Source organism: Promicromonospora sp. NFX87 (genome assembly GCF_048564965.1).
Classification (GTDB): domain Bacteria; phylum Actinomycetota; class Actinomycetes; order Actinomycetales; family Cellulomonadaceae; genus Promicromonospora.
Genome location: NZ_CP183413.1, coordinates 4999340 through 5454766, shown reverse-complemented (window position 1 = coordinate 5454766; position 455427 = coordinate 4999340). Strand labels below are relative to the sequence as shown.

At 71.6% G+C, this 455427-nt stretch carries 400 protein-coding genes, 2 tRNA genes, 2 pseudogenes and 1 riboswitch (2 of these 405 only partly in view); of the genes and pseudogenes, 229 read left to right on the top strand and 175 right to left on the bottom strand.

Annotated features, from left to right (window positions below; all coding sequences use genetic code 11):
• The 24 genes from rpsC to rplQ all read left to right on the top strand — a co-directional run.
• Positions 1 to 667, top strand: partial view of a 30S ribosomal protein S3 gene (gene rpsC / locus ACNYC2_RS24480; RefSeq protein WP_116673592.1) — the 3' portion only. Its footprint begins 188 nt before the window's first position; only the last 667 of its 855 coding nucleotides appear in the window; the start codon falls outside the window, past its left edge; the stop codon is at positions 665 to 667.
• Between the two features lie 2 nt (positions 668 to 669).
• Complete coding sequence (gene rplP, locus ACNYC2_RS24475; protein WP_108492297.1) at positions 670 to 1086, top strand: 50S ribosomal protein L16; 417 nt, start codon at positions 670 to 672, stop codon at positions 1084 to 1086.
• 1 nt (position 1087) lies between these two features.
• A complete protein-coding gene (rpmC, locus tag ACNYC2_RS24470) occupies positions 1088 to 1327 on the top strand; it encodes a 50S ribosomal protein L29 (protein WP_116673593.1) in 240 nt (79 codons plus the stop codon).
• Positions 1328 to 1331: 4 nt separating this feature from the next.
• Complete coding sequence (gene rpsQ, locus ACNYC2_RS24465; protein WP_419704262.1) at positions 1332 to 1619, top strand: 30S ribosomal protein S17; 288 nt, start codon at positions 1332 to 1334, stop codon at positions 1617 to 1619.
• A gap of 137 nt (positions 1620 to 1756) precedes the next feature.
• Positions 1757 to 2125 (top strand): 50S ribosomal protein L14, encoded by a 369-nt coding sequence (rplN, locus tag ACNYC2_RS24460; protein ID WP_020016123.1) that lies wholly within the window; start codon positions 1757 to 1759, stop codon positions 2123 to 2125.
• A gap of 2 nt (positions 2126 to 2127) precedes the next feature.
• Positions 2128 to 2469 (top strand): 50S ribosomal protein L24, encoded by a 342-nt coding sequence (gene rplX, locus ACNYC2_RS24455; protein WP_116673595.1) that lies wholly within the window; start codon positions 2128 to 2130, stop codon positions 2467 to 2469.
• Entirely contained in the window at positions 2469 to 3041 is a 573-nt protein-coding gene (gene rplE, locus ACNYC2_RS24450; protein ID WP_377135520.1) for a 50S ribosomal protein L5, read from the top strand. The genes rplX and rplE overlap by 1 nt, the downstream gene beginning before the upstream one ends.
• Position 3042: 1 nt before the next feature.
• Complete coding sequence (locus ACNYC2_RS24445; protein ID WP_021480434.1) at positions 3043 to 3228, top strand: type Z 30S ribosomal protein S14; 186 nt, start codon at positions 3043 to 3045, stop codon at positions 3226 to 3228.
• A gap of 73 nt (positions 3229 to 3301) precedes the next feature.
• A complete protein-coding gene (gene rpsH / locus ACNYC2_RS24440; protein ID WP_357443703.1) occupies positions 3302 to 3700 on the top strand; it encodes a 30S ribosomal protein S8 in 399 nt (132 codons plus the stop codon).
• Positions 3701 to 3721: 21 nt separating this feature from the next.
• Positions 3722 to 4258, top strand: a complete 537-nt coding sequence (gene rplF, locus ACNYC2_RS24435) for a 50S ribosomal protein L6 (protein ID WP_357510392.1) — start codon at positions 3722 to 3724, stop codon at positions 4256 to 4258.
• Positions 4259 to 4260: 2 nt separating this feature from the next.
• A complete protein-coding gene (gene rplR / locus ACNYC2_RS24430; protein WP_274993158.1) occupies positions 4261 to 4632 on the top strand; it encodes a 50S ribosomal protein L18 in 372 nt (123 codons plus the stop codon).
• Positions 4633 to 4663: 31 nt separating this feature from the next.
• Positions 4664 to 5317, top strand: a complete 654-nt coding sequence (gene rpsE / locus ACNYC2_RS24425) for a 30S ribosomal protein S5 (RefSeq protein WP_116673600.1) — start codon at positions 4664 to 4666, stop codon at positions 5315 to 5317.
• The gene (gene rpmD / locus ACNYC2_RS24420; protein ID WP_020016131.1) at positions 5317 to 5499 is read left to right on the top strand and encodes a 50S ribosomal protein L30; all 183 of its coding nucleotides are present in this window, start codon (positions 5317 to 5319) and stop codon (positions 5497 to 5499) included. Before rpsE ends, rpmD begins: the two co-directional genes overlap by 1 nt.
• A 2-nt stretch (positions 5500 to 5501) precedes the next feature.
• Complete coding sequence (rplO, locus tag ACNYC2_RS24415; protein WP_116677494.1) at positions 5502 to 5954, top strand: 50S ribosomal protein L15; 453 nt, start codon at positions 5502 to 5504, stop codon at positions 5952 to 5954.
• Between the two features lie 213 nt (positions 5955 to 6167).
• Positions 6168 to 7463: a preprotein translocase subunit SecY gene (gene secY / locus ACNYC2_RS24410; protein ID WP_419704261.1), complete on the top strand. Its 1296-nt coding sequence runs from the start codon at positions 6168 to 6170 to the stop codon at positions 7461 to 7463.
• Positions 7464 to 7543: 80 nt separating this feature from the next.
• Positions 7544 to 8101, top strand: coding sequence for an adenylate kinase (locus ACNYC2_RS24405; RefSeq protein WP_419707895.1), 558 nt, complete (start codon positions 7544 to 7546; stop codon positions 8099 to 8101).
• 3 nt (positions 8102 to 8104) lie between these two features.
• Complete coding sequence (gene map / locus ACNYC2_RS24400) at positions 8105 to 8992, top strand: type I methionyl aminopeptidase (protein ID WP_419704260.1); 888 nt, start codon at positions 8105 to 8107, stop codon at positions 8990 to 8992.
• A 144-nt stretch (positions 8993 to 9136) separates the two neighbouring features.
• Positions 9137 to 9523, top strand: a complete 387-nt coding sequence (locus ACNYC2_RS24395; protein WP_419704259.1) for a hypothetical protein — start codon at positions 9137 to 9139, stop codon at positions 9521 to 9523.
• A gap of 294 nt (positions 9524 to 9817) precedes the next feature.
• Complete coding sequence (gene infA, locus ACNYC2_RS24390; RefSeq protein WP_116673604.1) at positions 9818 to 10039, top strand: translation initiation factor IF-1; 222 nt, start codon at positions 9818 to 9820, stop codon at positions 10037 to 10039.
• A 125-nt stretch (positions 10040 to 10164) separates the two neighbouring features.
• Entirely contained in the window at positions 10165 to 10278 is a 114-nt protein-coding gene (gene rpmJ / locus ACNYC2_RS24385) for a 50S ribosomal protein L36 (RefSeq protein WP_003956441.1), read from the top strand.
• A gap of 185 nt (positions 10279 to 10463) precedes the next feature.
• Positions 10464 to 10838 (top strand): 30S ribosomal protein S13, encoded by a 375-nt coding sequence (gene rpsM / locus ACNYC2_RS24380; protein WP_253869160.1) that lies wholly within the window; start codon positions 10464 to 10466, stop codon positions 10836 to 10838.
• Positions 10839 to 10913: 75 nt separating this feature from the next.
• Complete coding sequence (gene rpsK, locus ACNYC2_RS24375) at positions 10914 to 11318, top strand: 30S ribosomal protein S11 (RefSeq protein ID WP_116673606.1); 405 nt, start codon at positions 10914 to 10916, stop codon at positions 11316 to 11318.
• Positions 11319 to 11502: 184 nt separating this feature from the next.
• A complete protein-coding gene (locus ACNYC2_RS24370) occupies positions 11503 to 12519 on the top strand; it encodes a DNA-directed RNA polymerase subunit alpha (RefSeq protein WP_116673607.1) in 1017 nt (338 codons plus the stop codon).
• Positions 12520 to 12574: 55 nt separating this feature from the next.
• Positions 12575 to 13162 (top strand): 50S ribosomal protein L17, encoded by a 588-nt coding sequence (gene rplQ, locus ACNYC2_RS24365; RefSeq protein WP_419704258.1) that lies wholly within the window; start codon positions 12575 to 12577, stop codon positions 13160 to 13162.
• 81 nt (positions 13163 to 13243) lie between these two features.
• On the opposite strand, the gene ACNYC2_RS24360 is transcribed toward rplQ, so the two are convergent.
• Positions 13244 to 14005, bottom strand: coding sequence for an ROK family protein (locus ACNYC2_RS24360; protein ID WP_357443685.1), 762 nt, complete (start codon positions 14003 to 14005; stop codon positions 13244 to 13246).
• 39 nt (positions 14006 to 14044) lie between these two features.
• On the opposite strand from ACNYC2_RS24360, the gene truA reads away from it, so the two are divergent.
• Entirely contained in the window at positions 14045 to 14962 is a 918-nt protein-coding gene (truA, locus tag ACNYC2_RS24355) for a tRNA pseudouridine(38-40) synthase TruA (RefSeq protein WP_419704257.1), read from the top strand.
• A gap of 69 nt (positions 14963 to 15031) precedes the next feature.
• Here truA and ACNYC2_RS24350 read toward each other — a convergent pair whose 3' ends face one another.
• Positions 15032 to 15457, bottom strand: a complete 426-nt coding sequence (locus ACNYC2_RS24350) for a DUF5709 domain-containing protein (RefSeq protein WP_419704256.1) — start codon at positions 15455 to 15457, stop codon at positions 15032 to 15034.
• Between the two features lie 281 nt (positions 15458 to 15738).
• On the opposite strand from ACNYC2_RS24350, the gene rplM reads away from it, so the two are divergent.
• The 4 genes from rplM (at position 15739) to ACNYC2_RS24330 (ending at position 19089) form a co-directional block, all read left to right on the top strand.
• Positions 15739 to 16188, top strand: a complete 450-nt coding sequence (gene rplM / locus ACNYC2_RS24345) for a 50S ribosomal protein L13 (protein WP_116673612.1) — start codon at positions 15739 to 15741, stop codon at positions 16186 to 16188.
• Between the two features lie 43 nt (positions 16189 to 16231).
• Positions 16232 to 16717 (top strand): 30S ribosomal protein S9, encoded by a 486-nt coding sequence (rpsI, locus tag ACNYC2_RS24340; RefSeq protein WP_419704255.1) that lies wholly within the window; start codon positions 16232 to 16234, stop codon positions 16715 to 16717.
• A gap of 125 nt (positions 16718 to 16842) precedes the next feature.
• On the top strand, positions 16843 to 18207 hold the full coding sequence (gene glmM / locus ACNYC2_RS24335) for a phosphoglucosamine mutase (RefSeq protein WP_419704254.1): 1365 nt from the start codon (positions 16843 to 16845) through the stop codon (positions 18205 to 18207).
• A 192-nt stretch (positions 18208 to 18399) separates the two neighbouring features.
• Complete coding sequence (locus tag ACNYC2_RS24330; protein WP_419704253.1) at positions 18400 to 19089, top strand: DedA family protein; 690 nt, start codon at positions 18400 to 18402, stop codon at positions 19087 to 19089.
• A 4-nt stretch (positions 19090 to 19093) separates the two neighbouring features.
• On the opposite strand, the gene coaA is transcribed toward ACNYC2_RS24330, so the two are convergent.
• Positions 19094 to 20089: a type I pantothenate kinase gene (coaA, locus tag ACNYC2_RS24325; protein WP_419704252.1), complete on the bottom strand. Its 996-nt coding sequence runs from the start codon at positions 20087 to 20089 to the stop codon at positions 19094 to 19096.
• Positions 20090 to 20210: 121 nt separating this feature from the next.
• On the opposite strand from coaA, the gene glmS reads away from it, so the two are divergent.
• The 4 genes from glmS (at position 20211) to ACNYC2_RS24305 (ending at position 23994) form a co-directional block, all read left to right on the top strand.
• Entirely contained in the window at positions 20211 to 22112 is a 1902-nt protein-coding gene (gene glmS / locus ACNYC2_RS24320) for a glutamine--fructose-6-phosphate transaminase (isomerizing) (protein ID WP_419704251.1), read from the top strand.
• A 19-nt stretch (positions 22113 to 22131) separates the two neighbouring features.
• Positions 22132 to 22488, top strand: coding sequence for a pyrophosphatase (locus tag ACNYC2_RS24315; RefSeq protein WP_419704250.1), 357 nt, complete (start codon positions 22132 to 22134; stop codon positions 22486 to 22488).
• Between the two features lie 25 nt (positions 22489 to 22513).
• Positions 22514 to 23341, top strand: coding sequence for an alpha/beta fold hydrolase (locus ACNYC2_RS24310; RefSeq protein ID WP_419704249.1), 828 nt, complete (start codon positions 22514 to 22516; stop codon positions 23339 to 23341).
• A 302-nt stretch (positions 23342 to 23643) separates the two neighbouring features.
• Positions 23644 to 23994 (top strand): holo-ACP synthase, encoded by a 351-nt coding sequence (locus ACNYC2_RS24305; RefSeq protein ID WP_116673618.1) that lies wholly within the window; start codon positions 23644 to 23646, stop codon positions 23992 to 23994.
• Between the two features lie 18 nt (positions 23995 to 24012).
• Here ACNYC2_RS24305 and ACNYC2_RS24300 read toward each other — a convergent pair whose 3' ends face one another.
• On the bottom strand, positions 24013 to 25062 hold the full coding sequence (locus ACNYC2_RS24300; protein WP_419704248.1) for an LLM class F420-dependent oxidoreductase: 1050 nt from the start codon (positions 25060 to 25062) through the stop codon (positions 24013 to 24015).
• Positions 25063 to 25160: 98 nt separating this feature from the next.
• On the opposite strand from ACNYC2_RS24300, the gene ACNYC2_RS24295 reads away from it, so the two are divergent.
• From ACNYC2_RS24295 to ACNYC2_RS24275, 5 genes are all read left to right on the top strand, one after another.
• Entirely contained in the window at positions 25161 to 26909 is a 1749-nt protein-coding gene (locus ACNYC2_RS24295; RefSeq protein ID WP_419704247.1) for a bifunctional ADP-dependent NAD(P)H-hydrate dehydratase/NAD(P)H-hydrate epimerase, read from the top strand.
• Between the two features lie 34 nt (positions 26910 to 26943).
• Entirely contained in the window at positions 26944 to 27408 is a 465-nt protein-coding gene (locus ACNYC2_RS24290; protein WP_419704246.1) for a hemerythrin domain-containing protein, read from the top strand.
• Positions 27409 to 27761: 353 nt separating this feature from the next.
• Complete coding sequence (locus ACNYC2_RS24285) at positions 27762 to 30023, top strand: helix-turn-helix transcriptional regulator (protein WP_419704245.1); 2262 nt, start codon at positions 27762 to 27764, stop codon at positions 30021 to 30023.
• A gap of 408 nt (positions 30024 to 30431) precedes the next feature.
• Positions 30432 to 33077 (top strand): choice-of-anchor G family protein, encoded by a 2646-nt coding sequence (locus ACNYC2_RS24280; RefSeq protein ID WP_419704244.1) that lies wholly within the window; start codon positions 30432 to 30434, stop codon positions 33075 to 33077.
• A gap of 134 nt (positions 33078 to 33211) precedes the next feature.
• The gene (locus ACNYC2_RS24275) at positions 33212 to 34588 is read left to right on the top strand and encodes a copper amine oxidase (protein ID WP_419704243.1); all 1377 of its coding nucleotides are present in this window, start codon (positions 33212 to 33214) and stop codon (positions 34586 to 34588) included.
• A gap of 26 nt (positions 34589 to 34614) precedes the next feature.
• On the opposite strand, the gene ACNYC2_RS24270 is transcribed toward ACNYC2_RS24275, so the two are convergent.
• A complete protein-coding gene (locus ACNYC2_RS24270; RefSeq protein WP_419704242.1) occupies positions 34615 to 35376 on the bottom strand; it encodes a class I SAM-dependent methyltransferase in 762 nt (253 codons plus the stop codon).
• Positions 35377 to 35501: 125 nt separating this feature from the next.
• Between ACNYC2_RS24270 and ACNYC2_RS24265 the strand changes: the two genes are divergently transcribed.
• From ACNYC2_RS24265 to ACNYC2_RS24255, 3 genes are read left to right on the top strand one after another with little or no spacing between them, the layout of a single operon-like run.
• The gene (locus ACNYC2_RS24265) at positions 35502 to 36617 is read left to right on the top strand and encodes a hypothetical protein (protein ID WP_419704241.1); all 1116 of its coding nucleotides are present in this window, start codon (positions 35502 to 35504) and stop codon (positions 36615 to 36617) included.
• Positions 36618 to 36667: 50 nt separating this feature from the next.
• Complete coding sequence (locus tag ACNYC2_RS24260) at positions 36668 to 38005, top strand: sensor histidine kinase (RefSeq protein ID WP_419704240.1); 1338 nt, start codon at positions 36668 to 36670, stop codon at positions 38003 to 38005.
• On the top strand, positions 37998 to 38639 hold the full coding sequence (locus ACNYC2_RS24255; RefSeq protein WP_419704239.1) for a response regulator: 642 nt from the start codon (positions 37998 to 38000) through the stop codon (positions 38637 to 38639). The genes ACNYC2_RS24260 and ACNYC2_RS24255 overlap by 8 nt, the downstream gene beginning before the upstream one ends.
• Before the next feature lie 32 nt (positions 38640 to 38671).
• Here ACNYC2_RS24255 and ACNYC2_RS24250 read toward each other — a convergent pair whose 3' ends face one another.
• On the bottom strand, positions 38672 to 39145 hold the full coding sequence (locus tag ACNYC2_RS24250) for an N-acetyltransferase family protein (RefSeq protein ID WP_419704238.1): 474 nt from the start codon (positions 39143 to 39145) through the stop codon (positions 38672 to 38674).
• A gap of 106 nt (positions 39146 to 39251) precedes the next feature.
• On the opposite strand from ACNYC2_RS24250, the gene ACNYC2_RS24245 reads away from it, so the two are divergent.
• The gene (locus ACNYC2_RS24245; RefSeq protein WP_419704237.1) at positions 39252 to 39587 is read left to right on the top strand and encodes a hypothetical protein; all 336 of its coding nucleotides are present in this window, start codon (positions 39252 to 39254) and stop codon (positions 39585 to 39587) included.
• Positions 39588 to 39626: 39 nt separating this feature from the next.
• Here the strand turns inward: ACNYC2_RS24245 and ACNYC2_RS24240 are convergent, their stop codons facing one another.
• Together ACNYC2_RS24240 and ACNYC2_RS24235 are read right to left on the bottom strand one after the other, a co-directional pair.
• Complete coding sequence (locus tag ACNYC2_RS24240) at positions 39627 to 40109, bottom strand: glutathione peroxidase (RefSeq protein ID WP_419704236.1); 483 nt, start codon at positions 40107 to 40109, stop codon at positions 39627 to 39629.
• A gap of 39 nt (positions 40110 to 40148) precedes the next feature.
• Positions 40149 to 41477, bottom strand: a complete 1329-nt coding sequence (locus ACNYC2_RS24235; protein ID WP_419704235.1) for a dicarboxylate/amino acid:cation symporter — start codon at positions 41475 to 41477, stop codon at positions 40149 to 40151.
• 170 nt (positions 41478 to 41647) lie between these two features.
• Here ACNYC2_RS24235 and ACNYC2_RS24230 point away from each other — a divergent pair, with 170 nt between their 5' ends.
• From ACNYC2_RS24230 to ACNYC2_RS24205, 6 genes are all read left to right on the top strand, one after another.
• Positions 41648 to 42676, top strand: coding sequence for a pseudouridine synthase (locus ACNYC2_RS24230; RefSeq protein WP_419704234.1), 1029 nt, complete (start codon positions 41648 to 41650; stop codon positions 42674 to 42676).
• A gap of 52 nt (positions 42677 to 42728) precedes the next feature.
• Positions 42729 to 43964, top strand: a complete 1236-nt coding sequence (alr, locus tag ACNYC2_RS24225; protein ID WP_419704233.1) for an alanine racemase — start codon at positions 42729 to 42731, stop codon at positions 43962 to 43964.
• Positions 43961 to 44536 carry a tRNA (adenosine(37)-N6)-threonylcarbamoyltransferase complex ATPase subunit type 1 TsaE gene (gene tsaE / locus ACNYC2_RS24220; protein WP_419704232.1) on the top strand — a complete coding sequence of 192 codons (576 nt, stop codon included), beginning with the start codon at positions 43961 to 43963 and terminating at the stop codon, positions 44534 to 44536. Before alr ends, tsaE begins: the two co-directional genes overlap by 4 nt.
• Positions 44537 to 44562: 26 nt before the next feature.
• Positions 44563 to 45348 carry a tRNA (adenosine(37)-N6)-threonylcarbamoyltransferase complex dimerization subunit type 1 TsaB gene (gene tsaB, locus ACNYC2_RS24215; RefSeq protein ID WP_419704231.1) on the top strand — a complete coding sequence of 262 codons (786 nt, stop codon included), beginning with the start codon at positions 44563 to 44565 and terminating at the stop codon, positions 45346 to 45348.
• Entirely contained in the window at positions 45345 to 45884 is a 540-nt protein-coding gene (rimI, locus tag ACNYC2_RS24210; protein ID WP_419704230.1) for a ribosomal protein S18-alanine N-acetyltransferase, read from the top strand. The genes tsaB and rimI overlap by 4 nt, the downstream gene beginning before the upstream one ends.
• 115 nt (positions 45885 to 45999) lie before the next feature.
• Complete coding sequence (locus ACNYC2_RS24205; RefSeq protein ID WP_419704229.1) at positions 46000 to 46881, top strand: sulfurtransferase; 882 nt, start codon at positions 46000 to 46002, stop codon at positions 46879 to 46881.
• 29 nt (positions 46882 to 46910) lie between these two features.
• On the opposite strand, the gene ACNYC2_RS24200 is transcribed toward ACNYC2_RS24205, so the two are convergent.
• On the bottom strand, positions 46911 to 47633 hold the full coding sequence (locus ACNYC2_RS24200; protein ID WP_419704228.1) for a hypothetical protein: 723 nt from the start codon (positions 47631 to 47633) through the stop codon (positions 46911 to 46913).
• Positions 47634 to 47667: 34 nt separating this feature from the next.
• The gene (gene tsaD, locus ACNYC2_RS24195; RefSeq protein WP_419704227.1) at positions 47668 to 48711 is read right to left on the bottom strand and encodes a tRNA (adenosine(37)-N6)-threonylcarbamoyltransferase complex transferase subunit TsaD; all 1044 of its coding nucleotides are present in this window, start codon (positions 48709 to 48711) and stop codon (positions 47668 to 47670) included.
• Positions 48712 to 48822: 111 nt separating this feature from the next.
• Here tsaD and ACNYC2_RS24190 point away from each other — a divergent pair, with 111 nt between their 5' ends.
• Positions 48823 to 49437 (top strand): malonic semialdehyde reductase, encoded by a 615-nt coding sequence (locus ACNYC2_RS24190; protein WP_419704226.1) that lies wholly within the window; start codon positions 48823 to 48825, stop codon positions 49435 to 49437.
• 90 nt (positions 49438 to 49527) lie between these two features.
• Here ACNYC2_RS24190 and ACNYC2_RS24185 read toward each other — a convergent pair whose 3' ends face one another.
• Together ACNYC2_RS24185 and ACNYC2_RS24180 are read right to left on the bottom strand one after the other, a co-directional pair.
• Positions 49528 to 50694, bottom strand: a complete 1167-nt coding sequence (locus ACNYC2_RS24185) for a glutamate--cysteine ligase (protein ID WP_419704225.1) — start codon at positions 50692 to 50694, stop codon at positions 49528 to 49530.
• Positions 50691 to 51959, bottom strand: a complete 1269-nt coding sequence (locus ACNYC2_RS24180; RefSeq protein WP_419704224.1) for a THUMP-like domain-containing protein — start codon at positions 51957 to 51959, stop codon at positions 50691 to 50693. Before ACNYC2_RS24180 ends, ACNYC2_RS24185 begins: the two co-directional genes overlap by 4 nt.
• A 334-nt stretch (positions 51960 to 52293) precedes the next feature.
• Here ACNYC2_RS24180 and groES point away from each other — a divergent pair, with 334 nt between their 5' ends.
• Positions 52294 to 52590 (top strand): co-chaperone GroES, encoded by a 297-nt coding sequence (gene groES / locus ACNYC2_RS24175; protein ID WP_116673642.1) that lies wholly within the window; start codon positions 52294 to 52296, stop codon positions 52588 to 52590.
• 124 nt (positions 52591 to 52714) lie between these two features.
• Here groES and ACNYC2_RS24170 read toward each other — a convergent pair whose 3' ends face one another.
• Positions 52715 to 53002, bottom strand: a complete 288-nt coding sequence (locus ACNYC2_RS24170) for a WhiB family transcriptional regulator (RefSeq protein ID WP_116673643.1) — start codon at positions 53000 to 53002, stop codon at positions 52715 to 52717.
• A 190-nt stretch (positions 53003 to 53192) separates the two neighbouring features.
• On the opposite strand from ACNYC2_RS24170, the gene ACNYC2_RS24165 reads away from it, so the two are divergent.
• Both ACNYC2_RS24165 and guaB read left to right on the top strand, forming a co-directional pair.
• Complete coding sequence (locus ACNYC2_RS24165) at positions 53193 to 54398, top strand: MerR family transcriptional regulator (RefSeq protein WP_419704223.1); 1206 nt, start codon at positions 53193 to 53195, stop codon at positions 54396 to 54398.
• Positions 54399 to 54465: 67 nt separating this feature from the next.
• Complete coding sequence (gene guaB / locus ACNYC2_RS24160) at positions 54466 to 55980, top strand: IMP dehydrogenase (protein ID WP_419704222.1); 1515 nt, start codon at positions 54466 to 54468, stop codon at positions 55978 to 55980.
• 98 nt (positions 55981 to 56078) lie between these two features.
• Here guaB and ACNYC2_RS24155 read toward each other — a convergent pair whose 3' ends face one another.
• Complete coding sequence (locus tag ACNYC2_RS24155; protein WP_419704221.1) at positions 56079 to 57692, bottom strand: FAD-dependent oxidoreductase; 1614 nt, start codon at positions 57690 to 57692, stop codon at positions 56079 to 56081.
• Between the two features lie 349 nt (positions 57693 to 58041).
• Between ACNYC2_RS24155 and ACNYC2_RS24150 the strand changes: the two genes are divergently transcribed.
• Complete coding sequence (locus ACNYC2_RS24150; protein WP_419704220.1) at positions 58042 to 58680, top strand: Rid family hydrolase; 639 nt, start codon at positions 58042 to 58044, stop codon at positions 58678 to 58680.
• 53 nt (positions 58681 to 58733) lie between these two features.
• On the opposite strand, the gene ACNYC2_RS24145 is transcribed toward ACNYC2_RS24150, so the two are convergent.
• Positions 58734 to 59456, bottom strand: coding sequence for an exonuclease domain-containing protein (locus tag ACNYC2_RS24145; protein WP_419707894.1), 723 nt, complete (start codon positions 59454 to 59456; stop codon positions 58734 to 58736).
• A gap of 185 nt (positions 59457 to 59641) precedes the next feature.
• On the opposite strand from ACNYC2_RS24145, the gene ACNYC2_RS24140 reads away from it, so the two are divergent.
• From ACNYC2_RS24140 to ACNYC2_RS24125, 4 genes are all read left to right on the top strand, one after another.
• Complete coding sequence (locus ACNYC2_RS24140) at positions 59642 to 60766, top strand: GuaB3 family IMP dehydrogenase-related protein (protein WP_116673649.1); 1125 nt, start codon at positions 59642 to 59644, stop codon at positions 60764 to 60766.
• 2 nt (positions 60767 to 60768) lie between these two features.
• On the top strand, positions 60769 to 61242 hold the full coding sequence (locus ACNYC2_RS24135; RefSeq protein WP_419707893.1) for a GNAT family acetyltransferase: 474 nt from the start codon (positions 60769 to 60771) through the stop codon (positions 61240 to 61242).
• A 105-nt stretch (positions 61243 to 61347) separates the two neighbouring features.
• A complete protein-coding gene (locus ACNYC2_RS24130) occupies positions 61348 to 62982 on the top strand; it encodes a succinic semialdehyde dehydrogenase (protein ID WP_419704219.1) in 1635 nt (544 codons plus the stop codon).
• Positions 62983 to 63020: 38 nt separating this feature from the next.
• Positions 63021 to 63503, top strand: coding sequence for a hotdog fold domain-containing protein (locus tag ACNYC2_RS24125; protein ID WP_357507141.1), 483 nt, complete (start codon positions 63021 to 63023; stop codon positions 63501 to 63503).
• Positions 63504 to 63586: 83 nt separating this feature from the next.
• On the opposite strand, the gene ACNYC2_RS24120 is transcribed toward ACNYC2_RS24125, so the two are convergent.
• The 6 genes from ACNYC2_RS24120 to ACNYC2_RS24095 all read right to left on the bottom strand — a co-directional run bounded on the left by ACNYC2_RS24120 (position 63587) and on the right by ACNYC2_RS24095 (position 74803).
• Positions 63587 to 64210, bottom strand: a complete 624-nt coding sequence (locus tag ACNYC2_RS24120) for a SanA/YdcF family protein (RefSeq protein WP_419704218.1) — start codon at positions 64208 to 64210, stop codon at positions 63587 to 63589.
• Between the two features lie 106 nt (positions 64211 to 64316).
• Positions 64317 to 65228, bottom strand: coding sequence for a DUF4031 domain-containing protein (locus ACNYC2_RS24115; RefSeq protein WP_419704217.1), 912 nt, complete (start codon positions 65226 to 65228; stop codon positions 64317 to 64319).
• 105 nt (positions 65229 to 65333) lie between these two features.
• On the bottom strand, positions 65334 to 68618 hold the full coding sequence (locus ACNYC2_RS24110) for an Ig-like domain-containing protein (protein ID WP_419704216.1): 3285 nt from the start codon (positions 68616 to 68618) through the stop codon (positions 65334 to 65336).
• Between the two features lie 198 nt (positions 68619 to 68816).
• Positions 68817 to 70136 (bottom strand): acetate/propionate family kinase, encoded by a 1320-nt coding sequence (locus tag ACNYC2_RS24105; RefSeq protein WP_419704215.1) that lies wholly within the window; start codon positions 70134 to 70136, stop codon positions 68817 to 68819.
• Positions 70133 to 72247: a phosphate acetyltransferase gene (gene pta / locus ACNYC2_RS24100; protein ID WP_419704214.1), complete on the bottom strand. Its 2115-nt coding sequence runs from the start codon at positions 72245 to 72247 to the stop codon at positions 70133 to 70135. The genes ACNYC2_RS24105 and pta overlap by 4 nt, the downstream gene beginning before the upstream one ends.
• A gap of 66 nt (positions 72248 to 72313) precedes the next feature.
• Positions 72314 to 74803 (bottom strand): phosphoketolase, encoded by a 2490-nt coding sequence (locus ACNYC2_RS24095; RefSeq protein ID WP_419704213.1) that lies wholly within the window; start codon positions 74801 to 74803, stop codon positions 72314 to 72316.
• 184 nt (positions 74804 to 74987) lie between these two features.
• Here ACNYC2_RS24095 and ACNYC2_RS24090 point away from each other — a divergent pair, with 184 nt between their 5' ends.
• Positions 74988 to 75890, top strand: coding sequence for an SURF1 family protein (locus tag ACNYC2_RS24090; protein WP_419704212.1), 903 nt, complete (start codon positions 74988 to 74990; stop codon positions 75888 to 75890).
• A 12-nt stretch (positions 75891 to 75902) separates the two neighbouring features.
• Here the strand turns inward: ACNYC2_RS24090 and ACNYC2_RS24085 are convergent, their stop codons facing one another.
• Positions 75903 to 77072 (bottom strand): MalY/PatB family protein, encoded by a 1170-nt coding sequence (locus ACNYC2_RS24085; RefSeq protein ID WP_419704211.1) that lies wholly within the window; start codon positions 77070 to 77072, stop codon positions 75903 to 75905.
• 97 nt (positions 77073 to 77169) lie between these two features.
• Here ACNYC2_RS24085 and ACNYC2_RS24080 point away from each other — a divergent pair, with 97 nt between their 5' ends.
• Positions 77170 to 77991, top strand: a complete 822-nt coding sequence (locus ACNYC2_RS24080; RefSeq protein WP_419704210.1) for a hypothetical protein — start codon at positions 77170 to 77172, stop codon at positions 77989 to 77991.
• On the opposite strand, the gene ACNYC2_RS24075 is transcribed toward ACNYC2_RS24080, so the two are convergent.
• Complete coding sequence (locus tag ACNYC2_RS24075) at positions 77979 to 78392, bottom strand: DUF3817 domain-containing protein (protein ID WP_419704209.1); 414 nt, start codon at positions 78390 to 78392, stop codon at positions 77979 to 77981. The two genes, ACNYC2_RS24080 and ACNYC2_RS24075, sit on opposite strands and share 13 nt — an antisense overlap.
• Before the next feature lie 67 nt (positions 78393 to 78459).
• Here ACNYC2_RS24075 and ACNYC2_RS24070 point away from each other — a divergent pair, with 67 nt between their 5' ends.
• Both ACNYC2_RS24070 and ACNYC2_RS24065 read left to right on the top strand, forming a co-directional pair.
• Positions 78460 to 80301 carry an ABC transporter ATP-binding protein gene (locus tag ACNYC2_RS24070; protein WP_419704208.1) on the top strand — a complete coding sequence of 614 codons (1842 nt, stop codon included), beginning with the start codon at positions 78460 to 78462 and terminating at the stop codon, positions 80299 to 80301.
• Positions 80298 to 82043, top strand: coding sequence for an ABC transporter ATP-binding protein (locus tag ACNYC2_RS24065; RefSeq protein ID WP_419704207.1), 1746 nt, complete (start codon positions 80298 to 80300; stop codon positions 82041 to 82043). Before ACNYC2_RS24070 ends, ACNYC2_RS24065 begins: the two co-directional genes overlap by 4 nt.
• 108 nt (positions 82044 to 82151) lie before the next feature.
• On the opposite strand, the gene ACNYC2_RS24060 is transcribed toward ACNYC2_RS24065, so the two are convergent.
• A complete protein-coding gene (locus ACNYC2_RS24060; RefSeq protein WP_419704206.1) occupies positions 82152 to 82931 on the bottom strand; it encodes an IclR family transcriptional regulator in 780 nt (259 codons plus the stop codon).
• Positions 82932 to 83000: 69 nt separating this feature from the next.
• Here ACNYC2_RS24060 and ACNYC2_RS24055 point away from each other — a divergent pair, with 69 nt between their 5' ends.
• The 4 genes from ACNYC2_RS24055 to guaA all read left to right on the top strand — a co-directional run bounded on the left by ACNYC2_RS24055 (position 83001) and on the right by guaA (position 87597).
• The gene (locus ACNYC2_RS24055; RefSeq protein ID WP_419704205.1) at positions 83001 to 84038 is read left to right on the top strand and encodes a 2-dehydro-3-deoxygalactonokinase; all 1038 of its coding nucleotides are present in this window, start codon (positions 83001 to 83003) and stop codon (positions 84036 to 84038) included.
• Positions 84035 to 84649 carry a 2-dehydro-3-deoxy-6-phosphogalactonate aldolase gene (locus tag ACNYC2_RS24050; RefSeq protein WP_419704204.1) on the top strand — a complete coding sequence of 205 codons (615 nt, stop codon included), beginning with the start codon at positions 84035 to 84037 and terminating at the stop codon, positions 84647 to 84649. The genes ACNYC2_RS24055 and ACNYC2_RS24050 overlap by 4 nt, the downstream gene beginning before the upstream one ends.
• Before the next feature lie 104 nt (positions 84650 to 84753).
• Complete coding sequence (gene dgoD / locus ACNYC2_RS24045; protein ID WP_419704203.1) at positions 84754 to 85902, top strand: galactonate dehydratase; 1149 nt, start codon at positions 84754 to 84756, stop codon at positions 85900 to 85902.
• A gap of 84 nt (positions 85903 to 85986) precedes the next feature.
• Entirely contained in the window at positions 85987 to 87597 is a 1611-nt protein-coding gene (guaA, locus tag ACNYC2_RS24040; protein WP_419704202.1) for a glutamine-hydrolyzing GMP synthase, read from the top strand.
• Positions 87598 to 87668: 71 nt separating this feature from the next.
• On the opposite strand, the gene ACNYC2_RS24035 is transcribed toward guaA, so the two are convergent.
• The 5 genes from ACNYC2_RS24035 to ACNYC2_RS24015 form a co-directional block, all read right to left on the bottom strand.
• Positions 87669 to 88226, bottom strand: a complete 558-nt coding sequence (locus ACNYC2_RS24035; RefSeq protein WP_419704201.1) for a hypothetical protein — start codon at positions 88224 to 88226, stop codon at positions 87669 to 87671.
• Positions 88227 to 88352: 126 nt separating this feature from the next.
• Entirely contained in the window at positions 88353 to 88976 is a 624-nt protein-coding gene (locus ACNYC2_RS24030) for a prepilin peptidase (protein WP_419704200.1), read from the bottom strand.
• Positions 88977 to 89105: 129 nt separating this feature from the next.
• Positions 89106 to 90290: a glycosyltransferase family 4 protein gene (locus ACNYC2_RS24025; protein WP_419704199.1), complete on the bottom strand. Its 1185-nt coding sequence runs from the start codon at positions 90288 to 90290 to the stop codon at positions 89106 to 89108.
• Positions 90291 to 90405: 115 nt separating this feature from the next.
• Positions 90406 to 91035: a hypothetical protein gene (locus ACNYC2_RS24020; protein WP_419704198.1), complete on the bottom strand. Its 630-nt coding sequence runs from the start codon at positions 91033 to 91035 to the stop codon at positions 90406 to 90408.
• An 11-nt stretch (positions 91036 to 91046) separates the two neighbouring features.
• Positions 91047 to 92630, bottom strand: coding sequence for a PspC domain-containing protein (locus ACNYC2_RS24015; protein WP_419704197.1), 1584 nt, complete (start codon positions 92628 to 92630; stop codon positions 91047 to 91049).
• Between the two features lie 135 nt (positions 92631 to 92765).
• Between ACNYC2_RS24015 and ACNYC2_RS24010 the strand changes: the two genes are divergently transcribed.
• The 3 genes from ACNYC2_RS24010 (at position 92766) to ACNYC2_RS24000 (ending at position 95948) form a co-directional block, all read left to right on the top strand.
• Positions 92766 to 94175: a PspC domain-containing protein gene (locus ACNYC2_RS24010; protein ID WP_419704196.1), complete on the top strand. Its 1410-nt coding sequence runs from the start codon at positions 92766 to 92768 to the stop codon at positions 94173 to 94175.
• Positions 94172 to 94867 carry a response regulator transcription factor gene (locus ACNYC2_RS24005; RefSeq protein WP_357443862.1) on the top strand — a complete coding sequence of 232 codons (696 nt, stop codon included), beginning with the start codon at positions 94172 to 94174 and terminating at the stop codon, positions 94865 to 94867. Before ACNYC2_RS24010 ends, ACNYC2_RS24005 begins: the two co-directional genes overlap by 4 nt.
• 262 nt (positions 94868 to 95129) lie before the next feature.
• On the top strand, positions 95130 to 95948 hold the full coding sequence (locus ACNYC2_RS24000; protein WP_419704195.1) for a hypothetical protein: 819 nt from the start codon (positions 95130 to 95132) through the stop codon (positions 95946 to 95948).
• Positions 95949 to 96047: 99 nt separating this feature from the next.
• On the opposite strand, the gene ACNYC2_RS23995 is transcribed toward ACNYC2_RS24000, so the two are convergent.
• From ACNYC2_RS23995 to ACNYC2_RS23980, 4 genes and pseudogenes are all read right to left on the bottom strand, one after another.
• Complete coding sequence (locus ACNYC2_RS23995; RefSeq protein ID WP_419704194.1) at positions 96048 to 98855, bottom strand: immune inhibitor A domain-containing protein; 2808 nt, start codon at positions 98853 to 98855, stop codon at positions 96048 to 96050.
• Between the two features lie 244 nt (positions 98856 to 99099).
• Positions 99100 to 100486: pseudogene (cobA, locus tag ACNYC2_RS23990) on the bottom strand (uroporphyrinogen-III C-methyltransferase).
• Positions 100479 to 101339, bottom strand: coding sequence for a phosphoadenylyl-sulfate reductase (locus tag ACNYC2_RS23985; RefSeq protein WP_377135352.1), 861 nt, complete (start codon positions 101337 to 101339; stop codon positions 100479 to 100481). Before ACNYC2_RS23985 ends, cobA begins: the two are co-directional and overlap by 8 nt.
• Entirely contained in the window at positions 101336 to 103051 is a 1716-nt protein-coding gene (locus ACNYC2_RS23980; protein ID WP_419704193.1) for a nitrite/sulfite reductase, read from the bottom strand. Before ACNYC2_RS23980 ends, ACNYC2_RS23985 begins: the two co-directional genes overlap by 4 nt.
• Before the next feature lie 666 nt (positions 103052 to 103717).
• On the opposite strand from ACNYC2_RS23980, the gene ACNYC2_RS23975 reads away from it, so the two are divergent.
• Both ACNYC2_RS23975 and ACNYC2_RS23970 read left to right on the top strand, forming a co-directional pair.
• Complete coding sequence (locus ACNYC2_RS23975; protein ID WP_419704192.1) at positions 103718 to 104143, top strand: Imm32 family immunity protein; 426 nt, start codon at positions 103718 to 103720, stop codon at positions 104141 to 104143.
• Positions 104144 to 104349: 206 nt separating this feature from the next.
• Positions 104350 to 104703: a hypothetical protein gene (locus tag ACNYC2_RS23970; RefSeq protein WP_357507200.1), complete on the top strand. Its 354-nt coding sequence runs from the start codon at positions 104350 to 104352 to the stop codon at positions 104701 to 104703.
• Between the two features lie 11 nt (positions 104704 to 104714).
• Here the strand turns inward: ACNYC2_RS23970 and ACNYC2_RS23965 are convergent, their stop codons facing one another.
• Complete coding sequence (locus ACNYC2_RS23965) at positions 104715 to 105566, bottom strand: arylamine N-acetyltransferase family protein (protein ID WP_419704191.1); 852 nt, start codon at positions 105564 to 105566, stop codon at positions 104715 to 104717.
• A gap of 92 nt (positions 105567 to 105658) precedes the next feature.
• Between ACNYC2_RS23965 and ACNYC2_RS23960 the strand changes: the two genes are divergently transcribed.
• Complete coding sequence (locus tag ACNYC2_RS23960; RefSeq protein WP_419704190.1) at positions 105659 to 106141, top strand: DUF456 domain-containing protein; 483 nt, start codon at positions 105659 to 105661, stop codon at positions 106139 to 106141.
• Between the two features lie 102 nt (positions 106142 to 106243).
• On the opposite strand, the gene ACNYC2_RS23955 is transcribed toward ACNYC2_RS23960, so the two are convergent.
• Positions 106244 to 106798 carry a PaaI family thioesterase gene (locus tag ACNYC2_RS23955; RefSeq protein ID WP_419704189.1) on the bottom strand — a complete coding sequence of 185 codons (555 nt, stop codon included), beginning with the start codon at positions 106796 to 106798 and terminating at the stop codon, positions 106244 to 106246.
• Between the two features lie 24 nt (positions 106799 to 106822).
• Between ACNYC2_RS23955 and ACNYC2_RS23950 the strand changes: the two genes are divergently transcribed.
• The gene (locus ACNYC2_RS23950; RefSeq protein ID WP_419704188.1) at positions 106823 to 108868 is read left to right on the top strand and encodes a S9 family peptidase; all 2046 of its coding nucleotides are present in this window, start codon (positions 106823 to 106825) and stop codon (positions 108866 to 108868) included.
• A gap of 13 nt (positions 108869 to 108881) precedes the next feature.
• A complete protein-coding gene (locus ACNYC2_RS23945) occupies positions 108882 to 109355 on the top strand; it encodes a GNAT family N-acetyltransferase (RefSeq protein WP_419704187.1) in 474 nt (157 codons plus the stop codon).
• 44 nt (positions 109356 to 109399) lie between these two features.
• On the opposite strand, the gene ACNYC2_RS23940 is transcribed toward ACNYC2_RS23945, so the two are convergent.
• The gene (locus ACNYC2_RS23940) at positions 109400 to 110974 is read right to left on the bottom strand and encodes a sugar transferase (RefSeq protein WP_419704186.1); all 1575 of its coding nucleotides are present in this window, start codon (positions 110972 to 110974) and stop codon (positions 109400 to 109402) included.
• Positions 110975 to 111286: 312 nt separating this feature from the next.
• Between ACNYC2_RS23940 and ACNYC2_RS23935 the strand changes: the two genes are divergently transcribed.
• The 4 genes from ACNYC2_RS23935 (at position 111287) to ACNYC2_RS23920 (ending at position 115350) form a co-directional block, all read left to right on the top strand.
• A complete protein-coding gene (locus ACNYC2_RS23935; RefSeq protein WP_419704185.1) occupies positions 111287 to 112471 on the top strand; it encodes a glycosyltransferase family 4 protein in 1185 nt (394 codons plus the stop codon).
• Between the two features lie 62 nt (positions 112472 to 112533).
• The gene (locus tag ACNYC2_RS23930) at positions 112534 to 113754 is read left to right on the top strand and encodes a DUF1972 domain-containing protein (RefSeq protein ID WP_419704184.1); all 1221 of its coding nucleotides are present in this window, start codon (positions 112534 to 112536) and stop codon (positions 113752 to 113754) included.
• Positions 113747 to 114478, top strand: coding sequence for a CDP-alcohol phosphatidyltransferase family protein (locus ACNYC2_RS23925; protein WP_419704183.1), 732 nt, complete (start codon positions 113747 to 113749; stop codon positions 114476 to 114478). Before ACNYC2_RS23930 ends, ACNYC2_RS23925 begins: the two co-directional genes overlap by 8 nt.
• Complete coding sequence (locus tag ACNYC2_RS23920) at positions 114475 to 115350, top strand: glycosyltransferase (RefSeq protein ID WP_419704182.1); 876 nt, start codon at positions 114475 to 114477, stop codon at positions 115348 to 115350. The genes ACNYC2_RS23925 and ACNYC2_RS23920 overlap by 4 nt, the downstream gene beginning before the upstream one ends.
• 6 nt (positions 115351 to 115356) lie before the next feature.
• On the opposite strand, the gene ACNYC2_RS23915 is transcribed toward ACNYC2_RS23920, so the two are convergent.
• From ACNYC2_RS23915 to ACNYC2_RS23900, 4 genes are read right to left on the bottom strand one after another with little or no spacing between them, the layout of a single operon-like run.
• Entirely contained in the window at positions 115357 to 116376 is a 1020-nt protein-coding gene (locus ACNYC2_RS23915) for a glycosyltransferase family 4 protein (RefSeq protein WP_419704181.1), read from the bottom strand.
• 50 nt (positions 116377 to 116426) lie between these two features.
• Positions 116427 to 117737, bottom strand: a complete 1311-nt coding sequence (locus ACNYC2_RS23910) for a lipopolysaccharide biosynthesis protein (RefSeq protein ID WP_419704180.1) — start codon at positions 117735 to 117737, stop codon at positions 116427 to 116429.
• Complete coding sequence (locus ACNYC2_RS23905) at positions 117734 to 118774, bottom strand: glycosyltransferase (protein ID WP_419704179.1); 1041 nt, start codon at positions 118772 to 118774, stop codon at positions 117734 to 117736. Before ACNYC2_RS23905 ends, ACNYC2_RS23910 begins: the two co-directional genes overlap by 4 nt.
• Positions 118771 to 120018, bottom strand: a complete 1248-nt coding sequence (locus tag ACNYC2_RS23900; RefSeq protein WP_419704178.1) for a glycosyltransferase family 4 protein — start codon at positions 120016 to 120018, stop codon at positions 118771 to 118773. The genes ACNYC2_RS23905 and ACNYC2_RS23900 overlap by 4 nt, the downstream gene beginning before the upstream one ends.
• Before the next feature lie 106 nt (positions 120019 to 120124).
• On the opposite strand from ACNYC2_RS23900, the gene ACNYC2_RS23895 reads away from it, so the two are divergent.
• The 5 genes from ACNYC2_RS23895 (at position 120125) to ACNYC2_RS23875 (ending at position 127515) form a co-directional block, all read left to right on the top strand.
• Entirely contained in the window at positions 120125 to 121060 is a 936-nt protein-coding gene (locus tag ACNYC2_RS23895) for a glycosyltransferase family 2 protein (protein ID WP_419704177.1), read from the top strand.
• Between the two features lie 54 nt (positions 121061 to 121114).
• Entirely contained in the window at positions 121115 to 121795 is a 681-nt protein-coding gene (locus ACNYC2_RS23890; RefSeq protein ID WP_419704176.1) for a hypothetical protein, read from the top strand.
• A gap of 148 nt (positions 121796 to 121943) precedes the next feature.
• Positions 121944 to 125237 carry a LamG-like jellyroll fold domain-containing protein gene (locus tag ACNYC2_RS23885; RefSeq protein ID WP_419704175.1) on the top strand — a complete coding sequence of 1098 codons (3294 nt, stop codon included), beginning with the start codon at positions 121944 to 121946 and terminating at the stop codon, positions 125235 to 125237.
• Between the two features lie 107 nt (positions 125238 to 125344).
• Complete coding sequence (locus tag ACNYC2_RS23880; protein ID WP_419704174.1) at positions 125345 to 126490, top strand: hypothetical protein; 1146 nt, start codon at positions 125345 to 125347, stop codon at positions 126488 to 126490.
• Entirely contained in the window at positions 126487 to 127515 is a 1029-nt protein-coding gene (locus ACNYC2_RS23875; protein WP_419704173.1) for an acyltransferase family protein, read from the top strand. The genes ACNYC2_RS23880 and ACNYC2_RS23875 overlap by 4 nt, the downstream gene beginning before the upstream one ends.
• Positions 127516 to 127545: 30 nt before the next feature.
• Here the strand turns inward: ACNYC2_RS23875 and ACNYC2_RS23870 are convergent, their stop codons facing one another.
• The gene (locus ACNYC2_RS23870; protein ID WP_419704172.1) at positions 127546 to 128205 is read right to left on the bottom strand and encodes a TetR/AcrR family transcriptional regulator; all 660 of its coding nucleotides are present in this window, start codon (positions 128203 to 128205) and stop codon (positions 127546 to 127548) included.
• A 72-nt stretch (positions 128206 to 128277) separates the two neighbouring features.
• Here ACNYC2_RS23870 and ACNYC2_RS23865 point away from each other — a divergent pair, with 72 nt between their 5' ends.
• Entirely contained in the window at positions 128278 to 128664 is a 387-nt protein-coding gene (locus tag ACNYC2_RS23865) for a DUF1761 domain-containing protein (protein WP_419704171.1), read from the top strand.
• A 25-nt stretch (positions 128665 to 128689) separates the two neighbouring features.
• A complete protein-coding gene (locus ACNYC2_RS23860) occupies positions 128690 to 128995 on the top strand; it encodes a DUF1905 domain-containing protein (protein WP_419704170.1) in 306 nt (101 codons plus the stop codon).
• Between the two features lie 47 nt (positions 128996 to 129042).
• Here ACNYC2_RS23860 and ACNYC2_RS23855 read toward each other — a convergent pair whose 3' ends face one another.
• Together ACNYC2_RS23855 and ACNYC2_RS23850 are read right to left on the bottom strand one after the other, a co-directional pair.
• Positions 129043 to 129417, bottom strand: a complete 375-nt coding sequence (locus tag ACNYC2_RS23855) for a hypothetical protein (protein ID WP_419704169.1) — start codon at positions 129415 to 129417, stop codon at positions 129043 to 129045.
• Between the two features lie 107 nt (positions 129418 to 129524).
• Positions 129525 to 129890 carry a winged helix-turn-helix transcriptional regulator gene (locus ACNYC2_RS23850; RefSeq protein ID WP_419704168.1) on the bottom strand — a complete coding sequence of 122 codons (366 nt, stop codon included), beginning with the start codon at positions 129888 to 129890 and terminating at the stop codon, positions 129525 to 129527.
• A gap of 92 nt (positions 129891 to 129982) precedes the next feature.
• On the opposite strand from ACNYC2_RS23850, the gene ACNYC2_RS23845 reads away from it, so the two are divergent.
• Positions 129983 to 130384, top strand: a complete 402-nt coding sequence (locus ACNYC2_RS23845) for a nuclear transport factor 2 family protein (protein WP_419704167.1) — start codon at positions 129983 to 129985, stop codon at positions 130382 to 130384.
• Positions 130385 to 130397: 13 nt separating this feature from the next.
• Here the strand turns inward: ACNYC2_RS23845 and ACNYC2_RS23840 are convergent, their stop codons facing one another.
• The 4 genes from ACNYC2_RS23840 to ACNYC2_RS23825 all read right to left on the bottom strand — a co-directional run bounded on the left by ACNYC2_RS23840 (position 130398) and on the right by ACNYC2_RS23825 (position 134583).
• A complete protein-coding gene (locus ACNYC2_RS23840; protein ID WP_419704166.1) occupies positions 130398 to 131045 on the bottom strand; it encodes a LysE family translocator in 648 nt (215 codons plus the stop codon).
• 21 nt (positions 131046 to 131066) lie between these two features.
• Positions 131067 to 132209, bottom strand: coding sequence for a glycosyltransferase family 4 protein (locus ACNYC2_RS23835; protein ID WP_419704165.1), 1143 nt, complete (start codon positions 132207 to 132209; stop codon positions 131067 to 131069).
• Positions 132193 to 133875: a polysaccharide biosynthesis tyrosine autokinase gene (locus tag ACNYC2_RS23830; RefSeq protein WP_419704164.1), complete on the bottom strand. Its 1683-nt coding sequence runs from the start codon at positions 133873 to 133875 to the stop codon at positions 132193 to 132195. The genes ACNYC2_RS23835 and ACNYC2_RS23830 overlap by 17 nt, the downstream gene beginning before the upstream one ends.
• Before the next feature lie 66 nt (positions 133876 to 133941).
• Positions 133942 to 134583 (bottom strand): low molecular weight phosphatase family protein, encoded by a 642-nt coding sequence (locus ACNYC2_RS23825; RefSeq protein WP_419704163.1) that lies wholly within the window; start codon positions 134581 to 134583, stop codon positions 133942 to 133944.
• 210 nt (positions 134584 to 134793) lie between these two features.
• Here ACNYC2_RS23825 and ACNYC2_RS23820 point away from each other — a divergent pair, with 210 nt between their 5' ends.
• The 3 genes from ACNYC2_RS23820 (at position 134794) to ACNYC2_RS23810 (ending at position 138864) form a co-directional block, all read left to right on the top strand.
• Entirely contained in the window at positions 134794 to 135243 is a 450-nt protein-coding gene (locus ACNYC2_RS23820) for an adenylyltransferase/cytidyltransferase family protein (RefSeq protein ID WP_419704162.1), read from the top strand.
• A gap of 39 nt (positions 135244 to 135282) precedes the next feature.
• Entirely contained in the window at positions 135283 to 136074 is a 792-nt protein-coding gene (locus tag ACNYC2_RS23815) for a class I SAM-dependent methyltransferase (RefSeq protein WP_419704161.1), read from the top strand.
• Positions 136075 to 136140: 66 nt separating this feature from the next.
• Entirely contained in the window at positions 136141 to 138864 is a 2724-nt protein-coding gene (locus tag ACNYC2_RS23810) for a UvrD-helicase domain-containing protein (RefSeq protein WP_419704160.1), read from the top strand.
• 51 nt (positions 138865 to 138915) lie between these two features.
• Here the strand turns inward: ACNYC2_RS23810 and ACNYC2_RS23805 are convergent, their stop codons facing one another.
• Positions 138916 to 139806 carry an NmrA/HSCARG family protein gene (locus tag ACNYC2_RS23805; RefSeq protein ID WP_419704159.1) on the bottom strand — a complete coding sequence of 297 codons (891 nt, stop codon included), beginning with the start codon at positions 139804 to 139806 and terminating at the stop codon, positions 138916 to 138918.
• Between the two features lie 87 nt (positions 139807 to 139893).
• On the opposite strand from ACNYC2_RS23805, the gene ACNYC2_RS23800 reads away from it, so the two are divergent.
• Both ACNYC2_RS23800 and ACNYC2_RS23795 read left to right on the top strand, forming a co-directional pair.
• On the top strand, positions 139894 to 140433 hold the full coding sequence (locus tag ACNYC2_RS23800; protein WP_419704158.1) for a TetR/AcrR family transcriptional regulator: 540 nt from the start codon (positions 139894 to 139896) through the stop codon (positions 140431 to 140433).
• Positions 140434 to 140523: 90 nt separating this feature from the next.
• A complete protein-coding gene (locus tag ACNYC2_RS23795) occupies positions 140524 to 141864 on the top strand; it encodes a hypothetical protein (protein ID WP_419704157.1) in 1341 nt (446 codons plus the stop codon).
• On the opposite strand, the gene ACNYC2_RS23790 is transcribed toward ACNYC2_RS23795, so the two are convergent.
• The 6 genes from ACNYC2_RS23790 to ACNYC2_RS23765 all read right to left on the bottom strand — a co-directional run bounded on the left by ACNYC2_RS23790 (position 141806) and on the right by ACNYC2_RS23765 (position 148760).
• Positions 141806 to 142531, bottom strand: a complete 726-nt coding sequence (locus ACNYC2_RS23790; protein WP_419704156.1) for a hypothetical protein — start codon at positions 142529 to 142531, stop codon at positions 141806 to 141808. The two genes, ACNYC2_RS23795 and ACNYC2_RS23790, sit on opposite strands and share 59 nt — an antisense overlap.
• Positions 142528 to 143148 carry a hypothetical protein gene (locus ACNYC2_RS23785; RefSeq protein WP_419704155.1) on the bottom strand — a complete coding sequence of 207 codons (621 nt, stop codon included), beginning with the start codon at positions 143146 to 143148 and terminating at the stop codon, positions 142528 to 142530. Before ACNYC2_RS23785 ends, ACNYC2_RS23790 begins: the two co-directional genes overlap by 4 nt.
• Complete coding sequence (locus ACNYC2_RS23780) at positions 143145 to 143915, bottom strand: hypothetical protein (RefSeq protein WP_419704154.1); 771 nt, start codon at positions 143913 to 143915, stop codon at positions 143145 to 143147. The genes ACNYC2_RS23785 and ACNYC2_RS23780 overlap by 4 nt, the downstream gene beginning before the upstream one ends.
• Positions 143916 to 144106: 191 nt before the next feature.
• Positions 144107 to 147841: a S8 family peptidase gene (locus ACNYC2_RS23775; RefSeq protein WP_419704153.1), complete on the bottom strand. Its 3735-nt coding sequence runs from the start codon at positions 147839 to 147841 to the stop codon at positions 144107 to 144109.
• 167 nt (positions 147842 to 148008) lie between these two features.
• Entirely contained in the window at positions 148009 to 148551 is a 543-nt protein-coding gene (locus tag ACNYC2_RS23770; protein WP_419704152.1) for a Clp protease N-terminal domain-containing protein, read from the bottom strand.
• Complete coding sequence (locus ACNYC2_RS23765) at positions 148551 to 148760, bottom strand: helix-turn-helix domain-containing protein (protein WP_377223943.1); 210 nt, start codon at positions 148758 to 148760, stop codon at positions 148551 to 148553. Before ACNYC2_RS23765 ends, ACNYC2_RS23770 begins: the two co-directional genes overlap by 1 nt.
• Before the next feature lie 130 nt (positions 148761 to 148890).
• Here ACNYC2_RS23765 and ACNYC2_RS23760 point away from each other — a divergent pair, with 130 nt between their 5' ends.
• The 6 genes from ACNYC2_RS23760 (at position 148891) to ACNYC2_RS23735 (ending at position 156468) form a co-directional block, all read left to right on the top strand.
• Positions 148891 to 149964, top strand: coding sequence for an alpha/beta hydrolase family esterase (locus ACNYC2_RS23760; protein WP_419704151.1), 1074 nt, complete (start codon positions 148891 to 148893; stop codon positions 149962 to 149964).
• Between the two features lie 200 nt (positions 149965 to 150164).
• A complete protein-coding gene (gene sucC / locus ACNYC2_RS23755) occupies positions 150165 to 151337 on the top strand; it encodes an ADP-forming succinate--CoA ligase subunit beta (RefSeq protein ID WP_419704150.1) in 1173 nt (390 codons plus the stop codon).
• A 39-nt stretch (positions 151338 to 151376) separates the two neighbouring features.
• On the top strand, positions 151377 to 152273 hold the full coding sequence (gene sucD, locus ACNYC2_RS23750) for a succinate--CoA ligase subunit alpha (RefSeq protein ID WP_419704149.1): 897 nt from the start codon (positions 151377 to 151379) through the stop codon (positions 152271 to 152273).
• A 252-nt stretch (positions 152274 to 152525) separates the two neighbouring features.
• A complete protein-coding gene (locus ACNYC2_RS23745) occupies positions 152526 to 154139 on the top strand; it encodes a DUF6350 family protein (protein ID WP_419704148.1) in 1614 nt (537 codons plus the stop codon).
• 57 nt (positions 154140 to 154196) lie between these two features.
• Positions 154197 to 154841, top strand: a complete 645-nt coding sequence (purN, locus tag ACNYC2_RS23740; RefSeq protein WP_419704147.1) for a phosphoribosylglycinamide formyltransferase — start codon at positions 154197 to 154199, stop codon at positions 154839 to 154841.
• Positions 154842 to 155166: 325 nt separating this feature from the next.
• Positions 155167 to 156468, top strand: a complete 1302-nt coding sequence (locus ACNYC2_RS23735) for an MFS transporter (RefSeq protein WP_419704146.1) — start codon at positions 155167 to 155169, stop codon at positions 156466 to 156468.
• Positions 156469 to 156472: 4 nt separating this feature from the next.
• Here the strand turns inward: ACNYC2_RS23735 and ACNYC2_RS23730 are convergent, their stop codons facing one another.
• Positions 156473 to 157510, bottom strand: coding sequence for an SDR family NAD(P)-dependent oxidoreductase (locus ACNYC2_RS23730; protein WP_419704145.1), 1038 nt, complete (start codon positions 157508 to 157510; stop codon positions 156473 to 156475).
• A 60-nt stretch (positions 157511 to 157570) separates the two neighbouring features.
• On the opposite strand from ACNYC2_RS23730, the gene ACNYC2_RS23725 reads away from it, so the two are divergent.
• Positions 157571 to 158182, top strand: coding sequence for a TetR family transcriptional regulator (locus ACNYC2_RS23725; protein ID WP_419704144.1), 612 nt, complete (start codon positions 157571 to 157573; stop codon positions 158180 to 158182).
• Positions 158183 to 158185: 3 nt separating this feature from the next.
• Here ACNYC2_RS23725 and ACNYC2_RS23720 read toward each other — a convergent pair whose 3' ends face one another.
• A complete protein-coding gene (locus tag ACNYC2_RS23720; protein ID WP_419704143.1) occupies positions 158186 to 159121 on the bottom strand; it encodes an AraC family transcriptional regulator in 936 nt (311 codons plus the stop codon).
• 81 nt (positions 159122 to 159202) lie between these two features.
• Here ACNYC2_RS23720 and ACNYC2_RS23715 point away from each other — a divergent pair, with 81 nt between their 5' ends.
• Complete coding sequence (locus tag ACNYC2_RS23715) at positions 159203 to 159628, top strand: pyridoxamine 5'-phosphate oxidase family protein (protein ID WP_419704142.1); 426 nt, start codon at positions 159203 to 159205, stop codon at positions 159626 to 159628.
• Positions 159629 to 159761: 133 nt separating this feature from the next.
• Positions 159762 to 161417 carry a bifunctional phosphoribosylaminoimidazolecarboxamide formyltransferase/IMP cyclohydrolase gene (purH, locus tag ACNYC2_RS23710; RefSeq protein ID WP_419704141.1) on the top strand — a complete coding sequence of 552 codons (1656 nt, stop codon included), beginning with the start codon at positions 159762 to 159764 and terminating at the stop codon, positions 161415 to 161417.
• Between the two features lie 117 nt (positions 161418 to 161534).
• Here the strand turns inward: purH and ACNYC2_RS23705 are convergent, their stop codons facing one another.
• Complete coding sequence (locus ACNYC2_RS23705; protein WP_419704140.1) at positions 161535 to 162929, bottom strand: NAD(P)/FAD-dependent oxidoreductase; 1395 nt, start codon at positions 162927 to 162929, stop codon at positions 161535 to 161537.
• A 110-nt stretch (positions 162930 to 163039) separates the two neighbouring features.
• Here ACNYC2_RS23705 and ACNYC2_RS23700 point away from each other — a divergent pair, with 110 nt between their 5' ends.
• Positions 163040 to 163489, top strand: coding sequence for a DUF3017 domain-containing protein (locus tag ACNYC2_RS23700; protein WP_419704139.1), 450 nt, complete (start codon positions 163040 to 163042; stop codon positions 163487 to 163489).
• 54 nt (positions 163490 to 163543) lie between these two features.
• Here ACNYC2_RS23700 and ACNYC2_RS23695 read toward each other — a convergent pair whose 3' ends face one another.
• Positions 163544 to 164734 carry a septum formation family protein gene (locus ACNYC2_RS23695; RefSeq protein ID WP_419704138.1) on the bottom strand — a complete coding sequence of 397 codons (1191 nt, stop codon included), beginning with the start codon at positions 164732 to 164734 and terminating at the stop codon, positions 163544 to 163546.
• Positions 164735 to 164878: 144 nt separating this feature from the next.
• Positions 164879 to 165826: an MIP/aquaporin family protein gene (locus tag ACNYC2_RS23690; protein ID WP_419704137.1), complete on the bottom strand. Its 948-nt coding sequence runs from the start codon at positions 165824 to 165826 to the stop codon at positions 164879 to 164881.
• Positions 165827 to 166072: 246 nt separating this feature from the next.
• Here ACNYC2_RS23690 and ACNYC2_RS23685 point away from each other — a divergent pair, with 246 nt between their 5' ends.
• The 3 genes from ACNYC2_RS23685 (at position 166073) to ACNYC2_RS23675 (ending at position 173283) form a co-directional block, all read left to right on the top strand.
• Complete coding sequence (locus tag ACNYC2_RS23685; protein WP_419704136.1) at positions 166073 to 167062, top strand: malate dehydrogenase; 990 nt, start codon at positions 166073 to 166075, stop codon at positions 167060 to 167062.
• A 185-nt stretch (positions 167063 to 167247) separates the two neighbouring features.
• Entirely contained in the window at positions 167248 to 169458 is a 2211-nt protein-coding gene (locus ACNYC2_RS23680) for an NADP-dependent isocitrate dehydrogenase (protein ID WP_419704135.1), read from the top strand.
• Between the two features lie 189 nt (positions 169459 to 169647).
• On the top strand, positions 169648 to 173283 hold the full coding sequence (locus ACNYC2_RS23675; protein ID WP_419704134.1) for an ATP-binding cassette domain-containing protein: 3636 nt from the start codon (positions 169648 to 169650) through the stop codon (positions 173281 to 173283).
• Between the two features lie 73 nt (positions 173284 to 173356).
• Here the strand turns inward: ACNYC2_RS23675 and ACNYC2_RS23670 are convergent, their stop codons facing one another.
• Positions 173357 to 174928 (bottom strand): glycosyltransferase family 39 protein, encoded by a 1572-nt coding sequence (locus ACNYC2_RS23670; protein WP_419704133.1) that lies wholly within the window; start codon positions 174926 to 174928, stop codon positions 173357 to 173359.
• Positions 174929 to 175004: 76 nt separating this feature from the next.
• A complete protein-coding gene (locus tag ACNYC2_RS23665) occupies positions 175005 to 176480 on the bottom strand; it encodes an MFS transporter (protein ID WP_419704132.1) in 1476 nt (491 codons plus the stop codon).
• A 54-nt stretch (positions 176481 to 176534) separates the two neighbouring features.
• On the opposite strand from ACNYC2_RS23665, the gene ACNYC2_RS23660 reads away from it, so the two are divergent.
• The 5 genes from ACNYC2_RS23660 to ACNYC2_RS23640 all read left to right on the top strand — a co-directional run bounded on the left by ACNYC2_RS23660 (position 176535) and on the right by ACNYC2_RS23640 (position 185849).
• On the top strand, positions 176535 to 176981 hold the full coding sequence (locus ACNYC2_RS23660; protein ID WP_419704131.1) for an N-acetyltransferase family protein: 447 nt from the start codon (positions 176535 to 176537) through the stop codon (positions 176979 to 176981).
• A 113-nt stretch (positions 176982 to 177094) separates the two neighbouring features.
• Entirely contained in the window at positions 177095 to 182563 is a 5469-nt protein-coding gene (gene pulA / locus ACNYC2_RS23655; RefSeq protein WP_419704130.1) for a pullulanase-type alpha-1,6-glucosidase, read from the top strand.
• Between the two features lie 173 nt (positions 182564 to 182736).
• Positions 182737 to 184086, top strand: coding sequence for an extracellular solute-binding protein (locus ACNYC2_RS23650; protein ID WP_419704129.1), 1350 nt, complete (start codon positions 182737 to 182739; stop codon positions 184084 to 184086).
• A gap of 3 nt (positions 184087 to 184089) precedes the next feature.
• Positions 184090 to 184965 (top strand): carbohydrate ABC transporter permease, encoded by an 876-nt coding sequence (locus ACNYC2_RS23645; RefSeq protein ID WP_419704128.1) that lies wholly within the window; start codon positions 184090 to 184092, stop codon positions 184963 to 184965.
• Complete coding sequence (locus tag ACNYC2_RS23640; protein ID WP_357507334.1) at positions 184965 to 185849, top strand: carbohydrate ABC transporter permease; 885 nt, start codon at positions 184965 to 184967, stop codon at positions 185847 to 185849. Before ACNYC2_RS23645 ends, ACNYC2_RS23640 begins: the two co-directional genes overlap by 1 nt.
• 122 nt (positions 185850 to 185971) lie before the next feature.
• Here ACNYC2_RS23640 and purU read toward each other — a convergent pair whose 3' ends face one another.
• Together purU and ACNYC2_RS23630 are read right to left on the bottom strand one after the other, a co-directional pair.
• Positions 185972 to 186832, bottom strand: coding sequence for a formyltetrahydrofolate deformylase (gene purU / locus ACNYC2_RS23635; RefSeq protein WP_357507342.1), 861 nt, complete (start codon positions 186830 to 186832; stop codon positions 185972 to 185974).
• Positions 186833 to 186841: 9 nt separating this feature from the next.
• Complete coding sequence (locus ACNYC2_RS23630) at positions 186842 to 187477, bottom strand: GNAT family N-acetyltransferase (protein WP_419704127.1); 636 nt, start codon at positions 187475 to 187477, stop codon at positions 186842 to 186844.
• 84 nt (positions 187478 to 187561) lie between these two features.
• On the opposite strand from ACNYC2_RS23630, the gene ACNYC2_RS23625 reads away from it, so the two are divergent.
• Positions 187562 to 188071 (top strand): GNAT family N-acetyltransferase, encoded by a 510-nt coding sequence (locus tag ACNYC2_RS23625; protein WP_357507346.1) that lies wholly within the window; start codon positions 187562 to 187564, stop codon positions 188069 to 188071.
• Positions 188072 to 188073: 2 nt separating this feature from the next.
• Here the strand turns inward: ACNYC2_RS23625 and ACNYC2_RS23620 are convergent, their stop codons facing one another.
• The 3 genes from ACNYC2_RS23620 to ACNYC2_RS23610 all read right to left on the bottom strand — a co-directional run bounded on the left by ACNYC2_RS23620 (position 188074) and on the right by ACNYC2_RS23610 (position 190885).
• Positions 188074 to 188466 (bottom strand): PPOX class F420-dependent oxidoreductase, encoded by a 393-nt coding sequence (locus tag ACNYC2_RS23620; RefSeq protein ID WP_419704126.1) that lies wholly within the window; start codon positions 188464 to 188466, stop codon positions 188074 to 188076.
• Positions 188467 to 188504: 38 nt separating this feature from the next.
• On the bottom strand, positions 188505 to 190001 hold the full coding sequence (locus ACNYC2_RS23615; RefSeq protein WP_419704125.1) for an NAD(P)/FAD-dependent oxidoreductase: 1497 nt from the start codon (positions 189999 to 190001) through the stop codon (positions 188505 to 188507).
• 68 nt (positions 190002 to 190069) lie between these two features.
• Positions 190070 to 190885, bottom strand: a complete 816-nt coding sequence (locus ACNYC2_RS23610; RefSeq protein ID WP_419704124.1) for a hypothetical protein — start codon at positions 190883 to 190885, stop codon at positions 190070 to 190072.
• A 144-nt stretch (positions 190886 to 191029) separates the two neighbouring features.
• A riboswitch (ZMP/ZTP riboswitch) is annotated at positions 191030 to 191116 on the top strand.
• A 95-nt stretch (positions 191117 to 191211) separates the two neighbouring features.
• Here ACNYC2_RS23610 and glyA point away from each other — a divergent pair.
• The 3 genes from glyA to ACNYC2_RS23595 all read left to right on the top strand — a co-directional run bounded on the left by glyA (position 191212) and on the right by ACNYC2_RS23595 (position 194118).
• Positions 191212 to 192492: a serine hydroxymethyltransferase gene (gene glyA, locus ACNYC2_RS23605; protein ID WP_419704123.1), complete on the top strand. Its 1281-nt coding sequence runs from the start codon at positions 191212 to 191214 to the stop codon at positions 192490 to 192492.
• 81 nt (positions 192493 to 192573) lie between these two features.
• Positions 192574 to 193458, top strand: a complete 885-nt coding sequence (locus tag ACNYC2_RS23600; RefSeq protein WP_419704122.1) for a bifunctional methylenetetrahydrofolate dehydrogenase/methenyltetrahydrofolate cyclohydrolase — start codon at positions 192574 to 192576, stop codon at positions 193456 to 193458.
• Between the two features lie 177 nt (positions 193459 to 193635).
• Positions 193636 to 194118 (top strand): VOC family protein, encoded by a 483-nt coding sequence (locus ACNYC2_RS23595; RefSeq protein ID WP_419704121.1) that lies wholly within the window; start codon positions 193636 to 193638, stop codon positions 194116 to 194118.
• A gap of 5 nt (positions 194119 to 194123) precedes the next feature.
• On the opposite strand, the gene ACNYC2_RS23590 is transcribed toward ACNYC2_RS23595, so the two are convergent.
• Positions 194124 to 194780 carry a trimeric intracellular cation channel family protein gene (locus tag ACNYC2_RS23590; RefSeq protein ID WP_419704120.1) on the bottom strand — a complete coding sequence of 219 codons (657 nt, stop codon included), beginning with the start codon at positions 194778 to 194780 and terminating at the stop codon, positions 194124 to 194126.
• Positions 194781 to 194870: 90 nt separating this feature from the next.
• A complete protein-coding gene (locus tag ACNYC2_RS23585) occupies positions 194871 to 195599 on the bottom strand; it encodes an alpha/beta fold hydrolase (RefSeq protein ID WP_419704119.1) in 729 nt (242 codons plus the stop codon).
• A 180-nt stretch (positions 195600 to 195779) separates the two neighbouring features.
• Here ACNYC2_RS23585 and ACNYC2_RS23580 point away from each other — a divergent pair, with 180 nt between their 5' ends.
• Together ACNYC2_RS23580 and ACNYC2_RS23575 are read left to right on the top strand one after the other, a co-directional pair.
• Entirely contained in the window at positions 195780 to 196604 is an 825-nt protein-coding gene (locus ACNYC2_RS23580) for an exodeoxyribonuclease III (RefSeq protein WP_419704118.1), read from the top strand.
• Positions 196605 to 196738: 134 nt separating this feature from the next.
• Positions 196739 to 197002, top strand: a complete 264-nt coding sequence (locus tag ACNYC2_RS23575; protein ID WP_419704117.1) for a GlsB/YeaQ/YmgE family stress response membrane protein — start codon at positions 196739 to 196741, stop codon at positions 197000 to 197002.
• Between the two features lie 96 nt (positions 197003 to 197098).
• Here the strand turns inward: ACNYC2_RS23575 and ACNYC2_RS23570 are convergent, their stop codons facing one another.
• The 6 genes from ACNYC2_RS23570 to ACNYC2_RS23545 all read right to left on the bottom strand — a co-directional run bounded on the left by ACNYC2_RS23570 (position 197099) and on the right by ACNYC2_RS23545 (position 205637).
• Positions 197099 to 198280 (bottom strand): ABC transporter permease, encoded by a 1182-nt coding sequence (locus ACNYC2_RS23570; RefSeq protein ID WP_419704116.1) that lies wholly within the window; start codon positions 198278 to 198280, stop codon positions 197099 to 197101.
• The gene (locus ACNYC2_RS23565) at positions 198277 to 199092 is read right to left on the bottom strand and encodes an ABC transporter ATP-binding protein (protein WP_419704115.1); all 816 of its coding nucleotides are present in this window, start codon (positions 199090 to 199092) and stop codon (positions 198277 to 198279) included. Before ACNYC2_RS23565 ends, ACNYC2_RS23570 begins: the two co-directional genes overlap by 4 nt.
• On the bottom strand, positions 199089 to 200171 hold the full coding sequence (locus ACNYC2_RS23560) for a secretion protein HlyD (protein ID WP_419704114.1): 1083 nt from the start codon (positions 200169 to 200171) through the stop codon (positions 199089 to 199091). The genes ACNYC2_RS23565 and ACNYC2_RS23560 overlap by 4 nt, the downstream gene beginning before the upstream one ends.
• Positions 200172 to 200343: 172 nt before the next feature.
• Positions 200344 to 201573 (bottom strand): galactokinase, encoded by a 1230-nt coding sequence (gene galK / locus ACNYC2_RS23555; protein ID WP_419704113.1) that lies wholly within the window; start codon positions 201571 to 201573, stop codon positions 200344 to 200346.
• Positions 201574 to 201594: 21 nt separating this feature from the next.
• Complete coding sequence (locus tag ACNYC2_RS23550) at positions 201595 to 203673, bottom strand: beta-galactosidase (RefSeq protein ID WP_419704112.1); 2079 nt, start codon at positions 203671 to 203673, stop codon at positions 201595 to 201597.
• Between the two features lie 35 nt (positions 203674 to 203708).
• A complete protein-coding gene (locus ACNYC2_RS23545) occupies positions 203709 to 205637 on the bottom strand; it encodes a glycosyl hydrolase 53 family protein (protein ID WP_419704111.1) in 1929 nt (642 codons plus the stop codon).
• 661 nt (positions 205638 to 206298) lie between these two features.
• On the opposite strand from ACNYC2_RS23545, the gene ACNYC2_RS23540 reads away from it, so the two are divergent.
• The 4 genes from ACNYC2_RS23540 (at position 206299) to ACNYC2_RS23525 (ending at position 211210) form a co-directional block, all read left to right on the top strand.
• Entirely contained in the window at positions 206299 to 207288 is a 990-nt protein-coding gene (locus tag ACNYC2_RS23540; RefSeq protein WP_419704110.1) for an NAD-dependent epimerase/dehydratase family protein, read from the top strand.
• A 714-nt stretch (positions 207289 to 208002) separates the two neighbouring features.
• Positions 208003 to 209598 (top strand): TROVE domain-containing protein, encoded by a 1596-nt coding sequence (locus ACNYC2_RS23535; protein WP_419704109.1) that lies wholly within the window; start codon positions 208003 to 208005, stop codon positions 209596 to 209598.
• A 129-nt stretch (positions 209599 to 209727) separates the two neighbouring features.
• Complete coding sequence (locus ACNYC2_RS23530) at positions 209728 to 209988, top strand: transcriptional regulator (RefSeq protein WP_419704108.1); 261 nt, start codon at positions 209728 to 209730, stop codon at positions 209986 to 209988.
• Positions 209936 to 211210, top strand: a complete 1275-nt coding sequence (locus ACNYC2_RS23525; protein WP_419704107.1) for a type II toxin-antitoxin system HipA family toxin — start codon at positions 209936 to 209938, stop codon at positions 211208 to 211210. Before ACNYC2_RS23530 ends, ACNYC2_RS23525 begins: the two co-directional genes overlap by 53 nt.
• A 24-nt stretch (positions 211211 to 211234) precedes the next feature.
• On the opposite strand, the gene ACNYC2_RS23520 is transcribed toward ACNYC2_RS23525, so the two are convergent.
• The 5 genes from ACNYC2_RS23520 to ACNYC2_RS23500 form a co-directional block, all read right to left on the bottom strand.
• On the bottom strand, positions 211235 to 212842 hold the full coding sequence (locus ACNYC2_RS23520; protein WP_419704106.1) for a GMC family oxidoreductase: 1608 nt from the start codon (positions 212840 to 212842) through the stop codon (positions 211235 to 211237).
• The gene (locus tag ACNYC2_RS23515) at positions 212835 to 214319 is read right to left on the bottom strand and encodes an aldehyde dehydrogenase family protein (RefSeq protein ID WP_419704105.1); all 1485 of its coding nucleotides are present in this window, start codon (positions 214317 to 214319) and stop codon (positions 212835 to 212837) included. The genes ACNYC2_RS23520 and ACNYC2_RS23515 overlap by 8 nt, the downstream gene beginning before the upstream one ends.
• 47 nt (positions 214320 to 214366) lie before the next feature.
• Positions 214367 to 216478: a choline BCCT transporter BetT gene (gene betT / locus ACNYC2_RS23510; RefSeq protein WP_419704104.1), complete on the bottom strand. Its 2112-nt coding sequence runs from the start codon at positions 216476 to 216478 to the stop codon at positions 214367 to 214369.
• Positions 216479 to 216586: 108 nt separating this feature from the next.
• On the bottom strand, positions 216587 to 216895 hold the full coding sequence (locus tag ACNYC2_RS23505; protein WP_419704103.1) for a hypothetical protein: 309 nt from the start codon (positions 216893 to 216895) through the stop codon (positions 216587 to 216589).
• Between the two features lie 84 nt (positions 216896 to 216979).
• Positions 216980 to 218149, bottom strand: a complete 1170-nt coding sequence (locus ACNYC2_RS23500) for an Mrp/NBP35 family ATP-binding protein (protein WP_419704102.1) — start codon at positions 218147 to 218149, stop codon at positions 216980 to 216982.
• 117 nt (positions 218150 to 218266) lie between these two features.
• Here ACNYC2_RS23500 and ACNYC2_RS23495 point away from each other — a divergent pair, with 117 nt between their 5' ends.
• Positions 218267 to 220246 carry a hypothetical protein gene (locus ACNYC2_RS23495; RefSeq protein ID WP_419704101.1) on the top strand — a complete coding sequence of 660 codons (1980 nt, stop codon included), beginning with the start codon at positions 218267 to 218269 and terminating at the stop codon, positions 220244 to 220246.
• Here ACNYC2_RS23495 and ACNYC2_RS23490 read toward each other — a convergent pair whose 3' ends face one another.
• Genes ACNYC2_RS23490 through ACNYC2_RS23480 form a run of 3 tightly spaced genes read right to left on the bottom strand, consistent with a single transcriptional unit; the run spans position 220247 to position 223520 of the window.
• Positions 220247 to 221452, bottom strand: a complete 1206-nt coding sequence (locus ACNYC2_RS23490; protein WP_419704100.1) for a Dyp-type peroxidase — start codon at positions 221450 to 221452, stop codon at positions 220247 to 220249.
• Entirely contained in the window at positions 221449 to 222207 is a 759-nt protein-coding gene (locus ACNYC2_RS23485) for a hypothetical protein (protein ID WP_419704099.1), read from the bottom strand. Before ACNYC2_RS23485 ends, ACNYC2_RS23490 begins: the two co-directional genes overlap by 4 nt.
• Positions 222204 to 223520: a right-handed parallel beta-helix repeat-containing protein gene (locus ACNYC2_RS23480; RefSeq protein ID WP_419704098.1), complete on the bottom strand. Its 1317-nt coding sequence runs from the start codon at positions 223518 to 223520 to the stop codon at positions 222204 to 222206. Before ACNYC2_RS23480 ends, ACNYC2_RS23485 begins: the two co-directional genes overlap by 4 nt.
• Before the next feature lie 298 nt (positions 223521 to 223818).
• Here ACNYC2_RS23480 and ACNYC2_RS23475 point away from each other — a divergent pair, with 298 nt between their 5' ends.
• Complete coding sequence (locus ACNYC2_RS23475) at positions 223819 to 228564, top strand: SdrD B-like domain-containing protein (RefSeq protein ID WP_419704097.1); 4746 nt, start codon at positions 223819 to 223821, stop codon at positions 228562 to 228564.
• A 32-nt stretch (positions 228565 to 228596) separates the two neighbouring features.
• Here the strand turns inward: ACNYC2_RS23475 and ACNYC2_RS23470 are convergent, their stop codons facing one another.
• Positions 228597 to 229094: a DUF1003 domain-containing protein gene (locus ACNYC2_RS23470; RefSeq protein WP_419704096.1), complete on the bottom strand. Its 498-nt coding sequence runs from the start codon at positions 229092 to 229094 to the stop codon at positions 228597 to 228599.
• Positions 229087 to 230436 (bottom strand): magnesium transporter MgtE N-terminal domain-containing protein, encoded by a 1350-nt coding sequence (locus ACNYC2_RS23465; protein ID WP_419704095.1) that lies wholly within the window; start codon positions 230434 to 230436, stop codon positions 229087 to 229089. Before ACNYC2_RS23465 ends, ACNYC2_RS23470 begins: the two co-directional genes overlap by 8 nt.
• Positions 230437 to 230509: 73 nt before the next feature.
• Between ACNYC2_RS23465 and ACNYC2_RS23460 the strand changes: the two genes are divergently transcribed.
• Positions 230510 to 231478 (top strand): general stress protein, encoded by a 969-nt coding sequence (locus ACNYC2_RS23460; RefSeq protein WP_419704094.1) that lies wholly within the window; start codon positions 230510 to 230512, stop codon positions 231476 to 231478.
• A 175-nt stretch (positions 231479 to 231653) separates the two neighbouring features.
• Here the strand turns inward: ACNYC2_RS23460 and ACNYC2_RS23455 are convergent, their stop codons facing one another.
• The 3 genes from ACNYC2_RS23455 to ACNYC2_RS23445 all read right to left on the bottom strand — a co-directional run bounded on the left by ACNYC2_RS23455 (position 231654) and on the right by ACNYC2_RS23445 (position 235630).
• Positions 231654 to 232616 carry a hypothetical protein gene (locus tag ACNYC2_RS23455; protein WP_419704093.1) on the bottom strand — a complete coding sequence of 321 codons (963 nt, stop codon included), beginning with the start codon at positions 232614 to 232616 and terminating at the stop codon, positions 231654 to 231656.
• Between the two features lie 626 nt (positions 232617 to 233242).
• On the bottom strand, positions 233243 to 234778 hold the full coding sequence (locus ACNYC2_RS23450; protein WP_419704092.1) for an aminopeptidase P family protein: 1536 nt from the start codon (positions 234776 to 234778) through the stop codon (positions 233243 to 233245).
• A 12-nt stretch (positions 234779 to 234790) separates the two neighbouring features.
• Positions 234791 to 235630: an alpha/beta fold hydrolase gene (locus ACNYC2_RS23445; protein ID WP_419704091.1), complete on the bottom strand. Its 840-nt coding sequence runs from the start codon at positions 235628 to 235630 to the stop codon at positions 234791 to 234793.
• 173 nt (positions 235631 to 235803) lie between these two features.
• Here ACNYC2_RS23445 and ACNYC2_RS23440 point away from each other — a divergent pair, with 173 nt between their 5' ends.
• Together ACNYC2_RS23440 and ACNYC2_RS23435 are read left to right on the top strand one after the other, a co-directional pair.
• Positions 235804 to 236652, top strand: a complete 849-nt coding sequence (locus ACNYC2_RS23440) for a PHP domain-containing protein (protein WP_419704090.1) — start codon at positions 235804 to 235806, stop codon at positions 236650 to 236652.
• Entirely contained in the window at positions 236649 to 237284 is a 636-nt protein-coding gene (locus ACNYC2_RS23435) for a MarC family protein (protein WP_377139046.1), read from the top strand. Before ACNYC2_RS23440 ends, ACNYC2_RS23435 begins: the two co-directional genes overlap by 4 nt.
• A 4-nt stretch (positions 237285 to 237288) precedes the next feature.
• On the opposite strand, the gene ACNYC2_RS23430 is transcribed toward ACNYC2_RS23435, so the two are convergent.
• From ACNYC2_RS23430 to ACNYC2_RS23420, 3 genes are all read right to left on the bottom strand, one after another.
• Positions 237289 to 237585 (bottom strand): DUF1905 domain-containing protein, encoded by a 297-nt coding sequence (locus ACNYC2_RS23430; protein WP_419704089.1) that lies wholly within the window; start codon positions 237583 to 237585, stop codon positions 237289 to 237291.
• Positions 237586 to 237687: 102 nt separating this feature from the next.
• Positions 237688 to 239397, bottom strand: coding sequence for a DEAD/DEAH box helicase (locus ACNYC2_RS23425; RefSeq protein WP_419704088.1), 1710 nt, complete (start codon positions 239395 to 239397; stop codon positions 237688 to 237690).
• A 311-nt stretch (positions 239398 to 239708) separates the two neighbouring features.
• Positions 239709 to 239930 (bottom strand): DUF3107 domain-containing protein, encoded by a 222-nt coding sequence (locus ACNYC2_RS23420; RefSeq protein WP_419704087.1) that lies wholly within the window; start codon positions 239928 to 239930, stop codon positions 239709 to 239711.
• Between the two features lie 212 nt (positions 239931 to 240142).
• On the opposite strand from ACNYC2_RS23420, the gene ACNYC2_RS23415 reads away from it, so the two are divergent.
• The 3 genes from ACNYC2_RS23415 (at position 240143) to ACNYC2_RS23405 (ending at position 248095) form a co-directional block, all read left to right on the top strand.
• Positions 240143 to 241270, top strand: a complete 1128-nt coding sequence (locus ACNYC2_RS23415) for a DUF3152 domain-containing protein (protein WP_419704086.1) — start codon at positions 240143 to 240145, stop codon at positions 241268 to 241270.
• Positions 241271 to 241358: 88 nt separating this feature from the next.
• Complete coding sequence (locus tag ACNYC2_RS23410; RefSeq protein ID WP_419704085.1) at positions 241359 to 244655, top strand: ATP-dependent helicase; 3297 nt, start codon at positions 241359 to 241361, stop codon at positions 244653 to 244655.
• The gene (locus ACNYC2_RS23405; protein ID WP_419704084.1) at positions 244652 to 248095 is read left to right on the top strand and encodes a UvrD-helicase domain-containing protein; all 3444 of its coding nucleotides are present in this window, start codon (positions 244652 to 244654) and stop codon (positions 248093 to 248095) included. The genes ACNYC2_RS23410 and ACNYC2_RS23405 overlap by 4 nt, the downstream gene beginning before the upstream one ends.
• A gap of 16 nt (positions 248096 to 248111) precedes the next feature.
• On the opposite strand, the gene ACNYC2_RS23400 is transcribed toward ACNYC2_RS23405, so the two are convergent.
• The 3 genes from ACNYC2_RS23400 to ACNYC2_RS23390 form a co-directional block, all read right to left on the bottom strand.
• Positions 248112 to 249032, bottom strand: coding sequence for a phosphotransferase (locus ACNYC2_RS23400; protein ID WP_377139029.1), 921 nt, complete (start codon positions 249030 to 249032; stop codon positions 248112 to 248114).
• A 98-nt stretch (positions 249033 to 249130) separates the two neighbouring features.
• Positions 249131 to 250072 (bottom strand): HAAS signaling domain-containing protein, encoded by a 942-nt coding sequence (locus ACNYC2_RS23395; protein WP_419704083.1) that lies wholly within the window; start codon positions 250070 to 250072, stop codon positions 249131 to 249133.
• Positions 250069 to 250401 carry a PadR family transcriptional regulator gene (locus tag ACNYC2_RS23390; protein ID WP_419704082.1) on the bottom strand — a complete coding sequence of 111 codons (333 nt, stop codon included), beginning with the start codon at positions 250399 to 250401 and terminating at the stop codon, positions 250069 to 250071. Before ACNYC2_RS23390 ends, ACNYC2_RS23395 begins: the two co-directional genes overlap by 4 nt.
• 160 nt (positions 250402 to 250561) lie before the next feature.
• Between ACNYC2_RS23390 and nudC the strand changes: the two genes are divergently transcribed.
• On the top strand, positions 250562 to 251485 hold the full coding sequence (gene nudC, locus ACNYC2_RS23385; RefSeq protein WP_419704081.1) for an NAD(+) diphosphatase: 924 nt from the start codon (positions 250562 to 250564) through the stop codon (positions 251483 to 251485).
• Between the two features lie 7 nt (positions 251486 to 251492).
• On the opposite strand, the gene ACNYC2_RS23380 is transcribed toward nudC, so the two are convergent.
• A complete protein-coding gene (locus ACNYC2_RS23380; RefSeq protein WP_419704080.1) occupies positions 251493 to 251774 on the bottom strand; it encodes a mycoredoxin in 282 nt (93 codons plus the stop codon).
• 88 nt (positions 251775 to 251862) lie between these two features.
• Between ACNYC2_RS23380 and ACNYC2_RS23375 the strand changes: the two genes are divergently transcribed.
• Positions 251863 to 253878, top strand: a complete 2016-nt coding sequence (locus ACNYC2_RS23375; RefSeq protein WP_419704079.1) for an ATP-dependent helicase — start codon at positions 251863 to 251865, stop codon at positions 253876 to 253878.
• 570 nt (positions 253879 to 254448) lie between these two features.
• The gene (locus ACNYC2_RS23370; RefSeq protein WP_116673785.1) at positions 254449 to 254814 is read left to right on the top strand and encodes a WhiB family transcriptional regulator; all 366 of its coding nucleotides are present in this window, start codon (positions 254449 to 254451) and stop codon (positions 254812 to 254814) included.
• Positions 254815 to 254916: 102 nt separating this feature from the next.
• Here the strand turns inward: ACNYC2_RS23370 and ACNYC2_RS23365 are convergent, their stop codons facing one another.
• Positions 254917 to 255972: a ThiF family adenylyltransferase gene (locus ACNYC2_RS23365; protein WP_419704078.1), complete on the bottom strand. Its 1056-nt coding sequence runs from the start codon at positions 255970 to 255972 to the stop codon at positions 254917 to 254919.
• 152 nt (positions 255973 to 256124) lie between these two features.
• Here ACNYC2_RS23365 and ACNYC2_RS23360 point away from each other — a divergent pair, with 152 nt between their 5' ends.
• Positions 256125 to 257513 (top strand): zinc-dependent metalloprotease, encoded by a 1389-nt coding sequence (locus ACNYC2_RS23360; RefSeq protein ID WP_419704077.1) that lies wholly within the window; start codon positions 256125 to 256127, stop codon positions 257511 to 257513.
• A 65-nt stretch (positions 257514 to 257578) separates the two neighbouring features.
• On the opposite strand, the gene ACNYC2_RS23355 is transcribed toward ACNYC2_RS23360, so the two are convergent.
• Entirely contained in the window at positions 257579 to 258121 is a 543-nt protein-coding gene (locus tag ACNYC2_RS23355) for a M48 family metallopeptidase (RefSeq protein WP_419704076.1), read from the bottom strand.
• 196 nt (positions 258122 to 258317) lie between these two features.
• Between ACNYC2_RS23355 and ACNYC2_RS23350 the strand changes: the two genes are divergently transcribed.
• Together ACNYC2_RS23350 and ACNYC2_RS23345 are read left to right on the top strand one after the other, a co-directional pair.
• Positions 258318 to 259418 carry a PDZ domain-containing protein gene (locus ACNYC2_RS23350; protein WP_419707892.1) on the top strand — a complete coding sequence of 367 codons (1101 nt, stop codon included), beginning with the start codon at positions 258318 to 258320 and terminating at the stop codon, positions 259416 to 259418.
• 134 nt (positions 259419 to 259552) lie between these two features.
• Positions 259553 to 262573: a UPF0182 family protein gene (locus ACNYC2_RS23345; protein WP_419704075.1), complete on the top strand. Its 3021-nt coding sequence runs from the start codon at positions 259553 to 259555 to the stop codon at positions 262571 to 262573.
• Positions 262574 to 262643: 70 nt separating this feature from the next.
• Here ACNYC2_RS23345 and ACNYC2_RS23340 read toward each other — a convergent pair whose 3' ends face one another.
• Complete coding sequence (locus ACNYC2_RS23340) at positions 262644 to 263459, bottom strand: nicotianamine synthase family protein (protein ID WP_419704074.1); 816 nt, start codon at positions 263457 to 263459, stop codon at positions 262644 to 262646.
• A gap of 111 nt (positions 263460 to 263570) precedes the next feature.
• On the opposite strand from ACNYC2_RS23340, the gene ACNYC2_RS23335 reads away from it, so the two are divergent.
• Positions 263571 to 263644 (top strand) — tRNA-Met (locus tag ACNYC2_RS23335).
• Positions 263645 to 263793: 149 nt separating this feature from the next.
• Here the strand turns inward: ACNYC2_RS23335 and ACNYC2_RS23330 are convergent.
• Positions 263794 to 264867, bottom strand: a complete 1074-nt coding sequence (locus ACNYC2_RS23330; protein ID WP_419704073.1) for a LacI family DNA-binding transcriptional regulator — start codon at positions 264865 to 264867, stop codon at positions 263794 to 263796.
• 184 nt (positions 264868 to 265051) lie between these two features.
• Here ACNYC2_RS23330 and ACNYC2_RS23325 point away from each other — a divergent pair, with 184 nt between their 5' ends.
• The 3 genes from ACNYC2_RS23325 to ACNYC2_RS23315 are packed head-to-tail and all read left to right on the top strand — an operon-like array spanning position 265052 to position 268230.
• Positions 265052 to 266428 (top strand): ABC transporter substrate-binding protein, encoded by a 1377-nt coding sequence (locus tag ACNYC2_RS23325; RefSeq protein ID WP_419704072.1) that lies wholly within the window; start codon positions 265052 to 265054, stop codon positions 266426 to 266428.
• A 9-nt stretch (positions 266429 to 266437) separates the two neighbouring features.
• Entirely contained in the window at positions 266438 to 267409 is a 972-nt protein-coding gene (locus ACNYC2_RS23320) for a carbohydrate ABC transporter permease (protein WP_419704071.1), read from the top strand.
• On the top strand, positions 267406 to 268230 hold the full coding sequence (locus tag ACNYC2_RS23315; protein WP_419704070.1) for a carbohydrate ABC transporter permease: 825 nt from the start codon (positions 267406 to 267408) through the stop codon (positions 268228 to 268230). The genes ACNYC2_RS23320 and ACNYC2_RS23315 overlap by 4 nt, the downstream gene beginning before the upstream one ends.
• Positions 268231 to 268290: 60 nt before the next feature.
• Here the strand turns inward: ACNYC2_RS23315 and ACNYC2_RS23310 are convergent, their stop codons facing one another.
• Together ACNYC2_RS23310 and ACNYC2_RS23305 are read right to left on the bottom strand one after the other, a co-directional pair.
• On the bottom strand, positions 268291 to 269658 hold the full coding sequence (locus ACNYC2_RS23310; protein ID WP_419704069.1) for a hypothetical protein: 1368 nt from the start codon (positions 269656 to 269658) through the stop codon (positions 268291 to 268293).
• Between the two features lie 258 nt (positions 269659 to 269916).
• The gene (locus ACNYC2_RS23305) at positions 269917 to 271512 is read right to left on the bottom strand and encodes a peptidase inhibitor family I36 protein (RefSeq protein ID WP_419704068.1); all 1596 of its coding nucleotides are present in this window, start codon (positions 271510 to 271512) and stop codon (positions 269917 to 269919) included.
• A gap of 309 nt (positions 271513 to 271821) precedes the next feature.
• Here ACNYC2_RS23305 and ACNYC2_RS23300 point away from each other — a divergent pair, with 309 nt between their 5' ends.
• Positions 271822 to 272670, top strand: coding sequence for a phosphatidylinositol-specific phospholipase C/glycerophosphodiester phosphodiesterase family protein (locus ACNYC2_RS23300; protein WP_419704067.1), 849 nt, complete (start codon positions 271822 to 271824; stop codon positions 272668 to 272670).
• A gap of 70 nt (positions 272671 to 272740) precedes the next feature.
• Here the strand turns inward: ACNYC2_RS23300 and ACNYC2_RS23295 are convergent, their stop codons facing one another.
• Genes ACNYC2_RS23295 through ACNYC2_RS23285 form a run of 3 tightly spaced genes read right to left on the bottom strand, consistent with a single transcriptional unit; the run spans position 272741 to position 274364 of the window.
• Positions 272741 to 273013 carry a DUF6510 family protein gene (locus ACNYC2_RS23295; protein ID WP_419704066.1) on the bottom strand — a complete coding sequence of 91 codons (273 nt, stop codon included), beginning with the start codon at positions 273011 to 273013 and terminating at the stop codon, positions 272741 to 272743.
• Complete coding sequence (locus ACNYC2_RS23290; RefSeq protein ID WP_419704065.1) at positions 273013 to 273774, bottom strand: FAD-binding oxidoreductase; 762 nt, start codon at positions 273772 to 273774, stop codon at positions 273013 to 273015. Before ACNYC2_RS23290 ends, ACNYC2_RS23295 begins: the two co-directional genes overlap by 1 nt.
• Positions 273771 to 274364 (bottom strand): molybdopterin-dependent oxidoreductase, encoded by a 594-nt coding sequence (locus ACNYC2_RS23285; RefSeq protein ID WP_419704064.1) that lies wholly within the window; start codon positions 274362 to 274364, stop codon positions 273771 to 273773. Before ACNYC2_RS23285 ends, ACNYC2_RS23290 begins: the two co-directional genes overlap by 4 nt.
• A gap of 177 nt (positions 274365 to 274541) precedes the next feature.
• Between ACNYC2_RS23285 and sigJ the strand changes: the two genes are divergently transcribed.
• The 3 genes from sigJ (at position 274542) to ACNYC2_RS23270 (ending at position 278507) form a co-directional block, all read left to right on the top strand.
• Positions 274542 to 275495 (top strand): RNA polymerase sigma factor SigJ, encoded by a 954-nt coding sequence (sigJ, locus tag ACNYC2_RS23280; RefSeq protein ID WP_419704063.1) that lies wholly within the window; start codon positions 274542 to 274544, stop codon positions 275493 to 275495.
• A gap of 99 nt (positions 275496 to 275594) precedes the next feature.
• Positions 275595 to 276809 carry an NAD(P)/FAD-dependent oxidoreductase gene (locus tag ACNYC2_RS23275; protein WP_419704062.1) on the top strand — a complete coding sequence of 405 codons (1215 nt, stop codon included), beginning with the start codon at positions 275595 to 275597 and terminating at the stop codon, positions 276807 to 276809.
• A gap of 9 nt (positions 276810 to 276818) precedes the next feature.
• Complete coding sequence (locus ACNYC2_RS23270; protein ID WP_419704061.1) at positions 276819 to 278507, top strand: FAD-dependent oxidoreductase; 1689 nt, start codon at positions 276819 to 276821, stop codon at positions 278505 to 278507.
• Between the two features lie 68 nt (positions 278508 to 278575).
• Here the strand turns inward: ACNYC2_RS23270 and ACNYC2_RS23265 are convergent, their stop codons facing one another.
• Positions 278576 to 279046 (bottom strand): MarR family winged helix-turn-helix transcriptional regulator, encoded by a 471-nt coding sequence (locus ACNYC2_RS23265; protein WP_419704060.1) that lies wholly within the window; start codon positions 279044 to 279046, stop codon positions 278576 to 278578.
• A 97-nt stretch (positions 279047 to 279143) separates the two neighbouring features.
• On the opposite strand from ACNYC2_RS23265, the gene ACNYC2_RS23260 reads away from it, so the two are divergent.
• The 7 genes from ACNYC2_RS23260 to ACNYC2_RS23230 all read left to right on the top strand — a co-directional run bounded on the left by ACNYC2_RS23260 (position 279144) and on the right by ACNYC2_RS23230 (position 289090).
• Positions 279144 to 280949 (top strand): flavin-containing monooxygenase, encoded by a 1806-nt coding sequence (locus ACNYC2_RS23260; RefSeq protein WP_419704059.1) that lies wholly within the window; start codon positions 279144 to 279146, stop codon positions 280947 to 280949.
• Positions 280946 to 281992, top strand: a complete 1047-nt coding sequence (locus ACNYC2_RS23255; protein WP_419704058.1) for an SMP-30/gluconolactonase/LRE family protein — start codon at positions 280946 to 280948, stop codon at positions 281990 to 281992. The genes ACNYC2_RS23260 and ACNYC2_RS23255 overlap by 4 nt, the downstream gene beginning before the upstream one ends.
• A 251-nt stretch (positions 281993 to 282243) precedes the next feature.
• Positions 282244 to 284304: an MSCRAMM family protein gene (locus ACNYC2_RS23250; RefSeq protein WP_419704057.1), complete on the top strand. Its 2061-nt coding sequence runs from the start codon at positions 282244 to 282246 to the stop codon at positions 284302 to 284304.
• Positions 284305 to 284354: 50 nt separating this feature from the next.
• The gene (locus tag ACNYC2_RS23245; RefSeq protein ID WP_419704056.1) at positions 284355 to 285257 is read left to right on the top strand and encodes an amidohydrolase family protein; all 903 of its coding nucleotides are present in this window, start codon (positions 284355 to 284357) and stop codon (positions 285255 to 285257) included.
• Positions 285254 to 286117 carry a fumarylacetoacetate hydrolase family protein gene (locus tag ACNYC2_RS23240; protein WP_419704055.1) on the top strand — a complete coding sequence of 288 codons (864 nt, stop codon included), beginning with the start codon at positions 285254 to 285256 and terminating at the stop codon, positions 286115 to 286117. Before ACNYC2_RS23245 ends, ACNYC2_RS23240 begins: the two co-directional genes overlap by 4 nt.
• A gap of 116 nt (positions 286118 to 286233) precedes the next feature.
• Positions 286234 to 286746, top strand: a complete 513-nt coding sequence (locus ACNYC2_RS23235; RefSeq protein ID WP_419704054.1) for a hypothetical protein — start codon at positions 286234 to 286236, stop codon at positions 286744 to 286746.
• A 163-nt stretch (positions 286747 to 286909) separates the two neighbouring features.
• Positions 286910 to 289090, top strand: coding sequence for an RICIN domain-containing protein (locus ACNYC2_RS23230; protein ID WP_419704053.1), 2181 nt, complete (start codon positions 286910 to 286912; stop codon positions 289088 to 289090).
• A 109-nt stretch (positions 289091 to 289199) separates the two neighbouring features.
• On the opposite strand, the gene ACNYC2_RS23225 is transcribed toward ACNYC2_RS23230, so the two are convergent.
• Positions 289200 to 290375: an NAD(P)/FAD-dependent oxidoreductase gene (locus tag ACNYC2_RS23225; RefSeq protein WP_419704052.1), complete on the bottom strand. Its 1176-nt coding sequence runs from the start codon at positions 290373 to 290375 to the stop codon at positions 289200 to 289202.
• A gap of 105 nt (positions 290376 to 290480) precedes the next feature.
• Here ACNYC2_RS23225 and ACNYC2_RS23220 point away from each other — a divergent pair, with 105 nt between their 5' ends.
• Positions 290481 to 291131 (top strand): hypothetical protein, encoded by a 651-nt coding sequence (locus ACNYC2_RS23220; protein WP_419704051.1) that lies wholly within the window; start codon positions 290481 to 290483, stop codon positions 291129 to 291131.
• Positions 291132 to 291165: 34 nt separating this feature from the next.
• Here the strand turns inward: ACNYC2_RS23220 and ACNYC2_RS23215 are convergent, their stop codons facing one another.
• A complete protein-coding gene (locus ACNYC2_RS23215) occupies positions 291166 to 291861 on the bottom strand; it encodes an SDR family NAD(P)-dependent oxidoreductase (RefSeq protein WP_419704050.1) in 696 nt (231 codons plus the stop codon).
• Positions 291862 to 292000: 139 nt separating this feature from the next.
• On the opposite strand from ACNYC2_RS23215, the gene ACNYC2_RS23210 reads away from it, so the two are divergent.
• Entirely contained in the window at positions 292001 to 292870 is an 870-nt protein-coding gene (locus ACNYC2_RS23210) for a helix-turn-helix transcriptional regulator (protein WP_419704049.1), read from the top strand.
• On the opposite strand, the gene ACNYC2_RS23205 is transcribed toward ACNYC2_RS23210, so the two are convergent.
• Positions 292842 to 293594 carry an SDR family oxidoreductase gene (locus ACNYC2_RS23205; protein WP_419704048.1) on the bottom strand — a complete coding sequence of 251 codons (753 nt, stop codon included), beginning with the start codon at positions 293592 to 293594 and terminating at the stop codon, positions 292842 to 292844. The two genes, ACNYC2_RS23210 and ACNYC2_RS23205, sit on opposite strands and share 29 nt — an antisense overlap.
• Positions 293595 to 293694: 100 nt before the next feature.
• On the opposite strand from ACNYC2_RS23205, the gene ACNYC2_RS23200 reads away from it, so the two are divergent.
• The 3 genes from ACNYC2_RS23200 (at position 293695) to nhaA (ACNYC2_RS23190) (ending at position 297049) form a co-directional block, all read left to right on the top strand.
• Positions 293695 to 294522 (top strand): helix-turn-helix transcriptional regulator, encoded by an 828-nt coding sequence (locus tag ACNYC2_RS23200; protein WP_419704047.1) that lies wholly within the window; start codon positions 293695 to 293697, stop codon positions 294520 to 294522.
• Positions 294523 to 294753: 231 nt separating this feature from the next.
• Positions 294754 to 295581, top strand: coding sequence for a hypothetical protein (locus tag ACNYC2_RS23195; protein WP_419704046.1), 828 nt, complete (start codon positions 294754 to 294756; stop codon positions 295579 to 295581).
• 142 nt (positions 295582 to 295723) lie between these two features.
• Entirely contained in the window at positions 295724 to 297049 is a 1326-nt protein-coding gene (gene nhaA, locus ACNYC2_RS23190) for a Na+/H+ antiporter NhaA (protein ID WP_419704045.1), read from the top strand.
• A 203-nt stretch (positions 297050 to 297252) separates the two neighbouring features.
• Here nhaA (ACNYC2_RS23190) and ACNYC2_RS23185 read toward each other — a convergent pair whose 3' ends face one another.
• Positions 297253 to 299292 carry a BTAD domain-containing putative transcriptional regulator gene (locus ACNYC2_RS23185; protein WP_419704044.1) on the bottom strand — a complete coding sequence of 680 codons (2040 nt, stop codon included), beginning with the start codon at positions 299290 to 299292 and terminating at the stop codon, positions 297253 to 297255.
• A 44-nt stretch (positions 299293 to 299336) separates the two neighbouring features.
• Between ACNYC2_RS23185 and ACNYC2_RS23180 the strand changes: the two genes are divergently transcribed.
• Positions 299337 to 300212 (top strand): alpha/beta fold hydrolase, encoded by an 876-nt coding sequence (locus tag ACNYC2_RS23180; protein WP_419704043.1) that lies wholly within the window; start codon positions 299337 to 299339, stop codon positions 300210 to 300212.
• Positions 300213 to 300224: 12 nt separating this feature from the next.
• Here ACNYC2_RS23180 and ACNYC2_RS23175 read toward each other — a convergent pair whose 3' ends face one another.
• Positions 300225 to 300821 (bottom strand): DsbA family protein, encoded by a 597-nt coding sequence (locus ACNYC2_RS23175; RefSeq protein WP_419704042.1) that lies wholly within the window; start codon positions 300819 to 300821, stop codon positions 300225 to 300227.
• Positions 300822 to 300825: 4 nt separating this feature from the next.
• Positions 300826 to 301392 (bottom strand): TetR/AcrR family transcriptional regulator, encoded by a 567-nt coding sequence (locus ACNYC2_RS23170; RefSeq protein ID WP_419704041.1) that lies wholly within the window; start codon positions 301390 to 301392, stop codon positions 300826 to 300828.
• A gap of 137 nt (positions 301393 to 301529) precedes the next feature.
• On the opposite strand from ACNYC2_RS23170, the gene ACNYC2_RS23165 reads away from it, so the two are divergent.
• The gene (locus ACNYC2_RS23165; protein WP_419704040.1) at positions 301530 to 302372 is read left to right on the top strand and encodes an alpha/beta fold hydrolase; all 843 of its coding nucleotides are present in this window, start codon (positions 301530 to 301532) and stop codon (positions 302370 to 302372) included.
• Between the two features lie 125 nt (positions 302373 to 302497).
• On the opposite strand, the gene ACNYC2_RS23160 is transcribed toward ACNYC2_RS23165, so the two are convergent.
• On the bottom strand, positions 302498 to 302899 hold the full coding sequence (locus tag ACNYC2_RS23160) for a winged helix-turn-helix transcriptional regulator (RefSeq protein WP_419704039.1): 402 nt from the start codon (positions 302897 to 302899) through the stop codon (positions 302498 to 302500).
• Positions 302900 to 303022: 123 nt separating this feature from the next.
• On the opposite strand from ACNYC2_RS23160, the gene ACNYC2_RS23155 reads away from it, so the two are divergent.
• From ACNYC2_RS23155 to ACNYC2_RS23145, 3 genes are all read left to right on the top strand, one after another.
• Positions 303023 to 303865: an NAD(P)H-binding protein gene (locus tag ACNYC2_RS23155; protein WP_419704038.1), complete on the top strand. Its 843-nt coding sequence runs from the start codon at positions 303023 to 303025 to the stop codon at positions 303863 to 303865.
• Positions 303866 to 303996: 131 nt separating this feature from the next.
• A complete protein-coding gene (locus tag ACNYC2_RS23150) occupies positions 303997 to 304560 on the top strand; it encodes a cysteine hydrolase family protein (protein WP_419704037.1) in 564 nt (187 codons plus the stop codon).
• Entirely contained in the window at positions 304557 to 305549 is a 993-nt protein-coding gene (locus ACNYC2_RS23145) for a GlxA family transcriptional regulator (RefSeq protein ID WP_419704036.1), read from the top strand. Before ACNYC2_RS23150 ends, ACNYC2_RS23145 begins: the two co-directional genes overlap by 4 nt.
• Positions 305550 to 305622: 73 nt before the next feature.
• Here the strand turns inward: ACNYC2_RS23145 and ACNYC2_RS23140 are convergent, their stop codons facing one another.
• Entirely contained in the window at positions 305623 to 306423 is an 801-nt protein-coding gene (locus ACNYC2_RS23140) for an SDR family NAD(P)-dependent oxidoreductase (protein WP_419704035.1), read from the bottom strand.
• Positions 306424 to 306510: 87 nt separating this feature from the next.
• Between ACNYC2_RS23140 and ACNYC2_RS23135 the strand changes: the two genes are divergently transcribed.
• Positions 306511 to 307362, top strand: a complete 852-nt coding sequence (locus tag ACNYC2_RS23135) for a helix-turn-helix transcriptional regulator (protein WP_419704034.1) — start codon at positions 306511 to 306513, stop codon at positions 307360 to 307362.
• Positions 307363 to 307389: 27 nt separating this feature from the next.
• On the opposite strand, the gene ACNYC2_RS23130 is transcribed toward ACNYC2_RS23135, so the two are convergent.
• The 3 genes from ACNYC2_RS23130 to ACNYC2_RS23120 form a co-directional block, all read right to left on the bottom strand.
• The gene (locus ACNYC2_RS23130; protein WP_419704033.1) at positions 307390 to 307776 is read right to left on the bottom strand and encodes a DUF1304 domain-containing protein; all 387 of its coding nucleotides are present in this window, start codon (positions 307774 to 307776) and stop codon (positions 307390 to 307392) included.
• Positions 307777 to 307843: 67 nt separating this feature from the next.
• Positions 307844 to 308206, bottom strand: coding sequence for an ArsR/SmtB family transcription factor (locus ACNYC2_RS23125; RefSeq protein ID WP_419704032.1), 363 nt, complete (start codon positions 308204 to 308206; stop codon positions 307844 to 307846).
• Positions 308207 to 308211: 5 nt separating this feature from the next.
• Positions 308212 to 308655, bottom strand: a complete 444-nt coding sequence (locus ACNYC2_RS23120) for an SRPBCC domain-containing protein (protein WP_419704031.1) — start codon at positions 308653 to 308655, stop codon at positions 308212 to 308214.
• Between the two features lie 108 nt (positions 308656 to 308763).
• Here ACNYC2_RS23120 and ACNYC2_RS23115 point away from each other — a divergent pair, with 108 nt between their 5' ends.
• Positions 308764 to 309924, top strand: a complete 1161-nt coding sequence (locus ACNYC2_RS23115) for an MFS transporter (RefSeq protein ID WP_419704030.1) — start codon at positions 308764 to 308766, stop codon at positions 309922 to 309924.
• Between the two features lie 40 nt (positions 309925 to 309964).
• Positions 309965 to 310831, top strand: a complete 867-nt coding sequence (locus ACNYC2_RS23110) for a helix-turn-helix domain-containing protein (RefSeq protein WP_419704029.1) — start codon at positions 309965 to 309967, stop codon at positions 310829 to 310831.
• On the opposite strand, the gene ACNYC2_RS23105 is transcribed toward ACNYC2_RS23110, so the two are convergent.
• Positions 310730 to 311917, bottom strand: a complete 1188-nt coding sequence (locus ACNYC2_RS23105) for an MFS transporter (RefSeq protein ID WP_419704028.1) — start codon at positions 311915 to 311917, stop codon at positions 310730 to 310732. The two genes, ACNYC2_RS23110 and ACNYC2_RS23105, sit on opposite strands and share 102 nt — an antisense overlap.
• Positions 311918 to 312074: 157 nt before the next feature.
• Between ACNYC2_RS23105 and ACNYC2_RS23100 the strand changes: the two genes are divergently transcribed.
• The gene (locus tag ACNYC2_RS23100; RefSeq protein WP_419704027.1) at positions 312075 to 312971 is read left to right on the top strand and encodes a helix-turn-helix domain-containing protein; all 897 of its coding nucleotides are present in this window, start codon (positions 312075 to 312077) and stop codon (positions 312969 to 312971) included.
• On the opposite strand, the gene ACNYC2_RS23095 is transcribed toward ACNYC2_RS23100, so the two are convergent.
• From ACNYC2_RS23095 to ACNYC2_RS23085, 3 genes are all read right to left on the bottom strand, one after another.
• Positions 312870 to 314072 (bottom strand): MFS transporter, encoded by a 1203-nt coding sequence (locus ACNYC2_RS23095; protein ID WP_419704026.1) that lies wholly within the window; start codon positions 314070 to 314072, stop codon positions 312870 to 312872. The genes ACNYC2_RS23100 and ACNYC2_RS23095 overlap by 102 nt on opposite strands.
• 87 nt (positions 314073 to 314159) lie before the next feature.
• A complete protein-coding gene (locus ACNYC2_RS23090) occupies positions 314160 to 314801 on the bottom strand; it encodes a DedA family protein (protein ID WP_419704025.1) in 642 nt (213 codons plus the stop codon).
• 75 nt (positions 314802 to 314876) lie between these two features.
• Positions 314877 to 315314, bottom strand: a complete 438-nt coding sequence (locus ACNYC2_RS23085; RefSeq protein WP_377138778.1) for an Lrp/AsnC family transcriptional regulator — start codon at positions 315312 to 315314, stop codon at positions 314877 to 314879.
• A 102-nt stretch (positions 315315 to 315416) separates the two neighbouring features.
• On the opposite strand from ACNYC2_RS23085, the gene ddaH reads away from it, so the two are divergent.
• Both ddaH and ACNYC2_RS23075 read left to right on the top strand, forming a co-directional pair.
• Positions 315417 to 316349 (top strand): dimethylargininase, encoded by a 933-nt coding sequence (gene ddaH, locus ACNYC2_RS23080; protein WP_419704024.1) that lies wholly within the window; start codon positions 315417 to 315419, stop codon positions 316347 to 316349.
• Complete coding sequence (locus ACNYC2_RS23075) at positions 316346 to 317374, top strand: ornithine cyclodeaminase (protein ID WP_419704023.1); 1029 nt, start codon at positions 316346 to 316348, stop codon at positions 317372 to 317374. The genes ddaH and ACNYC2_RS23075 overlap by 4 nt, the downstream gene beginning before the upstream one ends.
• Before the next feature lie 74 nt (positions 317375 to 317448).
• On the opposite strand, the gene ACNYC2_RS23070 is transcribed toward ACNYC2_RS23075, so the two are convergent.
• The gene (locus ACNYC2_RS23070) at positions 317449 to 318999 is read right to left on the bottom strand and encodes a M81 family metallopeptidase (RefSeq protein WP_419704022.1); all 1551 of its coding nucleotides are present in this window, start codon (positions 318997 to 318999) and stop codon (positions 317449 to 317451) included.
• The gene (locus tag ACNYC2_RS23065) at positions 318996 to 320180 is read right to left on the bottom strand and encodes an ROK family protein (RefSeq protein ID WP_419704021.1); all 1185 of its coding nucleotides are present in this window, start codon (positions 320178 to 320180) and stop codon (positions 318996 to 318998) included. The genes ACNYC2_RS23070 and ACNYC2_RS23065 overlap by 4 nt, the downstream gene beginning before the upstream one ends.
• A 273-nt stretch (positions 320181 to 320453) precedes the next feature.
• Between ACNYC2_RS23065 and ACNYC2_RS23060 the strand changes: the two genes are divergently transcribed.
• From ACNYC2_RS23060 to ACNYC2_RS23040, 5 genes are read left to right on the top strand one after another with little or no spacing between them, the layout of a single operon-like run.
• The gene (locus tag ACNYC2_RS23060) at positions 320454 to 322271 is read left to right on the top strand and encodes a peptide ABC transporter substrate-binding protein (protein WP_419704020.1); all 1818 of its coding nucleotides are present in this window, start codon (positions 320454 to 320456) and stop codon (positions 322269 to 322271) included.
• 1 nt (position 322272) lies between these two features.
• The gene (locus ACNYC2_RS23055) at positions 322273 to 323310 is read left to right on the top strand and encodes an ABC transporter permease (RefSeq protein WP_419704019.1); all 1038 of its coding nucleotides are present in this window, start codon (positions 322273 to 322275) and stop codon (positions 323308 to 323310) included.
• A complete protein-coding gene (locus tag ACNYC2_RS23050; RefSeq protein ID WP_419704018.1) occupies positions 323307 to 324143 on the top strand; it encodes an ABC transporter permease in 837 nt (278 codons plus the stop codon). The genes ACNYC2_RS23055 and ACNYC2_RS23050 overlap by 4 nt, the downstream gene beginning before the upstream one ends.
• On the top strand, positions 324140 to 325954 hold the full coding sequence (locus ACNYC2_RS23045; protein ID WP_419704017.1) for a dipeptide ABC transporter ATP-binding protein: 1815 nt from the start codon (positions 324140 to 324142) through the stop codon (positions 325952 to 325954). The genes ACNYC2_RS23050 and ACNYC2_RS23045 overlap by 4 nt, the downstream gene beginning before the upstream one ends.
• A complete protein-coding gene (locus ACNYC2_RS23040) occupies positions 325951 to 326850 on the top strand; it encodes an ROK family protein (RefSeq protein ID WP_419704016.1) in 900 nt (299 codons plus the stop codon). The genes ACNYC2_RS23045 and ACNYC2_RS23040 overlap by 4 nt, the downstream gene beginning before the upstream one ends.
• A 128-nt stretch (positions 326851 to 326978) precedes the next feature.
• Here ACNYC2_RS23040 and ACNYC2_RS23035 read toward each other — a convergent pair whose 3' ends face one another.
• Positions 326979 to 328262 carry a family 16 glycosylhydrolase gene (locus tag ACNYC2_RS23035; protein WP_419704015.1) on the bottom strand — a complete coding sequence of 428 codons (1284 nt, stop codon included), beginning with the start codon at positions 328260 to 328262 and terminating at the stop codon, positions 326979 to 326981.
• 283 nt (positions 328263 to 328545) lie between these two features.
• On the bottom strand, positions 328546 to 328965 hold the full coding sequence (locus ACNYC2_RS23030; protein WP_419704014.1) for an Hsp20/alpha crystallin family protein: 420 nt from the start codon (positions 328963 to 328965) through the stop codon (positions 328546 to 328548).
• A 246-nt stretch (positions 328966 to 329211) separates the two neighbouring features.
• Between ACNYC2_RS23030 and ACNYC2_RS23025 the strand changes: the two genes are divergently transcribed.
• The 3 genes from ACNYC2_RS23025 to ACNYC2_RS23015 all read left to right on the top strand — a co-directional run bounded on the left by ACNYC2_RS23025 (position 329212) and on the right by ACNYC2_RS23015 (position 333273).
• Positions 329212 to 331581 carry a xyloglucanase gene (locus tag ACNYC2_RS23025; RefSeq protein ID WP_419704013.1) on the top strand — a complete coding sequence of 790 codons (2370 nt, stop codon included), beginning with the start codon at positions 329212 to 329214 and terminating at the stop codon, positions 331579 to 331581.
• A gap of 340 nt (positions 331582 to 331921) precedes the next feature.
• Positions 331922 to 332452 carry a SigE family RNA polymerase sigma factor gene (locus tag ACNYC2_RS23020; protein ID WP_419704012.1) on the top strand — a complete coding sequence of 177 codons (531 nt, stop codon included), beginning with the start codon at positions 331922 to 331924 and terminating at the stop codon, positions 332450 to 332452.
• On the top strand, positions 332449 to 333273 hold the full coding sequence (locus tag ACNYC2_RS23015) for a hypothetical protein (protein ID WP_419704011.1): 825 nt from the start codon (positions 332449 to 332451) through the stop codon (positions 333271 to 333273). The genes ACNYC2_RS23020 and ACNYC2_RS23015 overlap by 4 nt, the downstream gene beginning before the upstream one ends.
• Before the next feature lie 90 nt (positions 333274 to 333363).
• Here ACNYC2_RS23015 and ACNYC2_RS23010 read toward each other — a convergent pair whose 3' ends face one another.
• A complete protein-coding gene (locus tag ACNYC2_RS23010; RefSeq protein ID WP_419704010.1) occupies positions 333364 to 334365 on the bottom strand; it encodes a S66 family peptidase in 1002 nt (333 codons plus the stop codon).
• 71 nt (positions 334366 to 334436) lie between these two features.
• On the opposite strand from ACNYC2_RS23010, the gene ACNYC2_RS23005 reads away from it, so the two are divergent.
• Entirely contained in the window at positions 334437 to 334781 is a 345-nt protein-coding gene (locus tag ACNYC2_RS23005) for a VOC family protein (RefSeq protein ID WP_419704009.1), read from the top strand.
• 69 nt (positions 334782 to 334850) lie between these two features.
• Here ACNYC2_RS23005 and ACNYC2_RS23000 read toward each other — a convergent pair whose 3' ends face one another.
• The 3 genes from ACNYC2_RS23000 to ACNYC2_RS22990 are packed head-to-tail and all read right to left on the bottom strand — an operon-like array spanning position 334851 to position 339043.
• On the bottom strand, positions 334851 to 336146 hold the full coding sequence (locus tag ACNYC2_RS23000; protein ID WP_419704008.1) for an XdhC family protein: 1296 nt from the start codon (positions 336144 to 336146) through the stop codon (positions 334851 to 334853).
• A 40-nt stretch (positions 336147 to 336186) separates the two neighbouring features.
• Positions 336187 to 336672 (bottom strand): (2Fe-2S)-binding protein, encoded by a 486-nt coding sequence (locus tag ACNYC2_RS22995; protein WP_419704007.1) that lies wholly within the window; start codon positions 336670 to 336672, stop codon positions 336187 to 336189.
• Positions 336673 to 336712: 40 nt separating this feature from the next.
• The gene (locus ACNYC2_RS22990) at positions 336713 to 339043 is read right to left on the bottom strand and encodes a molybdopterin cofactor-binding domain-containing protein (RefSeq protein WP_419704006.1); all 2331 of its coding nucleotides are present in this window, start codon (positions 339041 to 339043) and stop codon (positions 336713 to 336715) included.
• A 143-nt stretch (positions 339044 to 339186) separates the two neighbouring features.
• Between ACNYC2_RS22990 and ACNYC2_RS22985 the strand changes: the two genes are divergently transcribed.
• The gene (locus ACNYC2_RS22985) at positions 339187 to 339678 is read left to right on the top strand and encodes a dsRBD fold-containing protein (RefSeq protein WP_419704005.1); all 492 of its coding nucleotides are present in this window, start codon (positions 339187 to 339189) and stop codon (positions 339676 to 339678) included.
• A 22-nt stretch (positions 339679 to 339700) separates the two neighbouring features.
• On the opposite strand, the gene ACNYC2_RS22980 is transcribed toward ACNYC2_RS22985, so the two are convergent.
• The gene (locus tag ACNYC2_RS22980; protein WP_419704004.1) at positions 339701 to 340339 is read right to left on the bottom strand and encodes a hypothetical protein; all 639 of its coding nucleotides are present in this window, start codon (positions 340337 to 340339) and stop codon (positions 339701 to 339703) included.
• Between the two features lie 81 nt (positions 340340 to 340420).
• Between ACNYC2_RS22980 and glp the strand changes: the two genes are divergently transcribed.
• Together glp and ACNYC2_RS22970 are read left to right on the top strand one after the other, a co-directional pair.
• Entirely contained in the window at positions 340421 to 341674 is a 1254-nt protein-coding gene (gene glp / locus ACNYC2_RS22975) for a gephyrin-like molybdotransferase Glp (protein ID WP_419704003.1), read from the top strand.
• Positions 341675 to 341741: 67 nt separating this feature from the next.
• The gene (locus ACNYC2_RS22970) at positions 341742 to 342161 is read left to right on the top strand and encodes a molybdenum cofactor biosynthesis protein MoaE (protein WP_419704002.1); all 420 of its coding nucleotides are present in this window, start codon (positions 341742 to 341744) and stop codon (positions 342159 to 342161) included.
• Here the strand turns inward: ACNYC2_RS22970 and ACNYC2_RS22965 are convergent.
• Positions 342127 to 343458: a glycosyltransferase family 4 protein gene (locus ACNYC2_RS22965; protein ID WP_419704001.1), complete on the bottom strand. Its 1332-nt coding sequence runs from the start codon at positions 343456 to 343458 to the stop codon at positions 342127 to 342129. The genes ACNYC2_RS22970 and ACNYC2_RS22965 overlap by 35 nt on opposite strands.
• Positions 343459 to 343746: 288 nt before the next feature.
• The gene (locus ACNYC2_RS22960; RefSeq protein ID WP_419704000.1) at positions 343747 to 344901 is read right to left on the bottom strand and encodes a GTP 3',8-cyclase MoaA; all 1155 of its coding nucleotides are present in this window, start codon (positions 344899 to 344901) and stop codon (positions 343747 to 343749) included.
• Positions 344902 to 344958: 57 nt separating this feature from the next.
• Between ACNYC2_RS22960 and ACNYC2_RS22955 the strand changes: the two genes are divergently transcribed.
• The gene (locus tag ACNYC2_RS22955; protein ID WP_419703999.1) at positions 344959 to 345867 is read left to right on the top strand and encodes a ketopantoate reductase family protein; all 909 of its coding nucleotides are present in this window, start codon (positions 344959 to 344961) and stop codon (positions 345865 to 345867) included.
• A gap of 97 nt (positions 345868 to 345964) precedes the next feature.
• On the opposite strand, the gene ACNYC2_RS22950 is transcribed toward ACNYC2_RS22955, so the two are convergent.
• Entirely contained in the window at positions 345965 to 348616 is a 2652-nt protein-coding gene (locus ACNYC2_RS22950) for a hypothetical protein (RefSeq protein WP_419703998.1), read from the bottom strand.
• A gap of 248 nt (positions 348617 to 348864) precedes the next feature.
• Here ACNYC2_RS22950 and ACNYC2_RS22945 point away from each other — a divergent pair, with 248 nt between their 5' ends.
• The 5 genes from ACNYC2_RS22945 (at position 348865) to ACNYC2_RS22925 (ending at position 355224) form a co-directional block, all read left to right on the top strand.
• Complete coding sequence (locus ACNYC2_RS22945) at positions 348865 to 349902, top strand: LacI family DNA-binding transcriptional regulator (protein WP_419703997.1); 1038 nt, start codon at positions 348865 to 348867, stop codon at positions 349900 to 349902.
• Between the two features lie 86 nt (positions 349903 to 349988).
• On the top strand, positions 349989 to 352106 hold the full coding sequence (locus ACNYC2_RS22940; RefSeq protein WP_419703996.1) for a glycoside hydrolase family 36 protein: 2118 nt from the start codon (positions 349989 to 349991) through the stop codon (positions 352104 to 352106).
• 70 nt (positions 352107 to 352176) lie between these two features.
• Positions 352177 to 353511 carry an ABC transporter substrate-binding protein gene (locus tag ACNYC2_RS22935; RefSeq protein ID WP_419703995.1) on the top strand — a complete coding sequence of 445 codons (1335 nt, stop codon included), beginning with the start codon at positions 352177 to 352179 and terminating at the stop codon, positions 353509 to 353511.
• Positions 353512 to 353515: 4 nt separating this feature from the next.
• Positions 353516 to 354397, top strand: a complete 882-nt coding sequence (locus tag ACNYC2_RS22930; RefSeq protein WP_419703994.1) for a carbohydrate ABC transporter permease — start codon at positions 353516 to 353518, stop codon at positions 354395 to 354397.
• Positions 354394 to 355224, top strand: a complete 831-nt coding sequence (locus ACNYC2_RS22925; RefSeq protein WP_419703993.1) for a carbohydrate ABC transporter permease — start codon at positions 354394 to 354396, stop codon at positions 355222 to 355224. The genes ACNYC2_RS22930 and ACNYC2_RS22925 overlap by 4 nt, the downstream gene beginning before the upstream one ends.
• A gap of 6 nt (positions 355225 to 355230) precedes the next feature.
• On the opposite strand, the gene ACNYC2_RS22920 is transcribed toward ACNYC2_RS22925, so the two are convergent.
• A complete protein-coding gene (locus tag ACNYC2_RS22920) occupies positions 355231 to 355614 on the bottom strand; it encodes a universal stress protein (RefSeq protein ID WP_419703992.1) in 384 nt (127 codons plus the stop codon).
• A gap of 217 nt (positions 355615 to 355831) precedes the next feature.
• On the opposite strand from ACNYC2_RS22920, the gene ACNYC2_RS22915 reads away from it, so the two are divergent.
• From ACNYC2_RS22915 to ACNYC2_RS22870, 10 genes are all read left to right on the top strand, one after another.
• On the top strand, positions 355832 to 356953 hold the full coding sequence (locus ACNYC2_RS22915) for an SPFH domain-containing protein (protein WP_419703991.1): 1122 nt from the start codon (positions 355832 to 355834) through the stop codon (positions 356951 to 356953).
• A 2-nt stretch (positions 356954 to 356955) separates the two neighbouring features.
• On the top strand, positions 356956 to 358149 hold the full coding sequence (locus ACNYC2_RS22910) for a hypothetical protein (RefSeq protein WP_419703990.1): 1194 nt from the start codon (positions 356956 to 356958) through the stop codon (positions 358147 to 358149).
• Between the two features lie 80 nt (positions 358150 to 358229).
• Positions 358230 to 358673, top strand: a complete 444-nt coding sequence (locus tag ACNYC2_RS22905; RefSeq protein ID WP_419703989.1) for a zf-TFIIB domain-containing protein — start codon at positions 358230 to 358232, stop codon at positions 358671 to 358673.
• 176 nt (positions 358674 to 358849) lie between these two features.
• The gene (locus ACNYC2_RS22900; RefSeq protein WP_419703988.1) at positions 358850 to 359692 is read left to right on the top strand and encodes a TIGR03620 family F420-dependent LLM class oxidoreductase; all 843 of its coding nucleotides are present in this window, start codon (positions 358850 to 358852) and stop codon (positions 359690 to 359692) included.
• Between the two features lie 355 nt (positions 359693 to 360047).
• A complete protein-coding gene (locus ACNYC2_RS22895) occupies positions 360048 to 360140 on the top strand; it encodes a potassium-transporting ATPase subunit F (protein ID WP_419703987.1) in 93 nt (30 codons plus the stop codon).
• A 7-nt stretch (positions 360141 to 360147) separates the two neighbouring features.
• Positions 360148 to 361815 (top strand): potassium-transporting ATPase subunit KdpA, encoded by a 1668-nt coding sequence (gene kdpA, locus ACNYC2_RS22890; RefSeq protein ID WP_419703986.1) that lies wholly within the window; start codon positions 360148 to 360150, stop codon positions 361813 to 361815.
• Positions 361812 to 364085 (top strand): potassium-transporting ATPase subunit KdpB, encoded by a 2274-nt coding sequence (kdpB, locus tag ACNYC2_RS22885; protein WP_419703985.1) that lies wholly within the window; start codon positions 361812 to 361814, stop codon positions 364083 to 364085. Before kdpA ends, kdpB begins: the two co-directional genes overlap by 4 nt.
• A gap of 34 nt (positions 364086 to 364119) precedes the next feature.
• Positions 364120 to 364746, top strand: coding sequence for a K(+)-transporting ATPase subunit C (kdpC, locus tag ACNYC2_RS22880; protein WP_419703984.1), 627 nt, complete (start codon positions 364120 to 364122; stop codon positions 364744 to 364746).
• 4 nt (positions 364747 to 364750) lie between these two features.
• Positions 364751 to 367333 (top strand): DUF4118 domain-containing protein, encoded by a 2583-nt coding sequence (locus ACNYC2_RS22875; protein WP_419703983.1) that lies wholly within the window; start codon positions 364751 to 364753, stop codon positions 367331 to 367333.
• On the top strand, positions 367330 to 368034 hold the full coding sequence (locus ACNYC2_RS22870; RefSeq protein ID WP_419703982.1) for a response regulator: 705 nt from the start codon (positions 367330 to 367332) through the stop codon (positions 368032 to 368034). Before ACNYC2_RS22875 ends, ACNYC2_RS22870 begins: the two co-directional genes overlap by 4 nt.
• Before the next feature lie 234 nt (positions 368035 to 368268).
• Here the strand turns inward: ACNYC2_RS22870 and ACNYC2_RS22865 are convergent, their stop codons facing one another.
• The gene (locus ACNYC2_RS22865; protein ID WP_419703981.1) at positions 368269 to 368700 is read right to left on the bottom strand and encodes a MarR family winged helix-turn-helix transcriptional regulator; all 432 of its coding nucleotides are present in this window, start codon (positions 368698 to 368700) and stop codon (positions 368269 to 368271) included.
• A gap of 51 nt (positions 368701 to 368751) precedes the next feature.
• Between ACNYC2_RS22865 and ACNYC2_RS22860 the strand changes: the two genes are divergently transcribed.
• Positions 368752 to 369336, top strand: coding sequence for a TIGR03086 family metal-binding protein (locus ACNYC2_RS22860; protein ID WP_419703980.1), 585 nt, complete (start codon positions 368752 to 368754; stop codon positions 369334 to 369336).
• Here ACNYC2_RS22860 and ACNYC2_RS22855 read toward each other — a convergent pair.
• Entirely contained in the window at positions 369333 to 370331 is a 999-nt protein-coding gene (locus tag ACNYC2_RS22855; protein WP_419703979.1) for a DMT family transporter, read from the bottom strand. The two genes, ACNYC2_RS22860 and ACNYC2_RS22855, sit on opposite strands and share 4 nt — an antisense overlap.
• A 68-nt stretch (positions 370332 to 370399) precedes the next feature.
• On the opposite strand from ACNYC2_RS22855, the gene ACNYC2_RS22850 reads away from it, so the two are divergent.
• Positions 370400 to 371821, top strand: a complete 1422-nt coding sequence (locus tag ACNYC2_RS22850) for a PLP-dependent aminotransferase family protein (protein WP_419703978.1) — start codon at positions 370400 to 370402, stop codon at positions 371819 to 371821.
• Between the two features lie 186 nt (positions 371822 to 372007).
• Here the strand turns inward: ACNYC2_RS22850 and ACNYC2_RS22845 are convergent, their stop codons facing one another.
• Together ACNYC2_RS22845 and ACNYC2_RS22840 are read right to left on the bottom strand one after the other, a co-directional pair.
• On the bottom strand, positions 372008 to 372589 hold the full coding sequence (locus ACNYC2_RS22845; RefSeq protein WP_419703977.1) for a hypothetical protein: 582 nt from the start codon (positions 372587 to 372589) through the stop codon (positions 372008 to 372010).
• 299 nt (positions 372590 to 372888) lie between these two features.
• Positions 372889 to 373395: a methyltransferase gene (locus tag ACNYC2_RS22840; protein ID WP_419703976.1), complete on the bottom strand. Its 507-nt coding sequence runs from the start codon at positions 373393 to 373395 to the stop codon at positions 372889 to 372891.
• A gap of 56 nt (positions 373396 to 373451) precedes the next feature.
• On the opposite strand from ACNYC2_RS22840, the gene ACNYC2_RS22835 reads away from it, so the two are divergent.
• On the top strand, positions 373452 to 374411 hold the full coding sequence (locus tag ACNYC2_RS22835; RefSeq protein ID WP_419703975.1) for a hypothetical protein: 960 nt from the start codon (positions 373452 to 373454) through the stop codon (positions 374409 to 374411).
• Between the two features lie 15 nt (positions 374412 to 374426).
• Here ACNYC2_RS22835 and ACNYC2_RS22830 read toward each other — a convergent pair whose 3' ends face one another.
• Positions 374427 to 374876, bottom strand: coding sequence for a SufE family protein (locus tag ACNYC2_RS22830; RefSeq protein WP_419703974.1), 450 nt, complete (start codon positions 374874 to 374876; stop codon positions 374427 to 374429).
• 65 nt (positions 374877 to 374941) lie between these two features.
• Here ACNYC2_RS22830 and ACNYC2_RS22825 point away from each other — a divergent pair, with 65 nt between their 5' ends.
• Complete coding sequence (locus ACNYC2_RS22825) at positions 374942 to 375241, top strand: DUF3175 domain-containing protein (protein ID WP_419703973.1); 300 nt, start codon at positions 374942 to 374944, stop codon at positions 375239 to 375241.
• Between the two features lie 74 nt (positions 375242 to 375315).
• On the opposite strand, the gene ACNYC2_RS22820 is transcribed toward ACNYC2_RS22825, so the two are convergent.
• Positions 375316 to 376209, bottom strand: a complete 894-nt coding sequence (locus tag ACNYC2_RS22820) for a sulfurtransferase (RefSeq protein ID WP_419703972.1) — start codon at positions 376207 to 376209, stop codon at positions 375316 to 375318.
• A 69-nt stretch (positions 376210 to 376278) separates the two neighbouring features.
• Entirely contained in the window at positions 376279 to 377523 is a 1245-nt protein-coding gene (locus ACNYC2_RS22815) for a transcriptional regulator (protein WP_419703971.1), read from the bottom strand.
• A gap of 268 nt (positions 377524 to 377791) precedes the next feature.
• Between ACNYC2_RS22815 and ACNYC2_RS22810 the strand changes: the two genes are divergently transcribed.
• Positions 377792 to 378430 carry a hypothetical protein gene (locus ACNYC2_RS22810; RefSeq protein ID WP_419703970.1) on the top strand — a complete coding sequence of 213 codons (639 nt, stop codon included), beginning with the start codon at positions 377792 to 377794 and terminating at the stop codon, positions 378428 to 378430.
• A gap of 178 nt (positions 378431 to 378608) precedes the next feature.
• Here the strand turns inward: ACNYC2_RS22810 and ACNYC2_RS22805 are convergent, their stop codons facing one another.
• Positions 378609 to 380252 (bottom strand): vWA domain-containing protein, encoded by a 1644-nt coding sequence (locus ACNYC2_RS22805; protein WP_419703969.1) that lies wholly within the window; start codon positions 380250 to 380252, stop codon positions 378609 to 378611.
• Positions 380253 to 380465: 213 nt separating this feature from the next.
• Between ACNYC2_RS22805 and ACNYC2_RS22800 the strand changes: the two genes are divergently transcribed.
• Both ACNYC2_RS22800 and ACNYC2_RS22795 read left to right on the top strand, forming a co-directional pair.
• Positions 380466 to 381989, top strand: coding sequence for an aldehyde dehydrogenase family protein (locus ACNYC2_RS22800; protein WP_419703968.1), 1524 nt, complete (start codon positions 380466 to 380468; stop codon positions 381987 to 381989).
• An 81-nt stretch (positions 381990 to 382070) separates the two neighbouring features.
• A complete protein-coding gene (locus ACNYC2_RS22795) occupies positions 382071 to 382484 on the top strand; it encodes a DUF779 domain-containing protein (RefSeq protein ID WP_419703967.1) in 414 nt (137 codons plus the stop codon).
• A 21-nt stretch (positions 382485 to 382505) separates the two neighbouring features.
• Here the strand turns inward: ACNYC2_RS22795 and ACNYC2_RS22790 are convergent, their stop codons facing one another.
• On the bottom strand, positions 382506 to 382919 hold the full coding sequence (locus ACNYC2_RS22790) for a hypothetical protein (protein WP_419703966.1): 414 nt from the start codon (positions 382917 to 382919) through the stop codon (positions 382506 to 382508).
• 127 nt (positions 382920 to 383046) lie between these two features.
• On the opposite strand from ACNYC2_RS22790, the gene ACNYC2_RS22785 reads away from it, so the two are divergent.
• The 3 genes from ACNYC2_RS22785 (at position 383047) to ACNYC2_RS22775 (ending at position 385441) form a co-directional block, all read left to right on the top strand.
• Positions 383047 to 383832: a MerR family transcriptional regulator gene (locus ACNYC2_RS22785; protein WP_419703965.1), complete on the top strand. Its 786-nt coding sequence runs from the start codon at positions 383047 to 383049 to the stop codon at positions 383830 to 383832.
• Between the two features lie 95 nt (positions 383833 to 383927).
• The gene (locus ACNYC2_RS22780) at positions 383928 to 384812 is read left to right on the top strand and encodes a PfkB family carbohydrate kinase (RefSeq protein WP_419703964.1); all 885 of its coding nucleotides are present in this window, start codon (positions 383928 to 383930) and stop codon (positions 384810 to 384812) included.
• A complete protein-coding gene (locus ACNYC2_RS22775; RefSeq protein ID WP_419703963.1) occupies positions 384803 to 385441 on the top strand; it encodes a nucleoside/nucleotide kinase family protein in 639 nt (212 codons plus the stop codon). Before ACNYC2_RS22780 ends, ACNYC2_RS22775 begins: the two co-directional genes overlap by 10 nt.
• A gap of 15 nt (positions 385442 to 385456) precedes the next feature.
• Here the strand turns inward: ACNYC2_RS22775 and ACNYC2_RS22770 are convergent, their stop codons facing one another.
• The gene (locus ACNYC2_RS22770) at positions 385457 to 386188 is read right to left on the bottom strand and encodes an Rv3235 family protein (RefSeq protein ID WP_419703962.1); all 732 of its coding nucleotides are present in this window, start codon (positions 386186 to 386188) and stop codon (positions 385457 to 385459) included.
• 89 nt (positions 386189 to 386277) lie between these two features.
• On the bottom strand, positions 386278 to 387066 hold the full coding sequence (locus ACNYC2_RS22765) for a hypothetical protein (RefSeq protein ID WP_419703961.1): 789 nt from the start codon (positions 387064 to 387066) through the stop codon (positions 386278 to 386280).
• A gap of 153 nt (positions 387067 to 387219) precedes the next feature.
• On the opposite strand from ACNYC2_RS22765, the gene ACNYC2_RS22760 reads away from it, so the two are divergent.
• A complete protein-coding gene (locus tag ACNYC2_RS22760) occupies positions 387220 to 387774 on the top strand; it encodes a hypothetical protein (RefSeq protein ID WP_419703960.1) in 555 nt (184 codons plus the stop codon).
• Positions 387775 to 387883: 109 nt separating this feature from the next.
• On the opposite strand, the gene ACNYC2_RS22755 is transcribed toward ACNYC2_RS22760, so the two are convergent.
• Positions 387884 to 388102: a helix-turn-helix transcriptional regulator gene (locus ACNYC2_RS22755; RefSeq protein WP_116673897.1), complete on the bottom strand. Its 219-nt coding sequence runs from the start codon at positions 388100 to 388102 to the stop codon at positions 387884 to 387886.
• 207 nt (positions 388103 to 388309) lie between these two features.
• Here ACNYC2_RS22755 and ACNYC2_RS22750 point away from each other — a divergent pair, with 207 nt between their 5' ends.
• From ACNYC2_RS22750 to hisN, 3 genes are all read left to right on the top strand, one after another.
• A complete protein-coding gene (locus ACNYC2_RS22750) occupies positions 388310 to 388990 on the top strand; it encodes a hypothetical protein (protein WP_419703959.1) in 681 nt (226 codons plus the stop codon).
• On the top strand, positions 388987 to 390270 hold the full coding sequence (locus tag ACNYC2_RS22745; protein ID WP_419703958.1) for an AAA family ATPase: 1284 nt from the start codon (positions 388987 to 388989) through the stop codon (positions 390268 to 390270). Before ACNYC2_RS22750 ends, ACNYC2_RS22745 begins: the two co-directional genes overlap by 4 nt.
• A 109-nt stretch (positions 390271 to 390379) precedes the next feature.
• Positions 390380 to 391165, top strand: coding sequence for a histidinol-phosphatase (hisN, locus tag ACNYC2_RS22740; RefSeq protein ID WP_419707891.1), 786 nt, complete (start codon positions 390380 to 390382; stop codon positions 391163 to 391165).
• 49 nt (positions 391166 to 391214) lie between these two features.
• On the opposite strand, the gene ACNYC2_RS22735 is transcribed toward hisN, so the two are convergent.
• Positions 391215 to 391772, bottom strand: a complete 558-nt coding sequence (locus ACNYC2_RS22735) for a DUF6912 family protein (RefSeq protein WP_419703957.1) — start codon at positions 391770 to 391772, stop codon at positions 391215 to 391217.
• A 149-nt stretch (positions 391773 to 391921) separates the two neighbouring features.
• On the opposite strand from ACNYC2_RS22735, the pseudogene ACNYC2_RS22730 reads away from it, so the two are divergent.
• A pseudogene (locus ACNYC2_RS22730) lies at positions 391922 to 392221 on the top strand (DUF6928 family protein); the annotation flags it as partial.
• Here the strand turns inward: ACNYC2_RS22730 and ACNYC2_RS22725 are convergent.
• Entirely contained in the window at positions 392163 to 392747 is a 585-nt protein-coding gene (locus ACNYC2_RS22725; RefSeq protein WP_419703956.1) for a DUF6912 family protein, read from the bottom strand. The pseudogene ACNYC2_RS22730 and the gene ACNYC2_RS22725 sit on opposite strands and share 59 nt — an antisense overlap.
• Before the next feature lie 149 nt (positions 392748 to 392896).
• Here ACNYC2_RS22725 and ACNYC2_RS22720 point away from each other — a divergent pair, with 149 nt between their 5' ends.
• On the top strand, positions 392897 to 393532 hold the full coding sequence (locus tag ACNYC2_RS22720; RefSeq protein ID WP_419703955.1) for a DUF6928 family protein: 636 nt from the start codon (positions 392897 to 392899) through the stop codon (positions 393530 to 393532).
• A 77-nt stretch (positions 393533 to 393609) separates the two neighbouring features.
• Complete coding sequence (locus tag ACNYC2_RS22715) at positions 393610 to 394038, top strand: VOC family protein (protein ID WP_419703954.1); 429 nt, start codon at positions 393610 to 393612, stop codon at positions 394036 to 394038.
• A gap of 3 nt (positions 394039 to 394041) precedes the next feature.
• On the opposite strand, the gene ACNYC2_RS22710 is transcribed toward ACNYC2_RS22715, so the two are convergent.
• The 4 genes from ACNYC2_RS22710 to ACNYC2_RS22695 are packed head-to-tail and all read right to left on the bottom strand — an operon-like array spanning position 394042 to position 397591.
• On the bottom strand, positions 394042 to 394563 hold the full coding sequence (locus ACNYC2_RS22710) for an endonuclease V (RefSeq protein ID WP_419703953.1): 522 nt from the start codon (positions 394561 to 394563) through the stop codon (positions 394042 to 394044).
• 2 nt (positions 394564 to 394565) lie between these two features.
• On the bottom strand, positions 394566 to 395696 hold the full coding sequence (locus tag ACNYC2_RS22705; protein ID WP_419703952.1) for a ribosome small subunit-dependent GTPase A: 1131 nt from the start codon (positions 395694 to 395696) through the stop codon (positions 394566 to 394568).
• A gap of 42 nt (positions 395697 to 395738) precedes the next feature.
• Complete coding sequence (aroA, locus tag ACNYC2_RS22700; protein ID WP_419703951.1) at positions 395739 to 397064, bottom strand: 3-phosphoshikimate 1-carboxyvinyltransferase; 1326 nt, start codon at positions 397062 to 397064, stop codon at positions 395739 to 395741.
• 53 nt (positions 397065 to 397117) lie between these two features.
• The gene (locus tag ACNYC2_RS22695; RefSeq protein WP_419703950.1) at positions 397118 to 397591 is read right to left on the bottom strand and encodes a DoxX family membrane protein; all 474 of its coding nucleotides are present in this window, start codon (positions 397589 to 397591) and stop codon (positions 397118 to 397120) included.
• 393 nt (positions 397592 to 397984) lie between these two features.
• On the opposite strand from ACNYC2_RS22695, the gene ACNYC2_RS22690 reads away from it, so the two are divergent.
• Complete coding sequence (locus tag ACNYC2_RS22690; protein ID WP_419707890.1) at positions 397985 to 398791, top strand: sigma-70 family RNA polymerase sigma factor; 807 nt, start codon at positions 397985 to 397987, stop codon at positions 398789 to 398791.
• Positions 398788 to 399063 carry a mycothiol system anti-sigma-R factor gene (gene rsrA / locus ACNYC2_RS22685; RefSeq protein ID WP_419703949.1) on the top strand — a complete coding sequence of 92 codons (276 nt, stop codon included), beginning with the start codon at positions 398788 to 398790 and terminating at the stop codon, positions 399061 to 399063. Before ACNYC2_RS22690 ends, rsrA begins: the two co-directional genes overlap by 4 nt.
• A gap of 119 nt (positions 399064 to 399182) precedes the next feature.
• On the opposite strand, the gene ACNYC2_RS22680 is transcribed toward rsrA, so the two are convergent.
• Positions 399183 to 399257: a 50S ribosomal protein bL37 gene (locus ACNYC2_RS22680; RefSeq protein ID WP_156968370.1), complete on the bottom strand. Its 75-nt coding sequence runs from the start codon at positions 399255 to 399257 to the stop codon at positions 399183 to 399185.
• A 177-nt stretch (positions 399258 to 399434) separates the two neighbouring features.
• On the opposite strand from ACNYC2_RS22680, the gene ACNYC2_RS22675 reads away from it, so the two are divergent.
• Genes ACNYC2_RS22675 through ACNYC2_RS22665 form a run of 3 tightly spaced genes read left to right on the top strand, consistent with a single transcriptional unit; the run spans position 399435 to position 401844 of the window.
• Positions 399435 to 400298 carry a DUF4097 family beta strand repeat-containing protein gene (locus tag ACNYC2_RS22675; RefSeq protein ID WP_419703948.1) on the top strand — a complete coding sequence of 288 codons (864 nt, stop codon included), beginning with the start codon at positions 399435 to 399437 and terminating at the stop codon, positions 400296 to 400298.
• Entirely contained in the window at positions 400298 to 400999 is a 702-nt protein-coding gene (locus tag ACNYC2_RS22670) for a PadR family transcriptional regulator (RefSeq protein WP_419703947.1), read from the top strand. Before ACNYC2_RS22675 ends, ACNYC2_RS22670 begins: the two co-directional genes overlap by 1 nt.
• 47 nt (positions 401000 to 401046) lie before the next feature.
• Entirely contained in the window at positions 401047 to 401844 is a 798-nt protein-coding gene (locus ACNYC2_RS22665) for a hypothetical protein (protein ID WP_419703946.1), read from the top strand.
• Between the two features lie 142 nt (positions 401845 to 401986).
• Here ACNYC2_RS22665 and ACNYC2_RS22660 read toward each other — a convergent pair whose 3' ends face one another.
• Positions 401987 to 402580 carry a GDSL-type esterase/lipase family protein gene (locus ACNYC2_RS22660; RefSeq protein ID WP_116677529.1) on the bottom strand — a complete coding sequence of 198 codons (594 nt, stop codon included), beginning with the start codon at positions 402578 to 402580 and terminating at the stop codon, positions 401987 to 401989.
• 206 nt (positions 402581 to 402786) lie between these two features.
• A complete protein-coding gene (locus ACNYC2_RS22655; protein WP_419703945.1) occupies positions 402787 to 403731 on the bottom strand; it encodes an aldose 1-epimerase family protein in 945 nt (314 codons plus the stop codon).
• 155 nt (positions 403732 to 403886) lie between these two features.
• Between ACNYC2_RS22655 and ACNYC2_RS22650 the strand changes: the two genes are divergently transcribed.
• Positions 403887 to 404882, top strand: a complete 996-nt coding sequence (locus tag ACNYC2_RS22650) for an aldo/keto reductase (protein ID WP_419703944.1) — start codon at positions 403887 to 403889, stop codon at positions 404880 to 404882.
• Between the two features lie 91 nt (positions 404883 to 404973).
• Here the strand turns inward: ACNYC2_RS22650 and ACNYC2_RS22645 are convergent, their stop codons facing one another.
• From ACNYC2_RS22645 to ACNYC2_RS22630, 4 genes are all read right to left on the bottom strand, one after another.
• A complete protein-coding gene (locus ACNYC2_RS22645; RefSeq protein WP_419703943.1) occupies positions 404974 to 405675 on the bottom strand; it encodes a VOC family protein in 702 nt (233 codons plus the stop codon).
• An 87-nt stretch (positions 405676 to 405762) separates the two neighbouring features.
• A complete protein-coding gene (locus ACNYC2_RS22640; RefSeq protein ID WP_419703942.1) occupies positions 405763 to 409554 on the bottom strand; it encodes a multifunctional oxoglutarate decarboxylase/oxoglutarate dehydrogenase thiamine pyrophosphate-binding subunit/dihydrolipoyllysine-residue succinyltransferase subunit in 3792 nt (1263 codons plus the stop codon).
• Positions 409555 to 409957: 403 nt separating this feature from the next.
• The gene (locus ACNYC2_RS22635) at positions 409958 to 411112 is read right to left on the bottom strand and encodes a sensor histidine kinase (protein WP_419703941.1); all 1155 of its coding nucleotides are present in this window, start codon (positions 411110 to 411112) and stop codon (positions 409958 to 409960) included.
• A 17-nt stretch (positions 411113 to 411129) separates the two neighbouring features.
• Positions 411130 to 411912, bottom strand: a complete 783-nt coding sequence (locus ACNYC2_RS22630) for a response regulator transcription factor (protein ID WP_357454299.1) — start codon at positions 411910 to 411912, stop codon at positions 411130 to 411132.
• Between the two features lie 193 nt (positions 411913 to 412105).
• Between ACNYC2_RS22630 and ACNYC2_RS22625 the strand changes: the two genes are divergently transcribed.
• The 3 genes from ACNYC2_RS22625 to ACNYC2_RS22615 all read left to right on the top strand — a co-directional run bounded on the left by ACNYC2_RS22625 (position 412106) and on the right by ACNYC2_RS22615 (position 415821).
• Complete coding sequence (locus ACNYC2_RS22625; protein WP_419703940.1) at positions 412106 to 413602, top strand: hemolysin family protein; 1497 nt, start codon at positions 412106 to 412108, stop codon at positions 413600 to 413602.
• Entirely contained in the window at positions 413599 to 414645 is a 1047-nt protein-coding gene (locus ACNYC2_RS22620; protein WP_419703939.1) for a hemolysin family protein, read from the top strand. The genes ACNYC2_RS22625 and ACNYC2_RS22620 overlap by 4 nt, the downstream gene beginning before the upstream one ends.
• A 243-nt stretch (positions 414646 to 414888) precedes the next feature.
• On the top strand, positions 414889 to 415821 hold the full coding sequence (locus tag ACNYC2_RS22615; protein ID WP_419703938.1) for a M15 family metallopeptidase: 933 nt from the start codon (positions 414889 to 414891) through the stop codon (positions 415819 to 415821).
• Between the two features lie 6 nt (positions 415822 to 415827).
• On the opposite strand, the gene ACNYC2_RS22610 is transcribed toward ACNYC2_RS22615, so the two are convergent.
• From ACNYC2_RS22610 to ACNYC2_RS22600, 3 genes are all read right to left on the bottom strand, one after another.
• Positions 415828 to 416493 carry a CYTH domain-containing protein gene (locus ACNYC2_RS22610; protein ID WP_419703937.1) on the bottom strand — a complete coding sequence of 222 codons (666 nt, stop codon included), beginning with the start codon at positions 416491 to 416493 and terminating at the stop codon, positions 415828 to 415830.
• Between the two features lie 93 nt (positions 416494 to 416586).
• On the bottom strand, positions 416587 to 417162 hold the full coding sequence (locus tag ACNYC2_RS22605; RefSeq protein ID WP_419703936.1) for an STM3941 family protein: 576 nt from the start codon (positions 417160 to 417162) through the stop codon (positions 416587 to 416589).
• Positions 417163 to 417238: 76 nt separating this feature from the next.
• A complete protein-coding gene (locus ACNYC2_RS22600; RefSeq protein WP_419703935.1) occupies positions 417239 to 418072 on the bottom strand; it encodes a TSUP family transporter in 834 nt (277 codons plus the stop codon).
• A gap of 125 nt (positions 418073 to 418197) precedes the next feature.
• Here ACNYC2_RS22600 and ACNYC2_RS22595 point away from each other — a divergent pair, with 125 nt between their 5' ends.
• On the top strand, positions 418198 to 418815 hold the full coding sequence (locus ACNYC2_RS22595) for a TetR/AcrR family transcriptional regulator (RefSeq protein ID WP_419703934.1): 618 nt from the start codon (positions 418198 to 418200) through the stop codon (positions 418813 to 418815).
• Between the two features lie 21 nt (positions 418816 to 418836).
• Here the strand turns inward: ACNYC2_RS22595 and ACNYC2_RS22590 are convergent, their stop codons facing one another.
• Positions 418837 to 419115, bottom strand: coding sequence for a hypothetical protein (locus ACNYC2_RS22590; RefSeq protein WP_419703933.1), 279 nt, complete (start codon positions 419113 to 419115; stop codon positions 418837 to 418839).
• Positions 419116 to 421479: 2364 nt separating this feature from the next.
• Here ACNYC2_RS22590 and ACNYC2_RS22585 point away from each other — a divergent pair.
• Positions 421480 to 421770 (top strand): tyrosine-type recombinase/integrase, encoded by a 291-nt coding sequence (locus ACNYC2_RS22585; protein ID WP_419707889.1) that lies wholly within the window; start codon positions 421480 to 421482, stop codon positions 421768 to 421770.
• 102 nt (positions 421771 to 421872) lie between these two features.
• Here ACNYC2_RS22585 and ACNYC2_RS22580 read toward each other — a convergent pair.
• Positions 421873 to 421945: transfer RNA gene (locus tag ACNYC2_RS22580), tRNA-Arg, on the bottom strand.
• Between the two features lie 166 nt (positions 421946 to 422111).
• On the opposite strand from ACNYC2_RS22580, the gene argS reads away from it, so the two are divergent.
• On the top strand, positions 422112 to 423773 hold the full coding sequence (gene argS / locus ACNYC2_RS22575; protein WP_419703932.1) for an arginine--tRNA ligase: 1662 nt from the start codon (positions 422112 to 422114) through the stop codon (positions 423771 to 423773).
• Positions 423773 to 425161, top strand: a complete 1389-nt coding sequence (gene lysA / locus ACNYC2_RS22570) for a diaminopimelate decarboxylase (protein WP_419703931.1) — start codon at positions 423773 to 423775, stop codon at positions 425159 to 425161. The genes argS and lysA overlap by 1 nt, the downstream gene beginning before the upstream one ends.
• Before the next feature lie 55 nt (positions 425162 to 425216).
• Here lysA and ACNYC2_RS22565 read toward each other — a convergent pair whose 3' ends face one another.
• The 9 genes from ACNYC2_RS22565 to aceA form a co-directional block, all read right to left on the bottom strand.
• Positions 425217 to 425990 (bottom strand): hypothetical protein, encoded by a 774-nt coding sequence (locus ACNYC2_RS22565; protein ID WP_419703930.1) that lies wholly within the window; start codon positions 425988 to 425990, stop codon positions 425217 to 425219.
• A gap of 144 nt (positions 425991 to 426134) precedes the next feature.
• Positions 426135 to 428840: a S8 family serine peptidase gene (locus ACNYC2_RS22560; RefSeq protein ID WP_419703929.1), complete on the bottom strand. Its 2706-nt coding sequence runs from the start codon at positions 428838 to 428840 to the stop codon at positions 426135 to 426137.
• A 315-nt stretch (positions 428841 to 429155) separates the two neighbouring features.
• On the bottom strand, positions 429156 to 432020 hold the full coding sequence (locus ACNYC2_RS22555) for a DEAD/DEAH box helicase (protein WP_419707888.1): 2865 nt from the start codon (positions 432018 to 432020) through the stop codon (positions 429156 to 429158).
• Positions 432021 to 432214: 194 nt separating this feature from the next.
• On the bottom strand, positions 432215 to 433699 hold the full coding sequence (locus ACNYC2_RS22550) for an EH signature domain-containing protein (RefSeq protein ID WP_419703928.1): 1485 nt from the start codon (positions 433697 to 433699) through the stop codon (positions 432215 to 432217).
• Position 433700: 1 nt separating this feature from the next.
• Complete coding sequence (locus ACNYC2_RS22545) at positions 433701 to 434516, bottom strand: OmpA/MotB family protein (protein ID WP_419703927.1); 816 nt, start codon at positions 434514 to 434516, stop codon at positions 433701 to 433703.
• On the bottom strand, positions 434485 to 436140 hold the full coding sequence (gene zorA / locus ACNYC2_RS22540) for an anti-phage ZorAB system protein ZorA (protein ID WP_419703926.1): 1656 nt from the start codon (positions 436138 to 436140) through the stop codon (positions 434485 to 434487). Before zorA ends, ACNYC2_RS22545 begins: the two co-directional genes overlap by 32 nt.
• 1090 nt (positions 436141 to 437230) lie before the next feature.
• The gene (locus ACNYC2_RS22535) at positions 437231 to 438895 is read right to left on the bottom strand and encodes a PHP domain-containing protein (protein ID WP_419703925.1); all 1665 of its coding nucleotides are present in this window, start codon (positions 438893 to 438895) and stop codon (positions 437231 to 437233) included.
• A 213-nt stretch (positions 438896 to 439108) separates the two neighbouring features.
• Complete coding sequence (gene aceB / locus ACNYC2_RS22530; RefSeq protein ID WP_419703924.1) at positions 439109 to 440989, bottom strand: malate synthase A; 1881 nt, start codon at positions 440987 to 440989, stop codon at positions 439109 to 439111.
• On the bottom strand, positions 440989 to 442338 hold the full coding sequence (gene aceA, locus ACNYC2_RS22525; protein WP_419703923.1) for an isocitrate lyase: 1350 nt from the start codon (positions 442336 to 442338) through the stop codon (positions 440989 to 440991). Before aceA ends, aceB begins: the two co-directional genes overlap by 1 nt.
• Positions 442339 to 442616: 278 nt before the next feature.
• On the opposite strand from aceA, the gene ACNYC2_RS22520 reads away from it, so the two are divergent.
• Positions 442617 to 444095 (top strand): helix-turn-helix domain-containing protein, encoded by a 1479-nt coding sequence (locus ACNYC2_RS22520; RefSeq protein ID WP_419703922.1) that lies wholly within the window; start codon positions 442617 to 442619, stop codon positions 444093 to 444095.
• Positions 444096 to 444137: 42 nt separating this feature from the next.
• Here ACNYC2_RS22520 and ACNYC2_RS22515 read toward each other — a convergent pair whose 3' ends face one another.
• A complete protein-coding gene (locus tag ACNYC2_RS22515) occupies positions 444138 to 445055 on the bottom strand; it encodes a LysR family transcriptional regulator (protein WP_419703921.1) in 918 nt (305 codons plus the stop codon).
• A 163-nt stretch (positions 445056 to 445218) separates the two neighbouring features.
• Between ACNYC2_RS22515 and ACNYC2_RS22510 the strand changes: the two genes are divergently transcribed.
• From ACNYC2_RS22510 to ACNYC2_RS22490, 5 genes are all read left to right on the top strand, one after another.
• Positions 445219 to 446583 (top strand): MFS transporter, encoded by a 1365-nt coding sequence (locus ACNYC2_RS22510; protein WP_419703920.1) that lies wholly within the window; start codon positions 445219 to 445221, stop codon positions 446581 to 446583.
• An 11-nt stretch (positions 446584 to 446594) separates the two neighbouring features.
• Complete coding sequence (locus ACNYC2_RS22505) at positions 446595 to 447344, top strand: 3-hydroxybutyrate dehydrogenase (RefSeq protein WP_419707887.1); 750 nt, start codon at positions 446595 to 446597, stop codon at positions 447342 to 447344.
• 61 nt (positions 447345 to 447405) lie between these two features.
• Positions 447406 to 448206 (top strand): CoA transferase subunit A, encoded by an 801-nt coding sequence (locus tag ACNYC2_RS22500; protein ID WP_419703919.1) that lies wholly within the window; start codon positions 447406 to 447408, stop codon positions 448204 to 448206.
• 105 nt (positions 448207 to 448311) lie between these two features.
• Positions 448312 to 448962 (top strand): CoA transferase subunit B, encoded by a 651-nt coding sequence (locus ACNYC2_RS22495; RefSeq protein ID WP_357505597.1) that lies wholly within the window; start codon positions 448312 to 448314, stop codon positions 448960 to 448962.
• A gap of 162 nt (positions 448963 to 449124) precedes the next feature.
• On the top strand, positions 449125 to 450297 hold the full coding sequence (locus tag ACNYC2_RS22490) for an acetyl-CoA C-acyltransferase (RefSeq protein ID WP_419707886.1): 1173 nt from the start codon (positions 449125 to 449127) through the stop codon (positions 450295 to 450297).
• A gap of 136 nt (positions 450298 to 450433) precedes the next feature.
• Here the strand turns inward: ACNYC2_RS22490 and nhaA (ACNYC2_RS22485) are convergent, their stop codons facing one another.
• Together nhaA (ACNYC2_RS22485) and ACNYC2_RS22480 are read right to left on the bottom strand one after the other, a co-directional pair.
• The gene (gene nhaA, locus ACNYC2_RS22485) at positions 450434 to 451726 is read right to left on the bottom strand and encodes a Na+/H+ antiporter NhaA (RefSeq protein WP_419703918.1); all 1293 of its coding nucleotides are present in this window, start codon (positions 451724 to 451726) and stop codon (positions 450434 to 450436) included.
• 92 nt (positions 451727 to 451818) lie between these two features.
• Positions 451819 to 452382 (bottom strand): DUF1697 domain-containing protein, encoded by a 564-nt coding sequence (locus ACNYC2_RS22480; RefSeq protein ID WP_419703917.1) that lies wholly within the window; start codon positions 452380 to 452382, stop codon positions 451819 to 451821.
• A gap of 504 nt (positions 452383 to 452886) precedes the next feature.
• Here ACNYC2_RS22480 and ACNYC2_RS22475 point away from each other — a divergent pair.
• Together ACNYC2_RS22475 and ACNYC2_RS22470 are read left to right on the top strand one after the other, a co-directional pair.
• Positions 452887 to 454146, top strand: coding sequence for a PhoH family protein (locus tag ACNYC2_RS22475; RefSeq protein ID WP_419707885.1), 1260 nt, complete (start codon positions 452887 to 452889; stop codon positions 454144 to 454146).
• A 272-nt stretch (positions 454147 to 454418) separates the two neighbouring features.
• Positions 454419 to 455186, top strand: coding sequence for a GOLPH3/VPS74 family protein (locus tag ACNYC2_RS22470; RefSeq protein ID WP_419703916.1), 768 nt, complete (start codon positions 454419 to 454421; stop codon positions 455184 to 455186).
• A 97-nt stretch (positions 455187 to 455283) separates the two neighbouring features.
• On the opposite strand, the gene ACNYC2_RS22465 is transcribed toward ACNYC2_RS22470, so the two are convergent.
• Positions 455284 to 455427: the 3' end of a class II fumarate hydratase gene (locus ACNYC2_RS22465; RefSeq protein ID WP_419703915.1), read on the bottom strand. 1281 nt of this gene lie beyond the right edge of the window; the window shows 144 of its 1425 coding nt (coding positions 1282–1425); its start codon lies off the right edge, out of view — the gene reads right to left on this strand; its stop codon occupies positions 455284 to 455286.

Genomic DNA, 455427 nt, shown 5'->3' with positions numbered 1-455427 from the left:
CACCCGCGACCGTGTCCGCGTGGACATCCACACGGCACGTCCGGGCATCGTGATCGGTCGCCGAGGTGCTGAGGCCGACCGCATCCGCGGTGAGCTCGAGAAGCTCACGGGCAAGCAGGTTCAGCTCAACATCCTCGAGGTCAAGAACGCGGAGATCGACGCGCAGCTCGTTGCTCAGGGCATTGCCGAGCAGCTCGCCAGCCGTGTCTCCTTCCGTCGTGCGATGCGCAAGGGCATGCAGTCCGCCCAGCGTGCCGGCGCGAAGGGTATCCGCGTGCAGGTCGCCGGCCGTCTCGGCGGCGCCGAGATGAGCCGTTCGGAGTTCTACCGCGAGGGCCGCGTGCCCCTGCACACCCTCCGGGCGTACATCGACTACGGCTTCTACGAGGCCCGCACCACCTTCGGCCGTATCGGCGTCAAGGTGTGGATCTACAAGGGCGAGGTCACCGAGAAGGAGTTCGCCGCTCAGCAGGCCACTGCCGCACCCCGCGCGGGTCGCGGTCGTGGTGACCGTCCTGAGCGTGGCGAGCGCGGTGGCGAGCGCGGTGGCGACCGTCGCGGTGGTGGCGGACGTCGTAACGAGCGTCCGGCCGAGCGCAGCACTGAGGCAGCCCCCGCGGCTGAGGCAGCTGCTGCTCCGGCCGCTGAGACCGGAACGGAGGCCTGACCATGCTGATCCCGCGCAGGGTCAAGCACCGCAAGCAGCACCACCCGTCGCGCTCCGGTGCGGCAAAGGGTGGCACCCAGATCGCGTTCGGCGACTTCGGCATCCAGGCTCTGGAGCCGGCGTACGTCACCAACCGCCAGATCGAGGCGGCGCGTATCGCAATGACTCGCCACATCAAGCGTGGCGGAAAGGTGTGGATCAACATCTACCCGGACCGTCCGCTGACGAAGAAGCCTGCCGAGACCCGCATGGGTTCCGGTAAGGGTTCTCCGGAGTGGTGGGTCGCCAACGTCAAGCCCGGCCGGATCCTTTTCGAGCTGGCCGGTGTTGACGAGTCCCTTGCACGTGAGGCCATGCGCCGCGCGATGCACAAGCTCCCGATGAAGTGCCGTTTCGTGGTGCGCGAGGGTGGTGTCTGATATGGCTATCGGTACGCAGGGGCTTGCCCCCATCGATCTGGATGGCATGGACGACGAGACCCTCGTCGCCAAGCTGAAGGAAGCCAAGGAGGAGCTTTTCAACCTCCGCTTCCAGTCGGCGACCGGCCAGCTCGAGAGCCACGGTCGTCTCAAGGCCGTCCGTCGCGACATCGCCCGGATCTACACGATCCTGCGTGAGCGCGAGCTCGGCATCCGTACGGCTCCGAGCGTGAGTGAGTGAGGCAATGAGCGAGAAGACGACGCCTGAGGCCCCCGTGGCCCAGCGCCCGACGCGTAAGGTGCGCCGCGGCTACGTGGTCAGCGACAAGATGGACAAGACCATCGTGATCGAGGTCGAGGACCGGGTCAAGCACCCCCTCTACGCCAAGGTCATCCGTCGCACGACCAAGGTCAAGGCACACGACGAGCAGAACAGCGCCGGCATCGGCGACCTGGTCGTCATCATGGAGACCCGCCCGCTGTCCGCTACCAAGCGGTTCCGCCTGGTGGAGATCCTCGAGAAGGCCAAGTAAGGACTTCTACATCGGCAGGGGCGGTGCGTGACACACGTACGCGTGCCGTCCCGGCCTAGCACAGCAACTATCCGTTCGACCAGGCTCGCCGGAACCAGTCCGCGCGAGAACCAGTTCGACGACAGGAGTTCATTCAAATGATCCAGCAGGAGTCGCGACTTCGGGTCGCCGACAACACGGGTGCCAAGGAGATTCTCTGCATCCGCGTTCTCGGTGGTTCGGGCCGTCGCTACGCCGGAATCGGCGACACCATCGTCGCCACCGTCAAGGACGCGATCCCGGGCGGCAACGTGAAGAAGGGCGACGTCATCAAGGCTGTCGTCGTCCGGACCGCCAAGGAGCGCCGTCGTCCGGACGGTTCCTACATCAAGTTCGACGAGAACGCCGCCGTCATCCTCAAGAACGACGGCGAGCCTCGTGGAACCCGCATCTTCGGCCCGGTGGGCCGCGAGCTGCGTGACAAGCGGTTCATGAAGATCATCTCGCTGGCTCCGGAGGTGCTCTGACCATGGCGAAGATCAAGAAGGGCGACCAGGTCATCGTGATCTCGGGTCGTGACAAGGGCAAGACCGGCCGGGTGCTCGAGGTCCTCAAGGACTCCGACCGCCTCGTGGTCGAGGGTGTTCAGCGCGTCACGAAGCACACCAAGGTGGGTCAGTCGCAGCGCGGCGCCCGCACCGGTGGCATCGAGACGGTCGAGGCGCCGATCCACGTGAGCAACGTGATGATCGTCGACCCGGAGACCAAGAAGGGCACCCGCGTCGGGTACCGCGAGGAGCAGGTGGAGCGCGACGGTCGTACCAAGACCGTCCGGATCCGCGTTGCGAAGCGCTCCGGGAAGGACATCTGATGACCGAGACGACCATCGAGGCCCCGGCCCAGCCGCGCCTCAAGCAGAAGTACCGCGAGGAGATCCTCCCGGCGCTGATCGAGGAGTTCGGCCACACGAACCTGCACCAGGCCGGCGGTCTCACGAAGATCGTCGTGAACATGGGTGTGGGCGACGCGGCCAAGGACTCGAAGCTCATCGAGGGCGCTATCCGCGACCTCTCGGCGATCACCGGTCAGAAGCCGCAGGTCACCAAGGCTCGTAAGTCCATCGCACAGTTCAAGCTGCGCGAGGGCATGCCGATCGGTGCGCACGTGACGCTTCGCGGTGACCGCATGTGGGAGTTCCTGGACCGCCTGCTGGCGACCGCCCTGCCGCGTATCCGCGACTTCCGTGGTCTGTCGCCCAAGCAGTTCGACGGGCACGGCAACTACACCTTCGGTCTCACGGAGCAGTCGATGTTCCACGAGATCGACCAGGACAAGATCGACCGGGTCCGCGGTATGGACATCACGGTCGTGACGACGGCGACGACCGACGACGAGGGCCGCTCTCTGCTGCGCCGTCTCGGCTTCCCCTTCAAGGAGAACTGACATGGCGAAGAAGGCCCTGATCAACAAGGCGGCCGCCAAGCCGAAGTTCGCGGTTCGCGCCTACACCCGGTGCCAGAAGTGCGGTCGCCCGCACTCCGTTTACCGCAAGTTCGGCCTGTGCCGCATCTGCGTCCGGGAGATGGCCCACCGTGGCGAGCTTCCGGGCGTCACCAAGAGCAGCTGGTAACACAACTACGCCGTAGGTCTGTCCGGCCCCTCGAGGCCGTTCGGATACCCCGGCGAGGAAGGGCAAGAGCCCGATGACTATGACCGACCCGATCGCAGACATGCTGACCCGTCTGCGTAACGCGAACTCGGCGCACCACGACACGGTTTCCATGCCGTCGTCGAAGCTGAAGACGCACATTGCTGAGATCCTGCAGGCCGAGGGCTACATCGTCGGCTGGAACGTGGAGGACGCCCAGGTGGGCAAGACCCTCACGCTCGAGCTGAAGTACGGCCAGAACCGGGAGCGCGCCCTGGCGGGCGTGCGCCGCATCTCGAAGCCCGGTCTGCGTGTCTACCGCAAGTCCACCGATCTGCCCAAGGTGCTCGGCGGCCTGGGCGTGGCGATTCTGTCCACGTCCTCCGGCCTCCTCACCGACCGTCAGGCACAGGCCAAGGGCGTCGGCGGCGAAGTCCTCGCCTACGTCTGGTAATCCGGAAAGGAGAAAACGCCAATGTCTCGAATCGGCAAGCTTCCCGTTCCGGTCCCAGCCGGCGTGGACATCACTGTCAGCGGCGCGCTCGTGACCGTGAAGGGCCCCAAGGGTTCTCTCGAGCACAACGTGCCCGCACCCATCAATGTCGCTCAGGAGGACGCCCAGCTCGTGGTGTCGCGTCCTGACGACGAGCGGAACTCCCGTGCGCTGCACGGCCTGACCCGCACCCTGATCGCCAACATGATCACCGGTGTGACGCAGGGCTACGAGAAGAAGCTCGAGATCGTCGGTACTGGTTACCGCGTCGTGGCGAAGGGCTCGAGCCTGGAGTTCGCGCTCGGCTTCAGCCACCCTGTTGTCATCGAACCGCCCGCAGGCGTCACGTTCGCAGTCGAGAGCCCCACCAAGTTCTCGGTCTCCGGCATCGACAAGCAGCAGGTCGGCGAGGTCGCAGCGAACATTCGCAAGATCCGCAAGCCCGAGCCCTACAAGGGCAAGGGCGTGCGGTACGCCGGCGAGAACGTCCGCCGCAAGGTCGGAAAGGCTGGTAAGTGACGATGGCTATCAAGATCCTGGGCAAGGGCAAGTCCGTCGCTCGTCAGCGTCGCCACCTTCGCCTGCGCAAGAAGATCGCTGGCACCGCCGTTCGTCCGCGTCTCGTCGTCACCCGTTCCTCGCGCCACATGGTGGCGCAGGTCGTGGACGACAGCGTGGGCAAGACCGTCGCGTCTGCGTCGACCCTCGAGGCCGACCTGCGTGCGTTCGACGGCGACAAGACGGCCAAGGCCCGCAAGATCGGCGAGCTCGTCGCCGAGCGTGCCAAGGCTGTCGGCGTCGACACCGTCGTGTTCGACCGCGGCGGCAACAAGTACCACGGTCGCGTCGCTGCAGTGGCTGACGGCGCCCGCGAGGGCGGTCTGGCCCTGTGATGACCAACGCACGGAAGAAGAGGACTCTCTGATGGCTGCAGGGCAGCGCAGCGGCGCCCCCCAGGGTGCCGCCACCGAGAACAAGGACCGTAACGACCGCCGTGGTGGCGGCCGTGGCGGCGACCGTCGTGGGGCGCGCGAGGAAAAGAGCGCCTTCATCGAGAAGGTCGTCTCCATCAACCGCGTCTCCAAGGTCGTCAAGGGTGGCCGCCGCTTCAGCTTCACCGCGCTCGTCGTGGTGGGCGACGGTGACGGCACCGTAGGCGTCGGCTACGGCAAGGCCAAGGAGGTGCCCGCGGCGATCGCCAAGGGTGTCGAGGAGGCGAAGAAGAACTTCTTCCGCGTCCCTCGCATCCAGGGCACCATCCCTCACCCCATCCAGGGTGAGAAGGCCGCCGGTGTCGTGTTCCTGCGTCCGGCGTCCCCGGGTACCGGTGTTATCGCCGGTGGTCCGGTGCGCGCCGTGCTGGAGTGCGCCGGCATCCACGACGTGCTGAGCAAGTCGCTCGGTTCGTCGAACGCGATCAACATCGTGCACGCCACGGTCGCGGCCCTGAAGGGCCTCGAGGAGCCGGCTGCTGTTGCCGCTCGTCGTGGCCTCCCGCTCGAGGACGTGGCCCCGGCCGCGCTCCTGCGTGCGCAGGCCGCCGGTCGTGCCGAGTCGACTGCAAAGGCGGGTGCGTGATGGCTCGACTCAAGGTGACTCAGACCAAGTCCGCCATCGGCGGCAAGCAGAACCAGCGTGACACGCTGCGAACCCTCGGCCTCAAGCGGATCGGCGACACCGCCGTGAAGGAGGACCGTGCGGAGATTCGTGGCATGGTCAAGACGGTGGCGCACCTCGTCGCCGTCGAGGAGGTCGAGTGATCATGGCGGAGAACAAGCCGCTGAAGATGCATCACCTCCGTCCGGCCCCCGGCGCCAAGACCGCGAAGACCCGTGTGGGTCGCGGTGAAGGCTCGAAGGGTAAGACGGCAGGTCGCGGTACCAAGGGTACGAAGGCTCGTTACCAGGTCCCCGCAGGCTTCGAGGGTGGGCAGGTGCCTCTGCACATGCGCCTCCCGAAGCTGCGTGGGTTCAAGAACCCGTTCCGGGTGGAGTTCCAGGTCGTGAACCTGGACAAGCTCTCCACGCTGTTCCCCGATGGTGGCTCCGTCACCGTCGAGGACCTCGTCGCCAAGGGGGCGGTCCGCAAGGGTCAGCCCGTGAAGGTGCTCGGCAACGGTGAGATCACCGTCAAGCTCGAGATCGCGGTCGACCGCGTCTCGGCAACCGCCAAGGAGAAGATCCTGGCGGCCGGCGGTACGGTCTCGGAGGCCTGATACAGCTACAGGGCCGGCGGCGCATGATGCGCGGCCGGCCCTGTGTGCTCTCTTGATAATTTCCCGGGGCTCTTGTGGTCCGAAAGACCCCGTGAGCAACGTAGAATCCGACACGGTCTGGCTGCACCGTTGTGGTCTGGCCCACGTTCGACACATCTCGCCGGCGTTGCGCCGGCGACACTAGATCCCGCAACGGCGGGCCAGGAGGATAGGGTGCTCAGCGCTTTCGGCCGGGCTTTCCGGACGCCAGACCTGCGGCGCAAGCTGCTGTTCACGATCGCGATCATGGCGATCTTCCGGCTCGGGTCGTTCATACCGACTCCCGGCGTGGACTACGCGAACGTGCAGCAATGCATCGGTGAGCAAGGGGACAACACCCTGCTCGGCCTGATCAACGTTTTCAGCGGTGGCGCTCTGCTGCAGCTGTCGATCTTCGCCCTCGGGATCATGCCGTACATCACGGCTAGCATCATCGTGCAGCTGCTTCGCGTGGTGATCCCACGCTTCGAGGCGCTGCAGAAGGAGGGCCAGTCGGGTCAGACCAAGCTGACCCAGTACACGCGCTACCTCACCATCGGTCTCGCGATCCTGCAGTCGACCACCGTCATCACGACGGCGCGTCAGGGCCTGCTCTTCCAGGGCTGCGCAGTTCCCGTTATCCCCGATGACAGTGTTCTGACCTCCATCTTCATGGTCATCACCATGACCGCCGGTACGGGCCTCGTCATGTGGCTCGGCGAGCTGATCACCGAGCGCGGCGTCGGCAACGGCATGTCGCTCCTGATCTTCACGTCGATCGCCGCGAGCTTCCCGACGTCGCTCTGGTCGATCGCCGGTGGCGCCAACGGTGTCGTGAACTTCATCGTCATGATCCTCGTGATCATCCTGGTCATCGGCCTCGTGGTGTTCGTCGAGCAGTCGCAGCGCCGCATCCCGGTGCAGTACGCGAAGCGCATGGTGGGCCGCCGCATGTACGGCGGCACCAGCACCTACATCCCGATCAAGATCAACATGGCCGGTGTGATCCCGGTGATCTTCGCGGCGTCGATCCTGGCCATCCCGGGCCTTCTGGCCCAGTTCGGCGACCAGCAGGCCGAGTGGGTCATCTGGATCTCGAACAACCTGGTCCAGCAGTCGTCGCCGCTGTACATCGCGATCTACACGCTGATGATCATCTTCTTCTGCTTCTTCTACACCTCGATCACGTTCAACCCGGACGAGGTCGCGGACAACATGAAGAAGTACGGCGGCTTCATCCCCGGCATCCGGGCCGGCCGCCCCACGGCGGAGTACCTGGACTTCGTGATCACCAGGATCACCTCCGCCGGTTCCGTGTACCTCGCGCTGGTTGCGCTGATCCCGACGCTGGTGCTCGTCTTCCTGGGCGTCAGCACGGCCCTGCCCTTCGGCGGTGCCTCGATCCTCATCGTGGTCGGTGTCGGGCTGGATACGGTCAAGCAGATCGATTCACAGCTGCAGCAGCGCCATTACGAAGGATTTCTCCGTTGAGCCAGACCCCCTCCACCGCCTCTCGTCGCGAGCTCCACGCTCGTCCGGACAAGGAGGGCCAGGTCACGCGCCTGGTCATCATGGGCCCGCAGGGCGTCGGCAAGGGCACGCAGGCCGCCCGCCTCGCCGAGGTGTTCGGGATCGTCGCCATCTCCACCGGCGACATCTTCCGGGCCAACATCAAGGGCAACACGGAGCTCGGCACCACGGCCAAGGAGTACATCGACAAGGGTGAGCTCGTCCCGGACGAGATCACCAACGCGATGGTCCGCGACCGCCTCGGCGACGAGGACGTCAAGGGCGGGTTCCTGCTGGACGGGTACCCGCGCAACGCGGCCCAGGTCGCCGAGCTGGACACCACGCTCGCGGGCTTCGGTTGGGAGCTCGACGGCGTGATCGAGCTGACGGCGGACCGGGACGTCCTGATGGAGCGTCTCACCAAGCGCGCCGAGGACGAGGGCCGTGAGGACGACACCCCTGAGGGGATCGCCCGCCGGCTCGACATCTACAGCACGGAGACGGCTCCCCTCACCGCCGCGTACGCGGAGCGGGGGCTGCTCGCCAAGGTGGACGGCGTCGGTGAGATCACCGAGGTCACCGACCGCATCGTCGCCGCCCTCGCGGCCCAGCTGGGCTGAGGCGTGGTCTTCGGGCGGGACCGCGTCGAGTACAAGACACCGGACCAGGTACGCCTCATGCGGCGTGCCGGTCTGGTGGTCGCGGACACTCTTGCCGCGGTCCGGTCCGCGGCCCGGCCCGGCGTCACCACCGCTGACCTCGACGCCGTGGCCGCCAAGGCCATCGACGACGCCGGTGCGGCGCCGTCGTTCCTGGGCTACCACGGGTTCACCGGAGTCATCTGCACGTCGGTCAACGACGAGGTCATCCACGGCATCCCGGGCAGCCGGGTGCTGGCAGCGGGTGACCTCGTCTCGATCGACTGCGGCGCGATAGTCGAGGGCTGGCACGGTGACTCGGCGCTCTCGTTCGTCCTGGGCCCCGACGGGGCACTCGACCACACGCTGCCCGACGACGACCTGGTCGCCGCGGGCGCTGACCTCGCCGACGTCGCGCTCGTCCGGACCACGGAGACCGCCATGTGGGCGGGCATCGCCACGCTGGCGTCCGCGAAGCGCCTGAACGCGGTGGGCGCGGCGGTGGAGACCGCCGTCGAGATGGCCGGCGAGTTCAACGGCATCGACTACGGCATCGTCGAGGACTACGTCGGGCACGGCATCGGCAGCGCCATGCACCAGCCGCCGGACGTGCACAACTACAAGACGGCCGGTTCCGGTCCTCGGCTGCGGTCGGGCATGTGCCTGGCGATCGAGCCGATGATCACGCGCGGCGAGTCCGAGACCCGGGTGCTCGAGGACGACTGGACGGTGGTCACCGTCGACGGCTCCCGTGCGGCGCACTGGGAGCACTCCACCGCGATCATGGAGGACGGCATCATCGTCCTCACGGCGGTCGACGGGGGAGCGGAGCGCCTCGGCGTCTTCGGCGTGCAGCCGGTCTCGCTCGACTGAGCCGGAGGTGCAGCGCAGGGTGCGGGCCGAGGAACGAGGCACGCGCCCGAAGCGGAACCGCAGGCTCGGTCGATGGCTGCAGAGCCTGAGCGACTTTCACCCGGGGCCTATTTAAGTCGGAGTCAGTTGGCTACGATCTGGCTTGTGACCGACGAAGCGCACACTCCGCCCCGTAGCACCGGCGCTCCTGGGCCTGGCGCGCGGACACGGGTCCTCCCGGCTGCACGTCGTGGCCTCGAACGGTTCGGGCGCTGGCTCGCCACCTGGGGCCGCCGGCTCGCGCCGAGCCCGTTCCTCTGGGTGGGCGTGGTTCTCGGGTTCGGCACCTCGCTGCTCGTGTGGGAGTTGGTCCTGCTGCTCGGCGTGGTGGTGTGGCTGCTCGGCGTGTGGTTCTGGCGGGCGCGGGCCAGTCACGTGCTGGTCGCGCTCGGCCTGGGCATGGTGCTCGGGTGGCTCCCCATGCTGTTCTTCTTCGTCACCAGCCTTCCGCACACGATGATCGGCCTGCCGGGCGTCGAGTACGACCTCTGAGGGGCTCGTCGTGGCGAGGCTCACGGCCGGGAGCGGCTGTCGCCGTCGTCCTGCGCTTTGAATGCTTTCCGAAGTGACGTAGGCTGGACCGCTGGGTGTAGTCCGTTCAACGCCTCCAGTTCTTGAAAGGGTGCCGAGGCGCCTGCCGGTCCCCGCGCGAGCGGGGCGCAGGCCGAGGCACACGAGGTTGGCGGTACACGGACACACACGACATCCACACCCGACTGTCGGCTCCGCAGGGCTCCTGCGGTGCCGTGGGCGTGGAAGCAGTCACGACGAGAGTTAGCGGAGGATATGGCAAAGAAGGACGGTGTCATCGAGATCGAGGGCAGTGTGATCGAGGCTCTGCCGAACGCGATGTTCCGCGTCGAGCTGTCGAACGGTCACAGGGTTCTCGCGCACATCTCGGGCAAGATGCGACAGCACTACATCCGGATCCTCCCCGAGGACCGCGTGGTGGTGGAGCTCAGCCCGTACGACCTGTCCCGCGGCCGGATCGTCTACCGCTACAAGTAGTCAGTCCCCGATCCGGGGCTATGTCACTCGCGGCCTGGCCAGAGGTGACGTCGCCGCACGATCGACCACCCACGACACTGCTGCGTGCGCTCCGAGAGACCGGGCGCCGTGGTGGAGGAAAAACCATGAAGGTCAAGCCGAGCGTCAAGAAGATCTGCGACAAGTGCAAGGTGATTCGCCGGCACGGTCGCGTCATGGTGATCTGCGACAACCTGCGCCACAAGCAGCGCCAGGGCTGATCACGTCCCGGGCATCCGCCCGGGGTCCGGTGGCTGAGGCCACCACCAGCGCACCACCTCGAACCTCACCCAGCGGGCAACCGCGCAGGTGAGGGGAACCCTCGGCCCGGAGGCCGGGGCTCGCGTGAATCGCGGGATGGCGGTGCGGCAGACCTCCGATGAGCAGTACAGGAGCCGGAAGGCACATGGCACGTCTTATCGGCGTCGACCTCCCCCGCGACAAGCGGCTTGAGGTTGCGCTCACTTACATCTTCGGTGTGGGTCGTACCCGCGCGAAGGAGACCCTGGCCGCCACGGGCATCAGCCCGGACGTCCGCGTCAAGGACCTCGGCGACGCCGAGCTCGTTGCGCTCCGCGACCACCTCGAGGGCAACTTCAAGCTCGAGGGTGACCTCCGCCGTGAGGTCGCGGCCGACATCCGCCGCAAGGTCGAGATCGGTACCTACCAGGGCATCCGCCACCGTCGCGGGCTGCCGGTGCGTGGTCAGCGCACAAAGACCAACGCGCGTACCCGCAAGGGTCCCAAGCGCACCGTCGCGGGCAAGAAGAAGGCCCGCTGATAGCAGTCCGTGGAGCGGTCGGCTCATCGAGCTGAGACCGCCCCGGTCCGATCAGACCAGGAGATTCAAAAACACATGCCTCCCAAGACTCGCGCCGCAGCCGGCCGCAAGCCGCGCCGCAAGGACAAGAAGAACGTCCCGCTCGGCCAGGCGCACATCAAGTCCACGTTCAACAACACGATCATCTCGATCACGGACCCCTCGGGTGCTGTGATCGCATGGGCGTCCGCCGGCCACGTCGGCTTCAAGGGCTCCCGTAAGTCGACCCCGTACGCCGCGCAGATGGCAGCCGAGTCGGCCGCTCGTCGTGCGCAGGAGCACGGCGTCAAGAAGGTCGACGTCTTCGTCAAGGGCCCGGGTTCCGGTCGCGAGACCGCGATCCGCTCGCTCCAGGCGACCGGCCTCGAGGTCGGCTCGATCCAGGACGTGACGCCCCAGGCTCACAACGGCTGCCGCCCCCCGAAGCGTCGCCGCGTCTGATGTTTGTTGCGCCAGGTTGTGCCTCCGGCCCTGGGGCCGGAGGCACAACCTGATCGCGACATCGGCTCACCGTCAGCGGTGAGCACCATTGCCTGGTCGAGACGGACAGAGTTCTCACCAGGCCGCGAGAGATCGCAGCCGTGATGCGTCATATAGCGGACGCACACTCGAAAGGACACCCACAGTGCTTATCGCACAGCGCCCCACGCTGACCGAAGAGGTCATCTCGGAGAGCCGTTCCCGCTTCTCCATCGAGCCGCTCGAGCCTGGCTTCGGCTACACGCTCGGCAACTCGATGCGTCGCACCCTGCTGTCGTCCATCCCGGGCGCGGCCGTCACGTCCATCCGTATCGACGGTGTGCTGCACGAGTTCAGCACCGTGTCGGGCGTGAAGGAAGACGTCACCGAGATCATCCTCAACATCAAGAACCTCGTCGTCTCCTCGGAGAACGACGAGCCCGTCGTGATGTACCTGCGCAAGCAGGGCGCCGGCGTCGTGACCGCTGCGGACATCGTTCCGCCGGCGGGGGTCGAGGTCCACAACCCCGACCTGCACATCGCCACCCTCAACGACAAGGGCAAGCTCGAGATCGAGCTGACCGTCGAGCGGGGCCGTGGGTACGTGTCCGCCGCGCAGAACAAGCAGTTCGACGCGGAGATCGGGCGCATCCCGGTCGACTCGATCTACTCGCCGGTCCTCAAGGTCACGTACAAGGTCGAGGCCACCCGAGTCGAGCAGCGCACCGACTTCGACAAGCTCATTGTCGACGTCGAGACGAAGCAGGCAATCACGCCTCGCGACGCGCTCGCCTCGGCTGGCAAGACCCTGGTCGAGCTGTTCGGCCTGGCACGTGAGCTGAACGTCGAGGCCGAGGGCATCGAGATCGGGCCGTCGCCCACGGACACCGCGCTTGCCGCGGACCTGGCGCTGCCGATCGAGGAGCTCAACCTCACCATCCGTTCGTACAACTGCCTCAAGCGCGAGGGCATCCACCAGGTGGGCGAGCTTGTTGCCCGCAGCGAGGCGGACCTGCTCGACATCCGCAACTTCGGTGCGAAGTCGATCACCGAGGTCAAGGAGAAGCTGGCCGAGCTCGGCCTCAGCCTCAAGGACTCGCCGCTGGACTTCGATCCGGCCGGCGCTTCGTACTTCGAGGGTAGCGACTCCGCGGCCTACAGCGGCGACGAGCAGTCGTACTGACGTCCCACGTCCGGCCTAGGCCGGACGTGCGGAACCACTTCCAAGGAGACAAGTAATGCCTACCCCTACCAAGGGCGCGCGGCTCGGCGGTAGCCCGGCTCACGAGCGTCTGATTCTCGCGAACCTGTCCACCTCCCTCTTCGAGCACGGCCGCATCACGACCACGGAGACCAAGGCCAAGCGCCTGCGTCCCCTGGCCGAGCGTCTGATCACGTTCGCGAAGAAGGGCGACCTGTCCGCCCGTCGCCGCGTGCTCACCGTCGTGCGTGACAAGGGCGTGGTGCACACGCTCTTCACCGAGATCGCCCCGGCCATGGCCGAGCGCAACGGTGGCTACACGCGCATCACCAAGATCGGCACCCGCAAGGGTGACAACGCGCCCATGGCGGTCATCGAGCTCGTCACCGAGCCCGTGAGCCCCAAGCAGGCAGTCGTCAAGGAGGCCACCAAGGCCACCGAGAAGGCCGCTGACGTGACCGAGGCCCCGGCCGAGGACGCGGTCGTCGAGGACGCTCCGGTGGAGGACGCCCCGGTCGAGGACGTCGTCACCGACGCCCCCGCCGAGGACGCCGCTGCCGAGGCCCCCAAGAAGAAGAAGGCGGCTCCCAAGAAGAAGGCCGCCGAGGAGACGAAGGAGGCCTGAGCCTCTTTCTTCCCTGCACGACGCCGGGCCGCACCTTCCGTACGGAGGGTGCGGCCCGGCGTCGTCGTGCGTAGCAGTGCGTCACTGAGCAGGCAGCAGGTCCCAGGCACGCGCGCCGCCCACCAGCGCGGCGGAGTTCGGGACGATGACGACGTCGTCGCCGAGCCGGGCGAGCGCCGACGGCGTGATGCGCCGCGCGTTGCCACCCCCGAGGTAGAGCCGGTCCCAGTGGAAGACGGGTCGCAGCCCGTCGACGACCGTGACCACGCGTCGGGACCACAGGCCGTCGCCCAGCCGACGTCGTTCGGGCTCGCCGATGTACTGGTCGTACGTCAGGCTGCGGCGCACCGGGGCGTGCGACCACTCCAGGTGCGGCGCGATCCGGCCGCCGTGGAACATCGCGGTGCCGAGGCCGGTGCCGAGCGTGATGACCAGCTCGAGGCCCGACGCCGCGACGACTCCCGCGCCGTGCACCTCGGCGTCGTTCAGGACCAGCGCGGGCAGGTTCAGCCGGCTGGCGACGGCCGCGCGCATGTCGAAGCTGTGCCATGCGTCGAGCAGGGCCGGATCCACGCGCGAACGCGGCCCCGACCGGGTGATGTAGTGCGGCGTGTGCACGACGACGCCGCTCCGGATCATGCCGGGCATGCCGACCGTGACCCGTCCGGCCGCCGGGAGGTCGGTGGCGATCTTCGCGATCGTGTCCACGAGGAGCTCGGGCGGCAGCGGGTAGGGCGTCGGTACGCGGACGGGCGCCGCGTGAGCGGTGCCCGACGAGTCGAGGACCGCTGCCTTGATCCCGCCTCCACCGCAGTCGACCGCCAGCGTGAGGATGTCTGCCATGACGTCACTGTACGAACTCTGACGCGGGGATCGGGGAAGATGGCTGGCGTGAACGAGTTCATCAGGGTCCGGCTCGACCTCGCCTACGACGGCACCGACTTCGCCGGCTGGGCGCGCCAGCCCGGTCTGCGCACCGTGGAGGGTGCCCTCGAGGACGGGCTCGCGCGGCTCCTGCGCAGCGAGCAGAACGGCAGCTCGACGCCGCGCTTCACGGTCGCCGGGCGGACCGACTCGGGCGTTCACGCGCGGGGTCAGGTGGCGCACTTCGACATCGAGGCGGGTGCCTGGGCCAGGCTCCCGGGCCGTTCTGCGGGTTCCGGCCGCAGCCCGGAGGAGGCGCTGGTGGCCCGGCTGGCCAGCGTGCTGCCCACCGACGTCGTCGTCCGCGGCGCCAGGCAGGCGGCGCCCGGGTTCGATGCGCGCTTCTCCGCCCTGCGGCGGCGCTACACGTACCGGATCGCCGACGCGCCGGAGCTCCGGGACCCGCTGCGCCGCAGGCACGTCCTGTGGTCCCGCAAACCGCTCGACGCCGCCGCGATGGACGATGCCGTACGCCCGCTCGTCGGGGTGCGGGACTTCGCCTCGTACTGCAAGCCCCGCCCGGGCGCGACGACCATCCGGGAGCTGCAGCACATCGCCTGGGAGCGGCCGGCCGACGGGCCGGACGCGGGCCTCGTGGTCGGGCACGTCGTCGCGGACGCGTTCTGCCACAACATGGTGCGGGCCCTCGTCGGGGCGTCGATGGGGGTGGGGGAGGGGCGCCGCCCCGTGAGCTGGCCCGCGGAGCTCCTGGCGAGCCGCCGCCGGGACGCGGGCGTCTTCGTCGTGCCCCCGGAGGGTCTGTGCCTCGAGGAGATCACGTTCCCGCCGGACGAGGAGCTCGCCGCCCGCGCGGACGCCGTCCGCGCGAAGCGGATGGACGAGGACGTCTGGGACGAGACCCCGGCCGCGAAGTAGAGCGCCTGTCCGAGTCTCCCTGAGGTCACCAGGGAGACTCGGACAGGCGCTCTACTTCGCGGCCGGGGGTTAGGGCTCCTCGACCCAGTGGATCGCGGCCTCCTCGGCGCTGGCGCCGGCGCCGTCAATGCCCGCGTCGGTGCCGTACAGGTCGTTCTGGCGGCTGCCGTCCTCGGCCGCGTAGCTGCCGGGGTCCGCGTCGGGGTCGGACACGAGCCGTCCCGCGCGCGACGTGTCGGCGCGGTCCAGCGGGTCCTCCTGCCAGACGTCCGGCTCTTCCTCGCTGAGGCGCTGGTCCATCGGCTCGCGGTTCCGCTCCTCCCACGAGGTCTCGCCCCAGTGGTTGCTCCGCGGGCGCTCGGGCGGGGAGTAGCCCTCGTCGAGGTTGTCCTTGGTGCCCCGGCTGTAGAGGGTGTCCTCCGCCGGTAGCTGGTCGGTGTCGCCCTCGGCGATCCCGTCCGGTCCTGGCATGGTGGCTGGGGTTTCCTCGGTCATGTACCTACCGTGGCACCAGTTCCGCGCAGACGCCACAGGCAGACGTGTCGAACCTCATGCCGTTCGCGACACATCGGTGCCCGCTTCGCTTTGACCCCTGGGGAAGCAGCCAGGTACTCTAATGAGTCGTTGTGCTTTGTCACGACGTCCTGCGTAAGCACCGAGCCCACTCGAGTGCCGACGAACGGCCCGGACGTCACTCTGACCCCCGCGCACAACGACCTGACTCTTCGGGCGCTGCTTCTCGCCCGACGACACCGAAAACGAAAAGGTTACGAACCGTGCGTACGTACACCCCCAAGCCCGGCGACGTCCAGCGCGACTGGCACGTCATCGACGCGACCGACGTCGTCCTGGGCCGCCTGGCAAGCCAGGTCGCCATTCTGCTGCGCGGGAAGCACAAGCCGACTTTCGCTCCGCACGTCGACGGTGGTGACTTCGTCATCATCATCAACGCGGACAAGGTCGCGCTGAGCGGCAACAAGCGCGAGACCAAGCTGGCCTACCGCCACTCGGGTTACCCGGGCGGCCTCACTGCCACCCCGTACGGCGAGTTCCTGGACACCAAGCCGGAGCGCGCCGTCGAGAAGGCCGTGCGCGGCATGATCCCCAAGACCTCGCTCGGTCGGACGCAGATGACCCACCTGAAGGTCTACGCCGGCTCTGAGCACCCGCACACGGCGCAGCAGGCCAAGCCGTTCGAGATCACCCAGGTTTCGCAGCAGGCTTGAGCCGCTGCCGGATCGCAACGCTGAAGGACGCGAGGACACCACAGTGGCCGAGACCACCGTCGACATCGAGCAGGACGCCGAGACGCCCAGCTCTTACACCACCGAGACGACTGCGCCCGCAACGCGCGGCTCGTCCATCACCGCCCCGGCTCAGGCCCTCGGGCGCCGTAAGGAGGCCGTGGCGCGCGTGCGCCTCGTCCCCGGCACCGGCACCTGGAAGGTCAACGGTCGCACCCTCGAGGAGTACTTCCCGAACAAGGTGCACCAGCAGCTGGTGAACTCCCCGCTGCAGCTGGTCGAGGTCGAGGGCCGGTTCGACGTCATCGCCCGTATCACGGGTGGCGGCACGTCGGGCCAGGCCGGCGCTCTGCGCCTGGGCATCGCCCGTGCGCTGAACGAGATCGACCGCGACGCCAACCGCGCCGAGCTGAAGAAGGCCGGCTTCCTCCGCCGCGACGACCGTACGGTCGAGCGCAAGAAGGCCGGTCTCAAGAAGGCCCGCAAGGCTCCGCAGTACAGCAAGCGCTGACCCCAGCGCGTGGCTGGATGGCCCCGCCGAACAGTGTCGACACTGTTCAGCGGGGCCATCTGCATTTGCCGGCAGGTGCCGGTGGCCCGCTACGGTGGGATTCGAACGATCTGAGGAGAACCGGCATGGGCAGGCTGTTCGGCACCGACGGAGTTCGGGGCCTCGCCAACAAGGACATCACCGCGGAGCTGGCGCTGGAGCTGGGCGCCGCCGCGGCACGGGTGCTGACCGCGCAGGGTGAGCTGCTGGGGCCGCGTCCGCGCGCGGTCGTCGGGCGCGACACGCGTGCGTCCGGCGAGTTCCTCGCGGGCGCCGTCGCAGCGGGTCTGGCGTCCGCCGGCGTCGACGTGGTGATGCTCAACGTGCTGCCCACGCCCGCGCTGGCGTACCTCGTGACGGAGCTGGAGGCCGACCTCGGCGTCATGGTCTCCGCCTCGCACAACCCGATGCCGGACAACGGCATCAAGTTCTTCGCCCGCGGCGGGCTCAAGCTCGACGACGCCGTCGAGGACGCCATCCAGGCCACCCTCGGCGACGACTGGGAGCGGCCGACGGGCGCCGGCGTCGGACGCATCCGTACCGACGGCCAGGCCGCCGCCGAGCGCTACGTGCGGCACCTGACCGACAGCGTCGGCACCACCCCGGACCACCGGCCGCTCGAGGGCCTGCGGATCGCGCTCGACTGCGCCAACGGTGCCGCGAGCGAGGTGGGCCCGGAGGCGCTGCGCGCCGCGGGCGCCGACGTCGTCGTGATGAACGCGAGCCCGGACGGCCGCAACATCAACGAGAAGTGCGGCTCCACGCACCCCGAGCAGCTGCAGGCCGTCGTCGTGGCGTCGGAGGCGGACTTCGGTGTCGCGTTCGACGGCGACGCCGACCGCTGCCTCGCCGTCGACCACACCGGCGCCATCGTGGACGGCGACCAGATCCTCGGGATCCTCGCCACCGCGCTCAAGGAGGAGGGCCGCCTGCCGGGCGACACCCTCGTCGTGACGGTGATGAGCAACCTCGGCCTGCTCCTGGCGATGCGGGAGCGCGGCATCACGACCGTGCAGACCGCGGTCGGCGACCGGTACGTGCTGGAGGAGATGCGCGCCAACGGCTTCAGCCTGGGCGGGGAGCAGTCCGGCCACATCATCCTGGCGGACCACGCCACGACCGGCGACGGCGTCCTCGCGGCGCTGCACCTCGCGGCGCGGGTCAAGGCATCGGGCAAGCGACTGGGTGATCTCGCGGGTGAGATCGAGCGCCTGCCGCAGACCCTCGTCAACGTGCGCGGTGTGGACAAGTCCCGCGCGGGTACCGACGAGGGCGTCCAGGCGGCCGTGCTGGACGCGACGACGCGGCTGGGGGACACCGGGCGGGTGCTGCTGCGCCAGTCCGGCACGGAGCCGCTGGTGCGCGTGATGGTCGAGGCCCCGGCGCAGGACGAGGCGGACAAGGTCGCGGACGACCTGGCCGCCGTCGTGCGGGAGCGGCTCGCGCTGTAGGGGTAGGCGGGGACCGGCGTGAACACCCCGTGAATCCTTGGGAAGCGGGGTTCTCCCAGGGGCACCCCTGATGCTTTTCAGGGGCGCCCCTTGCGTAGGCTGGCATCAGGCACTAAGAAGTGCTCTCCCCGCCCCCGGGGCGCCGCCCTCAGCCGTTCGCAGGGCAGCTCCCGACGAGACTCTCGAGGTCCCGTGCTCGATCTCATCTCCACCGTCCTGAGCGCCACCGAGGCGTGGATCCTCGCGATGGCCGCCTCGCCGTGGATCTACCCGGCGATGTTCGCCTTCGCGACCATCGACGGGTTCTTCCCGCCGCTGCCCAGCGAGTCCGTGGTCATCACCCTCGCGGTCTCCGCGCACACCACGGGCACGCCCTGGATGTGGCTCGTGCTGATCGCGGCGGCGGCAGGGGCGTGGGTGGGCGACCAGATCGCGTACCAGATCGGGAAGATGATCGGCACCGACCGCGTGCCGTTCCTGCGCAACCGGCGTGGGCGCAAGGCGGTCGCCTGGGCCGAGCGTGCGCTGTCCCGGCGCGGCGCCTCGTTCATCCTGGCGGCGCGGTACATCCCGATCGGCCGCGTGGCCGTGAACATGACGGCGGGCGCCGTCGGCTATCCGCGGCGCCGGTTCATGGTGATCGCAGCTATCGCCGCGGTCATGTGGGCGCTCTACTCGGCGGGGATCGGCCTGGTCGCCGCCCAGTGGTTCGGCCACAACCCGCTGCTGGCCATCGGCATCGGCGTGGTCCTGGGCGTCGCGATGGGCTTCGTCGTGGACGTCATCGTGGGCTGGTTCTCCCACCGGCACCTCGACCCCGAGAAGACGGCGGACCCGGCGGACAGCTCGGCGGCCGCCGAGGAGCACGCCGACGTCCGCTGACGGGCTAGAGCTTGCGGAGGCGGACCCGCTGCACCGCGTGGTCCGACCCCTTGGTCAGCACCAGCGTCGCGCGGCCCCTGGTCGGGATGATGTTCCGTTCGAGGTTGGGCGCGTTGATGGACTCCCAGATCTTCAGCGCTCGCGCGGTCGCCTCCTCGTCGGAGAGCGAGGCGTACCGCCGGAAGTAGGAGTCCGGTTTGGTGAACGCGGTCCTGCGCAGCTCGAGGAACCGGTCCACGTACCACTGCCGGATGTTCCGGGTGCGGGCGTCCACGTAGATCGAGAAGTCGAAGAAGTCGCTCACGGCCACGGTCGACTCGTCGACCGTGGACGGCCGGGCCGGCTGCAGCACGTTGAGGCCCTCGACGACGAGGACGTCCGGCTTGCGGACCACCATCTCCTGGTCGGGCACGATGTCGTAGATGACGTGCGAGTACACGGGCGCCCGGACCTCGGCCTGCCCCGCCTTGATGCGGGACAGGAACCGGATCAGGGCGCGCCGGTCGTACGACTCGGGGAAGCCCTTGCGCTCCATCAGGCCGCGCCGTTCGAGCTCCGCGTTCGGGTAGAGGAATCCGTCGGTCGTGATGAGTTCGACGCGTGGCGTCTCGGGCCAGCGGGCGAGCATCTCGCGCAGGACGCGCGCCGTCGTCGACTTGCCGACGGCGACGGAGCCGGCCACGCCGATGACGTACGGCGTGCGGGGCGGATCCTCGTGCAGGAAGGTGGACGTCGCGTCGTGCAGACCGGCGGTGGCCTGCACGTACAGGTTGAGCAGGCGCGACAGGGGGCGGTAGATCGCGTCGACCTCGGCAAGGTCGATCGGGTCACCGAGACCGCGCAGGCGCTCGACGTCCTCGTCGGTCAGCGGCAGCGGAGTGGACGCCGACAGGCGGCTCCACGCCGCACGGTCGAGATCCACATAGGGCGAGGACGGGGCGAGGGCCAGCAGGTGCTCGCTGAGGTCCGTCGTCGGAAACTGGGAAACCACCTGCAGCATTGTGCCCCAACCGGGCGCGGGAATCTCCACCGGCCGCTGCGCGGCCCCGTGCGGTGCCTGTGGTGCACGCCTGTGAGCCCGGTCATGGGGGCAGGCCCGGACGCTCGCTAGACTCGCCCGCATGTGTGGGATTGTGGGTTACACGGGAACTGCTCCGACTATCGCGGACGGCAACGCGTCAGGTGCCGCCGCGCCGTCGGGCATGCCCCTCGAGGTGGTGGTCGAAGGACTCCGCCGGCTCGAGTACCGCGGGTACGACTCGGCAGGCGTCGCGCTCGTCGCGCCGGGGCTGGACAGCGTCGCCTGGGCCAAGAAGTCGGGCAAGCTCGCCAACCTGATCGAGGCACTCGAGCAGAACCCCCTGCCCGCCGCCACCGCGGCGATCGGCCACACCCGCTGGGCCACGCACGGCGGCCCCACCGACGCGAACGCCCACCCGCACCTGGCCGACGGCGACCGGCTCGCCGTGATCCACAACGGCATCGTCGAGAACTTCGCCCAGCTCAAGGCGGAGCTGCTGGCCGACGGCGTGACGTTCCGCTCGGAGACCGACACCGAGGTCGCCGCTCACCTGCTGGCCAAGGCATACCGCGAGACCCGCAACCTGACGGAGGCCATGACGGTCGTCGCAGGGCGCCTGCACGGCACGTTCACGCTGCTCGCCGTGCACGCCGACGCACCCGAGACGGTGGTTGGCGCGCGGCACGACTCCCCGCTCGTGGTCGGGCTCGGCGAGGGGGAGAACTTCCTCGGTTCCGACGTCGCGGCGTTCATCGCGCACACCAAGGAGGCCCTCGAGCTGGGCCAGGACCAGGTCGTGACCATCACGCCGACGTCGGTGGTCGTCACCGACTTCGACGGCAAGCCCGCCGACGCCAAGCGCTTCACGGTCGACTGGGACGCTGCCGCCGCCGAGAAGGGCGGCTTCGACTCCTTCATGGACAAGGAGATCCACGACCAGCCGCAGGCCGTCGCCGACACGCTGCTCGGCCGCACGGACGCCTCCGGCGCGCTGGTGCTGGACGACCTGCGCATCGACGAGTCGGTGCTGCGCGCGGTGAACAAGATCATCGTCGTCGCCTGCGGCACGGCCGCCTACTCAGGGCACGTGGCCAAGTACGCGATCGAGCACTGGTGCCGCATCCCCGTCGAGGTCGAGCTGGCGCACGAGTTCCGCTACCGCGACCCGATCGTCGACGAGCGCACGCTCGTCGTGGCCGTGACGCAGTCCGGCGAGACCATGGACACCCTGATGGCCGTGCGGCACGCACGCGAGCAGGGCGCCAAGGTGATCTCCATCGTCAACACCCACGGCTCGACGATCCCGCGCGAGTCCGACGCCGTGCTGTACACGCACGCCGGCCCCGAGATCGCCGTCGCCTCCACCAAGGCGTTCCTCGCGCAGATCACCGCCGCCTACGTGCTGGGCCTGTACCTGGCGCAGCTGCGCGGCAACAAGTTCCCCGACGAGATCGCGACCCTCCTCGACGAGCTGCGCGACATGCCGCGCAAGATCCAGACGGTCATCGAGCGCGGCGAGTACGTCCGCGCGACCGCCCGGTCCATGGAGAAGTCCGACAAGGTCCTGTTCCTGGGGCGGCACGTCGGGTTCCCGGTGGCCCTGGAGGGTGCGCTCAAGCTCAAGGAGCTCGCGTACATCCACGCGGAGGGCTTCGCGGCGGGCGAGCTCAAGCACGGGCCGATCGCGCTGATCGACGAGGGCCAGCCGGTCTTCGTCGTCGTGCCGTCGCCGCGCGGGCGCGACTCCCTGCACTCCAAGGTCGTCTCCAACATCCAGGAGATCCGGGCGCGCGGCGCGCGCACCCTCGTGATCGCGGAGGACGGCGACGACGCGGTGCGTCCGTACGCCGACGAGATCTTCTGGATCCCGCAGGCGCCCACGCTGCTCCAGCCGCTGCTGGCCGTCGTGCCGCTGCAGATCTTCGCGATGGCGCTGGCCACCGCCAAGGGCCTCGACGTGGACCAGCCGCGCAACCTCGCCAAGTCCGTCACCGTGGAGTAGCTGTGGCACGCTCGGCGGCGTGGAACTCAAGAAGCTCTCCGACGACGTCGAGATCATCAGCCGCGTCTACGCGCGGGTGCACGGGATCGAGCGCACCGACGACTGGCTGGTGCTGAAGCTCCACGAGGAGGTCGGCGAGCTCACGCAGGCGTTCCTCAACCTGTCCGGTCGCTCGCGCGACCGCGGCCTGTCCGACGACGAGACGCGGGACGCGTTCCGCGGTGAGGTCGCGGACGCGCTGGCGCAGCTGCTGCTCGTGGCCCGGCGGTTCGACGTCGACCTGACCGAGGAGCTGGAACGCAAGTGGTTCCGCTGGCGGCACCTCATCGAGCCGGAGGACACCGAGGGCATCCGGGATGTCGGTGACGCCGTCTAACCTCGGGCTGACGAGAGGGGCGTGCATGGCGTACGTGGAGGTCGACGGGGTCCGGGTGCACTACGTGGAGCACGGACAGGCAGGGCCGGGGGTGGCCACCGTGGTGCTGGTCCACGGGTTCCCGGTGGACCAGCGGATCATGGTCGGCGCGTTCGAGCCGGTCTTCGCGGACCGGCCGGGCTGGCGCCGCGTCTATGTCGACCTGCCGGGCATGGGCGGGACGGCGGCGCCGGACGTCGCGAGCACCGACGACGTCTTCCGGATCCTGCGGGGCGCCGTCCGGGCGCTCGTGCCCGAGGGCCCGTATGCCGTCGTGGGGCAGTCGTACGGCGGGTACCTGGCGCGAGGGCTCACTGCCGCCGACGCCGGACGAGTGGCCGGCCTGGCCGTCGTGGTGACCGTCGTCGAACCCCGCCACGAGCTGCGCGAGCTCCCGCAGCGGCAGGTGCTGGTCCAGGACCCGGCGCTCGTGGAGCGGGTCGGGCCGGAGGCGCTCGCCGCGGAGGAGGTCCTCGTGGTCCAGACCGAGGAGACCTGGGCGCGGTCCCGGCAGGAGGTGGATCCCGGCCTGGCGGCGGCCGACCCGGAGGTGGTCGCACGGGTCGAGGCGCACTACGCGGGGAGCTTCCCGGTCGAGCCGGTCCCGTTCGACAAGCCGGCGCTCGTCCTCGTCGGGCGGCAGGACTCGGTCACCGGCTATCGCGACGCGTGGGAGCTGGTCGAGCACTACCCCCGGGCGTCCTTCGCCGTGCTGGACCGCGCGGGGCACTCGCTGCACCTGGAGCAGCGTGGCCTGTTCGAGTCACTCGTCGGCGAGTGGCTGGACCGCGTCGAGGAGGCGGGAGCGGCGTGAGCGCCGCCGGATGCGGCCGCGGGGTCAGCTCGACACGGCGACGTACACGAGCAACGTGAGGATGGCGGCGATCATCACGCCGAAGACCAGGACCATGACCTTGGGGAAGGGCAGCTTGTCGTCGTCCGCGGGCATGGCGACCTCCTGAACATGAAAGATGGCGCGCCGCGGGCACGACGCGGGCGCAACCTTTACCGTTACGTTACTGTGACATGGTGCCCCAAGTCGGGCATCCTGCGCAAGGCCGCGGTTGTGGGACGCGACGGGGCCTGCGGCCATCGGCAGCCGCCTAGGCTGAGCCAATGATCATCGGGACGGGCATCGACGTGGTCGACGTGGCCCGGTTCATGGAGACCCTCGACCGGACGCCCCGGCTGCGCGAGAAGCTGTTCACCGAGGTCGAGCGCGAGCTGCCGCCGGCGTCCCTGGCCGCCCGGTTCGCCGCGAAGGAGGCCATCGCGAAGTCGCTCGGTGCTCCGGGGAACCTCCGCTGGCACGACGTCACGGTGCACCGCACGGTGGGGGGCCCGCCCCGGATCGACGCGAGCGGCACCGTCGCCGCCCGCGCCGCCGAGCTCGGCGTGCGCACCTGGCACATCACGATCTCGCACGACGCGGGCATCGCGTCGGCCATGGTGATCGCGGAAGGCTGACCACCTCGGCGGAGCGGGTTACTGGAGCTCGGGGATGACCTGCTTCTCGAAGAGCTCCAGGCCCGCCTGGTCGTAGGCGGCCTCCTGGAAGTACGTGATCGCGTACTCCAGGCCGCGCGAACGCATGTCCTGCAGCCGCTCGACGATCTGCTCGGGCGTCCCGACCAGGAGCCCCGTGCGCCAGGTGTTGATCTCCTGGTCGGCCTTCTCGGGGACCCACTTGCGCAGGTGCGCCTCGATCCAGCCCAGCCGCTCGGCGACCTCGGCGTCGTTCTCGCCGATCACCACGTTGTAGTTCGCCGACCGGGTGATCTCACCGAAGTCCCGTCCCAGCTCCTTGCAGTGCTCTTCCAGGACGCGCGACTTGTGGTCGAACGTCTCCGGCGCACCGGCGAAGTTCGTGTACTGGGCGTGCTGCGCGGCGATGCGCAGCGTCTTCTTCTCGCCGCCGCCCGCGATCCACAGCGGGATCGACGGCACCTCGGCGCCGCCGTCACCCACCGGGAGCTGCTGCAGGGGCTGCGGGTAGCAGAGCGCGCCGTCGACCTGGTACTGCTTGCCCTCGAACGTGCCGGAGGAGCCCGTGCGCCACATGTTCGCCATGATCTGCACGCCCTCGTCGAGCGCGCGCAGGCGCTCGCCGGCGGACGGGAAGCCGTAGCCGTAGGCGCGCCACTCGTGCTCGTACCAGCCGGCACCGATGCCCATCTCGACGCGGCCGCCGGAGACCGTGTCGACGGTCGAGGCGACCTTGGCCAGGTAGGCCGGGTTGCGGTACGCCATGCACGTGCACATCTGGCCCAGCCGGATGCGCTGTGTCGCCGCGGCGAACGCCGCCATGAGGGTCCAGGCCTCGTGGGTGGCCTCCGTGGTGACCGCCGGGACGGTGTGGAAGTGGTCGTAGACCCACGCCGACTCCCAGGCGAACTCGCCGCCCGGGACGGCCTCGCCAGCCGCCTGGTTCTCCGCGCGGTGCACGAGGGAAAGCATGGAAGCCCACTGGTCGGCAGGCGGGATGTCGACCAGGTCGAGGCGCCAGCCCTGCGGGATGAAGAGTCCGAATCGCATGGTCCGACCTTATGCCGAGAGGGTTGCGGAGGGGAGGGGCCGTCCATTTCGCCCACAATCTGTCCCTCGGACGGCGGCGGAAGCGGCACTATAGGACCGTGAAAGACGCGTGGAGTTCCGACGAGGTACGAAAGGCCGAAGAGCCACTGATCGCCGCCGGCGAGCCGCTCATGGCCAGGGCGGCGTACGCGCTGGCCCAGGCGGTGCTCCGCGAGGTCGCGGAGTCGCTTGACGGTCGCGCCCCTGGTCATCGGCTCGTCCGTCCGGGCACCGTCCGCCTGCGCGGCAGCCTCGGCTCCGACGGACTCCCAGGCACCGCCCGCATCCGCCCCGGCCGTGCGACCGGCCCCAGGGTCGACGTACGCGGCGCCGGCGCTCTGCTGCTCGTCGGACCGGGTAACAACGGCGGAGACGCCCTGTTCGCGGGCGCGCACCTTGCGCGGCGCGGCATGGCGGTCACCGCCGTGCTCGCGTCGGCGCGCGCCCACGAGGACGGCCTCGCGGCGTTCCGGGCAGCGGGCGGAAAGGTGCTGACGCTCGCCGAGGTCCGGGTCCCGGCCGTGGTCCAGGCCGCACTCGCCTCCGACGTCCTGCTGGACGGCCTGGTCGGTGTCGGCGCACGCGGCGCACTGCGGCCCCCGGCCGGCGGTCTCGTCCGGACGCTCGCGGAGGCCCGCGAGAAGGCGGGGAAGCGCTGGCCGCTCACGATCGCCGTCGACATCCCGAGCGGCATAGGCGTGGACGACGGCGCGGTACCCGGCCCCGTCCTGCGCGCCGACCGCACGGTGACGTTCGGCGCGCTCAAGCCCGGCCTGCTCCTGCCGCCCGCTGCCCACCTCGCGGGCGACGTCGAGCTGGTCGACGTCGGCTTCCCCACTGTCGCGGGTGCCCAAGGCTGGTCGGGCACCGTGTGGGGCGTGGCGACGGGCAGGCACGCGATGAGCGGGGCGGACCCGGCGTCGGGCCGGGTGCGGCGGATGGAGCCGGCCGACGTCGCAGAGCTGTGGCCCGTCCCCAGCCCGCACGACCACAAGTACACGAGGGGCGTGGTCGGCGTGATCGCCGGGACGAGCACGTACCCGGGCGCGGCGGTCCTCGCGACGTCGGGTGCCGTGCTGGCCGGTCCCGGCATGGTGCGCTACCTGGGGCCCGAGGCGACCGGCGCGCGCGTCCTGCTCGCCCGCCCCGAGGTGGTCGTGGCGGGCGGCCGGGTCCAGGCATGGGTCCTCGGACCAGGCGTCCCCGCGCTCGGCCCCGAGGACGGGCCGGACGACGACGGCCAGGCCCGCCGGATCTTCGGGGCGCTCGCCGCGGTGACCGGTGTGCTCTCCGAGGACGTGACCGGCGGCAGGATGCCTGCCGTCATCGACGCGGGTGCGCTCACGATGCTGGAGCACCGGCTCCCGGCCTGGGCGGTCCTGACCCCGCACGCCGGTGAGCTGGCGGAGCTGCTGCAGGGCCTGGGGCACGACGTCGACCGCGCGGCGGTCGAGGCGCAGCCGCTGCACTGGGTGCGTACCGCGCACCAGGCCACGGGCGCGACCGTGCTGCTCAAGGGCGCGATCACCGTCGTGGCGGGCCCGGGCGACGTGTACGCCCAGGCCGACGCGCCGGCCTGGACCGGCACGGCCGGGGCCGGTGACGTGCTCGCGGGGATCCTCGGGACGCTGCTCGCCGGCCGCTCCGCCGACGTCGTGGAGGACGAGACCCTCGCGGCCCGCCTCGCCGCCGCCGCCGTGCTCGTGCACGGCCGGGCCGCGGCGCGGGCGTCCGCCGGTGGTCCCGTGACGGCGCTGGAGATCGCCCACGCGGTGCCCGCCGTCGTCGCCGAGCTGCTGCGCGCCTGAGACCGGGTGCGCGCCCCGGGCTAGGGTTGGGGCGATGAGCCAACGTGTCGTCGCCTGGGGCCAGGAGCTTCGTGAGGTCCACCGGCGGTTGCGGGATGCACTCGCGGTGGCGAGGTCCGCGGTCGAGGACGGCGCGGAGGGGCCGGCTGCGGCAAAGGAGCTGCAGCTCTACTGCGTGGGCTTCTGCGCGGCACTGACCGGTCACCACCGCAGCGAGGACGCGACGCTGTTCGACGTGGTGCTGGCGGCCCGTCCCGAGCTGGCGCCCGTCGTGGCCGACCTGAAGCGGGACCACTCGATGCTCGACCACCTCCTGGGCGAGCTGGAGCGCGCCGCCCTGTCGGGTGGCGCGCAGGACGAGCTGCTGCGGCACCTCGACGGCATCGAGGCCGTCATGGAGACGCACTTCCGGTACGAGGAGAAGAAGCTGGTCGACGTGCTCGACGGCACGGTGCGGTCCGAAGCGGGCAGACAAGAAATGCTCGGCCCCCTGGCCTGATGCCCCCACCCCCGGAATGAGACATTCCGCGCGGATTGCGGGTGCGAAGTTTCCCCCACCTGTCCGAGATCCGCCAGTAGAACCGTAATATCCCGTACCACACGCTCATCCTGCACGATTCATCTCCTGTCATAGACTCCTGAGGCGCTACTGATAGACATTCATGTAAGTGGCGAATTGGGGTGTGCGTGCCATCAAGTAACGGGCCTTCCGTGGCAGTGCCTTCGGCAGTGCCGAGGGTATGGACCAACCAGGCAGGCAGCAGGGGGAGGGACCTCGTGGTCCACGGGCGTGATCGAGAGCTGCGGGTCATCGGGCATTTCGCAACCGACCTGGACCCGACGGTCCTCGTCGTGCGCGGACTGAGCGGGATCGGCAAGACCTCGACGGTGCTCCACGCGCTGAAGCAGGTCGGCGCGGGATCGTCAGCGGTCCGCGTGGTCCGGCCGTGCTCGTCCCGGCCGTCGGCGCACGACCTGGACAACAGCCGGCGGGTCGACCTGTCAGCCTGGTCCGTGCCGGACGATCCGGAGGTCGGCCCGGGCTTCGACGCGGCAGGGTTCCTGCGCGCGGTCTCGGTCTGGGCGGGCGACGGCGGCTCCGGGCCGCGCGTCCTCTTCGTCGACGACGTCGGGGTGCTGACCGCCGAGCGCGCGCGCTGGCTCCAGCACCTGGCGGACGAGGCGTACGGACAGGACTGGCGGGTGATCGCCGCGGTGCGGAGCATCGCGGTCGAGGCGCTCTCCGACGACGTCGAGGTGCTCGAGCTCGGCCCGCTCGACCGGATGTCCCTGCGCCGTGCGCTCGCGACGGAGATGAGCGCCCCGGTGGCGGCCGACGTCGTCGAGCACCTGCGCTGGTGGAGCGCCGGGAACCCGCGCCTCGCCCTCGAGCTCGCGGGTTCGCTGAGCGCCGCGGAGCTGCGCGGGGACGTCTCCTGGGCCGGACCCGAGACGGTCGGTTCGGCGGCCCGGCGCGCCTACCGCGCGATGCTTGCCGGGCTCGACCCGGCGACCATGACCGCGCTCGCGACCACACCCCTCGGCGGCGCCCTGGCGGCGCGTCGGGACGGCCGCTCGAGCGTGCGGCACCCGCTGCTCGCCCTGCTGTGCAAGGAGGTGCGGGGCGCCGACGGCCAGGTGGACGGCCGGGACGCCCTGACGCCGGATCGCGACGTCACCGACGCCGGCGCGCTGCTGAGGATCCTCGACGGGCTGCACCTCGAGGAGCTGCCCGCGCGCGCCTGGGCGGCCGTGGCGGCCGCGCCCGACCCACGCCTGGCCGCGCGCGCCGTCGGGGTGTCGCTCATGACCGGTCGCGCTTGGCGTGACCACGTGGCCGGCTCACTGGTGCCGGACGGGGTGGGCGCGGAATGGACCGACCACCTGTGGTGGCGCGACCTGACGGGCGTCGGCGCGGAGGCCCGCGCCGCGGGCGCGCGCGTCGCCGAGGCGCTGCTGTGCCTCGAGGACACGGGCGACCTGCCGGACCCCGGCGCGCTGCGGGCGGACCTGCGGCTGATCGGGCCGACGCCCGGCCAGGACTGGGTGGGTGTCGACATCCAGGTGCGCGCCCTCCTGACGCTGGGGGACGTGGTCGGCGCACGCGGTCTCCTCGCCGACCACTCCGGCGCGACGCCGGACCGGGCGGTGGCGGAGATCGTCGCGCGCGACCTCGCGGCGGCCCGGGTGGCCGCGTTCGACGGGCGCGCGGTCGACGTCCGCACGCATCTCGCGCACGCCACCGAGCTGCGCCCGTCAGTCGACGCGTGGCTGCCGGCCCGGGGCATGCGTGCCTCGGCGGACGCCGTCGTCGACGGGACCGTCCCTGGCAGCACCATGCCTGCGCAGGCGGGCAGCTGGTCGGCGCGGGTGCTCGGCGAGTACGCCGCAGACCTGGGCGCCGCCCACCTCGTCGTCGGACAGGCGGAAGGCGCGGTCGCGCTGCTGACCATCGCGCTCGAGCACTGCGCCTGGCCCTACCGGGGACGCGTGCAGGTCCGGTGCGATCTCGTGGAGTCCGTGATGGCCTCCACGCCGCCCGGCCGGGTGGGGCCGCGAGCCCAGCGGCTGCTCGACCCGCCGGTGGCACCCGAGGAACGGTCGACGCCCGACGTCGCCGCCGCGTACGCGAGGCTCGACGCGCTGCTGGCCGACGACGGTGTGCCGTCGGTGGCGTTCGAGACCGCGCTGCACGCTCCGTCCGCCCCCATGTCGCCGTGGCAGCGGGTCCGCATGCTCGTCGCGTACGGCCGGTACGCGGTGACGCGTGGCGGTCGCGCCACCGGCAACGCGATGCTCGACGAGGCCAGGACGCTCGTGCGGCTGGCCGGGATGGCCGGCTGGCTGCGGGGTATCGACGTGTTCCTCGCGGAGGCCGACGCGAGCGGTGGTGCCGGCCCCGAGTGGGAGGTGCTCGGCACGCACGAGCGGGAGATGGTCAAGCTGGCGGTGCACGGTGCGACGAACTCGCAGATCGCCCAGGCGACCTTCGTGTCCGAGCGGACAGTGGTGAACCGGCTGCGCCGGGCCTACGCCACGCTCGGCATCCGGGACCGCAGGGACCTGGTGCGGCTCGCCGAGACCCGTCCGCCCGCTTGGCTTGCCGGTGGCTGACACCCGACCTTAACGCAAGGTTTTCACCTGCTGTTGGTAGGGCTTTTCACCCGGCATTCCGGACGTTCTTCACTTCTTTCCGCGGACGTGCATGGGGATGCCTTTATCGCTCCTCTTATCGATTCGAGCGCACGGCGAATTGCGTTGAGTTGCGTCAGCGCACGATTGCCGCTCCGCCTGGCAGGTCCCTGGGAATCACTGTTCTCTAAAGCCCGGGCACCGGTGTGTCATACGCCTCGCCCCAGCCGATTCCGGACGTGATCACGTACCGATCCGGACGCTTTCACTTGAAGCGTGTATATGGAGGAGTGAGTTCTCTTGAACCGAACGCAAGTACCGTCAGGCCGACGTCGGAAGGGCGGCGCCCCGTGGCGCCGGACCCTGGCGACGGCCGCGGCAACCGCAGTCGTGGTTACGGCCACCGGACTGCCTGCGGTCGCAGTGAACAACTACCCGGACGAGCCGTCCGAGGCCGCTGCGAGCGTCCTCGACTCGACGCTCTTCCAGGAGGCGCTGCTGGCAGCCGCTTACTCGCAGGCCGGCTCGGAGTCGAACCCCGGGCCGAACGAGGGCAACCTCAACGTCGAGCTGCTCGGCTCCGAGCTCATCAAGCTCAATGACATCGAGGTTCGCCTCGACGAGATCCTCGACTACGGTCAGGCTGGCGCGCTCGCCAGCAAGAGCGAGGCGTCGTCCCCAGTCGACGCGTACGCGGTCTCGGGCCTGCTCGGCGCGGACGGTGGCGTCCACCTCGACGGCCAGACCGAGGACTTCGGCAAGGCGTCCGTGGACGTCCTGTCCGTCGCACGCCTGCTGGGCATCGACGGCCTCACCGACAAGATCGTCGACCAGCTCCTCCTGGAGACCGGTGCTGCCGCGGCCGAGGTCAAGGCCGAGGACGGCGTCATCCTGGACCAGGACGGCGTGGGTGGCCTCGGCCAGTACCGCGTTGCCGACCTGGACCTGTTCCTGCACTCCCCGGTCATCGAGGACGCTGCCGCGTCGATCTACGACCTCGGCGGCACCATCGACACGACCGTCGAGGACCTCGTCAACGAGAACCTGGACGACAGCGCCCTGACCGGCCTGTTCGACGCGGTCCCGGGTGTTCCGACGCCCTCGATCACCGTCGACAGCAACATGCAGGAGAACCTGTTCGAGTCCGTCGTGGCCGAGCCGATCACCTCCGCGAACCAGCTCATCACGATCGACCTGTCGACCGGTCAGCTGGAGATCCACCTCGACAAGCTGGTCGACAGCCCCGAGGGTAACGAGGAAGGCCTCAACGGCCTGCCCCCGAACACCGAGCTCATCGACGACACGACCTACCCGCTCATCGCGGAGACCGTGCACGAGCTGATGCAGGAAGTCACCCGCATCCTCATCGGTGCGATCGAGGACTCGCTGAACTCGGTCACGATCAACATCGCCTTCTACGAGGAGGGCGCCCTCGGCACCCTCGACGTCTCGTGGTCGCTGCCCCTGGTGGACGCCGTGAACGGCGACTTCCCCGAGGCCGTCGACAACAGCACGGGCACCATGGCGCCGGTCGCCACGGTCCTGGTCAACACCATCAACACGGTCGGCCCGGCGCTCGCGCCGATCCTGGCCCCGGTGTACGACCTGCTGATCAGCGACGAGGGTGACAACATCTTCGAGCTGCTCATCAACGACATCAAGACGGACTCGATCACGAAGCCGATCCGCGAGCTGCTCTCGCCGGTCTTCGACGTCCTGTCCCAGGTCCTCTCGATCACGATCAACCGTCAGGTGACCGAGACCGGTGGCACGGTGTCCCCGACCGCCACGGCGGACGAGGTCGTCACCTCGCTCGACCTGAACGCGCTGAGCATCGCGCTGCTGCCGGGGGAGAACGAGCTCGCTCGGATCAACCTGGGCAACGCCGCAGTGCGCATCACGCCCGACGACGGCGGACCTGGCGACATCGACCCGTCGCTGTCGGTCGACCCCGCCACCGTGGCGCCCGGCCAGTCCACGATCACGACCGGTGAGGGCTACACGCCCGACTCGACCGCGACCGTTCAGCTGACCGACCCCGAGGGCAACCCCGTGGGCGACGCCATCCCGGTCGACACCGACTCGGACGGTTCGTTCACCGTCGCGGTTCCGGTTCCGGCTGACGCCGAGCTCGGCGTCTACCCGGTCGTGGGTACGGACGACACCACCGGTGAGGCCGCTGAGGCCCCGCTGGCAGTGGTCGCCGGCTCGGACATCTGCGCCATGGACCCGACGCTGACCGTCGAGCCGGGTGCTGTCTACCCGGGCGACACCGTCTCGGTCGTCGGCCAGGGCTTCCCGGCGGGCGTTCCGGTCGCCGTGCAGCTGCGCGACGCCGAGGGCAACCCGGTGGGCGACGCGGTCATGGTCACCCCGGACGAGGCCTGCGGCTTCATCACGGACCTGACCGTTCCTGAGGACGCAGAGCCCGGCGACCACGTCGTCGAGGCCGTTCCTGAGGACGGCAGCGAGGGTGCCGAGGCGCCGCTCGAGATCCTGGAGCCGGGCACGAACCCCCCGGGTGAGTGCACGAACCCGACCATCGTTGCCGACCCGGCAGTGGTCGAGGCCGGCGACGAGGTCATGGTCACCGGTTCGGGCTTCCCGGCCGGCTCCACGGTCGTCGTCCAGCTGAAGGACACGCAGGGCAACGACATCGGTGACCCCGTCACCGTGACCGTCGGCGACGACTGCGGCTTCGAGACCCCGATCACGGTTCCCGAGGGGACCCCGCCGGGCGTCATCATCGTCGACGCTCAGCCGGAGGACGGCGGCGAGGGCGCGCAGACGCCGATCACCGTCGTGGCCAGCAACAGCGGCTCCGGCAACGGTGACGGCAACGGTGACGGTTCGGGTGCGGGCGCCGGTAACGGCGACGGCGGCCTGGCCAACACCGGTGCGAACGTCGCCGCTCTGATCGCCGCCATGGTGCTGCTGCTCGGCGCCGGTGCGGTCATGATCAAGCGTCGCCGCGAGATCAGCCAGGCCTTCGCCACGGCGATGGGTCGGATGTCGGGCGACAAGCCTGCCGTCTGATGAGCTGAGTCTCTGACGCAGCAGTGAGTGTCTGACGCAGTAAGACCGGCCCGGTGCGACGTCGTCGCACCGGGCCGGTCCCGTTTCCGAACGGCCCGCAGACGGGCCGTGTGCCCGAGATCCAAGGAGGAGTCGTGTCCGAGCTGTCGCCGAGACGAGGGATGATTCCGGCGGTCGTCGCAGCGGCGGCCATCGTCGCACTCGTCGTGGCCGCGATCCTGGTCGTGGAGCACGCGCTACCTGCCGCGCCTGCCCCGCTGACAGACGAGAAGACGGTGTCGAGCGGTGTGGACCTGAGGTGCCCGGAGAACGAGCCGATCACGCAGGAGCTGCTCAGCCGTTCGACGTGGACCATGTGCTGGCGGGTGGACCCCAGCCGCGGGCTGGTGCTCGAGGACGTCCACTTCGTACCGGCGGACCACAAGCCGGTGCAGGTGCTGGCCGAGCTGTCCATCGGGCAGCTCGAGGTGCCGTACGACACCGGCCTGCGCAATACCGAGGACATCACCACGCAGGGCTTCGGCGGTCCCCAGATGATGACGCTCACCGAGACCGAGTGCCTGGGCGAGCGTCTCGAGACGTATCTGCCGAAGGTCGGCGACGGTTCGCTGGGCGGGGGCGGCGGGAAGCGTCCGGTGCTCTGCCAGGAAGTGGTCGACGGCGGCATCGCCTACCGCAGCGGCGAGGGCGCCGGGGCCGAGGCCGAGGCCGAGGTCGCACGGCGCACCGAGCTGCGGCTCGCGACCGTCTCGAAGGTCGGCTGGTACGAGTACGTCAGCCAGTACACGTTCGGCAGCGACGGGACCATCCGGTCCGACCTGGGCGCCACGGGCGACCTGTCGCCGGAGGACTACGGCGACGACCCGGCCCACGGCTGGCCGGTCGGCCCCGGAGACACCGACTACGCCACCAGCCACTCGCACAACGCGGTGTGGCGGGTGCACTGGGCGCTGGGCGGCCAGGGCGGGCAGGCGGTCGAGCAGTACGACGCCGCGCCGACCGGCGAGCAGGGGCCGCGGGCACCGCTCGTCGCCGGCAAGCTCACCAGGATCACGCACGAGGGCACCGCGGAGGCGGCGGACCGGCGCTGGTGGCGCGTCGTGAACCCCGACGTGCTCAACGAGGACGGGCACGAGATCTCGTACCAGGTGGACCTCGGCGCCACGACGCCGTTCGAGCTGACCCAGGACCACCATCACGACGACGCCGACGACGCCGGGTACGCGATCGCGTTCACCGAGGCCGACGACTGCCAGCTGTTCGCCACGGCGAACAAGGAGGGCACGTGCGGATCGGGTGTGCTCGACTTCGCGCAGGACCAGGCGGAGCTGTCCGACGTCGTCACGTGGGTCGCCGTCGGCTTCCACCACGTCGCGCGCGACGAGGACCAGAGCCCGATGGAGATGCACTGGCAGGGCTTCACCCTGACGCCGCGCGACCTGACGGCCCAGCGCGTCGACCCGCCGTCGGCCCGCCAGGACGTGAACGGGAAGCCCGCCGAGCTGCACTGACGCAGCCGCCCCGGAGGCCCGCGCCGCTACGGCTTCCGCGCCTCCACGAGCGTGCGCCGGCTGTGGCAGACGAACGAGCCGTGCTCCGCGATGTGCTCCCGCAGCGCGCCCAGCCGGTCACGGTACTTCTCGACAGTGAAGTCGGGCACCGTCCACAGGACCTTGCGCAGGAAGTGCACCACCGCCGCCAGGTCGAAGAACTCGACCCGGGTGAGCGCGTCCTGGAGCCGCACCATGTCGAGCCCCGCTGTGCCCACCCGCGCGCGCACGTCGTCCAGGTACTCGGCGTCCCGGTTCTCCTGGGGACCCATCAGGAACTCGTACAGGGCCCGGTTGGAGCCCGCTCCGACCTCCTGGACCAGGACCGTGCCGCCCGGCGCCAGCACGCGAGCGGCCTCCGCGTAGGGGAACGAGACCGGATGGCGGCCCGTGACGAGGCCGAACGCGGAGTCGTCGAAGGGGAGCGGCGCCGCCGGGTCCTCGACCAGGGTCACGACACCGTCGAACGGTTCGAGCGCGGCCGAGGCGAGCGCGTGGTTGGGCGCCCAGCCCTCGGTGGCCCGCACGGTGCCGGGCACGCGTTCCGCGCGCCCCAGCGCCTCCGCGAACACCTCGCCGCCGCCGGTGTCCACGTCGAGCGCCGAGTCGACCCGGCCCAGCCGCTCGCCGCACAGCCGCACGTAGCCCCAGCCGGGTCGCTCCTCGGTGGCCCGCCCCGCGAACCAGGAGAAGTCCCAGCCGTCGGTCGGTACGGCCAGCCCTTCGGCGATCTCCTCGTCGAACGTCATACCGGCGAACGTATCCCCGCGAATCCCCCGGCCACCAGCCGATATCCCCCGGTCGGGGGAGGGGGAGGGCGCCTGGCGGACGGGAGTGTGAAGGCATACCGCACGACCGACCGGAAGGAACCGTCATGGAACGCCTGCCCCGCGCCACGCTCATCGGCGCCACCATCGCGAGCGGCGCCATAGCGCTGCTCGGCCTGGCCTGGATGCTCGGACTAGTGCCGAACGTCTACGCAGACCCCGCTACCGCGCTCCTGGCCGGCCTCGCCGGACAGGAAGCCGCGACCACCCTCCACGTCGTCACGGCGCTGGCCGGCGTCGCCGGCGGTATCGCGGCGCTCGCCGGTGTCCTGGGCGTGCGGGGCCGGGTCTGGGCAGCGGCGCTGCAACTCGTCGTGTTCGGCGTGGTGCTGCAGGGCAGCGGCCCGCTGTCCACGATGGGCTACTTCGTCGCGATGGCGATGCCGCTGGCCGTCGTGGTCCTGCTCGTCCAGGTGGTGCGCCGGTACCGGGTCGCCCGCTGGACGGTCGGCGTACCCGGCCTGGCCCTGCTCGTCGTCGGCGGGTTCCTGGCGCGGGACGCCCTCGCCGGGGTAGTGCGCATGCTCGGTGCAGGCCTGTACGAGAACCGCGCAGGCCTCCTGCTCTCCCTGCTGGTGCTCGCCGCCGGGACCCTGTGGGCCGCAGTTGGGGCGCAGGCCCTGGCGGGCACGCGGGTCATGGAGCGGGCCACGGACTGGGTGGTGCGGCACCGCAGGGCCATCACGATCGTCGCCGCCACCGGACCGCTCCCGTACGCCCTGGTGCGGCTCACCTGGCTCACCCCGTGGCCGCAGCTCGGGTTCGACCTGGACCTGTCCACGCGGATCTGGGGGCTGACGCTGTCCAGCGGCGCCTGGCTCGGCGTCTTCCTCACGCTCGGCCTGATCCGCCCCTGGGGCGAGGTGTTCCCCCGCTGGATGCCAGGCCTCGCAGGCCGTCGTGTACCGATCGCCGCGGCCGCGGTGCCCGGCGGGCTGATCGCGGTGACCCTTGTCTTCTCCGCGATCCCGATGCTCGTGATGTTCGGCGGGCGGACCCTCGTCGAGGGCATCGTGGGCGCCATCACGTTCCCCTGCTGGTACTGGGGTCCGGCCCTGGCGCTCGCCGTCTGGGGCTACGTGGCCCACCGGACCCGGTCCGAGCGGGGCATCGCGGCGCCCTACGCCGGGAGGCCGGCCCGGGAGCAGCTGCCCGCCGTCTGACGCGGCAGGTTGCCTGGCGGGTGGACCCGAGGACCGGAGAGGATGACGGCATGCAGGCGACGAGGCGGCAGCTCACAGGGGATCGGGCTCGGTACGTCGCCCGGTATCTCGCACGGCGGTTCGCCTGGCAGATGCTGGGCGGGGCGATCGGGCTGGCCCTCGTGCTGCTCGTCTACAGCCTGCTGAACATCGTCGCCGGCGGGCTGCCCGCCTGGGTGGTGGCGGTCGCGACGGTCGCGGCCGCCATCGGGCTCGGGCTGGTGCCCGGCGCACGGGAGCTGGAGGTCACCGCGGCCCGCGCGCTGCTCGACGTGGACGACGAGCTGGTGGTCCCCGCCCGGCCCCGCCCCGCGCACCGGCTCCGGACGGCGGCCTGGGTCGCGGGGCACCTCGCCTCCGGCCTGCTGGTGGCGGCCGGCCTGTTCGCGGGCGTCCCGATGGCGGTACTGATCGGCGCGGAGGCCGTCGCGGGGGAGGCGTTGGCCTCGGGGGACTCGTTCTACACCGGGCTGCCGCTGCCGACCGGACCGGTATCCCTCACGCTGCGGCTGTTGGCGTGCGCCGCCTTGGCGCTGCTGGCCCTGATCGCCACCTGGCCGCTGGGTGCCGCCGCCGCGGCGCTCGCCGGCCGGGTGCTCGGGCCCACGCCGCACGACCGCATGGAGACGGCGCTCGCCAGGGCCCGCCGGGAGGCGGAGCACACCCGCCTGGCGCGCGAGCTGCACGACGGGATAGGCCATGCCCTGACCGTCGTCAGCGTCCAGGCGGCGGCCGGACGCCGGGTCGTCGCGGTCAACCCGGACGCGGCGGCCGAGGCCCTGGCCGCCATCGAGGACACCGCACGGTCGGCGCTCGCCGAGCTCGACCAGCTGCTGGCAGTCCTCCGCGACGACGCCGACGACCCTCGGGGCCCTCGCGAAGTACCGCAGCGAAGCGAGGACACTTCGTGGGGTGAGGAGGCACCGGTCGCCCTCGCACCCGCCCTGGACGACGTCGTGTCGGCGCACCGCCGCGCGGGGCTCGACCTGAGCGCTCGGCTCGACCTGCCGGCCGGGCTGCCCGCCCTCCTCGGCCGGTCCGTGCAGCGCATCGTCACGGAGGCGCTCACCAACGCCCACCGGCACGGCGCTCCCGGCCCCGTGCTGCTGACCGTGGGGCACGGCGGCGACGAGGTGCGGATCGAGGTGGTGAACCCGGTCCGGCCCGGTTCGCGTCCCGGCAGACGCTCCTCCGGAGGGCGCGGCCTGTCGGGCATCCGGGAACGCGTCGCCCTGTTCGGCGGCACCGTCCACGCCGGGCCGGACGGCGACCGGTGGGTCTTTCGTGCGACGCTGCCCTGCGCACCCCGGGCAGCCGGCGGGGCCGACCGGAAGGATCCAGATGCCTGACACCCAGGTCCGGGTGCTCGTCGCCGACGACGAACCGCTCGTCCGCAGCGGCCTGCGCCTCATCCTCGACGCCGAGCCCGACATCGAGGTCGTCGGGGAGGCCGGCGACGGCGCTCAGGCGGTCGAGCTGGCGCGCGCCCTGCGGCCCGACGTCGTCTGCATGGACGTGCGAATGCCGGGCGTGGACGGGCTGCGCGCGACGGAGCTCGTGCTGCGGCTGCCGGAGCCGCCCCGCGTGCTCGTGGTGACGACGTTCGAGCACGACGGCTACGTGCTCGACGCGCTGACGGTGGGCGCGTCCGGGTTCCTGCTCAAGCGGGCAGGCGCCGACGAGATGGTGCAGGCGGTCCGGACCGTCGCCGTCGGGCAGAGCCTGCTGTATCCACAGGCGCTCCGTGACCTGATCCGTACGCGTCCGCGGGCGACGGCCGGTGCGCCGGTGCTGACGCCGCGCGAGCGGGAGGTGCTGGGGCTGGTCGCGCAGGGCATGACGAACGCGGAGATCGCTGCCGCGCTGGTGGTCGGGGTCGAGACGGTGCGCACGCACGTGGCGTCGGTCCTCGCGAAGCTGCGGGCCCGGGACCGGACGCAGGCTGTGGTGCTCGGGTACCGGGCGGGGCTCGTCGACCTGTAGCCGTTCCTGAGGCCGTGCAGCCGGTCCGGGCGTCAGTCCCGGCGGAGGGCCATCTCCACCTGGTCCGGGAACGGCGCGTAGTCGGACGCCAGGGTGCGTCCCGTGCGGCGCCAGCCGAGGTGCTCGTAGAAGCCGATGGCCTGGTCGTTGTCGGCGAGGCACCACAGGCGCGGGTCGCGCATCTCGGCGACCGCCGCGTCCATCGCAGCGCGCGCGAGGCCGGCGCCCCAGCGGGACGGGTGCACCGCCAGGTGCCGCAGCAGCCGCTCGTCGTGGGCGACGAAGCAGGCCAGCCGGGAGCCGTCGGCGTCGTCGTCCAGGACGAGCACGCGCACGCCGGGCTCGGTGAGCGCGGACTCCCACTTGGCCAGGACCTCGTCGGCGGGGAAGGGGTACATGCCCGGCGGGAAGATATGGCCGAGCGCCGCGATCCCGGCGGCGCGCTCGACATCGAGGAGCGCCTGCGCGTCCTCGGGCGTGGCCTGCCGGAATCGGGTCGGTTCCATGCTTACCAGCGTAGGCCCCGCCCGCGGCGCGGGCACCACTGTCGAGATTTGCGGAGGGCCGCGATCGACCGGGCGAAATTGGTCTGCAACATTTCCCGGAAGTGCTGTGACCTCCGCGTGGTTCGAGCGTCAAGGCTGCATGACAGATACAGCATTCAGTGCAGTGATGTCCCGTCTGACGGCGCTCGACACGCTCTCGCTACGAGTGAGTCAGGACTGGCTCGCGTTCGGCCTTGATCGGGTGGACGTGCTGGTCATCGACATTCTGACGGTCAGCGAGCTCACGGCCTTGTCGCTGGTGAGCAAGCACAGGCTGATCGCGGAGGAGACCGATCCCGGAAGGGAGCTCGGCCTGACGAGGGTGTGGACCGGCTGGCTCGGCGACGCCTCGGACGTGGTGCCGGTAGCCATGCGGCTCACGCTCGCCCCCAGTGAGGGCTGAGGAGAAGGAGGCCGCCGCCTCGGGGCGGCCTCCTGAGCCTCAGCGCGGCAGGTGTGCCTCGATCTCGCCGACGATCGCCGGGTCGTCCGGCAGCGTCTTCGGTGAGTAGCGGCGCACGTCACCGCCGGGCAGGACCAGGAACTTCTCGAAGTTCCACCGGATCTTGCCCGAGTGTCCCTCGGCGTCCTCCGCCTTCTTGAGCTCGACGTAGAGCGGGTGCGCGTTCCGGCCGTTCAGCCTGATCTTGTCGAGCACCGGGAACGTGACGCCGTACGTCATGGAGCAGAACTCGGCGATCTTCTCGTTCGAGCTCAGCTCCTGCAGGAACTGGTTGCTGGGGAAGCCCAGCACCGTGAACCCCCGGTCCTGGTACTTCTTCTGCAGCTCCTCCAGGGTCGCGTACTGCGGCGCCAGACCGCACCGCGAGGCCACGTTCACCACGAGCACCACGTCGTCCTTGTGCTCGGCCAGCGAGATCTCGGTGCCGTCCATCGTGTGGAAGGGGATGTCGTAGAGGTCCATTCCCGCATCGTCCATCTTTGTTGCACTCACTGCAAGGTTTCAGGCGGGCTGGTTGACCGGAGCGGCTGTGTCGTTCGACTCATCAGCGTTCGGCTCGGCCTCGTTCGGCTCGGCCTCGTCGACAGAGGCGTCGCTCTCCGCGACCGTCTTCCGCTCGTCGTAGACGTCGCGGTCGATCTCGCCGGAGGCGTTCGCGACGAGCATCGCGACGAGCGTGTCGCCGTTGACGTTGAGGAACGTCCGGAAGATGCCCGTGAACCAGTCCACCGCGATGAGCAGCCCCACTGCCTCGAACGGGAGGCCGAGCGACGTCGCGAGGAACATCGCGACCACCGGGAAGCCGCCCGGGACCGTGATGGTGCCCATGTTGAGGAGCACGGCGAGTGCCATGCCGAGGACCAGCTGTCCCGGCGACAGGGTGACGTCGCCCGCCTGGGCGAGGAACATCACGACGATCATGTAGTTGAGGACGGCTCCGTAGGAACCCATGGTCAGGCCCACCGACAGGGTGAAGCTCGCGACGCGCTTGCTGATGCCGACCTTCTCGACGGCGTTGCGCAGCACCGTCGGGTAGGTGACCGCCGAGCTCGTCGTCGTGACCGCTATCGCCGTCTGCTCCGCGAGCTTGCGCGGCAGGCGCCACGGGCTCAGCCGCGTGCGCAGCGTGACGACGGTGACGAACAGGACCAGGAGGATGACCACGCCGAGCAGCGTCGTGCCGAGGTAGCTCAGTGCGGTCGTCACGACGGCGAACCCGACGTCTCCCGCGAGCGCCGCGAGGAGGCAGAACACGCCGACGGGCGCGATGTACATGACGAACCGGATCATCGTGAGGACGATCTGCTGGAGCTGGTCGAAGAACCCGAGCACGAGCCGGTTGCCGGTCCTGGCGATGTACGCGTTGAGCGCGGCGCCGAACAGCAGCGAGAAGATGATGATCGGCACCATGGTCGCCGTCGACATGGCCTCGAAGATGTTCGTCGACACGAAGCCGAGGACGGTGTCCTGCCAGCTCGTCGGCTCGGGCGGGGTGAGTGCGGGGTCGAGCTCGCCGTCGAACACCATCCCGGCTCCGGGGCGCAGGAGGCTGCTCAGGCCCCAGGCGAGCAGTGCGGCGACGACGGAGAAGGAGATCATCCAGCCGAAGGTCCGGGCGGCGAGCCCGCCGGCGCCCTTGCCGCTCATGGATCCCGTCGCGACGATCACCGAGGCCATCACGAGCGGCACTATCGACATCTGGATGAGCCGGATGAAGAGGTCACCGACGAACTTCAGGTTGCTCGCCCAGTCGCCGACGAGGAGCCCGAAGGCGATTCCGGCGACGGCGGCGATGCCGATCTGCAGGGCAGGGTTCTTCAGGGCCTTCACGGTTCCTCCGGTGTCATGTGCCGCACGACCGCGCGGCTCTGCTGCGAAACTAGGCGGGCGCCGTTAGGCCGGTGAGGACTGCGCGTTGCATTCCTGTTTCAACTTCGACGGGTTCTGGCACAAATGTTTCGGGATGATGACCGCAGGTCGTGCGGGGTTAGGTTGACGGCGTGAGCCACCCGCCCTCGGGCACCGGACGCCGGTCCGGACCCACCAAGCACCGCCCGCCGCTGCCGGTGCGGGACGGGCTCAACCCGACCCGGATAGTGCTGCCGCACGACCCGGAGGTGGTCGCGCGGTTCCCGTTCGCGCTCGACTACCTCCTGGACCGGTTCCCCGACGACGAGGTGCGCCTGCGCGAGAAGCTGGGCCTGGGCGAGATCGTCACCGGAGGCGGGGAGCCGCTCACCCCGGCGACCCCGTACGAGCCGCGCGGCTTTCTCTACCTGTACCGCGACCCGCCCGCGCACGAGGACAAGATCCCCTTCGAGCCGGAGGTGCTGCACCGCGACGAGAACCTGCTCGTCGTCGACAAGCCGCACTTCCTCGCGACGATGCCGCGCGGGCGGTGGATACGGGAGACCGCCCTGGTCCGGCTCCGCGTCGCCCTGGACCTGCCGGAGCTCTCGCCGGCCCACCGGCTCGACCGCGGCACCGCGGGCGTGCTGGTCTTCACGGTGCGGCCCGAGGTGCGCGGCGCGTACCAGGAGGCGTTCGCGCGCCGCGAGGTGCGCAAGGTCTACGAGGCGGTGGCACCGCTCACGCCGTCGGACGGCGCTCCGCCCGACGCCGCCCTGGTCGCCCGGGGCGAGCCCGTCACGCTGCGTAGCCGCGTGGTGAAGCGACGCGGCGTCACCAGGGCCGAGGAGGTGCCCGGCGTGCCGAACACCGAGTCCCTGATCACCCTCTCGGACGCCGACGAGACCCGTGGCCTGGGCTTGTACCGCCTGGAACCGCACACCGGCAAGACCCACCAGCTCAGGCTGCACATGGCCTCGCTCGGGCTGCCGATCCTGCACGACCCGTTCTGGCCCGAGCTCCGGGACTCCGAACCCGACGACTTCGACCGGCCGCTGCAGCTCCTGTCCCGGTCGCTCGAGCTCACCGACCCGCTGTCCGGGCGGCTCCGCCGCTTCGAGTCGCGGCGCACGCTCAGCGAGACCCCCCGGACCTGTCAGACGCTCAGGTCACCCGAGTGACCTGAGCGTCTGACACGTCCGGGGGTGTCTGACAGGTGCAAGAATCTTCTGGATGAGCACCGGCCCCGACCACCCCGCCCGCGCCGTCGTCGATCTGGACGCGATCCGCGACAACGTGCGCGCCCTGCGCGCGACCGCCTCGACCGCCCAGGTCATGGCGGTCGTCAAGGCGGACGCGTACGGGCACGGCCTCGCGCCGGCGGCCCGGGCGGCGCTCGCCGGCGGCGCCACCTGGCTCGGCGCGGCACACGCCGCGGAGGCTCTCGCGGTCCGGGCCGTCGTCGGACCCGAGGCCCGGATCCTCATCTGGCTCTACGCACCCGGCGCCCCGTTCACCGACCTGATCAGGAACGACGTCGACATCGCCGTCGCCGCCGCCTGGGCGCTGGACGAGGTGGCCGACGGCGCCCGCGCCGCGGGCCGGACCGCCCGCGTGCACCTCAAGGTCGACACCGGGCTGGGCCGCAACGGGATCATGCCCGAGGACCTGCCGGCAGTGCTCGACCGCGCTGCGGCGCTGCAGGCCGAGGGGTCGCTCGCGATCGTCGGGATCATGTCGCACTTCGCGCTCGCGGACGAGCCCGACCACCCGTCGGTGAAGATGCAGACCCACGCCTTCGAGGACGCGACCAGGGCCGCCGAGGCGGCCGGGATGCCCATCGAGGTGCGGCACATCGCCAACTCCGCGGCGACCCTCACGAACCCGTCCGCCCACTACGACCTGGTGCGCGCGGGGATCGCCGTCTACGGGCTGTCGCCCGTGCCGCACCTCGGCGCGCCCGGCGACTACGGCCTGCGCCCGGCGATGACGCTCGAGGCGCGGCTCGCCACGGTCAAGCGCGTACCGGCGGGCCACGGCGTCTCGTACGGCCACTTCTACACCACCACGCAGGACACGGTTCTCGGCGTCGTCCCGCTCGGGTACGGCGACGGGATCCCCCGGCACGCCTCGGGCGGCTCGCTCGGCCCCGGCGGCCCGGTCCTCGTGGGCGGCGGCGTCGACGACGTCGCGGCACCCGACACCGGGCTCGGCACCGCCCGCGTGCTGCGGATCGCCGGCCGGGTGTGCATGGACCAGGTGCTCCTCGACCTCGGCCCCTACGCACCCGAACAGGCAGGAGACGTGGTCACCCTGTTCGGGGCGTCGGACGGGCTCGCCCGCGCCGGCGCGCCGAACGCGGAGGACTGGGCGCAGGCAGCAGGCACCATCAGCTACGAGATCGTCACGCGCCTCGGGGCGCGTGTGCCCCGCGTGTACGCGGGTACCGCAGGAAGGGAGACCGCGTGAGCGGGGCAACAGGAGGACAGAGCGACATCACGACGTCGGAGGCGGTGACGCTGGAGCTGCCCGACGCCGACTCGACACGGGCACTGGGCGCGGCCCTCGCCAGGCAGCTCCGCGCAGGGGACCTGGTGATCCTCACGGGCGACCTCGGCGCCGGAAAGACCACCCTCACCCAGGGGATCGGCGCCACCCTGCACGTACGCGGCCAGGTCGCCTCGCCCACGTTCATCGTGGCGCGCGAGCACCCGGCGCTGCCGCGGGAGGACGGGACGCGCGGCCCCGGCCTGGTGCACGTCGACGCCTACCGGCTCGGCGGGCTGAGCGAGCTCGACGCGCTCGACCTCGACTCGTCCCTCGGGGACTCCGTGACGGTCGTGGAGTGGGGGCGCGGCCTGGCCGAGGCGCTCGCGGACGACCGGCTGGAGATCGACCTGGAACGCCCACGCGGTGCCGCGCCGTCGTTCGACCCCGGCGTGACCACGGAGGAGGACCCGGAGGCGGGGACGCGGAAGGTGACGATCCGCGCCGTCGGGCAGCGCTGGGCCGGCGTGGACCTAGCCGCCCTGCTGAGCTGACCCGGCCGGGTCGGTACCCTGGTCATGTGGCCGTTCTTGCTCTCGATACCTCAGCAGCCGTCGCCGTCTCCCTCGTCTCCGATGACGGCACGCGCCTCGCGTCCCGGACCTCGGACGAGCGGCGGCGGCACGCCGAGTCGCTCGCACCCCTGATCGAGGAGGTCCTCGCCGAGGCGGGGATCGAGCCCAGCGGTCTGACCGCCGTCGTCGCAGGTACGGGGCCCGCCCCCTTCACCGGACTGCGGGTCGGGCTGGTCACCGCGCGCACGCTCGCGCTGACCATCGGCGTCCCCGTGCTCGGCGTGCCCAGCCTCGACGCACTGGCCGTGCAGGCCGTCAGCGACCTCGGGCTGCGCCCGGGCACGGAGATCCTCGCGACCTCCGACGCGCGCCGCAAGGAGGTCTACTGGGCCCGCTACCGCGTGATCTCGCACGAGGGTCCGCACGGCGTCCCGGTGGTGGAGTGCCTGGCCGGGCCGGACGTCGACCGGGCGGGGTTCGTCGCGCAGGCGCAGCTCGCCGCACCCGACTCCGCGGACGGGCAGCTGCCCGTCGTGGTCGGCGAGGGAGCGATGCTCTACCCCGAGTTCCTGCCCGTGGCCGACGACGCCCCGCTCGTCCCCGACGCGACCGTCCTGGCCCGGCTGGCGCTCGTGCGCCGCGCGGCGGGCGAGGAGCAGCCGTCCGAGCCCCTGTACCTCCGGCGTCCGGACGTGCACGAGCCGGCGCGGGTCTCGACGGGCTCGACCACCGGAGTGGGCTCGACCACCGGTTCCGGCTCGACCAGCGGTCCGGCCGGGGGCGCCGCGTGATCACCGAGGTGCGGCTGCGGCCGCTGCGCAACGCCGACTTCGACCGGGTCCTGGAGCTCGAACGCCAGCTCTTCGGCCGGGGTGCCTGGACCTACGGGATGCTCGCCGACGAGCTCGCCGGCCTCGGCCGCTGGTACATCGTGGCGGAGCCGGAGCGGCGCGACCGGGCGGGGGACCAGCCCGTCGTCGGCTACGCGGGCCTGTGGTTCGACGGCGACGTCACGCAGGTCATGACCATCGGCGTCGACCCGGTCGTGCAGCGGCACGGGGTCGGCCGGCAGCTGCTGACCGCGCTGATCGAGCGCTCCCGCAAGGTCAAGGCCGAGGCGGTGCTGCTGGAGGTGCGGGTCGACAACGCGCCGGCCATCGAGATGTACCGGGACTTCGGGTTCGAGATCCTCGGCGTGCGCAAGCGCTACTACCAGCCGGAGGACGTGGACGCCTACACGATGCGCCTGGACCTGGCGGCCCCCGCGGACGACACGGCGGACGCCCCGGTGGACGCACCCGTGGACGCCCCGGGCGACGCTGCCTGAGGCTGCCGGAACTTCCTGCTCGAACCCGCTCGACGTACTGATCCGAAGTCGGAGACAGTACGTTCAACAACGCCGTCGATCTGGGTTGATGGCCGACGACGAGGAGTATCACCGCATGAGGGAACGAGTTCTGGTCGACGCCGCGAGCCTGGCCGCGGACCTGCGGATCGGCGGGGGAACCGACCCGGTGGAGGGCAGTCCTGTGGTGCTCGACGTCCGGTGGGCGCTCGGGATGACCGACGGTCACGACCAGTACCGCGCCGGCCACATCCCGGGCGCGGTCTACGTGGACCTGGAGACGGAGCTCGCCGCGCCCGCGTCGTCCGCCGCCGGGCGGCACCCGCTGCCGTCGGCCTCGGCGTTCCAGCAGGCCGCGCGCGGCTGGGGTGTCTCGGGGGACTCGCGCGTCGTCGTCTACGACTCCGTCGGCGGCACGTCCGCGGCCCGCGCCTGGTGGCTGCTGCGCTACTTCGGCGTAGCCGGCGTGCGCATCCTGGACGGCGGGCTCGCCGCCTGGAACGCCGCGGGGTTCGCCCTCGAACCGGGCGAGGTGACGGCCGAGCCGGGCGACGTCGTCGCGCGTCCGGGCGGGATGCCCGTGCTGGACGCGGACGAGGCAGCCGCGCTGGCCGACGGCGAGGGCGTGCTCCTGGACGCACGTGCCGCCGAGCGCTACCGCGGCGAGGTGGAGCCCGTGGACCCGCAGGCGGGGCACATTCCCGGCGCGGCCAGCGCACCGACCACCGAGAACCTGCGTGCGGACGGGCGTTTCCTGTCGACGGCGGAGCTGAAGCGGCGGTTCGGGGACCTGGGGGTCTCGACCGGCTCGACGACCGGCTCCACGAACGGCGGGGTCGGCGTCTACTGCGGCTCCGGCGTCACGGCGTCGCACCAGGTGGCCGCGCTCGCTGTCGCCGGTGTGGACGCCGCGCTGTACCCGGGCTCCTGGTCGCAGTGGTCGAACGACCCGGCGCGGGAGGTCGCGACCGGCGCCTAGCCGGCCGGCCAGGTCTCAGGCCTCACGCCTCACGACGCCGTGCGCTCCTCGCTGAGCACCGTGATCTTCTGCCACACCTTCCGCGACATGCCCATGGTCAGCGTCTCGATGGTCGACACGGTGTTCAGCACTATGTCGTCCTGCGACTCCTCGGCGCACAGCGCAGCGGCCTTGCTCACCATGGACAGGAGCTCGGTGCAGTACTCCAGGTAGTACTCGATCTGCTCGGACGTGAGGCCGACGTCGGCGCCGTCGGTCCCGCCCGCGAAGGCGTCCCGGAGGCTCTCCGGCTCCTTGGTGAGCTGGTGCATGTCGACGATGTGCGCCAGGGAACGCAGCCGGTGCAGCTTGGCCAGCAGGTCGGCCCGCTGGACGCGCTCCGGGAACGAGTACAGCAGCACGACGGCGATGGCGACGAACACTATGTCGTTCACCGCGCTCTCGATGAGCGGGAGCCAGTCGAGGCCGTTGTCCGGGGCGTCGGTGAACGCGGCCTCGACCGCGAAGCCGAAGGCCACCACCGCGACGAGCACCACGATGCCGATGACCGTGTGCGACGCGGTGCGGACGAGCCTGCTGCGTCGGCGGGACCCCGCGGAGGTGTCGGCCACCTGCTCGGTCAGGGAGACGAGCTCCTGCGCGACGCGATGAATACCCCGGTCGGGGAACCGTGCGCCGATGCGGTCGCGCAGGCGGCGCGCCGTCTCGATGACGGGGACGGGTTCGAGCTTCTCCAGGGTTCTCGCGGTCACGGGAGGCAGCGTAGAGCCAGGGCAGGCCTCGCGGTCAGACGGTGATGGTGGTGAGCGGCATCGACGAGTCCACGGGGATGTCCAGGCTGCTCGGGGCGACCCCTGCCGCCACAACGGCGGAGCCGAGCGCCGCGATCATCGCGCCGTTGTCGGTGCAGTAGCGGATCGGCGGGATGCGCAGGTCGATCCCGGCCTCGGCGCAGCGCTTGGCCGCCATCTCGCGCAGCTGGCTGTTGGCCGAGAACCCGCCGCCGATCACCAGCGTGTCGACGTCGTGCCTGTGGCAGGCGGCGATCGTCTTGGCGGTGAGGACGTCGGCGACCGCCTCGGCGAACGACGCCGCGACGTCGTGCACCGGGATGGGCTGACCGGCGTCGGTGCGGGCCTCCACCCAGCGGGCGACCGCCGTCTTGAGTCCGGAGAACGAGAAGTCGTAGGCGTGCTTGGCCTGGTCCTTCGCGGCGGTGAGGCCGCGGGGGAAGCGGATCGCGGCGGGGTCGCCCTCGCGCGCGAGCCGGTCGATGTGCGGTCCGCCGGGGTAGGGCAGGCCCAGCAGCCGGCCGACCTTGTCGAAGGCCTCGCCCGCCGCGTCGTCCAGGGTGGAGCCGAGCTCCGTGACGTCGGTGGCGATGTCGTTCACCATGAGCAGCGAGCTGTGGCCGCCGCTCACCACGAGCGCCATCGCGCGTTCCGGCAGCGGTCCGTCGACGAGCTGGTCCACGCACGCGTGCCCGATGACGTGGTTCACGCCGTAGAGCGGCTTGTTGAGCCCGATCGCGAGGGCCTTCGCGGCGGACGCCCCGATGGTGAGCGGCCCCACGAGCCCGGGGCCCGCGGTCACGGCGATCGCGTCGACCTCGGACAGGTCGACGTCTGCCTCGCCGATCGCCCGCTGGATGGTGGGGATCATCGCCTCGAGGTGGGCGCGGCTGGCGACCTCGGGGATGATGCCGCCGTAGCGGGCGTGCTCCTCCATCGAGCTGGCGACGGCGTCGACCAGCAGCTCGTTGCCGCGGACCAGGGCGACACCGGTCTCGTCGCAGGAGGTCTCGATGCCGAGCACCAGGGGTTCTGCCATGGGGTCCAGCCTAATTGGTCGCGGTCGCACAGTGGTGTGCTGCCCGGTCGTGTGTCCCGCCTCATAGTTGAATTCGGAACTATCGCCGGGGGCAACCTTGTTGGCACCGGCATGACCGAGACTCTTGAGGCTTCGAGCCTCGCTATCGACGACGCGACCGCCGACCGACTGTTCCGCACGGCGCGCACCGTGACGACCTTCGCCGAGTCCGAGGTGACCGACGAGCAGCTCGCCGCCGTGTACGACCTCATCAAGTGGGGTCCGACGATGATGAACACGAGCCCGCTGCGCGTGCTCGTCGTCCGCACGCCGGAGGCCCGGCAGCGCCTCGTCGCCAACGCCCCCGAGGGCAACCAGGAGCGCATCGCGAAGGCGCCGGTCACCCTCGTCCTCGCGTCCGACCCCGACTTCCACGAGCGCCTCGACGTGCTGGTCCCGCACATCCCGGGCGCGCGCGAGATGTTCGCGGGCGACGCCGAGGCGCGCGCCGAGGCGGCACGCACGAGCGCTCTGCTCCAGGCCGGGTACCTCGTCGTCGGCCTGCGGGCTGCCGGCCTGGCCGCCGGCCCGATGCACGGGAACTACGACGGGATCGACGCCGAGTTCTTCGCCGAGAGCGGCTGGAAGAGCTTCCTCGTCGTCAACGTCAGCTCGGCCGACGGCGCCGACACGACCCGCCCCCGCGCCCCCCGCCTGAACTACGACGAGGTCTCCCAGATCGTCTGACACCAGTTCGCCGAAGTAGAGCGCCTGTCCGGCCCGAGCCCCGTCTCACGGGGTTGAGCCGGACAGGCGCTCTACTTCGGCGAACCGGTGTCAGAGCGGGTGGCCCGCTCGCATCTCGTCCACCATCGAGCGCACGACCGGCACCAGGTCGCCGCCGTGCGCCGCGGCCACCGCCTGCTGCCGCTGGTACGACGCTCCAGCGCGGACGATGTCCCGCACCCCCGCCAGCTCCGCCGTGCAGCCGAGCCGGTGTGCGACAGGCTCCAGCTCGACCAGCAGCTTGCCGATCGCGTCGACTATCGGGCCCTGGTTGCCGTCGGCGTCGAGGATCACCGTGGCGCCCAGGCCGTAGCGGGCCGAGCGGAACTTGTTCTCCTGCACGTACCACGGCGGCAGCACGGGCAGGGTCCTGCCCTGGTCGAGCTGGGTGGACAGGTGCTCCACCAGGCAGTGCACCAGCGCCGCGAGCGTGAGGGCCTCCGAGAGGTTGGTCGGTCCGTCGCAGACCCGCACCTCGAGCGTGCCGAACGTCGAGGGCCGCACGTCCCAGTGGACCTCGTTGAACGCCTCGACCGCGCCGACGTGCAGCATGTCGCCCGCGTACGCCTCCAGCTCCTGCCAGGTCTCGAAGGGGACCGGCAGTCCTGAGCTGGGGATCTGCTGGAACAGCAGCGACCTGTTGGACGCGTAACCGGTGTGCTGGCCGGCCCAGTAGGGCGACCCGGCAGAGAGTGCCTGCAGGTGCGGGAAGTAGGTGAGCATCGCGCGCATCAGCGGCAGCGCCTTGTCCCGGTGCTCGATCCCGACGTGGACGTGCAGCCCCCAGATGATCAGCTGCGCGCCCCAGACCCCGGTGCGCTCCATGATGCGGGTGTAGCGCTCCTTCTCGCCGACCTGCTGGTCCGCGGCGCGCGCGAACGGGTGCGTCCCGCCGCCCATGAGGTCGAGGCCGAGCGGGTCGGTCACCGTCCGCACCCGGTCGAGGAGCCGGTCGAGGTCCGATCCGGCGTCCGCGACGGTATGGCAGACGCCGGTCACCAGCTCGATGGTGTTCTTCATGAACTCGCCGGCCACGTGCGGGGCGTAGCTCACCGAGCCGTCGGGTGGTTCGACGGCGGTGCGTGCGAGAGCCGCGAGAACCTCCGGTCCCGACTGCGAGAGGTCGGCCGTGTCGGACCGGATCAGCCCGATCTCCCATTCGAGGCCAACGGTGGAGCGGGGGGACTCGCCGAATCCGAGCCGGGCCGGCGAGCTCATACGGGTCCCAGTGGTTCGACGAGGAGCACCTGTTGGTTGCCTGCCACGCGTGTGAGCACGATCGTCGCCTCCTCGGTCCCGGTGAGCACGAGCTGCTTGCGAAGTTGTTCAGGTACCACCGCGGTGCCGCGCTTCTTGATAGTGATGCGCCCGACGTTGCGGTCACGCAGGTACGCCTTGAGCCGCTTCAGTCCGAACGGCATGGTGTCGAGCACCCGGTAGCCGGTGGCTATCGGCGCCGGCGCCCCTACCGAGTCGGTGGGCCGGGTCGACGGCAGCTCCGCGGGGCTGTCCGTGGTGACGTACGCGATGGTCGGGTCGACGAGGCGTCCGCCCAGCTCAGCGGCCGCCTGGCCGACAAGACCCGCGCGGATGACCGCCCCGTCGGGCTCGTACAGGTACTGTCCGACGCCGCCGACGTCGGGCACGACGTCGGCGCCGCGGACCGTGCGGCTCAGCGTGTGCTCCTTGCCGTCGTCGTCGGTGAACGTGCGCAGCACGAGCGCCGACCGTCCGGGGCCGTCGAGGGCGAGCGGTCCGAACCAGAGGCCGGCCTCGACCACGTCGCCGTTGACGGAGACCCACTGGGTCTCGGCGTCGTCGGGCAGGCCGTCGTGCGGGATGCCCGGACCCACCTTGATGCCCACGGCGGGCACCGTCTCGCGCAGCGCCCAGACGGCGTCGAGCGGGGGCTCGTACGCCCGCGGGTCGAAGACTCGCCTGCTCCGTGCGCCCGAGCCGCCGCTCACCCGGCGGGCGGGGTCGGCGTAGACGCCCTCGATGCCCTCGGCACGCAGGTCGATCCCGAGCCCGTCGGCATGCCGCACGTCTGCCTCGGGGAAGTGGCGCAGGTTCCACTGCGCGATCGCGGCGGTGCACTCGTCCAGATCGGTGGCGACCACCCGCAGGCCCGTCCCCGCGAAGGCGAGCGAGTCGGCGCCGATGCCGCAGGTGAGGTCGGCGATGGCGGAGATGCCCGCGTCGAGGTACCGCCGGGCGTGCAGCGCGGCGACGAGGAGCCGTGTCGCCTGCTCCAGGCCGTCCGGGGTGAAGAGCATCCCGTCGGCGAAGTCACCGAACTTGGCCCGGGCCCGCGTGCGGAGCCTGGACTGGGTGACCAGCGCGGCCGCGAGGTCCGGCGCGACGCCCCTGTCCCGCAGGGCGGTCACGGTCTTCATCGCCTGTCGCTCGTCGTAGGGCGGGAGGGCGCCCAGCAAGGCCCAGCCGTCGGGGCTGAGCAGTTTGCTCAGAATCGCCGCATCCATGGGAAGATCTTTCCACGTTTGTCCTGGTCGTGACGAGCGGCGCGACGGAACCTTTTCGCGGAGATGGCGAGATTCCGGTGTGGCGGCGGCGCGTCGGTCCCGCAGAGTGTGAGCCACTCCACCCGATTGGCACTCGCCTTGACCGAGTGCTAGCGCCGACCTAGATTTGGGGTTGTTCACCACTGCGGGAACCCGGATGACGGGCCCGCGGGGGAGAACCCAGACGTTCGTGCCCGCCGGCACCCGCGACGACGGCGGACGGTCGAACGTTCGAGCCACTTACGCCCATCACGCAGCTGATCTCTCGATCCGCTCACGAAAGAGGAGGTCCGACGTGTCGGTCCCCATCAAGCCGCTCGAGGACCGGATCGTCGTCAAGGCTCTCGAAGCCGAGACCACGACCGCTTCCGGCCTGGTCATCCCGGACACCGCCAAGGAGAAGCCCCAGGAGGGCGAGGTCCTGGCCGTTGGCCAGGGCCGCATCGACGACAACGGCAACCGTGTGCCGCTGGACGTCGCCGTCGGTGACAAGGTGATCTACTCCAAGTACGGCGGCACCGAGGTCAAGTACGCGGGTGAGGAGTACCTGGTGCTCTCCGCTCGCGACATCCTCGCCGTGGTCGTGAGCTGACTCCAGCTCACCCCAGGTAGACGACGAGGGCCCCGCACCGAGAGGTGCGGGGCCCTTGCCATGCCTGGATCAGGCGGAAAACTCGATCAGGCTCTCGATATGGGCGGATCAGGCGATGCCTGAATCAAGCAGAGACGGACTTGCCGGCGAGGATTGCCGAGCGCTCGTCCTCGCTGAGCCCACCCCACACGCCGTACGGCTCGCGCACGCGGAGCGACTGCTCGCGGCACTGCATCATCACGGGGCAGGAGCGGCAGATCGCCTTGGCGGCCTCGGCGCGTCTGCGGCGTGTCGACCCACGCTCGCCCTCGGGGTGGAAGAACAGGGTGTCGTCCGCGTCACGGCACGCTCCCGTGTACTGCCATTCCCACAGTTCCATTACCGGACCGGGAAGCCTCGAGATCTCCGTCATGCCGAACAACCTACAAGTTGTGCAGAAGTTGTTCAAGGGGCAATTTTTGGACGGGCGACTCGAATCGGGTCACGGCAAGCGCGCCAGGGCTGACCGGTTTTGCGGCGATCTAGACCGGATTCCACCGAGATCGGCGGCACGCCGGGTTTCGCAGTGGCGCGGAGAGGTCCAGGTCGGCAGAATCGAGTCCATGACATCTTCGCGGCCTGCCGAGAGCTCGGGCGGGTCACGTGCATCCAGCCCCGGACTGGCCGTCGCCGCAGTGGCCAGACGTCTCGGGGTGGCGCCAGCCACCCTCCGTACGTGGGACCGCCGGTACGGGCTCGGCCCCTCGGGCCGGACCGCTGGGTCGCACCGCCGCTACACCCCGGACGACGTCGCCCGCCTGCTGGTGATGCGCCGTCTGACGCTCGAGGGCGTCGCGCCGGTGGATGCCGCGCGGGCCGCTGTCGAGGCAGGGGACGCGGAGCTCGAGGTCGCCACCCGGTCGGCGCCCGCGCTGCCCGCCGTGCAGGTGGAGGGCGACCTCGACGACGCCGAGCCGGAGGAGTTCGCCGAGACGTTCGTCGGAACCCTCCGGGCGCCCGAGCCCGGTGAGGAGGAGCCGACCCCGCCGCCGAGCGGCGAGCCGAAGGAAGAACCGCGCGGCAGGGCACGCCTGCGGGCGCTCCCCGGTGGTGCCACGGGCGGGGACGCCCCCGCCGCGGCAGGACCGCGGTCGGCCTCGTCCCCGGCGCCGACGTCGGGCCGGGTCTCCGCCCTGGTCGATGCCGCTCTCGCCTACAGCAGGACCGCCTGCGACAACCTGCTCGTGCTGGGCCCCGACGGGGACCCGGCGACGTGGTGGACCGAGCTGGTCGAGCCGGCGTGGCTGCGCCTGTCCGAGCGCACGGTCCTCGCCGGTCCCGGCGAGATGCCCGAGGTGGTGCTCGCGACCGCCGCGCTCCGGGCACTGCGCCACTACACCGAGGAGTTCGAGCGGGCGATGGTCGAGGCGGGCGGTCCGCCGGCCAACCACCCGAGCCGCATGCGCAAGATCGTGCTCGTGTTCGCAGCGCCGGACGAGGTGGTGCCGCTGTCAGCGCACGCGCTCGCCGCGGCGCTGGCCGCGCAGGGCTCGATGGCGCGGATCGTCACGGGCCCCGCGAGCACGCACCGTTCGGTCGAGCTGGTGACGATGGTCCGGCCGACGGCGGTCGTCCTGGCCACGACCCAGAACAAGCCCGACCTCGACGTCGTGCACGCGGTGAACGAGAGCCATCCGGACCTGCCGATCTTCGTGGGCCTGCGGGCCGACGCCGCGGCGACCGACCTGCCGTTCGGTCCGACGGTGCAGCGTGTGCGCTCGTTCACCGGCCTGCTGCACGAGGTGCTGGCGGTCATCAAGGCGAGGTGACGCACGCCTCGGGCCGGTACCACTGCCCGACCAGGATCCGTGGCCGCACCGGCCGTAGACTTGCTCCATGACGGACCAGACCTCGCCGGCCGACCCGTTCGGGTTCCTCGGGCTCACCTATGACGACGTCCTGCTGCTGCCGGGTTACTCCGACCTGGCGCCGTCGGACATCGACACGACGTCTCGCCTGACGCGCGAGATCTCGCTCAAGATTCCGCTGCTGTCCGCGGCGATGGACACGGTCACCGAGTCGGCGATGGCCATCGCCATGGCTCGCCAGGGTGGCCTCGGTGTCCTGCACCGCAACCTCTCGATCGAGGACCAGGCCCAGCAGGTCGACCTCGTGAAGCGGACACAGACGGGCATCATCACGAACCCCGTCACGATCGGGCCGGACGCCACGCTCGAGGAGCTCGACACCCTCGCGGGCCAGTTCCGGATCTCGGGTTTCCCCGTCGTCGACGCCGACAACAAGCTGATCGGCATGGTCACCAACCGCGACCTGCGCTTCACGCCCGTCGCCGAGTGGGCCACGACCAAGGTCGACGAGGTGATGACGCCGCAGCCGCTGATCACCGGCCCCGCCGGTATCTCGCGTGACGACGCCACGCTGCTGCTGCGCAAGCACAAGCTGGAGCGGCTCCCGCTGATCGACCCCGACGGCCGCATCACCGGCCTCATCACCGTCAAGGACTTCGTGAAGTCCGAGCAGTTCCCCCACTCGTCCAAGGACGGCCAGGGCCGCCTCATGGTGGGCGCGGCGATCGGCTACTTCGGCGACGCGTGGCAGCGTGCGACCGCGCTCATCGAGGCAGGCGTCGACGTGCTCGTCGCGGACACCGCGCACGGCAACGTCCGCATGCTGATCGACATGGTCAAGCGCCTCAAGACCGACCCCGCCACCAGGGACGTCCAGGTGATCGGCGGCAACGTCGCCACCCGCCAGGGCGCCCAGGCGTTCGTCGACGCCGGGGCCGACGCCGTGAAGGTCGGCGTCGGACCGGGCTCGATCTGCACCACCCGCGTCGTGACCGGCGTGGGCGTACCGCAGATCACCGCCGTCTACGAGGCGTCGCTGGCCTGCAAGCCGGCGGGCGTGCCGGTCATCGCCGACGGCGGTCTCAAGCACTCCGGCGAGATCGGCAAGGCCCTCGTGGCCGGCGCCGACACCGTGATGCTGGGCTCGCTGTTCGCGGGCTGCGAGGAGACGCCGGGTGACCTGGTGCTCGTCAACGGCAAGCAGTTCAAGACGTACCGCGGCATGGGCTCGATGGGCGCCATGTCCTCGCGGGGCAAGAAGTCGTACTCGAAGGACCGGTACTTCCAGGCCGAGGTCACGAGCGACGACAAGATCGTGCCCGAGGGCATCGAGGGTCAGGTCGCCTACAAGGGTCCGCTGTCCACCGTGGCCCACCAGCTCATCGGCGGTCTGCACCAGACGATGTTCTACACCGGCTCGCGCACCGTCCCGGAGCTGCAGGCCGAGGGCAGGTTCATCCGCATCACGTCGGCGTCGCTCAAGGAGAGCCACCCGCACGACGTGCAGATGACGGTGGAGTCCCCCAACTACAGCGGCTTCTGACCCACCCCAGTTCCGCGAAGTAGAGCGCCTGTCCGAGTTTCCCGGGTTTTCGCCAGGGGGGCCCGGACAGGCGCTCTACTTCGCGGAGCTCGGCTGCGTCAGGTCGACATGACGCGTTCGTGCAGGGTCTGGACCGCGTAGCGCGCCGACCAGAAGGCGCCGTGCTGCCACGCGGAGATCTCCGACATCCAGTCGCCCGCGAAGTACACGTTGCCCGCCCCCTGCTGCAGCAGCTTGAAGCCGGCGGACGTGGTGTTCGGGAAGGCCCAGGCGCCCTCGATGTGGGGGACCTTGTGCCAGGCGATGGAGAACGAGCTGTCCAGCTCGGTGCGGTACTTCTCCCCGTGGATCTTCACGCCCTGCTCGACGGCGCGCAGCTCTCGCTGCCGCGGCGCCATGTCGGCGTACGCGCGGGCGTTGGCGCCCGTGTTGTAGTAGCCGACGATCAGCCCCTTCCGCTCGCCGTACCCGTAGGACGGGTACCACAGGTGCGCGAGGTCCATGTCGGTCTCGGTGATCCCGCCGAAGATCCGGTGGTCGTCCTCCCAGAACCGCGACCGGTACTGCAGGCCGATCTTGCCGGCCGGAGAGCCCACGGCGAACTCGCCGAGCGCCGCGTCGACCTCCGGTCCCCAGTTGGTGTCCCACCGCCGCATGATGCCGGCGGGCGCCGCGACGACCGCGAAGTCCGCCTCGATCTGCCGGTCCCTGCCGTTGCCCGGTTTGTAGGTGACCCTGACTCCGCGGCTGGTGTTCTCCACACCTGTCACGGGTGAGCTGAAGTGGACGTTCTGCGTGCCGATGGCCCGCACCAGGTACTGGTAGGTCGTGTCCATGCCGCCCTTCGGCTGGAACATGAGCATCGACTGCTCCCAGTTGATCTCGAACGGGAAGTACTGGCCCACCTTGGAGGCCAGCACCTCGGAGACCGTGCCGGGTCCGGGCAGCGGCGTGCCGTGCTCGTTCCACGCCGACGGATAGGTCTCGAAGCCGCGGTTGCTCCCACCGGCATAGGTGCCGTCGGGCCCGAGCGAGCCCCAGCTGCGCAGGAAGGAGCGCAGGTTCTCCTTGTCCTCCTCCGTCAGCTTCTGGTCCAGGGCACCCTGGTCGGTGGCGTGGTGCAGCAGCTCCGAGGTGTAGCCGAAGACGTCCGCCTTCGCGGTGCGGTAGCGGACCGGGTTGCCCGGCGTCGCACCCGACCTCTCGTTGTACAGGTAGGCGTCCGCGTTCGCGTTCGTGAAGACCTCGTACGGCACCCCGAGCTCGCGGATGTAGTCCATGGTGACCATCCACTGGGCGATGCGCGCTGCGCCGGCGTTCATGTAGATGCCGTCGGAGAATCTCGCGGTCTGCCGGACGCCGTCGAGGTCGGTCTCGGAGTCCCCGCCGCGGATCGTGAGGGTTCGCCCGCCGGGCCGGTGGCGGGCCTCGAGCACGGTCACCCGGTAGCCGGCCTTCTGCAGTTCGTAGGCGGTCGCGAGGCCTGCGGGGCCCGCTCCGACGACTACCACCTTCTTCGCGGAGCGGCCGGTCAGCGAGAAGTCGCTGCCTCGCGGGGGGACCCACGCCTCTGCCCTCGGCTGGGCGGCTGCAGTGGGGGCCAGGCCCATCGCGCCCATGGTCGCGAACATGACACCGGCGCTGGAGCCCGCGCCGACCGCCTGGAGGAAGTTGCGGCGGGATACGCCAGAGGTGCTCTTCTCAATGACCACTGTGCCTACCTCTCGTTCGAAAGGTCTGACGGCCGCGGGATCCCGGTCTGGAGTCCGGACGCCGCCGTCAGCACCGCTTCGGACGTTATGGAGAGCACGTCACATTGACGGGTCTGCACCGTTTCTATGCAATTGCCCGCAGTAACCATGTTGTTTCGGTACTTACGAATAATCCAGCGTTTTCCCAGGAGAGCTCGAGCATCGAGCGTGCGGCCGTTCCAGAGGCGACCCGCGACGTTCATCCCGCGGAAATGCCCCGTCGCTAGCGTCACGCGGCACCCGGTGTCGACCGCCGGGCCACCGCACCTGGGCTCCGTCAGGCGCCCGGCCGGCCAGCTGGAGGAGCACCATGAAGAACCGCACGAAGCTCATCGCCGCCGTCGTCGTCACCGCCGCCGTAGCGGTCCCCAGCACGGCGTTCGCAGCCGGGCACGTCTTCCGGCCGGACCCCTACCGCGCCCATTCCTTCGTCACCGGCGACACCCCGCTCATCGCCGACGGCGTGGCGATCGGCAAGAACGTCTCCTGGTACAAGTCGTCGGGCCTCGGCCCGGCGGCGAGCAACACCGCGCCGGGCGCGTCCGCCGAGGAGCGTTACATCCCGACCGACGTCTTCCCGGGTGCCGAGCTGCCCGACGGCGTGACCCTCACGGAGGCCCAGGGCATCAACGCACTCACCCGCATCGGCACGAACCTGGAGCGCGCCGGCCTGTCCTACGACGACGTCGTCTCCATGCGCGTCTTCCTGCAGAACCCCGAGGGCGAGGAGGAGATGGACTTCGCCGGGTGGAACCGGGCCTACCGGCAGTTCTTCGCGAACACCAACCTGGCCACGGGCGAGGTGCTCGACGTGCAGCTCGGGTCGGCGACCACCGAACCGATGGTCGTCAACAGGGCTCGCCCGTCGCGCTTCGCCCTGGAGGTGGAGAACCTCCCGGTGGACGGGTGGCTCGTCGAGGTCGAGGTCGACGCCGTGTACTCCCGCTGAGCCGGGCCACGCCCCGGGACGCCCGGGGCGTGGCCGCTAGGCCGGTTGCCGGGTCAGAAGCCGGCCGAGTACTGCACGGGCCAGACGCCGGACGCGCCCGGGCCGACGAGGCCCTGCTCGCGGCGCCACTCGTTGAAGCTCACCGCCCACTGGCGGTGCGCGCCGATCTGCTGCTGATGCAGGTCGGTCAGGGGCATGCGCTCCAGCTGCGGGAACCGGCGGGCCAGCGCCTCCAGGACGTCGAGCGTGGCGAGCACGTCCACCTCGGCGGTGTGCAGGTCGCCGTCAGAGGTGATGCCGTACCACTGCGTCAGGTCCCCGAGGCGGCGTTTGCCCGGGCGGTACCGGTCCAGCCAGCGGTCGATGACGAGCGGGTCGATCACCGGCTCCACGGGACGGCCCAGCCGCTGGGGGAGGGTCTTGAGTCCGTGCCGCAGCAGCTCCGAGTCGAGCAGCGAGAGGTCGAAGGCCGCGTTGTAGGCGACCACGGGCACGCCGTCGGCGAGGTGGGTGGCGAGCTCTGCTGCTATCTCCTCCAGCGCCTCCCTCGGCTGGACGCCGTAGGTCCGGGCGTGCTCGGTGGAGATGCCGTGGATCGCCGCGGCCTCCTCGGGGATCTCCACGCCCGGATCCATCAGCCAGGTGCGGACCTCGGTGCCCACACCGGGCGAGCGCAGCACGAGAGCTGCCGTGACGATCCGGTCGCCTGCGACGTCGACCCCTGTGGTCTCCGTGTCGAAGCCCAGCAGCGGCCTCTTGATCCAGCTCTCGTTCATGGTGTCCTCCCTGCTCGTCCGGGGTTTCCGGGCCGTGTCTTCCAGCTCTGCCCGGTCGTCCGGTGCGTCCATGGAGAACCTTGCCACCGGTCACTGACACTCTGGTCCGGCACTGTGGCTCGCCCCACGGCCGCACATCACCGGAACCTGCGCGCCGCGTCCGGTGCGATGGGTAGGCTTGGCGGGTGAGCAACGAGATCGAGATCGGACGCGGCAAGCGTGGGCGGCGCGCCTATTCCTTCGACGACATCGCGGTGGTGCCTTCCCGGCGCACCAGGGACCCGAAGGACGTCTCGGTCGGCTGGCAGATCGACGCCTACCACTTCGACCTCCCGATCGTCGCGGCCCCGATGGACTCCGTGATGAGCCCGAGCAGCGCCGTCGCACTGGGCCGGTTCGGTGGCCTCGGCGTCCTCGACCTCGAGGGTCTGTGGACGCGTTACGAGTCGCCCGAGCCGCTGCTCGCCGAGATCGCGGCGCTGCCCGGTGACGAGGCGACGCGGCGCATGCAGGCGATCTACTCCGAGCCGATCAAGCCGGAGCTCATCACGCAGCGCCTCAAGGAGATCCGGGCGGCCGGCGTGACGGTGGCTGGTGCGCTCACCCCGCAGCGCACGCAGGAGTTCTACAAGACGGTGGTCGACGCGGGCGTCGACCTGTTCATCATCCGCGGGACCACGGTCTCGGCGGAGCACGTCTCCGGCAACGCCGAGCCGCTCAACCTCAAGCGGTTCATCTACGAGCTGGACGTGCCGGTCGTCGTCGGCGGGGCCTCCACCTACACCGCGGCGCTGCACCTCATGCGGACCGGTGCGGCGGGCGTGCTCGTCGGGTTCGGCGGCGGCGCCGCGCACACCACGCGCGTCAGCCTCGGCATCCACGCGCCCATGGCCACCTCGGTGGCAGACGTCGCCGCGGCGCGTCGCGACTACCTGGACGAGTCCGGCGGCCGGTACGTGCACGTCATCGCCGACGGCGGGGTGGGTCACTCCGGCGACGTCGTCAAGGCCGTGGCCTGCGGTGCGGACGCCGTCATGCTCGGTGCCGCGCTCGCGCGTGCTGCGGAGGCGCCGGGCCAGGGCTTCCACTGGGGCCCCGAGGCGCACCACCCGCAGCTCCCGCGCGGCGAGCGGGTCGAGGTCGGCTCGGTCGGCACGCTCGAGGAGATCCTCTTCGGGCCGGGCAAGCAGGCCGACGGCACCCTGAACCTCGTCGGTGCGCTCCGCCGCGCCATGGCCACGACCGGTTACTCCGACCTGAAGGAGTTCCAGCGGGTCGAGGTCGTCGTGTCGCCGTACCAGCCGCGGTGAGCATGCGTCCCGACGGCGAGCCGCTCGCGCCCGTCCTCGCCGCGGCACCGGCTGCCGACGGCGAGTTCGTCGAGATCACCGACGCCGACGTCGAGCAGGTGGTCGAGCTGTGGAAGACGTGCGGTCTGACCCGGCCGTGGAACGACCCGTACGTCGACATCGCCGACGCTCGCGCGAGCGGCGGTTCGACGGTCCTGGTCGCGCGGGCCGACGGCAGGGTGGCCGCAACGGCGATGGCCGGCCACGACGGGCACCGTGGCTGGCTCTACTACGTGGCGGTCGCGCCGGAGCTGCGGGGCACGGGCCTGGGCCGGGCGGCAGTCGTCGCCGCCGAGGCGTGGCTGGTCGCGCACGGGGCACGCAAGATCCAGCTCATGGTGCGGACCACCAACACGGACGTGCTCGATTTCTACGGTCGGATGGGCTACACCGACCAGGAATGCACTGTTCTGGGGCGCTGGGTCGAGTCCGACTGAGAGTGCGTCGTGCGAGGTGAACGCGCTATGACGACCCTGCTGTGAAAGTCAGTTTCACACACCCATCAATACATGGTGCAGGGTTTTGTGCGTAGGGTGGGCGCCATGATCGACGACGCAGCAGCCGACGCAGCGGCTAGTGGTGCGGTCGGCGGTGTGCTCGACCCAGAGCACCCGCAGGGGACTTTTGTCCTCGAGCCAGGGGTCATGGCCCCGCTCGTGGCTCGGATCGCAACTTCCGAGGGATCGGGTACGCACCGGTCCATGTGCCCTTTCACGGGCGCTCCGCTCGTGACGTTCCCGGTCTCCTCCGCCGAGGACGTCGCCGCGTGCGTCGTCCGGGCGCGCGTGGCGCAGCGAAGTTGGGCCCGCATGTCGGTGCGCGACCGGGCCGGCGTCCTCCAGCGGCTCGGCCGGATCGTCCTGGAGCGGCAGTCCGAGGCGCTCGACCTGATCCAGCTCGAGACCGGCAAGTCGCGTCGCGCCGCCTTCGAGGAGATCGCGGACATCGCGCAGGTCGCCAGGCACTACGCCGTCCGTGGCGCGCGCTACCTCGCGTCCCGCAGGGTCGCCGGCATGGTTCCGGTGCTCGTCGGCGCGCAGGTGCACCGCAGGCCCGTCGGTGTCGTCGGTGCGATCTCGCCGTGGAACTACCCGCTGGTGCTCGCTCTCTCGGAGGCGCTCCCCGCGCTCCTGGCCGGCAACGCCGTGGTGCTCAAGCCGGACCCGCAGACCACGCTGACAGCGCTGTGGGCCGCGGAGGCCCTGGACGACGCGGGCCTGCCCGCGGGGCTCTTCCAGGTCGTCGCCGGCGGCCCCGAGGTGGGCCAGGCGCTGATCGAGAACGTGGACCACATAGCCTTCACCGGCTCCACCGCCACCGGCCGCAAGGTCGCCGCGCGAGCGGGCGAGCGCCTCATCGGCGCCACGCTCGAGCTGGGCGGCAAGAACGCGCTCTACGTGACGGACGACGTCGACGTCGACGCGGCCGTCCCGGGCATCGTGCGGGCCTGTTTCTCGAACTCCGGCCAGCTGTGCGTGTCCATCGAGCGCCTGGTGGTCCACACCGCCGTCGCGGAGGAGTTCGTCGCGAAGTTCGTGCGGGCCGTGCGGAACCTGCGGCTCAGCCCGGCGCTCGACTACTCGGCAGAGGTCGGGTCGCTCACGTCCGCCGCACAGCTCGACAAGGTGACGGCGCACGTCGACGACGCGCTCGCACGGGGCGCCCGGGTGCTCGCGGGCGGCGTGCACCGCGCCGACGTCGGCCCGTACTTCTACGCCCCGACGGTGCTCGACGACGTGCCGGCGCAGGCAGTGGTCGCCCGTGAGGAGACCTTCGGGCCGGTCGTGACCATCTCGCGCGTCGACTGCGACGAGGAAGCCATCGCCGTCATGAACGACACCGAGTACGGGCTGCACTCCGCGATCTGGTCCCGGGACGTCGGCCGGGCACGCCGCGTCGCCGCACGGGTCGAGGCGGGATCGGTGGCGATCAACGACGGGTACACGATGACCTGGGGCTCGGTGTCCGCGCCGCTCGGCGGCTGGAAGGCCTCCGGCCTGGGCGCCAGGCACGGGGCGGCGTCGATCGACGGCCTCACGCGGCAGCAGACCGTCGTGACCTCGCGGGGCGCCCGGTTCGGAGCCACTCTCGACAACTTGTACGGCCTGGGCGGCGACACACCCAGCCGGGTGCTGACCACTGCCCTGGACGTGATGCGCAGGCTGCGCATGCCGTGAGGTGAACGGTCGTCACCGCGCCCGGTACGCTCGCGCGCATGACGACGCAGCTCCATGCCTTCTGGAAGTCCGCCAACGCACTGCCGGTCATCGGTGGGCTGTTCGGCAAGCGGATCTTCTCCCTGGTCTACTCCTTCAAGGCGCCGTACTTCGGCAGCTTCGCCCCGCGGGTGGTCGACATGCGGCCGAACTACGGCGAGGTGGTGGTGCCCAACCGGTGGCGTAACCGCAACCACATCGGCACGGTGCACGCCATCGCGGTCTGCAACGGGCTCGAGATGGCGATGGGCTCGCTCGCCGAGGCCACGGTGCCCGACGACAAGCGCTGGCTGCCGAAGGGCATGGAGGTGTCCTACCTCGCGAAGTCGACGGGCGACGTCAGGTGCGTGGCCGAGACCGAGCAGGCGCACTGGGACGGCGACGACAGGGACCTGCCGGTGCGCGTCCGGGGCGTCCTCGCCGACGGGACCGTGGTGGTCGAGGGCACCATCCACCTCTGGGTCACGCCGAAGAAGAAGTGACCGGTCAGACGCTCCGCGACGTGTCAGACCTACAGGTCACCCGAGTGACCTGAGCGTCTGACACATCGGTGGGGTCTGACAGGTCAGCGGGGCCGACGGCGGGCCAGGGAGCGGACCGCCGCCTTCCAGCTCGCGGGCAGCTCCCGCACGTGCCACCAGGCCCACTGCACCGGCCGGACGCTCTCGGCGCTCACGCCCATCCCGACGGCGTCCAGCCCCGCCTCTACACAGGAGTAGAGGGTGCGGCGCAGGTGATAGTCCTGGGTGACGACGACGGCGGTGCGCACGCCGAACAGGTCGTGGGCGCGCCTGCATGTGGCGGTGGTGTTGAAACCCTCGCGGTCCAGCACTATCGCGTCGTCGGGGACGCCGAGGTCGTTGTCCAGGAGCCAGGCGCGCATCGAGCCGGGCTCGTCGTACCGGGTGCCGTCGGCGTTGTCGTGCGCGTCGCCGCTCAGGATCACCGTGGGCGCGATGCCCGCACGGTAGAGCTCGGCCCCGCCCTCGATGCGACGACGCAGGTAGGTCGACGGCGTCCCGTCGGCGCGGAGCCCGGCGCCGAGCACGATGACGGCGTCCGTCTTCTCGATCTCGCCCGGGTCGTGCCGCACGCGGACGTGCCCGGTGCCCTGCACGACGGCGACGGGAACGGTGAAAGCAACGGCAAGCACACCCGCGACGATGGCGGCGGCCTTGAGGGGAGTCACGCGGAGAACGCTACTGCGTCCAGGCAGGGGCGTGGTCGGCAGCTCGTCACAAGGTCGGCAGCTCGGACTGCCGACCACCTGACGCTCTGCCGACCACGCGCGCCCTTCACGCTGCCAGGGCCGTCAGCTCGTCGCGGAGGTTCGCCTCCGCCGCGGCCTGCCAGCGGGCGACGCCGGGGGCGGTGCGGAACAGCGGACCGCCGTCGAGGAGTGTGCGGAGCACCTGCGACCGGCCTGCGCGGAACAGCGTGTCGGGCACCTCGCAGTACTCCGCGCGGACCTGGTGCGTGTACCGCGCGTAGCCGGCGGGGGAGGCGCCGAGCACCGCGAGGTCGGCGTCGCTGACCAGGCCGCCGCCGACGTCGTCCGGCGCGGGATCGTGGTCCGCCGTGACCATGACCAGGCGTGCGATCTCGTCAACGTCCTCGGCAGTGACCCCTGACCCGGCGAGCGGGCCGAGCAGCTCGGCGACGAGCGCTGCCGACCGCTCCTCGTCCTGCTGCGCGACGCCGTCGTGCACCGCGTCGTGGAACCACAGGGCCAGACGGGCGCGCCAGAGGGCACGCTCGGAGAGCCCGCTGTCGGGGGCGATCGAGTCGAGCGCGTCCAGGGCCGTCGCCAGGTGCAGCGTCGAGTGGTAGACGCGGTGCGGCTCGCGCCAGCGGTCCACCAGGTCCTCGCCGGCCTGGTACGCGAGGCCCGGGTCGGCCCACAGGTCGGCCCAGCGGATCAGGAGCGCCGCCCGCTTGGCGCGGTTTCGTTCGGCGCCTGAGACCCGCAGACCGGAGGACGCCAGCCGCCGGGCGAGGTCGCCGCCCTCGACGGGCACCGCGCCGGCGGCGACGAGTGCGTCGTACCGCGAGGCGGGGACGTCGTAGTGGTCCAGGTCGAACGCGCGGTCCGGCACACCGGCCGCACGGGCGAAGAGGCGGAGCTCCTGCAGCGACCCGTCCGAGACCAGGTGGGAGAACAGAGTCCCGTGCGCGGGCCAGGCGGGTGGGTCGATGAAGACGGTCACGGGGCGAGCCTACGCGCGGTCCGGTGGGCGATCAGACAGGCCTGCGGCCCTGGCTCGACGTACCAGGTACGTCGAGTCAGGGCCGCAGGACTCGCACCGGTCAGGTCACGACCCGGCGACCTGCCACGGTCCGAACCGGTCCCCGGGCTCCTGGTTGCGGGTCCACCACTTCGCCCGGTACTGCTCGCCGTCGTGCACCACGACGTCGCCCCGCACGAAGATCCGCGACGGCGTCCACACGGCTGTGCCGTCCCCGGCCCGGAGGGTCTCCTGCCACGGTCCGTACGCCGCACCACTCGGCTCCTGCTTGGTGGTCCAGGCGGCCCGGTAGTACGCCCCGTCGTGGAAGACCTCGTCACCCGAGCGATACCGCACCGACGACTCCCAGAGCGGTGCGGCCTCGCCCGGGACCTTCGCCATGACCTCGATCTCGCTGACGATCATGTGCACGTTCTCCTGGGCGGTCATGACCACCCGGACGGCGTCCGCGCGCACGTCCGCGGGGAGGTCGACGACCGGCGCGGCGCCGTCGGACGTCACCGGGACCGGGTCTCCCACGGCTTGCCACACGCCGTCGACCTGGGCCTCGAGCGCCACCGTGCGCGCCCAGCTCAGGTGGCCGCCGTCGCGGAAGAAGCGGGTGACGACGCGCGTCACGTCGCGCTCCGTCGGCAGCGTGACGGTCAGCGTGTCCTGCGCGTTCTTGGTGCCGGAACGCCAGTTGGACCAGCCCTTGTCGTCCAGGTCGCCGTTGATGACGTTCTCGGCCGGGTAGCCGGGCTCGGTGTAGGTGGCCGACGCCGTGGTGCCCTCCGTGAGGGCCACGTTCGCCTCGCCGGGCTCCGCTACCAGTACCCGGACGGTCGCGGGCAGGGTGTTCGAGTCGCCGGCGTCGGCGGTGCCCTGCAGCTCGACGGCGCCGCGCTCGTCGAACGCGCCGTCGGGCGCCTCCTCCCACGTGACCGGGCGCTCCACGGACGCGCCGCCAGCGGCGATCGCGGTGACCGTCGCGGGCAGCTCGGCGGAACCACCGATGTAGGCGGCGCCCTGGGCGGGCAGGGTCCGCTCCAGGATGTCGACGACGACCGTCGCGGTCGCCTCGACGGTGCCGCCTGCCGGGATGGCCACGGCGCCGGTGACCTCGACGATCCCGGCCTGCGCCCACGTCTCGTCGCCGGGCAGGTCCCAGGTCACGGGCAGTGCGCCGCGCGCCCCGTCCGGGTAGATCGGGGTGACGGTCTCCGGCAGCTCCGGCGTCGTCCCCGGGCGGGTGAACGCGTCGACCGGCGTGGTGCCCAGCACCGTCTCGTCGACTATCGCCCAGCGCTGGTTGGCGTTGGAGTTGGCGAGGTAGGTGCCGACGGGAGATCCGTCCGCCCGTGCCTCGCCGCCCACCTCGAGCACCGTGCGCGCAACCACGTTGACCAGGGTGTACGTGCCGTCCCCGGTGGTGGAGAGCACCCAGCGTGCGGTGTCCGGGGTGTCGGCAGGGTCGGCGGGGGAGTCGACGAGCACCGCGGAACCGTCCGCGGTGACCGCGAGCTGCTCGCCGGTTCCGACGTTGGTCACCGCGTACCGCGTGCGGTGGGTCCCGGAACCCTCGGGAGCGCCCAGGTCGGTGAGCGTCCACAGCTGCCCGGCTGCTGCCGGGTCGTCGGTGGAGATCTGCACGCCGCCGTCGCCGTCGGGTGCCAGCGACAGGTCGGACTGCACGCCGTCGATCCGGTACACGTGGCCGTCCTGTGCCAGCGGGGCGTCGTCCGCGACGCCGGAGACGCCGTCGACCAGGAACGTCGTGACGGACTCCGCGGGCACGGTGAGCGTCGCGGCGGCGTCCTGCACGGCCACCGGCGTGCCCTCGACGAGGTAACCGTCGACGCTGGTCACGACGGGTGTGACGGTCGCGTCGGAGGCGACGTTCCCGAAGCCGGAGAGGTCGAGCGTGACGTCGCGGTCCGCGGTGGTGTCGTTGACGTGCACGACGGTCGCTGCGTCGCCCGAGGCGGACACGGCGGCGGTGCTGTCGGTGTCGTCGACGCCGATCAGGCGGTCACCGGGCGTGATGTAGTGCGTGAAGTTCTGGGTGACCCAGTACTTGGTGTTCGTGTAGATGGGGCACGTCTCCAGCGTGTCCTCAGCGGTGCAGGAGAACGGGATCTGGATCTCGCCCCAGTTGCCGCCCTCGGGGCTCTCGCCGCCGGGCGCCATGTTGTCGTAGTCCTCGACGGGCTGCCAGAACACCCACGCGGACGGCTCGAGCTCGCGCAGGTCGTCCATGATCTGGTGCGCGCTGCCCAGGCCGGACTCCATCGACTCGAAGTTCTGCCCCGTGGTGGACCAGGAGCCACCGACCTCGCTCATCCACAGGGGCTTGTCCTCGCCCTTGGCGATGTCACGCACGGTGGTGCGCTGCCCGGTGCCGTACGTGTGCACGTTCAGCTGGGATACCTGGTCGCGCACCGCGTCGGGGTACGCGTTCCAGTTGGTCGCGAACTTACCCGGGTTCGTCTCGTCCATCGCGGAGATCCGGGCTTCCGTCGTCGAGCCGCCGATGGCGTCGGCGAGCACCGGGATCACCTGCTGCTGCAGCTCGGGCCCCATGTGGGCGCCCTCCTGGCGGCCGCCCGTCGGGTTGCCGTCGGCGCCGAGCTTGGTGCCCCAGTAGTTCGTGTTCGGCTCGTTGAACGCGTCGATGGTGTCGACGTCGATCCCGTGCGCGTCCTCGAGGCGTTCGGTCGCGCCGACGACGTAGGCGGCGAACTCCTCGATGCTCTCGGGCTTGAGCTGGTCCTGGTTCGCGTCGAAACCGCCGGAGACGTAGCCGCTGACCGTCTGGAACCACGGCGGGGAGTTGCTGAACGTCTCCCAGTGCGTGATGTCGTCCTTGATGCGGTCCACCCACCAGCGCTGCGTGGCGTCGGCGTCCGGGTTCCAGTGGTCCGGGTTCGCCGGGTCCCACCAGTCGACGTCCTCGCGGGTGGTGCCCTCGGGCGCCTTCCACCAGCCCTCGACGTCGGCGCCGGCGCGCAGGTAGTCCGGGACGTCGGGGGCGTTGCCGCCGCCGATGTTGTACCGGGCGATGTTCAGGTTCATGCCGTCCTCGCCGAACAGCATGTCGGCGAGCTCGTTCCGGATCTCGTCCGGGTAGCCGCCCGTGGCGTTGGCGAACCAGACGAGGCTGGTGCCCCAGCCCTCGAAGGGCTCTCCCGCGTACGACGGGTCGGGGCGCACCGTCACCCCCGCTGCGCTCGCGGCCGCGGCGGTGGCGCTCTGGGGTTCGTCGGGCTGGGCGTTCGCCGTCGCCGGGGCCAGCCCCGCCGCCAGCAGCGCGCTCGCCGTCAGGACGGCGCCTGCGCGCCGTCGTCCTGTGTTCCTTCTGATCGAGCTCATCGTTGAGCCCTCCTCTCGCGTCAATGCGACGATTCGGGACCTGCCGGGTGAATGTTCACGTGAACATCTGCTCGCGAGCGAACCGATGTTGACGTCATCATGGATGTGGTGATCCTCCTCGGCGAGGCCGCGGACGTCAAGCCTCCGGCCCTTCGGATACCTACGACCCGGAGGCGCCGCACTGCGGTTGGTGCGCTGTCAGTCCTCGACCAGAGCCATCGTCTGGCGTGCGATCGCCAGCTCCTCGTTGGTCGGGACGACCATGACGAGGGGGGTCTCGACAGGCTCGACCAGCGAGTGCGGCTCGGCCGGTGAGCCAGGCTCGGCGGGCTTCCGGACCGAGATCACGCGCGCCTCGTCCGACCGGGTCTCGTTGGCCGCCGGGTCGACGGTCAGGCCCAGGAACTTCAGCCCGCGCACCACTCCGGAACGGATGCGGTGGTCGTTCTCGCCGACGCCGGCGGTGAACGTCAGCACGTCGATACCGCCCAGCACCGCCGCGTACGCGCCCACGTACTTGCGCAGCCGGTGCAGGTAGACGTCGAGCGCGAGACGCGCGTCCTGGTCACCGCTCGCGACGAGCTTCTGCAGCTCGCGCATGTCGCCCACCCCGGACATGCCCAGCAGGCCCGAACGCTTGTTGAGCAGGGTGTCCACCTCGTCGCCGGACATCCCGCCGCGCACCAGGTGGAAGATGATGCCCGCGTCCAGGTCGCCGGAGCGGGTACCCATGACGAGGCCTTCGAGCGGCGTCAGGCCCATCGAGGTGTCGACCGGCGCGCCACCCAGCACCGCCGACGCCGACGCGCCGTTGCCGAGGTGCAGCACCACCTGGCGCAGCGTCTCGGGGCCGCGTCCTTCGGCCGCCAGCTTGGCGAGGACCGCCGGATGCTCGGCGACCGCCGACGACACGAACTGGTGCGACGTCCCGTGGAACCCGTAGCGGCGCACGCCGTGGTCAGCGGCGACCTTGCGGTCCAGCGCGTAGGTCGAGGCGGCCTTGGGGAGCGTCGTGAAGAACGCCGTGTCGAACACGGCGACGTGCGGCACGTGCAGCAGCTCGCGCGCCACCTCGATGCCCGTGACGTTGGCCGGGTTGTGCAACGGTGCCAGCGGGATGAGATCGCGTACCCCGGCGACGACGTCGTCGTCGATCAGGGTGGGGGCGCTGAACACCTCGCCGCCGTGCACCACCCGGTGCCCGACGGCGGCGATGCCCGCCTCCGCGAGGGACGGACCCACCTCGTCGAACAGGCCCATGACGATCCGGAGCGCCTCGCCGTGGTCCGGTACCGGCAGGTCGCGCACGACCTGCTCGCCCTTTGCCTCGTGCTTGACCTTCCCGGTGGCCTCGCCGATGCGCTCGACGATGCCTCCGGCGAGAGCGTCGCCCGACGCGGGGTCGACCAGCTGGTACTTCAGCGAGGAGGAGCCGGAGTTGAGGACGAGGACGGTGCGTGTCTCGGGGTCCCCGGCCGATCGGGAGCGCAGCGAGTGATCGGTTGGGGTGAGGGTCATGCGGACTCCTTGGTCTGGGCCTGGATCGCCGTGATCGCCACCGTGTTCACGATGTCCTGGACGAGCGCGCCGCGGGACAGGTCGTTCACCGGCTTGTTCAGGCCCTGCAGCACCGGGCCGACGGCGACAGCGCCCGCCGACCGCTGCACCGCCTTGTAGGTGTTGTTGCCGGTGTTCAGGTCGGGGAAGACGAACACGGTGGCGCGTCCGGCGACGTCGGACCCGGGCAGCTTGGACGCGGCGACCGAGGCGTCCACCGCGGCGTCGTACTGGATGGGGCCCTCCACGTCGAGCTCCATGTCGGCCTGGGTGATGCGCTCCCGGACGAGCTCGGTGGCGGTGCGCACCTTGTCGACGTCGGCGCCCGTGCCGGACGTGCCGGTGGAGTAGGAGAGCATCGCGATGCGCGGTTCGACGCCGAACTGCCGGGCGGTGGCCGCCGAGGAGATGGCGATGTCGGCGAGCTCGGCCGACGTCGGATCGGGGATGACGGCGCAGTCGCCGTACACGAGCACCCGGTCCTCGAGACACATGAGGAAGACCGAGGACACCGACGACGTGCCGGGCTTCGTCTTGATGATCTCGAACGACGGCCGGATGGTGTGCGCGGTCGAGTGCGCGGCGCCCGAGACCATCCCGTCGGCGAGGCCGAGGTGGACCATCATCGTGCCGAAGTAGGAGACGTCCGTGACGATCTCCCGCGCGCGCTCGACCGTCATGCCCTTGTGGGCGCGCAGCCGGGTGTACTCCGCGGCGAACTTCTCCACGTGCTCCGGGTCGTGCGGCGACAGCACGCGAGCGGCCTCGATGTCGAGGCCCAGCTCGGCAGCACGGGCGCGGACCGACTCGTCGGAGCCCAGGATCGTGAGGTCAGCGATGTGGCGGGCCAGCACCGTCGAAGCGGCACGCAGGATCCGGTCGTCGCTGCCCTCGGGCAGCACGATGTGCCGGCGGTCGGCGCGTGCCCGCTCGATGAGCTGGTACTCGAACATGAGCGGCGTGACGACCTCCGGCCGCGGCAGGTCGAGGCGGGCGGCCAGCGCGGCGGAGTCGACGTTGCGCTCGAACAGCGCCCGGGCCGTCTCGACCTTGCGCACCGAACCCTTGTCCACGCGGCCGCGGGTCGTGGCCGCGGCGCGGGCCGTGCGGTAGGTGCCGAGCTCCGTGGTGATGATCGGCAGCTTGGGCCGCATCGCCTCCAGCAGCTCGGCCGGACGGCCCTGCGGGTAGAACCCGCCGTTGAGGATGATCCCGGCCAGCGACGGGAACGACGGCGTCATGTGCGTGGCCAGCAGCCCGATCAGGAGGTCGATCCGGTCGCCCGGGGTGATGACCACCGCGCCGTCGGTCAGCCGTTCGAGCAGGTGCTCGAAGCTCATGGCGCCGACCTGCAGCTCGAGCGCCTCGCGGCCCAGCAGCTCGGGATCACCCAGGACGAGCGTGCCGTCCACCGCCTCCAGGAGCTGGCCGACGGTCGGGGCCTGCAGGAACGGCTCCTCGGGGATCGTCCAGACGGGCAGGTCGGGCTGCGCCTCGGCCAGCAGCGTCCGCACGTCCAGGGCGCTGTGGGTGTCCGCGCGGTTGACGACCAGCCCGATCGCCTGCGCGTGGTGTGCCGCCAGCTCAGCGAGACTCACGTCGGCCAGGGCACGGATGCCGTCGGGGGTGCGCTCGCGGCCCGAGACCACGAGCAGCACCGGGGCGCCGAGGTTCGCCGCGATCCGCGCGTTGAACGAGAGCTCGGTGGGGCCCGCGACGTCGGTGTAGTCGGTACCGAGCACCACGACCGAGTCGCAGCGCCCGGCCAGGTCGTGGAACCGGGACACGATGCGGCTCAGCGCGGCCTCGGGGTCGGCGTGCAGGTCCGCGTAGGTCACGCCGACGGCGTCGTCGTAGGCGATGTCGACGCCGTCGTGCTCCAGGAGGAGCTCGAGGACGTGATCGCGTTTGCCGCTCGTGTCCTCGGCCTCGCTCGCCCGCGAGACCGGCCGGAAGACCCCCACCCGCTGGCCCTTGCGGACCAGCAGGTCGAGGACGCCCAGCGCGACCGTCGACTTTCCGCTCTCGCCCTCCGGGCTCGCGATGACGATGCTGCGGGTTGCGCCGGTCACATGTGGCTCCGTGTTCGCTCTGTTCGGTCTCGCGTGGCGCCGGATCTCGCATGGCGAGATCTGCTGCTACTCGTTGTCTCCACCGGTGCCGAGCGTAGCGTCAACCTGGCCGCCGTCGGCCAGGTCCTGGGCGTCCGGCCAGACCCAGTCGCGCACCTCGGGGATGTCGTCGCCGTGCTCGCGGGTCCAGGCACGCGCACGAAGCCGCGCGTCCTGCATGCGCTGACGCAGCCCGGCCTGGGCGCTACCGAGCGAGGGAACCCGGTCGATGACATCGATCACAAGGTGGTACCGGTCCAGGTCGTTGAGCATGACCATGTCGAACGGCGTCGTCGTGGTGCCCTCCTCCTTGTACCCCCGCACGTGGATATTCGGGTGGCCCGCACGCCGGTAGGTCAGGCGGTGGATGAGCCACGGGTACCCGTGGTAGGCGAAGATGATCGGCCGGTCGTTGGTGAACAGGCCGTCGAACTCGGAGTCCTTCAGACCGTGCGGGTGCTCGGACGCGTCTTGCAACCGCATCAGATCCACCACGTTGATCACGCGGACCTTCAGCTCGGGCAGCTCGCGGCGCAGGATGTCCGCCGCGGCCAGGACCTCCATGGTCGGCACGTCGCCCGCGCAGCCCAGGACGACGTCGGGCTTCTCACCAGCCTTCTCCGTGCCGGCCCACTCCCAGATACCGAGGCCGCGCGTGCAGTGCTCGATCGCGGACTCCATGTCGAGGAAGTTCGGCGCCGGCTGCTTGCCCGCGACCACGACGTTGACGTACTGGCGGCTGCGTAGGCAGTGGTCGTACGTGCTGAGCAGGGTGTTGGCGTCCGGCGGGAGGTAGACCCGCACGATCTCGGCCTTCTTGTTCACGACGTGGTCGATGAACCCGGGGTCCTGGTGGCTGAACCCGTTGTGGTCCTGCCGCCACACATGACTGGACAGCAGGTAGTTCAACGATGCGATCGGTCGCCGCCACGGGATGTCGTTGGTGACCTTGAGCCACTTCGCGTGCTGGTTGAACATCGAGTCGATGATGTGGATGAACGCCTCATAGCTGGTCAGCAGCCCGTGCCGGCCCGTCAGGAGGTAGCCCTCCAGCCAGCCCTGGACCTGGTGCTCGCTCAGCATCTCCATGACCCGGCCCGCGCGGGCCATGTGGTCGTCCACCTCCGGGCCGATGTACTCGGCGTTCCACTGCTTGTCGGTCGTGTCGTACACGGCCTGCAGCCGGTTGGACGCGACCTCGTCCGGCCCGAAGATGCGGAAGTTGTGCGGGTTGAGCCGGATCACGTCGGTGAGCCACTCACCCAGCACCCGCGGCGCCTCCGACGACGACCCGCCGGGCACCGGCACGTCGACGGCGTACTTGCGGAAGTCCGGCAGGCGCAGGTCCTTGAGCAGCAGCCCGCCGTTCGCGTGCGGGGTCGCGCTCATCCGCAGCTCGCCCTCCGGGGCCAGGGCGGCGATCTCGGGCAGCACGCGGCCGTCGTCGTCGAACAGCTCCTCCGGACGGTAGGACCTCAGCCATTGCTCGAGCACGCGCAGGTGCTCGTCGGTGTCCCGGGCGTTCGCGAGCGGCACCTGGTGCGCACGCCACGAACCCGTCGTCTTCTTGCCGTCGATCTCCGCCGGGCCGCTCCACCCCTTCGGCGTGCGGAACACGATCATCGGCCACGCGGGACGGCTCAGGTCACCGCCGGCGGCACGGGCCTTGATCCCGGCGATCTCGTCCAGCACCTCGTCCAACAGCGCGGCGAACCGCGCGTGGAACTCGGCGGGCGACTCCTGCGAACCGTCCTCCACCGTGAAGAAGTACGGCCTGTGCCCGTACCCCACCATCAAGTCGCGCAGCTCGTCCTGCGGGATCCGTGCCAGGACGGTCGGGTTGGCGATCTTGTACCCGTTGAGGTGCAGGATCGGCAGCACGACACCGTCCTGGCCCGGGTTGACGAACTTGTTCGAGTGCCACGAGGTGGCCAGCGGGCCGGTCTCCGCCTCGCCGTCCCCCACCACGGCGGCGACCAGCAGGTCGGGGTTGTCGAACGCGGCGCCGTAGGCGTGGCTGAGCGCGTAGCCCAGCTCACCGCCCTCATGGATCGAACCCGGTGTCTCCGGTGCGACGTGGCTCGGGATCCCGCCCGGGAACGAGAACTGGCGAAACAGGCGCTTGACGCCCTCCGTGTCCTGCGTGATGTCGCTGTAGACCTCGGAGTAGGTTCCGTCCAGGTACGCGGAGGCGACCAGGCCCGGCCCGCCGTGGCCCGGTCCGGTCACGTACACGGTCTGCTGCTGCCGTTCCTTGATCGCCCGGTTCAGGTGCGCGTACAGAAAGTTCAGGCCCGGTGTCGTGCCCCAGTGGCCCAGCAGGCGCGGCTTGACGTGGTCCCGGGTCAGCGGCTCACGCAGGAGCGGGTTGTCGAGCAGGTAGATCTGCCCGACCGAGAGAAAGTTCGCCGCCCGCCACCACGCATCGAGGCGCTCCAGCTCGGCGGGCTCCAGCTCGGCGACGCCGGTGGCGCGCCATCCGGTGGCGGTGGAGTCGGGGGCTGCTGTCGTGGTCATCGCTCACACTCCTACGGGAACTACGTGCGGGATCTGTACCGGGTTGTCTGCTCAATCATTCGAACGCAGAACTGCTCGGCACGCGATAGGACCGCCCGGACCCCCGTGTGTGAGATGTGAGACGTCGGGCTCACAGGGGCGACCTGTGCTTCTGACACCTCGGTGGGCGGCTACCGTTGACGTCATGCCTGTCAGTGCCTCCAGCACACCCACGCAGACGGCGTCCGACGCCGATGCGCACCCCGAGCGCCGCACCTTCCTCCAGGTCGCTCGGCAGCCCCGCATGATCGGCCTGCTGCTGGTGTTCGTGCTGGCGGCGCTCGTGTGCGGCAGGCTCGGCGCATGGCAGCTGGACCGCGCGTACGAGCGTGCGGAGCTGGCCGCCCAGCAGGCGGCCGCGGAGGCCGTGGCCGCCGGGCCGTCGTGGCTGGGTGACGTGCTGACGCCGCAGGAGAGCTTTCCCGGCGAGCTCGTGGGACGCGAGGTCCGGGTGGCCGGTGAGTTCGAGGACTCCGGCACCCTGCTCGTCCCCGGCCGCGTCCTGGAGGGGCACACCGGTTACCTCGTGCTGACCCCTTTCCGGGTGACCGACGACGGGACAGGCGGCGCCTCCTGGGCCGATCTCTCGGGTGCGCCGGTGCTCGCAGTGGTCCAGGGCTGGGTGGCAGCGCCCGCCGACGCAGAGGCGCTGACCCTGCCCGAGGGCGAGGTCACGCTGACCGGCTGGCTCCAGGTGGGCGAGTCGACGTCGGGCAGTGCCGCCGTGGTGGACGGGCAGACCGAGCAGATCGCCCTCAGCGCGCTCGTCAACGAGTGGGGCGGGCCGATCTACACGGGCTACCTCGTCGCGAACGCGGGCCCGGGCTCACCCGAGAGCGGGGGAGTCGCGGCCCTGCCGAGACCCACCATCGACGGCGGGTCGGGCGCCAACCTGCAGAACGTGTTCTACGCGCTCCAGTGGTGGGTGTTCGGCGGGTTCGCCGTGCTCCTGTGGATCCGCCTGGTGCGGGACGAGATGGCCGGCGGACGCCGGGGCGGCGAGCCCACCGACGCCGACACGGGGATCGCGGGACTGCCGTCCGCGTGACCCGAACGCTGGTCAGCGGTCCAGGCTCTCCAGCATCTGACCGACCGCCTGCTCCAGGATCGGGCGTGGCATCGCCGCGTTCAGCCGCACGAAACCCCGTCCGGCACCGCCGCACTCACTTCCGTCGACCAGGACGACGCCCGCCCGCTCGCGGAAATGGGCGGCCGCGCTCCCGGGCCCGCCCGGGAGCTCCAGCCCCCGGCAGTCCAGCCAGGTCAGGTAGGTCCCCTCGGGCGCGCGGTAGCCGATCCCGGTCCCGTCGAGCAGCTCACCCAGCCGCGTGACGTTGCCGTGCAGGTAGGCGACGAGGCCGTCCAGCCAGTCCCGGCCCTCGGTGTAGGCGACCCGGTTGGCCAGCATGCCCGGCGTCGACGCACTCTCCTCGATGCGTTCGGCGCCTGCCTCGTTCCAGAGCTTCACGTCGGTGTCGTTGGACAGGACGACCTGCGCGCACTTGAGGCCTGGCAGGTTCCAGGCCTTCGAGGCCGAGGTCGCGGTGAGGGTGTGGCCCGCCGTCGTCTCGTTCAGGGAGGCGTACGGGACGTGCCTGCGGCCCGGGTGGACCAGCGGGGCGTGGATCTCGTCGGAGAAGACGCGCCCGCCGTGGCGGTCGACGACCTCGGCGACGGCCAGCATCTCGTCGGGTTCGAGGACCCGGCCGACCGGGTTGTGCGGGTTGCACAGCACCAGCAGGTGACCGCCCGCCCGGAACGCGTCGTCGAGCGCGTCCAGGTCGTACGTGTACCGGCCGTCGGCGTCGCGCAGCATCGGCACCTGGATGAGCTCGCGGCCCAGCTCGCCCGGCAGGGTCTGGAACGGCATGTACGAGGGGGAGGGCACGATGACCGGCGAACCGGGGCGCGAGAAGTGCATGATGGTGTGCACCAGCGCGGTCAGCACGTCGGACACCGGGCGCACCCGTGCCGGGTCCACGGTCCAGGCGTACCGGTCCGCGGCGAACGCCGCGTACGCCTCGGCAGTCCCCGTCACCAGGTGCGGCGGGAGGTAGCCGAACATGCTGCGGTCCACGGCGTCGTGGAGCGCGGCGGCGATCGGGGGCGCGACCGGGAAGTCCATCTCTGCGACCCAGGCCCCGATCTTGTCGGGGAAGGCCGTCCACTTGAGGCTGCCGTTGGCGCGTAGACGGTCGGCGGTGAGGGCGTCGAAGTCGTAGGCGTTCACCTTCGCATTGAACCAGGTGCTCCGCGCTCGCCGTCCGGGTGCCCAGGGATGCGCGAGGATGGCTACCTGCGGCAGGCGCCGAGGCTGGAGGACGACGATGACTGACACCGGATCGCGGACCGGACCCTGGACCGGGTCCGCCTGGCTGGAGCACACGGTGCTCGCCGCCGTGCCGCTCGCCCGGGAGGTCGCGGGGAGCGAGGTGCGGGCCGGGCTGGACGCCGGCCTCGACGCCGACCTGATGACCGACGGGTTCGTGATGGAGCTGGTCTCGGCGGCGCTCGTGGCGCGGGTGCAGGCCGGTGACCTGGCGGCTCGCGAGGCGATGGTCGCGCTGGGCGCGCTGCTGGAGGCCGGGCCGCCGGTCGTCGGCGAGGACATCGTCAGCGCCTATCTGATCCACGTCCCGTCGCCCGGTCAGCCAGGCGGGGAGATCGCCGACGGGCTGGGCCCGCGGGTGCGGGCCGCGCTCGACCAGGACCGCGACCACCGGAACGAGCCGGCGGTCGCCGCGTTCCTCGACCGGCTGCTCCAGGCGGTGCCCGCGCTCCGGCCGCTGGCCGATGCCGAGCGCTACGGCTACCACGACGAGGTGCTGGCGCACCCGTTCCTCGGCGACGTCGCCGAGCGGGCGGTCTCGCTGCTCACCGGCGGGGCGTCCCTCGAGATCGACGACGACTGGACCGACGAGGAGCGGGCCGAGGCGCTCCGGCTGTTCACGTCCGCGGCTGCGGATCCCGTGGCGGAGGTGCGGGCGGTGCTCGACTTCTTCGAGGCCGAGCTCGGGTCCGCCCCCGAGGTCGACGACCTCGTCGCCACGGCGTTCGTCGAGATGCTGCCGGACGATGACGAGCCGGGCGCCGAGATCCTCGAGCTGATCGGACCCCGTCTGCGCGCCGAGCTGCGTCAGACCAGGTAGCGCTTCTCCAGCGCGACGAGCTTCGCCTCGGCCTCGGTGTGGATCTTCTTCTCGAGCACGAACGACATCACCGGGACGACGCCGGCGATCACCATCGTGACCAGGCGGCCGAAGCCCCAGCGCATCTTCGACCAGAGGTCCGCGACGGTGACCAGGTACACGACGTAGATCCAGCCGTGCGCGAACGGCACCCAGGCGATGAAGGGCATGACGCCCTCGACGTCGGTCAGCGCACCCAGGCCGTACTTGATGCCCAGCTCGACGCAGAGGATCAGCAGCATGACACCGGTGACGAGCGCCATGAAGCGGTAGCGGGCCATGGCGCTGCGGGCCTTGCGGATCGCGACGGCCGCGGCCTCGGCGGAGATGTCGGGTGTGGTCTGAGGGGTACTCACAACCATCGAGGATATGCCTCTTCCGGGGGTGCTCCCTGCCGTCGGCTCTGCCGTGTGGATAAAGCGTGGATCAATGTCAGTGGTCCTCCGTACGGTGTTGGTCGTGCGCTCCCTCCCCTTTGCCGATCCCGGCACCCCGCCGCTGCGCGGACCGATCACCCTGCTCCTGTGGCTTGCCCGGAAGCAGGTCCGGGTGCTGCTCGTCGCGATGCTGTTCGGCGTCGTGGGCTTCACCTGCAGCGCCTTCCAGCCGTTCTTCCTGGGGCGGATCATCGACAGCGCCTCCGTGTCGGGTCTCGACCGGACCACGTGGAGCTGGGCCGTTCTGATGCTCGGCGTCGGCCTGGTGTGGATCGCGGCCAACGCGATCGGGCACCGGTGGGACATCGCGGCGTGGATGCAGGCGGCGTTCCGCACGTCCCAGCTGGTGACGCGCACCGTGTCGCGGTCCGGGCACAACATCACCAAGGAGCTGCCCACCGGTGAGGTGGTGTCGTCGGTAGCCAACGACACGATGCGCATCGGTGAGATCTTCGGCATCGCCGCGCAGACGATCGGCAGCATCGCCACCTACGGCATCGTCGTGGTGCTGATGCTCAACCAGTCGCTCACGCTGGGTCTCGTCATCGCGCTCGGGCTACCCGTGGTCGCCGCCATCCTCGCCCTGCTGGTCAAGCCGCTGCAGAAGCGGCAGAAGGAGCAGCGCGACGCACAGGGCCGGCTCACCACGCTCGGTGCCGACACCGTCTCCGGCCTGCGGGTCCTGCGCGGCATCGGCGGTGAGAAGGTCTTCACGGGCCGGTACCGGGCGCAGTCGCAGAAGGTGCGCCAGACCGGTGTCGACGTCGCGGGCACCCAGTCGGTGCTCGACGCCCTGCAGATCCTGCTGCCGGGGCTCTTCATCGCGCTCGTCGTGTACCTCGGCGCCGTCGAGGCCATCGCGGGGCGGATCACCACGGGTCAGCTCGTCGCGTTCTACGGGTACGCGTCTTTCCTGTCGTGGCCCGTCCACCTGCTCGTGCAGTCGGTGAACGTGGTGACCAAGGCGCACGTCGCGGCGGGCAAGGTGATCAAGGTGCTGCAGGTCGTCCCGGCCACCGGTGCGGACGTCTCGACCGCGGAGATGCCGCCGGCCGGCGTCCCGCTGGTCGACGAGACGTCCGGCGTCACCCTCCGGCCCGGTCGGGTGGTCGCGCTGGTGAGCGCGGACCCCGACGAGTCGGCGGACGTGGCGATCCGGATGGGGCGGTTCGACGACGAGGGCGAGGCGGGCACCCCGGTCACGCTCGGCGGCGTCCGGCTGGCCGAGCTCGACAAGGACGAGCTGCGGGAACGCGTGGTCGTCGCGGACGCGACGCCGTCGCTGTTCTCGGGCAGGCTCGCGGGCGAGCTCGACGTGCGGGACTCGGCGACCGCCGAGGCCCTGCTGCGCGCCATGTACATCGCCGACGCGCACGACGTGCTGGACTCGCTGCCAGACGGTATCGAGGGCGAGATCCCGGAGAAGGGGCGCTCGCTGTCCGGCGGTCAGCGGCAGCGGGTCGCGCTGGCCCGGGCGCTCCTCACCGATCCCGAGATCCTGGTGCTGATCGAGCCGACGTCGGCGGTCGACGCCCATACCGAGGCGCGCATCGCGCAGCGGCTCACCGACTGGCGTCGTGGCAGGACCACCCTGATCGTCACGGCGAGCCCCCTGGTGCTCGACCACGTGGACGACGTGATCTTCCTGGAGGGCGGGAGCGTCGTCACGCACGGGACGCACCGCGAGCTGCTGGATCTGCCCACCGGTGCGGAGGGTGGGCGTGAGGCGGCCCGCTACCGCCGGGTCGTGGGCCGGTCGCTGGACGACGACCTCGACCTGGAGCTCGACGAGCTGCTGGACACCGCCAACGCACAGGAAGGAGGCACGGCATGAGCACCGGAAAGATCCTGCCGATCGCGGACGCCGCAGAGACCTGGCGGTACACCCGCGGGCTGCTCGCGCGGCACCGGGCGCCCCTGGTCGTCATCACCGTGGCGAACACGGTGGCCGCCGTCGCCGGTCTGGTCGGCCCGTTGATGCTGGGCAAGCTCATCGACGCGGTCACCGGCGGGACCACCGTCGAGGTGGCGCGCAACCTGGTGCTCGTCGCGGCCGCCGCCGTGGTGCTGCAGGCGCTGATCACCCGGTTCGCGCAGCGGCGCGCCATGGTGTTCGGCGAGACGGTCTTCGCCGACATGCGCGAGGAGTTCGTCGAGACCGTCACCGCACTGCCGCTGTCCACCGTCGAGACCGCCGGTACCGGCGACCTCATCGCCCGCACGACGCGCGACGTCGGCCGGATCCAGAACGCCGTGCGCTTCGGCGTGCCGCGCCTGGTGATCGCCGTGGTCACGCTCGTGCTGACGGTGGTGATGAGCATGGTCGTGTCGCCGCTGGTGGCGCTGGGTATGTTCGTGGGCGTCCCGGTGCTCGTCACGGTGGCGCGCTGGTACCTCAAGCGGGCGACGCCTGCCTACCAGCGGGAGTCCGCCGCGTACGCGCAGCTCGACGGAACGGTCACCGAGTCGGTGGAGGGCGCGCGCACGATCGACGCGCTCCGGATCGGCCGCCGGCGGACCACACGTGGCGACGAGGACCTGCACGAGGCCTTCGAGGCGGAGCTCGGCACCCTCAACCTGCGGACCGTGCTGTTCCCGGGTGTGGACTTCGCGTTCATGCTCGCGCCCATCACGGTGCTCGTCTGGGGTAGCTTCCTGGCGTCCCAGGGCACGGTGACCATCGGCATGGTCGCCACGATCGTCATGTACGCCTACCAGCTGCAGGGGCCGATCTGGGAGCTCATCTTCTGGCTCGACGAGATCCAGGTGGCCGCGACCTCCCTGTCGCGGATCATCGGCGTCCGCCTGGTGCCGGCCGACCGTACGGCGGGCGACGCGGTACCGGCCGACGAGGAAGTGCGCGGCGTCGACGTCCGCTATGCCTACCGGGCGGGCACCGACGTGCTGCACGGCATCGACCTCGACCTGCGGGTGGGGGAGCGGCTGGCGATCGTCGGTCCCTCGGGCTCGGGCAAGTCGACCCTCGGCCGGATGCTGGCCGGCATCCACCCGCCCACCGGCGGCACGGTGAAGGTCGGTGGCGTCCCGCTCGTGGACCTGCCTCTGGAAGACCTGCGCAAGCACGTGGCGCTCGTGACCCAGGAGCACCACGTGTTCGTGGGGTCACTGGCGGAGAACCTGCGGCTCGCGAAGATCGACGCCGGCGACGACGAGCTGATGGACGCGCTGCGGGCGGTCGACGCGCACGGCTGGGTCGAGTCGCTCGACGACGGTCTCGCGACGGAGGTCGGCTCGGGCGGGTACAAGCTCACCCCGGCCCAGGCGCAGCAGATCGCGCTCGCCCGGCTCGTGCTGCTCGACCCGCACACGCTGGTGCTCGACGAGGCGACGTCGCTGCTGGACCCCCGCGCGGCCCGGCACCTCGAGCGCTCGCTCAACGCGGTGCTCGACGGGCGCACGGTCGTGGCCATCGCGCACCGCCTCCACACCGCGCACGACGCGGACCGGGTGGCAGTGCTCGACGGCGGCCGCATCACCGAGATCGGCCCGCACGACGAGCTGGTCGCCGCGGGCGGCGAGTACGCGAAGCTCTGGCACAGCTGGCAGCACGAGTAGCCCTCGGCCGCTGGTCTCCCCGCGGCTGGTCCCGGGCGGCGCCTACCCAGGGATCGGGCCCGAACTCACGCGAGTTCTGGGCCAGATCCCTGGGTGGGCGCGGGAGTCCTAGCTCAGCCGCCAGCCCAGGCCCGCCGAGATCCGGGCGGCGGCGTCGTGCACGACGGGCGCGAGCGTCTCGAGGCGTTCCGGCGGCATGTACGGCCGGGTGGCCGTGACGCTGATGGCCGCGACGATCGAGCCCGACGTGTCCCGGACCGGCGCCGCGACGCAGAGGATGCCGGGTTCGTTCTCCTCCAGGTCGAACGCCACCCCGCGGCCGGCCGATGCATGCATGACCTGCACGAACGCGTCGACCGTCAGGACATCCTGTGCGAGCCCCTGCCCTGCGGTGACCGGCCGCTCCGCGAGGAACCGGTCGCTCCAGCGCTCCGGGCTGTCGAGGAGCAGCGCCTTGCCGATGCCGGTCCGGGTCAACGGCATGCGGTGCCCGATCTGCGAGCGCATGACGGCCCCGCGGGTGCCCGGGATCTTGTCCAGGTAGAGCACCTGTCCCCGGTCCTCGATCGCGAGGTGGACGGTGTCGTGGACCCGCTCGGCCAGCGTGCGCAGCACGGGCGCCGCGATGGCGGTCACCGGGTTCTCCTGCAGCGCCTGGTAGCCGAGCTCGATCAGAGCGGGGCCGAGCGCGTACGCGCCGTCGTCGAGCTGCCGGAGGTAGCCCGTGGCGAGGAGCAGCTGCAGCAGGCGATGCGTGGTGCTGCGGCCGACTCCGGTCTCCTCCGCGATCTCGCGCAGCCGGGATCTGCCGCGGGCTACCGCGTCGACGACGGCGATGCCGCGGGCGAGCGTCTGGGTGCCCGGGGGAGCGTCGGATGGGCCGGTCACCCGGCCACCGTATCCCGATAATAGGGACGTGGTTCGCATAGTCGGGACGTTGCTCCTACCGTCCGGAACATGGCTGACGACGGACCGAGGCGCGACGCCGCGCTGGTCGCACTCGACTGGGGGACCACCACGTTCCGCGCCTGGCTCCTGGACGGCACGGGCTCGGTGCTCGACAGCGTCCGGACTGCCGACGGCGCACTTACCGTCTCCGGGCGATCCGACTCGGCACGGGTGCGGGCCCTCGCGTTCGAGGAGACGTTCCGGCGGCTGTGCCGGTCCTGGCTCGACGAGCACCCCGGGGTGCCCGTGCTGTGCGCGGGGATGGCGGGGTCCAACCACGGCTGGGCCGACGCCGGCTATCTCGACGTCCCGGCGGATCTCGGCGAGCTGGCCGAGCACCTGACGGTGGTGCCCGCCGGGGAGTCGGTGGTCCACCTGGTCCCCGGCCTGCGGGTCGACCGTCCCGACCCGGACGTGCTGCGGGGCGAGGAGGTACAGCTCGTCGGAGCGCTGTCCGAGGTCCCGGAGGGCCCGGCGACGGTGGTCCTTCCCGGCACGCACTCCAAGTGGGTGCGTCTCGACGGCACCCGTGTCACGGGCTTCACCACCGCCATGACCGGCGAGCTCTACGGCCTGCTGATGCGGGACAGCATCCTCGCGCGGCTCGCGACGGGAGAACCGGGCACCGCGGTCACCGAGGCGTTCACCCGCGGGCTCGACGCCGAGGACGCCCGCGGTGAGGAGCGGGGTCTGGCCGCCCTGCTCTTCACGGCGCGGCCGCTCGCCCTCGCAGGCCGGCTCGACCCCTCTGAGATCGCCGACTACGTCTCGGGCCTGCTGGTCGGCTCCGAGGTGCGGCACATGCTGCGCGGCACCCCGGCCGGCGTCGTCGCGCTTTGTGGGCCACCGGCGACCGAGCACCGCTACCGCTTCGCGCTGGAGCGGGGCGGGGCCTCCGTCCGCACCGTCGGGGAGGACGCCGCGGCCCGCGGGCTGTGGGGCGTCGCGCTCTCCGCCGGCCTTGTCGTACGCCCGCCGGCGACGTCGTCGGCCACTCCGGCGAGCACCTCACCAGGCAACCCGACGAGGAAGGACCAGCCCGTATGACCTCCCGCTCCACAGGCCTCGTGGCCATCCTGCGCGGGGTGACGCCCGGCGAGGCGGTCGCCGTGGCGGAGGCGATCTTCGCCGCGGGGTTCGACGCCGTCGAGGTGCCGTGCAACTCCCCGGACCCGCTCGAGTCGATCCGCCGGATCCGGGCGGCAGGCCCGGCGGAGCGCCGGGTCGGTGCCGGCACGGTGCTCACCCCGGACGACGTCCGCCGCGCCGCCGACGCCGGTGCCTCCCTCATCGTCTCGCCGAACACCCGGCCCGACGTCGTCGCCGAGACCGTCCGGCTCGGCCTCGACAGCTACCCCGGGGCGGCGACTCCTACCGAGGCGTTCGTCGCGCTCGATGCCGGGGCGCGCGCCGTCAAGCTCTTCCCCAGCTCGGCGGTCGGCATCGACGGCATGCGCGCATGGGCGAGCGTCCTGCCGGCGGGCACCGCCCTCGTGCCCGTCGGCGGCGTCGACGCCGGGAACCTCAGCAGCTGGGCGCGCGCGGGTGCGGCCGGCGCGGGCATCGGCACGTCCCTCTACCGCCCGGGCGATCCGCCGGACGTGGTCGGCACCCGGGCCGCCGAGCTGGTCCGGATCTGGTCCGCCGCCACCGCCTAGCCGCGGCACAGCCACGCGGCACACCCCCACGCAGCACAGTCCCGCGGCACGAGCCCGCCGCACGACCGACGACACAAGCCACAGAAGAAGCTGAGAGGCCTGCCGTGAAGATCACGTCGATGACGACCTATGCCGTCCCGCCCCGCTGGCTCTTCCTCAAGATCGAGACCGACGAAGGCATAGTCGGCTGGGGCGAGCCGGTGCTGGAGGGCCGCGCCGCGAGCGTCGCGGCCGCCGTCGAGGAGCTGTCCGACTACCTGATCGGCCAGGACCCCCGGCGGATCGAGGAGCACTGGACGGTCCTGTACCGCTCGGGGTTCTACCGGGGCGGCGGCATCCACATGAGTGCGCTCGCCGGTATCGACCAGGCGCTCTGGGACATCAAGGGCAAGGCGCTCGGCGTCCCGGTGCACGACCTGCTCGGCGGCCGGCTCCGTGACCGCATCAAGGTCTACTCCTGGATCGGCGGCGACCGCCCCGCCGAGACGGCGGCCCAGGCCAAGGCCGCGGTCGAGCGCGGGTTCTCGGCGATCAAGATGAACGGCCCGGAGGAGCTGCAGTACCTCGACTCGCGCGACAAGGTGGAGAAGGTCGTCGCCAACGTCGCGGCGGTGCGGGAGGCGGTCGGCCCGGACATCGGCATCGGCGTCGACTTCCACGGACGGGTGCACCGCCCCATGGCCCGCGTCCTGCTCGATGCGCTGGCGCCGTACCACCTGATGTTCGTCGAGGAGCCGGTGCTGACGGAGCACGTGGACGGGATCGCCGACGTGCTGCGCAACTCGGCCACGCCGATCGCGCTCGGCGAGCGGCTGTACTCCCGGTGGGACTTCAAGGACGTCATCACGTCGGGCGTCGTCGACATCATCCAGCCGGACCTCTCGCACGCCGGCGGCATCACCGAGGTCCGCAAGATCGCGGCCATGGCCGAGGCCTACGACATCGCCGTCGCCCCGCACTGCCCGCTCGGCCCGATCGCGCTCGCGGCCTGCCTTCAGCTCGACGCCGTCGCCTACAACGCGGTGATCCAGGAGCAGAGCCTCGGCATCCACTACAACACCTCGAACGACCTGCTGGACTATCTGGTCGACCCGTCAGTCTTCGCCTACGAGGCAGGCTCCGTGGCGATCCCGCAGGGCCCGGGCCTCGGGATCGAGGTGGACGAGGACTACGTGCGGGAGCGCGCGGTGGAGGGTCACCGCTGGCGCAACCCTGTCTGGCGGCACGCCGACGGCTCGTTCGCGGAGTGGTGACGCGCTACCGGGCCGACGACGAGGTGCGGGACGTAACACAGGTGCGAGACGCCGAGCCGCCGCCCGGCACTTAGACTTGTGCTCGTGACGTCACCCGCCACCGCTACCTCCGGTCAGCCAGAGAATCAGCCCCAGACCCCCCGCCCGGTCATCGTCGTCGACTTCGGCGCGCAGTACGCCCAGCTGATCGCGCGCCGGGTGCGCGAGGCGAAGGTGTACTCGGAGATCGTGCCCCACACGTTCACGGTCGAGCAGATGCTCGCCAAGGACCCGGCGGCCATCATCCTGTCCGGCGGTCCGTCCTCCGTGTACGCGGCGGGCGCCCCGTTCGTCGATCCCAAGCTGTTCGAGGCCGGCGTGCCGGTCATGGGCATCTGCTACGGCTTCCAGGCCATGGCGCAGGCGCTCGGCGGCGAGGTCGCCCAGACCGGCCTGAGCGAGTTCGGCGGCACCGAGGTCGAGGTGTGCTCCTCCGGCGTGCTGCTCGCCGGCACCCCCGAGCACCAGACGGCGTGGATGAGCCACGGCGACGCCGTGCACAAGGCCCCCGTCGGGTTCGAGGTGCTCGCGACGTCGGTCGGCGCTCCCGTCGCCGCGTTCGAGGACACCCGCCGCCGCCTCTACGGCGTGCAGTGGCACCCCGAGGTGAAGCACTCCGCGCACGGCCAGACCGTGCTCGAGCACTTCCTCTACGAGGGCGCAGGGCTCAAGCCCGACTGGACCCCCGGCAACGTCATCGCCGACCAGGTCGCCGCCATCAAGGCGCAGATCGGCACCTCCCGCGTCATCTGCGCGCTGTCCGGCGGCGTCGACTCCGCCGTCGCCGCCGCGCTCGTGCAGCGGGCCGTCGGGGACCAGCTCACCTGCGTGCACGTGGACCACGGCCTCATGCGTGCCGGCGAGGTCGAGCAGATCGAGAACGACTTCGTCGCCTCGACCGGCGTCCGCCTCATCGTCCGCGACGAGAAGGAGCGCTTCCTGACGGCGCTCGCGGGCGTCAGCGACCCGGAGACCAAGCGCAAGATCATCGGCCGCGAGTTCATCCGCGTCTTCGAGGACGCGCAGCGGGACATCGTCGCCGAGGCCGGCGAGCACGGCGAGGACGTGAAGTTCCTGGTGCAGGGCACCCTGTACCCGGACGTCGTGGAGTCGGGCGGCGGCGAGGGCGCCGCCAACATCAAGAGCCACCACAACGTGGGCGGCCTGCCCGACGACCTGGACTTCGACCTCGTCGAGCCGCTGCGCACCCTGTTCAAGGACGAGGTCCGTGCGGTGGGCCGCGAGCTCGGCGTGCCCGAGGAGATCGTCTCGCGCCAGCCGTTCCCGGGTCCGGGGCTGGGTATCCGGATCGTCGGCGAGATCACGGCCGAGCGCCTGGAGATCCTGCGCCGTGCGGACGCCATCGCCCGCGAGGAGCTGACGAAGGCCGGCCTGGACAACGAGATCTGGCAGTGCCCGGTCGTGCTGCTCGCCGACGTCCGCTCGGTGGGCGTCCAGGGCGACGGCCGCACCTACGGCCACCCGATCGTGCTGCGCCCGGTCTCGTCCGAGGACGCGATGACGGCGGACTGGACCCGCCTGCCGTACGACGTGCTGTCGACCATCTCGACGCGCATCACCAACGAGGTGCGTGAGGTCAACCGCGTGGTGCTCGACGTGACGAGCAAGCCGCCGGGCACCATCGAGTGGGAGTGACCTCCTGCGGCCCCGTCCCGGTTCCGGGGCGGGGCCGCAGTCATGTTCCTGCTTGAGTGATCGGCTGAGGGTCAGGAGATGGCGAACGAGTTCGCGCGGTCGTTGAAGCTGCCGAGGTTGTCGTCCCGGTCGATGAACCCGGTGGCGGCGCCGCTCTTGTTGTTGCCGTCGAAGAACTTGACGTCGCAGCTGTTGTACGTCTTCACGGAGGTGACGGCGTTCGCGAACTCGAAGAGGTTCGCGCCGCCCTCGTTGTCACCGGTGCTGCTGCTGCAGCCCACGGAGTAGGCAGGATTGAAGACGACGATGCGCCACCCGCCGAACCCGGCGTGCTGGAACAGCTCGGCGACCACGAGCCCCTCTCCAGGCGAATCGTTCGTGCACCCGAAGGTCCCGTCACGGACTGCGCAGTAGTACGTCGCGGTCACGCTGGCGGGCGTTGCCGCCAGGTCGTCGATCGTCACGGGGGCGCTCGAGGCGACCTCTTCGACCTGCACGTCCCCGGGGCTGTGTTCCACCGCCGTCCGTGCCATCGCGGGGGCCGCGGCGCCGAGCGCCAGCAACAGCAACGCCCCGGAGGCCGTGAGCCGGGTCCGGAGCGCGGGGGTAACGCGTGCGTCCTTCGTCATGAGTACTCCTCATGTCTGCCGGCGACGTTGTTGTTGCCGGTCTCCAATGACGAGGATTTTTCACCCCTGCTGATACATGGAAAGAGTTTTCGCCGGGTGGGCGACCCGAGGGGACGGGCGGCCGGGTCAGCCGCCGAGCCGCGCCCAGGTCAGCCCGATCATGGCTCCGACCAGCATGTACGGGCCGAACGCGATACCGGTCTTCCAGCCCGCACGCCGCCCGAGGAGCAGGACTATCGCGACCACACCGGCCAGGAGGTGCGCGGCGAAGACGCCGACCAGGAGCGTGGTCCACGAGTGCCACGTGAGGACCGCACCGAGGCTCAGGGCGAGCTTGACGTCGCCGTACCCGATGCCCCCGCGCGGCGCGACGAGGTAGAGCACCTGGTAGACGGCGAAGAACGCCAGGCCGCCCAGCGCCGCCCGCCCGAGCGAGCCCCAGTCGCCGGTGCCGAGCGCGGCGAGGGCGAGCAGCGCCGCCGTCGCCCAGGTCAGGGGGAAGACCAGCGCGTTCGGCAGCCGGTGGGTGTGCGCGTCGATGACGCCGAGGGCCGCACCGACGACGGCGAGCACGAGGTACGCCGGCGTGAGCCAGCCCGGGCCGCTCGCCCAGAGAGCCCAGGCCACTGCCGGCACGGCGACCACCACGATGGCCCACGGGTACGGCGTCACCTCCGCCCGAGCCCGCTGGTACAGCCGGACGGCGAAGGGCGCGGCAGGGCTCGTCGCGGCAGGTTCGGTGGGGCTCACCCGGGGAGGCTATCGGGCGCCAGAAGGGGCCGCACCAGAGCGGAGCGATGAGCCGAACGTGGGAGTGGTAGCCGCATGGGCCTGCATGAAGCGACCAGCCCTACGTTCGCCGAGATGGCGCGACCAGGCCTACGGTCGGCGGCTCGGAAGGGCCAGGGCCGCGGCCTCCTTGTAGGCCTCTTCCGTCGCGCCCAGCACCTCCGGCCAGGCCACCCCTGAGGGCGGGGTCGCCGCCCGTTTCAGCAGCCCGTCGAGCAGGTCTGGTTCGGTCGCGAGCCGGACGAGCGCGGCGGTGAGCGCGGCGTCGTCGGGCACGACGAGGCCCGTGGCGCCGTCGACCACCCGCTCGGCCACGCCGGAACCCGCGCGGGTGACCACCGTCAGGCCCGCGGCCTGGGCCTCGAGCGCGGCGAGGCCGAACGCCTCGGCGACGGCGGGCGCGGCGAAGACGTCGGCCCGCGCGTAGAGCCGCTTGAGCTCGGTGCCGGTGAGCCGCCCGGGCAGGGAGACGACGTCGCGCAGCCCGCGCTCCGCGACGAACCGCCGCGCCGCAGCACGTTCGGGGCCGTCGCCGGCGAGGGTCACGAACAGTGCGCCCTCCGGGAGCCGGGACGCGGCGTCGGCAACGGCGGTGAGCAGCGGAAGTATCCGCTTGCGCGGCGCGAACCGCGCCGCGGACACCACGTGCATCGCCGAGCCCTCGGGCCGGGCGGCGCGTTCCGTGCGCGGCACCCGCCAGGCGTCCAGATCGAGGCCGTTGGGCAGGATCGCGACGTCGACTCCAGCACCGGCGCCGGCACCCGGGCCCACGAGCCGCCGCAGCGGCTCCGCCGTCAGCTCGCTCACCGCCGACCAGCGCACGGGCAGACGCGACCAGCGGACCACGGCGTCGGCCGCGGCGAACAGGCGCCGGGCCGCGCCCCACACACTGTGCACGGTCAGCACGGCGGGCAGCCCCAGCCGGGTCACGGGTCGCAGCGCGGCCTGCGCGGTCGGGGCGAGCACGCCCATGTGCAGGTGCACGACGTCGGGCCGCTCGCCCCGCGCGATCGCCGCCCGGAGGCGGGCGGTCACGTGGGCCGTGGACCGCGGGTGGATGGGCCAGCCGCCCGGGACGCGGGCGGCGATGCGGTGCACGGTGACGCCGTCCTGGACGGTGGTGCTCACCCCGTGCGCGCCCGGGGTCGCGGGGGTGGTGGTGATGACCTCCACCTCGTGACCGGCCGCCGCCTGCTGGCCGGCGAGGCGGCTCACCTGGGCCTCGATCCCGCCGAGCAGCGGCAGGTAGGTGTCCGACACGTGAGTGATACGCACGCTGGTCATCCTCGCACCGAGGGCCCCGTGAGGTCTGGCGAAGTAGAGCGCCTGTCCGGGTATCCCTGTCGCCAGGGACTCGGACAGGCGCTCTACTTCGCCAGGTCTCAGGAGGTCAGCGTCGGCGGATGCTCGAGATCACCGATCCAACTACGAGGATCACGCCCGCCGCGCCGAGCAGCAGGATGAGGGCGACGCCCACGTCGAACATCACGCCCGCGGACACCGCGAGGATGCCGAGGCCGACGGCGATCACTATCAGCCCCCACACCGCCGTCCCGACACGTGGTCCGCGCTTCGTGGTGGCCTGGGTCGGCCGCGCCTGGGCGGCCCGCCCCTGGTGAACCGGCTGTGCCTGTGTCGGCTGCGCCGGGGCGGACGCCGGAGCGGTCGGACCGGGCGTGGCCGGCGCCTCGGGCGCCGGGTCACGCAGCGCGGCGAGCGGGTCGGAGTCGTCGCGCGCCGGGGCGTCCTGGATGACGGTGGCGGCCGCTTCCTGCTCCTGTACCCGTGCCGCGGCGACGCCGTAGGCGGGGTGCACCTCGCCCTCGGGCGCGGGGCCCTCCGGCAGCCGCTGGGTGGCCTGGGCGATCTCCTGCGTCGGCGGGGTCTCCGCCGCGGGCAGCACCTCGGTGGTGCCCGGGTCCTGCGGGTTCTTGTTGTCCATGGTTTCGCTCGTGTCCTGGCCCTCGGGCCGGCTCGGGTTCTTGCTCGGGTTCTCGTGGTCGCTCGTGTGCTCGGTCATGGTGCGCTCCCTCACTTGATCTCGCTCACGATGACTTCGCCGGCACCGGCCTCGATGTCGAGGGTCAGCACCGCGCCGTCCTCTCCCACCTCGTCGCTGGCGAAGTAGGTGTCCGATCCGACGCCGCTCGCGGCCCGGTCGTGCTCGTCCACGTTCCACTGGACGTGCCCGGCGGCGACGTAGGCGTTCGCCTCGACCGCCACGTCCTCGGGCACCAGCACGGTGGTCTGCCCCGCGCCCAGCTGGATCGGCACGACCACCGGGTCGCCCGTCTCGACCTTCGACAGGTCGAGCTCGCTCAGGTCGATGGTGGGCTCACCCCACTGGACGTAGAAGCCGTTCTCCGCCTCCCGCACGGTCTGCACCATGACGGTGCCCTCCGTGATGGTGGCCGCGTCCGGGTTGTTGGGGCCCGATACGTAGCCCTCGATCTCGCGGCTGCTCGACATGGCGTCGTCCACCCAGCGCGGCCCCACGGCATCGGCGACCGCCACGTAGGCGACGCCGAACAGCATGGCGACGATCGCGAAGAACCCCAGCACACCGCTGGTGCGGCCGCGCATGGCCGAGACGAGGATCGCGATGCCGAGCGTCACGGTCCCGAGGCCCAGCCAGACGGAGCCGAGCTCGCCGATGCCGTCGGGCAGGCCGGAGACGTCCATCCGCTGGAGGCCCAGGAGCAGGGCGCCGCCCAGCAGGATCACGCCCATCGTGACCCCGACGGTGGTGCCGCCCGGGCCGCGGTGCACGCGGGGCGCAGGCGGCGTGTAGGCGGGCTGCGGCGGGACCGTCTGGGTCGGGTTCGACCGGTACGGCGCCTGCGTCTGGCGGTAGGGCGCGGGGCTGGCACCGGTCGCGTAGACCAGGCCGTCGGGCCGGCGGTACTCGACCGGCGGCGCGGGCGTGAAGTGGGCGGATGCGCCGGGGTCAGCGGCAGGCGTGCCCGGGGTGGGCACACCGGGAGCCCCCGCGACGGCGCCCGTCCGGCGGACGGCGTTGTTGTCGCGGCGCCGCTGCACGCCCTGCACGATCAGGTAGAACACCACACCCAGGACGGCCAGCCAGAAGAAGAAGGCGAGCCACTCCCAGCCGCTGTCGTCCCACCAGCCGGCCGGTCCGCCCCAGGCGAAGCCCGTGAGGAACACGGCCACCGACCCGAGCATCGCCACGTCGAAGTTGCCGCGCGTCGCCTCCTGCAGGTGGATGCGGCCGTCGCGTTCGGGCAGCAGTGCCCAGCCGATGCCGTACAGGATGAGGCCGAGCCCGCCGAGGAAGAAGCTCACGACCAGGATGCCGCGGACCAGCAGCGGGTCCCAGCCGATGCGCTCGGCGACGCCGCCCGCGACACCACCGACCCAGCGCTGCTCGGAGCGCGGGAAGAGGCCGCGGCGGATGGATGCGAAGAAGCCGGACTCCGGGTAGGGCTTCTGCCCGGGTGCGACAGGTGCAGGATCGACCGTCGGGTCGGTCGCTGGATCGACTGCTGGCTTGAAGGCCGGGCCGGCGTGCTCGGCGTCCGGGCCGACCGGCCTGGCGTCGGCCGAACCGCCCGGCTCGTTCGTGGCGCCCTCTGGACGCGTCTCGTCGGTGCTCATGCCTCAATGCTGCGCGCCCGCCGCCCCGTGCGGCATCGGGACCTGCCCTGAACCAACCCTGGTTACCCCCGCGCAGGACCCTGAGATCCAGGCTCAGGCGTGTTCAGGGGAGTCCGGACATGTGACGATCGGGGTGTGAACCAGAGACTCACCCTCCGCCGGCCCAGCACCGCGGGCCCGGGATACAGCGGCCGCTGGGTGGCCGGCGTCGCCGCAGGCCTGGCGGCGCACATGGGCGTACCCGTGTGGCTGGTCCGGCTCGGGTTCCTGATCCTCGTCTGGTTCGCCGGGGCCGGAGTGGTGGCCTACGTCTTCTGGTGGGTCACCGTCCCCGCAGGCGTCCCGGCGGTGGCCGCCGACACCGTGCCCACCGAACGCCGTCGGCTCGCGCCGCGGCTGACCACTGATGCGAACGCCGACGCCGGTGCCGCCGACCGTGCGGCGTCCCTCGTCGAGCGCGTGCGCCTCTCCGGCCCGGTGTCGAGGCTCGCGGTCCGCGACATCTGGATCGGCGTCGTCCTGCTGTCCAGCGCCGCGCTCCTGATCGCGCTCCGCGCCGACTGGGACCCGGTCGCATCGTGGGTGCTGCCCGCGCTCATCGGGCTCGGCGGCGTCGCCCTGGCCTGGAGCCAGGTCGACGTGACGGAACGGGACCGCTGGGTAGGTGGCTCGGGCAGGGGCCTCCGGTCGCGGACGGCGCTGCTGCGGCTCGCGGGCGGCGTCGTGCTGACCATGCTCGGCGTCCTCATGCTGGTGGGGCAGGACACCCCGGTGAGCGTGCTGATGCAGGTCGCCATCGCGTCGGTGGCCATGGTCGCCGGTATCGCGCTCGTGTCGCTGCCCTGGTGGTTCCGGCTCGTGCGCCAGCTCGGCGACGAGCGCGCCGCCCACGCCCGGGAGGCCGAGCGCGCCGACATCGCCGCCCACCTGCACGACTCGGTGCTGCAGACCCTGGCCCTGATCCGCGCGCAGGCCGCGGACCCGGAGGCTGTGTCCCGCATGGCCCGCGCCCAGGAGCGCGAGCTGCGCGGCTGGCTCTACGACGACCGGCAGGAACCCGGTACGTCGGTGGCCGCCGAGCTGAAGGAGCTGGTCGCCGAGATCGAGGACGCCGTGGCGCCGCTCACCGTGGAGACCGTTGTGGTGGGCGACTGCCCGCCCACCGAGTGCACCTCGGCGCTGCTGCAGGCGGCGCGCGAGGCGTTGCTCAACGCCTTCAAGCACGGCTCGCCGCCCGTGTCCGTATACCTTGAGGTCACTGACGCCGTGGCGGAGGTGTTCGTCCGCGACCGGGGTGACGGCTTCGACCTCGACGAGATCGCGCAGGACCGGTTCGGCGTCCGGGAGTCGATCCTCGGCAGGGTCCGCCGTCGTGGTGGCACCGCCGAGGTGGTCAGCCGGCCCGGCTGGGGTACCGAGGTGCGGCTGCGGATGCCGCTCGAGAAGCCCGCGAACGGCGACAAGAAGAACGAGAAGAACGGCAGGGCGCGGGCCACGACGGCCCCCAGCGCTGCGCCCACCACTGCGGAAGGTGCGACGAGATGACAACCCAGGCGACGGCGTCGGGCGGCGGGCTGGTGCCGCTCCCGGTGCCCGTGGTGCTCGTGGACGACCACCACCTGTTCCGCACGGGCGTGCGCGCCTCGCTGGACGACCGGGTGACCGTGGTGGGCGAGGCGTTCGACGTCGACTCCGCGGTGGCCAAGGTGCACGAGCACCGGCCGCCCGTCGTCCTGCTCGACGTGCACCTCCCCGGCGGCAACGGCGGCGGCGGTGCCGAGGTGGTGCAGCGCTGCACCGACCTGCTGGCGGAGGGCGTGCGGTTCCTCGCGCTGTCCGTCTCGGACGCGGCCGAGGACGTCGTCTCCGTCATCCGCGCCGGCGCCCGTGGCTACGTCACGAAGAACATCGCGCCGTCGGAGCTGTCGTCGGCGGTGGTGCAGGTGGCAGGCGGGGACGCCGTCTTCTCGCCGCGGCTGGCCGGCTTCGTGCTGGACGCGTTCGGCGCGTCCGCGAACGACATCGCCGTCGCCGACGACGAGCTCGACCGGCTCTCGAAGCGCGAGCAGGAGGTCATGCGCCTCATCGCCCGCGGCTACTCCTACCGGGAGGTCGCGAGCGAGCTGTTCATCTCGATCAAGACGGTGGAGACCCACGTCAGCGCGGTCCTCCGCAAGCTCCAGCTCTCCTCGAGGTACGAGCTGACCCGCTGGGCAGTGGCCCGCCGCCTCCTCTGACCCCTCGTTGAGTGCTGGGTATCTGCCCTCTCGACGGCTTCGGGAGGGCAAATACCCAGCACCCAACGGGGCGGATCTTCCTGTGAAATCCTGAGGGGATGAAGATGGGCGGAACGCGATCTAGCTGCTAGTTCGCGTTGGTACGCTGCTGTGCCCCAGCGGGGGAGCGTTTGTCGGAGGGGGCTTCGGCGGGGTGGTTTGCTGCTCGTGCCGAGCTGATGATGGCTGACCCGACCGATTCGAGACGAAGAAACCAACCTCCATGCGGACCAGTCGACTAGTCAGCCTCATGATCGCGCTGGTCGCCGCCATCATCTGGGTGGTGAGCACCTATGCGAACGCATCGAACTCCTGGGACCCCCTGAACTTCGTCCTCCGGATCGCGGCGGGCGCCGTGACGATCGCCGCCGCGGCCGAGTGGCTGGTGCTGAGCGTCCGCGAGAGCCGGCGGGAGAGGTTCCGCGACGGCCGGACGACGGGCGTCCACGCTGGCGGTTCGCGGAAGAGGGCGCGACGCGGCGCGCAAGCGGAACCAGGCCCGGAGCCGGAGATCCAGGATCCCGAACCCGCGCGGCCCGACCCGGAGCCGGTGGCGCAGAGCCCCGAATCCATGCTGCCCGGTCCGGAGCTGGTGGTGCAGAGTCCCGAGCCGGTGGTGCCGCACCCCGAGCCGGTGGTGCCGAGCCCCGCGGCAGCGGTGCGGCGCAGCGCCGGCTCCGGAACGGTAGTCGACAAGCTCCTGTCGGTGTTCGGCCGCCGCCGCTCGCCGGCCCAGGACCTGGCTGCCGTCGCGGCCGGCGGGGCCGTGCTGGTCGTCGCGTACCTGATGGAGCGCAAGGTCCGGCGGGTAGTGGTGCGGGTCGGGCTCGACGCGGCGTCGGTCGCGTCCCTGGAGTCGGTGCTGGGTGGGGCGCCGCACCGGGTGTTCGGGACGCAGAAGCCCTCCCGAGGGCTGTTCGAGCGATCGGCCTACACACAGCTCGAGGGCGCCTCACGGTCCGGGGCCTGGAGCATCGCCGTCCCGACGGCCGACGTCGACCTGCTCCGGTACGTCCTCGCGCGAGCGGACGAGGTGCGCTGAGGCGGGACCACCTGGCTGGTGGCCCCGCCCTTGCGTGTGACTACTGGTGTTGCGACTACCGCCGTGCGGACAGCGATGCTGCCCGCACGGCGGTGAGGATCACGACCCCGACGAGAGGGGCGGCGTGATCTGGATCAGGGCCGCGGTGTTGCCCTTGAACGCCTTCTTGAGGTGGATCACGGTGCCGTAGCCGACGCCGTCGTCCTCCGGGTTGCCGGTGCCCGTGATGGCGCCGATGCCGAAGTCCTCCCCGAACAGCTCCGGCAGGAGCTGCCCGCGCTCGTCGACCATCCGCACCGAGTAGGGCGCGTTACCGACGGACGGCACGACCGTCGACGCGTCGTTGTCCCGGTAGTACAGGCTGCCGTTGTCGTTCAGCTCGAGCCCCGGGTACCAGCCGGCGTCGTCCCTGAACGTGCGTACCGGCGCCTGTGCCCCGAAGTCGGTGCAGAACTCCACAGTGGTGTCCGTACCCGTGATGCACTCGGTGAACGGGTACGTCGGCTTGAGACCGAACGCCACGTTCGACGACTGCGCGCGGGACGGGACGTTCTTCAGCACCGACGTGTCCGGCGTGGCCGAGTCGTCGCGGCGCAGCGGGTCGAAGTGGCTGTCCACCAGCAGCAGACCGCCCTTCGGCCCGGTGCTCGGGAGCGCCGACAGGTTGCTCAGCACCAGGTTGGCGCTGCCGTACGTGGTGTCCCGGTACCAGACGAGCATGCCGGGCGCGTTGTACGCGACCTTCTCGACCTTCCACGCGTCGCTCTGCGGCGCGGCGTAGGTGGAGTCGTACCCGTACTTCAGGCCCTTGTCGAAGCCGTCCAGGTTCCGCCACTCGACCAGGTAGTACTGCGCCTGGACCGACGAGCCGGAGGTGGTGTGCCAGCCGGCGCCGGTGGTGTCGACGAACGTCTCCACCTCGGCGGTCCAGCCCGGGTCCGTCGTCTCGACGTCGTCGCTCCACACGACCGTGTCACCGCTCGTGAGCTCGAAGTCGTCGGAGAACCAGCCGCGCTCCTGGAAGGCGGCGTCCGTGGCGTAGCGGAGCCGGACGTCCACGGTGGTCCCGGCGAACGCGGACAGGTCCACGTTGAGGTGGCCCCAGCCCTCGGTGGTGCCGGTCAGGCCGTACTTCTTGTCGCCGAAGTCGGCCATGCGGCCGTTCGGGTCCGCGTAGCCGTCCGGTGTGGTGATCTCGTTGCCGTCGTCGTCGAGGACCTTCTGCTCCGCCCAGGTGGCGCCGCCGTCGGTCGAGACCTCGACGAAGCCGTAGTCCCAGTCCGCCTCGATGACGTAGTCGGCCCAGAAGGAGAACGTGGCGTCGGCCGGGACCTCGACGCTGCGCGACAGCCGCACGTCGGCCCAGTCCTGGTCGGCACCGGAGTACCACATGCTCTCGCCGCTGTGCGGCGTGCCGAGCGTGATCTCCTTGTCCGGCAGGTTGACCTTGACGCCGTCCGCGGTGCCCTTCAGCGGGCGGGACGCCTGGCCCACCTTGACGCTGGTCCGGTCGTCACCAGGGTTCACCTCGACCGGGTCCACCCAGCCGAGCACCCACTTGTCCCAGATGCCCATGTGCGTGGGCATCGACTGGAAGATGGGGCCAGAGTGCGAGCCGGAGCTCATCAGGTCCCAGAAGTCGACGTCGGAGTCGCCGCCGCTGCCCGTGTCGTACAGGTCGGGCAGGCCCAGGTCGTGGCCGTACTCGTGCGCGAACACGCCGACGCCGGAGTCCTCCGGCTGGACGATGTAGTTGGAGAGCTTCAGGTCGGTGCCCGGGATGTCGGCGCCGCCGGCGACGGCCGAGGAGTGGGCCCAGAGGGCGTAGGTGCCCTGTGCGCCACCGCCGCCCGACTTGTCCTCACCCGCGTGGACGAGCACCACGTGGTCGATGACGCCGTCCGGCTCGAGGACGTTGCCGTCGTCGTCGCGGTCGCCCTGGTCCTCGATGTCGTAGTCCGCCCACGGGAAGTCGGGCTGCAGCTCGGCGAGCGCCGCGACGGCGTCGATGGGCAGCTGGCCTGCGCCGAGCGGGTTGTCGGGGTGGCCGTTCATGGACTGGTAGGCGCCGGCCTCCCACTCACCCTCGTCGTTCAGGAAGCAGCGCTGTGCGCCGTAGTAGCCCTCGGAGTGCGGCACCTTGACCCACGGGGTGGCCTCGCCCGAGACGGTGTAGGCGTTCCGCGACATCTCCTCGTACATGTTCTTCATGGTGTAGCCGGAGATGTCGATGCCCCGCTTGCCGTCCGGCCCCGTGAGGTCGGGGCGGACCCGCTTGGTGATGCCCTTGTCGCTGAAGAGCATCTTGTTGAAGTGGTCGGACGAGAAGTCCTTGACCCACATCGAGTTGTTGTCCGGCTGCGATGCCTTGGCCGGGTTCGGGATGTTGTTGTGCAGGGGGCCGTTCTGGACGTTGCCCGGCATGCACTCCGAGGAGCCCCAGTAGGTGGGCACCATCTCGTCGGTGAAGTCGTCGTTCGCGTTCTCGTCGAACTCGACCAGGATCGTCAGGAGCTTGGCCTCCTGCGTCTGCGGCGCACGCTTGTAGCGCGACTGCTTGATCTCCTTGGGGCTCGAACCCGTGACGACCGCCTGGTTCTCGAGCTCGGCCAGCTTCCGCGCCGCCGCCGGGTTGCCGGCGGCGAACTTCTTGTCGATCTCGTCCGAGGCTGCCTGGACGGAGGCGTCGACGGCGACGCCGGTCTCGCCCTCGGCCTTGTGGAGGACGGTGCGGCCGCCGGGCGTGATCTCGACGTCGTCGTCGATCTCGGGCTGTGCCGCGACGTCCGCGTAGTTGATGTAGTGCTCTGAGCTCTGGATGGCCGGTGCGCTGCTGCCGGGGGCCGACGCGGTCGCCGCTCCTCCGGTCGCGGCGAGCCCGGCGACGGCCAGCGCGATGGCGGGCATCGCGGCTACCGTGCACCGCAGCGCACGTCGTGTCCTTGTTCTCATACGTTCTCCCAGATCAGGCCGTCGGCATTGGTCGTGTGACGGCAGGGCAGAAGGCCGCCGAGTATGGCGGCGACTGCATGCCTACCGGAACTTGACCTACGGCGAAAAGGGAGTTGGGGGATCTTCACCCGGGGAGAGATCCGTTGAGTGCTGGGTATCTGCGGGGTTGATGGCCTTCGCGCCCGCAGATACCCAGCACTCAACGAGCTTGTTGCGCCCAGGCGGGCGAGAGGCGGACCACCGCGCCCACCACGATCACGGCAGGCGGTCGGACGCCGACGGCGGCGGCCCGCTCGGCGATGTCCGCCAGCGTGCCGACCGTGACGCGCTGCCGCGGCCCGAAGCCGTCCTCGACGAGGGCGACCGGGGTGTCCGCGGGGCGGTCGGCGGTCACCAGGGCGTCCGCGGTCTCGGCCAGGCGGGTGACGCCCATGAGCAGCACGAGCGTGTGATCGGGACCGCCGGGCACGTCGGCTGCGCCGTCGTGCCCGGTCAGGACGCTGAAGCCGCGCGCGACACCGCGGTGCGTGACCGGGATGCCTGCCGCCGCGGGGACGGAGACGGCGCTGGTCACGCCAGGCACCACCTCGACCTCGACGCCCGCCGCGTGGCACGCGGCGAGCTCCTCGCCGCCACGGCCGAACACGTACGGGTCGCCGCCCTTGAGGCGTACGACGTCGCGCCCCGCCAGGGCGTGCTGGACCAGCAGCGCGTTGATCTCGTGCTGCGGCACCGGGTGGTTGCCGCTGGTCTTGCCCACGTCGATGACCTCGACGTCGGGCGAGAGCTCGTGCAGCAGAGCGCGCGGGCCGAGCCGGTCGACGACCACGACGTCGGCCTGCGCCAGGACGGTGCGCCCGCGCGCGGTGATGAGCCCGGTGTCGCCGGGCCCGCCGCCGACGAGCCAGACCCGGCCATTGACCCGCGAAGTAGAGCGTGCGTCCGACACACCCTCTACTTCGCCAGCACTGGTCGCCGAAGTAGAGGGTGTGTCGGACGCACGCTCTACTTCGCGGGGCCGGTCCCGGTCCCGGGGGGCGGCGGCGGCGGAGGGGGAGGGTGCCCGACTGGAGCGCCGCCGCGACCGCGTCCCGGATCGCCGTGGCGCGTCGCGGGTCGCGGCCGGCGGTCACCGAGACGGTCACCTCGGCGTCGTCGGTCAGGGCCGTACGGGCGACAGCGGGAACCCAGGCGCTGCCCACCGAGGCGTCGCCCGCGGTGACGCAGAAGACCCGGGCGCGCTCGGCGTCGTCGGACACCTGCTGGTCCACCGCGGGGGAGCCCGTCGCCGTGTGCACGAGCCATGCCTCGTCGAGGTCGCCCGCCCGGTAGGCACGGGGAACCAGGTCGACCGCGCCGGGCGCCGAGACCCGGGCCAGCACCGACAGCTCCTCGCAGACGTCGGGCGCGATGACGCGCACGCGCGCGCCCGCCTCGACGAGCGCACGGGCGCGGCGCGCGGCGACCGGCCCGCCGCCGACCACCACGACGAGCCGCCCGGCGACCTTCAGCCCCAGCGGGTAGATCTCGTGCGCCACCCCTCCATCGTGCGCCCCGGCGGTGGGCAACGGCGCGGCGTCAGACATGGAGACCGCACTCGTCCTTGTCGAGCCCGGCCCACCGGCCGGAGCGCGCGTCCTCGCCCGGCAGCGGCCGAGCGGTGCACGGCTCGCAGCCGACCGACGGGTAGCCGTCGAAGAGCAGCGGGTTGATCACGAGGCCGTGGCGGTTGGCGTACTCGGAGACCTGCTCCTCGGTCCAGGCGGCGATCGGGTTGATCTTGACGACGCCGTTGCGCTCGTCCCAGGACACGAGCTGGGCGTTGGCGCGTGCGGCGGTCTCCTCGCGGCGCACACCGGTGGCCCAGGCCTCGTAGTTCTCCAGGGCCTTCTTCATCGGGGCGACCTTGCGCATGGCGCAGCAGGCCTCGGGGTCGCGGTCGTGCAGCTTGGGACCGTACCGGTCGTCCTGCTCGGCGACGGTCAGCTCGGGCCGCACGTCGACGACGTTCACGTCCAGCTCGATCTCGACGGCGCCCCGCGTGCCCAGCGTCTCGGCGAAGTGGTAGCCCGTGTCGCCGAACAGCACGTCCACGAACGGGAACTGCTCGGCCACGAGGTGCGATAGCACGGTGTCCTGCATCGAGGAGGCCACCGCCATGTATGGCCCGAACTCACGCACCGCCCACGCGATGACCGCCTGCGCGTCCGCCTCCGGGCTCTCGGAGGAGGCGTTGAGCTGCGCCTGTCCGCGCTCCACCACGGCGCGCAGCTCCTCGGGGGTCCGACGGCGGCGCTTGGCCCGCGCGGCCGGCCGCATCGCCCGGATGCTCTCGCGGGCGGCGGCCCGGGCGCGTACCCGTGCGAGGCGCGGGTTCACCCCCGAACCCGGCCCGGAGAGCGAGAGAGAGGAAATCGGTGCTGCTTCTGTCGTTGTCATCGAAGAGCCTCCTCGTCGGCGCGGTGTGCCCACTCTGCGAACGTCTCTTCACCGTCGTGGTCGGCGTCGTACCTGCGCACGACCCGCTCCACGTAGTCGCCGATCCCGTCGGCGGTCACCTTGAGCCCGCGCACGGTGCGCCCGAGCCCGGCGTCGTCCCGGTCGAGCGACGTCAGGCCGCCACCCAGGTGGACCTGGAAGCCGGGGACCTGGTTGCCGTCGTCGTCCAGCACGAGCTGGCCCTTGAGGCCGATGTCGGCGGTCTGGATGCGCGCGCAGGAGTTGGGGCAGCCGTTGACGTGCAGGCTCAGCGGCTTGAGGTTCTTCAGGTCCCCGAGCCGCTCCTCGAGCTGCGTGATCGCCTGGGCCGACGTCGCCTTGGTCTCGACGATCGCGAGCTTGCAGTACTCGATGCCGGTGCAGGCGATCGTGTTCCGGCGGAAGTTGCTCGGCCGGGCCTGCAGCCCGAGCTCGGCGAGGCCGGCGACGAGAGGCTCCACCTCGTCCTTGGCGACGTCGAGCACCAGCAGCTTCTGCTGCGGCGTCAGGCGGACCCTGCTGCTGCCGTGCGCCTCGGCGAGGTCGGCGAGCTGCGCGAGGATCTCGCCCGAGACACGGCCCACCGTGGGTGCGGCGCCGATGTAGAAGCGGCCGTCGTGCTGCTCGTGGATGCCGATGTGGTCACCGCGCTCGTCCAGCCCGAGCGACGCGGGCGACGGCGGCTCGATGCTGTCGCGCAGCTTGTAGCCCAGGTACTCGTCCTCCAGGACCTGGCGGAACTTCTCCACGCCCCAGTCGGCGAGCAGGAACTTGAGGCGGGCCTTGTTGCGCAGCCGACGGTAGCCGTAGTCGCGGAAGATGCGGACGACGCCGTGCCAGACCTCGGGGGCCTCCTCGGGGGAGACGAAGGCGTTCAGGCGCTCCGCGAGACGCGGCGCCGTCGACAGCGCGCCGCCCACCCACACGTCGTAGCCGATGCCCAGCTCCGGGTGGTCGACGGCGACGAACGAGATGTCGTTGATCTGGTGCACGACGTCGAGGCTCGGGTGGCCGGTGATCGCCGACTTGAACTTGCGCGGCAGGTTCGCCAGCGCGGGGTCCCCGATGAAGCGCTCCTGGATTTCCTCGATCACCGGCGTGGGGTCGATCAGCTCGTCCTTGGCCACACCCGCGACCGGGCTGCCGAGGATCACGCGCGGGACGTCGCCGCAGGCCTCCGTCGTGCTCAGCCCCACGGCCTCCAGGCGGCGCCAGATCTCCGGCATCGCCTCGACCTCTATCCAGTGCAGCTGGAGGTTCTGGCGGTCGGTGATGTCGGCGGAGCCGCGGCCGAAGTCGGTGCTGATGCCCGCGATGACGCGCAGCTGCTCGGTGGTGAGCGCCCCGCCGTCGATCCGGACGCGGAGCATGAAGTACTTGTCCTCGAGCTCGTGCGGCTCGAGCGTCGCGGTCTTGCCGCCGTCGATCCCGGGCTTGCGCTGCGTGTACAGGCCCCACCAGCGGAACCGGCCGTGCAGGTCGTCGCCGGGGATGGAGTCGAAGCCCTCCTTGGCGTAGATCCGCTCGATGCGGTCACGGACCTCCAGCGGGTCGGACTCCGCCTTGAACTCCTCGTTGTGGTTCAGGGGAGCTGTGCCGTCGATCTTCCACTGGCCGTTCGGACGAGCGGGGCGCTTGGTCGTTCGGGGCTGGGCGGGGGCCGTGTTGACCATGTAGTGGGGTCCTGTTCGTGCGGTGCGCGCGGGCATGGAAGCGATGGCTGGGGGAGTTGTGCGCGTCGTACGGGCACAGGCGGCCGATTCCCGGGCGTGACCAGGGACTCAGTGCTGCGGGCCGGCGGCGCGCGCTGACCTTGCAGGGGCGAGGGGCGCGTCAGAGCTGACAGCTGCGACAGCAGTCGCAGGCACAGGTCGGCATGGCACACATGGGCATCTCGTGACGGGTTGTCACGAGGAAGATGCGCGCTGCCTTGGTCATGGCGATGACGTTAACCGCCGCTGGTAAAGGGCGGAAGGGGTCGTCCACATAGTGGATGTCTATTGGGTGCATCGATGTTGCCTATGTATTTCCCTACTAAATCGGTAGGGAATGGGCGACGGGGTGTGGCTGTCCAGGTCGCGCGTGCCGAGGTCGGCAGGTTGCCCCCGCAGTGCTCCTTGAGGTCGGCAGTTGGCATCGAGATCGGCACAGGCCTGTGCCGATCTCGATGCCAACTGCCGACCTCAGAAGGGGGACGCGTTCAGGTGGCCGGACGGGCTGGGCTTGTACGTTGTGGCTGACTTGTCGAAAGCGGAGGGCCGATGTTTCACCTGAAAGCGTTGCAGGAGTGGTGCGCCGCGATGGCGGACGGCGATTGAGAGCATGAGTTCGGAATCGGCATGGACACCACTGGAGGAGGCTCGGTGTTGAAAGCGTTGCACAGCGATTCGACCAGGGAATTGGAGCTGTCCGGAACTCGCTCCGAACTGCTGGCCTTGGGGCGGAAGTTGCGCAGCGGCAGGGGAGAAATCCTCCTGGCCAAGGTCCCGAATCCGTTCCCGTACACCAGATCGTTGTCACGGATCGAATTTCAGCAAGCGAGCGGGAAGATCAGGGTGTCCTCTTCCGGAGATGGCGAAACCCTGGAGGTTACGGGCAGGCTGGAGTCCTTTTCTCTCCTTGCCGAGAACATTGAAGGGTTCGCATCGGAGGCGGATCAGGGCGACCACCTTCATGTGGACTACTTTCCAGAACATGACTACCTGGCCGAGGGGTCGGGCTCGCTGGTTGTCGCCATCGACAGCTATGCGATCCAGACGTCCTGAAGCGGCTGGATCCAACTGATCGTCAGGTGAAGGAGTGACGGCAACGTCAGCGACGGTTGTTGCAGGTGGGTCGCGCACGCTGGCTTCTCGCTCGGGAGACCAAGTACCGCTGACGGTCCTTTCTTCGTCGGCGTGGCTCTTGTCACGTCGCCGCAGACGCTCGATTTGCGTACCCCACGGACCCCGCCGCCGATAGGCTGGCGGCCATGGAGTTCCTCTATAACGTCTTCGTGTTTCTGCACTTCGCGAGCTGGGCCCTCGTCTTCGGCGGCTCGATCGCCTCGATGCGCACCAAGGCCCTCTACAAGGGTGTCTCGCACGGTGCCATGGGAGCCGTCGTCGCGGGCGTCATCATGGTCGGCATCGCCGAGATGGGCGGCCTCTGGGACGACGGCGGTCCGTCGATGGCGAAGATCGGCGTCAAGCTGGTCATCGCGCTCGCCGTCGCCGTGCTGGCCGTCATCGCCGTCCGCAAGGGTGAGGACGTCTCGAAGGGCCTCAAGGGCGCGGTGCTGGGCCTGACCCTGGTGAACATCCTGGTCGCGGTCTTCTGGAACTGACCGGCTGACCTCTAGCCGGCCGCCCTGGTCGCCAGCCACTCCCGGTGGGCGGCCAGGCTGCGGTCGAACAGGCCGCGCAGGGCATCGTCGTCGATGCCCCGCAGCGCGATGCCCAGTGTCCGGAGCCCGTCGCGCCAGTCGTCGTACGCCGTGAGCTCGACCCGCTCGGTGCGTGATCCGGTGCGCGTGAAGAGGCAGCCGCGCAGCGTCTCCGCGGCGTCGGGCAGACGCCGTTGCACGACGAGCTTGCGCGTGTACGCGCCGTCCGCCGGGTCGGTGAGGCGGCGGTGCGCCGAATTCTCGCGTTCGGGCGTCAGCTCCTCGTCGAAGAGGTCCACGGCGCCGAAGCTGCCCTGGGTGTCGTGGTGGAACGTCCAGCCGCCGTCGCGCAGCTCGAGCCGGTAGGTGAACGGGCCCTGCCGGTACTCGCCCGCGACCAGCGGCAGGGGGTCGTGGAGGCCGTCGCCGCAGCCCACGTCGGGCCACCAGAGGCCGCCGGGGTTGTCGTCGGTGGGGAGCCCCTGGACGGACAGCGCCAGGTGTCCGACGTGCACGTCACGGCGCTCGGCGTCGTCGTCCCAGTTGTGGCCCCACGCGGGCACGACGTCGTAGCCGAGCTCCCGGAGCACCAGGGTCAGGATGCCGTTGTGGTGGAAGCAGTAGCCGGCGTTGCCGCCCGCGGCCACCCGGGCCAGGGTCGCCGCCGCGTCGACCGCCGGCGGGCTGCCGAGCATGGTGTGCAGGTTCTCGTACGGGAGCCGCTCGGCGTGGCGCCGGTGGATCTCGAACAGGGTCCCGACGGTTGCCGGAGGCCGCTCGTCGAGGCCCAGCCGGGCCAGGTATCCAGCCACGTCACGCGTCATGATGAGCAGGGTAGACGGGCGCCGCGCGACCCGGCTCGGTCGTCCGGCCGGATTTGGCCGAGCCGACGTCGCGTGACCGCTAGTGTTCGGGCGTGGAGATCTGGGGAGAAGTACTCGTCGGCGTCGCAATCTTCGCCGGACTCATCGGCATAGTCGTCCAGGTGCTGCCTGGCGCCGTGCTCGTGCTGGGCGGCATCCTCGTGTGGGCGATCATGACGGGCGGCACAGAGGCCTGGGTGGTCTTCGGCGTCGCGGCCGCCGCCATCGCCATCGCCGAGGTGCTCCAGTGGATCCTCGCCGGCAAGCACATGCGCAAGGCCGAGGTACCCGTGCTGACCCTTGCCGTGGGTGGCATCGCGGGCATCATCGGGTTCTTCGTGATTCCCGTGATCGGCCTGTTCCTGTTCTTCGTCGGCGCGATCTTCCTGCTGGAGTGGGCGCGCCGCAAGGACGTGCGGGCAGCCTGGGGCGCCACCAAGGCCGCCCTCCAGGCGACGCTGATCACCATCGGCGTGCAGCTCGCGGGCTCGCTGATCGCGGCGGGCGCCTGGGTGATCGGCCTGATCAACACGTGATGGTCGCGCCGTAGCCGTCCTGGTGCGGCTACCCAGCGATTCGGCCCGAACATCGCACGATCTCGGGCCGAATCGCTGGGTACGCGGCCGCCTGGCCGCGCGTCAGGGGTGCGCCGGCGGGAGGTCGAAGACCAGCAGCGTGCTCGACGCCGTCGCCACCACCGCGCCGGTCGCGTCCCGGACGACGCCCTCGGTGAAGCCGACGCGCGAACCCGCCTTGACCACCGTGCCCTCAGCGGTGAGCGGGCCGCTGTTGCCGCGCACGGCCTTGACGTAGTTGACCTTGATCTCGACCGACGTGTAGCCCTTGCCCTGGGGCAGCACCGACTGCATGGCGCAGCCGCACACGGTGTCCAGGAGCGTGCAGAGGACGCCGCCGTGGATGGTGCCGATCGGGTTGAAGCCGGACTCGTCGGGCGCGCACGTGAACGTGACCCGCCCCTCCTCCACGACGTCGATGTCGAGGCCGAAGTGCGCTGCGATCGGCGGCGGCGGGATGACGCCCTCGCGCATCCGGGTCAGGAACTCGACCCCCGACATCAGCGGCGCCTGGGCGGCGATCTGCATCGGGTCGAACCAGGTCAGCTCGCGGGTACGCGGCTCGCCCCAGGCCTCGTGAGCGCTCGCGGGGGCGTCGGTCTGCTGTGTTTCGGACATGTCGGTAAGGGTAATGTCCGGCTCATGCAGGCCACTGACCTTCCGCTGATCCGTACCGTCTCCCGGCCCGACGTCCACCCGGACGGCACCTGGGCAGTCGTGTCGGTGACCCGCCCCGATCTCGACGCCGACGCCACCGTGGGGCAGCTCTGGCGGGTGCCGCTGGGGTCGGCGGGCGGGGTCTCGACAGGCTCGACCAGCGGTGGAGGCTCGACCAGCGATGACGAGTCCCGGCGCCTCACCCGCGGCTTCCGGGACACCGCCCCGCGCATCTCGCCCGACGGCGCCCTGATCGCCTTCCTGCGCGCCCAGCCGCAGTCGGCGCCGCAGCTCTGGGTGCTGCCGACCGGCGGCGGCGAGGCCGTGCAGGTCACGGACCGCAAGCTGGGCGTCACCGACTTCCGCTGGTCGCCGGACGGTAGGCGCATCGCCTTCCTGAGCCGTGAGCCCCAGCCGGGCCGGTACGGCTCCGTCGAGGGCATCGCGCCGGGTGCCGAGCCGCCGCGCCGCATCACCGAGTGGAGCTGGAACCGCAACGGCCTCGGCTATCACCGGGACCGCCCGCAGCACGCGTTCCTGGTCGACGTGCCCGACGTCGCCGCCGAGCCCGTCGTGCAGCCGGTCCCGACCGCGGAGGGCGAGCCCGAACCGCGGCCCACGGTGCCGGAACCGCGGCGGCTGACCACCGACGACGTCGACCACAGCGGTATCGCCTTCACCCCGGACGGCGGCTCGATCGGCGTCATCGCCGAACGCGAGCAGGGTGCGGGGCAGGTACCGCACGGGACCGTGCGGGTGCTGCCGCTCGCCGGGCCGGCCGGGGGCGGGTCAGAGGTCGACCTGGGCACGCTCGGTCCCTGGGCGATCGCGTTCGGTCATGGCGGCGAGCTATACGTGATGGCGCAGGACCGTGGTCCCGAGGGCAAGGACTTCGTCGCGCGGAACGCCGCGCTGTACGTGCTGTCCGCCTGGGCCGACGCCGCGCCGCGCCGGCTCACCGACCCGGAGACCCAGGAGGTCGGCGGCGAGCCCCTGCCGCTGCCCGACGGCGGCGTGCTGCTCGCCCTCGCGAGCCGCGGCACGCAGCAGGTCGTCCGCGTCTCCGACGAGGGGGTCACAACCCAGCTGACCAGCGGCGATGTGGTCGTCTCGGAGTTCGACGCCGCGGGCGGCACCCTCGCCGTCTCGTACTCGGACCCCGGCACCTACGGCGAGGTCGGCGTGGTGGAGCTGGCGGACGCCGAGGGCGGCGCGCCCCGGCGTCGGACCGACTTCTCCGCGCCGCTGCGCGCGACCGGTATCGCGACCCCGAAGGAGCTGACCGTCACCGGGCGCGACGGCTACCCGGTGCACGGCTGGATCGCCGTTCCCGAGGGCACCGGCCGGTTCCCCACCCTGCTGATGATCCACGGCGGCCCCTATGCCTCCTACGGCGTGGGCCTGTTCGACGAGGTGCAGGTGCTGGTCGACGCCGGTTATGCCGTTGTGTACTGCAACCCGCGCGGCTCGGCGGGCTACGGGCAGGCCCACGGCCGGGCGATCCGCCAGGCGATGGGCACCGTCGACCTGCACGACGTGCTGGACTTCCTGGACGGCGCGGCGGCGGCGGACGGGCGGCTCGACGGGTCGCGCGTCGGTGTGCTCGGCGGTTCGTACGGCGGGTACCTCACGGCGTGGACCATCGCCCACGACCACCGGTTCGCCGCCGCGATAGTGGAGCGCGGGTTCCTCGATCCCGAGGTGTTCTTCGGGACCAGCGACATCGGCTCGTTCTTCGGCACGGAGTACGTGGGCGAGACCCCTGAGCAGATCGCCGCGCAGTCGCCCCAGGCGGTCGCCGGGCAGGTGCGTACGCCCACGCTCGTCATGCACTCCGAGCTCGACCTGCGCTGCCCGCTGTCCCAGGCGGAGCGCTACTACTCGACGCTCAAGCTGCACGGCGTCGAGACCGAGCTGGTGGTCTTCCCCGGCGAGAACCACGAGCTGTCCCGCTCCGGTCGCCCGCGGCACCGGCAGCAGCGCTTCGAGATCATCCTGGACTGGTGGAAGCGGCACCTGCCCGCGAGATGAGAGCATCGACCCCGTGCAGATCATCACCGCCCCCCTTGACCAGCTCGACGTGACCATCGCCTACGGGGTCTGGAAGCTGCGCCAGGACGTGTTCGTCGTCGAGCAGGACTGCCCGTACGAGGACCTGGACGGGCGCGACCTCGAGCCCACCACGGTGCACGTGGTGGGCCTCGGGGAGGCAGCGCCCGACTCGGTGTCCGACGGCGGGACCCGCGTGCTCGGCACCGCGCGCGTGCTCGACGACGGCGACGTCTGGCGCATCGGCCGCGTCGCCCTGGTCAAGGGCGCGCGGGGCAAGGGGCTGTCCGACGAGCTGATGCGCGCGGCGCTGCGGTACGTCGACGCCGCCGCCGACACCCGCGACGTCGTGCTGGACGCGCAGTCCCCGCTGACCCGCTGGTACGGCAAGCACGGGTTCGAGCAGGACGGCGCGGAGTTCCTGGAGGACGGCATCCCGCACACCCCGATGCGCCTGACCCGGGCCTGACCAGGGTCTGACCCAGGTCTGACGCCCGCGACCGGGGCGGAGGGTCAGTAGGCGCCTCGGGCCGAGACCACCGCGCGGGCCGTCTGCGCCAGGATCAGCAGGTCCAGGAACGGCGTCCAGTTCTCGGCGTAGTAGACGTCGAGCCGGACCGACTCCTCCCAGGACAGGTCCGAACGCCCGGTGACCTGCCACAGGCCGGTCATGCCGGGCTTGACGAGCAGCCGGCGCTTCATCCGCTCCTCGTAGGCCGCGACCTCGTGGGGCAGCGGCGGGCGCGGCCCGACGAGGCTCATGTGCCCGCGGAGCACGTTGAAGAGCTGCGGCAGCTCGTCGAGCGAGTAGCGGCGCAGGAACCGCCCGACGCGCGTGACGCGGGGGTCGGAGCGCATCTTGAACAGCGGGCCGTCGGCCTCGTTGACGGCGGACAGCGCGACGACGTCCCGGTCCGCGCCCACGTACATGGTGCGGAACTTGACCATCGGGAAGAGGCGCCCGCCGCGGCCCACGCGGTGCGAGAGGTAGAACACCGGACCGCGGCTGGTGAGGGCCACGGCCAGCGCGATGCCCAGCAGGATCGGCGAGACCAGGAGCGTCAGCACCGCGGTCAGGCCCCAGTCCATGACCTGCTTCACGGAGAACTTGGGCCCCTCGAAGCGGGGCGTGTCCACGTGCAGCAGCGACATGCCCGGGGCGGGCGAGACCGTGATGCGGGGGACGGCGACGTCGGCCAGCTCGGCGGTGAGCATCAGGTCGACGCCGTACCGCTCGAGCTCCCAGCCCAGCCGCCGCACGACGTCGGCGGTGATCTCGTGCGAGCTGCACACGGCGACCGCGCCCGCGCCCATCTCGTGCGCCGTCAGCCCGACGTCGTTGAGGTCGCCGAGCACCGGGACGCCGCTCAGGCGCTCGCCCGGCTGGGCGCCGGTCGTCAGGCAGACGCCGGCCACGACGAACTCCTGCTCGGGGGCGCCGTTGAGCAGCCGGATCAGGCGCGTCGCCTGCTCGCGGTCGCCGATCGCCAGGAGGATGGTCAGGCCGCCGTCACCGCGGCGGCGCTGCCGCAGCAGGTGCTGCCGCCAGAGGTAGCGCGACGCGACGAGGCCGACCATGCCGAGCGGGAAGGCGACCAGCAGGAGGGTGCGGGCCTCGGAGTAGGCGGTGACCCACGCGATCAGGACGATCAGGCTGAACGACTTCCAGGTGGCGTCGAGGACGCGCTGGTACTCGGACATACCCCGGCCGAAGAAGCGCACGTCGTAGGCGCGGTTCGTGGCGAGCGCGGCGAGCCACGCGGTGGCGAGCAGCAGGCCGACGGCCGCGTGCAGCGGACCGATGGCGGACCACTGCGAGGTACCGCTGAGCGCGAGCTGCACGCCGTAGGCGGTGAGCAGGGTGACGCCGACCACCACGGCATCCGTGAGCCGGAGCCGCGCCTGGTAGCCGGCCTGCCAGCCGGTCCGCGCGCGCGGTAGCGCGGCGGCCCGGAGCTGCCGGACGCGCGCACCCTCGGACTGCGCACCGGCCGGTACGCCGCGGGTCGTCTGGTCGGGGCTCGTGGCGGGGTCGGACGGTACGGGAAAGAGCAGTGGCGGCTCGCCGTCAATCGAGTGTGCGGTCACTCCCGATCCCTTCGGTTCCTGCTGGCGCGGCTGGCGTCCGGACACGTGCGGTCGCGGCGTCAAGGACGTCGTGGGGTGATTTGTGGTAGCCCGACGGTCGCTGTGCGCGCTCCGTGGCTGTGAACAAGTTACGGCGAAAGGGCGGACATCGCGGCGTGAACCGATAGAAGTCACCCGGTAGTTCTCAAATTTCACCTCTCGGGCGGGCGATTCCAGGAGAACCAGCAACATTTCGCCCATCCTGTTTCCCGGTCCAGAGTTCACCCGGTCCGGGATCTCCTGTTTGGTGTCCGGCTGGCACAGTTGGCGATCATGACGACGGTTCTTCTCGCGCACGCCTCCGTGGAGCTCTACGGCTCCGACCTCCAGCTGGTCGAGACCGCGGCCGGATGTGTCGACGCCGGAGCGGACGTCGTCGTCGTGCTGCCCGGTGATGGACCGCTGGCCGAGCGGATGCGCGACGTCGGCGCGCGGGTGGAGACGCTCGACGTGCCGGTGCTCCGCAAGGCGCACCTGACGCCGCGGGGCATCGTCGCCCTGGGGGTCGCCACGCTGCGGGCCCTCGGCCCGATGACGCGGCTGATCCGCCAGGTGCGGCCGGACACCGTCCTCGTCAACACGCTGACCATTCCCGCGTGGCTGGTCGCCGCCCGGCTCGCCGGGGTGGCACCCGTGTGCCACGTGCACGAGGCGGAGGCCGACGCGCGGTGGGTCGTCCGGGTGGGGCTCGCGGCTCCGCTCCTGCTCGCGCGTGCCGTAGTCGTGAACTCGGCCGCGGCGTGCGACGTGGTCGTGTCGGCGGTCCCGGCGCTGAGGCGGCGCACGCGGGTGGTCTACAACGGCGTGCCGGGGCCGCCGGAGGCGCCCGTGTCGGACGGCGGTGCAGGCGGCGGTGCGGACGGCGGCGGCGGTACGGCCCCGGGGTCTGCGCACGTGGTGCTGGTCGGCCGCCTGTCGCCGCGCAAGGGGTCCGACCTGGCGCTCGAGGCGGTGGCGCTCCTGCGGGGCACAGGCCGCGACGTGCGGCTGACGCTGTGCGGCTCGGTGTTCACGGGCTACGAGTGGTTCGAGGACCAGCTCCGGGTCCGGGCCGCCGCGGACGACCTGGCCGGCGCCGTCGACCTCGTCGGGTACGCGGACCCGTGGGAGTGGTTCGCCCGGGGCGACGTCGTCGTCGTGCCGTCGCGGGTGGAGCCGTTCGGGAACGTGGCGGTCCAGGCCATGCTCGCCGGCCGGCCCGTCGTGGCGAGCCGCACGCAGGGGCTCGCTGAGATCGTCAAGGACGGGGAGACCGGCCTGCTCGTGCGGCCCGACGACCCGGTGGCCCTCGCCGACGCGATCGCCGAGCTGCTCGACGACCCGGCGCGCGCGTCCGCGCTGGCGGAAGCCGGCCGGACGGACGCCGCCGAGCGGTTCGGCGCGCAGCGGTACCGGGCGCAGATGGGGCGCCTGCTGGTTGTCCGACGTGCTGTAGTCCGGATGTCGCCGGAGGGGTGAAATGCCATGTTCACCCACTCTTCGGGGTGTTCCAGGCAACTAACGCGACCTACGCTCCCGGCATGCCTCCCAAACCCCTGCACGTCGCGATGGTCGGCACCCGTGGTGTCCCGGCCCGTTATGGAGGCTTCGAGACCGCCGTCGAGGAGATCGGGTCCCGCCTCGCCGCGCGCGGGCACCGGGTCCGGATCTACTGCCGTCGCGGCCCCGAGACGGAGGGCGACGCCGGCCCGGCCCCCACGGAGTACCTCGGCATGGAGCTCGTCACGCTGCCCGCGGCACGCCGGCGCTCCCTGGAGACGCTGAGCCACACCGCGCTCTCGGTCGCGCACCTGGCGCGGCACCGCACCGACGTGGCGTTCGTGTTCAACGCGGCCAACGCGCCGCTGCTGCCCGTGCTGCGCGCGGCCCGCATCCCGGTCGCGACGCACGTCGACGGGCTGGAGTGGCGGCGCGCCAAGTGGGGCCCCACCGGGCAGCGCTACTACCGTGCGGCCGAGACGGCGGCCGTGCGGCTCTCGGACGCCCTGATCGCCGACGCGCAGGGCATCGCCGACTACTACCGCGACGAGTACGGCGCGGACAGCCGCCTCATCACGTACGGCGCGCCCGACCTCACCGAGGTGGGCCACGATCGCCTCGCCGAGCTCGGCCTGACCCCGAACGGCTACCACCTCGTGGTCGCGCGGTTCGAGCCGGAGAACCACGTCGACGTCATCGTCGAGGGGTACGTCGCGGGCGACGCCGTCCGGCCGCTCGTCGTCGTCGGCTCCGCGCCGTACTCGCACGGGTACACCCGGCGGATCTCCGACCTCGCCGCGAGCGACCCGCGCGTGCGCCTGCTGGGCGGCGTGTGGGACCAGGACCTGCTCGACCAGCTCTACGCCGGAGCCCTCACCTACCTGCACGGACACTCGGTCGGCGGGACCAACCCGTCGCTGCTCCGCGCGATCGGGGGCGGTACGGCGACCGCCGCGTACGACGTCGGCTTCAACCACGACGTGCTCGGGGACGCCGGACGGTACTTCCGCACGCCCGCCGACGTCGCCGCGCGGCTCGCCGAGGCCGAGGACGACGTCGCGGGGTGCGCGGACCGGGGCAAGGCCCTCGCCGAGCGCGCGACGGCCTACGACTGGGACCTCGTCGCCGACGGCTACGAGCAGCTCGCCCACGACCTCGCCGCCCGGCGGACGCCCGGGCCGAAGCGCCTCGCACGACGTCGGAACGCCCCGGAGTGGGCATGGTCGGGAACGATGGCGGGAACGGTGGCATCCGATGACTGAGACTCTCCGTGAGCCGTACAGCGCTGTCCTGGCCCGGCTCGGTGGCGCGCAGAAGGGCGCCGCACGCGGCGCGCCCGCCTACTCCCGGTTCGTGAACCGCCGCATCGGCAGGTACCTCGCCGCTGCCGCGTACAAGCTCGGCCTGACCCCGAACGCGGTCACCGGCGTCAGCGCGCTCTTCACGTTCAGCGGCATCGCGCTGCTCGTCGCGCTGCCGCCGTCGTGGGGCCAGGGCGCCGCGATCGCCCTGCTGCTCGTCCTCGGCTACGCCTGGGACTCCGCCGACGGCCAGGTCGCACGCCTCACCGGCCTCGGCAGCCCCGCGGGCGAGTGGCTCGACCATGTGGTCGACGCGATCAAGGTGGTGACCCTCCCGCTGGCGCTCGCGGTGGGTCTCGTGGTGCACGACGTCGTCGACCTCGTCTGGCTGGTCGTCCCGCTCGTCTCGGTGGTCGTCAGCAGCGTCCTGTTCTTCGCGATGATCCTCACGGACCAGCTCCGCCGGGCGCACGGCGTGCAGTCGGTGGCGCCCACCGAGGGCCGCTTCCCCTGGCTCCGGTCCGTCCTGGTGCTGCCGACCGACTACGGCGTGCTGTGCTGGACGTTCCTGCTGCTCGGCGCGCCGCACGTGTTCCTGTGGGTCTACGCGGCGATCACCGCCTGCACCGCGGCGTTCCTGGTGCTCGCGCTGGTCAAGTGGTTCCGCGAGGTGCGCGCGCTGTGAGCGGGCTCGACGACGTCGCGCTGGTCGTCGTCAGCTACGGATCCTCGGGCCTGCTCGCGGCGAACCTGCCGCGCACGGTCGGCGACAGCGGCGTGCGGGTGGTCGTCGTGGACAGCTTCAGCGGTGCGGGGGAGCGGGCCGCCGTGACGCGCCTCGCCGCCGAGCGGGGCTGGGAGCTCCTGACGCCGGCGACGAACGTCGGGTTCGGCGGCGGCTCGAACCTCGGGGCGGCGCACGCGCTCGCGGCCGGCGCGCAGGTGGTGGTGCTGCTCAACCCCGACGCGTGGACGGACCCGGCGGGCCTGTCGGCCGTCGCCACGGCGGTGCGGTCGCACGACCGGGCGCTCGTCGCGCCCCGGATCCACCGGCCCGACGGCGAGGTCTACTCGCGCGGCCTCACCTACCTGCACCGCGCGGACGGCACCATGAGCGGCCGCTCCACCGCGCCCGACGACGTGCCGTGGCTCAGCGGCGCCTGCCTGGCCGTCGGGGCGGAGCTCTGGCGGGAGCTCGGCGGGTTCGACGAGGACTACTTCCTGTACTGGGAGGACGTCGACCTGTCGTGGCGGGCCGTGGCGCTCGGAGCCCGGCTCGAGGTGGTCGACGACGCCCACGTGGTGCACGACGAGGGCGGGACCCAGGAGTCCCGGGGCCGGGCCAAGAGCGAGACGTACTACCGGTACGACATCCGGAACCGGATGCTGTTCGCGGCCAAGAACCTCGGCCCGGCCGACGTCCGCCGGTGGCGGCGGACGCTGCCCCGCGCCGCCCGCGCGGTGGCGCTGCGCGGCGGGCGGCGGCAGTTCGTCGAGGGCGTCGCACCGTGGCGCGGGGTGACGCGGGGCGTGCTCGACGCGTTGAGCGTCCGCTGACCCCGGTCAGCCGAGCGCGATGGCGCGCAGCGCGTCGCACATGACGGTCGTCGAGTGCTTGGCGACCACGTGCGCGCGTGCGGCCAGGCCCATGCCTGCGGCGCGGTCCTGGTCCTCGAGCAGCCCGAGCACTGCCGCTGCCATCGCCTCCGGGTACTCCGGAGGCACCAGCTCGCCGGTCTCGCCCGGCAGCACGTAGTCCTCCATCCCCGGGGTGGTGCAGGTGACGACGGGCCGGGCGCACGCGCCCGCCTCCAGCGCCACGGTCATGCCCGACACGTGCGAGTTGGGGCGCGTCGCGATGGCGACGACGGAGGCGCGCGCGAACAGCCGCCGCACCTCGTGGTGCGGGATGAACTCGTGCCGCTCGACGCCCGAGGGCACCGGCAGCGTGCTCTTGGAGCCGACGACGACCCGGACGTCGGGCCGGGCCCGCAGCACGAGCTCCAGCGCCGCGTACAGCGTCTCGGGGTCCCGGTCGCGGTCGCCGCCGATGCTCGCGATCAGCGGTTGCTCCGGATAGGCCGACGGCGCGTAGAACTCCGTGTCCACCCCGAACGGCAGGTGATGGACGGGTGGGTGGCCGTTGCCCAGCCAGGACTCCACCTGCTCGACCTGCGGGCGGGCGAGGGTCCAGAGCGCGTCCATGCTGCGCAGGGCGGTGCGCGCGGCGCGTATCGCGGGCGTGGCAGCGCCCGCCGCGACGACGTCGGTCGCCCAGATGACGCCGCAGGCGTGGCGGCGGGCCCGGACCTGGGAGCGCATGGCGACCGCCAGCGACTCCTCCCACGCGATCGCGACGTCCAGCCTCGGGTCGCCGAACGCCGGCAGGACCAGCCCGCGGGCGTAGGCCTGGGTGGCGACGCGCGATGCGGGCCGGACCTCGCGGTCCGTCAGCGTGAGGCCCGGTGCCGCGAGCTCGTCGAGGCCGTACGGCCAGCGGCTGGGCACGGGGCTGTCGGCGTGGCGCTCGGCCCAGCGGGCCACGCCCCGCCCCTCGGGGAAGACGACTCCGACGTCGACCATGGGTTCAGCTCCTCGTATCCGTCGGGATCATGCCTGCCACGCGCACCGGGTCACGCCTGCCGCGCCATGGACCGGCGCACCCACAGCGCGTTGGGGACCACCTGGCACACCAGCACGGACACCGACGTCGCCCACACGGGGCCGGCCGCGCCCAGGTGCGGGATCGCCCACCAGCTCAGGGCGAGGTTCAGGGGGATCATCAGCACGATCGGGAGCACCTGCGCCCGCAGGCCGGGGCCGTCGGTCATGTACATGCCCACGGGGTACTTGGCCGCCTGCAGCACCGTGAACACGACGAACGCGGCGACGATCGACAGGGTGAGGCCGAACTCGCCGCCGGTCACGAGCGGGACCACCACCGGCAGCAGGCCGGCGAGGACCAGCGCCAGCACGATGCCCGCCACGACGAACACCCCGGTGGCCCGGAAGGGCGAGGCCTTGACCGACTGGCTCCGGGCCCGCGCGAAGTGGGGCCACAGCGCGACGCCGGCCGTCGCCACCGCCGCGAGCACCACCCCGAAGAGCTGGGACGCGAGGTTGTACCGCGCGAGGTCCAGGGGCGTGCCCTGGTGGCTCAGCAGGATCCGGCCGGTCTGCATGGCGATCGGCAGCGAGATCATCTGCACGAGCATGGGCCACGCGGTGTCGAACACGGGGACCCCGGGGACGGTCCGGAGCCGTGGCACGTCCCGGAACGCGGCACCGACCTGGGGCCGGACCAGGCGGGACGCGGCGATCAGCAGCACCACCGCCACGACGGCCGCCGCGGCGTAGGAGGCGACGGCGAGGAAGGTGCCCGAACCGTTCCCGGTCAGCAGGACCAGGAGCACGCCCGCCATGACCAGCGGCGCGGTGAGCCCGGTGAGCGCGATCTGCAGGGCGTTGCGGCCCAGCCCCACCAGGATCCGCGCGCCGACGCCGAGCGGCAGCGCCAGGCCGAGGACCACGACGCACAGCGTCGCGGTGGCCGCGCCGCCGTCGAGCAGCCCGGGGCCGAGCAGCAGCGGCCACCAGCCGAGCAGCCCGAGCAGCGCGCCGACGGTGGCGATCACGAGGCCCGAGCAGAGCATCACCCGGAAGGCGCTGGTCAGCGTCCTGCGCACGACGAGGTCGGTATCGACCCGGTCCGTCGACGCCATGGCGTTCACCACCACGGCGGCCACGCCCAGGTCCGCGAACGGGATCAGGGCGGGCAGGGACGTCAGGAGCCCGTACTGGGCGTACTGGGCGACGCCGAACTGCTCGATGATCAGGCGCGCGGTCACCATCCCGAGCAGCCCGGAGAGGCCGGTCACGACCACCTGGACGACCGCGCTGTTGCCGACGGAGCGCCAGGGCGCGCCCACCCGGGCCGTGCTCACGAGGACGCCCTGGAGCGGGGCGCGGCAGACCGCTCGCGGGACCCCGCACGGGACAGCGCCAGCCGGTAGATCGCCAGGTGCGCCTGACCGGCGTCGTCCCACTCGCGCGCGCTCAGGTCCGGGGACGCGGCGCGGGGCTCCCGGGCCGCCGCGAGGGCGGCCTCGACGGCCTCGCCCGTCAGGTCCCCGGTGAAGGTGTGGATCCAGCCCGGCCCGACCTCGGCGGCCAGGTCGGCGTTGACCGGCGTGTCCGGGACGAGGACCGGCCGGTCGAGCGAGAGCGCGGCCAGGACCGTCCCGGAGTTGTGCATGAACCGGTAGGGCAGCACGACGAGCTCGGCGGAGGTCACCGCCGCGACGAGCTCGTCGTCCGACAGGTAGTCGAAGCGCAGGCTGACCCGCGGGTCGTCGTAGGCCAGGGCGGAGACGGTGGCCACGAGCTCCGGGGACGACGCGGCGCCCGCGACGTCGAGCGTCAGCGACTCGTCCGCGACGGAGCGGAACGCCTCGACCAGCCCCTCGACCCCTTTGTACCGCCGGACGAGCCCGACGTACTGGAGCCGGCCGGGCACCATCGACGAGCGCGGGCCGGTGTACCAGTCGCGGTAGTGCCCGTGCGGGATGGTGGTGCTGGGCCCGGGGCACTCGGTGCGGTCGTTCAGCACTACGCGGTGCGTCGTGAGCCGGTCGAACCAGCGCAGCAGGAGCCGCTGGGCGCCGCCGGCGTCCGCCGGCAGCTCGACGTTGTGCACGGTGCGGACCACCGGCGTGCGGGCGATCGTGAGCCTCGCGAGGAGCAGGGCGGCGAGCACCCAGCGCACGAGGCGGCCCGTGAACCGCCGTCCGCCGAGCCCGAGGATCGTCTCCGGCCAGTGCAGGTGCACCACGGAGTACCGCCCGAGCAGGGCCGCCCGCGCGGAGAACGTCACGACCTCCACGCCCGGCGTCCGGCGCAGGGCCCCCGTGAGCATCGTGATGTACGGGTTGGTGGTGGGCCGCGGCTCGCCGTGCGAGGTCAGGACGCGGACGGCGCTCACGCGGCGCTCCCGGTGGGCGCGCCGGTGTCGACCACGGCCGTGTCGATGGCCGTCCGGTAGAGGCGCGTGACGACGTCCGGGAGCCGGGAGACGGACCACCGGCCGGACGGCGCGCCCGGGGCGGTGGCGGCCTCGGCGAGCCGGGCCGCCAGGTGCCCGACCACGTCGCCGTTGAGATCGGCGGGCCGGGCGTTCGAGTCGGCCAGGAGCGGCACGCCGCCGAGCGGCAGGCACACCACGGGCCGCCCGAGGGCGCTCGCCTCGGCCGCGACCCAGCCGGCCTGGTCGTGCATCGACGGGAACAGCATCGCGTCGCACCCGGCGATCGCGTCGAGGACCTCTGCCCTCGGCCGGTGCCCGTGGAAGACGACGCGGTCGGTCACACCCCGCCGTCCCGCGAGCCGGTCGAGCGCCGGGCGCTCGTACCCCGTGCCGTAGACGTGCAGCTCCCAGCCGGGAGTGCGCGCGAGCGTCTCGATCGCGAGCCGCCCGCCCTTCCAGGCCAGCAGCCGGCCGATGAACACCGCGCGCCGGACGTGCGGAGCGGACCCGCTCTCCGGCCCGGGCGGTACCGGCCGGGCGGGCCGGGCGCGCTCCGGCAGGTCGTCGTCGAGCGCGGCGTTCGGCTCCACGACCACGTTCCGTGCCCGCCGGAACCGGCGCGCGACGGTCTCGTTCTGCGCGACGACGACGGCCGCGCGCCGGGCGGTGGCATCGCCCCACACGGCCCGCAGCGGCGCGGTGAGCACGCCGCGGAGCAGCTCCGTGACCGTTCCACGCAGCCCGAGCCAGCGCACCAGGCGCAGGGGGATGACGCTCGCGCCGCCGACCGGACCCCAGACGACGGGCAGGTCCCGGACCCGCGCCAGGCCGCAGGGCAGCCAGTCGTTCGCGAACGTCACGTGGTGGCCGACGTCGAACGGCGTGGCCCGGTGCAGCTCGGCGGCACGCCGGGCCAGCGCGCGCTGCCAGAGCGCGTAGTACCAGTACACGTCGCTGCCGCGGCGCTTGCGGGCGAGCACCCGTTCGGACAGGTCGAGGTACTCGACGGTCAGGTGCTGAGCGAGCTCCGGCTCGCGCTCGAGCTCTGCCGTGATCGCCGGGGCGAACCGGTGCCGGGTGATCACGTGCACCTGGTGGGACGTCGCCGCCGCCCGGGCGAACGCCCAGCCCGCTGCGGCTTCCGGCTCGTCACCGGGCCCACACGCATAGGCGCTCATCAGGACGCGCGGGTGAACCTGCACGAGTCTCGGCTCTCCAGAGGATCAAGGGGGCGGGCCACGCTACGGTAACTGCCGGATCAGCCGTCGTGGTGCCTGGGAAGGGGTGATTGTGGTGGGTGAAGTTCGGATGGAACGGTTGGTTGTCGCCGTGCTCACCTACCGGCGCCCGGAGCGGATCGCGGCACTCGTCCCCCTGCTCGTGGATCAGGCCGGTGACCTGACGCGCCGGGCCGAAGGCGTCGAGGCGAGCGTGCTGGTGGTCGACAACGACCCGGCCGGAGCCGGCGCGGCAGCGGTGGCCGGGCTCGGCGCGGACGCCGTCGTCGAACCCGAGCCGGGGATCTCCGCCGCCCGGAACCGGGCGCTGCGCGCGGCGGACGACCACGACCTCCTCGTGTTCGTGGACGACGACGAGGTGCCGCACGCCGGCTGGCTGCACGCCCTCCACACGACCTACCGCGAGACCGGCGCGGCCGCCGTCGCGGGGGCCGTGGTGTCCCGGTACGCGGCCGAGCCCGAACCGTGGGTCGTCGCCGGCGGCTTCTACGACCGCGCCCACCGCGGCGGGCTCCGCACCGGTGACCAGGTCGGGAGCGCCGCGACGAACAACCTCCTGCTCGACCTGCGGGTGGTCCGGCGGGCGGGTCTGGCGTTCGATCCCGCCCTGGGGCTCTCGGGCGGCGAGGACACGCTCTTCACGAGCGCGCTGACGGCGGCGGGCGGGCGCATCGTCTGGTGCGCCGAGGCCGTCGTGTCCGACGTCGTGCCCACCGACCGGCTCACCCGCCCCTACCTCCTGGCGCGCACCGCGGGGCTCGCGAACGCGTCGGCGCGCGTGGCGCTCATGGTCGCGCCCGGCCGCGGACGGCGGGCCGTGCTGCGGGCGCGCACCCTCGCGGCGGGGCTGGCCCGGGGGGCCCTCGGAGCGCTGCAGGTCGCCCGCGGGGCTGCGCAGAGTGACATCGCACAGGACGCGCGGGGCCGGCGGTCGCTCGCGAGGTCCCGGGGCGAGCTGCTCGCGGTGTTCGGCAGGGTGCTCCTGCCGTACGCCAGGCAGGGGTGAACTCCGCCGGATCACCGGCTTTGCGGCCCTCCACGCGGCTACGCTCGAAAGATCATGTCTGCCACCTCCCTCATCACCCGACGCCGGCTCCTGCTCGGCGTGATCGTGCTCGTCCTGGCCGTCGCGGCCGTCGTGGCGGTGGTCGCGCTGCGGTCCGACGCCGACCCGACGGCCGGTAACACTCCCTCCGCGAGCCCGACGGCGTCGTCGGGCACGGACGCCGGGAGCGATCCCGAGGCGAGCGAGCCCGGAGCCGGCGACGGCGAGCAGCCCGGCGACGAGCCGTCCGACGGCGACCCGGCCGACGCCGAGCCCGGCGGCGCGGCGGACCCGGCTGCCCGCGAGACGCTCGACCCGGCTCCGTTCGGCGCCGAGGTGACGCCCCAGCGGGGCGTCACCGTTGTGGTGCCGAAGGTCGAGGAGGTGACCGGGGAGTCGAACGTCCCCGGCGAGGTGGGCGGCCCGGCGCTCCGGTTCACGGTCGACGTCACGAACGGCACGGGCAAGACGCTCGACCTGCGGACCGTCGTGGTGAACGCCTACTACGGCCCCGACCGCACCCCGGCGTCGCCCCTGCTCAAGCCGGGCGGCAAGGCTTTCGGGTCGGAGGTCGGCGACGGCGACACCGCCCGCGGGGTGTTCGTCTTCAACGTCCCGGCCGAGTTCCAGGACGAGGTCGAGCTCGAGTTCGATCCGCGCATCGACGCGCCGATCGCGATCTTCACGGGCGCCTGAGGCACCCGAGATCACCCGCGATTCACCCCGATTTGACCGCGCCGACTGGCGTGTCCGCAATTAGCGTGATGAGCAGTCAGTTCTACAGGTCCCATATCGTCCGGCGGCTCAGCGATCCGGCGGGTCCTTGTCTCCCAGTGAGGTAGTCGTGTCCCATCGAACTCTGTCCCGCCGGCGGGCGTCCGCCGTTCTCGCGAGCGTCACGCTCGTGGTCGCATCCTTCGTGGCCGCGCCGACGGCATCGGCCATCAAGCAGGCCCCCGCGGCCGCCGCAGTAGCAGCAGAGGTCGCCGATGACCCTGCCACCGTGTCCGCGGACGCCCTGCCGACCGTCCAGGTCGACGGGATCGTGTGGAAGCAGGTCATCGTCGGGAACACGGTGTACGTGGGCGGCGAGTTCCAGAACGCCCGTCCGGCCGGGGCGGCTCCCGGTACGAACCTGGTGCCCCGCACGAACCTGCTGGCCTACAACCTGACGACCGGCGTGCTGATCTCGTCGTTCAACCACACGCTGAACGGCAACGTCACCGACCTGGCGGCGTCGCCGGACGGGACGCGGCTCTACGCGGTGGGCGGGTTCACGACGGTCGACGGCGTCGCCCGCAACCGCATCGCGGCGTTCAACCTGCCGACCGGCAGCCTGAACACGTCGTTCGCGCCCACCCCGAACGGCAACACGAAGGCCGTCGCGGCCACCAACACCACCGTCTACTTCGGCGGGTGGTTCGGCGGCGTCAACGGCGCCACGCGCTACCGCGTGGCGGCCGCGAACGCCTCGAACGGCGCTCTGGTCCCCGGTTTCGTGCCGGTCGTCGACGACCGGCAGGTGCAGTCCATCGTCGTGTCGCCGGACGAGCAGTCCGTGGCGATCTCGGGGACGTTCACCTCGGTCAACTCCGACACGCAGAACGGCTACGGCATCGCGTGGCTCGACGCCGCGACGGGCGCCACGCGCGACCTCCCGATCAACCACACCGAGATCCGCAACGCCGGGGACAACTCCAGCATCCTGCGCCTGGCGACCGACGGCGAGGCCTGGTACGGCGTCGGCTGGCACTACGGCAGGGGTGGCACGACCGAGGGCACCTTCAAGGCGAGCTGGACCGACGGCACGCTGATCTGGCTCGAGGACTGCCACGGCGACACGTACGACGTCGCGCCGGTGGGCAACGTCGTCTACACCGCCAGCCACAAGCACTACTGCGGCAACAGCGGCGGGTTCCCGCAGACGAACCCGTGGAACTTCTACCACTCGACCGCCTGGATCAACGAGGTGCGCGGCACCAACACCGCGGACATCTGGGGATACCCCGACCACCCGGGCACGCCGCGCCCGGAGCTCCTGACCTGGCACCCCCTGACCGACGTCGGGACGTACTCCGGTAAGGAGCAGGCCGTCTGGACGGTCTCCGGCAACGCGGACTACGTGCTGTACGGCGGCGAGTTCCCGAAGGTGAACGGCGTCGGGCAGCAGGGGATCGTCCGGTACGCCAAGCGTTCCAGTGCCCCGAACAACGTGGGCCCGGTCGACTCCGGCGCGACGATCAACCCGACGGTGGCCTCCGTCTCGGGCGGTGCCGTCCGCATCAACCTGACCACCACGTGGGACCGCGACGACGAGGCCCTCACGTACCGGATCTACCGCGACACGGAGGCGAACGCGCCCGTCTTCGAGGAGACGATCGCCACCAAGTTCTGGCTGCCGCAGAAGCGGACCGCGCGGGACACCGGCCTCGCGGCGGGCTCCGAGCACAGCTACCGCCTGACGGTCACCGACCCGTCGGGCAACGTGAAGCGGTCGGACTGGGTGCCCGTCACCGTGTCGAGCACTCCGTCCAGCGACTACGCGGACACCGTGATCCAGGACGGCGCCGCGAACTACTGGCGCCTCGGCGAGCCCCTGGGCGCGACCCCCACCTACGACTGGGCGGGCGGGGCGGACCTGACCGTGCCGTCGGCCGTCCGGCTCGGTACCGCCGGCGCCATCACCGGTGACCCGAACACCGCCGCGACGTTCCAGAACTCCTCGTCGAGCAGGCTCGTCGCCGGCAGCGCCAACATCGCCCCCGCGTCGAACACGTTCACGGTCGAGGCCTGGATCAAGGGCACCGGCACGGGCCGGATCGTCGGCTACGGCAACAGCAACAGCGCGACGGGCACCTCCAGCTCCACCGACCGGCTCTTCTACGTCGACGCCGGCGGCCGCCTCTCGTTCGGTGTGAACAGCGGCAGCAGGCTCACGCTCCGGTCCCCGGGCCGGGTCGACAACGGCGCCTGGCACCACGTGGTCGGCACGCTCGGCTCGAACGGCATGCAGCTCTTCGTCGACGGCGTCCGCGTCGCCAACCGGGCCGACATCACCAGCGGCCAGGCCTACAACGGCTACTGGCGGATCGGGGCCGACACCCTCAGCGGCTGGCCCAACCGTTCCCTCCTGGGCGGCGACCGGTACACCGGTGCGATCGACGACGTCGCGGTCTACCCGACCGTGCTGTCCGCCGCTGCCGTGCAGGACCACTACACGGTCGCGGTGAGCGGCGGGCGGCCGAACCGGCTGCCGGTCGCGGACGCCGTGGCGAGCATCCACGGCTTCGAGCTCGAGGTCGACGGCCGGGGATCGTCCGACCCCGACGGTCCGCTCGCGTCCTACGCCTGGAACTTCGGTGACGGCGAGACGGGCACCGGTGCGCAGGCCACGCACACCTACGCCGCCCCCGGCACGTACACCGTGACCCTCACGGTGACCGACGCCGACGGTGCGACCGATGAGGACACCGTCCAGGTCGAGGCGACGGCGCCCGCCGAGTTCGCCGTCGACGACTTCGCGCGGTCCGTGACCGGCGCCTGGGGCGAGGCCCCGATCGGCGGTCCATGGACCATCTCCGGCACGGCGTCGAGCTTCTCGGTCGCCGGTGGCGAGGGCCTCATGGCCCTCCCCACGGCCGGGAGCAACCGGAAGGCACAGCTGCAGGGCGTGTCGGTCGGGGACGTGGAGATCAAGAGCGCACTCAGCCTGGACGAGATCTCCGACGGCGGTGGCACGTTCGTCTCCCTGACCGGACGCACCGGCGGGTTCAGCAGCGAGTACCGGGCCAAGGTCTGGGTCAAGTCGACCGGAGCGGTCCAGCTCCAGCTCGTCTCCCTGCAGTCCTCGGAGACGACGCTGGCCGCCGCGAACATCACCGGCCTGACGGCCGCGGCCGGTGAGAGGCTCTCCGTCCGCATGCAGGTCACGGGCTCGGAGCCGACCACCATCCGGGCGAAGGTGTGGAAGGCGGGAACCACCGAGCCGGCAGCCTGGCAGCTCACGGCGACCAACTCGATACCCGAGCTGCAGGACGCCGGTGGCGTCGGCTACGCGGTGAGCAACGCGGGCAGCGTTACGACCGGCGCGAACACCGTCCGGCTCGACGACCTGTGGGCTGGACCGCCCGCGCCGTGACCTCGAGCCCCGTCGAGACGACCCTGGCCCTTCCGTCCCCTCCGGGGCGGGAGGGCTGGGGCGTTGCTACGACGTGGTTGGCGTTGCTCTGCCTCGTTCTCACGGGGATGCGTCTCGACCTGTCCTTCGGTCTCACCGCGGGACTCGCGCTCACCGTGGTGCTCCTGCCGCTGTGGGTGCCGTGGGTGCGCAGCTCCCGGTGGATCATCTGGATGGTCGTCCTCGGGGTGGCCTCGGCGGCCGGGAGCGTCTGGCTCACGGTCTGGCACAGCGACACGCGGGGGGTTTCCACCGTCGGGCTCCTGGAGTCCGTGTTCGGCGTGCTGGGGCTGGTCTGCGGCATCGTCTGTGTCCTGTGGGCGCGCAGCCGCACCTCGATCGGGGTGGTGGGAGCCGTGTTCGGCATCGGGCTGCTGCTCGGGATCAACCCCGCCGGCGGCACGTTCGCCGAGAACCCCTGGCGCTTCGGTTTCTCGCTGCCGGTCACCGTCATCCTCCTGGCAGTCGTGACGCGGTGGCGCAAGCGGTGGCTCGACGTCATCGCCGTGCTCGCGCTCGCGGGTGTCTCCGCGCTCAACGGCGGACGCTCGACGAGCGCGATCCTGCTGCTGGTCGCGCTGCTCGTCGTGTGGCAGTCGTGGGGCAGGCCCGCGTCGTCCAAGCTCGCGGCGGTCCGGACCCTGATCCTGTTCGGGATGCTCGCGTTCGGGACGTACCTCTCGGTCCAGGCCGCGATCCTGGAGGGCGCGCTCGGCGAGAGCGCGCAGCTCCGTACCGAGCTGCAGCTCTCGACGTCGGGCACCCTGATCACCGGCGGAAGACCGGAGATCGGTGCCACCCTGGCACTGATGGCCGAGTCGCCGGCCGGGTTCGGCGGCGGGGCCGTCCCGTCCATGACCGACGTCCTGGTGGCCAAGTCCGGCATGGCCGCCATCGGGTACGACCCGAACAACGGCTACGTCGAGAACTACATGTTCGGCAGCGGGTTCGAGGTGCACTCGGTGATCGGCGACCTGTGGGCCTGGTGCGGCATCCCCGGACTCGCCCTGGCCGGCGTGCTGCTGGTCTTCCTCGTGACGCGCACGGCGGTGCTCACCACCGGACGAGCGGCGTCCGCGCTGCTCCTCTTCCTCGGGGTCAAGTCGATCTGGAACCTGCTGTTCGCCCCGCTCGAGAGCGCGCTGACCGTGCTGGTCCTCGCCGTGGCGCTGATGGCGCCCCTGGCCCTCCAGAAGCGGCGGACGGACGAATGACCGGCGCTCCCGGCCGTGAGGTCTGGATCGACGCCGGCCGGGGGATCGCGGTGCTCCTGGTCGTGCTGTACCACGCGGCGCGCTGGTTCGAGGTAGCCGGGTGGGAGCAGCTCAACGACTACGTGTCCTCCGTGCGCATGCCGTTCTTCTTCGTGATCTCGGGCATGCTCGCCTACCGCATCGGTGTGGTCGCCCCGGTCGGGACGACGTGGCGGGCGCTGTGGGAGCGCCGGCTGAGCCTCTACCTGTGGGTCTTCGTGATCTGGGAGTGCATCGGCACCGCGTGCTACCTGATCGGGTTCGCCCTGCGCGGGACCCCGCTCGGGTTCGGCCCGATGCTGCGTGACCTGCTCCTGTCGCCGGTCCGCCCGCAGTTCGAGCTGTGGTTCATCTGGGCGCTGGCGATCTTCTGCGTCGCCGCGCGGCTCCTGCGGTCGCTCGACTGGCGCTGGCACCTGCTCGCCGCCGCCGTCCCGTCGGTCATCGCGCTGACCGACGGCTTCGACCTCGGCAACGTCGGCTGGAACGGCGCGCTCAAGTACTACGTGTTCTTCGTCTGCGGCATGCACCTGCGCGGGCTGCTGCTCGCGTTCGCCCGGACGTCCTGGCCGGTGCGGACCGGTCTGCTGGCCGGCTGGGTGGTGCTGGCCGCCGTCGTGGAGACGACGGGGCTCCGGTCCGTCGTCGGGGTCTACTTCGCCCTGTGCGTCGTCGGGATCCTCGCCGGCGTCGCGCTGGGGACCTTCCTCGCCCGCAGCGCCGCCCTGGTCCGGATCGGGGCCGCGACGCTGCCGGTCTACCTCGGCCACACGCCCGTGATCATCCTGGGCTCGTCCCTGGTCTTCGCCCTGACCGGATCGACGGTCCTGCCGGACGTCGTCGGCCTTCTCGTGGTGCCGGTCGCCGCGGCGGTCGCGATCGCGCTCTCGCGGCTCCTGCACAGGTGGGCCGACTCCGGCCCGCTGCGTTACCTCTACGTCGCCCCGGCGTGGCTCCGTCGGGATCAGCGCGTCCCGCGGCGCTGATCGTGCCCGGTACGGCGGACGTCGCCGGCCTCACGCGGTGCCGTCGCGCGCCCCGTACCGGTCCAGGAACGTGGTGACGGCCTCCTGGGCGACGGCCTCCAGCTCCGCGGGGCTGTAGCGCGCGGCGCCCGCCGTGAGGGTCAGCCGGTTCAGGGGCGCGGCGAGGGTGAGCCAGGTGAGCTGCTCGGCGGCGACGGCCGGGTCGTCGATGCGGAGCAGGCCGCGCGCGCCCAGGTGCCGCAGGGCATCGGCGAGGAGCCCCTGGTTGTGGTCCCAGCTCCGCCGCACGTAGTCGGCGGCCACCTCCGGGAACCGTTCGGCCTCGGCGGCGATCAGCGTCCGCATCTGGAGCACCGGCGGGCTCAGGACACCGGCGTGCAGGATCCGGGAGAGCTCCAGCAGGCCCTGCCGGACGTCGTCCGCCGCCATCAGGTCCTGGAGGTGCGGCCGCATCGCGTCACGACCGCGGTCCACCCAGTCCCGGACGACCGCGCCGAACAGAGTCTCCTTGGACGGGTACTGCCGGTAGAGCGTCTGCTTCGAGACCCGTGCTCCCGCGGCCACGGCGTCCATCGTCGCGCCGGCGTACTGGTGCGTGAGGAAGACGTCGCGCGCGATGGCGAGCAGGTCGGTGCCCTGGCTGCCGCCCGGCCTGCCACGGCGCCGGGCGGGGGAGGCTGAGGTGGTCACGTCGAAAATAGTACTGGACGGTACTCACTGCGTCGGGCTACAGTACTGGGCAGTACTAAAAGGAGGATCGTCATGATCGTTTGGGGTATCGCAGTCGCCGCCGTCGCGGCGTTCGTCCTCAGTTCCGTCTACTACGTCGTCACCACACCGCTCGAGCAGCGGGCGCTCGGTGACCGAGCGCTCGACCGTGGCCGCCCGGCTCCGTGGAAGGTGGTGACCGAGCTCGTGCGTACCGCCGTGGTCGGGGCGGGGTTCGCCTGGGTCGCGGTGCAGGGCGACCTGCTGGCGCTGCCGTCGTCGCTGCTGCTGGCGCTCGTGCTGTGGGTGGCGTTCCCGGTCGTGCTGCTCACCGGCTCGGTCATCTGGGAACGCGTGCCGTGGCAGACCGCCGCCATCCACTCAGGAGACTGGCTGCTCAAGCTCTTGCTCGTGGCGCTCGCCATCGGGCTCATCCACTGAACCGCTGATCCGAAGGAGTCCGACCATGTCCGGAGCCACCGGCGACCCCACCAGCGCAGGCCCGCTCGACCGCACCTTCACCGCGGTGCTGCTCCAGAGCGAGGCCAAGGGCGGCTGGACCTATCTCAAGCTCGACGGCTCCGCCGAGTACTTCGGCACGCGTGGCCTGGTCAAGGTCACCGGCACCGTCGACGGCGTCCCGTTCATCAGCTCCTTCATGGCGCTCGGCGACGGCACGCACAAGCTCCCGGTCGCCGCCGACCTACGGCGCAAGATCAGCAAGCAGGCCGGCGACACCGTCACCGTCCACCTGCTGAGCCGCCTGAACTGATGACCGGCTGGGCTGACGCCGGCTGGGCTGACGCCGGGTAGTGACCGTCAGAGGGTGCCGAGCACGGAGGCCCGCGCGGCGTCGCGCTCGGCACTCGTGATCTTGCCCGCTGCGTGCAGCTGCTCGATCTCCGCCAGCCGGCCCTCGAGCGTCTGCGCGGGGCGCGCCGCGGGCTGAACGCCGGATCGCTGTGCCGCGGAGCCGCGTACGGCGTCGGCCACGATCTCCGCTTCCGTGGCCAGGGGGCTGATGCCCTTGCTCCGCAGGCGCCTGGCGTTGACGACGGCAAGCACGATGATCAGGACGACGATCCCGACGAAGATGATCGGGACGATGACGAACACGGCGCCGAAGGCGGACATGAACGGGTCCCCGTCGAGGAAGGGCTCGATGCCGGCACCCTGCACGTCGATCCGGACCATGACGACCTCCGAGAGCTGGGCGCCATGCCGGCACCGACTGGCCGGACACTAACATCTGGGCGGCTTCAGGGCTGGTAATCAGAAGATGCCTGGCGCCGCGGCGCTCGTTACGCCCGGTCGTAGCGGTCGCGCGCGACCAGCACCTCCGCGGTGTGCGCCTCGGCCCACTGCCCGAGCGCGCTCAGCGGCCCCTGCAGCGTGCGCCCCAGCTCGGTCAGCTCGTACTCCACCCGGGGCGGGACCTCCGCGAACGCGTGCCGGCTGACCAGCCCGTCGCGTTCGAGCTCACGCAGCGTCTCGGTGAGGACCTTTCCGCTGATGCCCTCGACCGCGCTCTTGAGGTCCCCGAAGCGGGCCGGGCCCCGGCTCAGCACGATCACGATCATCGCCGTCCACTTGTTGGCGATCCGGGCCAGCGACGTGCGGGACGGGCACGTCACGGTGAGGACGTTCCAGTCAGGTTCGTATGACATGGGTCACAGTGCTCCGATGGTTACGTTGAGGTGACCGGTTTCGAATAGTGACTATAGGCGGGAAGCAGGAACGACACACAAGGGAGCATCTGATGACCGAGTCCAGCACCGCCGTGATCGCCCAGCAGTACTACGAGGCCATGTCCGTCGGCGACATCGCGACAGGGACCGCGCTCTTCGGCGCCGACATCGTCTGGCACCAGCCGGGCCGCAACCGCTTCTCCGGTGCGCACGCCGGCGGGCCGGCCGTGGGCGCGCTGCTCGGCGGGATGGGGGCCGCGTCCGAGGGGACCTTCGAGCTGCGGTTCACCGGCGAGCCGATGGTCAACGGCGCACTGGCCGCGATCCCGGTCCACTTCTCCGGCAAGCGCGCGGACGTGGCGATGTCGATGTCGGGCGTCGACGTGCTCCGTGTCGAGGGCGACAAGATCGTGGAGATGTGGCTGTTCTCGGCCGACCAGGATGCCGAGGACGCCTTCTGGGGCAAGGCCTGAGCGCCGAGCCGCTCTAGGCCCTGACGACCGTACCCTCGAGCGCGAGGCCGGTGCCGAGGCCGACCATGGCGACGCCGCCGGTGACGCTCAGGTGGTCGAGGCGCTTCGGGTTGCGGGAGAACCACGTGCGGGCCTGGCTCGCGACCAGGGCGAGGATCGAGTCCTGGCAGAGCGCCAGGATGCCGAACAGCAGCCCGAGGAACAGTAGCTGCGGGGTCGCCGGAGCGGCGTCGTTCATGAACTGCGGGAGGAACGCCGCGAAGAAGACGATGGTCTTCGGGTTCGTCGCGCCGACGACGAACCCGGCCCAGACCGCACGCCACGGACTCGCCGCACGGGTCTTGTCGGGCGCGGCCAGGGAGAGGCGGGCGTCGGCCCGGTGGCGGATCGCCTGGATGCCCAGGTAGATCACGTAGCCGGCGCCCACCAGCTTGAGCACCGTGTAGGCGGCGGCGGACGCCTCGACCAGCGCACCCAGCCCGACCGCCACGAACGCGACCTGGACCAGCAGGCCCAGCGCGTTGCCGGTCACCGACAGGAGCGCGTCCCGGCGGCCGACCGTCAGGGCGCGGCCGATCGCGAAGAGGACGCTGGGTCCCGGCAGCGCGATGAAGACTACGGACGCCGCGAGGAAGGCGAGCAGCTGGGCGGTGGTCGGCATGGGGTCAGCGTAGCGAGGAGATCACCGGCGGTCGCCGGATTTGTCGGCCGAACCGGCGGCGATGACCTCGCGCGCGAACATCCACGAGTCCGCCTCCAGCCGGGAGTCCTGACGCGGCAGGGAGGCGCACACCGCGCGTGCGTCGAGCGGCCTCGCAGCGGCCTCGGTGATCACCGACGCGAGCAGCTCGCCCACCGAGGCCGCGGGGATGACGCCGTGCCCGTTGCGCCGGAGCCAGTCCGCGATCCCGGTCTCGTCCGTGGTCACCACCGTGCAGCCGTGCGCGAGCCCCTCGACGATCGGCAGGCCCACCTGCTCGCGCCACGCGACCTGGCGGCGGGAGGGCAGCACCACAACGGAGGCTCTCCGCAGCTCCGCGTGCACGACGTCGCGCGGCGGGTCGGCGATGACGCGTACCCGGCTGTCCGCCCGCGCGGCCGCGTAGGCGTCGTCGAGCAGCGCGCCGCGTCCCACGACGGTGAGGACGGCGCCCGGCGAGCGGTGCCGCACCGTCGCCCAGGCGGCCAGCACCGAGTCGAACCCCTTGCGGGCCGAGAGGTCGCCCAGGAACAGCACGCGGCCCGGCGTCTTGCCGCCGTCGAGCAGGCAGTCGCAGACGGCGGGCAGCGCCTCGATGGTGGTCCAGCGCAGGCTGCGGCGGCCCGCGATGCCGAAGACGGTGCCGTAGAGCTGGCGTGCGGTCTCCGTGCCGAACACGACCCGGTCGAGCCGCAGCCAGATCCAGCGCGCGAGGACCAGGTCCAGCCGCCTGCCCAGGCGCGGCCACCAGGCCGTGGGCCTCGGGAGGGTGCGCGGGTCGATGTTGCCGATCGCGTAGGCGACGATCCGGGTGCGGCGTCGTCGGACGAGGTCGCTCAGGAGCAGCGCGGCGAGGACGGCGGCGGACCGGCGCACGCAGTCGATGGCCGCCGGCTCGTTGATCTCGACGATCTCGTACCCGTTCCGGGCGACGAGCCACGCGGAGCGGAGGTCGCCGGCCTGCTGCGGGCGGACCTCCGCCACCAGGTCCTCGTCGAAGTCGTAACGGCTCTCCTGGTAGAGGATGTCCGCCGGGCTGAGCGCGAGTGCGCGCTCGAGGTGGGCCGTGCGAAGAGTCTTGTAGACGCGCACGTCGCGCGTCCTGCCGTCACCCGGCTCGCTCATCGGCCGTCCCGAGATCGGCGACGACAGGGGGGATCGGCCGCGGCGAGGGCCCAGGGGTCAGCCGCGCGCCGGGGCCGGGGATGCCGCCCGGCCCGTGGATGGTGTCGATCCCGGGTATGCCCTCGGAACCCGGGACGACGCCGCCACGCGGGACGCTGCTCGGGCCGGTGGTGCTGCCCAGGACCGGGGCGATGCCGGGGCCGGGGATGCCGCTCGGCACCTTGCCGGCTCCGGGCACCGCGCTGATCGTGCCGGTGATCGGCGGCAGGTCGAGCGTGTCGTGGTGCCGCTGGCCCGGCAGGAACCGCAGCTTCCGGCGCCGGTTGGTGCTGTAGCCGTAGTAGGAACCGCCAGGGCCCGACCGGGGTGCGAACGCCAGGATGAAGCCGAGCACCCGCGCCTCGACCCCGGCGAGCGACCGCATCGCCTGGGTGAGCTGCTGGCGGCGCACGCGGCGGGCCCCGACGACCACGACCACGCCGTCGGCCATGGTGGACAGGACCGCGGCGTCGGAGACGGGGAGCAGCGGCGGCGCGTCGATGATGACGACGTCGTAGGCCGCGCGGGCCGCGGCGATCAGGTCCCGCGTGGCGTCCGAGGCGATGAGCTGGTGCGGGTTCGGCGGGATGGGGCCGAGGGGGAGGACGTCGAGCGGGCCGGGGCCGTACCGCTGGACCAGGTCGGTCATGGCGGACCGTCCGACCAGGGCGGTGGTGAGCCCCGCGGCGTCCTCCAGGCCGAGCACGGTGGCGATGGACGGGCGTCGCATGTCGCTGTCGATCAGCAGGACGCGGCTGCCGCTCTCGGCGAAGGTCGAGGCGAGGTTGATCGCCGTCGTCGACTTTCCCTCGCCGGGCACGCTCGAGGTCACCACGAGGACCCGGGCGGGCGTGGTCGCGTCGACGAAGGACAGGTTCGTCTGGACGCGGCGGTAGGCCTCCGCCCGGGTGCTCAGCGGCTCGTGCGTGGCCGGGACGCGGGCGGCCTTGCGCTTGACCAGGGGGATCGAGCCGAGCAGCGCGGTGCCCTCCGACACGACCTCCAGGTCCTGCGAGGACCTGATCCGCGTGTCCACGACGGCCCAGAGCAGGACCAGCGCGACGCTGATCGCGAGGCCACCCGCGCCACCGGCGGCCACCAGGAGGCGGGTCCGGGGCGCCGACGGGTACCGCGGGACCTCCGCCGACGAGACCGTGGTCACCGCGATGGCCTGCTCGCCCGTCGGCGTGGCCGGCGACAGGTCGACGACGGTCAGCGAGAGCTGCTTGGCGACGGAGTTGGCGATCACCGCGGCGCGTTCGGGGTCGCCGTCGTCGACCTTGATCTCGATGATCGAGGTGTTCAGCGGCGAGTCGGCGGAGACGGCGCCGGCGAGGTCACGGCCGGTGACGTCCGGGCCGAGGTCCTCCGCGACGGGGTCGAGCACCACCGGCATGTCGGTCAGCGCGGCGTACGACTCGATCAGGTTCTTCACGTACGTGGAGCCCTGCAGCAGGTCGCTGGTCGACTCACCGGTGTTCAGGGACACGTAGACCTTGGCCGTCGCGGTGTAGGACGGCGGTGTGGACCAGGCATAGCCGAACGCGCCGAGTGCCCCGACGAGCGCCGTGCAGACGATCACCGCCCAGCGTCGTCGCAGCACGTTCGCGTATTCGGCGAGTTCCACGTCCTGCCTCCTGTCTGTGTTGTACGGCCTGTCGTCCGGTGGTCTGGTGCTGGTCGTCAGCTCGGCTCAGAGCCTGCCGAGGTGCGACGAGTGCCGCGGCTGGGTGAGCGGCTGGGGACCGGAGCGCGGGGTGGGCGCGCTCAGGAGCCAGGGCTGCCGGCCGGTGCCGAGCACGCCGCACACCGTGTCGGTCGCCGACCAGATCCGCTCGAACACGCGCCGGAAGGCCTTGTCGCCACGGCCGTAGGGGTCCTCGATGTCGAGCGTGCGGTTCCACGCCGAGTGGTTCAGGCGCTCCAGGCTCACGAGCTCGGGCACCCGGGCCCACCGGGTCGCGTCGTCGGTGGCGGAGCGCGGGCCCGGCGACGTGCTCAGCACGTGCGCCAGCTCCAGCAGGGTGAACGTCCGCCGGACGGCCTCCGGGACGGCCCGCACCACCGCGGAGCGCTGGGCGCGCGTCATCGTGACGATGACGGTGGCGGTGCGGATCATCTCGGGGGTGAGCTGGCGTGCGGTGAACTGGCCGCTGTCGAGCCCGCGCGACTGCAGCAGGCTCGCCATGTGGGGTTCGATGGGTTCGTCGGCGCGCGCCCGGATGCCCGCGCTGCTGACCTGGACGGTGCCGTCGGTACGGGCTGTGAGCAGGCGTGCCAGAACGGGGGAGCGACAGATGTTCCCCGTGCACACCGTAAGGATTGTCGTAGCCATGTAGTGCCCAGCATGCCGTGGCCCTTTGTCCGGTAGTAGCCGAACCACGTACTTTCACCCGAAGGTCACCCGTTCAGGGTGCCGCGACCGACTCGCTCGCGTGCGATCGGTGTGGGTCTGTGCGCATACGTGGGGGTGAACTGCACGTTCACCCGCTCAGATGTCCGTGTTGGGCAGCGTTGGAAACACAGCCCTTCTAGCCTCTCAGGCATGACTGTGGTCGGTTATGCGCCTGGCGCCTGGGACCTGTTCCACGTAGGCCACCTGAACGTGCTGCGGCACGCGAAAGGTCGCTGCGACTATCTTGTGGCAGGCGTCGTCGACGACGACATGCTGGAGCTCGCCAAGGGGCGCCGCCCCGTCGTGCCGGTCATCGAGCGCGCGGAGATCGTGCGCCACATCGCGTTCGTCGACGAGGTGTTCATCGAGACCCAGCCCGACAAGATCGAGACATGGCGCCGCCGCCCGTTCGACGTGTTCTTCAAGGGCGACGACTGGAAGGGCACCGAGAAGGGGCTCGAGCTGGAGCGCCGGTTCGCCGACGTCGGCGTGGAGGTCATGTACTTCCCGTACACGGTGCACACCTCGAGCACCGCGCTGCGGCGCACGCTGGACGTGCTGAACGGGCACCGGGACCACGCCAGGCAGGGCCGGAAATAAGCGTGTGCGGGCGCCGCCGTCGGGCGTAGCGTCGCCGTCGTGAGCGAGACGGCGCGCGACGACACGACCATCGACGACCCGAGCGACGGCCTGTTCCCCGAGAGCGTGGCCGCCGGGTACGACGGCCCGGGGGGCGCGAACGCCCCCGAGGCGACAGACCCGGTCGTCGACGTGCTGGCAGACCTGGCCGACGGCGGCCCCGTGCTGGAGCTCGCGATAGGGACCGGCCGGATCGCCGTGCCGCTGGCCGCGCGCGGCGTCCCGGTGAGCGGCATCGAGCTCAGCAAGGCCATGGCCGCCCGCATCGGCGGCAAGCCGGGCGGCGAGGGCATCGACGTCACGATCGGCGACATGACCTCTACCCTGTCCGACGGCGCCGTGGCACCCGGCGAGTTCTCGCTGGTCTACCTGGTCTTCAACACGATCGACAACGTCACCACCCAGGACGGGCAGGTGGACGTCTTCCGCAACGCGGCGGCGCACCTGCGGCCCGGCGGGCTGTTCCTCGTCGAGGTTCTCGTCCCGGGCCTGCGGCGGATGCCGCCCGGCCAGGACGCCGTGCCGTTCGCCGTCGCGCCCGACGACGGGGGCGGGTACGTCGGCTTCGACCGGTACGACGTCGCGACGCAGCTCTACACGTCGAACCACGTGACGGTGACCCCGGACGGCGGCCGGTTCCACGTGGTCCCCTTCCGGTACGCGTGGCCCGCCGAGATGGACCTCATGGCCCGCATCGCGGGCATGCGGCTCAAGCACCGGTGGGCGGGCTGGGACCGGGCCCCGTTCGAGCACGAGAGCACCAAGCAGGTCTCGGTCTGGGAGAAGGTCTGACGGCGTGACAGCTCGTATCCGTGCCACCGTCGGCAGTGTCGGTGAGCCCGCCTAGGCTTAGGGGCGATGACTTCCCTCTTCGACAGCCTCTCCCTGCCCGGCCTCGACCCCGCGTCGCCAGGCACCATGTCGCGCCTGCCGAGCACGGCGCCGCAGTGGGACGACGACGGTGCGGGCGCCGGCGACCCGGGCGAGGCCGCGCTCCCCAGCGAGCCGGACTGGCTGGCGGGCCTGCCGCACGAGTCCGAGGCGCCGCGCGCCGGGGGCGCTTACTCCCACCTCGACCCGGAGGCGTTGCTGGACGGGCTCAACCCGCAGCAGCGGGCCGCCGTCGTGCACGAGGGCGGGCAGCTCCTCATCGTCGCGGGCGCGGGCTCGGGCAAGACGCGCGTGCTGACGCACCGCATCGCCTACCTGCTGGCCACCGGCAGGGCGCGGGCGGGCGAGGTCCTCGCGATCACGTTCACGAACAAGGCGGCGGCCGAGATGCGGGAGCGCGTCGCGGGCCTGGTCGGCCCGGCCGCGAACCGCATGTGGGTGTCCACGTTCCACTCGGCCTGCGTGCGGATCCTGCGCCGCGAGGCGACGACGCTGGGCCTGCGGTCGAGCTTCAGCATCTACGACGCCGCCGACAGCCAGCGCCTCATCACGCTGGTGACGCGCGAGCTCAACCTCGACCCCAAGAAGTACCCGGCGCGCGGCCTGTCGAACAAGATCAGCGACCTGAAGAACGAGCTGATCGACCCGGAGACCTACGCCCGGCAGACCGGGGCGAACGCCACCGAGGAGGCGCTCGCGGCCGCGGCGGCGGCAGAGGCAGGCGCCATCCGCCGGCCGTGGGGCGGCCAGTCGGCCGAGGAGCGCAACACGACGGCGCCCAAGTTCGACCAGGTGCTGGCCGACGTCTACACGCGCTACCAGGCGCGCCTGGCGCAGGCGAACGCGCTGGACTTCGACGACATCATCATGACCACGGTGAACCTGCTCCAGGCGTTCCCGAACGTCGCGGAGCACTACCGCCGCCGGTTCCGGCACGTCATGGTCGACGAGTACCAGGACACGAACCACGCGCAGTACACGCTGGTCCGCGAGCTGGCGGGGGTGGGCGCGGAGGTCGACGGGGGACTGGATCCCGCCGAGCTCACCGTCGTGGGCGACTCCGACCAGTCGATCTACGCGTTCCGCGGCGCCACGATCCGCAACATCCTGGAGTTCGAGAAGGACTACCCGGCCGCGACCACCATCCTGCTGGAGCAGAACTACCGCTCCACGCAGAACATCCTGAGCGCGGCCAACGCGGTGATCTCCCGCAATGCCGGCCGCACGCCCAAGCGCCTGTGGACGGACTCGGGTGCCGGGGCCAAGATCGTGGGCTACGTGGCCGACGACGAGCACCAGGAGGCGCGGTTCGTCGCCGACGAGATCGACAAGCTGGGCGACAGCGAGGGTGTGCGGCCGGGCGACGTCGCGATCTTCTACCGCACCAACGCGCAGTCCCGCGCGCTCGAGGAGGTGCTGGTCCGGGTCGGCCTGCCGTACAAGGTGGTCGGCGGCACGCGGTTCTACGAGCGCCGCGAGGTCAAGGACGCCGTCGCCTATCTGCGCGCACTGGCCAACGAGGACGACGACGTGAACCTGCGCCGCATCCTCAACGTGCCCAAGCGCGGGCTCGGCGACCGCGCGGAGTCGCTGGTCGCGTCGTTCGCCGACCGGGAGCGCAGCTCGTTCGGTGCCGCCCTGGAGCGCGCCGACGAGATCCCCGGCATGACCAACCGGTCCCTCAAGCCGCTGCTCGTCTTCCGCGACATGATGCGGGAGCTGCGCGCGCTGGTGGACCAGGGCGCCCCGCCGGCGGAGGTCCTTGGTGCGGTGCTCGACCGCACCGGCTACCTCGCGGAGCTGCGCGCGAGCGAGGACCCGCAGGACGAGGGTCGCGTGGAGAACCTGGCGGAGCTGCACGCCGTGGCCGTCGACTTCGGGGAGACCGATCCCGAGGGCTCGCTGGCCGACTTCCTGGAGCGGGTCTCGCTGGTCGCCGACAGCGATCAGATCCCCGACGAGGACGTGGCGGACGGCGCCGCGGAGGAGGCACCGAAGAAGGACCAGGGCGTCATCACCCTCATGACCCTGCACACGGCCAAGGGCCTGGAGTTCCCCGTCGTGTTCCTCACGGGCATGGAGGACGGCACCTTCCCGCACATGCGCTCGCTGCACGACGACTCGGAGCTCGCGGAGGAGCGCCGGCTCGCCTACGTGGGCATCACCCGGGCGCGCGAGCGGCTGTACATCACGCGGTCCTCGGTGCGGGCGGCGTTCGGCATGGCCAACGAGTTCCCGGAGAGCCGGTTCCTGCAGGAGATCCCCGAGGAGCTGTGGGACTGGCGGCGCCGGGAGTCGTCCACCGCCGCGATCCGCAACGGACGAGGCGGCTGGAGCGGCGGGTACGGCTCGGGCGGCTACGGCTCGGGCGGGCGCGGCGCGGGTACGGGTTCGACGTGGTCCGCCGGCCGGTCCGGGACCTCGCGCACCGGCGCGCCGGCGGCGTCGTCGGGCGGCGGGCAGAGCAAGCCGTTCGCCCCGGAGAAGAAGGCGGGCGCGAAGGGCGGGTTCGGCGGGATCAACGTCCAGAAGGACATCCCGAGCCTGGAGATCGGCGACCGCGTCACGCACGACTCGTACGGGCTCGGCACGGTGGTGGACGTCGAGGCGAACGCGGTGGTCAAGATCGACTTCGGGAGCAACGGGACCAAGCGCATCGCGCTGAAGTACACGGCGGTCACCAAGCTCTGACGGTGCGCGCCCCGTCAGAGCCGGCTCGGACGTGTCCCTCCGGCGGTGGCGTCAGGCCAGGGTGCGCCGCGCCCAGGTGCGGAAGTCCGTGGTGGGCAGTCCGAGGGCCCGGACGTCCTCGGGCCGGGCGGGCGTCCCGTTCGCGTTGATCCGCTCGACGCCGTTGACCATGGCGGGCAGCATGCCGCGCTCGACGGCTTCCAGCGGGCTGAGCACCGGTGCGCTGATCGTGCGTCCGGTGACCTCGCTGAGGATCGAGGCGGTCTCGGTCATCGTCAGCATCTCGCCGGCGAGCTCGACATCCATGCCGTCGAGCCTGCCGGGCTCCGTGAATGCGATCGCCGCGGCCTCCCCGATGTCGTCGACGGCGATCCAGGGGATCCGGGTGTCCGCCGCGAACCCGGTGATGATCGTGCCGCTGGACCAGTCGCCGAACAGGTAGGACCAGCTGGTCAGGTTCTCCATGAACGTCGCAGGCTTGAGCACGGTCCAGCGCTCGAAGCCGCCGGTCCGTACCGCCTCGTCGATCGCGGCCTTGCTCTCCCAGTAGTGCTGGTCCCAGCGCCCCTCGGCCCAGCCGGGCTGGGTGCGGTGGAACTCGCCGGCGCCGGAGACGCTGCTGTGCACGACCTGGGCGACCCCCGCCTTGCGAGCGGCCTCGACGACGTTGCGGCCCCGGACCACCTCGGCATCGCCCGTGAGGTCGGTGACGTCGGGGTACGGGATCGAGAACACGCCGTCCGCCCCTTCAGCCGCGGCGAACAGCGACGCGGCGTCGTCCAGGTCACCGATCACCAGCTCGGCTCCCCGTTCCTCCAGGGCCTGCGCCTTGTCGGAGCGCGTGTCGCGGACCAGGGCGCGGACCGCGACCCCACGGTCGAGCAGGGCCCGGGCAGTGGCCCCGCCCTGGTTGCCCGTCGCTCCGATGACCAGAACCGTCATGCTGCCTCCTGAGTTAAGTGGGGTGGTACCCCGTTTGCTGGCTCGGCTAACATATGGGGGACCACCCCACTTTGGCAACGGCGGATCATGAGAGCTGACGCACGACGCAACTACTCCCGGATCGTGAGCGCGGCCTCCGCGGCGATCGCGCGCGACGGCGCCGACGCGTCGCTCGAGGCGATCGCGCGCTCGGCGGGCGTCGGCTCGGCCACGCTGCACCGGCACTTCCCGTCGCGCTGGTCGCTGCTGGAGGCGGTCTTCCGGGACCGCATCGAGGGCCTGTGCGCCCGCGCCGAGGAGCTGCGGGCCGCGCCGGACGCCCTCGAGGCGCTGAACACCTGGCTCCGGGAGGTGGCCGTCTACTCGACGACGACCCGCGGCCTGGCGGCGTCGATCCTGAACGCACCGGCGGAGGAGAGCGACTCCTGCGGCACGACACTGATCACGGCGGGTGACCCGCTGCGCCGTCGGGCGGTCGACGAGGGCTCCGTGCGCCCGGACGTCGCGATGGCGGACCTGATGACCCTCGTCAACGCGATCTCGCTCGCGGCGCAGGAGGCCGGCGCGGCCGAGGCGGAACGGCTGGTCACGCTGGCCCTGGAGGGTGTCCGGCCGCGAGGCGGGTGACGTTCCGGCGCGGTTGCCGGGCTCCACCTCCGTGCGACGATCGCGGGCCGCTTGGCGCATACGTCCTGCTTTAAGACACTATGTGTCGCCATGAGGATCCTGGTCTCCGCCGGCCGACTGTTCGTCGCACACTGGCCCGCGCTGCTGACGCTCGGCCTGCTCGGCGTCGCCGTGCGGAACGGCGCCATGTGGGGCGCCGTCGAGCTGAGCCAGTGGAACTCGTTCGTGGCGCAGCTGCTGCTGATCGTGAGCCCGATCGGCTACCTGATGCCGGTCGTCGGGATGCTGTGGGTCTGCCGGCAGTCCCTGCCGCACCTGAGCCTGGAGCGGGGACCGTACCGGGACGAGAACGGTCAGATCCCCGGCATGCTCTCCGGTACGGCTCGCGCCCCGATGATGCCGTCCGAGGGGCGCGAGCGGCGCCTGATCGACGTCGCCCTGTCCGTGCTGGTGCCGTTCCTCGTGATCTACGAGGTAGAGGGCCTGATGGACGCCGACCGGGACCGGTTCGTCAACGAGGCGGCCGCGGACGAGGCGTTCAACGACCTGTTCTCCGCGCAGGGTGTCGACTTCGTCTCCCGGCTCGGCCTCTGGAACGGCTGGACGCTCGTCGCCATCGTGGCCGGCGCGTTCGTGCTGCGCTGGCTGCTCGGCCGGCTGGAGGGCAGGTTCCAGTTCCTCGGCATCGCCGTGCTCGGTGGCTGCCTCGAGGTCTACTGGACCAGCCAGGTCGCGGGGCAGATGGAGCGCATCGAGCTGAGTCTGTGGGACGAGGCGACGAACCTGCAGCTCGTGGCGGCTGCCGTCGGGACCGTCGGCGTCGCGCAGGAGGCCGTGGGAGAGACGGGCAACACCGCCGCCACGTTCGTGACCGACGGGATCGTGACGGTCTTCGAGTCGCTCGACATCGTCCTCGTCGCGCCGCTGGCGTGGCTCGCCCTCGGCGCCGTCGTCCTCGGGCACAAGCTCATGGAGCCGCCGTCCACCGAGCACCGCTGGCTCGACCGCATGACCTGGCTGCCGGGCGGGCTGCGCTCGCTCCTGGAGTCGCTCACGGAGGACCTGCGCGCCCGCTTCTCCGCCCTGTGGAACGGTCTGAAGCTGATCGTGCACGGCGGCCTCGGCCCGATGCTCGTCTTCTGCCTGGGCTACCTCGTCATCATGCGGGTGCCGCAGGCCGCCGGGTGGCTCGTGCGTGCCGTGACCGGTCCCGTCGAGACCAACACGTGGCTCGCCTTCAGTCCCATGGAGTCAGCCGCCGGGCTCGCGCTGGCGCTGGCGCTCGCCGCGGCCCTGATCGCCGCCACCGTCGGGGTCCTGGTCGAGCGTGGCATGGTGGTCCGAGAAGACGGCGGCGCCGATTCCGGCCTGGCTACGGCAGCTCGAACGTCACGTACTCGGGACCCCCGAATCCCAGCCGCACCTGCGTGATCTCCGCGCCGGGATCGGCCAGCACGAACGACGTGACCTCCCACTCCGGCTGCTCGCTGACGAAGCCCTCCGCCTCCGGCGTCGAGCAGCGGTTGGAGCTGCCCAGCACATCAGTGGTCGAGTCCCCGTACCGCGTCCCGTCCTCCGCCACGAGGGTGATCTGACACAGCGAGAGGTCGGTCCGGAGCTCGGCCGCGAACTGCACCCGCACCTCGTACGCGACGGAGCCCTCGGGGATCGGCACCGGATCGCCGTAGCTGGGCGCGGGCAGCTCGGTGACCTGCTCGACGCTCGTCACCGTCGCATCGATCTCCCGGAGCACCGTGGTCTGCGCCCGCTCCGGCACGTCGAGCCCGAAGGCGTCGTAGTACTCGCCCGCCAGGTGCGCGGGCTCGCCCAGGGCCACCCGGTCCACCTCGAGGTGCAGGCCCACCGGCCACCAGAACGACCACACCCGGAACGACGATGCCCCCGCGGCCACCACGATCGCTATCGGCAGCAGCACCAGCCAGACGGCGTTGCGCCGCCCCCAGCTCCTGCGCGGGCGCGGCGCCCGGGCGTTCGGCGGGATCATGCCGGGCAGCATGCCGGGGGGCAGGCTCGGTGCCGCGCCCGGGGGTGTCCCCTGACCAGGGCCCGGCGACGCCGGGGTCACCAGAGTTGTCATCCCTCGCTACCTCCTGCGCTCGCCGGGGCGTAACCCGGCGCCTCGGGCGATACGGTCTCTTCCGCCTCCCACAGCGTGTCGGCCTCGCTCGGTGTGATGCCGAGGTCGATGACGGCGACGGCGTCGCGTCGCTGGCCCGCGTGGTCCTCGCTCTGGCCGCCCCGGGCGAGCCGGACCGTCGCCCCCGCCAGCGCGTCGCGCGGCACGTCGAAGCAGTACGTGGTGCGCCAGGCATAGCCTGGCTGCGCGCTGGCCGACGTGGAGCACCCGGCCAGGTTGGTCGGCCAGAACCGGCGACCCTGCTGGTCGGTGACCTCGGCACCGCCGAAGCTCGTCTGGCCCTGCACGGCGCGCCAGGTCGCGTCGACCACGACGAAGGTCCCGCCCGCGGCTGCGGTCTCGGAGAGTCCCGTCAGGGTGTCGGCGACCCGCACCTCGGTGACCGTGAGCTTGGCGTACGTGAGGTCGAGCGTCTCGCCGACCTCTCCCTCGACGACGAAGGGCGCCTCCACGCCCGCGTCCTGCGGCAGGTAGGTCACGAGCGCGCAGCCCGCCGTCACCGCGCCGACGACGAGCGCGGTGCCCTTCCAGGTGATCCGGCGCCGCCCGTGCCTCACTGCGCACCCTCCTCGGCGTCGGGTGCCGGCTTCGCCGGCTGGACCGGGATCTGCCCCGCGAAGGCGACCTCGTCCAGAGGAAGCCAGTACTCGTTGTCCAGGCTCCCCGCGCTCTCCTCGATCCACTCGAGCTCCATGATCCGGAGCGGGATCTCGTCGCCGGAGAACGTGCCGCTCTGTTCCCAGATCAGCGCGACCCGATAGGTCAGGCCGGGGTTGAGGATGCTGATGCTGGTGCCGTCCTCGATGTTGACGACGGACGCGGAGGGTAGCTCGGCCTCGTCGGGGGACGGGCTCGCTGAGGGGTCGGCGCCGTCCGGTGCGTCCCCGGTCCCGGGAGCGGCCTCGCTGCCCGCGCCGGGCTCCCCGAGTGGCGCAGCAGGAATGATGCCGACGTTCTGCGGGGCCGGGATCGCCTCGCCGATCTGGCTGCTGTACTCGGGCACCTCGCCGGTGTTGGTGACGTCCGCGACGACCGCGAGCATCTGGTTGCCCGGCTCCGGCACGAGGTAGCCGAGCTCGTCCGCCGTGGCGGCCTTCTCGATGGTCACCTCGAACGGACCGACCTCGACCGGCGTACCCACGGTGAGCGGTTCGGCCTGGGCCTCGACCTTGTTCCACGCCCCGAACGGGGAGATGCCGACGAGCGCGGCGACCGCACCGGCCACGACGCGCTGCGTCGTCGACATGTCGTCGGCGACGGTCGAGACCACACGCCGGGCGAGCCGGAACGCGATGTCGGGACCGGCATTACGGGCATGCTTCATGGCGCACGATCGTAGCGGTGCATTACAGACCATCCGGGCGAAAGTCCACGGCGGTGAGTTGGGAGGAACGGCCGCGTCCACTCCGCGAAGTAGAGCGCTTGTCCGGGTCTCCCTGGTGACACCAGGGAGACCCGGACAAGCGCTCTACTTCGCGGAGTGGACGCGGGGCCTCACCCCCGTGCGGGGTGGTGTCAGCGCACGCCGAACGCCCGCGTCAGCGTCTGCGACACGCTGTTCCCGTCGCTGTCCTCGACAACCGTCCGCAGGCTGACGAACTCAGCGTTCCTCGGCGCCGCCAGTCCGGCCGACCAGGAGCCGCGGTCCCGCGTGAGGTCGAGCCGGCGCCAGGTGGCACCGTCGTCGTACGACACCTCGACCGTGGGCCGGCCCACGCGGGCCTCGATCCCCGGCAGGTGCGACGGGGTCACCGTCAGCCGGGCGTTGCGGGAGGCGCGGCCCGCCGTGTCGGTGTCCACGTCGTAGTCGAGCTGCACCAGCGGCAGGGGCTCGACGGCGTCGGGCCCGCTGGCCGCGGACGTGAAGTCCCACTCGGTGTGCGTGTGCGTCGAGTACGGTCCCGCCCAGTCCGCGCGGTCGTTGTCGACGACCACCCGGTACGGCAGCCGCTCGGCGGGCAGGCCGCCGTCGACCGGCAGGAACTCGGCGTTGCCCCACAGGAGCTCGGTGTCGCCCTGGTAGAGCGTCGCCCGGTTGCGGACCTCGAAGTTCCCGCCGCCGGTCGTGCCCACGTGCCCGCTCCCGGAGTCGCCCCAGCCCGGCACCGGGACGTACATCTGGTCCAGGTAGCGGATCGGCTGGGACCCCAGCGGACCCATGCGCGGCCGCAGGATCGGCCCGAACCACGTCACGTCGCTGGCCGTACGAGCCCCGTACCGCAGCACCTCGATGGACGACTGCCCCATCTCGCCCGAGATGTGCGCGCTCTGCGTCCACGGGACGCCGGCGGTCACCCAGTCGGTCCGCTCACCCTGCGCGGGCGCCGCGAGCTGGTTGCCCGCCGTCCACCCGTGCCAGACGTCGAACCGTGTCTCCATGGCGGGACCCTGCCGGTAGTTGCGGAACGACGTGTCCACCCGGGCGAGGTCGCGTTTCGTCGAGGTCCACGTGGGCCGGGCCGGGACGGCGCCCGTCCAGTGGTGCACGACGTCGTACACGTACTCGGTCGTCGGGTGCGACGCGACAGTGACCTCGGGTCGGCGGCGGTCCAGCGACCGGAGCAGCTCGGCTCCCTGGCCGGACGTGAGCGTGGCGACCGTGAGCGGGGCCGGCTCGCCGGGGACCCACGGGGACTCGTCCCACGGCGCCAGCCGCCCGACGCCGTCGTGCACCACGAGCAGGAGGCGCGCACCGGCGTCGGCGGCGGCCTGTGCCAGCGCCGCGATCTCGTCGGTGTCGGCGGCGTGCACGACGACTGCCGTGCCCTTCAGGTGCTGGCCCGAGCCCGGCCGCGCCAGGTCGGACGGGCCCTCGGCCCGCACCACCCGCAGGGTGCGGGTGCCGGCCGGCAGCGGCGTGGCACCACGCTTGACCCGCAGGTCGCCGATCCCGTCGCGGCCCTCCACGATCGTCAGGGCCGGCTGGTCCAGGCGGAACTGCGCCCCGAACTCGAACAGGCCGTCGGTGACCTTCTTCCCGGTGGGCAGCGCCCACAGGCTGTCGTGCTCACCCGCCGGGAGCATGGAGCTCGCCGTGTACCCGCCGTTCGGGAACTGCCGGATCACGTCGAGGCGCATCGCCCCCGGGTCGGTGTCCTGCGGCACCTCGGCCCGCACCTGGACCGCCTTGCGGGCGTCGAGCACGACCGCACGGTCCTGGCTCAGGTCCACGTCCACGAAGCTCAGGAGCGCGGTGCCGAGCGAGCCCGGCCCGTTCGCGCCCTCGACGTCGACCGACAGCCAGCCGCTGTAGCTGTCCACGGGCAGCCGCAGCACGGCCTTGCCGTTCTCGTCGAGGTCCGCCCCGGCGAAGATGGCGTCCGACGTGACGAGCAGCTTGCCGGTCGCCGGGCGACCGTCGTCGTCCTTCACGGTGACGGTCAGCTCCTGGCGCTGCCCCTCCCGGGTCGCGCCCGTCAGGGTCCGGGCCCGCACCGTCCCGGCGTCGTCCGTCGCGACGACCGTGGCACTGAGCTCCTGGTCCGCGGGCAGCAGCGACAGGTCGGCAGTGAGCGTCACCGACGCGGTGCCGTGCGCGGGCACCGTGACCGAGCCCGACGACAGTGCGAGGAAGCCCGCCGGGACCGCGCCGTCGACCGCGAGGCGCAGGTCGACCGGCGCGTCACCCAGGTTCGTGTACGTGACGGGCTTCGACAGCTCGTCCGGGCCGGACCCGAACGTGTGGAAGCCGAACCCGGCGCTCGCGGTGCCGAAGACCTCCGCGGCCACGGCCGCCGGCGCGTCGACCCGGCCGCTGCCGGCCTCGAAGGCCGTGTAGGCGGGCGTGGGCGCGGCCGTGCTGACGATCGCCTCCTTGATCTGCTGCGCCGTCCAGTCGGGGTGCGCCGCCGCGACGAGCACCGCGGTGCCCGCGACGTGCGGGGTCGCCATCGAGGTGCCGCTCATGGTCGTGTACATGCCGGAGCCGCGCACGAGCTGCGAGCGGGCCGCGAGGACGTCGACGCCGGGGGCGGTGACCTCGGGCTTGAGCCCGCCGTCGAGCGCAGGGCCCGTGCTGGAGAACTCGGCGAGCGTGTCGGTCGCGTCGACGGCACCCACGGTCAGGGCCGAGTCGGCGAGGGCTGGGGTGCTGATGGTCCGCGGGCCGCCGTTGCCCGCTGCGGTCACGAACAGCGCTCCGGTCTCGGCGGTGAGCTCGTCGAGGGCCTGCGCCATCGGGTCGTCCGCCCCGGCGGGCTCGCCGCCGAGGCTCATGCTGACCACCCGGGCGTCCTGGTCGCGGGCGGCCCACTCCATGCCGGCGATGATCCAGGACTCCAGGCCCTGGCCGTTGCTGTCCAGCACCTTGCCGACGTGCAGCCGGGCGCCGGGGGCGACACCCCGCTCGAGCCCGTCGGATGCCGCGCCGGTACCCGCGATGGTCGAGGCGACGTGCGTGCCGTGCCCGATGTAGTCCTCGACGTAGTCCTCGGTGGGTACGAACGAGGCCGACGCCGCGACCTGGTCGGCCAGGTCCGGGTGCGTGGGATCGATGCCCGTGTCGAGCACGGCGACGTCCACGCCGGCGCCGGTGTTGCCGTCGGCCCACACGTCGGGCGCGCCGATCTGGGCGGTCGACTCGGCGAGGTCGGCGGTGACCGGGCCGTCGAGCCAGACCTTCTCGATGCCGCCGGCGAACACGGGCGCGTCGCCGCGGCGGGCGCTGCCGGAGCCCGCGGCGTCGGTCAGGGCGGTCCAGAACGTGGCTGCATCGGAGCGGTCCTGCTCGACGGCGGCGCCGTCCACGCTCGGCAGCGCGCGGACGACGTCGGACCCGTCGAGCGGCGTGGTGCCGCGCGACCGGGCCGCGGCGTCCGTGTAGCGGACGATCAGCGGCAGCGTGTCCGCGCTCGCGTCGTCGTAGCCGTTCGCGAGGAGCTGCGTGACGTTGAACAGCCGGTCGTCGAGGGTGCCCGCGGTGACGTAGGGGAGCACGGCGTCCGGGTAGACGTACGTGCTGCCCGCGCGCTCGGTGCGGTGGTAGGTCGACGTCGCGCCGCCGGGGCCCTCAACGTCGGTGACGGTGGTGCCGTCCGCCGCCGTCGTGACGGTGACCGTGTCGCCGGTGATCAGGGTGACGCTGCGCGATCCCGGCGCCGACGACGGGAGCGCTGCGGGGGAGTCGCCCGGCGGGACGGGGCTGCCGGGGCCTGCCGGAGCCGCGGCGGACGTCGACGCTGCTCCGACCGCCAGAGCCGCTGCGACGCCGACGGCGACCAGCCCTCTGGCATGGGTGAGGAAGGTGGACACAGAAGTCCCTTTCGAGAGGTGTTGCTCCTTTCCTACCTATCGGAAACCGTGCACTGGGTTTCGCTCGTATAACGGCGACACCGTTTCGTGGCCGACTCCGGTCAGGTGGCACCGTTCGGCCAATTTCCTGCCGTCGCCCCACCCGTCGCGGCGGACGACGACGGGCGTCACGCCGCCTCGTTCCCACCCTCCGCGAGGTGACGGACCCGCTCGACGTCCGCGCCGGCGTCGGACAGGATGCTCCGGGCCGGCGACTCCGCACGCGTCAGGCCGAGCAGGAGGTGCCCGCCGTGGATCTCCTTGGAGCCCAGGCGGATCGCCTCGCGGAGCGCGAGCTCCAGCGACTTCTTCGCGTCAGCGGTGAACGGGATGTGCTTGCGGCGTCCGCGCAGGATGCGGCCGGCGCGGGTCAGCGCGCCCTCACCGAAGGTCTCCTCGGTGCGCCGCGTGACCTCGTCGAGGTCGATGCCGACGGCGGCCAGCGCGGCCGGGTCGAGGGCGTCGCCCGCCTCGATGTTCGTGCGGGCGCGTGCGACGAGCTCCGCCACGTCGGTACCGCCGCCGGCCAGAGCGGTGCGGGCGGGTCCGTCGCACTCGGCGAGGGCGACGAGCAGGTGGCGGCTGTCGATCTGGTCGCTGTGCGCGGCACGGGCGACCAGCTGGGCGTCGACGACGGCGGAGCGGGCGTCCTTCGTGAACCTCTCGAACATCAGATCCTCCTGTTGTGCTTCTTGTGGACTGCCTGGCGGGAGACGCCCAGCGCACCGGCGATGTCCTGCCACGACCAGCCGAGCCGCCGCGCGCGCTCCACCTGGAGCGCCTCGAGACGGTCGGCCAGCTCGCGCAGGGCCCGTACGGCGCGCAGTCCTTCTGCGGGGTCGTCCCCGGCGGCGGACGCGACGAGTGCTTGCTGGCTCATGTGTCAACTATGGTTGACAAGCCTCCCGGGTGTCAACCCAGGTTGACGATCTGCCGGGTAGCCTCGACGCGCCGGTGCCAGGGGGCGTCGGGCGTCCGCCCGCCGGGCGCACCACGACAAGGGAGTCGTCATGCACAGCACTCGCATCCTGAGCCGGGGGATCGCCGCGCTCACCGCGTTCGGCGCGGTCGTGGCAGGTCCGGCCTACGCGGCGATGACCAGCGGCGCCGACCAGGTCGCAGGCTCCGGGACCACCAGCACGTCCACGGCCGACGGCGCCGAGGCCGGGCGACCCGGGGACTGCGCGGTGCCGGCGGGCACGAGCCAGGTCGACGTCGAGCTGGACGGCGTCGCCTATCCCGTCCGGGTGCACGTTCCCGACGCCGGTCCCGGAGCCGGCCCCGACACCGACCACAGCACCGGCGCCCCGCCGCTGGTGCTCAACCTGCACCCCAGCAACGGCAACGCGGAGTCGATCTCCGCGTACAACGACCTCGACCTGACCGCCGACGCGGAAGGGTTCGTCACCGTGGCGCCCAACGGCGCCATCCCGGTCGCCGACCCGAATCCCGACCAGGTCTGGTTCTGGAACGTGCCCGGCGTGCCGACGACGGCCGGCGCGTACCCGCCGCCCGGCACGCGCGACGACGTCGAGTTCCTCACCGCCGTGATCGACGAGCTGGTGGACCTCGGCTGCGCCGACCCGCGCCGGGTCTACGCGACGGGGCACTCCGGCGGCGCCCGGATGGCGTCGGCGTACGCGTGCGCCCGCCCGGACAAGGTCGCGGCCATCGCGCCGGTCGCGGGACTGCGCGCGGGCCGGCCCTCGCCCGACGACCCGGCCGCCGTCGAGCTCCAGTCGTGCGCACCCGCGCGCAGCGTGCCGGTCATCACCTTCCACGGCGACGCGGACACCGTTAACCCCTACCAGGGCAACGGCGACAAGCGCTGGGGATACACGACCCAGCTCGCCGTGCAGTCGTGGGCGCGGATGAACGGTTGCACCACCGGACCGAGCGTCGAACCGGTCACGGAGCACGTCGTCAGGGAGACGTACACCACATGCCGCGGGCGGGCCGACGTCGTGTTCTACAAGGTCGCCGGCGGCACGCACAGCTGGCCCGGCGGCAACGACAGCAGCGCCACACAGGAAGTGTCTGCAACCGAGCTCATCTGGGAGTTCTTCACCCACTACCGCAGGTGAGCGGACCGCGCTCGTCGCCCGTGCCGCCGAGCCGCGACACCACCTCCTGCCGGGCCCGGAATAACGCCGCTTCGTTCGGAAGCACGGGCGATCCAGGGCTACGCTGTACCGGGATGTCTTGACGTCGAGACATCGCTTCAGCCGGGCTCCGGGCGACAACGACGTCCGAGGGCCGCATCCCGATGGAAGGACGCAGCAGGGTGGACCTGTTCGAATACCAGGCGCGCGACATCTTCGAGAAGCACGGCGTGCCCGTGCTTGGTGGGGTTGTCGCGACGACCCCCGAAGAGGCTCGCGAAGGCGCCGAGAAGCTGGGCGGCGGAACTGTCGTCGTGAAGGCCCAGGTCAAGACCGGTGGTCGTGGCAAGGCGGGCGGCGTCAAGCTGGCCCACTCGCCCGAAGAGACCGCCGAGAAGGCCGGCGAGATCCTCGGCATGGACATCAAGGGTCACACCGTGCACCGCGTGATGGTGGCGCAGGGCGCCAAGATCGCCGAGGAGTTCTACTTCTCCGTGCTCCTGGACCGGTCGAACCGCAACTACCTCGCCATGTGCTCCGTCGAGGGCGGTATGGAGATCGAGCAGCTGGCCGTCGAGCGCCCTGAGGCGCTGGCCCGCATCGCCGTCGACCCGGCCGTCGGCATCGACGAGGCCAAGGCCGCCGAGATCGTGGACGCCGCCGGCTTTGCCGACGACATCAAGGGCAAGGTCGCCGAGGTCATCCGCGGTCTCTGGACCGTGTTCAAGGCCGAGGACGCCACGCTGGTCGAGGTGAACCCCCTGGTCAAGACCGAGGACGGCGAGATCGTCGCCCTCGACGGCAAGGTCACGCTCGACGAGAACGCCGGCTTCCGCCACGCGGACCACGCGGAGCTCGAGGACTCGGCCGCTGCCGACCCGCTCGAGGCGAAGGCCAAGGAGAACGACCTCAACTACGTCAAGCTCGACGGCGAGGTCGGCATCATCGGCAACGGCGCCGGCCTGGTCATGTCGACCCTGGACGTCGTCGCGTACGCCGGTGAGAAGCACGGCGGCGTGAAGCCCGCCAACTTCCTCGACATCGGCGGCGGCGCGAACGCCAAGGTCATGGCGAACGGTCTCGACGTCATCCTCGGCGACGAGCAGGTCAAGGCAGTGTTCGTGAACGTCTTCGGCGGCATCACCGCCTGCGACGAGGTGGCGAACGGGATCGTCGGCGCGCTCGACCTGCTGGGCGACGCCGCGACCAAGCCGCTGGTCGTCCGCCTCGACGGCAACAACGTCGAGCTGGGCCGTCAGATCCTCGCCGAGCGGAACCACCCGCTCGTCACCCTCGCCGACACCATGGACGGCGGCGCCGACCTCGCCGCGGCCAAGGCCGCGGCCGCCGCCTGATCGCCCGCTGAAGACTTCGAAAGCAGAGATTAGAAGACAATGTCGATCTACCTGAACAAGGACTCGAAGATCATCGTCCAGGGCATCACGGGCGGCATGGGTGCCAAGCACACCGCCCTGATGCTGGACTCCGGCGCGCAGATCGTCGGCGGCGTGAACGCCCGCAAGGCCGGCACCACGGTGCAGCACAAGGACGCCTCGGGCGCGGACGTCACCCTGCCGGTGTTCGGCACCGTCAAGGAGGCCATGGCCGAGACCGGCGCGGACGTCTCCGTCGTCTTCGTGCCGCCGGCCTTCACCAAGGACGCGGCCGTCGAGGCCATCGACGCGGGCATCGGCCTGCTCGTGGTCATCACCGAGGGCGTGCCCGTGCAGGACACCGCCGAGGTGTGGGCCTACCTGCAGGGCAAGGAGACCCGGATGATCGGGCCGAACTGCCCCGGCATCATCACGCCCGGCGAGTCGCTGGCCGGCATCACGCCGCACACCATCACGGGCAAGGGCCCGATCGGTCTCGTGTCGAAGTCGGGCACGCTGACCTACCAGATGATGTACGAGCTGAAGGACCTCGGCTTCTCGACCGCCATCGGCATCGGCGGCGACCCGATCGTCGGCACCACGCACATCGACGCGCTCGAGGCCTTCGAGAACGACCCGGAGACCAAGGCGATCGTGATGATCGGCGAGATCGGCGGCGACGCCGAGGAGCGTGCCGCCGAGTACATCAAGGCGCACGTCACCAAGCCGGTCGTCGGTTACGTCGCGGGCTTCACCGCCCCCGAGGGCAAGACGATGGGCCACGCAGGCGCGATCGTGTCCGGCTCGGCCGGTACCGCCGCGGCGAAGAAGGAGGCCCTCGAGGCCGTCGGCGTCAAGGTCGGCAAGACGCCCACCGAGACCGCCGACCTCATGCGCGAGGTCCTGCAGTCCCTCTGACCCCTCGGGGTAGCTGTTGATCGAGCGGCACTTCGGTGGTCGAGCTTGTCGAGGCCCAGGTCTCGACAAGCTCGACCACCGAAGTGCCGCTCGACCAACGATGGGCTCGATGGGTTAACGGGCAAAGCGGGCGCTTCTACACCAGAACCGCTCGTAAACTCCATGCTTCGCGGTGATTTTTCCCGAGATTCACCCGGGCCACGCCGAGCCGCGTCCGCCGTGTGACAGCCCTGCCCGGGTGAAGATTGAGCGGTGAGCGCACCACCCCGCCCCAGCTCGGCAACCCGCACCCCCGGTGCCCGGACGAGCCGACCGGCCAGCAGGCCGACCGCCCGCCGCAGCCGGCTGGTCGAGGAGCCGACCCCCGCGGAGCACGAACCGCCGACGGTCTCCCACATCGTCGCCGGTGTCCTCGCGGCCGGTCAGGCGCTCGTGCTGTCGCTCGCCGTGGTGGTCCTTCCCGCGGTCGTCGCCTACCTCGTCGGCACCGCCGCGATGTCCCCGGCCCCCGGTACCCCCGGCGACGGCGCGGAGGTGCGCTCGGCCGTCGACGTCGCGATGGGCATCTGGCTGCTGGGCCACGGCGTCCCGCTCACCGCCGACGCCGTCACCGTCTCCCTCGCGCCGCTCGGCATCGCGGGCCTTGCGCTGTTCGCGACCTACGTCTCGGCCAAGCGTTTCGCGACGACCTCGGTGGCCGCGTGGGCCGCCGGTACCGTCACCTACGCCCTCTGCACGACGGCGGTGGCCGCCGTCGCAGGGAGCGCACCCGGCTGGACGCTCGCGACGGCGCCCCTGGCCGGCCTGTTCATGGGCGGGCTCGGCATGGCGCTCGGCATCCTTGCGCGCCCGGACGCCCCGGCAGCCACCGAGCTCGGTGAGCGGGTGGAGGTTCTGGCCCGCCGGGCCACCGGTGTCGACCTCGTGCCCGCGACGCTGCGGCTCGGCCTGCGGGGCGGAACGCTGGCCGTCGCGCTGCTGCTCGGCGGTGGGGCGCTCCTGGTGGCGGCGTGGGCACTGGCCGGGCGCGCCACGTCGTCGGACATCATCACCGCCCTCGAACCCGGCTGGACCGGCGGGATCGTGTTCGCCGTCGCGCAGCTGGCCCTGCTGCCCAACCTGGTGCTGTGGGCGATCGCCTGGCTCGCGGGGCCGGGTTTCGCGATCGGCGAGGGGACGAGCTTCACGCCGTTCGGCACGATCTCCGGACCGCTGCCCGCCATCCCGCTCCTCGGCGCGCTGCCGGGGGAGGACTGGGCCAACCCGATCACCGCCTGGGCTCCCGTGCTCGTGGTCGCGTGCGGGGTGGCGGCGGGTCTGTTCGTGTGGCGCCGGCTGGAGCCGTCGCTGGTTCGCTGGTCCGACGTCGGCTGGGTGCTCGGCGGGATCGTCCTCACCCCGGCCGTCGTCATGCTCCTCGGGCAGTGGATGGCGGCGGGTGCCGGTGGACCGGGCCGGCTGGCCGACGTCGGTGCGAACCCCCTGGTGACCGCCGGCCTGGTGGCCGCGGAGGTCGGCGGGGGAGCGGCCGCGGTGCTGCTCGGCGCCAAGCTGGACGCCGTCGGCCTGCCCGCGCGCCTGCGGGACCGGGTCGAGGAGGCAGGGAGGGGTCCCGAGAGCTCCGTCGCCGATCTGCTGCACGACGAAGGATCAGGCGCCGACGCCGTCGTCGTCGCCGAACGGTCCGACGGGCCTGAGCCCGGCGACTCCGATGGCGCCGGGCCCGACGGGTCCGGGGAGCCAGGCAGGTCCGTCGAGTCCGACACCGCTGGCGACTCCGACAGCCCCGACGGGCCCGGGTTTCCTGACCGGGCCGGGTGGCCCGACAGGCCCGTCGCAGGGGCGGGCGACACCGAGCCCGCGTGACCCGGCGGCGTCGGCTGACGGCGCCGTCCGCGGTCCGGTCCACGTAGGCTGGGTCTCGTGCAGACGCCCTCCGGTCACCCCGTCGAGTCCACGTCGTCCCAGCGGGTCGTCGTGCTGGTCTCCGGGTTCGGCTCCAACCTCGCCGCCCTGCTCGCCGCTCACGGGGAGGCGTCGTACGGCGCCCGCGTGGTCGGCGTCGTCACCGACAACCCCGCCGCCGGCGCCCTCGGCCTCGCGCACGAGGCGGGGGTCGCCTCGGTAGTCGTCTCGACGAAGGACTTCGAGGACCGCGCCGCGTGGAACGTGGGCGTCGCGGAGGCTGTCGCGGTCTTCCAGCCGGACCTCGTGGTGCTCGCCGGCTTCATGCGGATCCTGGCGCCGACGTTCGTGCGGCGGTTCGAGGGCCGGATCATCAACACGCACCCCGCCCTGCTGCCCTCTTTCCCGGGCGCCCACGGCGTGCGCGACGCGCTCGCCCACGGCGTGAAGATCACCGGCTGCACGGTCCACGTCGTCGACGACGGCGTGGACACCGGCCCGATCATCGCCCAGGCCGCCGTGCCCGTCCAGGAGCACGACGACGAGCCGGCCCTGACCGAACGGATCAAGGTCGCCGAGCGGGCGCTGCTCGTCGAGACCGTGGGCCGCATCGCCCGAGAGGGCCTGTACGTCGCAGGTCGGAAGGCCTCGATCGGCCGCTGAGCCCGGTCTCGACCCGCCCGGTCTCGACCCGCCCGCTCTCGACCCGCCCGGTCGAGCAGGCCCGACGCGTAGTGGACCTTGGCGGCGGGTGCCAGGTCTGCTGGATTTCGTTCATCTCAGCTACGCTTAGTTCGCCCTGGCTGAATAGTTCAGCAGGGCCCGCATCCTCGGGGCTGAACTGAACGCAGTACGGCCCAGCCGGCACCCGCGAGATGGGTATGCGTTACCCCGTCGGCTCCGACACCGCCTGAGGCCCGGCAGGTGGGACTAGCCGAAGTGCGGACATTTCACCCGCTCGACACACCCGACCACTACGTTGTGCGGCGTGATCGCAGAGACTCGGACCGCCGGGACCGAACCCGCGCAAGAGGTTCCGCTCCGGCGTAACCGCGCCTACCTGCTCCTGACCACCGGGCGGTTCGCACAGGCGATCGGGGCGGGCATCGGCACGTTCGCGGTGCCGCTGCTGGCGTTCGAGCTCACCGGCTCGGTGGCGCAGGCGGGCCTGATCAGCGGGATCGGCCAGGTCGGCGCGCTGGTGGCGACCCTGCCGGCGGGCGTCGTCGCGGACCGGGTGGACCGCCGTCGGCTGCTGGTGCTCGCAGCCACCACGGGAACTGCCCTCTGGACGACGGCGCTGGTGGCCGGCCTCGCCGGCGCGCTGAGCGGCTGGCACCTGGCGGCGGTGCTGTTCGGCTCCTCGATGGTGAGCGCGTTCGTGAACCCCGCGTCGGGGGGCGCGCTGCGCGCCGTCGTGCCGCCCGCCCAGATGGCCAACGCCATGGCCGTGAACCAGGGGCGGATGGCGGCGGTCGGGCTGTTCGCGGGGCCGATCGGGGGACTGCTCTACGGCATGGCCCACGTGCTGCCGTTCGTGGCCTCCGTCGTCGGGCACGCGATCGAGGCGGTAGCGGTCTCGCTCGTGCGCGAGCCGCTCAACCGCGAGCGGACCGAGCTGAGCCATCCGCTGGCCGACCTGCGCGAAGGGCTGCGCTTCGTGGGTGCCGTGCCGCTCTTCCGTGCCGTGCTGGTCCTGATCACCCTGCTGAACCTGACGGCGATCGCGCTGGTCGTGGTCGTCAACCTGGAGCTCGTCCGGACCGGCACCGACCCCCGGCTCATCGGGCTGGTGGACGCGTGCGCGGGGATCAGCATGCTGGCGGGAGCCGTCGTTGCCGGACCGATCGTGCAGCGCACCAGGGTCGGCCGGTTCGGGCTCCTGACCATCGGCCTGCTCGTCGTCGCGCTGGCCGTCATGGCGCTCGTGCCGACGTACTGGGTCTTCGTCTCGATGCTGGCGTTCGGGGTGTTCCTCTACCCGGCGCTCAACGCGGGCTTCACGGGGTACCTCACGGTGATCGTGCCGGACCGGATGATGGGCCGCGCCACGTCCCTGCTCGGGCTGACCGGCCTGATCGCGGCGCCTGCCGCACCCGTCCTGGGCAGCGCGCTGCTGGCGGGCCTCGGCATCGGCGCCGGCCTGTGGGTGATGGTGGGGACGATGGCGTGCGTGCTCCTGGCGCTCGGCTGCACGCGGCCGCTCATGCGGATCGGCAGGCCGGACACCTGGGCGGCCGACGCGCTGGAGTGGCCGACGCCGCATCCGTCGTCGGCCACCCGGTCCTAGGGCGTCAGACGGCGGACCAGCCGCCGTCCGAGGCGATGATCGCGCCGTTGAGGTTCACCGAGTCCTTCGACAGGAGGAAGGTGATGGAGGCGGCGAGCTCCTCGGCCATGGCCAGGCTCGGGATGTTGCCCTGGTAGGGCCGCAGGACCGGCGCGCCGAACTCGGCCGCGCCGGGCACGTGGATGCCCGTGGCGACGCCGCCGGGCGCCACCGCGTTGGTGCGGATACCACTCTTCGCGTACATCACGGCGGACGACTTGGTCAGGCCGACCACCGCGTGCTTGGAGGCGGTGTAGGCGACGCCGGCGGACGAGCCGCGCAGCCCGGCCTCGGAGGCGACGTTGACGATGCGGCCCTCCTTCGCCGCCAGCATGCCCGGCACGACGGCGCGGGTCAGCCGCATGGTGCCCTCCAGGTTCACGCGCAGCACGCGCTCCCACAGGTCGTCGCTGACCTCGTGGACCGCGGACATGTCGTCCATGATCCCGGCGACGTTGGCCAGCGCGTCGACGCGGTCGCCCGCGGCGAGCGCTATCCGCTCGACGTCGCCCTGGTCGGAGATGTCGCCGGCGACGGGGATGACCTCCGCCCCTGCGGGAAGGTCGGTCAGCGTGGCCGCGAGCTCGTCGAGCTTCTCCTTGGAGATGTCGGCGGCGACGACCCGGCCGCCCTCGCGTGCCACGCGGGTGGCGACGGCCCGGCCGATGCCGGACGCCGCGCCCGTCACGATCACCGTCTGGCCGGCGAAGCGGCCGGGGGTGAGCTGCTCGACCCAGCCTGCCGGCTGCTCGCTGGTGGTGTCCGCGTCCGCCTGGGCGGCCTCGTCGGGTGCCGCCTCCCGGTAGGCCCCGACCAGGGCGTCGAGCGCCTCGGCGGGGAACTTGCCGCCGGACATGGCGACGAGCTGCCCCAGCGGCAGGCCGCGGGCGGGGGCCAGCGAGTCCGGCGTCGCGCCGCCCTGCGCGAGGAAGCCGGCGAGGATCTGGCCACCGACCGGGTGGTCGAGCCATTCGCCGACGGTGGAGTGAACGGTCAGTGCCATGGTGCGCTCCTGGGACGTGAACGATACCGGACAGTGTTGTCCGGTATCTAGGATAGCGCCATGACCGGTGTACTTCGTGACCCTCGGCGCGGCGATCTCCCGCACGCACCCGCGCGCCGCGGGGGAGTGCCCAACCTGGGGCCGCGCGCCGCGGCGGGTAACCGCGCCGCACTGCTGGCGGCGGCTCGTGAGGTCTTCGGGTCCGCCGGGACCGGCGCGCCGCTGAGCGCGGTCGCCAAGCGCGCGGGCGTCGGGCAGGGCAGCCTCTACCGGCACTTCCCCGAGCGGATCGACCTCGTGGTCGCCGTCTTCGAGGAGCAGGTCGCCGCCGTGGAGGAGCTCGCGGCGACCCCCGGCGTCGGGCTGCCCGAGCTGCTCGGGCTGGTCACGCGGCATGCCGTCGAGTCGGTCGGGTTCGTGGACCTGGTCCGGTCGGGCGTGCCCGACGGGCGGTTGGCCGGCCTGGGTGACCGGGTCGCCGTCGCGCTCGGGACCCGGCTCGAGGACGCGACGGCTGCCGGTGACGTGCCGCCCGGGACGACGTCGGACGACCTGTTGCTCGCCGTCTCGATGGTGGCCGGCGGGCTGTCCGGGGTCGGTGCGGCCGACCGGGTCCCCAGGGCGGCGCGCGCCTGGGAGCTGCTGGGGTTCGAGGTGCGGATCCCGGCGTGAGCGCTACGCGCTCCGGGCCGGCGCGCCGGTGCGTCGGAACTCGCTCGGGCTGACGCCGCGGACCCGCTTGAACGCGACGCTGAAGGCGAACGGGTCCGAGTAGCCGACGGCCCGGGCGACCTCCGCGACGGTCGCGCTCTCGCGTTCGGTCAGCAGGTCGGCGGCGAGCGTCATCCGCCAGCCGGTGAGGTAGGTCAGCGGCGGTTCACCGACCAGGTCGGCGAACCGCTTGGCCAGGGTGGACCGGGACACCGCCGTCCGGGCGGCCAGCGTGGCGACCGACCAGGGCGCCGCCGGCTCGGCGTGCAGGAGGCGCAGGGCGTCACCGACCACCGGGTCCCGCTGGGCGGCGTACCAGGCCGGGGGCTCGCCGCCGGGCCGGTCGAAGTAGTCGCGCACCGCGCAGACCAGCAGCCAGTCCAGGAGCCGGTCCAGGACCACCTGCTGCCCCGGGGTGTCGGCGGCGACCTCGGCGGCCAGGTGGTCCAGCACGGCGTCGCTCCCGCCGCCCGCCCCGACGCGCAGCACCACGGGCAGCGCGTCCAGCAGCCGCCGGCTGATCTCGCCGCGTTCCGGATAGGCGCCGACGACGAGCGTCGTCGCGCCCTCTCCGCAGTCGCTCCAGCCGCGCCGGTGCCTGGTCCCGCCCAGCTCGGGCACCGCGCAGTGCTCGCCGCACGCGACCGGTTCGGCGGTCGTGCCGACCTCGTCGACGAACAGGAACGGCGCGGGGCCGCGCACGACCGCCGTCTCGCCGGCGCGCAGCTGTACCGGTGGCTGGCCCTCGGTGACGATCCAGCCCGCTCCGCTGATGACCGCGCACAGCGTCAGCGGCGCCCCGTCGACGAAGTCCAGCGCCCAGGGCGGTGACAGGGTCGAGCTGCCGAACAGCGAGCCCTGGGCGCGCATCCCGCGGAAGAGGTCCCCGAACGAGTCCATCTCCTGAGGCTAGACGATCACAAAGGTAATCCGGCTCATCGCCCATGGATTCGTCCGACTCGGCCGCGTTGAATCGCTGGCATGACCAACAGCACGAACCTGACCGCCGAGGACCTCGAGTTCCTCGCCCGCCCCCTGCACGGGTTCCTGTCCGTCGCCGGCGGGACGCAGCCGCCCCAGCCCCGCCCCGTGTGGTTCGAGGCCACCCCGGAGGGCACCGTCCAGTTCTTCACGGAGCCGGGCTCCCTGAAGCTGCGCCGCCTGGCCCGCGACCCGCGCGCCTCGCTGGTCGTCGCCGCACCCGTCGGCGAACGCGAGCGCTGGATCTCCGTCGCAGGCCGCACCACCGTGGAGACCGAAGGGGCGCACGACCTGAGCTCCCGCCTCGCCGCCCGCTACTGGGACCTCACCGACCCGACCCGGGCCGCCGACCTCGCCGGGATCCTCGCGACCGAGCAGCTCCGCGTCGTCATCCACCCGGAGACCGTCCACCGCTACGTGTACTGACGCCGGGCTACACTTCTGGTGGCCGTGACTGGCGAGGGTGGGTCACCACCGGGGAGCGGCCGAGCGACCCGTGATGCGCGCCGCCCGCCTGGGTGCCAGGGTTTTCCGCGAAGCTACTCCGAGGAGAACCGCCATGTCCGGCGCCCCGTCCACTGATTCCAACGACCAGCAGGTCGTCCAGCTCACCGACGACTCGCAGCGCCCCGTCCGGCGCGCCCTGCTGAGCGTCTACGACAAGACCGGGCTGATCGAGCTCGCCACCGCCCTGCACGACGCAGGGGTCGAGCTGGTCTCCACCGGCTCCACCGCGTCGCGGATCGCCGACGCCGGGATCCCCGTCACCCCCGTCGAGCAGCTCACCGGGTTCCCCGAGTGCCTCGAGGGCCGGGTCAAGACCCTGCACCCCCGCGTGCACGCCGGCATCCTCGCCGACACCCGCAAGCAGGACCATCTCGACCAGCTCGTCGAGCTCGAGATCGCGCCGTTCGAGCTGGTCGTCGTGAACCTCTACCCGTTCGCGGCCACCGTCGCGTCGGGCGCCGGGCCGGACGCCGTCGTCGAGCAGATCGACATCGGCGGGCCGTCCATGGTGCGCGCCGCGGCGAAGAACCACCCGTCCGTCGCCGTCGTCGTGGACCCGGACGCCTACTCCACCGTGGTCGACGCCGTGCAGGCCGGCGGCTTCACGTACGCGCAGCGCAAGGCGCTCGCGGCGGCGGCCTTCGTGCACACCGCCACGTACGACGTCGCGGTGGCGTCCTGGATGGGCTCCGTGCTCTCGCCCACCGACGCGGTGGACGGCGCCGAGGGTCCGGTGTCCACAGGCTTCCCGGCCTGGGCCGGCGGCACCTGGGAGCGCGCGGACGTGCTCCGCTACGGCGAGAACCCGCACCAGCGGGCGGCCCTCTACACGCGCGGCGACGGGGTCAAGGGCCTGGCCCAGGCCGAGCAGCTGCACGGCAAGGCCATGAGCTACAACAACTACGTCGACGCCGACGCCGCGTGGCGGGCCGCCTGGGACCACGAGGGCCCGGCGGTGGCGATCATCAAGCACGCCAACCCGTGCGGCATCGCCGTCGGCGCCGACATCGCGGAGGCGCACGCGCGCGCCCACGCGACCGACCCGGTCAGCGCGTTCGGCGGCGTGATCGCGGCCAACGGCGTGATCACGGCGGCCGCGGCCGCGCAGATCGCCCCGGTGTTCACCGAGGTCGTCGTGGCGACCGGCTTCGAGCAGGAGGCGCTGGAGATCCTCCAGGCCAAGAAGAACATCCGCCTGCTGGTCGTCCCGGAGGCGCCGTCGGGCGCCGTCGAGACCCGGCCGATCTCCGGCGGGCTGCTCATGCAGGCGACCGACCGGTTCCAGGCTCCTGGGGACGACCCGGAGGAGTGGACCCTGGCGACCGGTGAGGCCGCGTCGCCCGAGGTCCTCGCCGACCTCGCCTTCGCCTGGAAGGCCGTGCGGGCCGCCAAGTCGAACGCGATCCTCCTGGCGAAGGACGGCGCGGCGGTCGGTATCGGCATGGGCCAGGTGAACCGCGTGGACTCGTGCCGGCTCTCGGTCGAGCGCGCGAACACCCTGGCCGACGGCGCCGAGCGCGCCCGGGGCGCCGTCGCGGCGTCCGACGCGTTCTTCCCGTTCGCGGACGGCCTCCAGGTGCTGCTCGACGCCGGGGTGACCGCCGTCGTCCAGCCGGGCGGCTCGATCCGCGACGAGGAGGTCATCAAGGCGGCAGAGGCGGCCGGCGTGACGATGTACCTCACGGGCACCCGCCACTTCGCCCACTGACCCACCCGGCTTCGCCGAAGTAGAGCGCCTGTCCGGACAGGTGCTCTACTTCGCGGTCGCTCGGCGCGCGAGGTAGAGCGGGCGTCCGGACGGGCGCTCTACTTCGGCGAAGCCGCGTTAGACGACTGCGTCCTTCAGTTTTGTCGCCGGGGTCAGGGCACGGTCCAGGTCGAGCTCCAGCGGGACGCCGCGGTTCATCAGCTTGCGGACCTGGCCTACCTCGCGCGGGGAGTCGACGAGGAGCACGGCCCGGACGGTCGCCACCCGGTGGCCGTCCGAGGTCTGGCGGGGGTGGCGGTCCAGCGCGTTCTCCAGGTAGAGCGCGGCCCAGCCGCCCGACGCCGCGGGGTCGCCCCGCAGCACCACCTCGTCGAACGGGGACGGCGCGCCGAACAGGGCCAGGTCGTGCCCCAGCTGCTGCGAGAAGACGTACGGCGCGTGCGCCGGGATCGGCGCGAGCCCGAGCCGCGCACGCACCCGCTCCGGCTCGGCGGCGCGCTCGTCGAGGCCGAGCAGGGCCCGGACCGTGACGTCGGGGTCGTGCAGGGCCGCCGACCAGTGCCCACCGGGGACCGGCCCGAACACCGGGTGCTCCCGCGTGGCGATGTCGCCCACCGCCCAGACCCGGCGCAGCGCGTCGAGGTGCAGCCCGCCCGCCGGGTCGGTGGGGGAGCGCAGCCCCATGAACCGGCCCGCGCGGTTGACTCGCAGCCCGCCGTTCGACTCGCGCGGCAGGGAGCCGGCGAGCCAGCCCGACGCAGGCCGCGCACCGACCGCCGCCAGCACCAGGTCCGCCTCGAGCACGCGGCCGTCGGCCAGCGTCACGCGCGCGCCGTCCTGCGTGCCCTCGTGCGACCCGGCCAGCACCTGGTCGACGGCGACACCCGTGACCAGGGTGACCCCGGCGGCGTCGTACCAGGGGGCGACCAGGCCGCCCACCCGCCGGCCGAGCTGCCGCTCCAGCGGTACCGGACCCGCCTCCACCACGGTGACGCGGGCGCCGGCGCCCGCGGCGACACCCGCGACCTCCGCCCCGATCCAGCCGGCACCCACCACGACGAGCCGCATCCCCGGCTGGAGAGCCGCGCGCAGCCGCTCGGCGTCCGCGGCGGTGTGCAGGGTGACGGTGGCGTCCCAGCCCGCCGGCCGGACGGGCTCGCTGCCGAGGGCGAGCACGACGACGTCGGCCGTCACGTCGTCGCCCGACGCCGTCCGCACCACCACGCGCTCCCGGTCCACCGCGAGCCGCACCGCCGGATCGGCGAGCCGGAGGTCGTCGGTGAGGGCGTCCAGGTCGATGCCGAGGTCGTCGGCGAGCCAGACCGGCTCCGTGCGCTTGAGCAGCTCCTTGGACAGCGGCGGCCGGTCGTAGGGCGGCAGGCCCTCCGCGCCGAGCAGCGTCACGTGACCCTCGAAACCGTGCTTCCGCAACGCCGCGGCGGTTTGCGCACCGGCCAGTCCCGCACCCACGATGACGACGCTGCTGGGGACCTGTGCTGGAGGCGTGGGCATAGACCTCACGGTAGCCGGGAGGGCCGCCAACCTGGGAACGGACAGGTATTCAGGTTGCAAGCAGGTCACGGCTCTGCAGAATCGCGACGTTTCGGTTGTAGTCTCGTGCCGTGGATCTCAGTGAGACGCGGACTGCCTCCGGCGCACCGGGTGGCGCTACGGCGCTCCTCGAGCCGGTGACCGCCGGAACGGCTACGCTCGAACGAACCGGAGAGGCACGTCTGACGACTGCCACCACGACGACCAGCCAGGAGCTCGACCGCAGTGAGCCCTCCAGCGGCGAGGCACCTGACATGACGTCACCCGAGCCCCAGCGCAGCAATCTCGCGATCTGGCTCGTGCTGCTCGGTGTCGCCCTCTCGGTGATCCTCGGCATGACCGCCGGGGCACGCGTCGGGGCGATCGGCATCGGTGTGGTCCTCGTGGTCTGCGCGATCTTCCGCGCGGTGCTCGACAGCCCGGTCGGGCTCGTCATCCGCACGCGGACCGTCGACATCGTGCTGTACGGCGCGACGGCGGTGCTGATCGGCATCCTCGCCGTGGCGACGCCCAGCATCTGACGCCGTTCCGCCGGCCAGCCGCCCCGCCGGGCGGCTGGTGCCGCCCGGCGCGCGTCAGCGAGCCGCGCCCTTGAGGGAGCCCGTCACCGGCTCCTCGGACTCGACGACGCACAGGATGCGCCGGTCGCCCTCGGCCCAGCTCTCCTCCGACGGCGCGATCGGCCAGTACAGCAGCTCCGACCTGGCCCACCGCATGCCGACGAACTTCGTGAACTCCGGGTAGCAGTACGCGTCCGCGGCGTCCCAGAGCGCCTGCTGCGTCGGCGCGGTGCCGTTCCGCGCGAGGCTGTCGGGCGCGGTCGTCTCGGCGTAGATCTCGCCGCCGTGCGCGGTGCTGCAGGGCACCACCGGGATCCGGTAGATCGTCGTCTGGCCCGACGTCGCCGACGTGTCGAAGCAGTCGCCCACCGCGAGGTCGGGGATCTCCGCCCCGGCCGTGGCGGTCTCGTCCAGCTCCGGGTCCGGCTCACCGGCGGGATCCGTCTGGTCGTCCGCCTCGGGCGTCTCGCCGAGGTCGTCCGCCGGGACGTCCGCGTACGGGTCCGTGGCCGACGAGTCGGGGCCGTAGGGGTCGGCGGTCGCGTACGGGTCGTCGCTCGGGCCGGGGGACGACGTCGGCGCGGCGAGCTCTTCGCCGTCGTCGGGCAGAGTGATGCCGAGCGGGCCGGCCAGGGCCGGCGGGACGAACGACCGGACCGCCGAGACGAACCCCGCCGGGAGCGACGACGCGTAGGTGGGGGCGGCCACTACGCCGACCGCCAGCCCCACGATGCCGAGCACACCCAGCGTGACGGCGCCCAGGGCGAAGTCGAGCGTGCGGACGGAGGACTTCTCCGCGCGGCGGACGTTTCCCGTGCCGTTGGCCTCGGCGGTCCGCATGGAGAGCACGAGCGCCGGGATCGCCAGCGGCCAGAAGAGCAGGAACGCGGCCACCACCCAGCCGACCCGGGTGGGGAAGGGGCCGGTGGGGCGCTGGTCCGGGTCGTCATCGTCGGCGTCGTTGGTGTCGTCGTTGACGTCGTCGCCGGGAGAGCTTGCCGGCTCGGTGTCGGGCGAGTCGGGCGAGGCTTCAGCGTCGTCCGCAGCGTCCGCAGCGTCGTTCGTGACGTCGCCTGCCGGGCCGTCCGCTGCGTCGTCCGCCGCGCTGTCCGCCGGGTCGTCCGCTGCGTCGTCCGCCGGGTCGGCCGTCTCGGGTTCCGTAGCCGGCTCCGGCTCGTCGCCGGGGGTCTGCTTCTTGTCGGCCATGATCCGGGATCGTAGCGCCGGGGAGCGCCGACCCGGCAAACGGCTGCCGATCGACGCACGGTCTGCACAGTGCCCGCACGACGGCGGGGCCGCACCTCCCGTACGGAAGGTGCGGCCCCGGCGTCGTGCAGGTGCTGCGGTGGATCAGGCCTTGTCGTCGGCCTTCTTCGCGGGCTCGGGCGTGGCCGCCTCGGCCTCGGCCTCCGCCTTGGCGGGGGTCTCCACGGCGACGATCTCCGTCTCCTCGACCACTACGACGTCGTCGTCATCGAGATCGTCGTCCTCGTCGAGGTCCAGCTCGTCCGTCTCCTCGGCCTCGTTCGAGCCGAACGCCCGGTAGAAGAGGGCGGCCAGGGCGGCGCCGACGAGCGGGGCGACCCAGAACAGCCAGAGCTGGCCCCACTCGCCCGCGAAGATCGCGGCGGCGGTCGAGCGAGCAGGGTTCATGCCGGTGTTGGTGACGAACCACGAGACCAGGGTCAGCGCGGCGATGGCGCTACCCACGGCGACGGGCGCGTAGCCGAACTTGCTGCGCGGGTCGTTGGCGCCCAGGTACACGCCCACGAGCACCGCGGAGATGATGACCTCGACCAGCAGCGCCGGGAACCAGTCGAACTGGGCCCCGCCCTGCGTCTGCAGGTAGAGCGGGGAGAGCTCCCCGAAGCCGTTCACCGCCGAGCTGAAGACGCCCTGCACGTCCTCCTTGCCGAGCAGCTCGACGAGGGCGCGGGGAATCGTCGTGAAGAGCACGGCGGCGGCCAGGATGGCGCCGACGAGCTGCGCACCCCAGTAGCTGAACATGGCGGTGATCGAGATACGCCCACCGAGCCAGGCGCCCAGCGAGATCGCCGGGTTGAAGTGCGCACCGGAGATGCGGCCGACGGCAGCGGCACCCGCGATGTACGCGAAGGCACCACCGAGCGCGATGCCGAGTGCCTGAGCCGAGTTCAGCGGGCCGTAGACGAGCATCCCCACGATCACGAGCGTCAGCAGGAACGTGCCGAAGGTCTCGGAGAGCAGGCGGACGAGCAGGCTCGGAGACCGCTCCTCGACCTCGGTGACGCCGCGGGTCGCGGCGAGGTCCTGGGACATGAAGTCAGATCCTTTCAGTGGCACACCGATTCGGTGCGCGTTGTGGCGGCGTGCGTGCGATGTCGCGCACATCCTGCCATTACCTGGCTGAGCAATACCTGAATGCCCGCAGGTATTTTCATCACCGTACTCATGCTGTGCCCTACGGCATCGTCTAGGACCGGTCTTCCCTGGTCGCCGGGCCCCTGTGCACGGATGTCGCGTGGGGGCTGGGCGAGGCGGGCCGGTCGATGCAAGAGTGGGGTCATGACTGAACCCGTGAATGTCACCGTCACCGGAGCCGCTGGCCAGATCGGGTACGCGCTGCTCTTCCGCATAGCCGCGGGCGAGATGCTCGGCGCGGACACGCCAGTACGGCTCCGCCTGCTCGAGATCCCCCAGGCCGTCGCCGCCGCGGAGGGTACGGCGATGGAGCTCGACGACTGCGCCTTCCCGACCCTGGCCGGCGTCGAGATCTTCGACGACCCGGTCAAGGCCTTCGACGGGGTCAACGTGGCACTCCTCGTCGGTGCCCGCCCGCGCGGCGCCGGCATGGAGCGCGCGGACCTCCTGGAGGCCAACGGCGGCATCTTCGGCCCGCAGGGCCGCGCCATCAACGACGGCGCCGCCTCCGACGTCCGCGTGCTGGTGGTCGGCAACCCCGCGAACACCAACGCGCTCATCGCGGCGACGAACGCGCCCGACGTGCCGGCCACGCGGTTCACCGCGATGACCCGGCTCGACCACAACCGCGCGCTCTCGCAGGTCGCGGCCAAGACGGGGACCGCCGTCGCGGACATCAAGAAGCTGACGATCTGGGGCAACCACTCCGCCTCGCAGTACCCCGACCTGTTCCACGCGGAGGTCGGCGGACGTCCCGGCGCCGAGATCGCCGCGGACACGACCTGGCTCACCGACGACTTCATCCCGACCGTGGCCAAGCGCGGGGCGGCGATCATCAAGGCGCGCGGGGCCTCGTCGGCGGCGTCGGCGGCCGCCGCTGCGATCGCGCACGTCCGCGACTGGACGCTCGGCACGCCCGAGGGCGACTGGACCTCGGCGGGCCTCTGGTCCTCCGGCGAGTACGGCGTCCCGGAGGGGCTCGTCTCGTCCTTCCCCGTGACCTCGGACGGCACCGGCGAGTGGAAGATCGTCGAGGGCCTCGAGATCGACGAGTTCTCCCGGGCGCGGATCGACGCGAGCGTCGCCGAGCTGGCCGAGGAGCGCGACGCCGTCCGCTCCCTGGGCCTGGTCTGACGTTCCCGGTGGTCGAGCGCTCCCGTTGGTCGAGCTCGTCGAGACCCGCCCAGGTATCGACGAGCTCGACCAGCGGGAAGTCGTGACGTGAGGTGCGTCTCGCGATTCTGGGACGAGGGGTCGGCTCAGGTATCTTGATGTCGAGAGATCGGCACATTCCAACACCCGGGGAGTCAGCCACACCCATGTCCAAGATCATCTATACCCACACGGACGAAGCCCCGCTTCTGGCGACGTACTCGTTCCTGCCGATCGTCTCGGCCTACGCGGCCAAGGCCGGTGTGGACGTCGAGACCCGCGACATCTCGCTCGCCGGCCGGATCATCGCGCAGTTCCCGGAGCGGCTCACGGAGGAGCAGCGTCAGGCCGACGCGCTCGCCGAGCTCGGTGAGCTCGCGCACGACCCGTCCGCCAACATCATCAAGCTGCCCAACATCTCGGCGTCGCTGCCGCAGCTGAAGGCAGCCATCGCAGAGCTCCAGGGCCTCGGCTACGACCTGCCGGACTTCCCGGAGAGCGTCGAGACCGACGCCGAGAAGGACGCGCGCGAGCGCTACGGCCGCGTCATGGGCTCCGCCGTGAACCCGGTGCTCCGCCAGGGCAACTCCGACCGCCGCGCACCGGCGTCGGTCAAGAACTACGCGAAGGCGCACCCGCACCGCATGGGTGCGTGGACGCCCGACTCGAGGACGAACGTCGCGACCATGGGTCACGACGACTTCTTCTCCAACGAGAAGTCGGTGGTCATCGAGGCCGACGACACCCTGCGCATCGAGCACGTCGCCGCCGACGGCACCGTCACCGTGCTCAAGGAGTCGCTGCCCGTCCTCGCCGGCGAGGTGGTGGACGGCACGTTCATCGACGGCGCCGCGCTGGACGCGTTCCTGCTCGAGTCGATCGAGCGGGCGAAGGCCGAGGGCGTGCTGTTCTCCGTGCACCTCAAGGCGACGATGATGAAGGTCTCCGACCCGATCATCTTCGGCCACGTGGTGAAGGCCTTCTTCAAGCCGGTCTTCGAGAAGTACGGCCAGGACCTGGCCGACGCCGGCCTGTCGGCGAACGACGGCCTGGGCGGCATCTTCGCCGGGCTCGCCGAGCTGCCGAACGGCGCCGAGATCCGCGCCGCGTTCGACGCCGCTCTGGCCGACGGCCCGAAGATGGCGATGGTGAACTCCGACAAGGGCATCACCAACCTGCACGTACCGTCCGACGTCATCGTCGACGCTTCGATGCCCGCCATGATCCGCATCGGCGGCCACATGTGGGGCCCGGACGGCGAGGAGGCCGACACCCTCGCGGTGATCCCCGACTCGTCCTACGCCGGGATCTACCAGACCGTCATCGACGACTGCCGCGCCAACGGTGCCCTCGACCCGGCCACGATGGGCTCCGTCCCGAACGTGGGCCTCATGGCGCAGGCAGCCGAGGAGTACGGCTCGCACGACAAGACGTTCGAGATCGCTACCGACGGCACCGTGCGGATCGTCAACGGCGCCGGCGACGTCCTCATCGAGCACGCGGTCAGCGTCGGCGACGTCTGGCGCGCCTGCCAGACCAAGGACGCGCCGATCCGCGACTGGATCAAGCTGGCCGTCACGCGGGCCCGCGCCTCCGCGACCCCCGCCGTGTTCTGGCTCAACTCGCGCCGCGCGCACGACGCGAACCTGATCCAGAAGATCGAGCAGTACCTGCCGGAGCACGACACCGAGGGCCTCGAGATCCACGTCATGGACCCGTCGGAGGCCACGGCGTTCTCGCTGGCGCGCATCCGCCAGGGCCTGGACACCATCTCCGTGACCGGCAACGTGCTGCGCGACTACAACACCGACCTGTTCCCGATCCTCGAGGTCGGCACGTCGGCGAAGATGCTGTCGATCGTGCCGCTGATGAACGGTGGCGGCCTGTTCGAGACGGGCGCCGGCGGCTCCGCGCCGAAGCACGTCCAGCAGCTCGTCGAGGAGGACTACCTGCGCTGGGACTCGCTCGGTGAGTTCTTCGCGCTGGCCGCGTCCTTCGAGCACCTCGCGGTGAACGAGGGCAACGCCCGGGCCCAGGTCCTGGCCGACACCCTCGACCGCGCCACCGAGACGTTCCTGGGCGAGGACCGGTCCCCGGGCCGCAAGCTCGGCACCATCGACAACCGCGGCTCGCACTTCTACCTGGGCCTGTACTGGGCCCAGGAGCTGGCCAAGCAGTCCGACGACGCCGAGCTCGCCACCACGTTCAAGCCGCTCGCCGAGGCGCTCGCCGCGAGCGAGCAGGCCATCGTGGAGGAGCTGCTCGCGGTCCAGGGCAAGCCCGCCGACATCGGCGGGTACTACCGCCCGGACGAGGCCAAGGTCAACGCGGTGATGCGCCCGAGCAAGACGTTCAACGAGGCTCTCGCGTCCCTCTGACACGACGGCCCGCGAAGTAGAGCGCCTGTCCGGTCTCGACAGGCTCGACCACCGGTGGTCGAGCCTGTCGAGACCGGACAGGCGCTCTACTTCGCGGATCCTCTGTCTTGGGGTGACCGGCGTGATCTCCGTCGCTCTGCGGAAAAAGAGGCGGGGACTGTCGGTGTCCCGACGTAGCCTCAGGAAACCATGATCGACGCACCGCAGACCCCTGAGACCACGCCCTACCCCGAGGCGTCGCCTCGCCCTGCGCCCGTGCTGACGGACGACCCGGACCGCCGCCTCGACTGGCGCCGGCTGCGCGGCGCGGCCGCGGTGATCGCCCTTCTCGCGCTGACCGCGGGGGCCGTGGGTCAGGCGCTCGGCACGGTCGCGGCCGGGCAGCTGGCCGCGGACGCCACGGTCGTCGGCCTGGTGCTGCTCGCCGTGTGCGTGGTGGGCGGCGCGCTGTTCGACGGCGTCGGGCAGGTCGTCTGGGCCAGTGTCGTGGACCGCGCCGAGGGCAAGCTGCGGAGCGACCTGCTCAGCGCCGCGCTGCGCCAGCCGCTCGCGACGCTGTCCGAGCAGGCGGTGGGCGAGGTGCTCGACCGGGTCGACGACGACACGCACGCCGTCGGCACCCTCGTGCGCCGTCAGCTCTGGGGCGCCGGCCGCACGGTGGTCGGCGTCGTTCCCATGTGGATCATCGCCGGCGTGACCTGGTGGCCGGCCTGGCTTCTGTTCCCGGTGCTCGGTGGCATCGTCGCGCTGCTCACCCGGCCCCTGCTCGGCGAGATCTCGCGCCGCAAGGTGATCGAAGAGGCGGCGTGGACCGACCACGCCGCGGCCTTCGAGGAGGCCGTGGCCGCCCGGAACGACCTGCGGACCAGCCTGGGTCAGGCGTTCGCCGTGCGGCGGGTCGCGCAGCTCTCGGCGGTCGTGCACGACAAGTTCCGCGCGGTGGTGCGCGTCGAGGAGAAGCTGCTGCGGCGCGCCGGACTGGTGATGTACGCCCTGCTGGCCGGGACCGCCGTCGTCTGTGCGGTGGTGGCCTCGGGTGGTGGCCTGTCGGTGGACCAGCTGGTCACGCTGTTCCTGGTCACGGCGATGTTCGTGGGCCAGATGGACAACCTCGTGCACCACCTGCCGGACATCCAGGAGGGCCTCGGCGCGGTGCTGCGCATCCGCCAGATGCTCGCGGTCGAGCCGGAGCCCGACGGCGGCGACGACCTGCCCGGCGGGCCGCTCGGGCTCGAGGTGCGGGACCTGACCTTCGCCTACGCGGAGGGCACGTTCGCGCTGAGCGGCGTCGACCTGTCCGTACCCGCGGGGGAGACGATCGCGCTCGTGGGCCGCACCGGCTCGGGCAAGTCGACGCTGGCCGCGCTGATGTCGCGTGCCGTGGAGCCGGACCCCGGTTCGGTCTTCCTCGGCGGTGCCGACGTGCGCGACCTGGACCTGCAGAAGCTGCGCGGCGCCGTGGGCGTCGTCACGCAGCGCACCGAGATCATCGCGGGGACGCTCGCGGAGAACATCGCACTGTTCGCCGACGTGCCGCGGGCCGACATCGAGGGTGCGGTGCGTGAGCTCGGCCTGACCGACTGGGTCGAGGGCATGCCCGACGGTCTGGAGACCCTCCTCGGGCCGGGCGGTACCACCCTGTCGGCCGGTGAGGAGCAGCTCGTCGCGTTCGCGCGGCTCCTCGTGCGCGACGTGCAGCTCGTCGTCCTCGACGAGGCGACCGCGCGCATGGACCCGCTCACCGAGGCGCGCGTGGTGGCGGCGTCGGACCGGCTGCTGACCGGGCGCACCGGTGTGCTCATCGCGCACCGGCTCGGCACCATCGAGCGCGCCGGCCTGGTCGCCGTGCTCGACCACGGCCGCGTGGTCCAGCAGGGGCGGCGCGCCGAGCTCGCTCGTGTGCCCGGTCCGTTCCGCACGCTGCTCGAGGCCGGGGCCAGCGACGGGTCGCTCGACGCCGCCTCGGCGGACGGCGAGACCGACGCCGCTGCCGAGACGCGGGCCCAGACGGTCGCCGCGCCCGAAGCGGCAACGGCTGAGCCCGGCACAGCCGCTGCCACGGGCGACACCGCCACGGCAGAACCCGACGCCGTCGGCGGACGCCGACGGGCCGGGACACCGCCCGACCTGCCCGAGCCGGGCACCGGACCGAGCCTCGCGCGGGGCGTGCTGCACGCGCTGTTCGTCCGCCCCAAGTGGGGCCTGTTCGGCGCCGTCCTGTTCCTCCTGGCCAGCCTGGTGGCGGCGCAGGGCGCGGTCACCGGATTCCTGTGGGGCCGCACCGTCGAGCGCGTCGGCACCGGCGAGCTGCCGGTGAACCTGCTGGTCGCGCTCGCCGTGCTGCTGGTGATGCAGCCGCTGTTCATCTCCCGCGCGCTGGGTGTGTACCCGCGCTGGTGGGTCGAGGTGCTGCTGCGGATCCGGATGTCCGTCATGCACGGCCAGACCCGGCAGTACCGGCTCCCGGCCACGCCGCCCGGCGAGGTCGTGGCCCGGTCCATGGATGCCGACCGGTTCGTGCGGTACGCGGACCGCTGGGTCGACTTCGTCAACGGCCTCGCGATCGTCGCGGTCACCGCGCTGATCAGCGGTACGTGGACCGCGGGCGCCGTCCTGCTGGCGGTCATGGTCGTGTCGGCACTGGCCTCGGCCATCGGCCGGCCGATCGCCGGCCGGTCGGCCGCGGGTTCCTCCGCCGCGCGTGCGCGGTTCGGCCGCGCCCTGGTCTCGGCGCTCGACTCGGCGCGCACGGTCAAGCTCGCCGCCCGCACGCCCGACGTGCGCCGGCACCTCGGCGAGGTCGACGCAGGCCGCGTGACAGCGGCGATCTTCGAGCACCGGGTGCAGGCGGTCCTCGACTCGGTGCCGCTCGTGACCCTGTACGCGGGCGTCGTCGCCGCGTGGTCGTTCTTCCTCACGGACCGGTGGGACCTGGCCACGACGCTGCTCGTGGCGAGCGCCGTGATGGGCTTCGCCTGGTTCGGTGTCGTGGCGGGGGCAGTCGTCACGGAGGCCCCCGGTACCCGGGCCTGGCAGGTCGCCACGGCCCGGTTCGCCGGCGGCACCGACCTCGTGTCGCGGCAGCGCGGCGTCGACCTCGTGACAGGCACCGCGCCCGCTCCCGAGCCCACCCGGCGCGAACCCCTGGACCGCCTGGAGCTGCGCGACCTGACGGCCGTGCACGACGACGGCACGATCGGCGTCTCCGACGTCGATCTCGAGATCAGGCGCGGCGAGCTCGTGCTGCTCCTGGGCCAGGTCGGCTCGGGCAAGTCGTCGCTGCTGTCCTCCCTGGCCGGCCTCATGGAGCACACCGGCGAGGTCAGGTGGAACGGTACGGAGGTGACGGACGCCCAGGCGTTCCTGCGCCCGGGCCAGGTGGCGCACGTGGCCCAGGTGCCGCGCGTGCTGTCCGGCACGTTCTCGGACAACGTGCGGCTCGACCACGCCCGCGACATCGTGGGCCCCGTCCAGGGCGCACGGCTCGCGCAGGACATGGAGGAGGCCGGCGGCCCGCACGCGCTGGTGGGGCACCGGGGTGTGCGCCTGTCGGGCGGGCAGGTGCAACGGCTCGCGCTCGCGCGGGCGCTCGCCGCGGACACGGAGCTGCTCCTGGCCGACGACGTCTCCAGCGCGCTGGACGCCTCGACCGAGATCGAGCTGTGGACCGCCCTGCGTGAGCGAGGCACCACGGTGGTCGGCGCGACGTCGAAGCGTGCGGCCCTCGCCCGCGCCGACCGTGTGGTGGTGCTGGTGGACGGAAAGGTCGCCGAGGTCGGGCCGTGGGCCGGCCTCGCGGCGAGGTGGAGCCACCTCGCCGGCTGACGGCTGACGACTGACGAGTGCCGGTGCCGGGCGCGAAGGGCGCGCCCGGCACCCGGCGGGGCTGGGTGGAGCGTCAGTCCAGGTGCTTCAGCTCAGGCCACAGCGAGGCCCAGCCGCCCACCGGCTCGCGGCACACCAGCACCGCCACGCCCTGTTCCTCGTTGTCGACGTCGACGCCGTTGTCGAGCTGTCCCTGGACGGCGCACTCCGCGAACCGGTCACCCCAGGCGCCGGGCGCCTCCGTGACGACCAGCGCGATGCTCGCCGACTCCGGCGGCGGACCGTACTCCCACAGCTCGTTGTGCCCCGAGTACGCCGGCGGCAGGCCGAGCGCCGGACCGTACCGGTCCACCGCCCCGGCCTCGCCGTAGTTCTGCGTGAGGACCACCGCCCGGTCCTGGTCCGCCTCGGGCAGAGCGCCGTGCACGTCGGCTATCTGCCGCACGTACTCCGGCCAGCCGACGGCGTCCTGGGCCGACGCGTTGATATCGGCGACCGGCGTCTCGGCCAGGTCCTCGACGGGCACCAGGGGCAGGCTGATGACCAGGCACGCCGCCGCGTTGAACAGCACGACCGCCGCGACGGCCACCCGCCGCCACGCCGTCCGGGCCCATGCCGCGACCGGGACGCAGCCGGCGGCGAAGAGGACCGCGAGCAGGCCCGTCGCGTAGTACGTCTGCGAACCGGCGGAGTAGGTGAACGCCAGCAGCACCGGGTACGCGACCACCAGGAACCGCAGTGTCGGCCGACGCCGCCACAACCAGAACAGCCCGACCAGCCACACGAGCGCGAGCGGTGGTCCGAGGGTGAGCAGCTGGAACAGCCACATCTCGGCCCGCACGTCCGCGGCGTTGTTCTCGCCGAGCGCCGCGCCCATCGCGAGCTGCGGCCACCCGTTCGTGGCCTGGTAGAGGAGGTTCGGGAGTCCCACCAGCAGCGCGACGGCCGCACCCGCCCAGGGCCAGGGTGTCGCGAGCGGCCAGCGGACGACGGCGTCCGGGCCTCCCGCCGGGGCAGTCCCGCGCGCCGTACGGAGCGACCGCCACGGCCACGCGACCAGCAGTCCCAGCACCAGTGCGCCGACCAGCGCCGCCACCAGCAGCTTGTTGTACATGGCGACACCCGTGACCAGCCCTGCGGCCAGCCACCAGCGTGGGTCGCGCCGCACGGCCCGGATCACGCACAGCAGCACCGCCGGCCAGACGACGAGGTCCAGGCTCGCGGTGAGGAACGTGTGCCCGAACGCCAGCGGGATCGCCGCCGTCCCGTAACCCCAGGCGGCCAAGGCCTGCGCGCCGGTGCGCCCGCCCAGCTCGCGCGCGACGAGCGCGATCACGATGATCGCGGCGAGGTGCGCCAGCGTGGCGGGCACCCGCATGACCAGCAGCGTGTCGCCGAACAGGTCGGCGAACGTCCGCGCGATCCAGGGGGTGAGCGGCGGCTGGTCCACATATCCCCAGGCCGGGTCGAGCATGCGGAAGTACAGCTCGTCCCGGTGGTACCCGTACTGCGTGCTGACTGCGGTCAGCAGCACGCCGAGGACCAGTACCGCCGCGCGCACCGGAGCCCAGGCGACGGCGGGCAGGACGTCGGGCGGGCGCGTCGACAGCGAGCCAGGGCCGGGTGGTGCGGACGCGACCGCCATGGCCGGAACGTACCGGCCGCCGTCTGCGGCGCGCCAGGGTTGGCGGGGGTGGTCTTCTGCGCCGCCGGGATCCCCGCTAGGCGGGCCGCACCCGCTCGTCGACCCGGCGCGGCAGCGTGAAGACCAGCAGGAACGCCGCCACGGCGAGCGCGGCGCTCGTCGCCATCGCCATCGTCGCGGCATGCGCAAAGGCGTCGGCGACCACCTCGGGCGTCGGGCGTCCGGGCGGGAACGTGAGCGACCCGAAGAGCACCGAGCCGACGACGGCGATGCCCGCCGCCGAGCCGACACGCTGCATGGTGCCGATCACGCCGGACGCCGCGCCGGCCTGGTCGCGGTCCACGGTCGCGACGATGAACTGGGCGTTCGGTGCGATGAACAGTCCGCTGCCGATACCGCCGACCAGCAGGGGCGCGGCAAGGGTCCAGTGCGTCAGGTCGCCGGTTGGCACCAGCCAGAGCACCAGCCACAGCGACACGAGCCCGAGCGCGACCATGCCTGTGCCGATCACGAGCACCGACCGGCCCAGGCGGTGCGCCAGGCGCTCGCTCTGCGACGCACCGACGATCGACCCGATGGCGAACGGCACCGACACGATCCCCGACGCCAGCGCCGAGTGGCCCAGCCCCGACTGCCAGAAGATCGAGATCGTGAAGAAGATGCTGGTGAAGGCCGCGAAGTAGACCAGCGCGAGGATCACGCCGCCGGTGAACGCGGCGTGGGCGAACAGACGGGGCGGCACGAGCGGGCTGCCGCCGCGGCCCGCGACCCGGCGCTCCCAGAAGGCGAACGCCACGAGCAGCAGCAGGCCGCCCACCAGCGACGTCCAGGTCCACCACGGCCAGCCGGCGTCCTCGCCCTCGATCAGCGGCACGAGCACGGCGACGAGGGCGACCGAGATCAGCAGCAGCCCCACGACGTCGACCCCGCGCGACGTGGCGCCCACGACGATGCGGGGCAGCAGCACGATCGCCGCGGCGACGGCGATGACCCCGAACGGCAGGTTGACGAAGAAGATCGAGCGCCAGCCCTCGTTCTCGCCGAACGCCTCGATGAGCAGGCCGCCGACGATCGGCCCGAGCGCCGTGGAGAACCCGATCGCCGCGCCCATCACCGCGAACGCCTTGCCGCGCGTGCGGCCCGCGAACATGAGCTGGATCAGCGCCGTCACCGCCGGGAAGAAGATGCCGCCGCACAGGCCCTGCACCACACGGGCCATGATCAGCTCGGTGGCGCCGTCCGCGAGCCCGCACCACAGGCTCGCGAGCGTGAACCCGGCGAGGCCCACGACGAACACCCACTTGTGGCCCACCCGGTCACCGACCCGGCCGGCAGGGATGAGGGCCAGGCCGTAGGCGAGCGCGTACCCGGAGATGATCCAGGACAGGGTGCCCTCGGACGCGTCGAGGGACGTGCGGATGGTCGGCAGCGCGACGTTGACGATGGTCGTGTCGAGCAGGGCCATCGAGACGCCGAGGATGAGCACGGCGAGCGCGATCCACGAGCTGCGCGGGGTAGCGTCCTGGCCGGCGGACAAGGGGGAGCTGGTCACGGAAGATGCGCCTCTCGGGGAACGGGACAACCCCTCGATCGTAGGGTGACATCCATGGAAATGATCTTTCGCGAGGCGAAGCGCGACGACCTCGAACGCGTCGTCGAGCTCATCGCCGACGACGCCGTGGCCGCCCGCCGCACCGGCAGCTACGGAGAGCCGCACGTCAGAGGGTTCGAGGCGATCGCCGCGAGCCCGGACAACGAGCTGATCGTGGCCGAGCTCGACGGCGAGGTGATCGGCGTCATGCAGCTGACGTTCATCCCGGGGATCTCGCGCAACGGTGCGTCACGGCTGCTGGTCGAGGCCGTGCGGGTGGACCGCGCGCTGCGGGGCCAGGGCATCGGCCGGCGGCTGATGGAGCACGCCCACGAGCGCGGCCGAGCGCGGGGCTGCGCCCTGGCCCAGCTCACCTCGGACAAGCAACGGCCCGAGGCGCACCGGTTCTACCGGGGCCTCGGCTACGAGCAGTCGCACGAGGGCTTCAAGCTCCCGCTCTGACGACATGGTGAGCGACCGGCCGATTGGTCGTCAGCGAACCTTGCTGCAAACTTCTGCAAGCGTTACAGTCGCGATCGGTTCATCATGGGGTTCGGACGACGAAGGGGTCATCCATGTATCGCACCGCGCGCCTGCGCCCAACACAGCTAGGCGCTGCCGCCGTCGCGGTAACCCTGGTGACATCCATCGGGCTCGCCGCGTCGACGTCGGCCACAGCCTCGACGTCCGGCACCACGACCGAGGCGGCGGATCGCACGGCCGCCCTCGTGGGCAGCCTCCAGGACGAGCTCGGCTGCGCCGCCGACTGGGATCCCGCGTGTGCCGAGACGGAGCTCGTCGCCCAGGGCGACGGCACGTTCGTCGCCGACTTCGAGCTCCCGGCGGGCACCTACGAGTACAAGGTCGCGCTGGACGACGCGTGGGACGAGTCCTACGGCCGCGACGGCGGCCAGGACAACGCCCCGCTCCACCTCGAAGGCCCCGCGACCCTCCGCGTCACCTACGACGACGCCACCCACCGCACCGCCCTGACCCCGCTCACCCTCGCGGGCGAGTACACCGAGCAGGACGGCGCCCTCGTGCGCGCGCCCGTCCGCCAGCCGGGCAGCGACGAGCGCTTCTACTTCGTGATGACCGACCGGTTCGCCAACGGCGACCCGGCCAACGACGAGGGCGGCCTGACGGGCGACCGGCTCACCACCGGCTTCGACCCCACCGACAAGGGTTTCTACCAGGGCGGTGACCTCGCGGGCCTGCGCCAGAACCTCGGCTACATCGAGGACCTGGGCACCACGGCGATCTGGCTCACCCCCAGCTTCCTCAACCGCCCCGTTCAAGGCGAGGGCGCGGACGTGAGCGCCGGGTACCACGGCTACTGGATCACCGACTTCACGCGCATCGACCCGCACCTGGGCACCAACGCCGAGCTCGAGGCGCTGATCGACGACGCCCACGCGCGCGGTCTCAAGGTCTACTTCGACATCATCACCAACCACACGGCCGACGTAGTCGACTACGCCGAGGGCACCTACGACTACGTGGACCAGGCCACCGCCCCGTACACGGACGCCGCCGGCAACCCGTTCGACCCGGCCGACCACGCGGGCACGGGCAGCTTCCCCGAGCTCGACGCCGCCACCAGCTTTCCGTACACGCCGGTGATCGACCCCGCCGACCAGGACGTGAAGGTTCCCGCCTGGCTCAACGACCCCACGCTGTACCACAACCGGGGCAACTCGACGTGGGAGGGCGAGTCAGTCACCTACGGCGACTTCAGCGGCCTGGACGACCTCATGACCGAGCACCCGACCGTCGTCGACGGCTTCGAGGAGATCTACAAGGCGTGGATCGACCTCGGCATCGACGGGTTCCGCATCGACACGGTCAAGCACGTGAACTTCGAGTTCTGGGAGGAGTGGTCGACCGAGATCGAGGAGTACGCCCACGCCCAGGGCAAGGACGAGTTCTTCACGTTCGGCGAGGTGTACGACGCCGACGCCGCCAAGACCTCCCCCTACGTGCGCCGCACGGACATGAGCTCCGTGCTCGACTTCTCGTTCCAGTCCGCCGCCACCAGCTACGCGAGCGGCAACAGCGCGCAGCGGCTCGCGGACCTGTACGCGTCCGACGACCTGTACACGACGCCGGACAGCAGCCCCGCCGCGCTGCCGACGTTCCTCGGCAACCACGACATGGGGCGCGTCGGCTACATGCTCGCGGGCTCCGACGACCCGCTGGCACGCGACGAGCTGGCCCACGAGCTGATGTACCTCACGCGCGGCCAGCCGGTGGTCTACTACGGCGACGAGCAGGGCTTCGCGGGCGCCGGCGGCGACAAGGACGCCCGGCAGACACTCTTCGCCACGCAGGTCGACGAGTACGCGAACCAGCCCCTGGTGACGGGGGAGCAGGCCGGGAGCGTCGACCGGTACGGCACCGACGCGCCGCTCTACGAGCACATCGCGGCGCTCGCCGACCTGCGCGAGGACCACCCCGCGCTCGCCACGGGCGCCCAGATCGAGCGGTACGCCGCCGACGGCGCGGGCGTCTACGCGTTCTCGCGCGTGCACCGCGACGAACAGGTCGAGCACCTGGTCGCCGCGAACAACGCGGGCGGGGAGCGGACGGTCACGTTCGACTCCCTCACGCCGGGTGCGACGTTCGCCCCGCTGTACGGCACGGAGACCACGGTCACCGCGGACGCCGACGGCGCGGTCACGTTGACCGTCCCGGCGCGCTCCGCCGTCGTGCTGGTCGCCGACCGGACTGTGGGCGCCGAGTCCGCGGGAGCCGTCACCGTCGTCCCGGGTACGAGCGCCCGGCCGGGTGCCGCACTGTCGGGCGTCGCCCCGGTCGCCGCGGGCATCGACGACGCCTGGGCCGAGACCTCCTTCGCCTGGCGTGCGGTCGGCACGGACGAGTGGCAGCACCTCGGCACCGCCGAGGACACGACCCCGCGGGTGTTCCACGACGTGAGCGCCAACGGCGCGGACCTGCCCGACGGCACCCTCGTCGAGTACCGCACGGTGACCCAGGACGCCGACGGCGACCGCGCCGCCGCCAGCTCCTACGCCTCGGTGGGCGTCGACGTGAGCGGCGTGGTGGACGACGGCACCGACCCCGAGATCGACATGGTCGCCGTCGCCGGCTCGCACAACAGCGAGATGGGCTGCGCCGGCGACTGGACCCCGGACTGCGAGGCCGCGCGCCTCACGCTCGCCGACGACGGCACCTACACCGGCACGTTCGAGCTGCCCGCCGGCTCGTACGAGTTCAAGGTCGCGCTGAACGGCTCCTGGGCGGAGAACTACGGTGCCGACGGCGTGCGCGACGGCGCCAACATCCCGTACTCCACGGGTGGCGGCCCGGTGACCTTCACCTGGGACCCGGAGACCAAGGTGCCCACCGTCCAGGTCGGCACCCCGGGAACGCCGGGGGAGGGGCAGCAGGCGGCGCACTGGGTGCGCGAGGGCCTGGTCCTCGTGCCAGCGCAGGACTTCGGCGCCGGTGACCGGTGGGCTCTGGAGACCGGCGACCCGGAGGATCCGACGTCGTACACCCTGGTTCCGGGGCAGGTCCCCGCGGACGTGGCCGAGGACTTCCCGCACCTGGCCGAGCACCTCGCCCTGGAGGTCGAGGGCATGGACCGCGCCGCGGCGGCGTCGGCCCTGCGGGGCGCGCTCCGACTGACCCGGCACGACGGCGAGACCCTGACCGCGGCGACGGGCGTCCAGATTCCGGGGGTGCTGGACGACCTGTTCGCCACCGACCGCCCCCTGGGCGTGACGTGGCGGGCTGGGGAGCGCGCGTCGTTCGCGCTGTGGGCCCCGACGGCCCGCGCGGTGACGCTGCAGGCCTGGGCTGCCGGGACGTCGCTCGACGCCGAGCCGCGCACCTTCGAGATGAGGCGCCAGCGTGACGGCGCGTGGACCTACGACGGCGGGCGGGGTCTCGCCCACCGGAAGAGCTGGCAGGGGGCCCGGTACCGGTACGCCGTCGAGGTGTACGTGCCGAGCACCGGGCAGGTCGAGACCAACGTGGTGACCGACCCCTACTCGGTGGGCCTCACGCTCGACTCCACCCACTCGGTGGCGGTGGACCTCGACGCGGCCGACTGGCGGCCCAAGGTCTGGCGTTCGACGCCCGCACCGGTCGTCGAGAACCCGGTGGACCAGACGATCTACGAGCTGCACGTGCGCGACTTCTCGATCACTGACGAGACGGTGCCCGAGCGTCTGCGCGGCACGTACGGAGCGTTCGGCGCAGGCCGCTCCGACGGGATGAGGCACCTGCGCTCACTGGGCGACGCCGGCCTGACCACCGTGCACCTGCTGCCCACGTTCGACATCGCCTCCATCCCCGAGGACCGTGCAGTACAGGCCACGACCGGCGACCTGTCGGGCTTCGCCCCGGACAGCGAGGAGCAGCAGACTGCCGTCGCGGAGATCCAGGGGCAGGACGCCTTCAACTGGGGCTACGACCCGTACCACTTCATGGCGCCGGAGGGCTCCTACGCCGTCGAGGCCGAGGGCGGCAAGCGCGTCGCGGAGTTCCGCTCGATGGTCGGCAACCTGCACCGGGCCGGTCTGCAGGTGGTGCTCGACCAGGTGTTCAACCACACCGCGGCATCGGGCCAGGACCCCAAGTCGGTGCTGGACCGCGTGGTGCCCGGCTACTACCACCGGCAGAACCCGGTCAGCGGCGCCGTCGAGACCAGCACCTGCTGCCAGAACGTCGCCACGGAGCACGCCATGGCGCAGAAGCTGATGGTGGACTCGGTGGTCACCTGGGCCCGCGACTACCGCGTGGACGGGTTCCGGTTCGACCTCATGGGGCACCACTCCCGGGAGAACATGGAGGCGGTCCGGGCGGCCCTGGACGAGCTCACCCTCCGGCGTGACGGCGTGGACGGCAAGAGCGTCTACCTGTACGGCGAGGGCTGGAACTTCGGCGAGGTGGCCGACAACGCGCGGTTCGAGCAGGCCACGCAGGGTCAGCTCGGCGGCACGGGCATCGGCACGTTCAGCGACCGCCTGCGCGACGCCGTCCACGGCGGCTCGCCGGTCGACGGCGCCTCCCTCTTCACGCAGGGCTTCGGAACCGGGCTGTTCACCGACCCGAACGGCAGGGACGCACGGCTCGGTGACCCGGCGACCGTCAACGACGGCGGGGCCGACGAGGCGGCCGACCTGGCCCACCAGAGCGACCTCGTGAAGCTCGGGCTGGCCGGCAACCTGCGTTCCTACGAGGTCATCACCTCATCGGGGGAGCGGGTCAGGGGCGACGAGCTGGACTACCGGGGCTCGCCGGCGGGGTACGCGGACTCGCCCGAGGAGGTGGTCACCTACGTCGACGCGCACGACAACGAGACGCTGTTCGACCTGCTCACGCTCAAGCTGCCGGCGGACACCCCGATGACGGACCGGGTCCGGATGAACACGGTCTCGCTCGCGACTGCCGCGCTGTCGCAGTCGCCGTCGTTCTGGCACGCGGGCACCGACCTGCTGCGCTCCAAGTCGTTGGACCGCAACTCGTACGACTCCGGGGACTGGTTCAACGCCATCGACTGGTCGGGGCGGGACAACGGGTTCGGGCGGGGCCTGCCGATGGCGGCAGACAACGAGGACAAGTGGCCGCTCCAGGCCCCGCTCCTGGCCGACCCCGCGCTCAAGCCCACCCCGGACGACATCGCGTTCGCGTCGGCACAGGCGAGCGAGCTGCTGGAGCTGCGGCACTCGACGGACCTGTTCCGGCTGGGCTCCGCCGAGCTGATCCGGGACAAGGTGACGTTCCCCGGTTCCGGTCCGGACGCGGTCCCGGGCGTGATCACGATGTCGATCGACGACCTCGCGGGCTCGTCCGACGTCGACCGGCGGCTGGACGGGGTGCTCGTGGTGTTCAACGCGTCGCCGACGTCAGTCACGGTGGAGGTGCCCGAGCTAGCGGGCCGTGACTACGCCCTCTCGCGGGTGCAGGCGCGCGGGGTGGACGCCGTCGTACGGGAGACGAAGTGGGACGCGGCGGACGGGACCGTCACGGTCCCCGCCAGGACCGTCGCCGTCCTGACCGACGCCCGAGGCTGACCACCCGACCGCGGACTTGTCGGCGACGCGAGTCGCCGACAAGTCCGCGGTTGTGGCGCGGTCTGGCTGACAGCGCTGACAATCAGCCCTTGACTCTGACCCGTCGGGGGTGAATCGTGTGCCTGAGTTGGTCCGGCAGTGCTGCCGGACTTCGCACGACGCAAGGGAGCTTCATGCGCACGGCACGATTCTTCATCGCACCCGTCACGGCAGTGGCACTCGCCCTCTCGCTCGGTGCCTGCGGCTCGGGCGGAGGCGGCTCCGACGACGGCACGATCAAGGTCGCCTACCAGAAGTTCGGCAACTTCACGCAGGCGGACGAGCTGTTCAAGGACGTCAAGGCCGACTTCGAGAAGGCGAACCCGGACGTCACCGTCGAGCTCGTGCCCATCGAGGCACAGCAGAACGACTACTTCACGAAGCTCGCGCTGATGAACCGGTCGCCCAGCACCGCACCCGACGTCATGTACGAGGACACGTACATGATCAAGTCCGACGTCGAGGCCGGATACCTCCAGCCGCTGGACGACTATCTCGCCGAGTGGGACGAGTGGGACCAGTTCGTCGACAGCGCCAAGGAAGCCGGCGCGGGCGACGACGGCAAGACCTACGGCGTCTCCATGGGTACCGACACCCGCGGTCTCTGGTTCAACAAGGACGTGCTCGCGAAGGCGGGCCTGCCGGAGGACTGGGCGCCGAAGTCCTGGGACGAGCTGCTCGAGGCGGCCAGGGCCATCAAGGCGTCCGACCCCGACGTCGTGCCGTTCAACATGTACTCCGGCAAGCCGCAGGGCGAGGCGGCGGTCATGCAGGGCTTCGAGATGCTGCTGTACGGCACGGGCGACACCCTCTACGAGGACGGCAAGTGGGTGCTCGGCTCGCAGGGCTTCGTCGACGCCCTGGGCTTCGTCCAGACCGTGTTCACCGAGGGCCTCGCGCCGACGCCGCAGCAGGCGCTCGACACCAACATCGGCAACACGGTCCAGGCCGAGTGGCTGCCCGAGGGCAAGGTCGGCATCGCGCTCGACGGCTCCTGGGTGGCCGGCAACTGGCTCGAGTCCGGCGTCGCGCCGTGGCCCGAGTGGTCCGAGAAGATGGGCGCCGCGCCCATGCCGACCCAGGACGGCGCCGAGCCGGGTGCCGTGAGCATGTCCGGCGGCTGGACCCTCGCCATGGGGTCCGGCTCCAAGAACCCGGACGCGGCGTTCGAGTTCATCTCGATGGCCCTGAACCGCGAGAACTCCCTCTGGTTCGACGTCGCGAACAGCCAGATCGCCGTGCGGACCGACGTCGCGGAGGACCCCGAGTACACGAAGACCAACCCGACCACCGAGTTCTTCACCGGCCTCGTCGACGTCACCCACTTCCGGCCCGCCACCTCGGACTACCCGAAGGTCTCCAACGAGATCATGGTCGCGATGGAGTCCGTGATGACCGGACAGCAGACGCCTGAGGAGGCGGCTGCGGTCTACGACGAGGCCGTCACCGGCATCGTCGGCGAAGAGAACACGATCCAGGGCTGACCCGTGGCCGTCACATCACGCGGCGCGGCGCGGGTGATCCCACTCGCGCCCGCCGTCGTCCTGCTCGTGCTCTTCATGCTCGGCCCGGTGGTGTGGTCGTTCTACGGCTCGTTCACGAACGCCGCGCTCACCGGACCCGCCGCACTGAACCCGGAGTGGATAGGGCTCGACAACTACACCGCCCTGTTCGGCGACCCGGACTTCCCGAAGTCGCTGTGGCTGACCGTCGTGTTCGTCTTCCTCTCCGCGGTGGTCGGGCAGAACGTCATGGGCATCATGCTCGCCGGGCTGCTGCGCTCGGCGGTCAAACCCGTGCGGTCCATCGCCTCGACGGTGGTGGTCGCCGCCTGGGTGCTGCCCGAGATCGTCGCCGCGTTCGCCGCGTACGCGTTCTTCCACTCCGAGGGCACGCTCAACGCCATGCTCGGCGGCATCGGGATCACCGGGCCCGACTGGCTCTACTCCACCCCGATGCTCGCGGTGATCCTCGCGAACATCTGGCGCGGCACCGCCTTCTCGATGATGGTCTACTCGGCGGCGCTCGCCGAGGTGCCGCCGGAGCTCACCGAGGCCGCCCAGCTCGACGGCGCGAACGGGATGCAGCGGCTCGCTTGGGTGACCCTGCCCGTCATCCGGCGCAGCATCTCGACCAACCTCATGCTCACGACGCTGCAGACCCTCTCCGTGTTCACGCTGATCTACGTGATGACGGGCGGCGGTCCGGGCACCGACAGCTCGACGCTGCCGATCCTGGCGTACCAGGAGGCGTTCAAGTTCGCGCAGGTCGGCTACGGCACGGCCATCGCGACGGTGATGATCATCGTGGGCGCGGTCTTCTCCGTGATCTACATCCGCGCGCTCCGACCGGAGGTGGACTGATGACGGACACGATGACGAGGCCCGCCGCACCGGCCAGGGGCGGCGTCGGCCGGCTGGCGGGACCACGCGTCAAGGCCACCAAGGTGGCGGCGAACCTCGTGCTCCTCGTGATCGCGCTGCTGTTCGTGCTCCCGATGGCCTGGGTGCTCGTCGCGTCGTTCGACGCGGAGGCGACGCTCTCCTTCGGCCTGCCCGACGCCGTGACGACCGCCAACTTCTCCGCGATCCTGACGCCGGAGCTGACCTGGCTGCCGCTGTGGAACGCGTTCGTGCTGTCCGCGGGCTCGGGGGCCATCACGGTGGTCGTGGCGGTGCTCGCGGCCTACCCGCTGTCGCGCTACCGCATGCGGTTCGGCAAGTACTTCCTGTACTCGGTGCTGTTCGGCACCTGCCTGCCGATCACGGCGATCATGGTCCCGGTGTACGCGCTGTTCGTGCAGCTCAACCTGCTGGACTCGCTGCCGGGGACCATCTTCTTCATGGCGGCGACCTCGCTGCCCATGGCGATCTGGATGACGAAGAACTTCATGGACTCCGTGCCGATCTCGCTCGAGGAGGCCGCCTGGACCGAGGGCGCGTCGGCGATGCAGGCGCTCCGGCGCGTGGTGCTCCCGCTCATGCGGCCGGGCATCGCGGTGGTGTTCATCTTCGTGTTCGTGCAGGCGTGGGGGAACTTCTTCGTCCCGTTCGTGCTGCTGCTCTCTCCGGAGAAGCAGCCGGCGGCCGTGAGCATCTTCGCGTTCTTCGGGCAGTACGGGTCGGTCGCGTACGGCCAGCTCGCGGCGTACTCGCTGCTCTACGCGGCTCCGGTCCTGGGCCTGTACGTCCTGGTCACGCGAATCTCGGGCTCGGCGTTCGCCCTGGCGGGCGCGGTCAAGGGCTGACGGCGCGGGGCCGGGTCGGCTGGCGCCAGCTGATTCTGGTAGTCGGCAGATTGTCAGGTGATCGGTAGCTCGGACTGCCGATCACCTGGCCATCTGCCGATCACTCGCCCTGGCCAAGCCCCTCAGCGGAAGACGACCGTGCGGCGCCCGTCCATCAGCACCCGGCGCTCCGCGTGCCAGCGGACGGCGCGCGCGAGCGTGCGCCGCTCGACGTCCTCGCCGATGCCCACCAGGTCCTCGACCGTGCGGGAGTGGTCGACGCGCTCGACGTCCTGCTCGATGATCGGGCCCTCGTCGAGGTCGCCGGTCACGTAGTGGGACGTGGCGCCGATGATCTTGACGCCGCGGTCGTGCGCCTGCCGGTACGGCCCCGCGCCCTTGAACGACGGCAGGAACGAGTGGTGGATGTTGATGATCTGCCCGCTCAGGTCGCGGCACAGCTCGTCCGACAGGATCTGCATGTACCGGGCCAGCACGACCACCTCGACGTCCAGCTCCTTGACCAGGCCGCGCAGCGTCGCCTCGGCCTCGGGCTTGGTGTCCTTGGTGACCGGCACGTGGTGGAACGGCTTGCCGTAGAACGTGGCGATGTCCTCCAGGTCGCGGTGGTTGCCCACCACGCCGACGACGTCGATCGGCATGCGCTGCGAGCGCTCCCGGTACAGGAGGTCGACGAGGCAGTGCGCGGCCTTGGACACCATGATCAGCGTGCGGATCCGCCTGCCGACGACGTCGAGCGTCCAGGTCATCGCGAACCGGCCGGCCACCTGCGTCATCGCGGTGGTGAGCTCGTCGCGGGACGCCGTCGACTCGACCTGCACGCGCATGAAGAACAGGCCGGACGTCGGGTCGCCGAACTGCTGCGACTCGGTGATGTTGCCGCCGTGCTCGGCGAGCATTCCCGCCACCGCGTGCACGATTCCCGGCTGGTCCGGGCAGGACAGGGTGAGGATCCAGTGCGTGGCTGCGGTCGCGTCGTTCACGCGGTCAGGCTAACCCGCCACGGCCGGGGCGGCTCCGCCGTCCACGACGAGCTCCTTGCGCATCACCCAGCGCCGTCGACCGCCGCTGACGCCGCTCGTCTCGGCCGCGCGTTCGAAGCCCGCCTCCTCGAACATCCGCACGGTCCCGACGTAGCCGCTGATCACGTCGACGCGGTCCGGGCCGACGTCGGCCGGGTAGCCCTCGACCACCTCGGCGCCGTGCGCCCGGGCGTGCTCCACGGCCCCGGCGAGGAGGTGGTGCATGAGTCCCCGCTTGCGGTACCCCGCGCGGACCACGAAGCACACCGCCACCCAGGCGTCCCGGTCGTCGACGAACGGGATGGTGCGGCTGTTCATGAGCCGGCGGTACGTGGAACGGGGTGCGATCGAGCACCAGCCCGCCACGACGTCGTCGACGTAGACCAGCACACCGGGGCCGGGCTCGGTCTCGCAGAGGTCCCGCATGTAGCCGGGGCGCTCGTCGTTGCGGACCCGGCTGTCCCGGTAGCTCATGCACCAGCAGCCCCCGCCACCGGGCTTCTTGACCCCGACCACCTCGGAGAAGTCGTCGAACCGGCCGGCGGCGGAGCGCACGTCGATGCGCTCGCCGTCCTCCGCCGTCCGCTTGGCTCCTGAGCTCCCCATGCACTGAATCTATGCGGAGCCACTGACACGACCGCACCGCGAACACCGTCGACCCGGGCACGCCAACTCTGCCACCATGGACCCATGAGCAACTCCACCACGACGATCGCGCTGGTCGAGGACGACCACGCGGGCGAGCTCCTCACGTTGCGGCGCGCCGCGTTCGTGACCGAGGCCCAGCTGTACGACGACCCGCACATCCCGCCCCTGACCCAGACGCTCGCCGAGCTGCGGGACGACCTGGCCCGCGACGACGTGGTGACCATCGGCGCGTGGGAAGGCCACCGGATGATCGGCTCGGTACGCGTCGAGATCGAGGGCGAGAAGGCGACGCTCGGCCGCCTTGCCGTCGCGCCGGACAAGCAGGCCCGCGGCATCGGCACCGAGATGCTCTTCGCCGTGCTCCCGTACCTGCCGGAGCAGACCAAGGAGATCTGGGTCTTCACCGGCAAGGACTCGAAGCAGAACCTCGCGATGTACACGAAGCACGGTTACGAGGAGCAGTACGACAAGGCCGCTGGCGACCTGACGTACACCTACCTGCGGCGCGTGCTGGGTGCCGCGGGCGCGCAGAGCGTGCCCCAGGACAGCTGAGGTCAGTAACCCCAGGCGTGGTAGGACTCGATCTCCATCCACGCGTCGACCCGCGGGTTCTCGCGGTTCGGGTACGCGCTGCCCGTGTAGTGGGTCGCGAGCCGGTCGATGCCGGCCAGGTCCTCGTCGGGCGTGATCGTCACGCGGCCCTGGACGCTGATGTGGCGGTACCAGGTGTCGCCGTCGAGCACCGTGAGGGAGACGCGCGGGTCCGCGCGCAGGTGCTCCAGGCGCTTGCGGGTGGCGTCGAGGTTGAGCAGCACCCTGCCGTCCTCGTACAGGTACCAGGTCGCCACGGAGACGGGCGCGCCGTCGGGCCGGACGGTCGCCATGACGGCGGGGTTCGGCTGGGCGAGGATCTTGGCGATGTTCTCGGGGACCGGGGGCGTGGCCACTGTGTGCTCCTTCGACGTCGGACGGTCCGAGCAGCCAATCAGGTATCGAGCCCCAGGCCAAGCGTGTCGAGCGACCGGAGCAGCAGGTTGCGTCGTCCGTTCTGGTGGTCTGCGCGGTCCAGGGCCAGCCGTGTCGCCCGGATCCCGGCGGCAGCCACCGGCTCGGGCGGGAACGGCACGGGCATCCGGCGCACCGTCCGGAGCGTCGTGCGTTCGGTGTCGGGGGCGCCGTCCATGACGTCGAGCCGGTCGAGCATCACCTGAGCGGCGAAGTGGCCGGCGCCGACGCCGAGTCCTGCCAGCCCTCCGCTGTGCTGCACGCGACCGTCCGCGGCCTGCGCGAAGTACGCGCCCGGCCGGGTGGCCGTGTCGATGGTGCCCGACCACCTGTGCGTGAGCCGGATGCCCTCCAGCTGCGGAAACGTGGTCAGGAGGTGTTCGGTGAGCCGCCGGAACGTCGCGGGCCGGTCCTCGTACGTCCTGCTCATGCGACCGCCGTAGTGGTAGACGGCGTCGTGGCCGCCGAACACTATGCGGTCGTCCGCCGTGAGCCGGTAGCGGTGGGACCGGTTCGCCAGGTCGGCGAGACCCTGCCTGCCGCGCCAGCCGATGGCGCCCAGCAGGTCGGCGGGCAGCGGCTCCGTGGCGATCGCCGACGCGTAGACGGGCACCGTGTGGTGGCGGTAGCGCGGGAGCAGCGTCGGGAACGCGCTGGTCCCGAGCAGCACGCGGTCGGCCCGCACGCTCGCCTCGCCGCCGGATGAGAGCGTGCGCAGCACGACGTCGTGCGCGCCACGACGCGGCGGGACGAGGTCGGTCACCCTGGTGTGCTCGAAGATCTCCACGCCGAGCCCGCTCGCGGCCCGGGCCAGCTCCGTGGCCAGCCGCGCGGGGTGCACGAGCGCGGCGTCGTCGGGCCGGACCAGGCCGGCCTCATAGGTAGGGCTCGCCACCTCGGCGCGCATCTTCGCACGGTCGAGGAAGGTGTGCGGAGCGCCGTTGCGGGCGGCCCGCGCGGCGGCGTCGAGCAGCCAGTCGATCTGGTGCGGCTCGATCGCGAGGTCCACGATGCCGGTGCGTTCCCACTGGCAGTCCAGGCCCAGGGCGTCCACCGTCGCCCCGATGGCCGCGAGGTTCTCGTGGCCGAGCCGGGTCAGGAGGGCGTGCTCGCCGGGTTCGTCGAGGCGGTCCGGGGCGTCCGGCGGGCGGCCGCTCTCGCGGCCGTGGGTGAGTTTCGCCCCGCAGAACCCACCGTTGCGGCCCGACGCCGCCCACCCGACCGAGCGGGCCTCGACCAGCACGACGCGTGCCCCGGGGTGGCGCTGCTTGGCGCGGAGCGCGGACCACAGGCCGGTGTACCCGCCGCCGACCACGGCGATGTCGGCCCGGACCGGCGCCGACAGCGCCGGATAGCTCGCGCGCTCACCCAGGTCGTCCAGCCAGAACACCGCGTGGTGCGTCCCACCCAGTGCGTGGTCGACGACGGCGCGAGCCGGGACGTTGCGCTCGAAAACAGTCCGCTGGAGACGTGCCATACAGCGAATCTAGCCAATGTCCGGTGACTGCCGGTTTCGCCGGGATGAGCGTCAGATGACGGTGCAGGTCAGGCGCCGAGGCAGATCGTCTCGTAGCTGCGCTGCGCGTCGAAACCGAGCCGGAGCTCGTCCTCGGTCCCCTCGGGGCACTCGACGCCCCCGACCATCAGGCCGGTGACCGGACGTGCGCCGTCGGACGAGCACGCCACCTCGGCGCCGTCGTCGTCCACGCAGTCGCCGGTCACGAGCTGCCCGCCACCCATCCCCGGGTCACCCGGGTGGTCGTCGGACAGGTTGCGGGCACAGACCGCCTGGGTCTCCCCGCCGGCGTTGCCGTCCTTCTGGAAGACGATGTCCGTGCCCTCCGGGCAGTGCAGCTGGCCCACCGACACGGCGTCCTGGATGTCGAGGACCGTGACGGTCGCACCCGGGTCGTCGCAGGGCAGCGGACGGTAGGTCGCCGTCTCGGCCTCGGGATCTGCCTCGGTAGCTGCCGCGGCCGGGTCGGGTCCGGCGCACGAGTCGATCGCCCAGGTCGCGGTGGGCTCCTCGGTGGAGTCGGGGCCGAAGAAGTAGAAGCCGACAGCGCCGATGACGACCGCGGCCACGAGGAACGCGACGACCGACCAGATCCAGTCCCGCCGGCCGCTCTTCCTGCGCCGGCCACCGCCGCCGTCGTCGCCGGTCCGTACGGGGCCCGTGGCCGGCCAGCCGGGTTCCGGCTCCTGACCCGGACCGGGGCGGGCAGGGAACTGGCCCGACGGGGGCCGGCTCGCCGCGAACGGGCCGGACGGCGGTTGTCCGCCGGTCCACGGGCTGTTCTGGCGACGCCGGTCCGGCTGGTGCTCCGGAACTCCGGCGTCCGGTGACACGGGGTATGGCATGGGCCGCACGATAGCCACGTCCGGCTGAATCGCGAAAGGGTCTCAGATACTTTCGTTGCAATACCGGGCTTTTCGCCTCGGATGGTCGAGGACGGGATCACCGGGCGGTCGTCGAGCACGGGTTCGTACCCGCCGCTGCTACGATCTTCGGGTCGCGACTGGCGTCAGGTGGATCACCACCGGGGAGCGACGAGTCATGCCGACGAGGGGTCGTTCGCCTGGGCCCCGGGTCACCTCGTGAAGGTGTGCGCCCGGGCAGTCGTGTCGCGGCGCGTGTGCTTTCCACCGCCGTCCGACAATCCCCGTCCCGCATGAATCGAGGAGCTATGAGCGCATCGACTCCCGACCCGCTCTCCACCCCGCTCGCTGAGCTCGACCCCGAGATCGCCGCCGTCCTGGACGGAGAGCTGGCCCGCCAGCGCGACACTCTCGAGATGATCGCGTCCGAGAACTTCGTCCCGCGCGCGGTCCTGGAGGCCCAGGGCTCGGTCCTGACGAACAAGTACGCCGAGGGCTACCCGGGCCGCCGTTACTACGGCGGCTGCGAGCAGGTGGACATCGCGGAGAACCTCGCGATCGCCCGCGCCAAGGACCTGTTCGGCGCCGAGCACGCCAACGTCCAGCCTCACTCGGGCGCCCAGGCCAACGCGGCAGTGCTGCACGCCCTGATCAACGCCGGTGACAAGATCCTCGGCCTCGAGCTGGCCCACGGCGGCCACCTCACGCACGGCATGAAGATCAACTTCAGCGGCAAGCTGTACGACGTCGGCGCCTACGGCGTGGACCCGGAGTCCTACCGCATCGAGATGGACGAGGTCCGCAAGAAGGCCCTCGAGCACCGGCCCGACGTCATCATCGCCGGCTGGTCCGCCTACCCGCGGCACCTCGACTTCGGGGCGTTCCGTGAGATCGCCGACGAGGTGGGCGCCAAGCTGTGGGTGGACATGGCGCACTTCGCCGGGCTGGTCGCGGCCGACCTGCACCCGTCGCCCGTGCCGCACGCCGACGTCGTCTCCTCGACGGTGCACAAGACGATCGGCGGGCCGCGCTCCGGCTTCATCCTCTCCAAGGGTGAGTACGCCAAGAAGATCGACTCCGCGGTGTTCCCGGGCCAGCAGGGCGGCCCGCTCATGCACGTGATCGCCGCCAAGGCGGTCTCGTTCAAGGTCGCGGCGACCGAGTCGTTCAAGGACCGCCAGGAGCGCACGCTGCGCGGTGCCTCGATCATCGCCGAGCGCCTCTCGCAGCCCGACGTCGCGGCGGCCGGCGCCTCCGTGCTCACCGGCGGCACCGACGTGCACCTGGTGCTCGTCGACCTGCGCAACTCCCAGCTCGACGGTCAGCAGGCGGAGGACCTCCTGCACGACGCCGGGATCACCGTGAACCGCAACGCCGTCCCGTTCGACCCGCGGCCCCCGCGCGTCACCTCGGGCCTGCGGATCGGCACGCCGGCGCTCGCCACGCGCGGGTTCGGCGACGCCGAGTTCACCGAGGTCGCCGACATCATCGCGACGGCGCTGAAGGACGGCGCGTCGACGGACGTGGACGCCCTCTCGGCCCGCGTGGCAGCCCTGACGACAAAGTTCCCGCTCTACCCGGGTCTCTGACAATTCCGCTGAGTGCTGGGTATCTGCCCATCTGAACGGTTTCAGAGGGCAGATACCCAGCACTCACCGAGGGAGGTATGCATGAGCGCTCAGATCCTGGACGGGAAGAGTGTCGCCTCGGCCATCAAGGGCGAGCTGAAGGAGCGGGTCGCGGCGCTGCGCGAGCGCGGCGTCGTGCCCGGGCTGGGCACGCTGCTGGTCGGCGACGACCCCGGGTCGCAGTGGTACGTCGCGGGCAAGCACCGCGACTGCGCCGAGGTCGGCATCGCGTCGATCCGGGAGGACCTCCCGGGCGACGCCACGCAGGAGGACATCGAGGCAGCGGTGCGCCGGCTGAACGAGGACCCGGCCTGTACCGGGTACATCGTGCAGCTGCCGCTGCCGAAGGGCATCGACGCCAACCGGGTGCTCGAGCTCGTCGACCCCGACAAGGACGCCGACGGCCTGCACCCCACCAACCTGGGGCGCCTGGTGCTGCGGGTCAACGAGGAGGTCCCCTCCTCGCTGCCCTGCACGCCGCGCGGCATCATCGAGCTCATCGAGCGGCACGGCATCAAGCTCGCGGGCAAGGAGGTCGTCGTGCTGGGCCGCGGGACCACCGTCGGCCGGTCGATCGGCCTGCTGCTCACGCGGCGCGCCGTGAACGCCACGGTCACCCTGACGCACACCGGCACGCAGGACCTCGCCGGTCTGGTCCGCCGGGCCGACGTCGTCGTGGCGGCCGCGGGCGTCAAGGGCATCGTCTCCGGCGACATGGTCAAGCCGGGCGCCGTGCTGATCGACGTCGGCGTCTCCCGCGAGACCGACCCGGAGACGGGCAAGTCGCGCGTGGTGGGCGACGTGTCGCCCGAGGCCGCGGAGATCGCGGGCTGGGTGTCGCCCAACCCGGGCGGCGTCGGTCCGATGACCCGCGCGATGCTCCTGTCCAACGTGGTGGACTCGGCGGAGCGAACGCTCGCCGGCTGAGCCTCGCACCGGACGAAGACGCCGGGGTGCGCCCGAGGGCCGCACCCCGGCGTCTCTCGTTGCCGGGACCTGGCAGCGACCAGGCCTACGTTCGCTCGACCGATGAGTTTCCTCAGGTCGCGAGGTCGAAGCAGGTGACGGGGCCGACGGCGGTCCCCACCAACTCAGGAGGACACGATGGCTACCGTTCGAGCGCATCTCTGGTTCGGGAACAACGACGCCGGCGAGGCGGCCGCGTTCTACGCCGAGCACATCCCCGGATCGTCGGTGGACAACGTCGTGAAGGCGCCGGAGGACGCGCCCGGTGCCGAGGCGGGCACCGACTTCGTCGTGGAGTTCACGGTGGGCGGGCTGCCCGTGACCGGGCTGAACGCAGGCCCGCACTTCACGCTGAACGAGGCGTTCTCGTTCTACCTGTCCGTCGAGGGTCAGGAGGAGGTCGACCACTACTGGGACCTCCTGACCGCCGACGGTGGTGAGCCCGGATCCTGCGGCTGGTGCAAGGACAGGTTCGGGGTCTCGTGGCAGGTCATCCCCAAGGAGCTCGAGCAGCTGTCGGGCACCTACTCGACCCCCGCCGAGATCGCCACGATGAACGCGATGCTCAAGATGGGCAAGATCGACGTCGCCGCGCTGCGGGCCGCCCACGACGCCGCGTAGGTCGCTCAGCGCGGGCGGCGTCGCACGACCAGTGCCTGCTGCTCGGGGAACCTCCAGTCGTACCGCACGGCGAGCAGCCGTACCAGGGTGGTGAGCACCACTGCGGCGACGGCTGCCCAGAGCACGGGTACCCTGAGCGCCACGAGAGCCACGAGCAGTGCGCCGCCGCCCGCGGCCGCCACCGCGTAGAGCGACCCGACGTGCAGCAGGGCGACCGGGAGGTTGAGGGTCACGTCGCGGAGCACGGAGCCGCCGACGGCCGCCGCCGTGCCGACGAACACCGCCGGGACCGCGGGCACCCCGAGCGCGAGGGCCTTCGAGGTGCCGATCGCGCCGAACAGGCCGATGACGACGGCGTCCAGCGGCAGGATGACTGGGTCGAGGCGGGCGAACAGCCGCTGCAGCGACAGCCCGACCAGGGCCGAGATCGCGGCGACGAGCACGTACCAGGGTCCGTAGATCGCCACGGGCGGCTCGCCGAGCAGGATGTCGCGCAGCAGGCTGCCGCCCAGCGCCACCCCGATGCCGACGAGGACCGTGCCCAGCACGTCGATGCGGCGGTCGGTGAACGCACCGGCGAAGAGCGCACCCTGGAGGGCGCCCAGCGCCACCGCCGCGAGCTCGGCCCAGAGGGGGATGCCGAAGGGGATGATCGTGTCCATGCGGGTGCCCGTTCTCTGTGCCTGTGTCCCGTGCCCGGCGCCGGTCCCGTCGCGCAGGATCAGGTGCGCGACGCGACCGGCGGTAACGGGTCAGCGGGCGGTGGACCGCGCGGCCTCGAGGATCACGTTCGTCACGGACTCCGGCCGGGAGACCGTCACGGCGTGCGAGGCGTCGACCTCGACGAGCGTGGCGCCCGCGCGGTCGGCCATGAAGCGCGAGAGCTCTGCGGGGACGGCCAGATCCTCCGTGGCGGAGAGCACCCACGACGGGATCGACTTCCAGGCCGCCGCGCCGGCCCGCGCCTCGAAGGCGGCGAGCCCGAGCGGACGCTGCGTGGCCGCCATGTGCTCTGCCGTGGTCGCGTCGACGTCGCCCGCGAACAGCTCGTGGAACTGCGTGGGGTCGATGTAGAGCTCCGTCGCCGTCCTGCCGTCGGGCGTGGTGTAAGGGAACGGCTGCGCCGCGCCGCCGAGCTTGGCCCCGGGGAACTTCTCGACGAGGTCGACGAGGCTCTCGCCGGGCTCCGCGAGGAAGCTCGCGACGTAGACCAGGGCGGTCACGTCCGGGTTGCCCTCGGCCGCGTGGCTCATCACGTGCCCGCCGTAGGAGTGGCCGGCGATGACGACGGGTCCGTCGATCGTCTTCAGCACGTCACGCAGGTACTGCGCGTCCGGCTCCAGGTCGCGGAGCGGGTTGGCGACCGCGATCACGCGGTGGCCGGCCTCGCGGAGCGCCGTGATCGAGCCGTTCCAGCTCGACGAGTCGGCGTAGGCGCCGTGGACCAGGACGATGGTCTGCTTGGTGGCGGTGGTGTTCATGATGCCCTCTCTCGGATCGGTCCTGCTTCTTCGAAGACCTGATGTCTTCGTCCCCCCGCGTAACGCATTGTGCGTGCAATATATTGCACGCACGGGGAGTGAGCAAGAGCACGCCGAGCGGCAGCCGCCGGCGACGGGCCTCGATGCGTCTCTGTCAGAGGCGGCCGTTACGCTTCCCGGGTGCCTCTGATCGTCGCCACCGCCAATGTCAACGGGATCCGCGCCGCCGTCCGCCGCGGTATGGACTCCTGGATCACCACCCGAACCCCGGACGTCCTGCTGCTGCAGGAGGTGCGCGCCCCCGACAAGGTGGCCCGCGAGCTGCTCGACGGCTGGCACGTCGCGCACACCGAGTGCGAGGTCAAGGGCCGCGCCGGCGTGCTCGTCGCGTCCCGGCTGCCGCTCGGCGAGGTGCGTACGGGCCTGGCCGCGTACGGGCCGGAGGGCGACGTCGAGCAAGGCGGTGACACCGGCCGCTGGATCGAGGCGGACATCGAGCTGCCCGACGGCGGGACGTTCACCGCCGTCTCCGCCTACCTGCACTCCGGTTCCACGAACCCGGGCCAGGAGCACACGATGGTGGCCAAGTACGCCTACCTGGAGAAGGTCACGGCCCGCCTGGCCGAGCTCTCGACGGCGCAGGCCCCGGCAGTGGTGGCGGGCGACCTCAACATCGCCCACCAGAACGCGGACATCAAGAACTGGAAGGGCAACCTGAAGAGCGCGGGCTTCCTGCCGGAGGAGCGGGCCTACGTGACCCGCTGGCTCGACGAGCACGGCTGGGCCGACCTCGGGCGGGTGCACGCCGGCGACGGTCCCGGCCCGTACACGTGGTGGTCGTGGCGCGGCGCGGCGTTCGACAACGACTCCGGCTGGCGCATCGACTACCAGCTCGCCAACCAGGCGCTCGCGAGTGCATGCCGCAAGATCGAGGTCGACCGTGCGCCCACCTACGCGGAGCGCTGGAGCGACCACGCCCCGCTGGTGGCCACGTACGAGCTCTGAGCTGCCCTGTCTCTCACGAGATGAAATATCTCTAGAGGCTAACTCTGGCGAGCACGGGCGCCACCCGGTAGGGTCCGGCCACCGACGGACCGCATCATCGGCGACGCGGGCCGCACGATCGAAGGGACAACGCCGTGGGAATCATCGGCTGGATCCTCATCGGCTTGATCATGGGCGCCATCGCGCGTGCCATCCTGCCCGGCAAGGCCAAGGGCGGCTGGCTCATCACCCTGGTCATCGGCGTCCTCGGGGCTCTCCTGGGCGGCTGGCTCGGCGGAGAGCTCTTCGGCGCCCGGACCAACGAGTCCTTCTTCTCCCTGACCACGTGGCTGTGGGCCTTCATCGGATCACTGCTCGTGCTGGTCATCTGGGGTGCGGTCACGGGCAGAAGGCGCTGACCTTCGACCCCGTCGCTGGTCGAGCTTGTCGGGACCCGGGTCTCGACAAGCTCGACCACGGTCGGTCTCGACAAGCTCGACCAACGGCGGACAGGGTCAGTAGCGGATCGCGTCGATCACCTTGACGCGCACCGCATAGATCGCCGGGATCAGACCGGCGAGCGCTCCGATGCCGATGGCGCAGGCCATGCCCACGAGGGCGGCGTCGAACGGGAAGCCGGGCAGGTCGTCGATCGGGCGGCCGAAGATGCGGTCGATCGGGATGTTCTTGATGATCGCCACGGCGATCACCACCCCCACGACGCCGGCCACGGTGGTCGCCACCACGGACTCCATGAGGACGCCGAAGAACACCCGTCCGCTCGTGGCGCCGAACGACCGGCGGATGCCGATCTCCCGGATCCGGTAGCGCACGGTGACCAGCGCGATGTTGAGCAGCCCGAGCCCACCCAGCAGCAGCGCGAACCCGCCCACGCCGAGCACGAGGTACTGGAGCACCCGGTCGATCGCGAAGACCTCGACCGGCGGCTTCTGCACGTCGAAGGGCACGCCGGCCGCCGCCAGGTCGCGGGGCAGCACCTCGGCGAACTGGTCGGCCAGCTCCGGCGGAACCCAGAACCGGTAGGTGTCGGCCGTGACGCGGTCCGGGAACCAGCGGATCGCCTGGTCGAACAGCAGCACGGCCCGCGGTTCCTCGCCGTTCCACTGCACGGGCACCTCGCCGATCACCGTTGCGGCGACCGGCGTCTCGCCCTCGATCACCACTGACGGGTGCGTGCCGGCCGGGGCGCCGTCGGCGTACTGGTCCAGGAAGGCCTGGTTGACGACGAGGACGGGGGCCAGCCGCTCGCTGTCGGAGTCGGTGAACCACCGACCGTCCTCCATGTCCTGGCGGGTGATGGTCCCGCTGTCGACGTCGACGGCGGACCAGTCGACGTAGCTGCCGGCCTCCGCCCCGTGGACCTGCAGGTCCGCGGTGGCACGCACGGAGTAGTACGAGATCTGGTGCCGGTCGGCGACGCCGTCGACCACCGCGTCCACCTCGGCCGCCGACATCCCGGCCCCGCCGCCCATGAACCACGCCTCGAGGGTGGTGTCCCGGCCGCTCATGCGCTCGGTCTCCTCCTGCATGGCCTGGCCGACCATCGTGACCGCCGCCGTGATCCCGGTGATCGCGGTGACGGCGCAGGCGACGCCGATCAGTGCGAGCAGCACCCGCACCCGATGGATCCGCAGCTCGTCCCAGGCCTCGATGATCGCCCCGACGACGCCGGTCATGCGGTCAGTCCGGCGGTCTGGTGGGCGGCGGTCCCGGCGGCAGCGGCTCTCGCGGCCGCGTTCCCGGCGACGGGGGCCTCGGCGATGGTGGCGTTCTCGGCCACCGCCACGGGGGCGTCGAGGTGGATGGGGACCAGGATGCCGTCGGCCAGCCGGAACTGGCGGTCCGCGCGCGCCGCGATCGCCAGGTCGTGCGTGATGGTGACGAGGGCGGACCCGGTCTCGCTCGCGGCGTCGTCCAGGAGGGTCATGATCGCCTGGCCGGTCTCGACGTCGAGGGCGCCGGTGGGCTCGTCGGCGAGGATGACGCGCGGCCCGCGGACGAGCGCCCGGGCGATGGCCACCCGCTGCTGCTCACCGCCGGAGAGCTTCTCGGGCCGGGTGTCGAGCCGCCCGCCCAGACCGACCCGCTCCAGCGACTGCGCGGCAAGCTTGTTCCGGTTCCAGAACTGCTTGCCGCGCGCGTACAGGAGGGGCGCCGCGACGTTCTCGAGGGCCGTGCGGCCCTGGAGCAGGTTGAACTGCTGGAACACGAAGCCGAAGTCGTCGCCGCGGCGCCGGGCGAGGGCGCGGCTGCGCAGGCGGCCGACGGGCTCGCCCTCCAGCAGGTACTCGCCGGATGTGGGGGAGTCGAGCAGGCCCAGGATGTTCAGCAGCGTGGACTTGCCGGTGCCGGAGCGGCCGACGATCGCCACGTGCTCACCGGGGCCGACCGTCAGGTCGACGCCGCGGAGGATCTCGAGGGTGCTGCCGTCCGGCAGCTCGACGTGGCGGGTGACGCTCTGCAGGTCGACGAGGGGGACGGGGGTCATCCGAAGCACTCCTCCTCGAACGCCTGCATGGTCGCCATGTCGCCTTCCATGGACGCCTGGTCGTACGCGGAGGTGTCGTCGCAGTTGACGCCGCCCTCCGTGCCGTCGTCGATCGGCGTGAACTCGAGGATCTGCTCGCCGGCCTTCAGGCCCTTGGTGATCTCGACCTGCAGGCCGTCGGTGAGCCCCAGCGCCACGTTGCGTGCCTCGGGCTCCGCGCCCTCCTTGGCGACCGTCCACACCTTGCCGCTCTGCGAGGTGCCGAGCACCGCGCTGATCGGCACCACCACCACGTCCTTCGCGTTCCCGTTGGTGATCTCGATCTCGCCGCCGAGACCGGAGAACGCCTTGATCTTGGGCGGGATGGCGCAGCGGACGGAGCCGGTGGCCGACTCCGGCGCCTCCTCCATGATCATGCCCTCGCTGCCGGCGGCGTCCGCGCCCCCCGCGGCCTCACCGATCGTGAGCCCGGTGCAGGTGAACGGCGCGGGACCGCCCTTGAGCGTCACCTCGGCCGTTCCGGTGGCCCCGACGAGCCGGTACTGCTGGTCGGCCGTGAGCGTGCCGGAGACGGAGAGGGTGCCGGGGGAGACCGCGCCGATGGTCTCGCCGACCGTGACCGCCTGGTCCTTGAGCACGCTGATGTCGACCGTGCCGGTGACCGGCGCGAGGATCGAGGTCCACGTGACCTTCGGCTCCTGCTCGGTGACGGTCTCCCCGCCGGTCTCCTCGTCGACCTCGACGACGGGCTCGACGACCTCCTCGCTCTTGATCCACAGGACGCGCGTGTCCTTGTCGGCCTTCTTGTCGTCGACCTCGATCTCGGCGATGACGCCGTCGGCGGTGGCCTTGATCTCGACCGGCGGGTCGGTCACCACCGAGCCCGGGACCGTCACCGCGTTGGTGACGGACCCCTTCTCGACGGAGATCACCGACTCGGTGATCTCACCGGTGGGCTGGAGCGCGTCCGGTGGGTCGAGCTCAGCGCCCTTGAGGGCCAGCACGACGAGCGCTGCGGCGATCACCGCCCAGATGATGATCCGGACTGTGGGGAAGACGTACTGGCGGACGGCACCCATGGGGGCTCCTCGCGGCGGCGCTTGACGGAGATCGAACTCTGCGGACTGGTAGCCCGGGGACATTAGCGCAGGTTGCCGGCGAGACGGGATGAAAGTAACGGGTGAAACAGGGGCCCTGCGGTCGAGCTTGCCGGGACGGGGTCCCGACAAGCTCGACCGACGGAGACGGCGGTCAGGCCGCCGGCGCGGAGGGCGGTGCCAGCAGGAACGCCGGGGCCGTCAGGCCGGCGTCGGCGAAGGCGTCGGCCACGGCCTGGGCGACCGTGTCGACGTCGGCCCGGTTGACCAGCGCGATAGCGCTGCCGCCGAACCCGCCGCCGGTCATGCGCGCGCCGAGCGCGCCCGCCGTCATCGCCGTGTCGACGACGAGGTCGAGCTCGCGGCAGGAGACCTCGTAGTCGTCCCGCAGGGAGACGTGCGAGGCGAGCATGAACGGGCCGACGTCGGCCGCGCGCCCCTCCCGCACCAGGTTCGCGAACCGCGCCGTGCGGTCGGTCTCGGAGACGACGTGCCGCACCCGGCGACGCAGGACGCCGTCGGCATCGTGCGGCTCGAGCTCGGCCAGCGCACGGTCGATGCCCATGCCACCGAGGGCCGGCGCGATCTCGCGGAGGGAGTCCAGCCCGAGCAGCTTGGCGGCCTGCTCGCACGCCGCCCGGCGGGCGCCGTACTCGCCGTCCACGTGCGAGTGCTCGGCCTTGGTGTCGACCACGAGGAGCGTGAGCCCGGCAGTCTCCAGGTCGAACGGCACGGGCACGCCCGACTCCAGGGCGCTCAGCCCCGGGCGGAAGTCGAGCAGCAGCGCATGACCCTCGCGGCAGCGCAGCGACGCCGACTGGTCGAGACCGCCCGTGGGCGCGCCCGCGATCTCGTTCTCCGCACGGCGGGTCGCGTCGACCAGCTCGGTGCGCCCGGCGTCGGACGCGGCGAGGCCGAGGCCCGCCACCGCGTCGAGCGCCACGGCGACGGAGGCCTCCAGCGCCGCCGACGAGCTCAGCCCGGCTCCGAACGGCACGCACGAGTCGACCGCGGCGTCGAAGCCACCGACCTTGTGGCCGGCCTCGGCCAGGGCCCAGGCGACACCGGCGACGTAGGCGCCCCAGCCGCCGGTGCCGGGAGCGATCTCGGAGAGGTTCGCCTCCCATACACCCTCTGCCTGCGCCGATACCAGGCGGACCCGGTCGTCCTCACGCGGTCGCAGCGCGATGAACGTGCGGTGCGGCAGCGCCGTGGGCAGGCAGAGCCCGGCGTTGTAGTCGGTGTGCTCACCGATGAGGTTGACCCGGCCCGGGGCGGACCAGACGCCCTCGGGGGAGCCCTCGAACGAACTGGTGAAGAGCTCGTCGACCCGGCGCGCGCCTTCCTCGACGGGCCAGGCTTCGAGCCACTGCGGTTCAGTCATGGGAACTATTGTCTCTCGCCGTCAGCGGGTGGTGGTACGCAGCACACGGACCGCTCCCGCGGGCACGTCGGCGGAGCCCGCGAAGGCGTCGCCGGTGAGCAGATCGGTCGCAGGTCCGCCGAGGGGCAGCTTCACCTCGCCGTCCGTGTGGTTGATCGCCACCGTGTAGGTGGCGTCCTCGCCGGTTCGGCGCACCACCTCCAGTCCCTCCACGGTGCCCGACGGCGCCAGCCCAGCGCTGGCGTACACGTCCGTCATGACCGTGGCCAGGGCATCGACGTCCAGGCTCGTCGAGACGTACCAGCCGGTCCCGGCACCGTGCCGGTGGCGGGTGATCGCCGCGCCGCCCGGCTTGGGGCCGTCGACGTAGGAGCCGACCGGCTCGGCGCCGTGGAGCACGAGGTCGTCGGCCCAGACCGTGCCGGTGAGGTCCGTGGCGTCGGTGGTCGCGGCGCCGGCTCCGGCCGCCCCCGCACGGTAGGTGACGGTGAGCCCTTCGCCGTCGCGCAGCGGGAGGAACTCCTCGACCTGCACGCCGAGCGCATTGCGCAGCGGAGCCATGAAACCGCCCGGGTGCACGGCGTCGTGCTCGTCGACTATGCCGCTGAAGTAGCTGACCAGCAGCGTTCCGCCGGCCGCGACATATGCCGTGAGGTTTGCCGCGGCCTCGGCCGTGAGCAGGTACGACGCCGGGGCGACGACCAGCTTGTACCCCGACAGGTCCTGGCTCGGCCGGGCCAGGTCGACCGTGTGGCCGTCCCGCCAGAGGCGGTCGTAGTAGGTGTCGACGCGCTCGCGGTGGCGCGCGCCCTCGCTCGGCCGGAACTCGAGGTCCTGCGCCCAGAACGACTCGTAGTCCCACAGCAGAGCCACGTCCGCCGTGACCCGGGAGCCGCGCAGCTCGGTCAGCCGGCCGAGGTTCGCCCCCAGTTCCGTGACCTCGCGCCACACCCGCGACCCGGTGCCGGCGTGCGGCAGCATCGCCGAGTGGAACTTCTCCGCGCCCGAGCGGGACGCGCGCCACTGGAAGAACATGATCGCGTCCGCGCCGCGCCCGAGGTGCGCGAACGAGTTGCGGGCCAGCTCGCCGGGCCGCTTGGCGACGTTGCGCGGCTGCCAGTTCACCGCCGACGTCGAGTGCTCCAGCAGGAGCCACGGCTTGCCGCCCGCGACGGACCGGGTCAGGTCCGCGGCCAGAGCGAGCCCCACGTACCCGCGCGGGTCGGCGGCTCGCAGGTAGTGGTCGTTCGAGACGAGGTCGACCTCCTTGCCCCAGGCGAACAGGTCGGTGGACGGGCAGCTCGCCGCCATGAAGTTCGTGGTGACGGGCGCGGAGGAGTACGCGCGGACGGCGTCCCGCTCCGCGACGAAGCAGGCGCGCAGGGCGGCGTCGGAGAACCGCGCGAAGTCGAGCTGCTGGGCCGGGTTCACGGCCTCGGGCGCCGCGGCCGGGACCTGGACGTGCTCCCAGTCCGCGTAGTGCTGGCCCCAGAACGCGGTGCCCCAGGCGGCGTTCAGCGCGTCCAGCGACCCGTACCGCTCGCGCAGCCACTCGCGGAACGCGCGCTGGGCGTGCACCGAGTAGTCGAGGGCGACCGGGGCGCCGTACTCGTTGTGCACGTGCCACCCGACGACGGCGGGGTGCGTGCCGTAGCGCTCGGCCAGCGCGACGGTGATGCGCAGGGCAGCCTCGCGGTACGCGGGGGCGGTCGGCGCCATCAGGCCCCGCCCGCCCGGGCCCATCGGGGTGCCGTTCCGGTCGACCACCCGGGCGTCCGGGTGCGCGGCGTACAGCCAGGCGGGCGGGGCTGCCGTCGGCGTGGCGAGCAGCACCCGCACACCGCCGTCGTGCAGCAGGCCGATGACGCGGTCCAGCCAGGCGAAGTCGAACTCGCCCTCGCGCGGCTCCAGCAGCGCCCAGCTGAAGATGCCGAGGCTGACGAGGTTCACGCCCGCCTCGTTCATCAGCCGGACGTCCTCCGCCCAGACCTCCTCGGGCCACTGCTCCGGGTTGTAGTCGCCGCCGTAGCCGATCTGCTCGACGTCGGTCAGCCACCCGTCGTACCGCGGTCCGGGGACGAAGGTCGGGGTCTCAGGCATGAGGGTCCTTTCTGGGGGTGTGTCAGCGGGGGCGGTCAGGGCAGGACATGGATCGTCGCCGTGACCGGGCCGTGGTCGGTGGTGCCGTCGACGGTGAGCGTGCCCGGCTGGGCGGTCGCGTCGTCGGGCACGTCCTGCCAGGTGACGCGGACGCCGTCGACGTTCCCGTCGGCAGGGGTCAGGACGTCGACCCGGCGGGGGAGCCGGACGTCGTCGCCCACCGTGGTGACGACGTGCACGGTGTCCTCCAGGACATGCGTGACGTCGCTGTCGTGGAAGACGTCGAGCGACGCGTTGGCCTCGGGGAACCAGCCCTGGCCGGTCTCGACCCACGTGAACATGGGCTGCCAGTTCGCCGGCTCCCAGACGAGCACGCCCTGCACCCGGTTGCCGGGCACGTCGTTGGCGACCTGGAAGACCCGCTGGATCGCGTCCGCCTGACCCTGGACGGTCACGGGGAACGGGGAGTTGGGCAGCGGCGTCGGGTCGCCGGGCGGCCAGCTCTCGGCCGGGTAGGCGGTCTCGGCGACGTCGAGCGCGTACTGCGGGAAGGCGTCGGCGATGGTGTGCAGGTTGTGCTCCAGCGCCTCGGGGCTGCCGTGCCACTCGGGGTAGTAGGACAGCGCGAGCACGTCGGGGGCGGCGTCGGCGGCCTCGAGGCGGGTGAGCAGCTGCGTCCAGAACTCCATGGTCTTGTCGAGGCGACCTGCGTCGACGATCGCGTGGATCTCGACCTCCGACTCCGGTGACGCCTCGCGCACCGCGCGGATGCCCGACGCCATGAGCGTCCCGAACCGGTCCCACTGCTCGACGTAGGCCTGCTGCTCGGCGGGGTCCTCGCTGCGCCAGTAGTCCCACAGCAGGCCGCCGCCGGGCTGCGACCGGTAGACGTCCGCCTCCTCGACGAAGTAGGCGGGCGCGGTGGTCCCGATGATCTCGGCCTCGCTGCCGTACATGAAGCCGTTGATCACCTCGTTGCCCACCGCCACCTTGGCGGGCGTGGTGCCCTGCTCCACGAGCTGGGTCAGGTAGTCCGCGGTGAAGTCGTGGACCTCCTGGGTCAGCTCGTCGAAGGGCAGCTCGGCCCAGGCGCGCGGCTTGGGCTGCTTGCTCGGGTCGGCCCAGCTGTCCGCGTAGTGGAAGTCGATGCCGAGGCTCATGTCGTGGTCGGTGATCTCCTCGGCCACCGTGAGCGAGCGTTCCGGGCCCTGGTACGCCGGGTCGGTCTCGACGCCGGTGGTCTCGTCGCGGGGGTCGTTCCAGATGCGCAGGCGCAGGTGCTCCATCCCGCGGTCCTTGACGACGTCGAGCAGGTGCGGGCCGGGGTCCGGCTCGCCGGCGAGGGCGGCCTCGGCGTCGAGGTAGTACGGCTGGTCGCGTTCCTGGTCGGCGTAGGAGAGGTCGGCGCCGAGCCTCAGGTCGTCGCGCAGGTAGTTGTAGGCACGCAGCTCGGCGACGCCGTTCGTGCCCGCCCGCGAGGCGGTGAACCGGACGCGCAGGTACCGGGTGCCCTCCCTGTCGACCAGCGCGGTGGTGCCGGCCGCGCCGCTGCGGCCGTCCCGGTGGTCGGCGAGGGTCGTCCAGCGCTTGCCGTCGGCCGAGGCCTCGACGACGTAGCGGGCGGGCGCCGCGTTCGCGAGCACCACCTCTACCTTGTGCAGCCCGTCGTACGCGCCGCCGAGATCGACGGTGAGGGCCTGGTCTCGCTTGCCGTGGCGGCTGCCCGACGCCGGGCGCCAGGCGGTGGCCTCGTCGCCGTCGAGCACCAGGCCGCCGTCGGCATCGTTGCTGGTAGCGCGGGTTGTGACCCAGTCCTTGCCGGCGAGGTCGGTCTCGACGGGCTCGATCACCGCCTCGCCGTAGCCGGCCGCCGACGGTCCGATCGCGAGGCCCGCCGTCGTCAGCGCGACGGCGAGTGCGGCGCCGCCCGCGAGGGCGCGCCTGCGGTGTGTGCTGTGCGTCATGAGGACTTCCTTGTCCTGGGTCGGGGGCGTTCGTCCGGGGTGTCGGGACAACGTTAGATCCTCGGCGCGCGCGGGGGAATACGCTTCCCAGCGCTGGGCGGATTCGTTGGGCCTGTTGGCTTGCATCGATTTACTGATGACCCTGACGATAGCGCCCGTACTGATGCGGAGGACTGGCCATCCAGCGGGTTCGCGTCGCGGTGTGGGCGGCAGAACGTGCGAGCGGTGACAGGCATCAGCCCGCCACCGCCCGCTCACGTGGACGAGCGGGCGTGTGTGCGCCCTCCGGAACGGCGGTTCGCACCGCCGAGCAGTACCCGTTACCGGGCCGGGGCTCGAACCCGTACTGCCATCACCAGGTAACCGAAGAGACTCCGGCCCGCTCTACGAGGCACAGGTGGGCATGTTGACGATCACCGGTGTCATGCTCTGCCATCTGAGCTACGCCGACCCGACGGGCGACGGCGGGACTCGAACCCGCGACCGAGATAACCAACGATCTCCGGCCCACCCGTGCTCGTTCCATGTTCTGTTGTCGAGTCCGGACCCTAGGCGCGCGTGAGTCGCCCTGGCCAGTACTTATTTCGACCTACGCCTGCCGGAGATTCGCCACCAGCAGATTCATGTGCTCCCCGCCGCCGCGATGCGGTTCGGTGGGCACATGCGAATCCTGGTACTCGGTGGAACGGTCTTTCTGTCTCGCGCGGTCGCGGAGGCGGCGGTGGCACGCGGGCACGACGTCACGTGCGCGGCACGCGGCGTGAGCGGCACGGTGCCGGACGGCGCCACCCTCGTCCCCTGGGACCGCGCCGACGCGGTCCCCGCTGAGCTCACGGCCACGCCGTTCGACGCCGTCGTCGACGTCTCGCGCATCCCATCGCACGTGCGCCGCGCGGTCGCGGCGTTCCCGGACGCCCACTGGACGTTCGTCTCGACCATCAACGTCTACGCGGATACCGCCACACCGGGCGGCACGCCGGCGACGCTGCCCCTGCTCGACCCGATAGAGGCCGACGAGGACCCGGCCACCGGCCCGGAGACGTACGGCGCCATGAAGGTGGCGTGCGAGAACACGGTCCGCACCGGCGTCGCGGCCGCGCTCGTGATCCGGCCGGGCCTGATCGTCGGCCCGGGCGACCCGAGCGGCCGGTTCACGTACTGGCCCGCCCGGTTCGCTGAGGCGGCGCGCGACGGTCTGCCGGTGCTGGTCCCCGAGCCGGTGGACGCCCCGGTCCAGCTGGTCGACGTCCGCGACCTCGCGGAGTGGATAGTGACGGCGGCGGAGGCGGGCACCACCGGAGACTTCGACGCCGTCTGCCCGCCGCTGCCCCGGTCCGAGTTGCTCGCCCAGGTGGCCGACGGCGCCGGGACAGCCCCGGAGCTCGTCCCCGTGGCCCCCGAGGTGCTCGCCGAGCACGAGGTCGTCCCGTGGTCGGGCCCCCGCTCGATCCCGTTCTGGGCCGCCGACCTGGTCGACGCCGGCTTCATGGCGCACGACGTCACGTCGTCGCTGGAGGCAGGCCTGGCGATCCGGCCGTTCGCGGACACCACGCGCGACACGCTCGCCTGGCTCAGCGCGACGCCCGACGCCAAGGTCACGGGCCTGACCCGGGAGGAGGAGCAGGAGGTGCTGGCCGCCGTCCGGGGCTGAACGTGTACTCATCGGGGCAGGCGGGCACGCGGACCTGCTCGCACCGTGCGGTCGCGGCCGACTGGGCCAGAATCACCCTGGCAGCATGCGATAAGTCCTGGTCACCGCCGTCCCGCGCGCCCTATGGTGCTGACGCGACAACAGAACATGGCACGAGCACGGGTGGGCCGGAGACCGTCGGTTCCCACTTCCCATGGGGAGGCTGCGGGTTCGAGTCCCGTCGTCGTCCGTCAGGACGGCGTAGCTCAATTGGTAGAGCACCAACGTCGGCGATCATCAACACGCCTACCCGTGCTTCGTAGAGCGGGCCGGAGTCTCTTCGGTCAAGCCCGATCGTTCCATGTGACGAGAGCGGTAGCAGCCTTGCGCCTGCTGCCGCTCTCGGCATGTCGGTGCTGCGCCGGGCACCGCCAGATGTCACCCCGGATATTGCCTGGTCAGAGCGAAACCGGCCCTCTAGGGTCCTGGTTCGACAACAGAATCGCGGAGGCACGGGCGGGCCGGAGACGGTCGGTTATCGGATCTCAGTGTGCGGGTTCGACTCCCGTCGCCGCCCAACGGCGGCGTAGCTCAGTGGACAGAGCATGAGACAAACCCGGTCGTCGTACACACGCCCACCCGTACTTCCACGCTCGACAGCGGTGGCGGGCCCACGCCTGCCACCGCTCTCTTCTGCCCGTCGCCAGAACTACCCATCCCGAGAGGAGCTTCGCCATGGACATCCTGCGCGCCGTCAACCGCCGTCGGACTCCCCAGAACCAGCCCGCCGACCCGCGCCAGGAGGCGAACTCCGCCGGCGGCTACACCTTCGTGCTCGACGACCCCGCTCGTCTGCGCCGTTTCCTCACGCTCGGCGTCGACGGCGGCACGTACTACGCCTCCGCCGGCACGCTGGCGCGTGAGAACGCCGAGGTCGTGGGCCAGATGGCGGCTGCCGACCCGGTGACGCTGGTCGACACGATCGTCGAGGTGTCGACGAGCGGCGCCGCGCCCAAGCAGAACCCCGCGCTGTTCGCGCTCGCGTACGCGGCGTCGGTCCCCGAGTCGGCGGCGCTCGCGCTCGCCGCGCTGCCCAAGGTCGCGCGCACAGGTACGCACCTGTTCCTGTTCGCCGGCTACGTCGAGCAGTTCCGCGGCTGGGGTCGCGGGCTGCGTCGCGCCGTCGGCGGCTGGTACACGGCCAAGGACGCCGACGCCGTCGCCTACCAGGCGGTCAAGTACCGGCAGCGCGAGGGCTGGTCGCACCGCGACCTGCTGCGCCTGGCGCACCCCGTCACGGCCGACCCCGCGCTGCGGGCGACGTTCGACTGGGTGGTCCGCGGTGCGACGGGCGAGCAGACTCCCGCGCTGGTCGAGGCGTTCCTCAAGGCGCAGGAGGCCACGGACTCCTCGACCTGGTCGGCGCTCGTCCGCGAGGCCGGCCTGACCTGGGAGATGCTGCCCGACGCCGCGCTCGCGGAGCCGGCGGTGTGGGACGCGCTGCTCGACGTCGGCATGCCCGCGACGGCGCTGATGCGTCAGCTCCCGCGGCTCACCCGGCTGGGGCTGCTGCCCGCCGCCGGCGGGCGCACCGACGAGGTCGCGAGCCTGCTCGCCGACCCCGAGCGGCTGCGGCGTGCCCGCGTGCACCCGGTGAGCGTGCTGGTGGCGCAGCGGACCTACGCCTCGGGCATCTCGGCCAGGGGCACGGGTATGTGGGAGCCCACGCAGCGCATCGTCGACGCTCTGGATGCCGGCTTCTACGCGGCCTTCGGGGCCGTGGAGCCGGCCGGCAAGCGGATGCTGCTCGCCGTGGACGTGTCGGGTTCGATGAGCGCGCCGATCGCCGGCATGCCGCTCACGGCGCGTGAGGCCTCGGCGGCGCTGGCGCTGGTCCAGCTCGCGACCGAGCCGGGCTCGTCGGCGGTCGGGTTCGCGGCTGGATCGGACGGTTCCTGGGATCCGCCGGCGATCAAGCCGCTGCGTATCTCGCCGCGCCGTCGGCTCGACGACGCCCTGCGCGTGGTCGACGAGATGCCGATGGGCGGCACCGACTGCGCCCAGCCGATGCTGTACGCGCTGGACAAGGGGCTGGAGATCGACACGTTCGTGGTCTACACCGACAACGAGACCTGGCACGGGGACATCCACCCGCACCAGGCGCTACGGCAGTACCGGGAACGCACGGGCATCCCGGCGCGGCTCGTGGTGGTGGGGATGACCGCGACCGAGTTCTCGATCGCGGACCCGTCCGACCCGGGGATGCTCGACGTAGCGGGCTTCGACGCGGCGGTGCCGTCCCTGATCTCGCAGTTCGCGCGGGGTATGTGACGGCGCGACCGGCGCGCGACTTCGATTTCGACGTCAATTCGTTCGACGTCGAAATCGAAGTCACCAATGGTTGATATCGAAATCGAAGTCACGTAGGCTGACGTCGATATCGACGTCAGGAGAGTGGTCGTGCGAAGCGTTCGGACGGAGATCGACAGCCCCGAGATGCTCGGCTTCGCGCTGCAGCAAGGCCGGCTGGTCCAAGGTCTCAGCCAGCGCGAGCTGGCGGCGCAGCTAGGCATCGGTCAGAAGTGGGTGTGGGAGATGGAGGGCGGAAAGCCTGGCATCCTCACGACCCGACTGTTCGCCATGCTCAACGCGACGGGCGTCCGACTGTATGCGGACCTGCCATTGCCTGACGATCCGGCGAAGGGAGACAGTGATGCCTGAGCTTCACGTCGAGCTGTACGGGCATCTCGTCGGGCACCTGTACTCGTCGGGTGATCGAACGTTCGACTTCCGTACCGACCACGCGGCCTTCGAGTACTTCAGGCCGGCTTCCACGACCCTGTCGGTGTCCGTACCGCTGAGCGTGGTGGACAGCCGAGGAAAGGCAGGGCGCCGCAGGGTCTTCTTCACCGAACTGCTCCCCGAGGGGAACATGCTCGCCGACTTGGCTCGCAGAGCAGGCGTGGCCGAGCACGATGTGGTCGGATTCCTGGCTCACTACGGTCGGGATGTGGCCGGCGCCGTCCAGATCTGGGACCCGGACCGTCCGGGCGAGCCACGTACGCCGCGTCTCACCGCGGTCACCGATGACGAGGTCGGGATGTTGCTCCAGGACACCCGGTCTGCGCCGCTGGGTAATTCGCCGGTGTCGGGAAAGTCGTCGCTCGCGGGTGTGCAGGAGAAGATCGTCCTGGCGCGGGTCGACGGCGGATGGCACCGCGTGCACGACGGCTATCCGTCCACGCACATCGTCAAACCCGAGACACGCGAGCACTCGTCACTGATCTACGACGAGGAGTACGGGACGCGCCTCGCTCGCACGACTGGTCTGACCCGTCACGCCTCATGGATCGAGAACTTTCCCGGCCGACCGGGCCTGGTGATCGAGCGCTACGACCGGTCGCCGAACGCGCCGCAAGGGCGGATCCACCAGGAGGACATGAATCAGGCGCTCGGGGCGGTCGGAAACCAGAAGTACCAGGAGTACGGCGGAAAGGTGAGCCTGGCACGGGTCGCGGAAGTGCTCGCACGGGTGACGAACGACGACTCAGAGGAGCGCTTGCTTCGTATGACGGCGTTCGCCGTCGCCATCGGCAATCTCGACATGCACGCGAAGAACATCTCGCTGATCCACAACCCGGACCAGACGACGACGCTCGCGCCCGCCTACGACGTCGTACCCTTGCGACAGCACCCGACCGATGGCCGGATGGCGCTCGCCGTGAACAAGAAATACGTGCACGCGACGATGACTGCCGAGGATCTAATAGCGGAAGGTGCGGCCTGGGGCGTGTCCGATGCCGAAGGAGTCGTGCGGAAGACTCTCGAAGCGACTCTGACCGCCATCGAGACGGAAGAGCCGGACCGGCGAGCTGACCCGAAGCTCCGGGAGACGCTCCTCGCGTTCACGCGCAACCTGCTGGCAGGCGACCAAGCGTCGTAGGACCTGCGTCGCACGTCTGACACGTCAGCCCTGGACCGTTCTGTCCTCCGTCAGGAAGTCCGCGCAGCGTTCGCCGATCATCATCACCGTGATGTTCGGGTTGACCGTGGTGATCTCCGGCATGACCGACGCGTCCGCAACGCGCAGCCCCGTGACGCCCTTGACCCGCAGCCGCGGGTCGAGGGGCGAGCTGTCGTCGTCGACCGCGCCCATCCGCACCGACCCGGTCGGGTGGTAGACCGTGTTGTGGGTGCGCGCGATGTAGTCCGCTATCTCCTCGTCCGTCTGCACGTCAGGCCCCGGGTACAGCTCCGCGCCCGCCCACTGCGCCATCGCGGGCTGGGCGACGATCTTCCGCGCGAGCTTGATGCCCTCGACCATGACCTTCATGTCGTACGGGTCGGTGAAGTACTTCGGGTCCACCATCGGCTTGTCCCGGAAGTCGCGCGAGCGCAGCCGGACCGTGCCCCGGGAGCGTGCGTGCGTCACGTTCGGCGTGAGGCAGAACCCGTTCTCCGTGGTCGGGTAGCCCTGCCGCGCCGTGTGCATGTCGAACGGCACGGAGCCGTAGTGCATCATCAGGTCCGGCCGGTCCAGGTCCGGCTCGGTGGCCGCGAAGATGCCGATCTCCCACCACTGCGTCGAGGACGTCGTCATCGGCTGCTTCGCCTCCCACTGGATCACCCCTTCGGGGTGGTCCTGCATGTTCGAGCCGACGCCGGGCGCGTCCACCAGGACGTCGATCCCCACCTCGGCGAGATGCTCCGCGGGCCCGATGCCGGACAGCATGAGCAGCTTGGGGGAGTCGATCGCCCCGGCCGACAGCACCACCTCCTGCCGCGCGGTGAACGTGCGGTGGTGGATCAGGTCCGGGTCGAGCACCTCCACGCCCGTGCACCGGGTGCCGTCGAAGACGAGCCGCCTGGCGCGGTGCTCGGTGAGGATCGTCAGGTTCGGCCGGTCGAGGATCGGGTGCAGGTAGCTCACCGACGACGACGAGCGGACGCCGTCCTCCCGGGCGTTGATCTGGAAGAAGCTCGCGCCGGTGACGACCGTCGTGCCGTCGTTGAACTGCACGCGAGGGATGCCCGCCTGCTCGCACGCGTCCAGGACCGCCACGCCGCACGGGTCCGTGGACGGGACCTGGCGGATCCGCACCGGGCCGTCGTGTCCGTGGTGCACGCCCGGCTGGTCGTTGTTCTCGAGCTTCGTGTAGTACGGGCGGGACTCCTGTGCCCGCCAGCCGGTGGCGCCCATCGCCTCCCACTGGTCGAGGTCCTCGGCGGGGGCCCAGAACGCGATGCACGAGTTGTGCGAGGAGCAGCCGCCGAGCACCTTGGCCCGCGCCTGCCGCATGAACGAGTTGCCGTTGGTCTGCGGCTCGATCGGGTAGTCCCAGTCGTAGCCCGACTCCAGCAGCCCCATCCAGCGGTCCAGCCGGAGGATGGCGTCGTCGCCGACGTCGGACGGCCCCGCCTCCAGCAGGGCGACGGAGACCTCGGGATCCTCGCTGAGCCGGGCGGCGACGGCGGCGCCGGCGGAACCCCCGCCGATCACCACGTAGTCGAAGGTGCGCTCACCGGTCTGCGCGGCGGCCTGCTTCTCGGGGTGCTTCGCGGGCTGCTCAGTCATCGGTGCCTCCGAACCACCCGGTCACCGCCGGGCGCAGGTTCTGGTAGATGTGCTTGGACTCCTGGTACTCGGCAAGGCCGGCCAGGCCGAGCTCCCGGCCGAACCCCGACTGCCCGTAGCCGCCCCACTCCGCCTGCGGCAGGTAGGGGTGGTAGTCGTTGATCCAGATCGTGCCGTGCCGCAGCCGGTTCGCGACCCGCTGGGCCTTGCCCGCGTCCTGCGACCAGACGGCGCCCGCCAGGCCGTAGATCGTGTCGTTGGCGATCTCGACCGCCTCGTCCTCGGTGCTGAACGTCTCGACGGTCACCACGGGACCGAATGCCTCGTCGACGACGGCGGAGCTGCCGCGCCGGACGCCGTCGAGCACCGTGGGCAGGTAGTAGAAGCCCGCCTCCAGCTCGCCCGTGCCCCACTCGCCGCCGCAGCGGACGACGGCGCCCTCCTCGACCGCCTTCGCCACGTACGCCGTGACCTTGTCCCGGTGCGCGGCGGAGATCAGCGGGCCGGTTTCGGCGGCGTCGTCGAACGGCCCGCCGAGCCGGATCTGCCGGGCCCGGCGCACCAGCTCGTCGACGAAGCGGTCGTGGATCGACTCCTCGACCACCAGCCGTGCCCCGGCCGAGCACACCTGGCCGGAGTGCACGAACGCCCCGTTGAGCGCGTTGTCCACCGCGGCGTCGAAGTCGGCGTCCGCGAAGATCACGTTCGGGTTCTTGCCGCCCAGCTCCAGGGCCACCTTCTTGACGGTCGCGGCGGCGCTCGCGGCGATGATCCGGCCGGTGAGGAGGCCGCCCGTGAACGAGACCAGGTCGACGTCGGGGTGGCTGGAGAGGGGTGCGCCCGCCTCGGGACCCGCGCCCAGCACCAGGTTCGCGACGCCCGCCGGCACGCCGGCGTCGGTCAACACCTCCATGAGGAGGACGGCGGTGTGCGGCGTCAGCTCGCTCGGCTTGAGCACGAAGGTGTTGCCCGCGGCCAGGCAGGGCGCCACTTTCCACACGGCCTGCAGCAGCGGGTAGTTCCACGGCGAGATGAGGCCGCAGACCCCCACCGGCTCGTGCACCACGCGGCTCAGGACGTCGGGGCTGCCGGCGTCGACCACGCGCCCGGCGTCCACGCCCGCGAGCTTGGCGAACCAGCGGAAGCAGGCGATGCAGTCGTCGATGTCGATGCGGCTCTCGACCAGGCGCTTGCCCGTGTCGCGGGACTCGGCGAGGGCGAAGTCCTCCGCCCGCTCGGCCAGGAGGTCGGCCACGCGGTGCAGCAGCTCGCCGCGCTCCGGTGCGGTCGTGGCGCGCCACGGGCCGGCGTCGAACGCCCGGCGCGCCGCGGCGATGGCCCGCTCGGTGTCGGTGGCGGTCGCCTCCGACACCTCCGCGACGAGCGAGCCGTCCGCCGGGCAGCGGATCTCGCGGGTGCCGCCCGCGGCCGCTGCCTCCCAGGTGCCGTCGATGTACAGGGTGGTCGGTGTGCTCATGGTGGTGCTCCCGGTCGGGACGTACGGGACGTGCGGGTGTGCGGTGGTCAGCTCTCGACCGGTTCCGTGTCGTGGGTCGGCGAGCTGCTCGCGTGCAGGAACAGCAGGTGCCGCTCGTACTGGTCCAGCACGTCGGCGATGAGCTGCTCCTTGGCGTAGTCGGTGACGTCGTAGCCCTGCGTACCCTCCGCGAGGAGCACCTCGACACGGAAGTACGTGTCGCCCTGGTCCGACGTGTTCATGCGGAACGTCGGCGTGGGGTGCGCCTGCGGCCACAGCGTGTAGGTGAACGGGGCCTCGTCGCCGTGCTCGACGGTGAGCGTGATGGCCGGCAGCCCGGTCTCGCCCACGGGCGCCTCCGTGCAGGAGGTCGCGATGCCCTGCTCCTCGAGCGCGGCGGAGACCTCGGTGAGGGCCGGGCGCACCGTGCGGTCGATGAACCGCAGCACGTGGCGGCGGTCGGGGAAGCTGACCAGCCGCTTGAGCCGCTGCCGCCAGCCCGGTGTGCCACTCGCGCCCGGTTGCCCGATGCGGCCCGACAGGCTGGACGGCAGTGCCGTGCGGAGGGTGTCGAACTTCTGGCCCTCGGTGCGCAGCACCTTGTAGAGGGCGAACATCACGCCGAACATCACCAGCGAGAACGGCAGGCCCATGATGATCGTCCCGGACTGCAGCGTCGTGATGCCGCCCGCGAGCAGCATGCCTGCCGTGAGGAGGCCCGTGGCCGACGCCCAGAAGATGCGCAGCCAGATTGGCCCGTCGTCCGACGCCTCGTGCATCTTGATGGTCAGGTGCGACAGGACGAGCGCGCCCGAGTCGGCGGACGTCACGTAGAACAGCAGCCCGATGAAGATGGCCAGCCCGATCGTCGCGGGCGCTGCGGGGAACTGCTGGAGCAGGGCGTAGATGCCGGACGCCGGGTCGTTCATCGCCGCGTCGCCGAACGCGGCCCCCTCGGCGCCGCCGTTGCGGATGTGGTCGAGGGCGCTGTTGCCGAAGACGGACACCCACAGCAGCACGAAGACGAACGGGATGGTGAGCGTGCCGACCACGAACTGGCGGATGGTCCGGCCACGCGAGATCCGCGCGAGGAACAGGCCGACGAACGGCGCCCAGGCCACCCACCAGGCCCAGAAGAACAGGGTCCACGCGCTCATCCACTCGGTGGGCGCGTCGAAGGCGTAGGTGTTGAGCGTCATGCCCGGCAGCCGGGAGACGTAGTCGCCGACGTTCATCACCAGGGCGTTGAACAGGAACGTCGTCTTGCCGGTGACGACGAGGAACAGCACCAGCAGCAGGGCGAGCACCACGTTGAGCTCGGACAGGCGCCGCACACCGCGCTGCACGCCGGAGACCACGGACAGCGTCGCCATCACGACGGCGAGCGCGAGCAGCGCCACCTGTGCGCCGACGCCGATCGGCACGCCCACCAGGTCGGAGAGCCCGCGGTTGAGCATCTCGACGCCGATGCCGAGGGTGGTGGCCAGGCCGAAGACGGTGCCGAGCACGGCGGCGACGTCGACGGCGTCGCCGAGCCTGCCCCAGACGCGGTCGCCGAACAGCGGGTGCAGCACGGACCGGATGCTCAGCGGCATGTTGCGCCGGTACGCGAAGTAGGCGATCGCCATGCCCATGAGGGCGTACATGCCCCAGCCGATCACGCCGTAGTGGAACAGCGTCCAGACGATGGCCATCCGGGCGGCCTCGACCGTGCCGCCCTCGCCGACGGGCGGGGCGAGGTACTGGGTGGCCGGCTCGGCCACGGAGTAGAACATCAGGTCCGTGCCGATGCCCGCGGCGAACAGCATCGCGGACCAGGTGAACAGGCCGAACTGGGGCTTGGACTGCTCCGGGCCGAGCTTGATGCGTCCCGCGCGGGAGAGGGCGACGCCGATGACGAACACCAGGAACGCGGCGGCGGCGACGAAGTAGTAGGCGCCGAACCAGTCAGAGATCCTGGCGACGACGACGCCGATGTACTGCTCGGTCTGCGCCGGCCAGATGATCGCGGTGAGGCCGACCACGAGGATCAGCGCCGCGGAGCCGAAGAACACCGGCGGATTGATGCTGCTGTGCCGTGGCGCTTCGGTCGGGTCGGCTGCTTCGGTCGGGTTCTCGGCTGCTGCGGTCGGACTCTCGGTCTTCGCCGGGCTGCTCATGTTTTCCTTCGTCGACGACGTTGGGCGGTGACCACCGTACATCGAGATCAAATTTCACCCTCTATCCCGGTGGTCGAGGCCCGACCGGTCCGGTACAAGAGCGCGACATCACGCCCGACGTCGGAGCGCCGCCCGCTGTTCCGGCGTCAGGGCGCCCCTGAGCTGTTCGGCGGTGACCGGTAGACCTGCCCGCGCCAGCGCACGCAGCAGCGCGCCGGTCTCGCCCGTCGCGAGCGGCCAGGGACCCGCCGACATGGTCTCCTGCACAGCGGTGAAGAACCGGGCCGCCCTGGCGAGCCGGATGCCCGCCGGGGTGTCCGGGCCGAGTGCCTCGACACCGCGGGCGGTGATCCGGACCCAGCGGGCGTTGGCCTCCACGCTCTCGTTCCAGCTGGTGGACCAGACGTCGTCGCCCACCACGTAGCGCTCGCGACGGCCGGCGGAGGTGCTGGTCCGGAGGCTCTCCTACCGCCGCCGCTGAGCCGGGGCCGCCCGGGTTGCTCAGACCGGCGCGAGCCCCAGGCTGCGCCCCGCGAGGCCGCGGCGGCGCTTCGCGAGCCCGCGGGCGACGTCGGCCAGCACCCGGGCGCCCGGTGAGTCCGGCGCGGTCAGGACCACCGGGGTGCCGTCGTCCCCGCCCTCGCGGACGGCGACGTCGAGCGGGACCTGACCGAGCAACGGCACGTCCGTGCCCACGAGCTCGGTGAGCCGGGCCGAGACCTTGGCTCCGCCGCCGGAGCCGAAGATCTCCATGCGGGTGCCGTCGGGCTGCTCCAGCCACGACATGTTCTCGACCACGCCGACCACGCCCTGCTGCGTCTGGGTCGCCACCGACCCCGCGCGCTCGGCGACCTCGGCGGCGGCGGCCTGCGGCGTCGTGACCACCAGGATCTCGGACGACGGCAGCAGCTGGGCCACCGAGATGGCGATGTCGCCGGTACCCGGCGGCAGGTCGAGGAGCAGCACGTCCAGGTCGCCCCAGAACACGTCGGCCAGGAACTGCTCCAGCGCGCGGTGCAGCATCGGCCCACGCCAGACGACCGGCTGTCCCGGCGGCACGAACATGCCGATCGAGACCACCTTGACGCCGTGCGCGATGGGCGGCAGCAGCATGTTGTCGACCCGGGTGGGCTGGCGGTCGACACCCAGCATGCGAGGGATCGAGAAGCCGTAGATGTCGGCGTCGATCACGCCCACCGAGAGGCCGTCCGCCGCCATGGCCACCGCGAGGTTCGCCGTGACCGACGACTTGCCCACGCCGCCCTTGCCCGACGCGACAGCGAACACCTTGGTCAGCGAGCCCGGCTGCGAGAACGGGATGACGGGGTCGCCCGCGCCCCCGCGCAGCATCGAGCGCAGGGAGGAGCGCTGCTCCGGCGTCATCACGCCCAGCTCGACCTCGACGCCGGCCACGCCCTCGACGGCTGACGCCGCGGCCGTCACGTCCTTGATCAGCGTCGACTTCATGGGACAGCCGGCAACCGTCAGGTCGACGCCGACGGTCACGTGGGCGCCCGGTCCGGAGCCGGTTCCGGTGGCAGGGCCGGTCGAGACCACTACCGACCGGACCATGCCCAGATCGGTGATGGGACGCCGGATCTCGGGGTCGAGCACACCGGTCAGCGCGTCGCGGACGCGCGCCTCGAGTGTGGGGGAGTCGACTGGGGTCATGAATCGATCCTATGGGCCGGGTCCAGGGGGGTGGAATCAGCAGGCTCTTTCATGTCTTTGCAATGAATGGCAGTTGAAAACGGTACGCTGCGTCACCACCAAGGGTGAGGAGGCCCCATGACCGAGTCACGCGTCCCCGCGCGGGTCCTGCGTGTCGCCTCCGAGGACCAGGCCCGCGAGCTCGCCGCCGCGCTGCAGCGGCCCGGCCGCGACCAGCCCGTGGTGGTCATCTCGACGCCCGCCGGGCGCGACGTCCCGTACGTGGACCCGAAGCGGGTGCTCGACGACGTCGCCGGGCTCGCCGAGGTGGTGGTGATCCCCACGGGCGACGTGTCGTGGGCGTTCTCGTCCGGCATGCCGCCGGACACCCAGGTCTACGGCGGTGCGTCCCGCGTCTACGGCACGGACCTGGAGTGGGTGCACCACCCGCGGCGCTCTCCGCTGCACTTCGCCTACTCCGCGGACGAGGACGAGCGCGTGCGTGAGCGCCTGGTCGGCGACGTCATGCGGTTCGCGGTGCGCGAGGGGATCGTCGGCGCCCCCCGGTCCGCACCGGACGCGGCGAACACCGAGGGCAAGGTGCTGGGCGTGCTCGGCACCCGCGCCCTGATCAGCACCGAGGACGGCGGCCAGGCCACCGTCGCGGAGGAGCTCGTCTTCTCCGACGTCGCCCTGGCGCGGGTGCTCGCGCCGGGCATGCGGGTCACCGGGGTGCTGGACCCGGCGCGCCGCCTCCTCGACATCCGCGGCATGCTGCCCGACGCCGGCGCGCTGCGCCGGGTGGTCAACGCCACCTACCGGGTGGGTCACGTGGTGCTCGGCCGGGTCGAGGTGGTCGAGGACGACGCCGTACGGATCGCGCTGGCGCCCGGCGTCGTCGTGCGCGTGCGTCGCGCGGAGATCACCGGCAACGACCTGGACCTGCTGAGCGACCTCTTCACGCCGGGCGAGGTGGTGGCGGCCCGCCGGGTGCCCGCGCCGCTCGACGGCCTGGCGCTACGGCTCGACGACGTCGACGAGACCGAGGACGAGCCGGTCCCCGCGATAGCGCTCCTGGACGACGGGCCGCCCTGGCTGGAGCTGCCGCCCGCGCTGCAGATCGAGCCTCCCGAGACTCCCCGGCTCCCGCTGGTCGAGCCTGTGGTGACGCTCCGGCCGCCGCTCGTCGAGCTGGTCGAGACCTCCCACCTCCCGCTGGTCGAGCTCGTCGAGACTCCGCCGACGCCCGCCGACCTGTTCGGCCCGCGCCAGACCGACCCGGACCCCGGACGCCCGGCCCCCGACACCGGCCCGGTGCCCACAGCCCCGGGCGGCCAGCGGGCACCGACCCCCGGCGACGTGGCGGCATGGCACGCCGGTGGGCAGGACGCGCTGCCGTCGCCCGCGTCGGCCGAGTCGCCCGCGGAACCGCCAGGCAAGGCGGCGCGCGACCTCAGCCTCTCCCTCGACGCGGCGCGAGCCCAGGTCTCGGCGCTCGGGAAGGAGCTGCTGGACGACAAGGTCAAGCGGCGCCAGGTGGAGCTGGAGGTGGACCGGCTGCTCGGCCGGGTCGGCGAGCTCACCGAACGGCTCGAACGTAGCGAGCGCCGCGCCGAGCAGCAGGCGACAGCCCTCCGCAAGGCGCGGCAGGAGGCGGCGCGGCTCCGCCGCCGGCTGGGGGACGCCGGGGTCGAGGTGCCCGAGGACCGGCACTTCGTCGACGACGAGGAACAGCTCCGGTTCGAGGTGCTGAGCGAGTGGGCCCGGGCGATCCCGGCCGCCGAGAAGGCCGGGCGCCCCCTGGCGGAGTACGCGCTCGGCTCGCGCTTCCTCGCCTCCCTGACCGACGTCGAGGGGGTGAGCCGCGACCGGGTCGTCTGGACGCTCGTCATGGTGCTCACCGGGCTGGCGCCCGGGATGAACGGACTGCAGGTCCACCGCCTGCGGACGGGCGCGGGCGGCGACGACCCGGCCAGGCACCGCGACGACGGAGCCGTGTGCTGGCGGGTCTCGCTGCAGGTCAACACGCCGTCGGCCCGGAGGCTGCACTACTGGAAGCTGCCGGGCGGGTCCTACGAGCTGTCGCGCGTCGTGCTCCACGACGACGTGGAGCCGTAGCTACCCGGTCAGGGTCGAACCGAGCGGCCGGGTCGCGTCGAACCCCGGGAGCACGAGGAACGTGGCGCTCGCCGTCGGGGTGACGAAGTCCGTGAGCGCGTCGGCCTCGTCGAGCCGGTGCTGCGTGCGGACGAACGTGTCGAGCTCGCGCTGGAAGCAGACGAACAGCAGCCCGGTCTCGCCGGGGTCGTCGCCGACGGCGGGCGTGGCGAACGTGTAGCCGCGCCGGAGCATGAGGCCGCTGCCCGTGAACGAGGGGTGCGCCGCACGGGCGTGGGACCGCGCGGGCACGAGGTACTCGCCGGCGGGGGTCTTGGCGTGCAGGTCGACGTCGTCGGACAGGGTGCCGCCGGACAGCGGGGCGCCGTCGGAGCGGCGTCGTCCCATGACGGCGTCCTGGCCCTCGGGCGGCAGGCCGGCGAAGCGTTCGGTGTCCAGGACCAGCCGCCGCACCACACAGACGGTGCCGCCGGCCACGCGGGGGTCGCCGCCGTCGGCCGCCGTGGGCAGCCAGACCTCGCGGGCCAGCTCGTCGTCGCCGTGCGGGACGACTATGCCGTCGTGGAAGCCGAGCGGGTTCCGCACGACGGTGCCCTCGCCGGGTCCGCGAAAGCAGGACTCGGACCACCGGAGAACGGTGTCGCCGAGCGCGGCGCGGAGCTCGCGGAGCGCGGTGGGCAGGGCCAGGGGGTCGGAGCCGTGCAGGGCGAGCAGGAGGTCGCCGCCCTGGCGGCGCGGGTCCATCGACCCGTCGCCCGCGAACGAGGGGAGCTCCGCCGTGCCGGGGAGGCCGGGGTCGATCCCCGCGACGAGCCGGGGTCCGAGGCCTACCGTGACGGTGAGGTCGCCGGGGCCGTCGGGGAGCGGCCCCGCTCCGTTCGTGACGGTGAGGATCGCCGCACCCAGGGCGGCGAGCCGGGGGCCGAGGGCCTCGGGGCCGTCCGGCAGGTCGAGCACCGCGAGCAGGCCGAACCGCTGCGGCGTAGCAGGCCGGGCGATCCCGGCCTGCGTGGACCCGGTGGCCTCCACGCCCTCGGACGGCGGCCCCGGGGTGTCCGTGCCGGCCCGGGCGGACGTCAGCGTCCGGCCGTAGGCGTCCGGGCCGCCGAGGGCCCCGGCGGCGGCCATCCCGCCGGCCGTCGCGGCCAGGCCCGCGATGGCGCCGCCGGTGCCGAACAGCAGCTCTCGCCGGCTGACGCCGCTCATCCGTCGTTCCTCTGGGCATTCATCCGGGGATCGGGGAGCGCACTCGGCTCGACGTCCTTCAGGACCGCCGGGACGGTCAGCGTGGCGTCCTCCAGCTTGATCTCCGCCCAGTGCTCGCCGAGGCGCACGTCCACCCGGTGCGCGAGGCCGCTCTGGTCCACCCAGTAGTGGATGCCCGCGGCGTCCGGGTCGGCTCCGTCCGTCTGCTGGTCGGCCGGTCCCGCGAAGACCGTCACCTCCTGCCGGCCGGCGGTGTCCTCGCGCAGCCAGAGCGCGCCACCCTGCCTGATGAGCAACGGGTTCTCGGGGCGGTCCGCGCCCAGGCCCGCGAGCACCGTCAGTACGACGGCGAGCGGCGAGGTGCGCGCGTCCAGCCTCCCGGCCTGCCAGCCGTCGAGCGACGTCACGGGTTCGCCGAGGTGGTCGCCGGCGGTCGTTGCGAGGACGCGGCCGTCCCAGACGACCCGGTCCGAGGGCACGCCGTCGGCCGAGACGAGCCCGTAGCCGGTGTGCGTCGTGTAGTCGTACCAGCCCTCGAGGGCCACCTCGTGGCCCTGGTCGCTGTACGTCGCCGTGACCTTGCGGCTGCCCGCGTCGAAGTTCCGGAACCGGACGCTCGCCAGCCGTTCGGACTCCGCCACCGTGACCGGCCGTACGGCGCTCGCCTTCGCCGCCGGCTCGGCGTCGCCGGAGCAGGCGGTGGTGAGCAGCAACGTCACCGCGACGAGAGCGCCAGAGAACTGCCGCCGCGTCACGCCACACCACTCCGCTCGGCGAGCAGATCGGCGGTGGGAACGCCGTCGGGCAGCACCGCATGGTCGGTCACGGCCGGCGGCAGTGGGCCGGGCACCGTCTCGACGTCGCTCATCCCGGGCTGGGGCGGCGGGGCGGGCACCTGCAGGAAGCTCACCCCGGGTGGGGCCTCGACGTCCGGCAGCGCGTCGGGCGGGACGGCGCCCAGCGGCGACGTCGTCCCGCAGCGCGTACCCAGGTTCTCCGGCAGCGTGGACGGCCGCCCGCCCGCGCAGTTGTCCCGGGCCGGCGTCCGCTCCGCCGAGATGTTCGCGATGTCGACGCCGTTGGCGTCCAGGCCGGCGGCGGACCAGGCGCCGTCCATCCGGTTCCCGACGGCGGCCAGGTCCTCCGTGTTGGCGAGCAGGACACCCGCCCGCGGGTTCCCCGCCACCAGGTTGTCGCGCAGCACGTTGTCCCGGCCGCCGCTGATCCCCACGCCGATGCCGAACCCGCCCTCGGCGTGCGCGGGAGAGTCGGCGGCGTCGTTCGAGCTGATCACATTGCCCACAATGGTATTGCCGTGCTGGGGAGTAAATGCCTCCAGATAGTTCGACAGCAGCGTCATCCCGATGCGGTTGTGCGAGAACCTGTTCCCGGTCACGACCACCGAGTCGGAGGCGTTGGCATTCTCGAAACCGACGGCGTTGCGCTCGGCCACGTTATTGGTAACGAGAATGTCACAGTCCTTGCACTGCCCCACGTAGATGCCCGAGTCGGCAGAACCGGAAGCATAGGAGTCCGCGATGACGCCGTGGCGGGCGTCGAACGCGTAAATGCCGTACAGCCCGTTGTTCGACGCCGTGACGTTCCGGATCGCGAACCGCTCGACGGGCGGGAACTGCTCGGGGTCGAGCCGTTCGTAACCGTCGAGACCGTGCGCGGTGGGGCCCGCCTCGTCGTGCATGCCGGTGACGAGCACGCCGTAGTACATCGTGCGGCGCACGGTGAGGTTCTCGATGCGCACGCCGTCGGCGGTGGCTATGACGCCGGAGCTGCGCATGCCCCCGCCGTCGATCACCACGTCGTTGCGCTCGGTTCCGCGCAGCGTGACGTCGTCCGTGCCGATCAGGACCTCCTCGGCGTACGTCCCCGGGGCGACGAGCACGAGGTCGCCGGGGGCGGCGGCGTCGACGGCCGCCTGGATCGTCTCGAACGCCTCGGGAACACGCAGGACGCCGGGCGCCCCGTCGGCGGAGGAGGCGGGGCCGGCCGCGCAGGCCGCGACGGTGAGGACGAACGCAATTGCGGCGGTTCGGGGTATATATCCGAACAATGATTTTAAGTGCCTCTTCGGTGGCATGTGCGGAGTGTAGGCAGGCGGGCCTGCCGCGCACCTGTTGAACGGCAATGTGCCTACGGAGAATTCGTGTGCCCTGGGCACTCGTTCTTGGAATTCCGATTCGTTCTGGAATGCACTCGGTTGCATTGTGGTGCGTCGCGGCAGAGTTTTCGGACAATACGCGGCCAGCAGTGATCTCGGCTTGCACCACCTTCGCGCGTGGCATCTCATGACGTCGGATTGGCGACATGCGTAAAAAGGCATTGTCCGTTTTATGACAGGAGAAAAAGACATGGGAATTCGCCAGCGCTCCGAGCGCGGTGCGCATGGGTGGTGGGCCTCCTGGGCCGGAGCCCATGCACTCACCCCGCGGCTCGACGTCCGACGAATCGGTGTCTCGTCACCGCGCAGCCTCGTGGCCGGCGGCGGAGCGCTCGCGCTCGCCGCGGTGCTGCTGGTTCCGGGAACGGTCCCGTCCGCCTCGGCGGCGCCGGACGACGTGATCGCCGCGGGCCAGGTCTGGGAGGACAACGACGGCGACGGCGCGTACGACGACGACGGCTCCGACGGGTTCCGCGAGCAGGGCGTCGGCAACGTCACGGTCACCGTGACCGACGCGCTCGGAAGCTCCGCGACCACCCGGACCAACCGCGTCGACGCGGCCGGCGGCTGGTCGATGACCGAGGGCGAGTTCACCGACCAGACCGGTGAGGTGCCCCACGTCGCCGACGGCGCGACCGCCGCGGAGCTGCGCGTCACCTTCTCCGACATCCCCGAGGGCTATGCGTCGTGGCTGGCCGGCGACCTCGCGGACAACGGTACGTCCGTGCAGTTCGTCGCCGCGGGCGACCAGTCGGTGGACTACGCGGTGCTGCCGCCGGAGGACCACCGCCCCCAGTCGCCGGACGTCGTCACGGCGATCCACTCGGCGGGCGACCCGCTGGCCGAGGGGACGACGGAGCGGCCCGCGCTCGTCGTCACCGACTGGACGACCGCCCAGGACACGGGCAAGCGTGACATCGCCACCGTCGGCGACGTCGGCACCGTGTGGGGCACCGCCTACGAGCAGGCCGGCAACGCCTTCCTGGCCTCGGCGGTGTACCGCAGGAACGCCGGCCTCGCCGAGCACCGGTGGGACGGTTCGACGGACCGGGCCCTCGGCGCCGTCTACCGGATCCCGGACGCCGTCGACCCCGCGACGGGTGACGTCGCGGCAGGCATCGGACCGTCGGGCAGCGTGGAGGCCTGGTTCTCCCTGACCGACCTCGGGATCGACGTCGGCACGGTCGCCTCGAACGCCGACCGCGCGCTGGCGGCAGGTGTCGACCCGACCGCCGACCCCGACGGGTTCACGAACGCCGCGAAGGTCGGCCTCGGCGGCATCGACACGTGGACCGACGGCGTCACGACGTACCTGTACGTGATGAACCTCGCCGACAGCAACCTGTACCGGATCGACATCTCGCCGACGAACCCCGTCAGCCCGGACTTCGACCCGGCGTTCGTCCCGGCCGCGGGCGATGTCCTGCAGATCCCGCTCGGGCTCGGCGACGCCCAGCGTGGCTGGGCCGTCGAGGTGCACGACGACGAGGTGTACGTGGGCTGGGCCGACACCGGCTCGGCACCCGGTAGCTGCGCCACCACGGCGCCCGGCGAATCCACCGACAGCTGGCCGCAGTGCGGCTCCACGGAGGCGCTGCGCGGCTACGTGGGCAAGGTCCCGGTCGACGGCGGCGCCGTCGCGCAGGTCATGGACGTGGACCTGGGCTACCCGCGCGGCAACCCGATGTCCTACTGGGACGGGACGCAGCAGGGGAACGTCGAGCGGCACCCGCAGATCCGGCACTGGAACTCCTGGACCGACGTCTGGACGTGGGACAGTGCGGACGCGAACGCCGACAGCTGGCCCGACGGGTCGGTCGGCTTCAGCAAGACCGCGGCCGGCGACCCCGACGGGGCCCAGGCGTACCCGCAGGCGATCATGTCCTCGATCACGTTCAACACCGCCGGCTACCTGACGGTCGGCATGACCGACCGCACCGAGCTGCAGGGCGGTAACCGGCAGTGGGCCGCCGACACCGGCCAGGACGGCGGAACGTCGTCGGAGATCGTCTTCGAGACGATCGCCCAGGGCGACATCATGCTCGCCGGCCGGAACACGGACGGTACGTACACGCCCGAGACCGGTGCCGCGGCGGAGGCGACGGGCCTGGACGGCGAGACCACCCAGTGGGCGAACACCACCGCTCCCATCCTCGCGTCCGGCCCGGGCGGCAACGAGTTCCACGGCGACGACCAAGGCCTTGACGGCACCGTCTCGGGCGTCACCCACGAGGAGATCGCGCTGGGCGCCGTGCTCGACGTGGCCGGAGCGACGGACGTGGCCTCCACGGCCTTCGACCCGCTCGCGACGCTGCGTGTGCAGGGCCTCATGTGGTTCGCCGACGGTGACGGCGCGGCGACGCGCGGGGTCGAGTTCACCGAGGACGAGGGGAACACCGGACGGCCGACCGTCAGCTTCCAGAAGGGCGGTGGCCTCGGCGACCTCGACGCACTGATCCCGCCGGCTCCGGTCGAGATCGGCAACCGCGTCTGGTTCGACGGCGACGGTGACGGCCTGCAGGACGCGGGCGAGCCCGGCATCCCCGGTGTCATGGTCGAGCTGGTGGACGCCGAGGGTGCCGTTGTCGGCACCCAGGTCACCGCTGCCGACGGGACCTACTACTTCTCGTCCGACGCCACCGACACCGCGCACCTCACCGAGCTGGTGCACGGCGCTCAGTACACGGCGCGGTTCGTCACGCCGGCCGACGGCGACCTCGCCCTCGACTACCTGGGCGCGGCGATCAGCGTTCCGTGGTCCGACGTCCTGTTCACCACGATGCAGGCGAGCAGCGGCGACAACCCGCACGCGGAGACGGACAACGCCGACGGCGTGAACCCGCGCCCCGAGCCCGTGCCCGACGTGCCGGAGGCCGCAGAGGACGCGGACCGGACCGACTCGAACCCGGACCCCGCGACCGGCGAGTACACGTTCACCCTGGGCGGCTACGGCCAGAACGACCACTCGATCGACGCCGGTGTCGTGATCCTCGGCTCGATCGGTGACTGCGTCTGGTCCGACCTGAACGGTGACGGCATCCAGGACGACGGCGAACCGGGTGTCGAGGGCGTCGTCGTGAACCTGTACGACGTCGACGGCAACCTGGTCGACACGGCCACCACGGACGCCGAGTGCAGCTACCTCTTCGAGGGCCTGCCGCTGGGCGACTACACGGTCGAGTTCATCGCACCGGACGGCTCCGTGCTCTCCCCGCAGGGCGCGGGCGAGGACCCAGCGGTCGACTCGGACGCCGACCCGGCCACCGGGAGGACGCCCGTCGTCTCCCTGACGCCCGGCAACCCGGTAGACCTCGACGTCGACGCGGGCATCGTCCCGACCGACGAGGTGCTGGGCTCCATCGGTGACTGCGTCTGGTTCGACGAGAACGCCGATGGCATCCAGGACGACGGCGAGGCCGGCGTCGAGGGTGTGACGGTGATCCTGTTCGGAGCTGACGGCGACGAGGTGTCCCGCACCACCACGGACGCGGACTGCGCGTACCTGTTCGCCGACCTGCCGCTGGGCGACTACTCGGTCGGGTTCACCGACCTGCCCGACGGGATGGTGTTCACCGAGCTGGGTGCCGGGGACGACCCGGCGGTCGACTCGGACGCCGACCCGGTCACGGGGCAGACGGGTTCGTACACGCTGACCGAGGAGGTCCCGGACCGCCTCGACGTGGACGCGGGCATCTACGAGCCGACCGAGCCGCTGGGCTCGATCGGCGACTGCGTCTGGCTCGACGAGAACGGTGACGGCGTCCAGGACGACGGCGAGCCCGGTGTCGAGGGTGTGACCGTGACCCTGTACGACGCCGAGGGCGCCGAGGTGGCGACCACCACCACGGACGCCGAGTGCGCCTACCTGTTCACGGGTCTGCCGCTGGGCGACTACTCGGTCGGGTTCACGGACCTGCCCGAGGGTGCGACCTTCACGACGCCTGGTGCCGGGGACGACCCGGCCGCCGACTCCGACGCGGACCCGGAGACCGGGACGACCGGCACGGTGTCGCTGACCGAGGACTTCCTGGACCGTCTGGACGTCGATGCGGGAATCGTCTCGCCCGATGCGGTGCTCGGCTCGATCGGTGACTGCGTCTGGTTCGACGAGAACACCAACGGTCTTCAGGACGACGGCGAGCCCGGAGTCGAGGGTGTGACCGTGGTGCTCTACGACGCCGAGGGTGTCGAGGTGGCTCGTACCACCACGGGTGCCGACTGCCTGTACCTGTTCACCGACCTGCCGCTGGGTGACTACTCGGTCGGGTTCACCGACCTGCCCGAGGGCAAGACGTTCACCACCCCGGGCGTCGGGGACGACCCGGCGCTGGACTCTGACGCCGACCAGGTCACGGGCCGGACGGGTACGTACTCGCTGACCGAGGAGGCTCCGGACCGTCGGGACGTGGACGCGGGCGTCGTGTCGTCCGACGAGGTCCTGGGTTCGATCGGTGACTGCGTCTGGTTCGACGAGAACGGGGACGGTCTCCAGAACGACGACGACTCCGGCGTCGGTGGCGTGACCGTGACCCTGTACTCCGCTGACGGTGACGAGGTGGCGACCACCACCACCGACGCCGGGTGCGAGTACCTGTTCACGGGGCTGCCGCCGGGTGACTACACGGTCACCTTCGGGGACGTCCCCGAGGGGATGTGCTTCGTGGCACCGGGGGCCGGCGACAAGCCGGCATTCGACTCCGACGCCGACCGGAAGACCGGTGAGACCGGAACGGTCGCGGTGACCGAGGGCAACCTCGATCGGTCGGACATCGACGCCGGCCTGCGTGACTGCGCCGAGGAGACGTCCGGGGAAGGCCCGGGCGAGATGGCCAGCACGGGCGCCGACGTGGCGCTGATCGCGCTGCTGAGCGTCCTGCTGGTCGCCGTCGGCACGATGCTCGTGGTGTGGCGCAACCGCCGTCGGGACCATGCCTGACGGTAGGTGAGCCAAGCGGACGGCCCTCGCACCTACGGGTGCGAGGGCCGTTCGCTGTCCTTCTCCTCGAGCTCCTCCAGCAGGTTGCGGATCTCCGAGCGCACGAAGTCCCGGGTGGCGACCTCCGACAGGGCTATCCGCAGCGCCGCCATCTCGCGCGCCAGGTACTCGGTGTCCGCGAGGTTGCGCTCACCGCGCTGGCGGTCCTGCTCGGCGGTGACCCGGTCACGGTCGTCCTGCCGGTTCTGCGCCAGCAGGATCAGCGGGGCCGCGTAGCTGGCCTGCAGCGACAGCATCAGCGTGAGCGCGGTGAACCCGTTCGCGGCGCTGTCGAACCGCAGGTTCTCCGGGCCCCACGCGTTCCACACCAGCCAGACGATGCAGAACACCGTGAGGTAGATGAGGAACCGGGGCGTGCCGAGGAACCGGGCGATGCCCTCGGTGGCCTTCCCCACGGCGTCCTGGTCCATCCGGAACCGGGGGACCAGGCTGCGGCGCTGCGCGAGCGGGGTGTCCAGGCGATCAGCCACGGTTCGCCTCCTGTCCTGTCGGCTCCTGTCGCAGCGACTCCCTGCGCGCGGACTCACGACGTGCCGAGGGGGCCGCCTGCGCGGCGATCGCCTCCAGCCGTTCGTCGTCGCTGCCGCGCCAGTTGTCCGGGAGGATGTGGTCCAGCACGTCGTCGACGGTGACCACGCCCAGCAGCCTGCGCTGGGCGTCGAGCACCGGCAGCGCGAGCAGGTCGTAGGCGGCCAGCAGGCGCGTCACCTGGCCCACCGAGGCGTCGTGGGTGAGCCACTCGGTCTCGGCGTCCAGCACCGACGCGACGGCGGCGTGCGGCGGTTCGCGCAACAGCCGCTGGAAGTGCGCGACGCCGAGGAACCGGCCCGTCGGCGTCTCGAGCGGCGGTCGCACCACGAACACCATGGAGGCCAGCGCCGGCGGCAGCTCGGCGCGCCTGATCTGGGCCAGTGCGGTGGCGATCGTGTCGTCGGCGCCCAGGATCACCGGCTCCGTGGTCATGAGACCACCCGCGGTGTCCTCCGCGTACTCCAGCAGACGGCGGACGTCGGCCGCCTCCTCCGGCTCCATGAGGTTCAGGAGCTGTGCCGCCTGCTCCTCGGGCAGCTCGTTGAGGAGGTCGGCGGCGTCGTCCGGCTCCATCGCCTCCAGCACGTCGGCCGCGCGGTCCCGGTCCAGACCCGAGAGGATCGACACCTGGGCGTCCTCCGGCAGCTCCTCCAGCACGTCGGCGAGGCGCTCGTTGTTCAGCGCGCTCGCGATCTCCAGCCGGCGCGCCGGCGCCAGCTCCCGGATCACGTCCGCGAGGTCGGCCGCGCGCATGTCCTCGTACGCCTCCAGCAGGCGAGCGGCGCCCTGCTCCGGCGAGCGGCTCATGAGGTCCTGCACGGCGTCGACAGGGACCGTCAGGGTGGAACCGCGGCGGAACGGCGCGGCTCCCCGCGCGGACCGGCGCCGAACGAACAGCTGGTCCACCAGCCAGTCGCCGGTGCGCTGCTGCGCGATCGACACGTCCTCGATGGTCACCTCACCCGAACCGTCCTTGAGCTGCACCCGGCGGTCGAGCAGCTCGCCCAGCACCACCGACTCCATGGCCCGCTGCTCGAACCGCCGCAGGTTCACCAGGCCGGTGCTGATCACCTGGCCCGAGTCGATACTGGTCACGCGGGTCAGGGGGAGGAAGACGCGGCGTCGGCCCGGGACCTCGACCACCAGGCCCACCGCACGCGGCGCGCCCTTGGCCCGGACCAGCACGACGACGTCACGGACCCGGCCCACCTGGTCCCCGATCGGGTCGAAGACCACCGTCCCGGCCAGACGTGCGACAAAAACCCTGCTGGTGGCGCTCACGCTGGTCAGCCTACGACTCGCCCCTGGGCCACGCTCCTCGCCACTTCTGCCGAGGTAGGGGAGACTATGGGGTATGAGCATGTCTCGCCCGGGTGCCGTCCCGAAGGTCCCGACCCTGCCGGCCGGCGACGAGGTCGCCGCGTACTCCACCTACCTGGAGGCGCAGAAAGCAGTCGACTACCTCTCCGACAACAAGTTCCCCGTCGAGAACGTCACCATCGTGGGCACCGACCTGCGCATGGTCGAGCGCGTCACGGGGCGTCTCACGTACGGCCGGGTGGCGCTCGCGGGCGCACTCTCCGGCGCCTGGTTCGGTTTCTTCGTGGGCCTGCTGATCACCCTGTTCGCGGGCGAGGCGGGCTTCCAGGTGATGTTCGCCGGGATCGCGCTCGGTGCGGGTTTCGGCCTGCTGTTCTCCGTGCTGTCGTACGCGTTCACCGGCGGACGGCGTGACTTCACGTCCTCGTCGCAGATCGTGGCCGCGACGTACGCGATCCTCTGCGGGCACGACCACGCGAGCGACGCGCGGGCGCTCCTGATGCGCTCGCCGGGCGGGCTGGGCAAGTCGCGCGGCGCCGCCACCGTGGGCGTCCCCGCGCCCGTCACGCCGCCGGTCTCTTCCGCTCAGATGCCTGGTGCTCCGGGTGCGCAGGCTCCTGGTGCGCAGGCGCCCGGTGCCGAGCCCGCCGCTGCGCCGACCCGCCCGACGGACCCGCGCTGGGTCACGCCGTCGGGCGAGCCTCGTTACGGCGCGATGCGGCCTGGTGCTGATGGTGGTGCTGCCGGGGCGGCGTCGGCCGAGACACCGGCGGCTGCGCCCGCGGTTCCGCCCGCCGCTACGACGGATGCACCGGCTGCCGTGCCCTCCGACGCACCGGCGGATGCGCCGACGCAGACCGAGTCGCTGACCCCGCCGGACCAGGCGGCGTCCGCCTCGGACGGCCAGCGCCAGGACGAGCCGGGCGACGACGACGAGCGGACGACCCGCACGACGCCCCGCCACACCAACCCCTACGCCCCGCCGAGCGACGACCAGAAGTAGCTCAGGCTGCGTCGACTTCGGTCGGTTGCACGGTGGCCCGTGTGACTTCGGTCGGTTGCTCTGAGATCGGTCAATCAAACGACCGATCTCAGAGCAACCGACCGAAGTCATTTGTCCGTGCCGTGCAACCGACCGAACTCATCGTCTGCGCTGTGCAAGGGACCAAGTCCGGAGGTCAGCTGGCGGGCAGCCGAGGATCGACCCGGGCCTTCCGCAGCACGTCGGGTGGGATGTGCGCGGTGATCCGGTCGAGCATCGCCTGGACATCCTGTTTGTCGGACGCGCTGACGTTCTCGAGGGTGACACCGGCTCGCCGGACGGCGTCGGCGCGAGCCTTCTCGGCCAGGTACTCCTGCGCGGGGTCGTGGCCGGGGCGAACGCCGTCGGGCCGGTACTTGACCTGGCCGTCGAACTCGATGCCCAGCGCCCACCGCTCGTAGCCCAGGTCGGTGTGGAAGAGCCCGGCGTCGGTCTGCACGGGCATCTGCGTGGTCGGCCGAGGCAGTCCGGCACGGAGCAGTTGATAGCGGACCCAGGTCTCCCAGGCGGACTGGGGGCCGGCGTCGGCCAGCTCGATCACCAACCGGGCCTGCTGGATCCCGCGCCGGCCGGTCTGAGCGGCGAGCGTCGCGAGCAGTTCTTCTCGGTCGGCGCCCAGGGCGAGGGCCGAGTCGGCGATGACGAGCGCTTCGAGCGGGTGCAGCGACCGCGCGCAGTCGACGACCGTTCGTACGAGCGACGTCACCGGCAGACCTGCCGCCTCATCGATGTCATCGGGCGCCAGGGTCCACGAGTACCGCCGGACGTCGCCGGCCGCGTGGCCTGAGGCACGGTAGTACTGGTAGACGTGTGTCTCTCGTGGCGTCGTCCAGACGAAGCAGCCCAGGAGCAGCGCCGCCGTCTTGTGGCTGAACACGTGCTTGGCTCTGAGCTGGGCGTGCAGCGCACGGGCGCGGGCGAGAGCCTTGTTGCGTGCTTGCCGCGCGGCTCCCGAAGGGCCTTCCACGCGGATCTCGTCCGGGGCGCAGTACGCGCCGCGTCTGACCCTGAGCACCTCACCGGCGCGAGCTGCAGCGGCCAGCTTGTTGCGGTTGTGCTCGAGCGCGAGGGCAACCGCCGGAATCTTCACTTCGACCATGGGACGACGTTGCGCCATCTCTGGCGGTTCGGATGACCGGCACCGAGGGAACTGTGCATAGACCGCGAATCCACAGGGCCGTGGTCGTGCTCGGACCGTTGACCTACCGTCCCGCGGGGCTTCACGCGGGGCAATAATTCCCGGCTCGGCTCGGCTCGGCTCGGCTCGGGTGGTGTGAAGTCGCTAGTGACATCGGTCCGTTGCGCGATGCCAGACATGACTTCGGTCGGTTGCTCTGAGATCGGTCGTTTAATTGACCGATCTCAGAGCAACCGACCGAAGTCAGCTGTTCGCGCTGTGCGACGGACCGAAGTCAGCTGTTCGCGCTGTGCGACGGACCGAAGTCAGCTGTTCGCGCTGTGCGACGGACCGAAGTCAGCTGTTCGCGCTGTGCGACGGACCGAAGTCAGCTGTTCGCGCTGTGCGACGGACCGAAGTCAGCTGTTCGCGCTGTGCGACGGACCGAAGTCAGCTGTTCGCGCTGTGCGACGGACCGAAGTCAGCTGTTCGCGCTGTGCGACCGACCGAAGTCAGCCGCCCGCGCCGTGCGACGGACCGAACTCAACTGCCTACGCCGTGCAACCGACCGACCTCAGCGCCATCCAGCCCGGCGCCACCGCAGCACCTCAGCGCAGCGATGCCATCCACGCCTCGACGTCCTCCGGACGACGGGGGAGCGCCGCCGAGAGGTTCTCGTTGCCGTCGGCGGTGACCAGCACGTCGTCCTCGATGCGCACGCCGATCCCGCGGAACTCCTCGGGCACGGCGAGGTCGTCGGCCTTGAAGTACAGGCCCGGCTCGATGGTGAACACCATGCCCGGCTCCAGGACGCCGTCGAGGTAGAGCTCGCGGCGCGCCTGCGCGCAGTCGTGCACGTCGAGGCCGAGGTGGTGCGACGTGCCGTGCACCATCCAGCGGCGGTGCTGCTGGCCGTCATCGGAGAGGGCGTCGGCCGCGGTGACGCCGTCGGGCAGGAAGCCCCACTCCTCGAGGCGGGCCGCGATGACCTCCATGGCCGCCGCGTGGACGTCGCGGAACTTGGCGCCGGGCTTCGCGACGGCGAACGCCGCGTCGGCCGCGTCCAGCACCGCCTGGTAGATCTTGCGCTGCACGTCCGTGTACTCGCCGTCGACCGGCAGGGAACGCGTGATGTCCGCGGTGTAGAGCGAGTCGACCTCGACGCCGCCGTCGAGCAGCAGCACGTCGCCCGAGCGGACCTCGCCGTCGTTCCGGATCCAGTGCAGCGTGGTGGCGTGCTCGCCCGAGGCCGCGATCGTCTCGTAGCCGACGGCGTTGCCCTCGAGCCGGGCGTGCCCGTCGAACGTGGTCTCCACGACGCGCTCGCCGCGGCGGTGCTCCACGGCGCGCGGCAGGGCGCGCACGACGGCCTCGAAGCCCTCGATGGTGCGGGCCACGGCCTCGCGCATCTGCTCGATCTCGTGCTCGTCCTTGATGAGCCGCAGCTCGGACGTGGCCTCGACGAGGGTCTCGTCGGTCACCGCGTCCTCGTCCTCGCCGGCCTCCAGGCGCAGCTCCTCGACGAGCGACTCGACCGCGTCGTCCGCGCCGGTCACCACGAGGAGGTGCACGCCGCCGTCGCCGACGTCCTTCGCCAGCGCGTCGCCCAGCTCGTCGATGTGCCGGGCCTCGATCCCGGTGAGGGCTTCGACGTCGGCCAGCGACGGGCGGGCGCCCACCCAGAACTCGCCGTAACGGGCGTCGGCGTAGAACTCCTCGTTGTCGCGGGGCGCGAGGGGACGCACGTAGAGCACGGCGTGGTGGTTGGAACCGCCGTCGCCGGCGCCGTCCTCGACCGGGTGCAGCACCAGCACGGCGTCCGGCTCGTGGTCGGTGCCCAGGCCGGTGAGGTGCGCGAACGCCGAGTGCGGCCGGAACCGGTAGTCGGTGTCGTTGGAGCGGGTCTTGAGCGAACCCGCCGGGATCACGAGGCGCATGCCCGGCAGCCGCTCGGAGAGCGCCGCGCGTCGGGCGACCGTGTACTGCGCGTCGGGCGACGCCGTCAGACCGAGCTCGGCGCGCGGGGCCCACTGCGACATCACGAAGTTCTTGAAGGCGGTGGAGCCCGGGCGGTGTGAACGGTTGGCCCCGCGGTCGGCGGTTCCCTGCTCGTCAGGCTGCGAAGTGGTGGTGGGTTCGCTCATGCGCCCAGTGTTTCACGCACGCCGGTTGAAGTCCGCAAGCGCCCTGGTGAGCACCCGGTTGAAGGCCGAGGGGGCCTCCATGTTCACGTCGTGCCCGGCGCCGGGGATGACCACGAGCGACCCGTCGTGGGCCGCGGCGAGGTGGCGCTGCTCCTCGATGCGCATGGCGTCGCGGGCACCGTTGACGAACCAGAGCGGGATCCGCGCGGCGCGCACGTTGGCGAGCGAGGAGCGCCCCGCGAGGTGGGTCAGCGCATCGGTCACGACGTCCCAGGTGGGCCGGTACATCTCGGCGGTCTGCTGCGGGGCGATCTCGACCTGTCGCAGGTCGGAGCCGCCGGGGGCGCTCCGCAGCGGGCGGAACGGGAGGCGCACGGTGGGTACGGAGAGGCGCGGACGGTGCACGCTCGGGTGCACCACCCGGCCGGTCAGCCGGCGTCCGAGGTAGGCGGCGTTCGCGACGCCCCGGGCGACGTCCCGGTAGAGCCGCACGGGCTTGCCCTTCGGGTCCGAGGTACAGCCCGCCGCGAGGATGCCCACCAGGCGGTCCGCGGCTCCCGGCCGAGCGGCCCAGGCGAGGGAGGTGTAGCCGCCCAGGGACAGCCCGACCAGCGCGATCGGACCGGAGGGGAGGCTCGCGACGGCGTCGTCCAGCGCCTCGAAGGCGCCGTCCATGGTGAACCGTTCGTGGCGCCGCGCGCCGTGCGCCGGCAGGTCGACGGCGACGGCCGCGTGGCCGGCGTCGCGCACGTGCCGCACCTGGTTCTCCCAGATGGCGCCGGAGCTGCGCATGCCGTGGACGAAGACGACGCTCGTCGGAGCGTCCTGCGGGGTCTGGTTGCTGCTCGTCATCCCTTCGATGATGCGGGATCGGCTGGGGCAGGCGGCGTACGACGGCGGAACGGTCGGTGAACGGTCTGTGTGGGCCTGATGCTTCTCCGCCAATAGGGGCGACGACGCCGGGGGTGCCGCACCTCACGCCCCTCGCGACGCCTGACGGGCCCTTGGCTCTCTACCCTTGTGGAGTGATCGACCTCCATACGCACTCCACCGCGTCAGACGGCACCGACTCGCCAGCGCGTCTGGTCGAGGTCGCCGCACTCGCCGGTATCAAGACGCTCGCCATCACCGACCACGACACGACCTCGGGCTGGGCCGAGGCCGCCGAGTCGGCCGGGCGCTTCCAGATAGGTCTGGTGCGCGGCGCCGAGATCTCGGCGATCGCCCGCACCACCGGCTGGGGCACCGGTGTGCACCTGCTCGCGTACCTGTACGACCCGACGCACCCCGACCTGGTGGCCGAGACGGAGCGGACGCGCGACGACCGCACGTCCCGCGCCCGGCGCATGGTGGCCCTGCTCGGCGAGGACTACCCGATCACGTGGGACGACCTGCTCGCCCAGACGAAGCCCGGCACGACCATCGGCCGTCCGCACATCGCGGACGCGCTGGTGGCGGCCGGCGTCGTGCGCGACCGGGACGAGGCGTTCGCCACGATGCTGCGCACCGGCACCCGCTACTACGTGGGCCACTACGCGCCCGACGCAGTAGCCACCGTGAAGGCGGTCCGGGCAGCCGGCGGGGTGCCGGTCTTCGCGCACCCCGGCGCCGACGCGCGCGGCCGCGTGGTCCCCGACTCGACCATCGAGGAGCTCGCCGCGGCGGGGCTCGCGGGGCTCGAGGTGGACCACCGCGACCACACCCCGGACACGCGCCGCCGTCTGCGCGAGATCGCCGAGTCCCTGGACCTGCTGGTCACGGGATCGAGCGACTTTCACGGGTCGGGCAAGCGCAACCTCATCGGCGAGAACACGACAGTGCCCGAGGTCCTCGAGGCGATCGTGGAGCAGGGCACTCTCGAGGTGCTCCGGTGAGCTGGTTCGACGTAGCGCTCTTCACCGAGGTCTTCGTGACGCTCTTCGTGATCATGGACCCGCCGGGCACCGTGCCGGTCTTCCTCGCGCTGACCTCGCGGATGACCGCGCACGACCGCAAGCGCGCGGCGCGCACCGCGATCTTCGTGGCCTTCGGCGTGATCGTGGTGTTCGCGGTGTTCGGCCAGCTGCTGCTGGAGCACATGGGGATCTCGCTCGCGGCGCTCCAGGCGTCGGGCGGGCTGCTCCTGCTCCTGGTCGCGCTGGAGCTGCTCATGGGCAAGATGGATGCCGGCGGGACGGACGCCGGCGGGGCCGCCAAGAACGTGGCCCTGGTGCCGCTCGCGACCCCGCTGCTCGCCGGCCCCGGCACGATCGTGGCCACCATGGTGTTCGTGCAGCAGGGCGTGAGCGCCGGCGAGTCCGCCGTCGGGCACTACGCGTCGATCGGCATCGGCATCGTCGCGGTGTGCGTCTGCACGTGGGCGGCCATGCGGTTCGCCGGTCTGGTGCACAGGGTGCTCAAGGACTCCGGCGTGACGCTGGTGACCCGCATCGCCGGCGTGCTGCTCGCGGCGATCGCGACCCAGATGATCGCGAACGGCGTCATCGAGTTCGTCCGCACGGTCTGACACGTCAGATGTCGATGGTCTCCAGGGTCACCGAGACCGGCTTCTCCGGGACGAGGCTCTCCGCCTCCCGCACCTTCTTCTTCATGGGCAGCACGTAGCCGCCGTCCTTGTCGCTCGGGAAGACGGAGGTGGTCCAGGTGGTCTTCCCCACGGTCACCCGCACCCGGATGGAGCCGAACCCGCGCGGCGGCAGCGGGAGGTCGGCCAGCTCGTCGGACTCGTCGGGCGGCAGGGTCACGAACCACCAGGAGTCGGTACGTACCTGCCACTGCCACAGGGGAGCGGTGAACTCGATCTGCACGGGTAGCAACCTACGCGATCCGCGAAGTAGAGCGCCTGTCCGAGATCTCCAGGGTGAAGCCGGGAGACTCGGACAGGCGCTCTACTTCGCGGATCGTTGGGGTCAGCTCTCCGTCTGACCGCCACGCGTACGACGGCGGTTGCGGCTCCGGCGGCGGCGCTGGCCGCCGTCCTCGTCGCCCGACGTCGGGTGCTCGCCCGACGCCGGGCTGTCGCCGCTGGTCACGGCACTGCTTGTCGACGCGCTGCTCGTCGGTGCGCTGCTGGTCGCGGCGCCGCCGTCGGGCCGCGAGGTGGCGCGAGGCTCACCGTGCGAGCCGCCCTGCCGCCCGCCCGAGCGGGATCCGCCGGACCGCGGTGCCCCCGAACGAGGCGCGCCGGAACGCGAGCCGCCGGAGCGCGAGCCGCTGTTGCGCTTGCCCGTCTCGCCCAGGTCCTCGACGTCCTCGGCGTCCAGCCCCGCGAGGTGCTGCGCGGACCGCGGCAGGCGGCCCTTGGTGCCCTCGGGGATGTTCAGGTCGGCGAACAGGTGCGGCGACGTGGAGTACGTCTCGACCGGCTCGGGGTACCCGATCTCGAGCGCCTTGTCGATGAGCGACCAGCGCGGCACGTCGTCCCAGTCCACGAAGGTGACGGCGGTACCCGTGTTGCCCGCGCGGCCCGTGCGGCCCACCCGGTGCAGGTAGATGCGCTCGTCCTCGGGGCACTGGTAGTTGACCACGTGCGTGACGTCGTCGACGTCGATGCCGCGGGCGGCGACGTCGGTCGCGACGAGCACGTCGATCTTGCCGTTGCGGAACGCGCGCAGCGCCTGCTCGCGTGCGCCCTGGCCCAGGTCGCCGTGGATCGCGCCGGCCGCGAAGCCGCGCGTCTGCAGCTCGTCCGCGACCTTGGCGGCGGTGCGCTTGGTGCGTGCGAACACGATGCTGCGGCCACGACCCTCGGACTGGAGCAGGCGGGCGAGCACCTCGATCTTGTCCAGGGCGTGGGCCCGGTACACGACCTGCTTGATGTTCTTGACCGTCGCGCCCTGGTCGTCCGGCTCGGCGGCCCGGATGTGCGTGGGCTGCTTCATGTAGCGGCGGGCCATGGAGACCACCGCACCCGGCATCGTCGCGCTGAACAGCATGGTGTGCCGCTGCGCGGGGGTGCGGGCAAGGATCTTCTCGACGTCGGGCAGGAACCCGAGGTCGAGCATCTCGTCGGCCTCGTCGAGTACGACGGTCGCCGCACGGAGCAGGTTGAGGTGGCCCTGGTTCAGCAGGTCGATCATGCGGCCCGGCGTGCCGACCACGACGTCGACGCCGGTCTTCATGGCCTCGATCTGCGGCTCGTAGGCGCGGCCGCCGTAGACCTGCACGATCCGCACGCTGCGCCGCGAGGACGCCGCGCTCAGGTCGTTCGCCACCTGCACCGCGAGCTCGCGCGTGGGGACGACGACGACCGCCTGCGGCTTGCCGGGGGCGACGAGCTGGTCGTAGCCGGGCTCGCCGGGGGCGACGACGCGGTGCAGCAGCGGCACGCCGAAGCCGAGCGTCTTGCCGGTACCGGTCTTGGCCTGGCCGATGATGTCGTGCCCGCTCATCGCGACGGGAAGCGTCATCGCCTGGATGGGGAACGGGTGGGTGATGCCCGCGTCCTTGAGCGCGTCGACGATCTCGGGGCGGACGCCGAAGTCCGCGAACGTCACGTTCTGCGCCTGGATGGCGGACGGGCTGGAGTAGTCGGGGCCCGAACCGGTGGCCGGCTCGGGACTTGTCTCGATGACCGCGTCTGCGGCCGGGGTGTCTGTGGTAGTCACTGGCGCCTTCATCTCTCGCGGCGCGGTGGGCCCTCATGGCCCGGCGATCGCGCCTTCGTGCGGCAGCCGATCGTGAAAATCATCGCGCGCCGGGATGGACCCAGGCTGCGCGTCCTGTCGGGGCGGCCTCTGGGAGGCCGAAGCACAGGCTCGGGGGTCGGAACGTGACGACCGGGCAACCGATGTACGGGATTCATGGTACGCGCACGATGTTTCCGAGTGGTTAGCGAAACACGGTGAACAGCCCAGTTAGTAATGAACGCCACGTGGCGGGCGGCACATGCGGGTGTGCCGTCCGCCACATGGCGTGGGGTGCGACGTGCTCAGACCGCGCCGAAGCCGACCTTGCGCTGCTCCTCGGAACCGATCTCGACGTAGCCGATCGCGGCACCGGGGACGATCACGAGGCGGCCGCGCGAGTCGGTGAGCTCGAGGGTGCCACCGGCCAGGGCCTTCTTGACGGCAGTCGCGACGGCGTCCGCGTTCGCATCCGTCTCGACCACGACCTCGCGAGGCAGGTTCTGCACACCGATGGTGACGTCCACTTTTACTCCAGTTCGGTCGGGGATTGCGCCGTGTGCCCGGTGATCCGGGGACCCGGCTTGTCGATCCTAGTCACGCGTCGGCGCCGTCTGCCCTCGGTTTCGCCGTGAGCCGACAGGAGACACGGCACCATGCCCCGGACGTCGGCGCCGGTCCCGCATTCCTGTGGACAAGGGCATGGGCGCGCGGGCGTGTGCGTGGCACCATGGTCGGCGTGAGCAGACAGTCCTCCGCACGGCGCGCCGGCCGGCACGCCCGTGGAGGCGCGCCCGCAGGGCTCCTGACGGAGGGCGTGGCCGCCGGCCGTTCCGTGGCGCGGAAGGTGCGCCGCCGTGCCGCGCAGGACCCTCGGCGGGCGGCGGTCGCGCTCAGCCTCTGCCTGGCGGCGGGGCTGGGCGGAGGCATCGCCGTCACCATGAGCATGGAGCCGGACGCGTCCGCGGCGGTCGTCGCCGGGGCCGTCGAGGACAGCCTGGGCGCCGAGGCGGCCGCCGCGGTGCGGAACGCGTACGAGGCGACCAGGTCGGGTGAACGGTCGTCGCCGCCCGCGACGGCGTCGTCGCCGGATGCCGCCGAGGCGGGTGTCGCGGCCTCGGGGACCGGGCCGGGTGTGGGCACCGCCGCGGAGGTGCTGCCCGAGCCGCCGGCCCCCGAGCCGACCGAACCCCAGGCCGTGGCCTCGGCGGGAGCGCCGTCCGCCGAGAAGTCGGCGCCGCCGTCGCCTGCCCCGAGCCTCCGCGCCGCCGGCGGGCCGACGCCGGAGCCGGGTTCCGGCCTGCTCGGTACGAGCGTCGCGGTGGAAGAGGAGCTGTCCGGCAGCCTTGTCGTGGCCGCCGGGTCTCGTCGCGCGCCGGCGGAAGGGAAGGTCTGGCGCGTCCAGATCGCCGTCGAGAAGGGGCTGCCGGTGGATCCGGAGGTCTTCGCCGAGTCGGTGCTGGCCACCCTGAACGACCCGCGCGGCTGGAACGCCGCCGACGGATCCACCTTTGCCTGGACCGACTCCGACGACTACGACGCACGCGTGGTGCTCGCCAGCCCCGGGACGACCGACCGGCTCTGCCTCCCGCTGGACACGATAGGCGAGCTCTCGTGCGGCATCGAGGAGACCGCGGTGCTCAACTTCAAGCGCTGGGCGAACGGCTCCCAGGCGTGGGAGAGCACGGAGCGCTACCGGCAGTACCTCGTGAACCACGAGGTGGGTCACGTGATCGGTTACCACCACGACCTGTGCGCCGGTGAGGGCGAGCGCGCGACGGTGATGGTGCAGCAGACCACCACCACCAGCGGCTGCATCCCCGAGCCCTGGCCTGTTCCCGACGCGCCGGTACCGGACGAGGACTGAACATCCTCCCACGGGATGAAACGGGCATTGCCGACGTCCCAGCGCGGGGCGTCGGGGAGTGTCAGTGGCTCGTGGTTCGATCGTTCGTGTGACACCAACCCCCGCTCTCGCACCTCGGCTGACGCCGCCCGGGCACCGTCCCGACGCGGCAGGACCTGTGCTGGTCGAGGGCGGTGTGCCGCTCGACGACACCCAGACGGCAGCCGTCGAGGCTGCGCTGAGCAACCGGGCGACGCTGGTCCTCGGGGCGCCCGGGTCGGGCAAGACGACCGTCACCTGCGAAGTCGCCGTGCGGGCGCTGGACTCCGGCGTGCAGCCCGAGCGTGTGCTGGTCCTCGCGTCCTCCCGGCGGGCCGCGGCGCGTCTGCGCGACGAGGTAGCGGCCCGGGCCGGGCGCACGGTCGGCGCGCCGATGGTTCGCACGGCGTCGTCAGCCGCGTTCGCGGTGCTGCACAAGCGCGCCGCCGCGCTCGAGCAGCCGACACCGACCCTGGTCTCGGGCCCGGAGCAGGACCTGGTGCTCGCCGAGCTGCTCGCCGGCCACGTGGCGGGAGAAGGGCGGCCGCTGGCGCTGCCCGCCGGTCTGCCCGAGGAGTCGCTCGGCCTGCGTGGACTGCGCCAGGAGCTGCGTGACCTGCTCATGCGGGCCGCCGAGCGAGGGCTCGGCCCGGTCGAGCTGGACGAGATGGGGCGTGCGAACGGCCGCCCCGAGTGGGTGATGGCGGCACAGATCTACGAGGAGTACCTCGACACGATGGCGCTGCGCCTCGGCACGCCCGACGCCGGGCCGCGCTACGACCCCGCCGTGGTCATCGACGAGGCCGCCGAGTCGCTGCGTTCCTGGGAGGACGAGGTGCCGGGCATGGCCCGGCCCACCTGGGACCTGGTGGTGGTCGACGACTACCAGGAGGCGACGGCGGCGACGGTCCGGCTCCTGCGGGTGCTGCACGACGACGGCGCACGGCTGGTCCTGCTGTCCGACCCGGACTCCGCGGTCCAGACGTTCCGTGGTGCCGCGCCGGGGCTCACGGGCCGTGCCGCCGCGCCGGCCGGCCCCGGTCGCGCGTTCGGCGCGTTCGACGCCGAGACGATGGTGCTCGGGACGGTGTGGCGGCAGCTGCCCGAGCTGCGTGCGGTCACCCGCGCGGTGACGAACCGGATCCCGGTGTCGGCAAGTGCCATGCACCGCCGTGCGACGGCGTATGCGCCCACCACCTCGGAGCCACCCGCCGGACCCGTGTCGTCCGTCCAGGTGGCGGTGCTCCCGGGTGCGGCACAGGAGGCTGCCTGGATCGCCCGTGAGCTGCGGGCCGAGCACCTGCTGCGCGGCACGCCCTGGGAACGGATGGCGGTGATCGCCCGCAGCGGTACGCGGCTGGCGGCACTGCGGCGCGAGCTGGTCTCGGCGTCGGTGCCGGTCGCGCTGCTCGGGTCGGACCTCCCGCTGCGGGACGAGCCCGCCGTGGCGCCGCTGCTGGCGGCCGTGAAGACGTGCGCAGGCGCGCCGCGCGGGAGCCTCGAGGCCCTGATCGCCGAGGAGCTCGACGGGAACGAGCCGGTCCTGGACCCCGAGACGGCCGCACACCTGCTCGTCTCGCCGATCGGCGGGCTCGACGCCGTGGCGCTGCGCAGGCTGCGACGTGCGCTGCGGTCGGAGGAGCTGTCGGCGGGCGGGGGCCGCACGTCGGACACCCTGCTGGTCGAGGTCCTGGCGGACCCGGCGCGTGCGGCCCTGCTGCCCACGCAGGTGCGGCGCGGGCCGCTCGCCGTGGCACGGGTGCTGGCCGCCGGGCGCGAGGCCGCGGGGGAGCCGGGCGCCACGGCGCAGACGGTGCTCTGGGCCGTCTGGGCGGCGACCGGTCTGGCCGAGCGGTGGAGTGCCTACGCCCTCGCCGGTGGTCCGGCGGGACTGCGGGCCGACCGCGACCTCGACTCCGTGCTCGCGCTGTTCCGCGCGGCGGAGACCTTCGTGGACCGGATGCCGGGCGCGCCGGTCGCCGCGTTCGTCGACTACCTCGCATCGCAGGACCTTCCGGCCGACTCGCTGGCGGCGTCGGCACAGGGCGCCGGTGCCGTGGAGGCGCTCACGCCGCCGGGGGCCGCCGGGCGCGAGTGGGACGTGGTCGTCGTGGCCGGCGTGCAGGACGGCGTCTGGCCCGACCTGCGGCTGCGCGACTCCCTGCTCGGCTCGCAGGCGCTCGTCGAGCTCATTGCCGGCCGCTCGGAGGACGGCCGGGTGGTCGGCGCGGAGGCTCGGCGCCAGGTCCTCACGGACGAGCTGCGCGCCTTCGCGGTAGCGGTCTCCCGCGCCCGACGGCGTCTCCTGGTCACCGCCGTGGAGGACACGGAGGAAGCACCCAGCGTGTTCTGCGACCTCGTGTCGCCACGGAACGACGGCGGCGACGGGCCGGACCCCCGGCGCGTGCCGGTCGGCCCGCCGCTCGACCTGCGCGGCGTGGTGGCCGCCGCCCGGTCGGAGCTGGTGCGTGCGGCCGCGCTCTCGGTGCCGGGCACCCAGCCCGCTGCCACCCTCCTCGCCGACCTCTCGGCCGCGGGCGTCGCCGAGGCGGACCCGAGCACCTGGTACGGCGTCGCCGGGGTGTCGAGCGAGGTTCCGCTGTGGGGCGCGCAGGACACCGTGAAGGTGTCGCCGTCGAAGGTCGAGACGGTGACCACGTGCGCCCTGCGCTGGGCGCTCGAGGCGGCGGGCGGCACCAAGCCGGACGCCACGCACCAGACCCTCGGCACGCTGCTGCACTCGATAGCGCAGAGCTATCCGAAGGGTTCGCTCACCGAGCTCAAGAAGGAGCTGGACCGGCGCTGGCCGGAGCTCGCGCTGCCCGAGGGCTGGCCGTCGCTGCAGCTCCGCAAACGGGCCGAGCGCATGGTGGAGCGGCTCGCGGACTACCTCGCCGACTCGGGCGAACCGATCCTCGTGGAGGCCGACTTCGACCTGCAGGTGGGGCGCGCCCGGCTGCGCGGCCAGGTCGACCGCGTCGAGGACGCGGGCGAGGGTGCCGTGACGGTGGCCGACCTCAAGACCGGCAAGTCCGCGGCCAGCAAGGACAAGGCGGCGGAGAACCCGCAGCTCGGCGCCTACCAGCTCGCGGTGGAGGAGGGCGCGCTCGACCTGCCCGAGGGCACCGTCAGCAAGGGCGCGAGCCTCGTCTACGTCGGCACCGAGACCGTGTCGGCGAGCGTGCGGAACCAGCCCGCCCTCGTCCCGGACGAGGACGGCAACAGCTGGGCGCGCGACACCGTCGAGGGGGCCGCCGACACGATGGCCGCGGCGAAGTTCGCGGCGAAGAACAACGACCTGTGCGAGGTGTGTCCGGTGCGGCGTTCCTGCCCGCTGCAGCCCGAGGGACGGAAGGTGGTCGAGTGACCAGGCACGAGCCGGAGATCCGGTTGTCCGCGCGCGCGATCGCCCGACTGCTCGGCCGCCACGAGCCCACCGACGAGCAGGTCCGGGTCATCGAGTCGCCCCTGGAACCGGCGCTCGTCGTCGCGGGCGCGGGCTCCGGCAAGACCGAGACCATGGCCGCGCGCGTCGTGTGGCTCATCGCCAACAAGCTGGTCCAGCCCGAGCAGGTGCTCGGACTGACGTTCACGCGCAAGGCCGCGGGCGAGCTCACCCAGCGCGTCCAGACGCGGCTGGCGCAGCTCAACCGGGCGCTCGGCGAGGAGTCGGGCGAGGCGCTCGCCGGCCTGGACCTCGACCGGCCCACCGTCGCCACCTACAACGCCTACGCCGCCTCGCTGGTCGCCGACCACGGTCTGCGCCTCGGCGTCGAGCCGAGCGCCCGCCTGCTCGGCCAGGCCGAGCAGTGGCAGCTCGCCTCCCAGGTGGTCGAGTCCTGGGACGAGGACCTCGGCACCGACAAGGCGGTCAGCACCGTCACCGGCGCCGTCGTGGCCCTGTCCAGCGCGCTGGGCGAGCACCTCGTCGACCCCGCCGACGCCCGCGACCGCCTGACCGAGATGGCGGAACACCTCGAGTCCATCCCGCTCGGACCGAAGCAGAAGAAGCGCACCAAGGACGTCGACAAGCTCATCAGCTCGGTCGCCGAACGGGCTCGGTTCGTGGACCTCGTCGTCGAGTACCGCCGCCGCAAGCGCATCGCCGAGGCGCTCGACTTCGGCGACCAGGTCGCCTTCGCCGCCCAGCTCGCCCGCGAGGTGCCGCTCGTGGGCGCCGCCGAGCGCGCCCGGTTCGAGGTGGTGCTCCTCGACGAGTACCAGGACACGTCCTACGCCCAGGTCGAGCTGCTGTCCGGCCTGTTCGGCGGCGGCCACCCCGTGACCGCCGTCGGCGACCCGCACCAGTCCATCTACGGATGGCGTGGTGCCTCCGCGGCGGGCCTCGCCCGCTTCCCGGGCCGCTTCCAGCGTGACGACGGCGTCCCCGCCGCCGTGCACTACCTGTCCACGTCCTGGCGCAACGACGCCGCGGTGCTCACCGCCGCGAACATCGTGTCGGGCCCGCTGCGCTCGCGGACCGGGGCCGGCACGAACGTCGAGGTGCCCCCGCTCGACCTGCGGCCTGGGGCGGGCGAGGGAGTGGTGTCGGCGCACGTGGCGGCCACGCTGGAGGAGGAGGCAGAGGCGGTCGCCGAGTGGGTGGCCGCACGCTGGCGCTCCGGCGCCCACCCGGACGGGCGGTCGACCGCCGCCGTTCTCTGCCGGGCCCGGGCACAGTTCCCCACCCTCGAGGTGGCGCTGCGCCGCCGCGGCCTCCCGGTGGAGGTGGTCGGCCTCGGTGGCCTGCTGTCCACGCCCGAGGTGGTCGACGTCGTCGCGCTGCTCCAGGCCGCGCACGACCCGTCCCGCGGTGACTCGCTGATGCGCCTCCTGACTGGTCCGCGCCTCAACCTCGGAGCCGCCGACCTCCATGCGCTGGGTTCCTGGGCGGCGGACCTGGCGCGGATGGACGACCCGCGCACGGCCGCGGCGTCCGCGGCCCGGGTGGACGGCGTGGACGGTTCTGACGACGCCGTGGACGACGACCCCCGTGTCGTCGAGGGCGACGTCTCGGACCACCGTTCGATAGTCGACGCGCTCGACGACCTGCCGCCGGCCGGGAAGCCGGCTCGTGACGGCCGGGTGCTGTCCCAGGACGCTCACCTGCGGCTGACCGCGCTGGCCCGGCTGCTGCGGGACCTGCGCGGCCTCACGTACCTGTCGCTGCCCGAGCTCGTGGTCCAGGCCGAGCGCGCGCTCGGCCTCGACGTCGAGGCGGCCACCGCGGCCGCCCTGACGAGCGCAGGCGTCGGTGGAGCGGTGAGCGATCGTGGCCGCGAGCATCTCGACGCGTTCCGGGACGTGGCCGCGTCGTTCGCGCAGTCGTCGGACACGGCGACGCTCGGCGCGTTCCTCGCCTGGCTCGGTGTGGCGGGGGAGAAGGAGCGCGGCCTCGACATGCCTGTGCACGAGCCCGACCCGGACGCCGTCCAGATGATCACCGCGCACGCCGCCAAGGGGCTGGAGTGGGACGCGGTGGCCGTGGCCGGCCTGGCCGACGGCGCCTTCCCGACCTGGGACAGGGGCTCGCGCTCGGGCGAGTCGTCGTCGGGCTGGCTGTCCGACCTGGGCGAGCTGCCCTACCACCTGCGGGGCGACGCGGACGACCTGCCGGACTTCGGCTGGGAGCGCGCCTCCGACACCAAGGACCTCATCGCGCTGCGCGACGAGTTCAAGTACGAGTGCGGCGAGCACCGCCTCGCCGAGGAACGCCGGCTGGCGTACGTGGCGTTCACGCGCGCCCGGCGCGAGCTCTTCCTCACTGCCTCGTGGTGGGGTTCGGCGAGCCGCCCGCGCGGCGTCTCCCCGTTCCTCGCGGAGCTGGCGGACGCGGGTCTGGTCAACACCGACCTGTGGGCCCCCATGCCGGCCCCGGACGCCGAGAACCCACGCAACGCCGAGGAGCTGACGGCGGTCTGGCCCGCTCCGGACGGAGGACAGGACCAGGCCGGGACGGCGCCGGACACGGCCGGAGGCCAGCTGCTGACCGCCCGGGGCGTGCTGCGCGCGACCGCCGAGCTCGTGGACGAGGCCGCGGAGGAGCGCCTCGTCGCACTGGCCGCCATGCGCCTGCCCACCGATGCGCTCACCGCGCCGCGGGGCGCCGTCACCGACGCCGCAGGCCATGACCTGGTCGATCTCGCCCGCATGCTCCTCGCCGAGCGGGACCGGCACGCCGACCAGGAGATCGCCTTCCCGGCACATGTCTCGGCGTCCGGGCTGGTACGGCTCGCCGCGGACCGCGAGGCGTTCGCCCTCCAGCTCCGCCGCCCGGTGCCGGTGCAGCCGACGGTGCACGCCCGCCGGGGTACCCGGTTCCACGAGTGGGTGGAGCAGTTCTTCACGTCGGCCACGCTGCTCGACGTCGACGACCTGCCCAGCGCCGAGGACGACGACCTCCCGGAGGACACCGACCTCGACAAGCTGCGCGACACGTTCCTCGGCTCGGAGTGGTCGGCTCGCACGCCTGTCGCCGTGGAGGTCGACGTCGAGACGCCGGTGGCCGGCGTCATGCTGCGCTGCCGCATGGACGCCGTCTTCCGGGACCCGGCAGCCGGACCGGGCACAGGATCGGACGCAGTGGTGGTCGTGGACTGGAAGACCGGCCGCGAGCCGCTCGACGCCGCGGCGCGAAGCGCCCGCGAGGTGCAGCTCGCGGTGTACCGCCTGGCGTGGTCACGCTGGACGGGGCTGCCGCTGGAGCAGGTGAGCGCCGCGTTCTACTACGTCGGCTCGGACACGACGGTCCGGCCGGAGCGCCTGCTCGACGAGACGGAGCTGGAGGCGCTCATCCGCGGCGAGTGACTACGGCGGCGAGTGGCTACGCGCCCTCTTCGAGCGTCGCCTCGTCCAGGTCCTCCAGCATCGAGGTCGCGTCCTCGACCACCTCGGGCAGCCGGTGCCGCACGCCGTGCAGCAGCCACCGCGCGAGCGCCAGCTCACCCACGAGCATCGCGCGCTCGGCCAGGCGGGAGTCGCTCAGCTCGGTGCGGCGCAGCTGGTACGCCTCCATGATCGAGTCGACCGCTTCGAGCGGAGCCGCCGCGATGAGCCACGCGAGGTCGTCGGCGGGGTCGGCCACACGGGCCTCCGCCCAGCCCGAGATCGCGACGACCCGCTGCCGGTCCACGAGCAGCTGGTCGGGCGCCAGGTCGCCGTGCGCGACGACCGGCTTGAACTTCCAGAGGGAGACGTCCTCGAGCGCCGCCTCCCAGCGCCGCAGCAGGGTGGGCGGGATCCGGCCGGTCCGCGCGGCCTCGTCCACCTCGGTGAGCCGACGCTCGCGGTACTCGGACGCGGTGTAGCTGGGCAGGCCGCAGGTCTCCACGACCGACGTCGGCAGCTCGTGGATCGCGGCGATCGCCCGGCCCAGGTCTGCCGCCAGGCCGGGGCCCGGCTCCAGCGCCTCGACGTCGAGGGTGCTGCCGATGATCCGCCGGTGCACGACGGCCCGGCCGCCCTCCGGCAGCAGCGCGTAACCCGCGACCTGCGGCACGACGAACGGGAGCACGCCCGTGTCGATGTACAGGCGAAGGGCGTCCAGCAGCTCGATCTCGGCCTCGAGCGCCGCGCCGGCCACGGTGCTGCGTGGCGCGCGGACCACCCACTCCTGGTCGTCCTGCCCCGTGACGACCGCGACGTCGTAGTCGCCCGCGAGCTCGCCGACGCGCACCGACTGGGCGTCGAGTCCAGGTACGGCGGCGGTGGAGAGGGCGGCGAGAGCGAGGGGCGTGCGGGACACGTGCTCAACCGTATTGCAGTGTTCGCGTGCCATGGCACAGCGCGGTGGTGTGTCCCCGCTCCAACGGGGACACACCACCCTTCTGGGCCCGGCGGGTGCTACGCCCGCGCGGGCGTCCGCGGTCGGGCGTGCACGAGGGCCTGGCTCGCGCCGAGGGTGATGAACAACCCGCCTGCCCACCAGACGGCAGAGGTGAGCATTCCCGGATAGAGCGCGGAGCTCACCAGCGCGGCGACGCCGAGCAGGGCCAGAACGACGCCGGCCCAGGGCTTGCCGAGGGCCATCAGCACGCCGAGAACGGCGATCGCGACGGTGTAGAGGACGTAGTCGAGCTCCAGGCCCCAGCTGCCGACGAGCGCTCCGCCGATACCAAAGGCCATGGGCAGGAGGGCGAGCACTCCGCCGGTGATGCGCCAGCCGACGGCAGGCGGTCCGTTGCGGGCGATGACCGGTACGACGAGCGCGGCCCACGCGAGCCAGGCCGTGGGGGCGAAGGCCCAGCCCTCGGGGAAGACGAAGCTCACGACCGACAGCATGATCGCCACCGCGGCGGTGAAGAGGGTGCGGGCACGCGCGGAGGCGAAGTTCGGGAGCGCGGCGATCAGCGCAGGGGCCAGATTCAAGAGCACGATCCCGAAGCCGTGCGCCTCGAACTGGGTGTTCGGCACCTGGAGGGAGTTGTCCGGCTGCCAGAAGGAGACGAACATCGCGGCGAAGACCCCGACACCGGTCGCCAGCCACAGCAGGATGCGGCTCATCCGGTCGGTCCGGCCGGGCTCGTGGCCCAGCTCGTCCCGCACCCGTGCGGTGAACTGCGCGGGGTCGCCGAGGCTCTCGGCGGCCTGCTCGGGAGTTCGCCCGGCGTCCTCGGCCTCCGCGAAGTGGGCCCGGACGTCGTCGAGCACCGCTTCGCGCTGTTCAGGGGTGAGCGCGCGCAGGCGCTTGCCCACGTCACGCAGGTAGGCGCCCTCGGTGTTCGCGTTCATCGCGGTCCTCTCGGTCGTCGTGGTGTTCTCGGCGGTTGTCGTGTTCTCAGTCATCGTGATCCCTCCAGCAGTGCGTTGACCTGCGTGGCGACCGACGTCCAGACCTGCGCGAACGCGGCGAGCTGCTTGGTGCCGTCATCGGTGATGGCGTAGTAGCGACGGGGGCGGGCGGTGCCGGACGAGTCCCATCGAGGCTCGACCAGTCCGTTCTCACGCATGCGGGCCAGCAGCGGGTAGAGGCTGCCCTCGCTTGCGATGAGCCCGCGTGCGGTGAGGTCGTCGGCCAGCTCGAGGCCGTACTTCTCACCGCGGGAGAGCAGCGCGAGCACGCAGTACTCGAGCACTCCCTTACGGAGGTTCGTTGCGATGCGCTCTTCGGTCATGTTGAGAACTGTAACCTTGCGTAGCAAGACGTGCAATACAAGTCTTGCAATACAAGTCTTGCGAAACAAGTCTTGCGTGGCAAGATCCGGGTGGGTTCCGGTGGCGGGCGCTCGAGCGGCCGTCGTCCGGGCGCCAGGACGGCCGACTACTGTCGACCCTGTGCCAGCTCTCGACCTCCCGTTCGCGCGTGCCGCCCACTACCGCGCCGCCCACCGCCGCGACGAACCCGGCCTCGTCGGCGACCTCCTCAAGGAGCGCGGCACCCAGGTGCTGGTCGTCCGTGGGAACCGGGTGGCGATGACCGGTCAGGGGGTGGCGCTCTTCGCGCCCGACGACGTCGCGCACCTCGCCGTCGGCCTGCACCTCTTCCTCGGGGAGGCGGACGGCGTGGCCTACCTCGCCGCGGTCCTGGCCGACGCCGAGGCGGAGCCCGGGCTCGACGTCGACTGGGCGGGCCTGCGGGCCCTCGACGAGCCGGACCTGGAGCAGGGGCTCGTCGTCGAGGCCATCGCTCTGGCCCAGTGGCATGCCGTGCACACCCACTGCCCCCGGTGCGGCACACGGACCGAGGTCGTCCAGGGCGGCTGGGTCCAGCACTGCCCGAAGGACGGCACGAACCAGTTCCCGCGCACCGACCCCGCGGTGATCATGGCGGTCACCGACGCCGACGACAGGCTGCTCCTGGCCCGTGGCCCGCAGTGGGGACCGGGCCGGCGGTCGGTGCTGGCCGGCTTCGTGGAGCCGGGCGAGGGGCTCGAGCAGGCAGTGGTGCGCGAGACGATGGAGGAGGTGGGGGTCGTCGTCGACCCCGGGACCGTCGAGTACCGCGGCAGCCAGTCCTGGCCGCTGCCGGCGTCACTCATGCTCGGCTTCCGGGCCCGGGCGACCACGACGCGCCTGGTGCGGCAGGAGGACGAGATCGCCGAGGCGGACTGGTTCACCCGCGCGGAGATGGCCGCCGCGGTGGCCGACGGCGAGCTGGGCCTGCCAGGGCGCGCCTCGATCGCCCGCTCCCTGATCGAGGACTGGTACGGCAGCCGTATAGAAGACCTGCCCGGGGGCGGCTGGCAGGCCGCCAGGTGACCGGGGTCTAGTTCGCCAGCGCCAGCCGGACGTCTGCGAGGCTCGGGTTGGTCGCCGCCGAACCGTCCGGGTAGACCACCGTGGGAACCGTCTGGTTCCCGCCGTTGACCTGCTCCACGTAGGCGGCGGCCTCGGGCTGGTCCTCGATGTCGATGACCGTGTAGCCGATGCCCTCCGAGTCGAGCTGCGTACGCAGCCGACGGCAGTACCCGCACCAGGTGGTCGAGTACATCAGGACCGTGCCGTCCGCCGGGACGGGCGGGTGGTTCGACGTGGCCGTATCGGACATCAGTACTCCTTGTCAGTGGGTGCTGCGAGAATCGCAGACGATGCTCACCCAGACCAACTCCGCTGCCGGTCCGAATCATCCTGGACCGATGAGCCCCGACGACATCCTGACCGCTCTCGACCCCGAGCAGCGCGAGGTGGCGCTCGCGCTCAACGGGCCGGTCATGGTGCTCGCGGGTGCGGGCACGGGCAAGACGCGCGCCATCACCCACCGCATCGCCTACGGGGTGCGCATCGGCGTGTACGCGCCGACCAGCGTGCTGGCGGTGACGTTCACGGCCCGTGCGGCGGGGGAGATGCGCACGCGGCTGCGGGAGCTCGGCGTCCAGGGCGTGCAGGCCCGCACGTTCCACGCCGCGGCGCTGCGGCAGCTCGGGTACTTCTGGCCGCGCGTGGTGGGCGGCGCCCCGCCCCGGCTGGTGGAGCACAAGGCGCAGATCATCGCCGAGGCGGCCCGCCGGCTCGGCCTGAGCGTGGACCGCGTCGCCGTCCGCGACCTGAGCAGCGAGGTCGAGTGGGCGAAGGTCTCGCTCATCACCGCCGACGACTACGAGAAGGCGCTGCTCGCGACCGGCCGGGAGGCGCCGTCGGGCTACGACCCGCAGACGGTGTCGCGCCTCATCACGGCGTACGAGGACGTGAAGACGGAACGCGAGGTCATCGACTTCGAGGACGTGCTCCTCATGCTCGGGGACATGCTGAACAGCCACAAGATCGTGGCGGACGAGGTGCGCTCGCAGTACCGGCGCTTCGTCGTGGACGAGTACCAGGACGTCTCGCCGCTGCAGCAGTTCCTGCTGGACCAGTGGCTCGGCGGGCGCAAGGAGCTGTGCGTCGTGGGTGACCCGTCGCAGACCATCTACTCGTTCACCGGCGCCTCGCCGCGCCACCTCCTGGAGTTCCGGCGGACGTACCCCGAGGCGCAGGAGATCCGGCTCGTGCGTGACTACCGCTCCACGCCGCAGGTGGTGAACCTCGCCAACGAGGTGCTCAAGCGCGCCGGCCGCGGAGGCGGGGCGCACCAGGCGCTGGAGCTCGTCGCGCAGCGCAAGCCGGGCCCGCCGGTCTCCTTCACGGCGTACGACGACGACGAGGCCGAGGCCAAGGGCATTGCCGGCAGGGCGGCCCGCCTGATCCAGTCGGGCGTGAAGCCGAGCGAGATCGCCGTGCTGTACCGGACCAACTCGCAGTCCGAGGCGTTCGAGGCCGCGTTCGCCGACGCCGGGGTGGGTTACCTGGTGCGCGGCGGGCAGCGGTTCTTCCAGCGCAAGGAGGTACGCGACGCGATAGTGCTGCTGCGCGGCGCCGCCCGCTCGGCCGACCCGGAGCTCCCGATGCCGGACCAGGTACGCGACATCCTCGCCACCGCCGGGTGGGCCGATCAGCCGCCCACAGCGCGCGGCGCCGCCCGGGAGCGCTGGGACGCCATGCAGGCGCTCGTCTCGCTCGCGGACGACCTGGCCGCCGCCGCGACCCCCGAGAGCCCCGCGACGGTCGCACTGCTCGTCGCCGAGCTCGACGAGCGCGCCGCGGCGCAGCACGCGCCGACGGTCGAGGGCGTCACGCTCGCCTCGCTGCACGCGGCCAAGGGCCTGGAGTGGGACGCCGTCTTCCTCGCCGGCATGAGCGAGGGGCTGATGCCCATCTCGCTGGCGGAGTCCGACGACGCCGTCCACGAGGAGCGCCGGCTGCTGTACGTCGGGATCACCCGCGCGCGCGAGCACCTGGAGGTGTCGTTCGGGCGGGCGCGGAACCCGGGCGGCCGGTCCACGCGCAAGCGCACCAGGTTCCTCGACGGGCTGTGGCCGGAGGAGCCGCGCTCGCCCAGGGCACGCACCACGACGAAGGGCCAGGCCCGGACGCTACTGACCGGCGAGCACGACGTCGCGCTCTTCGACGCCCTGCGCGACTGGCGCCTCGAGGTAGCCCGCGAGACGGACAAGCCCGCCTACACGGTGCTCACCGACGCGACGCTGGCGGCCATCGCGGAGATCCGACCTTCGGCCATAGCCGAACTTGCTCGCGTGGACGGGATAGGTCCGGCGAAGATCGACAGGTACGGCGCCACGATCCTCGCGATAGTGGCGAGCGCGCCGAGCACCTGAGCGGCCCGTCGTGGTCTCTCGGGTGGTCCGGCGAGGGGAACTTTCGAGTGGTTCGGAGGCTCCGGAATGGCTGCAGAGTGGGCCGTTCCGGGACCGGCGAAAAACTTCTCAAGAAAGTTTGGAAAAAGAGTTGGCTCGCCCCGGTGCCCCGGCATAGTGTTCACATGTCCCTGACGGCAGTGGGTGAGACCTTAAGGTCTGGCCCGGATTCGAGTGAGGAGGTGGGTGTCTTGGAGATGAACATGATTCCGCAGACGGATCTGCACGCGTGCAAGTACGTGCTCGGCAACGAGCCCGTTCAGGCAATCGGCGCAGCTCTGCCTTTCCGCGCGCGCACTCACCGCGGAGGCAACAAGCCGTCCGCTCTCGCACCCGACTCCGCATCTCCAGGAGACTCGCCGGTCTGACGACCGAGTCATCCAGGCCGCGGAGTCCATCTAGGACCCGCGGCCTTAATTCTTGCCCGGAGACCCGGCCCCGCCAGGGCCGGCCGGCCGAGATCTAGCCCGGGGTCCTGTTCCCCCAGACGTTCATCGACGACGTTCTCTTTACAGGACACAGGAGACAACCGTGCGCCTCACTGCGCTCCTCGACACTCTTCCCCAGGGCGGTTCGGGCCCCTGGGACCCACCTCAACACCCCGTCACGAGCGGGATCGGTTCGGACTCGGCGGAGTTCAACCGGCTAATGGACACACTGCTGCCGTGCCGTACCAACGACCCGGAGCTGTGGTTCGCCGAGCACAGCACTCAGGTGGAGCAGGCCAAGGCACTGTGCCGCACCTGCCCCCTGATCGAGGGCTGCCTCGCCGGCGCCCTCGAGCGGAACGAGCCCTGGGGCGTCTGGGGCGGCGAGGTCTTCGTCGACGGCGCCGTTGTCGCCCGCAAGCGTGGCCGGGGACGGCCGCGCAAGTCCGAGAACGTCGCAGCGGCCTGACCGACCGCAGCGTTGAGTGCGTGATATTCGCCCGGCCAACGGCCATTGGTCGGGCGAATATCCCGCACTCAACGCTAGGAGTCAGGACGTAAGGCGTCCGGCTCAAACAGGCAGGACCACGCACCCGCAGCGCGGGTGCGGCTCCGCCGGCCGGACGCGGGGGAGCCCCGCCGGGAGCGAGATCTCCAGGCATGCACCGACGGCCGCGGGCCGGTGTCCGTCCAGCTGGGCGAGCACCTGGCCCGCGGCCGTCGCCGCTGCCACCGCGGCGAGCGTCGCCTCCTGCGTCGGCTCCGCCACCTCGCGCAGCTGGGTGGCCAGCGCGGGCCACTCCCGGTCGGCGTCGGCGCGGGCCAGGTCCACGCACGCCACGCACGCCGACCGGCCGGGCCGGACGAACGGCCCGACCACCACGTCCGCCTCCCGTACCACCACCGGCAGGTGCGGTACCCCGAGGCCGAGCAGCCGCTGGTACCGCGCCGGGTGCGCGGCGTGCGGCTCGGTGACGACCACCACGTCGAGGGTCGTCGGGTCGAGCCCTGTCCCGCCCGTCCTGGTGTCGTCGACCCGCACCGTCGTCCGCGGGGAGCGTTCCGCCAGCAGGGACCGGACGGCGTCGTCCCGCGCCTGCCCGACGTCGACCGTCCGCAGGCCGCCCAGGCCGACGTCGGTGACCTGCACCGGCAGCGGGTCGTGCAGCAGCAGCCCGCCGACGCCCGCCGTCGCCAGGTGCAGCGCCACCGCCGTGCCCAGCCGCCCGAGCCCGACCACGCCGACCACCCGCCGTGCGCGGTCGGCCAGGGTCGCGAGCCCCGCGCCGTCGGGCCGCAGCATGCCGAGCACCGTCGCGTCCGCGGCGCCGTCCGCCGGAGCCGTCACCGCGCCGACGGCCGCCGGCACCGGGACCAGCACGCCCGCCCGGAACAGGGCGGTCATGATCTCGTCGCGCCGCTCGGCGGGAACACCGCACCGCGCGGCCGACTGCTCGACGGTCACGTGCCGCCGCTCGGCGATCTCCTCCAGCCACGTCTCCTCGGCGGGCGTGAGCCCGCTCAGCACGAACGACCAGCGCGGGTCCGAACCGCACTGCACCTGGCCGCCGCCGCGACTGAGCACCGGTGTGCCTGGCCGCAGGCGGAGCAGGGAAGGGGGCTTCATGGCGACAACCATGCACGACGGCGTCGCGCGTCCCCGACCCTCGTCCACAGTTCCAGAGGTATATCCAAAGCAGCGCCCGGGCCGGAAGTTCCCGTGTGCGCCCAGAGCCAAATGGACGGCGCAGAGCTTGCCGACCCGGTTACGGTGACCCTATGAGCGACCAGCACCAGCCCGGCGATACCCCCCAGTCGTGGGAGGAGATGCTGCGCTCGATGCTCGGCGACGGCGCAGACGAAGTGATGGCCGAGATGCGCGAGCGCGGCATCGACCCGACCGCGCTCGGCGGACCACCCGACCCCGTGATGATGCAGTACGCGCTGGCCCAGGTGCAGAAGATGCTCTCGGCCGAGGGCGCCGGACCGGTCAACGCCGACGTCGCGCACGACGTCGCGCGGCAGGTCGCCGTCAGCAAGGGCGACCCGTCCCTGACGGGCAAGCAGGCCAAGGAGGCCACGGACGCGCTCACGGTGGCCGAGCTCTGGCTCGACGCCGTCACCGACCTGCCGCCCGCCGGCGGGAAGCGGCACGCGTGGAACCGGTCCGAGTGGGTCGAGGCGACGCTGCCCGTGTGGAACGAGCTGGCGGCGCCCGTCGCCTCGTCCGTCTCGGAGGCGCTGGCCACGGTGCTGCGCGACCAGCTCCCCGAGGGGATCGACGACGGCGAGGCGATCCCCGGAATGCCCGCCGGTGTCCTGCACGGGCTCGGCGGTTCCATCGACCCGACCCAGATGATGCGCCGGCTCGGCTCGGCGGTGTTCGGCATGCAGGTCGGCCAGGCCGCCGGCACGCTCTCGCAGGAGGTGTTCGGCGCCACCGACGTCGGCCTGCCGCTGCTCGACAGCTCCGACACCGTGCTGCTGCCCACCAACGTCGCCGCGTTCGCCGACGGTCTGGACGCCCCGCTGGAGGAGGTCCGGCAGTTCCTCGCCGTCCGCGAGGCCGCGCACGCCCGGCTGTTCACGCATGTCCCGTGGCTCCGGTCGCACCTGCTGTCGATCGTGGAGCGCTACGCGCGCGGCATCACCATCGACCTCGACGCGCTCGAGGCGCAGGTCCGCGACATCGACCTGGCCGACTCCGACGCCCTGCGCAGCGCCCTGTCCGGCGGTGTGTTCGGGCTGCAGAACACGGACGAGCAGAAGGCCGTGCTGCTGAACCTGGAGACCACGCTCGCCCTGGTGGAGGGCTGGGTCGACGAGGTCAGCGCCATCGCCGCCCTGCCGCACCTGCCGCACGCCATCCCGCTGCGCGAGATGATCCGGCGCCGGCGCGCCGCGGGCGGACCGGCCGAGCAGACGTTCTCGACGCTGGTCGGGCTGGAGCTGCGGCCGCGCCGGTCGCGCGACGCGGCGACCCTGTTCGCGATCGTCTCCCGCGCCCAGGGCACGCAGGGGCGCGACGCCGTGTGGGACCACCCCGATCTGCTGCCGGGCACGCAGGACCTCGACGACCCGTCGAGCTACCTCGTGCGCCGCGAGGCCGCGGAGAACGAGCACGCCGACGTCGATGCCGCGCTCAAGGAGATCTTCGGCGAGGACTGACTCCGCTGAGTACTGACTCCGCTGAGGACTGACTCAGCTCACCACGCACGGGTCGGACGCTGAGGTCAGTCGTCCTCGTCGTCGGACGTGACGTCCCCCGGGTCGTCCTGCGCGAACGACGCGCCCTCGAGGAACCCGCGCGCCCGGTCCGTCCTGGGGTAGACCTCCAGGATCTTCCAGAACTCCGGGCCGTGGCCCGCGTGCAGCAGGTGCGCCAGCTCGTGGAGCAGCACGTAGTCGAGCACCCAGGACGGCATGCCCTGGAGGCGGGTCGAGATGCGGATGGACCCGTCGAGCAGCGTGCACGACCCCCAGCGCCGGCCCTGGTTCGTCGACCACCGCACGCTCGAGGGCTTGGCCTGGCCGTCGAGATACTTGGCGGAGAGCTCGCCGGCGCGGTCCATCAGTTCTTGGTCGGACGGACGGCGTCGCCGTTCCTTGTCCTCCAGCCGGGCCACCATCTTGGCCACCCACTCACGTTCCTGAGCCCGAGAGAAGCGCGCGGGAATGGCGACGATGGTCCGTCCACCGTCGCGGTATGCGCTCACCGTCGCGGTGCGACGGCGGCTCCGGCGCACCTCCACGGACGTCAGGGCGTCGTGGGCCACGGAACGACCGTAGCGTGTTATCGGCGCGACGTGGGGTATAACACACCGTTCAAGTGGAAAATCTTTGCACGACGGCGTAGGGATTGGCGTAGAGGGACGGCGTGGCGGTCGCATCGTGCGGTCGGGCGCCGCGTCGCCGTCGGGCGGCTTTCACGGAAACCTCAGCCAAGTGAGGAATGATGGTCCGGTGACCGATATGCGCGACCGCCAGCCCGCCCCGCAGCCCGACCCGTCGCCCTTCGACGACGTGCCGGCAGCGGTCGCCCCGATCTCGCGCCGCACGGTGACGCTCGGCGTCTCGCTGCTGGCCACCGCGGTCCTCGCGGCGGTGGCGCTGGTGGTGCCGACGCCGTACGCGATGCGCTCGCCGGGGCCCACCGAGGACACGCTGCAGCGCAACCTGATCCAGATCGAGGGCGCCCGTACGTACGAGTCGACGGGCGAGCTCCGCCTCACGACGGTCTCCGTGCTGGGCGGGCCGGGTTATCCGATGCTGTCCGGCCAGGTGATCCAGGGCTGGCTGGACCCGAAGCGCTCGGTGCTGCCGGTGGAGGCGATCTTCCCCGAGGCGACCACCCAGGAGCAGCAGAAGGAGCTCAGCCAGGCGGAGATGGTGTCCTCGCAGGAGTCCGCCACGGCGGCAGCGCTGACCGAGCTCGGCTACGACGTGCCCGCCGTCCTCGACGTGGCAGGGACGGAGCCGGGCTCCGGGGCCGAGGGCAAGCTCTCCGAGGGCGACGTGATCGTCGAGTTCCAGGGTGAGCCCGTCGGCACCTATGCCGACCTCATCGACGGGCTCGCCGAGACGAACCCGGGGGACGACGTGACGCTCGGCGTCCAGCGGGGCGAGCGCACGACGGACGTCGACATCACGACGTCGGGCAACGGCGAGCGGGCGGTCCTCGGCGTCTTCATCGACCCGCAGTACGACTTCCCCGTGGACGTCTCCATCGAGATCGAGAACATCGGCGGGCCCAGCGCGGGCACCATGTTCGCGCTCGGCATCATCGACAAGCTGACCGCCGAGGACGAGGCGAACGGAAAGGTGATCGCCGGCACCGGGACGATGAGCCCCGAGGGCACGGTCGGCCCCATCGGGGGCATCGAGCAGAAGCTGTACGGGGCGGTCCGCGACGGCGCCGAGTGGTTCCTCGCGCCGGCGGACAACTGCGCCCAGGTGGTCGGCAACGTGCCCGCCGGGCTGAACGTCGTGAAGGTGGCCACGCTGGCCGAGGCACGCAACGCCGTCGAGCAGATCGGACGGGGCGAGAGCAGCGACCTCCCGACGTGTTCCTGACCTCCCGGTGCAGATGTTGACCGTGTGTTGCACATCTGGAGGATGTGGGAACCTTGTGCTGGGAACCTTGAGCAGAGCCCGGCCGTTCCACCTGGGTACGGCCCAACCATTTGATGACGTGAGGTAACGCAGTCGTGTCCTTCGCCGCAGCACCTCGCCGCCCTTCCGGCGGCGCCCCCCGAGCCCGACGACGCAGTCCGCTGGGGGTGGCGATAGTCGCGGTCGCCGCCGTGATCGCAGCCCTGCTTCTCCTAGCCCAGTTCTGGACCGAGGTGATGTGGTTCGGTCAGCTCGGGTTCTCCCGGGTGATCTGGACCGAGTGGGGCATGCGCGCCGCCCTGTTCGCCGCCGGGTTCCTGCTGATGGCCGGATCCGTGTTCTGGTCGTTCACCGCGGCCTACCGGTCCCGCCCCATCTACGCACCGAGCACCCCCGAGCAGGCGACGCTCGACCAGTACCGTGAGGCGGTCGAGCCGCTGCGCCGGGTCGTCATGGTCGCCGCGCCGGTCCTCGTCGGCTTCTTCGCCGGTGTCGCTGCCTCCGCGCAGTGGCGGACGGTGCTGCTGGCGTTCAACAGCGAGCCCTTCGGCGAGACCGACCCCGAGTTCGGCATGGACCTCGGGTTCTTCGTCTTCCTGCTGCCCGCGCTGCGGTTCACCGTCGGGTTCCTCATCTCGGTGGTGGTGATCGCCGGTATCGCCGGGCTGGTCACGCACTACCTGTACGGGGGCCTGCGGGTCGGACCCGCCGCAGCGGGCGGTCCGCGGACCACCACCGCCGCGCGCGTCCACCTCGCCGTCATCGGCGCGGTCGGTCTGCTCCTGATCGCCGCCAACTACTGGCTGGACCGCTACTCGATCCTGACGAACGCGGGCGACCGGTTCGACGGCGCCTCGTACGCCGACGTGCACGCGGTGATCCCCGCCAAGGGCATCCTCACCGTGGTCGCGATCTTCGTCGCCGCGCTGTTCATCGTCACCGCGTTCCGTGGCGACTGGCGCCTGCCGGCGATCGGCGTCGGCCTCATGGTCGTGTCCGCCATCGCCATCGGCGGCATCTACCCCGCCGTCGTGCAGCGGTTCCAGGTGAACCCGAACGCGCAGGAGCTGGAGGCCGAGTACATCCAGCGCAACATCGACGCGACGCTGACGGCGTTCGACATCGACGACATCGAGAAGGAACAGTACGACGCCACGACGGAGGCGGAGGAGGGTGCGCTGCGTGCGGACGCCGACACCGCGGCCTCGATCCGCCTGCTGGACCCGCAGATCGTGTCGCCGTCGTTCCGGCAGCTGCAGCAGAACAAGCAGTACTACAACTTCAACGACTCGCTGTCCGTGGACCGGTACGAGATCGACGGGGAGTCCCGCGACACCGTGATCGCGGTGCGCGAGCTGAACCTCGACGGCCTCGGCCAGGACCAGCGCAACTGGGTCAACGACCACACCGTGTACACGCACGGCTACGGCGTCGTCGCCGCGTACGGCAACCAGCCCGGCCCCGACGGCCGTCCGGCGTTCTTCGAGGGTGGCATCCCGTCGCAGGGTGCGATCACCGACATGGAGGGCGAGTACGAGCCGCGCATCTACTTCAGCCCCAGCACCGAGACGTACTCCGTCGTCGGCGCGCCCGAGGGGACGAAGCCCTGGGAGCTCGACTACCAGGCGGACGACGCCGAGGACGGCGGTCAGGTCAACACGACGTTCACCGGCGACGCCGGGCCCGACGTCGGCTCCTTCGGGAGCAAGCTGCTCTACGCGCTGAAGTTCGGCGAGGAGCAGCTCCTGTTCTCCGACCGCGTGACGAGCGAGTCGCAGATCCTCTACGACCGTGACCCGCAGCAGCGCGTCAGCAAGGTCGCCCCGTGGCTCACCCTCGACAACCGGGTGTACCCGGCGGTCGTGGACGGCCGCGTGAAGTGGATAGTCGACGCGTACACGACCAGCGACGCCGTCCCCTACTCCACGTCGACGCCGCTCGACGAGGCCGTCGCGGACACGCTCACCACCGCCTCCGGCGCTCCGGTCGAGCTGCCGGAGGAGGTCAACTACATCCGTAACTCGGTGAAGGCCACGGTCGACGCCTACGACGGTTCGGTCGACCTGTACGCCTGGGACGCCGAGGACCCGGTCCTGAAGGCCTGGACCAACGTCTTCCCGGGTTCGGTCAAGCCGCTGTCGGACATCTCCGCCGACCTGATGAGCCACGTGCGCTACCCCGAGGACCTGTTCAAGGTGCAGCGCACCCTCCTCAGCCAGTACCACGTGACGGACTCCGCCGAGTTCTTCTCGGGCCAGGACTTCTGGAACAACCCGGCCGACCCGGTGTCGGACGCGGCCACCGCGCCGCTGCAGCCGCCGTACTACCTGACGCTGAAGATGCCTGGGCAGGAGGAGTCGTCGTTCTCCCTGACGTCCACCTTCATCCCGGGCGGTAACACGGACCGTGAGGTGCTCACCGGGTTCCTCGCCGTGGACGCCGATGCGGGGACCGAGGAAGGCAAGAAGGCAGAGGACTACGGGAAGCTCCGTCTGCTGGAGCTGCCACGAGACACGACGGTGCCCGGCCCCGGCCAGGTGCAGAACAACTTCGACTCGAACCCGACGATCTCCGAGCAGCTCAACATCCTGCAGATCGGCGCGTCCACGGTGCGGCGTGGTAACCAGCTGACCCTGCCGGTCGGTGGCGGTCTGCTGTACGTGCAGCCCGTGTACATCCAGTCGACCGGTGGCACGCAGTTCCCGCTGCTGCGCAAGGTGCTCGTCGCCTTCGGTGACGACATCGGGTTCGCCGACACGCTCGACGAGGCGCTGGACCAGGTGTTCGGCGGTGACTCGGGTGCCGAGGCGGGCGACGCGGGTACGGCCGAGGACGAGGCGCCCACCGCACCGCCGACGGGTGAGGGCGAACCGGGTACGGATCCGACGTCCGAGCCGTCGGGCGAGCCGAGCAGCGAACCCACCGGCGGCGCCGGTACGGGTGGCTCCGGGTCGGACCTGGACGCCGCACTGCAGGAGGCGGCCGACGCCATGGCTGACGCCAACGCCGCCCAGCGCGACGGTGACTGGACCGCCTACGGCGAGGCGCAGGACCGCCTGCAGCAGGCGCTTGAGGACGCGATAGCGGCCGAGGAGGCGCAGAGCTCGGCGGGCTGACCGCCCCCGCGCTCTGAGCGCACCATGACGAAGGCTCCCCGGTGCTCGCACCGGGGAGCCTTCGTCATGCTCAGCCGAGCCGGCGGGCCACCACCACCGAGTTGACGACGTCGTCGGTGGGATGGACCACCTCCAGCACCTCGAACCCGGGCATGGCACGCAGGTCCACCGGCGGGTAGAGGAGGGTACGCAGGCCGCGCGCGCTCCGTGCGAGCAGCAGGGTGCCGGGCCGCATCGAGCCGGCCATCCGCGCGAGGATCTCCGCCTTGGCCGACGGCGTCTCCCCGACCAGCGCGGCGAGCACCACCGCGTCGTGCGCCGCGAGGTCGACGTCGGCGGCGTCGGCCTGCTCGAACCGGACCCGCGGGGTACCGATCCGCGTGGTGACCCGTCGGGCGAGGGCGACAGCGACCGGGTCGCGGTCCAGGCCGACGACGGCGCAGCCGAGCGCGTCGGCGTACCCCACGGTGCTCAGGGGGAGCGGCCCGCAGCCGACCACGGCGACGGACGCCGGTGCGCCGCCCGAGTGGGTCAGCAGGCGTACCTCGAGGGCGGTGAGCCGGTGATAGTTGTCGAGATACGGGAACTCGCTCAGCGCGGACGCCGGGTCGGGCGCCGTCGCGATGTGCTCCGCCCAGGTGTGCTCGAGCGCGGTCTCGCCGCGCGCCGAGAGGTCGCGGACGACGTTCTTGCGATCCTTGATCTCCGGGTGCGCGAGGATCTCGAGGGCCTGACGGTCGGGCGCCGCGAGGACCGTCTGCACCAGCTCGCCGAAGAGCGCGTTGGTGCGGGGGTCCGGTCGCAGGTGGGGGAGTGCGGCAAGCTGGTCGGTGAGACGGACGATCCGGTCCGCGGTCAGGGTGGTGGCGCTCAGCTCCGTCGGCATGAGGATGATCGTTCCACGGCCGCATCGGTTCGATCGCTTGTGACCTGCGTCTCTACTGGCCGACCCGGTTTGCACTCAGCCCCGGGGCGTGCGTAAAGTAGGGGTTACCGACGCGGGGTGGAGCAGCTCGGTAGCTCGCTGGGCTCATAACCCAGAGGTCGCAGGTTCAAATCCTGCCCCCGCTACAAAAGAAGGGCCTGATCAGCAGAAATGCTGATCAGGCCCTTCGGCTTTCCCGGGCATGTAGGTCGGGCGAGCATCGTGGTGCCATCGCGCTCGACCTGTCCGCCGCACACCCGACAACCCCGTCGAGGAACCCCGGTCGGGACCTGCCTTACGGGGCAGCCACCCGTGCGGACACGGAACCTCGTGAACGCAGGGGCATGGGCAGGCGGTGGACGAGACCGTCCGGTCCGGACGGTCTCGGGCCTCCGGCGGCCCCGACCGACTCCAGCAGCAGCTCGACGGCTCGTCGTCCCAGCGCGCGATGGGGCAGCGCGAAGGTCGTGAGCCCGGGGCGGAGCCATCCGGCTACGGACGCGTCGTCGAAGGAGACGACGGAGACGTCGTCGGGGATGGTCAGGCCCGCTTCCTGGACTGCCTGATAGGCGCCGAACGCGAGGCGGTCGTTGAAGCACAGGAGGGCTCTCGGGCCGGCGCCGTCGCGCGCGAGGACCTGCTGTGCCGCTTCCCACCCGTGCTGGGGCAGCCATGACGGGTCCTCGTACCCGGAGGCGGGCGCGAGGCCTGCGTTCTCCAGGGCGCTCAGGATGCCGCTGAGCCGCAGGTGCGCGGCGATCGAGACCGGGGGCCAGTCGTCCGGACCGGGACCGGCGCCGATGAGGTGTATCTCGCGGTGGCCTGCGTCCAGAAGGAGCTGTGCGGCCTCGCGACCTGCGCGTTCCTCGTCCGGTAGGACGCTGGGGATCGCAGTGCCAGGAGGCGCCACGAGGTTGAGGAGCACCACGGGTGTGCGGTCGATGTCCTCGGGCAGCGGCCGCGACCGGGTGAACGTCGAGGCGAGGATGATTCCGTCGACCTGCTGGTCGAGCATCGCCTCGACCAGCTTGGCCTCCTCCGCCGGCTTTCCACCCGTCTCGCTGATGAAGAGCATGAACCCCTGTTCGCGGGCTGCCTCGATGGCGCCCTTGATCATGTCTCCGGCGAGGCGTGAGGACGCCACGCTGTCGGACACGAACCCGAGGGTTCGGGTCGTGCCCTTGCGCAGCCCGACCGAGACCGCATTGGGCCGATACCCCAGCTCCTGGGCCACGGCACGCACACGCGTGTGCACGGTCTCGGAGATGCGCAGCTCACGTCCGCGGCCCGTCATGACCAGCGACGCGGTCGACGACGACACGCCCGCAGCCTTGGCGACATCGGCAAGGGTGACTCTCTTGTGCCCCACGGCCCTCCTTCCCTCGCGTGAATCCTAGTCAGGACGTAGCCAGAAGAAGGTAACGCCTGCTTGTTGCCTGCCCCGGCCGACGTACTTGACAGGGATCACCGGAGGGATCCATATTTGCCGTGCTAAGACGGTTTAGCAAGCCTTGGGCGAAGAGGCCCGGGCACCGACCGAAGGGAAGACGACGGTGTCTCATCGACGAGGAACCATCCGCGCACGCCTGACCGCTACGGCTGCTCTGGGCCTGGGCGCCGCGCTCGTGCTCGCGGCCTGCTCGCCACCGGGTGCCGGCACGTCCGACGGACCGGGCGGTCCTGCGACCTCGGCCGCGTCCGGCGGCTCATCGCCTACTTGCGGGACCGAGGACGTGGTCCTCAGCTCCTACATCGAGACGGGCTTCCCGCTGTTCAAGGCGCTCGCCGAGGAGTTCACCGCACAGCACCCGAACGTCACGTTCGACATCCGGGAGGACCAGTTCGCGATCATCACCCAGAACGCGCCGCGGGTGCTGGTCGACGACCCGCCGGACCTCATGCGGCTGCCTCAGATGTCGGAGCTGGCCGGGGACGGGCTCCTGCTCGACCTCGACGGCTACGCGCAGGCGTTCGGCTGGGACCAGTGGCCGTCCTCGCAGCTCGAGCAGATGCGGGTGGATGACGACGGCCGGCGCGGCGACGGGCCGCTCTACGCCATGGGCCTCAACTTCTCCATGACCGGCGTCTTCTACAACAAGAGCCTCGCGGAACAGATCGGGATGGACGAGCCGCCGGCCACGCTCGGCGAGCTCGACGCGGTCCTGCAGGAGGCCAAGGACGCAGGGCTCACCCCGATGGCGCAGTTCAACGGTGGTGCCACCGGTGGTCTCGCGTTCCCGCTCCAGGGACTCATGGCGTCCTACGGCGACCCGGCCGAGATCAACTCCTGGATCTATCAGCAGCCCGAGGCCACGATCGACACCCCCGCCAACCTGGAGGCCGCCGAGCACCTCCAGGGCTGGGTCGACGCGGGCTACTTCGCCGACGACATCAACTCGATGGACTACTCGATGATGATGAGCCGGTTCATCGAGGGGCGCAGCCTGTTCATGTTCAACGGCGACTGGGAGTCCGGGAACCTCGACGAGCAGATGCCGGGCGACGTCGGCTTCTTCCTCATGCCACCCGTCGAGGAGGGCGGCGGCCTCGGCGCGATGTCCGCCCCGCTCACCTACGGCATCTCGGCCCAGGCCGAGCACCCGGACTGTGCGGCGTTCTTCCTCGACTGGATCGCGACGAACGACGAGGCACGCACGATCGCCGTCGAGATCGGCGGGTCGCACCCGATGGGCCCGACCGACGCTTTCATGCCCGAGGTCGACCCCGACACGGTCACCGCCCAGACGCTCGCGGCCGGCGCCGCCGTCGGCGAGAACAACGGCGCGATGGACTTCATCGCGAACGCAACCGGCTCGATCTACGCGAAGAGCTGGACGCCGAACCTGCAGAAGCTGGTCGCGGGCGAACAGGACCCCGCCGGCCTGCTGAGCTCCGTCCAGGCCGACTACGAGAACCAGATCGGGAGCTAGGGCGCCACGATGACCGAACGAGCGCAGAGCGTCCTCACGCCGGGACGCGACGAGCGCGATGCCGCGATCACGGCACCACCGGTCGACAGGCGCCGCGCCATCCGGGTGCGGCGCCTGCGCCAGACCGGGGTCGCGCTCCTCCTCCTGGCCCCGGCCGCGCTGGCGTACGCGATGTTCGTGCTGCGCCCCATCCTCTCCACGATCCAGTACTCGTTCTACGACTGGAACGGCATCTCGGAGTCGGCGTGGGTGGGGCTGGGCAACTACGGGCGCATCCTCACCGATCCCGAGCTGTTCGGACCGATCCTCCATGCCTTCGAGCTGATCGTGTACTTCAGCCTCGTCCCGGTCTCCCTGGGGCTGGTTGCAGCGGCGACCATCCGCTCGTTCGCCGCGGCCCGGGTCGCGGTCCTGGCGCGGGTCGTGCTGTTCCTGCCGCAGGTCATCCCCCTGGTCGCGGCAGGCATCATGTGGACCTGGCTCATGTCCACCGACGGTCTCGTCAACCAGTTCCTGCGCCTGCTCGGGCTCGGATCCCTCACCCGGGCCTGGCTCGGCGAGTTCGACACGGCACTGCCCGCCGTCGGCCTCATCGGTGCCTGGGTGTCCCTCGGGCTGTGCATGGTCCTGCTGCTCGCCGGGATGACGAAGATCGACCCGGCGCTGTACGAGGCCGCGCGGCTCGACGGCGCGGGACCCGTGCGCGAGTTCTTCGCCATCACGCTCCCGAGCGTGCGCCAGGAGCTCGGGATCTGCCTGACCGTGACCGTGATCAGCGCGCTCGCGAGCTTCGACATCATCTACATATCAACCCAGGGCGGGCCGGGGAACAGCACGCTCGTACCCGGTCTGGAGATCTACTACCTTGCCTTCTTCGAACGCGAGGTGGGCCAGGCCTCCGCACTCGCCGTCGTCCTCATGCTCCTCGTCCTGGCAGTCGTCCTGCCGCTCCAGCGCGTCGCCCGGGGGAGGGAGTCATGATCACCTCCGCGCGTGAGACGTGGCTCGGCCGGGTCCTCCTGGTCCTGCTCATGGCGTTCACGATCGTCCCGTTCGTCAGCCTGTTCATCACGGCGCTGCACGAGCCCGGCACCTACCCCGGAGGACTGGCTCTCCCCGAGACCGCCCACTGGTCGAACTTCGTCACGGCGTTCCAGTCGGCCAGGATGGCGGACATGCTCGCGTCGAGCGTGCTGATCGAGCTCGGCGTCGTCCCCGTCGCGCTGTTCATCAGCACGCTGGCCGGGTTCTCGCTGGGCCATCTGCGCCCGCCGGGCCACAAGGCGATCTTCATCGCCTTCCTGCTGGGTCTCACGCTCCCGTTCGAGGGCGTCGTCGTGCCGCTGTACTACCAGATCCGCGAGCTCGGCCTGCTGAACACGCGCTGGGCGATCATCCTGCCGCTCATCGGCCTCTACATGCCGTTCGGTGTGATGTGGATGCGGGCCCACTTCCTCAACATGCCCGAGGAGCTCTCCGAGGCCGCGCGGATCGACGGCGCCACGACCTGGCAGCTCTTCACGCGGATCCACGTCCCGCTGTCGATGCCCGCCCTGTCCTCCCTGGCGATCCTGCTGTTCCTGTGGACGTGGAACCAGTTCCTGCTGGCGATCGTGCTCGTCGACGATCCGACCAAGCGCACGATGGCCGGTGCGCTGGGGGCGTTCCAAGGGCAGTGGGGGACCGACATCCCGCTGCTGTGCGCCGGATCCCTCCTGATCCTGACCCCGACGCTGGTGGTCTTCCTGGTCTTCCAGCGCCACTTCGTGTCCGCCCTCATGCAGGGTGCGGTCAAGGGTTAGGGCCGGACGACGCGACCCCCGTTCCCACCTCGGGAGCGGGGGTTGCGTCATCCGCTCGGCTCACGAGGCGGGGCGGTCCTTGCGCTGGGCGAGCAGCCACCGGAGCGTCGCGGGGTCCTCGAGCGTCGGGGCGGCCGCGAGGTGCCGGTCCGGCAGGGTGAACGCGTCGTCGCCGTACTCCGTCCAGCGGGCGAGCTGCGCGATGCGCCGCTCGCTCAGGCCGCGGGCCTCGTACGCCGCGACCAGCTTGTCGTACGACGCGCGCGCGTTGGCGACCGGCAACAGGTGGTCGCCGGTGCCGTGGGTGATCCACATCGGCACCTCCGCCGCGGCGATCGGCGCGAACTCGTCGTCCTCGCCGGGAAAACCACCCGTGAGCAGGCCACCGGCGAACAGGTCCGGCCGGGTGGAGAACGCCTCCCACATCAGCTGCGACCCGTAGGACACCGAGGTCGCGTAGACACGCCGCCGGTCGACGGCAAGACGTGCGGTGAGGTCCTCGACCAGCTCCACGACCTGGGCGCCCTCGACGGCCTTGCCGACCCGGCGGTTCTGCGGCGCGACGACGATGACGTCCTCGCCCGTGCGGGTCCATTCCCTCTGCGTCCACGCCAGGGCCAGCATGTCCGAAGCGAGCTGGACACCGCGGTTCTGGCCGTCGTACCCCATGCCGTGGCCCGGCAGCGCGACGACGAGCGGGTACCGCTTGCGCGGGTCGTAGCGCTCGGGCAGCCGGTAGCCGTACAGCAGCTCGCCGGTCGAGGTCACGAGCGACCCGCTGCGGAAGTGGTCGACCTCGCGGTCGATCGACTCCTCCGTGATCCGGTGCGGGGTCTGCGGCGCGGCCGCGGAGACGACGGCGCCGCGCGGACCCACGACGTCCGCGAGCTGGGTGACCTGCGTGAGCTGGTCCGGGTTGACCCGCACCGAGCACAGGAACGTCGGGCACGACGACGTGATGACGGTCCAGCCGCCGTCCGGGTCGTCGGCCAGCTCCAGCACGACGTACCGCCCCGGTCGCCGGGGCCGGTCCGTGTCGAGCAGCCGTGCCGGGTCGTCGGTCGTGTAGATGTCGGCGATCTCCCGGTCCACGAGGTTGCCGAGCTCGGAGGCCGGGTCGAACCGGAAGTTGTAGCCCGAGTCCTCGACCCGGAACATCGCCGGCGAGAGCCTCCTGCCGTCGACCCTGGCCGGGTACTCGACGACGACCTTGGTCACCTGCTGGCCGTACGAGCCCACCTCGGTGACGGGCGTGACGCCCAGCACCTGGTGGGCGGGCAGGCCAGGACTTGCAGCCGCCGGACCCGTCGCGGCCAGGGCGCCGCTCACGGCGAGCACGCCCGCGACGAGCGCCGCGGCGATGCGCCGCGGGCGGTGTGGGGAGAAGGCCCGTGATCGATTCACACGGTGCGTCGGTCGTGAGTGCATGCGTGTCTCCTTTGACGGCACGGGACGATACGAGGCGACTTCGGCTGTCGCTCTGCTGCTGCCCTTCGATCTTGCTAGATCGATTGAGCAAGGCTAGCGCGCAGTGCCTCCCTCTTTGCACCCCGGCGCCAGGAACCGCCCGGGTCCGCCGCCCTCAGGAGCCCCCGCGTAGGCGATGCGACGGTGCCCCAGGAAGCGGCACGGTCCTGCCACCGAGTCGGTGACAGGACCGTGCCGGTCCAGCTCTGGCGCAAGGACCTACATGTTCACGCGGATCCCGAAGTCACCGCCGTAGACGTTGGTCACGTGCACGCTGGTCGAGGTCCGGGGCGACGACGCCTCGACCATCTTTCCGTTCCCTAGATATATCGCGACGTGGTACGTGCTCGACCAGCCGCCCCACATGATCAGGTCGCCGCGCTGGAGGTTGCTCATCGAGACCTGCGTGCCCTTGCTCAGGTGCGCACCGGTGTACGTGCCGATGTCGACCCCCGCACCCTGCCAGAACGCGTACTGCGTCAGGCCCGAGCAGTCGAACCCGAACCGGCTCCGGTCGTCGTAGCCGCCCGGGCTGCAGCAGACGCCGTAGGTCGGGCCGTACTTGTTGCCGCCGCCCCACGAGTAGGTGTAGCCCTGGCCGGTCTGCGCGAGCGCGGCCTGGATGACGCGCTCGACCTTCTGTGCGTAGTCACCACTGGTGTCCCCGCCGGGTTCGCCCGGGTCGACGGGGCCGCTGGAGACGGGGCAGTCGGCCGTCGTGATGAACTTGTGGGAGGCGTTGTTGTTGTACAGCGTGCTGTTCAGCTGCCCCTTGAAGCCCGCCGCCACCTTCTGCGAGGAACCGCCGTAGTAGCTGTTGTAGTAGATGCAGACCGTCTTGCTGGACCGGTTCCAGACGGAGGCCGCGTTGTTCTTGATGCACTCGCCCTGGCCGGCGCCCGCGCCCTTGAAGTCGAAGCACGACGGCTGCGTCGCGCCGTAGTCGCCCTCCGAGTCGGTGAAGTCCGAGATGGACCCCGTGTTGCCGCTGTTGTAGTAGTAGCAGAGCTCACCGGTCTCGCAGGTGCCGCTGCGCGAGCCGCCGCCCGGAGCCGTGGCGCCGACGAACTGGTGCGAGGCGTTGTTGTTGTAGAGGGTGCTGTTGAGCTGTCCCTTGAACCCGGCGGCCACGTCCTGGTAGGAGCCCCCGTAGTTGCTGTTGAAGTAGACGCGGACGGTCTTGCTGGACCGGTTCCAGACGGAGGCCGCGTTGTTCTTGATGCACTCGCCCTGACCGGCGCCCGCACCCTTGTAGTCGTAGCAGACGGGCTGCGCGTCACCGTAGCTGCCGGCGGACTCGGTGAAGTCGGAGATCGACCCCGTGTTCCCGCTGTTGTAGTAGTAGCAGAACTCGCCGGTCTCACAGGTGCCGCTGCGGGCACCGGTGTCGGTCCCGGCGGTCCCGACGAACTGGTGCGAGGCGTTGTTGTTGTACAGGTCCGCGCTGAGCTGTCCCTTGTACCCCGCTCCGATGTTCTGGTAGATGCCGCCGAACGCGGTGTTGAAGTAGACGCGAACCGTCTCGCCCGACCGGTTCCACACCGAGGCGGCGTTGTTCTTCACGCACTCGCCCTGGCCGCCGCCGGAGCTCTTGAAGTCGTAGCACGACGGCTGGGTGGCGCCCAGGTCGCTGATCGACCCGGCGAAGTCCGAGACCGACCCCGCGTTGTCGCTGTTGTAGTAGTAGCAGAACTCACCGCTGTCACAGTTCCCGTCACGGGCCGCGGCGGACGCAGGTGCTGCCACACCCACCACGGCAGCCAGCATCGAGGCCATCAAAGCGATCACCGCGAGAAGCGCAGGCGCTCTCCTCATGAATGTTCTCCCCTCAGCGGGTCACACAGCGACCCGGTGGTTCAGCCTGCCGGTGCGGTATTCCGCACCGGCTAGGGAGATGTTTGCAGTTCCTTGAACAACCCGGAAGGGGAAGAAGTACCCATCGGAGCGGTTCCGCTCATCGACGGCACCGCGTCGTCCGGAGTTCACCATCTCGTCAGCGGCCGGCGCTTGCATGAGCTGGATCGGTGGGCACTCAGCACAGATCCACCGGCACAGATCCGCAGGAACAGATCCAGCAGGTACAGATCCAGCAGGTACAGATCCAGCAGGACCAAGGAGACGACAATGCGCGGAAGAACTATCGTCGGTGCGGCCCTCGCGGCCGCGACGCTGCTCGCGGGGCTGGCCACGCCGGCGTCGGCCACCTCGCCCGGATGGGGCGTCGACCTGGGTGAGCCGCACGACGCCGCGCACGCCCACAACGACTACGAGCACGAGCGGCCGCTGTACGACGCGCTGTCCCACGGCTTCACGAGCGTCGAGGCGGACGTCTGGCTGGTCGACGGCGAGCTGCTCGTCGCGCACGACCTCGTCGACGTCGACCCCGCCCGGACGCTGGAGAGCCTCTACCTCGACCCGCTGCAGGACCTGACGCGCGGCCGCGGCCGGAGCGTCTACCCCGGCTGGGACGGCAGCCTGCAGCTCCTGATCGACATCAAGTCCGAGGGCGAGACCACCTACGCCGCCGTCCACGAGGCGCTCGCCGAGCACGCGCGGCTCATGACGCGCACGGTGCACGGCAAGGTGCGGACCGGCCCGGTGACCGCCGTCATCAGCGGCAACCGGCCGCTGGAGACCATGCGCGCGCAGCCCGTGCGGTACGCGTTCTACGACGGACGGTCGGGGGACCTGGGCTCCGGGCTTCCGGCGAGCCTGATGCCGCTGGTCAGCGACAACTGGACCAAGCTCTTCACCTGGCAGGGCGTGGGCCCGATGCCCGCCGCCGAGCGGGAGCGCCTGCACGCTTTCGTGGACCAGGCGCACACCGCGGGCTACCGGGTCCGGTTCTGGGCCACGCCCGACCAGCCGGGGACGGCGCGCGACGCGGTGTGGACCGAGCTGGCGGACGCCGGCGTCGACCACATCAACACCGACGACCTCGCGGCCCTGGACGCGTTCCTGACGGCCCGCTAACCCTCCCCACCCCAGTTGAGTGCTGGATATTCGCCCCGAAACCAGCCTGAGAAGGGCGAAGATCCAGCACTCAGCGTGCCGGGGTGGGGCGGGTCAGCTCGATCGCGCTCAGGCCTGCCAGGCTGAGGATCAGGCGGTCGCCCGCGTCGACGATCGTGGCCAGCACCTGGTCGCAGCCCGCGCACCGGGCCACCAGGCCGGGCGCGTTGGTGTAGACCATCGCCTCGGCGAGCGCGCCCATCCGGCCGCAGCCGCCGCAGCGGGCGCGGGCGGAGGTCACGTCGGCCGTGAACACCTCGGAGAGCGCGCCCGCGAGAACATTGCCGTCAAGATGGTTCGTCATCAAAGACCTCCGAAGCGCTCGGTGTGGATGTCCGCCGCCGGGTGGCCGAGCTCCTGCAGCCAGCCGGCGACCGCCTCGACAAAACCTGTCGAGCCGCAGACGTAGACCCGCGGCCGCTCAGCCGCGGGGATCGTGCGGGCGGCGAGCGACTCCCGGGTGAGGCGCCCGACGGCGTCGGGCCAGCCGTCCGGGGCGTTACGCGTGTAGACGAGGTCCAGTCCGAAGGCCGGCCCGGCGAGTGCGGTCAGCTCGTCCGTGAAGAAGACGTCGGCCGGGGTCCGGACCGAGTACAGCAGCCGGAAGGGCGAGTCGTCGCCGGCGGCGCCGTGCGCGGCGGCCATGGCATACAGCGGGACGACGCCGGAGCCACCCGCCACGAGCTGGACCGGACGGGTGCTCTCGCCCGGCCGCCAGACGAAGAACGCGCCCAGCGGGCCGTGCAGCTCGAGCTGGTCGCCGGGCCGTACCTCGCGGACCAGGAACGGCGAGACCTCGCCGTCCGGCAGCTCGTCGACCGCGAGGACCACCTGCCCCGCCGGGGTCGACGAGGCGATCGAGTAGGACCGGCTGGCCTGGTAGCCGTCCGGGGCGGTGAGGCGTACGTCGACGTGCGAGCCCGCCGCGCTCCCCGGCCATGTGGGCACGTCGAGGACGAGCCGCGCGGCGGTGGGCGTCTCGTGGCGGGTCTCGACGACGGTCGCGACGTGCCACGCTGCGTGCGGCCGCGACCTGCGGACCGGGGCGGCGGGCTGCGCGCTCACCAGTACCGCTCTTCCTTCCACGGGTCGCCGTAGAGGTGGTAGCCGTACTGCTCCCAGAAGCCCGGGTCGTTGTCGGGCATCATCGTCAGCCCGCGGAGCCACTTGGCGCTCTTCCAGAAGTACAGGTGCGGCACGAGCAGCCGGGCCGGGCCGCCGTGCTCGGGGTCCAGCGGCCCGCCGTCCGCCTCGGTGGCGATCCAGGCCTTGCCGTCCAGCAGGTCCTCCAGCGGGATGTTCGTCGTGTAGCCGCCGTAGGAGTGCGCCATGACGAACTCGTGCTCGGACTCGACGTTCTCGAAGACCTTGTCGAGGCTGACGCCACGCCAGGCCATGTCGAGCCGCGACCAGTGGGTGACGCAGTGGATGTCGACGGTGACGTCCTCGACGCCGAGCGCGAGGAACTGGTCCCAGCTCCAGCGGTGGTTGGCGCCGGTCTCGTCGCGGATCGTGAGCTCCCAGTCCGCGGTGTCGACGCGCGGGGTGGGTCCGGCGCTGAGCACCGGCCAGTCCTGGACCAGTGTCTGACCGGGTGGGAGGCGCGCGTCCGGCTCACGTCTGCGGCCGGAGAAACCACGAGTGGCGAAGGACATGCTGACTCCCGTCCGGGCGACCTGCGGCCGGGCCGGCGAGCCCGGCTCGATGGTGGGATCAGCGTAGAGCCGCGGGCCGCCCCGTGGCGCGTGGAACCGGACCTTGCTTGCGGGCGAACTTTTCGGGTCGCTCGGGACCGCAGCGGCCCGGCCCGCCGTCGTCGTAGGGTCGGGCCCATGACCAAGGAGTCGTTGCGGCCCGACGAGCTGGAGGCCTTCGAGGGCTTCCGCCCGCGTCTCGAGGCCATCGCCTACCGCCTGCTGGGCTCCGCCGCGGAGGCCGAGGACGCCGTCCAGGAGGTCTTCCTGCGCTGGGAGGCCGCCGACCGCGCGCAGATCAGGGTGCCGGAGGCCTGGCTGACCCGGGTGCTGACGAACCTCTGCCTCACACAGCTGGGGTCGGCGCGCGCCCGGCGAGAGGTCTACGTCGGCCAGTGGCTGCCGGAGCCGGTGCTCGGCGGCGACCCGATGCTGGGTCCGGCGGACACCGCGGAGCAGCGCGACTCCGTCTCGACGGCGGTCCTGGTGCTGATGGAGCGCCTCACCCCGAACGAGCGCGCCGTCTACGTGCTGCGGGAGGCGTTCGCGTACTCGCACGCGGAGATCGCCGAGATGCTCGACATCACCGAGGTCGGCAGCCAGCAGATCTTCCACCGCGCCAAGGAGCACCTGGCCACCGAGCGGTCCCGCGCCGCCGTCGACCAGGCCGCGGCCCGGCAGGTGGTGGAGGAGTTCCTCGCCGCCGCGACGAGCGGCCGGACGGAGCCGCTGATCCGCCTCCTGACCTCGGACGCGATGGGCGTGGGCGACGGCGGCGGCAAGGTCCCGGCGCGCACCAAGCCGTTCTTCGGCGCCGAGGCCGTCGCGAAGTTCCTGCGCGGGCTCTTCAAGCCCGCCGAGGCCAAGCGGGCGGCGCTTGGCGGCAGCCCGGACGTCTACGCCTGGACCGCCAACGGCAGCCCGGCACTGGTCGCCGTCGTTGACGGCGAGCTCATCGGCGTCATGACGCTGGAGGCGACCACCGACGGCATCGCGGCGGTGCTCAGCCAGGTCAACCGGGACAAGCTCGGCCGCGCCGCGCGGCAGTGGGCGGCGTCGGACCACGGGGAGCCGATCATCAAGGGCTGGTGACCGGGCTCACAGCCGCGGGTGTCAGGGATCGGTCGGCCATCTGGTTCAGGTGGCATGACCGATCCCGCGACCCGATCCCCCGACAGGCTGAGTGATCCCATGAAGCACCGCATCGTCATCCTCGGCGCCGGCTATGCCGGCGCCTCCGCCGCAGGCCGCCTGGCACGGCGCCTGCACGCCGGCGACGTGGACGTCGTCCTCGTCAACGCCGAGCCCGACTTCGTCGAACGGGTCCGCCTGCACCAGGTGGCGGCCGGGCAGGAGCTGCGACCGCGGCCGCTGCGCGACATGCTCGCCGGCACGGGAGTCACCCTGCGCGTCGCGCGGGTCACCGCCGTCGACGTCGACCGCAAGGTGGTCACCCTGACGGACGCCGACGGCGGCAGGGCCGACGACGGCGCGGCCGGCGGCCCGACCGAGCTGGGCTACGACACGCTCGTCTACGCCCTGGGCAGCTCGATGGCCGAGCACGGTGTGCCGGGCGTGGCCGAGCACGCCCACGACGTCGCGAGCCGACCGGGCGCGCTCAGGCTGCGCGACCGGCTCGCCGGGCTGGCCCCCGGCGGCCGGGTGGTCGTGGTCGGCGGCGGGCTGACCGGCGTCGAGGCGGCGAGCGAGATCGCCGAGGCACGTGGCGACCTGGACGTGGCGCTCGCGGTCCGGAACGGCCTGGGCGACTGGCTCTCGCCGGCCGGGCAGCGGCACCTGCGGAGGGTCTTCGACAGGCTGGGCGTCACCGTGCACGAGCACGCCGACGTCGAGCAGGTGGGCGCCACCGAGGTGCTGACCGGCGACGGCGCGACGATCCCGGCAGACGTCACCGTGTGGTCGGCGGGGTTCGCGGTGCACCCGATCGCGGCCGCGACGGGGCTGCGGGTCTCGGCGAGCGGCCAGGTCGTCGTCGACGGCACCATGCGGTCGGTCTCCCACCCGGACGTCTACGCGGTGGGTGACGCGGCGCTGGCCGACGGCCCGCTGGGTACGCCGCTGCGGATGTCGTGCGCCTCGGGCATCCCGATGGCCTGGCAGGCGGCCGACTCCATCGCCGCGCGCCTGACCGGCGGGAGGCTCCCGAGCACGCCTCTGGGCTACGTGCACCAGTGCATCAGCCTGGGCCGGCAGGACGCCGTCATCCAGCTGGTCACCGCCGACGACCGGGCCAAGCCGGCCGCACCCGGCGGGCGCCTCGCCGCCGGCTACAAGGAGCTGATCTGCAAGGGCGCGGCGTACATGGTGGCCCACCCGCTGCCGTACCCGGCCCGACGCCGCCGCCTGACCGCGCCGGCCCGCACGACCAGGCCGAGCCACGTCTAGTCTTGCGCCATGAGCGACAGGCCAGTCATCCTCCTGGTCGTCGGCGAGCACGCCGACGTCGTCGAGCAGGAGTTCCGCGCCCGGTACGACCGCGACTACCGCATAGAGGTCGCCGCGGGCTTCGACGCGGGCCTGGACCGTGCGCGGGACCTGGTGCGCGACGGCGCGCAGATCGCGATGGTCGCGGCGGAGCACGTCCTGGACGAGGGCACGTCGATCGAGTTCCTGCACCACGTCCCCGCCATCGTGGCGACGGCGCGGCGGGTGGCGCTCGTGTGGTTCGACGACTTCGCCGGCGCCATCGACGACCTGCGCGCGGCGGCGCTGCGGCGCGACATGGACACGTTCGTCGTCATCCCGCGCGGGCCGCGCGACGAGGAGTTCCACACCGCGCTGATCGAGCTGCTGTCGGAGTGGGGATGGTCGGTCGGGCGGCCGCTGGTGACCATCAACGACCTGGTCGCGGAGCCGGGCGACCGCGCCGCGGCGGCGGTCCGGGACCTCCTGGAGCGACTGGGCTTCCCGTACCGTTCGCTCGCGCCGGGTGACGACGCGGCGCAGGAGATCGTCGAGGCAGCCGGGGTGGGCGCGGAGCTCCCGCTGGTGCGCACCCATACCGGCCGCGTGCTCTCTGCGGCGACACCCGCTGCGGTCACCGAGGCCATCTACGGCGGCTTCGACTCGATCCCCGACGGCGTGATCGCGGACGTGGCCATCGTCGGTGGCGGTCCGGCGGGTCTCGCCGCGGCCGTCTACGCGGCGTCCGAGGGGCTGGCCACGGTGATGCTCGAACGCGACGCCATCGGTGGCCAGGCAGGGTCGAGCTCGATGATCCGCAACTACCTCGGTTTCCCGCGCGGGATCTCGGGCATGCGGCTCGCCCAGCGGTCCCGCATCCAGGCGGGCCGGTTCGGCGCGCAGTTCTTCACCGGGCGCCCGGCGATCCGGATCGAGCCGGGGCCGGCGAACGAACCCGAGCACCAGCACGTGCACGTCGCCGGCGCCCAGATGTGCGCCCGGACCGTCGTCATCGCGACCGGCGTGAAGTACCGCCGCCTGGGTGTGCCCGCCGTCGACGACCTCGTGGGGGCGGGCGTCTACTACGGCGCGGCGACGTCGATGGCGCGCGAGCTGCAGGACCGCGACGTCTACGTGATCGGGGGCGGCAACTCCGCGGGGCAGGCCGCCATCCATCTCGCCAAGTTCGCGGGCGCGGTGACGATAGTGGTCCGGCGCGCGAGCCTGGCCGAGACGATGTCGGCCTACCTGATCCGCGAGATCGAGGCGACGCCGAACATCCAGGTGTGGACCCGGACCGTGGTCACCGACGGCGGCGGGGAGGGGCGGCTCCAGTGGCTCCGGCTCGAGAACCTGGACACCGGCGAGCCGTTCAAGACACTGGCCGACGGGCTGTTCTGCCTGCTCGGCGCCGAGCCCGACTGCTCCTGGCTGCCCGAGGGCGTGGCCCTCGACGAGCGGGGGTTCGTGCTCACGGGCCGGGACGTGCCGCGGGAGTTCTGGGTCGACGGCCAGCCGCCGGCCAGCCTCGAGACGACGGTGCCGGGCATCTTCGCCGTCGGCGACGTGCGCGCGGGCTCGATGAAGCGGGTCGCCTCGGCGAGCGGCGAGGGCGCCTCGGTCCTCCCCTTGGTCCACGCCCACCTGGCCCAGATCCGAGCCCGCGAGTTCGCGACCTGACTGTCCGGACCCGTTGAGTGCTGGATATTCGCCCTTCCGGACGTGCTGGAGGGGCGAATATCCAGCACTCAACGGTCGGGGTGGTGGAGGCGGTCCAGTTCCTTGCCTACGGCGGTCATACCTTGCGCCAGCGCGCGCAGGTCCTCGAGCGGTAGGCGCGCGAGGATGTCGTCGGCGTACTCGGGGCGCGAGGCGACGAGCCGCCGCATGGCGGACCGGCCGAGCTCGGTGGCGCGGATGCGGCGCACCCGCGCGTCGTCGGGATCGCTCGACCGCGCGACCATGCCCTGCGCCTCGAGCCGGTCCAGCAGTCCGGACACCGACGCCATGGACACCCCGAACGTCTCCGCGAGCCCGCTGCCGGTCATGCCCTCGTCGGTGGTGACCAGCATGGTGAGGACCTTGAGCTGTTGGATCGTCAGCTCCACGGTCAGCAGCGGGTTGAGCAGGGTCGGCAGCGCCGAGGACTCGAACGAGATGTTGAGGTTCCGGATGTGCGCGGCCAGCCGCGTGCGCTCGGCGTCACCGGTCTTCGTCACGTGCCCACGGTAGTTCGTCACGTGACATGAGGCGCGATTTACTTAGGATCGCCCTAACCTATTTACTTAGGACCGGGTTAAGTTTATCGTCCCACCCATGACAACTTCACCCCAGGAGTCACCGGTCGTCGAGGAGCTGGACGTCGCCGCGTACCGCGCGCGGTACGCGGCCGAGCGGGACCGCCGCATCCGCCCCGACGGCGCCACCCAGTACCGTCGCGCGGCGGGCTCCTTCGGCTACTACGCCAAGGACCCCTACACCCCGCGCGTCGAGCGCGAGCCGCTGACCGACTCCGTGGAGGTGCTCGTCGTCGGTGGCGGCTTCGGGGGACTGGTCACCGGCGCCCGCCTGCGCGAGGCAGGCGTCGAGAGCCTGCGGATGATGGACGAGGCCGGCGACTTCGGCGGCACCTGGTACTGGAACCGCTACCCGGGCATCCACTGCGACATCCAGTCCTACGTGTACCTGCCGCTCCTGGAGGAGGTCGGCGCGGTGCCGGAGTGGCGTTACGCGCCCGGTGAGGAGATCCGGCAGCATGCCGTGGCGATCGCGCGGAAGTTCGAGCTGTACCGCGACGCCGTCTTCCAGACCCGTGTGACCGCCCTGGACTGGGACGAGACGACGGCGGAGTGGGTGGTGCGGACCGACCGCGGCGACCGCATCCGGGCGCGCTTCGTGATCACGTCGTCCGGCACCCTGACGGAGCCCAAGCTGCCGGGCATCCCCGGCATCGACACGTTCCGCGGCCACACGTTCCACACCAGCCGGTGGGACTACGGCTACACCGGTGGCGACCAGTTCGGCGGCCTCACGGGGCTCGCCGACAAGAAGGTCGCCGTCGTCGGCACGGGTGCGACCGGGGTCCAGGTGATCCCGTTCGTGGCGCGCGACGCCGAGCACCTCTTCGTCTTCCAGCGGACGCCGTCGTCGGTGGACGTCCGGGACAACCGGCCCACCGACCCGGAGTGGGCCGCCTCGCTCCGGCCCGGCTGGCAGCGGGAGCGCATGGACAACTTCCTGTCGGTGGTCTCCGGCGAGTCCGTCGAGGAGGACCTGACACAGGACGGGTGGACCTCCACCGCGCAGCTGCAGCGCAAGGTCGTCACCGGCGCCGTCGACACGAGCGTCTCCGCCGAGGAGCGCGAGCGGATCGACGAGCTCGTCGACCTCGTGAAGATGAACCAGATCCGCGCCCGGGTCGACGACGAGGTCACCGACCCGGCGACCGCCGAGCTGCTCAAGCCCTGGTACCGCTACATGTGCAAGCGGCCGACCTTCAGCGACGTCTACCTCCCGACGTTCAACCGCCCGAACGTCACGCTGGTGGACACGGCGGACTTCGGCGGGATCACCCGGATGACCGAGACCGGGGTGGTGGTCGGCGACGTCGAGTACGAGGTCGACTGCGTCATCTTCGCCACCGGGTTCGAGGTGGGCGTCTCCGGCGTCCTCTCCGGGACCATGCCCGTGACCGGCCGGGGCGGCCTGCCGCTCCTGGAGGCCTGGGGCCGCGGCCCCACGACGCTGCACGGGTTCTACAGCCACGGCTTCCCGAACCTCTTCCACCTCGGGTCCCTGCAGAACGCCAACTCCGTGAACTTCACGCACGTCCTGCAGGAGCAGGCCGAGCACATCGCCGCCGTCATCGCCGAGGGCCGCGCGGCCGGCGCCCGCTACATCGAGCCCACCGAGGACGCGCAGGCCGGCTGGGCGCAGACCATCCGGGACACCGCCCACGACAACGGCGCGTTCCAGGCGGAGTGCACCCCTGGCTACTACAACCGGGAGGGCGCGAGCACGGGACCGAGCTTCTCCTACGGCCCCGGACCGGTCGCGTTCCACCGCCTGCTGCGCGAGTGGCGCGCGAACGAGATCGGCGACGTCCTGGTGGCGGGCCGATGACGGCGCGCCGGCTGCCGGCCCGCGCGCTGCCCGCCCTTGCGCTGCCCGCCCTCGCGGCGGTCGGCCTGCTGCTCGGCTGCGCCGCCCCCGGGACCGCCGACGCCGCCGCGGGCGGGCGGCACCCCGACCCGGCGCCGGAGCGGACGGCGACCAGGCTGGTCCAGGTGACCTCCGTGCACGAGGCGACGGGGATGACCCTGCTCGAGGGCCCGACCTTCGGCCCGGACGGCAGCCTGTTCGTCGTCGACGTGACCGCCCCGGCCGGCGAGCCCAAGGTGCTGCGGGTGGACGTCGACACCCGCGACGTCGACCCGGTGTACACGAACGAGACCAGCGCGTACACGTCCGCCCAGTTCAGCCCGCATGACGGCAGGCTCTATCTCACCGACTTCGTGAGCGGCGGCATCGACAGCATCACCGCCGACGGCGACGATCCGCGGACCTTCTTCGCCGGCGACGTCGAGGGGCAGCGCATGCAGCCGGACGACGTCGCGTTCGACGAGTCCGGCCACCTCTTCGTCACCGACACGACCGGCTACGCGGATCCCTCGTGGGAGCCGCAGGGCCGCGTCGTGCGGATCGACAAGGAGACGGCCGAGGCGACCGTCCTCGCGCGGAACCTGCCCGCCCCGAACGGCATCTCGTTCACCCCGGACCACGACGGCCTGTGGGTGAGCCAGCACACCGCGAACCGGGTCGACTACCTCCGGCTCGACGCAGGCAGGACGGAGGTGACGACGGCCCACCCCGCCGTCCAGTTCGACGGCGGGCACACGCAGATCGACTCCAACGCCGTCGACGCCGCGGGGAACGTCTACCAGGGCGTGCACGGCCAGGCCAAGATCTTCGTCTACAGCCCGACCGGCGAGCTGCTCACGAAGGTCTCCCTGCCGCCACGCGCCAGGGGGCTGACGTCGGCGACCAACATCGCCATCAGGCCGGGCACCACCGACGCCTACATGACGGTCAGCGGGACGGCGGGCGGGTTCGTCTACGAGTTCGAGGCGCTCGCCGAGGGCATCCGCCAGTCGAACGGCGGCTGAGGCCGCGCCCGCCCGTCCTCGCCACTGTGCGACCCGGCCGAGATAGAACCCTGGCGAGATAGAACTGTGGCGAGATAGAACCGCAGCATCGCCAGGGTTCTATCTCGCCACAGTTCTACTTCGCCGGCGTTCTATCTCGCCCTGGTTCTATCTCGGCAGAGTGGGTCTTCCGGCGTGGCGCACGCTCGGGAACGGCCGTGCAACTTTTCGCCCTCGCGCGGTTCCGCGGGTTCTTGCTTACCGTTTCGACTGTGAAGCACACCCCAGCCGGCCTGGGCGTACTCGCGGCGGTAGTGCTTGCCGCGCTGAGCGCCGTCGTCCCAGCGATGTCCGCGACCGCGGAGACGTCCGCCGGATGGGCCGACTGGGAGCCGCTGGCCGGGTCGGCGGGCGACTGGTCGACGACGGTGCGGCTGCCGGCCGGCGGCTTCCCCGCCGCGACGGTGACCTCCGACTCGCGGGGCGGCGTCGGCGTCGTCTCCGGCGCGTCCTCGTGGCTCGGCCCGGCGACGCCGCCGGGCGAGGTCTTCGGGTCGAGCCGCGGCCGGCAGTACCTCAACCTCCGCCCGCAGGCCGACCGGCCGACGACGCCGTCGACCACCACCTACACCTTCGAGCACCCGACGCCGGCGGGCGGCTGGGCGCTGGTGCTGGGCGACATCGACGCGGACCGCGCGGTCGTGACCGCACGCGGCGCGGACGGCCGGCTGCTCGCCGGCGCGGACCTGGGCTGGCAGGGCGGTCTCAACTACTGCCAGGGGGCGGGGTCGCCGTCCTGCGCGGGCTCGCCGGAGGACGTGCCGACCTGGGACCCGGCCACCGGTGAGCTGCTCGGCAACGCGGGCGCCGTCGACACGTCCGGTGCCGCCGGCTGGTTCCGGCCCACCGCGCCGGTCATGAGCCTGACCGTCGAGTTCTACCAGCGCAGCGGCTTCCCGGTGTACCAGACGTGGTTCGCGTCCCTGGCCCGCGACATCGCCGGGACAGTGAACCTGGTGGACGCGGGCGGCGCGCCGCAGGGCGTCCTTCCCGGGGCGACCCTCACGCTCTTCGGCCCGGACGGCGCCGAGCTCGACACCGCGACGTCGGACGAGAGCGGCCAGTACATCTTCCCCGGCTACGTCGCGGCGCCCGGGTACCGCGTGGAGCTCACCACCCTCCCGGAGGCGGGCGACGCCTACCCGCACGGGTTGATCCCCTTCGGGGAACGGGCGGTCGACGAGATCGACCTCAGCTCCGCCGACGCCACCGACGTCGACCTCGCGGCACGCGAGGTCCGGCCCGTCGCCGTGAGCGGTACGGTGCTCACCGACGACGACGCCCCCGTCCCCGGGGCGACCGTCACGCTCACGCCGGTCGGCGGCGGCACCCCGCTCACCGCCCTGACGAGCTCGGCCGGCGAGTACCTGATCGACGACGTCGGATGGGACGCCGGCGACGACCAGCCGCAGGACTACACGTTCGCGCTGAGCGACCTGCCCGAGGGGTACGTGACGGCCACCTCGCCGGACGACATCACCGTCGCGGTCGGCCAGGAGGAGCCCAGCGCCGGCAACGACTTCGTCGTCCGGGCGCCCGCGGCGCTCTCGGGCGCGGTGACCGTCGGTGAGGAACCACTCGCGGGGGTCGTCGTGACGCTGACCGGCCCGCACGGGACGGTCAGCACCACGACGGCGGCCGACGGCACCTACGTCTTCGACGGCGTCCTCCCCGGCGACCACACGGTGCGTGTGACCCCGCCCGACGGGTACCGCCCCGACGGGCGGGAGACCCGCGACGTCACCGTCGCGGCCGAGGACCTGGCCGACCTGGACTTCGCGCTGTCCCGTCCCGGCTCCGTCGGCGGCACGGTGACGGACGACGCCGACGCACCCGTGGCAGGCGCCACGGTGACGGTGGCCGGTCCCGGTGGGTCGATCACCCTGGCCTCCGACGCCGCCGGCGGGTACTTCACCGGTGACCTGGCGCCCGGCGACTACGTGATCACGCTGACCGTGCCCGACGGGTACACCGCTGACGTCACCGAGCGTTCGGTAGCGGTGACGGGCGCCGGGGAGAACTGGCTCGAGGAGCACTTCGCCGTCGTGCGGGTGCCGGTCCCGAGCCCGACGCCGAGCCCCACTTCGAGCGCGGACCCGACGCCGGGCCCGACCCCGGAGCCGTCGGCGAGCCCGGCCCCGGGATCGGGCGCGGGCGGGCCGGCCTCCGGCAGCCTCGCCGCGACGGGCGCGACGGTCGGGTCCATCGGCCTGGCCGCGGCCATCCTGGTGGCGCTGGGCGTCGCGCTGGTCCGGGCCTCCCGCACGACCTGAGGCGCGCGCCGTTAGCCTGTGCTCCGGGCACGGAGACGGGAGACGCCTCGATGGAGCGGATAGACGCGCACCACCACCTGTGGGTCCGCACGCGGACGCCGCAGCCCTGGATAGACCCGGTGACCATGCGGGCGATCGACGCGGACTTCACCACCGACGACCTGGCGCGCGCCCTGGCGGGGCAGCACGTGACCGGGACCGTCGTGGTGCAGTCGGTGCCCACCGAGGCCGAGACGGTCGACCTGCTGGCCGTCGCGGACCGCACCGACGTGATCCAGGGTGTCGTCGGCTGGGTGGAGCTCGCGGACCCCGGCGTCGCCGACGCGCTGGCGAGCCTCCGCTCCGGGCCCGGCGGCCGGCACCTCGTCGGCGTCCGGTCGATGGTCCAGGCGGAGCACGACCCCGGCTACCTCGACCGCCCGGACCTGCGCCGGGGCATGCGGGCAGTAGCCGAGCAGGGGCTGACGATCGACCTCGTGACCAGGCACGAGCAGCTGTCCGGCGTGGCCCGGCTCGTGCGCGACCTGCCCGAGGTTTCGTTCGTCCTGGACCACCTGGGCAAGCCACCGCTTGCCGACCCAGGACCCGCGGACGGCGGCGGCCTCGCCGGATGGGCGGACGCGATCCGTGAGATCGGCGCGTACCCCAACGTCACCGCGAAGCTGTCGGGCCTCGTCACCGAGGCGTCCTGGACGGACTGGTCGAGCGAGGACCTGCGGCCCGCCGTCGGCCATGCGCTGGACGCCTTCGGACCCGAGCGGCTCATGTTCGGGTCGGACTGGCCGGTCAGCCTGCTGGCCACGCGCTACGCGGAGTGGGTGGACACGCTGACCGGTCTGCTGGCTGGACTGTCGTCCACCGAACACGCCGCGGTCTGGCACCGTACTGCCCGGCGCGTCTACGGCTTGGAGCCCAGCACCGACGCGGAGCCCAACACCAAGGAGTACGGATGAAGCTCGCCCGGATAGGAACCCCCGGCCAGGAACGCCCGGTGGTGCACGACGGCACCAGCTGGTACGACCTGAGCCCGCTGACCGCTGACGTCGACGGAGCATTCCTCGAGGCCGACGGCGTCGAGCGCGCCCGGGCGGCGCTCGCGGCGGGGACGCTCGCCGCGGTGGAGACGGACGGCGTGCGGTTCGGCTCGCCGGTGGCCCGGCCGTCGGCGATCGTGTGCGTCGGCATGAACTACGCGGCGCACGCCGCGGAGTCCGGGTCCGCGCCGCCGGAGGCGCCGGTCATCTTCCTCAAGACGCCGAACACCATCGCCGGGCCGTACGACACGGTGACGATCCCGCGGGGCAGCACCAAGACGGACTGGGAGGTCGAGCTCGCGGTGGTGATCGGCCGCCGCGCGTCCTACCTCGACTCGCCCGAGCAGGCCCGGGACGTGATCGCCGGGTACGCCGTGGCCAACGACCTGTCCGAGCGGACGTGGCAGCTCGAGGAGTCGGGTGGCCAGTGGTCGAAGGGTAAGTGCGCGCCGGGGTTCACCCCGTTCGGCCCGTGGCTCGTCACGCCCGACGAGGCCGACGGCGCCGACCCCGCGGGCCTGCGCCTGCGGTCGTGGGTCAACGGCGAGCCGCGCCAGGACTCCACGACGGCGGACCTGATCTTCGGCGTCGACGTGCTGGTGCACACGCTGAGCCAGTACCTGGTGCTGGAGCCGGGCGACGTGCTGCTCACGGGTACGCCGGAGGGTGTGGCGCTGTCGGGCCGGTTCCCGTACGTGCAGCCGGGGGACGTGGTGGAGACCGAGATCGACGGCCTGGGGCGGCAGCGTCAGGAGTACGTGGCGTGGGCGGGCGTGTGATCGTGGTCACGGTGCGCTGTGCGGAGGCCTGATCTCGGCGACCCGTTTCGCGGGCTGCGAAGGTATCAGGCGGAAAGTGGCACCGAGCACCCCCTGACATGCGGAAAGATGCGCGCATGAGGTTCGAGTACTTCGCAGTCGCGGACGACGAGACAGCAGCCCTGACCATCGACGGTGGCGACATCGACGGCAGCGTGGGATCCCACGTGGTCGACCCCGCATCGGTGCTGGGCCAGCTCGAGCGGCTGCTCGGTGGCCCGGTCGGGGACGACGGTCTGCGCAGCGCCCAGCTCGTGGCCGAGAGCGCCGATGGGGCCCGGCTGGTGATCCGCCTGTCCAACCACCTGGTGTCCCTGTTCGGGATGGTGCGCCCGGCGACCCTGGACGACGTCGTGAAGCACTGGTCGCTGTCCCGCCGGTTCCGCCGTGCTGACCCGGAGGACCTGCGCGCCTTCGCCGCCGGGCTGAACGAGCTCTGCAAGGGCAGCGGCAAGCGCGTCTACTGCCGTGCGACCGCCGACGAGGCGGAGCTCGCCCCGGGCCGGACCCCGGTCGGCGTCGGCGCAGGTGTCGGTACGGGCGTGGACGGCGACCCGGAGGAGCCGCGGCCGCTGCCTCGGCGGCGCTGAACGTCAGCCGCTGCCCCTTTCCAATTGACCGATAGTGTCGCTGGCGCGACGCTATCGGTCGCCTGCGCATAGGGGGTTTCCACAACTGACAGGTCAGTAAGTTTCTCCCTATGGTGAGGTGCTGCCGCACCGACGCGGCGGCGGAGACTCGCCGGAGGCCGTCATGTCATCTGTTCGGAAAGCGGTCGGCGCCCTCGCCGCCGTCGTGCTCGCGGGCCTGCTCGGCGTGGTGGCCCCGCCCGGTGCCGTCGCCGCCTCGACCGGCACGCTGGTCAGCTCGGCGAGCGGCAGGTGCCTCGATGTCGCGGAGGGGTCCACCGCGAACGGCAACCGGCCGCAGATCTGGGACTGCACGTCGAACAACGCCAACCAGACGTGGACCCTTGCCGACGACGGCTCCGTCCGCGGCCTCGGCAAGTGCCTCGACGTCGCGAACGGCTCGACGGCGGACGGCGCCGTCGTCCACCTGTGGGACTGCTTCGGCTCGCTGGCGAGCCAGAAGTGGACCCTGACCGCGGCCGGCGACCTGGTGAACCGGGCTGCGAACAAGTGCCTGGACGTCGCGGGTGGTGCGACCACGAACGGCACCCGGGTCCAGCTCTGGAGCTGCACGGGCGCCGCCAACCAGAAGTGGTCCCACAACGGAGGTTCCGCGCCTGGACCGAACCCTGACCCGGTGCTGCCGAACCCGGCGAACCCGGACCTCGGCCCGAACGTCGCGGTCTTCGACACCTCGATGTCCGACTCGGCGGTCCAGGCCAAGCTCAACAGCGTCTTCGACGCCCAGGAGACCAACCAGTTCGGCCCCCAGCGGCACGCCATGCTGTTCTACCCGGGCTCGTACGACGTCGACGCCAACGTCGGCTTCTTCACGCAGGTCGCGGGCCTCGGCCTCGTGCCCGACGACGTGAACATCAACGGCCACGTCCACGTCGAGGCCGACTGGTGGCCGGACGGCTCGCAGAACGCCACCCAGAACTTCTGGCGCGCCGCCGAGGGCCTGTCCGTGACGCCCGCCGACGGCAACGACCGCTGGTCCGTCTCCCAGGCCGCGCCCTACCGGCGCATGCACCTGCGCGGCAACCTCGCCCTGTCCGACGGCGGCTGGTCGTCGGGCGGCCTCATCGCCGACTCGAAGATCGACGGGCAGATCAACTCCGGCACCCAGCAGCAGTTCCTCACGCGGAACTCCGCGATGTCGAGCTGGGCCGGCTCCAACTGGAACCAGGTCTTCGTGGGGAGCACGGGAGCGCCGTCGAACAGCTTCCCGAACCCGCCGTACACGACCATCGCCACCACGCCCAAGGTGGCCGAGAAGCCGTACCTCTACGTCGACGACAACGGCTCCTACCGGGTGTTCGTCCCGGCCGTGCGCACCGGTTCCACGGGTACCACCTGGGCGAACGGGAACCCCGCCGGGCAGTCCCTGCCGATCAGCGACTTCCACGTGGTGCGCCCCGGGGACACCGCCGCGAGCATGAACACGGCGCTCGCGGCGGGCAAGAACCTGCTGGTCACCCCGGGCACCTACCAGCTCAACCAGACGCTCCAGGTCAACCGGGCGAACACGGTGGTGCTCGGCCTGGGTCTGGCCACCTTCGTGCCGCAGGGCGGCATCAACGCCATGAACGTGGCCGACGTCGACGGCGTGCGCCTGGCCGGCATCATGTTCGACGCCGGCACCACGAGCTCCCGCGTGCTGCTCCAGGTGGGCCCGACGGGCTCGTCCGCGGACCACGTGGCGAACCCGACGGTGCTGTCCGACGTGTTCATCCGCGTGGGCGGCTCCATCGCCGGCAAGGCCGAGGTGAGCATGGAGGTCAACAGCGACGACGTCATCGGCGACCACGCCTGGATCTGGCGGGCCGACCACGGCAACAACGGGACCGTGGGCTGGACGGTCAACACCGGCCGCAACGGCCTGATCGTGAACGGCGACGACGTCACCATGTACGGCCTGTTCGTCGAGCACTACCAGCAGTACCAGACCATCTGGAACGGCGAGCGCGGCCGCACGTACTTCTACCAGAACGAGATGCCGTACGACCCGCCGAACCAGGCCGCCTACATGAACGGCTCCACCGAGGGCTGGGCGGCGTACAAGGTGGGCGACGCCGTGACCGACCACCAGGCCTGGGGGCTGGGCAGCTACGCGTTCTTCAACGTCAACCCGGCGGTGGCGAACGCACGGGCCTTCGAGGTCCCCGTCCGGTCGGGCGTGCGGTTCCACAACATGGTCACCGTGTCGCTCGGCGGCGTCGGCACCATCCGCCGCGTCATCAACAACACGGGGGAGACGGTGAACAGCGGCCGCCAGGTCACGTACCTGACGACGGGCCCGTGACCTGACGGACGTCCTGTAGCCGGCCTCCGCTCGGCAGGCTTCAGGCGACCGGAACCCTGGGGGTTCCGGTCGCCTGAAGCCTGCTGAACGCGACTTGGTCAGGGGTAGATCAGGCAGTCGCCGACGAGTCGTTGGCGTAGATGTCCTGGTAGAGCCGCAGCGCTTCCGACGTGAGGTCCTGGCGGTCGCGTCCGGCGAACCGGCCGACTGCCAGGGCCGGGGGCAGCGGTGCGGCGCCGGTCAGCGCGCGGCGGAGCGCCCGGGCGGCGCCGGCGGCGTGGGTGACCCAGATCGCCTGGGCGATCCACACCCCGGACGCCTCGGGGTGCGGGCCCAGGAAGGGCAGGTTGTCCGGCGTCACCGCGAAGACGCCGTTCACCCGCTCCTCGGGCTCGAAGCGGTAGGCAGGGTCGAGCATGAGCTGGGCCTTGTCGATCATCGGTGCGAGGTCGGCGGACCAGGCGAGACCGGTGCCCTGGTCGAGGCCGTCCTGCTCGACCGGGACCGGCACGTGGTCGTAGGTGCCGAGGCCGATCCGGTCGCCGTGCACCCGGCCGTAGCTGTGGGTCTCGGGCCAGCGGAGGAACGGCCCGTCGTGCAGGTCCGGGCGCCGGGGGCCGTAGACGTACGGGTGGGCCAGCGGGACCAGCGGGAGCTCGATCCCGACGAGGCCCGCCAGGGTCGGTCCCCAGACGCCGGCCGCGAGGACGACGTCGTCTGCCGCCCAGGTCTGTCCGTCGCGGGTGCGGACGCTCGCGCGCGTCCCGGGGATGATGTCGACGACGTCGGCGCCGCTGACGAACCGGGCTCCGGCGTCTTCCGCCCGGCGCCTCAGGCCCGCGGTGATGACGGCGGGAGCCGCGGTGCCGTCGAGCGCGTAGTGCCATGCCGCCACCACGTGATCCGCGTTCACCACGCCGGCGACCGAGGCCGGGAGGCCCCCGGGCGCCGTCTCCGTGACGTGCAGACCGGCGGCGCGAGCCTGCTCGGCCCGCTGCGCCAGCTGATGGGCGCCGTCGGTGGAGGTGGCGATCTCGATCCCGCCGGACCGCGCGAACCCGGCGCCGAGCGATGCGTAGACGTCCGCCGACTCCCGGGCGAGCGTCGTGAGGATCTCGGCCTCGTTGTAGATGCCGACGAGGCCGGGCGCCAACGACGTCGACCCGCGTGGGGCGCCGCTCTCGCGTTCCAGCACCGTTACCTCGAAACCGTCGAGCACCGCGAGCTCCGCGGCGACGGCGGTCCCGACGACTCCTGCTCCGACGATCACGATCTGTCGTGTCATGTCCGCTGCCCTTCTGCGCCGTGCGGCATCCTCCGGTCGCGTCGACCGGGCCGCGGTCACGTAATTCCCGGGAGCGTAGCCGAGGAGTTCGCCTACGCTCCGAGCGTGATTTCCTTCGAGACACTGCGTGACCTGCCACACCGCGAGGCGACCGGACGTCTGCTCGGCGACGGCTGGAACGTGTGCGGCATCGGGGACTGGGCAACGGTCTGGCGGTCTCCCGACGGGGCGCAGGTCGCCCGGGTGAGCCCGTTCGAGCCCGCCTACGAGGTCTTCGTGGAGCTGTGCCGCGGCCTCGAGGGGCATCCGCTCCTGCCCCGGATCGACTTCGACGCACCGCTGGGCGGCGGGGGCCGTCTCACGGTGCTCGAGTTCCTGCTGCCTGCCGACCGGGCGGAGGCGGCCGCCGTCGTCGGGCGCTGGGACGCCGCCGCGCCGGACGACCCGATCACCGCCGTCCGGGAGCAGGCCGAACAGCTGGATGCCGAGGCCGCGAGGTCCGTTCCGTTCTGGGGCGGGCTCGACCACAACCCGGGCAACGTCATGAGGAACGCCTCCGGCGAGGTCAAGCTCGTCGACCTCTTCTACGCCGCGGGCCTGGAGATCTACCGGGTCCTGCGGGAGGACCCGGCGAGGATCGCCGAGGCCTTCCCGCCGGACCGGCGCGAGTACCTCCTCGACATCGCGGCGGTGGCCCGGACGTCCACGCCGGACGAGATCGGGGCGCTCCGTACGGCGGCGGCCGGCATCAGCTGATGGCGAACGTCGGGCCGGCAGCCGCCACGCGGGGTCACCAGATGACGGGGCCCTCGTCGTCGAAGAAGCCGCCGGTCGGGCCGTCGGCGCCGATCAGGGCCATCCGGACGATGACCTCGGCGCCCTGCTCCACGGTCTTGTACCCGCCGTGGTCGTTGAAGTCGGTGGCGGTGTAGCCGGGGTCGACGGCGTTGAACCGGATGCCCGGAAACTCCTTGGCGTACATGGTGTTGACCATGACCAGCGCGGCCTTGGACGAGTTGTAGTCGAGGCGCGGCACGTGGAACTCCACGCGGCTGGGGTCGGTGACCGCCGCCAGCGAGCCCAGCCCGCTGCTGACGTTGACGACCACCGGGTTGTCGCTCTCCCGCAGCAGGGGCAGGAAGGCCCGTGTCACGCGCACCGGCCCGAAGACGTTCGTGTCGTAGACGTGCAGCATGTCGGCGCCGGTCACGTCGCCCGGGGTCTTCGGCACACCGGTGATCCCTGCGTTGTTGACCAGCACGTCGAGGTGGCCGGCCTCGGCGCGGACGGCGTCGGCGGCTGCCTGGACCGAGTCGTCGTCCGTCACGTCGAGCTGGACGAAGCGGCCACCGAGCCGCGCGGCGGCCGCCTTGCCGCGCTCCGGGTCCCGTGCCGCGACGTAGACGGTGTGCCCGGCCTCGATGAGGCGGCGGGCGGTCTCGTAGCCGAGGCTCTTGTTCGCGCCGGTGATGAGGGTTGTCGTCATGGTTCTTCGCTCCGAGCCGTTGGTGGTTCCTGCTGAGATCTCCACCGTCGTCCCTCCAGGCGTGGACAGACAGCGCCTCGTGCAGCCTGGGTACGGCCAGTACCAGGCTGTTCTCGTCCGCCCTCGATACGTTGGGGGCATGAGCGGATCCACGGAGCTGGGCAGCGCGCTGCGCGCGTGGCGCGACCGCACCGCGCCGGCGGAGGTGGGCCTGCCCTCCGGCGGCGTGCGGCGCGCCGCCGGGCTGCGCAGGGAGGAGCTCTCACAGCTCGCCAGCCTGTCCGTCGACTACATAGTGCGGCTGGAGCAGGGCCGGGCCACCTCGCCGTCGCCGCAGGTCCTGTCCTCGCTCGCCCGCGCCCTGCGGCTGTCCGACGCCGAGCGGGAGCACCTGTACGTCCTCGCCGGCCAGCCGGTTCCGGGCCCGGGCCACGTCTCCCAGGTCATCCCGCCGGGCGTCCGACGGCTGATCGACCAGCTCGACGGCGCCCCGCTGAGCGTGAACGACGCGGCCTGGAACGTGGTGCTGTGGAACCCGATGTGGGCGGCCCTGCTCGGCGACCCGACCCAGCTCTCCGAACGTGAGCGCAACCCGATCTGGCGCCACTTCGTGGGTCCGGCGTACCGCGTCCAGCAGTCCCCGGAGCACGGCGCCAGGTTCGAGGCGGCGATGATCACGGACCTGAGGGCGGCACGGGCCCGCTACCCGGCCGACGCCGGCCTGCTCTCCCTCGTCGAGGACCTCCGCGGCGCGAGCGCCGACTTCGCGCGGCAGTGGGACGCCGGGGTCGTGGGCGAGCACGTGTCGAACCACAAGACGGTCCTGCACCCCGCCGTCGGCCCGCTGGTCCTGGACTGCGACGTGCTCGCGGTGCCGGGCAGCGACCTGCGCATCGTCGTCTACACCGCGGCGGCCGGCAGCGAGGACGCCGACCGGCTGCGGCTGCTCGCGACCATCGGCACGCAGGTGCTCGGTCCGGTCAGCGCTGGGCCGCCGGGCGCACGATGATCTCGTTCACGTCGACGTCGGCCGGCTGGTCCAGGGCGAACGAGATCGCCCGGGCGATGGCGTCCGCCGGGATGAGGTTGCGGCGGAACGACTGCATGTAGGTCCGCGCCCCGGTGTCGGAGATGTGCTCGGCGAGCTCGCTCTCGACCGTGCCGGGCGTGATCGTGGTGACCCGGATGCTCGGGTCCGACTCCATGCGGAGGCCCTCCGTGATGGCCCACGCGGCGAACTTGCTGGCGGAGTACACGGCCGACGTCGGATACACCTCGTGCGCGCCGATCGAGGCGACCGTGACGACGTGCCCGCCGCCCTGCCGCCCGAAGTGCGGCAGCACCGCGGCGATGCCGTGCAGCAGTCCGCGCACGTTGACGTCGATCATCTGGTCCCACTCGTCCACGAGCAGCGCGTCGAGGCGGGACAGGGGCATGACGCCCGCGTTGTTCACGACGACGTCGATGCGCCCGTGTTCCTCGACGACCCGGTCCACGACGGCGCGCACGTCGTAGCGGTCGGTCACGTCGAGCCGGTGGGCGCTCGCCGCCCCGCCGTCGGCCCGGATCTTCTCCACCACTGCCTGGAGGCGGTCCGTCCGGCGGGCGCCGAGCGCCACGTGGTGGCCCTCCGACGCGAGCCGGAGCGCCGTGGCCTCGCCGATGCCGCTGCTCGCGCCGGTGACGAGGACGATCTTGCTGGTGCTGGTCCGGGTGTTCGTCTCTGTGCTCATGCCTCCAGGCTGCGCCGCCGCCCCGGGCCCAGGAAGGACGCCGTCCTCCTGGGTGCAGCACACCCTGGATACGTGCGGCGGGCCGAGTACCGTCGAAGACATGACCGCATCACCGCTCGGCGACTACCTGCGCGGCAGGCGTGCGCAGCTGACCCCGGAGGCGCTCGGCCTGCCCGTGTACGGGAGGCGCCGCGTCGTCGGCCTGCGGCGGGAGGAGGTGGCGATGCTGACCGGCGTCAGCGTGGACTACTACGTCCGGCTCGAACAGGGCCGCGAGGTGAGCCCGTCACCGCAGGTCCTGGACTCGCTCGGCGAGGTGCTGCGTCTGGACGACGACGGCAGGGAGCACCTCTACCGGCTGGCCGGGCTCAGCCCGCGGCCGGCGAGCCCCGCGGTGGTCGAGGAGGTCGACAGCTCGCTGCTGGAGCTCATGCTGTCCTGGCGGGACAGCCCGGCGATCGTGCTCGGGCGAGCCTTCGACGTGCTCGCGAGCAACCCGCTCGGCGAGGCCCTGTTCAACGGGTTCCCGTTCTCCCGGAACCTGACCCGCGCGACCTTTCTCGACCCTGCCGCGCGCACCTTCTACCCGGACTGGCACCGCGTCGCCGAGAACACCGTGGCCGGGCTCCGCCTGGCCGACGGGCTCACGCCCGGCAACCCGGTGATCCGCGCGGTCGTCGACGAGCTGCGCGTCAAGAGCCCGGACTTCGTGCGGATGTGGGACCAGCACGACGCCCGCGGCAAGCGTCTGACCAGCAAGCGTTTCCTGCACCCCGACGTGGGCCACCTGGAGCTGCGCGTCCACGCGTTCGAGGTCCGTGGCGCGCCCGGCCAGGAGCTCGTCGTCTACCACGCGACCACCGGCTCGCCGGCCGCCGAGGCGCTGGCGCTGCTCGGCACGATCGCCGCGACGAGAGCGATCGGCTGACAACGTCGGCGACATCGTGATCGGCGGCATAGCGTTGGCGCCCGGATTGTCGGGCAATGAGTCGAACAGGTGTACTCACCCGGTTTGCGACTAGTGTGAACTATGCGCGGTCTGATTCGATCTGCCAGGATCTTGTACGCACTTGGCGAGGGGCTGACCGTGAGTGTTGGTGGAATGAGACGCGCGACCAGTGCGCGGCTGGGAACTGCGGTAGCCATCGCGGTTACCCTCGTGGCAACCATGGGCGTGGGCGAAGCCGCACGTGCCGATGAGGTACCGCCAGTGGAGCGGATTGCGGCCACGACGACAGACGGCGTCGAGCACCAGGCGATGCCGGCGGCGGTCAATCGGCCGCCGTTCACGCCCACGGCGAAGACGATGAGGACCACGGTCTCGCCGACAGGTGCCGAACTTGCTTGTGTCACGGTGGCGTCGAATGCGACGCCGCTCCGAACCCAGCGGCCGTACCTGCAGGCGCGGGGGAGCGACCCGGACGGTGTGGACCCGTGGAACCAGACGGTGGAGCTGAAGTTCATCGTCGTCGACAACGCGACGAACGTTGCGCGGTGGACGTCGGGGTGGACGGGTCCCATGGCCAGCGGATCGACGCACCGGGTGCAGGTGGGAGCGGCGCTCTCGTCGCAACGTACGTACCGGTGGCGGGTGAAGGCCCGCGACTCGGCCGGCAAGGTGACCGGCTGGTCGGGTGATGCATGCATGATTCGCCCGGACACGACGGCCCCGAGAAAGCCGATCGTCAACTCGACCCTGTACCAGGAATACCCGGCGGGAGTCTTCGGCGGGATCGGTCAGCCTGGAACGTTTACCCTCCGTCCTAACGGTGCGAGCGACGTGGTTTCCTACAGCTATTCGTTCAATAACGGTGAGGTCTCCGGTACGAAGGCTGCTTCATCGATCGGGTGGGCCGACATCGCTTTCGCCCCCACCAATCCGGGGCCCAATTTCGTCGAGGTCAGGTCGAACGACTCCGCGGGGAACGGTTCTGCGGAGGTGCGGTACGAGTTCTGGGTGCGATATCCAGGGCGTGAGGTGCAGTGACGCCTCGACGAGGGCACATCCACCAGTTCGGGACGGCCGGTACCGCCATATCTGTCAAACTTGAGCCGTGACAGACCGGATCCCTACCGGCGTGCCGACCCGGCCGGGACCCCGGCCCAGGGTGGACATCCCGTATCCTCGCTTGTCCCCAGGACTGCGCAGCTACTTCGCCACTGAGGGCGGGGGAGCGACGCTCCTGCTCGCGGCGTCGGCCATCGCACTGGTCTGGGCGAACGTGGCGGGCGGCTCGTACCACGCGCTGTGGGAGATGCCCGTCAACCTCACGGTCGGCACCTGGGAGCTGCACCTCTCGCTGCACCACTGGGTGAACGACTTCCTCATGGCGGTGTTCTTCTTCGTGGTCGGCGTCGAGGTCAACCGCGAGCTCACCGTCGGCGAGCTGCGCACCTTCCGCGCCGCGTCCGTGCCGCTCTTCGGGGCGATCGGCGGGCTGGCCGTCCCGATCGGCATCTACCTGCTGATCAACCCGTCCGGCCCGGACGCGTCCGGCTGGGGTCTGCCGATGTCCACGGACACGGCGTTCGTCATCGGCGTGCTCGCGCTCGCCGGGCCACGCTGCCCCGACCAGCTCCGCGTCTTCCTGCTCACGCTGGCGATCTTCGACGACATCGGCGCCATCGCCCTTCTCGGCATCTTCTACTCCGACGCGATCTCCATGGGCGCGCTGGCGCTCGCGGCACTGCTCACGCTGGTCATGCTCGCGATGCGCTGGGTCGGCGTCTGGCAGATCCCGCCGTACCTGCTCGTCGGCCTGATCCTGTGGGTGGCGGTCCTCGAGTCCGGGCTGCACCCGACGCTCGCGGGCGTCCTCGTGGGTCTCTCGGTCCCGACCGCCCGCCGGGGGCACGACGACCAGGCGCGCCGAGATCTCGGGTGGTACTCGCGCGCCCTCATGGAGGACCTCGACCCGGCCCGCTCCCGCCTCGCCGTCAGCGCGGCGCGGTCGGCGGTCCCCACGAGCGACCGCATCCTCGACGCGTTGCACCCGGTCAGCTCGTACTTCGTCGTGCCGGTGTTCGGGCTGGCCAACGCCGGTGTCGCGCTCACCGGGGAGTCGATCAGCGCAGCCCTGTCCAGTCCGGTCACGCTCGGTGTGCTGGTCGGCCTCGTGCTCGGCAAGGGGATCGGCGTCTTCGCCGGCGCGATGATCGCGCTGATGACCGGGCTCGGCACCCTGCCCGGCCAGGTGCGCTACGGACACCTCGCCGGCGGTGCGTTCCTGTGCGGCATCGGGTTCACGATCGCGCTGTTCGTCAGCGAGCTCGCGTTCGACGACGAGGCGCTGATCAACGAGGCCAAGGTGGGCATCATCGTCGGGTCGATCCTGTCCGGCGTTATCGGCATCCTGGTCCTCCGGTACTTCGGCGACCGGCTGCCGCTCTGCTCGCCCCACGAGGCCAGCGGCCCGCCGCCGCTGCCGGACGGCGCCTGGCGCCCGCCGGCCTAGCGGTCGGCGCGTCCTGTCCGGGCGTTGGCGGTGCGGATCGCCGGCGTCCGGTGCCGAGTTCGGTCTGTTGCACAGGCGGCTCGTCTGAGATCGGTCGGTTGCTCTGAGATCGGTCGGTTGATTGACCGATCTCAGAGCAACCGACCGAAGTCGCCGAATTCGGTCAGTTGCCCGGCGGACCTACCGGCCAGACGCCGACGCCGTCAGCCATCGAGGAACGCCGCCAGCGCGTCCAAGTGATCCCGCACCGGACCGGCCGTAAGAACACCACTGCCCGCCGACACCTCGTCAGCCGCCGGGGTGAGCGCCGCCCGGGCCCGCTCGGCGACCCGCCGGTCGCCGACCGCGATCGCCGCCCGCCCGGCCAGGACCCAGAGCACCTCGGCGAGCAGGCCGGGCGAGGGGTCGGGGATACGGCGGACGGCGGCTGCGGCCTCGGCGTCCGCCCCGCGGGCCAGGAGCAGGTGCGGGCGGGCCCACGGCTCGTAAGGGCCCCAGCGGCTGCTGTCTTCTGCCGCGCTATCCGTTCCTGCGTCCCGGGTGGCGGTCTGGTGTGCCGCCTCGCCGTGGGCCGCCCCGCCGTGGGCCGCACCGCCGTCGGGCACTCCGCCGTCAGCCGGCAGGCCGTGCCACACCCGCAGGGCGAGCAGCGCCAGCGGGAGCAGCCCGTCCGCCAGCCCGGGCATGCCCGAACCGTCCAGCGATCCGGCCGCCTGCCGGTAGGCCTGCTCGGCGACCTCGACGGGTGCACCCGACGCCGCGACCCGCAGCGCTGCGAACCACCCCGTGAACACCGCGACCAGCGGCCGTTCGTACCGCACGCCGAGCACGGCGGTCTCGTCCGCGTGCGCCTTCGCCCCGTCGTGGTCCCCGAGGGCCGACAGTGCCTGCGTCCGCACCAGGTGCCCCAGGATCTCGAAGGTGCTCAGCCCGTGCCGGGCCGCCAGGGCCACCAGCTCCGCGCCGATCGCGTCCCGCTCGCGGGCCAGGCCCGTGCGCTCGAAGTGCGTCAGATACCGGCCTGCCAGGGCGAACGCGAGCACCGCCGGGTCGCATGCCCGCCGCGCGAGGGTCTCCGCCTGACGTGCGGCCTCCGGCCCACGCGGCCCGGGCAGCCCGCGCGACTCCATCGCGACGGTCGCCAGCAGCCTGGAGCGGACGGCGTCGGGCGCGCCCTCGGGAAGGGCGGCCAGGGTGCGCTCAGCGGCGGCGACCATCTCGGCGGCGGCGCCCGCGTCGTCGGACCGGGTCCAGGAGCCCGGCACGTCGAACGCGCCGATCACCCGGGCGGTGAGCTCCGGATCGCTGAGCTGCTCGGCCGCGCGGACGGCGGCCACCCGCTGCGAGCGGGCCGCCGTCAGGCCCTCGCCGCCGGACAGCGCCAGGGTGCGCAGGAGCGTCGCCGTCGACTCCAGACGGCTGCGGGCACCGGCGGCGACCACTCGCTCGTACGCGGAGGCGGTGTCCCGCCAGACGTCGTCGGGCGTGGCCACGTCGCCGCCGACGTCGTGCCGCAGCACCTGGCCCTCCAGCTCCGCGAGCCGCGGCCCCGGGTCGACGCCGAGCTCGTCGGCCAGCATCGCTCGCGCCCGGCGGAGCACGGCCAGCGCGTCCGCCTGCCGGCCCGACCGATACAGCGCGAGCGCGAGCAGGCGCCACGCCTCCTCCCGCCACGGATGCTCGGCAACGTGCGCGTCCAGACCCGGCACGACGTCGGCCGCGTCACCCAGCGCGATCCGCACCTCGGCGCGGCGTTCGGTGGCGACGAGCCGCAGTTCCGCCAGCCGGGCCCGCTCGGCGGCCGCCCACGGCTGGTCCAGCCCGGCGTACGGGGTGCCGCGCCACGCGCCGAGCGCCCGGTCGAGCGATGTCCGGGCGGCCGCGGGGGCCAGGTCGCGTGCCCCGGCCACCGCCGCCTCGAACGACCAGGCGTCCACGTCCACGCCGCGCAGCGCGTACCCCGGCCCGTCGGTCACGAGCAGCCGGGCGGGCGTGTGCGCCGTCCGCCCGGGCTCGAGGCCGCGGCGGAGCGCCGCGACGAACGTGCGCACGGCGGCCAGCGCACCCCGCGGCGGGTCCATCCACAGGTCCTGGACCAGGCGGTCGGCGGTCACCGTCCGGCCGCCCGCCGCGACCAGCCGCGCGAGGACGGCGCGCTGGCGGGGGCCGCCCAGCGCCGCCTCGGCGCCGTCGACCCACGCGGTGACCGGGCCGAGCACCCCTACCCGCACGTCCTTGCTCACCACTTGCTCATCACTTGCTCATCCACGTCCTGGAGATTCGGGGCATGACACAGAAGATCCCTGGGCTCGACCACCAGCGCGTCGCCGTGGGCGACGTCGTCCTCAACGTAGCGGTCGGCGGCTCCGGCAGCCCCGTCGTGCTGCTGCACGGCTTTCCGCAGACCCACCTCATGTGGCGCCACGTCGCCGCCGACCTCGTCCGTGACCACACGGTGATCGTCCCTGACCTACGCGGTTACGGTGCGAGCGACAAGCCCGCCGAGCTCGACCGCGACACCTACTCGAAGCGGACCATGGCCCAGGACGTGGTCGCCCTCGCCGCCGCGCTGGGCCACGAGACGTTCGCGCTGGCGGGCCACGACCGGGGCGCGCTCGTCGCGATCCGCGCAGGCCTGGACCACCCGGACCGGGTTACCCACCTGGCCGTCCTCGACGTCCTGCCGACCCTCGACATGTGGGACGTGCTGCACGGCGCGGACGCCGCCGTCGCGTTCCACCTCTACCTGATGGCCCAGCCGCCCGGCCTGCCCGAGCGGATGATCGAGGCCTCCGCCGACGACTTCTTCGGGTTCTTCCTCGACGCCTGGGGCACGGGCCCCGATGCGATCCCGGCCGACGTCCGGGCCGAGTACCTGCGCGCCTCGCGGGAGGCGGTGCCGTCGATAGTGGCGGACTACCGCGCGTCGGCGGGGATCGACGTCGAGCACGACCGGGCCGACCGGGCAGCCGGACGGCGGCTCGCCATGCCGGTCACCGTGCTCCAGCAGGACTGGGGCGCGGCGCTCGGCTACGACGCGGCGGGCCTGTGGTCCGCATGGGTCGCCGACCTGGAGCACCGGACGCTGGACGCGGGGCACTTCATGGCCGAGCAGTCACCGCGGGAGGTGGTGGCCCATCTGCGGGCGCTCCTGAAGCGATGACCAACGGTCGGGTCACCGGCGGAAGCGGGCGCGCTTGCGGGACATCGACATGGTGTCCCGCAGGTCGGTGACCGTGACGGCGCCCAGGTACGGCTCGCCGTTGATGAACAGCGTGGGCGTGCCGTGCACCCCGGCGTCGATGCCTGCCTGGTAGTCCTTGCGGACGGCGCCGGCGAACCGCTGCGCCGGGTCACCGATCAGGGCGCTGGTGTCGTCGAGGCCGAGCTGCTCGCCGTACCGGATGATCGACGCGTCGTCGAGGCTGTCCTGGTTCTTGAAGAGCAGACCCGCCATCGGCCAGAACGCCCCCTGGTGCCCCGCGGCCTCGGCCGCGAGGGCCGCCGTCAGCGCGTACGGGTGCGGCTCGAACAGGGGGAAGTGGCGCCACACCAGGCGGACCTGGCCCTCGGAGCCGTTGACGAGCTCGTGCAGCACGGGCTTGGCCGCACCGCAGTACGGGCACTCGAAGTCGCCGAACTCCATGATGGTGAACGGCGCCTCAGGGTTGCCGTACGCCCAGCGGAACGCGAAGTCACCCTCGTGGGGGCCGGTCTGCAGGGCGTACGGAAGGGCTCCCGGTCCGCCGCTGGTGATGTCGTCGGTCGTCATGTCCTCATCCTCTCGCAGTTGCTGCGTCCAGCAGGGTCTCGGCCGCGGCGCGGGCCTGGTGCGCGGCGTCCGGCGTGCCCGCGATGGCGGCGGTGGTCTGCGCGCCCTCGGCGAGGATCGCGAGCTGCGGCGCCAGGGTGGCGGGCGCGCCGGCGTCCGCCACGAGGCGGGCGACGTACTCCTGGAAGCTGCGCTTCTGCTCGCGGACGGCGTCCGCCACCGCCGTCGAGGACGCGCCCAGCTCGCCGTGCGTGTTGATGAACGCGCACCCGCGGAACTCCGGCTCGCGGAACCAGGCGTCGAGGAAGTCGAAGATGGCGAGGATGCGCTCGCGCGCCGACGTCGCCCGCTCCGACGCGGACGCGAGGCCCGAGTCCCAGACGGTCGTGCGGTGGTTGAGCACCGCGACGATCAGCTCGTCCTTCGAGGCGAAGAGCGAGTAGATCCGCTTGAGCGACACGCCAGCCGCCGTCCGCACGGCGTCCATGCCGACCGCCTGGACGCCGTGCGCGTAGAACAGCCCGTCGGCGGCCTCGATCACTGCCTCGCGAGCGGTCTTCTCGTCGATCATGCGATCTCACCCCACTTCTCCCTCCGCACGACTTGCGCGGAGAACGTTCGTTCTCTACTGTAGCGGATATCGGCAGAGAACGACCGTTCTCCGCCGGGCCACAGGATGGCAAGCGGGATTCAGGAGAGGAACACGTCATGGGTTTCATCACGGTCGGCACCGAGAACAGCACCACCACCGAGCTCTACTACGAGGACCACGGCACGGGGCAGCCGGTAGTCCTCATCCACGGCTACCCGCTGGACGGCAACAGCTGGGAGCGCCAATCCCGCGAGCTGATCGCCGCCGGGTACCGCGTCATCACCTACGACCGCCGCGGGTTCGGCCAGTCGAGCAAGGTCGGGGAGGGCTACGACTACGACACCTTCGCCGCCGACCTGGACGCGGTCCTGAACACCCTCGACCTGCGCGACGTCATCCTCGTCGGCTTCTCGATGGGTACCGGCGAGCTCGCCCGCTACGTGAAGAACTACGGCCACGAGCGGGTCGCCAAGCTGGCCTTCCTCGCCTCGCTGGAGCCGTTCCTCGTCGCGACCGACGACAACCCGACCGGCGTGCCGCAGTCGGTCTTCGACGGCATCCGCGAGACCGCCCACGCCGACCGCTTCGCCTGGTTCACGAACTTCTACCAGGACTTCTACAACCTCGACGAGAACCTCGGCAGCCGGATCAGCCAGGAGGTCGTGACGGCCAGCTGGAACACGGCGACGGGCAGCGCCCCGGTCGCGGCCTACGCCGTCGTCTCGGCCTGGATCGAGGACTTCCGGGCCGACGTCGAGGCGGTGCGCGCCGCGGGCAAGCCGTCCCTGATCCTGCACGGCACCAAGGACAACATCCTCCCGATCGACGCCACGGCCCGCCCGTTCCACAAGGCGTTCCCCGAGGCCGAGTACGTCGAGATCGAGGGCGCGCCGCACGGCCTGCTCTGGACCCACGCGGCCGAGGTGAACGAGGCGCTGCTGGCCTTCGTCAAGGCCTGACGCCGGCTCCCGGTGGGCGCGTAGCGTCCGACCGGGCGGCTGGTCGGCAAAACGTCAGGTCATCGGCAACTCGGGCTGCCGATGACCTGACCTTTTGCCGACCACAGGTTTCGGGCGTGCAGCGGTCAGCGGGGGAGCGGGCCCGTGTATGCGGCGCGGGCGGCCTCGACGTCCGCCAGGTGGGCGTCGCTCCACTCGCCCAGGGCGGCGAAGACGGAGTGGAGGCTGCTGCCGAGCCCGGTGATCTCGTACTCCACGCGCGGCGGTACCTCCGCGTAGATCCTGCGCTGCACCAGGCCGTCCCGTTCGAGCTGGCGCAGGCGCTGCGTGAGCACCTTCGGCGTCACGCCGATGCGCCGCTCCAGCTCGACGAAGCGCTGGGTGCCGTGGGCCTGAAGCACCCACAGGATCGGCGTCGTCCACCGGCTGAAGACAAGGTCCACGACCGGTGAGATGGGGCAGGCGGTGGCCGGGTCGTCGTCAGGCTGGGGCGACCACGTGCTCGTGGCGGTTCTGGCGTTCGGCATGGCAGGCTCCAATACTTTCCTGAGGGAACCTACTGTACTCAGGCTCGTAACGTCGGCGGCAGAGCGGCCGCAGGGGTCGCCCGGCCCCGGTTCGGGGCCGTGTCGTTCAGCCAAGGAGCACCCATGATCGTCGTCACCGGAGCCACCGGAAACATCGGCCGACCGCTGGTCGCCGAGCTCGCCCGACGGGGCCACGACGTCACCGCCGTGTCTCGCGCGGGCACCGCCCCGCTCGACGACCCCCGGGTCCGCGCAGAGCGCGCGGACCTTGCCGACCCGGACAGCCTGCGCGCCGCCGTCGCCGGCGCGGAGGCGATGTTCCTCCTGGTACCGGGCTCGGGCGAGCACCTGGACACCGAGCGGATCATCGGCACGGCCGCCGGTGCGGGCGTGCGGCGCCTCGTCCTGCTCTCGTCGCTCGGCGCGGCCACGCGGGCGGGATCGGTCTCGCACGGACCCCTCGCCCAGCTCGAGAAGCTCGTGCAGGGGTCGGGCCTCGACTGGACGGTGCTGCGTCCCGGGGACTTCGCCAGCAACGCGTTCGCCTGGGCTCCGTCGGTCCGCGCGGAGCGCACCGTGCACGCGCCGTTCGGCGACGTCGCGCTGCCCGCCGTCGACCCGTCCGACATCGCCGAGGTCGCGGCGGTCGCCCTGGTCGACGACGGACACGCGGGCCGCACCTACGCGCTCACCGGTCCCGCCGCCGTCTCGCCGCGCGAGCGGACCCAGGCGCTCGCCGGGGCGCTCGGCGTCCCCCTGGCCTTCGCCGAGCTCACGCGCGAGGAGGCGCGGGCCGGGATGCTCGCGTACATCCCGGAGCATGTCGTCGACGGCACCCTGGCGATCCTGGGCGAGCCGCTCCCGGAGGAGCAGGTGGTGAGCCCGGACATCGAGACGGTGCTGGGCCGGCCCGCGCGGTCCTTTGCCGACTGGGCGCGGCGGAACACGGCGGCGTTCGTGGCCTGATCCCATCGGTGGTCGAGCCTGTCGAGACCCTGGTCTCGACAGGCCCGACCCGCGTGCGGGTGACCAGATCCGTCCGCCTCGCGACCCGATCCGGCCTCCCGCCCGCGCGCCCGCGTCACCAGACTGGAGGCATGAACCGAGCGCTGATCGTCGTAGACGTCCAGGAGTCCTTCCGTGTCCGCCCGCAGTGGGCCGACACCCTCAACCCCACGGTCGCGGAGCCCGTCAACCGGCTCGTCGACCTGGCGCGTGCGGCAGGCGACCTCGTCGTCTGGGTGCTGCACACCGAGCCGGGGACGGGCAACCCGTTCGACCCGGAGTCCGGTAACGTCCGGCTCTTCGCCGAGCTCAGCGAGCCACTGCCCGACGAGCCGGTGCTCCGCAAGACCTCGCACAACGCGTTCACGACCACCAACCTCCAGCAGATCCTCACCGCGCACGGCGTCGCGGAGCTGCGCGTCTGCGGCATCCGTGCCGAGCAGTGCGTGGAGACCACCACGCGCGTCGGCTCCGACCTCGGCTACGCCATGACGTTCGTGAGCGACGCCACCAGCACCGACCCGCTCGGCCGGTTCAGCGCCGCCGACATCCTGGAGCGGACCGAGGCCGTGCTCCGCGGCCGGTTCGCGCGCATCGCCACCGTCGCGGAGCTCGAGGCGGAGTCCGAGGTGGGCGTGACAGCATCGGCCACATGACCACAGTCGTCTTCGTGCTGCTGCCCGGGGTCCACCTGCTCGACCTGGCGGGCCCCGCGCAGGCCTTCTTCGCGGCGGGCGACTTCGGCCGGCCCTACGACCTGCGGTACGTCTCCGGCGTCGAACCAGATGGTTCCGTGACCGGTCGTGGAGGTGGCGGGGCCGGCGGTCCCGGGCACGACGCCGGTGTGGTCGCCTCGGCGCAGGGCCTCCCGCTCGTCGCGGGTACCGACTGGCCGGAGCTAGGCCCCGACGACCTCGTCGTCGTACCCGGCTGGCGCGTCGGAGGCGTCAAGGTCGCCTGGCCCCGGGTGAGCGTCTCGCTGCGCGAACGGCTCGCCGCCCACCACGGCGCGGGCGGCACCGTCGCGAGCGTGTGCGCGGGAGCGGACGCCCTCGGCCAGGCGGGCCTGCTGGACGGCCGGCGCTGCACCACGCACCACGCCGTCCAGGACGACCTCGCCGCCCGGTACCCCCGGGCGCACGTGGTCCGCGACGTCCTCTTCACCACGGACGGCGGCGTGGTCACCTCCGCGGGCATCGCGAGCGGCATCGACCTGTCGCTGCACCTGCTCGCCATGCGGCACGGTCCAGCGCTCGCCGCCCGGGTGGCCCGCGAGATGGTGGTCTACACGCGCCGGAACGGGGCGGAGCCCCAGGCCAGCGCGATGCTGCGGTACCGGTCGCACGTCGACGACACGGTCCACCGGGTGCAGAACCACATCGACGCCCACTTCGCGCGGACCCTGCCGCTCACCGACCTGGCCGCACACGCCGGTGTCGCCGCGCGCACGCTGACCAGGCTGTTCACCCAGGCCGCCGGGATGACGCCGCTGCGCTACCAGCAGCTGCTGCGGCTCGAACGGGCAGAGCACCTGATCGGCCACGGCGCGACCGTCGAGTCGGCGGCCCGCACGGTCGGCTTCCAGGACGCGCGCATGCTGCGCCGCCTCCGCAGCCCGGCCACTGCCTCACACGCCGCGAAGTAGAGCGCCTGTCCGGCTCTCCCCGGTTCGGCCAGGGAGGCCCGGACAGGCGCTCTACTTCGCGAAACGAGATGGGTCAGGCGCCTGCGCCGCCGTCCACCTTGAGGATCGCGCCCGTCACGAAGGAGGCGCGGTCACTCAGGAGCCAGGCCGCGGCTTCGGCGATCTCCTCGGGCTGGGCACCGCGGCGCAGCGGGACCCCGGGCGTCAGCTGCTCCATGAGACCCGGGGTGTGCTCCTCCCAGGCCTCGATCATCGCGGTGTACGTGCCGCCGGGGGAGACCGCGTTGACCCGGATGCCCTCGGGCCCGTAGGTGACGGCGGCCGACTCGGTGAGGCTGTTCACGCCCCTCTTCATCGCGCCGTAGGCGGGCAGCACCGGGTTGGCCCGCAGGCTGCCGATGCTGGTGTTGTTGACGATCGCACCGGTACCCGCCGTGGCCCGGATGGCGTTGATCTCGGCGACCATGGTCAGCCACGGCCCGCGCAGGTTCACGGCGTAGAGGCGGTCGAAGTCGGCCTCGGAGACCTCGTCCAGCGGCTGCGGCGGGGTGAACGTGGCGGCGTTGTTGAACGCGACGTCCAGGCGGCCGTGCAGCTCCACCACCCGGTCGACGGCGGCGCGCACGCTGTCTGCGTCGGACAGGTCGGCCACCGCGTAGTCCGCGTTGCCTCCCGCCGCCCTGACCTCGTCGGTCACGGCCTTGAGCTGTTCCTCGGTGCGGGCAGTGAGGAACACCGTGGCGCCCTCCCGGGCGAACAGCCGGGCCGAGGCCGCGCCGATGCCGCGGCCCGCGCCGGTGATGAAGGCGACCTTGCCGGCCAGCAGGCCGGCTCCGGTCGTCGTGGTGGTCGCTTCGGTAGCTGGTGTGCTCATACCGACGAGCCTGCGCCGGGCTCCGGGGCCCATCCAGGCAGCGCCGGTACCTGGCTACGGCCCCGTCGTCTGCGCATACTTCAAGGTATGGACCGAGCAGAGCTCGCGACGTTCTTGCGCGGCAGACGGGAACGGATCGCACCCGCCGACGTCGGCCTGCCCGCCGGCCGGCGACGCCGCACCCCGGGCCTGCGGCGCGAGGAGGTGGCGCAGCTCGCCTACATCTCCACCGAGTACTACACGCGGCTGGAGCAGGCCCGTGGCCCGCACCCCTCGCGCGAGGTCCTGGGCGGCCTCACCCGGGCGCTGCGCCTGTCCGACGCCGAGCGTGGCTACCTGCACGAGCTCGCCGGCGTGCCCCCGGGCCCGCCGCCAGGACCGCCGCGCGAGGTCCGGCCGAGCGTCCAGCTCATGCTGGACCGGCTGCCGCAGGCCGCTGCCTTCGTCACCTCGGCGACCCTCGAGGTCATCGCCTGGAACGGGCTCGCGGCGGCGCTCATGGAGGACTGGTCGGCGCTGCCCCGTCGTGAGCGCAACCTCGCCCGCCGGGCGTTCCTCGGCTCCCAGGTGCCGGGGGAGCGGCTCTACGGGGTCTCCGACGCCGGCGAGTTCGCCCGCTCGTCCGTCGCTCGGCTCCGCAACACGGCGGCCCGGTACCCCGAAGACCCCGAGGTGACCGCGCTCGTCGAGGAGCTCGTCGCGGGCAGCCCGGAGTTCGCGGAGCTGTGGTCCTTGAGCGACGTGCAGGCCGCGCGCACGCTGCGCAAGTCCTTCCGGCACCCGCTGGTCGGGCTCGTCACCGTCAACTGCGACGCCCTCGACCTCACCGACCAGGACCAGCAGGTGGTGGTCTACACGGCGGACCCGGGTTCTCCGTCGGAAGAGGCCCTGCGTCTCCTGGCGGTCATCGGCACGCAGCGCATGGACGTCCCCACCTGAGCGCACCCCAGCCGAGCGGGCTGGGTGTCAGAGGAGCAGGCCGACCACCACGGCGATGATCGCCAGCAGCGGGACGAGGCCCTGCTTCAGCGCCGCGTCGCGCTTGGTCGGGTCCGAGACCACCAGCACGAGCGCTGCCGCGACCATCGAGCCGGTTCCGGCGAGCACGAGGGCGGCGCCCACCGCCGTCGACCCGGTCGCAGTGAAGACGATGCCGACGCCGGTGACGATCGCGAGGAACAGGTTGTAGAAACCCTGGTTCAGGGCCATCGGCCGCATCGCCTCTGCCTGTTCCGCGGTCATCCCGAACGTCGCCAGGGTCTTCCGGTCGGTCCAGGCGAAGGACTCCAGATAGAAGATGTAGACGTGGATCAGGGCGGCGATGCCCGCGAGCACGAGACCGGCGATCAGCATGTTGACTCCTTGGCTGTGACACGACCTGCGGGCATGTCACCCGCAGTATGTCAGGGCAGGGCCCAGGTCAGCGCGACGGCGGCTGCTCGCCGTCCGGATGTGCCGCGCCGTCCAGATGCGCCTTGAGCGCGGCGAGCGGGGAGTCCCAGTCGCGCGCCAGCGCCGCGAGGAACTGCTGAGCCACCTGCATGGGGGCCGAGTGCAGCCGGTAGCGCACCCGACGGCGCTCGCCGGGCTCGGGGATCACCAGGCCGGCGTCCGTCAGCAGGGCCAGGTGCTTCGCGATCGCCTGCCGGGTGATGGGCAGCCGGCCGGACAGGTCGGTCGCCGTCGCGGGGCCGCGGGCCGCGAGCTCGCCGAGGATCGCGCGCCGGGTCGGGTCGGCGAGGGCCGCGAAGACCTGCTCGGCGGTCTTCTCCGGCTCGTTCATGTCGTTCACGCGGCAGCGAGATGTGCGGCGAGCTCGCCCAGCTCCCGCTCCCACCCGGTGACGTGGTCCGGATATGCCACCGCGTGGTCGTCGGCGGAGAACTGGGCGAAGCCCGTCTCCGTCACCGTCAGCCGGGTGCTCGTGCCCGCGGGGTCGCCGGACGGTTCGAGCGTGAACTCGACGTAGGTGCGGCGCGGGTCGTCGTCGGGCATGCCGTCGATCTGCCAGGTGAAGGCGAAGGCCGACGGCTCCGCCACGTGTTCGACGCGGAGGTCGTGGCGGGCGCCGTCGTCCCACGCGATCCGGGCGGCGCCGCCCGGACGCAGGTCGATGTCGGCGTGGTGACCGAACCAGGACGCCAGGCCCTCCGCGGTGGTCACGGCGGCCCAGACGGCGGCGGGCGGGTGGCCGAGCTCGATGGTCCGCACTATGCGATCGGGGAAGGGCATGCCTCGGAGCCTATGCCCGGTCACGCCTTGACGCAACCAACCGGTTGCCATACCGTCGCAATCAATCGGTTGTGACATGGCGCGGCCGCTGCTCACCCGGAGGAACGCATGGACGTACAGACACAAGCGGTTCCCGCCGCGCCGCCGTCGGCCCGCCGCACGCTCTCGACGCTCTTCGCGGCGAACTTCGTGCTCGGCACCGCCGAGACGCTCGTGATCGGCCTGCTGGTGGTGATCTCGGGCGACCTCGGCGTGTCGGTGCCCGCCGCCGGAGGGCTGGTCACCGCCTACGCCGTCGGCCTGGCCGCGGGCGGTCCGCTCCTGACCATGGCGACCATGCGGCTCGACCGGCGGACGGTGGTCCGCGGCTCCATCGCCGTCTTCGTGGTCGGCAACCTGCTCGCCGTCGTCACCGCCGACTACCTGACCTTCCTGGTGGCGCGCGGGATCACCGGTGCCCTGCACGGCCTCTTCCTCGCGACGGCGTTCACGGTCGCGACCGCCGTCGTCCCGCGCGAGGCGGCCGGACGGGCGATGGCCGCGATCCTCCTCGGCAACACGCTGGCCGGGGCGTTCGGCGCCCCGCTCGGGACGGCGCTCGGGCAGGTCGCGGGCTGGCGCGGCGCCTTCGTCGCCGTGGCGGCGCTCGGCGCGCTCGTCCTGGCCGCCTGCTGGTTCCTCGTCCCGTCCCTGCCCGGCGCGAGCGCGGACGACGCCGGACGCGGCCAGCTGCGGAACGCCTTCGCGCCCCGGGTGCTCGCGCTGCTCGTCGTCTGCTTCCTGGTGTTCGCCGCCTCGTGCGCCGCCTGGAGCTACGTGGTGCCGTTCCTCGAGGAGGTCACCGGGGTCTCCGGAGCCATGGTCGGGGTGTACCTGATGATCTACGGCGCGGCGACCGCCGCAGGAGCCTACGTCGGGGGCCGCCTGGCGGACTGGAACGCGCCGCGCGCGCTGGTCCTCGGGCTGACCGGCCTCACGCTGTCGCTGGTGGCGCTGTGGTTCCTCGGCTCGTCGCCGGCCATGGTGGCGCTGATCCTGGCGCCGTCGCTGCAGCACCGGGTGGTCGGCCTGGCCGGGCCCGGTGCGCCGCTCGCGCAGTCGCTGCCGGCGTCGGCCGCGAACGTGGGTGTCGCGACGGGAGCCGCGGTCGGCGGCCTCGCCATCAGCGGGTTCGGCGTGCCGGCCGCGGTCGCGGTGGGCGCCCTGATCGGCGCGGTGGCGATCCCGGTCGCGATGGCGACGAGCCGGCTGAAGCCGGTCCGGGAATAGGCGGCGCGCGTTCGTGGCTCCGCTTCGTATGGAATGGGACATGACGACGCTGAAGCGCGAGCAGCTACCGGCTGACGCGACCCTGGCGCGGTCCGGCGCCCTGTGGGCCCTGATCCTGTCCGGTGCCGCGACGCTCGAGACGGCGGGCGGTCGCCGGACGATCCTGCCCGGCGACGCGGTGCTCGTCGATCCCCGGACGGCATACCGGTTCACCGCCGACGTCGACACCGACCTCGTGCACGGGGACCTCCGGCGCGAGGCCCCCGCCGCGCCGTCGTCGAGCCCGCTGGTCCTGCGCGGGTTCGGCGACGAGCACCGCGGCGTCGTCGCCCTCGTGACCACCTGCCCGCTCACTGTCGAGTGCAAGGCCGACCGGTTCGCGACGGCCTACGCGGGCCTCATCGGCGCGGCGATCGCCGCCACGCCCGGACCGGCCGAGACGGTCGACGGCCAGGCCGACGGCGCAACCGGCCCGGCCGACGACCCGGAGGTCGCCGAGGTGGTCGCCGCCCTCGCGGCGAGCCCGGGCGAGCGGTGGACCCTCGACCGGATGGCCGGCCTGGTGCACCTGTCGCGCTCGTCGCTGACCGACCGGTTCCGCCGCGCGACCGGGCACAGCCCCATGCGGATGCTGCGCGAGGTGCGCATGAACCGGGCCCGCACCCTGCTCACCAAGCAGTGCCTGGCGGTCACGCGGGTGGCGTTCGAGGTGGGCTACGGCTCGGTCGCGGCGTTCAGCCGGGCGTTCGCCGCGGACCACGGCGTCTCGCCGCTCGCGTGGCGCACCGCCCCCGCGGTGGCGAGGTCAGGACCGGGGTATCCGCAGGAGTGCCCAGCCGATTCCCGCCGCCACCGCCGCACCCGCGCCGACCAGCAGCAGTGGCCGGACGCCGTACCCGTCCAGTAGCAGCCCGCCCAGCGCGGAGCCCGCGGTGATCGCCACCTGGAAGGCCGTGACGCTGAGCGACATCGCCGACTCGGTCCGCTCGGGCTCGACCCGGGCGCCCCAGAGCTGGACGACGACGGGGATCATGTTGAACGAGAAGCCCCACAGGACCACCGCGACGGTCAGCACCGGCACGGACGAGGCGTTCGCCGTGAGCACCAGCGCGAGGCCGAGCGCGATCGGCGCCGCCCCGGCCAGCGGGCGCAGCCACCGCGCGAGCATCCCGGCCACGATCGTACCGGTGACGGCACCCGCGCCCCATGCCAGCAGCATCCAGGTGGTGGCGCCGGGATCGATGCGGTCGATCGCGAGGCGGATGTACGGGTAGGCCGCGAAGTTGCCGAAGGCGACCAGCACCACGCAGCCGATGCCGGCCATCAGCCGCGTGCTGCGCAGCGCCTCACGCAGCATCTGCAGGCCAGCCGTGGGGTGGGCCGGTACGGAGGGGAGGGCGATCGCGAGCGCGACCGCGCTGAGCACGCAGAGTGCTGCGGCGCCTCCGAAGGCCGTCCGCCAGCCGACCGCGTCGCCGACGATCGACCCGAGCGGGACGCCGAGCACCGTCGCGATGCTGACGCCGAACGAGATGGCGGACGACACCACGCGGTCCTTGCCGGGGGCGGCGTAGGTGCCGACGCCGAAGGCGAACGACCAGTACCCGGCGATGGCGACGCCGAGCAGGAGCCGGCCGATCAGCAGCACCGCGAAGCTGGGCGCGACGGCGACCGCGAGGTTCGACACGGCGGCGGCGGCGAGCAGCCCGAGCATGACCTTGCGCCGGTCGGTCCGGGGGAGGAGCACCGCGATGCTCGGCGCGGTGAAGGCTCCGGCGATCGCCGTCGCCGCGACGGCCAGGCCCGCCGTGCCTTCGCTCACGCCGATGTCGGCGGCGAGGCCCGGCAGCACGCTCGCGGGCAGGAACTCGCTCGCGACCAGGATCGCGATCCCGAAGGAGAGCGCGATGACGGGGGTCCAGGTCGGGGTGCTCGCTGGGGTGGTGACGGTCGAGCTGGGCGGTGCGCTCGGCGCGGCGCTCTGAGTTGGCATGGTTCCAGCGTCGGTGCCGGGCCCTCGGCCCGCTTGATCCGCCGGCGCCCCCTGTTGATCGCCCGGCCGAGCTCGCGCCGCCGGCCCGCGCGTGCGGATCGGCCCCGGCGGGAATAGCCCACCCGATTCCGTGGCTCCGCTTCATATGGAGTGGCAGATGACGACGCTGAGGCGCGAGTGCTTGCCCGCCGGTGCCACCACGTCCGGGTCCAGCGGCCTGTGGGCGTTGGTCCTGGCCGGTGCCGTGACGCTCGAGACCGCGGGCGCGCGCAGCCGGGTGCTGCCGGGTGACGCGGTGCTGGTCGACGCACGGACGGCGCACCGGCTCGTCGTCGAGGTGGAGGCCGACCTCGTGCACGGCGACCTGTGGCAAGCGGTGCCGTCAGCGGCGCTGCCGAGCCCGCTGATCGTGCGGGGTTTCAGCGATCGGCAGCGGGGCGTCGTCGCGCTCGTGACCACCTGCCCGCTGGAGGTGACGTGCAGCCAGGACCTGTTCTCGTCCAGCTACGCGGGCCTCATCGGGGCGGCGATGTCGAGGCTGTCGCAGGACGACGCGGACGGAGCGACCGCCGACCCCGCGGTCGCCCACGTAATGGCTGAGCTGGCGGCCCGGCCGGAGGAGCCATGGACGCCCGACGACATGGCGGGCCTGGTGCACCTGTCGCGTTCGGCCCTCACCGAGCGGTTCCGCCGCGCGACCGGGCACAGCCCCATGCGGATGCTGCGAGAGGTGCGGATGCACCGGGCGCGCACGCTGCTCGCCGTCGAGCGTCTCCCGGTGACCCGGGTCGCGTTCCAGGTGGGGTACGGCTCGGTGGCGGCGTTCAGCCGGGCGTTCGCGGCGGACCACGGCGTCTCGCCGCTCGCGTGGCGGGCCGGGCCACCGACATCGACATCGACACCGACCCGGCCCCGGCGTCGGCCCTGGGTCCCGTCGGTACCGCCGTCGGCCTCAGGTGCGGGGCACCCGCAGGACCGCCCAGCCGACCCCGGCCGCGACCGCCGCTCCCGCGCCGACCAGCAGCAGCGACTGGACCCCGTGCCCGTCCAGTAGTGCGCCGCCCAGGACGGCCCCGACGGTTATCGCCACCTGGAAGGCGGTGACCTGGAGCGACATCGCGGACTCCGCCCGCTCCGGCTCGACCCTGGTGACCCAGAGCTGCGTGATCACCGGCATCATGCTGATGGAGAGACCCCACAGCACCATGGCGACCGCGAGCACGGGCACCGAGGTGGCGAACGCCGCCAGCACGAGCGAGGCGGAGAGCACGACGGGCGCGACGGCGGCAAGGGGCCGCAGCCACCGGGCGAGGAAGCCGGCCAGCAGGGTGCCCACCAGCCCGCCGATGCCCCACGTGAGCAGCAGCCACGTGGTGGCGGTCGGGTCCACGTCCTCGATGGCGATGCGGATGTAGGGGTAGGCGGCGAAGTTGCCGAGCGCGACCAGCACCACGCACGCGATACCCGCCATGAGCCGCCCGTTGCGCAGGGCCGCGCGCAGCATGCGCAGGCCGGCCCCCGGATGGGCCGGGACGGAGGGCAGGGCGATGGCGAGCGCGACCGCGGCGACCGCGGTGAGCAGCGCGGTGCCGCCGAACGTGGCCCGCCAGCCGACGGCGTCCCCCACGACGGAGGCGAGCGGGATGCCGACCACCGTCGCGATGCTGGTGCCGAACGCCAGCGCGGACGAGACCAGGCGATCCTTGCCCGGCACGGCGTGGGTGCCGGCGCCGAAGGCGAACGACCAGTAGCCCGCGAGCGCGACACCGAGCAGCAGCCGGCCGACCAGGAGCACCGCGAAGCTCGGCGCGAGCGCCACCGCGACGTTCGAGAGCGCCGCGATCGCGAGGAGGGCGACGAGCACCGTACGGCGGTCGGTCCGGGGGAGCAGCACGGCGATGCTCGGCGCGGTGAACGCGCCGGCGACCGCGGTAGCGGCCACCGCGAGGCCGGCCCGGCCCTCGCTCACCCCGACGTCGGCCGCGAGGGCAGGCAGCACGCTCGCCGGGAGGAACTCGCCCATGAGCACCATGGCGATGCCGAAGGAGAGCGCCGCGACGGGTGTCCAGGTGCGGCGCGGAGGGGAGACGACGCCGGCTGGTCGGCTGTCCGCGGCGCCGGGCAGGGTGCTCAACGAGACGTTCTGGGAAGGCATGCTCCCACCCTCGCTGCTCACCACCCGCCGCGGTTGATCTCCCGAAGCGCCCGCTTGATCACCCGACGCGACCGCGTTCTCGCGGCGTCACGCGGGCGTCGTGGCGCGGCCCGCCCGGTCCTGGCGCCAGGCGCGGATGCCCGCGACCACCGACGCCGCGATGACCACGCCCGCGACCACGTACGCGATGGGTCGTACCGACGGGTCCGACGCCGCGAAGTACCCGAGCACCGTGATGAGGACCGCCCAGCTCAGCGCACCGAACACGTTCGCCGTGAGGAAGCGCAGGTACGGCATGCCGCCGACCCCCGCGATCACCGGGACGAACACCCGCGCCCACGGCATGTAGCGGCCGATGACCACCGACCACCAGCCGAACAGCTCGTAGAACCGCTCGGTGCGCACCACCATCGACTGCACCCAGCGGCCCTTCCGGGAGCTCAGGTACGGCCGGCCGTACCTGCGGCCCAGGAGGAACGCGACCTGGTCGCCCGCCACCGCCGCGACGCCGACGCCGATCGCGAGCACCCAGATGTCTATGCGGTCCGTGCTGCCGGCGACGATGCCCGCGCCGAACAGCAGGCCGTCCCCGGTGAGGAACGGGATGAAGACACCCACGAAGAACGCGGTGCCGACGAAGACGAGGCCCCAGACGACCAGGTAGAACGCGAGAGGTCCGAGCACGTCGAGCCAGCCGGCGACGTCGTCGGAGACCGTGGTTCTGAGCATCGGGGGCGCCCTCCGGTCCGATAAGGAAAGTCCTGTTAGGACACCCTAAGGCGTAGCGGGCCCGGCCCGGTCATGTCAGGCGCCCGGACGGTCGACCACCCGCGACATCACGAGGGCGGTGCGCGTCTTGACCACGTGCGTGACCGTCCGGATGCGCTCCACCACGTGCTCGATCTGCTCCATGCTCGACGCCATGACGTGCACCATCGCGTCGGCGTCGCCGGTCACGGTCGAGACCCGGACCACCTCCGGGATGGGCGCGAAGTCGCGCTCGAGCACCGCAGGGGAGACGATGCCCGAGCAGAAGATCTCGACGTACCCCTCCAGCGTCCAGCCCATCGCCTGCGGGTCCACGCGCACGGTGAAGCCGGCGATCTCCCCGCGGGCCATCATGAGGTCCACCCGGCGCTTCACGGCGGGCGCGGAGAGGCCGACGACGCTGCCGACCTCCTGGTAGGTGGCTCGCCCGTCGCGCAGCAGCTCGCCGACGATTGCCCGGTTCACGGCATCCATGAACGAATCGTTCAGTACAGCGCGCGATTGCGCAACAAACCGTGGCTGAATGCACAACGGAAGCATGGTTGTTGTGAATCAGTACGCACGTAGCCTCACGGCATGACGCAGACCACCGCGCCTCTGACGCAGACCACCGCGCAGCGCACCGCCACACCCCGGCACTACCTCATGTGCCCGCCCACGTACTTCGACGTCGTCTACGCCATCAACCCCTGGATGGACCCGTCGTCGCCCGTCGACACCGCCAAGGCGCTCGCCCAGTGGGAGGCGCTGCGCGCCGCCTACGAGGCCCGCGGCCACCGGGTCGACGTGATCGAGCCCGAGCCCGGCCTGCCCGACATGGTCTACGCGGCCAACGGCGGGATCGTCGTCGGCGGACGGGCGCTCGCCGCCCGGTTCACGTTCCCCGAGCGCGCCGCCGAGGGCCCGGCGTACGACCGCTGGTTCGGCACGCCCGAGGCCGAGGGCTACCGCCGCCTCGGCGAGTCCGTCGAGGTCATGGAGGGCGAGGGCGACCTGCTGCTCATCGGCAAGCTGCTGCTCGCGGGCACCGGCTTCCGCACCACGCCCGCCGGCCACGCGGAGGTGGCCGAGCGCCTGGAGCTGGCCGAGCAGGGCATCGAGCTGATCCCGCTCGAGCTGGTCGACCCGCGCTACTACCACCTCGACACGGCGCTGTCCGTGCTCGACGACGGCGCCGTCTCCGGCGAGACCGTGGTGGCCTACTACCCCGAGGCGTTCAGCCCCGCCGCACAGGAGACGCTGCGCCGCCTGTTCCCCGACGCGATCCTGGTCGGCGCCGACGACGCCGCCGTGCTCGGCCTGAACGTCGTGTCCGACGGGCTGCACGTGTTCCTCAGCGACCGCGCCCGCGACTACGCCGACGCGCTCAAGGAGCGGGGCTTCGTCCCGGTCGGCGTCGACCTGTCCGAGATCTTCAAGGGCGGCGGCTCGGTCAAGTGCTGCACGCTCGAGCTGCGCCCGGCGGCGGACGTCGCCATCACCGTCACCCCCGAGGAGACCCAGCGATGACCACAGTCCCGTACCTCGACGTCGCCGCGACCGCCCGGTGGGTGGCCCGCCGCGGCCCCGAGGCGGCCATCGCCGCCCTGACCGACGCGCTGGAGCGCGACTTCGCGCGCTGGCCCGAGCTCGACAAGCGGCCGCGCATCGCGTCGCACTCGAAGGAGGGCGTCATCGAGCTGATGCCGACCTCCGACGCGGAGACCTACGGCTTCAAGCTGGTCAACGGGCACCCGCTCAACCCGACGAACGGGTTCCAGACCGTGACGGCGATCGGTGTGCTCGCCGACGTCCGCAACGGCTACCCGACGTTCCTCGCCGAGATGACGCTGCTCACCGCGCTGCGCACCGCCGCGACGTCGGCGCTCGCCGCCCGGTACCTGGCGCCCGCCGAGTCGCGCACCCTTGCCCTGATCGGCTGCGGTTCGCAGGCCGAGTTCCAGGCGCTCGGCATGCGTGCCGAGCTGGGCATCGAGACGCTCCGCATCTTCGACGTCGACCCGCTCGCCATGGAGAAGCTGGCCCGGCACGCCAAGGCCCTCGGCTTCGACGTGGTCATGGCGGTCGACGCCGCTGACGCCGTCCGCGGCGCCGACGTCATCACCACCTGCACGGCCGACAAGCAGAACGCGACCGTGCTGCACGACGCCGAGGTCACCGGCGGGGTGTTCATCAACGCGATCGGCGGTGACTGCCCGGGCAAGACCGAGCTGGACCCGGCGATCATCGCGCGGGCGAGCGTGTTCGTGGAGCTGCCCGAGCAGACCCGCATCGAGGGCGAGATCCAGCACCAGGCGCCGGACTTCCCGGTCACCGAGCTGTGGCAGGTCGTCACGGGCGCGGCTGCGGGGCGCCAGAGCGCCAAGGAGCTGATCGTCTGGGACTCCGTCGGCTTCGCCGTGGAGGACTGGACCGCGCTGAAGTTCGTGCTGGAGGACGTGACGGCGAACGCGCCGGAGCTGCTCCAGCACCTCGACCTCATCGCGGAGCCGGAAGACCCGAAGGACCTGTTCTCCCTGGTATCGGAGGCCTGACCCCTTCTCCGTTGAGTGCTGGATATTCGCCCTTTTTCGCAGGTCAAAGGGGCGAATATCCAGCACTCAACGGGTTAGAGGAGGGTGGGGGTGAGGTTTGGCTCGGTCGCGAACTCGTGGAACGGGTGGGTCGGGGTCGTCAGGCGGTGGTGGCCCAGGCGGAGCAGGTCCTGGTCGACGCCGCCCGGGGTGAGCATCAGCATCCAGTCGGCCGCCATGTCGTACAGGTCCGGCTCCAGGTAGCCGATCTTGACGACCACGACGTCGGTCCCGCGCGGGTCCAGCCCGATCGACGTGAAGTCCGACTCCAGGTGGTACGGCTTGCGCCGTTCCGTGAGGATCACGCGCAGACCGCCCACGCGGACGACGGCGACGATCCCGGCATCGGGGTCGCCCTCGCTGACGTGCTCCACGACGCCGCGCAGCCGGACCGGCCCGTGCGGGCCGTCGTCCACCCGGGCGCCCGCCTCGACGTCGACCTCGGCTCCCGCGCCGTGCTCGGCCCAGGCCTTCGCGACCTCACGCGCGGCCGCCGCGTCGGGCAGCGAGGCGTAGATCGCGGTGCGACCGCCGTCCGCGACCGAACCGCCGCCGTCGTCGCCGTCCGGGACCGGGCCGCCGTCCTGAGGGGCCGCGGTAAAGGCCGGCTCGGCCAGCAGCCGCGCCAGGGTCCACGTGACGTCGCCCGCGCCGCCGGCGGTCGGGTTGTCGCCCGAGTCGGACAGGAAGTACGGCCGCGCGGTGCTCGCCAGGGCCGTCGCCACGCACTCCTCGTACGGCGCGGCGGGCGCCACGAACGCGAACTCGTCGCGCGCGTCCCAGTACCGCCGGCCCAGCCGTTCGGCCTCGCGCAGGATCACCTCCTCGTCGTCACCCGTGACGACGACGGCGGCCCGGCAGCTCGGCTCGTCGGCCCACGCGTACCCGACCCAGAGTGCGGCGTCGACCACGCCGGGCAGCTCGGCGACCCGCGCGACGTCGGCGTAGATCGACGCGGCCGGCTCGATCCGCGTGCTCGTCTTCTCGCCCGGGAGCAGCACGGGGACCTGCAGCCACGCCTTCTTCGGGGCGCCGCCGGACCGCAGCCGCGACAACAGGTTCGCGGCGGCCCGCTCCCGCGTCTCCCACACGTCCTCGTGCGGGGCCATGCGGTAGCACGTGATCAGGTCGCTGAGCTCGGCCAGCTCGCGCGGCACGTTGCCGTGCAGGTCCATGGTGGTGCTGATCAGCGTCCCGGGGCCGACGGCGGCGCGTACGGCCGCCGCGAGGTCGGCCTCGGCGTCGTCCCGGCCGACGACGGTCATGGCGCCGTGGATGTCGAGCAGCACGCCGTCGTACGGCCCGTGCTCGGCCAGCTGCGCGCGGAGGGTCGCGACGATCTCGTCGCGTACGGACTCGTAGACGTCGGCGGGCACGGCCCCGCCCGGCAGCGAGCGGGCGTGCAGCACGCCGGTCCAGTCCGCGGCGTCCCGCAGCGGGGCGCCGTCGGCGAGGAACGGGTAGTGCGCCACCAGCTCGTCGCCGCGGCGGAGCGTGAACGCCTCCCAGCCGGAGCGGTGCGGCGAGAACGTGCTGGACTCGATCGACATGCCGGCGATCGCGACGCGTGGGCGGGAGCTGGTCATCGGGTTCCTTCCGGTGCAGTGGCGAGGGCGTGCGGCACGAGCGTGTCCTCCAGGAGGCGGCCCACGCCCACGAGGTTGGCGTCGGGGCCCAGGGCGGACGGCGCGATCACCAGGTCGCGGGTCGTGAGCGGGTGGGCACCCTCGTAGATCTGGCTGCGGATCGCCGAGACGAACGGCTCGAGCGTGGACAGCGCGCCGCCCAGGTACACGGCGCCGGGGTTGAAGAAGTTGACCACCGTGCACAGCACCTCGCCGAGGTGCCGGCCGGCGGTCCGGGCGAGCGTGGTGGCCACGGGGTCGGCGTCCCGCACGAGGCGCAGGACGTCGGCGGTCGCCGCGACGTCGTACCCCTGCTCCTTCAGGAGCCGCACCAGGTGCGCGCCCGACGCCACCGTCTCCAGGCAGCCGCGGTTGCCGCACGTGCACGGGGTGTCGCCCCCGGCGGGGACGCGGGTGTGCGTGATGTCGCCGGCCCCGCCGCCCGCGCCGCGGTACAGCCGGTCGTCGACCAGGATGCCGGCGCCGATGGCGCTGCCCGCCTTGACCGACACGGAGTGCCGGGTCCGGCGGGCGTGTCCGAAGTGCTCACCGACCGCCATCGCGTTGGCGTCGTTCTCGACCACCACCGGGACGCCCAGGGCGTCCTCGAGCCAGGTCCCGACGTCGAACCCCGACCATCCAGGCATGCGCGACGGCGAGTCGAGGGCGCGCCGGGCGACGTCGACCGGGCCGGGCAGGGAGATGCCGACGCCGAGCAGCCGGCCGCCGTCCGGCATGGTGTCCGCCAGCTCGCGCAGAGCCCCGGTGACCTGCGACAACACCGGTTCCGGGCCGTCCGCGATCGCGATGGCCACCTCCGTCGTCGTGTCCAGCTCGCCGCCGTGCCGCAGGACGCCGAGGCGCGCGTGGGTGCCGCCGACGTCGACGACGCCGAGGTAGCCCGTGCTGCCCGGCACGCGCAGGGCCCGGGGGCGCCGTCCGCCGCTGGACGCGCCCTCGCCCGTCTCCTCCAGGGCGCCCGAGGCGAGCATCGCCTGCACGCGCTGCGACACGGTGGACGGCGCGATGCCGAGCGAGTCGGCGATCTCCTTGCGGGACCGGGCACGGCCGCTGGAGACGAGCACGAGAATCTCCCGCTCGAGCCGCGGTACGCCGACCCGGGGGCGCGCGATCTGGGCCAAGGGGATCCTCCGTCTCTGCGGTCCGGCGGCGTCGGGGGCTTCCCCGCACTTCGGCCGGACCTGGAACAAGCTAGCGGCACGAGTCTGCACCATCGCCCGCCGCTGTCCGGGCTCAGGAGCTTTTTGCGCGGGCGAATTAACAGTCTTGTTACGGATAGCGCGTAGATCGGCGGAACTTAGTACGTCTACGGTGCTTGATTATTCGGCCGCCGAATCAAGTCTTCAGGACCAGAGGCTCTTGCATCGACGGCGCTGCACACCAAGGAGACTCAGATGCGCACCACGCATGCCGTACGGGCCGTACGGCTGGCCGTCGGGGCTGCCGCGGCCGTCGCCCTCCTCGCCGGATGCTCGACGTCCTCCGGTGCGGACGGGGCAGGCGGTGCGGCCGGCCGCACCGACGTCAACTACGCGCTGCCCGCCAACGCGACCCCGAACTGGATAGTGCCGCTCGGCATCGCGGGCAAGCTCGCCACCCACAACTCCGCGATCATGCGCACCCTCTGGGAGCCGCTCGTCGCCTACGACGGCTCCGAGGGTGAGGTGGGGCGCGTCGCGAAGGCCGACCTCGCCGACGAGATCACCTTCTCCGACGACGGCCGCACCGCGACCATCACCCTCGACGACCGCACCTGGAGCGACGGCGAGCCCGTCACCTCCGCGGACGTGAAGTTCTGGTTCGACCTGGTCAAGGCCAACACCGACGTCTGGGCCAGCTACTCCGAGGGCCGCATGCCCGACAACGTCACGGAGGTCGCGACCCCCGATGACAAGACCGTCGAGCTCACCTTCGACAAGGTCTACAACCCGGAGTGGCTGCAAGCGTCCCAGCTCACCCTCATCGTGCCGCTGCCCGCGCACGCCTGGGCCAAGACCGCCGACGACGCAGAACCCGACCCGGCGCTCGCCGAGACGGACGAGGGCGCGAAGGGGATCTTCGACTACCTCGTCAAGCAGAGCGAGGACCTGTCCACCTACGAGTCGAACCCGCTGTGGCAGACCATCAACGGGCCCTACTCGCTGACCGGGTTCACCGACGCCGGCCAGGTCGAGCTCACCAAGAACGACAAGTACGACGGCGACGACGCCGCCTCGATCGACACCGTGAACCTCCTGCCGTACACGTCGACGGACGCCGAGGTGAACGCCGTCCGGTCCGGTGCCGTGGACTACGGGTACATCCCGACGACCGGCCTGGACGCGCCGGAGCAGTACGAGCAGCTCGACTACACGATCGAGCCGTGGGCGGGCTGGTCCATCACGTACCTGCCGTACAACTTCAACCACCCCGAGCTGGGCCCGGTCTACCGCCAGCTCTACGTGCGCCAGGCGCTGCAGCACCTCGTGGACCAGGAGCAGATCTCCGACGTCATCTGGAAGGGCGCCGCCCTGCCGGGCTACGGCCCCGTGCCGCAGAACCCCGAGAGCGACTTCCTCTCCGACGAGCAGAAGGCGAACCCGTACCCGTTCGACCCGGAGGCCGCGGCCGCGCTGCTGGCCGACCACGGCTGGACCGCGGGCTCCGACGGCGTGCTCGAGTGCACCGCCCCGGGAGACGGGGACGACGAGTGCGGCGAGGGCGTCAAGGACGGCCAGAAGCTCGCGATCACGATCCTGACGCAGAGCGGCTCGGCCGAGACCGACAACATGTTCGCCGAGATCAAGTCCACGTTCGACAAGGCGGGCGTCGGCGTCACGATCGAGTCGGCGCCGCTGAACACGGTGCTCTCGTCCATCGCCCCGTGCACCGCCGACCAGCCGGACTGCGACTGGCAGCTGCCGTTCTTCGGTACGGCGGGCAGCTGGTACTTCGGCGGCTACCCGAGCGGCGAGCGCGTGTTCGGCACCGGCGCGGCGTCGAACTTCGGCTCGTACTCCGACGAGGAGCTCGACACCCTCATGCACGACTCCACCGAGAGCACCGACCCGTCGGTGATGCAGGAGTACTCGAAGTACGGCGCCGAGAACCTACCGGTCATGTGGCTGCCGAACCCGGTCTACCAGGTGTCGGTGATCAAGAACGGCCTGGCGGGCACCACCCAGGACCCGCTGGCCAGCTTCCACCCGCAGCGCTGGAGCTGGGCCGACTGACATGACCACCGCCATCCCCGCACAGAGCGGGACCGTCGAACCCGAGGTCGCCGCGCCACTGCCCGTCAGGGCACAGCGCGGCGGCTTCGGCCGCTTCCTGGTCCGGCGGGTGCTCCAGGCCCTCGTCGTCGTCCTCGTCGTCAGCGTGATCGTGTTCGCGCTGCTGCACGCGCTGCCCGGCGGCCCGGCCAGAGGCGTCCTCGGCCAGCAGGCCAGCGCGGAGCAGATAGCGGCGTTCGAGGCCGCGAACGGCCTGGACCAGCCCGTCGTCCTGCAGTACCTGTCGTTCCTCGGGCGCTCCCTGACCGGTGACCTCGGCGAGTCGTACCTGCTCAACCAGTCCGTCGCCGACGCCATCGCCCTGCGCCTGCCCAAGACGCTGCTGCTGACCGGGCTGTCGCTCGTCGTCGCGGTGCTCGTCGCGGTGCCCGTCGGCGTCTACCAGGCAGTGCGGCGCAACCGCGCCGTCGACTACTGGCTCTCGACGCTCGCGATCGTCGCCTACTCGACCCCCACGTTCTTCCTCGGGATGCTCTTGATCCTGCTGCTCAGCCAGACCGCCGGGCTGCTCCCGGCGGCCGCGCCGCAGGGCAACGGGGTCCTGGAGGTCCTGTCCCAGCCCGCCGGCCTCGTGCTGCCCGTGCTCACCGGAGCCGTGCCGATAGTCGCCACGTTCAGCCGCTACATGCGGTCCTCGACGCTCGACAACCTCGGCGAGGACTACGTGCGCACCGCCCGCGCCAAGGGCACCGGCTACCGGGACGTCGTGCTCCGGCACGTGCTGCGCAACTCGCTGACGCCGGTCGTCGCGATGCTCGGCTACTACCTGCCCGTCATGTTCGGCGGCGCGCTCGTCGTCGAACAGCTCTTCAACTACCCGGGCATGGGCCTGCTGTTCTGGAGCGCCGCGCAGAGCAGCGACTTCCCGGTGCTGCTCGGCTGCGTGCTCGTCATCTCGGTCGCCACGGTCGTCGGCTCCCTGCTGGCCGACGTCGTCCAGGCGCTCCTGGACCCGCGCACCCGGGGGGCCGCACGATGACCGCTCTGCGACGTTTCACGAGGAACCGACTGGCCGTGGTGGGCGCGGTCGCGCTCGCGCTGCTGGTGCTGTTCGCGGTGATCGGGCCGCTGGTCTACCCGACCGAGCAGGTGGCTACCGACCTCGGCGCCGCGAACCTGCCGCCCGGCGTCGACGGCCACCCGCTGGGCACCGACGCGCTCGGCTACGACAACCTGGGCCGGCTCATGGTCGCCGGCCGGGTGTCGCTGCTGGTCGGCGTGGCCGCGGGCGTGCTCGCGACGGTGGTCGGCACGCTGTGGGGCGCGATCGCCGGCTACGTGGGCGGCGCCGTGGACGCCGTCATGATGCGCGTGGTCGACGCCGGCATCGCCATCCCCGCGATCTTCCTGCTGCTGGTGCTGTCCACGATCGTGCGGCCGACGGTCGGGATGATGATCGTCGTGCTGGGCATGGTGTCGTGGCTGGTCCCGGCCCGGCTGATCCGGGCGGAGGCGTTGTCCGTCCGGACCCGCGACTACGTGGTGGCGGCGCGCGCCATGGGTGCGTCGCACGGCCGCACCGTCGTCTCGCACGTCATCCCGAACACCGTCGGCACGGTGGTCGTGAACGCGACGTTCCAGGTCGCCGACGCCATCCTGCTCGTCGCCTACATCAGCTTCCTCGGCATGGGCATCCAGCCGCCCACCACCGACTGGGGCGCGATGCTCAACGACGGCATCAACTACATCTACCAGGGCGCCTGGTGGCTCATCCTGCCGCCCGGCCTCGCGATAGTGGTCGTCGTGTGCGCCCTGAACTTCGTGGGCGACGGGCTGCGGGACGTCGTCGACGTGAAGGGGAGGACCGCATGAGCGCGCTGCCCGTGCAGGCCCAGCAGGGGGATGACGTCGTCCTGCGCATCCGGGACCTGAACGTCACGTTCGGCACCGGGTCCGGGGACGTGCCCGCCGTCCGCGGCATCGACCTGGAGGTGCGGCGCGGCCGGGTGGTCGCGCTCGTGGGGGAGTCGGGCTCGGGGAAGAGCGTCACGTCGCTCTCCGTGCTGGGGCTGCTGCCCTCCACCGCGCGGGTCACGGGTTCGGTGGAGCTGTTCGACGGCGGTGGGCCGCGCGACGTCGTCACCACGCCCGAGGGCGAGCTGGTGGACCTCCGCGGACGCGTGGCGTCCATGGTCTTCCAGGAGCCGATGACGGCGCTCAACCCGACCATGACGCTCGGCGACCAGGTGGCCGAGGCCGTGCTGAACCACGAGCGGGTCCCGCGGGCCGTCGCCCGCGACCGGGCGGTCGAGCTGCTGCGGTCGGTCGGTATCCCCGAGCCGGAGCGGCGCGCGGGGCAGTATCCGCACGAGCTGTCCGGCGGGCAGCGGCAGCGCGTGGTCATCGCGATAGCGCTGGCGTGCGAGCCGCGCCTGATCGTCGCGGACGAGCCGACGACGGCACTCGACGTGACCGTGCAGGCCGAGATCCTGGACCTGCTGCGGGAGCTGGTCGCCGAGCGGGGTACCGCGCTGCTGCTGGTCACGCACAACATGGGCGTGGTCGCCGACATCGCCTCCGATGTAGCCGTCATGCGGGACGGCCGGATAGTGGAGCACGGCCTGGTGGACCAGGTGCTGCTCGCCCCGGAGCACGAGTACACCCGCACGCTGCTGGCCGCGGTCCCCTCACTCCCCCACCCCCGCGCAGAGGCTCGCGAAGTAGAGCGTGTGTCCGGGACGGACTCGGCGCGCCCCGAAGCGATGCCGGACACACGCTCTACTTCGCGGTCGTCCGGGGAGGTGGTGCTCGATCTGCGGGGGGTCAGCCTCGACTACCGGGTGCAGGGGCGGCACGTGCGTGCGGTCGAGGGCCTCGACCTCACCGTGCGCGCGGGCGAGATGCTGGGCCTGGTCGGCGAGTCCGGGTCCGGCAAGTCCACGGCGGGCCGGGCCTGCCTGGGCCTGCTGACGCCGTCGGAGGGCGAGGTGCTGCTGCTCGGCTCCTCGGTCGCCAAGGCGAGGGGCCGGGCCCGTCGGCGTCTCCTGGCCGACGTCGGCGTCGTGTTCCAGGACCCGGGCGCTTCGCTCGACCCGCGCAAGCTCGTGGGCGAGTCGATCGCGGAGCCGCTGGCGATCCACGGCCGCGACGGGCGCCGGCTGTCGGGAGCCGAGCGGCGGGCGCGGGTCCGCGAGCTGCTGGACGCGGTGCGGCTGCCCGTCGGGGCGGAGCGACGCTACCCGCACGAGTTCTCCGGCGGGCAGCGCCAGCGCATCGGGCTGGCGCGCGCACTGGCGCTCCGGCCGCGCCTCCTGGTCGCCGACGAGCCCACCAGCGCGCTCGACGTCTCGGTGCAGGCAGAGGTGCTGCAGGTGCTCAAGGACCTGCACGCGGAGCTGGGGTTCGGCTGCCTGTTCATCAGCCACGACCTCGGCGTCGTGCACGACCTGACCGACCGGGTCGCCGTGCTGCGGGCGGGCCGCCTCGTCGAGAGCGGCAGGACGGTGGACGTGTTCAGCGCCCCGCGGGAGCTGTACACGGCGGAGCTGCTGGCCTCCGTGCCCACGCCCGATCCCGTCGCCCAGCGTGAACGGCGCGAGGCCAGGCAGCGGCTCGCCTCGGTTGCGGGCGCCGGCTCGGGGTCCGGTCCGGTGCCCGGCTCCGCCCCTGGCGCCGCCCGATGAGCGGCGATCCCACTGCGGGCGTCGACATCGGCGGCACCAAGATCCGCGCCGCCGTCGTCGCGCCCGGCGGCGCGGTGCTCACCTCGGCGACCGCGCCGACGCCGTCGGGCGGCGGGGCCATGCTGGACGTCGCCGCGGACCTCGTCGTGCGCGCCGTCGCCTCGGCCGGGGTGCTGGTGGCGGCCGTCGGGGTCGGCGCGGCGGGCGTCGTCGACCCGGGGACGGGGGAGGTGCTCGCGGCGAGCGACTCGTTCACCGGGTGGGTGGGTACCAACCTGAGGGACGGGATCGCGACGCGGACGGGGCTGCGGGTGGTCGCCGCGAACGACGTCGACTCGTTCCTCGTGGGCGAGGCGACCTGGGGGGCCGTCCGGGGTGTGCGGTCCGCGGCGGGCATCGCGCTCGGCACGGGCGTCGGCGGGGCGTTGTGGCTGGACGGCGCGCTGTACCGCGGCGCGGGGGCGGCGGGCGAGATCGGGCACATGCCCGGGTTCGGCGACGCGCGCTGCACGTGCGGTCAGCGGGGGCACCTGGAGACGCTGGCCTCAGGCCGTTCGGTGGCCCGCCGGTACGCGGAGCTCGGCGACGGTGTGGAGGTCGGGGCCTCGGAGGTCGAGGCCCGGGCTCTCGCGGGCGACGAGGTGGCGGTCCGGGTGCTCGCCGACGCCGGGCACGCCGTCGGCTCGGCGGTGCTGATGCTGGCGGCGCTGCTCGACGTCGGGCACGTGGTGGTCGGCGGCGGTCTCGCCCGCGCGTGGGACCTGCTGGAACCCGCGCTCCTGGCCCGGCTGCGCGAGGAGCCGCCCGTGTCCGGGCACCCGGTCGAGGTGCGGCGCGCGGTGCTCGGGGGTGACGCGACGGTGATCGGCGCGGCGGCTCTGGCGCAACGGCTGTAGCGGTCGACCGAGCCCGCCTCCGCTGGTCGAGCGCCCACCTCCGTTGGTCGAGCTTGTCGAGACCCCTGTCGACGCACGGGGTCTCGACAAGCTCGACCAACGGAGGAGGCTCGACCAACGGACCTGGGCTACGGCAGCGTCCAGCGCTGGACGGTGCTCCCGTCGCAGTTGGCTATCTCGGTGCGGGTGCCGTCGGTCTGCACCCGGCCGACCGGCTGCAGGCAGCGGCCCGACTGCGGGTTGCGCAGCGCCAGCGTGCCGCTGGTCGAGGCCCACTGCTGGGCTCCGGTGCCGTTGCAGTCCCAGAGCTGGACGGCGGTGCCCGCCGCGGTGCCGCCCCCGGACACGTCGAGGCACTTGCCGAGCGCGCGCACGGTGCCGTCCGTGCCGACCGTCCACTGCTGCGCCGTGTTGCCGTTGCAGTTCGCGAGCTGGATGGGCGTGCCGTTCGCCGTGGCGGCCCCCGCGACGTCGAGGCAGATGCCGTTGCTCGCCCGGATCGTGCCCGTGCGGCTGCCTCCGCCGCCCGTGGAGTCGTAGACGCGCACGTAGTCGACGACCATCTGCTGCGGGAACTGCGTGGTCCCGTCGGGGTAACCGGGCCAGTTGCCGCCGACCGCGACGTTCAGGATGAAGAAGAACGGCTGGTTGAAGACCCACGGGTTGCTGCCCGTGTTCGCCGGTGTGAACGTCTGGTAGGCGTTGCCGTCCACGAGCCAGGTGATCGAGTTGGGGCTCCAGTCGATCGCGAAGGTGTGGAAGTCGTCCGCGAAGGACCAGTTCTGCGGGTGCTGGTACGACCCGGTGATGGGGTTGGCCCCCGAGTAGCCCGGGCCGTGCAGCGTGCCGTGCACCCGGTTGGGTTCGCGGCCGATGTTCTCCATGATGTCGATCTCGCCGGAGTTGGGCCACGGCGTGCCCGGGAACTGGCCGCCGAGCATCCAGAACGCCGGCCAGATGCCCTGCCCGCGCGGGATCTTGATCCGCGCCTCCAGGCGGCCGTACTGCGGCTGCACCTTCCCCTTGGTCGTGAGCCGGGCGGAGGTGTAGCCGCTGCCCTCCTGGCGGGCGGTGATCACCAGGTTGCCGTTGCCGTCCAGGGCGGAGTTGTTCCGCGAGTTCGTGTAGTTCTGCAGCTCGTTGTTGCCCCAGCCGCCCGCGCCGGTCTCGAAGTTCCAGTTGGCGCCGTTGGGCGCGCTGCCCGCGGCGCCGTTGAACTCGTCGGACCAGGTCAGGGCGGCCAGGGCAGCGGCGTCCTGCGCGGCAGCGGTGCCCGACGCCGGCGCGGCCCCGCCGTCGGACCCCTCGGGTGCCGCCGCGGCGGAGGTGACGAGCGAGGCCGACAGGACAAGGGTCAGGGCTGCCACCGCCGTCAGGGCGGTGCGGGTGGTGCGGTGCCTCGTGCTACGCATCGAACGCTCCTTCGCGAACATGTCTCTCCCGCCGCACGGAACCGCGCGACGGGCACAGCAGCGGCAGTCGCGCGCGCACTCCGGTGTGTCACGGGCGATGCGTGAGTGATGACGAAACAGTGCTCACGAAAAGTAGCGGCGTCAGGCGGCACCGCACAACGGTCAGATCGGCACATACGGGTTTTCCCCGAGTCGTCCCACGGCTGCCCGCACATGGCCGGGAACGCGGACGGCGCCCGGCCGCTGGGTGCGGTCGGGCGCCGTCGTGAGGCCGCTGAGGTGATCAGGCGGCGGTCGTGACCTCGATGCGCTGCGGCGTCGTGCCGGCGAAGACGCCGGGGACGGTGACCGTCAGCACGCCTGCGTCGTAGGACGCGGTGACGGCGTCGCCGTCCACGGTCTTCGGCAGCGTGACCGTGCGACGGAAGGAGCCGAAACGGACCTCCGAGATGCGGCGGCCCTCGGACTCCTCCGGGCGCTGGTCCTTGCGCTCGCCGCGGACGACGAGCTTGCGGCCCTCGACCTCGACGGTGATGTCGGCCGCCGGGTCGACGCCCGGCAGGTCGAGGCGGGCGACGAGGTCTTCACCCTCGCGGTAGACGTCGGCCGCGGGCACGGGGCCCTGGGCGTCGGCGGACTGCGGGCTCCACGGGTCGCGGAGCCACGTGTGGGTGAACGGCGAACGGGTCAGAACGGTGGTCATGGTGTTCTCCTCCGGATGGGATTGATGTCAGTCTCAACCTGAGTCGACCCGACTCAATTTCCGGGTTCGCCGACGGCGGACGGTGAGCCGTGGTGGTCATGGTGCGTAGCGCCCACAAACGAGCCTGAAGAGGATCCCGGCCAGCGGCAACCTTTTGCAGTGTCTGTGACCACTAGGAGGTGGATCAGGCCACTCCGTTGCCTGATCCACCTCCTCCGGTGAATCACATACAAGGAGCACATCCCCATGGACAACCCCACGCACCGCGCGCGCCGCGGGCGCCGCGGGCGTTACCGCCGCCGCTGGATCGCCACCGGTCTGTTGGTCGGCGTAACCGCCGTCGTCGCGCCAGGCCTCGTGTTCGCGCAGGAGGACTCGCCGTTGGCCGGCTTGACCGCCGTCGTCGCGCCAGGCCTCGTGTCCGCGCGGGAGGACTCGCCGTCCACGACGGTCGACGGCAGCGCCGACAACCAGCAGGCCCCCGTGCGCAGTGGCACGGTGCTCGATGACAACGGCTCCTCCGCCGGCACCAGCGTCCAGCAGGAGCTGGCGGCGTCGGCCCAGCCCCAGACGGCTGGGTCCGGATCGTACAAGTGGAAGAACGTCCAGGTGGTGGGCGGCGGCTACGTCACCGGGCTGGTGTTCAACCAGAAGGAGAAGGGCCTGCTGTACGCGCGCACCGACATGGGCGGCGCCTACCGCTGGAACGCCACGGCCGAGCGCTGGATCCCGCTGACCGACTGGCTCGGCGAGAAGGACTGGAACCTGCTGGGCATCGACGCGGTGGCCACCGACCCCGTCGACCCCAACCGGCTCTACCTCATGGCGGGCACCTACACCAACAACTGGGCGGGCAACGGCGCGATCCTGCGCTCCACCGACCGGGGCCGCACCTTCAAGCGCACCAATCTGCCCTTCAAGGGGGGCAGCAACGAGGACGGCCGCGGGGCGGGCGAACGGCTCGTGGTCGACCCGGCCGACCACGGCACCCTGCTGCTGGGCAGCCGCAAGAACGGCCTGTGGCGCAGCACCGACTACGGCGTGACATGGAGCCAGGTCTCCTCGTTCCCCGTCAAGGACGGGGCGAGCAGCGGCGGGGGCATCTCCTTCGTGACGTACGGCCCGAGCGGCAGCAAGACGATCTACGTCGGCGTCGGCGACTCGTCGACCTCTCTCTACCGCTCCACCGACGGCGGCAGCACCTGGCAGGCCGTCCTCGGGCAGCCCACCGGCCAGATGCCGCAGCACGGCGTGCTCTCCGGTGACGGCTCGCTGTACGTGACGTACACCAACGCCCTCGGACCCAACGGCGTGACGGGGGGCTCGGTGTGGAAGTACACGCCGGCCAGCGGGGCGTGGATGAACGTCTCCCCGTCCCAGGGCAGCTACGGGTTCTCCGGTCTGGCCGTCGACCCGCGCACGCCGTCCACGGTGATGGTCACCACTCTCGACCGCTGGTGGCCGGAGGACGAGATCTACCGCAGCACCGACGGCGGCGCGACCTGGAAGGCACTGGCCGACAAGTCGGTGCGCAGCGCCTCCGCCGCTCCCTACGTCGGCACCCACACCGGGCACTGGATGACCGCCCTGGCGATCGACCCCTTCGACTCCGGGCACGCGCTGTACGGCACCGGCAACGGCATCTGGCGCAGCGAGGACGCAAACGCCTCCGACAGCGGCGGCACCAGCCACTGGAGCTCAGGCGCCCGAGGTCTCGAGGAGACCTCGCTGCTGGACGCGATCGCCCCTCCCGGCGGCGCCACCGTCATCACCTCCATGGGCGACCAGGGCGGCTTCCGCCACGGCTCCCTGACCAAGGTGCCCTCCGGGCGGCTGACGAACCCGTTGATGACCAACAGCACCGACATCGACTTCGCCCAGTCCAAGCCCTCGACGATGGTCCGGGTCGGCCGTGGCGGCGATCAGGACGGCGCCTACTCCACCGACGGCGGCAGCACCTGGAACGGCTTCAAGGCAGAGCCGGTGGCCGGCGCCAACGATGGCCACGTCGCGCTCGCGGCGGACGGCTCCACCATCGTCTGGACCGAGGCCGGCCAGGCCCCGTACCGCTCGACCGACGAGGGGTCGAGCTGGTCGAGGATCAGCGGCCTGGACACCGACGCCGTGGTCGTCGCCGACCGTTCCTCGGCCAACACCTTCTACTCACTCACGGGCGGCACGCTCTACGCCAGCACCGACGGCGGTGCGACCTTCACCGCCCGCGCCGGCAACCTGCCCTCCGGCCGGCTCACGGCCGTGCCCGGCATCGCCGGGGACCTGTGGATCGCCGGCAGTGACAAGGGACTGCTGCACTCCACCGACGGCGGCCGCACCTTCACCACGCTCGGCTCGGTGCGGTCGGCCTCCGCCCTCGGCTTCGGCAAGGCCGCGTCGGGCACCACCTACCAGGCCCTCTACCTGATCGGCACCGTCAAGGACGTCACCGGAGTCTTCCGCTCCACCGACAAGGGTGCCACCTGGCTCCGCGTCAACGACAAGGCCCATCAGTGGGGCGCCATCGGCAGCGTCGGCGTCATCACCGGCGATCCCGACACCTACGGCCGCGTCTACATCGGCACCAACGGACGCGGTCTGCTGTACGGCGACCCGTCCTGACCCCACAACCCATCGAGTCCCGGGTCGGCCTGTCAGCAGGCCGACCCGGGACCGGGCAATGGGCGGCACCCTTTCGGCTCCGGCGGCAACTGCGCTGTGGAACATCGACTCGATCTACCGAAACGGATGGACATGAGGACAACGAATCATGGCCCGGCGCAGCCGACCCGAGTCCAGTTCGCCCGGCACTGACCGTGCCGCTCGGCCCTTGTCAGGACTCCCGCCCACGGGTGATCGCGGCCCGGGCGCAGCCGGGGGCCGCTGCTACGCTCACGCCGATTGTTAACGCACACATCGCAGGGAGAACACACACATCGCAGGGAGAGGGCAACCGCGGGAGATGCTCGCCGCCGACGCGTCCGCAGAGTTCCACGACTTCTTCGAACGCCACTACGCCGAACTGGCCCGTCTTGCCCACCTCCTGACCGGCGAGAAGGACGTGGCGGACGACCTCGCCGCCGATGCGCTGGTCGCCCTGTGGCAGCACTGGGACCGGCTGCGGGCCGCGCAACACCCGGTCGCCTACGCCCGCGGCGTGGTGGCCAATCTGGCGCGGCAGTGGACCCGGAGCAGGGTCCGCGAGCGGCGGCGAACAGTGCTGTTCTGGTCCCTCGATACGGAACACGTGGACGGCCCGGACGTAGCGGCCGTGCAGGACGTCCGAGCCGCGCTCACCAGGTTGCCGTTCCGCAAGCGGGCGTGCGTGGTCATGCGCCACGCCCTCGACCTGTCGGAGAAGGACACCGCCGCCGCGCTGGGCATCTCCGTCGGTACGGTGAAGAGCCAGACATCGAAGGGGATGGCCGAGCTGAAGCGGTTGCTCGGCGCGGATACGGTCGGCGAACTGACCATGGGAGGGAGGCACCGGTGAACGAGGAGATCAGCCGACGGCTGCGAGAAGCCGCTGCGGCTCACGAGCCCAACCGTGCAAGGATCCTGGCGCGTGTCGAGCGCGGTGCGGTCGGCCCCCAGGTCCGGCATCGCACGCCTTCGATCGCGAGGTCATCGCCCCGGGCGGCGATCGTCGGTCTCGTCGTCGCCGCCACCCTGACAACCGGTGGTCTCGCCGTAGCGGCCATCGGCGGAGCTCCGTTGCTGCCGGCCGTCGCACCCACTCCCACGGCGCCGTCCGCGACCGTCACTCCCCCGACCGTCACGCCCGGTCCGTCGCCATCCTCGCGCACCACCACTACCGGTCCGGCCCCGACCCCGACCCCGACCCCGACCCCGACTCCGGCCCCGGCCCCGGCCCCGGCCTGGGGCAGCGCGCGCCCGACTCCGGCGGACGACAGCCGGGTCGAGGACGGGCCGTTGCGGTCCGAGGGCTCGCTGGATCCCCACAGCACCATCTACTGGGCCCAGAGCAATCTGACCCTCGAGACCACCAAGCCGCTCACCTCGGTCACCGTGGAACTGCGCATCGCCCAGACCGGTGGCGTGCGGGACACCGGCAACTGGCAGACGCTGCCCACCGACGACTTCACCGTCACCGTTCAGGAGTCAGGCGGTGCGCTGCTCTACCGCTGGACCCTCAAGCCGGGCCGCACCGTGCCAGCCGGCCAGCACGAGTTCGCCAGTCAGTACAACCATGCAACCGGCGTCCGCGATCTCGAGCACGACAGCTACCGCGTCGACGCCCGGAGCCCACGCGGTTCCTTCGCCGTCTGGGGCGGGTTCGCACCGACCCGCTGAGGAGCGGGACCGGGCCTGTAAAAGGCGGCGCCCCTCGCCGACATGTCAGACGCTCGGGTCACTCCGGTGACTCGAGTGTCTGACACCTCGTCAGTGGCGCGTGATCGTCAGGGTTGTCGCGTCCTCGGCGACGGCGAGCTCCGCCGTCCCGCCGATCGGGAGCGTGAGGAACGGGCTCGTGTGCCCGAAGTCCACGCCGGCCAGCACCGGCTTGCCGCGCAGGGCGGGCTGGCGGGCGACTATCTCGTCGAGCGCCGCGCGGGTCACGCCCGAGCTGGCCTGGAACCGGCCGACGACCAGCCCGGTGACGCCGTCGGCGCCCGGCTGCTGGAGCAGGGACGTGAGACAGCGCGCGACGTGCGCGGCGTCCGACTCGAAGTCGTCCTCGAGGAACAGGAGCGCGCCGTCGAGCGACGGCATGTACGCGGTGCCCTGCAGCAGGTTGAGCGTGCCGAGGTTGCCGCCGACGATCCGGCCCGAGGCCTGCCCGGGGCGCAGCGCCCACCAGCCCTCGTTCGGCACGGGGGTGCGTGCGTCCTGGTCCGCGAACCACAGGTCGTCGGTCCACGCCTTCGCGGGTTCGACGACGATCGGGGCGTCGTTCATGACCGCCGCGCGGAACCAGTCCCCGGTGGGCTCGAAGTGGTCGCGCATGCCCCAGCTCGACCAGTGCGGGCCCGAGTACGTGACCAGGCCGGTGCGGGCGAGGATCGCGTTCTGGAGCGTGGTGATGTCCGAGTAACCGCAGAACACCTTCGGGTTGGCGGCGATCAGGTCGAAGTCGAGGTGGGGGAGCAGCTCGTTGCTGTTGAAGCCGCCGATCACGGTGAGGATCCCCGCGACGTCCGGGTCGGTGAACGCGGCATGCAGGTCCGCGACCCGGTGCTCGATGGTGCTGCTGCGGAACTGGTCGTCCTCGTCGACGTGCTCGCCGAACGTGAGGGTGAGGCCCATGGCGGCGAACCGCTCGTCGATCCACCGGGTGTTGTCGTGCTCCATGATCATCGCCCGGGACCTGGCGGGCGCGATCACCCGGAGGGTGTCGCCGGAACGGAGCTTGGGCGGGACGATCGTCTGTACGTGCGCTGACATGCCCGCAGCGTAGATCGGGGTCGCGGGTATCAGCCTCCAGATTTCCGCCAACAGGAGGAACCATGCACGCCATGCGCATCACGACCAACCTTCGGGTGGCCGACATCGAGACGGCGAAGAACTTCTACGCCGACTACCTCGGGCTCAGCACCGAGGAGTTCAATCTCGGCTGGGTGGCCCGCTACACCTCGCCCGAGACCGGAGCGCACGTCCAGCTGGTGACGGGCGACGCGACGTCGCCCGAGGACTCGGTCATCTCGGTCCACACGCCGGACGTCGATGCCGCGTACGACGAGGCGCAGCGGCTCGGCTACGAGATCGTGCACCCGCTGACCACGGAGTCCTGGGGTGTGCGCAGGTTCCTCGTGCGCGCGCCGGACGGCAACGTCATCAACATCGTCCGGCACCGGGACTGAGCCGATGGCGTCGCTGATGTTGCTCCTGCGGAAGCGGCGGGACGAGATCGTGTCGAGATAGACACCCGCTCAGGAGTGGATCGGGCCGTCCGTCTCGCGCAGAGGGCGGGCCGAGGCGCCGGACCTCGCGGCGATCATCTCCGCGGCGATCGAGACGGCGGTCTCGTCCGGGGTGCGTGCGCCGAGGTCCAGGCCGATCGGGCTGCGCAGCCGCGCGAGGGCCTCGGGCGGGACGCCGTCCTCGATCAGCCGGGCCTCCCGTTCCGCGTGCGCCCGGCGGGAGCCCATCGCACCCACGTAGGTCCCGGTCGGCAGCTCGGTGAGAGCCGTACGCAGCAGCGGCACGTCGAACTTCGGGTCGTGCGTCAGCACGCACACGGCGTCGTGCTCGGTGACCCGTCCCGCCTCGATCTCCGCGGCGAGGTACCGGTGCGGCCAGTCGACGACGACGTCATCGGCCTCCGGGAAGCGGGCCGACGTCGCGAAGATCGGGCGTGCGTCGCACACCGTCACGCGGTAGCCGAGCAGCCGCCCGGCGCGCGCCATCGCCGCGGCGAAGTCGATGGCGCCGAACACCAGCAGCCGCGGGCGCGGGGCGAAGACCTGCAGGAACACGCGCGTCCCGGTCCCGGTGCGCTCGCCGAGCGGCCCGTACTCCCGCACGGCGGAGGCGCCGACGGCGATCTGCCCGACGGCGTCGGCGGCGACCGCGGCTAGGAGCGGATCCGCCGCCGGGTGCTGCGCGGCCGGGTGGTCCGCCGCAGCCCAGGGATTAGGCCCGTGGGAGGGCGAAGTTCGGGCCGGATCACTGGGTACGCGGCCCGAACCAGGTTCGTCCCCGGACCGACCGGCGTCCGCGACCGTGATCCGCCGGCCCAGCGGGCCGGCGGCGCCGTCCGCGTCCGCGCCGCCGTCCGCGCCGCCGTCCGCGCCCGCGTCCGTGGCGATGACCGTGGCGACGCAGACGCCCGAGGCGGGCGGGCCGCCGTCAGGCAGCGCGGGGCCGGTGCCCAGGACCTGCCCCGCGAAGGACTCGAAGTCCGGCCAGGCGGTGCGCGAGAGCGGGGCGACGAACACCTCGATGGTCCCGCCGCAGGTTAGCCCCACCTCGAAGGCGGACTCGTCGGAGACGCCGTACCGGGCCAGCACGGGGCGGCCGGTCTCGGCGACCTCCAGGCACAGGTCGTACACCGCGCCCTCGACGCAGCCCCCGGACACCGAGCCGATGACCTCACCGCCCGGCCCGACGGCCATCGCGGCGCCGGGCTCACGCGGGGCCGACCGGAACGTGCGCACCACCGTGGCTACGGCGACCCGCTCGTCGGCGCGCCACCAGTCCAGCAGCTGCGGCAGCAGATCCCGCACGCGGCGCCCTCCAGTCGCTCGTGAACCGTGAACCGTGAACCTACATCTTCGCCTCGCCCGCCCGGATCGCCTCACGGATGCGCGGGTAGGTGCCGCAGCGGCAGATGTTCCGGATGCCGTCCAGGTCGGCCTCGGTGATCGTGCGGCCCTCCTCGCGCACCTTCCGCACCAGCGCGACGGCCGCCATGATCTGGCCGGGCTGGCAGTAACCGCACTGGGCGACGTCGCGCTCGAGCCACGCCTCCTGCATGGGGTGCAGCTCCGCGCCGACGGCGCCGACCGTGCCCGGCAGGCCCTCGATGGTGGTCACCTCGTCGTCGGGGCCGAGGTCGCCCACGGGCACCGAGCAGGGGTTGAACGCGCGGCCGTTGATGTGGCTCGTGCAGGCCTTGCACACGTTGATGCCGCAGCCGTACTTGGGGCCGGTGATGCCGAGCACGTCGCGCAGGATCCACAGGACGCGGACGTCGTCGGGGGTGTCGACGGTGACGCGCTCACCGTTGACCAGGAACGTTCGGGTAGCCATGGGGTCTCCTCGGGAGATCTCGGAAGTCGGCGGGGCCGGCTCAGTAGGTCCAGCGCAGGCCGTCGACCGGCGAGGCGGGCACCGGCGGCACCGTCGGCTTGACCTCGAAGTGCAGTGGCTCGTGATGATTCACGGGAAACTCGGTGGGCATCTTCCCGGTCGCCCGCGCGTACGCCGTGGCGGTGGCCGCTGCCGCCGAGGCGACGGCGAGCTCGCCCGCGCCGCCCGGCTGCTCGGACGTGTTCTCCATGACGATGACCCGCATCTCGGGCGGCACGTTCCACTGCCGCGTGTACGCGTAGTTGTCCCAGCTCGCCTCGAGGAAGTGGCCGTCGCGCAGGTGCAGCGACGACGTCAGGATGATCGCGATCCCGTCCATGACGCCGCCGATCATCTGGGCCTCGAGCCCCTTCGGGTTCACCGTGAGCCCGACGTCGACGGCGGTGGTCACCCGCGTGACACGCGGTCCGGTGCGGCCGTCCCGGACCTCGCGGTCCACGGTCCCGGGGCGGCAGTCGATCTCGACCAGACAGGCGGCCACCGACTGGTACTCGGCGTGGAACGCGATGCCCTGGGCCACTCCGTCCGGCAGGGCGCGCCCCCACTCGCCGGCCTCGGCGACGGCGTCGAGCACCGCGCGGGACCGCTCGTCGCGCGCGAACCTGCGCCGCACCTGGAGCGGGTCGAGCCGCAGCCGCTTGCCGATCCGGTCGACCGTGAGCTCGCGGGCCGTCGCGACGTTCGGGGAGTAGATGTTCCGCATGGCGCCGGTGTTGAACCGGCGGTCGACCTCGGAGAGCAGGTTGGTCTGGACGCCGAAGCTGTAGTGCGTGGACTGGGTGAGCACGTAGATCGTCTCCGCCACCGAGAGGTCGCCGACCGGCAGCTTGCTCGCCACCGAGACGAGCATCTCCCCGAACCCGTGCGAGAAGTCGGTCCCGATCGACGTGTGCCGCTGCTCCCACGTGAGCACCTCGCCGCCCAGGAGCGTCGTGCGGATGCGGTGGGTGGACGCCGGGTGCACCCGCCCCTGGCGGAAGTCGTCGGCGCGGTGCCACATCAGCTTGACCGGCACGCCCATCGCCCGGGACGCCTGCGCGGCCTCGGACGCCGCGTCGTGGAACAGCTTGCGGCCGAACGACCCGCCGCCCTGCGTGACGTGCACCTTCACGGCCGAGACGGGCAGCCCGAGCTCGCCGGCGATCCAGCCCTGCGCGACGATCGGGGCCTGCAGCCCTGCCCAGATCTCGGCGGAGCCCGGCCGCACGTCGGCGATGGCGCAGTTGGGTTCGAGGGCGCTGTTGCTCGAGAACCAGAACGTGAAGTCGGTGTCGATGGTCGTGGTCAGGAGCGGCACCCTGGGCACGGCGAGCGGCAGCTGGGCGCCGCGCAGCTCGGCGAGCACGTCCGCGTCCGACATCCCGGCGACCGGACCGTCGGCCCAGTCCACCTCGAGCGCCCGGACGGCGTCCACGCACTGGCCGAACGTCTCCGCGCGCACCGCCACCCCGGTCGGGATCTCGGCGACGTGGGTGACGCCGGGCATCGCCAGCACCGCGGCCGCGTTGCGCACCGCGCGGACCGTGCCGTTCAGCGTCGGGGGCCGGCAGACCATCGTCGGCAGCGCACCGGGGATGTCGAGGTCCATCGTGTACTTCTTGGCGCCGGTGACCGCCGCGCGGGCGTCGACGCGGCCGCGCGGCCTGCCGATCACCCGCATCTCGGACACGTCCTTGAGCCGGGTCCCGATCGCGGTGGTGCGCTCGACCCGCGCGGCCTCTGCCAGGCCGCCGTAGTCGATCCGGGTCCCGTCGGGCAGGACGACGGCGCCGCCGTCGGTCCGTAGGTCACGCTCCGCGACGCCGGTCCGGGCCGACGCCGTGGTGAGCAGCCGCGTGCGCGCCGCCGCCGCCACGGTGCGCACCGGGAGGTAGGTGGAGTGCGTGGTGTTCGACCCGCCGGTGAGCTGGTTGAACAGCAGCTCCGGCCGGGCGTCGGCGAGCGTCACGACCACCCGCTCGACCGGCAGGTCGAGCTCCTCGGCGATGAGCATCGCCGTCGACGTGGTGATGCCCTGGCCGTTCTCCGAGCGGGGCAGCGCGAACCGCACGATCCCGTCGGTGCCCAGCGTGAGCGTGATCAGCATCGAGGTGGGTGCCGCCGCGAGCGTCTGGGCCTCGGTGAGGTCCAGGAGCTCCGCGGGTCCGGGCAGCGACGGGACGACCGCGGGAACGGTCGCGCCCCGTGCGGCATCGGGTCTGGCGAGATCGATCGCGATAGCGAGCGTTGGTGCGGCGACCAGGTAGGCGAGCGCCTGCCGACGGGAGACGCCCTGGGGCGCGGCCGTCCTGGTCTCGTTCGTGCTCGTCATCGAGTACTCCGAGGTCGACGGCCCGCGGTGCCCCCTCGCCCCGCGTACTGAACCGTGCTCAGCAGAGTAGGCCCCATCGGGGATGTCGTAAACCTGAGCGTGGGGAGATGATGGAACCGATCGCAGCGACGCGAGGAGGACCCATGAAGGCAGCGGTTGGCGACCGGATCGTCACGGCCTCGGGAGTGGTCGGCGGAGTGGTGCGCGACGGCGTGGTGACCGGGTGTCCCCACGACGACGGCTCGCCGCCCTACCGGGTCAGGTGGTCCGACACCGGCGAGGAGACGCTCGTCTACCCCGGCTCCGACACGATCGTCGACGCCCAGGTCGAGGCAGGCTCGGACGAGTGGCGCGAGCCGCCGCGGCAGGCCCGGGCGCTCACCTGGGACGTGCGGATCACCGTGGTGGAGTCGGGCGGCAGCACGACGGCGGAGGCGACGGTGACGAACGGTCCGCCGGACGCGCTGCGCGCCGTCGGGCACGCGAGGAAGTCACCGGGGGACGCGCAGGTGCCGCTGATCGGCGACGAGATCGCCGCCGCCCGGGCGCTGCGGCGGCTCGCCGACCGGCTGCTCGCCGTGGCGGAGCAGGACGTCTCGGCGGCGGTCGGGCACCGGGCGCACGTGCACCGTTGAGCGGGCTGGGCCGCGAGCCGGGCTACGCCAGGATGCCCGAGGCGTCGAGCGCGCCCCGCACCTCGGCGTCGAGCCAGGGCACTATGCCCTCCCACGTGGTGCGCCACGAGATTCCGCTGACCTGCGTGCCGTCGGGGAACGTCTCGATGTAGTCGGCCTGGAGCACGCCGAAGCTGTCGCACCAGAACGCGTTGGCCGGGCTGCCGTCGAGGAGCTGGTCGATGCGCATCGCCGACGTCGAGATGCCGTCCGGCAGCAGGAGCGGCTGCGTGTCGGTGCGGACCAGCAGGGCCTGCCGCGTGCGCGTCGGGTCGGCGTCGTCGAGCTGGATGTACTCGGCCCAGGCGCCGACCGTCGCGAGCTCCAGCACCAGCAGGTACCGCGCGAACGAGGGCACGCCGTCGCGCGAACCGGGCGGCAGGTCCGCGCGTTCGAACGTGACGTCCACGCCGCCGGGCTCGCGCTGCGTCGAGTAGCGCACCCAGTTGCGGATGTTGCCGTCGTACTCCACCCGCTGCCGGGCCCGCAGCACCACGTCGGGCGTCGGCCGCATGGCCAGCACCGAGTCGAGGACCCGCAGGCCGTCCGGTGACTGCGAGTCCCGGCGCACGAGAGCGCCGTCGGGCGTCGTCCCGTTGTTGCTCAGCGCGTGGATGTGCATGGTCGATTCTGGCGCCGGATGCCGCCCGGGCGCCAGGGCAGCGGTGTGCCCCGCCCGGCGTGTCCCGGGTAGGTTGCGAGCATGAGCGAGCGCGTTGACGTGGAACAGCACCGGGCCGACGTCGCAGAGCTCCTCGCGGGGCTCGCCGACCGGCCCACCGAGGAGGTGCCCGTCCACGAGGGCGCGGTCGGGCGGGTGCTCGCGAGCGACGTCGTCGCCCCCGGGCCGCTGCCGCGCTTCCGCAACTCGCAGATGGACGGCTTCGCGGTCCGCGCGGCCGACGTCGCCCCGGCGCGGCCCGGCGCGCCCGTCACCCTGCCCGTCGTGGGGGACGTCGCCGCGGCGCCGGGCGAGCCCGCGCCGCTCGAGCCCGGCACCGCGGTCCGGATCATGACCGGCGCGCCGGTACCCGTCGGCGCCGACGCGGTCGTCCCTGTCGAGGACACGGACCACGTGACGTTCAACGCCCGCGGCGACGGCGCCCCGCGCGGCTCCGCGACGAAGGTCGAGATCGCCCGCGGGCGCGAGGCCGGGGAGTTCGTCCGGGAGCCCGGCTCCGACGTCGCAGAGGGCGCCGTGGTGCTGCGCGCCGGGACCGTGCTCGCGCCGCACCACGTGGCGGCCGCCGCGGCCTGCGGTATCGCGCGGCTGCCGGTCCGCGTGCCGGTCTCGGTGGCCGTCGTGTCCACGGGGAGCGAGCTCGTCGCACCCGGCGACGAGCCCGGCCCCGGCCAGATCTGGGACGCCAACGGCCCGGCGCTCGCGGCCGCCGTCGTCGCGGCGGGCGGACGGGTGGGCCTGCGCCTCGCCGTCCCCGACGACCCCGAGGTCGTGCGCACCGGCCTGGAGCGCGCGGCGGCGCTGTGCGACCTCGTGCTCACGACCGGCGGGGTCAGCCAGGGGGCCTACGAGGTGGTCAAGGACGCGCTGCCGGAGGTCACGTTCCGCTCGGTGGCCATGCAGCCCGGCGGGCCGCAGGGTCTCGGGCGGTTCGCGGGCACGCCGGTGCTCGCCTTCCCGGGCAACCCGGTCAGCGCCCAGGTCTCGTTCGTCGTGTTCCTCCGCGACCTCCTGCGGCAGGCCGGTGGACTCCCGCCCGTGCGGCGGGTCCCGGCGGCGCTCGACGCCGCGATCGTCTCGCCGGCCGGGAGGCGTCAGCTCCTGCGGGGACGCCGGGTCGACGACGCCGGCGGCGCCGGCGCGCGGGTCGCCGTCGTCGGCGGACCGGGTTCGCACCTCGTGGCGTCGATGGCGGCCGCGGACGTGCTGATCGACGTCCCCGCCGCCGCGACTAGGCTCGACGAGGGCGCAGAGGTGATCACGTGGCCGCTGTGACGCCGGGCCGGACCCCGGCACCCGGACAGGCGCCCGACAAGCACTCGGCACGGACGAGGGAGTACTGATGGACCAGGTGGTGCGGGTGACGCAGGACGTGCTCGACGACGCCGTCGGGCGGGCCGTCGAGGCAGCGGTGGCGGCCCCCGAGTGCGGCGCCGTGGTGACGTTCCGCGGCGTCGTCCGCGACGACGACGGCGGCCGGGACGTCACGAGCCTCGACTACGAGGCGCACCCCGACGCGACCGCCGTCCTACAAAAAGTGTGCCAGGCGGTGGCCGCCGAGACGGGGCTCCGCGTCGCGGCGACCCACCGGTTCGGGCACCTCGTGGTGGGCGACGTCGCACTCGTGGCGTCGGCGTCGGCCGGGCACCGCAAGGAGGCGTTCGAGGCGTGCTCCCTGCTGGTGGAGCGCATCAAGGCCGAGGTGCCGATCTGGAAGAAGCAGCAGTTCACGGACGGCGAGTCCGAGTGGGTCGGCCTGTAGCGATCTTGCGCATGCGCGTGGCCGCCCGGCGGACCGTGTCGCTGCCGGGCATGCGGTCCGGCAGCAGCTCGGGGAGCCGGGCCGGATGCATCCGCTGGGTCAGGTCCCGCGCCGACTGGAGCGTCAGGCTCGGCATCGAAAGGCCGGTCACGGTGAAGGTGGTCAGGCTGGGCACGCTCAGGTTGATGGCCGGGAGCCGCTGCATGCCGCGCCGCCAGATGCGCTCCCGCACCGGCGGTGGCGGCACGTCGAGCTGGGCGTAGAACGTCTCGGCGCACGCCCGCCACGAGAAGAGCTCGGCGTACGTTCGCGTCTCCTCGCGTGAGCAGTCCAGCGCGGCGAGGCAGGCGGCCCGCAGGTCGTCGTCGACGGCACCCGCGCCGGACCCCGGGATGAGGTCGCGCGGACCGGGCGCGTCGAAGCCCGCCACGGGGGTACCCGACGCCATCGCCTCCAGGATGACCAGGCCGAACGTGTCGGTGCGGCTCGGGAAGACCAGGACGTCGGCGTCGGCGAAGTGCTGTGCCAGGTCCTCGCCCGAACGGCGCCCCCGGAAGTGCGCGTCGGGGTGGTCCGCCTCCAGGTCGGCCCTGGCCGGTCCGTCGCCGACCACCACCTTCGAGCCCGGCAGGTCGAGGTCGAGGAACGCCTGGACGTTCTTCTCGACGGCCAGCCGCCCCACGTACAGGAAGACCGGTCCGGGCAGGTCGCCGTACACCCCGCGGCCCCGTCCGGGGTCAGCCGTCGCCGCCCGGCGATCGGGGTGGAACTGCTCGGTGTCCACGCCGAGGCTCCACGGCGTTACGTTGCTGATGCGCCACCGGGTGAGCTGCGCGCGCATGGTCGGCGTCGTCACCAGCACGGCGCCGGACTTGCCGTGGAACTTGCGCATGTACCGGTACCCGGCCCAGAGCGGGATCCACGACCAGCGGGCGGTCAGGTACTCGGGGAACTGCGTGTGGTAGCTGGACGTGAAGGGGAAGCCGAAGTGGTCGCAGACGGCGCGCGCGTACCAGCCGAGCGGGCCCTCGGTGGCGATGTGCACGGCGTCGGGCGCGAACTCGAGGAAGCGCCGCTCCACCTCGTCGCGCGCCATGATGGGCAGGCGGATCTCGGAGTAGGTGATCAGGGGGATGGTCCGGTAGCCGTCCCACGGCGTCACCATCTCGACGACACAGCCCATGCGGCGAAGCTCGGTGACCGTGCGGGAGAGCGCCGTGGCGACGCCGTTCACCTGCGGCTCCCAGGCGTCGGTCACGATCATGATGCGGTGCGGCCGTTCGGTCGCTGTACTCACGCCGAAATTCAACCACGCCCGGACATCGCCCCTGACCACCCGGAGGAAACCGACCGATCTCGCGGCGCCTCGACTCCGTCCCGCTTCGGCAACCGTCCCCACGAGCGCGAACTGAATCCCATTCAAGAGGACCCAGACGACCACAATCCCTAGGGTTTCGGCACCTCGACCCCTACTGAATCAAGGTCAAGCCCAGGCTTCAGGCGCAGGACGCCTAGCAGTTGGACGACGTTCTATTAGGCATCTCGACGAGCTTCTACTATGCAAATGGACGAGCCCGTTCCTGGCTCAGCCGCCGATGGCACCCATGCTGCGCTCGGTCGCCGCGAAGGCGTCGGCCGCCAGCTCGACGGCGTCGCTGCCGTGCGCGCGGGGCTTGGCCCACATCGCGGCGCGCCAGGCGTCGCCCACCTCGTCGTCCGTCGCGCCGGCCCGCAGCAGGGCCTTGAGATCCGTCTCCTCGTTGCCGAACAGGCACGAGCGGACGGTGCCCTCGGCGGTCAGCCGGGTGCGATCGCACGCCCCGCAGAAGGAGCGGGTCACCGACGCGATGATCCCGACGGTCGCCGGACCGTCGTCGACCAGCCATTCCTCGGCGGGGGCTGACGGGTCCTCGCGGCCGGCCGGCGTCAGCCTGAACCGCGACTGGAGCACGCCGAGCAGATCAGCGGCGCTCACCACGTCGTCGCGCGTCCACTGCCCGTCAGCGTCGAGCGGCATCTCCTCGATGAAGCGCAGGTTGCAGCCGTGCTCGACGGCCCAGGCGAGCAGGTCGGCGGCGCCCGTCAGGGTCTCGGGCAGGAGCACCGCGTTGATCTTGACGGGTGCGAGGCCCGCGGCGAGCGCCGCGCGGATGCCCTTGAGCACGTCGTCGAGGCGGTCGCGGCGGGTCAGGGTCGCGAACGCCTCGCGGTTGACGGTGTCGAGCGAGACGTTGACGCGGTCCAGCCCGGCCGCGACGAGCGCGTCCACGCGCTTGTCCAGCCCGAGGGCGTTCGAGGTCATGGCGATGCGGACGCGTTCGGTGGACGTCGGCGCGCTCGCCGCGCCGGGCGTCGTGCCCGGGCGTGGCGCGGCCATCGCGTCGTCCGCCGCCGTCCGCGCCGCGCCGATGATGTCCTCCAGGTCGCGCCGCATGAGCGGCTCGCCGCCGGTGAACCGGATGTCGCGGATGCCGAGGTCGCGCACGCCGATGCCGACCAGCCGGCCGATCTCCTCCGGCGTCATGAGCTCGTCGCGCGGCACCAGCGGCAGACCCTCGGCCGGCATGCAGTACGTGCAGCGCAGCGAGCAGGCGGTGGTGATCGAGACCCGCAGGTCGCGTGCGACGCGCCCGTACCGGTCCACGAGCAGCGGTGTCGCGGGGCGTGGGCGGCCACCTGGCGTGGCTGCGCGCCGGGGCACGCCTCGCACCGACGGGACCCCGAGCGAGACAGCTGCCATGTCCAGAGCGTAGACCAGCATGAATCAACGGCCACGGGGCTGCCTAGCATGTGGAGCATGACTGACAACCTCATCGCGGTAATCGGGCCGGGCGCGATCGGTGGCCTTGTCGCGGCCATGCTCCAGCAGGCGGGGCACGACGTCGTGGTGGTCGCCCGGGAGAAGACCGCCAGGCAGGTCACGGAGCACGGGCTCGACGTCGAGACCGACAAGTTCGGCACGTGGCACGCCCCGCTGCGGGCCGCGACAGAGGTTCCGCACGGTGCGCGCGTCGTCGTGGCGGTCAAGGCGGAGGGGGTGGCGGACGCCGCGGCACTGCTCGCCGGCACCGCGCCCGTCGAGGTGCTGTCCCTGCTCAACGGCCTGGACCACCTCGACGTCCTGCGCTCGGCGCTGCCCGGTGTGCGGGTGGTCGGCGCCACCATCGCAGGCGAGACGCTGCGGACCGGAGCGGGCGGCTTCGGCCCGGCCCTGGTCCGGCACCGCGGCACGCTGCTGCGGGCGGTCGTTCCCGACGACGCAGCGGAGCTCGGCCTGGTCGCGGCGCTGCGGGACACCCCGATCGAGGTGCTCACCGGCGGGACCGAGACCGAGGTGCTGTGGAAGAAGCTGCGCTTCCTCGCGCCGCTCGCGCTGCTGACCTCGGCCTGGGGGACCGGCATCGGGGACGCGCTGACCCGTGACCCGGACCTGACGACCGGGCTGCTGGCCGAGATCGCGGCGACGGCCACCGCGGAGGGCGTGCCGACCACCGGCGAGGACCTCCGGGGCATCCTGAGCGGGTTCCCGGCCCCGATGCGGTCGTCGCTCCAGGCCGACATCGAGGCCGGCCACGAGGGCGAGCTCGACGCCATCGGCGGGGCGGTCCGCCGCCGGGCGGCGTCCCACGGCATCCCGACCCCGATCCTGGACGACGTCATCGGCCGGATCGAGACCCGGGCTGCGGCCGGCGCTCATCCAGCCTGATCCGCGCACAGCCCGCGTCAGAAGCCCGCGGACGTGTCAGACGTGCAGGTCACCCGGGTGACCTGCACGTCTGACACGTCCGCGGGCTTCTGACAGGTCAGCGGAGCCGGGTGGTCGACGGGGTCCCGACCACCAGCGGGGCTACCGTCACGCGGTCGATATCCGGGGCCCAGGCCGTCGGGTTGCCGAGCCTCAGCTCGCCGGTACCCGTGGTCAGCGTGACCGGGATGGTCCGCTCCCAGAAGCTGTGCCACGAGTACGTGTACCGGAAGTACCCGGAGCCGACGGGCGCCGCGTCGTCGCCCTCGGTGACCACCACCTGCCGGTCGACCACCTGCGGGTTGTACTGGTGCTCCCCGGAGGTCTCGGCGTTCGCGTAGTGGACCACCACGTCGTAGTCGCCGGGAGCGTCGAACCCGGCGCCGCGCGGGACGGCCACGTGGTTGCCGGCACCCTGGCCGACCCACCCCACGTACTTGCTCCCGGAGGCGTTCGTGCCCGACGACGGGTCGAGGCTCACCACCGCGGCGTCGCCGCGCAGGGTCAGGTCCTCGGCCTCGAACGTCGACGCCGCGGCGTCGCCCTCGGCGGCCCGGGTGACGGTCACCGACTTCACGCGGGCGCCGCGGCCCGACCGCAGCTCGATCTCGTTGATCCCCTCGTTGAGGTGGGCGCGGACGGTGGTGCGGCGGTGCCCGCCGTTCGGGACCCGTACGTCCGCGAGGACCCGGCCGCCGAGCTCCAGCCGCAGGTCCGAGGCCCCGGCGGTCTGGTAGTCGACGGCGACGTCGTAGTAGCCCGTCTCCATGGCGGTGACGTAGGCGTCGGCCCGCTGGTCCTCGCCCGCGACGGCGCCGAAGCCCCGCGTGCCGGACTGCCAGCTCAGGCCCGCGCCGCCGTCGTAACGCAGGGTGCTGGCGGGGTACGTGGTCGGCTCACCGTCGGTGATGTCGGTCAGCAGGAACTTGTCGAGCGTGATGTCCGAGTTCGGCAGGGTCTGGCTGCCGTCCCGGCTCGCCCGGACGGACAGGACGTGGGTGCCCTGGGTGAGCTCGACCGCGACCTCCGTGCTGCCGCGGTACTGCCACCGGGCCGTGTCGGTCAGCGCCAGGTCGGCCGCGTACTGGATGTCGTCACGGTGCGAACCGTCGACGAACAGCGCGTGCCGGCCTGGCTTGCCCGGCGTGGCGCCGATGACCTGGAGCCGGTAGGTGCCGGTGCGGGGCACGGTGACGGTCCAGTCGGCGGCCGACGTCGGCTGGTTGAACGACCCGACGTCCTTCCCGCCCGAGGCGAGGAACTTCCAGCCGCCGTTCGCCTGCGGGTCCTGGACATAGGTCCGGGCGCCGGTGAGCTCGGTGTCCTCGGCCTCGATGCTGGTCGTCCAGACGGGGTCCACCGCGACCACGCGGTCCTGCGCGGGGGTGACGATCACCTGGTAGGCGGCGTACCGGTCGTAGGTCGGCACGGTGAGGTCCAGCGTGCCGTTGCTCGCGACGCGCGCCCCGTCGACGGCGTGGACGACGCGCGGCGTGCCCGCCAGACCCTCCGCGCCGCTCAGGGTGACCTCGCGGACCTCGACGTCGACGGTCTGGCCGAACACGCCGCGCGAGAGGCCACGCAGGTCGAGGCGGACGTCGGAGCCGGTGCCGCCGTACAGGACCGTCGCCCGGCGGTTCGCTGCGTCGATCGCCCCGATGCCCTGCAGGGTGTCGACGGCGTCCAGCTCGGGCGGCGTCACCCGTACGGTCTGCGAGCCGGCCAGGTCGCCGTACCACTTGAACATCCACCAGCCGCCGTTGGCCCCGTTCGGCCGGGCGCTGTTGTCGGAGAAGTTGCCGGCGTAGTTCCAGTACGCCGTCTGCGCGTCGACCTTGGCGTCCTCGAACATGGCGAACCACTGGACGAGCTGGCCGGGCACCCCCATGTCGCGCGGCACGCCGTACTCGGTGATGTTGACGGGGATCGGCCCGACGCCCAGCTCACGCTCGAGCGCCCGGTACTCCGCGAAGTGCGACCGGAACGTCGCGAGGTTCTCGATGCCGAGCTCGTGCCAGATGAACACGTCGGGCAGCACGTCGTTCTGCTTCGCGAACGTGAGGAAGTCCCGCGACCGCTCGGGCTGCCAGTGAGCGTCGCCGGGGCCGCCGATCCGGGCGGGCGCCAGCCCGTGGCGGGCGTAGACCTCCTGGATCTTGTCGTGCACCGCCTTCCAGTCGGCGAGGAAGGTGTCCTTCATCGTCGGCCAGTCCTGGTACCAGATGCCGTCCGGCTCGTTGATGGGGATGAACAGGTACTTCTCGGGGTGGTCGGACTGCGTGGCGACCACCTCCACCATGAGCTCGACGACCTCCAGGTAGTCCCACACGCCGTTGGGCTCCTCGACGTACTCCCCGGTGGCCTGGTCGTAGGTGCGCACGTCGCCCACGCGCACGCCACCGTGGTACGGCCAGTCGGGGTAGTGGTCCTGGATGTAGACGGCGAGCTCCTCGCCGTGCTTGGCGAAGAAGCCGTCCTCGACCTTGAGGACGTCCCCGCTCGGGTGCTGCGTCCCGAACGGCGGCTTCTGCGAGGAGTTGGTGATGTGCGCGCCGTTGATGAGCGCCTGCGTGGGCGCGCCCTCGTCGCCGAACCCGTAGAGCGTGCCGGTGGCGCCGCCCCGGAACTCTCCGGTCGTCCTCCCGAAGTCGACGGTGAGGGTCTCGGGTTCGGCAGCCGCCGGCTGCGCGACCGTGAGTGTTGTTGCCACCAGAGCTGTCACTGCGATACCGCTCCATCCTCGTCGCTGTCGGGACCACCGCCATGATCGCTGACGGGACGTCCGCCGTGATCCGTTCTGATCTGCGCTATCAGGAATGCTCACCTGGGTTCCACTCCTTCGTGGATCGGGACCGGGATCGCGTCAAGGACGCGGTGCGGTGACTATGAAAGCGTCAATCATCGAAGTTTGGCAAGGGCGTCCCCGGCAGCTGCCGGGTTTCGACGTAGCCTGGCCCCGTGGAACCTGACCGCCCGATGAAGCCGCCTGTCATCGCCGACGTCGCGCGCGTCGCCGGCGTCTCCGTCCCCACCGTCTCCCGCGTGCTCAGCGGCTCGGTACCGGTGGGCCCCGAGCGCCGCGCACGCGTGATGGCGGCGATCAAGGAGCTGGGCTTCCGGCCCAACGGCGCCGCCCGGGCGCTCGCGACCGGCGGGCAGCCCATGATCGCCGTGTTCGCCGGCAACACGACGCGGTACGGCTACGCCGCCACGCTCCAGGGCATCGAGGAGGCCGCACGCCAGGCCGGCTACATGGTCGTCATCTCCGTGGTCGAGACCGACGACAAGCGCACGGTCGACGCCGCGATCGACCACGCCCTCGGCCAGCCGATGGCCGGCGCCATCGTGCTGGAGTACGACCCCCCGGGCGTCGCGGCGCTCGCCGCGATCCCGCCGTGGCTGCCCGTGGTCGCCGCGGCCTCGGGCCGGCCCGCGGACGAGCAGGTGGCGCACGCGTTCATGGACGACCGCTTCGCCGCCGCGCGCGCGACCAAGCACCTGCTCGAGATCGGTCACCACACCGTGCACCACGTGGCGATCCCGTCCCCGGGCCGGCCGAGCGCCCGCCTGCTGGGCTGGCGCGACGCGCTCACCGAGGCGGGTGCCCCGGTCCCGCCCGTGCTGTACGCCGACTGGTCGCCGGACTCCGGCTACGACGCGGGTACCCGGCTCGCCCTCCAGCCGGAGGTGACCGCGGTGCTCTGCGGCAACGACGAGCTCGCGATGGGCCTGACCAAGGGCCTGGTCGACGCCGGCCGGAGCGTGCCCGGGGCGGTGAGCGTCATCGGGTTCGACGACCACCCGCTCAGCCACCTGTGGACGCCGCCGCTGACCACGGTGCGCCAGGACTTCGTCCGGCTCGGGCAGAAGGCGTTCCAGCTGCTCAACGCTCAGATCGACAGCGGGACGGTCCCGGTGTCGGTGCGTTTTGTCCCCGATCTGATCCTGCGCTCCTCGGCCGCGCCGCGTGCCGACCGGGCCCTCGACGTCGGCTGAAAGCGGTTGCGGCGCCCTAGCTCCCGGAAACAAGTCCTGCCGGACGGAGCCTTGCGCTCGATTCTGATATGCGCTTTCATGACGTCGTGCAAGGAAGCCAGCCGACGACGGCGAACCATCACTCAGCAGCGACGCGAGTAGCTCTCTGGTCCCGGGACGGGGCCGAGCTGGCGCTCGTGCTGCCCGCCGACGCCCCGGCGGCCCTGTCGACGACCGCCGACGCCGGGACCCCCACCCAGCCCCTGGTCGAGATCCTCGCGGTCGGCCACGGCCGGGCCAGCGGCAACACCCGCAACACCGCTACCGCGATCGGCGCACGGCTGCGGGTGCTGGGCCACGACGTGACGGAGGCCGACGGCTGGCGGACGGTCCGGGTCTTCCAGGGCGACGCCGCCACGACGCTGCACGTCACCTCACACCTCCGGATGCGCGAGGACGGCACCTCGCTGCAGTCGTGGACGACGGTCCGGAACGACGGCTCGGTGCCCCTCGTGCTCCAGGCCGTGTCGTCGCTGGTGATCGGGCGCCCGGTCGGGACCGCTCCGGTCGCCGGCACGTCGACGCTGGAGGGCTACGGCGAGTGGGTGGGCGAGAACCGCTGGGCCTGGACGAGGCTCTCGGACCAGGCCGGGCTCGTCGGGCTCGACCTGCCCGCCCACCAGCACCAGGACGCCCGCGGCTCCCGGAGCCTGGTCAGCGCGGGCACGTGGTCGTCCGGCCGGTACAACCCGGCAGGCGTCGTCCTGGCCGACGGCGGGCCCGCGCTCGCCTGGCAGGTCGAGCACAACGGCGCGTGGCGCGCCGAGCTCGGCGTCCGCCTGGACGCCCGGGACTCCGAGGTGCTCGTGCTCGGCCTGTTCGGCCCCACCGACGACGACCACGCCTGGACCCGTGTGCTCAGGGCGGGGGAAGCGTTCGACACCGTGCCGGTATCCGTCGCGGCGTCGGCGGGCTGGCAGGAGTCGCTGGCCGAGCTGACGCGGCACCGCCGCGCGCTGCGCCACAACCCGCGCCGTCCCGTCATCGTCTTCAACGACTACATGAACACGCTCATGGGCGACCCGACGACCGCCAAGCTGCTGCCGCTCATCGACGCGGCGGGCCGGTCCGGGGCCGAGTACTTCTGCATAGACGCCGGCTGGTACGACGACGGCGGCGACTGGTGGGACTCAGTGGGTCTGTGGGAGCCCTCGGTCACGCGGTTCCCCGACGGCGGCCTGCGCCGCGTCGTCGACGCGATCCGTGCCGCCGGGATGGTGCCGGGGCTCTGGCTCGAACCCGAGGTCATGGGCGTGCGCAGCCCGCTCGCGGAGCGGCTGCCGGACGAGGCGTTCCTGCAGCGCCACGGCGTCCGGATCACCGAGCACGGCAGGCACCTGCTCGACCTGCGACACCGCGACGTCGTCAAGCACCTGGACGAGGTGGTCGACCGCCTGGTCGAGTGCTTCGGCGTCGGCTACCTCAAGCTCGACTACAACGTCACGCCGGGGGCGGGCACCGACCTGGACGCCGACAGCCCGGGTGACGGCCTGCTCCAGCAGAACCGTGCGCACCTCGACTGGATCGACGGCGTGCTCGCCCGGCACCCCGACCTGGTGATCGAGAACTGTGCGTCCGGCGCCATGCGCTCGGACTACGCGCTGCTGTCCCGGCTCGACCTGCAGTCGACGTCGGACCAGCAGAACCCCCTGCTCTACCCGCCGATCGCCGCCGGCGCGCTGGTCGGCATAGCGCCCGAGCAGGCGGCGAACTGGGCCTACCCGCAGCCCGACATGACCGACGAGGAGATCGTCTTCACCCTGTGCACGGGGCTCGCCGGCCGGCTCTACCTCTCCGGCAAGCTGCACGACATGACGCCCGGGCAGGCGGCGCTCGTCGCCGACGGCGTCGGCCTGGCGAAGCGGTGGACGTCCCAGCTCGTCGACGCCGTCCCGTTCTGGCCGCTCGGGCTGCCGGACTGGACCGCCCCGCTCGTGGCCTCCGGCCTGCGCGGACCCGACGAGTCGCTGGTCGTCGTCTGGTGGCGCGGGACCGAGGGCACCGAGCTCGAGCTCGACCTGCCCGCGGGAGCCGTCGACGTCGCGTACGGGCGGCCCGCCGACGGGTGGCACGTCGCTCGCGACGGGGACGGTCCCGTCCGTGTCCAGATCCCCGCCGGCCCGCAGGCCCGCGTCCTGAGAGTCCGGCCCGCCGGGCTCGTCTGACCACCGGGGCCGCCCGGCGGCCCCGCACGACCCGCAGTCGGTGATGACTGCGCCCATCCAAGGAGTCGATATGAAGAGGTATCTGACCATCCCGGCCGCGGCACTCGCCGTCGGCCTCCTCGTCGCCGGATGCAGCGACCCGACGGCAGGTCCGGGCGGGGCCGAACCGGGCGGCGCCACGGGCGCCGGTCCGGTGGAGTGGCCCGCGCAGGACACGGACCTGACCGGCACGAAGCTCACCATCTGGGCCGCCCAGAACTCCAACACCGCACCCGACGCCGTCGTCGCCGGCTTCGAGGAGCTCACCGGGGCCGAGGTCGAGGTCGTCACGATCCCCGACCCGTACGAGCAGGGCGTGCAGACCAAGGTCGCCACGGGAGACAAGCCCGACCTGGCGTTCTGGCAGCCGACCGGCTCCATGCTCACCGCGCTCAACGCGCCGACCAACCTGCAGCCGCTCGACGGCGCACCGTGGGTCGACTCGTACAGCGAGGGGCTCGCCGACATCACCGGCATCCTCGACGACACCCGCTACGCGGCCCTCATCACCAGCCCCGCGGTCGAGGGCGTCTACTACAACAAGGAGGTCTTCGCGGAGCACGGGATCACCGAGACGCCCACCGACTGGGACAGCTTCCTTGAGACCGCCCGCGACCTCAAGGCCGACGGCGAGACGCCGTTCTTCGAGATGGCCGCCGACCAGTGGGCCACGCAGTGGTGGGTGCAGGTCCAGCTCGCCGACGCCGCCCAGGACGGGCTCTGGGACCGCGTGAACACCGGCGAGGAGAAGTTCACCGACCCGACGATCCTCGGCGCCATCGAGACCTACCAGGGCCTGATCGACGAAGGCCTCTTCAACGAGGACATCAAGACCGCGACGTTCGAGGACCAGGCGGACGCCCTCCTCGCGGGCGACGCGGCGATGGCCGTCCAGGTCAACTCGTTCTTCGGCCAGCTCCAGGCCAAGGCGGACGCCGCGGAGCTCGACGAGAGGATCGGCTTCTTCCCGATCTCGCCCACCGGCAACGTCGGCACGTTCATCCCCGACCAGTCCAACGCCCTGGTCGCCTTCAGGACCGGTGACGCCGACCGCGAGGCGGCGGCACGCCAGCTCCTGTCGTACTGGCTCGGCGACGGCTACGCCGACTTCGTGGCGGACCGCGACACCATCTCGCTGCAGGACGGCGTCCCGACGCCGGACTCGGTGCCGCAGGCGCTCCTCGACGCGCACGCGTCGCTCGGCGAGTCCGTCGGGTCCATGCAGGCGCTCGCCGTGGCGAACCCCGACCTGTACATCTACCTGGCCGACATGATCCAGGGCACGACCACGCCCGAAGAGGTCGCGCAGCAGACCCAGGACCAGTTCGCCCAGCTCGCCCGAGCCCAGGGCATCGAAGGCTTCTGACGCGGTGCGCACCAACCTGGGCCACCGCGCCAACCATCCGGCCGCCTTCCTCGTCCCGGCGTTCGTGGTCCTCGGGGTGTTCTTCTTCCTGCCGACGATCTTCAACTTCGTCTACTCGCTCACCGACTGGTCGAGCTTCAAGAGCGAGATCGGCTTCGTCGGGCTGCAGAACTTCCAGGACCTCGTCTCGAGCGGCACGCTCCTGTCGTCCCTGCGGATCACGCTGGTCTACGCGGTCCTGGTGGCGATCTTCCAGAACCTCTTCGGGCTGCTGCTCGCGCTCCTGCTCGAACGCGACACCAGGATCAACCGCTTCGCCCGGGTCATGTTCTTCATCCCGGTCGTCATGTCCGCGCTCGCCGCCGGCTACGTGTTCCAGGCGATCCTCAAGCCGGACGGCGCCGCGAACGCGATCCTCAGCGCCCTGACCGGCCAGCCGGTCACGATCCCCTGGCTGGGGGACACCACGTGGACGCTGGTGGTGGTCGCGCTCGTCCACGCCTGGAAGTGGATGGGCCTGTCCATGCTCATCTATCTCGCGGGCCTGAAGACGATCAGCGAGGACGTCCTGGAAGCCGCCCGGCTCGACGGCGCCTCGGCCTGGGCCGCCTTCCGGCACATCCGGTTCCCGCTGCTCGCGCCCGCGCTGACCTTCAACGTCGCGACCGCGCTGCTGGGCTCGATGAACGGGTTCGACATCGTCCAGGCGACCACCGGCGGCGGCCCGGCCCGCACTACCGAGCTGCTCAACATCTTTGTCTTCCGCACGTTCGGACAGGGCCTGTTCGCGCAGGCCACGACCATGAGCCTGGTGCTCTTCGTCGTCGTCGTGGCGCTCGCGTTCCCCGTCATCCGGACTCTGCGCAAGCGAGAGGAAGTCCTGTGAACACCAAGCTGGGAACGTGGCGGCGCGTCCAGCCGGTGGCGGCGATCCTCGCCGTCGTCCTGCTGATCGGCATGCCGCTGTGGATAGTGGTGGTCACTGCGGGCAAGAGCCAGGGCGAGGCCCTCGACCCCGACCTGTCCCTGCCCACCACCTGGCAGTACGCCGAGAACTTCGCGGCGGTCTGGGAGGACGGCCGGGTGCCCGCGGCGTTCCTCGGGAGCCTGCTCGTCATGGTCCCGGCGGTCATCGGGGTGCTCGCGCTCGGGTCCCTCGCCTCATGGGTGCTCGCCCGGCGCAGCTCCCGGCTCATGGCGGTGCTGTACGCGCTGGCGATCAGCGGCATAGTGCTGCCGCCCGCCGTCGTGACCGTCGTGCTGCTGCTGCGCCAGCTCGGCCTCGCGGGCACGGCGATCGGGATGATCGGCGTCTACATGGGCATGTACCTGTCGACCGTCATCTTCTTCGTCACGGGCTTCATCCGGACGATCCCGGTGGAGCTCGAGGAGGCGGCGCGGGTCGACGGCGCGGGGCCGCTGCGCGTGTTCGGCCGGATCATCCTGCCGCTGCTGGCGCCCGTGCTGTCGACGGCGACGATCCTGATCTGCCTGTACGTCTGGAACGACGTGTTCTACGCGTTCTTCGTGGTCGGCGGGCGGCTGGACACGCTGCCGCTGAACCTGTTCCAGGTCGCCAGCGCCGGGCTGTACCTGGAGAACTGGCACCTGATCTTCGCCTACGTGGTGCTGATGAGCCTGCCGCTGCTGGCGGTCTTCGTCGTCGCCCAGCGCAAGATCATCTCGGGGATCACGTCGGGCGCGGTGAAGTAGCGGGGATCAGGCGTAGCCGGCCTTGACCACCAGGACCGGCGCGGGGGAGTCGAGCAGCACCCGCTGCGTCGTCGCCCCGACGAGGAACTTGCCGACCGTCGAGTGCTTGCGCGAGCCGATCACCACGAGGTCGGCAGAGACCGCCTCGGCCTGGTCGACTATCGCGTCGGCGACGTCGGCGTGCTCGGCGCGGAACACTATCGGCGCGACGGTGACGCTGCCGGGCACGGTGTCGAGCAGGTGTGCGAGCGCCGCGGGGACCTTGGCCCCCACCTGCGGAGTCAGCACGAGAACGGCCAGCTCCTGCTCACGTCGCGTCGCCTCGGTGACGGCGGCGCGCATCGCGGCCTCACCCTGGGGTGACTCGTTGTACGCCACGAGGACGGTCATCGGTCCTTGCACCTCCGGACAGGTTCGCCGGGTGTCACCCCTGCTGGTGAAACTCTCTCACATGTCCAGGTCACTGGCAGTCGCCCGCTGCCAGGCGATACGGCGCCGGGCAGGTCGAGCCCTTCTTTCGTTCCCCCTGGTGCGCCGGACTTGTAGGGTCCTGATGCTTGCAGCGTCCGGGCGAGCGTCCCGGGTAGGAGCGAACGAGGAGCACGTCATGGGCCTGCTGGACAAGATCAAGGGCGAGCTGGTCGACATCGTCGAATGGCTCGACGACACGCGCGACACCATCGTGTGGCGGTTCCCCCGGTACGAGAACGAGATCAAGATGGGCGCGCGGCTCGTCGTGCGCGAGTCGCAGACCGCCGTCTTCGTCAACGAGGGCGTCATCGCCGACGTGTTCGCGCCCGGCACCTACACGCTCGAGACGCAGAACCTGCCGGTGCTCTCGACGCTGAAGGGCTGGAAGCACGGCTTCCACTCGCCGTTCAAGGCCGAGGTCTACTTCGTCAGCACCCGCCAGTTCACCGACATGAAGTGGGGCACCAAGAACCCCGTCATGATGCGGGACCCGGAGCTGGGCATGGTGCGCGTGCGCGCCTTCGGCGCGTTCTCCGTCCGCGTCGTCGACCCGTCGAAGCTGCTGCGTGAGCTGGTCGGCACCGACCCGCAGTTCCGCACCGACGAGGTGCACGAGTACCTGCGCCAGAACATGGTGAGCCACCTCGCGAGCGTGCTCGCCTCGTCCGGCATCCCCGTCATCGAGCTCGCCGCCCATCACGGCGACCTCGGCGACCAGCTCGCGGCCCGGCTCACCGACGAGCTCGCGGACCTCGGCATCGCCGTGCCCAAGTTCGTCATCGAGAACATCTCCCTGCCGCCCGAGGTCGAGGCGGCGCTCGACAAGCGCACGTCCATGGGCATCGTCTCGTCCGGGACGGTGGGCAGCATGGCCGCGTTCCAGCAGTTCCAGGCGGGCCAGGCGATGGAGGCGGCGGCCGAGGGCGGCGGCAGCGCCGGCGCGGTGATCGGCATGGGGCTCGGGCAGTCGGTGGGCAACGCGATAGTCCCGCCCACCCAGACCGCTCCCGCCCAGACCGCCCCAGCCCAGACCGCTCCGGCGGGCCCGCCACCCATGCCCGGCTGGTACCTCGGCAACGGTGGCGCGCAGACCGGCCCGTTCGACGACGCGGCGCTCGCCGCCCAGGCCGCCGCCGGCACGCTGACCGCCGGCACGCTGATCTGGCGCGCGGGCATGGCCGGCTGGGAGCCGGCGTCGTCGGTGCCGGACGTCGCGAAGCACCTCGGCGCCACCCCGCCGCCCCTCCCGCAGGCCTGACGATGGCGGAGCTGACTGAGGGCGGCGTCACCGCCCACCGCTCCTACCCGTGCGAGCAGTGCGGGGCGAGCGTCGAGTTCGCCGCCAGGACCGGCGCGCTGACCTGCCCGTACTGCGGGCACGCGCAGCAGGTGACGCCGACCGGCGGCGAGGTGCGCGAGCACGACTTCGCGGCCCTCGCCGCGATGCGGCGCCCCGCCGCGCCGGCCACCCACGACTACCGGTGCGGAACCTGTGGGGCCATGACGACCAGCGACCACCTCTCGCAGAAGTGCGGGTTCTGCGGGTCGCCCATGGTCGCCGAGGTCGAGAGCCTCGGCCTGGTCGAGCCGGAGGCCGTGCTGCCCTTCGGGGTCGACCGGGCGACCATGCAGGGTGCGCTGCAGAAGTGGGTGCGCTCGCGGTGGTTCGCGCCGTCGGCCCTCAAGAAGGTGGTGTCCGCCGAGCAGGCGCACGGTGTCTACCTGCCGCACTGGACGTTCGACTCGCAGACGCGGTCGGACTACACCGGGCAGCGGGGCGAGCACTACTGGGTCACCGAGACGTACACGACCACCGACTCCGAGGGCCGCAGCCAGACCCAGACCCGGCAGGTGCAGAAGACGGCCTGGTACCCGGCGTCGGGCACGGTCGCGCGGGCCTTCGACGACGTGCTCGTCGCGGGGACGCAGCGGGTCATGCCCGAGCACCTGGCCAAGCTGAGCCCGTGGCCGCTGGAGCAGGCGGCGGCGTACCAGCCGGACTACCTCGCGGGCTACGAGACGCTGCGGTACGACGTCGAGCCGGAGGCCGGGCTGGACGCGGCCAAGCGGGAGATGGCCCCCGTCATCGAGAACGACTGCGAGCGGGACATCGGCGGCGACGTCCAGCGGGTGCACCAGGTGTCCACCAGCTACTCGGACGTGACCTACAAGCTCCTGCTGCTGCCGGTGTGGATCGCCACGTACCTGTACGGCGGCAAGCCGTTCCAGGTGCTGGTCAACGCGCGCACCGCCGAGGTGGTGGGGCAGCGCCCGTGGTCGGCCTGGAAGATCGCGTTCGCGGTCCTCGCCGGGCTGGCGCTGATCGCCGGGATCATCTGGGCGGTGGTGGCGGCCCAGGACGACGGTTCCGCGAGCATCGTCTACTCGGGGCTCGCGCTCTTGGGTGATCCGGTCTCTCGTGAGAGCGTGGGTTTTTACGCGGATCCCTGGTAGCTGACGCCGACGTCACGGAACCGCACGACCTGCTCGTCCGTTGGGTGACCGGCAGACGACGACCGCTAGGAGACCACACGATGCTGTGCCCCATCGACCAGACCACGCTCGTCATGTCCGAGCGCAAGGGGATCGAGATCGACTACTGCCCCACGTGCCGTGGCGTGTGGCTCGACCGCGGTGAGCTGGACAAGGTCATCGACCGCTCGGTCGAGACCGAGATCGCCGCGGAGAACCGGCCTGCCGCGCCGTCGGCCCCGATGGCCCCGCCGGCGCCGAACCCCGTGCAGGCCGGGCCCTATGGTTCGCCGCAGCCGGCGTACGACCCGCGCTACGACGACCGCCGGCGCGACGACCGCCGCTACGACAGCGACCGTGATCGTGACCGCCGGTACGACGGCGACCGCCGCTACGACGGCGACCGGGATCGGGACCGCCGGTACGACGGCGACCGCCGGCACGACGACCCGCGCTACAAGAAGAAGCGCAAGGAGTCCCTCCTGGGGGAGCTCTTCGACTTCTGACGCCGTCCGGCTCGAACGACCCCAACACCACGCACGCGACACGCCGAGAGTCACGTGCACGGTGTTGGGGTCGCCTTGTTGCTCCCGGGCTACCTTGACCTCAACTTCGGTTGGGGTCTTAGCGTTCGGCGTGGACAAGGACCTGCGGGTCCGTGGATCTGCGTCGGGAGCTGTTGATGAGTGAGCTGGAGCTGGGGCCGCTGGGCCTGGTGCTGAACGTGGCCGACGACCGGGCGCACCTCGAGCAGGCCGCGGAGGCCGAGCGGCTGGGCTTCTCCGCACTGTGGCTGTTCGGCGGGCAGCTCGAGCTCCTGCAACCGCTGGCCGAGCTGCTCCGCGCGACGGAGAAGGTGCGGGTCGCGCCCGCGATCGTGTCGCTGGACGTCCACGGCGTCGACGACGTCGTCCGCCTCCTCGGGATGCTCGGCGACGGCGAGGCGGAACGGCTGGTCGGGGGCTTCGGCGCGCCGCAAGGGACGGCACGGCCGCTCGCCGGGCTGCGCGACTTCCTGGACGAGCTCGACGGCGCGGACACCTCGCTGCCCGCGGCGAGGCGGCTGATCGCGGCCCTGGGCCCCCGCAAGCTGGAGCTCGCGCGGGACCGCGCGGCGGGCGCGATCACGATGCTGGTGACGCCCGGCTACACCGCGTGGGCGCGCGAGGTGCTCGGGCCGGACGCGACGCTCGTGGTGATCCAGCCGGTGGTGCTGGACGCCGACCTCGGCCGTGCCCGCCAGACGGTGCGCGGGCCGCTGGGCTTCCTGCTCTCCGTCGGCGGCTACGCGGCGAACATGCGGCGGATGGGCTTCGGCGACGACGACATCGCCGCCATGAGCGACGAGCTGGTCGACGCGATCGCGACCGTCGGTGACGCTGACGCGATCCTCGCCGGGGTGCGGGCCCACCTGGACGCCGGCGCCGACCACGTGGCGCTGTCCGTGTTCTCGGAGGGTGACCAACCGGGCGCGATCGAGGTGGCCCGCGCGGTAGCGGCCGTCGGCCCCACCCTGCCGAGGTAGTCCTGCAGCGAGGTAGCCGGCCAGCGAGATGGTCGTTCGGTACTCATGCGCGGGCCGCTGAGCGTCCGTCTCGCTGGCCGACTACTTCGCTGCAGTTCTACGTCGCCACGGTTCTATCTCGCTGCAGTTCTATCTCGGCGGCCCGGGCCCGGCGTCAGGGGGGTGTCAGGGTCGTCGGCGCACGTGTCAACGTTCCGTCAAGGGCGCGGTCCGCCGGGCGCCGTCGGGCATAGACCTGAGACATGACCGATCTGGCCTTCATCCTCCTCACCATCGCGTTCTTCGCCGTGGTGGCAGTGGTGGCGCGTCGCGCCTCCTCGAACGAGTCGTCCGTCAGCCCTCAGGGGAGGCGGAAGTGAACCCGTTCGACGCCGTGGGCCTGGCGCTCACCCTCGCCGGCCTCGCGTACCTCTTCGTGGCGCTGATCCGCGCCGACCGGACGCGGTGATCGTCCGGTGAACACCTCAGTCTTCGCAGCGGCGGCGCAGATCCTCGTGCTGCTCGCCGCCCTCGCCGCAGTGCACGCGCCGTTCGGCGCGTACATGGCGCGCACCTACACCAGCCCCAGGCACCTGCGGGTCGAGCGGCTCTGGTACCGCGTCGTCCGCGTGGACCCGGACGCCGAGCAGCGCTGGACCACCTACCTGATGTCCCTGCTGGGCTTCTCGCTCGTCTCGGTCCTCTTCCTGTACGGGATGCTGCGCCTGCAGGAGTTCCTGCCGTGGAGCCTCGGCTTCACCGGGTTCGACCCCGCGGGTGCATGGAACACCGCCGTCAGCTTCACCACGAACACCAACTGGCAGTGGTACTCGGGCGAGGCCGCGGCGGGACACCTGGTGCAGATGGCCGGGCTGGCCGTGCAGAACTTCGTCTCGGCGGCGGTCGGCATGGCGGTGGCGATCGCTCTGGTGCGCGGCTTCGCCCGCTCCGGGACCGACGCCCGCATCGGCAACTTCTGGAGCGACCTGACCCGCGGCGTGACCCGGATCCTGCTCCCGGTCTCCGTGCTGGCCGCGATCGTCCTCATGGTCGGCGGCGTGATCCAGAACCTGGACCCGCACACCGCGCTCACCACGGTCGAGGGCGCCACGCAGCACGCGCTGGGCGGCCCGATCGCCTCGCAGGAGGCCATCAAGGAGCTCGGCACCAACGGCGGCGGCCCGTTCAACGCGAACTCCGCGCACCCGTTCGAGAACCCGACGCCGTTCACCAACATCCTTGAGATCTTCCTGCTGCTGCTCATCCCGTTCACGCTGCCGCGCACGTTCGGCATCATGGTCGGCGACAAGCGACAGGGCTGGGCGATCCTCGGTGCCATGGGCGCGCTGTTCCTGGCGTCGCTGGTGCTGGCCACCTGGGCCGAGCTGGCGGGTCCCGGCGCCGCGCCCCAGGCGGCAGGCGGCGCCATGGAGGGCAAGGAGACCCGGTTCGGGCTCGCCGGAAGTGCGCTGTTCGCGGTCGCGACGACGGCGACGTCGACGGGCGCGGTGAACTCGATGCACGACTCGTTCACCGCGCCGGGCGGGGGCCTGCTGCTGTTCAACATGCTGCTGGGCGAGGTCGCACCGGGCGGCGCCGGATCGGGCCTGTACGGGATGCTGATCCTGGCCGTGGTCGCGGTGTTCATCGCGGGCCTCATGGTGGGCCGTACGCCCGAGTACCTGGGCAAGAAGATCGGCCGCCAGGAGATGACGCTGGTCGCGCTGTACGTGCTGACGGTGCCCGCGCTGGTGCTCGTGGGCACGGCGGTCGCCGTCGTCGTCGCGCCGGGCCTTGCCGGTATCCAGGAGCCCGGCCCGCACGGCCTGTCCGAGGTGCTGTACGCGTACGCCTCGGCCGCGAACAACAACGGCTCGGCCTTCGGCGGCCTGACCACCGGCACCCCGTTCTACGAGGTGACGCAGGGCCTGGCGATGCTCGCCGGCCGGTTCGTCCCGATAGCCCTGGTGCTGGCGCTGGCCGGCCGCCTCGCGAGCCAGACGGCGGTACCGGCGACGGCGGGCACCCTGCCGACGCACCGCCCGCTCTTCGTCGGCCTCGTGGCCACGGTGGCGATCGTCGTCGTGGGGCTCACGTTCATCCCTGTTCTTTCCCTCGGTCCCGTTGTGGAGTCCCTGTCATGACCATCGACACCCGGAACATCCCGGACGTCCCCACCCACGAGCCCGCGACTCCTTCGACAGGCTCAGGACAGCGGGGCGGATCGGAGCACCACTCGAAGCGCACGACACCCCGCGCCCTGACCTGGGCGCAGGTGCGTGCCTCGCTCCCGGGCGCGCTGCGCAAGCTCGACCCGCGCGTCCTGTACACCTCGCCGGTCATGTTCGTCGTCGAGGTGGGCGCGTTCGTCACCACCGTGCTGGCGATCGTCCAGCCGGGTGTCTTCGCCTGGTGGATCACGGTGTGGCTGTGGGCAACGGTGCTCTTCGCGACCCTCGCGGAGTCCATCGCCGAGTCCCGCGGCAAGGCGCAGGCGTCGACCCTGCGGGCCACCCAGAAGCAGACGACGGCGCGCAAGGTGGACGCCCCGCAGGAGACCCTGACCACCCGCACCCGGCTGGACCTGCTGCCGACGGTCGAGGTCCCGTCCTCGACGCTCCAGGTGGGCGACGTCGTGGTGGTCGTGGCGGGGGAGACCATCCCCGGCGACGGCGACGTCATCGAGGGCGTCGCGTCGGTGGACGAGTCGGCGATCACCGGCGAGTCGGCACCGGTGATCCGCGAGTCCGGCGGCGACCGATCGGCGGTCACGGGCGGCACCGTGGTGCTGTCCGACCAGATCGTCGTGCGCATCACCGCGCCCGCCGGGTCCACGTTCGTGGACCGGATGATCGCCCTGGTCGAGGGCAGCGAGCGCCAGAAAACGCCGAACGAGGTGGCGCTGAACATCCTGCTCACGTCGCTGACCATCGTGTTCCTGCTGGCGGTCGCCACGCTGCAGCCGTTCGCCGTGTACTCGGGCTCGCGGCAGTCGCTGCTGGTCCTGGTGGCGCTGCTGGTCTGCCTGATCCCGACGACGATCGGCGCGCTGCTCAGCGCCATCGGCATCGCGGGGATGGACCGGCTGGTGCAGCGCAACGTGCTGGCGATGTCGGGCCGCGCGGTGGAGGCCGCGGGCGACGTCGACGTCCTGCTCCTCGACAAGACGGGCACCATCACCTACGGCAACCGGCGTGCCACGGAGGTGCTGCCGGTCGGCGAGGTGACGCCGGAGGAGCTGGCGGTAGCGGCTCGTCTGGCCTCGCTCGCCGACGAGACGCCCGAGGGCCGCAGCATCGTCGAGCTGGTGGACGCCCGCTACCCCTCCGCTGAGTGCGGGATTTTCGCCCCCCAAACGGGGTCTGACGGGGCGAAAATCCAGCACTCAGCGGAGGGGGTGGAGTGGGTGGCGTTTACCGCGCAGACGCGGATGTCAGGGGTGGATCTGCCGGCTGCTGGGGTCTCGACAAGCTCGACCAACGAATCGTTGGTCGAGCCTGTCGAGACCGTCCGCATCCGGAAGGGCGCCGGCAGCGCGATCCAGCGCTGGGTCCAGAGCACCGGGGCGCAGGTCTCGGAGCAGGAGACCGCGGAGCTGGACGGGCATGTCGACGCCGTCTCGCGCGCGGGCGGCACGCCGCTGGTCGTCGCGGAGCAGGTGGGCGACGCGCCCGCGCGGGTGCTCGGCGTCGTCCGCCTGAAGGACGTGGTGAAGGAGGGCATGCGCGAGCGGTTCGACGAGCTGCGCGCCATGGGCATCCGGTCCGTAATGGTCACTGGCGACAACCAGGTGACCGCCCGGGCGATCGCGGAGGAGGCCGGCGTCGACGACGTGCTGGCGGAGGCCACCCCCGAGGACAAGCTCGCGCTCATCAAGCGCGAGCAGGAGGGCGGCAAGCTCGTCGCCATGGCCGGGGACGGCACGAACGACGCCCCCGCGCTCGCCCAGTCCGACGTCGGCGTCGCGATGAACACCGGGACGTCCGCCGCCAAGGAGGCGGGCAACATGGTGGACCTCGACTCCGACCCCACCAAGCTCATCGAGATCGTGGAGATCGGCAAGCAGCTGCTCATCACGCGCGGGGCGCTGACCACGTTCTCCGTGGCGAACGACGTCGCGAAGTACTTCGCGATCCTGCCTGCCATGTTCGTGACCGTGTTCCCGCAGCTCGAGGTGCTGAACATCATGCGGCTGGAGAGCTCCGGCTCGGCGATCCTGTCGGCCGTCATCTTCAACGCGTTGATCATCCTCGCGCTGATCCCGCTGTCGCTGCGCGGGGTGCGGTACCGGCCGGCGTCCGCGTCGTCGCTGCTGACGCGGAACCTGCTGATCTACGGCCTCGGCGGGCTGGTGGCCCCGTTCATCGGGATCAAGCTCATCGACCTGGTCGTCTCGCTGCTCCCGGGCCTGTAGCCCGGCCTTCGTACTAGCTCGAAAAGGAACTCAGATGGCAACCACAACAGTGGCGAGCGACCTCGCGACGCTGACCCGGCACTCGCTGGCCGGGCTGCGCATGCTGCTCGTCCTCACCCTCGTCACCGGGCTGGCGTACCCGCTCGCGATGACCGCCGTCGGCCAGGTGGCCTTCCCCTGGCAGGCGAACGGCTCGCTCGTCCAGGCCGACGGCGCCCACACCACCGCACGCTCCGACGCCGTGGGCTCCGCGCTCGTCGCGCAGGGCTTCACCGGGCCGGAGTACTTCCACCCCCGCCCGTCCGCAGCCGGGGACGGGTACGACACCCTCGCCTCGGGCGGGTCCAACCTGGGCCCGCTCAACCCCGACCTGGTCGCGACCATCGAGGAGCGCAAGGCCGCGGTGGCTGAACTGGAGGGTGTGGACCCGGCAGACGTCCCGGCCGACGCCGTCACGGCGTCCGGCTCCGGCCTGGACCCGCACATCAGTCCTGCGTACGCGGCGATCCAGGTGGCGCGCGTCGCGGAGGCGCGCGGCCTGTCCGTGGCCGACGTCGAGCAGGCGGTGGCCGAGCACACCGCCGGCCGCGGTCTGGGCGTCCTGGGCGACCCGCGCGTGAACGTGCTGGAGCTCAATCTCGCCCTCGATGACGCAAACTGAGGCCATGACCACCGGACGCCGGGGCCGCCTCACCGTCTATCTGGGGGCGGCCCCGGGCGTAGGGAAGACCTACGCCATGCTCGACGAGGCGCACCGTCGTCGCGCACGGGGCACCGACGTCGTGATCGGCCTCGTGGAGACGCACGGCCGGACGGCGACGGTCGAGCGGATCGGCGACCTGGAGCTGCTCCCGCGGCGGCTCGTCGAGCACCGGGGGACGACGCTCACCGAGCTCGACGTCCCGGCCGTGCTGGAGCGGGCGCCCGAGGTGGCGCTCGTGGACGAGCTCGCGCACACCAACGCCCCCGGCTCGGAGCACCCCAAGCGCTGGCAGGACGTGCACGACCTGCTGGACGCCGGCATCGACGTGGTCACCACGGTCAACGTGCAGCACCTCGCCTCCCTGACGGACGACGTCGAGGCCATCACCGGCGTCCGGCAGCGCGAGACCGTGCCGGACAAGGTGGTGCGCGAGGCCGACCAGATCCAGCTCGTCGACCTCTCGCCGGAGCAGCTGCGGCGCCGGCTCGCGCACGGCAACGTCTACCGCGCGGACCAGATCGACGCGTCCATGTCGTCGTTCTTCCGCGTCGGTAACCTGACGGCGCTGCGCGAGCTCGCCCTGCTCTGGCTCGCCGACCGGGTGGACGACGCCCTGACCAGGTACCGCGCCGACCACGCGATCGGCGGCACGTGGCCCGCCCGCGAGCGCATAGTCGTGGCCGTCACGGGTGGCCCGGAGACGGAGACGCTGCTGCGCCGGGCGGCGCGCATCGCTCAGCGGGCGGCCGGTACCGAGCTGCTGGCGGTGCACGTGCTGCCGACCGACGGCCTGCCGTCGACGCCGTCGGCCACCATCGCGGCGCACCGCGCGCTCGCCGAGTCGCTCGGCGGCGTGTTCCACACGGTGGTGGGGGAGGACGTTCCGACGGCCGTCGTCGACTTCGCGCGCGGGGTCAACGCGACGATGATCGTGGTGGGCGTGTCCCGGCACAGCGTGTGGCGGCAGGCCCTGCTCGGGTCCTCCAGCGCGGAGATCGCGCGTCTGTCGGGCGCCATCGACGTGCACCTGGTGACGCACGAGCGGGCACACGTCGGGACCGGTGTCGGGTCCCGGTACTCGTCGCTGTCCCCGAAGCGCCGGGCGGCGGGCTGGGGATCGTCCCTGGTGCTGCCGGCGGCCCTGACGGCAGTGCTGCTGCTGATCGGGCGGGACGACCTCGCCCTGGCGACGGACGCCATGCTGCTCCTGGCAGCGGTGGTCGGGGTGGCCATGATCGGCGGGCTGTGGCCGGCGGTCGTGGCCGCCGTCGTGTCGAACCTGTGCCTGAACTGGTTCTTCACGCCACCGGTGGGCAGATGGACGATCGCCCAGGGAGAGAACGTGCTCGCCCTCGCCGTGTTCGTGGTGGTCGCCGTCTCCGTCGCCTCGGTCGTCGACCTCGCGGCCCGGCGCACCACCCAGGCGTACCGGGCGCGGGCCGAGGCGTCGACGCTCGCGGCGCTGTCGCGTTCGGTGCTGTCGGGCCAGGACACGGCGCAGGCGATAGTGGAACGCCTCGCCCAGACGTTCGCGATGGCCGAGGTGCGGCTCGAGGAACGCGCCGACGACCGCGCGCCGTGGACCGTGGTGGCCCACGAGAGGTGGGCCACCGCGGAGGTGGGGTCGGGCGCTGGGCCGAGCGGCGGGTCCGGCGTGTCCGGCGCCACCGACGACGGGCCCGTCACCGAGGTGGCGATCGACGACCGGCACCGACTCGTCCTTGCGGGCCGTGTCCTGCCGGCGAGCGACCGGCAGGTCGTCGAGGCCTTCGGCGCGCAGGCCGGCATCGTGCTGGAGCACCGGCGGCTGCGGGAGCAGGCGGCCCAGGCGGAGGTGCTGGAGCGGACGGAGAGCACCCGCACCGCGCTGCTCGCCGCCGTCTCGCACGACCTGCGCACCCCCCTCGCGGTGATCCGCACGGCGGTGGACGGCCTCGCCTCGCCCGACGTCGAGCTCGACCGCGATGACCGCGACATCCTCACGGCCACCATCGCGGACTCGACCTACCGGCTGGAGCGGCTCATCGGCAACCTCCTGGACCTGTCGCGGCTGCAGACCGGTGCCGTCCGGCCGGTGCTGCGCGCCGCGTCGCTGGAGGAGGTGGTGCCGATCGCCGTCGAGCCGTGGATCTCCGACCTCGCGCTCGACGTGCCCGAGGACCTCCCGCTCGTGCACACGGACCCCGGCCTGTTCGAGCGGGTGGTGGCGAACGTGGTCTCCAACGCGGTGCGGCACTCCCCGCCCGGTGCGAAGGTGCTGTTCACCGCCTCCGCGACGCGCGCAGCGGTGGAGCTGCGGATCGCCGACACCGGGCCCGGTGTGCCCGACGACCGCAAGGCCACCATGTTCGAGCCCTTCCAGCGGCTCGACGACACGAGCGTCAACGGCCTCGGCCTCGGGCTGGCGGTCGCGTCGGGGCTAGCGGACGCCGTCGGCGCCCGGATCGCCGCGGAGGACACACCCGGCGGGGGACTCACGATGGTGCTCACCGTCCCGCGCGAACCGGCGCCGGATTCCGGTCGGGATGATGGGATGGACCCGTGACAGGGGTGCCGGACGGCGTGACGGGCAACCGCGTCCTCGTGGTGGACGACGACGGCGCGCTCGCCCGCGCCCTGGCCATCAACCTGCGCGCGCACGGCTGGGACGTGACCGTCGCGCCGACGGGTGCGGCAGGGCTGGACGCGGCGGCGTCCGCCCGGCCGGACGTGGTGCTGCTCGACCTGGGGCTCCCCGACATGCCGGGCCTCGACGTGATCGCGGGGATCCGCGGCTGGACGCGGGTGCCGATAGTCGTGCTGTCCGCGCGGCAGCTCGGCGACGACAAGGTGGACGCCCTCGACGCCGGCGCCGACGACTACGTGACCAAACCGTTCGCGATGAACGAGCTGCTCGCGCGGCTGCGCGCCGCCGTCCGCCGGGCGGAGCCCGCCCACCCGGAGGAGCCGGTGGTCGTAGCGGGCGAGCTGCGGATCGACCTGGCGCGGCGGCAGGTCTCCCGCAACGGCGCCGACGTGCGGCTGAGCCCCACCGAGTGGGCGCTGCTGGAGGTGCTGGTGCGCAACCGAGGCCGGCTCGTGGACCGCAAGCTGCTGCTGCACGAGGTCTGGGGCCCCGCGTACTCGACCGAGACGAACTACCTGCGCGTCTACACGGCGCAGCTGCGGCGCAAGCTGGAGAAGGACCCGTCGCAACCGCGCCACATCCTCACGCACCCAGGAGCGGGCTATCGGTTCGAGGAGTGAGCCGGTTGTCCGGTGACTTCGGTCCCTTGCACCAGAGCATCCGGTGACTTCGGTCCCTTGCACCGGAACATCCGTGACTTCGGTCGCTTGCCATGAGATCGGTCGTTTGACTGACCGATCTCATGGCAACCGACCGAAGTCGCGATCGGAAGCCGTGCAACGTACCGAAGTCGCGATCAGCAGCCGTGCAACGTACCGAAGTCGCGAGGCGGACTAGGTCGACCGCGGTCTCCCTCAAGGATCGCGCGTGTCGTCCAACGACTCGACCAGCCCGGCGAGCCCTCGCTCGAAGGCCTCCCGGTCGCCCGCCGGGACCGCACCGAGCAGGTCGTCCTCCATCTCGCGGATCTCCGCCCGGCACCGGTCGAGGACCCTGCGCCCCTCGGCAGTCAGGGAGACCACCCGGTTGCGCCGGTCCGCTGGGTCCGGTTCCCGGGTGACGAGGCCGAGCTCCGCCAGCCGGTCGAGGTTGCCGATCAGCCGCGTCTTGTCGCGCCCGGCGGCCGCCGCGAGCTGGGCCTGGGTCGGGGCGGCCTGGTCCGTCAACGCGCTGAGGACCGCGTAGTCCCACATCCGCAGACCGGCGCGTTCGAGGATTGGCTCCTCGCGGGCGATCGTCACCCGCATCAGCCGGGACAGCAGGTAGCCAAGCTCGGGTCGCTCCACCTAGCGATCCTAACCACCCTCTTACGATCTACAGCAGTGTATCGTCTACGCATGCTTACCTATTCGGAGATGCTCGCCCTGCACGATGCCGCCCTCGCCGACACCGCAGTCCTGGTCGAGCGCGCGGCCGCCGGCGACCTCGGGATCGCCACACCGTGCGACGGCTGGGACCTCGCCGACCTGCTGTCGCACATGATCGGCCAGAACCTCGGCTTCGCGGCCGCGGTCGCCACCGGCGACGCGGACGAGGCCGCCTATGCGGGGCCGGACGTCACCCCGGCGAACGCCGTAGCCCAGTGGGACGCGTCCGCCGAGGTCCTCCGGGCCGCGTTCGGGCCGGCCGACGAGACCGCCGTCGTCCACCTCGCCGAGTTCGACATCCAGGTGACCCCCGCCGTCGCGCTCGGTATGCAGCTCCTCGACGCCGCGGTCCACGCCTGGGACGTCGCCACGGCGCTCGGCGACACCTACCGGCCGGACGACGCCGTCACCGGGCTGGTCCTCGACTTCGCCCGGCAGATCGCGAGCCGGCCCGGCGGACCGCCCGGCGTCTTCGGCGAGCCGCTCGCCGAGACCGGCGCCGACCCCTGGCTCGACGCCCTGCGCCTCCTGGGCCGCGACCCGCAGCCTGCCTAAGCCTGAGTCCGGACCCTCGGAGGACGCGTCGGGCCGGGGCGCATCCCCAGCACGACGCCGACCACGACGACCGCGACGCCCAGCCACACGAAAGGCCCCGGCACGGGGCCACCGAGCAGCACTCCGCCCACGGCCGACGCGACCGGCACGATCCCGGTGAACAGCCCTGCCCGCCCGGGTCCGATCCGGCCGACCGCCGTGTACCAGAGCAGAAACGCGACGACGGTGACGCCCAGGGCGAGGTGCAGCATCGCGGGCACGTGCTCGGCCCGCAGGGTCCCGACGGCGCCGGGACCCTCCGTCGTCAGGCTGAGCACCCACAGTGCCACCGCCGCGATCCAGACCGCGTGGAGCGAGACGCCGTGCGGCCCGAGCCGGCGCAGCACCGGGATCGCCAGCAGCGTGAACCCCGCCTCGCAGACCAGGGTCAGCAGCGCGTAGCCCAGTCCGGCCGCGTCCGCGCGCCCACCACCGGTCACCAGGACGGCGCCCAGGGTCACCACGACCGCGGCGACCACCACCATCGGCGTCGGCCGGGTCTGCCCGAGCAGCGGCCCCACCAGCGCCAGCAAGATGGGCACCGCCGCGACGGCGACCCCGATCACGGCAGGCTCGGCGTGCGCGACGCCGCGCACGACCCCCACGTTGAACAGCACCAGACCGGTCAGCGCCACACCCGCGAGCCACGCCCACTCGCGGCCGCGCGGTATTGGGACGGAGCGTCCGGTGAACCGCAGGACCAGGAACAGCACCAAGGCGGCCAGCGTGTACCGGAGTGCCTGCACCGCGAACAGCGGAGCGTCGGCGAGCACGCCCGAGACCGCCACCTGGCTGCCGACCAGAGCCATCCCGATACCCGCGTACAACGGCCCGGACCACTGCCTCATCCGCGGGCGGGTGTGGGGCTCGGGGCCGGATGCGATGCCGGGTTCGATGCCGGACTCGGTAGGGATGGGCTCCGGCGCCTGCAAGCCCGGTCGCGTCACTGTCGTCATGTCCGCGAGCCTGCTCTGACTTTGGTATATCTGACAGTGCCAAACTCGCAGCGATCGAAGGGACCAAGATGCCCGGGGCAGACTTCCTCCAGCTCGACCCCGCGCAGGCCGGCCGCGGGAGCCTCACCGCATGGCTGGTCGAGACCGTGCGGGACGCCGTGTCCGACGGCCGGCTCGCCCCCGGCGACCGGCTGCCCGCCACGCGCGTTCTCGCCGACCAGCTCGGCTGCTCACGCGGCGTCGTCGTCGACGCCTACCGACGCCTCACCGACGAGGGCCTGCTGTCTGGCCGGCACGGCGGCGGTACGACGGTCCGCGCCGCCTGGGCTCCGCCGTCGGGCCCCGCCCGCACGATGTCGCCGGAGCGAACCGGCTCGGCTGCGTCGACCACCGACCTGATCGACCTGTCGCCAGGCCTGCCCGACCTCTCGGCGTTCCCCCGCGCCGCCTGGGCCCGCGCGGAACGCGCGGCGCTGTCCGGGCTGGCGTCGAGCGAGCTCGGTTACGGCGACCCGCGCGGTCTGCCTGCCCTCCGCACGGCGCTGGCCGGCTGGCTCGCGCGCACCAGGGGGCTCCGCGCGCACCCGGACGACATCCTCGTCATCAACGGCGTCTCGCAAGGCCTCACGCTGCTCGCCCGGACGCTCGGTGCGCGCGGGCTGCGCCGGATCGGGTTCGAGGACCCGGGATCCTTCGGCGCCCGCGAGCACCTGCGGCGGTGGGACCTGGAACCCGTCCCCGTCCCCGTCGACCAGGACGGCCTGGACGTCGCGGCGCTCGGCAGGACCGGCGTCGACGCCGTGGTGGTCACGCCCGCGCACCAGTTCCCCACCGGTGTGGTGCTCGCCCCGGACCGACGCCGGGAGCTGATCGCCTGGGCGCGCGCCGCACCGCCGTCGGGCACCGGTGGCCTGCCCGGCCGGCTGGTCATCGAGGACGACTACGACGCCGAGCACCGCTACGACCGCCCGCCCGTGCCCGCGCTGCGCGCGCTCGCGCCCGACCACGTGGTCCACCTCGGCAGCGTGTCCAAGTCGCTCGCCCCGGCGATCCGGATCGGCTGGCTGCTCGCGCCCGCCGCGCTGCAGGCCGAGCTGGTCGAGGCCCGCTACTGGTCCGACCTCGCCGGTCCCGCGCTGTCCCAGCTCGCACTGGCCCACTTCATCACCACCGGTGGGTTCGAACGCCATCTCCGCCAGGTCCGACGGCGGCATCGTGCCCGCCGGGACGCCCTGCTCGCGGCGCTCGCGACCCATCTGCCGGGCAGCACCGCCCACGGGGTGGCCGCTGGCCTGCACCTGCTGGTGACGGTGCCGGGTATCGACGACGCGGCAGTCGTCCGGCGTGCGGGCGGGGCCGGGGTCCGCGTGCAGCCGCTCTCGGCGCACCGGCTGGGCGACGGGCCATCAGGCCTGGTGATCGGCTATGCCGCGAGCACCCCCGACCAACTCCACGAGGCGGTGCGCCGGATCGCGCAGGTTCTCGAGTAATCAGGAACTGCGTTCGACGTGCGGTGATGAAATGCGCGATCCGGTCGTTCACAAAGCAGTGAGGCCCTTTCCCGAAATTCGGGAAAGGGCCTCACCGGTAGTCTTTTGCACCAGCCCCACCGTTCGCGAACAGCTGGCGGAAAAGACGTCAGATACCGGCCGTGCTGGCGACGTCCGGCGAGCTCGTCACATTCCCGGAAGGGGAAGGGGGAGAGGAAGGGGCAGGGGAAGGCCGAGGCTGCCGAGGAGCGAACCGAGCAGGTCGCCGAGCGTGGCGAGCAGGCCGTCCAGCAGGCCGAGGTCAGGAACCGGGAGCGGCACCGGGAGGTCCGGGACCGGGAGGTCCGGCACGGGGACGTCCGGCACCGGAAGGTCGGCCGGAGCGTCAGGAACTGCCTCGACCGCGGTCGAGGCTTCCGGTACCGCTACGGCCTCGGTCGCGACGTCCGGTACTGCCTCGGTCTCGGTCGCGACGTCAGGAACTGCCTCGACCTCGGTCGCGACGTCAGGTACCGCCTCGGTCTCGGTCGCGACGTCAGGTACCGCCTCGGTCTCGGTCGCGACGTCGGGCACTGCCTCGACCTCGGTCGCGGCCTCCGGCACTGCCTCGACCTCGGGCGCTGCTTCCGGAGCGGCCTCGGGCTCAGCCGCGACCTCCGGCACCGGATCGGTTGCGGTGACCGCGGCCGCGGGCGCATCGCCCTCGGCCGTCACCAGGGCGCTTGCCCCTGTCGTGGCTGCGCAGACCATGCCCGCCGAGACGGCCACGGTAACGACAGCTCGGCTGACTGCACGGAATCCTCGGATCATGGTATTTCCCCTCGAATAGCTCCGTCGAAACAGCGGTAGAGCACACTCGTGTGTTCCATGGAGAAGAGTCAGACGCACTTTTCACCCTGTCAATCGGAACGCATTGAGGGGTGTGCGGAATGAAACGAGACAATCCAGGATCGAACCCGGGGGAAGAGTGATAGGAAAAGCCCGTAACTCCGACATCACAGTGGTGATACAGGACGGTCGTCCAGATCAGGTATCAGGTGTCGAAGGCAGGAATCAAGCGTCAGGAATCAGACGCCAGGTATCAGCCGCCACAGGGAAGTGACCTCGCGCCGTCGTGCTTCGTGCAGCACGTCGGCGGCGTCGTTCGCCCGGGGATGGCGCGGGCTCGTGTCGTGCCGCCCGGCGACCCGCAGGCCGGCGTCGGCGATCCGGGTGAGGAGCTCGTCGCGCGTCCGTAGCCCGAGGTGCTCCGCGAGGTCCGAGAGGACGAGCCAGCCCTCGCCTCCGGGCATGAGGTGCTCGGTGAGGCCGTCGAGGAACCGGTGGAGCAGGTCGGAGCCGGCGTCGTAGATGCCCAGCTCGAGAGCGGAGGTGGGGCGCGCGGGGAGCCACGGGGGGTTGCAGACGATCAGGTCGGCCCTGCCGCTGGGCCACAGGTCCGCCTCGACGACCTGCACCCGGTCGGCCAGGCCGAGCCGGCGCACGTTCGAGCGGGCGCAGGTCACCGCCCGCGGGTTGATGTCCGTGGCGATGACCGTGCGCACTCCGCGCCCGGCGAGGAGTGCCGCGAGCACTCCGGCGCAGCCGGAAATGCCTCGTCGGGATCGTGGTTGGTTGGCATGATCGCCGCATGACACGCGTCCGACCGACCTGGCCCGACCTCCCGGCGCACGTGCGCGACGCCGTCGCCGCGCGGCTCGGCGGCCCGGTCACCGGCTGGGCCTCGCACGACGGCGGCTACTCGCCCGGCTGGGCGCTCACGCTCGGGTCCGCGACCGGCAGCGCCTTCGTGAAGGTCGCCTCGACGGAGCACGAGATCGCCGCGAGCCTGCACCGCCGGGAGGCGGTGCGTGCGGCGGCGCTGCCCGACGGCGTCCCCGCGCCGGCCTTCCGCTGGGCCATGGAGCTGCCCGACCCCGGGGAGACGGAGCCCGCGTGGGTGGTCGTCGCGTCGGACGTGGTCGACGGGCGCGCTCCCCGGACCGAGCCGTGGGACCTGGACGACCTCGACCGCCTGCAGCACCTGGCCCGGCGCATCGCCGAGCACGAGGCGCCGGACGGCGGCGCGTTCCCCACCTTCAGCGAGCGTGCGTGGCCGGAGTCGGCCGAGCTCGCGGACGAACGTCCCGCAGGCCTGGCGACCTACGACCCGTGGCTCGCGGCGAACCTCGACCGCATCGCCGAGATCGCGTCACCCGAGCGGCAGGCCGAGGCGTTCGCTGGCTCGCACCTGGTGCACGCCGACCTGCGCGCGGACAACGCGCTCGTCGTCCGCCGGGCCGACGGGGTGGAGGAGGCGGTGGCCGTGGACTGGCCGCATGCCGTGCGGGGACCGGCGTTCCTGGACCAGACCGGCATGCTCCCGGCCGTGCACGCCACGGGCGGGCCGGCTCCGGAGGAGGTCCTGGAGCGGGCGCCGCTCCCGGCGGGTGTGGACCCGGAGGCGGTGACGGTGTGGGTAGCGGTGCTGACCGCCTATTTCGCGCGCAGCTCGCTGCAGGACCCGCCGCCCGGCATCCCGCACGTGCGCGCGTTCCAGCGCATCCAGGCGCAGTCGTGCATCCCCTGGCTCCGCGCCCGGCTGGGTTAGACCGAAGTGTCCGACCTACGCGGCGGCCAGCTGCTCGCGGACCTGGCGCTTGGCGCGCGTCAGCATCCCGGCCATGCCGTTCAGCCGCAGCAGGCTGACGACCTTGGTCAGGCCGAGCTGGAGCGGGAAGTCCTCCGGCACGTCCAGCACCTGCTGCGCCGTCAGACCGGTCAGGCCCTGCGCGAGGATCGACGCGAAGCCCCGCGTGGTGGGCGCCTCCTCCGGTGCGCTCGCGTGGAAGGCGACCACGCCGGCGTCGTCCACCTCGGCGAAGGCGTAGACGGGGGACTGGCACTCCTGGACCCGTTCGAGCCGCTCGGGCGCGTCCGCGTACTTCGCGGGCAGCGGTGGAAGCTCGCGGGAGACCTCCAGCAGGAGCTGGAGCCGGTCGCGCTCGGGCGTCTCCAGGAAGGCGTCCCGCAGCTCGGCGAGGGCCTCGGGCAGGTCGACGTCGTTGGTGCTCATCTGTTCATCCTCCCACCGCCACGGAGGCTCGGGCGAGCGACCGGGCGGCGTCGTACGGTTGACGTATGGCCGAGAAGAAGCGGTCGAAGAAGGACCGCGAACGCTGGTCCCAGGACGTCACCGAGGGCAGTGACGCACTGGACCTCGAAGAGGGTGTCTTCACGTGGCGGGACCCCGCGCGGATCGCCCGCTCGCTGAAACACTCCGCGGAGTCGAGCGACCGGCGCAAGAGCTCCCCGTACCGTTCGGCGATGTCGATGCTCACGTTCTACGTGAACCGAGCGGGCAAGGAGCTGGACGCGGACCAGCGTGAGGTGCTCGAGCGGGCGAAGGACGAGCTGCGCAAGGCTTTCGGACGCACCTGACCTGTCAGAACCCGCCGGACGTGTCAGACGTACAGGTCACCCGGGTGACCTGTACGTCTGACACGTTCGGCGGGTTAGACGGTGCCCGGCTCGGTACCCGTGGCCACCGGCACGCGGACCGCGTTGCCCCACTCGGTCCAGGAGCCGTCGTAGTTGCGCACGTTCGTGTAGCCGAGCAGGTGGGTGAGCGCGAACCAGGTGTGGCTCGAACGCTCGCCGATCCGGCAGTAGGTGACGACGGCGTCGTCCGGGCTCATGCCGAGGCCCGCGGTGTAGATGGCCTCGAGCTCCTCGCGCGACTTGTACGTGCCGTCCTCGGCGACCGCCGTCGCCCACGGGACGTTGCGTGCGGTGGGGATGTGGCCGCCGCGCAGCACGCCCTCCTCCGGGTAGTCCGGGATGGCGATGCGCTCGCCCGTGTACTCCTGCGGGGAGCGGATGTCGACCAGCGGGCCGTTGCCGAGGTGGCCGAGGACGTCCTCGCGGAAGGCGCGGATCGCGGTGTCGTCCCGCTCGACCACGGGGTACTCGACGGGCGCGGGCGCCGGGACGTCCGTGGTGAGCTCGCGGCCCTCGGCGCTCCACAGGCCACGGCCGCCGTCGAGCAGGCGTACGTCGGAGTGCCCGAACAGCGTGAACACCCAGGCCGTGTACGCGGCCCACCAGTTGTTCTTGTCGCCGTACAGGACGATCGTCGTGTCGCGCGTGATGCCCTTGGCGCCCATGAGGGCCGCGAACGCCGCGCCGTCCAGGTAGTCGCGCATCTCGGGGTGCTGCAGCTCGGTGTGCCAGTCGACCTTCACGGCGCCGGGGATGTGGCCGGTCTCGTAGAGCAGCACGTCCTCGTCGGACTCCACCACGACGATCCCCGGGTCCTTCAGGTGCTCGGCCAGCCACGCGGTGCTCACCAGTCGTTCCGGGTGGGCGTACTGCGCGATCTTGTCCGAAGTGTCGATGGGCGCGGGCATGGGGCCTCCTCGTAGAGCACGTGCACTGACAGTCAGGGCAACACCCGGCCCCGCCGAAAAGATCCCGGCTCAGGACAGGCGTCGCTCCAGTACGCGCAGGTGCGCCAATGCCCGCACCGACTGCGGCCCGCCGGGCGGTGCGAGCCGGGCCAGCCGCGTCCAGGCGGCGTGATCGTCCGCCCCCTCGCTACGGGCGGTCCACTGCTCGACGGCGGCCACGTCGTCGCAGGCGTGCACCGCCTCGCGGACCTCTGCCTCGAGCTCTTCGCGCAGCCGCTCGACGCCGGGCGCGACCGACCGCCGCAGCAGGGATTCGGGGTAGGCGGAGAGCGCGCCGCGCACGTCGCCGCGCCGGAGCCGGGAGCGCACCGTGCCGACGTCGGACCGCAGGGGCCGGGTGAGCCGGTAGGGACGGGAGCCGGCGAGCAGGGGGCCACCGAGGACCGCGTCGGCGACGCGGCGCAGGCGGGAGATCTCGGCACGCACGGCGACCAGGGACAGGTCGCCGGGGTGCAGCAGCACCGCGAGCTCCTCGGCGCCGAGGCCACGCGGATGCTCGGTGAGCAGGAGCAGGATCTCGGCATGCCGCAGCGACAGCCGGCGCCCGCGGAGCATGGGCGGCCCGAGCAGCCGGAGGTCCGGCGGGCGGTCGGTCGCGCCGGGGCCCGCGGCCCGTACGGCGGAGCGGGTGGCGAGCTCGCGCTCGACCATCGCGACGGTGGCCCGGACCAGTGCGAGGGCGACGTGGCTCCCGGCGACGCTGCCGCCGGTGAGGTCGAGGACGCCGACGATCCCGCCCGCCGCGTCGCGCACAGGGGCCGCGGTGCAGCTCAGGCGCTGGGCCGGACGCATGAAGTGCTCGGCGCCGAGCACCTGGACCGGACGCCGCGTCGCCAGCGCCGTGCCGGGCGCGTTGGTGCCGACGGAGTCCTCGCGCCACACCGCGCCCTCGACGAACCCGACGTGGTCGACCGCGGAGCGCACCGGTCCGCGGCCCTCCACCCAGAGCAGCCGGCCGACGTCGTCCGACACCGCGACCACCAGGTCGTCACCCGTCGCGCCGCCCACCAGATCCCGGACCAGGGGCATCGCGACCGCCAGGGGGTGGTTGCGGCGGTAGTCCTCGAGATCGCCGGACGCCGCGACGGCCATCTCGCTGGGCTGGTCCGGGTCCACACCGTTGCGGAGGCTCCTGCGCCACGAGGCCGCGACGACGGGATCGATCCCCGTGGGCTCCTGCGAGCCGGCGGAACCGACGAAGCTCTCGTATGCCGCGCGTACCCACTGCGCGTCCCGGTGTGGCACCTTCGCCATGCTGCCCCAGACCTCGTCCGGACGCCGTCGTCGAACCCCGCCAGTCTAGGCGCCAGGCGTCGCCTTTGACAGGCTCCCCGCCCGGAACGTCGGCCAGCGACCGGGCCGCACGACTTTCCACACATCACAGGTGTATTACGGTCTCGCCGCGCGCTACTCAAGAAGTAGTTCTAGCGTCATTCTCATCGGTAGTTAATAGGGCTTCGAGCCCGACACGTTGTTTTCATGGGATCTCTCTTTGGGGGAAGAGTTGAACACCATCGCACTGGTGAAGGCGGAACCTGCGATATCCGACAGCGACGAACAGCCGAGCGACAGACCGACCCGACTTCCCGCGCTCGACACTGCCACCCTGCCGCCGCTCGACTCGCCGCAGCCCGAGCCGGAGCTTGCCGATCTGGCCGGCGCCCGCGGGCGGCGCCCCTGGGTCTTCGGCGCCGCGATCGTCACGGGTGTGGCCGTCGCCATCACTCTGTGGGCGGCCTCGGCTCACGCCGACCGGACCAGCCACCTCGTGGCCCTCGGCTCCCAGATCGACATGCAGGTCAGCACCACGGCCGCCCGGTCGGACGACCTGACGGCGGTGCTGGCCATGGCCGAGCGGGTCTACGAGCACTCCGACGGCCAGGTCGCCGACCCGGCCACCCGTGACGTCCTCGCCCAGGCGATCGCCGACGCCCGGTCGGCCGCGGCGCAGCGCGTGACGGACGCCCCGCCGTCCTCCGTGACGCAGGCTCAGACGCTGCTCGCCCAGGCGACGCACATGGAGGACTCCCTGGACTGGGCCACCGAGGACCTGCGTGTCGCCGTCGACATGGTCCAGCAGTCGCAGGGTGCGCAGCGCGCCCTGGATTCCCGGGACCCCGTTGGTGACCGGACGATCCTCACCTCCCGCGAAGGTTCCTGAAGCGCATTCATCGGCATTTGCCGGCGGCCTAAACTTCCGGCGCTCTTCAAGCATGGAAACCTCTTTCCACGATTTCCGGATCCCTTTGCCACCGTGCACCGCTCTCGATCGGGCTTTCTGATCGAGCCAATGCATTGAGCGTCATGCCCACGGCAGTGCATTTGATGCGTAGCAGCGATCACGCGACCCGGCGGTAGGCGTCGACCAGATCGACGAACTCCGCCCGCAGACCGTACGGGTCCCGGCCCAGAGCGCTCGACGCGCGTTCCCTGACGGCGTCGAGGCTCGCGTCGGCCCGGTACTCCGACGCGGTGGCGATCAGCCCGAGCTCCGCCACGGCGGAGGCGAAGGCGAAGTCCGCCGTCGGCGCCGACGTGAACGCGTCCGCGCCGACGGGAAGCTCGACCTCCGTGCTCGTGCCGGGGTCGTCACCCTCCGGTGCCTTGTACCGGACGTGCACGGTCATGAAGTCGTCGCTGCTGCCGACCTCCCGTTCGCTGTACTTCAGGTCGCCGCCGTCGGAGCCGGGGTCCGTGCCCAGGCCGCCGTCGGCCGGGACGAGCTCGTAGAACGCGGTCACCGCGTGCCCCGCACCGACGTCGCCGGCGTCCTTGGTGTCGTCGTCGAACTCCTCGTCCTCCAGCCGCCGGTTGTCGTACCCGATCAGCCGGTACGAGGAGACGGTCCCCGGGTTGAGCTCCACCTGCAGCTTCAGGTCCTTGGCCACCACGAACATGGTGGAGTCGAACTCGTCCACCAGGACCTTGCGCGCCTCGGCCAGGGTGTCGATGTAGGCATAGTTGCCGTTCCCGTGGTCGGCGATGGCCTCCATCGTGCTGTCCTTCAGGTTGTACATGCCGAAGCCGAGCACGGACACGTAGATCCCGGACTTCCGCTCGGCCTCGACCAGGTCCGTGAGCTCCTCGGGGGTGGACGGGCCCACGTTGAAGTCGCCGTCCGTCGCGAGGATCACCCGGTTGTTGCCGCCCTCGACGAAGTTCTCCTCGGCCAGCTCGTACGCCGTCAGCAGGCCGTCCGCGCCGCCCGTCGACCCGCCGGCCTCCAGCGACCGCAGGTGGTCCACCAGCACGCCGTGCTCCGAACCGGGCACCGAGTCCGCCACCACCTGGTTGTCGCCCGCGTAGGTCACTATCGACACACGGTCGTCCTCGTCGAGCTGCTCCACCAGCAGCGCGAACGACTCGGCGAGCAGCGGCAGCTTGTTCGGCTCGTCCATCGACCCGGACACGTCGAGCAGGAACACGATGTTGTTCCCCTCCGACGTCGGTATCGCCTCCGTGGCCTGGACGCCCACCATGGCGAGCTGGTGCTCCGGGTTCCAGGGGGCGGTCGCCACCTCGGCCGTCATCGAGAACGGGTGCTCCGCGCCCGGCGCGGGCGCCTGGTAGTCGTAGTCGAAGTAGTTGACGAGCTCCTCGATGCGCACGCCCTCCGGCGCGACTCCCTGGTTCACCTGTCGGCGCAGGTTCGAGTACGACGCCGTGTCGACGTCCGCCGAGAACGTGGACAGCGGGCTCGTGGCGACGTCCTGGAACGGCGTCTCGGGGGAGTCGTCGTACTCCTCGGTACCGGGTGTCCCCGGCTCGGGGAGGGGCGGCGCCACGTCCCTGCTCAGCGCTCCGTCCGTCGCCTGGCTCAGGGCCTCGCCGCCCGACAGGTCGGGAGCCGCCGGCGCCGGCACGTCGACGGGCTCGGCATCGCCGCCGGCGTCGGCCGTGCAGCCCGTGAGCGCGAGCGCCGCGGTCAGCAGTACTGCCGCGGCGGACAAGGACGCGCGGGTCGTGCGGGGTGCGAAAGTCATGGTGGTAGGCCTCTCGTCCGGGTGATCCGTCCTTCGATGTCCATTTGTTCCGCCAACGGCCCGGCTTGCCCCGTCCAGGTCACGGTCCGGTTGCAACCCCGATGCAACGCCCCGCTGCCTAACCTCGCCCCACCCGGCTGCACCGTCGCACCCGGGTGTGACTCCGCCGGGCAGCCGACGGCGGGCACGAGAGAACCTGCGAGGAGGCAGACCATGACCGTGTACGCAGCCCCGGGAACCGAAGGTGCCATCGCCACGTTCCGGCCCAGGTACGACCACTGGATCGGGGGCGAGTACGTGGCCCCGGCGAACGGCCAGTACTTCGAGAACCCCAGCCCCGTGAACGGGCGGACGTTCACCGAGGTCGCGCGCGGCGACGCCGACGACATCGACCGGGCCCTCGACGCCGCGCACGGCGCGGCACCCGCATGGGGCCGGACGGCGGTCACGGAACGGGCGCAGGTGCTGAACCGGATCGCCGACCGCATCGAGGAGCACCTCGAGGAGCTGGCCGTCGCCGAGACCTGGGAGAACGGCAAGCCCGTCCGCGAGACCCTCGCCGCCGACCTGCCCCTGGCGATCGACCACTTCCGCTACTTCGCGGGCGCGATCCGGGCGCAGGAGGGATCGATCAGCGAGATCGACGGCGACACCATCGCCTACCACTTCCACGAGCCGCTGGGCGTGGTCGGGCAGATCATCCCGTGGAACTTCCCGATCCTCATGGCCGTGTGGAAGCTGGCGCCGGCGCTCGCGGCGGGCAACGCCGTGGTGCTCAAGCCCGCCGAGCAGACGCCGACGTCGATCCTGTACCTGATGGAGCTCATCGCGGACCTGCTGCCGCCGGGGGTCGTGAACGTCGTCAACGGGTTCGGCGCCGAGGCGGGCAAGCCGCTGGCGAGCTCCCCGCGGATCCGCAAGATCGCGTTCACGGGCGAGACCACCACGGGCCGCCTGATCATGCAGTACGCGTCGCAGAACATCATCCCGGTGACGCTGGAGCTCGGCGGCAAGTCGCCGAACATCTTCTTCAGCGACGTCGCGGCGGCGAAGGACGAGTTCTACGACAAGGCGCTGGAGGGCTTCACGATGTTCGCCCTCAACCAGGGCGAGGTGTGCACGTGCCCGTCGCGTGCGCTCATCCAGGCGGACATCTACGAGTCGTTCCTGGCCGACGCCGTCGTGCGTACCGAGGCGATCAAGCAGGGCAACCCGCTCGACACCGACACGATGATCGGCGCGCAGGCGAGCAACGACCAGCTCGAGAAGATCCTCAGCTACTTCGACATCGGCAAGGCGGAGGGCGCCAAGGTGCTCACCGGCGGGTTCCGCGCGGAGCTGGACGGCGACCTGGCGGGCGGGTACTACGTGACCCCCACGATCTTCGAGGGCAAGAACTCCATGCGGATCTTCCAGGAGGAGATCTTCGGGCCGGTCGTGGCGGTCACGGAGTTCGGTGACTTCGACGACGCGATCAAGGTGGCCAACGACACCCTGTACGGGCTGGGCGCGGGCGTGTGGACCCGGTCCGGTGCGGACGCCTACCGCGCGGGCCGGGCGATCGAGGCCGGCCGCGTGTGGACGAACTGCTACCACGCCTACCCGGCCGCGGCGGCGTTCGGCGGGTACAAGGGCTCGGGCGTGGGGCGCGAGAACCACAAGATGATGCTCGACCACTACCAGCAGACGAAGAACCTGCTGGTGAGCTACGCCCAGGGCAAGCAGGGCTTCTTCTAGACCCGGCTTGGAGTCAGACGTACAGGTCACCCGGGTGACCTGTACGTCTGACACCCTCGCCCCTGCCATCAGGAGGTGCTCATGTCCGACGACGTCCCCCAGGTGTCTTCCGCGCCGCCCGCACGGGTCGCACTGACCGACGCAGCGGCGGCACTGCTCGTGCGCCTGCGCGCCAGGCACGGCGAGCTCATGTTCCACCAGTCCGGTGGCTGCTGCGACGGCTCGTCGCCCATGTGCTTCCCGGACGGCGACTTCATCACCGGCGACGCCGACGTGCACCTCGGCGACCTCGGTGTCGGGGCGGACGGCGCAGCGTTCACCGTCCCGGTCTGGATGAGCCGCAACCAGTTCGAGTACTGGAAGCACACCCACCTCACGATCGACGTGGTCCCCGGCCGGGGTGCGGGGTTCAGCGTGGAGGCGCCCGAGGGCGTGCGCTTCCTCATCCGGTCCCGGCTGTTCACCGACGAGGAGTGGGAGCTGCTCCGGGACTGACCCGGGACGGGAGCGCACCCGTCAGTCCGGCGTGAGCGGACGGACCCCGTGCGCCGTCGCGAGGAAGAACCCGGCGAGCGTGATGTCGTGCTCCGCCGCGGCCGAGCGGAGGGCCGCGCGCCAGGCGAGATCGTCGGACGAGGCGAGCGCCGGGCCCGGCCGCTCGAGCATCAGCACCACGGAGGAGCCCGGCTCGTCCCGCAGGATCTCGTGCCAGGCCTGACCCAGGTTGCTCACCATGAGCACGTCGGGCTCGTCCGGTACGTGATCGATCGGCACGATCACCGGCAGCGGGCGGCGCCGGTGGTCCAGCATGACGAACCACAGCGTGCGGCGGCGTGGTGTGACGCCGTCGTGCAGGAACCTCACGAACGCGAGCAGGGCCGCGTCGTCGGCCAGCGGTTGATCCGGGATGATGTCGCTTGATGCGGTCATAGGTTCAGTATTGGCGGGCGGGCGCTGGAGCGATCCGAGTTATCCACAGGCGGTCATGGCATCTCACCGAAACTTCTTGGGATCGGGGCTTGAAGTTGACGCGGCGTCAACCTCTACGGTGAGAGACATGCACTGGTCCATCCAAGAGATCGCACGGCTGACCGGCGTCACCAGCCGGACGCTGCGGCACTACGACGCGGTAGGGCTCCTGCCCGCCGTCCGGACGACGGCGAGCGGCCCGCGCCGCTACGACCGCGCCGCCCTGGTGCGGCTGCAGCGGATCCTGCTGCTGCGCGATCTCGGACTCGGCCTCGGCGACATCGCCGGGGTGCTCGACAGCGAACAGGACGAGGCGAAGGCGTTACGCCGGCACCTCGACTCGTTGCGGGCGGAGCAGCACCGGCTGGCGCGGCAGATCGCGTCGGTCGAACGGACGGTCGCCGCTCTCGAGAAGGACCCCGAGGCGAACGAGGACATCATGGCGAAGGACATGCTCGACGGATTCGACCACACCCGGTACGAGCAGGAGGTGACCGAGCGCTGGGGCCGGGACGCGTACGCGAAGGGCGACGCGTGGTGGCGCGGGCTCGGCAACGAGGGGCAGGACCGGTTCAAGGCGGAGGTGCAGGCCCTGAACGCGGCCTGGATCGGGGCCGTCGAAGCCGGCCTGGACCCGGCATCGGACGAGGCCCAGGCGATCGCCGCCCGGCACGCCGCGTGGCTCGTCGCCGTCCCGGGCACGCCTGGCCACGAGCAGGGCCGCCCCGACAAGGGCTACCTGCTGGGCCTGGGCGACATGTACGTGGCGGACGACCGGTTCGCCGCGAACTACGGCGGCACCGAGGGGGCCACGTTCGTCCGTGACGCGCTGCGGGTCTACGCCGAGCGGGCCTACCCGGAGGGCGAGGCCTGAGCTCGGTAGGCGCCGCGCAGGAGGCGCATGGGCTGCTGGTTGTCGGCAAGACTTCCTCGGTAACTGACACTCAGTTTCACAGGTAGCCTCTGCACATGCCCGACGTGCCAGCCAAAGTCAACGAAAAAACGCCCGTGACCTGCTGGTTTGCTGGCCTGACGACGCTCGATGTGATCCACCGCAGCGCCGTTCGGCCCGGTCCGAACCAGAAGATCACCGCCGTTCGCCAGGATGTCTCCGCGGGAGGCCCGGCTGCGAACGCCGCGGTCACCGCGGCGACGCTGGGGGCGCGGGCCCTCCTGATCAGTGCGCTCGGGTCGGGTCCGGTCGGTTCGGCGGCACGCGGCGACCTCGAGCGGCACGGCGTCGAGATCTACGACACCGCCGAGGGGCACGAGATCCCGCTGGCCGTCTCGGCGGTGATGGTCGACGACGCGACGGGCGACCGGTCCGTGGTCTCGCCCGACGCCATGCTCACCGACAGGGTCGACGTCACGCCCGGCGGCCTCGACGCGCTGCCGCGGCCCGACGTGGTCCTGCTCGACGGGCATCATCCGGATCTCGCGCGGAGCGTCCTCGCGTACGCGAACGCCCTGGAGCCGCGCCCTCTGGTCGTGCTCGACGCGGGCCGCTGGCGGCCCGTCTTCGCCGATCTGATGGGGCAGGCGGACGTCACCGCACGATCGGCGGACTTCCGCGCGCCGGACGACGTGGCGCCATCCCGGGCCACGGTCGCCACGCACGGGCCGGACCCCGTGACCTGGTGCGATTACGACGGACGGCACGGCACCACCGGCGTGCCGAAGGTCGACGTGCGGGACACGCTCGGCGCCGGGGACGCGTTCCACGGTGCGCTGGCCGTGGCCCTCGCGCGCGGCGCGGACCTGGAGACGGCCGTCGAGGAGGCAGTACGGGTGGCGTCCCTCCGCGTGCAGTACGTCGGGCCCCGCTCCTGGCTGGAGAACCTGTCGTGCGCCTGACCACTGCCGAGCTCGTCGGGCGGGCGGCCGAGCTGGCGGCCGGGGCCGCCCACACCGGCAGGGCGCGGGTCCTCGGCATCGCCGGACCGCCCGGCGCCGGAAAGTCGACGCTGGCCGCCGCGCTGGTCGAGGCCCTGGCACCCGGTACCGCCGTCGTGGTCGGGATGGACGGCTTCCACCTCTCGAACGCCGTCCTGGAGACGCTCGGCCGCCGCGACCGCAAGGGCGCCGTCGACACGTTCGACGACGCCGGGTACGCGGCCCTGATCCGCAGGATCGCGGACCGGCTCCCGGGCGACCCGCCCGTCTACGCGCCGGAGTTTCGGCGCGAGATCGAGGAACCGATAGCCGCGGGCACCGTCGTCACCGACGAGCCGCTGGTGATCACCGAGGGCAATTACCTGCTCGCCCCCGGCGGCGCCTGGCCGACGGCTCGCGCCCACATGGCCGAGGTCTGGTACGTCGACCTGCCGGACGCCGAGCGCCTGCGGCGGCTCGTCGCCCGGCACCAGGCCTACGGCAAGCCGCTGTCCGACGCCGAGGCCTGGGCCGGCGGCACCGACCAGCGCAACGCGGACCTGATAGCGGCGACCCGGGACGAGGCGGACCTGATCGTCGAGTGGGTCTGACCGGCCGGATCCCGGTCAGCCGATCTCGAGGACCGCTACCCGCCAGACCCCGCGCCGCGCCTCCAGCCGGACCGCCGCCGCCCGGACGCGGCCCTCGTCGTGCAGGATCACCGTCGCCTCGGCGGACGAGGTGCCGAGCCGCACCATCCGTACGCGCCGGACCGTCGCCGCGTGCGCCTTGGGCCGCGGCGGCCGGCTCTGCTGCGCCTCGCGCATGAGCCTTCCGCGCTCCAGGAGCTGGTCGTAGACCTGCGGGGTGACCCAGCGCGCGAGCTGTGCCGCGGGCCGTTCGCCGCGCAGTACCTCGACGGCGGCGCGGACCACGCGGCACACCTGCGCGGTCGGGTCGGGGAGGGGCGGGTCCGGCTCGGGGGTCGGTCGGCCGGCCACCGCCTCGAGGGCCGCGGCCGCGTTCTGCAGGTCCGAGTACGGCGTCCCGCCGATCCGCATGCGCCGCAGCCGCCGGCCGATCCCTGGCCCGGTGACGGGCCCGACCTGTGGCGTGACGGGCCGGCGGATCGGCGCGGCCGGGGCCCCTGCTGCTGCACGTGCCACCGGCGTCCGGCGGGCGGGCGTGGTCGGCCGCGCCTGCCGGGCGGGACCGGATGCGCTCTGTGCCGGCGGGGCCTGCGCGGGAGTGTTCCGGGTCGGCACGGTCTGGGCCTCCGTGGTCTGGGCCGGTGGGCTTGGGCGGGGCGACGTCGCGGCGTCGGGTGGAGCGTTCGGTGGGATGTCGAGCGTGGTCATGGCGTCTCCTGGGGCGAGGTGGAACGGCGTGGGGCGTCTGCGCGGGCAGGTTGTGAGCGTCGGCGGTCGGGCGATTAGCCGTCGTCCGGTCAAGGCTGGCGAAGCACCATGCCGGGGCGGATCAGGTCGGGGTTCGCACCCAGCGCCTGACGGTTGGCGTGGTGCCAGCGCGTGACGGCGTCGGCGATCTGGGCGTCGGCCGGTGGCGTGCCGGCCTGTTCGGCGGCGAGCCTGCCGGCCGCGATCGCCCAGAGCGTGTCGCCGGGTTCGACGACAACCAGCGGCTCGCGTCCGGTTCCGGTGCGCTGGCCCCGGTTGACCAGCGACAACCGTTCGGGTCTCGGCCGCTGGCTCGATGACGTCGAGCGGTCCGCGGCACGGGCCTCTGTCCGGTCTGCCGCCAGGCGCTCGGTCGGCTGCCAGCCGAGGTCGAGGACGACGGCGGTGCCGCCGTCCTCGGATGAATCCGCGCCAGAAGCCAGGTCGGACGCCATGGCGGTGGGCACCGTGAGGGCAAGGCCCACGCCGGCCCCTGCGGCAGCGCGGGCGAGACGGCGCACGAAGGCCGGAGCGTGCAGCGCGACCGCCCGCTCGCCGGCCGCCCAGCGAGGACCCCAGCGGCCCACGACGACACAGGCCAGAGCCAGGAACGCATGCAGCCCGACCCAGCCCGACAGGACCGTGCCCGCTGCGACCGTCGCCAGCTCGACGATGTCCTCGACCGGGAAGAGCGCGGCACCCAGGTCCGAACCGACCTGCCAGGTGCGCATACCGAGCGCGCCGGCGGCGCCGGTGAACGCGACGGCGAGGGCGGCCAGGCCGGCCAGGCCGCGCCGTGCGCTCGTCGATGGAGTGTCTGGGAGGGCGTTGTTCCACATGGTTCCCCCTGCGATAGTCGGCTACTGATCCGATCGAAGCGTTCAGGTCTGTTTGATAGCGGTTGATGCTGTCCGATGACCGATATTCAACCTCGGTGCCTCTGGGGTGTCCACCGGAGAGCGGGATGGCTGTGGATGACGCAGGGTGGTCCCATGGCATTCATGCACCCGGGTGGTCCCACGCGCTGGGAGGCGCTCTTCGGGGATCTCGAGGCGCAGGCCCGTGCGCAGTCGGCGGCCGAGTCCGATGCGTTGGTCTCCGAGATGACACGCGCCGAGCACGCGACGATGACGCTCGCGGACCGGTTCCGCGCCGTCGTCGGGGCGGTGGTGACGCTGGACCTGCTCGCCGGTGCTCCGCTGCGCGGCGTCGTCCGGGAGGCCGCGGACGAGTGGGCGCTGCTCCAGGGGGTCCGGCCCGAGCCGGTCGGCCAGCACCTCGTACCGCTGGCGGCGCTCACCGGGGTGCACGGGCTTGCGCGTCAGGCGGCGCCCGCGACGTCGCGGCGTGCCGCGGTGGGGCTGGGCCCGGTGCTACGGGCGCTGCAGCGCGACCGGGCACGGGTCACCGTGCGCACGCTGAGCGGCATCGTGGGCGGCCGGATCGCGCGGGTCGGGCGGGACCACCTGGACGTCGATGTGCTCGATGGCCGTGGAGCTCGCCTGGTTCCGTTCACTGCCTTGCTGGTCGTGAGCGAGGCGCCCTGAATCGTTCAGGATCGTCCAGGATCCTTAACAAATATCGCAAATGGAGAACGGGACCGGTGTCGCTCCGCATCGAGTGCGTCCGGTCCCGTCGGTGTACAGCTGAGGGCTTTCAGGCGTCCGTGGTCGCCGAGCCCTTGAGTCGTTCGCGGCTCTTTGCATACATGCGCTCGATGTATGCCTCGAGCTCTGCGGCTTCGACGCGCCAGACCTTCTTGGGGCCCACCTGGATGGCGGGAAGGTCGCCGGTCCGAACCAGTGCATAGCCCTGGGCCATTGAGATGTTCAGGGTCTCGACCACGTCGGCCAGAGAGAGAAAGCGCTTTTCCATGGGAACAGTGTGGCACGAGACACCGACATGAGGGGGTTATCCACAAGAAGTGTCTATCTGATGCCGGATCGGCGACGTTCGATCACTATGGTTCCGGCGCTCTGCCTACCCTGTGCGCCATTCTGTCCGGATCGTCGCATCGACTCGTACGCGAAGTTGTACGCGAAGGTCTAACCAAAGTCCACCAAAGTACGCGGAAGGTTCGAGATGACGTATGCCCCGGTACCCCCGGGCCCGGGTCAGGCTCTCCCCGAGCCGGTGGCCACGCGGCTGCGCCGCCCTCGTTGGCGTGATCCGCGCCTGCTGACCGGCGTCGTCATCGTCGCGGTGTCGGTGGCGCTCGGCTCGTGGGTGGTCTCGTCGGCGAGCCGCACCGTCCCGGCGTTCGTCGCGGACGGTGCGCTGACACCCGGCGAGCCCCTCACCGCCGACGGGCTGCGTGCCGTGGACGTCCGGCTCGGTGCCGGGACGGGCCGATATCTCCCCGCGGACGAGCCGCTGCCCGCCGACCTCGTGGTGCTTCGTGTGGTGGACGACGGCGAGCTGGTCCCGCTGACCGCGCTCGGCGCCGATGCCGACGTCCGGTCCGTGGCGGTGCCGGTCGCCTCCGGCCTCTCGGACCGGATCCGGGCCGGCGCGGTGGTGGACCTGTGGTTCGTTCCGGATGCCCCGATCGCGCCGGACGCCGCCGACGACAAGCCCGCGCCGAGCACGCTCGCGCAGAACGTCGTCGTCGAGCAGGTGGATGCCGACGAGGGCGGGATGATCGTGGACGGCACTGTGACGCTGCACGTCCTGGTCCCGGCCGACTCGCTCCCGACGGTGCTGAGCGCGCTGTCGGACGCCGGCACGGTCGCCGTCGTACCGGTGGCGGGTGACGTCGGATGAGCGAGGAGCGGACGGTCACCGTGCTGGTGGCGGTGCACGCGCCCGAGGTGGAGGCGGACGCCGTCACCGTGCTCGGTGCGCAGCCGCAGGTGACCGTGGCGCGGCGGTGCGCGGAGCTGGCAGAGCTCCTCGCGGCGGCCGAGGCCGGGGCAGGGACGGCCGCCGTCGTCTCCGGGGACCTGCCGGGCCTGGACCGGGAGGCGGTGGCGCGGCTGCGTGGCGCGGGCCTGCGGGTCGTGGCCCTCGAGGACCGGGAGACCCCCGCCGGACGCCTCGCGGGGCTGGGGTGCGACGTCGTGGTGGCCGAGGGGGACGCGGAGAACCTCGTCGCCGCCGTGCGTGGCGACGCGCCGGAGGTGGCGGCACCCGTCGCCGTCATGCCCGACCTCGGTGGCAGGCCCGGTACGGTCATCGCGGTCTGGGGCCCCGTCGGGTCGCCCGGCCGGACCACCACCGCCATCGAGCTCGCCGCGGCCCTCGCCGGGGTCGGGACCACCGCTCCGCGCCGCTCCGGCCTGCTGCGCCGGACGCGTTCAGCGGCACCGCCGAACGGCGCGCGCACGGTACTGCTGGCCGACGCCGACACGTACGCGTCGTCGGTGACCTCCCGCCTCGGGCTGCTCGACGACGCACCGGGCCTCGCCGCCGCGGCCCGCGCGGCCGGGCAGGGCGTGCTCGACGTCGTGACGCTCGCCGGGCACAGCCCGGTGGTGCTGCCTGGCGTGCGGGTGCTGACCGGCATCACCCGGGCGTCCCGCTGGCCGGAGCTGCCTGCCGCGTCGTTGGACATGGTGTTTCAGCGGTGCCGCGAGCTCGCCGCCTGGACCGTCGTCGACTGCGGCCCGGTCCTCGAGACCGACGAGCTCCTCATGTACGACACGCGTGCGCCCCAGCGCAACGGCGCGACCCTGAGCGCCCTGCAGGCCGCGGACGTCGTGGTGGTGGTCGGCGGGGCGGACCCGGTCGGCATGCAGCGCCTGGTGCGCGGCCTGGAGGACCTGCGCGACGCGGCCGTGCCCGTGCCCGCCGCACGGCTCGTGGTGGTGAACCGGGTACGCGACTCCGCCGTCGGGCGGCGGGCCGAGTCCCAGGTCCGCGACGCGCTCGCGCGCTACGCCGGGGTCGACGACGTGCACCTCGTGCCCGACGACCCGGCGGGCCTCGACGCCGCGCTGCTGGCGGGCCGGGTGCTCGCCGAGTGCGCCCCGGGCTCCCCGGCACGGGCCGCGTTCGTCGGGCTCGCGAGCCGGGTCCGGGAGCTGGTGCCCGCTGCGGTCTGACGCGCCCCGGCTCCGGCCCCTGGGGAGCCGCCGCGTAACAATCAGCCCGCTCGGCGCGGCTCGGCGGCGGAAAAGTGACATCCGGCGCTAGGTTGTGGGCGTGGCCGCCATGACGAAGGACAACTACGCCGACGACCTGCGTCTGGCGCACGTGATCGCCGACCAGGTCGACTCCATCACCATGTCGCGGTTCAAGGCGCTGGACCTCAAGGTCGAGACCAAGCCGGACCTGACGCCGGTCACCGACGCCGACCGGGCGGCCGAGGACTTCATCCGCGGTCAGCTCGCCCGGGCCCGCACGCGCGACGCGATAGTCGGTGAGGAGTACGGCTCCGCCGGCAACGGCGCGCGGCGCTGGATCGTCGACCCGATCGACGGCACCAAGAACTTCGTGCGCGGCGTACCCGTATGGGCCACGCTGATCGCCCTCGCCGACGGCGACGAGGTGGTCGTCGGCCTGGTCAGCGCGCCGGCGCTGGGCCGCCGCTGGTGGGCCGCGAAGGGCTCTGGCGCGTGGACGGGCAAGTCCCTGGCCGCCGCCTCGCGGATGTCCGTCTCCGGCGTCTCCCGGATCGCCGACGCGTCCTTCAGCTACGCGTCCCTCGGCGGCTGGGAGGAGCGCGGCTCGCTCGACGGGTTCCTTAACCTGACCCGCGCGTGCGCGCGCACGCGCGGGTACGGCGACTTCTGGTCGTACATGCTGGTGGCCGACGGCGCGGTCGACATCGCCGCGGAGCCCGAGCTCGAGGTGTACGACATGGCGGCGCTCGTGCCCATCGTCACCGAGGCCGGCGGCACGTTCACGTCTCTCGAGGGCAAGCCCGGGCCGTGGGGCGGCAACGCGGTCGCGACCAACGGCAAGCTGCACAAGGAAGCGCTCGACTACCTGGCCTGAGCGCTGTTCGGGGCTTCGCCGTACCGCTGGTCGAGCCTGTCGAGACCCCTCAGCCCCGCGGGATCGACTTGATCTCGCTCCAGTCGTACCAGAGCAGGTCGCGGTCGGTGACCCGCTGCAGAGCCTCGTCCAGCGCGGTCTCGGACTCCGCGCCGATGTCGGCGGTCGCCTCGGCGTCGCTCTCCTCGTCCGCTGCCGCGAGCACGTCCGCGATATCGGCGGCGGCCTCCAGCTCGTCGACGTGCACGCAGACGATCGCCACGTTCTCGACGGTGCTGACGACCTCGATCTCCGAGGCGACCGCCTCGTCGTCGTCAGGATCGCCGGAGCCTCGCACCGGGCCGACGGCCGTGTCCGGCACCTCTACCGTGATGACCACGCGCTGGTGTGCCGCGTCGGGACGGCCGGCGATCAGCGCGAGAGAGTCGTCGGCGGCGTTCAGCGCGGCGATGTACTCGAGCCCCTCGGCGTCCTCGTCGGGCAGGCCTGCCTCGAGGTCCTTCGTGACGGCGTGCACGCGGCGCGGGGCGACGGTCCAGCGGGCAGCCGCAGAGGTATGGGTGACGGCGTCGAGCTCGTCGAGCGTCGCGGGCACGTAGATACGCATGTGCCCAGTCTGCCGTGTGCTGGGCCGAGCGCGAGCCCCGGCGGGGCACACGGGTCCGGTGGCGATGTCGGCGGGTGCCCGTACTCTCGTGTGCGGCGCCGGGGCGGGGGCGCCGAGGGCAGGCACAGCAGCCGACGGCAGGAGACAAGATGGGCGCCAAGACAGCGATGCTCGTGTACGCGGACGGCGACGTGGCGGAGGGGCTGGCGGACGCGGCCGAGTTCGCGGACGAGGCGGGCGCGGCCGAGCTGCTCGGCCTCCTGTGGCCGCCGGCACGGATCCAGCCGGACGGCGAGGAGCCGTGGGAGCTCGGCGACGCGGTGTTCCCGCCGCAGGGACGGGCGTGCGCGCTGTCGACGCCCGCGGTGGACGTCCTGTGCGACCAGGCGCTCATGCTCGACCGGCCCTCGCAGCTGCCCGCGCACCTGGTCGACGCGAGCCTCGGCCGCACGCTCTACCTGCACGCCATGCACAGCGCCGTCGACTGGTTCGCCTTCGCGGTGCGGTCTCGGACTCCGCGCCGATGTCGGCGGTCGCCTCGGCGTCGCTCTCCTCGTCCGCTGCCGCGAGCACGTCCGCGATATCGGCGGCGGCCTCCAGCTCGTCGACGTGCACGCAGACGATCGCCACGTTCTCGACGGTGCTGACGACCTCGATCTCCGAGGCGACCGCCTCGTCGTCGTCAGGATCGCCGGAGCCTCGCACCGGGCCGACGGCCGTGTCCGGCACCTCTACCGTGATGACCACGCGCTGGTGTGCCGCGTCGGGACGGCCGGCGATCAGCGCGAGAGAGTCGTCGGCGGCGTTCAGCGCGGCGATGTACTCGAGCCCCTCGGCGTCCTCGTCGGGCAGGCCTGCCTCGAGGTCCTTCGTGACGGCGTGCACGCGGCGCGGGGCGACGGTCCAGCGGGCAGCCGCAGAGGTATGGGTGACGGCGTCGAGCTCGTCGAGCGTCGCGGGCACGTAGATACGCATGTGCCCAGTCTGCCGTGTGCTGGGCCGAGCGCGAGCCCCGGCGGGGCACACGGGTCCGGTGGCGATGTCGGCGGGTGCCCGTACTCTCGTGTGCGGCGCCGGGGCGGGGGCGCCGAGGGCAGGCACAGCAGCCGACGGCAGGAGACAAGATGGGCGCCAAGACAGCGATGCTCGTGTACGCGGACGGCGACGTGGCGGAGGGGCTGGCGGACGCGGCCGAGTTCGCGGACGAGGCGGGCGCGGCCGAGCTGCTCGGCCTCCTGTGGCCGCCGGCACGGATCCAGCCGGACGGCGAGGAGCCGTGGGAGCTCGGCGACGCGGTGTTCCCGCCGCAGGGACGGGCGTGCGCGCTGTCGACGCCCGCGGTGGACGTCCTGTGCGACCAGGCGCTCATGCTCGACCGGCCCTCGCAGCTGCCCGCGCACCTGGTCGACGCGAGCCTCGGCCGCACGCTCTACCTGCACGCCATGCACAGCGCCGTCGACTGGTTCGCCTTCGCGGTGTGGCAGGACGGCGCCCTGGTGCGTTCCCTGAGCCTGTCGCCCGACGACGGGGTGCTCGAGGACACCGGCGACCGGCTCGCGTTCGAGGAGCCGTTCTGGGCGGGCAGGCACCCGGCCCCGGCCGGCACCGCGTACCCGTTCCCCTTCCACCCGCTGGTCCTGGGGGAGCACGCCTTGCAGGAGTTCTTCGGTTTCAGTGGTGACGGGTCCGACGACGGCGGCCCGTCCGCCGGCCGGCTGGACCCGTGGGCCGTCGAGCTGTTCGGCTTCCAGGTCGTGTAGGCAGGAGCGCCGGACGGGCCGCGCTCGACAGATCCTCGAAGGACTCGTACATTTGTTCGAGAGCGAGGAGGTCTGTCATGTCCGAACCCACAGCCGCTGCCGTACCCGCAGTCATCCCCATGCTGTCCTACCAGGACGGCGTCACCGCCATGGACTGGCTCATCGAGGCCTTCGGCTTCACCGAGGCGGAACGCTGGCTGGACGACGACGGCCATCTCTCCCACGGTGAGCTCGACGCCGGCGGCGGGCGAGTGATGCTGTCGGAGCTCGCGTCCTATGAAGGCCCGGCGGCGCACCGCAAGCACTGCACGGCGGCGGACGCCTGGCTGTCGACGCCCTGGGTGATCGACGGGGTGCTGGTCCGGGTGGCCGATATCGACGCCCACTTCGCCCGTGCACAGGCGGCCGGTGCCGGGCTGCTCTCCCAGATCGAGGAGGCCCCGTACGGCAGGCTGTACCGCGCCGAGGACGTGGAGGGTCACCGCTGGATGTTCCTCCAGCCGTGAGCCTCAGGCGGCGGGCACAGCCCCACGCGCCAGCCGGTCGACGCGGCGCAGCGCGTCCGGGAACCGGGCGTCGCCCGCCATGGCGTGCACCAGGGCCGCGGCGTCGTCGACCGGCATGCCGGACGCCGTGACGTACAGCGGCCGGGACGAGAGGCCGCGCAGCACCTCGGCGGCATGCGTCGCCGTGCGGAACCGGGTCTTGGCGACCCCGACGACCACGCGAGCCAGACCGGCGGAGGCCACGTGGGCGCCCAGCCCGGGGCTCCCCTCGGGGTCGAGGTCCACGTACCCGTCGACGATCAGCAGGTCCACCGGCGCGACGCCGGACAGGACCCGTTCGAGGGCCGGCAGCTCGCGCTCGTAGAACCTGCCGGGCCGGTACGCCGCCACCTGCTCGACGAGCACCGTACGTTCGTCGACGAGAGTGGTGAACGCGGCGTCCTCGGCGACGACCAGCGCGGCCCGCGCCCCGCCGTCGTCCAGGTACTGCACGTCCACCGCGCCGTAGCGCGAGCTGCCGGTCACGGTCAGGCGTCCGAGCCGGTCCGTGACGAGAGCAGGCGGCGGAACGAGGTGAGCCGGGCCTCGCGGGCCGGCCGTTCCTCCTCCGGGGAGGCCGCTATCCAGTCGTCGAGCGCGCAGTCCGGCGCGTCCGCGAGGTGCGTGCAGCCACGCGGGCACTCCTGCGCCACGTCGTCGAGGTCGTCGAACGCGCGCAGCAGGTGCGACACCTCCACGTGGGCGAGGCCGAAGGAGCGGACACCCGGGGTGTCGATCACCCAGCCGTCGAAGGCGTCCGAGGGCTCGCCGTCGGACGGAGACACGGGCAGGGCGAGGGCGACCGCGGACGTCGACGTGTGCCGGCCGCGGCCCGTCACGTCGTTGACCACACCGGTCGCCCGCTTGGCGTCCGGCACCAGGGCGTTGATCAGCGTGGACTTGCCGACGCCGGAGTGGCCGACCAGCACGGACACGAGGCCGCGCAGCCTGCCGCGGACCTCCTCGACGGACTCGGGGGCCAGGACCATGCCGCCGGCACTCTGGCCGGCGACGTTCGCACGGTCGGCCTCGTCGCTGGACGCCTCCCGGCGGGTGACGACCACCTCGACGCCGAGCGGCTCGTAGAGCTCGCGCAGCGCGTCGGGGGAGGCCAGGTCGGCCTTGGTCAGGCAGAGCAGGACCGACATGCCAGCGTCGTAGGCGGCGACGACGCAGCGGTCGATCATGCCGGTGCGGGGCTCGGGCTGGGCCAGCGCCGTGACGATGACGAGCTGGTCCGCGTTGGCGACGACTATCCGTTCGTACGGGTCGGTGTCGTCGGCGGTGCGGCGCAGCGTCGAGGTCCGCTCCTGGATGCGCACGATCCGGGCGAGCGAACCCTCGCCGCCCGACACGTCGCCCACGACGTCCACCCGGTCGCCGACGACCACGCGGGTGCGGGTCAGCTCCCGGGCCTTCATCGCGGTCACGATCTTCTCGCCCGACGTCCCGGCCGTGTCGGCGTCCTTGACCAGGAGCGTGTACCGCCCGCGGTCCACGCCGGTGACCAGGCCGGTCACGGCGTCGGAGTGCTCGGGGCGCTGCTTGGTGCGGGGGCGCGAGCCGCGCTTGGACGGGCGGGAGTGGAAGTCCGACTCGTCGATGCCACGGCGGCCCATCAGGCGGGTCCCATCAGCCAGACGACCATCAGCAGACGCCCATCAGGAGGCCGAGCCGAGCATGCGGAGCCACATGCCGGTGAAGTCGGGCAGCGTCTTCGCCGTCGTGCCGACGTTCTCCACCCGCACGCCGGGCACGCGCAGCCCGAGCAGCGCGGCGGACGTCGCCATGCGGTGGTCCGCGTAGGTGCGCACGACGTCGCCACGCAGCGGCCGGGGGGTGATCACCAGGCCGTCGCGGGTCTCCTCGGCCTGTCCGCCGAGCCGCGTGATCTCGCGGGCCAGCGCCGCCAGGCGGTCGGTCTCGTGGCCACGCAGGTGCGCGATGCCGCGGAGCCTGGAGGGAGAGTCGGCCAGCGCTGCCAGCGCCGCGAAGGTGGGTGCGAGCTCGCCCCCGGCACGCAGGTCGACATCGATCCCGTGGATCTCGCCCGTCCCCGTCACGGCGAGCACGCCGTCGGCAAGGGTGTAGGTGCCGCCCATGCGCTCCAGCAGCTCGGGAACCATGGCGCCGGGCTGGGTGGTCAGCGTCGGCCAGCCGGGGATGCGGACGGTGCCACCGGCCACCAGGGCGGAGGCCAGGAACGGCGCCGCGTTGGAGAGGTCGGGCTCGACGCGGACGTCGCGCGCGGCGATCGGACCGGGCGAGACGCCCCACATGCCGTCGCGCGAGTCGTCGACCACGACGCCGGCGTCGCGCAGCGTGGCGACCGTCATCTCGATGTGCGGCAGGCTCGGCAGGGTGGCGCCGATGTGCCGCAGGGTGAGGCCACGCTCGAAACGCGCGGCCGCGAGCAGGAGGCCGGAGACGAACTGCGAGGACTCCGAGGCGTCGACGTCGACGGCGCCGCCCGGCACACTGCCCCGGCCCTCCACGGTGAACGGGAGGTGGGTGGGCAGGTCGGCGGACTCCGGCCTGGCCTCGGGGTCGTGCACCGTGATGCCGAGGGTGCGCAGCGCCGCCAGCACGGGCAGCATCGGGCGGACCCGGGCCTCGGGGTCGCCGTCGAACCGGACCGGGCCGTCGGCGAGCGCCGCGAACGGGGGCAGGAACCGCATGACGGTGCCGGCCAGGCCGGTGTCCACCTCGGTGCCGCCGGCCACGGGGCCGGGTGTCACGTGGAGGGTGCTCGGGTGGTCGCCCACCTCGATGCGGGCGCCCAGGGTGCGCAGGGCGCGGATCATGAGGTCGGCGTCCCGGCTGCGCAGGGCCCCGCGCAGGGTGCCGGGTCCTTCTGCGAGCGCCGCGAGCACCAGGAGCCGGTTGGTGAGCGACTTGCTGCCGGGTATCTCGACCGTCGCGTCCAGCGGGGCGCCGGCCAGCGGCGCCTCCCATGTCGGTGCGGGCGCGGTGGTGGAGGAGGTCATGTGCCGAGATTATCGCGGACCGCGCCGGAGCAGCGGCTTTGTGTCGCCCTGCGTCAGACCTTGACGACTGCCGCCTTTGCCTCAGCGCGTGCGGCACGTGCCTGCTGGACCCGCCAGGACAGCCCCGGCCGGCCTTCGAGGTCGGCACCCGCGATGAGGGCCGCGCCCACGGAGGCGAGGCTGTGCAGGAACCGGTCGGTGCGTACGGGGCGCTCTTCCTTCGGGGCGGTGAAGGGCTGGTTCACCACGGCGAGCGGCAGCGTGAGCAGGGCCAGCGCGAGCGCGGAGGCGCGTGGCGCCTTGCCGAGCGCGAGCAGCGTGCCGGCGGCCGCGGTGGCGATCCCGTGGGCGCGGACGAGCGTGGTGACCTGCTTCTCGCTGAGCGGCTCGGCGCCCAGCGCCCGGGTGGCCAGGGCGGACCCGGACCTGGCCGCGGCCACGTGCTCGCTCGGGTTCCGGGCAGCCTGCACCCCGTCGTAGATGAACGACGATGCCAGCAGGGGTCGCGCGATGTGTCGAAGCAGCATGCCTCCACCTTGGCAGATGAGAGCGACGAATGCAGCAGGATGGCGACACGGGAACACACCGGGAATTCGACGCCGGGGGCGAAGGTTGAACCCCTCGTGGAGCGATGCCTCGAGAAGGATCTGGTGAAGAGCAGGGTGATCGACACGGTGACGGATACAGCGGTCGGCATGATGGCCGACGGAACGATCGGCACGGGAACGAACCTGATGTCGGGCATGACCGCAGGTGCGACGTCGGGTGCGCAGGTGCCGCCCGTGATGTTCGGCGCGGTCCCGCCGCACCTGCTCGGCACCGACGTCGACTCCGTGCTGTCCTCGGCGAAGGCCACGGCGGACGCCTTGTCGGCGGCCCTGGCGAACACGGGCTGGCCGACGAGGCTAGGCTCAAGTGCGATGACTGACACTTCCCGCGAGCAGAACCAGGGTGCCGACGAGGTCGGCACCGATGTCGGGGCGCGCCCCGACAACAGCGCGAGCGAGGGTGTTGTCGGATCCACGGAAGCGACCGCGGCCGAGAGCACCACTGAGCCCAGCGCCGTGACCGGCACCGCGACGAGCCCTGCGGTCACCGGTGAGGCCGGCGACGACGAGAGCACCGAGCGCTCCCCGCAGGAGGAGGACGCCGCGGCTCGCGCCGCGCGGTTCGAGCGGGACGCGCTCCAGTACCTCGACCAGCTGTACTCCGCGGCGCTGCGCATGACGCGCAACCCCGCCGACGCCGAGGATCTGGTGCAGGAGACGTTCGCCAAGGCGTTCGCCGCGTTCCACCAGTACCGGCCGGGCACCAACCTGAAGGCCTGGCTGTACCGCATCCTCACGAACACGTTCATCAACAGCTATCGCAAGAAGCAGCGCGAGCCGCAGCAGTCCCAGGCGGAGGACGTCGAGGACTGGCAGATCGCGCGCGCGGCGTCGCACACGTCGCGCGGCCTGCGCTCGGCGGAGGTCGAGGCGCTGGACCGGCTGCCCGACAGTGATGTGAAGCGGGCGCTCGCCGAGCTCCCGGAGGATCGACGGATGGTCGTGTACTACGCCGACGTCGAGGGCTTCCCCTACAAGGAGATCGCCGAGATCATGGGAACTCCGATCGGGACGGTGATGTCCCGGCTCCACCGCGGACGACGGCAGCTGCGTGAGCTCCTCGCCGACTATGCCGCCCAGCGAGGACTCGTCAGCCAGGCGCCCGGAGGTGCGCAGTGAACAACATCCAACCCATCCCGCACGACACGGCGGGGGAGTCCGAGTGCGAGCACGCACTCAAACACCTCTACGAGTACCTGGACTCCGAGATGACGCCGGAGGACGAGACGCGCATGCGCGCGCACGTCGCCCACTGCTCGCCGTGCCTGGCGGAGCTGAGCGTCGAGGACCTCGTGAAGCAGCTGGTGCGCCGCTCCTGCAGCGAGCGCGCGCCGGACACGCTGCGGGTGCGCATCCACGAGCAGCTGACGGTCATGACCGTCGCCGAGTGACCTGACCCGCCTGGCTGACCGCGGGCGGGCATGACGAAGGGCCGGGACCCATTGGGTTCCCGGCCCTTTCGCGTGCCCTGGCTGGGCGGCTCATGGTCCTGACGGACGCTTGAGCCGGCTCAGGCGTTGGGACGCTTGCCGTGGTTGGCGGCCGAGCCCTTGCGGCTACGGCGCTTACGACCGCGCTTGCTCATGGGTGTCTCCTGACAGGTGACGGACTGAATGGCTCCATGATCCCACAGATCGTGAGGTTGTCCGGCCGCAAAGGGGTTGCCGGGCGAGCGAACGCGATATATCGTGACTGACGTCAACGCGATATATCGCGTTGAGGCAGCGACGGTCCCAGCGAGTCACGAGCACCGGAGGAACCCATGAGCGCAGACAGCTGGACCGTCACCGGTCCGCAGACCATCGAGCTGGACGGTGTGGCCAGCGTCGACGCCCATGTCGTCGACGGACGGCTCGACATCGTGGCGCACGACGAGCCGGTGGTCCGGGTCGAGGTGCACTCGGTGGAGGGCCGGTCGCTCGAGGTCCGCCTCGACGCGGGGCGCCTGGTGATCGAGCACGAGAGCGGCCTGTCGGGCTGGGGCTCGTTCATGAAGCGGTTCGCCGACTTCGGCGGAAAGGCCCGCGCCGACATCCACGTAGCGGTGCCGGCCGGAACCGCCGTGCGGCTCGGTACGGTCCGCGGTGAGGGCCTCCTCGCCGGTACGACGGCGGGCGCGTCGGCGTCCACCGTCTCCGGGTCGCTGCTGGTCTCCCGCACGGCCGGCGACCTCAAGCTGAACACCGTCTCCGGCGAGGTGACGGTCCGCGACCATGTCGGGGACGTCACGAGCAACACCGTGTCCGCCGACGTCGTGGTGAGCGCTTCCGCCGACTCGGTCACGTCGTCCTCGGTGTCCGGGGACGTGACGTTCGACCTGGTGAACCAGCCGCACACCGTCCGGGTCAACACCGTGTCCGGGAACATGCTCCTGCGGGTGCCCGACGAGCGGGCCGTCGAGGTCTCCGTGCAGAGCGTCAGCGGACGGGTGACCCTGGGCGGCCTGCAGTTCACGGGCGGCGGCTCGAAGGTCGTCGGCGGCGACCGGTCGGCCGGTCCCGGCGTCATGCACCTGCGGGTGACCGGCGTCTCCGGTGACGTCACGGTGATCGGCGGGCCGCAGGACGCGGCCGCCGACGCTCCGTCCGGCACCGTGCCCGCGGACCAGTCGCCCGTGGAGCTGTAGTGCCTCCGGTGTTCGCCCACGGGGAGCTGCGCCTGTACCTCCTGGTGCTGCTCCTGGACGGGCCCCGGCATGGGTACGAGCTCATCACCGAGCTCACCCGGCGTTTCGGCGGCACCTACCGCCCCAGCGCCGGGACCATCTATCCGCGCCTGGCGCGGCTCGAGGAGGAGGGGCTGGTGCGTCGCTCCGTCCCGGGGTCCGGTGCCGGGGCGCAGGGCGGCCCGCATGGGTCGCCAGGCTCACCGGGGGCCGGGCGCAAGGCCACCTACGAGCTCACCCCGGCCGGCCGGGCGGAGATCGACGCGCGTCTCGACGACGTCAGGCGGCTGGAGCGCAGCGTGGCCGAGACGGTGCGCAGCCTGGCGGACGAGGTGCGGGCCGACGTCCGCGACACGATGCGCGGCCTGCGGGCCGAGCTCGCGGCGGCCGCGCAGGAGGTCCGCACGCGGCCGCGCCCGGGTGCCGCGCCCGACCCGCGGCGCACGCAGTCCAACTCCCTGCGGCACGACGCCGAGGCGGTGCTGCAGCGGTTCCGTAACGACGTCCTGGCCGATCTGCGCGAGGCGGACGTCGCCGGTACGGTGTCCGCGCTGACCGTGGAGACGCTCCGCACAGTTCTCGACTCGGCACGTTCCGCGATCCGTGGGACGCTGCCGCACAGCACGACCTCTCCGCCGCGTCGTGCGGACCGAACCCCATGAATCTGTCCGAACCCCCAGCAGCTTTCCCCAATGAACGGAGCACAGCGATGACCACCGAGTCCTGGAGCGTGGCCGCCCCGCAGACCATCGAGGTCGGCGGCGCCTCGACCCTGATCGTCCGCCTGACGAACGGCCGCGCGGAGATCGTGGCAGACCCGAACCGCACGTCCGGCGCCCTCGTCGAAGTCATCGAGGTGTCGGCGCGGCCGCTGCAGATCCTCGCCGAGCACGGCAACCTCCGGGTCGCGTACGACTTCCCGGGGCTCGAGGGCTTCGTGGACCGCTTCCGCGGCCTCAAGGACCAGGACGCGGCGGTCGTCAGGGTGACCGTGCCCGCCACGTCGGTGGTGGACGTCGCCACGGTCGGCGCCGAGGTAGTGGTGACCGGGTCGCGGGCCGGGGTCAACGTGAAGACCGCCGGCGGCGCCATCACCGTGACCGGTACCACGGGCTCCGTGACCACCAAGTCGGGCACAGGCGCGGTCACCGTCGCCGAGCACGCGGGCGACGTGTCGGTCTCGACGGTCTCCGGCGCGGCGTCCGTGGTGGGCGCCCTGGGCCGGGTGTCCGTCCAGACGGTCTCCGGTGCGGTGGACGTCACCGCCATCGGCACCACGCCGCTCGTCAACGCCAAGACGGTCTCCGGCCCGGCAGCGGTGCAGCTCGACGCCGGCTCCCCGGTCAACCTCCGTGCGCGCAGCGTCACGGGCAAGGTCGTCATCGACGGGGCGCAGGCGACGTCCAGCGCGCAGCGCACCGTCGTCGTCGACCACGCGGAGCCGGGCGCGGCGGCGTACATCTCGACCAACACCGTCTCGGGAACGGCCACGATCACCCGCGGCTGACCAAGCTCCGCGAAGTAGAGCGCCTGTCCGGGTCTCCCTCGGACAGGCGCTCTACTTCGCGGTCTCTTTCGGACAGGCGCTCTACTTCGCCGAACTTGGTCAGGCTCTGTCTGTGTCGCCTGAGCCTGGGTTCCGTTCCGGGTCAGGCGACCTCGTCCTGGGGGAGGCCCAGCCAGGCGTGCCAGCCCGTGTGCAGCACCAGCCACGCCATCAGGCCGTAGCCCGCCTGGCCCGGGTAGACGCCCCCGCCCTGCGCCAGATCGGCGAGCCACTGCTCGTGCTGCGCCAGCGGCGTGTACGTGTCGACGTACGGCACCCGGCGCCGGTTGGCGACGTCGGCGAACGCGTCCGACAGCTCCGCGATCCGGCTCCCCTCCGCGGGCAGCCCGGGCGGCGGCCCGACGACGAACGCCGCCGTCCGGTTCGCGTCCGCGACGTCGAGGATGTTCGCCAGGTTCAGCCGCGAGCGCGCGACGGTGAGCCCGGAGGCGACGTCGTGCCGCCCCAGGGCCACCACCAGGCGATTCTCGACCTCGGAGTCCGAGCCGAACCGCGTGGCGGTCTCCGCCTCCCAGCGGGCACCGAGCTGAGTGCTGGTCTCGCCGGGCACGGCGAGGGTGAAGAGCATGGCGGGCCGGGAGAAATGGGTGCGTGCGAGGACGCGACCGGTCCAGCCGAGCGCACGAGCGTCTCCGACACCCGTGGCCAGCTCGTCACCGACGACGCAGATGCGCACCTCGCGATCCTGCAACGGACTCTCCTTGCCTGTTCCCGGCAGCCTGGCGGACGGCCGGTTCCTCATTGTGGTGCACGGACAGTGACCGAACAGTGCCAACGCGCCGACGCGTGTGCGCCCACGTCAGAACCGGCGACACTTTTGCGGCGCCGTCAGCGCAGCACGGTCGGAACGGCGCCGTCAGTGCAGCGACGTCGAAGTGGCCGTCAGAGCAGCGTCATCCCCCAGCGGACGGCGTGCCGCTCGCCCGGAGCGAGGTGCACGAGCCGCTCGCCCGTACGGAACGCGTCGGCGACGCAGGTCATCGGCTCGGCGGCGAGGCCCATCCGGCGACGGTCCGGGTCGATGTGGTCCCCGGAGCAGACCTGCCAGACGTCCTGCGACTCGTCCATCCAGACCGCCGCGGTGCGGCCGTCCGGTGCGGACAGGTGGGCCCAGGAGAGGCCTTCGGCGTCCCTGATGACGTCCACGTACGCGTCGTCGAGGTCCAGGCCGGCCGCGCTGCGCGGCTCACGCAGGTCAAAGGTGCCCGACGCCGGCTCGGTGCCGGTCGGCAGCAGCCGCTCGTCGGTCGTGACCCGGGTGGCCGCGTCGAGGCGCACCGTGCACTCGTCCAGGTTCGCGCCGCCCGTCGAGAGCCACGGGTGGAACCCGCACCCGTAGGGCGCCGTGCTCGCCCCGACGTTCGTGACGTCGAGGGTGATCTCGAGGCCCGCGTCGGACAGGGCGTAGCGGATCTGCGCGACCAGCTGGAACGGGTAGCCCGGCCGGGCGACGAGCTCGAGCTCCAGGGTCACGGCGGAACCCGTGTGCTCGATCACCGACCAGCGGTCCCATGCCGCGAGCCCGTGCAGCGCGGTGTTGCGCGCGGGCTCCGTGACGGGCAGCTGGTGCTTCTCGCCGCCGTACTCGTAGGAGCCGTCGCGGAGCCGGTTCGGCCAGGGGATCAGCACGGCGCAGTTGAACACCGGGCTGATCTCGTCCGCCCTGAAGGGCACGACGACGTCGCGGCCGTCGACCGAGTACTCTCGCAGCGCCGCACCCACCTGGGTGACCGTCGCGCGGTGGCCTTCATGGCTGATCCGGAACTGGTCCCCGGAAGGATGGGGCCTGGCCGCAGCAACGGGAGGAATTTCTGTCGTCACACTCACACCGTAACCGTAGGGCAATTTCTGCCTGCGCCACGTAGCGTGAGACAGCAGACTAGGGGGCTGAGTTTGTGTCATCCGCGAACGGCCCCGCTACGAACAGGACCTGACGACGGGTCCACGCGGGCATGTCTGCCCGCCCAGCAGCAGGAGGAACGATGGAACAGCAGGTACTCGGACGGACCGGTCGGCTCGTGTCGGCTGTGGGCCTGGGCACCTGGCAGCTCGGCGCTGACTGGGGAGAGGTCAGCGAGGGCGACGCCCGCGCCGTCCTCGAGGCCTCGCTCGAGGCCGGGGTGACCTTCTTCGACACCGCGGACGTCTACGGCGACGGCCGCAGCGAGCAGGCGATCGGCTCCTTCCTGAAGGACCACCCCGACGCCGGCATCACCGTCGCCACGAAGATGGGGCGGCGCATGGACCAGGTTCCGGAGAACTACGTGCTCCAGAACTTCCGGGAGTGGACCGACCGGTCCCGGCGCAACCTCGGCGTCGACCGGCTGGACCTGGTGCAGCTCCACTGCCCGCCCACGCCCGTCTACTCCTCGGACGCCGTCTACGACGCGCTCGACCAGCTCGTGTCCGACGGCGCGATCGCCGCCTATGGCGTGAGCGTCGAGAAGACCACGGAGGCGCTCGAGGCCATCGCACGGCCGAACGTCGCCAGCGTGCAGATCATCCTCAACGCGTTCCGGCTCAAGCCGCTCGACGAGGTGCTGCCGGCGGCCTCCGCCGCGGGCGTCGGCATCATCGCGCGCGTGCCGCTCGCGTCCGGCCTGCTCTCCGGCAAGTACACCAAGGACACGGTGTTCGCCGAGAACGACCACCGCAACTACAACCGCGAGGGTGCCGCGTTCGACGTCGGCGAGACGTTCTCCGGTGTGCCCTACGAGGTGGGGCTCGAGGCCGCCGCCCGCTTCACGGAGCTGGCGAAGGAGCTGGTCGGCGAGAGCCTGACCCCCGCGCAGGCGGCGATCGCCTGGGCCTGGCAGCGGCCCGGCGTCTCCTCCGTGATCCCCGGGGCGCGCAACGTCGAGCAGGCCCGTGCCAACGCCGCGGCCGGCCACGCGGAGACGCTAGGCCCGCTCTTCATGTCCGGCGTGCGGGAGATCTACGACGAGATGATCAAGGAGCACGTCCACGACAAGTGGTGAGCTCACCCCGCCGAAGTAGAACCCTGGCGAAGTGGAACTGGGGCGGTAGCGCTGATCAGCGCTACCGCCCCAGTTCTATCTCGCCAGGGTTCTATCTCGGCAGGGGGTTCTCCGGGCGGAAGACGCAGAACTCGTTGCCCTCCGGGTCGGCGAGCACGTCCCAGAACACGTGCGGGTCCGGGGAGTCCGCCCGCGCCTTGAGCAGCGTGGCGCCGGCGTCGAGAAAGCTCTCGGTCTCGCCCCACACGTCCCAGTGGATGCGGTTCTTCACGGTCTTCGGTTCGGGTACCGGGATGAAGAGCATGAGCCAGGGCAGCCCGTCGCCGGGCTCCAGCCGGTACCACGGCCGGTCGGAGTACCGCTGGGGCTCGATGCCCAACCGCTCTCCCCACCAGCCGCTCGCCGCCGCCGGGTCCGCGGAGTCCACGACCAGCGCGTAGAGGCGGTAGTCGCCCGCCGTAGCCACCTGGCGCGGGAAAGCGCAGAGCTCGCCGCCCTCCGGGTCGCGCATGACCGTCCAGTCCTCGCGTGCGACCTCGGGCGTGGCGCCGAGCGCCCGGAGCTCGTCGACGGTGGCGTGCAGGTCCAGGTGCACCCGCTGCTTCACGGTGCGCGGCTCGGGGACCTGGTTGATCCAGACCGTGTGCTCCGGGACGTCGTCCTCGAGCACGAACTCCGCCGCGGAGTCGCCGGCCGGCCGCGACCGGAGCCCCAGGGCCGCTGACCAGAAGGCGGCGAGCCTCGGCCCGTCGGTGGCGTCGATGACCAGGTCCTTGAGGGCTGCGTCTGCCATGACGCCAGCGTACGGCGACCGACGTCGGCCAGGGAGAGCACGAGAGGCGGGCATCCCCCGAAGGGATGCCCGCCTCTCGTAGAACTGTCAGCCGCGCGAGAAGGCCTGCTCGAGGAGCGTCTTCTGCTGCGCCTGGTGCAGCTTGGCGGTACCGGCGGCCGTCGATGCCGACGCCGGGCGGGAGACCACCTTGACGTACGGCATGTCCAGCGGCAGGGCCAGGTGGATGAAGCCCCACGCACCCTGGTTCTGCGGCTCGTCCTGCACCCAGACCAGCTCGGCGCCGTCGTACTTGGCGAGCTCCGCGCGGATCTGCGCCTCGGGGAACGGGTACAGCTGCTCGAGGCGGACGATCGCCACGCCCTCGTCGCCGCGCTTGGTGCGCTCGGCGAGCAGGTCGTAGTACACGCGGCCCGTGCAGAAGAGCACGCGGTTCACCTTGGCCGGGTCGGCCACAGAGTCCGCGATGACCTCCTGGAAGGTGCCCTCGGTGAAGTCCTCCACCGCGGACGCCGCCGCCTTGAGGCGCAGCAGTTGCTTCGGCGTGAACACCACGAGCGGACGGCGCGGGCGGGCGTACGCCTGGCGGCGCAGCAGGTGGAAGTACGACGCCGGGGTGGACGGCTGCGCGATCGTCAGGTTGTTCTCCGCGCCGAGCTGCAGGAACCGCTCGATGCGGGCGGACGAGTGGTCCGGCCCCTGGCCCTCGTAGCCGTGCGGCAGCAGCATGACGACCGACGACGACTGGCCCCACTTCTGCTCGGCGGACGAGATGAACTCGTCGATCACCGTCTGGGCGCCGTTGACGAAGTCGCCGAACTGAGCCTCCCAGAGCACCAGGGCGTCCGGCCGCTCCACCGAGTAGCCGTACTCGAAGCCGAGTGCGGCGTACTCCGACAGCGAGGAGTCGTAGACCCAGAACTTGGCCTGGTCGCCCGACATGTACAGCAGCGGCGTCCACTCGGCGCCGGTCTCCCGGTCGTGCAGCACGGCGTGCCGCTGCACGAACGTGCCGCGGCGGGAGTCCTGCCCGGCGAGGCGCACCGGGGTGCCCTCGACGAGCAGCGAGCCGAAGGCGACGAGCTCGCCGAAGCCCCAGTCGATGCCGCCTTCCTTCGCCATGAGCTGGCGCTTCTCGAGCATCTGCGCGAGCTTCGGGTGGATCGTGAAGCCCTCGGGGGGCGTGGTGTGCACGTCGCCGACCCGCTGCAGCATCTCCGGCGAGATCGCCGTCTGCCAGCCCACCATCGTCCCGGCGTCCTCACGCTGGGACTCGGGGCGCTCCAGACCGGCGAGGTGCTCCGTCTGCGGTGCGGGCGTGAAGCCCGACTTGGTCTCGGTGAAGACCCGCTCGAGCTGCGACTGGTAGTCCTGCAGCGCGCCCTCGGCCTCCTCGACGGTGATGTCACCGCGGGCGACCAGGTTCTCGGTGTACAGCTTGCGCACCGAGCGCTTGGTCTCGATGAGGTTGTACATGAGCGGCTGCGTCATCGACGGGTCGTCGCCCTCGTTGTGCCCGCGGCGGCGGTAGCAGATGAGGTCGATGATGACGTCCTGGCCGAACTGCTCGCGGAACGCGAAGGCGAGCTCGGCGGTCCGCACGACGGCCTCGGGGTCGTCGCCGTTCACGTGCATGACCGGGACCTGGTAGCCCTTGGCGACGTCGGTCGCGTACGTGGTCGAGCGGGACGCCGTCGGGCCGGTGGTGAAGCCGACCTGGTTGTTGACGACGACGTGGATCGTGCCGCCGGTGCGGTACCCGCGCAGCTGCGACAGGTTCAGCACCTCGGGCACGACGCCCTGACCCGCGAAGGCCGCGTCGCCGTGCACCAGGATCGGCAGCACGGAGAAGCCGTCGCCGCCGAGGTCGATGCGGTCCTGCTTGGCGCGCACGATGCCCTCGAGCACCGGGTCGACGGCCTCGAGGTGCGACGGGTTGGCCGCGAGGTAGACGCGCGTGGTGGCGCCGGACTCCGACGTGAAGGTGCCCTCGGTGCCGAGGTGGTACTTCACGTCACCCGAGCCTTGGACGCTCTTGGGGTCGAGCTGGCCCTCGAACTCCTTGAAGATCTGGCCGTAGCTCTTGCCCGCGATGTTCGCCAGCACGTTGAGGCGGCCGCGGTGGGCCATGCCGATGCCGACCTCGTCGAGGCCGCCCTCGGCTGCCCGCGACAGGATCGCGTCGAGCAGCGGGATCAGGGACTCGCCGCCCTCGAGCGAGAAGCGCTTCTGCCCGACGAACTTGGTCTGCAGGAACGTCTCGAACGCCTCGGCGGAGTTCAGGCGGCGCAGGATGCGCAGCTGGTCCTCGCGCGGCGTCTTGGCGTAGCCCGCCTCCAGGCGCTCCTGGAGCCACTTGCGCTGACCCGGGTCGGCGATGTGCATGTACTCGATGCCGATGGTGCGGCAGTACGAGTCACGCAGCAGGCCGAGGATCTCGCGCAGCGTCGCCTTGGGCTTGGTGCCGAAGCCCGCCGTCGGGAAGGTGCGGTCCAGGTCCCAGAGCGTGAGGCCGTGGTTCTGGATGTCCAGGTCGGGGTGCTTGCGCTGGCGGTAGGCCAGCGGGTCCGTGTCGGCCATGAGGTGGCCGCGCGAGCGGTACGACTGGATGACCTCGGCGATCTTGGCCGGCTTGGCGGCCTCGACGTCGGCGTCGACCGTGTTGTCACGGACCCAGCGGACGGGCTCGTACGGGACGCGCAGCGCCGCGAAGACGCGGTCGTAGAAGCCGTCCAGGCCGAGCAGCTTCTCCGAGATGATCTTGAGGAACTCGCCGGACTGGGCGCCCTGGATGATGCGGTGGTCGTAGGTCGACGTGATCGTCATGACCTTCGAGATGCCCATGCGGGCGAGCTGCTCCTCGGACGCGCCGGCGAACTCCGCCGGGTAGTCCATGGCGCCGACGCCGACGATGGTGCCCTGACCCTGCATGAGGCGCGGCACGGAGTGCACGGTGCCGATGCCACCCGGGTTGGTCAGCGAGATCGTCGTGCCCTGGAAGTCCGGCACGGCGAGCTTGCCGCCGCGGGCCTTGCGGACCAGCTCCTCGTAGGCCGCCCAGAACTCGGCGAAGTCGAGCTCCTCGGCCTTCTTGATGCTCGGCACCAGCAGCTGGCGCGAGCCGTCCGGCTTGGCGAGGTCGATCGCGAGACCGAAGCCCACGTGCGCGGGCTGGTTCACGCCCGGCTTGCCGTCCACCGGCTCGTAGTGCGCGTTCATGACCGGCATGTCGGCCAGCGCCTCGACCAGCGCGAAGCCGATGAGGTGCGTGAACGAGATCTTGCCGCCGCGACCACGCTTGAGGTGGTTGTTGATGACGATGCGGTTGTCGACCATCAGCTTGGCGGGCACGGCGCGCACCGAGGTGGCGGTGGGGACCTCGAGGGAGGCCTCCATGTTCGTGACCACGCGCGCGGCGGGGCCGCGCAGCTTCTGGACGTCGTCGACGGCGTCCGGGTGCGCCACGGGGCGCTCGAACGTGTCCGCGTAGTGCGTGGTGGGTGGGGTGGCGATCGGGTTCGCCGGGTTGACCTTGGGGTCGGCGGGCAGGCGCTTCTTGCGCACCTTCTGCGCCGCCTCCGAGGCGGCAGTGCCGCCGGTCACCGGGGTGGCCGACTGCCGGGCGGGAGCCGGGGCGAGGGCCGCCGGGCTTGCCTGGGTCGCACCTGCGCCGGCTGGAGCCCCGTCGGCCGGCGCTGCGTCGGCCGGAGCCTTCGGAGCCGCCGCCGGTGCGCCGTCCTTGGTGGAGCCGTTCTCACCGGGGGTGTAGTCGGCGAAGAAGTCCCACCACGCGGGGTCTACCGCGTTCTTGTCCTTGAGGTACTGCTGGTAGAGCTCGTCGACAAGCCATTCGTTGGCTCCGAATGACGAGCTCGCCACGCTGATCGACTCTGAACCAGCCTTAGGGGACACGCGCGGATCGCCCACCTTCACCACAGTTGCGTTCGTCGCGCGCCAGCCTTGTCGCAGCACGCGAAGCCCGAATGTTTTCGGACCCTCCAAGGGTAGGCCCTTCTGGCTCTCCGGTGGGTTTGACCGTGCGGGCCCCGAGGGGCACGACGACGCCAAAGAAGTTGGTTCGTCATGTTTATCGCACGCTGAGCAAAACCCGGGCAACATTCGGCCTGGAAGTCCCCAACGCGGCGTTACGGCGCTCCGTATGGGGCAGCCAATCTTTGGCGCGTGTGACAGAAATCACGGGACTCCGTCTCACGCTCTGACCGCTCGCGCCCCTAGGCTTCTCGGTTTCTCACCGGAAACTACCCGATCAGTCCGTATGCGATCAGTCCGTGTGCGTGGTCGAGACACCCGGTGCCGGGTGCGCCCGCGCCGGGAGCGTGACCCGCATCGTCGCGCCCCGGTCGGAGTCGACGACCTGGACGTGCCCGCCGTGCAGCTCGACCGCCCAGCGGACGATGGCCAGGCCGATCCCGGTGCCGCCGCTCGACCCGACGGTGCTCCCGACCGTGCTGCCGCCGAACGTGTCGGCCGAGGACCCGTTCCGGCCCCGGCCGTCGGTCCGGTCCGCCGTCGACCCGGTGCCGCGCACGAACCGCTGGAAGATCCGCTCGCGGTCCGCCGCGGCGATACCGGGACCCTCGTCGCTGACCTCCAGCACGACGTCGGCACCCTCGGTGCTGTCCACGGGGTAGGCGTCCAGGCGGACGACGCCGCCCGGCGGCGAGTGCCGGATCGCGTTCTGCAGCAGGTTCATGACCACCTGGTGGAGGCGTTCGGCGTCGCCCTCTATGGAGAGGTCCTCCGGCGTGACGTCGACGACGTAGTGGAGGTCCTTGGCGGCGTCGACCATCGAGAGGTCCTCGGCGCAGTCCTCGAGGAAGTCGCCGACGGCGATCTTGCCCACGTTGAGCGCCGAGGCGCCCGCCTCGATGCGCGACAGGTCCAGCAGGTACGTGACGAGCCGGGTGAGCCGGTCCGTCTGGGCGTGCGCCTGCTCCAGCGCGGCGGGGGTCGGCTCGACGACGCCGTCCACCATGTTCTCCAGCTGTGCCTTGAGCGCGGCGACCGGGGTGCGCAGCTCGTGCGACACGTTGGCGATCAGGTCGCGGCGGGTCTGCTCGACCGAGGCCAGGTCCTCGGCCATACGGTTGAAGGCGTGGGCGAGCTGCCCGACCTCGTCGCTGCTCGTCGCGCGCACCCGGCGGGTGTAGTCGCCGTCCGCCATGGCCTCGACGGCCTCGGTGATCTCGCGCAGCGGCGACGTCATACCGCGGGCCAGGACCTGCGTGAGCAGCAGCGACAGGATGATGGCCAGGGGGAAGGTGCGGCTCGGCCCCAGGGACGCCTGCAGACCGAGCCACGTGATCAGCACCGCAGCCGAGACCGTCACCGCCACCAGCACGCCCAGCTTGATCTTGAGCGAGCGCAGCGGGTCCAGCGGCCGCACGTCGGGGACGCGGGGTACGTGCGGTCTCATCGGAACCTTTTCTGAGATTACTGGTTGGCCTGGTTGGCGGGCGGCTCGAACGCGTACCCGACGCCGTGCACGGTGCGGATCAGGTCCGGCCCGAGCTTGCGGCGCAGGGCCTTGATGTGGGAGTCCACGGTGCGCGTGCCGCTGGCGTCGGCCCAGTCCCAGACCTCGGCGAGCAGGCGCTCGCGCGTGAGCACGGTCTTGGGCGACCCGGCGAGCATGACGAGCAGCTCGAACTCGGTCGGGGTCAGGTGGACCTCCTCGCCGCCGCGGTAGACGCGGCGCTGGGCGCGGTCCACCGTGACGTCGCCCATCATCATGGGCGGGTCGGCCGGCGTCGTGGCGGCGGCCTGGGCCGCCCTGTCCACGCGGCGCAGGAGCGCCTTGATCCGGGCCACGAGCTCGCGCATCGAGAACGGCTTGGTCATGTAGTCGTCCGCGCCGACGCCGAGGCCGACCAGCATGTCGGTCTCGTCGTCCCGCGCGGTGAGCATGAGGATCGGCGTGGGGTGCTCGGCCTGGATGCGCCGCGTGACCTCGAGCCCGTCGATGCCGGGCAGCATCACGTCGAGCACCACGAGGTCGGGGCGCAGCCGTGAGGCGGCGTCGACGCCTGACAAGCCGTCGCGTGCGACCTCGACCCGCCAGCCCTCGGCGGACAGCCGCTGAGCGATGGCCGTCGCGATCGTCGGCTCGTCCTCCACCACGAGCACGGTCGCGCTCTGCTGACCGGTAGTGGCTGCGGCCGACGCCGGACCGGGCTGCTGCGAGGCCCCAGACGGCTGGGGGTTACCAGATGACATAGGTCAATCATGCCCGTACCTACCTGATAAGACCCTGATAACGGCCTGGACTGCGTGTCCGCGCGCACGCCTGCTCGTGCGCGCGGCCCTTCCGGGGCGTTCCCGCTACGATCTATCGCACGATGATCGAGCGATATCCCGACCGAAGATCCTGGAAGAATCCAGACCCCCCGAACGCCCTCCGGAGCACGAGATGACCGGCGACTGGATCCTGGTCGCCGTCGGCGTCCTTCTCACAGCAGGTACTGCTGTCTTCGTGGCCGGGGAGTTCTCCCTCGTCACCATCGACCCCGCGGTGATCGGTGACACCGACGACTCGGAGGGGGACAGACCCGGCCGGACCCGGTCCGATCCCCAGTCCTCCGCGTCCAACCCTCGGTCCACCCACGCTGCCCGGCCCGCACTCGGCCAGAGCATGCGGGACCGCAGCGTACGCACCGCGCTCCGTCACCTCTCGACGGAGCTGAGCTCGGCCCAGGTCGGCATCACGCTGACCACCATCCTGCTCGGCTACACCGCCCAGCCGGCGCTGAACTCCCTGCTCTCGGCGGCATTCGGCGCGACGTCCGTGCCGACCGCCGTCTCCGCCGGCCTCGCCGGAGTCCTGGCCGTCGTGCTGGTCAACGTCTTCTCCATGGTGTGCGGCGAGCTGATCCCCAAGAACTTCGCGCTCTCGGCGCCCCTGGCGACCGCGCGCATAGTCGTGCCCGTGCAGCGGGTGTTCACCATCACCTTCAAGCCGCTGATCGCGGTGCTCAACGGCTCCGCCAACGCCCTGCTGCGGCGCCTGGGCGTCGAGCCGCGTGAGGAGCTCTCCGGGGCCCGGTCCGCGTCCGAGCTGGCCTCGCTCGTGCGGCGCTCGGCAGAGGAGGGCACGCTCGAGGAGTCCGTCGCGACCCTGCTCACCAACTCGATCGAGCTGGACACGCTGAGCGCGCGCGACGTCATGACCGACCGCCTGCGCATGTCGGTGCTGGACCGGACGGCGACGGCGGACGACGTCGTCGCGCTCGCCCGCCGCACCGGACACTCGCGGTTCCCGGTGATCGGGGAGGACCGGGACGACGTCGTCGGCCTGGTGCACCTGCGGCGTGCGGTCGGCGTTCCGCACGACCGCCGGAGCGAGGTGCCTGCGGCCGCTCTCATGGTCGACGCGCCCCGCGTCCCGGAGACCGTGCGCCTCGGCCCGTTGCTCGTGGAGCTGCGCGGGTTCGGTATGCAGATGGCGGTGGTCGTCGACGAGTACGGCGGTACCTCCGGCGTCGTCACGCTGGAGGACGTCGTCGAGGAGCTGGTGGGCGACGTCGCGGACGAGCACGACCCCCGGCGGGCCGGCGCGGCCCGGGCCGCCGACGGGTCGTGGATCGTGCCGGGCGTGCTGCGGCCGGACGAGCTCGTCGAGTACACCACTATCGAGGTCCCGGAGGGGGCCGCGTACGAGACGCTCGGCGGCCTCGTCATGGCCGAGCTCGGCCGCATGCCCACCGTCGGCGACGAGGTCACGGTGGGGACAGCTGCCGCCCGCGTGACCCTGCGCGTCGAGGCCATGGACGGGCGCCGCGTCGAGCGGGTGCGGGTCCGCTCGCTGCCCGACGAACGGGCAGATGACGACCGGTCCCGGAACGACCGGTCCCGGCCGGACCGGGGCAGGGCCGACCGGACACGCAGCGAGAAGGGGACGAGCCGATGAGCACGACCACGGCACTGATCATCGGCCTCGTGCTGCTCGCGGGCAACGCCTTCTTCGTGGGCGCGGAGTTCGCCGTCATCTCCGCGCGCCGCAGCGCCATCGAGCCGCTCGCCGCGGCGGGGGACCGGCGGGCCGTCACCGTCCTGTGGGCGATGGAGCACGTATCCCTCATGCTGGCCTGCGCTCAGCTGGGCGTGACCGTCTGCTCCACCGGCCTCGGCATCGTGGCGGAACCCGCGCTGGCGCACCTCCTCGAGGGGCCGCTGCACAGCATCGGGGTGAGCGACGACCTCACCCACCCGATAGCCCTCGTCATCGCGCTGTCCCTGGTCGTGTACCTGCACGTGGTGCTCGGTGAGATGGTGCCGAAGAACCTCGCGGTGTCCGGCCCGGACCGGGCGGTCATGTGGTTCGGGCCGCCGCTGGTGCTCCTCGCGCGCGTGCTGCGTCCCGTCATCGGCGGGCTGAACTGGATCGCCAACCACGCCGTGCGGCTGGCGGGCGTCGAGCCCAAGGACGAGGTCGCCTCCGCGTTCACCGCGGAGGAGGTGCAGTCCATCGTGGAGCACTCGCAGGCGGAGGGTGTCCTGCGCGACGAGCAGGGCCTCCTGACCGGCGCCATCGAGTTCTCCAACCGCACCGCGAGCGACGTCATGGTCCCCGTCAGCGGCCTGGTGGCCGTCGACGAGAACAGCACGCCCGACGACGTCGAACGGCTGGTGTCGAAGCACGGCTTCAGCAGGTTCCCCGTCGTGACGCACGGCGAGGACGGCGACGAGCTGGTCGGCTACCTGCACCTCAAGGACGTCCTGTACGCGACCGGGCCCGCCCGGTTCGAGCCGGTGGCCGTGTGGCGCGTCCGCGCGCTGGCCGCCGTCGGGCCCGACGACGAGGTCGAGGACGCGCTGCGGGTCATGCAGCGCTCCGGGTCGCACCTCGCTCGGGTCGAGGGCAGCGAAGGCCAGGTCCTCGGCGTCGTCTTCCTCGAGGACATCCTGGAGGAGCTCGTGGGCGAGGTGCGCGATGCGATGCAGCGCCGCTGAGGTCGAGCGCCGTCGAGATCCGGCGTCGTTGAGATCCGGCGCCGTTGAGACGAGAGCGTCCGGAAGGCATGGACAGGTAGTGATCACGTCATGTGCGGGTCGGGCGATGTGCCGGCGGGGCTTGGCAGGCGGGCCGGCCCCGGTTAGTGTCTCGTGCGACATAGACACCGCGAGGGGCCGCGGATACTCGACGACGGGGGATCAGTGGAGTCCACGGTTGTGACGAGCCTGCAGCCTGCGCCGATGACGCGCCGCGCCCGGCGCGAGGCGGAGGAGCAGCAGGCCCAGGCCCTGCGCGCGCACGTGCTGCGGGCCCAGGGAGCGCGGACCCCGCGTCCGGAGGTCCGACGTCCGCAGGTCCAGCCGGCGCAGGCGAGCCAGCCGGTGGCTACCCGGAGCGCCACGTCGTTCGACCAGGTGGTCACGGGTGCCATCACCCGGCCCACCAGGCCGACGTCGTCCGTGCCTGCCGGGCAGCGCTTCGTCTCCCGGGCGGCCGTCATCGGCACGCTGGCCGCGGCGACCATCGCCGCACCGTTCGTGCAGGGCACCGCGGAGTCCGGCGAGTCGCCGTTCGACGTCGAGGCGCCGCACACCGGGCCGAACGTGCTCGACCTCGTGACGCAGCCCGTCGAACGCCCGAAGACGTCCGCGGCCGTCGTCCGGGCCGAGGCGATCACCCGACCCGAGTCGGCCGCCGCCAGTCGTTCTCTCGACCGCAGCCCTCTGCCGGACTGTGACGTCAGCGCACCCGTGGAGGGCACCAACGGTGCGCTCGCGGACCACTCGCTGTGCGAGCTGTGGCAGGCGGGGGAGTACCTGCGGCCCGACGCCGCGATGTCGCTCAGCGCGCTCAACGAGGCGTTCCGCGCGTCGTTCGGCCGGGAGATGTGCCTCGTGGCCAGCTACCGCGACCTGAACACGCAGTACGAGATCAAGGCCGCCAGAGGCTACTTCGCCGCCTCGCCGGGCACGTCCATGCACGGCTGGGGTCTCGCGATCGACCTCTGCTCGAAGGAGACCGGGGACAGCGAGGTCTTCTCGTGGCTCTGGGCCAACGCGCCGTCCTACGGCTGGCAGAACCCCGCGTGGGCCCAGCTCGGCGGGAGCAAGTACGAGCCGTGGCACTGGGAGTTCGTGTCGGGCGTCGCCGAGAAGGGCGAGTGGGACGGGTAGGACCCGTCAGAAGCGCAGGTGGGTGTTCGGCCCGAAGTCCTGGCGGAACACCGGGCCGTCGCTCGCGAGCTCTGCGGCGAACGACGGTGCCCACGCGCTGTAGGGCTCCATGGCGAGCGACTCGTTGGAGAACCGGCGGTCGTCGGTGATCTCGGTGACGCAGAAGTCCGGGATCTGCAGGCCCGTGACCGGGCCCGAGCGCTCACACTCGGCCACCACCAGAGGATGGTTGGCGCCGCCGAAGACGTCGATCGACCAGCCGTCCGCCCCGAGCCAGACGGCGTACCGGACCTTGACGATCGGTGCCCCGCCGCGGCGGACCAGCTCGACACCGATGCTGGGGTCCAGCTCTCGCTCCGCCTCGTAGCGGGTGCCGCCCACCGCGGGCCCCTTCACCGTGACCGCCGCGAAGTCGATGTCCGCGACGTGCGCCCGCAGGAGCTCTACCGGGTCGGTGTCGCCGGTCAGGTCGGCGTCGATGTCACCGGCCTGGACGCGGACCCGGAGGGCGTAGCCGTCGTCGGCCAGGAAGTAGGACTGGACGATGAGGGCCGGCGCGTCCCGGAGCTCGGCCGGGAGGTCGCGCACGAAGAACCGGCGCTCGAACTCGAAGTCGGCGTAGCCGCGGTCGGCGTCGGCCGGGGCGGGCTCGTCGAAGCGATCATCGCTCATGTGAGGTCCCTCGCCATGCTCGGCAGCTGATGCTCGGTAGGTGCTTCGTACGTACCGTTCCGCAGATGGTTGTCTGCGGATGGTTCAAGAAGTCTACGCAACCGGCTCGGTGCGAGGAGCCTTGCTGTCCACGACTCTGCCGCCCACGAACGTGCTCAGGGCTGCGGCGATCACCTCGGGGCGGCTGTCGATGCTCCCGGGCTTCAGCACGACGGGCGTGCCGACCAGGGCGATGTTGGCCGAGGCGGCGATACGCCGGACGAACGTCCGCTGGCGCGCGACCACCGCCTTCGGGTCGGTGACGTCCACGGCGAGCACCCGCCGGAAGGCCAGCCGAGCCTCGCGGACGCCCGTGACCTCGGTCCAGAGCACCTGCTCGACGCCGAGGTTGGGCAGCCAGTCGGTCAGCCCCTCGCCGTCGAGCGTGAGCACGGGCCAGGTGGGCAGCAGCAGGCGGCGCACGACGATGAGCCCCAGGCCGGTGAAGACCAGGACGCCGATGGCGCTCAGCGAGACGACGGCGAGCGCGGCCGGCGCGGCGCTCGTCTGTGCGGCGTCGAAGCCGAGACGGGCGGCCACCGCGCACAGCACCACCAGCGCGAGGATGGTCAGGGCGAGCGTGAGAACGTGCGCACGGGACGGATAGAAGTCCACGGACTCGTCGGGCATACCGGGACAGTAGCCGCACCGAGGGCGCATCGGTAGCCCGGTGCGGGAGTGCGTCGGTCGGCGCTCGAGTGGTATGTCACCCGAGCAGGAGCCGAGCGCCCGCCAGGGCTGTCGCGACGAGCACGGTCGTGCTGAATACCGGGCCCGAGATCCGGTGCGCCACGAGCCGGCCGAGCAGCAGGCCCGCGACCATGCCCGGGAGCAGCACGAGCGAGACGCGCAGCGAGTCGGGGGAGACGAGTCCCAGGCTGGCGCTGAACGGCAGCTTCGCGAGGTTCACGGTGAGGAAGAACAGAGCGACGGTGCCGAGCAGCCCGGCCCGCGAGACACCGGCGCGCAGCAGGTACAGGCTCATCGGCGGGCCGCCTGCGTTCGCGATCATCGTCGAGAGGCCGGCTGTGGCGCCCAGGGCCGTGCGGGCTATGCGGTCGCGCGGCCGGGGACGGGTGGCGGCCGGCTCAGGGGCGGCAGCAGCGTCGTCGTCGGGCACAGGGTTGAATGCCGGGCCGCTCGGCGACCGGCGGGCGGCCCGGCGCGCGGCGAGCTGTCGCACCAGGTCGCCCAGTCCGGCGAGGAGAAGCAGAGCTCCGACGATCCGAGCGCTGACGTCGGGTGGCGCCCAGCGCAGGGCGGCGAAGCCGACCAGTATCCCGAGGGCGACGCTGGGCAGGAGCGTTCGCAGGATGCGCCAGCGCACGTTCCGGCCGTACGTGCTGACGGCGACGAGGTCACCGACGATGAGCAGGGGCAGAGCGACACCCGCGGCAGGGACGGGCGGGAGCACGGTTGCGATGACTGCCGCGCCGAGCGCCCCCAGGGGAGGCAGGCCCGTCTTGGACAGGCCCATGAGGAGCGCGGCGATCGTGCCGCCGATGATGACGGGAACCGTCAGGTCCAGTGCGGTGTCCATGGCGACGTGGACTCTACGGCGACGCGCTCGGACGGCGGTGGACCGCTCGCCGGGCGGAACCGATCATGCGCTCCGGTCGAATAATACGCTACAGACCCGTATCGTTTTTGGGTGAGGACTGAACTGTGACGGCCCAGCAGCGTCGTGCGCCGGGCAGGCCACGGAACACGGAGGCGGACCGCGCGGTTCTGAGCGCGGCGCTCGACCTGATCGCCGAGGCCGGCGTCGAGGGCGTGAGCATCGATCAGGCGGCGAAGCGCGCGGGGGTTGCCCGAACGACCGTCTACCGCCGGTACGCGACGCGGGACGACCTCGCGGTCGCCGCCCTCGTGGCGAACGAGGCAGCGGTCCTCGTCTCCTTCCGGGTCCCCGACCAGCCGAGCCCTGCCGACCTGGTCGCGACCTGGTCGGCCGGGCTGAGCGATCCCCGGGCGCGGACGCTGCTGCGCCGCATGATGTCGGTGCCGCGCGAGCATCCTGAGCTGTGGGCGGCCTTCCGCGCGGCGAGCGGCGACTCGGGCGACCAGGGCGTTCACGACCTGGTGGTTCGCGCGCAGGAGAACGGTCAGTTGGCAACGGACGCCGACGTCGAGATGGTCCAGGCCATGCTCACGGGCGCCGTGGCGGTCCACCTGACGAACTATCCCGACGACGTGTCGGCCGAGGAGGTCGCCGCCTACTTCTGGCGGGTGCTGCGCACGCTCGGGTTCCGGGTGACGGCCCGCTCGCGGGGCTGGTTCTGAGCGCGGTGCCCCCCCTTGCGGTTACTTGCCGTCGAACGGCACCCGCTCGAAGAGGAGCCAGTCGCGGTAGGCACGCAACACTGGCCCATCCGCCGAGGGGCGGACCGACAGAACGCTGTACTGGATGTCCTCGAAGCCGTCCGGACCAGAGTTGATCAGGTGCGTGGCGCCCCCTATGGACAAGACGACCCGCAGCACTCTCGTGCCGGTCTCAGCGAAGGCCCCGGCGTTCTTCACCTGGGCGAGGTGCTGGCTGTCGCCGGTGCCTTCGACGACGTAGTAGTAAGTCCCGAGAGCCATCTGCGTTCCCCTCATCGCCCTGCACGCCCGGTGCGTCGTAGGTCCTTCGGCCGAACGTACGGCATCTGGTGTCGGGCGGGATATTGGTGAGGACAGCTCGGGGCCCGGTTCGACGCGTGCCCTGCGGCTCGGCCCAGGCGCGGACCACGACCTTGCGCCTTGCGGTTGGACGCCGAGCCCGTGTCGCTGCTCTCGGCTAGCGACGTACCGATCGAAGAAGTCTCGCGCCTCGTCGGACACAGCGACATCGCGACGACGGAGAACGTGTATCGACACGAACTGCGGCCAGTAATGCAGACCGGAGCGCGCGCCATGGACGCCGTGCTCAGCTAGGGCATGCCTCGCGGTGGGTCGCCGTCAGCTGTCCTAACGCGCCCGGCGTCGGCGAGCCTGGCCGGTAGTCACCCCGAGCACCGAGCACGCCCCGACGTGCGCGCTGCGGCGCGTGACCCTGCGGAGAGTGCTCGCTAGAGCCTGCCATCCTCCAGACATGCGTTCGAGCCACCTGGCGGGATACGCCCTCGACCTCAGCGTCTGGACGGGGTGACCGGGTGCCCGCGGCGGGCAGGGGCAACCTGCCCGCCGCGACCCTTATAACTCGACGCCCCGCGCGCTGGTTCGAGCGCGAGTGCGGCGGCCATGGCGGGGTCGTGCGTCACCGTGCCGACCCACCATCCGACCAGGATGGTGGCAACAATATATGCCGCGTGCCAGTGACTGCCGGGCCGTGAGGGTTCTAGACTTACTGGTGCTCTCCGTGTCTCGCCAGCTGCGATTCGTTGAGGGCAATACGGCCCTCACCTGCTCGAACAGGTGGGGGCCGGCCCTTTGGAAGCATCGCTCCCGTAGAGCCGGCCCTGGGAGCATTGCTGCTCCTGGCCTCAGTCTGGGCCTCTTGAGCCCGTTCCGACTGTGGCACTCACTCGAACATAGTGGCTTGGGTGAACTTCCACGGGCCCTTCGATTGACAATTCCTGTGAGTTTCCTGTGACTAATTCTTCACTAGGTCCGCCCGAAGCTCCTGGTCACACGGGTCCGCGAGGGACGGGCGCAGTCGATATGCTCGACGCGTGAAGCCCAGCCAATGCCGGCCGTTGGCGAGGTAGGCCAGGCCGACTGGGCCCGAAGCTGACACCGGGGCCGGAGACGACGGAAGGGCCGGTACCTCAGGTGCCGGCCCTTCCAACCCCGCGACGGCGAGGTCGACGTTCCTCCGCATACGCGGAGCGGTGCGGCGGACGGTGTGAGCGCCGGGTGTCCCCGGCGCTCACACCGCGCGTCGCTAGAGGTCGACGACCTCACGCGCTAGTTCAAGCGCGAGTGCAGCGGCTGCGAGGCCCATGGCGGGTTCGTGCGTCACCGCGCCGACCCACCATCCGACCAGGAACGTAGCAACTGCAACATATGCCGCGCGCCCGTGCCTGCCGGGCCGTGAAGGTTCCAGACTCATTGGTGCTCTCCGTGTCTCGCCAGCTTGCGATTCGTTGAGGGCAATACGGCCCTCACCTGCTCGAACAGGTGGAGGCCGGCCCTTTGGAAGCATCGCTCCCGTAGAGCCGACCCTGGGAGCCTCAGTCCGGGCCTTTCCTGAGCCCGTCTCGACTGTGGCACTCTCTCGAACATAGTGGCTCGGGTGAGTTTCCACGAAGCCCCTTGAATAACAATTCCCGTGACCTTCCTGTGACTAGAGGCTTCGGGCGGAACTGGTGAAGAATCGGTGTCCACGAGCGGGGAGCCGGTCCGTGAGGCATTATCTGCGCGAGTGCGGCGGCTAGGCCCATGGAGGGGTCGGGCGTCACCGCGGTGACCCATCATCCGACCAGGAACGTGGCAATTTTCAACATATGCCGCACGCCCGTGGCTTCCGGACCTCAAAGGTCCTAGACTCATTGGTGCTCTCCGTGTCTCGCCAGCTTGCGATTCCTTGAGGGCAATACGGCCCCCACCTGCTCGAACAGGTGGGGGCCGACCCTTTGGAAGCATCGCTCCCAATGGATCGACCCTCTGGAGCATGGCTCCCGACTCCATTGTTAGTCCGACTCTTGAGCACATGCCAGAACCCCGATGGACCAAAAACCGGACAGAGTCGACGGAAATGCTGATGCTTGGGGTATGTCTACAAAGAATCCAGCGCAGAAATGTGCTGGAGCGCGACTTTGAACATTGAGCGCTGATTTCACTGATTCTTCACTCGGTCCGCCCTAAGTTCCTGGTCACACGGGTCGACTAGGCATCTTTGGGCGTCTGGAGGTGCCCGACGGCGCTGGCGGTCGAAGAACTGCGCGTCACCCGGTAAGCCGCGCGGCCGTGGATCGCGTGCTGGGGACGGTCGGGGGTGCGTTCCCGTTCCACACGATGTGAGACCTGGGCTTCACGACGGGATCGAGGACCGCACTCCGGCCCGACAGCGTCCGCCGAGACTTCCGCATCCTGCTCCGCGACGTGCCGGGTATCGACCCGGAGGAGTGGACTCCGCGCGACATGAGGCACACGTTCGTGTCGCTGCTCTCCCAGGGAGACGTTCCGATCGAGGAGGTCTCGCGGCTCGTCGGGCACAGCGACATCGGGACGACGGAGAACGTCTACCGGCACGAGCTGCGCCCCGTGCTTCAGAACGGAGCGCGAGCGATGGACAGCGTACTCAGCGACCCGTAGGCCAGCAGTTAGGCCAGCAGTAGCCGAGAGGAGGCCGCGAGAGCGGGCAAAAGCAACAGGCCGTGACCAGTGTTTGCGCTGGTCACGGCCTGTTTCTGTCTGTGCGCCTGAAGGGATTCGAACCCCCGACCTTCTGCTCCGGAGGCAGACGCTCTATCCACTGAGCTACAGGCGCGTGGCCGAAATCCATGAGCTGTCGCTCACCGTATCGGCCGAAACGAGACTACCAGGTGACGGACGCGAGGCGTGCATCGATACCTGTGACACTCGTCCGTCGCTCGACGCATCCGGCCTGTGGAAAGCGTGGGGCTCGTGTGGGCGCTCGCCCGTAGAATCGTCGAGTGACACCTACCCAGCTCTCCGAAGCACTCAGTGCTGCCCTTGCCGCGGCTGTCGCCGACGGCACACTCGCCCTGCCCGCCGACGCCGTGCCGGCGTCGGTCCACGTGGAGCGACCCAGGCAGCGAGAGCACGGGGACTGGGCCACGAACGTGGCCCTGCAGCTCGCGAAGAAGGCGGGCACGACGCCGCGCGCGCTGGCCGAGGACCTGGCCGCCCGCCTCGGCGCGACGCCCGGCATCAAGTCCGTGGGCGTCGCCGGCCCGGGCTTCCTCAACATCACGCTCGACGCCGGGGCGGCGGGCGAGCTCGCGCGCACCATCGTCGAGGCAGGCGCGGCGTACGGCCGGGGCGAGGCCCTGACCGGCCAGGTGATCAACCTGGAGTTCATCAGCGCCAACCCGACCGGCCCGCTGCACATCGGCCACACCCGCTGGGCCGCGCTCGGCGACTCGCTGGGCCGTATTCTCCGCGCCGCCGGTGCCGAGGTGGCCGCCGAGTACTACATCAACGACGCCGGCGCGCAGATGGACCGCTTCGGCGAGTCCGTCCTGGCGCGCGCGACGGACACCGAGGTGCCCGAGGGCGGCTACCGCGGCGAGTACGTCAAGGAGCTCGCGGCCAAGGTGCTCGCGGACCACCCCGAGCTGCCTGAGCTGCCGCGCGACGAGGCGATCGCCGTCGCCCGCGAGGCCGGCTACAAGCACCAGCTCGCCGAGATCCGCGAGGTGCTGGAGAGCTTCGGCGTGCACTTCGACGTCTGGTTCTCGGAGCGCGAACTGCACGCCTCGGGCGCCGTCGAGAAGGCAGTGGCCCGCCTGCGCGAGCAGGGGCACGTCGACGACAAGGACGGCGCCGTCTGGCTGCGCACCACGGACTTCACCGACGACAAGGATCGCGTGATGATCCGGGCGAACGGTGAGCCCACGTACTTCGCTGCCGACGCCGCCTATTACCTGTCGAAGAAGGACAGGGGGTTCCCGGGCAAGATCTACCTGCTCGGTGCCGACCACCACGGGTACGTCAACCGCCTCAAGGCCATCGCCGCCTGCGCGGGGGACGACCCGGAGACCAACATCGAGGTGCTGATCGGGCAGCTCGTCAACGTCGGCGGCGCCAAGCTGTCCAAGCGCGCCGGCAACATCATCGAGCTGCGCGACCTCGTCGACTGGATCGGCAAGGACGCCGTCCGCTACTCCCTGGCCCGCTACCCCGCGGACTCCCCGCTGGAGCTGCAGGGCGAGGACATGATCAAGCAGTCCAACGACAACCCCGTGTTCTACGTGCAGTACGCGCACAGCCGCACGGTCCAGATCGGGATCAAGGCCGTCGAGCGTGGCGTGCGCCGCGCCGACGGGTTCGACCCGGCGCAGCTCTCGCACGCCTCCGAGACGGCGCTGATCGGCCGCCTCACCGAGTTCCCGCGGATCGTGGCCCAGGCCGCCGAGCTGCGCGAGCCGCACCGCGTTGCGCGCTACCTGGAGGCACTCGCCGGCGACTTCCACGCCTGGTACAACGACGACGACAAGCTGCGCGTCACGCCGTACCCGGACGAGGAGGTCACGGACGCGCACCGCGCGCGCCTGTGGCTGAACGACGCCGTCCGCACGGTCCTCGCCAACGGTCTGGACCTGCTGGGCGTGAGCGCTCCGGAGCGGATGTGATGGGCGGGTACGTGATGGGTCCTGACGTGAGCGGCCCGCCCTGGTCGAGCGGCGTCAGCCGTCTGCCGGACGGCGCGGTCGCCGTCGGGGGAGTCGACGTGCGCGAGCTCGCCGCTCAGCACGGCACTCCCGCCTACGTGCTGGACGAAGCCGACTTCCGCATGCGGGCCCGCGCCTACCGCACGGCGTTCGAGGCGGCGTTCGGCGCCGTCGGCACGGGTGTGGACGTGTACTACGCGGGCAAGGCGCTGCTCACCGTGGCCGTCGCACGCTGGGCGCGCGAGGAAGGCCTGCGGGTCGACACTGCGTCGGGCGGCGAGCTGGCGATCGCGCTCCGGGCCGAGGTTCCCGGCGCCGAGATCGGCCTGCACGGCAACAACAAGTCCGACACCGAGATCCTGCGTGCGCTCGACGCCGGCGTGGGCCGCATCATCGTGGACTCGCTGGTCGAGATCGAGCGGGTCGCCGGCCTCGCTCGCGAGCGCGGGGTCGTGGCACCCGTGATGGTCCGGGTGACCACCGGCGTGCACGCCGGTGGCCACGAGTACATCGCGACGGCGCACGAGGACCAGAAGTTCGGGCTGTCGGTCAACGCTGGGTCGGGGGCGACGAGCCCGGCGATGGCCGCGCTGCTCGCGGTGCTGAAGCATCCCGAGCTGAAGCTGCTGGGCATCCACTCGCACATCGGCTCCCAGATCCTCGACCCCGACGGCTTCGAGGCCGCCGCACGCGTCGTGCTGCGGCTGCGGGCCGAGCTGGCGGAGCGGTCCGGCCTGCTCGTCGACGAGATCGACCTGGGCGGCGGCTATGGCATCGCCTACCTGCCCGGTGAGGTCGCGCTCGACCCGGAGCGCGTGGCGAAGGACATCGCGCAGTCGGTGGCCGGGGTGTGCAAGGAGCTCGGCACGAACCTGCCCCGGTTCTCGATCGAGCCCGGCAGGGCGATCGTCGGCCCTTCGGGCCTCACGCTCTACACGGTAGGCACGGTCAAGCCGGTCACCGTGTCGGACGACGGCGGCGCCGACTTCACGCGCACCTACGTGTCCATCGACGGCGGCATGAGCGACAACATCCGCCCGGCCCTGTACGGGGCGGCGTACCACGCGGAGATCGTCGGCCGTTCGTCCGCCGCGGAGAAGGTGCTGGCGCGCGTCGTGGGCAAGCACTGCGAGTCGGGCGACATCGTCGTGCACGAGGTCCAGCTCCCCGCGGACGTGCGGGCCGGGGACCTGCTCGCGGTCGCCGCGACCGGCGCCTACGGGCGGTCCATGGCGTCGAACTACAACATGCTGCCGCGCCCGCCGGTCGTCGCGGTGTCCGACGGCGCCTCACGGGTGCTCGTCCGCCGTGAGACCGAGGACGACCTGCTGGGCCTCGACCAGGGTTGACCCTCTCGGCTCCAGGCGTCTGCCCGGAGCCGAGAGGACCGTTCAGGCGCTCGGGTCAGACGTCCTGGGCGTCGTCGACGTGGCAGCCCTCGGCGGAGTCGCTGTACGCGTCGATGTGCTCCTCGAGATCCTTGGACAGGTCCTCGATCTGGACGGTGAGCTTGTCCATCTCCGCGCCGATCGTCTCGACCGCCGCGATGTCGCGCGCGGTGATGGCGGCCATGAAGTCGTTCAGCCCCTCGAGGTACGTGACGTTCTTCTCGCCCAGCTTCGCGGAGACCTCGAGCATCGCGTCCGCGTCGCCGATCGCGCCGACGCAGGCCGTCGCGGTGCTCTCGGCACGCGACCTGGCGGTCTCCAGGCCGTCGATCGTCGCCTCGGCGTCGGCGAGGCTCTTCTCGGCGCTCGTCAGCTCGGTCGAGAGCGACGTGGCGCGCGACTCCCAGTCGCCTGCCGAGACCGTGCCGAGCGCTCCCCACACGATGGCGCCGACGAGCAGCACCACGAGCACGACCACCGCGACGTTGGCCCTGACGAAGGCCACGGCCTTGTCGAGCGCCTTCGGCGGTGCGGGTTCGGAGGTGGGTGCGGGCTCAGCGGCAGGTGCAGGTGCAGGTGCAGGCGCGGGCTCAGCAGCAGCAGGTGCGGGCACGGGCTCAGCGGCAGGTGTGGGCTCGGCCTTCGGCTCCGCAGCAGATACAGGCGCGGACTCAGGCGTAGCAGGCTCGGCACCGGCGGGTAGGTCGCCCTCCGGCGCGGCGGGCGCCGGGTCGGGTTCGGGGGTGGGGTTCAGCTCAGCGGCGGGACGCGCGCGCTCGTCGTCGGACATGCGGGCAACGTACTGGCTGAAAACCGGCGAAAAGCCCGAAAAACAGCAGATCTCGGAAAGATCACCCGCCCGTTGAGTGCTGGATATCTGCCCTTCGAACGGCCTGCAAGGGGCAAATATCCAGCACTCAACGGAGCGTGGCTGTTACGGGCGGTCGATGGTGATCGTCGGTGAGGTCCAGGTCTCCCAGTGCTCGGGGTTCCAGGTGTCGCCGTCAGCCTTCAGGGCCTTGAGGGACAGCACGTAGTCGCCGTCGGGCACGCTCTTCGTGACCCCGCGGAGCGTGGTGTACGAGCCGTCCCACGCGTAGGCGGTGAGCCCGCCGGCCGTCTCGTTCCGCTCCACGCCCGTCACGTCGACGGCGAACGCGCCGCGACGGTCCACCGGGCGGCGGGTCTCGGCGTCGAGCACCGTGACCTGCAGCGTCTCCACCTGGTGCTGGAAGTGGACCAGCGTGTACGGGATGTCGGGCAGGCCGTTGACGGTGCCGAGCGAGTACGCGGCGCCCTCAGGCTTGAGCTCGTAGTCGCCCTGCGGGTCGATGCAGTCGAGGTTGATGAACTCGGTGCACGTCGTGATGCTCCCGACCGACGGCAGGTCGGCCACGACCTCTCCGCCGGACATGATCGGCGTGATCGGGTCGATCGCCTGGTAGTCACCCACGTACCCGGCGTACGGCACCGAGTACTTGGTGCCGTCGCCGGCCGTGACCACCACGTACCCGCCGTAGATGAGCTGGTCCGCGTCCGTCGCCTCGGGCGCGGTGACCGTCACGCGGATCACCTCGGACTTGCCCGGCTTCAGCTTCACCGACTCGCTGCTGAACGAGACGTCCGCGTACGAGTCGGCGAACGACGGTGCGAAGGTGTTGCCGTACGTCGCGAGTGCCGGGGCGTGCGCCACGGTGTAGGTGACCGTCTTCTTGGTCGTGTTGCGGACCGTCACCGACTTGGTGATGGTCCCGGTCTTGGTGCTCTCACCGAGCGAGAGCTTCGCGGGCCGCACGCTGGCGCCGGCCTGGACGACACCGGGGATGTCGAGCATGCCCGCACCCTGCCGGTGCGCGTTGTCGAGGTAGCCGGCGGTCGGCGCCCCGGACCACGCGGCCGGGTCGGCGCTGTTCTGCAGCATGCTCCGGACCTGCGAGGCACGCAGGCGCGGCTGCGCCTCCAGCAGCAGGGCGACGGCGCCCGCGACGTGCGGCGACGCCATCGACGTGCCCGAGTTGACGCCGTGCCCGCCCTGCTCCAGCGGCAGGGTCGAGTTGATGTTGCCGCCGGGGGCGCCGAGGTCGGGCTTGAGGGTCAGGTCCGGAGACAGGCCGTACGAGCTGAACGAGCTGATCAGGCCGCCGGTCGGGCTGGGCGTGGACACCTCGCCGTCAGACCACGTGAGCGTCACCTCGGTACCGGCGGCGAGCTCGGCGACGAGGGCCTTGCCCTCGGCCTGCGGGATGCCGATACCCGGGATGTCGCGGTCCACGACGCCACCGCCGGAGAACAGGCCGGGGCTCGAGTTGTAGATCACGACCGCCGTGGCACCCGCCGCGTGCGCCGTCGAGTACTTCTCCTCGAAGGAGCACGAACCGCGTGCGATGAGCGCGGTCTTGCCCGCGACGTCGGCCTCCAGCGGTATGCCGACGCTGGGGCAGACCGTTCCGGCGTCGACCAGCGGGTCGGTGGTGCCCTCGGTGGGCGGGTCCGCGACGTCGCCGAGACCCAGGTAGGGCACTGCCGTGCCCGACGGGTTCGCGACGACGGAGCGTGCGGTCACGTGCGTGTTGTCGAACGACGCGACGCCGATGACCTTCTCGCCCAGGCCGGGCGCACCCGCCGAGTACAGGCCCGACGCGCCCGAGTTGCCGATCGAGGCGACGACGACCATGCCGCGGTCGACGAGCAGGTTGCTCGCGGTCGCCGTCGGGTAGGACGGCCAGGAGTAGGAGGAGCCGATCGACATGTTCAGCACGTCCATGTCGTCGGCCAGGGCGCGCTCCATGGCCGCGATCATGATGTCGGCGGAGGTCGAACCCTCGCAGCCGAACACGCGGTACGCCCCGAAGGACACGCCGGGCGCCACGCCCGTGATCCCGTCGGCCCGGCCCTCGGCGTTCGCGCCGACGATGCCCGCCACGTGGGTGCCGTGGCCCTGGCAGTCGTCGGGGACGGCGTCCGGGTGCGGGACCCGCCGGTCCGGGTCGCTCGAGGCCTCGTTGTAGTCGTCGCCGACCAGGTCGTAGCCCGCGATCACGCGGCTGTTCGGGAAGCCGGGGCCGCCCAGGTCCGGGTGGTCGATGTCGATGCCCGTGTCCATGACGGCGACCTTCACGCCCTCGCCCGTCAGGCCGAGCTCGTTCTGCGCGATGTCCGCACCCGTCATGCCGAGCGCCGTCGCCATGTCCGGCTCGTTGCTGGGGACGGTCTCCGGGATCTCGATCTGCGTCATGGGGTAGATCGCCTTGACGCCCTCGGTGCGCTGCAGCTTCCCGAGCTGGGCCGAGTCCATGTCTATGGAGTAGCCGTTGAACAGGGTGTGGAACGTGCGCCGGACGGAGTAGTCGACGTCGGCGTCCTTCGCGGCCGCGCGGAACTCCTGGCGCTCGGCGGTGAGGGTCTTGCTGTCGGTGCCCGCTGACGCCGGCTCGCTCTCCAGCTCGACGAACCATGAGCCCTTGGTCTCGTTGACCAGGCTGGTGTCGACGGAAGCCGGGATCTCGTGGACCGGCGCTATCGGGTCGGGAGCGCCCGCGCCCCCGACCGTCGCACCCTGGGCGGCGAGGCCCTGGGCGGTGACACCCCCGGCAGCCAGCGCGAGCGCGGCGAGCGCTCCGAGGTACCTGCTGCGATTCATTCGTGCTCCCCGTTCGGGAGGTCACCGATTACTACCCCGGTGACCCTTATGTGAAGAAAGCGTGACTCGGGTGACTGTAGAGGAGCACTTCCGCGCGGGGAAGACGCGGAGGGCAAGCCGGGGGTGATTTTTCAGATGAGCTGAGTGGTCCAACTGCCTCTTGTGCCTGGCATGTTCGCGTGGGGCTGCCTGCCGCGTGATCGGACCGGGCATCGATGCAACCCGGGGCACCGATGCGGGCTGTCGAGGGCATCCAGTCAGCCATACCGAGGCTGACACAACAAGCGATTTGTCACGTGCTCCGGATGGCCCGCGCTACCGAGCAACCGAACCGTCGGCCGAGAGATCTAGACCCAACGCACTAACCATCTCGGCCTCACTCACGATGTCGGGCACCAGGACCGCGTCCTTGAGGTTGGTCTTGTTCTGCAGCAGCCGGTCGAGGTTCACGTCGAACGAATCGCGGTCCGGATGCAGCGCCATCGGCAGGTACACGTGCACCGGCCGCTGCTGCCCGATGCGGTAGATGCGGTCTGTCGCCTGTGCCTCCTTTGCGGGATTCCAGTGCCGTTCCAGATGGATCGCGTGATTGGCACCCACCACGGTTAGCCCGACGCCCACTGCGAGTGGAGACATGATGATCAGGTTGAACCCGTCGGCCGCTTCGAAACCCTTGATGATCCCCCGACGGGTGTCCTGGCTCGACCCGTCGGAGACGTATGCGGCAGTGTCGCCGTTCACTACCGGGACGAACCGTCCGTACCGCTCGCCCAGCCAGATCGAGAGCCGTTGCTGCACCTTCTTGTTACTGGCGAAGACGATGACCTTCTCGTCCAGGTCCCTGATCCGGTCCAGCACGGCGATGGCGGCGATCATCCGTGCCGACTCCAGCAAACCTCCGTCGTCGGAGCGCATCGGAGTGTCACCCGGAGCGGACGGATGGAGACTGACCGCGGCCAGAGCCTGGATGGTCGTGAGCGCCGATCCCTTGGTCCCCCGCAGGAGCGTGCGGTGACGGTGGAGTGCGCCGTCGTACGCCTCCCGCTGCACGGGCGGCATGTCGACCCCGTTGTTCCGGTAGATGGTCTTGCTCGGAAGGTCTGGCAGGTGGTCTTCCTTGATGCGCCGAAGCATGAAGGGTCCGACCGCATCACGCAGGTCTTTACCCAGCTGGCCCTTCGCTTCACCGGACGCCGCCTCGATCGGTGCGGCCCGCTGTTCCCGGAACTCGGCCCAGGTCCCGAGAAGTCCGGGCTGCGCGGTGTCCATGAGACACCAGAAATCGCGGAGCGAGTTCTCCACCGGTGTACCCGTCGCGAGCAGCTTGAAGCGTGCCTTCAGGCCCTTGGCCGCGCGCGTCACGAGGATGTCTGGGTTCTTCGTGGCTTGCGCTTCGTCGAAGACGACGACGCCCCAGTCCACCTGGCCCAGTGAGATCTGGTAGCGACGCAACGTGTCATAGGTGGTCAGCACGAGACGGTTCGGCATATCGAGCCGCGCGGGGCCCGCGGCGGCTCCGATCCGGAGCGCAGTGCGTGTTTGGAGCACCTCAGGTAGAACCATTCCGCGCGCGTCCAGATCGTCCTCGCCGACGGCGGTCTCCGGGCCGGCCCCGCGGCGTCGGAAGTCCTTCAGCCCGTCACCCTGCAGCACGACGACGTCCTCGAACGGACTGCTGCTGAACGTCTCCTCGATCTCGGCGAGCCAGTTCTCGAGCAGGGCGACCGGCATGACCGCGAGGACCGGGCGTGCCTCACCCGCACGGTTCCACTCGGCGAGCAGCATCTCGCGGAGCGCGACCAGCGTCATGAAGGTCTTGCCCAGTCCCATGTCGTCGGCGAGCAGGGCGCCCTGCACGCGGTCCACGTCCGCGTACTCGGCGTCGAGAGACGCATGCATCAGCCCAGTCATCCATTCGATCCCCTCGCGCTGGTGCGGGAAGGGTGCGCGACGCAGACTCTCGTAATCGACCGGTCCGACAGGTCGAGCGGCATCGGCCTGTGTACGGAGGCGTGCGGCACGATCCGCAGCGTCCGCGATATGCATGCCGACAGTGACAGTCCTGCCCGACGACGATGCGGGGTCGCCTTCACCCCCGGCGGGACCGCCGTCATCGGTCGGAATACCGAGCGCTTCGAGCCGCTCGCGGGAGGCCCGGAGGGCGTCGGCGACCCGGCTGCGGTCACCGATGTCGACGACGTCCTGATCGACGGTGAGCAGGGCCTTACCGTCCTGCCATGCCTGTTCGACCGTCGCGGCGAGCGCGGTGTGCTCGGGCAATGTTTGCGCCTTGGTCGCGAGACTCTGGGGCGGAAGCAGCGACTGGACAGCAGCGAACCAGTCGATCCCGGTCTCGTTCGCCTGGGCGAAGGAGACCGGTGCGATGAGGCCGATGCCCATGACACGGATGCCGAACCCACCATCGAGAGGGACGAGATCAGGGTCGAGGAAGTCGCCGTAGGCGCGCATGAAGTCGGGGACCTGGTAGGCCGGGATTCGCGGAGTGCGACGAATCTCCTCGACGCCGGCACGGCGTTCGGGGTCAAGCAGAACGAGAGTCTTGTCGTGGTGGAGCACGCCACCCTCGCCCGGAGGAAAAGCGTCCAGCTGCTGAAGGCGCTCGCGGAGCACGTCCGGGTCCGTCCCGGTGCCGAGGTCAGGGAACAGCTCGAGCGAGCCGTCAACGGTCTGCTCCACTGTGAGCCCGACCTTTGTCGGCACCACCGTGTTCCACTCGGCAAGGTGCGCGAGGTCCAAGTGGAACGAGCTGTCGGCCGCATCGCCGAACTCGCCCGCGGCGAGCCGGCGGGCCGCGTCGAGCTCGGCGAGGAGCTGGACGTTGCGGATGCGGCCGCGCTGACGCTCGGGCAGCGCAGCGTGTGCGTCGGCGGCCCGTAGCGCCATGAGCGCTGCCGGGCCCAGGCGATACCGCTCGTCGAGCACGTGCACCGTTGCGCCGTCCCGCTGGACCGATACCTCATGGTCGTCGACGACGGCCTCCAGCCGTACGCGGAACCTCGGCGAGGTGGTGGCGCCCGTGAGCCCGCCCTTGAACGTCCCGGTGAACAGTGGTGGCAGACCGAGGAGCTCGGCGTCGCTACCGTCCAGGGCGGCTATCTCGTCTTCGGGGACCCGGTAGCCGTTGGTGAGCGGCGCCGCGAGTCCCTGCTCTGCGAGCATCTCCAGCACGAGGAGCTGGATGCGCAGGCGCGAGGCGCCGGCGCCGGTCCGGGCGTGCTCGATCTCGTCGATCCCCGCTGTGAACCTCACACCGTCGGGTTCGTAGCCGAGGTCGAAGCCCAGGCCCCCGATTGTGGGCATCCTGTTCAGGTCGGGGTCAGGTCGTCGTCCGAGGATCCGGTCCAGCAGTCCCATCAGTGCCTCCAGAACTCACGGTGGTAACGGCGAAGGTCGGGGGAGTCGAGCACAGTGGCAGGGTCGATCGCGACCCCGTGCTGCTTCAGGAAGCGCAGTGCGTTCGGTTGCCAGAAGCCCTGGTGTGCGATCTCGGCACGATCACGATCGAGTCCACCCTGCCGAGCGAACTCGGCAGGGACGTTGTGTCGGAACTCGTCGCGCGTGTAGACCCGCTTCCCGGGGTTCTTGAGCGTCGGCGTCGGGCTGCCCGCATAGAGATACATCTTGAAGTTGTGCGTCCCCTCGACGATCTGGAAGCCGTCCCCAAAGACGATGATCACTGCCAGATCTCGCTCGCGGTCCATCCGTGCGGCGTCGATCCGAAGTCCACCCAGCCGCTTGCGCACAGACTCACGGACGCCGTAGCCGAGCACCAGACGGACCTCCTGGATCCGTCCCTGCTCGTACAGGCCGGTCAGCAGAGTGCGCCGTCGCGTGAACATTCGATCCTGGTCCTGGTTGTTCTCTCGCGCGTGCGCCTCGATGGCCTTCAGCCAGGTGCGCAGGTCCTCGCCGACCATCCAGCGGGACGCCCGCTCGACGAGGCGTTCGGGGACGTAGCGCCACCACTGGTCCCACTTCGACGTACGTTGGCGAGGGTCACCCGCCATCTCAAGGATTGCCTCCAACCACCGAGCCGACGGGACGCTGGGCTTGTCGCACAGAGCGGTCAGCAGCTCGTGGCCCAGCCGGGGTACGCCATCGCCCTGTACTGCCTTCACGGCGCTGTCGGCCACGTCGCCGAGGAAGGCGTGCTTGTCTCGGGTGTGGTCCGCTCGCGCGATTTCACCCAGGTAGTACGCGTGGTAGGCCAGTTGCGCGAATCTCCCCGACGGCGACAACAGCGACCGCAGACCGGCGTCTTCCACGAGCTGGTCGAGCGGGACACCTTGCTCGACCGCGTACGCGGCGAAAGCCCCTGGGGCGCCCTCGACAAGGGTCAGGTGCGGGGCTTGAGCGATATAGCTCAGCGGGTCGGCGACCTGGTTCCCGGCGCCCTGGTTGAGCACGTGCTGCACGCAGCGTTCGACGGCCCCTCGAACAGCGCCGAAGAGGCCGTCGCGGACGTCGTCGAGGAGGTCGAAATGGCGCCACAAGAGCGCGACGAGAACCACGGTGGAGTGACGCCCGGGGCGCGCGTCGGTGCCGAGCCGGTCGAAGACCTCCGGCAACATCGAAGCCTTGGCCAGTACGGGGTCGTCCGACCACACCTGCAGAAGGGCCCGTGCGAAACGGCGATCGGTCACGCGTTCGCGCAAGCCCTCACCATCGCCGACCTCAGCACGAGCACGGGCCTCGGCCATGAGCTCCGGCAGGAGGTCGCCGATGCCGGCCTCATCCGCGACCTTCGCGGCGCGCTCGGTGAGGGAATCCCAGGAGTCGCCGAGGTCGTCCGGCCACGGCTGTGCCTGGAAGACGACTGCCCGGTCCAGCAGCGACATGTCAGCTTTCTCCGTCGGCGGTCGGTTCGGCGGACGCGCCTGCCTTCGTGGTCTCGACGATCGCCGCAAGGTCCTCCGCCGTCGGACGCACCACCGTGAACCGGATGTCGATCCGCCGGTTCACGGCCCTGGCCTCGTCGTTGACCTGCTGGGCGTTGGCGGGCCGGGTCTCTCCATAGCCGGAGACGGAGAACAGGGGCGCGCCCGCCGAGCTGCGAAACTGGTCCAGGCGTGCGGATCCGCTGAGATCTGTCTCCCAGAGCCGCCACAGCGAGATGGCGCGGAAGGTGGACAAGCCCCAGTTGCCGGTGCCTTCCGGGCCGCTGGTTGGGACGTTGTCCGTGTGGCCCTCGACGAAGACCGTGTCCAGCACGGTGTATCGGTCGTTGTCAGCGATGACGTCCGAGATCGTCGACCCGATCAGGAGGGCGTTCGCCCGGTGCTGCTCCGAGACGTCGTAGGAACCGGACTCGAAGCCGATCTCCTCCGCTGGGATGCTGAGCACCGAGTTGTTCTCGCTGACCGTCACATCGATGCCGTGCTGGCGCAGCCGCTCCTGCACTTCCAGCAAGATCGCGGCTCGGACCTCTTCCGCGGCGCGCAGCGTGTCGATCTGGGTGGTGAAGCGCTCCTGCTGCTGCTCGACGGTGGCCTTGGCGTCGGCCAGCTCCTGGGTCTGTTTGGTGACCTGGGTCATCAGGAGCACGACAGCGAGCAGGAAGAGGAGAAGCAGCGCCGACATGATGTCGGTGAACGAGATCCAGTACGGGTCGTTCAGCTGGCCGTCAGACTGCCGCGTCCGCCGGCGTGTGTGCACCGTCCGTCACCTCCCTGGTCGTGACCGACTGCAGCCGCTCCACTGCGGTGGCCAGCGCCTCGGACTGCGCCGCCACCAGCTCGGTGTAGGACTGCGTGCTGGTTATCCACGAGGCGGCTTGCTGCTCCCAGCCCGTCGCTGTGCTGCGGGTGCGCTCCTCGAGTTCCCCGACGGTCGTGGAGATCGATTGGGTGGCGGTGACCATCTGCGACGTGAATGCGTGTGTGTGCTCGTTCCACGCCTCCATGCGTTGGTTGACCTGCTTGGAGACTTCGCGTTCGTACGAGTCGAGAAAGTCGGTGAGGCTCTGGACCAATTCCTTCTGCTTGTCCGCGAGGGTTTCGTACCCGCCGTCGAGCGCCTGAGCGGCCTTGGCGAGCTCAGCCGCTGTGCTGGTCGTGGACTCTGTCAGCTCGGAGAGCTTGCCGGTAAGGGCGGCGACCAGGTCCGCCGACTCGCGCGTGCTGGTGAGCGTGTCACCGAACGTGGTGTTGGCCTCGGCCAGCTGACCGGCTGTGGCTTCCAGGGCTGCTGATGCCTCGGCGAACCGCAGTGTGGCGACCTCCGTGCGGGCCGCGGCATCATCCAGATTCTCGACGATGACAGGCAGCTGAGTACTGAGCAGTTCGATTTGGACGGTCGTACTCTGCCGAAGCTCTGCCATCTGCGCTGCGTGTTGCTTGGCCTGCTCGTCCATCGCGGCCGTCGTGCGATCGAGCGCATCGGTAAGCCTCTCGGAGGCGGCGTCGAGCCGTTCGGACAGGGCGACGCCGATGCTCTGGAAGCCCTCACTGAACCGCTCGACAAGCTGCTCCATGACCTGGATGTTCATGTCAGCGGCCTGCCCGGCGATCTGCTCCATCTGACCGTCGAAGGCCTTCTCCAGGCGCGCCCCGAGGTTTTCCTGCAGTTCGTGGAGCGCGTGCACGGTCTTCTGCGAAGTGTTCATGATCTGGACGAGAGAGTGCTCGGAGCCGAGGTTCTCGAACAGGCCGTCGATCGTCGAGCTGAGGGTGTTGATGTGCTTGGTGGTTCTGGTCTCGAGCGACTTGAGCAGCACTGTGGCCAGCAGGCTGAGCAGGACGCCCCAGACGGAGGTGATGAAGGCTGTGCCTGCACCACTGATCAGCGTCTCCACGCCGGCCGCCAGCTCCTCCGAGGTTCCGCCGGTGGTGATCCCATCCAGGCCCAGGGTGAGACCCACGAACGTCCCGAGGACGCCGAGTGCAGTCAGGACCGACGGCATGACCGCCAGCAGACGACCGTGGATCAGTTCGGGTGCAAGGGTCTCCGTGTTGAAGAACTGGTCAGCGCCCGCAGTGTTGGACAAGCCGTCGTCATGTACTACGAGGGTCTCGTCGAACTCTTGCCAGAGGTGCTCGACCGGGGTGTCCTTGGCCCGGTCGCCCATGGTGACGCGCTTGTCCTTGTGCGGCTTCGAGGGGATGTCGTCGATGATCGTCGACACCGCTCGGATCCGTTCGTCGGCCCTCTTCCACTGGGACAGCATGTAGCCGACGGTGCCAAGGAACACGGCAACGGTCAGGGAGAAGAAGCCGGCGTTGAGCGCACCGTCGTTCAGCGGGATGACAGCGTCGAGAAATGAGGTGGTGTGGGGCCGCATAGCGGTGTCACAGACCTTTCGCGGGGGCGCGTCCGAGGGCGGCACTGAAGCAGAGATGCCCTGAACGGCGGGCGGCCGGAGAGAGCGCATCCATATGCTCACACGGTGACAATGGTGCCCGGGCGGTTCGGCGGGTGAAGTACCGGGTGAGGTGCTGACCTGCGGTTACTGCCTGTCCCAGGTGCCGCAGTCGCGGGCCGTGAAGTCCTGGCCGGTGCTCAGCATGACCGTCAGGAACCTGCCGTTCACGACGTCGTTGTCGGCGATGTCGCTGCCGTTGCTCCCGCTGCGGTAGGGGACCGTCGCGGGTCGAGACCGTTGAGACCTACATCGACATCCCCGGCTTTTGCAAGAGCGCCACTCTCGCCGAAATCAAGGAAGCCGGCCATGCACTCACACCGGGTCGCTACGTCGGCAACGCAGATGTAGAGGATCACGGCGAGCCCATCGACGAGAAGACCCAGCGTGTTCTGAAACGTTCGTGCCGCGGACTTGGACCACCGAGTCCAGGAGTGACGAGTCTGTGGTGGTGACAGGTGATGTCGTCGTTGGCATGACGCGGAAGTTAGACCTACGCCGTGGCAGGATCGCAGCTCCTGGCTTGCTGAATCGACGGCTCTACCGCATTGAATCCAGCAGCTTGCGGGTATTCACGATTGAGGCCGCGCGTGCCCCGTTGGCTTGTGTAGAGAACCGGAAGTCGGTACATCGATGATTCACTTGAACAAGCGGGATCTGGCAGAAACCCCGGTGACCGTTCCGAGTGTCGAAGGCGCTCTGTAGTTGACGAGAGGGCTTCGAGCCTTCTGCATATTTGATTTTCGGCTGCGCGGGAAGATGGAGCTTTGGCTGCTGCACGCGACGCCCTCCTTCCACATCTCATGTCCGGGAAGCTGCCGCGTCCGCGATGCCGAACGCATTGCGGTGGACCTGATAGATGCCGTCGACCAACTTGCTGAAACGGTCGCGGGCGATGGGGAAATGTAGACGCCCCGGCCAACTCTGGTGAGCGGAGCGCGGGCGTCTACACCGTCGGTGCTCCTCAGTGAGAGACGCTGTTTCGTCGGCGGCAACGGAACAGCAGCTCCTGCTAGCGCACGTCGATGTGGATCGGGTTGGTGTAGAGCCAGGTGTCCGCCCAGGGGTCGCCGTTGTTGTCGGCGTGGGGCTGCGGGCCGGCGGGGTCGATCGACGCTCCGAGGTACCCGGCGCCGTGCCGGTTCCCGTCGCTGCCGCGCAACCGGACGTAGCAGGACTGCGTGATGCGGCCGAGCGGGATGCGCAGGTGATAGGTGCCGGACCGGTTGCTCGTGTCGATCTGCTCGACCACGCGCGTGTCGGGTGCCTGCCAGCTGTCGCGGTCCGTCGCCGGCCCGGTCACGGCACCCCGGATCACGTCCAGGTGGGCGAGCCGGGGGAGCACCCCGTGCGGGTTGGGGCGGTGTGCGCTGCGCACCTTGACCATGAGCTCGACGGCGGTCCCGCGCTCCACGGTGAGCCGTCCGCCGAGAGTGCTGCTCCTGCCACGAGCGCCGACCAGCCGGACGTCGAGCCCGTCGACCAGGTGCCCGTGGTCCACCCAGACCCGGCCGCGGCGCAGGCCGTCCATGACGTCGAGGTAGCCGTGCCGGGTCACGCCGACGTGAGTCCGGCTGAACTCGCCGGGCCAGAAGTCGCTGCCGGGCTGGGGCGTCCCGGTGTCGACGGGAGACGGCTTCCAGCCGAGCGAGTCGAAGCTCTCGCCGGGAGGCATGTCGCCGTCGCGCCAGGTGTCCCAGATGGTGCGGTGGTTGTCGGAGTTGGAGGTGATCGAGAACAGGGACCCCTCCGCCAGCATCGCGTCCCACAGGCCGCCGACGGTCGCCGTCATCCAGTCGAAGCCGCCGAAGGTGCGGTACGCCTCGGCCGGGTAGCCGGGGTAGGAGTCCGGGCGCGGCGCGTTGCTGTACTCGCCACGCTGGGCCCGCGTGCTGCCGCGGTAGGCGACCCAGTCCGGGTCCGCGTCGCCCTGGGCGCCGGGCGCGCCCTCCATGCCGATGCAGATCCCGCGGGCGGCGTCGCGCCAGGCCCGGATCTCGTGCGGGGAGTCGATACCGAGCCGGGACGGGTGGTTGGCCAGCACGAGGACGTCGTCGACGTAGCCGTTCGACTTCTGGGCGGCGAGCCACCGCAGCGCGTCCACCGCACGCTGCTCGTTCTCGGGGAGGTCCGCGGTCCAGCCGTTGAGCTTGCCGTCCCATCGCCGCTCGAACTCGCGCAGCAGCTCGACCTCGTGCCGGCCGGGCGCGGTGAACACGGTGCCGTGCTCGGCAGCGGGGATGTACCACTCCAGGCCCTGGAAGATGAGCTGGCGCGGGTTGCGTGCCCGCGCGGCCATGATCTCCTCGTGCTCGGCGGCGGCACCCTTGTCGCGGTGCCCGAAGTTGCTGTGCTCCGTGAAGACCATCCAGTCCAGGCCGAGCTCCGCGCCCCTCCGGGCGAGCTGGTCGAAGTCGTACTTGGCGTCGTGGCTGTACCGGGAGTGAATGTGGTGGTCGCCGACGAGCCAGGCGAGCCGAGGATCCCCGTGCCCGTCCCCGTGCCCAGGCGCGGCGACGGCGGTCCCGGCGTGCGCGCCGGTGGCCAGCGCGAGCCCGCCGGCCATCCCGAGGCGCAGGAACGTGCGGCGGGAGGCTCCTTGCGGGTCCAGGGACGAGGCCGGGACCGACGGATCGGCCCAGGCGGGCAGATCGGTGGCACGGAACGGGTGGGGCATGGTTCCTCCTGCGGCAGTTCTGGGTAACGCCACAGGGTTGCGCCGTTCGAAGGCCCGGAGATGAACGCGACACGTCGGCCGTCTGTCGGCCGGCCGTCGGGTCGCAGGCTTCCGCTGACAAGGGAGAGCCCGACGCCGAGCCGGTAGCCCCGGGGTGGTGGGGCGGAGAGAGATGGCAACCGGCACGGCGTCGGGCAGCTTGGGGCGGGGAACTCAGACCTGGTCGGCCGGCGAGTCCACCAGGTGTCCCTGGTAGGCGGGGTTCGTCAGGAACGCCGGGAAGTCGTCCTGGAGTGCGACCTGGCGGAAGATCGCCGCCGCGTCGTCGAGCCGGCTGCCGCGCTCCTGCGGGAGCGAGGCGACGACGTCGAGCAGGATCGTCTCGACCCGGTCCCGCGTGATCGGGAGCTGGTCGTCGTGGGTCACCGTGCCCGAGGCGATCCACTGCCACACCTGCGACCGGGAGATCTCGGCGGTGGCGGCGTCCTCCATCAGGTTGTCGAGCGCCGCGGCTCCGGTACCTCGCAGCCAGGCGTCGATGTAGCGGACGGCGACCGAGACGTTCGACCGCAGCCCGGCTGAGGTCACGGTCGCCCCGGCACGCCGCGCGGAGGCGATGTCGAGGAGCTCGTGCTGCCCAACGGTCACGTCGGGCCGCTGCCGGGACACCTGGTTCGACGCGTCCCCCAGGACGGCGTCGAACTCGGCCTCGGCCACCGGGATCAGGTCCGGGTGGGCCACCCACGTGCCGTCGAAGCCGTCGCCGGCCTCACGCTTCTTGTCCGCCGCGACCTGCTGGAACGCCTGCCGGGTGACCTCCGGGTTGCGGCGGTCCGGGATGAACGCGCTCATCCCGCCGATGGCGTGCGCCCCGCGCTTGTGGCACGTGGCGACGAGCAGCTCGGTGTAGGCGCGCATGAACGGTGCGGTCATGGTGACCTGCGCGCGGTCCGGCAGCACGTACGAGTCGCCGCGCGTGCGGAAGCACTTGATGATCGAGAACAGGTAGTCCCAGCGACCCGCGTTGAGCCCCGCGCAGTGGTCGCGCAGCTCGTAGAGGATCTCCTCCATCTCGAACGCCGCGGGCAGCGTCTCGATGAGCACCGTGGCGCGGATCGTGCCGCGGGGGATGCCCAGCGCGTCCTGCGCGACCTCGAACACCTCGTTCCACAGCCGCGCCTCCTTGTACCCCTCCAGCTTGGGCAGGTAGAAGTACGGGCCACGGCCGCGAGCGATCAGCTCGGCGGCGTTGTGGAAGAAGTAGAGCCCGAAGTCCACGAGGCTGCCGAGGGCGCTGCTCGTGATGCCGTTCGCGTCCGTGTAGCGCAGGTGGGCCTCGTCGAGGTGCCAGCCACGCGGCCGGAACACGATCGTCGGGAGGTCGACGATGTCGGCGGACCGCAGCGTGTACTCCTTCCCGGCCTCGTTGGTGAAGCTCAGCGAGCCGCGGATGGCGTCGTGCAGCGCGAGCTGCCCCTCCACCACGTTGGGCCACGTCGGGCTGGACGCGTCCTCGGCGTCTGCCAGCCAGCACCGGGCACCGGAGTTGAGCGCGTTGATGGTCATCTTCGGGTCGGTCGGACCCGTGATCTCGACGCGGCGGTCCTCCAGGCCTGGCGCGTTCCGCGACCCGGCGACCCGCCAGTGCGGGTCGTCGCGCACCGGACGCGTCGAGGCGCGGAAGTCGGGGTCGCTGCCGTCCGCGATGTCCTGACGGCGCAGCTGGCGCTGCGCGATCAGCTCGTCGCGGGCGGCGTCGAACCGGTCGTGGAGCAGGGCGAGGAACTGGAGCGCGTCAGCGCTCAGGATCTCGCCGTAGCGCGGGCCGACCGACCCGGTGACGGTGATGACGCCCCGGCGCGAGCCGGTTCGCGAGGCACCCACCCCGCCGTTCGGCAGCGAGCTCGGCGCGGAGCTCCTGGGCGTCGGTGCGGAGGCCGGGCGTGCCAGGGCCGGGTGTGCCGGGGCCGGGCGTGCGGCCGACGTTGGAGTGGAGCCCGCACGGGCGGCGGGCGGCGTGCCGATCCCGGCGAGACCGGCGTCCGGGTCGAACGGGTTGGCGCCCTGCGGGCGCGTGTCGATGGTCGCGGTCATCAGAACTGCGCCGCCTCGGTAGAACCGGCCAGAGCCGTGGTGGAGGAATCGGGGTTCAGCGCCGTCGCCACGCGGTCGAAGTAACCGGTGCCGACCTCGCGCTGGTGCTTGGTGGCGGTGTAGCCGCGCGACTCGGCGGCGAACTCCTTCTCCTGCAGCTCGACGTACGCGGTCATCTGCTCACGGGCGTAGCCGTGGGCCAGGTCGAACATCGAGTAGTTCAGGGCGTGGAAGCCGGCCAGGGTGATGAACTGGAACTTGAAGCCCATCGCGCCCAGCTCACGCTGGAACTTCGCGATCGTGTCGTCGTCCAGGTGCTTCTTCCAGTTGAACGACGGCGAGCAGTTGTAGCTCAGCATCTGGTCCGGGAAGTCGGCCTTCACGGCCTCGGCGAACTTGCGGGCGAGCTCGAGGTCGGGCGTGCCGGTCTCCATCCAGATCAGGTCGGAGTACGGCGCGTAGGCCTTGGCGCGGGCGATGCACGGCTCGATGCCGTTGGTCACCTTGTAGAAGCCCTCGGCGGTGCGCTCGCCGGTGATGAACGGCAGGTCGCGCTCGTCGACGTCGGACGTGATCAGGGTCGCGGCCTCGGCGTCGGTCCGGGCGATGACGATGGACGGCACGTCGGCGACGTCGGCCGCGAGGCGGGCCGCGTTCAGCGTGCGCACGTGCTGCTGCGTCGGGACGAGCACCTTGCCACCCAGGTGGCCGCACTTCTTCTCCGAGGCGAGCTGGTCCTCCCAGTGCACGCCGGCTGCGCCCGAGGTGATCATGGACTTCATCAGCTCGTACGCGTTGAGCGGGCCGCCGAAGCCGGCCTCGGCGTCGGCCACGATCGGGGCCAGCCAGTCACGGGTCGGCGTGCCGTTCTCCGAGACGTCGATCTGGTCGGCGCGCAGGAGCGCGTTGTTGATGCGACGGACCACCGCGGGCACCGAGTTGGCCGGGTACAGCGACTGGTCGGGGTAGGTCTGTCCCGAGAGGTTCGCGTCACCGGCGACCTGCCAGCCGGACAGGTAGATGGCCTGCAGGCCCGCCTTGACCTGCTGCACCGCCTGGTTTCCGGTCAGCGCCCCGAGGGCGTTGATGTAGTCCTCCTCGTGCAGCTGGCGCCACAGGCGCTCGGCGCCGCGGCGGGCGAGGGTGTTCTCCTCGCCGACCGAGCCGCGCAGCGCGACGACGTCCTCGGGAGTGTAGGTGCGGTCGATGCCGGCCCAGCGAGGGTCGGACTCCCACGACTGCTGCAGCTCGGCAGCGGTCTGCACCTGGTCGCCGGTGCGCACGGGGGTCGACGCGGTCGTCGCGGACACAGTCGCCTCTGACGTGGAATCGATGGTGGGTGCGCTCATGGCGGGTCTCCTTCTCGTGGAACGTCGTCACCGCCTGCCGGGTGACGTGTTACGACCTTCTGCCCTCCGCAACTCCCTTCACAAGGAGATCCGCGTAGAAGAACTTCAGTTCTTCTGTTGAACGGAAGCCTCTTCGTATGTCACCCTCGGGCATGGCAGTTACACCCGGCAATCGCAGAACCGCGCGAAACGTCACTTCTTCGCTTCCTACGCAGAACGGCGTAGGCCGGGCGGCGGGCCAGTCGCGCGTCCGGGTGCCTGGTCAGGCTCTCGGCCGGGTGCCCAGCCAGGCCGCGACGCCGGACGCCGGCCAGGCAGAGGCGGAGCCGGACGCCCTCACCATCGGACGGCGCATCCGGCACCTGCGGACCAGCAAGGGCATGACGCTCGACGACCTCGCGTCGGCGATCGACCGGGCGCCGTCCCAGGTCAGCACGCTGGAGAACGGCAAGCGGGAGCCCAAGTTCTCGCAGCTGCAGACCATCGCCCGGGCGCTCGGCGTCGGCGTGGACGACCTGCTCTCGGCCGAGGCGCCGTCGGAGCGGGACGGGCTGGAGATCGAGCTGGAGCGGGTGCAGCGCGGCCCACTGTTCGCCTCCCTCGGCATCGACGGCGTGCGCATCGGCAAGTCGCTGCCGCACGACGCGCTCACGACCATCCTGGCGCTGCACCGCGAGCTCGAGCGGCTCCACACCGAGCGTGCGGCGACGCCGGAGGAGGCCCGCCGGGCCAACGGTGAGCTCCGCGACGACATGCGCGCCAAGGACAACTACCTGCCCGAGCTGGAGCAGGTCGCGAAGGAGCTGCTCGCCGACGTCGGGCACACGTCAGGCCCGCTGCCGCAGCGCATGGCGGCCGAGATCGCCGCGCACCTCGGCTTCACGCTGCACTACGTGAGCGACCTGCCGCACTCCACACGTTCGGTGATCGACACCCGGAACCGGCGCCTCTACCTGCCGTCCAAGGGCTTCCGCGGTCGCTCCAACACCCGGTCGGCGCTGCTCCAGGCGCTCGCCTCGCACGTCCTCGACCACACCGAACCCGGCGACTACGGCGAGTTCCTCCGCCAGCGCGTCGAGGCGAACTACCTGGCGGCGGCCCTCATGGTCCCGGAGAAGCCGGGCGTGAAGTTCCTGCGGGACGCGAAGGACGAGCGCGCCATCGCCATCGAGGACCTGCGCGACGCCTTCGGGGTCTCGTTCGAGACGGCGGCGCACCGGTTCACCAACCTCGCGACCAGGCACCTCGGCATCCCCGTGCACTTCATGAAGGTCCACGAGTCCGGGATCCTGCACAAGGCGTACGAGAACGACGGCGTGCGGTTCCCCTCGGACGCGCTGGGCGCGGTGGAGGGGCAGCACGTGTGCAAGCAGTGGACGGCGCGGCGTGTGTTCGACGTCGAGGACCGCTTCAACCCGTACGCGCAGTACACCGACACGACGTCCGGCACCTACTGGTGCACCTCGCGCGTGGAGAACACGGCGGACGGCGCGTTCTCGGTGTCGGTCGGCGTGCCGTTCGCGGACGTCAAGTGGTTCGAGGGGCGGGACACGACGGAGCGGACTGCCTCGCGCTGCCCCGACGAGTCGTGCTGCCGGCGTCCGCCCGAGGAGCTCTCCGCGAAGTGGGGCGACTTCGCCTGGCCCTCGGCGCGGCCCCACGCGTCGATGCTGGCGGCGATGCCCTCGGGCGCGTACCCGGGGGTGGAGACGACGGAGGTCTACCGGTTCCTGGAGCGGCACGCTCCGGAGGGCTGAGGGCGGCACGCTCCGGAGGGCTGAGGGCGGCACGCCCAAGGGTTACTGCCCCAGCATCCGGTCCCGCTGCCGCGCCATCTCCGCGAGCAGCGCCTGCACGACGGCGGCCACCGCGGGCCGCCGCCAGGACTCGCTGCGTATCACTGCCCAGTAGGGCAGGCGCTCGGTCACCTCGTCGGGCAGGAGCCGGACGAGGTCGTCGTGCCGGTCGGCCATGAAGCAGGGCAGGAACCCGAGGCCCGCCCCTGCGCGGGTGGCCTCGACGTGCACGAACACGTTCGTCGAGGCCAGCGCGTCCTGCATGCCCGGCACGAGGCGGCGCGGTGCGTCGAGGTGGTTGACCTGGAGCATGGAGTCGATGAAGTAGACGAGCCCGTGGCGGGACATCTCGTCGACGGTGGCCGGGGTGCCGTGCCGGGCCAGGTAGTCGCGCGATCCGTACATGCCGAGCACGTAGTCGCCGAGGCACACGGCCTTGGCCCGCTGGACGCTCGGTTCCCCGACGACGACGTCGATGTCCACGCCCGAACGATGGTGGGTCGCCACGCGCGTCACGGTGACGAGCTCGACGGACAGCTCCGGGTGCTCGCCGCGCAGCCTGGCGATCGCGGGGGAGGCGATATACGCGCTGAACCCGTCGGTCGCCGTCATCCGCACGACGCCGGTGACGGGGTCGGCCTCGGTGTCGCCGGCCACGAGCCGGTCGACGGCGTCCGACACGGCCTCGCCCGCGCGTGCCGCCCGGCGGCCGAGCGAGGTGAGCTCCCAGCCGTCGGCGCCGCGCACCAGGAGACGGCCACCGAGGGAGCGTTCGAGCGCGGTGATGTTGCGGGCCACGGTGGTGTGGTTGACGCCGAGGGCCTGCGCCGCCGTCGTGTAGCGGCCCGTGCGCGCCACCTGCAGCAGCACGAGGAGCTGGTCGGCGACCTGGCTGGCCGGCTGGTCATTGCGGGCTGGCATGCGGCGACCGTACCAAGTGTGCATCCGTGCACATCGGGTCTGCCCACTTCGTCATTGCTCCGCACAGTGCTTCCCGGGAAAACTCTGGCGAGTCACACGTGGCAGGCCGTGCGGATCGCCCGGCCGGCCAGTACCCGTGTCAGAGTCGACACCAAGGAGCAGCATGTCTGCACAGCAGGGCACCCGCGCACCGGACGACCGGTCGCTGATCAGGCGCATCGTCGCCGCCTCGATGGCCGGCACCGTCGTCGAGTGGTACGACTTCTTCCTCTACGCGACCGCCTCGGCGCTCGTGTTCAACAAGGTCCTCATGCCCGAGACGGGCAACGAGTACGACGCGATCATCGCGGCCTTCGTCACCTACGCGGTCGGCTTCCTCGCCCGGCCGCTCGGCGGCGTGATCTTCGGCCACATCGGCGACAAGCTGGGGCGCAAGCACACCCTCCAGTTCACGATCCTGCTCATCGGCGTCGCCACCGTGCTCATGGGCTGCCTGCCGACGTTCCAGCAGGTCGGCTTCCTCGCCCCGGCACTCCTGGTGATCCTGCGCTTCGTGCAGGGCGTCGCGCTCGGCGGCGAGTGGGGCGGCGCCGTCCTGCTCGTGGCGGAGCACAGCCGGGACGACGAGCGGGCCCGCTGGACGGCCTGGCCGCAGGCCGGCGTACCCGCGGGCAACCTGCTCGCCACCGTCGTGCTCTACACGATGTCCGCCTCCCTGACCGACGCCGCGTTCCTCTCCTGGGGCTGGCGGGTCGCGTTCTGGCTCTCCGCCGTGGTCATCGTCATCGGCTACTACGTGCGCACCCGGGTCTCGGACGCGCCCATCTACGAGGAGGCGAAGGCCGAGATCGACGAGGGCGCCAAGGGCTACGGCGTCCTCGAGGTGATCCGGCGCTACCCGCGCGGCGTGCTGACCGGCATGGGCCTGCGGTTCGCGGAGAACATCCTGTACTACCTGGTGGTGAGCTTCTCGATCGTCTACCTCGGCACCGCCCTCGGCATGGACACGACCCGGATCCTCGGCGTCGTCGCGGCGGCGCACGCGTTCCACTTCGTCATGATCCTGGCCGTGGGACGCCTCGCGGACAGCATCGGCCGCAGGCCCCTGTACATCGCCGGCGCGATCCTCGGCGCCACCTGGTGCTGGTTCGCGTTCCCCGCGATGGACACCCGGAACACGTGGGTGATCCTCGCCGTCCTCATGGCCGGACTGCTCTTCCACGCCATGATGTACGCGGTCCAGCCCGCCATCATGTCGGAGATGTTCCCCACCCGGATGCGGTACTCGGGCGTCTCCATCAGCTACCAGGTCACGTCGATCGTGGCGGGCTCGCTCGCCCCGATCCTCGCCACCACCTGGCTCAAGAACACCGGCTCCTGGTGGCCCACCGCGGTCTACATGCTGGTCGCGGCCGCGATCACGCTGGTAGCGGCGCTCGCGCTGCGCGAGACCAAGGGCGCTTCGCTGCACGCCCTCGACGCCGAGGACCAGGCACGCGAACGGGCGCTCGCGGAGGGCCGGTCTTGAGCTCCACGGTCCTGAGCCACACGTTGGACGGCCGCCGCGCCCTCGTCACCGGCGGTGCCAGCGGCATCGGCGCGGCGTGCGCCCGGGAGCTCGCGGCCCGGGGTGCGCACGTGACGGTGGCGGACGTCGACGGCGACGGCGCCAAGGCGGTCGCCGAGGAGGTCGGCGGCGAGGCCTGGGTGGTGGACCTGTCCGACACCCGGGCGCTCGACTCCCTCCGCCTGGACACGGACGTGCTCGTGAACAACGCGGGCATCCAGCGGGTCAGCGCCATCCAGGACTTCGTGCCCGACGACTTCCGGCTGGTCCAGCGGATCATGCTGGAGGCCCCGTTCCTGCTGGTCCGCGCGGCGCTGCCCGGCATGTACGAACGCGGCTGGGGCCGGGTCGTCAACATCTCGTCGGTGCACGGGCTGGTCGCGTCGCCGTACAAGGCGGCGTACGTGGCGGCCAAGCACGGGCTCGAAGGGCTGTCGAAGGTGACGGCGCTGGAGGGCGGCGAGCGCGGGGTCACGAGCGTCTGCGTGAACCCCGGCTACGTCCGCACGCCGCTGATCGAGAAGCAGGTCGCCCAGCAGGCGAAGGCGCACGGGATCCCCGAGTCGGAGGTGCTGGCGAAGGTCATGCTCGAGCAGGCCGCGGTGAAACGGCTGGTGGAACCCGAGGAGGTGGCCGCGCTGGTCGGGTGGCTCACGGGCCCCGAGGCCGCCATGGTGTCCGGTGCGTCGTGGACCATCGACGGCGGATGGAGCGCACGCTGACCGGGTGTGACACTGGCACATGGCACGACCTGCCGGCACTGGCCCGATGGAGGAGTCAACGATGACTGAAGTGGGTAGCACAGGGTTCGACAAGGTGGTCGCGAGCGCGGCCGAGGCGGTCGCCGACATACCGGACGGCGCGTCGCTCGCCGTGGGCGGGTTCGGCCTGTGCGGCAACCCGATCGCGCTGATCGAGGCCCTGCTCGCGCAGGGCACCGCCGGCCTTTCCGTGGTGAGCAACAACTGCGGCGTCGACGACTGGGGGCTCGGCGTGCTGCTGAACGCCCACCGCATCGCCAAGATGACCAGCTCGTACGTGGGGGAGAACAAGGAGTTCGAGCGGCAGTTCCTGTCCGGGGAGCTCGAGCTGGAGCTCACCCCGCAGGGCACGCTCGCCGAGAAGCTCCGCGCCGGCGGCGCGGGCATCGCAGCCTTCTTCACGCGGACGGGTGTGGGCACCCAGGTGGCGGACGGCGGCCTCCCGCGCAGGTACGACGGCGCCGGCGGCATCGCCATCGCGTCACCGGCCAAGGAGGTGCGCACGTTCGGGGACGGCGGCGCCGAGTACGTGCTGGAGGAGTCGATCAGCACCGACTACGCGCTCGTGCACGCACTCCGCGGGGACCGCCACGGGAACCTCGTGTTCAACAAGTCGGCCCGCAACTTCTCGCCGCTCGCCGCGATGGCGGGGCGGATCTGCATCGCTCAGGTCGAGGAGCTCGTCGAGCCGGGGGAGATCGACCCGGACACCGTGCACCTGCCCGGCGTCTACGTCCACCGCATGGTGCACGTAGGCACCGACATCGAAAAGCGGATCGAGCGCCGAACGGTCACAACCCCGCCGTCGGACACCGCGAAGTAGAGCGTCTGTCCGGACACCCGCTCTACCCCGACAACGTGGCGACCGCGAAGTAGAGCGTCTGTCTGGACACACGCTCTACTTCGCCGAGACGAGAGAGGCTGGACCATGGCATTGACCCGACAGGAGATGGCCGCGCGCGCCGCGCGCGAGCTGACCGACGGCATGTACGTGAACCTGGGCATCGGGCTGCCGACGCTCGTGCCGAACTACGTGCCGGAGGGCCGGCACCTGGTGCTGCAGTCCGAGAACGGGATCCTCGGCGTGGGGCCGTACCCGACGGAGGACAAGGTGGACCCCGACCTGATCAACGCGGGCAAGGAGACGGTGACGCTCCTGCCGGGCTCGTCGATCTTCGACTCCGCGATGTCGTTCGGCATGATCCGCGGCGGCAAGATCGACGCCGCGATCCTGGGCGGCATGCAGGTCTCCGCCACGGGCGACCTGGCCAACTGGATGATCCCCGGCAAGATGGTCAAGGGCATGGGCGGCGCCATGGACCTGGTGCACGGCGCCGGGCGCGTGATCGTCCTCATGGAGCACGTGGCGCGCGACGGGTCGCCGAAGATCCTGCGCACCTGCTCGCTGCCGCTGACCGGCAAGGGCGTGGTGAACCGGATCATCACCGACCTGGCGGTGCTCGACGTGACGCCGTCCGGTCTGGTGCTGCGGGAGCTCGCACCCGGGGTCACCGCCGACGAGGTGGTGGAGAAGACGGAGCCGGAGCTCACCGTGGAGCTCGTCGAGCCGATGGTGTGAGGGCTACGAGGTGGGCGGCACCGGGCGATACGCTGAAGAACGACGGCCAAAGGAGGTCTCATGACTGACCCGATCAACACTCCGGCGAGCGCCACAAGCGCGGCCCCGGGTGCGGAGAACCGCGCTGACAAGACCAGCGCTCAGAACAACACGGCAGACGACGTGGTGATCGTGTCGGCGGCGCGGACGCCGCAGGGACGGCTGAAGGGCTCGCTGGCCACGCTCAGCGCGGTCGAGCTCGGTGCGGTAGCCGCGCGACGCGCCCTGGAGGGCGCCGGCCCGCTCGCCGCCGACGTCGACAAGGTGATCTTCGGCCAGGTGATCCAGGCGGGTGCCGGGCAGAACCCGGCCCGGCAGACGGCGGTCGCCGCGGGCGTCTCCTGGGACGTCCAGGCCGTCACGGTCAACAAGGTGTGCCTCTCGGGGCTGACGGCGATCATCGACGGCGCCCGGCTGCTGCGGACCGGCGAGGCGACCGTGGTGCTGGTGGGCGGGCAGGAGTCGATGACGAACGCGCCGCACCTGCTGCCCGGCTCGCGGTTCGGGTTCGGCTACGGCTCGGCCGAGCTGCTCGACGCGACGGCGCACGACGCCCTGACCGACGCGTTCGACGGCGCCTCCATGGGCATCTCGACCGAGGACCACAACACCGGCTCGGTGTTCGTGTCGCGCGAGGAGCAGGACGCCATCGCGGCGGCCTCGCACCAGCGGGCCGCGGCGGCCTGGAAGGACGGGGTCTTCGAGGCGGAGCTCGCACCGGTCTCCGTGCCGCAGCGCCGCGGCGAGCCCGTGGAGGTGCGTACCGACGAGGGCGTCCGCCCCGACACCACTCCCGAGTCGCTGGCGAAGCTGCGGCCCGCGTTCGCGGGCGAGGGAACGCTCACGGCGGGCAACTCGTCACAGATCTCCGACGGCGCCTCGGCGCTCGTGCTCACCACCCGCGGCCGCGCGGAGGCGGCGGGGGTGCCGGTGCTCGCGACGGTTCGCGCGCACGGGCAGGTGGCAGGCCCGGACAACTCCCTGCACTCCCAGCCGGCCCGGGCGATCGCCCAGGCCCTGGAGCGGGAGGGCTGGACTGCCGAGGACCTCGACGTCGTGGAGATCAACGAGGCGTTCGCCGTGGTGGTCGGGGTCTCGGCGAAGGCGCTGGGAGTTCCGCTGGACCGCGTCAACGTGCACGGCGGCGGGATCGCGCTGGGTCACCCCGTCGGGGCGTCCGGGGCCCGCATCGCGGTGCACGCGGCGCACGAGCTCGCGCGCCGCGGGGGCGGACGGGCCGCCGTCGGGCTGTGCGGTGGCGGAGGCCAGGGCGAGGCCCTCCTCCTGGAGTACTGACGCCGAGATAGAACCGTGGCGAGGTAGAACCAGGGCGAAGTAGAACTGTGGCGAAGTAGAACTGGAGCGGAAAATCCTGCCCTGGTTCTACTTCGCCACAGTTCTACCTCGCCACAGTTCTACTTCGGCGGGGTGGTCAGTGGGACTCGCGGTCCTTCGTGTCGCCGATGTAGCTGCGGACCTGGTCCGGCCGGCCGTCGAGGTTCATGTCGGCCGTGCGGGACCGGCGGGCGTCCCAGCGCAGGGAGATCGCACCGAGGATCGCCGCGAGCACCGAGGCGCCGAGGATCGCGATCTTCGCCCCGTCGGTGTGCTCGGAGTCCCCGAAGGACAGCTCGCTGATCAGCAGCGACACGGTGAACCCGATGCCGGCCAGCAGCCCTACGGGCAGCAGGTCGCGCACGCCGATGCCGTCGGGCAGGCGCAGGGGAGTGATCCGGGTGATCAGAGCCGTCGTCCCGAGCACGCCGAGAAGCTTGCCCAGCACCAGGCCGGCGGCTATCGCGGCGACGACCGGCTGGCCGATCACGGCGCCTGGCCCGTCGCCGTCGACCAGTGAGACGCCCGCGGCGAAGAAGGCGAACACGGGCAGCGCGATGCCGGAGGAGAGCGGCTTGAGCCGGTACTCGTACTGGGTGGTGCGCGATGTCGCCTCGCCGTGCAGAGCGAGCGCCGGGACGGTGAAGCCCAGCAGCACACCCGAGATGGTCGCGTGGATGCCGGACGCGTGCATCAGCGCCCACGCGACCGCGGCGAGCGGCAGCAGCACGAACCACCGCGGCTTGCGCGACCGGACGTGCCACAGGAAGAGCGCGACGCAGACCAGCGTGCCGAGCAGGGAGAGCCAGTGGATCTCGCTGGTGTAGAAGATCGCGATGACGACGATCGCGAGCAGGTCGTCCACGACGGCGAGCGTGAGCAGGAAGGTCCGGATCGCGGTCGGCAGGCCGCGGCCGAAGATGGCGAGCACGCCCACCGCGAACGCGATGTCCGTGGCGGTGGGGATGGCCCAGCCGTGCAGGGCGCGGGGATCGCCGAGGCTCAGGACGACGGTGGCGTAGATCAGGGCGGGGACGGCCATGCCGCCGACCGCCGCGATCATCGGGACGCCCGCCTCCTTCGGGTTGCGGAGGCTGCCGGCGACGAACTCCTGCTTGAGCTCCACGCCGACCACGAAGAAGAAGATCGCGAGCAGGCCGTCCGCGGCCCAGGTGCTGAGGGACAGGTCCAGGTGGACCGGCAGCGGCCCGATCGCGGCTGGACCGATCACCGTCGCGGACAGTGCCTGGTAGGCGTCTCGCCAGGGGGAGTTCGCCCAGAGCAGGGCGAGGAACGCGGCCCCGATCAGGAGCGCACCGCCAGTGGTCTCACGAGCGGCCCAGGTCCGGAGACGCTGGATTCGGGTGCGGGCGACGGCGTCAGGGCTCAACGCTGGTCCTCTCGGTTTTGCGGGTCGTCAGAGCAGGACCGGTCGACCCGGCCCACGCCGACCAGACTTCCCGGCACACCCTGGACTTCACCCTACTCGGAGGCGAGTTCCGCGCAGGCCGCACGCAGCCTGGTGATCGTGTTCCAGTTGCGGGCGGTGGTCGGCGCACCCGCTGCCTGGTCGACGACCTTCGACGTGAGCTTCGACCGGCCGATCCCGTCCACGTAGTGCACGTACAGCACTCCCGCGCCGGTCGCGAGCAGCTCGCGACCCGCGTTGGCCAGGTCGAGCCGGGCGATCCCCGCCTCGTCCAGGTCGCCGAACGGGACGTGCACCTGGAGCTGTGCGGGATGGTCCCGCGCGGCGGCAGCGAAGGGGTTGGCTCGGGCAATCGCCTCCAGCTGCGCGGCGCTCAGGGCGACGACGGCCACGTCCTGACCGAGCCGCTCGGTGAGGCAGCGCCGCACCAGGCGTCCGACGTCGGCGGCCGTGGAGGCGCCAGAAGTGCCCGGCGTGACCACGAGGTTGCCGCTGTTGAGGAGGGTGCGGGCCGCGCCGAGGCCGGCGTCGGCGGCCGCACCGATCAGGTCCGCGGACGTGACGCGCAGGCCCGGTCCGACGTTGACGGCGCGGAGGAGGACGGCGAAGGAATCCATGCGTCCCATCCTGACGCTTCGGCGAGCCTTCCAGCGAGTTTTGCGATTTCTTGGGGCGATCGTCAAGTTATTACCAACGTGTGAACAGTTCGTGACAACTTGCGACCCGCCGGGGCGCGACTCTGGTCATGGGATGGCAGTGCGCGTAGGTTCCATTTCAGGGACGGCACCCAGTCGCCCCTTCGGGAGGCCAACCTATGGAGTGCTTGCTCCGTGGAGAAGGGCCGGTCCCGGCTCTGCGCCACGACGCGGCGCTCCGAGTCGGTCGTCCGGCCCATCCACCAGCCCCGGTTCGTCCGGGTCGGTTCCGCCGGTAGGCGGAGTCCGCCAGGTAGCGACGTGGTTGTCACGGCGTTTCGGCGCCGGAGGGAGACCGCAGTGAGCCAATCCGCACACACCACCCGTCCGTCCGACCAGAGTGCCGACGCCGCTCCCGGCGCGGCAGGTGACGAACGTAGGACCTTCGTCATCGACACGTCTGTGCTGTTGAGTGATCCCAAGGCGATGTTGCGGTTCGCGGAGCACGATGTCGTTCTCCCCATCGTCGTGATCACGGAGCTGGAAGCCAAGCGGCACCACGCCGAGCTCGGGTACTTCGCCCGGAGCGCCCTGCGGATGCTGGACGAGCTGCGCGTCCGGCACGGCAGGCTCGACTCGCCGGTCCCGGTGGGTGACGCGGGCGGCACGCTGCGGGTGGAGCTCAACCACGTGGACCCGACGGTCCTGCCCGCCGGGTTCCGGCTGGGCGACAACGACACCCGCATCCTCGCGGTGGCCGCCAACCTGGCGGCCGAGGGCAGCAGCGTCACGGTGGTCTCCAAGGACCTGCCGATGCGGGTGAAGGCGTCCGCCGTCGGCCTGCAGGCCGAGGAGTACAAGGCTGAGCTCGCGGTGGACTCGGGCTGGACCGGGATGCGCGAGATCGACCTGTCCGACGAGCAGATGGGGGCGCTCTGGGACAACGACTCGGTCGAGATCGCGGCGCTGGACCCGGCGACTGTCGAGGCCGCCTCGCCGCTGCTGGTGCACACGGGGATGGTGGTGCACTCGCCGGGCGGTTCGGCGCTCGGCCGCGTGACGGCGGACAAGCGGGTGCAGCTCGTCCGCGGTGACCAGGAGGTGTTCGGGGTCCACGGGCGCTCGGCGGAGCAGCGCGTGGCCATCGACCTGCTCCTCGACCCGGACATCGGGATCGTCTCGCTCGGCGGCCGGGCCGGCACGGGCAAGTCGGCGCTCGCCCTGTGTGCCGGCCTGGAGTCCGTGCTGGAGCGGCAGAAGCACCGCAAGGTGGTCGTGTTCCGGCCGCTCTACGCGGTGGGCGGGCAGGACCTGGGCTACCTCCCCGGGTCGGAGTCCGAGAAGATGAACCCGTGGGCGCAGGCCGTCTTCGACACCCTCGGGGCGCTGGTCTCGCCCGCGGTGGTGGAGGAGGTCATCGAGCGCGACATGCTCGAGGTGCTGCCGCTCACGCACATCCGCGGACGGTCCCTGCACGACGCGTTCGTCATCGTGGACGAGGCGCAGTCCCTGGAGCGGAACGTCCTGCTCACGGTGCTCTCGCGGATCGGCCAGGGCTCGCGTGTGGTGCTCACCCACGACGTCGCGCAGCGGGACAACCTGCGGGTGGGGCGGCACGACGGCGTCGCCGCGGTCATCGAGGCGCTCAAGGGGCACCCGCTCTTCGCGCACGTGACCCTCACCCGGTCCGAGCGTTCGCCGGTGGCGGCACTGGTGACCGACATGCTGGAGCGGCTGGAGGTCTGACCCGACACGCCCGCCGCACGATGTCAGACGCTCAGGTCACTCCAGTGGCCTGAGCGTCTGACTGTTCGCAACTTCTGGCACGGAAGAGGCGTGCCGCCGGACGGAACCCCCCAGCCCCGCAGTCCGGCGGTACGCCTCTTCGAGTGCATGAGCGACAGTAGCAGACTTAGGTAAGGCTAACCAAAGGATGTGGCGAACCGTTTGCGGCCTGTTTCCGGGGTGGCCGTCTCAATACGGGCGTTGTCTCGCTTGTCGGATATAGCATCAGGGCCATGCTGATTGCTGAAGACTTCCTGCTGCTTGCCGTCGACGACGAGACGGGCAAGACCGCCAACGTCGACAACCTGGGTGTTCGCCTCGCCGGCGCGCTCCTCGCGGACCTCGCCGCCGCGAACAAGACCCTCATGCGGGGCGCGCCGGAGGCCGGCGCGACCAAGGAGGAGCGCGAGAAGGCCGGGGACGCCACGATCCTCGTCACCGACAACGCGCCCACCGGCCACGTGGCCCTCGACGCCGCCCTGCAGGCCGCGCTCGACGCGCCCGACGCGCCCGCGCGCAAGATCGTCGAGGCCATCTCCGAGAAGGCGGAGGAGAACCTCCTGACCGCTCTCGTCGAGCGCGGCGTTCTCGAGAAGGAAGAGACCAAGCTCTTCCGCATGCTCCCGATCACCCGCTGGCCGGCCGCCGACTCGAGCCACGAGACCGCGCTGCGCGCCAACCTCACGAAGGTTCTCGTCGATGGCGCCGAGCCCGACGAGCGCACCGCCACCCTGATCTCGCTGCTGCACGGCTCGGGCCTCATCGGTGGCCTGGTCGGCAAGGAGCAGCGCAAGGCCGCCCAGGACCGCGCCGAGGAGATCGCCGGCAGCGAGTGGGGCGTCGCGACCGTCGCGACCCAGGTCGCCATCGCGGCCACGGTTGCCACCGTCGCCACCGTTGGTGTCGCCGCTGCGGCGTTCATCCTGCTGTCGAACGACGCCGACGAGACCGCTGAGGCGGCCGCGCCGGCCGCCGAGCCGGTAGAAGCCCCGGCAGTCTGACCTGCTGCTCGAGACCGCGAAGTAGAGCGCCTGTCCTGCTTCCGCACGGTGACACCGTGCGGAAGCAGGACAGGCGCTCTACTTCGCGGTCCCCGCGTCAGGCCTGCGGCGGGCGCGTCATCGAGAGGACGTCGAGAGCGGTGTCGAGCTGCGCCTCGGTGACCTCGCCACGCTCGACGAAGCCGAGGTCGATCACCGCCTGCCGCACGGTGATGCCCTCCTTGACGGCGGTCTTCGCGAC

Excerpts from the sequence above, each read along its gene's own strand:
- ACNYC2_RS24300 (WP_419704248.1), bottom strand. The coding sequence starts at position 25,062 with ATGCGATTCGGACTCTTCATCCCGCAGGGCTGGCGCCTCGACCTGGTC.
- ACNYC2_RS23260 (WP_419704059.1), top strand. The coding sequence starts at position 279,144 with ATGACAACTTCACCCCAGGAGTCACCGGTCGTCGAGGAGCTGGACGTC.
- glp (WP_419704003.1), top strand. The coding sequence starts at position 340,421 with ATGAGCGAGCGCGTTGACGTGGAACAGCACCGGGCCGACGTCGCAGAG.
- ACNYC2_RS22715 (WP_419703954.1), top strand. The coding sequence starts at position 393,610 with ATGTCCGAACCCACAGCCGCTGCCGTACCCGCAGTCATCCCCATGCTG.
- hisN (WP_419707891.1), top strand. The coding sequence starts at position 390,380 with ATGACGAAGGACAACTACGCCGACGACCTGCGTCTGGCGCACGTGATC.
- ACNYC2_RS22905 (WP_419703989.1), top strand. The coding sequence starts at position 358,230 with ATGCTGTGCCCCATCGACCAGACCACGCTCGTCATGTCCGAGCGCAAG.
- ACNYC2_RS24005 (WP_357443862.1), top strand. The coding sequence starts at position 94,172 with ATGACAACCCAGGCGACGGCGTCGGGCGGCGGGCTGGTGCCGCTCCCG.
- ACNYC2_RS22535 (WP_419703925.1), bottom strand. The coding sequence starts at position 438,895 with ATGCCCCACCCGTTCCGTGCCACCGATCTGCCCGCCTGGGCCGATCCG.
- ACNYC2_RS23110 (WP_419704029.1), top strand. The coding sequence starts at position 309,965 with ATGACGACGCTGAAGCGCGAGCAGCTACCGGCTGACGCGACCCTGGCG.
- ACNYC2_RS24145 (WP_419707894.1), bottom strand. The coding sequence starts at position 59,456 with ATGAACGAGAGCTGGATCAAGAGGCCGCTGCTGGGCTTCGACACGGAG.
- ACNYC2_RS22515 (WP_419703921.1), bottom strand. The coding sequence starts at position 445,055 with ATGCCAGCCCGCAATGACCAGCCGGCCAGCCAGGTCGCCGACCAGCTC.
- ACNYC2_RS23675 (WP_419704134.1), top strand. The coding sequence starts at position 169,648 with ATGATCGACGCACCGCAGACCCCTGAGACCACGCCCTACCCCGAGGCG.
- ACNYC2_RS23690 (WP_419704137.1), bottom strand. The coding sequence starts at position 165,826 with ATGTCCCAGGACCTCGCCGCGACCCGCGGCGTCACCGAGGTCGAGGAG.
- ACNYC2_RS22910 (WP_419703990.1), top strand. The coding sequence starts at position 356,956 with ATGGCGGAGCTGACTGAGGGCGGCGTCACCGCCCACCGCTCCTACCCG.
- ACNYC2_RS23715 (WP_419704142.1), top strand. The coding sequence starts at position 159,203 with ATGACCAACAGCACGAACCTGACCGCCGAGGACCTCGAGTTCCTCGCC.
- ACNYC2_RS24445 (WP_021480434.1), top strand. The coding sequence starts at position 3,043 with ATGGCGAAGAAGGCCCTGATCAACAAGGCGGCCGCCAAGCCGAAGTTC.
- ACNYC2_RS22855 (WP_419703979.1), bottom strand. The coding sequence starts at position 370,331 with ATGACGACAGTGACGCGACCGGGCTTGCAGGCGCCGGAGCCCATCCCT.
- ACNYC2_RS23270 (WP_419704061.1), top strand. The coding sequence starts at position 276,819 with ATGAGCGACAGGCCAGTCATCCTCCTGGTCGTCGGCGAGCACGCCGAC.
- ACNYC2_RS22675 (WP_419703948.1), top strand. The coding sequence starts at position 399,435 with ATGAGCGCAGACAGCTGGACCGTCACCGGTCCGCAGACCATCGAGCTG.
- ACNYC2_RS22830 (WP_419703974.1), bottom strand. The coding sequence starts at position 374,876 with ATGAGCACCAACGACGTCGACCTGCCCGAGGCCCTCGCCGAGCTGCGG.
- ACNYC2_RS22780 (WP_419703964.1), top strand. The coding sequence starts at position 383,928 with ATGCCCGACGTGCCAGCCAAAGTCAACGAAAAAACGCCCGTGACCTGC.
- ACNYC2_RS23570 (WP_419704116.1), bottom strand. The coding sequence starts at position 198,280 with ATGACCGGCGTCGTCGGGGCGATCATCGAGGCCTGGGACGAGCTGCGG.
- ACNYC2_RS22920 (WP_419703992.1), bottom strand. The coding sequence starts at position 355,614 with ATGACCGTCCTCGTGGCGTACAACGAGTCACCCCAGGGTGAGGCCGCG.
- ACNYC2_RS22690 (WP_419707890.1), top strand. The coding sequence starts at position 397,985 with ATGACTGACACTTCCCGCGAGCAGAACCAGGGTGCCGACGAGGTCGGC.
- ACNYC2_RS22480 (WP_419703917.1), bottom strand. The coding sequence starts at position 452,382 with ATGGATTCCTTCGCCGTCCTCCTCCGCGCCGTCAACGTCGGACCGGGC.
- ACNYC2_RS23305 (WP_419704068.1), bottom strand. The coding sequence starts at position 271,512 with ATGAGGAGAGCGCCTGCGCTTCTCGCGGTGATCGCTTTGATGGCCTCG.
- ACNYC2_RS23965 (WP_419704191.1), bottom strand. The coding sequence starts at position 105,566 with ATGACGCGTGACGTGGCTGGATACCTGGCCCGGCTGGGCCTCGACGAG.
- ACNYC2_RS23805 (WP_419704159.1), bottom strand. The coding sequence starts at position 139,806 with ATGACGGTTCTGGTCATCGGAGCGACGGGCAACCAGGGCGGGGCCACT.
- ACNYC2_RS23210 (WP_419704049.1), top strand. The coding sequence starts at position 292,001 with ATGAGCGGATCCACGGAGCTGGGCAGCGCGCTGCGCGCGTGGCGCGAC.
- ACNYC2_RS22615 (WP_419703938.1), top strand. The coding sequence starts at position 414,889 with ATGACGCGCCGCGCCCGGCGCGAGGCGGAGGAGCAGCAGGCCCAGGCC.
- ACNYC2_RS23895 (WP_419704177.1), top strand. The coding sequence starts at position 120,125 with ATGGAACGGTTGGTTGTCGCCGTGCTCACCTACCGGCGCCCGGAGCGG.
- galK (WP_419704113.1), bottom strand. The coding sequence starts at position 201,573 with ATGACTGAACCGCAGTGGCTCGAAGCCTGGCCCGTCGAGGAAGGCGCG.
- purH (WP_419704141.1), top strand. The coding sequence starts at position 159,762 with ATGTCCGGCGCCCCGTCCACTGATTCCAACGACCAGCAGGTCGTCCAG.
- ACNYC2_RS22725 (WP_419703956.1), bottom strand. The coding sequence starts at position 392,747 with ATGCGTATCTACGTGCCCGCGACGCTCGACGAGCTCGACGCCGTCACC.
- ACNYC2_RS22785 (WP_419703965.1), top strand. The coding sequence starts at position 383,047 with ATGCACTGGTCCATCCAAGAGATCGCACGGCTGACCGGCGTCACCAGC.
- ACNYC2_RS23950 (WP_419704188.1), top strand. The coding sequence starts at position 106,823 with ATGCAGGCCACTGACCTTCCGCTGATCCGTACCGTCTCCCGGCCCGAC.
- ACNYC2_RS23660 (WP_419704131.1), top strand. The coding sequence starts at position 176,535 with ATGGAAATGATCTTTCGCGAGGCGAAGCGCGACGACCTCGAACGCGTC.
- ACNYC2_RS22900 (WP_419703988.1), top strand. The coding sequence starts at position 358,850 with ATGAGTGAGCTGGAGCTGGGGCCGCTGGGCCTGGTGCTGAACGTGGCC.
- ACNYC2_RS23585 (WP_419704119.1), bottom strand. The coding sequence starts at position 195,599 with ATGAACACCACCGCCACCAAGCAGACCATCGTCCTGGTCCACGGCGCC.
- ACNYC2_RS23800 (WP_419704158.1), top strand. The coding sequence starts at position 139,894 with ATGAGAGCTGACGCACGACGCAACTACTCCCGGATCGTGAGCGCGGCC.
- ACNYC2_RS23670 (WP_419704133.1), bottom strand. The coding sequence starts at position 174,928 with ATGGCGGTCGCGTCCGCACCACCCGGCCCTGGCTCGCTGTCGACGCGC.
- ACNYC2_RS23545 (WP_419704111.1), bottom strand. The coding sequence starts at position 205,637 with ATGACGCACAGCACACACCGCAGGCGCGCCCTCGCGGGCGGCGCCGCA.
- glyA (WP_419704123.1), top strand. The coding sequence starts at position 191,212 with ATGAGCGCATCGACTCCCGACCCGCTCTCCACCCCGCTCGCTGAGCTC.
- ACNYC2_RS23140 (WP_419704035.1), bottom strand. The coding sequence starts at position 306,423 with ATGAGCACACCAGCTACCGAAGCGACCACCACGACGACCGGAGCCGGC.
- ACNYC2_RS23005 (WP_419704009.1), top strand. The coding sequence starts at position 334,437 with ATGCGCATCACGACCAACCTTCGGGTGGCCGACATCGAGACGGCGAAG.
- ACNYC2_RS23275 (WP_419704062.1), top strand. The coding sequence starts at position 275,595 with ATGAAGCACCGCATCGTCATCCTCGGCGCCGGCTATGCCGGCGCCTCC.
- rpsQ (WP_419704262.1), top strand. The coding sequence starts at position 1,332 with ATGAGCGAGAAGACGACGCCTGAGGCCCCCGTGGCCCAGCGCCCGACG.
- aceB (WP_419703924.1), bottom strand. The coding sequence starts at position 440,989 with ATGACCGCGACCATCGACACGCGCCCGCAGGGCGCCAACCCGTTCGAC.
- rpsE (WP_116673600.1), top strand. The coding sequence starts at position 4,664 with ATGGCTGCAGGGCAGCGCAGCGGCGCCCCCCAGGGTGCCGCCACCGAG.
- ACNYC2_RS23310 (WP_419704069.1), bottom strand. The coding sequence starts at position 269,658 with ATGCACTCACGACCGACGCACCGTGTGAATCGATCACGGGCCTTCTCC.
- ACNYC2_RS24360 (WP_357443685.1), bottom strand. The coding sequence starts at position 14,005 with ATGGCAGACATCCTCACGCTGGCGGTCGACTGCGGTGGAGGCGGGATC.
- ACNYC2_RS22835 (WP_419703975.1), top strand. The coding sequence starts at position 373,452 with ATGACACGCGTCCGACCGACCTGGCCCGACCTCCCGGCGCACGTGCGC.
- tsaD (WP_419704227.1), bottom strand. The coding sequence starts at position 48,711 with ATGGCAGAACCCCTGGTGCTCGGCATCGAGACCTCCTGCGACGAGACC.
- ACNYC2_RS23075 (WP_419704023.1), top strand. The coding sequence starts at position 316,346 with ATGACCACAGTCCCGTACCTCGACGTCGCCGCGACCGCCCGGTGGGTG.
- kdpB (WP_419703985.1), top strand. The coding sequence starts at position 361,812 with ATGACCATCGACACCCGGAACATCCCGGACGTCCCCACCCACGAGCCC.
- ACNYC2_RS22470 (WP_419703916.1), top strand. The coding sequence starts at position 454,419 with ATGCTGATTGCTGAAGACTTCCTGCTGCTTGCCGTCGACGACGAGACG.
- ACNYC2_RS23070 (WP_419704022.1), bottom strand. The coding sequence starts at position 318,999 with ATGACCAGCTCCCGCCCACGCGTCGCGATCGCCGGCATGTCGATCGAG.
- ACNYC2_RS22650 (WP_419703944.1), top strand. The coding sequence starts at position 403,887 with ATGGAACAGCAGGTACTCGGACGGACCGGTCGGCTCGTGTCGGCTGTG.
- rplF (WP_357510392.1), top strand. The coding sequence starts at position 3,722 with ATGTCTCGAATCGGCAAGCTTCCCGTTCCGGTCCCAGCCGGCGTGGAC.
- ACNYC2_RS23610 (WP_419704124.1), bottom strand. The coding sequence starts at position 190,885 with ATGCCATACCCCGTGTCACCGGACGCCGGAGTTCCGGAGCACCAGCCG.
- aceA (WP_419703923.1), bottom strand. The coding sequence starts at position 442,338 with ATGAGCGCACCCACCATCGATTCCACGTCAGAGGCGACTGTGTCCGCG.
- ACNYC2_RS23030 (WP_419704014.1), bottom strand. The coding sequence starts at position 328,965 with ATGACCACCGTTCTGACCCGTTCGCCGTTCACCCACACGTGGCTCCGC.
- ACNYC2_RS23490 (WP_419704100.1), bottom strand. The coding sequence starts at position 221,452 with ATGAGCGGCGTCAGCCGGCGAGAGCTGCTGTTCGGCACCGGCGGCGCC.
- ACNYC2_RS22755 (WP_116673897.1), bottom strand. The coding sequence starts at position 388,102 with ATGGAAAAGCGCTTTCTCTCTCTGGCCGACGTGGTCGAGACCCTGAAC.
- ACNYC2_RS23475 (WP_419704097.1), top strand. The coding sequence starts at position 223,819 with ATGGGAATTCGCCAGCGCTCCGAGCGCGGTGCGCATGGGTGGTGGGCC.
- ACNYC2_RS23120 (WP_419704031.1), bottom strand. The coding sequence starts at position 308,655 with ATGCCCTTCCCCGATCGCATAGTGCGGACCATCGAGCTCGGCCACCCG.
- ACNYC2_RS22645 (WP_419703943.1), bottom strand. The coding sequence starts at position 405,675 with ATGGCAGACGCAGCCCTCAAGGACCTGGTCATCGACGCCACCGACGGG.
- alr (WP_419704233.1), top strand. The coding sequence starts at position 42,729 with ATGAGCACCGGCCCCGACCACCCCGCCCGCGCCGTCGTCGATCTGGAC.
- ACNYC2_RS23560 (WP_419704114.1), bottom strand. The coding sequence starts at position 200,171 with ATGGGTGCCGTCCGCCAGTACGTCTTCCCCACAGTCCGGATCATCATC.
- ACNYC2_RS23025 (WP_419704013.1), top strand. The coding sequence starts at position 329,212 with ATGGACAACCCCACGCACCGCGCGCGCCGCGGGCGCCGCGGGCGTTAC.
- ACNYC2_RS22605 (WP_419703936.1), bottom strand. The coding sequence starts at position 417,162 with ATGCCCGACGAGTCCGTGGACTTCTATCCGTCCCGTGCGCACGTTCTC.
- ACNYC2_RS23970 (WP_357507200.1), top strand. The coding sequence starts at position 104,350 with ATGGAGTTCCTCTATAACGTCTTCGTGTTTCTGCACTTCGCGAGCTGG.
- ACNYC2_RS22560 (WP_419703929.1), bottom strand. The coding sequence starts at position 428,840 with ATGAATCGCAGCAGGTACCTCGGAGCGCTCGCCGCGCTCGCGCTGGCT.
- ACNYC2_RS22820 (WP_419703972.1), bottom strand. The coding sequence starts at position 376,209 with ATGCCCGCGCCCATCGACACTTCGGACAAGATCGCGCAGTACGCCCAC.
- ACNYC2_RS22750 (WP_419703959.1), top strand. The coding sequence starts at position 388,310 with ATGACGTATGCCCCGGTACCCCCGGGCCCGGGTCAGGCTCTCCCCGAG.
- ACNYC2_RS23240 (WP_419704055.1), top strand. The coding sequence starts at position 285,254 with ATGAAGCTCGCCCGGATAGGAACCCCCGGCCAGGAACGCCCGGTGGTG.
- sucD (WP_419704149.1), top strand. The coding sequence starts at position 151,377 with ATGTCGATCTACCTGAACAAGGACTCGAAGATCATCGTCCAGGGCATC.
- ACNYC2_RS22695 (WP_419703950.1), bottom strand. The coding sequence starts at position 397,591 with ATGCTGCTTCGACACATCGCGCGACCCCTGCTGGCATCGTCGTTCATC.
- ACNYC2_RS24170 (WP_116673643.1), bottom strand. The coding sequence starts at position 53,002 with ATGACGGAGATCTCGAGGCTTCCCGGTCCGGTAATGGAACTGTGGGAA.
- ACNYC2_RS23155 (WP_419704038.1), top strand. The coding sequence starts at position 303,023 with ATGATCGTCGTCACCGGAGCCACCGGAAACATCGGCCGACCGCTGGTC.
- ACNYC2_RS22495 (WP_357505597.1), top strand. The coding sequence starts at position 448,312 with ATGGCATTGACCCGACAGGAGATGGCCGCGCGCGCCGCGCGCGAGCTG.
- ACNYC2_RS23425 (WP_419704088.1), bottom strand. The coding sequence starts at position 239,397 with ATGAAGGCGCCAGTGACTACCACAGACACCCCGGCCGCAGACGCGGTC.
- ACNYC2_RS22600 (WP_419703935.1), bottom strand. The coding sequence starts at position 418,072 with ATGGACACCGCACTGGACCTGACGGTTCCCGTCATCATCGGCGGCACG.
- ACNYC2_RS23640 (WP_357507334.1), top strand. The coding sequence starts at position 184,965 with ATGACGGACACGATGACGAGGCCCGCCGCACCGGCCAGGGGCGGCGTC.
- ACNYC2_RS24405 (WP_419707895.1), top strand. The coding sequence starts at position 7,544 with ATGGGCCCGCAGGGCGTCGGCAAGGGCACGCAGGCCGCCCGCCTCGCC.
- ACNYC2_RS22995 (WP_419704007.1), bottom strand. The coding sequence starts at position 336,672 with ATGGCTACCCGAACGTTCCTGGTCAACGGTGAGCGCGTCACCGTCGAC.
- sigJ (WP_419704063.1), top strand. The coding sequence starts at position 274,542 with ATGACCAAGGAGTCGTTGCGGCCCGACGAGCTGGAGGCCTTCGAGGGC.
- ACNYC2_RS24240 (WP_419704236.1), bottom strand. The coding sequence starts at position 40,109 with ATGGACCTCTACGACATCCCCTTCCACACGATGGACGGCACCGAGATC.
- ACNYC2_RS23975 (WP_419704192.1), top strand. The coding sequence starts at position 103,718 with ATGGACACCACTGGAGGAGGCTCGGTGTTGAAAGCGTTGCACAGCGAT.
- ACNYC2_RS24090 (WP_419704212.1), top strand. The coding sequence starts at position 74,988 with ATGCCTGTCAGTGCCTCCAGCACACCCACGCAGACGGCGTCCGACGCC.
- ACNYC2_RS23840 (WP_419704166.1), bottom strand. The coding sequence starts at position 131,045 with ATGCCGACCACCGCCCAGCTGCTCGCCTTCCTCGCGGCGTCCGTAGTC.
- ACNYC2_RS23050 (WP_419704018.1), top strand. The coding sequence starts at position 323,307 with ATGACCGCTCTGCGACGTTTCACGAGGAACCGACTGGCCGTGGTGGGC.
- ACNYC2_RS23865 (WP_419704171.1), top strand. The coding sequence starts at position 128,278 with ATGATCGTTTGGGGTATCGCAGTCGCCGCCGTCGCGGCGTTCGTCCTC.
- ACNYC2_RS22825 (WP_419703973.1), top strand. The coding sequence starts at position 374,942 with ATGGCCGAGAAGAAGCGGTCGAAGAAGGACCGCGAACGCTGGTCCCAG.
- ACNYC2_RS22760 (WP_419703960.1), top strand. The coding sequence starts at position 387,220 with ATGGCATTCATGCACCCGGGTGGTCCCACGCGCTGGGAGGCGCTCTTC.
- ACNYC2_RS24065 (WP_419704207.1), top strand. The coding sequence starts at position 80,298 with ATGAGCACCGGAAAGATCCTGCCGATCGCGGACGCCGCAGAGACCTGG.
- ACNYC2_RS22510 (WP_419703920.1), top strand. The coding sequence starts at position 445,219 with ATGTCTGCACAGCAGGGCACCCGCGCACCGGACGACCGGTCGCTGATC.
- ACNYC2_RS23395 (WP_419704083.1), bottom strand. The coding sequence starts at position 250,072 with ATGACTGAGAACACGACAACCGCCGAGAACACCACGACGACCGAGAGG.
- lysA (WP_419703931.1), top strand. The coding sequence starts at position 423,773 with ATGGGCGGGTACGTGATGGGTCCTGACGTGAGCGGCCCGCCCTGGTCG.
- rplR (WP_274993158.1), top strand. The coding sequence starts at position 4,261 with ATGGCTATCAAGATCCTGGGCAAGGGCAAGTCCGTCGCTCGTCAGCGT.
- ACNYC2_RS22960 (WP_419704000.1), bottom strand. The coding sequence starts at position 344,901 with ATGGCAGCTGTCTCGCTCGGGGTCCCGTCGGTGCGAGGCGTGCCCCGG.
- ACNYC2_RS23390 (WP_419704082.1), bottom strand. The coding sequence starts at position 250,401 with ATGACCGAAGAGCGCATCGCAACGAACCTCCGTAAGGGAGTGCTCGAG.
- ACNYC2_RS23225 (WP_419704052.1), bottom strand. The coding sequence starts at position 290,375 with ATGACACGACAGATCGTGATCGTCGGAGCAGGAGTCGTCGGGACCGCC.
- ACNYC2_RS23955 (WP_419704189.1), bottom strand. The coding sequence starts at position 106,798 with ATGTCCGAAACACAGCAGACCGACGCCCCCGCGAGCGCTCACGAGGCC.
- ACNYC2_RS23090 (WP_419704025.1), bottom strand. The coding sequence starts at position 314,801 with ATGCTCAGAACCACGGTCTCCGACGACGTCGCCGGCTGGCTCGACGTG.
- ACNYC2_RS23205 (WP_419704048.1), bottom strand. The coding sequence starts at position 293,594 with ATGAGCACAGAGACGAACACCCGGACCAGCACCAGCAAGATCGTCCTC.
- ACNYC2_RS22620 (WP_419703939.1), top strand. The coding sequence starts at position 413,599 with ATGAGCACGACCACGGCACTGATCATCGGCCTCGTGCTGCTCGCGGGC.
- ACNYC2_RS22815 (WP_419703971.1), bottom strand. The coding sequence starts at position 377,523 with ATGGCGAAGGTGCCACACCGGGACGCGCAGTGGGTACGCGCGGCATAC.
- ACNYC2_RS24305 (WP_116673618.1), top strand. The coding sequence starts at position 23,644 with ATGATCATCGGGACGGGCATCGACGTGGTCGACGTGGCCCGGTTCATG.
- rpsK (WP_116673606.1), top strand. The coding sequence starts at position 10,914 with ATGCCTCCCAAGACTCGCGCCGCAGCCGGCCGCAAGCCGCGCCGCAAG.
- rplQ (WP_419704258.1), top strand. The coding sequence starts at position 12,575 with ATGCCTACCCCTACCAAGGGCGCGCGGCTCGGCGGTAGCCCGGCTCAC.
- infA (WP_116673604.1), top strand. The coding sequence starts at position 9,818 with ATGGCAAAGAAGGACGGTGTCATCGAGATCGAGGGCAGTGTGATCGAG.
- ACNYC2_RS23340 (WP_419704074.1), bottom strand. The coding sequence starts at position 263,459 with ATGCCGACGGAGCTGAGCGCCACCACCCTGACCGCGGACCGGATCGTC.
- rplO (WP_116677494.1), top strand. The coding sequence starts at position 5,502 with ATGGCGGAGAACAAGCCGCTGAAGATGCATCACCTCCGTCCGGCCCCC.
- ACNYC2_RS23615 (WP_419704125.1), bottom strand. The coding sequence starts at position 190,001 with ATGGCACGTCTCCAGCGGACTGTTTTCGAGCGCAACGTCCCGGCTCGC.
- ACNYC2_RS24130 (WP_419704219.1), top strand. The coding sequence starts at position 61,348 with ATGATCGACGACGCAGCAGCCGACGCAGCGGCTAGTGGTGCGGTCGGC.
- ACNYC2_RS23935 (WP_419704185.1), top strand. The coding sequence starts at position 111,287 with ATGACGACGGTTCTTCTCGCGCACGCCTCCGTGGAGCTCTACGGCTCC.
- ACNYC2_RS24350 (WP_419704256.1), bottom strand. The coding sequence starts at position 15,457 with ATGACCGAGGAAACCCCAGCCACCATGCCAGGACCGGACGGGATCGCC.
- ACNYC2_RS23855 (WP_419704169.1), bottom strand. The coding sequence starts at position 129,417 with ATGGTCCGGATCGACGTGCAGGGTGCCGGCATCGAGCCCTTCCTCGAC.
- ACNYC2_RS22790 (WP_419703966.1), bottom strand. The coding sequence starts at position 382,919 with ATGACCGCATCAAGCGACATCATCCCGGATCAACCGCTGGCCGACGAC.
- ACNYC2_RS22475 (WP_419707885.1), top strand. The coding sequence starts at position 452,887 with ATGTTGCGGTTCGCGGAGCACGATGTCGTTCTCCCCATCGTCGTGATC.
- ACNYC2_RS24055 (WP_419704205.1), top strand. The coding sequence starts at position 83,001 with ATGGCTGACGACGGACCGAGGCGCGACGCCGCGCTGGTCGCACTCGAC.
- ACNYC2_RS23165 (WP_419704040.1), top strand. The coding sequence starts at position 301,530 with ATGGGTTTCATCACGGTCGGCACCGAGAACAGCACCACCACCGAGCTC.
- ACNYC2_RS23995 (WP_419704194.1), bottom strand. The coding sequence starts at position 98,855 with ATGCCCGCCATCGCGCTGGCCGTCGCCGGGCTCGCCGCGACCGGAGGA.
- ACNYC2_RS23720 (WP_419704143.1), bottom strand. The coding sequence starts at position 159,121 with ATGGACTCGTTCGGGGACCTCTTCCGCGGGATGCGCGCCCAGGGCTCG.
- ACNYC2_RS24080 (WP_419704210.1), top strand. The coding sequence starts at position 77,170 with ATGACTGACACCGGATCGCGGACCGGACCCTGGACCGGGTCCGCCTGG.
- ACNYC2_RS22955 (WP_419703999.1), top strand. The coding sequence starts at position 344,959 with ATGACTGACAACCTCATCGCGGTAATCGGGCCGGGCGCGATCGGTGGC.
- ACNYC2_RS23045 (WP_419704017.1), top strand. The coding sequence starts at position 324,140 with ATGAGCGCGCTGCCCGTGCAGGCCCAGCAGGGGGATGACGTCGTCCTG.
- zorA (WP_419703926.1), bottom strand. The coding sequence starts at position 436,140 with ATGCGGCCCCACACCACCTCATTTCTCGACGCTGTCATCCCGCTGAAC.
- ACNYC2_RS23810 (WP_419704160.1), top strand. The coding sequence starts at position 136,141 with ATGACTTCCCTCTTCGACAGCCTCTCCCTGCCCGGCCTCGACCCCGCG.
- ACNYC2_RS22770 (WP_419703962.1), bottom strand. The coding sequence starts at position 386,188 with ATGACCACGCTCGACATCCCACCGAACGCTCCACCCGACGCCGCGACG.
- rpmC (WP_116673593.1), top strand. The coding sequence starts at position 1,088 with ATGGCTATCGGTACGCAGGGGCTTGCCCCCATCGATCTGGATGGCATG.
- ACNYC2_RS23685 (WP_419704136.1), top strand. The coding sequence starts at position 166,073 with ATGACTGAACCCGTGAATGTCACCGTCACCGGAGCCGCTGGCCAGATC.
- ACNYC2_RS23695 (WP_419704138.1), bottom strand. The coding sequence starts at position 164,734 with ATGGCCGACAAGAAGCAGACCCCCGGCGACGAGCCGGAGCCGGCTACG.
- ACNYC2_RS23705 (WP_419704140.1), bottom strand. The coding sequence starts at position 162,929 with ATGCCCACGCCTCCAGCACAGGTCCCCAGCAGCGTCGTCATCGTGGGT.
- ACNYC2_RS24165 (WP_419704223.1), top strand. The coding sequence starts at position 53,193 with ATGACATCTTCGCGGCCTGCCGAGAGCTCGGGCGGGTCACGTGCATCC.
- ACNYC2_RS23255 (WP_419704058.1), top strand. The coding sequence starts at position 280,946 with ATGACGGCGCGCCGGCTGCCGGCCCGCGCGCTGCCCGCCCTTGCGCTG.
- ACNYC2_RS23170 (WP_419704041.1), bottom strand. The coding sequence starts at position 301,392 with ATGATCGACGAGAAGACCGCTCGCGAGGCAGTGATCGAGGCCGCCGAC.
- ACNYC2_RS23630 (WP_419704127.1), bottom strand. The coding sequence starts at position 187,477 with ATGGGGAGCTCAGGAGCCAAGCGGACGGCGGAGGACGGCGAGCGCATC.
- ACNYC2_RS22795 (WP_419703967.1), top strand. The coding sequence starts at position 382,071 with ATGTCCGACGACGTCCCCCAGGTGTCTTCCGCGCCGCCCGCACGGGTC.
- rplE (WP_377135520.1), top strand. The coding sequence starts at position 2,469 with ATGACCGAGACGACCATCGAGGCCCCGGCCCAGCCGCGCCTCAAGCAG.
- rpsM (WP_253869160.1), top strand. The coding sequence starts at position 10,464 with ATGGCACGTCTTATCGGCGTCGACCTCCCCCGCGACAAGCGGCTTGAG.
- rplX (WP_116673595.1), top strand. The coding sequence starts at position 2,128 with ATGGCGAAGATCAAGAAGGGCGACCAGGTCATCGTGATCTCGGGTCGT.
- ACNYC2_RS23980 (WP_419704193.1), bottom strand. The coding sequence starts at position 103,051 with ATGGTCAACACGGCCCCCGCCCAGCCCCGAACGACCAAGCGCCCCGCT.
- ACNYC2_RS23060 (WP_419704020.1), top strand. The coding sequence starts at position 320,454 with ATGCGCACCACGCATGCCGTACGGGCCGTACGGCTGGCCGTCGGGGCT.
- ACNYC2_RS23350 (WP_419707892.1), top strand. The coding sequence starts at position 258,318 with ATGCGCGACCGCCAGCCCGCCCCGCAGCCCGACCCGTCGCCCTTCGAC.
- ACNYC2_RS23835 (WP_419704165.1), bottom strand. The coding sequence starts at position 132,209 with ATGAGCGAGCCGGGTGACGGCAGGACGCGCGACGTGCGCGTCTACAAG.
- ACNYC2_RS23930 (WP_419704184.1), top strand. The coding sequence starts at position 112,534 with ATGCCTCCCAAACCCCTGCACGTCGCGATGGTCGGCACCCGTGGTGTC.
- ACNYC2_RS22565 (WP_419703930.1), bottom strand. The coding sequence starts at position 425,990 with ATGTCCGACGACGAGCGCGCGCGTCCCGCCGCTGAGCTGAACCCCACC.
- ACNYC2_RS22630 (WP_357454299.1), bottom strand. The coding sequence starts at position 411,912 with ATGTCATCTGGTAACCCCCAGCCGTCTGGGGCCTCGCAGCAGCCCGGT.
- ACNYC2_RS22990 (WP_419704006.1), bottom strand. The coding sequence starts at position 339,043 with ATGACGAGCACGAACGAGACCAGGACGGCCGCGCCCCAGGGCGTCTCC.
- ACNYC2_RS24125 (WP_357507141.1), top strand. The coding sequence starts at position 63,021 with ATGACGACGCAGCTCCATGCCTTCTGGAAGTCCGCCAACGCACTGCCG.
- ACNYC2_RS23535 (WP_419704109.1), top strand. The coding sequence starts at position 208,003 with ATGGACATCCTGCGCGCCGTCAACCGCCGTCGGACTCCCCAGAACCAG.
- ACNYC2_RS24180 (WP_419704224.1), bottom strand. The coding sequence starts at position 51,959 with ATGGATGCGGCGATTCTGAGCAAACTGCTCAGCCCCGACGGCTGGGCC.
- ACNYC2_RS23845 (WP_419704167.1), top strand. The coding sequence starts at position 129,983 with ATGACCGAGTCCAGCACCGCCGTGATCGCCCAGCAGTACTACGAGGCC.
- ACNYC2_RS23115 (WP_419704030.1), top strand. The coding sequence starts at position 308,764 with ATGGACGTACAGACACAAGCGGTTCCCGCCGCGCCGCCGTCGGCCCGC.
- ACNYC2_RS22850 (WP_419703978.1), top strand. The coding sequence starts at position 370,400 with ATGCCCGGGGCAGACTTCCTCCAGCTCGACCCCGCGCAGGCCGGCCGC.
- ACNYC2_RS22860 (WP_419703980.1), top strand. The coding sequence starts at position 368,752 with ATGCTTACCTATTCGGAGATGCTCGCCCTGCACGATGCCGCCCTCGCC.
- ACNYC2_RS24190 (WP_419704226.1), top strand. The coding sequence starts at position 48,823 with ATGACCGAGACTCTTGAGGCTTCGAGCCTCGCTATCGACGACGCGACC.
- ACNYC2_RS23540 (WP_419704110.1), top strand. The coding sequence starts at position 206,299 with ATGCGAATCCTGGTACTCGGTGGAACGGTCTTTCTGTCTCGCGCGGTC.
- ACNYC2_RS23320 (WP_419704071.1), top strand. The coding sequence starts at position 266,438 with ATGACCGAACGAGCGCAGAGCGTCCTCACGCCGGGACGCGACGAGCGC.
- ACNYC2_RS23360 (WP_419704077.1), top strand. The coding sequence starts at position 256,125 with ATGAGCGACCAGCACCAGCCCGGCGATACCCCCCAGTCGTGGGAGGAG.
- ACNYC2_RS23095 (WP_419704026.1), bottom strand. The coding sequence starts at position 314,072 with ATGCCTTCCCAGAACGTCTCGTTGAGCACCCTGCCCGGCGCCGCGGAC.
- ACNYC2_RS23145 (WP_419704036.1), top strand. The coding sequence starts at position 304,557 with ATGACCACAGTCGTCTTCGTGCTGCTGCCCGGGGTCCACCTGCTCGAC.
- ACNYC2_RS23650 (WP_419704129.1), top strand. The coding sequence starts at position 182,737 with ATGCGCACGGCACGATTCTTCATCGCACCCGTCACGGCAGTGGCACTC.
- ACNYC2_RS24265 (WP_419704241.1), top strand. The coding sequence starts at position 35,502 with ATGGAACGCCTGCCCCGCGCCACGCTCATCGGCGCCACCATCGCGAGC.
- ACNYC2_RS24095 (WP_419704213.1), bottom strand. The coding sequence starts at position 74,803 with ATGACCACGACAGCAGCCCCCGACTCCACCGCCACCGGATGGCGCGCC.
- ACNYC2_RS23875 (WP_419704173.1), top strand. The coding sequence starts at position 126,487 with ATGACCGGCGCTCCCGGCCGTGAGGTCTGGATCGACGCCGGCCGGGGG.
- ACNYC2_RS23135 (WP_419704034.1), top strand. The coding sequence starts at position 306,511 with ATGGACCGAGCAGAGCTCGCGACGTTCTTGCGCGGCAGACGGGAACGG.
- ACNYC2_RS23450 (WP_419704092.1), bottom strand. The coding sequence starts at position 234,778 with ATGAGCGAACCCACCACCACTTCGCAGCCTGACGAGCAGGGAACCGCC.
- ACNYC2_RS24035 (WP_419704201.1), bottom strand. The coding sequence starts at position 88,226 with ATGACGAAGGACGCACGCGTTACCCCCGCGCTCCGGACCCGGCTCACG.
- ACNYC2_RS23160 (WP_419704039.1), bottom strand. The coding sequence starts at position 302,899 with ATGCCGAACGCCAGAACCGCCACGAGCACGTGGTCGCCCCAGCCTGAC.
- ACNYC2_RS23565 (WP_419704115.1), bottom strand. The coding sequence starts at position 199,092 with ATGACCCCCGTCCCCCTCGTCGACCTGCAGAGCGTCACCCGCCACGTC.
- ACNYC2_RS23820 (WP_419704162.1), top strand. The coding sequence starts at position 134,794 with ATGACTGTGGTCGGTTATGCGCCTGGCGCCTGGGACCTGTTCCACGTA.
- ACNYC2_RS23245 (WP_419704056.1), top strand. The coding sequence starts at position 284,355 with ATGGAGCGGATAGACGCGCACCACCACCTGTGGGTCCGCACGCGGACG.
- ACNYC2_RS24290 (WP_419704246.1), top strand. The coding sequence starts at position 26,944 with ATGAGCCAACGTGTCGTCGCCTGGGGCCAGGAGCTTCGTGAGGTCCAC.
- ACNYC2_RS22745 (WP_419703958.1), top strand. The coding sequence starts at position 388,987 with ATGAGCGAGGAGCGGACGGTCACCGTGCTGGTGGCGGTGCACGCGCCC.
- ACNYC2_RS22720 (WP_419703955.1), top strand. The coding sequence starts at position 392,897 with ATGGGCGCCAAGACAGCGATGCTCGTGTACGCGGACGGCGACGTGGCG.
- ACNYC2_RS22980 (WP_419704004.1), bottom strand. The coding sequence starts at position 340,339 with ATGCACATCCACGCGCTGAGCAACAACGGGACGACGCCCGACGGCGCT.
- ACNYC2_RS23235 (WP_419704054.1), top strand. The coding sequence starts at position 286,234 with ATGAGGTTCGAGTACTTCGCAGTCGCGGACGACGAGACAGCAGCCCTG.
- ACNYC2_RS23730 (WP_419704145.1), bottom strand. The coding sequence starts at position 157,510 with ATGGCACTGACCGTTCACTCCACCGTCGGCGAATGGCTCGACCACCCG.
- ACNYC2_RS24070 (WP_419704208.1), top strand. The coding sequence starts at position 78,460 with ATGTCAGTGGTCCTCCGTACGGTGTTGGTCGTGCGCTCCCTCCCCTTT.
- ACNYC2_RS22665 (WP_419703946.1), top strand. The coding sequence starts at position 401,047 with ATGACCACCGAGTCCTGGAGCGTGGCCGCCCCGCAGACCATCGAGGTC.
- ACNYC2_RS24270 (WP_419704242.1), bottom strand. The coding sequence starts at position 35,376 with ATGACGTTCGACGAGGAGATCGCCGAAGGGCTGGCCGTACCGACCGAC.
- ACNYC2_RS24020 (WP_419704198.1), bottom strand. The coding sequence starts at position 91,035 with ATGACCGAGCACACGAGCGACCACGAGAACCCGAGCAAGAACCCGAGC.
- ACNYC2_RS23315 (WP_419704070.1), top strand. The coding sequence starts at position 267,406 with ATGATCACCTCCGCGCGTGAGACGTGGCTCGGCCGGGTCCTCCTGGTC.
- ACNYC2_RS23105 (WP_419704028.1), bottom strand. The coding sequence starts at position 311,917 with ATGCCAACTCAGAGCGCCGCGCCGAGCGCACCGCCCAGCTCGACCGTC.
- guaB (WP_419704222.1), top strand. The coding sequence starts at position 54,466 with ATGACGGACCAGACCTCGCCGGCCGACCCGTTCGGGTTCCTCGGGCTC.
- ACNYC2_RS22970 (WP_419704002.1), top strand. The coding sequence starts at position 341,742 with ATGGACCAGGTGGTGCGGGTGACGCAGGACGTGCTCGACGACGCCGTC.
- ACNYC2_RS23445 (WP_419704091.1), bottom strand. The coding sequence starts at position 235,630 with ATGACGAGCAGCAACCAGACCCCGCAGGACGCTCCGACGAGCGTCGTC.
- rpmD (WP_020016131.1), top strand. The coding sequence starts at position 5,317 with ATGGCTCGACTCAAGGTGACTCAGACCAAGTCCGCCATCGGCGGCAAG.
- ACNYC2_RS23085 (WP_377138778.1), bottom strand. The coding sequence starts at position 315,314 with ATGGATGCCGTGAACCGGGCAATCGTCGGCGAGCTGCTGCGCGACGGG.
- ACNYC2_RS23770 (WP_419704152.1), bottom strand. The coding sequence starts at position 148,551 with ATGTTCGAGAGGTTCACGAAGGACGCCCGCTCCGCCGTCGTCGACGCC.
- coaA (WP_419704252.1), bottom strand. The coding sequence starts at position 20,089 with ATGCTGCAGGTGGTTTCCCAGTTTCCGACGACGGACCTCAGCGAGCAC.
- ACNYC2_RS23880 (WP_419704174.1), top strand. The coding sequence starts at position 125,345 with ATGCGTCTCGACCTGTCCTTCGGTCTCACCGCGGGACTCGCGCTCACC.
- ACNYC2_RS23125 (WP_419704032.1), bottom strand. The coding sequence starts at position 308,206 with ATGAACGAGCCGGAGAAGACCGCCGAGCAGGTCTTCGCGGCCCTCGCC.
- ACNYC2_RS23200 (WP_419704047.1), top strand. The coding sequence starts at position 293,695 with ATGACCGCATCACCGCTCGGCGACTACCTGCGCGGCAGGCGTGCGCAG.
- ACNYC2_RS24050 (WP_419704204.1), top strand. The coding sequence starts at position 84,035 with ATGACCTCCCGCTCCACAGGCCTCGTGGCCATCCTGCGCGGGGTGACG.
- ACNYC2_RS23295 (WP_419704066.1), bottom strand. The coding sequence starts at position 273,013 with ATGACGAACCATCTTGACGGCAATGTTCTCGCGGGCGCGCTCTCCGAG.
- ACNYC2_RS22765 (WP_419703961.1), bottom strand. The coding sequence starts at position 387,066 with ATGTGGAACAACGCCCTCCCAGACACTCCATCGACGAGCGCACGGCGC.
- ACNYC2_RS24015 (WP_419704197.1), bottom strand. The coding sequence starts at position 92,630 with ATGAGCACCGACGAGACGCGTCCAGAGGGCGCCACGAACGAGCCGGGC.
- ACNYC2_RS24075 (WP_419704209.1), bottom strand. The coding sequence starts at position 78,392 with ATGGTTGTGAGTACCCCTCAGACCACACCCGACATCTCCGCCGAGGCC.
- glmS (WP_419704251.1), top strand. The coding sequence starts at position 20,211 with ATGTGTGGGATTGTGGGTTACACGGGAACTGCTCCGACTATCGCGGAC.
- rplP (WP_108492297.1), top strand. The coding sequence starts at position 670 with ATGCTGATCCCGCGCAGGGTCAAGCACCGCAAGCAGCACCACCCGTCG.
- ACNYC2_RS23230 (WP_419704053.1), top strand. The coding sequence starts at position 286,910 with ATGTCATCTGTTCGGAAAGCGGTCGGCGCCCTCGCCGCCGTCGTGCTC.
- ACNYC2_RS23780 (WP_419704154.1), bottom strand. The coding sequence starts at position 143,915 with ATGAAGCATGCCCGTAATGCCGGTCCCGACATCGCGTTCCGGCTCGCC.
- ACNYC2_RS23515 (WP_419704105.1), bottom strand. The coding sequence starts at position 214,319 with ATGAGCACACCGACCACCCTGTACATCGACGGCACCTGGGAGGCAGCG.
- ACNYC2_RS22550 (WP_419703928.1), bottom strand. The coding sequence starts at position 433,699 with ATGTCGCTGCTGGACCGGGCAGTCGTCTTCCAGGCACAGCCGTGGCCG.
- ACNYC2_RS23600 (WP_419704122.1), top strand. The coding sequence starts at position 192,574 with ATGAGCGCTCAGATCCTGGACGGGAAGAGTGTCGCCTCGGCCATCAAG.
- ACNYC2_RS23590 (WP_419704120.1), bottom strand. The coding sequence starts at position 194,780 with ATGGACACGATCATCCCCTTCGGCATCCCCCTCTGGGCCGAGCTCGCG.
- ACNYC2_RS22800 (WP_419703968.1), top strand. The coding sequence starts at position 380,466 with ATGACCGTGTACGCAGCCCCGGGAACCGAAGGTGCCATCGCCACGTTC.
- ACNYC2_RS23495 (WP_419704101.1), top strand. The coding sequence starts at position 218,267 with ATGACCGAGTCACGCGTCCCCGCGCGGGTCCTGCGTGTCGCCTCCGAG.
- betT (WP_419704104.1), bottom strand. The coding sequence starts at position 216,478 with ATGAGCAGCCCGGCGAAGACCGAGAGTCCGACCGCAGCAGCCGAGAAC.
- ACNYC2_RS22875 (WP_419703983.1), top strand. The coding sequence starts at position 364,751 with ATGACCACCGGACGCCGGGGCCGCCTCACCGTCTATCTGGGGGCGGCC.
- ACNYC2_RS24250 (WP_419704238.1), bottom strand. The coding sequence starts at position 39,145 with ATGGAACCGACCCGATTCCGGCAGGCCACGCCCGAGGACGCGCAGGCG.
- ACNYC2_RS22805 (WP_419703969.1), bottom strand. The coding sequence starts at position 380,252 with ATGACTTTCGCACCCCGCACGACCCGCGCGTCCTTGTCCGCCGCGGCA.
- ACNYC2_RS24110 (WP_419704216.1), bottom strand. The coding sequence starts at position 68,618 with ATGAGCTCGATCAGAAGGAACACAGGACGACGGCGCGCAGGCGCCGTC.
- ACNYC2_RS23760 (WP_419704151.1), top strand. The coding sequence starts at position 148,891 with ATGCACAGCACTCGCATCCTGAGCCGGGGGATCGCCGCGCTCACCGCG.
- ACNYC2_RS22705 (WP_419703952.1), bottom strand. The coding sequence starts at position 395,696 with ATGGGCCGCCGTGGCATCGACGAGTCGGACTTCCACTCCCGCCCGTCC.
- rplN (WP_020016123.1), top strand. The coding sequence starts at position 1,757 with ATGATCCAGCAGGAGTCGCGACTTCGGGTCGCCGACAACACGGGTGCC.
- ddaH (WP_419704024.1), top strand. The coding sequence starts at position 315,417 with ATGACGCAGACCACCGCGCCTCTGACGCAGACCACCGCGCAGCGCACC.
- ACNYC2_RS22610 (WP_419703937.1), bottom strand. The coding sequence starts at position 416,493 with ATGAGCGATGATCGCTTCGACGAGCCCGCCCCGGCCGACGCCGACCGC.
- ACNYC2_RS23055 (WP_419704019.1), top strand. The coding sequence starts at position 322,273 with ATGACCACCGCCATCCCCGCACAGAGCGGGACCGTCGAACCCGAGGTC.
- ACNYC2_RS23860 (WP_419704170.1), top strand. The coding sequence starts at position 128,690 with ATGTCCGGAGCCACCGGCGACCCCACCAGCGCAGGCCCGCTCGACCGC.
- ACNYC2_RS23520 (WP_419704106.1), bottom strand. The coding sequence starts at position 212,842 with ATGACTGAGCAGCCCGCGAAGCACCCCGAGAAGCAGGCCGCCGCGCAG.
- rpsH (WP_357443703.1), top strand. The coding sequence starts at position 3,302 with ATGACTATGACCGACCCGATCGCAGACATGCTGACCCGTCTGCGTAAC.
- ACNYC2_RS23130 (WP_419704033.1), bottom strand. The coding sequence starts at position 307,776 with ATGCTGATCGCCGGTCTCGTGCTCGCGGGCATCGCCGCCCTGATCCAC.
- ACNYC2_RS23365 (WP_419704078.1), bottom strand. The coding sequence starts at position 255,972 with ATGAAGCCCCCTTCCCTGCTCCGCCTGCGGCCAGGCACACCGGTGCTC.
- ACNYC2_RS23215 (WP_419704050.1), bottom strand. The coding sequence starts at position 291,861 with ATGACGACAACCCTCATCACCGGCGCGAACAAGAGCCTCGGCTACGAG.
- ACNYC2_RS23455 (WP_419704093.1), bottom strand. The coding sequence starts at position 232,616 with ATGGTCGAAGTGAAGATTCCGGCGGTTGCCCTCGCGCTCGAGCACAAC.
- ACNYC2_RS23625 (WP_357507346.1), top strand. The coding sequence starts at position 187,562 with ATGAGCAACTCCACCACGACGATCGCGCTGGTCGAGGACGACCACGCG.
- ACNYC2_RS23100 (WP_419704027.1), top strand. The coding sequence starts at position 312,075 with ATGACGACGCTGAGGCGCGAGTGCTTGCCCGCCGGTGCCACCACGTCC.
- ACNYC2_RS23890 (WP_419704176.1), top strand. The coding sequence starts at position 121,115 with ATGTCTGCCACCTCCCTCATCACCCGACGCCGGCTCCTGCTCGGCGTG.
- ACNYC2_RS23020 (WP_419704012.1), top strand. The coding sequence starts at position 331,922 with ATGCTCGCCGCCGACGCGTCCGCAGAGTTCCACGACTTCTTCGAACGC.
- ACNYC2_RS22635 (WP_419703941.1), bottom strand. The coding sequence starts at position 411,112 with ATGAGACCGCACGTACCCCGCGTCCCCGACGTGCGGCCGCTGGACCCG.
- ACNYC2_RS23795 (WP_419704157.1), top strand. The coding sequence starts at position 140,524 with ATGAGGATCCTGGTCTCCGCCGGCCGACTGTTCGTCGCACACTGGCCC.
- ACNYC2_RS22625 (WP_419703940.1), top strand. The coding sequence starts at position 412,106 with ATGACCGGCGACTGGATCCTGGTCGCCGTCGGCGTCCTTCTCACAGCA.
- ACNYC2_RS23285 (WP_419704064.1), bottom strand. The coding sequence starts at position 274,364 with ATGTCCTTCGCCACTCGTGGTTTCTCCGGCCGCAGACGTGAGCCGGAC.
- ACNYC2_RS23825 (WP_419704163.1), bottom strand. The coding sequence starts at position 134,583 with ATGGCTACGACAATCCTTACGGTGTGCACGGGGAACATCTGTCGCTCC.
- aroA (WP_419703951.1), bottom strand. The coding sequence starts at position 397,064 with ATGACCTCCTCCACCACCGCGCCCGCACCGACATGGGAGGCGCCGCTG.
- ACNYC2_RS24135 (WP_419707893.1), top strand. The coding sequence starts at position 60,769 with ATGCGTCCCGACGGCGAGCCGCTCGCGCCCGTCCTCGCCGCGGCACCG.
- ACNYC2_RS23175 (WP_419704042.1), bottom strand. The coding sequence starts at position 300,821 with ATGACGACCGACGACATCACCAGCGGCGGACCGGGAGCCCTTCCGTAC.
- ACNYC2_RS22555 (WP_419707888.1), bottom strand. The coding sequence starts at position 432,020 with ATGCTCGCAGAGCAGGGACTCGCGGCGCCGCTCACCAACGGCTACCGG.
- ACNYC2_RS24150 (WP_419704220.1), top strand. The coding sequence starts at position 58,042 with ATGAAGAACCGCACGAAGCTCATCGCCGCCGTCGTCGTCACCGCCGCC.
- ACNYC2_RS23595 (WP_419704121.1), top strand. The coding sequence starts at position 193,636 with ATGGCTACCGTTCGAGCGCATCTCTGGTTCGGGAACAACGACGCCGGC.
- ACNYC2_RS22735 (WP_419703957.1), bottom strand. The coding sequence starts at position 391,772 with ATGCGTATCTACGTGCCCGCGACGCTCGACGAGCTCGACGCCGTCACC.
- ACNYC2_RS24105 (WP_419704215.1), bottom strand. The coding sequence starts at position 70,136 with ATGACCCTCACCCCAACCGATCACTCGCTGCGCTCCCGATCGGCCGGG.
- ACNYC2_RS22985 (WP_419704005.1), top strand. The coding sequence starts at position 339,187 with ATGAAGGCAGCGGTTGGCGACCGGATCGTCACGGCCTCGGGAGTGGTC.
- ACNYC2_RS23765 (WP_377223943.1), bottom strand. The coding sequence starts at position 148,760 with ATGAGCCAGCAAGCACTCGTCGCGTCCGCCGCCGGGGACGACCCCGCA.
- ACNYC2_RS23985 (WP_377135352.1), bottom strand. The coding sequence starts at position 101,339 with ATGACAACGACAGAAGCAGCACCGATTTCCTCTCTCTCGCTCTCCGGG.
- ACNYC2_RS23550 (WP_419704112.1), bottom strand. The coding sequence starts at position 203,673 with ATGCCTGAGACCCCGACCTTCGTCCCCGGACCGCGGTACGACGGGTGG.
- ACNYC2_RS23180 (WP_419704043.1), top strand. The coding sequence starts at position 299,337 with ATGACACAGAAGATCCCTGGGCTCGACCACCAGCGCGTCGCCGTGGGC.
- ACNYC2_RS24260 (WP_419704240.1), top strand. The coding sequence starts at position 36,668 with ATGCAGGCGACGAGGCGGCAGCTCACAGGGGATCGGGCTCGGTACGTC.
- ACNYC2_RS22590 (WP_419703933.1), bottom strand. The coding sequence starts at position 419,115 with ATGGCTCTCGGGACTTACTACTACGTCGTCGAAGGCACCGGCGACAGC.
- ACNYC2_RS24205 (WP_419704229.1), top strand. The coding sequence starts at position 46,000 with ATGAGGGAACGAGTTCTGGTCGACGCCGCGAGCCTGGCCGCGGACCTG.
- glmM (WP_419704254.1), top strand. The coding sequence starts at position 16,843 with ATGGGCAGGCTGTTCGGCACCGACGGAGTTCGGGGCCTCGCCAACAAG.
- ACNYC2_RS24000 (WP_419704195.1), top strand. The coding sequence starts at position 95,130 with ATGCGGACCAGTCGACTAGTCAGCCTCATGATCGCGCTGGTCGCCGCC.
- ACNYC2_RS23040 (WP_419704016.1), top strand. The coding sequence starts at position 325,951 with ATGAGCGGCGATCCCACTGCGGGCGTCGACATCGGCGGCACCAAGATC.
- rpmJ (WP_003956441.1), top strand. The coding sequence starts at position 10,165 with ATGAAGGTCAAGCCGAGCGTCAAGAAGATCTGCGACAAGTGCAAGGTG.
- ACNYC2_RS22935 (WP_419703995.1), top strand. The coding sequence starts at position 352,177 with ATGAAGAGGTATCTGACCATCCCGGCCGCGGCACTCGCCGTCGGCCTC.
- ACNYC2_RS24310 (WP_419704249.1), top strand. The coding sequence starts at position 22,514 with ATGGCGTACGTGGAGGTCGACGGGGTCCGGGTGCACTACGTGGAGCAC.
- ACNYC2_RS23375 (WP_419704079.1), top strand. The coding sequence starts at position 251,863 with ATGAGCCCCGACGACATCCTGACCGCTCTCGACCCCGAGCAGCGCGAG.
- truA (WP_419704257.1), top strand. The coding sequence starts at position 14,045 with ATGGCTGGCGTGAACGAGTTCATCAGGGTCCGGCTCGACCTCGCCTAC.
- ACNYC2_RS23500 (WP_419704102.1), bottom strand. The coding sequence starts at position 218,149 with ATGACCCCAGTCGACTCCCCCACACTCGAGGCGCGCGTCCGCGACGCG.
- ACNYC2_RS23380 (WP_419704080.1), bottom strand. The coding sequence starts at position 251,774 with ATGTCCGATACGGCCACGTCGAACCACCCGCCCGTCCCGGCGGACGGC.
- ACNYC2_RS22915 (WP_419703991.1), top strand. The coding sequence starts at position 355,832 with ATGGGCCTGCTGGACAAGATCAAGGGCGAGCTGGTCGACATCGTCGAA.
- pulA (WP_419704130.1), top strand. The coding sequence starts at position 177,095 with ATGTATCGCACCGCGCGCCTGCGCCCAACACAGCTAGGCGCTGCCGCC.
- ACNYC2_RS23300 (WP_419704067.1), top strand. The coding sequence starts at position 271,822 with ATGCGCGGAAGAACTATCGTCGGTGCGGCCCTCGCGGCCGCGACGCTG.
- ACNYC2_RS23680 (WP_419704135.1), top strand. The coding sequence starts at position 167,248 with ATGTCCAAGATCATCTATACCCACACGGACGAAGCCCCGCTTCTGGCG.
- ACNYC2_RS24255 (WP_419704239.1), top strand. The coding sequence starts at position 37,998 with ATGCCTGACACCCAGGTCCGGGTGCTCGTCGCCGACGACGAACCGCTC.
- ACNYC2_RS23850 (WP_419704168.1), bottom strand. The coding sequence starts at position 129,890 with ATGTCATACGAACCTGACTGGAACGTCCTCACCGTGACGTGCCCGTCC.
- ACNYC2_RS23525 (WP_419704107.1), top strand. The coding sequence starts at position 209,936 with ATGCGGACCTGCCATTGCCTGACGATCCGGCGAAGGGAGACAGTGATG.
- ACNYC2_RS24185 (WP_419704225.1), bottom strand. The coding sequence starts at position 50,694 with ATGAGCTCGCCGGCCCGGCTCGGATTCGGCGAGTCCCCCCGCTCCACC.
- ACNYC2_RS23150 (WP_419704037.1), top strand. The coding sequence starts at position 303,997 with ATGAACCGAGCGCTGATCGTCGTAGACGTCCAGGAGTCCTTCCGTGTC.
- ACNYC2_RS23790 (WP_419704156.1), bottom strand. The coding sequence starts at position 142,531 with ATGACAACTCTGGTGACCCCGGCGTCGCCGGGCCCTGGTCAGGGGACA.
- kdpC (WP_419703984.1), top strand. The coding sequence starts at position 364,120 with ATGGCAACCACAACAGTGGCGAGCGACCTCGCGACGCTGACCCGGCAC.
- ACNYC2_RS23925 (WP_419704183.1), top strand. The coding sequence starts at position 113,747 with ATGACTGAGACTCTCCGTGAGCCGTACAGCGCTGTCCTGGCCCGGCTC.
- ACNYC2_RS23010 (WP_419704010.1), bottom strand. The coding sequence starts at position 334,365 with ATGTCAGCGCACGTACAGACGATCGTCCCGCCCAAGCTCCGTTCCGGC.
- ACNYC2_RS23035 (WP_419704015.1), bottom strand. The coding sequence starts at position 328,262 with ATGCGTAGCACGAGGCACCGCACCACCCGCACCGCCCTGACGGCGGTG.
- ACNYC2_RS23460 (WP_419704094.1), top strand. The coding sequence starts at position 230,510 with ATGAGCATGTCTCGCCCGGGTGCCGTCCCGAAGGTCCCGACCCTGCCG.
- ACNYC2_RS23725 (WP_419704144.1), top strand. The coding sequence starts at position 157,571 with ATGACCGGTGTACTTCGTGACCCTCGGCGCGGCGATCTCCCGCACGCA.
- ACNYC2_RS23915 (WP_419704181.1), bottom strand. The coding sequence starts at position 116,376 with ATGGTCGACGTCGGAGTCGTCTTCCCCGAGGGGCGGGGCGTGGCCCGC.
- ACNYC2_RS22500 (WP_419703919.1), top strand. The coding sequence starts at position 447,406 with ATGACTGAAGTGGGTAGCACAGGGTTCGACAAGGTGGTCGCGAGCGCG.